Below are 447,110 nucleotides of genomic sequence, written 5' to 3' on the forward strand. Positions count from 1 at the left end.
TGGTCAGTGGCTGACGGCCGATGCAGCTCAGCATGACCAGGCTGTTGCTTTGATTTCCCACCTTCCGGTCCTGGTCAGCGCTGCTCTGCTGCGGGCGGTCGGAGAGGAAAGAGATCCCGCGATCCGACAGCTGGCCATGCGGCTGGCATCCAGTGGTTTTGCCGATACGAGCCGGGTTGGTGCTGGTAATCCCGCGCTTGGAGTGGCGATGGCCTCCAGCAACACTGATGCGTTGATGCGCGGTCTGGCCGCTTACCGCTGGAGTCTTGAGCAATTGGAGGAGGCCGTTCTGAACCGGAACTGGCAGCAACTGGAAGAGGAGCTGAAACGAACGCAGGCACTCCGCCCTCCTTTTCTTGCTTCACCGGTAAGCGGCCTCTCCTGCGAGGAGAGCGGCACGGAAGACCCGGCCGGATCTTGAATTCCGCTCAGCTTTCCACCCGCAGCTCCTGGCCCCGTTCCGCCAGCAGCTGACGCGTGGCGTTCAGTGCCGACAGGCTGACGCCAGCCGTTCCCTCCCCGGGGTGCAGGCTGTCGCCGCATAACCAAAGACCTTCCAGTGGAGTGCGGCTAGCGAGGCCGAAGGGTCCGAAGCGGCTTGGGTGCTGCCCCAATCCGCCAACGATGCCGCGGGGCCGTCCTGTCCACCCGGCAAATCCCCGGGGCGTCGCGAGCTCCGTGTGGATCCAGGCTGAAGGTGGAAGATCCAGCCAGGTGTTCAGCTCCTGCTGGATAGCGAGCAGTTCTGCGCGTTTGCGCTGTTGATACTCCGTCTCGGGCAGGCGGCACCAGTCACCGGTTGGCGTGAACACACTGGCGATCAGTGTGGCTTGCCCCAGTGGTGCTCTGCCGTCTCCATCGCTGCTGATCGAGAGGAATAGCGAACTGTTGTGTCGCCAGCTGCGTTGCAGATGACCAGGGCAGCCCTCCGGAAGAACATCCCTGGGCAGGACGCCGTAAAGAACCAGTGCACCACTTGGCTCGGGGAGATCCCGCAACCGATTGAGATATCCATCTGGCAGATCTCGCGGCATCAGGTCGAGCAAACATTGAGGGGGGAGGCTGCAGATCACGTCTTCAGCTTCAAAACTGCTGGTCGATCCTTTGACGCCCTGCGCCTCAACGATCCAGCCGGTTGCATGTCGTTCAATGCGGGTCACGCGTTTCTGAAGCATCAAGACCCCACCATCCCGTTCCATTGCCGCGACCAGTTGATCGCTCAGGATCTGCATTGAGCCATGCAGATGCCAAAGCCCGAGAGGTGCCTGTGCCATCTGAAGGACTGTGGCTCCATAAAGCGCGGCGGTGCGATCTGAGGGTTCCTGGGAATACAGTTTGAGCTGTAAATCCAGGAACCTTCGAAGCCGTTGATCGGTCCCGCAGCCGCAAAGCCGCTGAAGATCAGCGATCGTCATTCCACTTAGCAGTCCGGAGAAAACGGTGGATGGTCTTAGGGCACGAATCAGCTCCCGTAAATCCCAGGCAGATCGTGGGGTGACAACTGGATCGCGACCAGCAAAGGCCCAGTTGCTTTGATGAATCGCCGCGCAAAGCGTCCAGAACGATTCGCTGCCGGGAAACTGCTGTTGGCGTTCTTTCTGCCAGAGCTCTGGGTCATGCCAGAGCTTCACCGCTGGTGAGCCGTCAGCCAGATCGACCACACAACCTGGATCGAGGATCTCCGCCTCAGGCAGAGGCAGCGCTAGGTGTTTGAACAGCCGCGCGTGGCTGCCCCCGGGTTCCAGTCCAGCCACCTGGGTGGCGCCCACATCAAAGGTCCATGGGCCGCGCCGGAATGTTCCCGCACATCCGCCTGGCTGGCGGTGGGCCTCCAGCAGGGTGACCGGTACGCCTTCATGGGCCAGCAGCGCCGCGGCGGTAAGACCGGCGATTCCGCCGCCGATCACGATCACGCTGGACGTGTTCAAGGAAGGTGTTGCGATCAGGCCATGCTGGCAACAGCTCCTGATTCCCTGCGGATGGATGCACGCTTGCGGCAGGTTTTAACCGGCACCGATGGACCGCTAGAAGGGGCGACGATTGTCTCCAGCGATCCCGTCGGTGGCGGCTGCATCCATCAGGCTTGGCGGCTCAGGCTCTCCGACGGACAGCAGCTGTTTGCCAAATCTGGGGTTCGGGAGGCGCTCGATTTGTTCGAGGTGGAAGCGGAGGCACTTGAAGCGCTGCATCTCTACGCGGATGCCGACCTGCTTGTGGTTCCTCGTCCGCTGGCATTGCTGGCGACGCAGGATGCCGCCGTCCTTTTGCTTCCGTGGTTGGATCTGGGTGGAGTAGACCAAACCAGCCTTGGACGGGGGCTCGCGCTTCTGCATCAACGCTCAGCGGAGGCTTCAACGGGAGGGTTCGGTTGGGGCCGGGATGGATACATCGGCGCTGGCCCTCAGCCCGGTGGGTGGAGGGCCAGTTGGGGGACGTGTTTTGTGGAGCTCCGTCTCAAGCCTCAGCTGGAACTTGCCGTGGAACGGGGGTTGATCTCAGCTCGCACGGATCAGCTGATGCAGCGCTTGGAGGATTTGTTGAACGGGCTTGAGGTCAAACCCAGCCTTGTTCACGGTGACCTTTGGGGAGGAAACGCCGGGGTTCTCCAGGACGGAAGAGCAACGATCTATGACCCTGCATCGTGGTGGGCCGATCCCGAAGTTGATCTGGCGATGACGTGCATGTTTGGAGGTTTCTCTGATGCATTCCGTCGTGGCTATCGATCGGTTTGCACTAGGAAAACTGGTGCTGAAGACAGAGTCGAAATTTATAACCTGTATCACCTGCTCAATCATGCAAACTTATTTGGAGGAAGTTATTGCAAGCAAAGCGAGGCCAGCCTCAAGAGACTGGCCCGAGAACTGACCTGAGTCCAGAAATGGAGTCTCGGTTCAGGTCAGCCCAGATATTCCTGACGCAAAGACTGCACTTTCTGAACCAGAGCGGAGCGCTTCTCACTGGTGGTCAGGTTCTTCCAGCTCCATTGACCAACGACGACGACTCCCAGCAGTTCAAGCAGGCCGGGGACGACCGGCAGAAGATTGATAGTGTCCAGAATGCCTTTGATCAGGATCTGGGCAACGATCACGGCAGCAAAGATGCCGACAATCTTGCCGATGCGACCCATCTGGGTCCAGTCGACCTTGTCAAGGGTCTCATTCACTTTCCCCAGCACTTCGCTGTAGCGCTCCGAAAAGGACGCAGTCTCTTCACCTTTTGGGGAAGAAGATCCGACATCAGCCGTCCAGGCCTGGCCGGTTGGTGCATCCTTTACTTCAGTGGTGGCGTCACTCATTGGGACGGAAGAGTTCCTTAACAACGTGCGCAGAGCGTATCGGTGGGAAGGCGTTCTCGCCATCTCTGCTGTGGATGAATCATCAATGTCTCACCGTTCTCGAGCACACGATTCGATGCACAGCTCCCCAAGAAGGTTGCGCTTTGCTGCTCGGCCATCGGTTGAAACGGGATGTCTGGCATCTCAGCAACGTGTGGCCTTGCTGCAACATTTGGCATCCCCAAGCGTCGCGTCGTAGTCGCTTTGCGCTGGATCCGCGCGAACAGCTCGCAGCACAGCGGTGGGCCCGAGCTAGAGGCGAGCGGGTGATTGGGGTTGCCCATGGCCATCCCCACTCGGAGGCTTACCCCTCATTCCATGACCGCCGACTTGGTTTGGTGGACCACCTGATGGTGATCGGTGGTGTCCATGGCGACCTCAGGGCCTGGTGGCTCCGTGTCGATCGAAGCACCGAACTTGTCCCCATCACTGTGCAGGACACACTGAAAGATGAGATCAGGTCGGACCTTCCGTCATGACTTCTGCATTGGATTCTTCCGATTTGAACCCAGCGGAGCGTGAACGTTATGCGCGCCACCTGATTCTTCCCGAGGTTGGACTGGCTGGTCAGAAACGGTTGAAGGGGGCATCCGTTCTTTGTATCGGCACCGGTGGGCTTGGGTCTCCATTGCTGCTCTATCTAGCGGCGGCAGGTATCGGACGTCTCGGCATCGTGGATGGCGATCACGTGGATGTCTCCAATCTCCAGCGGCAGGTGATTCATTCATCCGATTGGATTGGACAGTCCAAGGCGCAGTCAGCGGCGGCTCGGATCCAGGGCCTCAACCCCCATTGCCATCTCGAGGTCCATGACCACATGCTCACCATCGACAACGCCTTGGATTTGGTCGGTTCCTATGACGTGATTTGCGATGGAACTGACAATTTCCCAAGCCGCTATCTGATCAACGACGCTTGTGTTTTGCGCGGCAAGCCACTGATCTATGGGTCGGTCCAACGATTTGACGGTCAGGTCAGTGTCTTCAACCGCACTCCGGACAGTCCCAACTATCGGGATCTGTTGCCGGAGCCTCCTCCACACGGGGCTGTGCCTTCCTGTTCGGACGCAGGGGTAATAGGTGTGCTGCCTGGTCTGGTCGGCCTGCTTCAGGCCACCGAGGTGATCAAGCTGATCACGGACATTGGTGATTGCCTGGATGGTCGATTGCTGGTGGTAGACGCTCTATCGATGCGTTTCCGAGAGCTGAAACTGCAGAAGGATCCCGATCGCCCCGCCATCAAAAACCTGATTGACTACGGCTTGTTCTGCCGCCCGGAGCCCCCTCTGATGGACAGCATCACCGTTGCTGAACTGAAGTCTTTGTTGGATTCCGATGCCAGTGATGTTGTGCTTGTTGATGTACGCAATCCAGCCGAAGCGGAGGTGGCTGTGATTGCCGGGAGCCATCTGATTCCCCTGGCCACAATTCAGAGCGGTGAAGCTGTCGAGCAGGTACGCGAGCTGACTCGGGGTAAACGCTTGTTTGTCCATTGCAAAATGGGCGGTCGGTCTGCTCGCGCTGCAGAAGCCTTGGCTGAACACGGTCTTTCGGCCATCAATGTCGCAGGTGGAATTGATGCCTGGGCGGAGCAGGTGGATCCTTCCATGGCGCGCTACTAAGGCTCTAGTAGTCGACCCCGCGCTTCAGGTCTACACCCTGCTCTGCGTAGTGTTTGTGGCACACCATCTCCGAATGGATGCTCGCCAGATCGAAGTAGGCGGGCGGATTTTTGCAACGTCCAGTGATGATCACCTCTGTCTCCGCCGGTTTGCGCAGAAGGGTTTGCACGATCGGTTCCACCGGCAGCAATTCGAGATCAACTGTGGGGTTCAGCTCGTCGAGAATCACGGTTTTGTAGAGACCGCTTGAAATGGCTGCGCGGGCAATTTCCCAGGCGCGTTCCGCTTCCACGTAATCGATCGGTTCCTGCTGGCCTCGCCAGACGATGGCATCGCGGCCGGAACGCAGATGATCAACCAGATGGGGATAGCTCTCCCGCAGCGCTGCGATGGCCGCGTCCTCCGTGTAACCCGAGCCCCCTTTCAGCCATTGAAGAATCAGAACGCGGTGACTTTTGTCCTGGCTGATGCCACGGCCGATGGCTTGCAGGGCTTTGCCGAGTGCGCTGGTGGATTTGCCTTTGCCCTCCCCGGTGTAGATCTCGATCCCACTGTTCAGCGTTAAGGAAACAACCCGTTCATCCTCCAAGCCCGGTCGACGGTGCGCTCGCATTTCTGAATGGAGGTCGGCGCCTTGAATCAAGCCCGCCGGAGCAGCCCGACCGGTCACAATGATTTCCATCCCGGCTGGACGGTTCGCCAACGTGCGGACGACGTCATTGACATCCAGCAGTCCGAGCTCGAGAACGGGGTTGAGTTCATCAAGCACCACAACGGAATAAAGGGCACTGGCGATCGCCCCCTTGGCGATCACCCATCCCCGTTCCGCTTCTTCCCGGTCGAAGCGGGTGGCCTCATCCGCTGTGAAGTGATCGGCACGACCTGTGCGGAGGTGGTCGATTAGGTGGGGGAAGCCCTGCTGTAGAGCTTCAATCGCCGCGTCCTCGTCGTAAGCCCGACCAGGCCCTTTCAGAAAACGAAGCAGAAGGACCCGCGTGCGGCGTTGTTCGCAGATCCCCAAACCGATTGTTCGGAGCACAACTCCAAGGGCAGCCTGGCTTTTGCCTTTTCCCTCACCGTCGTAGATGTGCAGCTGTCCATGACTGCGCTCGCGGCTGTCAGCCGCCGTGACGATGCCGATGCTTCGTGGCATGAAGGCAGCTCTTACCTTTGGAGCCTAACTAGATCATTCCGTTTCACCCAACGATGTTTCGGCTGCAGGAGGCGCTCACGCCAAAGGATGAGGATCTGCTTCTCAGCCTGCGGCAGTTCATGGCTGCAAACCACCCCACATGCGTTGCTTATTCCGGTGGGGTAGACAGCACACTTGTGGCAGCGATTGCTTTTGAACAGCAGGGTGATTGTGCTTTTGCAGTAACGGGTGTTTCACCAGCTCTTGCCCCTCATCTGCTGGAAGAAGCGCGAACACAGGCGCGTTGGATCGGAATCCCCCATCGGGAATGCGCGACCCGGGAACTTACCGACCCCGATTACACAAGCAACCCGAAGGACCGTTGTTACGCCTGTAAGCGAGAACTGCACACCCAGCTTTCAGAAATTGTTCTCGAAGCCGGGGGTGCGCAGGTGATGGATGGCGTCAATCTCGATGATCTCGGTGATCACCGTCCAGGTATTAAGGCGGCTCAAGAGCGGGGAGTTCGATCACCGCTGGCGGAACTGAGGATCGGCAAAAACAGCATCCGTGCCCTTTCGCGGGCGTTGGGATTTCCTTGGTGGGACAAGCCTGCTCAGCCTTGTCTGGCATCTCGCTTCCCCTACGGTGAAGGAATCACTGCAGAGCGGCTTAGGCGTGTGGGGGCTGCGGAGGCCTGGTTGATCGCACGGGGTTTTGAGCGGGTGCGAGTTCGCTGCCAGGGGTTGGCGGCCCGGTTGGAGGTCCCGCAAGACCGGATCGGCGATCTGTTTGCCCTGGCAGAGAGGGAGCCGTTGGTGGACGAGATCCGTGCATTCGGCTTCACCTCGGTGAGCATGGACCTGGAGGGGTTGGTGAGTGGCAAGTTGAACCGCCCCTGAGACGACCCCTCCGGTCGTTCAGATCGAAAGAGACAGTGGTGTTGGCGTTCGTGGTTCGCTGCCTACCGAGGCCGGTGTCTCCCGCAGGAAACTACGGAGTGCATGCCGGCCGGCCTGCAGCTCATCACGCATCACCTTGCAGGCCTGCTCAGGCATGGTGTGATCGCCACAGGTGAAAACATCCACTGCGGCATAGCCGTTTTCAGGCCAGGTGTGAATCGAGATGTGGGACTCCGCGAGGAGTGCAAGACCGGTGACGCCTTGGGGTTCGAACCGATGGGTGATCAGGTTCAGAAGGGTTGCACCAGCACGTTTTGCAGCGTTTGTGATGGTGGTCCTGAGAAAAGCTTCGTCGTTCAGCTTGTTTGGATCGCAGTCGTAGAGCTCGAGGATGCAGTGCTTTCCCACCATGTCGGTGGCCGCGGTGGTCAAGTCTGAGTCGGGATGGCCGGATTCAGTGCCTCGCCATCCCGGGTTGGGATGCAAGTCAGTGAGGCTCTGCTTCATCAACTGCGAAAAAAAGCCCATGCACCTTATCCGACATTCAATTCTGGACTCAGTTCTCTTGCACCCAGAATTTGGGCGTGCTGACGCCAACCGCCTTCAAATGCGTTGAGGTGGGTGGCGCTGATCAGGCACTGGTGAGAGTGCCCGACTGCCTCGAGAAGCAGCTGCTGGCGATCTGGGTCGAGCTCAGCCAGCACATCATCTAGCAGGAGCAACGGAGGATCGCTGCAGCGTTGGCTAACCAGCTCCAGTTCAGCCAGCTTCAGCGCTAGCACCAGTGTTCTCTGCTGACCTGCCGAACCAAACCTCCGGGCTGCACTTCCCCCGAGCAGGAAAGCAACCTCATCCCGATGCGGACCAACCCGGCAGCTACCGAGACGTTCTTCCTCGGGGCGTTGCTTTTTAAGTTGTTCTTCGATCAAGAGTCGCCAGGGTTCTTCGGCTTCGTTGGCGTCCAGTTTGCTGCCGGGTCTGTAGCTCAGCTCAAGCTTTTCGTGGCCGCGGCTCAGATGACTCTGCCACCGCTGGGCGATCGGTTCGAGATGGTTGAGAGCACGCAGGCGCCGGCGATGAATTCGAGTGCTCACCAGCGCCATCTGCATGTCGAAGGCATCGAGCAGGGAACCCCGCTCCTCGATCCCATAGTTGCCGAAACGGCGCCATATCTGACTTCGCTGTCGCAGCAGGCGGCCATAACGACTGATCAGATCGGAATAGACCGGTTCGAGCTGCAACACGACGCGATCAAGCCATTGCCTCCGGAGAGCCGGTTCGCCTCGCACCAGATCAAGGTCCAGTGCGCTGAATCCGACACACCGCAGTGGGCCGATGAGGTCATGCTGGCGTTCCAGCGCCTTCCCATTTCGACGGGCGAGTCGTCCTCCGGAACGGCGCAGTTCCAGTTCCAGCTGATCACCGTCGCCGACTGAGGCACGGAGCATGGCCCGGTCGGACTGCCACTGAATCAGATCACGATCATGGCTGCAACGATGGGACCGCAAGGTGCCCAGCACTTCCACCGCTTCAAGCACATTCGACTTGCCGATGCCATTGGGGCCGATGACCAGAAGTCTCGGCTGGGTGATCGTCAGCGAAAGAAGGGACTGATTCCGGAACCCCTGCACAGTCAGCTGCTGAAGCTGGATGGGTCCTTGGGCGGCTTTTGGTTAAGGTACCTCTTGTGGGACGGCTGAGAAGCCGAACTTCCACTGCGGCTTTGAGCCGATCAGTGGGCATGTAGCTCAGTTGGATAGAGCATCAGATTCCGGTTCTGAGGGTCGGGGGTTCGAGTCCCTCCATGCTCGTGACTCACTCCGAGGTTTTGGGTGACTTGAGTTGAAGCCCCATCGCTCTGATTCCGCCTGGGTCGATCACGAAACCATTGGTTTCTAGAGCTGCAATGGCAATGCTTGGTGCTGAAACCGACAAGCTGCACCCCGGTAGGTCTCTCCTCAGAATGTGCAGGGCGCGATGGACGAGAACCGTAAACAGTTGTTGTTGATCCGGTCCGGGACGGGCCGACAGATTCCAGAGGTTCGCATTCAGTGCGAGATCACTCGTGGCGCGGACGAATCCCACCAGTTCTCCGCTGGATTCCTCAATGATGCTGAGCTGCCAGAGGCTGGACTCGAGGGCACGTTCCCAATGCTGCTCTGGATGGGTGCTCTCCTCGCAGGATGCGAGCAGATGATTGAGGGCAGCAGCGGTTGGCACTGCTGTTGTTTCAAGCACGTAACCACTCGGTAGACGCGGCACCACGGGTTGTTGGAAAAAGGGAAGCAAAGCGGTTTCAACCCGTGTTCCGCATGCCTGCCGCGATGCCGTTCAGGGTGAGCAAAGCTCCCCGCAGCAGTTCGCTGCGGCTGTAGGTGCGACGGTCCTCTTCCATCCCAGGTGTTTCGCTCATCGGGGGCTGTCGGTTCTGATCACGGAGCCGCAGCAGAAGAGCAACCTGCAGGAATCCAAGCGGAACAATCGTTCTGTTGCGTAGATCAACCGAAAGTTGAAGTGCCCGGTCGGCACCGAGGAGCCGTGATTGCCCGGTAATCGCCAGCACTAGAGAACGGGTCAATTCATATTCGTCTGCAATCGCGCCAAAAATGCGCTCGAACGCGTCTCGGTTCTGGGGTGAACCAAGGCTGATCGTGTAATGGTGGGCGAGCTCCAGATCAACCTTGGAGAGAGTCATCTCCACTTTGGAGATCAACATTCGGAAGAACGGCCAGCGCTGATGCAATCGCTTGAGCAGGTCAAGCTGTTCTGGATCAGCATTCACCTCCGAAGCCAGCGCGGTCCCCACTCCGAACCAGCTGGGAAGAAGAAACCGACTTTGAGTCCAACCAAAAACCCAGGGGATGGCCCGAAGGCTGGAGAGATCCTTCGCACCTGTTTTGCGTCTTGCAGGCCTGCTGGAAATCTGCAACTTGCTGATTTCTTCAATCGGTGTGACCTGCTGGAAGAACGCAACCAAGTCCGGGTTGTCGTGCACCAGGGCCCGGTAGTGCTCGCGGGACCGGCTCGCCAGTCGGCTCATCAGCTGGTTCCAGCTCGGTGTCGCATCCAGTTGGTTGGTCACCAAGCTGTTCTGAACGACAGCTGTGGTCATGGTCTCCAGGTTGTAGAGCGCCAGTTCAGGCAAGCTGTATTTCGACGCCAGCACCTCACCCTGTTCCGTGATCTTGATCCGGCCAGACAAGGTACCGCTCGGCTGGGCCAGAATTGCCTGGTAGGCAGGACCGCCACCGCGACTGACGGATCCACCACGTCCGTGAAACAGGCGCAGAGCGATTTTCTGTCGGCTTGCCAGCTCCTGAAGTGCCATTTGAGCTTGATGAATTTCCCAGTTGCTGGATAGAAACCCAGAGTCCTTGTTGCTGTCGGAATAACCGAGCATGAGCTCTTGCAGTGGCTGGCGCTGACTGCCCACAACAGGGAGCAGCTTCCTGTACCTCTGGGACTGGAACAGCTCCTCCATCACCTCTGGAGCACGCTGCAGATCTTCAACGGTTTCGAACAGTGGCACCACGAGGAGAGATGCATGCTCGGCAGTTGGGTCCACCAGGCCGGCGTCCTTCGCCAGCAAGAGAACCTCCAGCAGATCCGACACGGTGTGACTCATCGAGATCACATAGGAGTTGCAGATGCGCTGCCCGAACTCCTGCTGCAGGCGCTGCAGCATCCGGAACACAGCCAAGGTCTGGGCGGTTGCGTCTGACCAGACCACTCCTGCAGGGATCAGAGGACGCTTCGTCTGCAACTCACGATGGAGCCATTGCACCCGTTCGGACTCATCCATGTCTCCATAGGGCCGTGGCAGTTCGAGATAACGACTCAGCTCATCAATGGCATCGCTGTGCCGGGTGCTCTCTTGTCGGATGTCCAGACTCGCCAATGAGAAGCCGAAGATGTGCACCTGGTTCAGAAGGGTGTCCAGCTGCTCGCAGCTCAGCTCGGTGCTCACCAAGCTGTTGCGGATCAGTTCGAGATCGCTGCGGAATTCATCAATGGCGGCGTAGTGCAGTACCTCACCAACCGAAACCCGCTCTTGGTTCTGGGGAACAGCCTCCTGGGGCGTTTGCCAGCCGGCTTCGGAGAGTTGGTTGTTGCGTTGCAGTGTCCGCTCAAGTCGTTCGAGCACATAGCTCAGCTTCAAGCGGTATGGCTCCAGCCGATAGCGGGCCGCCCGTTCCTCATAAATTTCCGGGAAGCGAAGACGATCCATTTCCAGCGACTCCAGCAACGCTGGAGCCACCTGGCTCCACTGCATGGAGATGCTCAGCTGGTTGCGAAGCCCCTGGACCGAACTGATGTATCTCTCCAGCATGAGCTGGCGTTGAAAACATGCGGTTTGCCAGGTGATTTCGGGCGTAACAGAGGGATTGCCATCCCGATCGGAGCCAACCCATGATCCGAACGTGCAGAACGCTGCCTGCGGAAAGCGCACATCGGGATAGTTGCGTTTCAGAGCCGAGGTCAGACGGCGCCGCATCTGGGGCATGGCGTCGAACAGCACCTGCTGGAAGTAATGCAGAGTTGAGTCCACCTCATCGAGCACCGTCGGCTTGAACTGATGGAGTTCATCGGTGCGCCACCACAGGCGGATCTCCTCCTGGAGCTGCAGGCGTAGATCGTCCTGTTCCGGTGCGGTCAGGGTTCGGTCCGACTGCAGCCTCTGGAGGAGATGGGCCACCCGCCTTTGCTTGTGTCGCACGGTGTGCCGCACGATCTCGGTTGGGTGGGCGGTGAAGACCAGACGGATATCGAGTTCCTGCAGAAGAGTTTCCACCTGGCCAGGGGGAACATTCAGTCGCCTCAACCGTTCAAAGAGTTCGCCGAAGGTGGCGGGGTCGGTCTGGCTCGCTAAGGGTGGAGCGAAGGGATCGAATGTGCCGCTCTGTAGTGTCCCTTGCTCGAGATTCGGTACCAGACTCGCTAGATAGCCGTCCTCTTCAATTCTCTGTTCAAGGATGTTGATGAGTTGGAAATAGAGGGAGAAGGCACGGGCCGCTGCGATGGCTTCAGCGAGATCCATCGCACGGATCAGCTCGATAATCGGTTCGCTGACGGTATTTCTGTCGCTGTCTGGGCTTTGCAGTGCAACCGGGTCGGTGAGTTTTTTCAGCCGAAGAAGACGTTCGCTCTGCTCCGGTGGACATTCACTGCGTAGAACGTTTTGCCACAGCTCTTCAACCAGCTCCAGCCGCTGATGGAGGAGCCGTCCTGTGCCTGAGTCAGCACCACCTGCCATGGGCTGTTCGCCTTCGCGAACGTTGACGGTGGACTCGGGCATCGAGGCTCCGCTGGACTGATGTTTGGCCATGATCATCCCAAAGCGGCGCTCTTGTTCAAAGCAGCCACCTCTTCGTTCTCCATCGCGAGGGTCCCCGCAGCGAGCAAGGCACTGATCGTTTGCCCCTTGGCATAACTCTCGAGCCAACGCATGGCCTGGTTTCCGTTTTCAAGAAGCCCTTCAAGGGGCGAAAGCCGTTCCTCTACCTTCTGCGACTCAGCCAGAGCTTCAACCGACTGGATCAGTTCACGAATCCAGTCTCTGCAGGAGATCAATGCGCCGTCGGACCAGTGGTTCAACGTTGCATTGAGGCTGTCCGAAGCTGCTTTCTGGTCGTTCGAATCGGCCAGTCGTTGCAGTTCGCCCGCTGAAAGCTTGCTGGAGCGCAGGGGGTCGAATTGCTCCGGGTGCAACATCAGCAGTTGGACGCGCAGTTCGAGCAATGCGGTGATCGCGATCAGCTCTGCAGGATCGGTCACCAGATCACAGATGCGGAGTTCAAGACGGTTTAGGTTGTAAGGACGATCCGGTCCGTTGGGACGAACTGAGGTCCAGAGGTGACGCTCATTGTGCATCGCACTGCTGGTGAGTTGCTCCTCAACCCAGTTGATGTAGTGCTGATGATCGAGGAAGAGGGGCACCTCTTTGGGTGTCAAGGGAAACTGATGCCACCGCTGTGAATGGCGACCAGTTGTTTTGCCTGCCAGGAAGGGTGAACTGGCGCTCAGCGCCAGCAGTAAGGCGGCTTCACACCGCACAAGCCTCACGGCCGCGAAGAGAAGCTCGAGATCCTCAAGCCCAAGATTGATATGCACGCTTGCGGTCACCACGCTGGTTCCGTAGGTGTCTTCAATCAATTGGTGATAAGGGTTGTTGGGGTTCGAGCGTTCAAAGCATTCGGGGTTCCCCAAACTCAGCGTGCTGCCTGGCAACAACGTCAGGTCGCGGGCTGACAGCCAAGTACGCAGCTCACGTCGAGGCGTGAGAAGTGCATCTTCCAGTTGGTCGTAGGCGGCAAGTGGAGCCGTGATGTACTCGAGATTGCGTCGATCAGGTTCCGTCACAAAACCGGGAAGATCCCGGATGACTTCGCTGGAAACACCAACGTTTTCGCCAGAGGATCGACCGGTGAAAAGTTCAACCTCGAAGCCCTTGAGCAGCGGAGCGGTGCTCATTGCTTTGATGAATTCAGGCAGGCCAGGGCAGTCAGCATGCCTCTTGCTTTGTTGAGTGTTTCTTCAAACTCTGCAGCGGGCTTGGAGTCGGCGACGATACCGGCACCAGCCTGCACCTTCACCGTCGACCCACCCCCGCTGTCGGGTTGAACCACCATGGTTCGGATCGTGATGGCTGTGTTTAGCGCGCCGGCGAGATCCACTGAGCCGTACACACCTGAGTAGGGCCCTCTGGCATCCGGCTCTAGATCATGGATGAGCTGCATCGCCCTGATCTTGGGCGCACCACTCACGGTTCCGGCGGGAAAGGAGGCCTTCAGCAGGTCCCAGACATCGTGATCAGGCGTCAGCCGGCCTTCGACCTCGCTGACGATGTGCATCACGTGGGAGTACCTCTCAATCACCATCAGGTCCTTGACCTGAACACTTCCCGGCTGACAGACCCTGCCGAGGTCATTCCTTCCAAGATCAACAAGCATCACATGCTCGGCCCGTTCCTTTGGATCGGCCAAAAGGTCGGCTTCTAGCTCTCTGTCCTCCAAAGGGGTGCTTCCTCGCGGTCGTGTTCCCGCGATCGGCCTGAGACTAGCTCGGATGCCATCCGGAGCTGGTTCCGCATTCACCATCACCTCAGGGCTCGAACCGATCAGCTGCCAGTCACCGAAATCGAAGAAGGCCATGTAGGGAGATGGATTCACCATTCGCAGACTCCGGTAGAGCTCCAGCGGTTGCTGAGGAACCTGGGTCTGAAGTCGCTGACTGATGACAAGCTGAAACACATCACCGGCGGCGATGTGGTTTCTGGCCGTTTCAACGGAATGTTCGAATTCCGTACGGCTTCGATTGCTGTTGACCGTCGTTAGTTCGCACGGTGTTGGGCTCCAAGGCAGTGGAGCGATGGGGGGGAGCGGTTCGTTCATGCGGTACCGCAATTCCGCGATCCGATCGCAGGCTGTGTCCCAGGAGTTCTGTTCACTGGCTCCACGCTCAAGGTCTGCATAGGCCACAGCTGTGATCACTCGCTTGACCTGATCAAAGATCAAGACGGCATCCATAAGCATCCAGATGCCGTCCGGCGGATCTGCGTGAGCGCGCGGATGGACCGGAACCGTGGGTTCAATCCAGCGGATTAATTCATAACTCCACATTCCGTAGAGCTGACCGAGCGGAGGAAGACCAGCAAGCTGAGAACAGCGATAGGAGCTGAGGTAACCCTTCAAGGCGTCGAATGGATTGCCTTCCGTGCTGTCTCGACGGCCATCCCTCCAGACCCGCTCAACAACCTCAACTCGCGCAGTTGCCGTCCAGAGAGGATCACATGCAATCACACTCCAACGACCGAGAGTCTCACCACCCTCGATGGATTCAAGGAGCACGCCGGGGGGATGGGACGCCCCAACCTTGATCCATGTGGTCAATGGGGTTTCAAGATCCGCTGGCCAGCTTTCGGCCAGCGGTATCAGATTGGAACCGTTTGTAGCTGCCTTGCTGAAGGCGGCTCGATCAAGTTTGAACATGTCGGCATCCTGCCAGTCTCACAAGACGTTCGAGGGGAACGACGGTGATTCCGCAGGATGGACGCGATTCAGGAGTCGAAGGTGTTGCGACCGGTGAACTTGATGTTGGCTGGATTGGTGTTCTGACCAATCCGGCGGGCGTTGTGGCCGACAATCTCCCTGCCTTCATTCACCTTCTCAGGGAAGACGCCGTCTGCAGGATGGAGGTATTCGGTGTCGCCACCGGGGAAGATCCGATAGATCTTGTAGTCCTCAATCCGGGGCTTGAACTTGGTGCGGAGCTGAGTGCCCAGGGCGAGGCACTGCTCCTTGCGGGCGAAATACATGATGTTTTCGCCGGAGTTCATCATCGCGGCGCCGCCTGTTGGCAGCTCAAAAGCCTGAGCTGACTTGCTGCTCCAGGTAATGGCGTATTTCTCTTCGGTTTCAGCGGAATTCAGCAAACCACCGGTGCTGCCGATGAACTGAGGAAGCTGACCGCTCAACGCCGATTCTGTCATTGCTGCAGGACTCCAGACGGGCCGTTATGGCTGGAAAGTAGCACCGTGACGTGGCCTTGTTTCACCTCCTCGTTACATCCGTCACACCCCTTCATTCTGGTTCGGAGGCCAGTGGAAAGAACACGGTGAGATTGCGATCCCGCCGTTGTCGGTAACGGCCGCCAAGGCTTGCCAGCAGTTGACGCGTCGCCTGCTGGCTGAGTTGGAGACTGCCGGTGGTTGGATCCCAGCTGAGAACGGTTCCAACCTGGGCGTTTCGCTGTTGTTCTTCCTGTTGCTCATCGGCCTCATCGATGACCTGCCCAGGAAGTTTGACCAGGATCTGAAGCTTCAGCCTGGCTCCCGCCGCCCGCAGCAGCAGCAGCAGCCGACTGCCAGTGGGTAGGCCGCGGCAGGCACGATCAATTAGTCCGCCCAGCATGGGCTCTAATCGGCGTGCATCACTGAGCACCTGGGGCAATGGTGTTTCCAGATCCAGATCCAGCACGATTCCACGACGCTCCAGTTGTTCAGTCCACCCCGTGGCAAGGGAGCGGAGAATCCGTTCGAGATCGGTACGCGCAAGGCTGGCCTCACCCGGCTCTCGCTGCAGCTCTGCCGCATGAAAGATCAGCCCAAAGCGATCGATCTGCTCGCTGCACTCCACATCGATTTGCTTTAAGCGCTTCATCACCACGGCAGGCAGGTCTTTACGACGAATCAACGATCTGATCAAGGTCCGAATCGTGGCGAGGGGAGTTCGGACTTCATGGGTGAGAGCCTCTAGCAGCCCGAGTTCATCGCGAACGGGAGCATTGCTTTTTGGTGGTCCTGCAGTGGTTTGAAATGTGAGGCTTGGAGCCGTGGTTGTCAGCCTCTCTGCCAGACGAGGCCAGAAGAGCTGCGGAAGGGTTGAATCGGTGTGGAGCGGCCCAAGCCGTTGCAACTCCTCCTGCAGTTGCGCAGCGAGATCTGGATGGTGTTGCTGCAGGCCACGCCCGATCAAGGCCAGAACATCTCCCAGCGTGGTCGGATCACACCGCATCAGCAGTTGTCTTTGCCCCTCTCGGCCCTGGAGGCCGATGACGAGCTGAATGGATGGCGTGATCACGATTAGAAACGGATCCTGGCTGTCCTCCGGGTCGAGAACCAGTCGGCGGTAACGCGCCTCGCTGCAGAGCGTGGCGTCATGGCTGCCGGTTCCGGGCAATGCGACGGCCGCTGGGGCCAGCCGTTCCAGATCTTCTGGTGCCCAAATCCACCCCTGCAAGGTGTCGAGCAGTTGGGGCTCGTACAGAGCTGGTAAGGGCGCCGCGAGCCAAAGCCCCTGTTCGTTTGGGCTGAGTACATCCTGTTGCAGGGTTTCCAGTGCGGCCCACCACATCCGCCTCACCCCAGCTTCATCACAGTGGCCTGAGGGCATCCCTTCCGCCAGACGTTGACGCAGTTGATCGAAACGGAAGCGTTTCTCGCTCACCGACGTCCCGTGATCAGGCTGCGGCTCTGGCGCACCACGGAGAGACAGAGCCCCAATGAGATGAAGTTCACAATCATGGCCGAGCGTCCGTAGCTCAGAAATGGGAGTGGGATCCCCGTCACGGGGCCGAGCCCGATCGTCATGAAGATGTTCACCACCACCTGGAACATCACCATGGTGCCGATTCCGATCACAACCAGTGCTTCGAAGTCACTCCGCGCATTCCTGGCGACCTGGAGCAAACGGCCCATCAGCAGGGCAAAGCAGATCACAACGAAAAGGCAGCCAATGAAGCCTGTTTCCTCCCCCAGGGCGCTGAAGATGAAATCAGTGTGCTGCTCCGGGATGAAACGGAGCTTGGTGAGTTGTCCCTGCAGCAGGCCTGTGCCGAACAAGCCCCCTGAACCGATTCCAACTGTGCTCTGCAGCAGGTGGTAACCACCACCGAGGGGGTCTTGGGAGGGATCCAGAAAAAGGACGAGCCGATCGCGCTGGTAATCCTTGAGGCCATGCAGCCACAGCCATGGTGTGACCAGGGCCATTCCTCCATGCACCAGAAGTGTGACGAAGGCTGCCAGGCGCTTCCACGGCAGAGATCGGTAGGCGATGACAGCCATCATCGGAATCCAGGCGGCCATTGCCCAAGGCAGAAGGCCTGAGAACAGCGCTGTCAGCAGAGGCGACAGCAACAAAACGACCCACTCGATTGGCATTCCAGACCAATAAAGCATCGTCAGCAGCAGAGCTCCGAAGACCAGAGATGTCCCAAGATCCGGCTGGATGAAGACAAGGAGCCAGGGAATCGAGATCACTCCGAGTGGCCGTAGAAGATCGATGGGACGCTCAGCTGGGTGGCGAGACAGAACCGCACCCAGCAGCAGGATGGCCGCTATTTTCGCGAATTCGGACGGCTGCACATGCACCCCGCCGATGCTGATCCACCGCTGTGCGCCAAGGGCCGTTGTGCCAATCAGTCGTACAGCGATGAGACTCACCACCGTTAGCCCATATACAGGGATTAGCAGAGGCCGCAGCCTGGTGAGCGGGATCCGTTGAAGAATCAGAGCGATGGCCAGCCCGACCACTCCCGTGAGCCAATGCATCGCGCCGAAGCCGGTGCGTTGCCAGAAGGTTCGGAGATCTCCGTTCTGCAGGTATGAGATCAGATTGGTATCGGCCTGACGTTCTGTACTTACAACAAGGACGCCCGACAGGGCCACCAGTGCGATCGGAACCCCCCAGAGCACCCACTCACGGGCTTGTCTGCGGCGGCCACGACTGGCAAACATCTTCAGGTTGTCTGGGCGATCGTCTGGCTGAGAGTCTCAGCCAGGTTGCTGAACTCCGTGGCGCTCACCGAATCACGACGACTGATCACAATCGGGCGTCCGGTGTCTCCCCCTTCTTGAACGGGCATCTCCATCGGGATCTGGGCAAGCAGAGGGACCTCGTAATCCTCGGCCAGGCGCGCGCCACCACCGCTACCGAAAAGCGCGTAACGACGATCGGGCAGGTCTGGAGGGATGAAGGAGCTCATGTTTTCCACGACACCGAGAATGGGGATTCCCATCTGGCGGAACATGGCCAAGCCTCGTCTGGCGTCTTGCAGTGAAACCTGCTGAGGTGTCGTCACGATGACAACGCCGGCCATGGGAACGGCCTGGGCTAGAGAAAGTTGGGCATCACCGGTTCCGGGAGGGAGATCCACCACCAGCACATCCCGCTCACCCCACTCAGCTTGGTAGAGGAACTGCCGAATAATGCCGTTCAGCATTGGGCCTCGCCAGATCACCGGCTGATGCTCGTCGATTAGCAGTCCCATCGACACCATGCCGATGCCGCAGGTCTCGATCGGGACGATCTGCTGCTGGTCACCACTGCCGTGCACCTCCGGCGTTTGATCCGCCACACCAAGCATGGTGGGGGCATTCGGCCCGTAGATATCGGCATCGAGCAATCCAACCCGCAGGCCCTGCTGGGCCATGGCACAGGCCAGATTGACAGCCACCGTGCTCTTGCCAACCCCTCCTTTCCCGCTGCTGACGGCGATGACGTGTTTGACCCCCGCAATCGCCTGGCGTTCCGCAGGCTGGCCGTGGCCAGCCTGGCCAATACCCCCCTGACTGGCTGGTTGGCCCAGTTCGATCTGGATGTCATCGATGCTGTCCAGTTGGATCAGTCGATCCCGCGCTTCCGTCGCGATTCGGTCGCGCTGTTTCTGCGCAAACCCCGGCAGGGACAGGCGAAAAACCACACGCGGAGGTACGACGCGTACCTGATCAATCCAGCCCAGCTCAATGACATTGCGTCCACTGCCGCTGTCCTTGACCTGTTCAAGGCAGCTGCGCGCTTGCTCCTCCGTGATCATGTCAAGGGCTGATGCGAGCCGGATTTTAGAGGTGGCCTCCCGTGACAGTCCCTGACGGGATCTTGTCTGTGTCTCACCTGACCTGTTTAGGTTCACAGGTCATCGTCTGCAGCTTCATGGTTCGCACCCTGCTTCAACAGGTTCTTGGTCGCTCCGGGAAGCAGGCGGCCAAAGCTGCTAACGCCCCCCTCGAATTACCCCCAAGCGGATCTCGCGAACGGGCCCGATCGATGGTGATGGGTTTGCAGGATGAGATCTGTTCAGGACTGGAAGCCCTTGATGGACAAGGTCGTTTTGCCGAGGAGAGTTGGGAACGTCCTGAGGGGGGGGGTGGCCGGTCGCGCGTCATGCGCGAGGGGCGCGTCTTTGAGCAAGGCGGTGTGAATTTCTCGGAGGTGCAGGGAGAGGAACTTCCCCCTTCGATTCTCAAACAGCGGCCAGAAGCCAAGGGGCATCCCTGGTTTGCAACCGGTACCTCGATGGTCTTGCATCCTCGGAATCCCTACATCCCAACGGTCCATCTCAATTACCGATATTTCGAAGCAGGGCCGGTTTGGTGGTTCGGAGGTGGTGCTGATCTAACGCCCTATTACCCGTTTCTTCAGGATGCACGGCACTTTCATCGGACCCACCAAGCTGCCTGTGACTCCGTTCATCCAGATCTCCACAAGGTGTTCAAGCCCTGGTGTGACGAATATTTCTATTTGAAGCATCGCGGTGAAACCCGCGGCGTTGGAGGCATTTTCTATGACTATCAGGATTCGAACGGCGTCCTGTACAAAGGGCAGGATCCGAAGGGTTTGGCGGCCCAGACCTCCAGCCAATTAGGGGCCAGGCCCCTCGGTTGGGAACAGTTGTTTGCGCTCGGTCAGGCGAATGGAAGGGCGTTTCTGCCGGCCTATCTGCCCATCGTCGAGAAGCGGCATCCGATCAGCTACGGAGATCGCGAACGCGATTTTCAGCTGTATCGCCGCGGCCGTTATGTCGAATTCAATCTTGTTTGGGACCGTGGAACCATCTTCGGATTGCAGACCAATGGCCGAACGGAATCCATCCTGATGTCGCTGCCTCCTCTCGTGCGCTGGGAATACGGCTACAAATCTGAGCCTGGATCACGGGAAGAACTGTTGACTGATCTGTTCACCAAGCCTCAGGACTGGCTGAGTGATGCATCGCTTGAGGACCGTTGTCGTCCTCACAATGCGGTCAATTGACTGATGTCCTGAATTGATTCGGCATGGGCGGCCTGCGTTGGCCCTTACGCAGGCTTGATCCCTCGTTCCAGGGCATTCACGACGCGTTCGGCAAGGCATGTCACGGTGGCATCGCTTGCTACTGGATCGCGGAGCCGTTTCTCAAGTTCGCCCTGGAGCATGCCGATCTCCAGAATTCCGATTCCGCGGCGTGGTCCGCCAAGACCACCCCGAAAGTTTCGCGGGAAGCGTCCAAAAGCCTGGGCCAGGCTCTCATCTACGCGGTTCAGGCGACGGTTGATCGCCGGGATCAGACCTGATCCGAACCCATAGGGGCTGTAGGCATCGAAGTGGATTTCCAGCACGTACTCTCCACGTTCAGAGCGGCGTTTGGCCTGAGACCAGTTAGTGCGTGGATCGTTGTGGTTACGAATCGTCAGGGCTGACGGGGTGTATGCGGTGATGTTCAGCCCGCGTTCCAGCCCGAGGCGAACCACTTCCTGTTGCACTTTGAAGTTCCAGAAGAGTTCATCCCGCATGCGGGAGTCCATCGGCTTTTCGTTGCGCACGTCAACGGCGTATCCCGGTGTCCCCGAGCCGTCCATGTTCTGTGAATCGGCATGGCCGGCCATCACGACGATTGGCAGGTTTGCGGAGACCGGATCGAGTCCCTTCCAGTTGCCGGGAAGCCTGGTCCTGGGCCCCATCAGTGGGTCAGGATTCCGGATGGCTGGGCAGGACTCCGTCTTCGGCTTCGGTGCTGGTGGTTCAGTAGGGATGAGCCAATTTCTCCCGGCCAGGGTGTAGTTGAGAGGGGATTCGGCGGCATTGGCCAGGACAAGCGCGAGCACCGACAACAGGCCGATCGATGCCGGAACCGTGATCCGACGACGGCACATCCAATCCGGCAGGGGCATGGGTGATCAGATTGGTGAGGTGAGCAGGGAGCCGTTGCTGGATAGCTGAAGTGATTGGCCTAGATCAAGTTCGATAGCGATCAGTTCGTCCCTGTGGGCGCGAAGTCGAAGAGCGCTGCCTTCGGAATGTTCGGTCTCCAAGAGTTGGAGTTCCAGCTCCTCGCTGCGTGCTGCACGCCTGGTGTAAAACCAGCCAGCGACGGGTCCGAGGCTGATCATTAGAAGCGGCCACCAATGCAGTTCTGGGATCAGCTGCCGTAGAACCAGCCCGAAACAGCTGCCCCCGATCGCGGCTAGCAACGAGAGCAGCACCGCCAGGGGGCGGCTGGCCGAAACCTGCCCCCTGAACCGCAACACCTTTCTGTCGGCGTCTCCGCCGTGGCGTGTCCAGCCCCGAGCCTGCAGCCATTGGGTTAGTCCCTCGAGAACCTCCAAGGGCGGACGGGGGGAATGGACATCCACAACCGTTGTGCGGTCTTTGCTGGCGGCCCTGAGGAAAAACATCAGGCCAATGGCCAGCAAGACCGTCAGCAGCAAGGTGGACTGAAAGCCCGCAGGCATGAGCTCAAACATGCGCTGGCAGAACCTATCGAAGTCCTGTGGTGTTGTCGTCGCCTAAGACAGGACCAATCGATGGGAATTCACCCAGCTGTGCCATGGCGTCATCAGGCGCTCCGCTTCCCCTCGGGCGGTCGGGAGCAGGTGAAGCATCCGTCGGGGCCTGCCACGACTGGGGCACCGCTGGGTGTAAGTGGTGATTGACCCCTGCTCCTCCAGAAAATCGAGGGCCTGCTGCAGCACGGTTTCCGAGAGGCGCAGCTGCGGCTCCTCTCGCATCAGTTTCTGAAGAAGGCCGGAGGGGTAATTGTCGTCCTTGAGCAGGCACTCAAGGACCCAGCACACGGCCAGTTCCAAGTCCAGAAACTGTGGTGGCGGCTGGCGAAAGTACTGTTCGATGTCGGCAAGACATGTGCGCGAGGGCTTTCGTCGGGAGAACACAGCGGCGGTGACGCTATCTCCATGAAAAGCGATCTCATTTTGAGATTCAAGAGGGAATGTTGGTTCAGTTGTGCGTCTGAGGATCACACTGGCGTTGCTGGCCTGTTTCCCGTCTTCCCCTGTATGGCTGAATCGCCCTCATCCCCCCGCGAATTCGCTGTTTTTGATGGTGATCTGGATGGCGCATGGGTTGAGCGCTACCTCGGAATGCCCGCCTTGGCCGTTGATACCGAGGCGATGGGTCTCGTGCATGGTCGCGATCGTCTTTGTCTCGTTCAGATCGCTGATGCGGAGGATCGAGTCGCCTGCGTGCGCATCGGCCTCGGTCAGTCTGCGGCGCCAGGGCTGAAGCGTCTGTTCGAAGCGGATCGGGTGGAGAAGGTGTTCCACTACGCCCGCTTTGACGTTGCCGCTCTGGCGAGTGGACTCTCGATCGAGGTTCGCCCCGTGTTCTGCACAAAGGTCGGCAGCCGATTGGCCCGCACCTACACCCCGCGCCATGGACTGAAGGACTTGGTCATGGAACTGGTCGGAGTTGAGCTTGATAAGGGTGCCCAGAGCAGTGATTGGGGGCGTGTTGAAGAGCTGTCCGACACGCAGCTCGCCTACGCTGCTAATGATGTTCGCTATCTGCTTCCGGCTCGGCGACGGCTGGAGCAGATGCTCCGACGCGAAGGACGCTGGGATCTTGCTGAGCGTTGCTTCCGTTGCATCCCTGTGATGGCTGAACTCGATAGTCTGCGCTTTACGCAAACGTTCGAGCACTGATTTCAGGGATGGATGGATGCTTGTTCAGTCCTCGAGAAGGAAGTTCCCGTCGCCTTCTGTGCTGCTCAGCAGTTCATCGAGGCGTTCACTGGTGTCGGAATCCCGACTGGCCTCATCAAGCATCTGCTGGGCGAGTTCTCGGCGTCTGATCGGATCCCTGGTTCCTTCTTTGGCTGCGGTCTGATCCACGCGACGACGTGCACTGGCCAGGCTGATGCCCAGCAGACTGGCCAGTTCGGCGCAGATTTTCACGTAGGCGTGATCCTGGATCGCGGCCATTCGAATTGATTTGCTCAGGGGCTGAAGGATCAGTATCCGCTTCCACGCAGTCGATCCAGCACCAGACGGGCCAATCGATCACTTCCACCCGCCGGGCCCATTCGAGCTTTTCCGAGTCGACCAAGGCGATCCCGCAGCTGGGGGTTCTGCAGGAGGTCCTGCAATTTTTGGCGAAGTTCGGCTGAATCCCTGCAGGGTTGGACAGCTCCACCCAGAAGCCTGCTCTGGCGTCGCGCGAAGCTCCATTTGAACTGGGGGCCTGGGCCGGGCAGGGACAGGGCGGGAATGCCCAGGCCCACGAGTTGTTCAGTGGCTGTTCCTGCGGTGGCCAGTCCGACGTGCACCCAGCCAGCCCAGCGGGAGAAGCAGCGCCTACCAATTAAAACGAGCAGGGGCCCTCGAACCCAGCAGGCTTCCGCACCGAGCTGATCTGAGGGTGAAAGGCTGCGACGAAACCCACGGGTTTCGAGGGTCTGTTCGAGATCAGTCAGCGGAGGTTGTTGGCCTACCGCGACCAGCAGTGCCATGGGCTGTGTACTGTCCATTTGGACTGGCCCTTCCATCAGCCGCCTGAAGTTTCGCGCCGCCTCAGGCATCCGACTCCCACAGAGAACCAGGACCCTGTGACATCGCTCGAGGGCTGCTGGTACAGCCCCACGTGTCAATCCATCCATCATTGGATTGCCTGGCGAAAGGGCAGGAACTCCATGGCGGCGTAGTCCGCGTGCGGTGATGTTGTCGCGCATCGCCACCAGCTGGCAGCGTCGGGACCGCATCAACATCCATTCCCAGGGATCCCATTCACTGCCTTTGAATCGGTGATAAGCATCGCTGAGGTTGCGTCCAGGTCCACTGCGCCAGGTGTAGTCGCTCTTCGGGGTGCCGACGAAACCGAACCGGGCGCCGCTGCTGCTGGCCATGAGCAGTGGCAGCAGATCTCCTACTGCAATGAGAACGCGTCCTTGCCTGGCTAGTCGTTTCAATACTCTCCACTGCCTCCAGCTCAGAAGGGGCAGTCCGGCTAGGAGATCGCGTAGTAAGCCCCGCAGGCTCTGGTTGCTGAACCCCCCGCTCGGAAGCGCTGCTGGTGGGCCCACACGACGCAGCCATCCCTCCTGAACCGCCTGCTGGAAGGCTCCTCCTTGTCCCACCAGAGGGAGCACTTCGCAGGTCTGTAGAGGGTCCTGTCGATGGATTGCCTCAAGAATCTTTAAAGCGATCAGATCTTCTCCATGGCCGTTGGAGAGCACCAGCAGGGTGCTTTCGCGACGACTGATACCATCCTTTCGAGGGCGAGGATCGTCCCCTCTGGCGGCATGGCCAAGTGGTAAGGCAGAGGATTGCAAATCCTTTATCCCCAGTTCGAATCTGGGTGCCGCCTTCGAGAGACTCCCCAAGACATCAGATCGAGGCTGATGTGTACGCGATGCATTGCGGAAGGCCAGTGGCGTGCATGAGGAAGTTGAATCAGATCAATTGAATTGGTGTTGAGGAGTCTCCCAGATTCACGTCTTGTCGAGAGGCAGAAAGGTCTCTCTGGAGAATCGTGGCCATCGATCTGTGCTCGTGAGCGTCCAGGTTTCGAAGCAGTGCGCCAAGTCATGCTTCGCAGCCTCGTTGTATTCCTCGGAGATCATCTAAGCCAGGATTCCGTGATGCTCTTGGGATGGAGAACAATGATGCCAGGGTTGTTAGTGATTCTCATCCAGTGCTGCAGGCTTAGAAAGATAAAGGGAGCAGCATCCTTTCGGATTTGGCAAGGTCCTTTTCAACAATTTACATAGTTTCTTGGACTACACCTCTTGATTTTTCTACTTGAATACAAAGAGCTTGGTGCCAAGCATTTTCAAACCTTTTTGAATGTATTTGAATCGTTCAGCACCTCTCTGACTGCCGTCTGAATAAGCCGAAACAGAAATCCTCAGAGGCTATTGATCAGTTCAGGCGTTTTCCCATCGTGTCATTCGGCGACTCGCCCATTCGTCAGTATGGCGATCAAGGCGATTCATTTGTCGATTCTTTGACTTTGCATGGCTGTCTCTTGTCTCAAGAGCGATGGAGACCCCTTGAAGAACAATCATATTGGACAGTAGAAACCAGACTCCCTCGGCGAACACATTGGTGCGGTGTCTTAGTTCCTTTTGAGGAGCATTCGCTTGCACTGCAACGTTGAGTGCCGCATTGTCCCTAAGTGGCCATCAGCCGAAATAGCATGACATCCCCATGCCGTAGATGGTTGCAAGAATGCCGATCGTTTTTCTCATTACGATTTCAATCACCCCTTCATGATCCTCCCGCCAAGGCAGGAGTCTGAAATTGCCCAAAATCCTGCTGCAGCCTTGAGAAGGTCGCGGTTCCCCCTAAAGATCCCTGGCTGGTCAGGATGGCTCCAGGACCAGAGTTTCGATGCCAGGCCAACAAACAGCATCCTGTTCGTTTCTGAAGGCCGCGGCTGACGGCGGAGAGGATTCCAGTGCTGAGCATCCTTGAACAGCACGGAAATACCTTTGCTGCTTTCGTGCCGGTCATTAAATGACCACCAAACCTCCACATATCCCTTCGTTTGGCCTGTCTGGAATGTGCCAAGTCGTTGCCCGTCTTGTGTCAGTTCACCTCTCAGTGACAAGGCTGTGCGCTCGTTCAGAAGTACCTCAATCCCTGGACTCTCCTCGCTTTGCAACCTGCAAATCATTGGCAGCGGAATCGCTGTCGTCTGCCCATTGGCAGCGAGAAGGACGGAAAGGAACGGATTCATGGGCGTACATCGTTGTTGCTCGGAACCGTCATCGTGTTGATCGAAGTGTGATCACATGCTGTTGATCCCAGATCTGCGCGAACGTGTCTGAGACCGCATGATTCAACCGTGGCTGCGGAATGCTGATGTGTCGAGTCGCATCGCTTTAGACGTAGGAAAGCTCTGTGAACCCGGTGACGACGAATGACGGAATCAACATTGGAGGAATAGATGGTTCTCAAAGTATTTCTATCTGACCCTTTACTGAGCGGATGCCTGGCCCGATAGCGAGAATTGAATCTTAGAAAGGCTCCATTTTTTCATCCCAATCATCCATGCGATGTGAGTGTCAGATCGCTTTCAAAGGTCTGCTTCTGCGTTGAGTGTCTGCCCAGATCTCGTGCGGCTGCTGCAGCGGATTTGTTGATCGGCCAACTGGCAATCTCCCTGCATTGCTCGGGCCTGGGGCAGCTGTACCGGTAGCCCCCTCGCATCGAAGTGAGCAGTGGATGCACTGATCACCTCGGCGATCCATGGGTGGCCGAGCAGCTGGCAATCTCCCTGATCACATTTGAGAGGGCGGATGGTTTGGGGATGTCTGGTGATGAATGTGTATCGAATCGTTGTATCCGGTTCTTGGCCTGCTCCCGTAAAACGAATGCGGAGCCCTGTGTCTCCTCGCTGGGCGAGCTGAAGAACGTTGCATGTTCTGAGCGTGCCGTTCTGTTCGAGCCTGCATCGACGCACCGAGGTTTCGAAGCTGCCGTAATTCAAGTCTTGGTCTGCAGATCGTCGCGCTTCGTTGGCGTTCGTGGCCGATTGGCTGATCCAGAGCAGCGCCGATCCCAAGACAGTAAGCAGAAGCGATGGGTGCATCAGTAGTCGCTGTCTGCAACGCACATGCCCAAACAACGGATGCCGTTTGAGGCAGTGCGGCGACAGTGCTGACACAGAACGCGTTCGTTCTCCCCACCCTGCAGAGGGACCCGGGATGGGGAATCTTCAGTCGCTCTTGGTGGATCGCCTGGCATGGCTTGAGTCGGAGGTGGCACGATCATGGCTTGCAGCGGCGTCATCCGGTTGAGCGGCATCGGTTTTGGTACCTGGGCCTGGGGGAATCAATTGGTTTGGGGCTACGACTCCAGCCGGGACGATCCGGGATTGGCCAGGACATTTCATCGCGCTATTGAAGCGGGGCTGACCCTGATCGATACAGCCGACTCCTACGGGACGGGGCGGCTCAATGGTCGTAGCGAAGCACTACTTGGGGCGTTCATCGAGGATTTGCCGCCACCATTGCGATCCCGTCCCAGTGTTGCGACGAAACTGGCACCTTTCCCATGGCGGATTGGGCGGCGAGGGATGGATCGTGCCTTCAACGCCAGCCAAATGCGGCTGAAGGGTCATATGCAGCGGGTCCAATTGCACTGGAGTACGGCCCGTTACGCGCCCTGGCAGGAGGATGCCTTGCTGGATGGTTTGGCGGATCTGGTGCTTGCTGGCCGTGTTCTGGAGCTCGGTGTCTCCAACGTCGGACCTCAGAACCTGACTCGCATGCACAAGAGGCTGATCCAACGGGGGGTGCGCCTGAGCAGTGTGCAGATTCAGTTTTCTTTGCTGGCTCCAGGCGATTCACGGCTGCGTCAACTCTTGGCTCAAGCACGAGAGCTTGAGGTTCAGGTTTTGGCCTATAGCCCATTGGCTTTTGGGATTCTCTGCGCCGCTCCAGATGCAGGCCTGTCATCAACCACGCGGCTGCGCAGACGACTGAATCGTCGGCTTCTGCCCGCTAGTAGGGAGCTGCGGGAAGGTGTTCAGGCCATTGCGATGGACCGCGGTGTTTCAGCTGTCCAGGTGGCGTTGAATTGGTGTCGATCCCACGGAACGACTCCGATACCTGGGATCAGGACCCCTGAACAGGCGACGGATGTGGCTGGGGCACTGGGTTGGTGTCTCTCTAACCACGAACGTGATTGCCTTGATCGGTTGAGGAGCGAATGCAACGAGCGAATGCCAAACAACCCATTTCAGAGTGCCTGATCCCTTGATTCAAGCTCCAGCCGCGTTCTCCTCAGGGTCGGGACTCACAACGACGGGAAGACTCGCGTTGTCTTGACGAAGTGGAACAACCTTGTCGGGCTTCGGCTCCTCTTTGGGTGGTGCCTGCCGTTGTTCGCAGGCGGTCAAAGCCTCTTGAAGAAGCGAGTCGAATGTGGCTCCTGGCAGCCGATGACGGGCAACTTCGAGAAATGTTCGAGGCAGAGATTCGCCCGCTGCGTCTCGTAGGGCAGGGTTGTTTCTCCGTTGTTCCTGTTCCTCCTGGATCGCGCGGATGAATCGCCGGGTGACATCCCGTTTTGTTGTGGCCTTGATCAGTGTGTCTCGATCTTGAATGGAGGGTCCCGTCTCCTGCTCTAACTCTGTGATTCTGCGCTCAAGACTGACGAAAACTTCCTCCGCTTCCTTGCCGATATGGGCGAGCTGACCGTCAGAAAGATAGGGCATGTCTGCCACGAAAACCTTGCCGTGATCCCTCAGAGTTAAAAAGGTTGGCCGTGGCCCCTGCCGGTGACCGGATGGTCCATGGCCAGGATTGAGGGGCCGTCGAGGCGGAGTGGGACCCGCAGACGAGCGACGTCGAGTGGTGCGTTGATTTTTATCAAAAGGCATCGGAATAAACCGGATGTATCGGCGCTGCTATCGGAGACGTGCCCCGATGTGCTGGTCAAATCTTAAGTGACGCCTTGTTAGGTCGTTCTCCGAACAAGAGTTTTGTTGAAATCCGATGCATTCAGGTTGGGACTCCGAGCAGGGTCGGGCTCGATGCATCCTGCTTCGCGAAGATTTCTCCGATCACCCAGGCTTGGTATCCCGTCTGACTGCAGATATCCAGTGTGATCTGCTTCTGCTCTTCAGGCACAACAATGCAGAAGCCGATGCCGAGGTTGAAGGTGTGCCACATGTCCCTTTCCGGGATCGCCCCATGATGCTGCAGCCAATTGAACAGTTCTGGTCGGCTCCAGCTTTCGCTTCTGATGGAGGCACCCACATCTGAAGGGAAGCAGCGGGGGAGGTTCTCTGGCAATCCTCCACCAGTGATATGGGCCATCCCGTGAATCGCGACCGCTTGCTTCTGCAGGGATTGCACTAGGGACGGGTAGAGCCTTGTCGGCGCAAGAAGATCCTGGAGCAAAGGGCGGCTGTCGGGCCCATAGGTCGTCGTTTCATCCGCGTTCGCTGCGTTCAAGACGCGTCTCACAAGGCTGTAACCGTTGCTGTGCACCCCAGTGCTGGCGATGCCGAGAATCTGGTCGCCGGCCTGGATTTGTCGACCATCGATCAGGTCGGGTTCGTCCACCACTGCGACGCAGAAGCCAGCCAGGTCATAGCGACCCTTCGGATAGAACCCTGGCATTTCCGCGGTTTCTCCGCCCAGCAATGTGCACCCGCTGTCGCGACATCCCGCAGCAATCCCTTCAACCACCTCAGCCATGGCTTCCGGCGTCAGTGATCCGGTGGCCATGTAGTCCAGAAAAAACAGCGGCGCTGCGCCGGATGTGATCACGTCGTTCACGCACATCGCCACGAGATCAATGCCAACGCCGTGGTGCTGCCGTTGATCCTGGGCGAGTTCCAGCTTTGTGCCAACGCCATCCGTGCCGGAGATCAATAGGGGCTGGCGTAAACCCTTTGGGAGCCGCATGATGCCACCAAAGCCGCCGAGGCCTCCCACGACTTCCGGCCGGTGGGTTGACTCCACAGAACTGCGGATGCGTTCGACAAACGCTCTTCCGGCTTCCACGTCAACGCCCGCAGTCTTGTAGTCCATAAACCTTCCCAGTGATTCGATCCTGCATCGGCACCGTGAACGTGCCGGTTGTTCGAGCGTCTCGCCCTTGATTAGCGAGGCTTTTCGCAGATATCAGCCCCGCTGATTTTGATGATCTGCGTCTATTCCCTTCAGATCTCTGTGGTGAATTACGGAATGGAGAGTCGGAGATCGTTCAGTGTGCTGAGTTCAAGCTCGTAGTGGGTGAACTTGGCAGGTTTGCATTCCGTAGTTTCCGGATGTCTTTGAAACGTTGAAGCCAACCCGTCTGTCAGATCGCATTCCACGAACTAACAGCGGCTTGGCTGCCTGTTGTGCCGAGTCTTTTTTCTCTGTTGAGCCTCCCTGGTCTTGCTGCAGCCGGCCTGGTGTTGATTCCTGTTGTTGCTTCAGATTTCGACGCTCGTGACACAACGGATCCATTGGATCCAATGGTTTATGCCACGACCTCAGTGGACCGATTGGAACCGCCATCCACGGAAAACGCATTCCCATCTCCAACGCAGCCTCAGACATCCAAAGCCACACCCCTGCCTTCGACAGATCAGCAGACACTGCATGCTCTTCCTAACCCGCCAAAAGCCAAGCGAAACGAAACACCTCAAGTGATTCGTGTCGTTACAGGCGAAGCCAGTTGGTATGGCCCCGGCTTCTATGGAAATCGCACCGCCAGTGGCGAGGTTTACCGTCCCGGAACCATGACTGCTGCTCACCGCAGCCTTCCCTTTGGAACCCAAGTTCGGGTCACCAACCTCTGGAACGGTCGTTCGGCCGTGATCAGGATCAACGATCGCGGTCCGTTTGTTGACCATCGCATCATTGACCTCGGTCACGGTGCGGCCAATTCCCTTGGATTGACGTCTTCAGGAATTGCCAAGGTCCGCATGGAGATTCTGCGCTGACACTTTCTGTTTTGAAGACGAATTCAGAGCTCCGGGCCTGGTGCAGCAATGCATCAGGCCCTCTGCATTTCGTCCCAACGATGGGCAGCCTCCATGAGGGACATGCCCAGCTGATGCACGCAGCTCGCTCCGCTGATTCCGCTTCAGTTCTCGTCAGTATTTTCGTCAATCCGCTGCAGTTCGGGCCCGGCGAGGACTTCGATCGCTACCCGAGATCTCTGAATGCCGATCTTGCACTGGCTGAATCCTGCGGTGTTGGAGCCGTCTGGGTTCCTGATGTCGATGCGCTGTATCCCAATGGATTTCGCAATGTGTTTCGCCTTCAGGTACCCGACGCCTTGCAACGACATCTCTGCGGTTCGCAACGTCCTGGCCATTTCGATGGCGTGGCCACCGTTGTGTCGCGACTCCTGGCCCTGGTTCAACCCGATTGCCTTTTCCTTGGCGAAAAAGATTGGCAGCAGCTGGTGATTCTCCGCTCCATGGTCCAGAGCATGGGGCTCCCAATCTCCGTCCAGGCTGTCCCAACCGTGCGCGAGTCGGATGGTTTGGCGATGAGTTCCAGAAATCGTTACCTCTCGAGGGCTGAGCGTCAACGGGCCGTTGCACTCCCCCAGCTACTCAGCAGGATGGCCGCCGAATCTGTTGATGCGGTTCGCACGGACCTGGGCTTTGCCGGCTTTGAGGTTGAGTATGTAGAAAGAGTCGACCCTGTCAGCCTGCAGCCCTGCGGTCTGGACAGTGCGATTTCGCTTCTGGCCGCGGCAGTGCGATGTGGCTCGACCCGCTTGATTGACCATGTTTTTCTGATGTCCCGCAAGCCCCTTGTCGCCATTGATGGTCCAGCCGGAGCCGGTAAGAGCACGGTGACCCGGGCATTCGCTGAGCGGATGGGACTGATTTATCTCGATACCGGTGCCATGTACCGCTCGGTGACATGGCTCGTACAGAACAGGGGTGTAGACCCCGCTGAAGCCGCCGCCATCGAGCCTCTTCTCACCGATCTGGATGTGCAGCTTTGCTCTTTGCCGGGAGGGGAGCAGCAAGTCCTTGTCAATGGGGAGGATGTCAGCAAGGCGATTCGTTCACCGGACGTCACCGGCTGTGTGTCAGTGGTCGCCGCCCATCGTTGTGTGCGGCAAGCGCTCACCCGTCAGCAGAAGGCGATGGGACAGCAGGGTGGGTTGGTGGCGGAAGGTCGCGACATCGGAACGGCTGTTTTCCCAGACGCAGATTTGAAGGTTTTTCTCACGGCTTCGGTGGCTGAAAGGGCCAGACGCCGTGCCCTTGATCTGCAGCAGCGGGGATTTCCAGTGCCTGATCATCAAGTCCTGGAGAAGCAGATTGCTGAACGCGATCATCTCGATAGCACCCGCGTGGAGGCACCCTTGGTTCAGGCTGAGGATGCGATGCAGCTTGTTACCGATGGAATGAGTATTGAAGCGGTGATTCAAGCTCTTGTGGAACAGTTCCGCATGCGTGTTGCCGAGGAAGCCTGGCCTACGCCGACGGGCTGAGTTCGTTGAGGAGGTTGCAGCAGGCGTCCTCCAGCAAATCGATTACATGTTCAAAACCGGCGTCTCCTCCGTAGTACGGATCAGGGACCTCGGTTTCACTGAAGCGGGTTGCGTAGCTCAGGATTGATTGAATGTTGGCTTTGGACCGGCTTCCGGCTTCTCGTGCCAGCCCTTTCACCGCCGCGAGATTGTCGGAGTCCATCGTGAGGATCAGGTCGAAATCATGAAGGTCATCGAGGCTGATCTGGCGGGCACGGCTGGGCAGTTGGATCCCGCGGCGGTTTGCTGCCGCCTGCATGCGCCGGTCGGCAGGGTTGCCGACATGCCAGCCTCCCGTCCCTGCTGAATCCACGACGAATTGATCAGCGAGGTTGCGTTCCTCAAGAAGGTGAAGGAAAACTCCCTCGGCAGCAGGAGAGCGGCAAATGTTGCCAAGGCAGACGAACAGCACCTTCATCGCTTAACCGGACGTTTTTTGTTGCTTTGGAGGTGAGGTTAGGTGGTGCTGGTTGTTGTGCTCAATGCTCGACGCATCCTTGTTCTGACGACTAAATCCATTTCGCTTTCTTCTGCAAGCATCAGAATATTTCTAACAGCTGAGGTCTGGAGATCTTCTAGGGCCAAGACTGCGCTGTATCTCAAACCCCAGTCATCAGGGTACTGCAGGGTCCATTTCAATTTCTCAAAGATGCTGTCTTGGATCTCGGATGGATTGTGTTCAGATCGGCCAATGAAACCCAGAGCTCGGGCTGCAACGCGTCTGATATTTCCCTGGCAATGGTTGCCAATTTCAACTCCGATCGCATCGATTAGAGCAGGTAAGAATTTGCTGTGAGCGGACGCTGCCATGGCTTTGATCAACCCCATCTTGATGTCCTGATCGGATTCAGCGAAATAAAGTTCGGCGAGATCTGTGGATTGGACATGTTGACTAAGTCCCTTAATTCCCGCCTCACGAGCTTGCAGTGATGGACTTTTAAGCAATTGAAAAAGGTCGATTAACGTCGTATTTTCTTGTACGTTATTGCTTGGTACATTTCTATTTTCTTGAGTTTTGCTTTGATCTAAGAGGAGATTTCCAGAAAAGTTTTCCTCTACCAGTTGATCAAGCTTGTTGAATAGTTGTTTTTTTTGGTGTGTGCAGTTGTTGCTGTCCTGTTCGCTTGCGCTTTCAAGTGAAGTGTTAAGAATGGATTTAATGGCAAACATTTTGATGTTGTTTGGGATGTTTGCATTGAGCAACTCGTTGGTGCATTCAATTGTGGCAATTCTTGCAAGGTCAAAGGCTGCTGATTGTCGGACGAACCGATTTTCGTGTTGGAGCAGTTGGAAGACCGTGATAAGAAACTTTTGTTTGCCTGTGTAGGCGTAAAAGTATGCAGACGTAGCGCTCACAATTCGTTCTGAGGGGGAATTTAGAAAGGGCCTGAGTTTCTCGCATACTCCCCAGTTTTTGTACGATGTGAACGCTTCGATTAATGCTTCAATTGGCTTGTCTTGAATGTCTCTATCAAGGTAATTGGTTAGTGCCTCAAGGCAAGGAGCTGTTTTCATTTGGATCAGCGATCGAATTGCTGCCTCATGCAATTGGATATCATCTGTTTTAAGAGTTTCTAGTAGATCTGATGTGCAACTCAGGTCTCCGATCATTCCTAGTGAGCGAGCCGCTTGACGTCTCAACGGATAGCCACCTGCTGAAGTCCTATCGCGGTGATCCTGAAGGCATGCAATTAAGTGTGGGACGGCAGAACTGACTCTGTTTTTGCCAAGCCACCATGCGGCATGGTACCGAACTCCAGCATCCTGGTGATCGAGGGCATCGAGAGCTGTTTGCGCAGAATTGATCAGGCTCAAGGTCGTGATCGTCGCATGGAGATCGTCCTCTCTAGATTAAAGGATTGATTCTTCAGGTTGTTTGACCCCTCACGCCAAATCAGGTGGGCAAGCTTTTCTTTCATGGCTATGGGGAGCAATTGTTACTTAGTTGAAAATATTAGAGCTGATCTTTTTGAATCAACAAAGTTTGCTTTGTGGTGTGGGTTGGATTGGATTTGTTCAGCTCCAACTTGCTGGGAGTTCTGAGCCCCAGTCAGCAGTCCGAAGAAAGCGGAATTCTCCGGCGATGGAACCCCAGCAACGTTCATGGGTGACCGGATCGTGTCCACGGTCCAAGGTTAATAGCGTGTCTCCCTGGAGATGAAACGAACTGACGAGATAAGTTTTCTTCCCATCTCGTTCCACAATGCATCTGCAGCCTGGTTCTAGTTTGCCCTGATAACCATTGGCTTGTTCGTTGACTTGGTAGTGGCAGTGATCCATGCAGATCAGATCATTGTCTTGAATCTCGAGTCGTCGTTCTGGATCAAATGTTGCTGTGTAGAACTGATCAGGATTGCGAAAGCTGTGGTTCCAGAGCTTGATCACTCCTGGTTTCAGTTCCTCGGCTCTGATCATGCGAAGCCGATAAGGATGTTTAGGGTCAAGGGCATAGGTTTGTTCTAGTAAAATCGAACCAGATTGTAAATGTTCGATCGGTCGATAACGGAGAAAAATATGGGCATAAAAAGGAGGATTGTCCAAGGCCTGCTTCTGGTTGCTGTATTCGCCACAGAGAAGCTTGAGAAAACGCTGAACAGAGGGTTTCATCGAAGGGCCTTTGATGAACATGAAAAAGCCCCCCATGGGGGGGCTTCTGGGCTGATAGAACGCTCCTGTTTGAATCAGGTGAGGGCGTTGATGGCGTAGTCGATGTAGCTGTTGGCTTCCGAAGCTGCATCACCAGACAAACCATGGCTGGATTTGATGTGCTTCAGAGCTTCCACATACCAAGAAGGGGACAGCTCAAATGTGCGGTTGATTTCTGCCAAACCAGCGATCAAATAATCATCCATGGGGCCTGTACCGCCGGACACCAAGCAGTAGGTGATCATGCGGAGGTAGTAGCTGATATCACGAGCACATTTCTCTTTGCCGCGTGAATCCGCTGCATAGTTAGCACCCTCCATTTGCGTCGTGAAGGGGTACTTCGTGTAAACAGCAGATGCTGCTCCGGAGACGAGACTGTCGGCCTTGCTGGTGAGAGCCTTGGCAGCTTCGAGGCTGGCCTTGGCACGACCAAAGCGACCAGAAGCAGCCTGAACTTCGGTGTTGCTTAGAAAGCGACCCTGGGAATCAGCTGCTGAAATTGCCTCGGTGAGGGGGGTTTTCATGATCAGAAAAGAAATGTTTGTGACGGTTAGAGCTTCTGCCTAGTGATCAGGCAACTGAAGCGGCAGCTCTGTCGAAGTAGGTGCCGATTTCGTTGGCGATGTTGGTGCAGTCGCCAGAACTGCAATACGTGCCTGCTTCGAGCACCATGGCCAGGGCAGCTTCCTTCATCAGGTTGACGCCGGCGGCGACGGAGGCACCGGGTGTGCCCAGGGCGAGGTAGGTCTCACGCAGGCCATTCAGGCAGCGGTCCTCCATCACGGAGGCGTCACCGGTGAACACAGAGTAAGTGACGTAGCGCAGGATGATCTCCATATCACGCAGGCAGGCAGCCATGCGGCGCGAGGTGTAAGCATTTCCGCCAGGTGCAATCAGAGCAGGCTGTTGAGCGAAGAGCTCACGAGCTGCGTTGGCAACGATTGCAGAGGCGTTGCTGGAGATGCGGTTAACAGCGTCCAGACGCTTATTGCTGTCGGATACAACGGCGGCGAGAGCATCAATCTCGCTGGTGCTGATGAACTGTCCCCGGGCATCAGCCTGGGCGACAACCTTGGTGAAGGCGTCGAACATTTGGAACTCCTTTTGGCAGCGTCGAGTTGGGTGTCACAGACACCAGAAGGGACATCGTAAGCAAGGTCCCGTCAGGGTCCGCAAGATTCTCGCGAAGTGCTCAGAGGCCTCCCGAAAGCTGTTCATAATGCTTAACTCCATCTGCTGGCAGGGGATTTGATGGTGTGGCGACCGGTTTTTACCGATCAGAGATCGAACAGCACGGTGTGGATGTAATCCTCAGTCCACTCGCTTCCATAGAAGCGAGTCAACATCCCGCGAGCCGGGTCTTTTTCAGCGCGGTAGTCGGTGTAGCGGCGTTGACCGGCCAGGAGTAAGTCTCGCCGGTTATCGGACACCGGTTGAGCTTCTGAAGCAAGCTCCAAGTAGAGGTTGAGATACTCCTGAAAAGCAGGACGGACGACAGTCGCGATGAGTTCATCGCCTTCTGCTCCAAGAGGAAGGCGTGTCCATAGGAACCCTGGCGAAAAATACGGCTGGGCCTCCGCCGGAATCGGCCCCCCATCCGGCAGTTTGCTGCGCCAACGCTCGAAAATCGGCAGGAGACGATCCCATACATGCTGCGTATGGGCCTCATCGCTTTTGTCGGCGGGCTGCAGGTCCAGCGCAAGCAGATGGCCTGAAGGGAGTGTCACCAAATCCCCTCCGAAAAAAGGCAAATCGAAGCGGGCCAGTGGATTGATCACGAAATTCAGCACCGAGGCAGCGGCTCCACCGCTCACACAGGCCGCGCGAACCTGTCTGAATTTTTCCGTTTTGCAAGCCCAAGTGGCTGTGGTGACCGTGACAGGCTTGGATTTTGAGCCGGTTTGGTCCTCTTTCAGAAGAAATCGCTCTTCAACGGGATAAGGCTGAATTGCCAGGGGTTCCAGTGCCTGAACCGCGTCATCGAGGAAGGGTTGCCAGGCCCAGTTGGGAAGAACAACCGGATCGGTGCTGTGGTGGCGTGGAGGTGTCGTGATCATCGGTTGGCTGAAGCGGGGAAGAGAAATTCATGCAGAAACCGATCTGACCACTCTTTGCCGAAATGGCTGGTGAACAGCCCATGGGCTGGATCGCGTTCGGCGCTGTAGACGTCATATTGTTTTTGCAAGATCTCGACGTCTTTTGGAAGAATGGTTGAGGTTGTTGATTCAGCCTCGTCATGCAATATCCAATAAGCCTTTAGAAACGCACTGAAAGCTTGAGGTAGGGATTGGACGGCTTGCTCAGCTCCCCCACGACAGAACAATAACCAGGGTGAAAAGTATTGGTTTGGATCGAAGGAACGCATTGTTTCTTCTCCATTAAGGTCGGGAAATCGCTGATTAAGAGCGATAAGACCTTTGAAATGGCGATCGAGGTAGTCCTTGTTTTGAACGAGAGGCTGGAAATCAAGAACAGCGACGAGTTTTTGACGTGCTCCAAACCAGAGCAGATCAACTCCCATCAAAGGATGGTCATAGTTGTATTCTGGATAGGCAACAGAATTCAAAACTTGAAGGCTTTCGCCAGCATCAAGCCGAGTGACTCGCCATCGGCGAAAGCCAGGAACTTTCCAAAGCCAGCTACGAATCACACTATTTTTTTTATCGGAATGCTTGAGCTCTAACCCTTCAGGCACATCCATTTGGCTGCCCCCGCGAACTTGAATATCCTGCTGGAGCTCATCGAGGAATGAGTCAAACATGTTGATTAGTCGCCTCCTTTTAAAATGTCACTTTGATTCCTTGCTTGTTCCGCAATGGCATTGATGTCGGAATCTGTTGGGCATCGAAATTCAGTGCAATATGTCGTCATGGCAACGCCGTTCAGGCACTGAACTGAACTAACCCTCATCCTAATTTGATCTGTTACAAACCAGCAACGTTCAATGCCCACATTGGTGTCGTAACGCGTTGTAATTGTTACAATACCGTCGTCTGCAAAATAATATGTGCTCATGACAGGTTGTTTTTCTACGTATCCAACATCTCGAAGTAGAAAACCTTGTCTTGGATTTGTCCGTTTTGGGACATCGATTACTACTGCAGCATAGTCATCATTTCTGACTCCGACTTTGATGTTGCTCTCCCACCAGAATCTTGCGCCGCCTGAGCTTTCATTTGTACTGATATTTAGTGCCTCGCAGACTTTGCTAACTGCAGGGTCCTCTGCGCTGAATGGCTCAATGATCAAGTTGGAATCGGCTGCTTCGTCGTCTTGATGGTCGTGGTGATGAACGGCACGTCTGTTCAGCCAAGTCCCTCGACTGGCTTCAAAAAAATCAGCCATGGTCATTGGGATAGATGATGTGAGTGTCATTGACTAGGGATTGGTGTATTGAGGGATTTCATCACTCGATTCACAACAAAAGGGATTAAAATTAGGCAGATTGTGAATTTCTTTGGGCAACTAATTGGGTCATTATCTCGTCTAGGCGTTGCAATTCTGGGTGCTCTGCAACAGTGGCGTCTATTTTTTTCTGGGAGAGGCGAAGTTTTTTACCCAAACCTATGACGTCTTTATAGAGGCGATCTCTGTAGGCAGCGAGTTCATCGATGGAATCTTGCAGTTCCTGAGCTGTTGGGACGTCAGAAGCTGGAGTTTGGTCTGCCATCTGATTCAAATCAATTTTTTGATCTTAGACCGCGCTCTTGCCTGGGTAGATCATCGGGATTGCTTTGTTCAAAGGCATGGTTTCTTACCTCACGAGGCCCGCCTGGCTTGTGTAGGTGACAAACTCTTGCGTGATCCTCCCTATTTCAGGAGTCCTTCAAGAACCTGGGCTTAGCTTGAATCAGCGCTTCCGGCCTTGGGGTTTCAAGCCAATCGGTTTGGTTTCCCACGCGGTTTCAGAAGCACTGCATCTCCAAAACTGTCTGGCCCCCAATGCTTGACGCATTTTCCCGCACAGTCGTCAGCGCTGACGCCAAAACTGCACCCGTTGGTGGTAGCGAGCTCGCTACCCTCCGCTCCTATGTGCGTGATGGCAACAAGCGTCTTGACGCTGTGAACGCCATTACCTCCAATGCCTATTGCATCGTTTCCGATGCAGTGACTGGCATGATCTGCGAGAACACCGGCCTGATCCAAGCCGGTGGTAACTGCTATCCCACTCGTCGCATGGCTGCCTGCCTGCGTGATGGCGAAATCGTGTTGCGGTACATCAGCTATGCCCTGCTGGCTGGCGATGCGTCCGTGCTCGATGATCGTTGCCTGAATGGCCTCAAAGAGACCTACATCGCTTTGGGTGTCCCAACGCAATCTGCAGCTCGCGCTGTGGCCATCATGAAGTCAGCTGCGACTGCCCTGATTGGTCAGACCAACTCTCCCGCTAGCGGTGGTTCCAAATATCGCAAGATGGAGACCACTGCGGGTGATTGCTCTGCACTGGTGTCTGAAGCAGGTGCCTACTTTGATCGCGTGATTGGCGCCATCAGCTGAGCGGTATCTCCGTCTTCATTTTTTCATTATCAGCACCACTATTTCTAAGGATCTCAAATGAAATCCGTTGTCACCACTGTAGTGACCGCAGCTGATGCCGCTGGTCGCTTCCCTTCCCAGAATGACCTTGAGGCTGTTCAAGGTAATATTCAACGGGCTGCTGCTCGTCTTGAAGCTGCTGAAAAGCTTGCTTCAGGTCTTGATAGAGTCACTCGTGAAGCAGGTGATGCTTGCTTCAACAAGTATGCTTATCTCAAACAGCCCGGAGAAGCTGGCGATAGCCAGGTAAAGATCGACAAGTGCTATCGCGATCTTGGCCACTATCTGCGCTTGATCAACTATTGCTTGATTGTTGGTGGTACCGGACCTCTCGACGAGTGGGGTATCGCTGGTGCACGTGAGGTTTACCGGACCCTCGGCCTTCCGACCAACGCTTACATCGAAGCTCTCACCTATACTCGCGATCGTGCATGTGCACCTCGTGACATGAGTGCTCAGGCTCTGAATGAGTTCAAGAGTTATCTCGATTATGCGATTAACGCTCTCTCCTGATCACGTTGATTCAAGGAATGAATGAATGGAGGGGCTGAGGCCCCTCTTTTTTGTTGGTAACGCGTTGATGTCAAAACTCTGTTGAAGCTATCGACAACAATTCTGGACGTCGCGAAAGGGGGCTCTAGGTCTATTGCTCTCGCAGAACCCGCTCAAACTCGCCTAAGATTCGAAGGAATGCTCTGCACAATGACAACGTTTGTTTTGTCTCACAATCTTCAAGTGCAATCTGAGATTGTTCCCACCTTTAATTTGAATGCCTTGGCAGATGGTCTCAAAAAACATAGTCAACTTATTAACAATGTAGGGGTCCTGCAACATCCACATTGGATCTTGTTGCTTGAGGCAACTTGCACCCCCACGGAAATGGCATTCGATTTAATTCATGCCTGGAAGTCTTTAAGAAGCGAACTAGGCCACGACACAAGTCATGTTGTGTTGGCTTTGGGAGGTCGAAAAGATACCGCAGGTTTACCTGGGTCACCACTGCAGGAAGGTTATTGGGGAGTTGATCTGGTTGAAACGCCAGATTCCACAGAGTTTCTTGCTGCGATTAATTGGGCTGAACTCAAAAAAGGTCGCCCAGTTGATGGAGTTTTTGAATTATCAACCTAAATTCTATTGATTTTTGTTTGATTTCCGTCGTGCTCGTCGCTGATTGCGTTTTGAGTTTTTCTCTTGGTCGTTACCATTCTTGAGTTGTTCATTATTGTTGACTTTCAAGCTGTTTGATTTTTGCCGACGGTTCTGATTGCCTGGACTTGCTACCTCGATGTGTTTTTTGTCTGCCTCCATACTCATTTTTTTGTCAACTGGACCAAGGGATCCAGATTCAATTATTGGTTCTAATGATACATCGTCATGCGTACTATTTATTTTGTATGATTGATGATTTTTTACGCTTTTGATTTTGATTCCGCTGCATACATTTGTATGCATCCATCGATTGAATTGATTAAAGGGAATTTTAGTTGTTCTTGTCGTTGAAGGTTTTGGACTTCTCTCTAAGTCAATGGTAATCGAAAGCATTCGTTCTGAGAACGGTCCCATCGCTTCTTTCTTGTGACTGTATATATATTGCCTTGAAATGATTCTTTTGAACCATGCAAACATTTTTCTTATTGGCAATTGATTCAATTGTTACGCTTTATGGTGCTGTGCTACGCTTTAAGAAATATAGATATGTATGGTGTCTAGATGAAGGGTTTGTTTGACAATATCCATCCTGAGCTTAGCCAGGATAATGCTATCGAAATCCTTTCAAGAAATCCAGAAGATCTTTCTTGTGCAAGTGATTATTATATGGCCGTATCGCGCCTGATTAATTATCCCGGAGAAAGAACTGAGCTTGCTTTGATTGAGTTTTTGAGCAGTTCCTCCATTGAAGACTCAATTCTTTTGGCAAAAAGAAAAGCTGTTGAGATTCTTGGCCGCATGAAAGCTTTTACTGCAGAATTGGAAATTGGTAAATGCTTGAATAGTAATGATATTTATATGGTGGAAAATGCGGCCTGGTCATTGTCTCAATTGAGTTGCAAGGATGAGGGCCTACACCAATTAATGCTGAAACTTTTGAGTGATCCCAGGCAGAATCAGAGGGTCTTAATTCAAAGTCTTTCGCAACTTAAGGTTCAATCTGCTCTGCCAATGATTACTCAATTGCAAAGTAGTGAACGACCGGGTGTTAAGGGTGCCGCAATTGCGGCATTGGTTCACTTGACTGGTCAGAATGAAAAAATTGATGTTTTAGGAGATCATTTATTCCTTTCTAATCAAATGGATCGGCAGTCGTCGATTCAAGACATTATAGATTGCCAGGCATCTCAATTATTGCCGCAAATTATTGTTTCTCCTGTTTCACCGGTTTTTCGAATGCGTGCAATTAGGTTATTGCTTGACCCTCTCAATATGAATGATTTGCATTGCGATTTCATGTCTATGATTGAACAAACCCTTAGTGATGATCCTAGAAAAATAAAAGTTTTGCATCACTGCGATGCATCTTTGCAAACAAATGATTTGGTTCTTGGTTTATATCATCCAGATTTTAGTCGCTGCTATCTTTCAATGCAGTTGCTCTTGATGTGTGACCCGGTTGATTTGTGGAGTTCTCTTGAGCACAACTGGCATACCAAGGCACACAATGATTATGGTGCTCATTATTTTTTTATGCGCCTGTTTGGTTTGATTGACGGTTGGGAGGAATCTGCAATTTTTTCGATCCAAGAAATATTAAAGCATGCGATTGAGGATCAGCGTCCACAATTCAAGAAATCTGGACCAGCTGCTATTGTTTCATTGGCCAGATTATCCCCTGATGCTATAAGACATTATCTTAAAAGTCTGCTTTCCTATGAAATTACTCCGTTCTGGGAAAAGCGTTATGCGGCACTTATTGCCATGGATTGTTACCTATCTGCAGATCAAAGGATGCTATATCAAAAACAAATTGAGGATGTAGCCAAAATGGATCCTGATAAAATTATTCAACTTAAAGCTAAGTCAGTTGCGGCTGCAATGATTCGCTGATCTGCACTTTTCCACTATTGGTTGCCAAAGCAGCCGATCAATGACTATTTTCTTCATTTCGCGGGTTCGGTGCTAAGCTAAAAAAGCTTAGGCATTTATAAACAACTATGGATGAAACGAAGGGCGCATCTCTGGACGATTTGTTTCAGGATTTAATGCATCCTAATCCTAAAATACAGGAAGCTGCGTGTTTCACAATGGCAGAAAAATTTCCTGATGAAGCAATGCCTAAGTTGTTAGAGCTTTTTGAACATAATGATCCCAAGGTGTATCGTGCTGCTGTTAAAGGTATTGGCTTTTTTGGTTATCCAGCATATGGGAAAGTGCTTGAGATTTTTGCAACGACTGAGAATCAGACTGCCAGGAGATGTTGTCCTAAGGCATTTGTTCAGTTGTTCAAAAATTTTCCAAATCAACCTTTCCCGGATGAAGTGATGATGATGCTAGAGGAGTCTATTGATGATCAAGATACTGTTGTTGTACAGGGAGCCTTAATGTGTTTGGGGCAAATTGGCAAACAAGACTTAGGTGGAGAGGATGCCGTCAGGATTTTGGCTCAATCATTGAAGAGTGAAAATATTGCCCTGGTTTACAGTGCGGCTCAAGCTTTGGCTGATGTTGATCATCCTAAGGCGGAAATAGTTTTAAAGGATCTTGCCACTGGTTCGGACGATCCTCTGATCACTGAAGCGGCTGAATCTGCTTTGGCGCGCTATCAAACTCTCACAGCATCAAAAAAACAAAGTCAGTGACGATGAGCAATGATGCTGATTATATTTCAAATGTTGATGCTCTAGATCGATGTCATGAAACAGGACTCAAGCCTGCATAATAACCACCTTCGCGGAAATTATAACGTTCGACCTTATCCTCTTTGCTACACGTAGTCTGTGAATAATGAAGAAGAGTTGTATATCCTTCAGGGACAAGTTTTGGACATAAGCGGCCAATATCATTTGCATAGGGACAGAAGTACACGCCAGCCCAACGGTTGAGGAAACGGCCTTGAATTTCTTCCGAAAAATCAAAACCATGCAGTTTTGCGAGTCGTAGAATTTCTTCGGGCTGTGCTTCTGCGAATAAACTTCTGAAGCTTGTGTCCTCCTCCAGAACGCCAATGAAGCGGATGAATTCGGCTCTTGACATCAATGTAGTTAGATCTATCAATATCCTATCAATCAACTATCGTGATTGATCCACTAATCGTCTTATTTTTTATCAGAGCGTCTTGTCGTTTTGTGTTGATGCCGTGTCAGCGGGGGAAGAGCAAGGTTAAGTATTTTTGACTAATTGTTCCGCTGGCTTTTCCTTGACTTGATGAAGCTTTTGCGAGGTTTGATTCTATGGATTGATTACACTTCATATCTTCTAGGAAAAATATTTTTTGTGTTTTAATAGTTTTTGGCAGTCGGCGAATTTAAGTTAGCCGCACTAAAACTGAACTGCTCTCAGGCTGTTCAGTCTCTCCAGTCAGTGAAGAGTGTATGGCTTAGTACGTGTATTCTTCGCCATGAGAAGCTTAGGTATTGTTGTTCTTCGTCAGGTCTTTCTCGCTTGATTTGAGTTGATGCTTGATGGAGCATTAATGGCTTGGCTCGGTTTTTGAACTGCGAGTTTGTCTTGTGATTGTTAATCTGGTTATTGTGTCCATGTCATATGCAAAAGCATTTGAATTTTACTGATTTTTTGATGCAGTCTCTACTTGCTTAGGGGTTGGTGTTTTTGTACATCTTTTTTGTGGTTGGCTTTAGATTTTGTTTTTGAGTATTTTAATGGCTGCACTGATGACTGCTTTAACGTCTGGATCGCTTTCATCTTTTTCGGCAATCAAAAGTTCTTCTATTGTTTCGGTTGCGTCAAGCTTCATCAATGACATTGCTATATTTTTTCTAACTTGCACGTTGTTGTCGCGAATTTTTGCGATAAGTAAGTCTTGCACGTCTTCTGCATCGCACGATTTCCCAATTAGAGTAGCTGCTTCTGCCCTAACATCGGAACTGTCGTCGTCTAAAGCTTGAAAGACCCTCGCTTGTGCTTTTTGATCTCCGAGGGATTGGATTTGATCACCTAGAGCGGCAACGGCAGCAACTCTTACCTCAGAACATTCAGAATCTGCGGCTTTGAGAAGTGCCTCAGGTGCTTTTGCTCCAATGAAACTAAGAGCGAGATTGATTAAGCCAACTTGAAAGGGTGAGCAATCAGGATTCACCAAGATTCCAAGTAACGACTCCATGGCATCTGGTCCGATGGTCGCCATCGCACCGGCAGATGATCCTAGGACGACTGGATCATCATCCTCAAGAAATGCTTCTAAGAGATCGGGAAGGGCCTCTTTGCTCCCAATCAGATTAAGCGTTTTAGCTGAAGCTCTGCGAACAACGACATTATTGTGATGTCGAAGTGCATCGCAAAGAATAGGGATTGCTGCTTCTCCTACAGCTCCAAGACTTTTTGCAAAAGTTAGACGCAGAGCTCCCCTTTGATCTCCGAGTCCTGCCACCATACGTTTGATTGATTCGGCATCCGTTCCTGGAATCTCTCCTTCGTTTAATTTCAGGGTTAGCTCGTTAGCAAGATGAAGCGCTTCTTCGTCAGTGAGCTTGCTATCTCTGAGTGATGATTCGTCAAGGGATTCTTGGATCACTGTCCGAGCTAGATATGCCGTCTCTTAATCTAATGGATGCCTGGCGTGTGATGGTCCTCACTCAGCAGGTACGTGGAGAATATTGCAACGCGAGGCCGTTGTTATTACATGCTCAATGGCAGCGCGGATGACAACCGCATTTTTGAGAACATAAAAAACTCCCGTTTCACAACGGGAGTAAATAAATCAAGAAAATTTCCTTGCAGGGCGATCTTCTTGAAAATTTTAGTTGATCAGAAATGAATGCCGAAGGGGCGGAAAGGAACATAATCGGTCACTTTAGGAGGATTATGACCGGTGTACTTCTGCTCGGGGAGTTTGGGCATAATCCTCGCTGTGGCAATATACGTGAAGCTGACTGGCTTCATGGCTGTTGCAGCTGCTGTCGCCAGTGGGTAGACAGTTCTACTCTTCTTTCCTTGAGCATTGTCACTAATGGAGACTTTGGTACCGCCTAATTCCCTCATTAAATTGAAGGATAAGGTCACCATGCCAGCATAGGAATCAGTGGTTCTATTGTATGGAACAATATCCGAGCCAAAGACTTCTGTGTACTCTGCACAATCAGTCAGGCTATCGATCAGTGCATCAAATCCTTCCTCAGCTTGCAGCTTGATGCTTTTTTGAACTTCTGCTTGATCAAGAGGTGCACGTCCGAGCAGATGCTTGAAATTCAACTCAATTCCACGCTGAGGCGCTACAGAATGGAAAAAATTGTCCTTGTAGAACGGAGACTTAGCCAGGCCATTGACGAAGTCACGCACAGTAATCTCACCATTCATCAGCCTCGCCTCGAGTGATGTGCAGCGCTCGTTTTCTGTCGGCGGAAGATTGCCGAAGACCTGGCGATAGGCAGCAATGATGGTGCGCTCTAAGGCTTCGCTACTTCCAGGGTGATACTCGTCGGAGGTCACCGCAAAGGGGCATTCGCTGTAGAGACGGGGACCAATTCCGATGCCCATCGAAGCACATGTATTGCGCTTGAAATCAGCAATGGCACCAGGCACGGTGCGGTGAACAGTATTTTTGCCAGCTTTGTTGGAAGTGGAATACGAAGCAGGCTTCGTGCGGTTGGCAGCCGCTAGACCTTCTGGACTCGTTTGCGTACTGAGCATGATGAGGAGTTGGGTAGAGTTTGACAAAATTGTTCCCTCCCAAACATGCTGGCCAGGTCATGAATTGATTCGGCGCCTTTTAGCTTGTTGGAGAGGAGGGTGACAATGGAGATAGTTGATCAATCCGTGATCTATAAAGGATTGATAGACCACTGTTCCCATACGTTATCTTCAACGGTCAGTACAGTCACCAACGCATTGGTAAGACGATGGATATTTTCGAATGATGCAGAACCAATCTTTTACTCAATAATCAATTCGTTCAGTAGGACTGAAAAGAGCAAAGGTGATGTGGGATTGATTAAAAAAAAGGGTGGGCATCGCCCACCCCCCCTGCTATCAATTCGAGTGTATCAATCAATCTTGAGCTGGATCAGCCCAGGGAGTTGATGACGTAATCGAGAAGCTGGTTGTAAGCGGTCAGAGCCTGAGCGCTCATGTCGCGAGGGGCACAACCGCGGGAGCGGATGTGAGCAAAACCAGCAACGTAGGTGCCAGCATCAATGCTGAGAGCCTTCAGAACTTCTTTCTGACCATTGATGGCCAGCTCATCCAGAGGGCCAGTGCCGCCGGTCACCAAGCAGTAGTTGATCAGACGCAGGTAGTGAACGAAGTCACGCTTGCACTTGTCCTTACCTTCAGTAGCGCACTTGCGTGGCTGACGGCCTGTAGCGCCGTTGGGGTACTGAGAGTAGACAGCGTCAACTGCTTCTTGAGCAACGGCGTCATAGTTGCTGGCAAGCTTCTCAGCAGCTTCCAGACGTGCAGAAGCGCGCTGGATGGAACCCTGCACGGACTCCATGTCGGAGGCGGAGGGGAAGCGTGATGCGCTATCGGCAGCGCCGACGACGGTGGTGATGACGGACTTCATGATTTAGAAGAAGGGTGTTCAGGTGTGCTGAAAAATGAATCGATGGTTCAGCTGATTGCGCTGATCACCATGTCGAAGTAGCTAGCAGCTTCACCGGCCAGGTTGGAGCAATCGCCGGAAGTCAGAGCCATTTTCTTGGCCTGGCTATTGGTATTGGTGATCAGACCACCAGCAGCAGACTTCATGATTGCAACAGCGCGGGATGCTGAACCGGTGGGAACACCCAGAGCGGCATAGGTCTCGCGAAGACCATTCAGGCAGCGATCCTGCAGCACGGATGCATCACCAGCCAGCAGGGCATAGCTCACATAACGAAGGACGATCTCACCGTCACGCAGGCAAGCAGCCATCTTGCGGTTGGTGTACACACCACCGTTAGGAGCGGTCAGACCGGTGTTTTCGCAGCAAATGCCAGCGATAGCATCAGAAACGATGCATGCAGCGTTGGAGGACAGAGCATTCACTGCGTCGAGACGCTTGTTGCCATCAGATATGAAGGACTTCAGGGAGGCCAGCTCGCCTCCGCCGATGAATGCACCGCTGGAGTCGGCCGCTACGGCCTTCCTGGAGAATGCGTCGAGCATGGTTGTGGGTATGTTGTTGGGGGATGCAAATCCGCATCACGGATGACAGTAACCCTGCTTTCTCTGGTCAAATCGACAAGCAGCCTGTCAAGACACACAAGTTGACATATGGATAGGAAGTATCCGGTTCAGTTCGTTTCCCCAACCACAAACAAGTCTTTTCATGACAACTGTTTAAGGACTTGTTGGCATGTCCATTTCAATGGTATCCATTGGGCTTTTTCAGAAAGCTCTTTGAGTAAGGGAATCTGATCATTTAGACCCAATCCAACACAGCCCCATGCGGCTGCAATCCTTGACTTGGTGTATTGCGGAATAGTTTCTGCCAATGCAAGACGAATCAGGTCACTTCGTTCGTCTAATGCTTGAAGACTCACGACAACCGTGAGGTAGTAGTGGATGACGTAATCACTCCATAACTTTTGTTTAATTTGATCGATCAGATCCAATTTTTCCGGTATTTGCATCCTCATGAGGGCTACCGCACCCCCGTATTGTCGCGCTTCATCGCGATGTTGAAGGTTGTTTTCGATATGCTCTGGTTCGCTGGGACATATCCATTCAGGCCTCAGTTTCAGATTCTGAGGATGATCTTGAAGCAATTGTTTCACTAACGTTTCGTGCTCTTGCGGAACGCAGCATGTTTTGTCGGGGTCGACCAGTTGGAAGGCGCTTTTCGCTCTTAGGGACATTGAGGCAGGTGCGGTGACAAGTGCCTCCAGTCGTGACACATCCCCTGCGTCGCCAAGATCGATCACAGCTGATTGTCTGCGACCTGCTATGGGGTCTGCCAGCTGAGGAATAAGCAGGTCAAGCCCTTTTTTCTGATTGTGAACTCGAGCTAAGTAGGCTCTTGCTGCTCCAGCCACAAGAGGATTGCTGTCGTTTTGTAAGAGACTGATCTCAGGCTTGGCTGTTTCGATACCTAATCGAGTGTGAGCTTGAATCACTGCACGCTTTTGAATGTCTTCTCCGTCAAGCACTCGTAAAAGTTGTTCTTGATCAGAACCACTGAGTGGACTCCCAATCCTTGTAATGGCATCAATGGCATTGATGACTGCAGGTTGATCCGAACAGTTGAGAGAACGAAAGAGTGCCGGAAGAGCCTTTGAACTCTTTCGGCGTCCTAGGGCGTCAATTGCTTTTCTACGAGTGATGCGATCAAACAAATTCTCAGGGTTTAATTCTGCGGCTTGGATGAGAATATTTAGGCTTTTGTCGGAGTTGCTTACCCCGAGGCGTGTCGCGGCCATATATTTGTCAACGGGACGCTCAAGCGTGTCTGGGTCAGCAAGAATCACTGCCATGGCATGCTCTTCCGATAAACCTTCGACCAGATTGTCAAATCGTTCGGCCATGGTTGATTTGTCGATCAGCGTGTTGAGGCATTCTCGCATTCCAAACTACAAGCTGGCTTCGGATTGCGCTGGGTTGAGTTCTTCAGCAGAGTTTGATGCATGTACAATTTTATTCTTCATTGGCTTTTTTAGGTCGAAACCCTATCCCTGCAAGCGTCTCAGTCGTGTTCCTGTTTATTCAACAGTGCATTGAATGATCGCTGATAAGTAAGAATCGATAGAGCTTCCATTCACAATGGTAAGTTACTAAGATTCTTCGAAACAATATTAAGAGTCGTCATGCCTGATAGACTTTGTTGAGTACTTCCCTGGTGTGATGCCTGTTTCAGCTGAGCTCGAGCAAGCTCTTCCGCGATTTGTTGAATATGTCAAAGGAAGCACAGAAGTTCAAAATCAGTTGCATGCTGTGACTGAAATTGATCAACTAAAGGGAATTGTCAATGGTATTGATCCAGTGTTAACTGGATCTGCTTTAATTCCCTATGAGCAAGCTACAAGTCCGCCAAAGATTACAATTGATTCAGGTATTCTTTCAGAAAACATACTGTGGAGATTGCTGCGTTGCCCCGGTGGACCACTTGTTTTGCAGATGATTTGCAAGCAAGTTAATTTTGCTCTATGGATTGAAAGCTGCTAATGATGCCTGAATCTCCCCTTGATCAATTTGTTCAAGCAGTTGTTTACGATCACACGACGGCAACAGGTTTAAAGAAATGTACGAATCATGTTGAAATAGTTGAGTTCGCATCTTCAATTGATTATTGTTTCACAATGTCGGAATGGCAGGATTACTTTAGAAATGATTTTGCTGATTTGACACCAGCTCAGCAAGAGTCAATACGATCGTTCGATCCACAGCATTGGTCTTGGGCTTTTCGGCAGATTTCGTCTTGGCGAGCCATGCTTATGGAAGGGGCTTAGTTTTTTGTCTGTGTTGCTATTGTTTCGCTATAATCAAGGAACTAGGATTTAGTTTGGCCATGTCCAACTCAGCTGCTGATGTAGAAAAAGATTCTATCCTTGAATCTTTTATTTCATTAGCACGACAGGATGAAACTCTCAAGGATGAAATTAAAGCTGCTTTAAATCAAGATCAAGTCATTGCTATCGCTGCTGCACGTGGTTATGTATTTGACTCTTTAACAATTTTGAGAAGGTGGAGTAAGCATAATGATTTTTCGCAAGATACATGGCTGGGTTGGTTTTCTGAGTGAATTTGATCAGGTGTTTATTTCCGCATATCTTGTCTCCTTTCCTCCTTTTTTAGCCCAATAAGTGACAAGGCTTTCACCGCCAGGTCTTGGAACCGAAGCGACCGCTTGCAATATTTTGAAAGAACGCCTTGGGCCCATGGGCCAATTGCCAATAGCTTTTACAGATCTTATCCTGCCTCCGATTGATTGGATGCAGGAATCAAATTTATCGAGCTGAGTTTGATCAACGGTTTCAAAAATAAAATCACTCCCTTCACAGATTAGGTGGTGTGATCGAATCCATGCTTTCATCTGTTTTTCACTGTCAAGCATTCTTCAGTTGAGTTGTTGAATCCACTCTGAGTTAATAAGATCTGAAAGATGGCTCACTCTTTTAAATCTGAGTTGGCCATGCTCTGAGCCCCAGAGTTGTTCATCGGTTTCTGGATCAAAGCCTCTGTCACGACTGATCCAAATCTCTTCGTTCACTTCTACTTCACTCACCAGATACGTTAATTTTCCATCACGTGGTACTAGACAATTCTTGCCGGGTTCTACTGAGCCAATGTAATGTCCTGCCCGCTTTGTTTTGAAATGCATCGCACAACCACATCTTGGCTGAATCCTATGAACATCGATGGCTTTCAAGAGCTGTGGATTTTTACCTGCTCCAGCTAGCCTTGAACTATTGTTAAATCCGTAGTTTTCCATAATAAAAAGACCGTCTTTTTTCTTTAATTGATGAAGACCTTGACGATAGGGTTCCCATGGAGAGTAATCATAGCATTGTTCAGAATAAAAGCCTGGACCATGGAATATAGTCCATGGTAAAGGTCTGAAAAAAATATTGATGCGCGCAAAATCTTTGGGATTTCCTTGTGATTGATCATAGTTATCATATACACCTGCGAGTGTATTTGCGAAGAGAATAAGATCTTCTTGGCTGTTCATTGTTGTCAATGTATTATGTGCTGACGCGACGCACTTCTGAGGCGAAAGATGTCTGTAGGATTCCAGAGCCGGCTGATGTTTTAAGTACGGAAGATCTGCAGCGTACATTCTCCGAGACAAACCATATTCTTTCTTCTGCAATAGACTGCTCATAAGAGGTGGTTAGCGTAAATGTCCCATCACTGAGAAATTGATAACTTGACTCGGCCGATTCGGATTCTGCGTAACCCACACTTCGAAATAACTTGCCAGAATTATCGGTCTCTTTGATGGGAATTATGATGCAAGAACCACTGGAAACTTCGTTGGGATCATCGGGCTCCCAGTCACTTTCAGCGCACCATTCCATCTTGAAAGGTGCAATAATTTGAGATTTATCAGATGACAAGGAGTTGATGATTTTGTTTAAATCGGGATGATCTTTATCTATCTTTTTTATAGTTATCTCGCTTAAAACATCTTCAAATTGCTGGAAGGCGAGAGAATGGCCAGATCTCATGGAGCGCCATTCGCCCTCACTTTGAGCAACAAATTGCTCAATGTTCATTTCTGATCAGAATAGAACGAAGAGTCTAGTTGCTGATCGTCCAGTTTGGGGCGATTGCTTTGCAGCATATTTACCATGGAATCGATCATCATCGACATGGCCATAGGCGTTGCAGCCACAGATTGCTGAAAGGCGTTATTCGAATCGTTTTGGTTGCTGGAAGTTGGGCGAAGAATCGGCATGATCGCTAATTTTGATCAGACGTGGTGTCTAAGAAAAAATCTATGCATGATTGATTCCTGGTTTCCCACGAATCAATCATGCCTTAGATCGTTGGTTGTAAGCCGTGAACGACAGAATGATTAAGCCTTTGCAATAGAGAGGATTTTTCCTCCTTGAGCCTGGATGCTTTGGATGGTCGCTGACATCGAACGTTGAGTCACAACAGACTTTTGCACCACTCTTCTGTTGGCTCCAATCTGACGCCTTGACGTCCAGTTGATGGTCAGGGCTGAGGCATTGCCGACGCTCTTTCTTTCTAATATGTTAGGAGTCTTTCCAGTGGTCAGGCTGTCGAGGAGTCTTGAGTTCCGTTCGGCACCATCAAAACCTGCATAACCACTCTCAACCGCGTTGGATCGAGTGTAGTTAATTGTGCGACCTCCGGTAATACTCTCAAGGGAACGATTGTAGGGGACCTGGTCTACACCAAATGCGGATAAATATTCTGCACTATATGTATAACTGGCGATTTCAGCTTCGAAACCTTCGTCTTGAAGAAGGCGCACGTGTGATAACAACTCGGTTTGATCATGTGGCGGCCTGCCGAGTAAATGTTTGAAATTTAGCTCTACAAAACGATAAGGGCTATTGCAATCAAAAAAGAGCTTTTTGTAGGTATCAGATTGGGCTAATGCAGTAACGAGACCTTGAACAGTTAGATCTCCGTTCATGAACAATGCTTCAAGCGATGTGTTGACATCCAGCTCCATCAAATGGCGATTACCGAAGACCTGGCGGTAAGTCTGCTTGATCACGACAGCAGCGTGACTAGTATCAACATTTGGTTGTGCTGAAAGAGTCGTGGTCTCAGGCATGGTTCTGGGAGTTTTTTGTTGGATGCAGGGAATGATTTGCCTCCTCAACGACAGTCGATCAGGAGGCTTTGGTTGATAGTCAGAAGACTTCCGTTACATCACTTCAGTGATGGAAACGATTTTGCCTCCACGGGAGTGGATGTACTTCATCTGGCTTGACATGTCTTTGCCTGAGACCAAATAGGTGCTGCCAGCTGTACGTTGGCGCGAACGAGCTGTTTGTGCGGCCACCACGATTCGGAAGCGCTTCTTGGTGGGATCAGGGGCACCTGACTGCGTACCAGTGCGGTTGATGCGGGTGGTAGTTGCGCTCCAGCCACTTGGAACCATTCCCGTGGCAACGGAGGTCACCAGTGAAGAACTACTTAGAACGGTGTCACTAGCTGCGAAACCTTCGGCCAGGCTCAGATGACGGTTAAAAGCGACTTGTGAACGTCCGTTTTCGGTGAGGATCCGAGCAAAGGGAACCGTATCTTCACCAAAGGTTGTTTGATACTCCTCACTATCGACGTAACTGCAAATCTCTGCTTCATAGCCACCTTCAGCAAGGATTTTCGTGTGTTCACTGATTTCAGCCTGGGATTGCGGGGCACGACCGAGGAAGTGCTTGAAATTGAGTTCAATGAAGCGGTAAGGAGCGCTGGTTTCAAAGAACCGGCGCTTGTATTCGGCTGACAAACCAACAGCACGGACGAATTCACGGGTGCTCAGGTAACCATCAATAAACTTGCTTTCAGCTGAAAGAGCACGTTCAAATTCCATCATGTGGGGGTTGCCCATCACCTGCTTATAGGTTGCGCGGATGAGAGCATTGAGTTGGTCAGCGGTATCGCCGGGGCAACGTTGATAGGTCTCTTGTTCCCGCTGACCCAGTCCAAAGGTCACGTAGGCATCGCCCCGCATTGGAGCTGAATCTCGGCCACTCGTGACCCCTGGTTCCCGGCTGCTGAAACGACCCGTGGTGAAACTGGCGCTTGGTCGAACACCAACGACTTGACTTGGAACGCTGATCCGCGGAGCGATTCCAGTGGCCAGGCTGCGCGTTAAAGCTGCGCCGCCCCCGCGGGCACTGTCGCTACCAGCGAAGCTCTTTTGGAGTGCTGCCAACAAGGGGAAGGCAGCGGTTGAGAGGTCTGCTGGTGAACTCCAAGAACGAGCGTATGGAACGTTGTCGCTGCCAAAAACTTCCAGATATTCAGCTGAATCAACAATGCTGTCGATCAACGCATCTTGACCATGCTCAGCCAGCATGGAGACCTTGGCTGAGATCTCTCCCTGGGAGTGAGGAGCACGACCAAGAAGGTGCTTGATGTTCAGCTCAATGCCACGCTGGGGGCCGACTGCGTTGAAGAAGCGACTCTTATAGAAGCTGGATTTTGCCAGTCCTCGAATGAAATCACGGACAGATAGGCGTCCATCTTTGAGCTGTACTTCTAATTCGGTGCAACGCTCGAAATCCATTACATGAGCATTGCCAAAAACTTGGCGATAAGCCGCTGCGATCACCTCATCAAGTGCAGCCGCATCGTCTGGGCTGTAACACTCAGTGGTGACGCGATGGGGGCAATCTTCATGACTGCGGGGTCCCACCCCAATGGCCATTTGATCGCAGGATTGCTTGAGGAACTCACCAATTGTGAGTGCTGCTTTTTGGCTTGATTGACCTTTGCGCTGGAAACCGACGGGATCGCTCCACTTAGACGTTGCGCCGAAACCGAGTGAAGAAGATGTGCTGGCCATTGGTCTGTTCGAGTGGGAGATGTTGGAGGTTTAAGACTTCAAATTCGATTGCTTGTCGTGAATGAATTCAGGTCACCGGCGTGATGCTGGCGATCTTCCCTCCTTCGCGGTGAATCCGCTTGAACTGCTCAGAGAGCTTGTCGAATGGAACGTAATACACACGGTTACTGCGTGTATAACGAGAGATCCGACGAAGATTGTTGGCGCTGTAGGCGGTGACCTCTACGCGGTAGGTCATCCCTTGGTCGCCGGCACCGACACCAAGCCGGGTTGGCGCATTCTGAAGATTAGGAGCCGGACGGAAACTCCAGCCTGTTGCTTCGAGAGAGGAGGGCGGAACAACCGCAATGGGTCTGTTCTGATATGCCGCACCTCCAAGCTTGCTGCTGTTTCCAGCCAAATCGCCTTTGAGGCTGCTGCTGCTATTGCCTCTCAGAAGTTGGAAGCACCAGGTGAACTCCTGCATGGTGCCGCAGCTTTCGGTTTTCCAACCCCGTTGGTAAGGAACCGTCCACTCGCCAAAGGTATTTTGATAATCATTGGAGTCTAAAAAGCTGTCGATATCTGCGTTGTAGCCCTTGCTGTCCAGACGCTCGGCGTGGTCACGCATCTCATTGAAATCGACAGGCGCACGACCCAGAAGGTGCCGGAAAGCGAGTTCGATGAAGCGGTAGCGAGCACAGTTATCGAAGAAGCGAGTGCGGTACAGGTCGCTCTTGGCAATTCTGCGAACCAGCTCGCGCACGCTGATCTCGCCAAGCTTGAACTGGGATTCAGCAATGACTTGGCGCTCGCTGTCCATGACGTACGCATTGCCAAGCACCTGCTTGTACACAGCGCGAATCATCTGTTCCTTTTTGGTGTCGTCGTCACCAGGGATCAGCTCGAGCGGTGCTTCACTCTCTTCTGCGAAGCGTTCGACCCCGAGAAGCGAGGCAGGACCGAAGGGCATGAATGTTCTCGCGTTTTCGCCATGCAATAGTCAGTCAGAAAGGATGTTGAGGAGCGGGTTCTTTATAAACCTCAATCAATATGTCCAAATGTTGCGTGGAATGGCCATTTCTGGAGGTCGGGAACGTGGCTGAACGCCATGGGGACATCGGCCTCTATGAGTTGCTGGCTGGTGTTCTCAGCGATTCCAGGCTGTGTCTGGTGGTGCTGCGGGTGAGTGGGTTCCAGCAATCCAATTCTGTGATTGGTCGAGTGAGCAAAGACGACAGTTGATCCTCCAGGCCAACGCAAAGCGAGAAATCAGCGCCCTTGATCGATTGCACCGAATCGAGGGCGGCGTCGTGGAGATCTGCCCCTCGTAGATCAGCCATGTCGAGTTCGCTTGTTCCGAAGCGCGCCCCGCGGCACATGGCGCCGCGTAAGACGGCTGATCGCATGTCTGAACCAGCCAGAGACACTCCATCCAGTCGTGCGCCACTTAAATCTGTACCGCTGAGATAAGCGCCCATCAGGACTGCGCCACGCAGATCGATTCCGCGTAGGTCGGCGTTGTTTAAAAATGCGCCATTGAGCTTGGCACCTGGTCCGATGGCGCCACTGGTCCTCAAATCAAAGTCATCAGGAGCTTTTGTCTGGGTGTCGTAAATCGCTAGGCGAAGATCAGCCTCTTGGAGCTGGCATTGCCTCAGATCACTGCCGCGTAGATCAACCCGACAGAGTTTGGCTTGACGTAGATCAAGGCTTCCCAGAACCTCACCACTCCAGTTGGCACCACGGGCATCGATGGGTGCTGCTTCAGAGATCTGGCTTGGCAGGAGGGCTTCCGGGGCAGACCAATTGCCCAAATTCAAGGATCCGGAGCTCGCCATTAACGCTTTACGTGCCCAACATCAACACAGCGATCGTAAGGATGACGCGCACGATCTCAAAACCGCCGATCGCAAAGACACCAAGGAATAAATAGAGGCTCCAACGGGGAGGCCGTTCGTTCGACCATGCAGTCGATGCTTGCAGCACGCTTGTTTGCGTCATGTCCCTCACGCAACCTCTTTGAATTAGGGCATTGCGCCAGTCCGCTCCGTAGCGGGGAAAACGTTGATAGATGGGCATTTCGCCGATGTCACGTCCAGGAACGACTCTTCCCCTTTGAACAGGAGGGAGGTCATAGCCGAAGTTGGCCATGTATTCGTCGGAATTGAGCAACGCATCAATAAAGGTGTTGAAGCCTTTTTCTCCGATCACAATCGACCAGGCCAGGCGTTCAGCCTCTCCGTGCACTGGGCGACCCAGAACACGCCCCACGACCTGATCAACCATCCGGTAATTGGAGCTGCACTGGTAGTACCCCTGTTGGAAGCGTTCAGAAAGCAGCAGACCGCGTATAAAGTCACGCATGGTGATGTTGCCACTCCTCAGCTGGGATTCGAGAAATAAATCCCGATCGCACTGCATGGCGTGAAAGAAGATCTGCCGGTATGCCTGTTCGATCATTTCGTCGATATCAGCCCTGTAAGTCGAATCAGCGGAACTAATCGAGCCTGTGAGCTGGATGCGAACGGTATCCACGTCGCCTGCAAGGTTGCTAACCCGGTTGTTCTGACTGGTAAGTGGATACGTCTGTAGAGGGATCGCCATCGCGCGTTTTTAAGTAGAAATACCTTGATGACGATCATCCCTTAAGTGGATGAGCCGGTTGATCTTGCTTATCAGCTCTTAACCGCAGAATTGTTGAGGTTGTCCAGCAGGTGGTCGAAACAGGCACGAACCAAGGCTTGTTCACTGGAGGATGGAGTGGTGGCAATGCAGAGCTCCTGCAACGTCTGCAAGGCAATCCGCATTGCGTTGATCGGAACGTCCATTCGGATGTAAAGCTCCCGCAAGGCCACCATCCCCTCAAAATCTGTGAACTGACTCTGCCCAGCTGCGATCGCGTAGAGCACAACCCTCAGAAAATTCCAGCAATCCCGCCAGCAGGCGTCAGCGCGATCTTGTGGATGCAGCGCCCCGCCTGGTTGGCAGAGATCCGGGAACTGACGGTTCAGTTCTGCGCGTGCTTGCGCAACGAGGGAATCAGCCTTTCTTTGAAGCTGAAGCGGCAGCCCAATCCCGATGCCTGACGCACGGCAAATCATTCTGAGTTCCTCAGCTGTCAGAGGACGTTTTGCTTGGTCTGCCTGTTGGATGAGGTTGCGTGTCTGGTTTGGCAGATCGGCCTGGTCGCCGAGTCCACACACTTTCGAGAGCGCGATCAATTGGTTGAGATCGAGTTGGTTGAGATCGAGTGCATCAACCGAATTCATTGACAGGCCACAGGTGACGCGGTCAACCATCCATGTCTTTCAAGATAAAAAGCCCAGATCACTCCATCCCCGAGGCCAAAACAGTGCTCTCGGGCCGCTGCAGCCAATGCTTGCGGGACCTTCAGTTGTTGGAGGAGATGCTCCACATTCGCCTGGCCTATGACCTCGACAGCGCGAATTGCTGAACCCACGACCCAGGTCAATGACGTGTCATGCAACGGGCCATCACTTCTCTCGCAAGCCAGCAGCAGAGTGCAAGGGGACTCTTGGCGGTCGAGGGTGTCTTGCCAAAGCTCGATATTGTCTGGCTTTAAGTCGATTCTGAATTGCCCTTCGTCCAAGGGCATGCATAGCTCACCGCTGCTCCCGGCACGGGTCATCAGCGACTGAATTCTTGGATCCTTGAGTCGATCCATAGGGTGATGCCGTTGAAACGCAATGTACGTCCGCTTTCCAGCTGAAAAATCTGTAACCAGACAACTGTTCACGGATGCTGTTCTGAAGCCAGATGCGCTCGATCACTGGAGATGCAGTGCTTCTGATCTGATCGAGAAGACTGGAGCAGATCCTGAAATGTTGTGTCTTCATCCCATTGGCTTCAGTCTCACTGGGCTTGGATGCCAAGAATTCAATCGCATTTTGAATGGTGAGATTTTCTCTTTAACAATCCGGTCATTGTCGCCAAGGCAAACATGGCAAGTAGGGCAATACCCAGTATTAAACCCGCTCCCTGGGTTACCCCAGCACCAACAGCAACGATGATCGAGTCGCTGATCAAAACACTGATTAACAGAGCAGGCGCAAAGATCCTCCAATGGGTACGGCTGATGCCAATGGCGTAACTCAGAAAGTCAAAGAGGCCGGTCATTAATAATCCTGTCATCAGGAAAAAATTCCCCTCCAGCTGGTTTTGACTGAAACCATCGATCCGACGCATCGCAGATTGACCGACGAGGCGACTCACGGGCTCACGACCCCACTTCCGAGCAATCAAAAATGCTCCGCTGCAGAACAGAAGATCAGACAGGACAATCGTTGTGTATCCGGTTTTAAAACCAAGCAGTGATCCTGCGAGAAGCGAATAGATCGAACTAGGTAAGGCTGGCAGGATGATGCTGACTCCGCGGAGTAAAAAGAGCCCAAACGGAGCCCAAAATCCCATCTGTTTGACGACTTCCTGAAGCGGCTGTATATATTTATGCAAGAAGAAGCAGATGAGCACAAAGGCAACAACTGCCACAATTATTTTTAACCACTTTCCGTAGCCCGGCATTGACAAATTTTGAATTTTGCTCGAATAGTTTAGATCAGTGTGGCGTCGAGAATGCGATTCTGTGACATGTCACATAGAGCGGTTGTCTCAGCAGGTCTGACCGTGGTGACAGGACTGCAATCCCTTTGCTGTGGAAAATTTTCCCCGGACAGATAGCATTGGTCAAAATGTTCTGAAAAGGTCAGATTTTTGAACATGATGCCCTCGCCGCCCGTTACCCTCGAACGTCCTTATGCTTGTGTTACCAGCTGCTGTGAACTAGCGGGGATCATTTCTGATCGATGTTCTGTTTTAGAGGAACGTTTGGATCAATTGGAGCAGTGCTCCCATCGACACCTGATCATTGGGGCAGCGCCTGATCGATCCAACAGCAACTCGATCCTTGAACAGCACAAGGAACGTTGATTCATCATGGGATCAGCTTGCTTTCTTTCACCATCTGAAGCCGTGGTCTGACAGCTCAATTGAGCTCAAGAAGGCGGATCCTGAAGGTCGCAACCTGTCTGGCCATGTCAGGCGAACTAATCAGGAAAGGATGGTCAGAGAGTTTGGCAAGAACGGCCTCAAGATGCTCATCTCGGTTGGCGGGAGACTCGCCTCCAGCTCGCAGATGTTTCCAGGTTCGATCAAAGACCATTGCAAAGCTGTCCGCGTTGTTGAAAACGCGGTCAGTCTCTGCATCAGGAGAGACGAAAGACACAGAAAAATAGACATCAAAGAGATGCCAGGACCCAGATTTGAACTGGGGACACGGCGATTTTCAGTCGCCTGCTCTACCAACTGAGCTATCCCGGCGTGCCGCTTCAGCGACCCCTGAATCTTAAATCACCGCCTGTGGTTAGGGGTGCGAGCCAGGCAGATCAGCCCGGCAACCCGATGTCCCGCTTCCTTGAGCGCTGCACTGGCGGAGAGGGCTGTTGCTCCCGTAGTGAGGATATCGTCCACCAACCACAGCAGAGGCCTTGGACTGCTTTTCGCTTGGGCAGGCTCCGCACGAAAGGTCCCTTTCAAATTCTTAAGCCGTTGATCACGTCTCAGGTGATGTTGTCCCGCGGATGCACGGCAACGGTGCAGTAATGGTCGGACGGGTTGTTGGAGGTTGGAACAGATCCGCTGCGGCCAAGGGTTGGCATGACGCTGTTTCCAGCTCGGTATTGGGACCAGCTCGATGTTGTCGTCCTCCGGCATGATTTCGCTCAACAACTGGATCAGGCTCTGCACGCTCCTTTGATCGGGGCGACTCCGCAGTTTGAGAAGAAGCGCTCGAAACTCGTTGCAGTAGAGGCCGAGCGCTTTCCAGGGAAGAGGGTGTTCACCGCTCATGCCTTGGATCGGAAGATCAAGCTTTGTTCTGCAAGACAAACAAGGCAGTTCTCTCAAGTCCCCATCATTAGGTTGTCGACAAAGTGGGCAGCTGGGTTCGATCAGAAGGATCCGTCCCGCTTTAATCAAGGACTGCAGCACTCCATTGAGCCGGCTGTTTTGAGCATTCCCCTCAGGAAGCGTTCCGAGGCATCGCTCGGAGCATGGCTACGAGTGTTTTGTGGGCATCTTCGCTGTCCGTCAACGCGTGGTCAAAAGGGATTTGAATGGACTGGCCATCGACCTCCAGTTCCATCGCCTCGGCTGTCACGGCAAGCATGCGTGCTGCGGATGGGGTTGCGACCCCTCCGTAATGGCAGGCGTAAGCCAGAACGGCGTCAGCGTGGTCGTCATTCATGTGGGCGCAGATACGAGCGCTCACATCTGGAGTGAGGGGGTCTGCCGCCATGGTGTCGAAGGTGGTAGGGGGATCTCGGGGGAGCTGGCTTGGTTCAGCCGAAACGTTGCCAAAGCAATGTTCCAAGCCTCACCGCGCTGAACGCCACATAGCAGGAGAGGGCCACGAAAAGAAGAAGTGAAAGCACTTCTTGTGGTTTTGTGGGCATCACTGGACTGCGGTAGTAGGTGGGTGGGCAAAAAAAAAGCATCCGACAAGCAATGTCGCGATGCTTTTCAAAAATGGTAGTCGCTGGCTCCAGAGCGGAGGAGCCAGCTGTTCTGGCTGGAAAAATCAGGCCCAGGTTTTGGCAGTCTTGGGTTGGAACATCCGTTTGAATGCCGCCGAATTGGGATCCTTGACCGCACTGGAGTACTTGAAGCCGGAGACATCGAATCCAGTGGACGCACTGATGTTGCGTGCGTTGCTGAATTCCATGACCAACTGGCTTCTGCCTTCAATGGTTGTGTCGGAAGCCGCGTTGGCGGGTGTGACACGGCCGAGGTTGACGAAGGTCGAGCAGTAAGCCCCTGCGGCTGATGTCCAGGCGCGCAAGTAGGGAACAGTGTCGGTGCCGAACACTTCAAGGTATTCACCTGAGCTTGTGACGCTGTCAACCATTGCATCGAAACCCTGCTCTGCGATCAAGGCGATGTATTGGCTCACCTCAGCTTGGTTGATCGGAGGACGTCCGAGCAGATGCTTCAGGTTGAGTTCGATGCCTCGGATCGGAGACACCTTTGAAAAATAGTTCGCTTTATAGAGATCTGATTTCGCCAACCCAGCCACAAAATCTCGAACGGAGATCTCACCGTTGCTGAGCTTCGATTCCAGCTCTGTGCAGCGTTGGCTGTCGGTCGGACCCAGGTTGCCGAAAACCTGTTTATAGGCTGCTGAGATTGTTGTTTCGAGAGCATCGCTGCCGGTGGCGGCATACTCGTCGGCAGTCACAGCGAATGGACATTCGCTGTGAAGCCGCTGGCCAATACCAATTCCCATGTCAGAGCACAGGTTTTCCTTGTACTGGTGAATGGTCAGCGCCGCACCACGAGGGGAAGGGCCATTGGATGCGGTGTAGGACAGACGATTCAGGCTTGTGAAATCACGCGTCGGCTTGATAACGACCATTTCTGATCCAGGAAAGGATTCTGGACGCTGAGACTAAATGGATGTTTTTATTTCCTCGCTGCTGTTGTCGGCCTTGCAACAAAATTTTTGAGTGCATTGAAATTGATAAGGAAATTGAAAACCTTTTCGAAAGGGTTGTCGTGAGTCTGTCATCAACTTCGCAAGCATTCTTAATGGCTTGATTGGTGCTCCATCAGCCCCTGGCGGGCCAGTTGCGCTACCCCTGCTGCGGGCGGCATGTTGCAGCTCAAGACTGGGCATCCGAGCCTTCGCTCTCGCATCCTTCGCCATTGCGGGTTGCGGGCTCCGCCTCCCAGACTGATGACGCGACTAGGGGTGGGCGCCCCAAGTTCTCTCAGTCGTTCCCAGCCAAGGGCTTCGATCTCCGTCAGGCCTTCCAGCAGGCCGTGCAGATAAAGCGCATCGCTGACTGGCCGAGGCTCCAGCACTGGCTGAAGATTGGGATCATCCACTGGAAAGCGTTCGCCGATGCTGTTGAGGGGCCGCAACACCAAGCCACTGCTTGTGTCTGGATCGATCTGCCGACTGAGCTCCTTCAGCTCCTCATCCGTGAAGAACCGGCGCAGCACCCCTGCTCCCGCATTGGAGGCTCCACCGCAGAGCCAGCGTCCACCCACCCTGTGTCGCGTGATACCGGTTGCGGTGATTGGAACATCGGTGAACCGCTTGATCACTAGGGTTGTCCCCAGCACAGTGATGCCGTCTCCTGGCTCCGTGTTGGCGGCGAGCACGGAGGCATTCGAATCCGTCGTCCCTGCTATCACCTTCATGTTGATGGGAAGGCCAAGCTGATCGGCTCTTTCTGCAGTGATTACTCCGAGCAATGCACCACTGGCACGGATCGTTGGAAGCGCATTGAACCAGTGAAGAGCTTCAACCGCGGGGTGCCATCGATTCAGGTCAAGATCCCATCCCATGCGGAGATTGTTACCTTCTTCCCCCCAGCGCCAGTCAGATAGCAGCCAGCCGCTGATCCAGTCCGCCTGATGTCGTAACAGGCTGTTCGGGCCATGGCGCTGAATCAAATGCATCGCTCTGGCCAGGCTGCCGCTGCTGCTCGAGGCCGAGCCACCCTCTGGAATCAGCTCCTTGAGGTTGGCTTCAAATTCCGGAAAAGCGACGTTGTAGAGCAGTGCGTCTCCTAGGGGACGGCCGACTGAATCGCAGGCAAGCAGGGTTCCTGAGGTGCCATCCACCGCAATAGCTCCGAGCTGGTTGCGAATCTGATCGGGGATGGCTCGGATCAGAGTCCGGACTGCCTGGAGCCAGCTCTCTGGATTGTTCGGCCTGGAGTTGTAACCGATGGACGTGTTGTGCACCAGACGCCCCTCGGAATCCAGCACAGCGACGCGAACGCCGCTTGTGCCCAAGTCGATGCCGAGAACAGGCGATGGCATCGCTTGATCAGGCTTTTCTCAGCTCCTCAGCCTTGGCGTCGACGTCTTCCCAGGGAGCCTTCAGATCAGTACGACCAAAATGGCCATAGGCCGCAGTGTCTTGATAGAAGCGGCCTCCACGCTGCTGAGGCAGGTTGCGTAGACCGAATATTTCGATGATTGCGCCTGGACGCAGATCGAAGTGGTTTTGCACAAGGGAGGTGAGGTCATCATTTGATAGATCACTGGTGCCAAATGACTCCACCAAGATCGACACCGGCTTGGCAACACCGATCGCATAGCTCAACTGCACTTCAGCCCGTTCCGCAAGCCCTGCAGCCACGAGAGATTTGGCGACGTACCTAGCGGCGTAGGCGGCAGAGCGGTCCACCTTCGTGGGGTCTTTGCCAGAGAAGGCTCCACCACCATGACGGGCATACCCCCCGTAGGTATCAACAATGATCTTGCGCCCCGTTAGTCCGGCGTCCCCTTGAGGGCCGCCCACCACGAACTTTCCGGTTGGGTTGACCAGATATTTGGTCGCTTCTCGACTTGGTTTCAAAGCCAGATCGGCTGTCGCCGGTTCCACAACGTGGGTCCAGAGGTCCTTGGTGATACGTTCCCGGATCCCCTGCTCGTCGTCGATACCGGCCACCTCGGCGGTGTGTTGCGTCGAGATCAGGATGGTGTCGATCGCGACAGGTTTGTCGTTCTCGTAGACCACGCTCACCTGGGTCTTGCCATCGGGCAGGAGGTAGTCAAGGGTGCCGTTGTGCCTCACTTCGGACAGGCGCCGTGCGAGTCGGTGGGCCAGGCTGATCGGTAACGGCATCAGCTCGGGTGTCTCGTTGCAGGCGTACCCGAACATGATTCCCTGATCCCCCGCACCCACAAGATCGAGGGGATCGCCGGCATGGTCATCGGCTTCATTCACCCCCTGGGCAATGTCTGGAGACTGCTGATCGAGAGCCACAAGGACCGCACAGCTGTTGGCATCAAATCCACCGGCCCGGGCTCCGCTGTAACCGATCTCCTTGATGACATTGCGCACCAAGTGAATGAAATCCACCTGCGCTTTGGAGGTCACCTCCCCTGTAATCATGCAAAGCCCAGTGTTGACCACTGTCTCGCAGGCCACTCGGCTCGCTGGATCCTGATGAAGGAGAGCATCCAGCACAGCATCACTCACCTGATCACATATTTTGTCCGGATGCCCCTCCGTGACGGATTCTGAGGTGAAAACGTATCGACTCATGTAGTGGGCATTGTGTTTGCGGCGGACTTTAAGTGCCGACTTGGATCGAGAGCTCGTTCCAGTCGTCGATTAGCAGAGCGGCGGACGGTAGATGAGGTTTGCTGGTCCACCCACCGGTGTAACCAATCACGAGTCCAATGCCTGATGCTGCAGCCATTTGTAGGTCCGTTTCCGCATCGCCGATCAGGGCACACACTTTGGGGTCTAGATCAAGCTTGTTGCAGAGCTGAGCCACAGCTTCAGGATTCGGTTTGGCTGGAAAGTGTTCTGCACTCCAGCAGGTTTGAAAGCTCTGGCACAAGCCGTGACCCTCTAGGAACCGTTGGATGCCTTGCTCTGTGTCGTTACTGATCACAGCGAGTTTGATCCCAGTGGTGAACAGCTGCTGAATGAGTGAGGCCGAACCAGGAAGCAGAGGATTCATGATGGCTGGTGCTTGCGTAAGGGCCCGATCAACCCTGTTGAAGCTGTCTGTCGCCATTTGATGCGCCGCCGGCCAGCTGCATTCCATCAGGCAAAAAACTGTGGCCATCGACGTGAGGTTGTCGTGCCTTGAAGCAACAGCCAAGGTGCCTGCTGGATCAAGACCGTTCGGCATCACACCGAAGGCTCGCTTCAGATTTTCGCGGAGCGGCGGACACACTGATTCGGGCCGACCCCCTGCAACCCAAAGCTCAATTGCTGAATTGATGCGGGCCTCAGCCAGGTTTAGCAGGTGAGGTTCACTGTGGGAAAGGGTGCCGTCCTTATCAAACAGCACCCCTTCAATCGCACCGATGGGATCTCCTTTAAAGAGCAGATCGACCATTCCAGCGATGGGTCAAACCATCATCACGCCAAGTTCTTCACCTTCTTCAGCCTGCTCAAGCAGCATTTGCTTGTAACGGGCTGCCATTTCCTCGGCCTTGTCGAACACCTTCTGTGGATCGGTCAACATGTCACCGGGCTCCGGTTCCAGTGCCTTCGTTGACAGGGAAATCCTGCCTCGCTCAGCGTCGAGGTCGATGATCATCACCTTCATTTGGTCATTCACATTCAGGACCGAGTGCGGAGTCTCGATGTGCTCATGGCTGATTTCTGAGATGTGCAGCAGTCCGCTGACACCACCGATATCAATGAAGGCGCCATAAGGCTTGATGCCACGAACCGTTCCGACGACAACCTCGCCCACTTCAAGACGATTCATCTTGCGCTCAACAAGAGCACGGCGATGGCTAAGCACAAGTCTGTTGCGCTCTTCGTCCACTTCGAGAAACTTCAGAGGCAGGAAATCGGCAACCAGTTCTTCCTTGGGCTTACGCGTGCTGATATGCGAGCCAGGGATGAAGCCCCGCAGGCCTTCGACCCGCACGAGCGCACCACCGCGGTTCGTAGCGAAAACCTCGGAATAAATCGTTGCGTCTTCCTTTTGCAGCTGGCGAACGCGTTCCCAGGCCCTCTGATACTCGATCCGACGGACAGATAGAGCTAACTGACCATCCTCGTTTTCTTCACTCATGATGAAGAACTCGCGGATTTCTCCAGGCTGGAGCACATCGCCCAGTCCTTCCACCCTGTTGATCGACACCTCTTGTAGAGGCATGAAAGCGGCGGTTTTTGCCCCAATATCGATCATCGCTCCCTTGGACTCAAGGGCGAACACAGTGCCGTTAACGATGTCGCCGGGCTTGAAGTTGTAATCGTATTTGCTGAGCAGAGCAGCGAATTCATCCAGCGTGAAGCCGGCATCATCAAGATTGCGGGGGTTGGCCCTGCTGCTCGGGTCGTCCGCGCTGGGAACATCCTCAGGGATGCTCAGGTCTTCCTCTGCGAAAGCCTGCTCGCCATCTTCAACGGTCGATGAAGTCGCTTCGGCGGCTGCTTCTTCGGTTGCGCCTGTGCTGACTTCTTGAACCTGCTCTTCCGTGGGGGTTGCGGACATGGGCTGTTGGCGGTCTACCTCATGTGGGTAGTTCGAATGAGTCACGCAACGTGCCCGCCGACACGCTGCGGAGAATCATCAACTCTACAGAGCAGCCTTCAGCTAACGGCTGCGAGGTGTTCCTGCTCCCGATTCATGGTCTCCAGGGTTGAGACGAAGTCGTCAATCCCGCGAAATTGGCGGTACACAGACGCGAAACGGATGTAGGCGACTTCACTGACGTCTTTGAGCTGGGTGAGCACGAGCTCGCCGATCTCAGCGCTGCTCACTTCCCGGGCACTCCGCTGTTGCAGCTGAAGCTCCAGTGCCTCGATCATTTTTTCCAGACGCGAGGTGTCGAGCCCGGTCTTTTCACAGGCACGATTCATCCCATGCAGCAATTTGCTGCGATTGAAGATCTCGCGATTGCCATTCCGCTTGATCACTGTGATTGGGACCGTTTCGACCCTTTCGTATGTGGTGAAGCGGAATTCACAGTTCAGGCATTCCCTTCGACGTCGGACGCTGCGCCCTCCATCAGCTGCTCTCGATTCGAGAACACGACTATCAGTGTTTTGGCAGGAGGGGCACTGCACGCCCAAATTTTCTCGGAAGTGCACCAACTTTAGACAGTGATATGAGTCTTGAGAAGGGTGTGCACGACATCAGTCTCATCTCTGATCCCCTCTGATCCCTTTCGCAGCGGTGAGACTGCCTGATTGTTGGTGCGCTGGTGAGACCCATCTGCGACCTTGGGGAAGAGAGCTTTGGCAACAAAAAACCCCGCCGAAGCGGGGTTTGAACTGCTATAAGGTCATTTGCCGATCTTTGGCGGATCGCGGAAGGCAATTGCGAAAAAGAGAGTTGCAATCGCGAGGGTGAGAATGAGGATGTAAGCAAGGCTATCCATCAGAAGTCTCCAAGAGAGCGATTATTTGAGGGGAGAGCCTGCAGGAGGCACGTAGCCATCCGGCAAGCGACGGGTCGACTTGTCGCCGAGTTTGGCGAACAGGCCGAATTCCACTTGGTCGCCGAGATCGGGATCGATACCAGCGAACACATCTCTGTACAAGGTACGTGCACCGTGCCAGATGTGGCCGAAGAAGAACAGAAGGGCAAAGGTTGCGTGTCCGAAGGTGAACCAACCACGCGGGGAGCTGCGGAACACACCATCAGAGTCGTAGGTCTCACGGTCAAAGTCGAACGCTTCTCCAAGCTGAGACTTACGAGCGAGTCGTTTGACGTCAGCTGGATCAGTGAAGGTCTTACCGTCGAGAGCACCTCCGAAGACTTGGGCCTTCACACCTTGCTGCTCAAAGGAGTATTTGGCTTCGGCACGGCGGAAAGGAATGTCTGCGCGAACAATGCCTTGCTCATCTTCAAGAACCACTGGGAAGTTCTCAAAGAAGTTCGGAAGTCGGCGAACTTGAAGTTCACGGCCTTCACGATCAGAGAAGACGATATGGCCAAGCCAGGAGGTGGGTAGACCATCTCCGTTCACCATCGGTCCAACACGGAACAGGCCACCTTTTGCAGGACTGTTGCCGACGTAGTCATAGAAGGCAAGCTTTTCGGGAATAGCGGCATAAGCCTCATCACGAGTCTTGCCGTCATCCATCGCCGTTTGTACGCGACGATTGATTTCGGTTTTGAAGTAACTCTGATCCCACTGATAACGGGTCGGTCCGAACAGTTCGATCGGGGTTGCAGCTGCTCCGTACCACATCGTTCCAGCAACGATGAAGGCTGCGAAAAACACAGCTGCGATCGCACTTGCCAGAACTGTTTCGATGTTGCCCATTCGGAGTGCTTTATAAAGCCGTTCCGGTGGACGCGTGGTGATGTGGAAGATGCCGGCAATGATTCCGACAATTCCAGCAGCGATGTGGTGGGCGACGATGCCGCCGGGGTTGAACGGGTTAAAACCCTCTGGTCCCCAGGAGGGTTGAACGGGCTCCAGGTGACCTGTGATTCCGTAGGCGTCTGAGATCCACATCCCCGGGCCAAACACCCCCGTGAGGTGGAAAGCTCCGAAACCGAAGCAGCCGAGGCCGGCAAGAAGCAGGTGGATCCCGAAAATTTTGGGGAGATCCAGAGCTGGTTCACCAGTTCTTGGGTCTTGCCAGATTTCGAGGTCCCAGAAGGTCCAATGCCAGATGGCGGCGAGCATCAAAAGGCCGCTGAAGATGATGTGGGCTGCTGCCACACCTTCAAAGCTCCAGAAACCGGGATCAACTCCCGTTTCGCCGGTGATGCTCCATCCACCCCAGCTGCCGGTGACTCCAAGGCGAGCCATGAATGGCATAACGAACATGCCCTGACGCCACATCGGGTTCAGGACCGGATCGGAGGGGTCGAAGATGGCTAGTTCATAGAGGGCCATGGAGCCGGCCCAGCCGGCAACAAGGGCTGTATGCATGAGGTGCACAGCCAAAAGGCGGCCCGGGTCATTAATGACAACGGTGTGCACCCGATACCAGGGCAATCCCATGGGTCAGGTTCGGGGGACAGGGCTGCCAATGCAGCCAGACCCCGCGATCGTAAAGGTTGTCACTGGAATGCCGGCGCCGGAGCATCAGGGTTGCAACGTGCAGTGACACGATTCTTTGGTACGAGCTGTTCACAAAACGCAACCCTGGATCCCATAGTGACGTGTCCCTGAGGCAACCCCCATGCCGGTAATCCGTTTTGTTCGCGAAGGTCGGGACGTGGAGTGTTTCCCAGGAGAGAACCTCAGGGAGGTCGCGATGCGAGAGGGCATTCAGCTGTACGGATTGAAGGGGCAACTTGGGAATTGTGGAGGTTGCGGTCAGTGCGTCACCTGCTTTGTCGCCGTCGTCGCCGACGAAGGATCCCAATCCCTGTCTGTTCGTACGCCCGTCGAGGAAGCCAAGCTTCGGCGGCGTCCTCAGGATTGGCGTTTGGCATGTCAAGCCATGGTGGAGCGTTCGGTGATGGTGCTGACGCGCCCCCAGGTTCGACTCCCTGACGCCCCAGCCCGCTTGAAAGCTGCTTCAGAGGCTCCGCTTCCACTAGGGCCGACCGCATGGCCTGCGCTTCCTGAGACTGAAGAGGATCTCTCCGAAGCTGCTACTGCCGATGAAGAGGGCTGAGGTGTTCCGGTTCTGGAACGCGGCCCGGTGATACTTTCGCCTGGCTTGTTCCAGAGGCCATGGAAACCAACGATCTCGGATTCGTCGCCAGCCTTCTCTTCATTCTGGTTCCGGCGATCTTTTTGATCATCCTTTACATCCAGACCAACAGCAGGGAAGGTTGAAGTCAGTTTCGTTCAGGTTCCCGAACTAGAAGGACCGGGGTGGGTGCATGCACCCTGATGTAGTCACTCACTGATCCACCCAGAAGCTTGTCCAGGTCAACGAGGCCGCGAGCAACAAGAGGACGGCGATCTTGGGAGGCGATGACCAGCAAATCAGCCTTCGCTTCCTGTGCGGCTCTGCAAACAGTCCGTCCAATGTCTGATCCAGTCACGTGGATCGGCTGCAGTTCGATTCCGTAGCCGCGGGCACGCTGAACAGCTGCATCCAATACATCGTCAGCTTTGCTGCGACCACCGCGGGTCGGCGAGATGTCTTGACGCGTGACATGAATGCCAGTCAGGGTTCCTCCAGGAATCTCCCTGACCAGTTCACACGCCACTCGGATTGCGTCATCACCAACCCCTGTCCCGTCGACCGTCACCATGACCCGGTTGACGTGGCGGACATAGAGATCGTCCCGCACCAGGAGCATCGGGCGAGTCGAGAGTTGAAAAACGTACTGACTCGTGCTGTTGGCCAGAATCGATTGGAGGCGACCTAGCCCCCGTGATCCCATCACGATCAGGTCGCTGTTAACTTCCTCCGCCACTTTCAGCACGGTCTGTTTGGCGTCTCCATCGCGCACCATTAGGTTCACGTTTCCGCTGTTGAGGCCCATCCGGTCGATCGCCTCCTTCAGCATCACTTCAGCGCTGCTGCGGTGATCATCCGCTTCTGATTTCGCCTGCTCCGGAACCACGTGCAGCACATTGACTCGCGCACTTTTCAGGCTGGGAATGTCCTGGAGCATCCGAACCATTTCTTCGACATGTCCCGATCCCGAGTCGGCGATCAGTAAATTTCTGAACACTGTTGTGCTGCAGTCTCCCTGGAAGCCTATGGGGAGGATCTCTGATGACCAGAAAGCTGAGGAACAGCGTTACGACAAACCCCTGGAGGATTCGAAAAAGGGTGTTGCCCCAGCACACCGATCTTGCCGGTGTGGTTTGGCACGGCACCCACATCGCATGGTTGGAGGAGGCGCGAGTCGAGGCTCTCGTTGCAGCAGGCTTGTCCTATTCGGCCATGACGGAGCTTGGGATTGAGATGCCCGTGGTGTCTTTGCGGATTGACTATCGCCGCAGCTTGAGGCATGGCGATCTGGTGGATCTGGAGAGCATCTGCGGCGATCAGCGCGGCGTCCGCTGGCCCTGGTGCAGCCGACTCCTGTGCGGCGACGATCTCATCGCGGAAGCCCAAGTGGAGCTGGTGATGATCGGGATGGATGGCAATGAAAGGCGGGTGTTGAGACGCCCGCCGAGCCCTCTGCACGAGGTCATGAATCGCTTGATTGGCGGCCCGCCAAGCCATGATTAGATGAGTACAGGTGTACTTGTCGCGCAATGCGCCATTGGCGATGGCTTTGGAGTTGCTGCCCAGGTATTGGGCCTGTGAGGCTGCGTGCTCTTGAGGCTTCGGCTCAGGCTGAGGGAATGGGGCTGGAAGATTGCTGGCGTTTGCCGCGGGATCAGCTCCGGGAAATGCTCGGTTGGTCGTCATCTCTGCTCGACAGGATTGAGGGATATCGCAGTCGTCATGGCGTCAATCCTGATCTGCGCGTGCCGGCCGATCTAGTGATGGTCGGGGATGACGCTTGGCCATCGTTGCTGGATTGGATTGATAGGCCCCCCCTGGGATTGTTTCTGCGCGGGAAACGCAGTCTTCTGGCCTGTTTGCAAAAGCGTCAGGCGGTGGCTGTGATTGGAACCCGGGCTGCTTCTTCCCATGGGCAGAGGATGGCCTTCAATCTGGGCCAAGAGCTGGCTGTTGCAGGATGGCCAGTGCTCAGCGGTTTGGCGGAAGGGATTGACGCAGCTGCTCACCGAGGATGTCTGAAGGGAGGTGGATCACCTGTTGCGATTCTGGGGACAGCCTTGAACAGGGTTTACCCTCGCCATCACGAATCACTGCAGGAGTCCGTTGGTCACTCCGGCTTGTTGATCAGTGAACATCCGCCAGGTACCTCCGTTCAGCGTGGACATTTCGCGTCGCGAAATCGCTTGCTGGTTGCGCTGGCTTGCGCTGTTGTTGTCATCGAGTGTCCGGAGCAGAGCGGTGCTCTCATCACCGCCCGGATTGCAGCCTCCGATGGTTGTCCTGTCTGGGTTGTTCCAGGCGATGCCATGCGTTGGTCCGTCAAAGGCAGTAATGCACTTCTGTGCGAAGGCGCGGCTCCGTTGATCTCCACTGACGTTTTGATTCGCGATCTGGGTCCAGGGCCCTTGACGTCGGTTGGACAGCAGCCGCTACGGGTAACGGAGTCCAAGGCATCGTTGTCTTGCTCCCAACGCGAGTTGTTGAAGTTGATGGATCAGGGAACCTCTGTTGAGGAGCTTTCGCTTTTGCGGGGTTGCAGTCTTGGTTGTGTTGTTCGTGATTTGCTGCACCTTGAAGTGAATGGCTTGGCTGTGTGTTATGAGAGAAACAGTTGGCGTTCTGTTCAACATTAATCAGTGCCTGATTTGCGATTGAGTGGTAAAGAGCTTTTGGCTTGGAGGTCCCAGGAATTAACGCGCGGTGGTACTGCGCAAGACCTTGATTGGCTGTTGGTGCTAAGTGGTGCACTGGCTTTGGGCGATCTTCAGCTTCTGTTCATTGATCGCGATCGCATTGTTTGTATGAAGCGATCCTTGGCCGAAATGCAAGCTCTTTGGAAGCAATATCTTGAACAAAATGTTCCCCTTCAGCATCTTGCCGGTCTTTGCCCATGGCGGGATCTGATGCTCGAAGTTGGTCCTGTGGCTTTGATCCCGAGGCAGGAAAGTGAAGTGCTGCTTGATTTAGCTCTTGCGATTCCACGCTCTGCGCCCATAGGTCGATGGGCGGATCTGGGGACTGGCAGCGGGGCGCTCGCCATCAGTTTGGCGAAGGCTTGGCCCAAGGCGGCAGGACACGCTGTTGATCAGAGCGCTCAAGCCCTCGCACTCGCTGAACGCAATTTCAGGCTTTGTCGACTCAGCAGGTCATGTCAGTTGCATCAAGGCAGTTGGTGGCAGCCTTTGTCGCCCTGGTTCGGAGCGTTTGATCTTGTGTTGAGCAATCCCCCTTACATCCCTTCCGGGTTGATCAACGATCTGCATCCGACGGTGCGTGATCATGAGCCGCGTTTGGCTCTCGATGGTGGTGCTGATGGATTGGATTGCATCCGAACGATTATTGCGGGGGCCGTTCAGGCGCTTGCTCCAGGTGGTTGGTTGCTTTTGGAACATCACCATGACCACAGCCAGCGCGTGTTGACGCTTCTGCACGAGGCAGGTCTATCGGATGTTGGATCTGGCGCTGATCTAACTGGGACCGTCCGCTTCGCGAAGGCATGCCGCGCCCTTGACGGTGTGGAGACTGATCAAACCCAGGTTTCACAATGACCTCGGTGGTTGATTCTGCTGAGCTGGCGAAAAGGCTGCTTCAGGGCGAACCGGCTGTTATTCCAACGGATACCGTCCCAGGCTTGGCGGCAAAACCCGAGCATGCAAAGCAGTTGTGGCATCTCAAACGTCGTCCCGCGGACAAACCGCTGATCTTGATGGCAGCTTCCGTACAGCCGTTGCTCGATGCGGTTGAAGAGCGCTGTCGTGAGGATGCTCGCCCTTTGATTGATCGCTATTGGCCAGGAGCACTCACACTGGTGCTCCCCGCGAAAGGGCCGCTGGTTGACCAGCTCAACCCAGGTGGGAACACCCTTGGAATACGGATCCCGGCTTGCGCTCTCACCCTTGAACTGCTGCGTCTTAGTGGGCCTCTCGCCACAAGCAGCGCCAATACTGCAGGCCAACCACCTGCCGCAACGGCTGCTGAGGCAGCTGCTTTTTTTCCCGATGTTGCCCAGCTCTCTCAACCCTGGCCTACACGGTCGGGTCTTGCCAGCTCGGTGGTCAAGTGGCACTCAGCGGGGACGTGGCAGGTGCTCCGTCAGGGTGCTGTGATGCTTTCAGACATCCCTTAGATCTTGTTAAGTCTGATCGGTGCCTGCCTTGTTCTGATTGCGCTTTTCCATTGGTTATTGGAGCCAGCAGAAACTCTGCTCAGGTCATTGCTGGAACTAAGGACGCTCGGATGGGTGGGACTCGCCACAGCTGTATGGATTTTTTCCAGTTCTAATCATCAGAAGTCTCGGCATTAAAGGGGGTTGTTGTAAGCCGGCTAACGGATTTGAACCGATGACCTTCGCTTTACAAAAGCGCTGCTCTACCACTGAGCTAAGCCGGCATGGGGCTCATCGTAAGCATCCACAGGGCCAACTCCAGACGGTTGGCGCAACCAGTTTTGGCCATGGCACGGCTGAGGTGGCACTCAACGGTGCGTGGACTCAACACAAGCCTCTTGGCGATGGCTTTGTTGCTCAAACCTTCAAGAAGAAGAACGCTGACTCTGATTTCTGATTCGGTCAGAGGTTGTTGGACCCGCATGAATGAACCCGGACTGGTGCTTCAGAGAGCATTCCCCTCAAGTCGGACGATTGACTGTGGCTCGAATCGGCAGATTGGCAACCAAGGCGGTGACACGGTCTTCCGTTTCCAGGCTGACATCACCACCTTCCACATCGATCTCCACATAACGAGCAACCACTTCCAGAATCTCGCGCCTCATTTGTTCAAGAAGCTCGGGGTTCAGATCGCTTCGATCATGAGCCAGAACGAGCTGCAGGCGCTGCTTCGCAGTGCTGGCGCTGCTGGGCTGACGGCCCAGCAATTTGTCGATGAGATCTTTCAGGGTCATTGATTCAGAAGATCTTGGTTTGCATCAGTTTCCGCATCCTGGCCCGGAGTCCCCTGCGAGCTTGAGACGGGTCCATCAGTGGAATCTCCTCACCTTGAAGCCGGCGGGCAATGTTGTGATATGCCTGAGCAGCTGGCGCTGAAGAATCCCCAAGAGTGAGCGGTTCACCTCGGTTGGTGCTGACAATGACTTGCTCATCTTCAAAGACAAGACCAAGCAACGGCAAGGCCAGGATGTCGGTGATGTCGTCAACTGAGAGCATCTCCTGGTTGGTCATCATTCGAGGGCGTACGCGGTTCAGCACGAGTTGAACGGGAGCAACCCCTTGGATGTTCAGCAGCCCGATCACTCGGTCTGCATCCCGCACGGCCGCTACTTCAGGCGTCGTAATGACCAACGCCTCTCGCGCGGCAGAAACGGCATTTTTGAAGCCATCTTCGATGCCGGCAGGACAATCGATCAACACATAATCAAAACGCTTCTCAAGGAGTGAAACGATCGACTGCATGTCCTTTGGTGTGAGCCATTCGAGCATTCGAGGGTTACCGGCTGGCAGCAGACAGAGATTTGGCTCTTGCTTGTGTTTCACCAGGGCCTGCTCGAGCCGGCAGCTCTCTGCCAGCACCTCCTGGGCGGTGTACACAATTCTGTTTTCAAGACCGAGCAACAGGTCAAGGTTGCGCAGGCCGAAATCGGCATCAAGAACAACGGTTGTTTTGCCCTGTTTGGCCAAGGCGATCCCCAGGTTGGCTGTGCTGGTCGTCTTTCCGACGCCGCCCTTGCCTGAGCAGATCAGAATTGTTCGCGTCGTCGACACCAGACACACAGTTTTGTTTGGCCAGAATAATCAGAGTGTTTCTCCTGACAACCGACATCACCGCCCGATGAAGCCCTGCGCCGGTGCCGGTTCAATCACGATTTCACCATCCTGAAGACGAGCTTGCTCAACAAGTCCTGTCTGGGGTTGATCCTCAGGTCCTCTTGCGACGACATCAGCAATGCGCAACTGCACTGGGCGGAGCTGCAGCGCGATGATTCGAGCTTGCTTCTCGCCATGCTGACCAGCATGGGCAGTGCCACGCAGGCGTCCCCAAACCATCACGTCTCCATCAGCACTGATCAGAGCCCCTGGGTTGACATCCCCGAACAAGAGAATGTCCCCATCACTTTGCAGGTGATCTCCTGAACGCAATGTTCCTTGGTGGAACAGAAGCTCTGAGTCTGTCGTTGGTGCGTCGCGGGGTTTTTGCGAGCCGATCAGATCGCTCGACAGCCTGGCTGAAAGGCCAAGGGCACTAGCGCATACGAGCGTTTCGGGATTTGTTGCGCTCACCTCGAGAAGGTTGCAGCCCATGCCGGCCATCGTTTTGCGGAGTTCGTTCAGCTCTCCACAGGTGAGCAGCCATGCGCCACAATCGAGGCTGATCGCTCCTGGTTGGAGTTGATTCAGCAGCACAGGCAAGGCATCACGCCAGTGCTGTACGTGGTGGTTGGGCAGTTCAAGCCCCTGCATCGGACCGCGCATCTGAGTTCCTCTATTGAACGGTCAAACCGGCTTGCTTCATCGCCTCTCTGAGTTCAACTTCGATTTCACCGGGATGAATCAGCCATGAGGTCGCCGCTGGTGTGGTCAAGCTGGCCACCAGTGTTGAAGCCGTTTCGAGAGCCTGAAGCTGATGACCATTCCAGAGTCGAAGGCCGCCCCGATAGGGGTGATATCCCCTTAACTCCTGATGGCGAAGCCCGCAGCAAAGACTTGGATCCATCCCTTTCTGTTCTGCAAGACGCCCAGCGATCGCCAGTGCTTTGAGTTGCTCTTCCCGACCGAGTTGGTCGACAGCCAGCACCTTGAGAAGGCGTCTGTTCAGGAATCGACCGCAGAGTTCTGCAAGGGGTTGGGGACCTTCCTCGTGCCAGCGCTGAAGGTGATATCCCGTCCGCAGATCGTCGTTGGACAAGAAGTGCTCCAGGCTGAGAGTGCTAGGACCCCAAAGCCAGGAATGCATGACGGAGTCTGCCCAGACATGGGCAGGGCCCATACGACGTGCGGTCCGCACCAGCTGCTCCAGCAGCCAGTTGCACATCACGTTGAGGCGGTGGTTGTAAACACTCCGATACATGAGATTTCGGACCACCAGGTAGTGCTCCACGGCCATCAGACCTTTGGGGTGGATCGCCAAGTCACCATCGGGGGCAAGGGTCATCGCTCCCAAAACGCGTTCAAGATCGAGATGTCCGTAGCGAGCACCTGTGCTGTAACTGTCCCGCAGTAAGTAGTCGAGACGATCACAATCCAGTTGACCACTCACCAGCCGACGAATCACCATGCGTTGGGCCCGTCCTTCTTCCAGCAGAGCAGCAACGGAATTGGCCGTCCCCTCTCTGTAGTTTTCGAGAGGCCCACGCAACTGTGGATGTTCACGGATCAGGCGCGCTGACCAGCTCTCGTGGTGCAGTCCGAACATTTCCTCTCCCGTGTGGCTGAGGGGGCCATGTCCCACGTCGTGGAGCAGAGCTGCAGCCAGCAGTAGTCCTTCGTAGGGCTCCAGAGCGGGATCGCATGTGCGCAGGTGATGAAAAGCTCGTCTGGCGACGTGGCACACCCCAAGGGAATGGGTGAAACGACTGGATTCGGCTCCATGGAACGTCAGGAACGCAGGTCCTAGTTGGCGAATTCTTCTGAGTCGTTGGAATGGGGCGGTATCAACCAGGTCGATAACAAGAGCTTCAGCCGGGTTGTCATCGTTGAATGTGATCGCTCCATGAAGCGGGTCGTGATAGGTCCGCTGGCTCATTCATCAATACTTTCCAGGGGTGTCTCCAGCAGAAAGCGCATGGCGTTCATCGCTTCCGAAATCCACAGGTCGCCCTCACTGCCCGGGTTTAAGGGTTCTGGCCCATCAAGCAGTCGTTCGGGCTCGATTCCCTCGCCTTGGATGTTTCGCCCACTTGGGGTTACGTAACCCGCCACCGTTATCGCCAAGCCGCTGCCATCGCTGAGATTGGTCAGGGTCTGAATCAACCCTTTACCGAAGGTCTGGGTCCCGATGAGTGACGAGCGACCGTTGTCCTGCAACGCGCCGGCCAAGATCTCGCTGGCGCTGGCTGTCCCCCCGTTGACAATTGTCACCATTGGCCCGTCATAGAGGGTTTCGAGATTGGCCTGGATCGTGTCGAGGAGGCCATCCCGATCTCTTGTCTCGACGATGGGATCACCGCTGAGGAAGTCATCCGCAACGGCAAGTCCAGAGCTCACAAGTCCTCCGGAGTTGTTGCGAAGGTCGAGCACCATCCCTTCGATGCTTTTGTCCTTCAGTTCTTCAAGTGCTTCTCGCACCTGAACTGGAACCCCCTCCGTGAATTGCGTAATGCGGATGTACCCCAGAGTGTGGGTATCGACCCGCAACCGTCGGGTGCGCACCGGTCGGAGATCAACCTGACGGCGCTCCAAGGTCACTTCATCGTCGCTGCCGTCTGTTCGTCGGATCCTGAGGATGACCTGTGTTCCAACGTCCCCCCGCAAGGCATTCGCAGTGCCTTCAAGACCGAGAGATTCCACAGATTCCTCGTTCACAGCCAGCAGTTCCATGCCGCTGGTGAGTTCCGCATCCGCGGCGGGAGAGCCGTCGAGAGCCGAGATGATCACGACCTGATTTGGACTTTCCGCTGGGCCAAGCTGCAGTCCCACGCCGCTGAGGTTTCCGCTGGTGCTGGCTTTTAAGGCCTGATAGTCCGAAGGTCTGAGGAGACGGGTGTAAGGGTCGTCGAGGGCACTCAGCATGGTTTCGATCGCTGCATAGGCGTCCTCACTGCTGCTGATCGACTGCTCAAGAGCTTTCTGCCGCTGGCGGCGCCACCGCACGCGATCGAGCTGTTCAGGATCGACATAACCCTGATTCACCAGTCGCCAACTTTCGACCACCAGTTGCTGGGCATCGCTGAGGGCATGTCCGCTGCCAACAGACGGAACCAGGAGCAGAAGCAGGCTCAACCCCACGCTGCAGATCAGGCGATGACCTGCACTCCTCAGTCGCCGGAAGGCTTTTGAATATTCGTTAACAGTCGGATACATAGCGATCCTCCCGGCGCATTGGCAGAAGTGTGCTCAGTAGACTTTCGCAACCCGAGCCCGCTTGTGCATGGCGAACTCATCTCCTGTTTACGACTGGTTCCAGGAACGCCTTGAGATCCAGGACATTGCTGACGACATCAGCTCCAAGTACGTGCCGCCCCACGTCAACATTTTTTATTGCCTAGGCGGCATCACCCTGGTTTGCTTCCTCATCCAGTTCGCGACGGGGTTCGCGATGACCTTCTACTACAAGCCAACGGTGGCCGAGGCTTACACCTCAGTGCAATACCTGATGACCGATGTCAGCTTCGGTTGGTTGATCCGCTCCGTCCATCGCTGGAGCGCTTCAATGATGGTCTTGATGCTCATTCTTCACGTGTTTCGGGTCTACCTCACAGGTGGATTCAAGCGTCCTCGTGAGCTCACCTGGGTGACGGGCGTCACCATGGCCGTCATCACCGTTTCGTTCGGGGTTACCGGCTACTCCCTCCCTTGGGATCAAGTTGGATACTGGGCTGTGAAAATCGTTTCGGGTGTTCCTGCTGCGATCCCTGTGGTTGGGGACTTCATGGTTGAGCTGCTTCGTGGTGGCGAAAGTGTTGGTCAAGCGACACTTACTCGCTTCTACAGTCTGCATACTTTTGTTATGCCATGGCTCCTGGCGGTGTTTATGCTCATGCACTTCCTGATGATTCGGAAGCAAGGTATTTCAGGTCCATTGTGATCCGCGTTTCTACACTCCTTTTATTCCTCGGTTTCATCAATGCACATTCTTAAAAAGCCTGATCTGTCTGACCCCAAGATGCGGGCCAAGCTCGCCAAGGGTATGGGCCACAACTACTACGGAGAGCCTGCTTGGCCGAACGATCTCCTTTACATCTTCCCGGTCGTCATTCTTGGCACCATTGCTTGTGTGGTGGGTTTAGCTGTCCTTGATCCAGCGATGCTTGGCGATAAGGCAGATCCATTCGCAACACCACTTGAGATTCTTCCCGAGTGGTACTTGTATCCCGTTTTCCAGATTTTGAGGGTCGTCCCAAACAAGCTTCTTGGAATTGCTCTCCAGACGTTGGTACCTCTCGGCTTGATGCTTATTCCCTTTATTGAAAGTTTCAACAAGTTCCAAAATCCCTTTAGGCGCCCTGTTGCGATGGCTGTGTTCCTTTTCGGAACTGTTGCAACGATTTACCTTGGAATTGGTGCAGCAATGCCAATCGACAAGTCCTTGACCTTGGGACTATTCTGATCTCAAGTAGAAATCAATTAAAAAACGTCCGCCCACCTATGGGCGGTTTTTTTTATCCGTTTGAATCAGATCCTGGATCCAAATGAAGCATCAGCACATCATCTGGGTTCACCCGTAAGAAATGATGCATGAGCAAAAACCCAACGATGGTCCACGTTTGATAGGTGCGTGATTGTTGGCCAACCCAAGTGCCTGTTGGTCCATCAAAATATTCCGCCCACTGTTGACGTGGAAGTTGATTCAAATGGCTCCAGTAACACTCTTCAACAAGAGTTTTCATCTGGCCCATCAGCAGTACATCCGCGTTGGGGTTCAATCGTTCATGCAACAGAATCGATGCTCCGAAATACCAAAGCAAACTGGGCCAATGTCCACCGTTGTGGTAACTCCATGGCCAATTCTTTGGATCAGAGCCAGTTTTGTTTTGCCATTCGATTCCGTCCATCGGTGGATGGCAGATGCGCATTGGCATCTCGGCCATCAAGTCGTTGCGATTGTGTTCCACCAAGCGAAACAGAGCCCTTTGCTGGGGTGCTGTGAGCAAACCGAATAAAGACGCGAGTGAATTGCCGAGGCTGTAAAACCGAAAATCTGGTCTTCCGGTGCGCATATTTCCGATCAAATAACCACCTCTGTTTTCAAGCCAGTCTTGTAACCAGTCTGGAATGACCTGAGGCTGCACATTGAATTCGTTCTGATATTGGTTGTCTCCGTATTGTTCTGTTGGCCGTCGTCGAAGAACCTGCATTGTTTTGCTTGTGACCCAGTAATGCTTGAGGAGGTATTGCCGCAGGTCATGCATCCATTGACGACTGAGTCGCAGTCGCTGCTCCAAGAGAGCGCTGTGCTCGTGCTGCTGGTGGATTTCCATGAGTTCAATACAGCTTCGAAGTGCTGCGAACAAAAGCACTTCGATTTCGAGAGGTGCGCCCCAAACGTCCATTGGACGATCAATCATGAAGGCGCAATCCGGGACGAAGAGAACAGGTGTGCCTTCAAAGCTGGGATGAAGAACCAGGTCCAAGAGAAGTTGCAATCCCCGCTGTACTTTTTGACTGCGCCCGAATTCGCGGTCACCACTGCGTTTGACATAGATCCAGCAGAGGATGGGCCACCAGAGGCTGGCGTCTACAGAGGTGATTCGGCCGATCGAGCGCTGGCCGTAATCGGCGATGAGCTCCCCTTCCTCTTCAACAAAGCTGGTGGGGAAAACGCCGCGCGTCTGCACCGTTGTGCTTTGCAGATCAAGGCTGACGCTTAAGAACTGCTTCACCACGGAGAAACGCCGCTGAAGCAGCAGGTAGATCATGACCGGAACGTTGTCCCGCAGGAAGATCTCGCCGTAGTTGAGAGCTTCGTCGTGATTGGGATGCTCCAGAGCAGCGACGCTCCCTGCCAACTCGCCGCGGATTGAGATCAACGTTCGTTCAAAGTGTTCACGAGCTTTCTCAACAATTTGGTCTTCCCGTGAACTGGGACGGAACCGCTGGTTTTGCTGGGTAAAACGTGTCGCCATCGGCCCTTCGTCCGTGTGCTGAACGTAGTCATGGCAATGGTTTTCGGCAGCGGAAGCAAGTCTTCAGATCTTGATGGTCAATGGTTGCTTGCAAGTAGGGGCCTTAGTGGTTTATAGTTTTGGACTGCGCAGGAGCTGCGAGGCTTGTGTGCAGTCTGAGGAACGTGGGGACGAAAGTCTTTGTGCGTCTTAGGGAACAGACAAGGCCAGAGGGAGCAATCCCCGGTGTTGTAGGTTCAACAAGCGGTTGGAAACGGCCGCTGAGGAACAGACAAGACCAGATGGAGCAATTCCACGGTGTTGTAGGTTCAACAAGCGGTTGGAAACGGCCGCGTTGATCAGCCAGCGCGACTCCTGAGAGGGGGAAGTGAACAGAGCTGATTGCACCTGGACAATTGAAAAGTTTAGGAACTGACGCTTTTATCGCGTTTGGTCTTGAGTTGATGTTTGATCAAACGAAAGTTTGGTGAGATGTGAATTGAAGGCTGAATGAAGAAGCGATAAAGGTGTGAGGTCCCGTCAAAAAATTTCGTTGCGTCGAAGTTATTCGCTGCAACGACAAAGTTTTCACGAGCTTTGTTGTTGTCGGTGTGCGAATGATGGAGCAACAACCGGATCTGAGATCCTGGAAAGTCACAGAACGAGAGATCTGAATGTGCACTCTTAAGAACCCTTTTTGTGTCAGCGAGAAGGAGGCATCAACTGCAATCAGTGTTGAACTGAGATGTGGGTGAGGCAATTCATGTTGAGTAATTTGAGCGAGAGATTGTTCAAGTTACAAGAGGATATGAACTACAACGGAGAGTTTGATCCTGGCTCAGGATGAACGCTGGCGGCGTGCTTAACACATGCAAGTCGAACGAACCTTCGGGTTAGTGGCGGACGGGTGAGTAACGCGTGAGAATCTGCCCTCAGGAGGGGGATAACGGTTGGAAACGGCCGCTAATACCCCATATGCCGCAAGGTGAAATGAATTTCGCCTGAGGATGAGCTCGCGTCTGATTAGCTAGTTGGTGTAGGTAATGGCTCACCAAGGCATCGATCAGTAGCTGGTCTGAGAGGATGATCAGCCACACTGGGACTGAGACACGGCCCAGACTCCTACGGGAGGCAGCAGTGGGGAATTTTCCGCAATGGGCGAAAGCCTGACGGAGCAACGCCGCGTGAGGGATGAAGGCCTCTGGGCTGTAAACCTCTTTTCTCAAGGAAGAAGATCTGACGGTACTTGAGGAATAAGCCACGGCTAATTCCGTGCCAGCAGCCGCGGTAATACGGGAGTGGCAAGCGTTATCCGGAATTATTGGGCGTAAAGCGTCCGCAGGCGGCCTTTCAAGTCTGCTGTTAAAGCGTGGAGCTTAACTCCATCATGGCAGTGGAAACTGTTGGGCTTGAGTGTGGTAGGGGCAGAGGGAATTCCCGGTGTAGCGGTGAAATGCGTAGATATCGGGAAGAACACCAGTGGCGAAGGCGCTCTGCTGGGCCATCACTGACGCTCATGGACGAAAGCCAGGGGAGCGAAAGGGATTAGATACCCCTGTAGTCCTGGCCGTAAACGATGAACACTAGGTGTCGGGGGAATCGACCCCCTCGGTGTCGTAGCCAACGCGTTAAGTGTTCCGCCTGGGGAGTACGCACGCAAGTGTGAAACTCAAAGGAATTGACGGGGGCCCGCACAAGCGGTGGAGTATGTGGTTTAATTCGATGCAACGCGAAGAACCTTACCAGGGTTTGACATCCTGCGAATCTCTTGGAAACGAGAGAGTGCCTTCGGGAGCGCAGAGACAGGTGGTGCATGGCTGTCGTCAGCTCGTGTCGTGAGATGTTGGGTTAAGTCCCGCAACGAGCGCAACCCACGTCTTTAGTTGCCAGCATTTAGTTGGGCACTCTAGAGAGACCGCCGGTGATAAACCGGAGGAAGGTGTGGATGACGTCAAGTCATCATGCCCCTTACATCCTGGGCTACACACGTACTACAATGCTACGGACAAAGGGCAGCAAGTTCGCGAGGACAAGCAAATCCCATAAACCGTGGCTCAGTTCAGATCGTAGGCTGCAACTCGCCTACGTGAAGGAGGAATCGCTAGTAATCGCAGGTCAGCATACTGCGGTGAATACGTTCCCGGGCCTTGTACACACCGCCCGTCACACCATGGAAGTTGGCCACGCCCGAAGCCGTTACTCCAACCCTTGTGGAGGAGGACGTCGAAGGTGGGGCTGATGACTGGGGTGAAGTCGTAACAAGGTATCCGTACCGGAAGGTGCGGATGGATCACCTCCTAACAGGGAGACAAACAACGATTTTGATGCCTGAGTATTTTTATTCTTAGGCCGAAATCCTGTCACCTTAGGTCGATCGGTACCTCAGATTTGAAATCAAGATGATGCAGAAATGTGTCGTGCTTGATGGAGATTTTCAGTTCCTAAACTTTGTCTAGGTCACACCCCAAAAGGGATGAGACTCCTGGGCCATTAGCTCAGGTGGTTAGAGCGCACCCCTGATAAGGGTGAGGTCCCTGGTTCAAGTCCAGGATGGCCCATTCGGTGTTGGGGGTTTAGCTCAGTTGGTAGAGCGCCTGCTTTGCAAGCAGGATGTCAGGAGTTCGAGTCTCCTAACCTCCACTGACCGAACTTTATCCCTATCTCCAAATTGTTGGAGTTGAGCTCGATTGGAGTGTGATTTAGATATGTCCGCTGGATGTGAACCCAGCTTCCTGTCATTCTGAAGATCAGGATGCTTTCAATGAAAGTATTTTGATGTTGAGTTGATAAGATGCTGGGCTCAAATTTTAGTTTGTTGAGTAATCAGCAAGCTGAATTTGATGTCTAGCAGAACCTTGACAACTGCATAGGTAAGTCTGGAAAAAACAAAGCATCTCATGGATGCATTGTTTTGAGTTCAAGCTCTCGAAAGAGGGATTGAATCCATAACAATGAAAATTCTTTTGAGCAAGAGCCGAGACTCTTAAGCGTTCTTTGATTCGTGTCGAGCGAGTCAGAGTTTGATTTTGTTTTTTATTTCAGTGAAAACTGAATTAAAAAACATGAAAATCTGCTTTCAACGGCGGTAAGCGTTTAAGAGGTTAATTGGTCAAGCTACAAAGGGCTCACGGTGGATACCTTGGCACACAGAGGCGATGAAGGACGTGGTTACCTGCGATAAGTCTCGGGGAGCTGGAAGCACGCTTTGATCCGGGAATTTCCGAATGGGGCAACCCCTAGTACGGCCAGCTGAATCCATAGGCTGGCACGAGCCAACCCAGCGAACTGAAACATCTTAGTAGCTGGAGGAAAGGAAAGTAAAAACGACTCCCTGAGTAGCGGCGAGCGAACGGGGAAGAGCCTAAACCGATGGTTTCGACCATCGGGGTTGTGGGACAGCAACGTGGATCAGGAATGTTAGGAGAAGTGTTTGAATGGCACGCCACAGAGGGTGAAAGCCCCGTAACTGAAAACTGAACTGACCTAGCTGTATCCCGAGTAGCACGGAGCACGTGAAATTCCGTGTGAATCTGCGAGGACCACCTCGTAAGGCTAAGTACTCCTGTGTGACCGATAGCGCAACAGTACCGCGAGGGAAAGGTGAAAAGAACCCCGGGAGGGGAGTGAAATAGAACATGAAACCGTGAGCTTACAAGCAATGGGAGCCCTACTCATAGGGTGACCGTGTGCCTGTTGAAGAATGAGCCGGCGACTTATAGGCACTGGCGGGTTAAACCGGAAATGGTGGAGCCATAGCGAAAGCGAGTCTGAATAGGGCGCTTGTCAGTGTTTATAGACCCGAACCCGGGTGATCTAACCATGGCCAGGATGAAGCTTGGGTGATACCAAGTGGAGGTCCGAACCGACTGATGTTGAAAAATCAGCGGATGAGCTGTGGTTAGGGGTGAAATGCCAATCGAACCCGGAGCTAGCTGGTTCTCCCCGAAATACGTTGAGGCGTAGCGTCTGATGCTCCAGCAGGGGGGTAAAGCCACCATTTCGGTGCGGGCTGCGAGAGCGGTACCAAATCGAGATGAACTCTGAATACCCTGTGTGTAGTCAGGCAGTCAGACTGTGGGGGATAAGCTCCATGGTCAAGAGGGAAACAGCCCAGACCGCCAGCTAAGGTCCCCAAATCAACGCTAAGTGATAAAGGAGGTGGGATTCCACAGACAACCAGGAGGTTTGCCTAGAAGCAGCCATCCTCAAAGGAGTGCGTAATAGCTCACTGGTCGAGGGATCCTGCGCCGAAAATGAACGGGGCTAAGCGTTGTACCGAAGCTGCGGATTTATGGTAGGGGAGCGTTCCATACGGGGCGAAGCGTTAGCGTGAGCGGACGTGGACTGTATGGAAGTGAGAATGTCGGCTTGAGTAGCGAAAACATGGGTGAGAATCCCATGCCCCGAAACCCTAAGGGTTCCTCCGGCAGGCTCGTCCGCGGAGGGTTAGTCTGGACCTAAGGCGAGGCCGAAAGGCGTAGTCGATGGATAACAGGTCAACATTCCTGTACCGGTCATGTTTTGGGAAGAGGGACGGAGAAGGCTAGCCAAGCCAGACGTTGGTTACTGGTTCAAGCGTTCGAGGCGTTGAGGAGCGGCGAAAACGTTCCGAGCTGAGGCGTGAGTACGAGCTGCTACGGCAGCGAAGTTGGTGATGTCAAGCTTCCAAGAAAAGCTCTATACCCGTTAAGGCATGACTGCCAGTACCCGAAACCGACACAGGTGGGGTGGTAGAGAATACCGAGGGGCGCGAGGTAACTCTCTCTAAGGAACTCGGCAAAATGGCCCCGTAACTTCGGGAGAAGGGGTGCCAGCGAGAGCTGGTCGCAGTGAAGAGGCCCAGGCGACTGTTTACCAAAAACACAGGTCTCCGCTAAGTCGCAAGACGATGTATGGGGGCTGACGCCTGCCCAGTGCCGGAAGGTTAAGGAAGCCGGTCAGCGTAAGCGAAGCTGGCGACTGAAGCCCCGGTGAACGGCGGCCGTAACTATAACGGTCCTAAGGTAGCGAAATTCCTTGTCGGGTAAGTTCCGACCCGCACGAAAGGCGTAACGATCTGGGCGCTGTCTCGGAGAGAGGCTCGGCGAAATAGAATTGTCTGTGAAGATGCGGACTACGTACACCCGGACAGAAAGACCCTATGAAGCTTTACTGTAGCTTGGTATTGTGCTCGGGCTCTGAATGCGCAGGATAGGTGGGAGACGTTGATCTCATGCTTGTGGGTATGAGTTAGTCACTGGTGAGATACCACTCTTTCAGAGCTAGGGTTCTAACGTTCACCCGTTATCCGGGGAGCGGACAGTATCAGGTGGGCAGTTTGACTGGGGCGGTCGCCTCCTAAAAGGTAACGGAGGCGCGCAAAGGTTTCCTCAGGCTGGTTGGAAATCAGCTGACGAGTGCAAAAGCAGAAGGAAGCTTGACTGTGAGACCTACAAGTCGAACAGGGACGAAAGTCGGCTTTAGTGATCCGACGGTTCTGAGTGGAAGGGCCGTCGCTCAACGGATAAAAGTTACTCTAGGGATAACAGGCTGATCTCCCCCAAGAGTTCACATCGACGGGGAGGTTTGGCACCTCGATGTCGGCTCATCGCAACCTGGGGCTGAAGTCGGTCCCAAGGGTTGGGCTGTTCGCCCATTAAAGCGGTACGCGAGCTGGGTTCAGAACGTCGTGAGACAGTTCGGTCCATATCCGGTGTACGCGCAGGAACATTGAGAGGATTTCTCCCTAGTACGAGAGGACCGGGAGGAACGCACCTCTGGTGTACCAGTTATCGTGCCAACGGTAAACGCTGGGTAGCCATGTGCGGAGTGGATAACCGCTGAAAGCATCTAAGTGGGAAGCCCACCTCAAGATGAGTGTTCCCATGGGGTAACCCAGTAAGGTCACGGGAAGAACACCCGTTGATAGGCTCTACGTGGAAGTCCAGTAATGGATGCAGCGGAGGAGTACTAATAGACCGAGGGCTTGACCAACATTTTGGTTCTTGCCTGAAGACTCAATTCTTTGTTTGATTCAGACGCGCAGCGTAAGCTTGCAGATCCTATGCAGTTCTCAGGGTTCAACCTCTGAGAATGTTTCTATCCTGGTGTCCATGGCGATGTGGAACCACTCCGATCCATCTCGAACTCGGTTGTGAAACGCATCAGCGGCGACGATATTTGGGGGGTAGCCCCCTGAGAAAATAGCTCGATGCCAGGTAAAACATTTTTTCAACAGTCAGAAACATCATGATGAAAGACGTTGGTAGTTGCTGTCACTCTTTCGGAAAAGATGAACGTAGCCACCTCATGATCGAGGTGGCTTTCTTAATGTCTTGATCCACGCCCTTGAAGACTTGTTTGTCCCAGGGATCACTGGTCTCGTGGGCTCTGCTGTGGAGTGGTGTTTGACCATGTAGCGTTAAAGCAAGAAAGATCTGGCGCGTGCCTCATCGCCGTTTCAACGAATGAAACTCACGGTGGATGGTGGTGGAGAATGCGCCGATGCGATCATTTCTCAGAAAACCTCGTTGAATTAGCTACAGGCGTTGACGTTGAGATGTGGTTTTAAAAATGCCATCACTTCACGGAGTGATTGAATTGTGGTGTGTCCAGCGGGATCTTGATCTGGATTTCCCTGGCGTTTGCTGAATAGGGTTCGTAGACCGGCTTGTAGGGCAGCGTTGCATTCCAGATGGCTGTCGCTGATGAATACAATTTCCTCCGGTAATGCATTCAATTGTTCAGCAATCAATGCGTAGCTCGATCGCTCTCTCTTCGGGCCGGTGTGGGTGTCAAACCATCCGCTGAAAAGTGGGCATAAATCTCCGGCTTTAGTATTTTTGTATAATTGCTTTTGGGCTTCAATACTGCCTGAGGAATAGGTGGACAATTGAAAGCCTTTTTTTGCCCACTGTTTCAGGCAGTCTGTTGTTTCAGGAAAAAGTTCTGATACCAGCAGGCCTTCTTTGTATCCCTCTTTCCAGATTAATCCCTGTATCTCTTTTAATGCTGTTGACTTGCGGTCGACGTTGATAAGGTGTTGTAGATAGATGCAGATCGAGTCATTCTTGTAGGTTTGTTTGTCGCCTAATTTGTTGAGAAGTTGTCGGCTTGTCTCTGTTGAATCGTTTTCCCATTCCTCCCAAGCTTCGTTGATGAGTTTTGCGCAATGGTCTTGGTTGCTGTTGTCTTGGATGAACGTATTGAGGTGTTTGCTTGCGTAAGGAAAGAGGATGTCGCTTACGAAGCTAACCGGGCACGTTGTGCCTTCAATATCGAGAAGAATGTGTTTGATCATGGGTTGACTCCCAGTAGGTGATTACGCCAGCACAGCTCGAGTAGAAATTCGTGGATTTCACAATGGCGTCTCGCTTCTTTGAGGTCCTTTCCCCAGCTGTAAAGGCCATGGCCAGCCACCAAAAATCCAAAGGGGGCTGTTTTGAGATGAGGTTGAATTGTTTTGCTGAGTTCATCCATGTTTTGGTTGTTATTCACAATTGGAAGATGAATTTCTGTCTGATGGGTGGTGATTCCAGCGAGTCCTTTCAACATTTCCCATCCTTCGATGGTTAAGTCATTTTTGGAGGCATGGAGTTTCGATAGATAGGTGCCATTGGCTGAGTGGGTGTGCAGAACAGCGCCTGCTTCTGTATGGCGGATAATCTCCAGATGGAGTCGAGTTTCAGCGCTGGCACCCCCTTCGCCAGTCAGCACTTCACCGTGTTCATTAACTTCGATCAAGGCATCGGGTTCCACAGAACCTTTGTCGACTCCAGTGGGGGCCATCAACAGTCTCAATGGTGTGCGTTGTTCAACAACGCAAAAGTTCCCTCCGGTCCCTTCACACCAACCCCGGCGATGCAAGTTTTGAATCGCGTTTGCTAGAGCGGTTCTGCTGTTCGGCGAGCAGGGCAAATCAATCGTCTCACTTCATTCCTCTATACAGGTTCTGTTGCGTGATGACCTGTGCCTCTGCCATTAAGCCTGGAGTGGTGTGGTGATCACCTGAAGCTTCTGGATCAACGTTGTCTGCCTCAGGACATCAGATACCTTCACTTGCGTGATTGGTCGGACGTTGAGCAAGCCATTGTGACGATGGCAGTACGTGGTGCTCCTGCGATCGGCGTTGCAGCGTCTTGGGGGGTTGTCCTTGCTGCAAACGCGGGAGAGAACCTGGAGAGGGCGATTGCAGCTCTGCGTCAGGCGCGACCAACGGCAGTCAATCTCGGCTGGGCGTTGGATCGCATGCAGACTGCGCTGGATAGAGGGGGAGATCAGGACGCCAACATCCTGGAGTCGATGGCATCCTTGATCGAAGCGGACGACCGTCGTCTCACCCAAAGGCTTGTTGACCATGGAGTGAAGCTTTTGCCGGCGGGCTGCCGAGCACTGCACCATTGCCATACAGGAGCTGTCGCCACCGCAGGTGTTGGCACTGCCCTCGGAGTGATTGCTGAAGCCCACGCCAGGGGAGTGTTGGTGCAGGCTTGGTTGGATGAAACCAGACCTCGTTTTCAGGGATCCGCACTCTCAGCCTGGGAGCTGGGCTGCCTTGGTGTTCCTTGCAAGGTGATTGTTGATGGAGCCAGCGGCTTACTGATGCGACGTGGTGAGGTGGATGTGGTTCTTGTTGGCTGTGACCGTGTTGCAGCGAACGGAGATGTTGCCAACAAAATCGGCACCTACAACCTTGCTCTGGCGGCGAGGGCCCACAGCATTCCCTTCTACGTTTGTGCTCCTGGCAGCAGCATTGATTGCACCACCCCTGACGGGGATTCGATCACGATTGAGGAGCGCTCTTCGGAAGAGATCACTGCGGTGCAGGGTCTGCCAGTGGCTGCGCCCGGAGCCATAGCGTGGAATCCCGCTTTTGATATCACCCCAGAACACTTGGTTACGGGCTTGATCACTGAATTCGGAGTCCTCCGCGCGCCCTATCGGCATGCCCTAAAACAATTGCCTTTTGGTCGTCAGGACTGACAGCTGCTGCACCAATGGGTGCTGCGTCCGGCCAGTTTCCTGCGCTGGACGGTGCTGCCGCAGCGGCGACAGGCTTCACCATGGCGCCGGTAGACCCAGGCCTGTCCCCCGTAATTGCCATTCACTCCTTCGAGATCTCTGAAATCGCTAAAGGTTGTTCCTCCGGCGCCAATGCTGATGTTCAGTACATCCACCAGGCACTGGTGAAGAGTCTCAAGACGGCCCAGGGCAAGTTGCCCCGATGGGGTGAAAGGGTCGATGCCTGCAGCGAAAAGGCTTTCATCGGCGTAGATGTTTCCGACCCCGGCTACCAGATTCTGGTCAAGGAGAGCGGTTTTGATCGGTCGAGCTGACCCATTGAAACGGTGTTGGAGGTAACCCGGGCTGAAGTCAGGGCTGAAGGGCTCTGGGCCCAGTCGTTTCAAGCCAGTGATAACGGCGTCAGTCGCATGATCGGGAGGAACCCACCACATCTCACCGAAACTGCGCAGATCGACGAAGCGAAGTTCCTGTTCTTGGTGATTCCAGATGCGAACACGGGTGTGGCGACAGGGTTCAGCCGGCTCTTCATGCCATTGGAACTGGCCAGTCATGCGTAGATGAACTCCCCAAACCCCACGATCGGGAAGGAGATTGCAGAGAAGATATTTTCCTCGTCGGCTCCAGGAGCCAAGCCCTGCTCCTCTCAAGGCATCGCAGAACTGGTTTGGATCGTCTGGGCTCGCAACGGCCCGTGCTCTGCAGACCTCAACATCCGCAATAACAAATGAAGAAAGACGGTCTGCCAAACCTCGACGGACCGTCTCAACCTCAGGAAGTTCAGGCAAAGGCCTCAGGCCGGATCGAGTTCAGATTCTGCAAAGTTGTTGGTGTTGATGCCACCGTCAACACCCTGCATCCCGTTGTAGTTCACTTTTTCGAAGCGAACGACAACGGGATAACGAATGCCAGATTTGTCGATGGAAGCCACGGTGCCGACTTCGTTAAACCAATAGGACTCAGGACGCTTGATGCGCACCTTGGCGCCGCGGGTGATCGCCATCGCTAGGCATGAAGGGATGCATGCTGAGCGTATCTCCCGAGGAAGTCCCAGGGCAGACAGCGTCACAGAATGTCGTCCCTGCTGCTTCCCTATTTGCGTTGACGAGTTCTGTGGTGCCTGAACAACCTCTGCTGTCCCTGGATCTTCCTGATCCTGAAAGCGACGACATCAGCACGATGGAATTTTTGGCCAGGCTGGAGCAGGCTTGGGCGGTGTGTGATCGGTTCGATCTGCAGACTGAGATCTGGCGAGGTCGAATCCTGACGGCCGTGCGGGATCGGGAAAAGCGTGGCGGAGAGGGGCGCGGTGCAGGGTTTCTGCAGTGGCTGCGCGAACGAGAAATCAGCAAGACCCGTGCCTATGGGCTCATTCAGCTGGCGGAATCCGCTGATGACCTGGTTGGTGGTGGGCTGCTCGGGGAAGAGAGCGTGAATCAGTTCTCGAAGCGAGCCTTCATGGAAACCGCCCAGGCGGCTCCGGAAGTGCAGTTGATGATTTCGGAGGCGGCCAATGAAGGGCAGGAGATCACCCGCAAACAGGTGCGTCGTCTGACCGATGAGTTCACGGCTGCCACCAGCCCGCTTTTACCGGAGGAGATTCGCCAGCGGACTCAGGAGAATCTCCTGCCTCCCAAAGCGGTGGCTCCACTGGTGCGCGAACTGGCCAAGTTGCCGGAGCCTCAACAGGACGATCTGCGGAAAGTGCTCCGGGATGAACCGGAGTTGGAACGGATCAAGGACGTCACCAGCACGGCTCGATGGATCACCAAAGCCACGGAAGCAGGCGTCGCGGTTCGTGCGCTGCAGCAAGGGGAGCTGGATCTCGATAAGGCCATGCAGGAAGCCCTGAGACTGGATGCGCTCGGCCTGCTTGCCGATGCCGTCGGGCAGGCTCAGGCGCTGGAATCTGCCGTTCTCAAGTTGCACACATCCTGGCGAAGGCTCGGAGGCCTCCAGGAGCGACTCTGGGTTGAAAGCGGGAGCAGCACGCCTTATCTGCGCGATGTGCTGAATGTTCTTCAAAGCCTGAGCGGGGCAACGATGCGCGTTTCCCTGGGGGAATTGGCCGGAGGAAAACGGGTCCGCTTGCAGCTGGTGGAGGAGTCTCCGGATCAGCTCGAACCTCCGCCGATTCCCTGACACCATATCTAGTGGCCGGTACCATTAGCCCACCATTGGTGGTGGGTTTGGACCGTCTGGAGCAGTCACTTCAAGACCATTTCGGCTGGTCCACCTTTCGGGCTGGCCAGCGTCCTGTGGTGGAAGCCGTGCTGGCCGGACGGGATGCCTTGGCTGTGCTGCCCACCGGGGGCGGAAAGTCCCTCTGTTTTCAGCTGCCGGCCCTGATCCGAAATGGTCTGGTGGTGGTGATTTCCCCATTGGTGGCACTGATGGAAGATCAGGTCATGCAGCTGCAGCGCCGGGGCATTGCCGCTGCCTGTCTTCATGCAGGGCTGAATCCCGAGCGTCGCCTGCAGGCGTTTCAGCGCCTTCGCGATGAAACGCTGCGCCTCCTCTATCTCGCCCCCGAGCGACTGCAGGGTGAAGCAACCCGGCAGATGCTGGAGAGCCATGCCTCAGAGGGACGCTTGGTGGCTCTGGCCGTTGATGAGGCGCATTGCATCAGCGCCTGGGGCCATGATTTTCGACCTGATTACCGGCGGCTCGGTTTGATCCGTCGTCTCTGCCCCGGCGTCCCGATGCTGGCACTGAGTGCCACCGCTGCTCCCCGGGTGCGGGCTGACATCATCCGGCTTCTGGATCTGCGCAGCCCCTTAGTGCAGGTCAGTTCAGCCCGCCGCGACAATTTGCTCTACACGATGCGTCGTCGGCCCAAGGACCCAATGCCGTTGGTCCTTGAGGCGTTGGATCACTCCCGTGGAGCCTCTTTGATCTACGCCCGGACCCGCCGCTCCGTGGAACGCTGGGCGTCGCGCTTGGTGGAGGTGGGGGTACCTGCAACCCCGTATCACGCAGGATTGGATCCTGGGGATCGGCAGGTGGCGCTGACGGGATTTCTGGAACAGTCTCGGCCGGTTCTCGTGGCTACTGTCGCGTTCGGGATGGGGGTGGATCGGGGTGATGTTGGTCTGGTCCTGCATCTGGATCTGCCGGCCACGCCAGAGGGGTATCTGCAGGAATCCGGCCGTGCTGGCCGTGATGGCCTCCCGGCATCCTGCCTGGTTCTGTTTTCGCCATCCGATCGGACCAGTTTGGGTTGGGCGATCCAGGCCGCCCTGCGGGGACCTGCCTCCGATGACGAGCGGATGCGTCTTGATCTGGCCCAGCAGCAGCTTCGACGAATGGAGGCTGTGGCCGAAGGCGCCATGTGCCGTGAGCAGGCCCTCCTGCTTGCCGTCGGGGAGTTGAGTGGGGCGTGCGGTCGTTGTGACCGCTGCTTGGCTCACCCGAAACGCCGTGACTGGTCGGATCAGGTTCAAACGCTTCTGCACCACCTGGCGGATCAGGAGGGAATGGATATTCGGCGGCTGGGCGAGCGGCTGGAAGCGATGGAACCTGGCCGCAGCGATCGCTGGACCTGGCTGGCCAGACGCTTGGTGCAGGACGAACTGATTCGTGAAAGCAATGATGGCGTTCAGAGGCTTTATCTCAGGGAAAGCGGAAGACGCTACCTCGATGACCCTTGGCCGCTGGACTACGTCTCCTGACGATCAGGCTTTGGCCTGACAACGATCCTTCATCAGATCTTTCTCGAAACCGCTGCGGGGGGAACTCCAGGTTCTCCAGTTGCCGTCGGCTCCTGTGGCGTTCAACTTGCCAGCGGAGCAGTTCACAGCCAGGTAAAGGGCCTGTCCCTGTGCATTGAGGGTGGGTACAACGTGGCTTCCGTCCATCGCTTGCCAATTTGCCCAGTCAACCTGGAGCGGTCCATAGGTTCGCCAATCGGCTTTTTTGGCGATCACCGTCTGCGTTGGCTTCTGCTTCTGAGGTTTTGGTTGGGGTTTGACCGCTGTCGTTGGTTTCGGTTGGGCGGTTGGTTGATTGACAGGGGTGCTTGCGCTGACAGGCGTGCTTTCGCTTGTAGACGTGCTCACCATTGAAATGTCGCGAGGTTCGGCAGGCGGTTTCACATACAGCCTGGTCCCGGTTTTGACGTTGTTCGGATCACTGAGGTCGTTGATGCTGATCAGAGTTGCCAGAGGAATGTTGTAAGCCTTGGCAATCTGAGTGAGTGTTTGACCTTTTCCGACGGTGTGTTCCAGGGCGCCAGAAACAGCTTTGACGGGAACTGGCTTTGGCTTGGCCTGAACGATCACTGCGTTGCTCGGCAGTTTCAGAACCTGTCCGATCTCAACGTGGTTTGCATCCCGCAGCCCGTTGATGGCCATTAGCTCACGGGGGCTGACTTGATATGTCACAGCGATGCTGTTTAGTGTATCTCCCGTTGTCACCCGGTGTCGTCCGCGTCCGGCTTGAACAGCTGCCCCCCCTTGACTCGGCACCTTGAGCCGACTTCCAATTTCCACGTGGTCGGGGTCGTTGATGCCGTTCAGTCGCATTAGGGCACCAACGGAAACGTTGTACCGGGAAGCGATATCGGAGAGTGTTTCTCCGGGCCTGACGGTGACGGTGGCGGCCATCGCCGATAGAGGCAGAACAGCCGAAAGGGCAAGGGCGGCAATGCTGGGCAGACGCATACTTGACCCGTAGCTGGTTTGAATGTAAGGCGGATTCAACGATCCGCCAGTACACGGTGCGACTGCTGCGGAACTTGGATTCAGATCCCTTCCGTTTCAGCCTGCAAGGCGGCGAAGAACCTTAAGTTCAATCTTGTAAGGGGGATAACGCAGCTTGAAATCAAACCGGAAGGGACGCCTCAGTACTGATTTGTGATGGCTGAAGGTGTCAAAACCACTCTGGCCGTGATAGCTGCCCATTCCGCTGGCTCCTACCCCTCCAAAGGGCATGTTCGGGACGCCCGCCTGCATGATCACGTCGTTGATGCAGACCCCTCCGGAGCTGGTGCAAGAGAGCACCTGGTCCTGCTGAACGGAGCTGCCTCCGAAGAGATACAGGGCCAATGGCTTCGGATCACGTCGGATCTCCCTGAGGGTTTCCTCAAGACTGTTCAGGGCCAGCAATGGGAGCAGCGGACCGAACAGCTCATCGGCCATCAGTGGATCCTCGCGATTAGAGACGGCGATCACAGTGGGTGCGATCCTCCGCTCTTCCGGGTTGATTTCGCCGCCAAGCAGGACCCTGCCATCCTCCTGAGCGTTTTCCAAAAGTTTGGCGAGCCTGTTGAACTGGCGTTCATTAATGATCTGAGCCAGCTGGCCTGATTCGAGGGGCTTCTCTCCGTACATCGCCATGCGTGCGTCCCCCATGGCGGCCAGCAGTGGTCCACGCTGCAGCTCATCAACAATGACGTGGTCGGGGGCAATGCAGGCCTGGCCGGCATTGAAGCCTTTTCCCCAGATCAGACGTCTGGCGCTCACGTTGAGATCTGCCCCCGGCAAAACGATCGCGGGGCTTTTGCCACCCAGTTCCAGCGTGACTGGTGTGAGGTGTTCTGCTGCTCCAGCCAAAACCTTGCGTCCGATGCTTCCTCCCCCTGTGAAAAAGATGTGATCGAACGGCATGGACACGAGCTCGGCTGCCACGGCTCCGTCACCTTCCACAACCGTGACGACTGTGTTGTCGAAGTGGGTTGAAACCAGACGGCTGATCAGGGCGGAGACCGAAGGTGCCTGTTCGGAGGGTTTGAGAACAGCCGTGTTGCCGGCTGCCAAAGCGCTGATCAGCGGCTGAAGCGTGAGGGAAAAGGGGAGATTCCATGGTCCGATGATCAGAACGCAACCCAGAGGTTCTGGAATAACCGTGGCCTGTCCTGGTCTCTGAGCGAGAGGGACCGGAACAACGCGGGGCCGCATCCAACGCCGCAGGTTCTTGATGGTGAGTTTGAGTTCTTGACGAAGTGCGATGAGTTCGAAGAAAGCTTCTGTTTGCGGCTTTCCCAGGTCGGCTGATAGCGCCTCCAGCACCTCCTGCTCATGGTTGGTGATGAGCTCCCCAAGGTGGGTGAGCTGCTCCATTCGCCAGCCTTGAGAGCGCGTCATCCCCGAGCCGACTTGGTCACGCATCTGCTCGAGATGGGAAGTGGGCAGGGTCACAGGGCTGACGAAAAGGTCCGACGGGTCTAGCAGTGGTGCAGCAGTCATTGGCTGATGGCCACTGCCCAACCTTGGTGGTCAGGAACCGTTATCTATCAGCTGATCGTTCGGAGTTTTTCCGATGGCAACGGTGATGGAATCGGAGATTTCAAGGGACTGGCTGCCAGGTTGCCCTATTTGCGCTGGTTGGGTGTCAAGACCCTTTGGCTGACTCCGACCTATCCGTCACCGCTGCTGGACGGTGGATACGACATCACGGATTTCACCGGCATCCATCCGGATCTGGGTGACCTCTCGTCATTTCATCGATTTCTCACGGCCGCCCACAGCCAGGGCATGCGTGTGATCCTCGACCTGGTGCTGAATCACACCAGCGATCTCCATCCCTGGTTCCAGCGGGCACGATGGGCTCCTAAGGGAAGTCTGGAACGGGATGTCTACGTCTGGAGTGACGATCCCCAGCGCTATGCCGATGCGCCGGTCTTGTTCCGTCATTTCGAGTCATCCAATTGGGAGTGGGATGAAGTTGCGCAGCAGTACTACCTGCACCGGTTCCTGCGTCATCAACCCGACCTCAATTACGCCAATCCCTGGGTGCAGGACACGATGCTGGAGGTCGTTGACTTCTGGCTCGATCGGGGCATCGATGGTTTCCGCCTCGATGCTGTGCCCTTTCTCTGTGAAGAGGAAGGGACGCGCTGCGAGGGATTGCCCAAGACCCATGCCTTTCTGAAACGGCTGCGGGAGAGGGTTGATGTCTGCGGGCGAGAGGTGTTGTTGCTGGGCGAGGCGATTCAGCCGGTGCAGGAGGCCGCTCCTTACCTTGCAGATGATGAGCTCCACGGTGCGTTCAATTTCGCGCTCACGGCTCATCTGTTTGCAGCAGTGGCCAGCGGCAATGCCCAGTCGCTGGGTGGCTGTCTGCAGGAGGCTCAGGATGCGACGCAGGGTTGCCGGTGGGCCATGCCGCTCCGCAACCATGATGAGCTCTGGCTTGGTGATGGTCATCTGATCCCTGAAGAGGTGATCCAGACCATCCGACTGGGTCTTCCCCAGGGCCAGGGCCACTGGCTGAACTGGGGCATCAATCGACGGCTGGCACCCCTTCTGAATGGTGATCCCCGTTCCAATCGCCTGCTGCATGGGCTGCTTTACAGCCTTCCCGGGATGCCATGCCTGTACTACGGCGATGAACTGGGAATGGGAGATTGGCCTGGATTGCGGGACCGAGATCCGAATCGCACTCCGATGGCATGGTCGCCTGCGCGTAACGGGGGCTTTTCAACAGCACCGGATCCTCTCCTTGTTCTCCCCCCGATCACGGCGCCTGGTTACGACTACAGGGTTGTGAATGTGGAGGTGCAGAAACAGTTGCCGGGGTCTCTGCTCAATTGGCACAGGCGCATGCTCACCTGTCGCCGCCTGTTGCCGGCTCTGCAATTAGGAGGCTTTCGTCTCCTGTCCTGTTCCCATCCCGGCGTGATCGCCTACGTGCGTTTCACGGAATCGATGACCGTGCTGGTGGCTGGGAATTTTACGGCTGCAGGCGCTTCAATCAGTTTGGATCTCTCCGCTTGGACAGGGGAACGCACCCGGGAGGTGATGTGGGGCTGTGAATTCCCTCCAGCGGCAGATGAGTGGTTTATCAACCTGCCGCCTTACGGCTTCAACTGGTGGTTGATCGGAGAAGTGGACGCCACCTGATCCAGCACGCCCTGCACCATGCCTGTAAGGCGTTGCGCCTCAGCGTTGTCCACCATCGCCAGCCTGAAGCGTCGTGCCAGAACGTCTTCACAGCTTCTCGCGTGTTCCCGCTGCACTGCATGGTGGATTTCTGCTTCACAGATCGGGATCACCGAACTGAGGGGCTCGCGCATCGCTGGTTTGGCTGCTTCGATCAGCGGCGCCGCCAGCAGGCCGTGATCGGCTTGTAGGTGAGCGATCTGATCGTCTTGCTGTCGGGTGTCAGGAAGCAGGGTCTGCAGCTGAACCCGCTGCGTCTCCAGAGCGCTGCGGGTGGCATCAATGCTGCCGGCTGCACCCAGGAGAGGAAGCTGTTGGGGCTGTGGGAAGGTCCGGCTGCTTTGTCTCTCCACCGCCTGCAACGTGTCCAGTGCCATGGGGCGGCAGGTGGTCCATTTCCCGCCCATCAGGCTGATGAGACCGCACGGCAGGGTCTCTACGTCGTGTTCCCTCACAACACGACTGCTGTCCAATTCATCTCCTGCAGGTCGGAGAAGCGGTCGTCCGCCGGCCCAGCGACTGGTCACGCTGACGGGACTTGTTGATGGAAACCATCGGCTCACATAGTCGAGCAGATAGGTTTCTTCATCCGCGGAAGGAAGGGTCGCTGCTGCCTGTTCACAGGGCTGGTCGGTGGTTCCTACAAGGGTGTGGCCGAAGAATGGGAGCATGAACAACACCCGTCCGTCATCGGTTGCAGGGACGAGCAGGCCGAGATCAGCGGGGCAAAGCTGCTCCCTCAGAACGAGATGGGTTCCGCGGCTGGTGAGCATCCTGGGTTCCGCGTCAGGATCTGCCATCTGTCGGATCGCATCGGCACCGATTCCAGTGGCATTGACGATGGTGGAGGCGCTCCAACGTTCACGGGTTCCGGTGTTGTCCTCACTCACGGCCGCTTGGATCCTGCCGCCGGCGTCCTTCTCGAGTTCCATCACCCGGCAACCACAGCGCAGAACAGCACCAGCCGATTCAGCGGTGAGGGCAAGCAGCAGATTTAAGCGAGCATCGTTGAACTGCCCATCGCTGTACGCTACGGCGCCCTGGCAGGGCTTGAGCAGGGGCAAAGCTTGTTGAAGTTGTTGCTTGTTGAGTTGTCGGCTTGAGCCAATGCCCTGACGTCCAGATAAGGCGTCGTACATCCCAAGGCCGATTCGGTAGTAAGCCTGTGCAAATCGGTGATTCGTCGGCAGGGCAAGCTCCAATCGATGGGCCAGGAATGGGGCTTGCCGAAGCCAGTGTCCCCGTTCCAGTAAGGCCTCCCGCACCAGATTGAGCTGCGCGAGATCAAGGGTTTTGAAAGCCAGCTCGAGGTATCGAACGCCGCCATGCAGCAGTTTGGTGCTGCGGGAGCTCGTGCCGCTCGCGATATCCGATGCTTCCAGCACCGCTACGGAGAGGCCTCGACGCACGGCTTCGTAGGCGAGAGAGGCGCCGCTCGCTCCTGCACCAATGACCAGAAGATCGAATCTGCGTTCAGCCATGCCAGCCAAGGCTCCGGGTCACGGCGTCATTCCACCGAGTGCGCCATGCTTCACGCCGGGATGTGTCCATCTGCGGTTCAAAAAGGGTGGCCCCATCGCTTCGGTGACGGACGAGCTCGTCAACCTTGTCGATCACACCAGCCTGGACGCCGGCGAACAGCGCTACGCCCCGTGCCGTGCTTTCGAGGTTGGCGGCCCGTCGCACGGTGAGCCCGGTGCAGTCCGCCTGGGCTTGAAGAAGCGGGTCTGAGGCCGCTGCACCACCATCGACGGCAAGCTCACCAAGGGGGGCATCCACGGCGGCTTCGGCCAGATCCACCAGAGTCGCCACGGACAAGGCGATTCCCTCAAGCGCGGCTCGGGCGATGTGGCCACGCCTGCTGTCGCGGGTGAGGCCGATCATCATTCCCCTCGCCAAAGGGTCCCAGTGAGGGGTCCCCCAGCCTGTGAATGCAGGCACAAGCATCACCCCACCGGAATCCTGAACATCCAAGGCCAGTCGATTGATATCGGAGGCCGTTTCGATGATTTGAAGGCCGTCACGCAGCCACTGCACCACGGTGCCGGCATTGAACAAGCTTCCTTCCAGGCAATAGGTGGCGACGCCGTTGGCATCGGTCCATCCAAGGGTGCTGAGCAGTCCGGCATCGGAACGGCGGATCGTGTCCCCTGTGTTGATCACCAGGAAAGCCCCAGTTCCGTACGTGCACTTCGCTTCGCCTGGATGGAGGCAGAGCTGACCGAGGGTGGCGGCCTGTTGATCTCCCAGAAGGGCATGGATCGGTCGTCCTGCGAAGGGCAAGCCCTCTGCAATGTGTCCGAAGTCACCGCGGCAGGGGAGCAGTTCCGGTAAGGCGCTCATCGGAAGACCGGTTTGATCACAGAACAGATCCACCCAGCAGTGCTCCTCCAGGTCCATCAGCAAGGTTCGGCTGGCATTGCTCATGTCGGTGGCATGGCGGCTGCCTCCAGTGAGGTTCCAGAGCAGCCAGGAGTCCACGGTCCCAAAACAGAGGTCGCCAGCAGCAGCAGCGCTCCTGGCGTCCTCTTGATGCATCAGCATCCATTCGATCTTGCTTGCACTGAAGTACGGATCCAGGAGCAGCCCCGTGCGTCGGCACCAGGACGCCTCCAACCCTTCCTCTTTCCAACGTCGACAGGTCGACGCGGTGCGGCTGTCTTGCCAGACCAGTGCAGGTCCGCAGGGACGGCCGGTACTGCGGCGCCAAAGCACGGTCGTCTCCCGTTGGTTGGTGATGCCGCAGCTGAGAACAGCTGCGCGCTGTTCGTCACTCAACGCTCCATGCAGCTCGTGCATGGCCTGCAGCTGGCTGCTCCAGATGGCGTTCGGATCCTGCTCCACCCAGCCGTCAGCTGGGTACTGAATCGGTAGGGGAGTGCTGGCTGTGGCGATCAGATCGCCACAGGTGTTGAACACGGCAGCCCTGGAGCTGCTGGTGCCTTGGTCGAGCGCCAGCAGAAGAGTCTGGTCTGCCATGGCCGTTCCTTTTCTTCTTCTTCCCTGCTAGCGAGAGGTCTGTGCACTGCAAAGCGATGGAAGCGGTCACGCCCTTCACCGAACCCCCTGCCTGGGTCTCGGATGCGGTCATTTATCAGATTTTTCCTGACCGTTTCAAGCGCAGTGGACGGGTTGATGCTCAGAGACATCTCACCCTCAAGCCATGGGGGACCGATCCGCGCGATGAGGGATTTCAGGGTGGAGATCTGTATGGGGTCATCGATGCTCTCGATCAGCTCCAGGCGATGGGATTCACGTGCCTGTACCTCACACCGATCTTCAGTTCAGCGTCCAACCATCGCTATCACGCCTACGACTACATGAAGGTCGACCCCCTGCTGGGGGGGGATACGGCCTTCGATCTCTTGGTTGAGGCAGTGCATCAGCGAGGGATGAAGCTCGTTCTCGACGGCGTCTTCAATCACTGCGGGCGAGGTTTCTGGGCGTTTCATCACCTCGCCGAAAACGGTGAGGCTTCTCCCTATCGGGACTGGTTTCATGTGAATCGCTGGCCCGTGAACCCCTATCCCAGTGATGGAAAGGACTGTGGCTACGACTGCTGGTGGGCCGTGCCCGACCTGCCGAAGTTCAACCACGCCAATGAGGGCGTCCGTTCCCATCTGCTTCAGGTGGGACGTCACTGGTTGGAGCGCGGCATTGATGGCTGGCGGCTCGATGTTCCTGCTGAGGTCCCTGCGGATTTCTGGGTGGACTTCCGCCAGGTTGTTCGGGAGGTCAATCCTGACGCTTGGATTGTTGGCGAGGTCTGGGGAGATGCCAGACCCTGGCTATCTGGAGAGCACTTCGATGGTGTGATGAACTACCGGCTGGGCTGGAGCAGCATCAGTTGGTCGGCTGGGGATCGGTTGCGACAGGGATATCGCAACAAGGAGTACCCCTTGATTCCTCTCAGTGGAGAGGAGCTGCTTGAGATCTGGGCCACCACCGCTAATTGGTATCGCCCGGAGGTCAACCGCGCCCAGATGAATCTGTTGGACAGTCACGATGTCCCTAGGGCCTTGCACAGCTTGCACGGTGATGTTCCGGCGTTGAAGCTCGCTCTTCTTCTGATTTTTCTTCAACCAGGTGCTCCATGCATCTATTACGGGACGGAGGCCGGTCTTGCCGGGGGGCCTCAAACGGAGCATTCGAGTGGTCCCGAGCCGGGCTGCCGCGAGGCGTTCCCATGGGAGGCGGATTGGCCCCATGATCTGAGGAATTTCATCGCTTCGCTCTCAAAACTGCGTCGGAACGTTCCGGCGTTTCGTCATGGAGATCTTCACTGGACGTCACTCGGCGCGGATGGCCTTCATGCCGTGGGTGCAGGCGTACGGGTTTGGATCAATCGTTCTCGTGATAAATCCCTGTCTCTACCAGGCGATTTGTCGGAACTCATATTTCAGCTTGGGAACGCCGACCTTGAACGTGGATCGATGGGAGGGCAGTCCGCCGTCGTTGTGAAAGCCCTTGACGAGACTTGAACTCGTGACCTCTCCCTTACCAAGGGAGTGCTCTACCGCTGAGCTACAAGGGCGTGTGGAGGTGGGCCGGGTTGGATTTGAACCAACGTAGGCAGAGCCAGCGGATTTACAGTCCGCCCCCATTAACCACTCGGGCACCGACCCGAACCACACCCGAAGAACTTACCAGTCGACGCGATCAACGTTGTTAGGAATGCAGCGTTGGCATCGATACGATCCACGCAACTGACCTCGGCGACGGCGCATGCATCTGCTGCTGCTCAACGGCCCCAACCTGAACCTGCTGGGCCAGAGGGAGCCAGGGATTTATGGCCACAGCACTCTGTCCATGATCGAGGCGGACCTCAAAAGAGAAGCGGAGGCCGCTGGGGCCGAGCTCGCATGTTTTCAGAGCAATTTTGAGGGTGCGTTGGTGGACAAAATCCACGCTGCCATTGGCTCAGTGCACGGCATCCTGATCAATGCCGGGGCTTACACCCACAGTTCCATTGCCCTGCGTGATGCCCTCGCGGGCGTGGCGATCCCTTATGTGGAGTTGCATCTCAGCAATACGCATTCCCGCGAAACCTTTCGCCATCATTCGTTTTTGGCCGCAGGGGCTGTGGGTGTGGTGTGTGGCTTCGGCGCAATGAGTTATTCCCTGGCCCTTCAGGGCTTGCTTGAGCACCTGCGGGCTCAGGCTTCATGACGGCATCACCTCCGCTGAAATCCACCGCATCGATTCGATGGTTGAAATCCGCAACCAGTCGGACCTGGTTGGATCAGGCCATCGCTCGACCAATCGAGCTACTGATCGATCACGCCCACTGCGAGAGGAAGGCGGCAGGGGCAGCAGTTCAGATGATGTTTCGCTACCTCTGCGAGCCAGGTCTTGGAGAGGTGCTCAGCCCCCTTGCCAGGGAGGAACTCGAACATTTTGAGCAGGTTTTGGCGGTCCTAACGAGCCGAGGCCATTACCTCGAACCTCTCCCCGCGCCTGCCTACGGCGCAGAACTCGCTCGCCGAATTCGTAAAACTGAGCCTCATCGCATGCTCGATTCATTTCTTGTGGCAGGGCTGATTGAAGCCAGGAGTCACGAGCGCATGGCTTTGTTGGCTGAACACAGTCCTGATGCTGAGTTGCGCAACTTATACAGCGACCTTCTCATTAGTGAGGCGCGTCATTTCGGGATTTACTGGACCCTGGCGGAATCGCGATGGTGCCGAACGATGATTCAGGAACGGTTGGATGAGCTTGCGGATGCCGAGTCCACCGCTTTAAATGGCACTCTGCTGCGGCCTCAAGACATCAGGATGCATTCGGTTGGAATCATCGTTTAAAGATGATTCACCTGGGTCCTGATTGCAAAATCGTTGGATCTCAGTCAATGATTGATCATCCTGGACGCTCTTTATCTGCTTAGACGTCGTGCAGAACAAACAAGATTTTCCGGGCTGATCCAGGTTGCTTGATTCATTCCATCACCGATCCCTGCTGGCGATTGATTGAAAACTATCTAAGTGATTGATCCAACATCCGTCATTAATTAGCCTTAGCCATTGCATGGATAAAGTTGATTTAAATGTCAAGAAGCATATGTTACGGCTATTGACGCTGGTCGAACTCATTTAAGATCCACATTTTAGTGACCGCTGCGGAAAGATTGTGGCCTTTAGAAGAATAATTGCCAGTCAATAAATCTTTCCCGAAGTGGCGGGACATTGCAGCCAAAGATCCTATGAGTTCGCTGCTGTTGAACTACGACATAAGGGCTATCTTTGGTGATCCTAAGATCCTGAAAAAGGATCTCAGGTTTTGCGTTGCAACAAGCCGTTGGTGCATCTTTTTGAGATGGATGACGAGAATCCTGTTTCCCTGTCACAGTAGTTCGCGTGTGTGTTGTGATCTTGGAACATTGGCCGCGACATTTGGTAGTACTACCAAGGCCGTGGGTTTGCATTCACTGAAGAGGCTGGCAGCGTAAGGCCGTCGATATCACAACATGATTGTGTGCATTGACTTGCTGATTACAGCACCACAATCCAAGGTGAAATTGAGGTTTTCTCTTTTATAGGATCAGTTGCTCCTGAAGTCATCAGTGTTTCATTCTTAATCGTCACCTTTAGTCTCTTGGAAACCGGGCGTCTTGCATCCTGGGGAGGGGTCATGAACGGTCAATTGCGGGTATTTGGACTTATCCGGCATGCCGGAGCGGCTCGCAGATGTTATGCGAAGAGCTCGATTTTTTTAATCGTGATGTGATGTTTGGAAATAATTATTTTCAATTAAATGATAAGCATATTGATGACGCACTTCAGTGGCACAATATTGCCCAAAAAGGCTGGGATGTGTGCTCACCATAGGATTGGGATCTTGGATGGGATACAGCGTACCAACGAGGCCAGGGCAATCAATAAAAAAATGGAACACTGTTAAGTCCTGGGAAATTGACTAGATTGAAATGTCTGCTTTCTTTTTCATGGATCTACACGAGAATGCTGTTACTGGTGATGACGATCTCTGTAATGCGTTAAGCGGCGTTAATCCAGCATTTGGAGATTTTTGTGTCCGTGTCGCCGCCGAGGCATGGGGAAAACCACTGATTGATCAGAAGACCAAGGCTTTACTTGCCGTTGCCTTGGATGTCGATAATCAATCCTTTCATGGCCCGGGGGTTCCTTTCGAGGCCCATGTTCTGATGGCACTCAAGCAGGGCACGAGCTTTGCGGAGCTTGAAGAATTACTGTTATGGACGTGTGTTTACTGCGGCTTCAACAAAGCGGCCGGAGCTTTTGGAAGGCTGAATGAGTTGAAAGAGAAGTATCAAGATCAATTCCCCTCTCCCGCTGTTTGAATTCATTCAGCCATAGGGTAAGCAGCCTGGCGTTTGATCAGGCTGCTTCGATCTCTTTCAGGAAGAGATCGATGAGTTCGTCAGTAAAAGCGGGATGCTTGGCACTGATCAAGTCGCCGTCTACCACACTTCCTACGGTTCCATCATCCCCGTACTGAACATCACCTCCGGCATTTTCAACGTCGCAGAGAATATTGTGCGCACAAGTTACTTTTTTGCCCTCTAGGAGTGAGCGATCGGCACACATCAACCATAGTGAGTGACAAATTGTACCTAATTTTACGCCAGGAGTCGCTCCGATTTTACGGAGCAGCTCAACGGCTGGTGCGTCGTTTGGTTTATTCTTTTCAGGCTTGACCGTGTAACGCAGTCGATCCGTTGCGTAGGCACCAATTAATAAGAAACCTTTGTAATCGCTAGGGTTCACCTCTTTTACGTCTTTGGAGACCGTCAAATGTTCTTCCACCCAGCCATTATCAGGATTCGATCCAAATTGAAGAGATGAATTTCCCCATAAATTTGATATGTACTCCAAATCATATCCTGCTGAAGGAAACCGTCTATTGAACAAACGATATTCTGTCATGTCGAAATGTTCTTCAATAAACACCCCGACTTTTCCTTTTGAATTTCCGTGTGCGTTTAGCAACATGAGAGGGATACGTTGTGGATTGGCATGGCGTCAAGGCTTCATCATGAAGGCCTTTACGTATAAATGCTAAGGACGGCATGACGTTGGGGTTCATGAAATCTTATTTTTTTTATTTTTGATTGTTGTTTTTGACAGCTTCTGTCTTGTGATGGGAAAGCCGCATTTGGCTTGTCATCGTCTTTTCTTTATCAGAATTTTTGAACCTGTGCTTACCGCTTTTCTATTTCGTAGCTAGCCTTGGCTTGAATGATTAAACGTGGCAAATGATGACACTAAGATTGGTTTCCGCATCAAGTACGATTTTCCCAAAGGTCAACGGTATGACCTGAGTTCAGGCTGTTGGCTGTTTAACTTGCTACTTTCTCAAAAGCACAATGGCTCGTCAAAATTACTACAAAGATCTATCCGCTGATTATTCTCGGCCTGGACTCGTTCCTGAAGACGTGCAAAAGAAATTAATCGCACGTTCTGATGAAATAGCCAAGCTTCAGGAAGCGGAACTTCCGGTCATTGGTCCTGACTACACACTCGAGCAGATTGAAGCTGAAAACCGTGAGTTTTGGCCGACACATTGCGAGGCGCTCCGTCAGGGCCGCGGCGATCTTCTGACCAGGGAATATCGTCCTGATCTCGTTTATCACTGTCAGGATGGTCCTTATCATGGGATCAAAGAGCAGCAGCAACGAGAAAAGCACTGGTGGGCCATCATTGCTCAGCCCGGAGTCACAATGTGCTGGCCAATCGTTCAGTTTTGGGGTGAATTTACTCACTTCGAATGGATCTGCTTTGATGACAATACCCATGAACAGATTGCCAAAGGTAGTGTCTGTTGGGTACGACGCGGTCATCGTGGTGGTTGTTATTACAAGAGTGAGCAACTCACATTTGTTCGCGATGTATTTGCTTCTGATGCTTTACTTGCGCCTTACAAGTAACAATGCAGGCCTAAATATTTGCAAACTTGCAATATTTGCCCAATAGATATGCTCAAATAGAGAGATCGGGCAGATGATAGTCTATTTGGTCTCTTTATTTGCGACTTAATTGAAATTAAATGCAATGCATACCCTTTCGTTATCCTTGCTTTTTTGTGGCACAGTTTCATGCGGCATATAGCTTGGAAACAGAACAACAAGGCCGGCATTCGGACTGATGCTTAAAGGTGACTGTGTTGAGAAGATTAGATTTCCCTCATCTGTTTCTTTTGATGATGTTTCATTGGGAGTCGCGAGATAGATGACGCCACTGATTTTTGCTTCGGGGTGAATATGTCTTTTTTGGTATCCCCCTTGCTTTAAGATCACTCCCCAACCACTAATCGAGGTTTCGTTAGGATCGAGGCTGATTGGCAGAGAGGATTGTTCAGCCAGGTAGATCTCAAGGGATTCTCTTAGGTTGGATTCTAAAAAACGAATGTTTTTGCCGGCCTGTTGAGAAAATAATTCATGGGTTTGAAATCCTTGTCGTGTGGGTTTACCTGCTCGATTCCAAACAAGGCTTGCTTCAGATCGGATCTCCTTGATTAAATCCACAATAATTTTTGAATCGGCAGGAATAAGTTGTTCTGTGTAGACAACTTCAGAAGGATTGTACGATGAAGCTTTTCCGAATTCCCTCTGAAATTCACTTGGCAACTCCGTAACAATCGCTTGCAATCGAATGGGATCAATGAGGCTTTGATCTTTTTTCAAGGTCTCAAGAACCTGTGACCAGTTCTTTGACTCAATGGCGCGATAGCAGGCCTCCACCCCCGTATATGGTTTCTGATTATTGTTATTTTCTTCTCCAGCACCAAGTGCTTGAAGGGCTTGCTGTGCTTCTGGTGCGTTAGGTACAAGAAACAGACATTTGTTAAAACACTGCTTTGCTTCCGGGTTCTGGCCAAGCAATGCAAGAAACTTTCCAAGATTAAAATGTCCAAGAAATTGTCTTGGATAATTTTCAACAACCTTTCTATAAAGCACCTCTGCTTCTTTGTAATAACCGAATTCAGATTCAACAATGGCTAGGTTGGTTAGAAGAGAAGGGTCTTGTGAATATTGCTCTAAACCATGCAGAAGAACATCTTTTGCTTGTGCTAGTTGCCCTTGCCGTATAAAAGCTTCGCTCAAATTAATTGTGAGATCAACTGGTTGAGACGTGATGTTATTAATTGAATTCAAAAGCTTTATTGTTAGTTTGTCATTCTGTGTAATTGTTGCTGATTTTGCAATCATGTAGCGGAGTTGTATAGGTATACTGTTTTGTTTTTGAGTTGACTTATAATTTTTTTCAAAAAAAGCGATCAAGTCTTGATGGCGATTTTGCATCTGCATCAATCGCCCAATGTTTAAGGCGATGCCTGCATTCTCAGGATTGGCTGCATAGGCTTTGAGAAAATGCTGTTCAGCTGTTGAGAGATCACCACGCATTGCAGCCTCAACACCACTGCGGTTGTGATCGGGAGTCGTGGGCATCAAGAATGAGATAGATAAAAAAAGTCAGCCGATTTTATCGACTGACTTTATGTTAATGAGATCAGCTAATTACTTGAAATTCTTCGTCAAGTTCGGCATCTTTAAGGGCTTGTGAGACCTCAGGATTTAATCCTTTTAATTTGAGGCTGAAATTGGCGCCGCGTTGTTGCTTCGTAAACAGCAAGTAGTTCCAGCCGGTATCATCAATGGTGTCGAGGTTGGTCAGGTCAAGAACAACTCCTTTCAAGTTTGCGACGCTTTCAATAGAACGCTTTAGATAATGAAGTCTGCTTCTTGTTAAACATCCATCAAGCGTAAAGGTGCCAATACCATCTTCAAAGGTTGTCATTCCTGCACTGAAACCGAGGCCCGCGGGTTCAATACGAACACGGACGCGCACAGGCTTATCATGCTCCGGCAAATTAACGATTAATTTTTCTTTATCAAAGTCGGTATGATTTTTGTCATCAATCCAAACCTCTGAGAGTTGGATGCTTCCTGGTGGTAGCAGATCTGGTGCGACACGTAATTTGTTGTCAGGCCATGCCTGAGGTTCTGGACGGAAGAAGAAATCCATCGGGATTTTATTCACCAATAGATTGGAGTAAATTGCGGCAAGGAAGCAAAGCTCAAATGAGTGATATCCAGCCATAGAATGGCTACCCTTGCCTCGCTCAGAGCCAAGTGCATAGGGTTGGCCATTGGCAAGAACATTGAAGTAGACACCACCCTGTTCGTAATCAAGGAACCACCCGTTGTAGAAGGCACTCCCTTCTCGTGCGAAGCGTAGATATTCAGGTTTATCGTTGTATACGCCTGCCATGATGTAGTAGGCAAGGATGCCTTGCTCCTGCTGCCACCAGGCTTTGCGATCATGCCAAACCCGTCGATAATGCTCTTCCCCATCTTTTAAAGTCCTTTCCATCATGTCGTACCACCCGCCGCGCTGGTTATCACAACCTGCAGGGGGGATTGCATCGGCGATTTGATGGGCAAATTTCACATAGCTCTCCTTGGGCATCAGGCTATGCATGCGGGTGAGGTTCCAAGCCACTTTGAGGTTGTGTCCGACAACGCACCGTGCTTGGTGAATTCCCCACTTCAGATCACGGCCCCAATCATCAAAGAACTTTTCGTTCATGAATGGACTGTATCCATAATCAGGGAAATGATCACAGATCGTATCGAAGGTATCCTCAAGGAACGTTGCGTAACCTTCTTCCTCTGTGGCGAGATAAAGATTAATCAGATAAGCAGGAGCATGGTCTCCAACGGAATTCCAATTCTTCTTGGCTTTATTGACACCAAGTGAATCAGCCTTTGGATCGAAGGTGACTGGATCGACATGGGAATAGTAACCACCGTAGGGACCGTGGTCCTTATAGAAACGGTTCAGGAATGAAATTGTGTCGTCAATGTCTGTCCGGATGTTTGGGGTTCCGGTGAGTCTGTAGGTTTGAGTTGGCCCTGCCAGAGCGTAAATCTGTTCATAGCAAGGAATGGCATTGCCACCCTCGTCACCTCCAGCAGTGGATCCCATGTACTTACGGACAGACCCATCTGATTGAATATCAATCTGGCTGTACCAATAACAAATTCCCTCGGATTTGTTCTGATGGCGGAAGTGTCGTTGCATATATTCAGTTCCGTTCAGCGATGCTTCTAGGGCACGCTCATCCCCTGTAATCATATAAGCGGTGGCAAAGCCATAAATCAGTCTAGATATTGTGTCAAGATTTTGGACGCCGTCCTGTTTCCCTCCTTCAGCACTCAGATCAGTACGAAACTTCTTGAAGTCGATAGTTTCACCTTCTTCAACACCAAATTGGGATTCAAGATAGAAATTCAAAAGTTGCTGGATCTGGTGAATCCACCAGTTTTGCTCTTCAATTCGAAGACTATCTTTTGCTCCCCCAAAAAGAAGGATATGTTTGGCTTCAAATTTTAATCCATTCGTTTCAGGATAAAAAAGTCCATAAGCATGGATGAAGCGATCTTCAACCAAGATCTGCTTCATATCAGGTGCTACCTGGAAGGGCTCACCCAGGTTGCGAACAACCTCTGCATAACAAGCGTCTGTTATTTTGACAGTGTAAATACGGCCGTCAGATGTCTCTAGGTCGATTTGACCTTTGCAATCAAATTGGTCTGGATAGGAAACATTTCTGATGTAACCAGCGATTAGATCTGAGAACGGAAAGTTGAGCTGATTGGAGGAGGTCATGGAAGGTAGCGGTGAAAGATGAAAATATGCAGAGGTTGAAGCTGTTAAGAAATTGTGAGTGACATTTGGCTTTAGGTGGCTGCTCGCGAAACGAGAACCACAATGCTTCGGCCAGTTACAATATAGTTACTATCTGAGATTTTGACTTGTTGTTCGCGTTCTACTATGTCGTCAGGTGAAGGCAAAGAAGTATCAATTAGTCGATGCCAATCAAGGCCATTAAACTGAGGGATTTCGAATTCTATAGCGTCCCAGTACATATTCATCATTACATGCATGTTCATCGTTTGATCTGTGTCTTCAGCAGTGTCACCACGCGTATAAGCTAGGCACCGAGCCTCTGGGTCGTCCCAGCCGGGCTCATTGATCCGAGGGCCATGCCAATGAATGTCACTGATGCCGAATCGATTGGTTTTTCCCGCAAAGTAGCGACCACTAAAGTGGTTGCGTAGCAGGAGTCTTTTTTGAATAAGTTTTGACCAGAACCGAATCATCTCCTGACTTTCCGGAGAATTGATTTTGTCCCAGTCAAACCAATTGATCTCATTGTCGTGGCAATAGGTGTTGTTGTTGCCACCTTGGCTCCGTTTGAATTCATCTCCTGCGACGATCATGGGTACGCCCATTGACGTCAACATAAGAGTTGCAAAGTTTTTAACTTGTCTTGCGCGTAGATCATTAATCCATTTGTCGTCCGTTTCTCCTTCAACGCCGCAATTCCAACTGACGTTGTCATTGATTCCATCGTTATTTCCTTCGCCATTTGCCCAATTGTGTTTTTCATTGTAAGCACATAGATCGTATAAAGTAAATCCATCATGTGCGGTAATAAAGTTGATGCTGTTGACAGGCTCCTCTCGCCTTACTTGATATAAATCAGAACTACCAGTCAACCTTGCCGCCACTTCGCTGATGAGGCCAGGATCACCTTTGACGAAGCCGCGTATTGCATCACGATACTTTCCATTCCATTCAGCCCATCTTGCTCCTGGGAAATAACCAATTTGGTATAGTCCTGCTGCATCCCAGGCTTCAGCAATAACCTTGCTTTTTGCAAGAATATCATCAAGTTCAATGGCCCAAATCACAGGAGGATGTTCTAGTGGAGCGCCTGATTCTCCTCTGCTTAACACCGAACCTTCGTCAAACCTGAATCCATCTACATGCATTTCTTCTACCCAGAAACGCAGAGAGTCGAGAATTAATTTCTCACCAACGGGATGGTTGCAATTAAAAGTGTTGCCACAACCTGTGTAGTCGTAATAAAATTCTTTTGAGCCATTGGCGCCTGTTAAAAAATAATATGTTGAGTTATCAATTCCTTTGAAGCAGAAGGTTGGTCCCTGATGATTTCCCTCGTCCGTGTGGTTGTAAACTACATCCAGAATAACCTCGATCCCCGCGCGATGCAGGGCCTTGACCATGTCTCTAAATTCGCGAATATGCTGCCCATCGCTATGTGAAACACAATAGGCTTGATGTGGAGAGAAGTAGCCAACTGTACTGTAGCCCCAATAATTAACGAGTTTTTTGCCATCATGTTCTCTGAGAACATCTGTATGGTCAAAACAAAGTGGCGGTAGTAATTCAACCGCAGATACTCCCAGTTTTTTGAGATAGGGGATTTTTTCGATTAACCCCAGAAAGGTTCCTGGATTTTCAACACCACTGCTAGGGCTTTTTGTGAAACCCCCAACGTGCATTTCATAAATAACTGATTCAGCCATTGGGGTTTGTAATGGCTGATCACCCTCCCAATCGTAGTCATTCGTGTCTATGACGACACTTCGCATGCTGGTTTTTACGTTATCCCCAGGTATACAAGCATCAACTCTTTTCCATCGAGATAGGTTGTTGGCTCTTGCATAGGGATCGATCAGAACTTTCTGTGGATCAAAACGGTGTCCATTCCATGGATCGTGGGGGCCATCCACACGGTATGCATATCCCATGCCATGAGATGCACCCTCAATAAAGACATGCCAAATATTGAAACTACGGTTTCGAGACGGATCTAGTTCAATAACGCGGGTTGGTTCTTCATCACCAGGGTGTGCGAAAAGAAGAAGGCTGACTGCCGTAGCATTCGCGCTGTAGAGGGAAAAGTTAACCCCTTCTTCACTGACAGTTGCACCAAATGGATGAGCAGATCCTACGTATCGACGTAAGGGCGTATCAGCGGCTTCAAGGGGAAATCCTTTTAAAGTCTGTTGTGGATTTTCCTTTAGGAGAGATGTCATTGAAGTTGATTGAGCGACGAGGGTGTTGTTGTGATGTAGGTCGAATGATTCGACACGTCGTCTTGGGTTGGTGATGTAGTCTTAACTCATTAATTTGGTAGCAGTAAATTCGATCAGGTTCCTGCCATTGTTTATATTGTCGCCAAATGCTGACGTAGCAGGAGTTTTGTTCGACTTCGCTTGGGCTGCCTAGGACCTTTTGTTCTCATTGAATCGTGTAGGCGTTGCATTTGATGCCTCTTTTTTTCGGAATCTGAAGTCTTAGACGTAATAAATTGAGAGTTAATTGTTATATATATTTTCAAAGGAAGATTGTTTCGCGCGTATTCGCGAATGATGGCCTTGTAAATCTTCTATTGTTGGCTGAAAGTTGCGTATTTTATGCAAATTAATGAAATCATTTGGGTGGCTTTGATTGATTGATTGATGGGGAAGCGAGTGGACAATGTTATGAGGCCATTTTTTGCTTTTGCCTTTGATGTTAAGGTTAAAATGTGATGGAGGAGGGGTTGCGGGGATTTTTTCTGATCTTGGCGGGATAGTAATTGGCATGAATTCCTGATTTATAGCAAGTATGTGTTAAGGGGAGAGGCGATTTAAGCTTTTATTTTTGTTTTTTGCTTTTCTCTGTTGGGTTGCTTGTGCACGGCCTCTGTTGATCAGCCGTTGATGCGTACCTTTTTTGTTTGGTATTCGAGGATTTTTTTGGTTTATTTCCTTGATGTAAAATCGGTGCTTGCGTGGGGGTAATGAATTGCTGCTGTCATGATTAATGGTCTTTTGATTAGCTCTTGCTTTGAGGCGCGGTGCTAATTTGATTTCTTCATTTTTGAGTTGGAATACTTTTAGCCGATGAATTAATGGAGGAGTTAATTGTTTGTTTGATTCTGTTCCTAATGATTATGAAGGGCGACTTCGTTGATAATTTCCTGGGCTGTTTGCAGGGCTTCCAGTCGTTGGTCAATCAGCTTGCTCACGCCAAATTGAAGTAATCGTTTTTTTACTTTCCCCGCTGCACCCGCGACCAGCGCCACACGACCTTCCGCGCTGGCTTCTTCCACCATGCGTTCAATGGCCAGCGTTGCAGTGACTCCTAAATGGGGAACTTCGCTGATGTCGAGAACGAGTACCTTGTAATTTTGCAGAAGTCCCATTCTGGCACTAATCCCTTTAGCAGCTCCAAAGCTCAAGGGACCACGCAAGCAGAACAACATCACATCACCCTCGCAGGAGTCGAGTATTGATTGTTCTTTTGCGGTAAGTACACCCTCTTGAACACCGTGGGCATCTGCGTCCATTGGGTTGTCTGCTTCGATCTTCTCCAGCTGGACTTGAGTCATTGAGTCCACGGTCAATAAATTTGCAATAAACATCCCGACAAGGACTCCCCAGATCAAATCCCAGAACACAGTCATCAACAACACTCCGTACATCAGGGCCGCTGTTTTGCCTGACAGACGATGTGCTCTTAAAAGAAAGCCCCAATCGATGATATCCAGGCCAACTTTGATCAGGATTCCTGCCAGAAGTGCAGTCGGTATCTCACTTGCCAGTGATCCTGCGCCGACTAAAACCATCAATAGAACGATTGAATGGGTCATTCCAGAGATGGGTGTTGCACCTCCGGATTTGATGTTGATTACCGTACGCATCGTTGCTCCAGCACCAGGTAATCCCGACAGGAAGCCTGCTGCAGTGTTGGCAATTCCCTGTCCGATTAATTCACGATTTGAATCGTGATTGGTCTGGGTGATGTTGTCAGCAACCAGTGATGTAAGTAGCGAATCGATCGCACCTAAAAGGGCAAGAACCAATCCTGCCTTCACAAGTTCTGGCAGATGTTGGCTGAAATTCGGCATCACAAGCCTCAACCCTCCCCCTGGAATCGTGCCGATCCGTGCGATGGGTTCCAGATCCAGTTGGAGTAAACGACTATCCGAGAACAACAGGATCGATAGAGGCGTAACTACCAGCAACGCCAGAAGAGGCGATGGGATCCAGGTTCTGATTCGTGCCGGGGTCAGGAAGACAACCGCCAGTGTCATGAGCCCAACGCCGATTGCCGCTGGGTTGGGCGTTGGATTTTCGATCAATCCCTTCAAGGACTCCACCACTCCCCCTCGCGTGCTGATGCCGAGGAATGGACCGATCTGCAGAACCAAGATGATGAATCCGATGCCTGACATGAAGCCAGAAACCACGGAATACGGCACCAACGTGATGTACCTGCCAAGGCGGAGCAGCCCGAGAAGAGCTTCAAAGATCCCTCCCAAAACAACCGCCGCCATCACCAGAGGAAGCATTTCCCCCGCAGCTAGATCTCTGGAAATGCCAATCGCTGCAAGGCTCGATACAACGCCTGCCACCGTGACGCTCATCGGTCCGGTCGGTCCGCTCACCTGTGCAGGGGTGCCTCCGAGCAGGGCAGCGATGAAGCCGGCCACAATCGCGCCATACAGACCATAAATCGCACCTCCCGTGCCTAAAGCTGCGTTTCCGAATGCCAAGGCGAGTGGGAGTGCGACCACAGCGGCCGTTAGGCCCCCCAAAAGATCACCGCGCAGGTTCCGCGTGTTCAGGCCATGAATCAGTGCCATGTCAATCGAGCCCACTCCAGGAGCTCAGCTCTTGAATCGACTGGATCCCTTCACGCTGTTCACCGCTCGGTAATTCCCAGGTTGGATAGGCCTTGATGCCTGCCTCACGACAGAGTTGCGCCTGCTGGGGACGCTTTTTCAGTTGCGTGCATTCGATATAGGGAACGAGGGCACCGCCTTGTTTCCCAAACAGATTCATCTGTTTGAAACAAGCCGGACAGGACCAGGATCCATAGAACCTTGCCCCGATCAGACGAAGGTGCTCCGCAAGCCGAAATGCCTTGCCACTGGAATCCCGCAAAGGTTCGCCGACCGTTCCTTTCCACTCAGCTGACGCTGCCAAGGAACCGGACAGGATGAACCCCACTGCAAGCACACCACCTGCGATTGGTTTCATCATCCACTACCCCTTGTTCGCAGAAGTTAGGTCGCTCCTTCCGTTCGGGCTTCCCTCCATGGTGAACGCACACCTGAGGCCAATCGGCTGGGACACTTGACGTAATCCAGGCATGGGGATCGACGGGCGCAATGGCCGGCAGCGGTTACAAGGACTATTTCAAGGTGCTCGGTGTTGATCGCGGCGCAGATGCTGACACGATCAAACGCGCATTCCGCAAGCTGGCGCGTAAATACCATCCCGACGTCAATCCCGGTAACCAATCCGCTGAAGCCAAATTCAAAGAGGTGAGTGAGGCTTATGAGGTGCTGTCTGATTCTGAGAAGCGCCGAAAGTACGAACAATTTGGTCAGTACTGGAATCAAGCTGGCGGCATGGGCGAAGGGGTTCCTGGTCCGGGAATGGACGTGGATTTCGGTCGGTACGGAAATTTTGATGAATTCATCAATGACCTGCTCGGTCGATTTGGTGGCCCTGGAGGTGCTTCCGGTTTTCAGTCAGGAGGATTCCCAGGAGGGGGCTTCCCTCGCGGGGCATCCTCAGCCCGTGCGCCAATCAATCTCGATGCTGAAGCCAGCGTCAGCGTCAGTTTCACAGACGCTTTTCGAGGGACGGAACGCACCCTTTCGGTCAACGATGAAAGGGTGCAGGTTCGGATCCCAGCAGGCGTTCGGAACGGCTCGCGCCTTCGCTTGAAGGACAAGGGCAACCTTCAGCCAGGAACGGGTCGCCGTGGAGATCTTTATCTCAACCTCTCTGTCCAAAATCATCCGATCTGGAGGCTTGAAGGGGATCAGCTGAAGGCTGATCTGCCTGTCAGCGTTGACGAACTGGCTTTGGGAGCCGTTGTCAATGTGATGACCCCAGACGGGGAGGCCAGGGTCACCATTCCCGAAGGCACCACTCCAGGTCGGAGTTTGAGGCTTAAGGGTAAAGGGTGGCCAGGTCGATCCGGTCGAGGGGATCTCCTGCTCACGTTGAAGCTCGCTCTTCCCAAAACCTGGTCAGCCGAAGAACGTCAACTGCTCGAGCAGCTTCGCCAGCGGCGTTCCGAGGATCCTCGCCGCAGTTGGTTGCGTTCAGCAGTGCTCTGAGGGGAAGAGATTTACGATCAGCGGCTCGTCCAACGGTCTGATGGAGCTCACCTACCGCCCTCGTCGTCTACGTCGCACGCCTGCTTTACGGGCGATGGTCCGCGAAGTCAGCCTATCCGCTGCGGATTTCATTTATCCCCTCTTTGTTCACGAGGGGGCTGAAGTCGAGCCAATTGGCGCCATGCCTGGAGCGAATCGATGGCCACTGTCTGCTTTGACGGCTGAAGTGCAACGAGCCTGGGATCTTGGTGTTCGCTGTGTGGTGTTGTTCCCGAAAGTGGCTGAAGGGCTCAAATCTGAGGACGGTGCTGAGTGCTTCAACGACAATGGTCTGATTCCGCGGGCAATCCGTCAGCTAAAGCTCGACGTCCCCCAGATGGCGATCATGACGGATGTTGCTCTTGATCCCTATTCATGCGATGGACATGACGGGATTGTGAGCGATGAAGGCATTGTCCTGAACGACGAAACGATCGAGCAGCTTTGTAAACAGGCCGTGGTTCAGGCAGCTGCTGGAGCTGATCTGATTGGACCCAGCGACATGATGGACGGTCGCGTCGGTGCCCTCCGGGAAGCTTTGGATGATGAAGGTTTTGAGCACGTAGGGATCATCAGCTACACAGCGAAGTACTCCTCCGCTTACTACGGACCCTTCCGTGAGGCCCTTGATTCCGCCCCTCGGGCGGCAGGCAGCAAACCCATCCCCAAGAACAAGGACACTTATCAGATGGATCCGGCCAATGCCCGTGAAGCCATCACCGAAGCGCAGCTCGATGAGCAGGAAGGTGCCGACATCATGATGGTGAAACCAGGCTTGGCTTACCTCGACATCATTCATCGTCTCCGCGAAGAGTCGGAGTTGCCGATTGCCGCCTACAACGTCAGCGGCGAATATTCCATGGTGAAGGCTGCTGCTGAGCGGGGTTGGATCGACGAGAAAGCCGTGGTGCTAGAGACTCTGCTCAGCTTCAAACGCGCCGGGGCCGATCTGATCCTCACTTATCACGCCTGTGATGCGGCGGCCTGGATCCGGGAGTCTTGAGCAATCGAAAGGCTTGGGTCTCCAGAATGGCGGCCTGACGTGCAGGCGCTCTGATGGCAACGGTTGATCGTCTCGGCCACGTGGCCGTCCGTGTTCAGGATGTCGACCGTGCTGTCGACTTCTACACCGGCCTCGGCATGCGGCTGGTCTGGAAAGCGGAGGACTGGTGTTATCTCGAAGCCGGTCCTGGGCGGGATGGCTTGGCGCTGCTCGGCCCGAATTACAAGGCGGCCGGGCCACACTTCGCCTTCCATTTTCGCGATCGTGCGGAGGTTGATGTCGTTCACGACCACCTCAAGGCGCAGGGCGTGCATGTGGGCGCTGTGCACGATCACCGCGATGGAACCGCGTCCTTCTACCTCAAGGATCCGGAAGGCAACTGGCTTGAAATGCTCTATGAACCCCCTGGTGGCATTCCCTCAAACTGCTCCTGAGTTGTCGTCCGCCAACGATCGGGCACTGCAGGAAACCCTTGAGCTGCTCGAGTGGCCTTTGGTGTGTGAGCACCTGTCGAGCTTTGCTTGCACCAGGATGGGGCGGGATGCTGCCAGGGATTTGATCCTGCCCGGCAGCATTCACAGCAGCCGCACGGCGTTGGCGGAAACCGTCGAGCTGGTCACGCTGGATGACCTCGCTGAGGCGGGGCTCAGCTTCCGAGGTGTGCGGGATCTGCGGCCCGTTGTGCAGCGTTGCAGCAAAGGGGGAACCACCTCAGGAGAGGAGTTGCTATCCGTGGCCGAAACCCTGGCGACGGCTAGGCAGTTGCGGCGCCAGATCGATGATCCTGAGCTGCGGCCGGCCTGCACGGCCCTGATCGAAATGATCTCGACCTTGCCAGAGCTTGAACAACGCCTCAAATTCGCCCTGGAAGAGGGCGGACGTGTGGCGGATCGTGCCAGTGCTCCCCTGGCAGGTTTGCGCCGGCAACGGGAGGGGCTGCGGCAGGAGCGTCGCGACAAATTGCAGGAGCTGCTGCGTCGGCTGGGGCCAGTGCTGCAGGACACAGTGATCGCCCAGCGTCACGCTCGTCCGGTGTTGGCTGTGAAGGCCGGTGCCGTCAGCCAGGTGCCAGGTCAGGTGCACGACAGTTCGGCTTCCGGCAGCACCTTGTTCGTGGAACCTCGCTCCGTACTCACCCTTGGCAATCGCCTGGTGGATCTGGAAAGTCGCATCCGTGACGAGGAGCAACGGGTGCTGAAGGAGCTGAGTGTGGAGGTTGGGAACCAGCAGGAGCCCTTATCCGTGTTGAACGGAGTGCTGTTACGCCTGGATTTGGCGTTGGCGCGCGGTCGCTACAGCCGATGGCTGGGGGGATCGGTGCCACGGCTGGAACCGCAGCAGGAGGCTCCGTTCCGGTTGCAGAACCTTCGTCATCCGCTGTTGGTGTGGCAGCAGAAGCGGGCTTGTGGTCCGGCCGTGGTTCCGATTTCCGTTGAGGTGTCCACTGAGCTGCGGGTGGTGGCGATCACTGGCCCGAACACCGGTGGCAAGACGGTCACCCTTAAAAGCATTGGTCTGGCAGCTTTGATGGCGCGGGCAGGCATGCTGGTGCCCTGCAGCGGTGAGCCCTCAATGCCCTGGTGTGCTCAGGTGCTTGCGGACATCGGCGATGAACAGTCGCTACAGCAGAGCCTTTCCACGTTCAGCGGCCATGTGAAGCGAATCAGTCGCATCCTCACGGCTCTGCAACAGGGGCCAGCACCGGCGCTGGTGCTGCTTGATGAGGTTGGCGCCGGCACCGATCCCAGTGAAGGGACGGCCTTGGCGACTGCGCTTTTGAAAGCGTTGGCCGATCGGGCCCGGCTCACGATTGCCACCACACATTTCGGGGAACTGAAAGCCCTCAAATACAGCGACGCTCGGTTTGAGAATGCGTCGGTGGCGTTCAACGCTGAGACATTGTCGCCGACCTATGAATTGCTTTGGGGGATTCCAGGCCGAAGCAATGCACTGGCGATCGCGACACGGTTGGGATTGGATCAGCAGGTGCTGGATCAGGCGCAGGAGCTGTTGGCACCCGCAGGGGATGGTGAGGTGAACAGCGTGATCCGCGGTTTGGAGGAGCAGCGGGTGCGACAGCAGTCCGCTGCGGAGGACGCTGCGGCTTTACTGGCACGCACGGAGCTCCTGCATGAGGAGCTTCTTCAGCGTTGGCAGAAGCAGAAGCAGCAATCGGCCGAGCGACAGGAGCAGGGGCGGCAGCGCCTGGAGGTGTCGATCCGTGAAGGGCAGAAAGAGGTGCGATCGCTGATCCGGCGTTTGCGAGATGGAAGAGCGGATGGGGAAACGGCACGCCGGGCCGGGCAGCGGCTGCGCAAACTGGAGAACCGCCACCGTCCGGAACCGGAACGGCGACAGCATCCCGGCTGGAAACCGCAGGTTGGCGATCGGATTCGTTTGCTTGCGCTGGGGAAAGCCGGCGATGTTTTGGAGATCTCGGATGACGGACTGCAGCTCACGGTGCGTTGTGGGGTGATGCGCACCACGGTTGATCTGAGTGCGGTGGAAAGCCTGGACGGCCGCAAGCCGGAACAGCCAGCGAAGCCGGTGGTGAAGCTGAAGGCTCGGAGCCGTTCAAGCGGCGGAGCTCAAGTGCGCACGGCGCGAAACACTGTGGATGTGCGTGGGCTGCGGGTGCACGAAGCCGAGGCTGCTGTTGAGGAGTATCTCCGCAGTGCCAACGGCCCGGTGTGGGTGATTCACGGCATCGGCACCGGCAAATTGAAGCGTGGTTTGCGGACATGGCTCGACAGCCTTCCTTATGTGGAGAGGGTCACCGATGCTGATCAGGGGGATGGCGGACCAGGCTGCAGCGTGGTGTGGATGCGCTGAAGTGCTGCTAATCCGGAATTGTGTTCATGTTCTTCTCATTCAATTCCCCATTTATTTTGCGTTAAAGAAGAGATGGCCTTGTGACAATTTGATTGCGAGGGATCAGTGATTCTCCATTCTTGATTGCCTATGCGAGCAATAGTTCAAGGTTTTTCAGTGCTTGATCTGGTTGAACAACTGGTTTGTTGATCGGAACATTTGGGGTGATCGTGATGGCATTGGTTGTTGCGGAGTAACTGTTCATCTCTTGGCAGATGAGATTGGCTTGATCCCTAAATGGTCTGGCCGTCGGGAAGCCTGATGCCCTTCAGATCCAGTTCTGCTCATGGGCTGAAAGCCATACAACACCCAGATGGGAAAGGCAGGGCAGTTTGATTGTGCTGATCCATCTCCCGACAGGACTATCTCCCTCCGGGGAAAATGATCCCTTCCGCGATGCAATCGTGAGCATCCAATCTGAGCGCAGCCATCTCCTTGGTTGATCTGGCCTCTTTTGATATCCCGTTCATGGAGCTTCGCGATGCCGCCTGGTCGTGATCGCAGAACAGACCTTCTCGGAAGGTTGAGCAGAGGCAATGCTCCAGTCTGTCCGGGCCTCCATCTCGGAATGTCTCTGGTCCGCTTCGGTTGACTGTCGGGTCTGGAGATTCAGGAGATACCAGCGGGAAGGCGCCTGAAGGGCCAACAGTCCCTCAGCCCGAGATCTGGGGAAGTTCCGGTTGTTTAAGAGGCTCCTGGTCTTGCCCCTGAGGCACCGGGATGGCGTCACCAGCACCATCAAAGAATCGCCATCCTTCCGGATCCGGTTCGAGATGCAGGGTCTGACCGCTCACGATGTTGAGCTCGGGCGGGCAACGCACGGTGATCAAGTGATTGCCTTCATGGAGCCTGCAGGTGGTGAGCTGCTCATTCCCGAGAACTTCAGTGCTGCTGACCTCGGCAGACAGATTGCGATTGGTGGCTGGTGCGACCCGCCAGCCTTCTGGCCTCAGGCCGGCTGTGATCGCTTCTCCCTCTCGTGTCAGCAGCGCATCAGCCAATGGACCGTTCACTGGAAGTCGCCGCTCTTCCAGCATTAACGAGGAACCCGGTCCAACCTGTACAGGGAGCAGTGCCATCGGCGGACTGCCGATGAACTGGGCCACGAACAGATTCGCTGGCCACTGGTAGAGATCCATCGGTGTGCCCAGTTGCTGCAGGCGTCCCTGGTCCAGGACGGCAATCCTGTGCCCCATGGTCATGGCTTCCACCTGATCGTGGGTGACGTAGACAGTGGTTGTCCCCAGCGAGCGTTGGAGTTCAACGATCCGGGCCCGGGTGCTGTTGCGAAGCTTGGCGTCGAGGTTGCTGAGGGGCTCATCCATCAGAAACACCGAGGGTTGTCTCGCCATGGCGCGCCCGAGGGCAACCCGTTGCTTTTGACCGCCCGAGAGTTCTTTCGGCAAGCGATCGAGGAGGGGGATCAGCTCGAGTGCCTCGGCAACGTTTTGAACACGCTTGCTGATCCGTTCTTCCCGATCTGACGACAGCCTGAAGCGTGGCGGCAGGCTGTTCGTGGCTCTGTGCAGTTGATCTTGCACCTGCTGAAGTGGATTGCGACGTTCACTGCGCCGCAGTCCAAAACTGAGGTTGTCCCGAACACTGAGATGGGGATACAGCGCATAGCTCTGGAACACCATCGCCACATCTCTTCTCGCCGGCCTGAGGCGGCTCACAGGACGATCCCCAATCAGGATTTCCCCTGAGGTTGGGCTGTCGAGCCCTGCAAGAAGCCGGAGAAGGGTGCTTTTCCCGCATCCGGAAGGCCCGACCAGCACCAGGAACTCGCCATCAGCAATGGAGAGGTTGAGGTGGCTGATCACATCAACTGGCGGCCCGCCGCGGCGGCCTGGGTAGATCTTGCTCAGGGCTTCGAAACGGACGCCGGCCAACCGAAGTTCTGCAGCGCACTGATCTTAAGGTTGAAGACCCAGGCCACCAGGTGCTGCCGTGCAGTTCATCGATCAGGCGCGGATCACCGTGCGTGGCGGACAGGGAGGGGACGGGATTGCAGCCTTCCGGAGAGAAAAGTACGTTCCGGCCGGAGGGCCCTCAGGTGGTGATGGTGGCCATGGAGGTCATGTGGTGCTCGAAGCGGATGCCAATCTTCAAACCCTGCTTGATTTCAAATACAAGCGGCTTTTTGCTGCACCGGATGGGCGACGGGGTGGTCCAAACAAGTGCACCGGCGCATCAGGGCGTGATCTTGTGGTGAAGGTTCCGTGCGGTACTGAGGCCCGCCATCTCACCACGGGAATTCTGCTTGGAGATCTGGTCGAAACAGGGCAGAAGCTGGTTGTTGCTTTCGGAGGGCGCGGGGGGCTGGGGAATGCCCACTATCTGAGCAATCGAAACCGAGCGCCTGAAAAATTCACCGAAGGCCGCGATGGCGAGGAATGGCCCCTCCAGCTTGAGTTAAAGCTGTTGGCTGAGGTTGGAATTATTGGCCTGCCCAACGCCGGCAAAAGCACTTTGATTGCTGTGCTTTCTGCCGCTCGACCCAAGATTGCTGACTATCCATTCACCACGTTGATCCCGAATCTTGGGGTGGTTCGTCGGCCCACAGGAGATGGCACGGTCTTCGCGGATATTCCTGGTCTGATCGCGGGCGCGGCACAGGGTGCAGGCCTCGGACATGATTTCCTGCGTCACATTGAGCGAACCCGTTTACTGATCCATCTGGTGGATGTCGGCGCAGAGGATCCAGTCGGTGATCTTCGCGTCGTGGAGAAGGAACTGGCGGCCTACGGCCATGGCTTGGTTGAACGCCCTCGCCTGCTTGTGTTGAACAAACAAGAACTGATGAGTGATGACAAGGGGCCAGAATTAATCGATGAGCTTCACCAAGTCAGCGGTCGTCGCCCTCTGGTGATCTCTGCGGTCATGGGTACGGGCTTGGATGCCCTGCTTGATCGTGTCTGGTCAGAATTGGGCGTCTGAAGAATTCGTGTCAGGGAACGCATTCGAACTTGTGAACCGTCCCTGATCACGCCATAACTGAGGTACAGAGTCGGCCTTTTCCACTTCAGAATCATGACCTTCTACACCTGTTTTGATGACAAGGGCAGTGTGATCGCACGCTGTCAAACCCAAGAGGATGTCGCAGTGCTCCGGCGTATGGGTCGCCCCATCGCCAATGTTAAAGCGATGAAAAGTGAGGAAGCTGTTGTTTGCAGCCTTACTGGAAGCCCGTCCGATTACAACGACGAATTTTGAATCTTGTTTAAAAGCAAAAGATGGAAGGAATTTACTGAATTCCTTCCATCTTTGTTTCGTCTTAATTACCTGTTACTGAGGGTCAATCGTCGTAAACCCGACACTCGTCTGCCTCTGGGTTGGCATCGCAGTACAGCTCGAGTGATGTGGGGTCGTGACTGTCCTCTGGATGCTCCTTCTTGTACTCCTCAAGCGAGTTCAACTCATCCGTGTAATGGCGGACCTTTGCCTGATCCCCAGCGGCCTTGGCCGCTTGAATTTCGGTTTGATCCTTCTTGATGTGCTCGTCGATGGATTTCATGGAAGCGCGCCGATGCCACGCCCCACTTTAAAGCTGATGGTGGGCGTTTCAAGCTGAGACTTGCATTAAGGCAGTTCCCTGACAACGCATTCGCATCTCACTTGTCTGTCAAGACCTCCGTTTGAGACCTCGCTGCTTCGATCTGGGGGATCTGCAATTGGATCTGCAAGCTGATTGGATCGTCTGTGCCTCGGGCTTTTAAGGGGAGAGTTCACTCAGTTCCAGCCAACGCTCTTCCGCCTGCTCGATCGAGCTGATCAATTCGGCCAGCCGCCTGCTGACTTTGGCCATGTCGGCTCCGTCGCCGGCGAGTTCCAGCTCCATCTGGTCCCGTTGTTGCTCAAGTTTCGGCAATTGCTGATCGAGATGTTCGAGTTCTTTGGATTCCTTGAACGTGCGACGACGTGGTCCGGATGATTTCTGAGCTTTGGTTTGGATTCCTTTTTTGGCTGGTGGGGCGTCGGCAATGGCTCTGTCCTGCAGCCGCTCCCTTTTTCGCTGATCCTCCAGAAATGAGCTGTAGTTGCCTTCAAAGCGGTTCAAGCGTCCATGCTCGAAGCAGAAGAGGCGATCAACCGTTCGATCCAGGAAGTATCGATCGTGAGACACCACAATCACGCAACCGCGAAAGTCCTCCAGGAAGTCCTCCAAGATGCTGAGCGTCTGCACGTCGAGATCGTTGGTTGGCTCGTCAAGTAGAAGCACATTCGGGGACTGAATCAGCAGACGACAGAGCGTCAGACGCCGCCTTTCCCCTCCGGAGAGTTTGGATAGAGGGCTGTGTTGCTGCGCTGGAGGGAACAGGAAACGTTCCAGCAGCTGGGAGGCGGTCACTTGTTCACCGCCAAGATCAATTCGGCTGGCGGCCTCTTCGACGAAGTCGATCACTTTGCGTTCAAGTCCCTTGCCTTCGGTGAACGCTTCTGTGTGCTGGTCGAGGTATCCGATGTGAATGGTTTCTCCCAGGCGGAGCGAGCCCTGGGTTGTTGATCGCCGACCGGCGATCAGATCGAGGAGTGTTGATTTGCCACTGCCGTTTGGGCCGATGATTCCAATGCGGTCCTCCGGGCTGAAGCTATAGCTGAAATCGTCGAGAAGTTGTCTCCCGCCGGGATCCCCATCCGCGGTGACACCAACCGCTTCCGCTTCGATCACCAACTTTCCGATCCGTCGACTGACGCTGGCCATTTCGAGCTTTGCCCGGCCATGGGTGGTCTTCTGATCGCGCATCGCCTCGATGCGCTGGAGGCGAGCTTTTTGCTTGGTGCTTCTTGCTTTTGGCCCCTGGCGAAGCCAGGCCAGTTCTCGCCGAAGCACGCCCCGGAACTTTGCTGACGAGGCGGCTTCTGAGGCGTCTTCTTCCGCTTTGTGGTGAAGGTAGTTGCTGTAGTTGCCCTGGTAGGTCCGAGCCCTGCCAAGGTCAACTTCCACCATTCGACGCGTCACCCGATCAAGGACGTATCGATCATGGGTGACGAGCACAAGTGCTCCTGGGTATCGATCCAACCAGCTCTGCAACCACTCCACGGCTGCTGCATCGAGATGGTTTGTCGGTTCGTCAAGGAGGAGAACATCGGGACATGCCACGAGGGCCGAGGCCAGTCCGACCCGTTTTCGATAGCCACCGGACAGGTCTTCAACCGGCCTTTGGAGGTCATCAATGCCAAGTCTTTGGAGCACTTCCCGGCATTGCTGCTCCAGGCTCCAGGCGTCCTCCTCGTCCATGCGCTGGCTCAGTTCGCCGAGTTGGCTGAGCAACCCCTCCGACTCCGGGGCAGCGGCGACGGCATCACTGAGTGCGTTGAAGCGCAGCAGTAAATCGCGTTTGGTTCCGCACCCCTGTAGGACCTGTTCAAGAACCGTGAGCCCCGGTGTGATGCGGCTCTCCTGGCCCACCAGCTCGATGCTTAGACGAGGCGAGCAGCGCCGCTCTCCGTCTCCTAGAGGTTCAAGACCGGCAAGCACTTTGAGCAGAGTGGATTTCCCAGAACCATTGGGTCCGATCAGGCCCAGCCTCTCTCCTGCGGTGATGTGAAGGTCGAGGTCGGCAAACAGGGTGCGGATGCCGAAATCCTTGCCGGCACCCACCAGGCTGATCAGACTCACGGAGTGCTGGACGTTGCTTGTGCGTCCAGATAAGCAAAGACACTCTTGTCGCCGACATCCGCCGCTGCGTCGATACCGAATTTGCGCAGGGCGAGAACCACCAGCATCAGAGCTGCGGCTGCCAACAATCCAAAACAGACGCTCCCGCTGATCAAGCCAACGAGCCGCCCGAGCAGTGCCATCGGAAGCAGAAGTGTGAGACCAATGGCCTCCGGTCTTTGAAAGCAGAAGAACTCCTTGAATCCGATGCCGGCCAGAGCCGCGAAGAGAGGGCCTACGGCCAAAAGCCAAACGGGGCTGCTGTTGAGCAACACCAGGGCTTGATCGGTTCCGGCCACCCATAACAGCAGCCCCCATCCCCCACAGCCCAGCAGCCAAAAGATCTGGAGCGCCTTGTGCAACGGGCGAAGGTAGATGTGAATCCAGTTGAGAGCGAGCCCCACGCCGCCGGCGAGCGGGATGACCCACAGCCAGGCCCACGTGGCGCCCAGCTGCCACCACTGAGCTAGACCTGCGCTGAAGCTCAATCCGCTGATCAGCAAGGCGATTCGATAAGACTTCACCTCACGGCGGTCGTCGTCGGTGATGGTGTATTCGCCGTAGACACCCTCGAATCGAGGATTTGCCGTGGTCATGGATGGGCAATAGGGCTCTGGATCAGTCTGCAGAGATTTGGTGCAGCGGGAACAATCCCACCTGGATTTAATGGAAACAGGGCGCCGAAGTAGTCCTTGGTCCAGGCCTCTGCATCACAGGTTTCTGCGACTCCAGGCAGAGCAAAGAACCGTTGTCTCCAGTTCCAGAGTTCTGGGAACTCCCAGAGCTGATGGCCGCTGCAACCGAACAGAGGGGCGTATACCGTCTCCCATCGGATCAGAGTTGGGAAAAGCCGGACGTCAGCGAGCGTGAGCTGGCTGCCACACAGCCAGGGCCCCTGCCGCTTCAAGCTTTCATTCACCTCCCTGAGTGCGTTGAACAAGGCGGAGGAGGCTTTGTCATAGGCCCCCTGATTTCGGGCGAATCCGCATCGATAAACTCCATCGTTGACATTCGCTTGGAGCAGCGACTGCCAGCGCTCGATCGCCGATTGCTGATCCTTTGGCGCGAGGTTGGGTGCTTCGGGGTGGCCAGGCCAGCTGTTCAGTAGCTCAACCAACTGGGCGCTCTCGTTGCCGAGAATCTTCAGATTGATGGGATCGATCAGCACAGGAACAGTGGCTCGGTGTGACGGGGGTGCCTGGCAATGGCGGTACAGGGCCAGCAAGGTGTCGCATTCCAGCCAGGGGGGATCCAGTCGCCAGCGTCCGGCGCGGTGGTCGGCCCGGGCCATGGTCACTCCCACGTGCTCCTTCAGTCCGCGCAGTTGAAGCATCAGCCAGGTGCGATGCGCCCAGGGGCAGCTGCGGCCAAGGATCAGATGGGGGCGATCGCTCGGGTTGCGATCGATAAGCTCTGACGGCTGAGGTAGCACCGCTTTCAGGTGATCACTTTTGGGACGTCGGTAGTTCCCCGCCTCGTCAGCGGGTCCGAGCCCTCCCATCAGCCGTTGCCATTCCCAGTTCCAAAAGGCTCTGGCGGCCATCACGACAGCAGGTGGGATGGACATCAATTCACCTTTTCATCGCATCCTGGCCAGTCATGCTTCAGTCGGGCAGATGTGGAAGGGAACGGGGGATGGTTGCTGATGTGCTCGTTGTGGCTGGCACCCATGGCAATGAAGTCAATGCTCCATGGCTTCTCGACCAGTGGCAGCAGCACCCCGATCTGATCGCTCGGCGTGGGCTCGGTGCTCGGACGGTGATCGGCAACCCGAAAGCTTTTGCGCAGAACCGGCGATATCTGGATCGCGACCTGAATCGCAGCTTTCAGGTTCCATTTCTGGAATCTGATGACCCAATGGAATGGGAGATCGTTCGGGCCCGGCAGTTACTGCATCAGTTTGGGCCTGCAGGGCATCAGCCATGTCAGGTGGCGATTGATCTGCACAGCACAACTGCAGCGATGGGGAACTGTCTGGTGGTGTATGGGCGAAGGCCCGCGGACCTTGCACTGGCTGCTCTGATCCAGGCTGAGCTCGGTTTGCCGATTTACTTGCATGAATCGGATGCTGCTCAAACAGGTTTTCTGGTTGAGCGTTGGCCCTGCGGGCTGGTGATCGAGGTTGGCCCTGTGTCCCAGTCGGTGCTTGATTCACGCATCGTGCGCCAGACCCGACTTGCATTAGAAACCTGCTTTAGGGCGTTGGCCGCGGCGACGGTCTGTCGCGGTCGATATCCAAAGACGCTTCTGATTCATCGCCATCTCGGCAGTGTCGATCTCCCACGAGATTCGGAAGACAGGCAGATGGCCTTGCTGCACCCTGAGATTGAGGGCCAGGACTGGCAGCGTGTGCCGGCCCAGCAACGCTTGTTTCAACGGGCATCGGGCTCTGACTGCCTCGATTGCATCCCGGAAGGTGCCGTGCCCGTTTTTATCAATGAAGCTGCTTATGCGGAGAAGCGCATTGCTTTCAGCCTGACGCGGCGAGAGGTGTTGCCCGTTGAGGACTCCTGGCGGGAATCCCTTGAGAGGCTGATGCAGCAGGGCACTTCGACCATGTCTGACCCTGAGGATTTGTGAGTCGGCTCGGCTGAGCGTTTAGCCGCACGCCCAAACTCCTTGCCCTTCCTGCGAGCACAGCAGGTCACTGCGTTGTCCGTCGGCCCAGTACAGCCTCAGCCGATCGTCATCGGTACCGATCCTGAGGGTTAGGGAACGGATCGGTCCTGGAGGAACTTTGTCAGCGGTGTCTGGCGTAGAGGGATTGAGCTCTTTCAGACGTTGTTCCAATTGATCAAGCCGTAGCTCCAGGCGTTCGATTGCCCCTGCTGTGGCATACGACATCGCTGGGCCAGAGCCAGGGGCTTCGGGTTGGGAACCCCGGCATCCCGACAGCAGCAGAAAGGCTGCCATTGGAACAATCCATCGAAAACGGGGGGGTATGGCAACCGTTCTGCAATTCATCAAGGAATTCCATCTCTTCCCAGACTCACAGCTCTAGCCGATGGGTACCAGCCTCTCGCTCCAATAAACAACGGCTCCAAGCGCTTCCAGCTCAATGCGGCGGTGACGAGCTTCCGACAGAGGAACGGTTTCCTCGAGCCTTCGGCCAGCGTGCAGCCAGCGAATCAGAACCACGACACTCCCTGGATCAACCTTGGAATCTTAAATCTTTCTGTGAGACACCCCCCTGGTGTTCCCCGCCTCGGTCCGGGAATACGCAACGCCCGTACACATAGCGCAATGTTCCTTTACACTCACCGCAGGCAGGGCTTCCTGCCCTTCCTTAACCGTCCTTTCCGGGACATATTTTTCCGTTCTCATGACCACCACCCTCCAGCAGCGCTCCGGCGCTTCTAGCTGGCAGGCCTTCTGTGAGTGGGTCACCTCCACCAATAACCGTCTGTATGTCGGTTGGTTCGGTGTGCTGATGATCCCCACACTGCTGGCTGCCACCATCTGCTTCATCGTTGCTTTCGTTGCCGCTCCTCCGGTCGACATCGATGGCATCCGTGAGCCTGTCGCTGGTTCTCTGATCTTCGGTAACAACATCATCTCCGGTGCTGTTGTTCCTTCCTCAAACGCCATCGGCCTGCACTTCTATCCCATCTGGGAAGCTGCCTCTCTCGATGAGTGGCTGTACAACGGCGGTCCTTACCAGCTGGTTGTCTTCCACTTCCTGATCGGCATCTTCTGCTACATGGGTCGCGAGTGGGAACTCTCCTACCGCCTCGGCATGCGCCCCTGGATCTGCGTTGCTTACAGCGCACCTGTGGCTGCTGCTTCCGCAGTGTTCCTGGTCTACCCCTTCGGTCAGGGTTCCTTCTCTGACGGCATGCCCCTGGGCATCTCTGGCACCTTCAACTTCATGTTGGTGTTCCAGGCCGAGCACAACATCCTGATGCACCCCTTCCACATGCTGGGTGTCGCAGGTGTCTTCGGTGGATCACTGTTCTCCGCCATGCACGGCTCCCTGGTGACCTCCTCCCTGGTGCGTGAAACCACCGAGAGCGAGTCCCAGAACTACGGCTACAAGTTTGGCCAAGAGGAAGAGACCTACAACATCGTGGCTGCCCACGGTTACTTCGGTCGCCTGATCTTCCAATACGCATCCTTCAACAACAGCCGCAGCCTGCACTTCTTCCTGGCTGCATGGCCCGTTGTCGGCATCTGGTTCACCGCCCTCGGCGTGTCAACCATGGCCTTCAACCTCAACGGTTTCAACTTCAACCAGTCCATCCTTGATGGTCAGGGCCGCGTCCTGAACACCTGGGCTGATGTGCTGAACCGCGCCAACCTCGGCATGGAAGTGATGCACGAGCGCAATGCTCACAACTTCCCCCTCGACCTGGCTGCTGCTGAGTCCACTCCTGTGGCTCTCCAAGCTCCTGCCATCGGTTGATCTGGAATCAACTCTGTTCCTTCTGGAATAGAACAACGATTCAGATCAACTGAATCGGAAAGCCCCCACCTTTCGGTGGGGGCTTTTTCGTGGAGTGAAAGGTTTGTTAAGCAGCTCTGAAATGCAGCTGAAAACAGAGAAGCTTCTGTGTTTTTGGCCAGGGCAAAGATCTAATCATCTGCAGGAAATGGTCGTATTTGCTACCAGAACGCCATCGGCCCAAGCCTGAGCGATGACCTGCGGAGACATTTTTCGAATCATCATTGCCCTGTTTGTGCCACCGCTAGGGGTCTTCACACAAGTTGGCTTCAAACCTCCCTTCTGGATCAATCTGGTGATCTACTTATTCGCCTTCGGTGGACTCGGATTTCCCCTGCTGTTTGGGATGTGGCCTGCTGCAGTGATCCATGCTCTTTGGGTCATCCTGACTCGCAAATGATCCGCTTAGATCTGTCCGGTCACCCAGTAGCGCACGCGCTCGGGATGAGCATCGATGTAGCGCTTCACGGCCTCATCCGCAGAGCTTTCCTCAACCTCGAGCAACAGTGCGTCCAGGTCTTGCTCCGGTAACTGAAAGCGACTGAGAAAAGCTGTGATCTCCGGCGCTTGTCTGTCGAGTCCGAATCGCGCCAGAGCATGGATGCGCTCCGTTCCTCCGAACACCCCTTTTGGGTCGTCGAGGAAGCGCAGCCCGTATCGAGCAAACATCCAATGGGGTGTCCAGCTTGTGGCAATGAGCCAACGCTGATCGGCGATAGCCTTGGCGACGACCGCAGCCATAGCGGCGCTGCTGGACGCGACAAGCTCCAGATCAGGCAGGCCGTAGGCCTGAAGAGCTTTGAGAGACGCCTGATTGAGGCCAGATCCAGGTTCAATGCCCTGAACCCGATTGCTGAATTGGTTTGCGATCGCGGGATCCTGTAGTTGCTCAACACTGTTCAATGCCGATTCCGGCACGTAGTCAGGAACGATCCAGCCAAGTTTGCCGGTGTACATCGGACCAAGATCCAAGACCCGCTTCCATTGTTTTTCCCAATAGCCGCGGTGGGTCATCGGCAACCAGGCCATCACCATCAATTCCAGGTCACCCCTGGCCAACGACTCGTACTGAATCCCGATATCGGCTTTGATCAGCTCCACCGGGAGCTGGAACTGGGTCTCGATCAGTTGGGCGACCATCTTGCTGACGACCCGTGCATCGTCCCAATCTGTCCAACCCAATCGCAGGGGCCCTTTGAACTCAGACGAAATGACTGTCGATGCCGTTGAGGGTTCGAACGGTTTGGACTCTGTGGTGCGCTTTGCGCCATGTTTGGACAGATTTCGAAGGGTGACACCCGCTAACCCCACGCCTGCGAGGAGAACGCCCCTGCGACGCCACCGTTTCCATGGGCTCATCGAATCCTCCAGAGGTCAACGATTGATCTGATGCGTTCAGGTAGAGCTCGTGGCGGGGGAGCACTCAAGCTCTGGGTGAGACGGTCGAGGATCACAGCAAGAATCACCACAGCGATCCCTCCCTCAAAACCAAGGCCGATGTTCAGCTGCTGGATGCCTTGAAGCACCACATCGCCCAGTCCTCCACCTCCGATCATCGAGGCGATTACCACCATGGACAGAGCCAGCATGATCGTTTGGTTCACACCGGTCATCACCGTTGGCAAAGCATTGGGCAGCTGCACTTTCTGGAGGAGTTGCCACTCCGAGCACCCGAAGGAGCGGCCGGCTTCAATGAGATCTTCCGGCACCTGGCGGATTCCCAGAACAGTGAGTCGAACAACGGGTGGCATGGAGAAAATCAGCGTGGCGATGATCGCTGGAACGGCTCCGGTTCCAAACAGCATCACGGCCGGGATCAAGTAAACAAATGCCGGCATCGTCTGCATGAGATCCAGCATTGGACGAGTGAGCTGCCAGGCCCAGCGCTGACGGGCTCCCAACACGCCAAGGGGAAGACCGATCAACAGGGCCAGAAGCGATGCGGCCAAGACCAGGGCCAGGGTGCTCACCATGGGCTCCCAAAGCCCCATGACGACAACAAGATTGAGCCCGACCAAACAGAGCAATGCGAAGCCGCCGCTGACACGCCAGAAGCCCACACAGGCAACCAAGACCGCCATCAGAAGTGGTGATGGAGCCATTAGCAGCAGTTCGCACACCTCTGCAAAGCCAAGGATCAGTGCATTGATCCCGTCAAAGAGAAGTACTCCGTTCAGCAGCAGCCAGGCCACTACCGCATCAGCGGCCGTGGCCACCATGCTGGATTGCCCAAAGAAGGGGGAGATGAGATCTGTCATCGGCGCTGGAGCGAACGGAGGATCGCCCTTGGATCAACCATGCCGATGACCTGCTTGTTGTCATCCAACACAGGGATGGCTGCTTGTGCGGATGCCACGATCGGGATTGCATCCTTGATCAGGGTCGAGGCTGACAGCCGCGGCGCGATTGAATCGTCTGGATGGATCTGAAGCGGCACCGAGGCGGGTTCAGCGATTGCCCCCACACTGATGACGGCCGTGGGATCAACCGCGTCGAAAAACGTGGAAACCGCCGATGAAGAGGGGCTGCACAGCAGGTCTTCAGCGGTTCCGCATTGAAGAAGGCGTCCGTCTTGCATCAGAGCAATCCGGTCTCCAAGTCGGACCGCTTCATCCAGATCGTGGGAGATGAACACGATCGTGCGGCGATGTTCGCGTTGAAGATCGATCAAAAGATCCTGCATATCGCGACGGATCAGCGGATCCAAAGCTGAGAAGGCTTCATCCATCAGAAGGATGGGTGGATCCAAGGCAAGCGCCCGTGCCAGTCCGACCCGCTGGCGCATCCCGCCAGAAAGCTCGCTCGGCCGACGCTGTAGGTCCTGGCCCAATCCAACGCGTGTTAGTGCCTGCTCAGCCCGTTGCAATCTCTGTCTTCGAGGCACACCGGCAACTTCAAGCCCAAAGGCAGCGTTCTCCAGAGCTGTCCGTTGGGGGAACAGGGCAAAGGATTGAAACACCATGGCCATCGTGCTTCGACGCATGGCCAGCAGATCTTGCCCGCGTAAGGCGTCGAGTCCACGGCCTTCGATCTCAACGGTTCCCGCCGTAGGCGAAATCAGGCCGTTGATCATCCGCAGCAGTGTCGATTTCCCTGAACCGGAGAGTCCCATCACAACAAAGATCTCCCCTGCGCCAACAGAAAGGGAGACTTCCTTGACGGCCACACGATTGCCTGGAAGACGACCTAAGGCATCAAGCTCAATATCTGAAGCTTGACGGCGGTTTTCAGGCTGGTGCGATTCAAAGATTTTCCAGAGATTGCGGATCTGGATTAACGCTTCCATCCCGATCTGCATTCAATCCATTGATCGTACGGGTCGTGTGTGTTGAGGGTCGGGTTTTAATAAAGACATCAGATGCTGTTGATTGTTCTGACCCATTCCCTTGCAACATATGCGCAAGGGACGAGGCAGGACCCTGTGATCAATTATGTCCATTGCTGACGGTTTTGATTTTCGTTGATAAGGTCCAGACAAGACCTGCTTGATGTCAACGATCTTCAGGTTTTATTCGCATCTGTCCCTTGAGTCATGGCTTAGGCCATGTGCAATCAGCTGTGAATCAAGGTAAACATCGGGCCAGATTGCTATGACTTCAATCCAAGACTATTCCTCTTCGACGCAAGGGGATAATCAGAATTTCGGTGCTTCACCTGAGACTGTTCGAGAAACTGATCACTATCAGGCGGAATACATTGAAGAATTTGCAGATCGTTGGGATCGGCTGATTGATTGGGACGCTCGTGCACAGGCTGAAGGAGACTTCTTTATTCGTATTTTGCGGGAGCATGGCGCTCGATCTGTTTTGGATGTCGCGACCGGTACGGGATTTCACTCCGTCCGCTTGTTGAGAGAAGGGTTTGATGTGGTCAGTGCAGATGGAAATCCCAACATGCTCGCCAGAGCATTTCGAAATGCCCGTAATCGAGACCTGCTGTTGAGGACCGCGCAGGCGGATTGGCGTTTTCTGAATCGTGATATTCACGGCTTATTCGATGCAGTTATTTGTCTTGGGAATTCGTTTACGCACTTGTTTAAAGAGCGTGATCGCCGTAAATCACTTGCTGAATATTATGCGGTTCTAAAGCATAATGGCGTTTTGATTATGGATCATCGTAATTATGATCGACTTCTTGAAGGGGGCGGAGCAGTACGAAATGGAAAGGGTAATGTTTATTGTGGTGAGGATGTAGAGGTTGCGCCCGAACATGTGGATGAAGGCCTGGCACGTTTTCGCTATGCCTTCAGCGACAGCAGTACTTACCATTTGAATATGTTTCCCCTGCGCTATGGTTATGTGAGGCGTTTGATGTCTGAGGTTGGTTTTCAGAAGATAACTAGCTTTGGCGATTATCAGCGGGACTTTGAGAATCCAGATTTTTACATTCATGTTGCGGAGAAGGAGTACCGCTTCGATGTCGACACCACCATGCATTGAAAAAGGTGGTGAGAATGAATTCAACTTCCGCAGATACGGTCGCCGCTGATTACTACAACAGCAGAGATGCCGATCAGTTCTATGAGTTGGTTTGGGGTGGACAAGATATTCATATTGGTTTGTATGAATCTGAGAATGAAGATATCGCAACAGCCAGTGAACGTACTGTTGAAACCCTTTTAAGGCTTGCAACGTCCCTTCCCGAAGGTGGTGTTGTTGTGGATCTTGGCTCGGGCTATGGCGGTGCTTCCCGTCGGCTGTCTCGCCTGAGCTCTAGGCCTGTTCACGCAGTCAACATTTCCAGTGTTGAAAATCAGCGTCATCGACGCCTCAATCAAGAGATTGGTTGTTCAAATCGAATCACGGTCCATGATGCTTCATTTGAAGACGTCCCTCTCGACGATCACTCTGCCGATTTGATCTGGAGTCAGGATGCAATCCTCCATGCGGGCGATCGAGCACGTGTGTTGGCCGAAGTGTCGCGATTGCTGAAGCCTGGTGGTTGTTTTGTGTTTACCGATCCAATGGCTGCTGATGGCGTTGCAATGGATCGTCTGCAACCCATTCTCGATCGTATCCACCTCCCCGATTTAGCCTCACCAGGTTCCTATCTCACCTGGGGAAAAGCTGTGGGTTTGACCAGGGAACTCTGGGATGAACGCACTTCGATGCTGATTCGTCATTACAGCCGCGTTCGTGAAGAGACCATGAGCCGCCGTGTTGAGCTTGAGCGGAGTATTAGCTCTGGCTATCTCGATCGGATGGAGATAGGTCTTGGACACTGGATTGAGGGTGGTCAACAAGGACATTTGAGTTGGGGGTTGATGCGGTTTCGCAAAGCCTCTTGAGTGATCTGCACCACTGAATCCCTCAATGCGTGTGGAGGGTTCAGTTGGGATTAGTATCCTCTTCGGATTCGGACGGTTGAAGACTGCGCAGCTGCTCTTCAAGGGCATTCAACTTCTCCTGGAGAGATGCCGTTTCAGCCTGATAGGTATAGAGATTGATCGGTTCTTTGCCAGTCACTTGCGTGACATAGACGCGTTGAACGCTTAATACGAAGTTGTAAGACAATGGATCGCCTATTTTCTCGTTGATTAGTTTCTGCACATCTTCGACTTGCTTGTAGGTGGGTTGTCGTGGATCGGTTGCATAAACAACAATATCAATTGGTTTGTTTCCACCGGGTTGATCGAGATTAAGTTTGACGCTTGCAAGATTTGCGCTGAAGGTAATCGTCTTGCGGGTTAAAAAATCAGCAATCATGGACTCAATATCTTGCTGGAGTTGTTCGCGTTTCAATCGCTCTTCTTTTTGGAGATGCACTTGCAATGGTGTTCTGATGGCTTGTTTGAGTTGCCTGGAGCCATCCAGTAGAGGAATCATCATCCAGAAACCAATGGCACATGCACCGATAACAGCACCTTTGCTGTATCGGCTTCTGAGCAGCCGCTGCCGTAAGTAAGGCTCACTGATGGCAAGAACAGCCATCCCTCCCATCAGAATCCCAATCAAGTTCGCCCCGAAGAGCAGCCCCGCTCCCCTGGCATGGATCCAGTCACGGGACGCAATGAGCAGCCCCATCACGCACACAGGAGGGACAAGGGCGACAGAGATGGCGGTTCCCGCCATCGAACCCACTGCCGAGGGCCGCAACTTGGCGTAAGTGGCCACGATTCCTGCCACAACGGCAATGCCGAGATCAAGGACGGAGGGCTCTGCACGACTGATGATTTCGGTCTGAAAGAACCCCTGGACCAGCAAGCCCTTGTTATGGGCACCCAGCCCAAGGGTGAGTGCGACTGTTAAACACATCCCTGCACCGATGGCCAGGGTTCTCAGAGAGCGGCCCACCAGTCTCCAGTCTTCAACAAGGATCGCGAAGACAGCGGTTCGAAGAGGGAGCATCCATGGGGCTACCACCATGGCCCCGATAACAACGGCAGTGCTGTTGGCAACAAGGCCCATGGTGGCAATCAAGCTGGCGCCGATCGTGAGCACCAGAAACGACTCGTTGAGCCGAGCATCGTCATCAAAGCTGCGATGCAACTGATCGAGTTGCCGGCTCTTTCGGAGCGGCTTGTCCTGTTTGGCAATCACGAGCGGCGGTATTTCAGCTGCGTCGCCCCACGATCACAGGAGGTGTGCCACCAGCGTTCCCGGGAAGGGCCGGCACCACTTCCGTCTGCCCATCCCATTTGTCAAGGAACAACTTGAATAAGACCTGATCATCGAGACTGCGATTCAGGGTTTCATAGCGAAGGGCTTCCTGTTCGGCAATTTTCACTTCCGTTTGTGCGCGCAGCAACTGCTGTTCTGCAATTTGCTTCTGTTCAATGGCCGCTCGGTACTCCTCTGCAATCTGGAGGCCCGTTAGATCCAATCCACGCACTTCCACATAATCAAATTTGTTCAATTCATCTGCGACGGTTCGTTCCACAAGGGCGGAAATGTCGTTCCACTCCGTGGCAATTGTCACTAACTCATACTGGGAAAACACCGATTTCAAGGCTTTCAGAAGGGAAGGTTGGATGATTCGTGGGTAAATTTCTCTGTCACTACTGGCGATCGTCCGATAAATCCTGCCAGCCTCATCGGGACGAACCGCATATTTGATTGTGGCTGTTGCTTCGATGACCTGAAGGTCTTTGGTCAGTGTGGCGAACTCTTCTGGTTTTACCTGGGTACGGACGTCAAACGGTGAGACCGCCTGCACAAACGGAATTTTCAGATTGAGACCTGGAAGTCTTGAGTTTCCGCTGACTTTGCCAAGGGTGGTGACCACAGCCACCTTGCCGGCAGGAACAATGAAAAGGGCTTGGCCAAGCAACAGAAAGGCAGTCAGGAGGATGGCCACCAGAAACACCAGGCCATTGCCTGGGTCATTGATCGGGCGAGGGGTCTGCATCGACGCTTGATGTGTTCGTCTCCGATGATGTCTGGAACAGCACCTGATTGCTGACGAGTTTTTGTGGTGGCGCTCCACCAATGGGGCGACCCACATCCAGGATGGTTCTGAAGATCCATCGAACCTGTCCCTGGTTGCAACTGATTCAGGCGATCAGCATGGCGGTGAGCGCCACAACGCTCGTTAGGGTTGAATTGCGACAACATCACAACGACAGGATTCGGACACTTTGCGTCGCCTATTGGAGAGCCCCTGATGCCAGCTCAGCAGAAAACCACGCTTGGGATGAAACGAAGCGTCTTGTCGGACTAGCGTCACCGGACATGTTGAGCTTCTATCGCTTCTACGGTGATCAGTAGAGGCTTATTCCCAGCCATCCCAGAGAATGCGCTACCAAGTTCCTGTCAAAGTTCCCCGCTCCGGGAATCCGTGGATTGATGGCCTGACCGACGGGTTTCGCTGGGGAGTGGTATCTGATAACTCAGTTGTTGGATATACCTTTATTAGTGATACCCGCGGACGACCAGGTGGTGAATTTGCTGGTTATCCATCCTGGGGGTGGAGTGATTATGAAAGGCGCCTGATGAACGATGCCATGGAGTCAATCTCCAGCGTCTCAGGAATTCAGTTCGTTGATCGTGGAGATGATAATGATGATGAAGTCGAAATTTGGTTTTATAACCTTGATGAAAAATCATCCTCCGGGAGTTTCGGGTTTGCGTATACACCTGGAAGTGATTCTGATGAGGGCTTGGTTGCCTTGAATTGGTCTCTTTATCAGGAAAAAGATGGAACGTTCAAGCATGATATTTCGTCAGGCAGTTTTTATGGCATTACTTTTTTGCATGAGTTGTGTCACGCACTAGGCCTTAAACACCCCCATGATTTGGGTCTCAATGGCCAGCCACGTTTTCCTGGATTGAGTCGGCGCTCGAATGAGTTTCGTGATGCTGGAGACTTTGGTCAGAACGCGCACCCCTGGACCCAGCTCAGTTATGTGGATAAGGGAGCCAAGAATGGATTGGTCCCGAGTAGCGTTCAGTCGTATGGGTTTCTGCAAACCCCGGGTGCGCTTGATACGGCCGCATTGCAATGGCTCTATGGCATCAATGATTCAACGGAGTCCGGTGCCAATGTGTATCGATTGCCGACAAGAAATAAAACGGGAACAGGTTGGAGGAGTATCTGGGACACAGGCGGCGTTGATCGGATCGACGGTTCAAAAGCGCGCCAGCCTGTGAGGATCGATTTGCGCAATGCATCTCTGGATCGTTCGGATGATGCAGGGGGATATCCAAGTCGTATGGATGGAATTTTTGGTGGATTCACCATCGCGCATGACTGGGATGGAAAGACTCTTGATGAGCCAGCCAGTCTCTGCGTGATTGAAAATGCCACTGGTGGAAAATCAGATGACATTTTGATTGGCAACAATGTCAGCAATGTTTTAAGAGGCCGCCGTGGTGACGACATCCTCTACGCGGGGGGTGGAGATCGGAACCGATCCATAGGCGGTCGTGGGAAGGATCAGTTCTGGATTGAAGCTGATGATCAGTCTTTGGTGATCATTAAGGATTTCTCAAAACGAAATGATCAACTTGTTTTTGACGCGGAAGCCAAGGCGATTGATCTGCAGGATCAAGGTAAGAATACTGACATAGTTTTTGATGGCTCGATTATTGCTCGGTTGAAGAATGTCACTGGTCTGATCAAGGATGACCACATGATGTTCAGCGATTTCAACGCTCTTTAGCCGTCGTCCATGGGTATGTCCTCCCTGGCTTCAAGCCGCTTTCCTTCGCATTGTCTGCATTCAAACTTATCTAGCCCGAAAAAATTAAGGGACAAGGTGTGTCCGCAGGAAGTGCACTGCCTCGTTTCTGCCGGAGGGGATACGTAGGCCATAGCAGGCAACGTCTTGATGACTCAAAGGAGGCACTGTCGCACCCCGCTTCCTCCTCGGAACATTGGTGCCTGGCCCAGATCGCTGGCTTTGGCGGACGTGATGGTCTCTGGTTCCACGAACGCCCGATTTTTTGATGGAAGGCTCAGAATGAGGTCTGTGAGGAGTGAGAATGGTGAAATGGCAAAGAATGCAAAACATCAACGGGCAGCAGACCGGTCAAAACGGCTGTCAGCACGGGTGATACCTCTGGATCAGGTATCACCTGCTGTTCTGACGGCAAGCCGCGATGTGGCATACATTTTGGAGCAATTCTGCTTCAGCCCTGAGCCAGAGGATCTTCTTAAAGCTGTGCTTGAACGCGCCGAGCATCTTGAACAACAGGCAATGGGCATCACTGTGCTTGAAGATTAAAAATCTCCTCGGTTAGACCAAAACGTTGCTGAGCAGGAAGGCCTATGGTCTGTGGTCGGTTTCCACACCAGGAGTTCTCTCCTGTAGGGCGCCATAATTAATAAACCACTTTCTCTGGTCCATTCAGAAGAAACGGTCGCGAACTCATACTAGTCCAAGTTGCATGAAAAACAGATCACCACGTCGCCCCTTGCGTCCGCACATTCAGCCAACGGATATACAAGACCAAGCAAGTGAGACCTCTCACGCCTCCAAATCTCCCCATCCATCACGATCCCAGCTCGTCTCTTGGGAAGAGTTGTTCGGTCAACGTTGATTCTCAACCCGAATCTTAATTCGGGATTCTTTGAATCAATGAGTGTTGAGTTTGCTTGTTGAACATCTTTGCTGTTATCAGGATGATGTCAATGCAGAATTTCCGCATCCTGCAACGTGTCGCTACTCTCGCACTCCTTTATGGGGTGGCCTCTTGTGCTCCTACAACAGCAAGCTCTCTAACGAAGGCGCAGGAGCTTGAAATCTGCGTTCGGCACGAAAGGTTGGAGATTAGCCGCGCTGAGGCTGTCAAACTCCTTGGATTACCCCCTCTCACGAAGGAAGAAGCTGAGGGAGGTATTGCGGGTTGGCTTACGTACTGCCGTCTCCTCAAGCGGTGATCGCTGACACCCGAAGCGTTTCCTGATCAGAAGAAGCATGAAGGCTTTCTCCAGAGAAAAAAAAAAGACCTAGATATGATCTAGGTCTCTTCAGAGCCTCATTTTGAATCTGATCTGATCTGTTGGGGGGCCGCCGCCAAGCACGCCCCCCTCCCCAACAATCAGACTTTGGAAGGTTTGCTGGTTAATACAGCCAACATGGCTGAAGCCAGGAGAAGATAACCAGCAACAGCGAGAAAAACGATGGGGCTGTCTTTAAGACCCAACAAGCATTCATCCTGGCCCTGTCCTTTGCCTGTCGCCGTTGAAACAAAATGATCGAAAACGTTGCCTGGAATCTGTCTTGAGATGGTCTCGACCTTCTGTCGAGCGATCCTTGATGTGGCATGCGGGCCATGGTTGCCCCCTAGTAGGTCGTATCGAAGTGATGCCCCAAAGGCGCATGTTGCGACCTTGCCATCCAGCGTGATCAGCAATCGCCAAACCTGGAGGGCACGCTGCGATCAGGCAGTGCCAATGCATCATTTAACGATGGAAGTGTTGACGGAACTGTCGGGTCTGCTGTTGTTTTTGCTTGGAACCAAGCGCCATGCGATGCAGCTCTGCTGCTGAAAGAGGCCGAACTGCTGCCATCAACGCATCGTCAGTCCAGTAGTCAGGGCTATCGAGTGTTCCCAGCTGTAGAGGGCATGACGGACCGGTTGTCATAACGGCCAGCTTTAGATTTCCTTCATTATGAATCACCGTGAGTATCGCCTGTTAAAGAAAGATCTCTTTCTGCTGTCTTTCCATCGCGGCACCGTCAGAACAAGAGTCAGTGAAGGGATTGGTGACATGTCTTCAGCGCGAAATCGTGGCCAATCTCACCTAGGCCCGCAGGTGCCACCTCGCATCCTTTCCAGAGATCTCTTGGGATCACAGGATGTACTGCTTGCCTTCGATGGTTATGAACCCGCGGGTCCACAGCTCCAGGCAACGGTGCTCCAGCGGCCAGCCAAGGTTGGGCGTCCAACCCTGCTGCAGTCCTTCTTAAGGCGGGGCCATCACCTGCTTGCGGCAGTTCAACGTCGATTCATGGGGTGAGCGATTGCCTTGTGAACTGATGTGATCGTGATCTCAGTCGTGCTTTCTGCAATGCTGATGCTTCAGTATTCGCTAAAAAGCCTCATGTTTTGATCGCATCACGAGTGTCTCTATTGTTTTGATCGGTATGGTCACAATCATTCCAATCAAAACAATCGGGCCTCGCAGCAACATGATGTGCTGTTCAGGTGTTCTGGCATTGCCTGCAGAAGATTTCTTCCTTCCTGATGCGCGTTTGCCAGCAAATCAGCGCACTTTTGGCTGTTGTGATGAGTCTGATCGTTAGTGGCTGTGCCAGTAATCAGTCCACCTCAATGTAAACGACGATATCCATTCCCTCCCCAATTCAGTCAAAGAACTCGTTGCAAACACCACAGTCGGAGGAGCAGAAGTTGGTGGACCAATCTCAGGAGGGACAGCCTTTTGGTACGGGCCTGGTTGCTACGGCCAGAAAACCACAAGTGGCGACGTCCTCCAAGAGGCCACCATGATAGTCGCGCACAGCAGTTTACCGATGGGTACCGAAGTCAAGGTGACCCGGCTCGACACTAATGAAAGCGTGATTGTGGAGATCAATGACCACAAGCCTTACAAGGAAGGTACGTTGTTTGATCTGGCCCACGGAGCGGCCGAAGCCCTCGATTTGGATGATGACGGCACTGCTCAGATAAGAATTGAAGTGATCGATTGAGACGACTTGTTTTTGATCGTCAGAAATGTCAGATTCATTTTAAAAATCAAGAGAATGTGTTTCCCCACCCTCTTCTTGGGTGGCTCGTCATCATTTGGGCCAGTTTCATGATTGACTTAGGTGCGGACAGTAAATTGTCTTCGCAGCTGCTGAATGTGGAATCAATTTATTTTCAGCCTTGCTGGAAAGGCTCTGATGTCTTGAATGGTTTTGCCTAAGGGATGCGTTCCGATGTTCCTGAGTAGGAACTGGCCAGATGCCCTGGAACGTTGCGATGGTTCTCAGGTTTGCCTTTGACTGTCACTCTCTAAGTGTCATGTTCAAGAAGGGCGTTGCAAGGACGATCTGTGGATTCCCCCGTTTCAATGGGTCGATCCCAATGTGAGACTTGATTTGAATGGTTTTATTGCGATTCGACGCTCGGGTTATCATCGTCCCAAAGAGAAGCGCATGTGTAATGTCCATCTTTGAGCGCCCAGATAGTGCCATCATTGAAGCGATGGTGACGTTCTAGTGTGTCGATTCGGGAGATGTCGTCTTTTTGAAGTTGAATATTGATGGAGTCTAAATTGCTCTGCAGCCGTTGTGGATGAATTGATTTTGGAATCACAATTGTGTTCTTGGCAAGGCCCCATGCCAGTAACACCTGGGCTGGTGCGCAATTGTACTGACCACTGATGTCTTGAATGAGTGGCTCTTGAAGAAGGTTGAGATTATTACTCCCTCCAGAGCCGAGTGGGGAGTATGCGGTAATGGCGATTTTAGATTGTTCACAGGTTGAAACCAGCGATGTTTGTTGTAAGTACGGATGCCGTTCGACTTGATTCATGCATGGTTGGATTGTTGCTGATTTCATCAAGGCATGTAATTTGTTGCTACTAAAATTAGAGACTCCGATTTCTCGGATTAATCCTTCTTTAACCAAGGCTTCCATGGCTTTCCATGTTTCTGATAACGGGAGTTCTGTTCTTGAGATCTGCTCGTTGGCTTCCTTGGCGATTTTGATGCCATGCCGTTGGCTGACAGGCCAATGAATCAGATAAAGATCAAGTCTCTCCAGCTTTAAGTCCTGCAACGTCTGCAGCAAGGCTGGACGTACAAATTCGGGTTGGTGGCAGTCATTCCACAATTTTGATGTGAGCCAAAGGTCGTCTCTTGAGATCTTGAATGCTTTGCGAGAATATTCAATGGCTTCGCCGATTTCTGTTTCATTGCCATAGATCGAAGCGCAATCAATATGCCGATAGCCGATTTTCAGGGCGTCGCACACAGCCTTCCCCACGAGCTGGCGTTCTGATTTCCATGTCCCGAGTCCGATGGCTGGGATCGTCGTTCCGTTTTTGAGGGTGCATCGAGGTTGGAAGGACATCATTGGTGAACAGCACGCATCGTTCTATTTTGCTTTTTACTCTCATGCTTGTCAGGATTAAGAGGGAAGGCGGAAATTTGCTTATTTTTGGAATGAATTGCTTCACTTTTTGCTGAGTTTGCTCTCTTGGATTGAGACTTTTGAAAGAGCCCTGAAGATACTGGTCAGGATTGATTCCGTTGGCTGTTAATCTGCATGACTTGAACCTGCTTGGGACGATCTGAATAGGCTGACTAACCTTGGGTTGATTGTTTCATTATGAATCTAAAGAGTTTCTTTTGGTAATCGTGAGCGTAGAAGCACTCTAAGTTTCGCCTCAAGGATTCATCGTCTACGACATTGCGAAGCATTGATTAGAAGTTCGTTGTTGTTTCATGCCACGCTTTATGCAGAAATAGCGATTGGTAAGACGATCATCGGTCGATGTTCGGCGATAGGATGCCGCTTAATCGGACTGGATCCCAGTGTTCCCCTTCATCAAATCTTTACGCCCGCTGAAGTGATGAATGGTCAGAGCAAATGCCGGGCTTCAGCACTTTTGAGAACGGTCTGGATGTGGATGCTGTCCTCTCTCTGTCGTGATTTGCAGTTGCAGATCGATGTTGTCTTTTATGCAAAACAGGACCAGGGATCTCATCCCTGGTCCTGTTGATCAAGAAAAAGTGAATGCGATTCACTCACCCCTGCAGACTGGCGGGCTTGGCCTCTCCCTCTCGCAGTTCCGCATCGATAATCAGCAGTGCAGCAGGTTGACCTGCCGCAAATTTCACACGGCCCAGCAGATAGGCGGCCTCATGTTCTGAAAGCCGCTGTTCATCGATCACTCCATCGAGGAACACCGTCGACCTCACATCGTTCAGCCGTTCAGCGGTCGCATAGAGCTGCAGCACTGAGGTGGTCACGTCTGCTTCCATGAGGAACACATTGGCGACCACATCCTCCACGCCAGTCCATGTCTGGCATGGGGGCTCAAGTGTGTCTAGTTCGACTGTCTGCCCGCGACTGATCAGATAGTCGGCGAATTTGGCGGAATGCTCCTGCTCCTGCTTGGCCTCATCGCGGAAATGGTTGGCGAACCCCACGAGTTCCCGCTCTGCGAACCAAACTGCCGCCGCGAAGTAAGCAGCTGACGACTGTCTCTCCATGTTCAGGTGAGCCTGCATCATGTCAAGCATCTCGACTGACATAGGCTCCGCAACGGCACGACCGGCAGGACCTGTTGCAATGGAGAGAGGGGTCTGGGTGGTGGTAGTGGATGGATTCATGGCCAACTTCCTGGAAACGACTCCTCCTTTATATATCACTTTTGCCCGGAATGTACAGGTGAAAGCCGAACATTACGCGACGTATATTTGCTGCTGAGAATCATCGTCAATTGGAAAAATTTGCTCCTGAGAATCATGATCAACTAGAAAAGGTTGCCCATTGGAATCATCGCCAAATGCTCTGGTATTTGGCATTGATTGTCACTCTCATTAAGCGTTTAAGCCGGTTTTTCGGCTGGGGTGGCGGCCGTCGGAATCGGTGGATCTCTCGCTCGGGTTTCGCTGCTCGTCTTCGTTGTGCTCTCTCTCTCTTGAAGTCTCCACCTCGAGGATGCCGATATCCGTTCGGTTCGGAACAGCTGGACGGTTCGAGCTGGGGTTCAGCCACCAAGTGGATCGTCGGTGTTGTTCCCTATGTCGATATCGATGGCGAATTTAATGAACTGTTTTGAGAAATGCTTTGAGCCTTTGGTGGGAAGATGATTTTCAATCTGCGGTTGATTCTGATGGAATGGATTGCTGCATCCTCTTTTTTAGTTTCGATCGGGATTGAGGCTTTAGCCCCTGCAGTTACTGGCTTTTTCGATCATCGTCTTGATGGCGATCGAGCATCAAATGATGGTTCTCGGCTCTCCTAACCGGTTTTGCTTGATGGATCTGTTCGTCTTCAAATCATTGACTGCGGTTGGATATGGCATCGCTTGACAGCGTCAATCTCAATCACGCCAGGCCATGACTTAGCTCCTGGCGCTGGCTTTTGAAGCGCTTCAGTGATGACAGCCGGTTGTGTTGAGCATGATGTCGCTGGTCATCACATTGGCTTCGCCTGTTCGCTTTGAGCATTGCTTCGTCCGGTGGTCGTTCTTACTGGTCGTTCTTACTGGTTGAACAGCGCTGGCCGTCAGCTTTCCCCATGCGTCTCGAGGAGCTGGCGTCATCTCTTCTCCAGTCGTTTGGGTCAAGGCGTCGTGGTTGCATCCATCAAGCCAAGTTGAACCCAACGGCCCAGGCCTCAGTGTTCTCCTGCAACCAGTTGATGTGGCGAGCGCCCCCTGTTGGATTCGAACCAACGACCGACTGCTTAGAAGGCAGTTGCTCTATCCAGCTGAGCTAAGGGAGCCAACAGACCCACTCTGGCAGACGTCAATGTCGATGAGCGCGTGTGGCTGGAGCGGACTTACTGTTGAAGTCTGTGCATTGGACTTCGATGGCTCCTCGGCGCCTCAGTGAAGATGAGAAGGAGGCGCTGGTGGTTCGGTATCGCGGTGGGGAAGCCACTGCGGGGCTCGCTGCTGCCTTTGGCTGCAGTCCAAACACCGTCAGCAGAACGGTGAAAAGCCTTTTGTCTGAGGCGGAGTACACCAGCCTGAAACTGAATCGTCAAAAGGGCGGTCAGGGGCAGGCTTCTGTTGAGCCCTCCCCTGTTGAACCCACGCCCGTTGCATCCTCACCATCGGTGATTGAGCCTGATTCCGAGGCTCAAGCTCAGGATGCTTTAGCGGATCAGCAGGTGCCTATTGTCACCTCTCAGCAAGGTTCAGATGCTTCCGAAGACGAAGAACAGGGCAGTGGGACCCTTGCCCTCGACGATGCTGACGACTTTGCCGACGACTCGGAAGAGGAGTCAGACGATGAGGATGTCGCAACTCCTGAGATGGGGGCCTTCCAGGAGCTTGTGCCCCTGATGGATGTTGGTGATCTCACTGATCGGCGTGAAATCCAGGCTCAGCCCTTGAGTTCCGGGCTTTTGCCGTCAAGCGTTTACATGCTGGTCGACAAGGTTGTCGAACTTGATCCCAAACCTTTGCGTGATTTTCCGGAACTCGGTCCCCTGGATGCCACCGAACTAGAACGAACCGGACTGTGTCTGTTTAGTAGCCCGAGGACTGCAAAACGTCAGTGCGGCCGCAGCCAACGGGTGATAAAGGTTCCGGACACCGGTGTGTTTGAACGTACGAGTTCTTATCTGTTGGCACGGGGGATAACCAGACTGGTGATTGAAGGGACGTTGATCGCCATTGATCGAGATTGAATAGACCGATTGGGGGCCGGTCTAGCTGCGTTGATCGGGAAGGATCAAGGCGACGGCACTTCCTCCGCTAAAGACGCCGACCACGAGCGAAAGTCCGATGAGAACTCCACTCGGCAAAGGCATTGACTGAAAGGACGCAAAGCGGACGCTTTGGCGTTCGTTCAAATTCTGCGATCCGAGAAACAGGATGACTAGGAGGATCACTGCCCCCCCGAAGCTGAGCAGAAGCAGGCGCAGTCGCAGCAGCATGGATCTCGATGATCGTTGGTTCAGTCTGCGCTATCTCTGTGCAGAAGGTCATAGAGCTCACGGCGGGGATGCCCCGTTTCCTCGGCCACCTGCCGGGCCGCTTCACTGGCTTTCGTTCCAGAGGTGATCAGCCGCTGTAAACGCTTGATCAATTCAGCATCTGTGAGTTTTGGGCCTGCTAGATCCGGGGCACCACCCAGCACCAGCGTGCATTCTCCTTGTGGTCGCTGAGCTTGAAAATGCCGCAGGGCTGCCCCAAGTGTCGGACCAACGTGTTGTTCGTGGCGTTTCGTCAGCTCCCTGGCCACCTGAACGGGACGTTCGGATCCGCAGGTTTGAATGAGGTCCTGGAGGAGGTTCAGCAGGCGGTGTGGAGCCTCATACAGAACAGAGGTGCGCGGTTCTTTTGCGATGTGTTCGAGTCGTTGCCTACGTTCACGCCCTTTCGTTGGGAGGAATCCTTCGAAACAGAATCGCCCGCTGGGAAGGCCGCTGCTGACTAGCGCTGTAGTGGCAGCACAGGGTCCAGGAATGCAAATTACTTCGTGTCCGGCTTCGCGTGCGGCAGCTGCGAGCTCTTCTCCAGGGTCACTGATTCCGGGCAAACCCGCATCACAGATCACGGCAAGGCTCTGACGCGCAACGAGCAATTGCAGAAGCTGGGGCAGGCGGTTGCGGGTGTTGTGCTGATGAAAGCTCAGCCGGCGTCCCACAGCTCCGATGCTCTGGAGCAGCTGGCCACTGTGACGGGTGTCTTCGCAGGCAATCACATCTACCGCAGCAAGAAGATTGCGGGCACGAGGCGAGAGGTCACCGAGGTGCCCGATTGGTGTTCCTACGAGATAGAGGGTGCCGCCACAGGGCTCGTCTCGCTGCATTCGCTTCATCACACCCACTGAACCCTAGGTTCGCGAGCCGATCGAGGATTGATCTCGACGCCATCGCATCATCGCCGGAATTGTCTGCGAATCGCTAGATAGGCATAAATCACTACTAAGTTGATTGCAACGATTCGTTACGGTCCTGGAAGTCAGGGCTTTTCCCGTGAACGTGAAACTTCACCAGCAGTTTGAGATGCAGCGGCTGCATGGGGCCATTGATGACACCCGAGACATGCAGGAGCTCAAGGATCTTGCTAAGCAGCTGGTTGAATTGTATTTCAGGCAAAAGGCTGCAACAGCTTGGGTTGTTGAGCAGTCAACAAGCTGAAAATTTGAGTTTTCCTCTGTTCCTGACAGGGCTCTTGAGTTGGTGTGATTGGCGACACTAAGGCTTCGTTAATTCACTATCAATGTTGAAAGCGTTGCTTTCTTGTGCTTACAACATCCACCCGATTGAAGATTCAAGGCATCCTTAAGCGCATCTCGAGAGGTGAGTCTGTCACACTAGCTGAACGCATTTATGTGAATAAATTTGCAGAACATGATCGCACTGTTAGCAGTTGGTTGAGTCGAGCTCGCAGAATGCAACTTCAGGATTCACCATCCCAGGGTCTTGACGGGTTTCTTGCTGATCTTGATTTGGGTTCCCAGGACGAAGGTGATCGATATCGAGGCGACCTTGGAGATTGGTTCGGGAATGCTGCGTCCTGGTTGAGACGGGATTGACAGTCCCATGAAACACCGGGGTTGGGGTTGCAGCACAATGGCCCCGCCCTCCTAGACCAACATGCCGAGTTCTGCTGCCCTTCCCTCCGGTGTGTCGATGGACGCCCTGTTGCAGCAGCTTCGGACACTCAGTTGGGGAGCTGCCGACATCCTGCGTGCCTATGCACGTGCTGAACAACCTCCCCACGGATTCCCAAAAGCGTTGAGCGTCGATGACGGAGGTGAGGGGCCTGTTTCAGCAGCCGACCTGGCAGTCAACCAATGGTTGCTTGATGGCCTCAAGGGGGCCTTCCCGAACGCAGGTTGGACCTTGTTGAGCGAGGAGACCGCCAAGGAGCAGCTCACGGAGGGACAGCCCCTGCCAGCCGAGTGGCTCTGGATCCTTGACCCCCTCGATGGGACCAAGGATTTTTTGCAAGGCACTGGTGAATATGCAGTGCACCTGGCGCTGGTGAAGGGCAAACGCCCTGTTCTTGGTGTGGTGCTTCTGCCTGAGGCGGATGAGCTTTGGATCGGTTTGGTGGGCGAATCGGCCTGGTGCGAAGACAGGCAGGGACAACGCTCTCCCGTTCGATTCAGTGAGAGGCATGATTTGTCCGATTTGATTCTTGTTGCCAGTCGCAGTCATCGCGACAATCGCCTCGAACAGTTGATTGCTGCACTCCAGTTGGGTGGATCCAAGGCGGTCGGCAGCGTTGGCTGCAAAGTGGCAACAATTTTGAGAGGTGAGACCGATCTGTATGTCTCGTTGTCTGGACGCAGTGCACCCAAGGATTGGGATATGGCTGCCCCTGAGGCGGTCCTGCTCGCAGCAGGAGGGCGCTTCACTCATGCTGATCAAGCTGAACTGCTCTACAACACAGGCGATGTGAGGCAGGCGGGATGTTTGATTGCCAGTCATGGAAAAGCCCACGCTGCCCTTACAGATCGGGCAACGCGGGCGATGGCAGAGATTGACCCTGGTTTCGCGGTCTGACTCAGCTCAGTGGGGCCACGGGAGTCGGAATCGGCTCGTGGTCTCCCGCATCACCGTTTTGAGGGACCCCCCTCAGTGTGAGATTGATCCTGCCGCGGTTATCGATTTCGCGAACCCGCACCGTCACCTCATCGCCCACTTTCACAACGTCCTCCACTTTGTCCACCCGTGCTTCGGAGAGCTGGGAAATGTGAATCATCCCCTCCTTCCCGGGAAGAATCTCAACGAAGGCACCGATCGGGATGATGCGCGTGATGGATCCATGGAACAGCTCACCCTCATTCACCTTGCGGGTTAAGCCTTCGATGATGCGCTGTGCTTCCTCTGCTGCAGCTCCGTCGTGGGAAGCAATTGTGACGATGCCGCTGTCTTCGATGTCGATCTTGGTGTTGGTCCGTTCCGTGATCCCCTTGATCGTCCGTCCGCCTGGACCGATCACGGTTCCGATCAGTTCTGGATCAATGCGGAAGCTGAGCAATCTGGGGGCATGGGGTGAAAGCACATCGCGCGGTGCCTGAATTGCCTCAAGCATCTTCTCAAGGATGTGCAAACGCGCCGGTCGGGCTTGATTGACGGCCTCCGCCACAGTGCTCACCGCCAGACCGGTGATCTTCATATCCATCTGAAGGGCCGTGATCCCCTTGTCCGTCCCGGCAACTTTGAAGTCCATATCACCCAGGAAATCCTCGATGCCTTGGATATCCGTGAGGATGCGGACCTCATCTCCTTCCTTGATCAATCCCATCGCGGCACCACTCACCGGTGCCTTAAGAGGAACGCCGGCATCCATCAGTGAAAGAGTGCTGCCGCAGACAGAGCCCATGGACGTTGAGCCATTGGAACTCAACACTTCGCTGACAACGCGGATCACATAAGGGAAGGTGTCCTTGGCTGGTAGGACAGGGACGATCGCTCGTTCAGCCAGGGCGCCGTGGCCGATCTCGCGACGGCCAGGAGAGCGCATCGGACGAGTTTCGCCTACGGAATAGGGAGGAAAGTTGTAGTGGTGGAGATAAGTCTTGTCGGTGTTGGGATGGAGGTCATCCATCTCCTGTGCATCACTGGGTGTTCCCAGGGTTGCTGTTGAAAGAACCTGGGTGAGGCCCCGTTGAAACAGGCCAGAACCGTGGACCCGTCTGGGCAACACTCCTGCCATGGCATTGATTGGTCGCACCTGGTCGAGGCTTCGCCCATCAACCCGTTTGCCGTCCTTGAGAATCAGCTGGCGCATCAAGCTCTTGGTAAGAGCCTTGAAACTGTTGCTTAGTTGCTTCGGGCTGGCGGCAACCGCCTTTCGAACGGCGTCATCCTCCTTAAGGGCTGCGACTGCATCGGACGCAGCGCTCTTCACCTCTTCGAGGGCCTGGTCGCGTTGCTCCTTGCTCTGGTCGAACTTCTTGAGAACGGCGCTAATCGCTTTGGTGCACTGCTTGTTCAGGAAAGCAGGAATGGTTTGATCCTCCTCCGGAGGTTCGGATTTCACTTGTTCAATGCCGAGATCTTTCAACAGCGACTGCTGAGCTTTGATCAGTTCACAGATGGCCTCGTAGCCGAAATCGATGGCTTCAATGACATCGCCCTCCGGCAATTGGTTCGCCCCTGCTTCCACCATCACCACCCCGTCCGGGGTGCCGGCGACCACAAGATCTAGATCGCCGCGTTCAATCTCTCGATAACTGGGGTTCAGCACGAAGTCGTCGCCAAGTAGGCCGACCCTGACGGCTGCCATCGGACCGTTAAAGGGGATTTTTGCCAGGAGGGTCGCAATGGAGGCACCCGTCACTGCCAGCACGTCTGCCGGAACCCGCTCATCGAGGGAGAGACAGGTCGCCACGACCTGCAAGTCATCGCGCATCCAGCTGGGAAATAGCGGCCGCATCGGTCTGTCGATCAGCCTGGCGGTCAGCGTTGCGCGTTCCGGGGGCCGGCTTTCACGTCTTTGGAAACTGCCCGGAATGCGTCCCGCCGCGTAGAGGCGCTCCTCGTAGTCACAAATGAGGGGAAGAAAATCGATGCCCTCCCGTCCGCCGGAGCGGGTTGCGGTGACCAGGACGGCGGTGTCTCCGCATTCAACAAGCACTGATCCGCCCGCCTGGGGGGCAAATCGTCCAGTGGTCAATCGAATCTCGCGCCCATCAAATGAGATTGACTGTGTCTGTCCTTGCACGACGGCTTATGTCCTTTTGTCAATCCATATTTTGGCATTTCATGGTGGAGGCCCATAACAAAGGGGAGGCCGAAGCCTCCCCTTGACTGAAGAAGTAATTAAAAGAACTTCTTTCTTTAACGTGATTGAAGTCCGTTCACACCGAATAAACGGACATTATTCACCAGCTGGACTTGACCACTCCGGGAAGCTCACCTTTGTGAGCACGCTCGCGAAGCTGGTTGCGGCACAGCCCAAAATCGCGATACACGCCACGTGGTTTACCTGTGGCCCAGCAACGGTTGCGGACTCTGCTTGGAGCGCTGTTGCGGGGCAGCGCTTGGATTTTTCTGTGGATATCCAATCTCTCCATCGGATCGTTTGCAACGTTGAAGGCCTCCATGAGGGCTGTCCGCTTGGCTGCGTAGCGTTCCACCATTTTCTTGCGCTTCACATCCCGGGCGATCATCGACTTCTTGGCCATGCAGCTAGAAAACGGTGGAGCAATCAATCTTCAACTATACAGAGTGCTCAATGTCACGGCCGTCCCAGCAGTTGCTGAACGAGAGAAAGCTGGGTGGTGTCTCGCACGATCAGAACAAGGGACAGCCCAACGATCAGCAGGAAACCGGACTGGGCATAAACCAGCTGCAGGCGCTCAGGGACCGGCCGTCCGAGAACCGCCTCCAGAGCAAGCATCATCATCTGGCCACCATCGAGCAGTGGAAACGGGAATGAATTCAACACTGCCAGGTTGATGGAGATCAAAGCGGCGAACAGCACGAGTCCAGAGCCGCCTTGTTCACTGAGCTGAGCACCCATCTCGACGATTTTCACAGGACCGCTCACCTGGCTGGCATTGGCCTGGAAATTCGTGAGGAGCGCTCCGTAACCCGAAGTGGTTTGCACAAGCATCTGCCGGAATTCTGTTGCCGTGTGGCCCAGCAGTTCGAGGGGGCCTGCAGCGGTTCTGGTCTGGCCGGTGATGTTCGCTTGCAGCTGCGCTCCGATTCGGCCGACACCCTCCAGGTCGGCTGGCCGCAGGCGAATGGTTTGCATCTGACTGTCCCGCTCACGCTCGATTGAGAGGCTTTGACCTGGAGCCGCCTTGACTTGAGCAACCATTGACTGAACACCGGCCTGGCCGGCGACAAGGGGCTGGCCCTCAATGGAGAGAATGCGATCTCCGGGTAGCAACCCAGCCTGATCGGCGGCAGCGCCCTTCTGCACATCAATCACCAGCACCCCTGGGTCGGGTTCAGCAGGAAGACCGACCAACGCCGCCTGACCGAAAAGGACCACAAGGGCTAACAACAGATTGGCGATCACACCTGCCGCTATGACAATGGCGCGCTGATGGATCGGGCGGTTGCGCATCAGATCCGGGTCATCGGCTGGAACCGAGCTGTCCTCCTCGTCATCGGGAAACATCACGAAGCCTCCCAGGGGCAGCATCCTGATCGCGTAGGTCACACCCTTGTGCTCGTGCTTGATCAGGGCTGGACCGAAGCCGATGGAAAACCCGCTGACGCGGATTCCCTGCAGAGTCGCGGCAAAGAAGTGGCCTGCTTCATGAACAACGATCAAGAGGGCCAACACTGCCAGGGCCGCGAACACATTCATTCAGGTGTCAACCGAATCGTCCGATCATTTTGGCTCCAACTGTTCGAGGCCGACGTACGGAATCAGTGCCTTCGGCAGACGAATCGAGCCATCGGGTTGTTGACCGGTTTCCAAGATGGCTGCCATGGTCCGACCAACGGCAAGTCCGCTGCCATTGAGAGTGTGAACAAGCTTGGTGGCTTTCCCCTCTTTGGTGCGTATGGAGGACCGGCGGGCCTGGAAATCACCGCAAACGCTGCAACTCGAGATTTCGCGATAGGCCCCGGCGCCTGGCAACCAGACCTCAAGGTCATAGGTCCGTCGCGCTGAGAAGCCAAGATCACCTGTGCAGAGTTCGATCACGCGATAAGGAAGTTCCAATTCCTGCAGTACAGCTTCAGCATCTGCCGTGATCTGCTGATGCGCCTCAGCCGATTGATCTGGATGGGCAAACCAATACAGCTCAACCTTGTTGAACTGATGCAAACGAATCAGGCCACGGGTGTCACGGCCGTAACTACCCGCTTCGCGACGAAAGCAGGGGCTGTAAGCGGCATAGCGCAGGGGCAACTGGTCACTCGGAATGATTTCGTCGCGATGCAGTGATGTGACGGGCACCTCGGCCGTCGGTGTGAGCCAGAGGTCGTCTTCAGCGCAGCGAAAGCTTTCATCGGCAAATTTCGGAAGCTGCCCAGATCCTGTAAGGCTGGCGGTATTGACCAGTACGGGGGGCAGAACCTCGCAATAGCCCTTGCTCGTGTGAAGGTCGAGCATGAAATTGATCAGGCCCCGCTCAAGGCGAGCCCCCTGGCCCATCAATGTGACGAAGCGGCTCTGGGCAATTCGAACGGAGCGCTCTGTATCGAACAACTTCAGCCGCTCGGCAATCTGCCAATGCTCCTCAAGCCCCTTCTCCTCGCGAGGCGTTCCCCAGCGACGCAGTTCGATGTTGTCTGTCTCGTCTTTGCCCTCCGGGCAATCCGGTGAGGGCAGATTTGGAAAGGTGAGGAGTTGCTCCTTCAGCTGGGTGGTCAGAAGTTTCTCTTCCTCCTCGAGAACAGCAACTTTCTGCTTGATGCTGTTTCCCTGCTTCCGCAGTTCAGCCACGTCGTCACCCTGCGGATCAGCGCCGGCCTTGATGCGCTGACCAACCTCCTTACCAATGCGGTTTCCTTCTGCTTGGAGAGAGCTTCGGGTTTCTTCGAGGTTCCGCTGCTGCTGAGCTATCAGCTGGAGGCGTGTGAGATCAACGGCCTTGCCCCGACGGCCAAGCTCCTTGGCGATCGAATCTGGATTGTCACGCACAAGGCGCTGGTCGAGCACGGTTCCGGCGGCAACAGCGCCGGCAGCCTATGGCAGGCCGATCAGAGGATCTGCCCCACCATGACGGCGGCAACGGCAGAGAACACAGTGATTCCCAGAGCTGTTAAAGGATTCTGTCCCTGGGCGACAGCAACGCTCGTGATCACTCCAGCGCCAAGACAGGCCACGCAAAGCTGGGTTGCGAAATCGTTTCGGCGCTCCAAAGATCTCGGCTCAGTTGAAGTGACCGTAGGGAGAGGGATCGGTTGGGTCTTTCGTTGACAGCTGCTTCGTTACGCCGCGTCAGGCTTCGTTACGTGTCGCAATGGATGCAGGCCTGGCGCGTCCTGCTGAGGCCCATTGCTTGAGGGCATCCAGTTGTTCCCGCGCAGTCCGCGATAGGGGAATCAGCTGGGATGCGGCCAGGATCAGGTCGGTTTCACTGAGTTCACGGCTTTCTGCGAACGCCAAGTGCATCGCTTCGATCACTGTCTGCTCAAGTTCGGCACCGGAAAAGCCCTCTGTTCGGCTGACAACCGTATCGAGAGGAAGGGTCAAGCCAGGACGCCGTCCTGCCAGATGCAGCGTCAGAATGCTGTTCCGCTCGTCCTTGCTGGGCAGATCGAGCAGAAAAATCTCATCGAATCGTCCCTTGCGCAGCAGTTCGGGGGGGAGTCGCTCGACACCGTTGGCCGTCGCAACAACAAAAACGGGAGAGGTTTTCTCCGCCATCCAGGTGAGCACGCTTGCAAGAACCCTTTGACTGGTCCCTCCATCGCTGCGTCCATCACCTCCGAAACCCTTATCGATTTCATCAATCCAGAGGACGCAGGGTGCCATTGCTTCAGCACGCTGAATGGTCTCCCTCGTTCGCGCTTCGCTGGCGCCCACCAGGCCGGCGAACAGCCGCCCGACATCAAGACGAAGCAGGGGCATCGACCAGTTGCGGGCGATCGCCTTGGCCGTGAGTGACTTTCCAGTGCCCTGGGGACCAACCAGAAGAACACCACGAGGGAGCGGTAGGCCGAAGCTTCGCGCTTCCGTGGAGAAGGCTCGGTGGCGCTGTTCCAGCCAGGATTTCAATTCATCCAGACCGCCGATCGCCTCTGTTCCGATCTTCGACGCACAGAATTCAAGAACTTCACTGCGGGCGATGGCCTGCCGTTTTTCTTCCAAAACTTCGCTGAGGTCATCCGCGCCAAGGCGGCCGCGACGTGCCAGGGCACGGGCAGCGACCTGACGGACACGCATTTCGCTCAAACCACTGCAGGCCTGTGTGAGTTCATCGAGGACGGGAGTGTCGAGTGGAGAACCGCTGCTGCTGGCAATGCTGCTGATCAGTTGTCGCAAATCCTGGGGAGCAGGCAACGGAAGGTCGAGCAATGTCATCGCCTCGTCCAACTCGTTTGGCGGTGTCCACGGTCCGCTGCAGAGCACGAGATTGTGACTGGTGCTCCGCAGACTGATGCTCAGGTTCCTCAGCATTCTGGCAATGCCGGGGTCTTCGCAGAAGCGATGGAAATCTTTCACGAGAAGGACGGTCGGACTGCTGTTCTGCATTTGCTGCAACCACTGCAGAACAGCCATTGGTTGACGACTTCCGAGACCGTTCTCATTCAGAACACCGCTTAATCCTTCGATGAAATCCCAGCAGGCCAGACGGCGTTGTAACCGTTGTGTTGCTGTTCGCACCAGGGACTCAACACGACCTTCTTCGGTGCTGCGGATCCAGATCAACGGCGCCCGTGATCGGATCAGCAAATCGAGTTGATCGCTCCAGGCCGCACTATTCATTTCATTCCCATTGGAGCTCCCGGAGTGCCTGCCAACGAGGATCCGGATCCGCATGATTCGCCTGACGGCTGGGAATGGAGGGCCCCGGACAATCCTCGCCGCAGCGGTTGACGACGGGCAGCTGGAGGCTCAGTTGCTCGAATGCCCATTGCCGCGGTTCAAATGTTCCGCGCGGATCGAGGCATTCGACCAATCCGTCCGGTTCAGAGATCTGGTCCGATTCCCGCAGCTGAAAATCTGATGGAGGGGTCTTACCGAGCCAGATCAGCTCGGATGGCTTGCAACTGAGCTTTCGATTGAACTGGCCGAGGCAGCGGTCGCAGGTGAGCGTGACGATCGTTTGAAGTTCCCCCTCGACAGCCAGCACATTGCCCTTGTGCTCAGCACTGAGAGAACCACGCACGGGTGTGAGTGAGGGCAGCTGGTCGAGTGATGTGTCGACCTGCCAGGAGCGTGGAGCGCCCAAGGCTTTGAGATCTCTGAGAGCGACTGGCTCGAGATCGTCGATCACTTCCCTTTTGGTTCAAATGGCAGACGGTTGCCGCTCGCGCCTGAACCAGAGCTGGCGGTTGCCGTGACGGTTTGCTGGGAGACCTGCTGGTCGAGGATCTTCTGCAGGTTTTCCGGCAGGGCTTCGCGGGTGAGGATGAATGTTTGGAGTGCCTGGAAAACGTTGGCGATCACCATATAAAGGAGAACGCCTGCCGGGAGAGGGAAAAACAGGAACATTCCAGTGATCATGAACGGGGTGATCTTGTTCGCCGTTGCCTGTTGTGGATTCGCGGGCATACCCATTCCAGACAGCAGCTGGGATAGGAAGAGGGTCACCCCGAAGGAGCCAACCAGAATTGCGATGTCCCAATTGATCGCTCCGTCGGCGTAAAAACCGACTTGTCCAAGCGCTTTGATGAACAAGAAACCGCTCCTGGCGGCAAGTCCTGGAATCTTGGCTTCTACGGTGGCATCCCCAGGGGCCAAGGCGGTGATCGTGCCGTCTTTGCTGACAGCGATCACGTCATCACCCTTGGTCAGACTCCAGGAGGGAGCAAATCGCCCGGGATCATCGACAGATGAAAGAACATCGTCGTAGGAACGACCATCCTTGGTGTGCAGATTGATGGTTGTGGTATCTCCCACCCCGATCTTGTTGCCCCTGGGGAGACTGGCAATCACGGGAAAGTGATCGGTCTCGCCGATGAAAATGGAGTGGCTGGGGCTGTTGAAGGGTTTCGGCTCGACAGCAGCCAACTGCTCGGAGGGAAGAACCTTGACGTTGATGTTGTAGGGCACGTCGGCGAATGGGGATCCCCTCAACGTGGCGAAAAGGGCGAAGAGGATCGGCATCTGCACCAAGAGAGGAAGACAGCCTGCAAGAGGGCTTCCGAACTCCTTCATCACCTTGCCGAGCTCCTCCTGTTGCTTCTGGAGGTTGTCCGAGTAGCGCGACTTGATTTCCGCCTGCCGTTTCTGAATCACGGGTTGGGCAATCCGCATGCGGCGCGCGCTGCGGATGGATCCAGCACTCAGTGGATACAGAGCGACACGGATCACCAGAGTTAGGGCGACGATGGCCAATCCGTAACTGGGTACCAATCCGTAGAAGAAATCCAGGATCGGGATCAGCAGATTGTCGGAGATGTACCCGATCACGTTGAAGGTCCCGTGGGATGAAGTCGTTGTTCAGCCAGTGTGCAACAACAAGCGGTTCAGGCGGCGAAGCCTTCGACCGACTTGTCCTCAGAGGCTGACCGCCGTTCGGAGATCCGTTCGAGGATGTAGGACTCGATTTCGCGGAACCGCGGCATTGATCGGAGTTCGAGACGTGCACCGTCGTTAAGCACGAGCACCATGTCGCCCCATGCTCCAAAACCCCTTGGAACGCAGAGGACTTCTCTGATTTGGCTGTAAACCACCTGCGTTTTGTCCTTTCCCATCCATCCACCACTGACGGAAACGCGACGGCTGGTGACCTTGAAGCGCAGCCAGAGGGCACGAACGATGGCCCCAACGGTGAAGGGCAGGGCAATGAGCGTGAACCCCAGCAGCACATTGAGAATCAGATCACCGCGGGCTGGGCCACCTTCGTAGTGAATCTCTTCAGTCTTGGTGATGCTCATGTCCCCAGTCCGGCTGAACTGAGAAGACTGTCGCATTCTTCGAGCAACTGCGAGGGGGTTGCGTTGAGCGCTTCGGGCTTAAGACCGATCAGGAGCCAACGTCCTGAGAGATCCTCACGGGCCTCCAGTCGGGTTCGGAGGTGGTTGTGAAGAAGACGCCTGAGTCGGTTGCGACGGACTGCGCGTTTGCTGACTTTGCTGCTGATCACCACGGCGCAGCGGCAGCGTTGGATCGTCATCGTCCGCAGTTCAGGCCTGAGCAGGGGTCGATCTTCTTGAATGACGCGAAACACCATCCATTGCCCATGGAGGCGTTTCGCGGAGCGGTGAAGCCTGTTGAAACAGTGCTGCCCCCTCAGTCGCATCGAAGCGGGCAGTGCCATCAACGTAAGCGTTATCGCGGACGGAACCGTGTTCAAACGGCGATGCGAGAACGACCGCGCTTGCGACGGGTTCTGATCACCCGTCGACCGGTATGAGACCGCATCCTGACGCGGAAGCCGGACACCCTCTTGCGCTTTCTGCTGGTTCCTCCCAGGGTTCTTTTCGTCATTGGATGTGGTTAGGCGTCCGGCCGAACAGAACTGTGAAATTTACCAGTCAGACCAGTCAATCCATATCAATCAACCAGCTGCCGACGTAGCCGGACATCGGAACATCTCCGGGTGCCTGGATCAGGGCATTGAGCTGATACATCCGTTGCCCCTGCGGGTTGAAAAGCTTGATCCTCAGGGCGTAGTCACCTTCAACGGCGACGGGTTGATCGGGAAAAACCTCGATCGCCGTCTGCTTCTCGTTGACTTCGATCGTGGCCGGAATTTCCTCCAGGCATCGGGAGCGGCTCAGCATGCTGCCCTTCGACACACGGCAGAGCGCCATCCGACCTGGTTTGAGCTTCGAGTCGAAATAGTCCGGAACTGTGATCGTCAGCTTCATGAACGCGGTTTTCCGATCCTTTTCACGAAGGGTTAGGTACCACTCCGCACGGTCGTTCTCAAGCGTTGACGTGAGGTAGTAGTACAGCTTCCGATAGGACGGGTCAGTGTCCCAGCGAAATTCGAGGAGCCCTGGGGTCCCTTGAGCTATGGCGGGAGTTGATTGGAGTCCGACCAGGGCAGATGATGCAGCGAGGGCCCCAGCTAGGAACAGTTTGCGGAACATCGCACACGATTAGTTGGTTGGATTCTCCTGAGTCCCACGCCTGGAAGTCCGCGCAATGGGCCGGCCCCCGAGCTGTCAGTTGTGACTGAGTCTGTCCGGACGCAGAAAACGGGCTTCCTCCAAATAAGGATGGGTTGGTGCTCTGTCCATCGGCAACCACACATGCGCCAGCAGGCGAATGCAGCGTGGCAAGTCGCCGACGACCGCCATCTGCTGACAATCGAGCAGGGCAACCGAGTGCCAGCCTTCCCGACGGCGTGCCACGGCCGCAGGAAAGCAGGCATTCAGGTCTGCCGTAACGGAAAAGGTCAGGGAGACGATCTGTTCCGGCAGGAGGCTGTTGCGTTCAACAAGGGCATCGATCAGTGCAGCAGTGGCCGTCTCAATGGCCTGAGCGGTGTTGTCATGGCAGGTTGTTGCTCCTCGCAGACCGACGAGGCGCTGATCGGGGTCGTTCATGGACGGTGGAGCCACAGAATCTGACCGCTACCCATCAATTCAAGGCTGACCCTGTCCTGGACCTGCTTGAGGAGACTCGAGCCTGGGAGGAGCCCTGAGAGCTTGCGCCGGCTCTTGCCGAGGGTCAAAGGTTTCACTTCGTCTTCGTCCAGGTCGGCCAGGCGGGCGGCCAGTCGGCGGGCGTCATCCTCATCGCCAAGTTCATCCACCAAGCCGAGAGCCACCGCCTGTTCGCCAGTGAACACGCGTCCGTCGGCGAACGAACGCACAGTGTCCTTGCTGAGATCGCGTCCCTCGGCAACAGCCGACACAAACTGTTCGTAACTGCTGTCGATTAACTCCTGAAGGAGCGACCGCTCCGCATCGGAAAGAGGCCGGTCCGGCGAGAGAATGTCTTTGAACAATCCACTCTTCACGGTGTCGAAACGGATCCCGATCCGCTCAAACAACTTGGAGAGATCATTGCCCCGAAGAATCACGCCAATCGATCCGGTGATCGTTCCCGGGTTCGAGACGATCTTTTCAGCAGCAACACCGATGTACACACCACCGGAGGCTGAGATATTCCCGAAACTGGCCACCACGTGGCAGCCCTTGGTACGTAGGCGCAGCAAGGCGGCATGGATCTCCTGGCTGTCACCGACGGTGCCACCGGGGCTGTCGATGCGGAGGAGCAGTGCTGGAAATTCCCGCTCCTCAACTTCGCGCAGGGCTTTGAGAACCCGTTGGCGGGTGGCGCCATTGATGGGCCCCTCCATAACGACACGCGCGATGCGTTTGCGGGATTTTCTGCGCCAGGGCCAGACCATGTCTCACATTCACTTCACCGTGGATCTTAAAAAAGGCCGATGAAGTCGCCCGCCATGGCCACTCTCCGCCTCTGGTCGCTGTTGCTGCTGCCGTTCATCCTCTGGGGAACGGCCATGACGGCCATGACCCCACTGCTCGAGACCGGAGGGGTGTGGTTTGTGGCGGGCTTGCGCCTGTTACCTGCCGGGGCTGTTCTTCTTGTTTGGGTGTTGATCAGCGGCAGACCTTTTCTGGTTGATCGCCGGGACCTCGGGTGGTTTGCCCTGTTCACCCTTGTGGATGCATGCCTGTTCCAGGGCTTGCTCACCCATGGAATGGCGGGGACAGGAGCAGGACTGGGGTCTGTTCTGATCGATTGTCAGCCGCTTCTTGTTGCCCTATTGGCACGTGCGCTTTTCTCAGAATCGATCAATCCTGTTGGCTGGATTGGACTTGGACTTGGTTTCGCCGGCATTCTCTGCCTGGGGGTCCCATCCGAATTGCTCGCCCATTGGTGGTTGCTGCGTGATCTCCCCGCTGTCGGCCAAGCGTTTCAGCCTGGAGAGGTCACGATGCTTCTTGCTGCCCTGGCGATGGCCGTCGGCACCGTTCTGATCCGATTCGCTTGTCGGCATAGCGATCCCGTAGCCACCACCGCATGGCACATGCTGCTGGGTGGTCTTCCGCTGCTCCTTATCGCCGAACTTGAACAGGGAACTTTGCTGCCGGCGTGGGATGTCGCTGATTGGTCACGCATGATCTACGCCAGTCTTCTTGGTAGTGCTCTGGCCTATGGCCTGTTCTTCTGGTTCGCTAACCGGCGCGATCTGACAAGTTTCAGCAGCCTCGGCTTCCTCACTCCCGTCTTTGCCTTGGCGACAGGGGGTTGGCTGCTTGGGGAGCGGTTGGATCCCCTGCAGTGGGTCGGTGTGCTGATGGTGTTGATCTCGGTGATCTTCGTGAGTCAGCGTCGCCGTCTCTGGGAACCCGAGGTCCGTTTGAACTCATGACTGATCGTTCTCTCAGGCTCGTTCTGGTCAGTACACCGATCGGCTGGGTTGGAAGTGGAGCAGGCGGGGGTGTTGAACTGACGCTGTCCTCCCTGGTGCAGGGGCTTGCGCAACAGGGACACCAGCTCACCCTGATTGCCCCGCGTGGATCCTCGCTGCCTAAGGGGTGCTCCACGCTGTCGATCAAGCTTGTGGAGGTAGCTGGGGCCGATCAACCGAGCTGGCAGCACGCTGATGAGGATGCTCCGGTTCTTATTCCTCCGATGGGTGTGTTGCCAGCGATGCTTGAAGAAGCACTGCGCTTGTCTGCTGAGGCCGATGCAGTGCTGAATTTCGGTTACGACTGGCTGCCGATGTGGATCACACCGTGGGTCCCGGCTCCCATGTTTCATCTGATCAGCATGGGGGCTGTCTCCATGGTGATGAAACGGGCGATTGAGTCGGTGTCGCGCTGGAATCAAGGGCGACTGGCGTTTCATACCCTTCGCCAGGCCTCTGATTTCGATCTCTTGCAGCCGGCGCGGGTGGTTGGAAATGGTTTTGATCTGTCGCAATACATCTTCCGGGAGGAAAGCGGCGGGCCTCTGGGATGGGCTGGCCGGATTGCACCCGAAAAAGGGCTGGAGGATGCAGCTGCGGCCGCGGCAGCGCTCGGCGATCGACTGTTGGTCTGGGGATTGCGTGAAGATGATGCTTATGCCAATGCTGTGGAAGCTGCGGTGCCCGCCGGCACGATCGAATGGCGGGGGTTCTTGTCCACATCTGATCTGCAGAAGGAGCTCGGAGACTGTCGGGCCCTCCTCAATACTCCGAAATGGAACGAGGCCTACGGCAATGTTGTTGTGGAGGCCATGGCCTGTGGTGTCCCCGTGATTGCTTACGACCGGGGCGGGCCCGGAGAATTGGTTCGCTCCGGCGAAAATGGCCTCCTCGTCAGCCCCGATGACGTCTCTGAGTTAACGGCGGCGGTGTCGAGGTGTGAAACGATTCAGCGACGGGCCTGTCGGGACTGGGTTGAACGCCATGCATCATGCGCGGTGTTCAGCCAGCGGGTTGAGACCTGGATTCGGGAGGGACTTGCTGCGGATGGCAACATCACCGCCATGCACTGAGGGGGCTGCAGTGGTGGTGTCTGGCCGACAGCGGCGACGGGTGCTGTGGCTGGTGATGGGTCTCGGGTCCCTGATCTGCTTATGGCGACTGGGGAATACCGGGGTCATGGATGAGACCCCTCCGCTCTTTGCTGCGGCCGGTCGCGCGATGCAGGAAACAGGGGATTGGTTGACCCCCCGGGTCAATGGCCTGCCGAGGTACGACAAGCCACCTTTGGTGTACTGGCTGATGGCCCTTGGTTATTCCCTGCCGGGCGCCGTGGTGTGGGATCCCCTGGGCAGCGTGGCAGCTCGGCTTCCCTCTGCGCTTGCCAGTATCGCGATGATGGTCGGCCTGGCCGACACAGTGCTGAAGTGGCCGCGGCGGGGCGATGCCGCGCCAGTGCTCACGGCGCTGGCCACAGCATTGGCTTTTGCACTGTCGCCGTTGGTTCTCGTCTGGAGCCGCACTGCCGTTAGCGATGCTCTGTTGTGCTCTCTGCTTGGCCTCAGCCTTCTTCAGCAGTGGCGCCGTTTCGTCGACCCAGATCGGGTGCGTTGGTGGCCGGCATGGGTTCTCCTCGGACTGGCGGTTCTGGTCAAGGGCCCTGTCTCCGTTGTGCTCACGGGGATCACCCTTCTGTTGTTTTCGGCCTTCCTTCGGGACCTGCCCCTGTTGTGGCGGGTGTTGAAACCTTTTCCGGGCCTTGCGATTACGGCTCTGATCAGCCTCCCCTGGTATGTGGCTGAGCTGCTTGTGGAAGGTCAGCCCTTCTGGGACAGCTTTTTTGGATATCACAATCTTCAGCGCTTCACCTCGGTGGTGAACGATCACCTCCAGCCCTGGTGGTTCTTCGGTCCTGTAATGCTTATTGCGGCTGTGCCGTTCACGCCTCTGCTGTTGCTTGGATTAGCCAACGTCCCCAGGCAGCGCACAGCTCCGGAGGCGTCGTTGCCTCAATACGCGGTCTGTTGGTTGTTGGCTGTTCTCCTTCTGTTCACCTCCGCTGCCACCAAACTTCCCAGTTATTGGTTGCCTGCCACCCCTGCCGCTGCGATTCTGATCGCGTTTGCCGCCACAGGCACAACACGATTCAAAGCTGTGGGTTGGCTGGCGACGGGCCTGCTGACCCTGCTGCTGGCAGCTGGGTTCTGGGGCTCATCCCTTTGGGTTCCGCTCATCAATGATCCTGAGATGCCAAGTCTTTCGCGGGATCTGCTGGCGAGTGGCTTGGTCTTGCGAGCAGGGGCTTGGTTTTCTCTTGCGGGGATTCTCGGTTTCTGGCTGACCAAGCGTTCCGGCGCTGTTCGCCTGCTGTCCATGCAGCTGCCCCTGCTGCTGTTTCACCTCACGGCTTTGGTACCGATCGCTGAGCTGGGCGATCAGCTGAGACAGGAACCGGTGCGTTTAGCTGCAGAACAGATCCGGAGATCGCGTCGCGGCACAGAGCCCGTGGCCATGGTGGGAGCGATGAAACCTTCTCTGCATTTTCATACCGGCCAGATCGTTCTCTATGAGGGGCGATCCGACGGGGCGCTGGTCAATCTCGCTGATCGATTGTCCACAGAAACCCGTCTCGGCTGGAAGGGGAGTCCTCTGACGGATCCGAAGGCGTCTTCAACGGTTCTAGTCGTCATTGATCGCGGGACAACGCGTCAGAGCCACTGGCTCGATTTGGAGCCCGAACTGCTTGGCAGGTATGGGATTTATGACGTGTGGCGCCTTGATCGTCAGCGTTTGGATCAGCGCGCTGCAGATCTGAGGACTGAAGGGGTTGATGCGGATTGGAGGGATCCAAGACCGGAACGCTTCTGAAATTCAATCTGGTGGGGGGCTCTTGCCATATCCCGTCAACTTGTAATCAAGGCGGTAATAACGTTGGATGCGTTTTCGGTCGGCAGAGCTCAGCTGTTCCGCGGTGAGTCTCTGGGTTGAGCGATTGATGTGTGGTGGTGCAGTGCCTGCAAACCCCTTAATCGAAAGTCCTGCCAGGCGGAGCAGGAACTGAAAGTCGTGGTCGAACGCTTCAACACGGCCGATGAATTGAGGCTGGCCGGCGAGAAGCCAAAGAGATTGCGGCTTGAATGTGATCATCTTGCGCAATCTCCCCCGGTGCAGGTCGTCCACCATGGCGGTCAGGGGCGGTCGCGTTTCAGCCAGATGGAGTCGATAGCGCTTGGTGGGACTGAGCTGGTCATACGGAAGCTTTTGCAGTTCGTGGCGTGTGTTGAGCGCGACTCGCAGGTTGTAGTTGCAGGCGGATAGGAAGCGGCTCAGTGGATGGCGCACAAACGTGAACCGCAGGTATTCAAACCAGTTCTCTGGGAGGTCATTGCGTTTGTGATGACGGTGCTGATGCTTGAACCCCAGTGCTTTTTCGACGGATTGACCAGCGCACTTGGGGATATGAAGAAAGATCAGCTTCCGCTCCGGAATGATCAGGCTCATGAACTCAGGCGTTGGCGATGGCAGAAACCACAAACAGTCCAGAGCTTGATCTCTCCGTTGGGTGCTGGTCGGCCACAGGATGGACATGTGCCCATACCGTGGACATCGGTGCGACTTGGGTGTCGTGCCCAGATGTTCGCTTCACTCTCCAGGCGGGCTTGGTTGACGCTGTGATGCTGCTGGATGCGCAGATCCCTGACCGGGTGACCTTTGCTTTTCAGTGCTGCTAGCAGCTGGAGGCGGTTGTATTGCAATGCCTGGCGCCATTGCGGGTGGCTGGCTCCGATCGTCAGCACCCCGCGCCGAAGACTCAACGGTCGGCAGTGAGGGGCAAGCTGATCCCCCGCGATCGCCGGCCAGTCCTGCCAAAGGCCAGCCAGCCCACCATCCCTGCGCCACTGACGACTGACGCTATCCAAGCAGTCACTTAGGGGTGCGGCAGGGGCAGGGGGAGCTTGCTGAAGGATTTCGAGTCCCAGGAGTCGACGGCGCTGCTGGTCAGGAGCTACTGCCATAGAACAAAGATTAGGGGGAGATCCGAGTGGATCTCGCTAGCCTCAATAAGGTTCCACCCTTCTCCATGGGTTTCTTTGACCGGCTCAGCCGCCTGGTGCGCGCCAACGCCAATGCCGCCGTCAGCAGCATGGAGGATCCATCCAAGATCCTGGATCAGTCCGTCGCTGACATGCAGGCGGACCTCGTGAAACTGCGACAGGCGGTTGCTATGGCCATCGCTGGCCAAAAACGTTTGCGTAATCAGGCCGATCAGGCGGAAACGCAATCCAAAACCTGGTACGAGCGAGCTGAGCTTGCCCTCAAAAAAGGTGAAGAGGATCTCGCGCGCGAGGCCTTGACTCGCCGAAAGACATTCCAGGAGACCGCCACCACCCTCAAGACTCAGGTTCAGGCTCAGGACGGCCAGGTCGAGACCCTGAAAAAGAGTCTTGTCGCCTTGGAAGGCAAGATCGCCCAGGCCAAGACAAAAAAAGACATGCTCAAGGCCCGAGCCCAGGCGGCGAAGGCACAGCAACAGCTGCAGAGCGCCGTCGGCAATCTTGGGACCGACTCGGCCATGGCCGCATTTGAGCGGATGGAGGACAAAGTCGAGGCCCTGGAGGCGACAGGCCAGGCCGCTGCGGAACTGGCCGGTGCTGATCTGGAGTCACAGTTCGCTGCCCTTGAAGGTGGCAGTGAAGTGGACGATGAGCTCGATGCACTGCGTCTTCAGCTCCAAGGGGGGCCGGAGGCCGTGGCCCTTCCCGCTGCAGAGAGCAGTGCTCCAGTGAAGGAGGTGAAAGTGGAAGAGGTCGATGCTGATCTTGAGGATCTGAAGAGATCCATCGACAAGCTCTGAAGCCCCCTTTTGCGCCACGGCTCTCCATAGGATCGATTGGTCCGCCGAATTTCCATTGACCGCAGCCGTCGCCGACTTCACCGATGCAGCTTTCGAGCGAGAGGTTCTTCAGTCATCAGGCAGTGTTCTGGTTGATTTCTGGGCCTCTTGGTGCGGTCCCTGCCGCCTGATCGCTCCGTTAATGACCTGGGCTGCCGAGACGTATGTCGATCGCCTCTCCGTCGGAAAGCTTGAGGTTGATGGGAACCCAGCAACCCGCGATCAGTACCAGGTGCAGGGAATTCCGACCCTGATTCTGTTTCGTGAAGGGAAGGAACTTGCCCGTCATGAAGGGGCGATTGCCATGCCTCAACTGAAGGCTTTCCTGGATGCACACCTCTAGGCGTCTCGCTGCCCTTGGCAGTGGTGTGTTTGCTCGTAGTGATGCTCGCAAACAGGCGTATCGGGATCGATCCCCTACCACTGGTTCATTGGGGCTGATCGACCTCTCACTGGGTTCTTCGGATCTGCAGCCACCATCCGGGGTGCTTTGCGCGATGCGTGATGCGATTCCGGCACCCTCCAGTTCGGCCTATTGCCTGCAAGCGGCAACAGCCCCATTTCGCGAAGCCGTAGCTGACTGGTGTCAGCGTCGCTTCGGAGTGACCGTGGACCCTGAGCATGAAGTTCAACTGCTCGTTGGTTCCCAGGAAGGCACCGCTCACTTGCCCCTAGCTGTCCTGAACCCAGGAGATCCCGCTCTTCTTCTGGATCCCTGTTATCCCTCCCATCGCGGTGGTCTGCTCCTGGCCGATGCCGATGTCATCCCCCTGAGGCTGCAGGCGGCCCATGGTTGGCGTCCCCCCTTAAAGGAGTTGAGCGCGAGCGTGTGGGATCGCCTCAAGCTGTTCGTTTTCGGTTACCCCCACAACCCCACAGCCTGTGTCGGTGATCAGGAGCTGCTGGATCAGATCATGCATCTTGGGGAGCGTCACAAGGTGGTCATCGCCCACGACAATCCCTACGTTGATCTCGCCCTTGAAGGTCAGGCACCGTCTCTTCTGCACAGCCCAGGATGGCGCGAATGGGGCGTTGAGTTTTTTTCTCTCTCGAAGGGTTGGTGTCTCGGTGGTTTCCGGCTCGCATTCGCCGTGGGGGCGTCACCCCTGATTGCGGCTCTCCGCCAGGTCAAGGCCGTTGTGGATTTCAACCAGTCCCTTGCACTGCAGCAGGCGGCCATCACCGCATTGCGGGATTTTGCGGATTGGCCTGCAACGCTGCGTGAGACCTATCGCCAACGCCGCGATCGAGTCCTCGCTGGGTTCGCGATGCGCAGCTGGTCGGTTCCCAAACCAGACATGGCTCTTTATCTCTGGGTGCCATGTCCCGAGGCCGCGGCGGCCCATGGCTGGAAGGATGAGCGATGCGCAGCGGAGCTGCTGCAACGCAGTGGAGTGGCTTTAACGCCTGGGTCGGGATTTGGCCAGGGAGGAGAGGGCTGGTTGCGGATGGCACTGGTGCGGCCGTCTTCAGAGCTGGAAGCTGCCGTTTCCCGTCTGGCGGATGCTGTCGATGCGCTGGCCTGAGCCCTGCCGAGCTGGAGGTGGGCTGATGGCGCGGTACCGCAGCCAGGCAGGTTCTGCGGCAAGGGCTTGGTCGCTGCGCTGCGTTCCGGTTTGTTCCAGCACAGAGTCGTTGCTGAGTCGCTGGCTGGTGGAGTCAACGCACACCAAGCAGCCAAAGGCCGTTCTGGCGGGCCATCAGACCCACGCTTACGGCCAGCGCGGTCGGGCATGGTCTGCGCCGAGCGGTGGGCTCTGGGTCAGTGCTGCGTTGCCATGGAACAGCCGTCCTTCAGCGGCGGCCGGATTGCTGGGTATTGGGACGGCACTGGCGATGGCAGAACGGCTGGAAGATCATGATCTTCCGGTTCGGATCAAGTGGCCAAATGATCTCTTGGTCCATGGGCTCAAGCTTGCGGGGTTGTTGCCGCGGCTTGTTCACCGTGGATCTGAGCTGCGCACCGTTCGTATCGGCTTCGGATTGAACGTCGCCAACGTTGTACCGACCGGTGCTACATCGATTCAGCGGATTCTGGGCCGAAGGTATGGCGGCGTTGACTACTGGGCCGTGCAGCTTCTTCAAGCTCTCGATCAATGCATGGTCCGTGCTGCTGATCGCGACTGGTGCATCAGGGGAGCAAGCAAGCGTCTTTGGAGCGACAGGGTGTGTGACCCCGCTGATGGTCGGGTCTGGATGATCGATGGCCTTGATGGTGAAGGGGCTTTGCTCTTGCGTCATGGCTCGCACACCTGCCGTTGGCTGCGTTGGTCCTCACCTGGTGAAGACGTGCTTGAGTCGAGCGCACCATGAACTTTGCTGTGTTGCGCTGGCTCTTGGCTCTGTCGTTCGGGGTGCCAGCGCTCTCGATTCCTCCCGCTGATGTTCAACAGGACCGTGACCCTCTAAGGCCGTCGATCCCGGCGGCTCCGCAATCGTTCGACCGCTCCTTGCAGCAGCTTGAGCGCGATCGCGTCATTACCCCGCAGGAGCGCAAGAGCCTGGAGCGAGGTCTGGTCACATCGCCCGTTCCTGCCGCTGGCCTTCAGAAAGCCTGTGCAGCGGGAGCGCTCTCCCGGAGCGAATGTGCCGGCGGAGTGGCACGACGTTTTGGCGCCCGCAAACCGATCCCAAGGGTGCAGGTGGGTGGTCAATGGGTGTTGTCTGATCCCCGTGACATGGCAGTTACCCCTGGAAGACCACCCCTGACCGTTCCGGTGTCGGCGTTGCTTGCCGGTGGTGCGGGCAGCTTCAGCCTCGAATCTGTTTTCGCTGTCACCCCTCGCCCCATGCCACAGATCGGGAATGGAAACAGGCGACTTTTGTTTCCAGTGGTGGGTCAGTCCTTCACCAGCAGTGGGTTCGGGTGGCGGCTGCATCCAATTCTCGGAAGTTGGCTGATGCACGCTGGCCGAGATTTCGCCGCTCCCGAAGGTGCTCCCGTCGTTGCTGCTCTTTCTGGGGATGTGGTGAGCAGTGGACTCGCTGGGGGGTATGGCATCACGGTTGTGATTGAGCACCGGCAGCCGCGGCGGCGCACGCTTTATGGCCATCTTTCTGAGATTTACGTGAAGGCTGGCCAGCGGGTCCAGCAGGGCGAGGTGATTGGTCGCGTTGGCAGCACCGGCCTCAGCACGGGGCCTCATCTCCACTTCGAATTGCGGCGTCCGCAAGCGCGGGGCTGGGTGGCGGTTGATCCCAAGGATTTGGACATGGGATCGATCGCCTCTCAGCTGGCGGGTAATGGACACGATGCCGTTTCACTGCTCATGGCTCAGCTGCTGCGATCCCTCGAGCGTCCGCAGTCGGTTAAGCAGATTCCTCCCGCAGGATGAAGCCAACACCGCGAATGGTGTGAATCAGCGTAGGAGCTTCCTTCGTCTCAATTTTCTGCCGGAGATACCGGATGTAGACGTCAAGAAGGTTGTCATCGCCATAAAAGTTCTCTCCCCAGACTCCGCGCATGATCTCGGAGCGCTCCAGGACACGCCCAGCTCCTCGCATTAAAAAATTGAGCAACTCATATTCCTTAACGGACAGATGGACGTGTCGACCGGCCCTCGAGACATCACGGGTCCGCGTGTCAAGAACCAGATCAGCCACCTGGAGCCGTTCGGGGTGCCCATCGCCACCAACCTGGGCGGAGAATGATTCGGCACGACGACGCATGGCACGGAGCCGTGCCATGAGCTCATCAATTGAAAATGGTTTGATCAGATAGTCGTCAACTCCGGCATCAAGAGCTTTCACGCGATCGGTGATCTCGTCATGTCCGGTGAGCATCAGGATGGGCGTGGTCACGCCACCAGCACGGATGCGTTGGCAAATGTCGATGCCCGAGAAATCAGGGAGATTCCAGTCCAGGATGATCAGATCAGGAATTGGTTCGGTTCGGGAACGAATCAATCCGGCAGCACCGTCACTAGCGATATCAACCTCATATCCTTCGACATCCAGTTCAAGCTTGAGAAGCTCCGTGAGCTTGGTCTCGTCATCGACGACCAGAACGCGCAGGCGGGGCAGCGACTCGGATGCCATCGTGCCAATCAACCTTCACCCAGCTTAAGCAAGCTTCTGGTCAAAAGCTCCACTTTTTCTAGGCTTGATGCAGAGATTCAGAGGGGATGCACACACCTCAACCCAGGACGGTTGAGTCGATCAGTCTGATGCGGGAACAAGAGGATCTTCCTTTTGTCCGCGCTGATTGCAATGGACTTGTGATCGAAACCAATCAGCGATTTCGCTCCGTTTACGGATGGGAAGACAAGGATCTGGTGGGACAGTCGCTAGGGCTGATCCTGCCTCCTGATTTCAGAGACTCCCATCACGCCGGCTTCGCACGCTTCAAGTTGACGGAAATTTCAACGGTGCTGAACCATCCCTTGAAGTTGGCCACCTACTGCGCGGACGGTCGGATCATCGAAAGTGAACATTTCATCGTTGCTGAAAGGCAGCTCGATGGCAGCTGGTCGTTTGCAGCAACTCTGCGTCCCTTGTCTTGACCGATCAGCCCTCGGGACAGCAGGAACAGCCCCTCGTCGATCAGCTGCGGCAATCGCTTGGGATGCTCCAGGTCGCCTTCGATGCAGCTGCTGAAGCGATGTTGATCATCGATCATGGTCGCCGGATCCACTGGGCCAATCTCTCGGCCGCTGAGATGCTCGTGGGTGGGGTTCCGATTCAGCTCACGAACAAGAGCCTGGACGGGTTGGTGGTGTTTCTCGAACCGGGTGGGAGACGACTGGCCAAGGATCACCCTCTGCATCCGAACAGGTCCCTGCCCGCTGCCATGGGGGATGAACGCCTGGATCTGTTGCTGCCAGAGGGCAGACATCTCGAAACCAGGCAAGTGCGCTGGACGCCCGTAGCGACTGTTCAGTCCCCCCATCTCCTTGTCACGATCAGGGATCTCACTCCGGAGCAAAGGGCGCTTCAGCAACAGAAGAATTTCATGACGGAGCTCACCCACGAACTTCGGACGCCGTTGACCATCGTGAGTGGAAGTCTTTTGAGGCTTCAGCGTGAGAGCGATTTAACCGTCAGGGACCAGCGTCATGTCACCCGGGCTGCTGAAGAGGCCACTCGCATTCACCGTCTGCTTGAGCATCTGTCGTTGATGGTGCGTCTGGAGGTGGATCCGGCCTGGCTTGGCCTTCGAGATCAAGCCCTCCTGCCCGTCGTGGAGGCATGGGGGCAGAGTTGTCCAGACGACATAAGGAAGCGACTGCAGATCGAAACCCAGGTGACTGGCTCCGACCAGGTGCACATGGACGCCAACGCTCTTGTGGTTGTGCTGGATCAATTGCTCGAGAATGCACTGACCCACGGTTCAGGGACCCGGGACGTGACGCTTCAGGTGTCCTGTCCCGATGGATCTGATCACTGCTCTCTTGTCCTAAGCAGCCTCAATCGCCATCCTGCCGTCGATGAATCGACCATCAACAGCTGGCTGAAACCTTTTGTGCGCGGTGGCGGCCAAAGGGATGGCGTCCAGGTCGAGGGACCTGGACTTGGCTTGGCTCTCGTTCGTCAACTGGTTGAGGCTTGGGGGGGTGTCTTGGCGCTCCATCAAGAGGACGACCCTCAGACCACGGGCTGGACCTTGACGCAGGTGGTCGTGACCGTGCCACTCAGTAATTCATCTGAGCTTGAAGGATCTCGGGAAGTCGGTGAAAAAGATCGGGTTTGAGGACGTAATCGTCAGCGCCGAGACTTAAGGCCTCGCTTCGCTTCTCATTGTCATTGAGAGCAGTCACAATGACCACCCTTGGGCAGGGTTGGATTTTGCCTTCCTGCTGGAGTTGTTTCAAACAACTGATTCCGTCCATTCCAGGCAGCATCAGGTCCATCAGAACAAGATCGATCGCCTGATCCGATTCAAAACTTCCCAGGAAATCCTCTGCCGTTGCATAGGCCAGCACGATGTGGCCTTCGTCCACGATTTCCTCTTGAAGAAGTTCTCTGATGCGTGGATTGTCTTCCACCACGGCGATCGTGAGAGTGCGTCCGCCCTGTTTCATCAACGGCATGAACTCCCATGTCATCTTGATGCTTCTTGCCGAGTCGTGTTGGTGAGCTTCACGATCCTTCCGTCCTGGAAATAAGCCACCTGACGGGCCCGTGCTGCCACGTCGTCTTCGTGGGTGACCATCACGAGGGTGATTCCCTGTCCATGCAGATCATCAAACAGGTTGAGTACCTCGGATGTGGTGCTGGAATCCAGCGCTCCGGTCGGTTCGTCTGCGAGGAGCAGGGCGGGACGATTGATGATGGCTCGCGCGATGGCAACACGCTGTTGCTGCCCGCCGGAGAGCTGGTTGGGCTTGTTGTCGAGCCGCTGGCCGAGCCCAACCCGCTCGAGAGCCTCTCGGGCACGCTGTCGGCGTTGCTCCGGTGGAACACCGGCATAGATCATCGGCAGCATCACGTTCTCCATGGCCGTTGCCTGGGGCAGCAAGTGAAACTGTTGGAAGACAAAGCCGAGGGACTGATTGCGGACATCGGCGAGGTCATCGTCATTCAGTTGTTCCACCGAGATTCCATTGAGCATGTAGCGACCTCCGCTAGGCCGATCCAGGCAGCCAAGGATGTTCATCGCTGTGCTTTTTCCTGATCCGCTGGCACCCATCACGGCCAAGTAGTCGCCCTCGAGCACGGTGAGGTCGAGATTGTTAAGAGCATGCACAGCGAGCTGACCCTCGCCATAAACCTTGTCGATCCCGATCAGCTCAGCGACGGTGGTCCTTGGAGCGTGACTGAGATCAGCCAAGGCCGCGCTGACCAGCCAATGCCATGGCCTCCTGAAGTAGCGGTGTTCCGGAAACAGCTGTGTTGGCCCACTGGAACAGAGGGTTGGAGAGGATCCCCCCCACGGCAGTGACCACCACGCAGCCGATCAAAGCAGCTCTTAATGGCTGCATTCCCATGAGCGACCAGCGAACTTCTGGATAAGCCTTAACGACGTCAGACGCTTCCTGGGGTTCTTTCACCACCATCATCTTGATGACGGAGATGTAGTAATAGATCGAAACGACTGAGGTAATCAGACCAACAACAACCAACAGATATTGGTGATCTGCCCAGCCAGCGAAGAATAGATAAATTTTTCCGAAGAATCCCAGCATCGGTGGGATCCCGCCCAGGGAGAGCAAGCACAAACTGAGCCCAAGTGTGATTAATGGGTCCTTTTGATAAAGCCCCGCATAGTCAGAGATCCGATCACTTCCTGTGCGAATCGAGAAGAGAATGATGCAGGCGAAAGCGCCCAGATTCATGAACAGATAGGCAGCCATGTAAAGGACCATGGCCGCAAAACCATCTTCAGTTCCGCAAACCATGCCGATCATGACGAAGCCGGCTTGGCCGATCGAGCTGTAGGCCAGCATCCGCTTCATCGAGGTCTGAGCGAGGGCAACGACATTGCCCAGGGTCATGCTTAAGACCGCAAGAACCGTGAACAGCAATTTCCACTGGGTGTCGAAGGCACCGAAGCAGCCGATCAGGATGCGAAGGGCAAGGGCAAATCCCGCAGCTTTTGATCCAACCGAAAGGAACGCCACCACCGGGGTCGGAGATCCTTCATAGACATCAGGAGTCCATTGGTGAAATGGAACGGCAGCGATTTTGAAGGCGACCGTCGCGAGGACAAAAACCAGCGCAAGAGCTGCCAATGGAGTGGAACTCGTCTGGAGTGCTGCCCCAATCGCTTCAAGGCTGGTGCTCCCACTCAGTCCATACAGCAGTGATGAGCCATAGAGAAACACTGCTGCTGCTGCGGAGCCCACCAGGAGGTATTTGAGCGCCGCCTCCGAGCTCCTCGCATCCCGCTTCATGTAGCCGGAGAGCAAATAGCTGGCCACTGAAAGGGTCTCCAGGGAGACGAAGACGCTCACCAGGTCTGTGGCACCACAGAGGAGCATCGCTCCAAGGGTTGCCGCAAGAAGGATCGCGGCGTATTCACCCACTGGGGTGCCGCTCTGCTCGGCGTATCGCCAACTAATCAGCAGGGACAACAGGGTCGAGAGGGCGATAACAGCCCGGAACGCGATGGCCAGGTTGTCCGCCAGGAAGGCTCCCAGGAACGAGGGCTCCAGTGGTGCATTCCATTGCAGAGCAAGCAACACCAAAGCTGTGCTGAGGCCGACATAGCAAATGGGTGGAACCCAGCGGGCCGCGACCCGTTCTCCCGCTAGATCCACCAGCAGCGTGGCGATCATCGCGAGCAGGACCGCGGCCTCAGGAAGAACCGCAGTGGCATTCAACGAGAGGTTGAGGAGCTCACCGGGCGCTGCCATGGCCTGGGTGGCGAGAAGGAGGGCACCCATTTCGGGCATGAAAAGCCTCATTTCCAATGGCTTGCGGGGACTTTAGCCGCGCTTCCACGTCGTCATGGTTCTGCTGCCAAGTGTGGGTCGATGCGATAAAGAAGGAACACGGTTCATTGTCTGCTCTTTGGCGCACACCCTCGTCATCGTTGAGAGCCCCACCAAGGCCCGCACCATCCGGTCCTTCTTGCCCAAGAGCTTCCGCGTTGAGGCTTCGATGGGGCATGTGCGTGATCTCCCAAACAACGCCAGCGAGATTCCTGCTTCAGCGAAAGGTCAGAAGTGGGCAAATCTCGGAGTCAACACTGAAGAGAATTTCGATCCTCTCTATGTCGTCCCGAAGGACAAGAAGAAAATTGTTCGCGAGCTGAAGGATGCCCTGAAAGGGGCCGATGAGCTTCTGCTCGCGACGGATGAAGACCGGGAGGGGGAGAGCATCAGCTGGCATCTCCTCCAGTTGCTGGCGCCAAAGGTGCCGGTGAAACGCATGGTGTTCCACGAGATCACCAAGGAGGCCATCGGGAAAGCACTGGATCAGACCAGGGATCTCGATATGGAGCTTGTGCACGCCCAGGAAACCCGTCGGATTCTCGATCGCCTCGTCGGTTACACCCTTTCTCCTCTGCTCTGGAAAAAGGTGGCGTGGGGGCTTTCCGCTGGTCGGGTGCAGTCCGTTGCGGTTCGTTTGCTGGTGCAGAGGGAGCGGGCGAGGCGTGCCTTCCGAAGCGGCAGTTACTGGAACCTCAAAGCCCAGTTGGAGCAGGCGAGTAGTTCCTTCGAGGCCAAACTCACCCATCTCGCCGGCAAACGGATCGCAACCGGCAGCGACTTCGATGAGTCGACCGGAAGGCTCAAAGCCGGCAGTGATGTGCGGCTTCTCAACGAAAAAGATGCCCGTGCGCTCGCTGAAACCGTCCATGAGGCGCCCTGGAATGTGGATTCTGTGGAGGAGAAACCCACGGTGCGCAAACCCGTGCCGCCCTTCACCACAAGCACACTCCAACAGGAGGCCAACCGCAAACTTCGGCTTTCGGCGCGCGAGACCATGCGCTGCGCTCAGGGTTTGTACGAGCGCGGTTTCATCACCTACATGCGGACGGATTCAGTCCATCTTTCTGATCAGGCAATCAGTGCGTCCCGCAGTTGCGTTGAGTCGCTTTACGGCAAGGACTACCTGAGCAAGACACCGCGCCAGTACAGCACCAAGGCCCGAAACGCCCAGGAGGCCCATGAGGCGATCCGACCCGCCGGTGAGCGTTTTCGTACCCCCGGGGACACCGGGTTGGATGGCAGGGATCTCTCCGTCTACGAACTGATCTGGAAGCGGACCGTCGCAAGCCAGATGGCTGAAGCTCGCCTCACGATGCTTTCAGTGGATCTCAGCGTTGCGGAAGCCAGTTTCCGGGCCAGCGGCAAGCGAATCGATTTCCCCGGCTTTTTCCGTGCCTACGTCGAGGGGAGTGATGATCCGGATGCCGCCTTGGAGGGCCAAGAGGTGCTTCTCCCCTCACTCGCGGTTGGTGACAAGCCTTCTCCGAAAAAGGTTGAGCCCCTCGGCCACCAGACCCAGCCTCCGGCGCGCTTTAGTGAGGCGTCTCTGGTCAAGATGCTCGAGAAAGAGGGCATTGGCCGACCCTCCACCTACGCCTCGATCATCGGCACCATCGTCGATCGCGGTTACTCAACGCTGCAGGGCAACGCCCTAACCCCAAGTTTCACGGCCTTCGCAGTGACGGCACTGCTTGAGGAGCATTTCCCGGATCTGGTGGACACGAGTTTCACCGCTCGTATGGAAACGACTCTGGATGAGATTTCCCACGGCAAGGTGCAGTGGCTGCCCTATCTGGAGGGTTTCTACAAAGGCGATGAAGGCCTTGAAACCCAGGTGCAGCAAAGGGAGGGCGACATTGACCCCGGTGCCTCCCGGACGATCGATCTCGAGGGTTTGTCCTGTGTAGTGAGGATCGGCCGCTTCGGGGCTTACCTCGAAGCAAAGCGAGTCAGTGACGAAGGGGATGAGGAGCTGATCAAGGCGACTCTGCCCCGCGAGATCACACCAGCTGATCTGGACGAGGAACAGGCTGATTTGATCCTCAAGCAGAAAGCCGACGGCCCAGAAGCCCTCGGCGATGATCCCGAGACCGGTGACCTGGTGTATCTGCTGTTCGGTCAGTACGGCCCCTATGTACAACGGGGGCAGGTGAGTGATGAGAATCCCAAGCCGAAGCGGGCTTCATTGCCCAAGGGCGTGAAGCCGGAAGATCTCAGCCTTGAGGATGCCCTAGGACTCCTGCGTCTGCCTCGCCTGCTTGGTGAACATCCCGACGGTGGAAAGGTGCAGGCCGGTCTTGGACGTTTTGGGCCCTATGTGGTGTGGGACAAGGGCAAAGGTGAGAAGGACTACCGATCGCTTAAAGGGGATGACGATGTGCTGGCCATCGGTTTCAGCCGTGCTCTGGAATTGCTGGCCATGCCGAAACGGGGGCGGGGCGGCAGGACGGCTCTGAAGGACCTCGGTCAACCCGACGGCAGTGATGAAACCATTCAGGTCTATGACGGCCCCTACGGTTTGTACGTCAAGCAGGGCAAGGTCAACGCCTCCTTGCCTGAGGGCAAAGGCGCAGACGACATCACCCTCGCTGAGGCGGTGGAATTGCTTGAAGCCAAGGCCGCGGCGAAGAAAAGCAGCGGCCGTAAAGCCGGGACAACCAAGCGGCCCACAACCAAGAAACCTGCTGCATCGAAGACCTCCACGGCCAAATCCTCCACTGCCAAAAAAGCCACGTCCAAAACAGCCACGGCCAAAACAGCCACTCGGAAGCTTCCCGGAACAACGAAGAGCGGCCGGCCGAGAGCTGGTGCTGTGCGAGTGATCAAGCCAGCGGACAAGTGATGCGGGCATCACTGGGGCTGTTGATTCCACTTCTTCTGTTCCAGGGTTGTGCAGGCAGCCCCGTGGCCCGACAGCTTGAGGGCAGCTTCAACGCATCGGATCCCGATCAGCAAGCGGAGCAACCCCCTCCAACGGTCGTTCAAGTTCCGGATGCCGTTCAAGATAAAGAAGTCGAGGCTGCTCAGGAGCCCGTGCTGGAACCGCTTGTAAAGCCTGTAGGGACAGACACCACGCTTCAGGATCCGGGACCGGAGTTGTCTCCTGCTCAACCCTCCAAGCCGTATCGAATCACCATCCGGCTGGCAGCGGCTGATCCAGCGGCACCAGCGGAGGTTGTGACGCGTGCACTCCGCAAGGCTCAGGTCAGCTTCTCCGTGGAGCGTATCGAGCGCATTGAGGACGACAGTCCAGCTGCGGCGGTAGGGACAGCACCCTCACCATGAGTCTCGAACCCGCTCCGCTGAGCCGCCAGCAGGCTCTCAGGCTCGTGGAGGGTGCCTATCTCGCGGCAACCACTGGCCTGATCTGGCTTGCGCTGTACTACCTCCCGGTCGGTGGGGCGCTATTCCGCCTGGCGCTCCCTTTGCCGCTCACCCTGCTTCAATTGCGGCGCGGTGGACGTGCCGGAGCGGAGGGATTGCTTCTGGCGGTTTTGCTTCTGACGGCCTTGATGGGGCCGGTTCGCGGTCCACTTCTGTTGTTTCCCTATGGCCTTCTGTCTCTCTGGTTGGGCTGGAGCTGGTGTCGCGGTCTGAGCTGGTGGTTGAGCTGGGCCGTCGGAATTGTTCTGGGGACCGGCGGTTTTCTGGTTCGGCTCCTGGTCCTCTCCCTTCTTGTGGGTGAAAACCTCTGGGTGTTGATCACCCGCGCTGGAGCTGGTCTGCTTGATCGGCTCGTCGCTGTACTCCAGCTCCCTTTCTCACCAGATCTGCTCGAAATTCAGGTGATGGCGCTGCTCCTGGTGGTGTTGCAGGAAGTGATCTACGTGCTTTCTCTTCACGCACTCGCGTACTGGATCTTTCCTCGGCTGGGGTCCTCGATTCCCTCACCACCGCGTTTGCTGCATGGTCTTGTCGCCCTTGACCCCCTCTAATCGCGCTGACTTGCCATCCGGTTGCAGACCGCTTGGTGGTTCCAGTTCCCAGGTCAGTCTTCGGCGCCAGCTAAAAATCTGGCGACAGCCTGCTCTGAAGGCTGACCTGCTCCTTGTGCTGGGTGGAACCCGCACAGCGGAATGGCCAGGGATTTCGGCAGCTGGTTCGACCCCGGTGGCTCGACGGTTCACGGCTCTGGCCGATGCGGAATTGTTGCTCCGCGGTCCGGGGGTGCAGCGCCACTGGCCTCTCCCCGAGTTGCCAGCAGGTGTCTCACCGGCCCTGCTGTCCCGCGTTGTGGTGGAGTCCCTTGGTTTGGCACCTGTGGTGGTTGCCCTTGGCTTGCTGCGAGCGCCCGACTTCGCTCATCTACGTATCGAGTCAGCTGTTGAGGGACCTTCCAGCTGTCTGTCAGGGGGGTGTGCGATGTCGGCGGAGCGTGTTCAACGGCTGTGGCGGCAGGGGCAGCGATTCGGTGCTCGCCTGCGTGCGCCGCTCGTGCTGGCGGAGTGCGTCCCTGGCGGCACCACGACAGCCCAAGCAGTGCTGACCGGTCTTGGGATGTCTGTTGCAGAGCTTGTCAGCGGCAGCGCGCTGCAACCGCCTCAGGCCTTGAAAAGCCGTCTTGTGCGAGAGGGGCTCGAACGGGCCGGCTTGATGGGCGAATCCGCCCTGCCATCGGCGGTGCTCGCTGCCGTGGGGGATCCGTTTCAGGCCCTGGCAGCAGGGTTGCTGGTGGGCGCTGCCGCCAGCCGTCAGCCCGTGTTGATCGGTGGCGGCAGTCAGATGGTGGCGGTGCTCGCTCTTGCCTTGATGGCTTTACGGAAAGAGCAGCGGCAGCAGTTGTCTGAACAGGTGATGATCGGCACGACGGCCTGGCTGGCTGACGAGGCAGGCGCTCCGCAAGCGGCCTCCATGTTCAGCCGCTTGGTTGATGTGGCAAGTGACCACTGCGGGGTTGCTCTCCAGGCGATGGCATGCGGTGTACGCCTGGGGGTGAGCCGTCACCAGCAACTGAGGGATTATGAGCTGGGTTATGTCAAGGAAGGTGTGGGCGCAGGAGCTCTGCTTCTGTTGGCCCAGCTGCAGGGCCTGAGCGTCGCTGAGCTTGTCGATCGGTGTGATCAGGCTATGGATGCCCTTCATGGCAAAACCGTAGGGTCGGCGTCATGAGCGGTACCACTCCCTTCGGTCGACGCCGTTTGCTTCAGCTGGTGGGTGGGGCTGGTGTTGCTGTCCTGGCGGGTTGCCGCGGCAGTGGGTCCATCCCTCGACTGAGCACCAGCGCCGGCATCCTGCCAAAGCCATGGCTCCAATCCCTGCCGAAACCCTGGCAAACGCTTCTGCTGAAGCCTGGTGACCCAGACATTGCGTCGGGTGAAGCCAGCCGCAATCGGGCTGATCTGATTGCGCTTACCGATGGCTGGCTGGCCACTGTTCCGGATGACGAGCTGCAGTCGATCGCATCAGGACCGCTTAGCTCTCGTCTGGACAACGTCGCCAATCTCTTCCTAAGGGGGCTCGGCCCATCCAGGGCCTCCTGCGTCCTTCCCGTGGGAGTTAGCCCCTGGGTGATGCTCTTTCGTCATGGGGAGGATTTGGTTGCAGCCGGTCAACGCAGCTGGGATGTGTTGTTGTCGCCCGAACTGCAGGGCAGGGTCGTGTTGCCTGCCAGTCCTCGATTGGTGATGGATCTGGCGGACCAGATGGAGGCACCCGATGCGCTCCGTCGTCTTCGTCAGCAAGTGCTTAGCTTCGACGACCGGCAGGGGATCAACTGGTTGCTCAAGGACGGGGCCGGAGTTGTTGTGTTGCCGCTGCAGCGTTGTATGAGCTTTCTGAGACGCGACCCTCGTCTGCGTGCTGCTCTTCCAGAACGCGGTGCTCCGCTGCACTGGACCGTCTTGGTTCGTCCTACTGCAACCCGGGAACCTCTGCCTCGCAGCTGGGTTGAGTCGGCTTGGCAGCAGCCTCTTCTGATGCGCCTTCTCGCCATGGGTTGGCGCGCTCCTGTGAAACAGCCTGCACCCAAGGAGCTGCGTGCTCGTCTTCCTTCTCGATGGAGCTCGCTGCTGCTCCCCAGTCCAGAGACCTGGGCGCGTTGTTGGTCTCTGGCGCCCCTTAATCCGAAACTGCAAACCACGCTTGTGGAGCGATGGATGGCGTCATCCCCATAACCGGCGCTTTGGAGCGGCCCGCAGTCGCTGGTGGGTGTCATGCAGCAGATCTGGGATCGGCAGCTGATGAGGACATCGTGGGAGGCAGGCACCACAGGCATTGCAGGCTGAGGCATCCACCGATTCCCACCAGTGCCCGGCCCGGCCGATCAGGTTGTAGCGCTCCTGAGTGAAACCGATCAGGTCATGGCCGATGGTGAGGTTGCGCAAGCGAAGCAGCTCCGGAATCGGAACCTCATTCGGACAGGGCAGGCAGGCCTGACACTGACCGCACAGTGCGTCTCCCAGCCGGAGCCTTCGTTGCTCTTTGAGGCGATCAAGAGCTGCACGTTCGCTCGAATCCAATGGATCGCAGGCATGGGCAAGTTGTTTGGCCAGTTTGAGATCCTCTGGTGCGGCAGCTCCCACCGTCAGCGTTGAGATTCCTGCAGCAAGAAGAAATCGGTAAGCCAGCTGCAGAGGGGGAATCGGACGGCAGTCATCGATCAGGGTGCTGCTCGGATCCTGCAAACGGCCTCCTTTGTCTGCTGGTGAGATCGCCAGAACACCCATCCCTCGTTTCAGTGCCAGCTCCGCAAGGGGAAGTCGTTGGGGGTCCAGCATGTGGAGATGCAGGCAGCAGAACTGAAATCGTCCGGAGCTAATGGCTTCCTTGATCAAGGGTTGGGTCCCATGGCTGCTGAAACCGATCTGCACCACCCGTCCACTTGAGATCGCCCAATCCAAGAGGGCAGAGCCGTCCCCATTTCGAGCCCATTCCAGGTGGTCGGGTCGGTTGAGACCATGAACCGCCAAATTGTCGATTTGAGGTCGGTTCAGCCGCTTCAGGATCGACTCGATTTGGCCTTGCCCCTCGGCCAGGCTCACCCCTGGAAGCAACTTGCTGGTGATCACCCAGTCGTCCGGTTGGGCGCGCTCAGATCGTTCAAGACTTGCGATCGCCTCCCCGAGAAACTGTTCGGCAGGCCCGTAGGCCGGTGCTGTTTCCAGATGGTTGATGCCAGCATCGAGAGCAGCTCCGAGCACAGCTGTCATCTGTGCGCTGGATGCCACGGCACGCATTGTGCCGAGTGTGAACAAACTGATCGGCCGACCTTCACCGAAGGGGCGCTTCACAGTTGATCGCTTGCGGGCGAATCGTCGCTGTCACCCGATTCACCTTCTTGGCCTTGATCCCGACGATCCCGCAGATGGCGGACCAGTGCTGCCGGACTGAGATCATCGACGAAGCGGTTGAAGGCGCTCTGATCCTCAGCATCTGCTTCCGCATCAACAGGAATCGAGGCCTGTGCGACGACCTCTTCCAGCATCCAGATCGAGCTACCGGTTCTGACGGCAAGGGCAATCGCATCGCTCGGGCGGGCGTCGATGTCTAGGCAATCCGATTCCTCGCCGGACGTCTCGGAGGTGTCTTCGCCCGCTGGCGGTTCAAGCTCCTCGGTCCGGGAGACGAGTTTGAGAACGGCATGAAACGTGCTGTCCTCAATCGCGTGCACAATGACGCGATCCAGGGCCAGACCACCAGCAATAAGCAGGGTTGCCATCAGGTCGTGGCTGAGCGGACGGACCGGTTCGGTTCCCTGGAGGCCGGCCATGATGTTGTGGGCCTGACTTTGATCAATCCAGATCGGTACCTGACGTCGACCCGAGGGATCCCTGAGCAGGACAATCGGGGTGCGGCTTGCCGCATCCAGGGCGATACCGGCGACGCTCATTTCAACCATGGCGACAGGCCGGCCTACCTTGATTATGGCTAGAGGGCGCATCGCGCGGGCAAGACGCCATGTTCACAGGACTGGTGAGGGCTGTGGGTCATGTTCAGAAGCGATCCAGCCGAGTTCTGGTCGATGGGTGTGGACCGTTTGGCCCCCTGATGCTGGGCGACAGCGTTGCGGTGGATGGGGTCTGCCTGACTGTTGCGGAGCTCAGCGGCGATGGATTTCTTGCTGATGTGAGCGAGGAGACGCTGTCCCGTACCACGCTCGGTGTGAAGTCTGATCGGGGAGGTGCCGTCAATCTCGAACCTGCTCTTCGGTTGAGCGATCGGCTCGGTGGCCATCTGGTGAGTGGCCATGTCGATGCATGTGGTGAGGTGACAGCGATCGAGGCTCTGCCCCAGTCGTGGAATCTCTCCCTGCGTTGGCAGGACCCAAGGTTCGGTCGCTACGTCTGTGAAAAGGCAAGCATCGCTGTTGATGGGATCAGCCTGACGGTGGCGCGATGTTCGTCCGATGGCGTGGACTTTTCGCTGGCGGTCATTCCACACACCTGGAGTGTGACCACGCTCAGCAGACTTGCAGTGGGAGATCAGCTCAATTTGGAAGCCGATCAGCTGGCCCGCTATGCAGAGAAGCTTCTTGAAACAGGACCCGCTGCAGGAATGTCAACCGCTTCAGATACCCATCAATCCGATCTCAGCCGTGACTGGTTGGCCGCCAATGGTTGGATTTAAGTGGCGTCTGAAACGCCTCAAGTTCAAACAGCCTCTTCACTGGCGACGGCTTGGTCCGCAGTTACGTCACTGATCAGATCCGATTCGATGGGGAGCAGCCAGATGGAACCGGAATCGCGATGCAGCTCAATTTTGAACTCCTGACCTGGTTCGAGGCCGAGTCGACGGGTGTAGGCATGGCCAATGAGCAGATTCCCATTGCCGTGTACACGGGTCTTGTATTCAGCCTGCCTGCCACGGCTTCCACCACTTCCACCCGTGCTTGAGGGGATTTTGTATCCCTTCGCTTCCACCAGAGCGCGATAAAAGCTTTTGCGTAGAACGCGTCCACTAGGGCCCACGTACCCGCAACCGCGTGCAATTTCGTCCTCTGGCCGATTGCTCAGGGATCTGGCCTTATCGAGGAGTTCGTTTCCGACCAGCATTTCATCCACTGATTCAACTGAATTGTGACCCCTCTTGCTAACTACGGCAAGGCATCACAGCAAATAGAGGATTACGAAGAGGATCACCCAGATCCCATCAACGAAATGCCAGTAGAGCTCAGCAGCTTCCAGAGGGAAGGCATTGCTGCTGTTAATTCGTCCTCCATTCGAGCGTGCCTGCCACCAGACGATCAGGATCATCAGGGCTCCAAGCGTGACGTGCAGTCCGTGAAACCCTGTCGCCGCATAGAAGGTGCTTGCGTAGAGGTTGTCCGCCAGGCCGAAGGGAAGGGTGAAGTACTCCACCATCTGGCTGACCAGAAACGCCAAACCCAGTGCAGCGGTGATCAGCAGCCATCGACGGCAGCGTTGCATCGCCCCGCTATGCAGGGCCTGCCCTGCGCGGTGAAAAGTGGCACTGCTGACCAGCAGCAGGATTGTGTTGAGGATCGGTAACGGCAGTTCGAGCTCATAAACGGCCCCGGCCGGAAGAGGGTTCACAGCTTTGAAGGTCAGGTAGGCCGCAAAAAAACCGGCAAAGGTCATTCCATCGGCCACGAGGAATGTGGCCAGACCGAACAAGCGGAAATCACCATGGATCTCATGGTTGTCACTCTCTACGGCATCACCGTGGTCAGGATTGGTCTGTTTGACGGGAATCGTGGTCATTTGCCGCTGCTCCAAAGATCACGGCCGCTTGCTGCGGCCAAGTCGAAGGCCTCCGCAGGGATGCCATAGCCGTAGGGCTCCTCAACCAAAGGGGCTTCACCAACCCAGTTCTCCACTGGAGGCGGTGAACTGGTGAGCCATTCGGGTGTGAGGGCATTCCAGGGGTTGTCCCCCGCCCGCTGACCCGCGAAGGCACTTTGAATCACATTCCACAGAAAAGGCAGTGTGCTGATCGCCATCAGCAGTGCGCCCACTGAACTGATCTGATTGATCAAGGTGAACTGAGGGTCGTACTCCGCTACACGCCGAGGCATGCCATTCAGCCCGAGCCAGTGCTGGGGACCGAAGCAAAGATTGAACCCGATGAAGGTGAGCGCAAAGTGGAGGCGGCCGAGATGTTCGTTCAACATCCGGCCCGTGAACTTCGGGTACCAGTGGTAGATGGAGGCGAAGATCACGAACACCGACCCACCGAAGACGATGTAATGAAAATGAGCGACCACAAAGTAGGTGTCATGGACATGGATGTCGAAAGGCACCTGGGCCAGAGCGACACCGGTGATGCCGCCCAAAACAAAATTGACGATGAATCCGCAAGAGAACAACATCGCACTGTTGAGACTGATGCGACCTCCCCAGAGTGTGGCCAGCCAATTAAAAAATTTGATGCCTGTTGGAACGGCGATAAATGCTGTGGCAATTGTGAAGAACAAGCGCATCCATGGGGGAGTGCCACTGGTAAACATGTGGTGCGCCCAGACAATCAGACCTAGGCCAACAATTGCCATGATCGAATACACCATTGTTGTGTAGCCAAACAACGGTTTCCTGGCGTGGACAGGCAGTATTTCGCTGACCAGTCCGAAGGCTGGGAGCACCATGATGTAGACGGCCGGGTGTGAGTAAAACCAGAAGAGATGCTGGTAAACCACAACATTGCCACCGAGAGTTGGATTGAAAAAACCCGTATGAGCAACGATATCGAAGCTGAGTAACACCAAGGTCCCTGCAAGTACAGGCGTTGAAAGAACCACAAGAATGCTGGTGCCAAGCATGGCCCAGCAGTACATCGGAAGTTGCATCAGTTTCAATCCCGGGCGCCGCAACTTAAGAATTGTTGCGATGAAGTTGATGCCACCAAAGATTGAACTTCCACCAAGAAGAAGGACGCTCAGAATCCAGATGATCTGCCCCGTTGCAGGAGTAGTGATGCTCAGCGGCGGATAGGCAGTCCAACCTGATTGCGCCGCGCCTGTAAGGAAATAACTGCTGATCAGGAGCAGGCCAGCCGGTGGAATCAGCCAGAATGCAACTGCATTTAACCGCGGAAATGCCATGTCACGCGCGCCCACATAGAACGGAATCAGATAATTTCCGAAGGCACCGTTCACAACCGGAACGATCCAAAGAAAAATCATCACCGTGCCATGCAGTGTCAACACCTGGTTGTACACATCCCTGGGCATAAAATCGGCGACGGGACTGGCTAGCTCTGTGCGGATTGCGCCGGCCAAGGCACCGCCGATCAGATAAAAGAGAAACCCGCAGACGAGGTACTGAAGGCCGATCACTTTGTGATCAACACTGAAGCTGAAGTAGCGCAACCAGCCAGTGGGTTGAAGCCTGGGTGGACGTTCGGTGCCAGTCTCAGGCTGAAGTGCAATTGTCATGGTCAAGTGTTGGCTGCGTCGGTTTTGGCGTTACTGCTGAACCAGGCATCCCAGGCATCCTGCTCTTCCACCACAACGGTGGAGCGCATGCCGCCGTGGTAAGGGCCGCAGAGTTCGGCACAGACGATCGGGTAACGCCCAGGGCGGGTGGGGGTGAAGCTGAGTTGGGTTGGTTGGCCTGGAATGACGTCTTGCTTCAGGCGAAACTCGGGGACCCAGAAGGCATGGATCACATCCTTGGCTTCCATCCGTAATGTGATCGGACGACCGGCCGGGACATGCAGTTCCCCAGAGATGATGTCGCCGTCGGGATAGTGAAATAGGAAGGCGAACTGCATTGCCGTGACATCAATCGGCAGGGCATTGCCTATCTCTCCCGCCTGAACGGATCCTGAACTGATGCCCCCCCAGACGCGCTCCTCATGAGCGCCGTCCATGTGATCGTGGGCCAGGGGAACCATTCCGCCCATCCGGTCGTAGATGTCGTAGCTGTAAAGCCCAACAAAAAGGACCACAACAGCCGGAACTGCTGTCCAAAAAATCTCCAGAGGGAGGTTCCCTTCGATGGCAATGCCATCACCGATTTGATCGGAACGTCGCCTGAATCGGATAAGGCTGAAAACTAGTAATCCGACGATGCCCACGAACAGAACGGTTCCGATTGTGAACAAAACCTGAAAGAGTTCGTCGTAGATGGGCGCGTTGACGCTTGCATCAACAGGCAGAAGATTGATGTTCTGGCCAACCCACATCCCACCCAGAACGAGAAGCATCCCGATCAGAAGGGTGATGATGGAAGAAGGGATCTGCACGCTTTGAATCCCTGAGTCCTCTTCAGCCTATGGAGATGGAGGCAGAGCTTCATAGGCTGAATGTTAAGGCGTTGTGAAAATCGTATGAAGCGCAGCCAGGCAGAGCGATTTGCTCTGTGTGTTGTCAGCAAAAGTGAACTCATTGTCTTTTCACAATGTTGCAGTCGTCCACACAACGTGACTGCATCCCCTTGATCGCTACGGTCCAAATATCCATCCGGTGAATGCCCCGGATAAAGGTGGTTCGGTGACACATTCATCCACGTCTCCGATACAGCGACGTTTGTCTCTGTTATCTGCACATCTTGTTGTTGCGCTCATTGCACTTGTTGTGATCGGTGGTGCCACCCGCGTGATGGAGGCCGGATTGGCGTGTCCGGACTGGCCTCTTTGCTACGGCACATTCCTGCCTGGTCGGCAGATGAATCTTCAGGTTTTTCTTGAATGGTTCCACCGGCTGGATGCCTTTGTCGTCGGTATTGCCCTGATGGTGATGGCCGTGACGTCACTGGTTTGGCGCCATCTGCTGCCGCGATGGCTCCCCTTGCTGAGCTGTGCCCTTGTCCTGATGGTTGCCCTACAGGGTCTGCTCGGCGCCCTTACTGTTCTCCATCTGCTCGAGTCCTCCGTGGTGACGGCCCACATGTTGTTGGCCCTCACGCTTGTGGCGGTGCTCAGCGGCCTGACCCAACGGTTGCGTCAGGCTCAATCACGGGTCGCACCGCTGTGGTGGAGAGCCGGCGCTGCCGTTGCATTGATCGGAGTGACTGGTCAATGCCTGGTTGGTGCGCGGATGGCGACCTCCTGGGCGGCTCAGCGCTGTCTTGCCTCCGGTGATGGTTGCGAATGGCTTGTTTGGCATCGGGCTACGGCCACTCCTGTTGCATTGACTGTGCTGCTGTTTGCGTCCATCTCCCTGGCTGTCTCTGGATGGACCCGCCATCAATGGCCATTCCTGCTCGGTCTGATCGTCCTGGTCACGGCCCAGGTGGGGCTTGGTGTACTGACGTTTCGGCTGGGGCTCAACCAACCTGCCGTCACCATCGCCCATCAGCTATTGGCGGCCTTGCTGGTGGCCCTTCTTGCCGCACTCCTGATGCGTAGTCCAAACAACCCTTCCACCTCATCCCAAGTCGTCGCTGACGACGTCTCCCTGGAACCTTGCCATGGCTAGTTCGATGTCTTCTTCAGCGACGTCCAGCGTTTCGCGTGAGGATGTGGTTCCTTCACGACGGCGCGTCAAGCTCCCTCCCTGGCTTGAGGTCGCCAAGCCTCGCTTGATCCCTCTGCTTCTTGCGACCACGCTTGGCGGGATGGCTCTCACCGAGGGGTGGCCACTTTCATCCCCCAGGCTGGTCTGCACCCTGGGGGGTGGAGCGCTGGCATCCGCCGCCGCCGGAGTTCTCAATTGCCTTTGGGAACAGGATCTCGACGGTCGGATGGCCAGAACCAGCGGTCGCGCTCTACCGTCCGGTCGGCTTTCTCCGACCACGGCCTTCATCGGCGCCATCGCCTGCACACTGGCGGCGGCCATGTTGCTTGTCAGCGGAGTCAATTGTCTGGCTGCCGGTCTGTCGCTGCTCGGCCTGTGCAGCTACGTGCTCCTCTACACCGCGTTGCTGAAGCCACGCACTCCCCAGAACATCGTCATCGGAGGCGTGGCAGGAGCGATTCCACCTCTGGTGGGAGCCGCTGCCGCTACAGGTCATATCGGCCTCGGTGGCTGGTGGTTGTTTGCCCTCGTGATGGTTTGGACCCCGGCCCATTTCTGGGCTCTCGCGTTGTTGCTCCGTGAGGACTACCGGGCTGTGGGAATTCCGATGCTTCCTGTGGTGAAGGGGCCTTTGGTGACCGCACGCGCCATTCATCGTTACGGCTGGGCGACGGTTCTTCTGAGCGGTCTCGGTGTGGTGGCTCTTCCCACCGGAGGATTTTTTTACGGACTGATGTTGCTGCCGTTCAATGGACGCTTGCTTCAGATGGTCAGCCGTCTGGCCCATGATCCCGACAACCTCACCAAGGCCAAAGGGCTTTTTCGCTGGTCAATCCTCTACCTATTCGGCATTTGCCTGCTCTTGATCCTTAGCCGTACAGCACTAGCCACAAGCTTCGATCAGCAGGTGTGGATGCTTCTGGCTCAAATCACGCTTCATTGATCTCTTTAAAATTCCTCGAGGATTGCAAAACCCGGATGGCGCTCCTGCGATGGCGTTGATTGAACTGCGAAATCTCCACAAGTCCTATGGCTCGGTCAACGCACTCCGGGATCTGACCCTTGATGTGCCAGAGGGTTGTTTATATGGTCTGCTTGGCCCAAACGGTGCCGGGAAGACCACGGCGATTCGGATCATGGCCACTCTTCTCTCGCCTGATCAGGGAACGGTCACCATTGCTGGCCTCGATGCCTTAGATCAACCCAGGGCGGTGAGACAGGCGCTCGGCTACGTGGCCCAGGAGGTCGCTATCGACAAGATTTTGACCGGCAGGGAGCTACTCCAACTGCAGGGAGATCTTTATCACTTAAAAAAGAATGTCAGAGACGAACGGATTGCTGAACTGATCGACCGTTTGGGGATGGACGATTGGATCGATCGCCGTTGCGGAACCTATTCCGGCGGCATGCGAAGACGCCTTGATCTCGCGGCAGGTTTGCTGCATCGTCCCAAATTGCTTGTGCTTGATGAGCCAACAGTCGGTTTGGATATTGAAAGCCGTTCCGCGATCTGGGATTTGTTGAGGCGCTTGGTCCATCAGGGCACCAGTGTGCTGCTCAGCAGCCACTACCTCGAAGAGGTGGAGGCGTTGGCAGATCGCATGGCGATTATCGATGCCGGAACGGTCATTGCGGAAGGTTCACCCGATGAGCTCAAACGTCGATTGGGAGGCGACCGAGTCACACTCCGCGTGCGTGAGTTCAGCGATCAGGAGGAGGCACAACGGGTTTCGGAGTTGATTCGTCAGGTTTCAGGTGTGAGCCAGGTCGTTATCAACAGGTCGCAGGGTTATTCGCTCAATCTTGTGGTCGAGAACGAGCCTGTAATCGCACGTCTGCGTGATTGTCTTCTTGACGTTGGCTTGCCCGTGTTTGCTTTGGCTCAGAGCCGCCCGAGCCTGGATGACGTTTACCTGCAGGCGACGGGGCGCACTCTGATGGATGCGGAACTCGCCGTTGCCGGACAGAGAGATGTGAAGCAGGAACGCCGAAAGGCCATGCGTTAACGATTGGCTCGATGAAGCCTCGCCCTGTTTTGTCCAATTTTCTGAATCCTCCCCATGACATCCCCCAGCCTTTCCGTTGCGGTTTCCGATTCTGAGAGAAGTGCATGGTCTGAGCTTGCTCAGGAAACCCTGGCGCTGACCCGTCGGCTCTTTCTTCAGCTCGCACGTCGACCGTCCTCGCTCGTAGCCGGTGTTCTTCAGCCCTTGATCTGGTTGATTCTTTTTGGAGCGTTGTTCACCAACGCCCCCGATGGTCTCTTGCCTGGCGGGATCAGTTATGGACGGTTTCTAGGCGCCGGCGTGATTGTGTTCACGGCATTCAGTGGTGCCCTGAATGCAGGTCTTCCTGTGATGTTCGATCGTGAATTTGGCTTCCTGAACCGCCTGCTTGTTGCACCGCTGCGCAGCCGTAGTTCGATCGTTTTGGCTTCGGTGATCTACATCACGGCGATCAGCCTTGTTCAAAGTCTCGCCATCATGCTCACGGCGGCGCTGCTGGGCTATGGATGGCCCGGTGCTGCGGGGTTTGTTCTCGTGGTCGCCACTCTTCTGCTGCTTGTCTTCGCCGTCACCGCCCTAAGTCTTGGCTTGGCATTCGCTCTTCCCGGTCACATTGAATTGATCGCCGTGATCTTCGTCGCCAATCTTCCCCTGCTCTTCGCAAGCACTGCGCTGGCGCCTTTGTCTTTTATGCCGGGGTGGTTGGGCTGGCTTGCAGCGCTAAATCCACTTACCTTCGCCATTGAGCCCATACGGGCCGCCTATAGAGGTCCCCTCGATCTTTCGGCGGTTCTGCTCGAGGCGCCTTATGGCGACGTCACGGGAACAACCTGTCTGGTTGTGTTGGTGGGTCTCACGGTCGGATTGTTTTTGCTGATCCGTCCTCTGCTCAACCGCAAACTCTCTTGAATCCGTGCCGCTCTCTTCGTTTCAGCAGCCGTCGACACGGCGTGACTCCCTCGAGTGTTTGATCGAGGCCGCTGCCAGTGATGGTGATCTTCATCGCCTCAATGTGCTCAGGAGCCAATGGGTTCACCGCTATGGCCTGGCTTCTCTTCCCGCCTTCGCCTTGTCTGAGCTTTCCCCAAAAAGCTCCGAAACCTCACCGGTGGCTCTCGAGTCCGTCGAGCCGGTCACGTCCCTTCAGGATTACAGAGCTCAAGAGGAGAGCAATGAGCTGAATCCGGAAGAGCTGGTTTCAGCGGTTGCACCCCCGCAAGACGCTTCGTCGTGGCCTGCGTCCCATGCTTCAGACGCCTTGTCATGCGATACCGCACCCGATGGAGATGACGCGGTTGAAAACGAATGGAATGAGATTCATCCCCTGAGCATCAATCTGGATGATCAGATCACATCAGCTGTCCCCAAACTGAGCAGTCTTCGCGCTGCAACGCCTCCCCCCCTGAGTACGCCCCGTTCGCTGCGACGTTGGTTGCCCGGTACGGATAGCGCTCTGCCTCAAGCGTCCTGAGATCGTCATGGTGAAGAGCGCGCATGTCCTCAAGCGAGGCCTGATTGTCTCTGTGCAGGCACCTGTCGGATCACCGATGCGTGATTCTGATGTGATCGCGGCGATGGCCGAGGCGTCGTTACTGAATGGAGCTGTCGGCGTTCGACTGGAAAGTCCCGAACACATCGGGGCGGTGCGTCGTCGTTGCCCTGATGCTCTGATTATTGGTCTCTGGAAGTGCACGTATCCAGAGAGCAGCGTCTACATCACGCCAGGTTGGAGAGAAATCCAGGCTGTTTGGTCGGCAGGAGCTGATGTGATCGCGGTGGATGCAACATCGCGCCCGCGGCCTGACGGACAGGATCTCGGCCAATTGGTTCAGCGGTGCCGCGATGAATTGCGGGCCCCATTGATGGCAGACGTCGACTCGATTGAAAATGCTGCTCTGGCGGCTGAGCTGGGATTCGATTGGATCGGAACCACGTTGTACGGATACACCGAGGAAACGGCGGAATGCAAACCGCCAGCCATCCACCTCTTACCGGAACTCCGTCGAGCACTCAATCCTGATGTGCGTCTGATCTGTGAGGGTGGGATTCACTCGCCAGAAGCTGCCCGCTCGGCCCTGGAGGCTGGAGCGGACAACGTCGTTGTGGGGACCGCGATTACGGGTGTTGATCTGCAGGTGAATGCCTACAGCGAATTCATGGCCAACTGATTTACATCATCCCTGGCATACCCATGCCACCCATTCCTGGCATGCCCATGCCACCCATGCCACCCATTCCTGGCATGCCCATGCCACCCATTCCGCCCATGCCGCCCATGGGATCGCCGCCGCCTTCCGGGGCTGGAGCAGGAGGTTCGGGTTTGTCAGCGATGACAACCTCAGTGGTGATCAGCAGTGAGGCAATGGACACGGCATCCTGAACCGCGAGTCGAACCACCTTGGCTGCATCCACGATCCCGGATGCCATCAGATCTTCAAAGCTTCCTGTCATGGCATTGAAACCCTTTCCAGTGGAACGCATTTCAGCGATAACTACATCGCCATTGCGTCCAGCATTGGTGGCGATCTGATGAACAGGTGCCAGCAACGCGCGCTGGACGATTTCAACGCCTGTGCGTTGATCGCCGCTCAGCTCGGACTTGAGATCGTCCAATCCATCTGAAAGCTGCTGCAAGGTGCTGCCGCCTCCGGGAACGATGCCTTCTTCAACGGCAGCACGGGTCGCGTTCAGTGCATCCTCGATGCGAAGTTTCCGGTTTTTCAGTTCTGTTTCTGTGGGCGCACCGACCTTGATGACCGCAACTCCGCCCGCAAGCTTCGCAATGCGCTCGCTCAGTTTCTCCCGGTCGTATTCCGATTCCGTGGCTTCGAGTTCACGTCTGATCGATGCAACGCGTTCTGCAACATCGTCCCTGTTGTCATCAGTCGCAACGATGGTGGTGTTCTCCTTGCTGATCGTGATCCGGCGGGCTTTACCGAGATCGCCCAGGGTCACCTTGTCGAGCGTCATGGCTCGGTCTTCACTGATCAGCGTTCCACCGGTGAGGATCGCAATATCCGCAAGGGCCGCTTTGCGGCGTTCCCCAAACGAGGGAGCCCGCACCGCTGACACCTGAAGCACGCCGCGGTTCTTGTTGACAACGAGGGTGGCCAGCGCTTCACCCTCCACTTCTTCGGCCAGGATCAGCAGGGGTGTGCCACTGCTCTGCACCGCTTCCAGCACAGGAACCAGGTCGGTAACCGTACTGATCTTCCTGTCGGTGAGAAGGATGAGGGGATTTTCGAATTCGCAGATCTGACGCTCTGTATCCGTCACGAAGTACGGCGAGCTGTAGCCACGGTCGAAAGCCATCCCCTCGGTGACTTCAAGCTCGGTCGCAAGAGATTTTGACTCTTCAACGGTGATGACCCCATCAACACTGACGCGGTCCATCGCTTCAGTGACCATCTGTCCAACTTCCTCATCACCACCGGCACTGACCGTGGCGACTTGGCGAATTGCATCCCCTGCAACGCTTTGACTGCGCTGTTCCAAACCATTGACCACCCACACCACGGCTTTTTCCATGCCGCGACGCAGCTCAACAGGGCTTGCGCCAGCAGCGGTATTGCGAAGTCCTTCCCTAACCATGGCTTGAGCGAGAACCGTGGCGGTGGTTGTGCCATCACCGGCCTTGTCCTTCGTTTTGGAAGCCACCTGTTGAATCAGCTTGGCGCCCAGATTCTCGAACGGATCATCAAGTTCGATCTCCTTGGCGATGGTGTCTCCATCGTTAACGATGTCTGGTGCACCGAATTTCTTTTCGAGCACCACGTTGCGGCCGCGCGGGCCAATCGTGACGCGCACAGCATCGGCAAGAGCGTCAACACCCCGCTCAAGTGAACTGCGGGAATCGTCTGAAAACGCTAGAAGTTTGGCCATGATCGCGGGTCACCCGCATTTCACTGTCCCACAGTGGATGGGTCTTCGAGGAGAGGGGAAATGGTGGTGAAAGCCGAATGGAATGACTCCAGCGATGTCGCTTCAGCACAGGCTGATTAACGTCACGTCATGACCGACTCAGGCGCCCTTTTCTTTGTCCTGATGGCCGGCTTGGCGGCGACGATGGCCCTGGTTTATGTGCCGCTGAGGATCTTTTTGACTGCCACCGCTCGTAGTCGAAGACTGCGTCTCCTGCAGCGCATCCGTCGCTTGAGAGAAGAGCTGGCTCAACCGCTTGACACCTGAACAACGCGAACCGCTTGATCGCTGTCTTCAGGCCATCACCATCCCACCATCGACCTGAATCACCTGCCCTGTGATGTAGGAGGCGGCTGAATCCGCTGCCAGAAAGCGCACGACTCCAGCGACCTGCTCTTGGGTTCCGAAGCTTCCGAGTGGAATGTCTCTGAGAATGGTGTCTGCGTCCAGATCCTTGGTCATATCGGTCGCGATGAAACCCGGAGCCACGGCATTGACCGTGATGCCACGACTGGCAAGTTCCTTGGCCGTCGTTCGGGTGAGCCCGATCACTCCGGCCTTGGCTGCGGCGTAATTGGCCTGGCCGGCGTTCCCAATCAGTCCGACGACGGAGGTGATGTTGATAATTCTGCCGCTTTTCTGTTTGAGCATCGGTCTGGCAACCGCCCGGCTGCAGAGGAAAACACCGGTGAGATTGAGATCAATCACCGACTGCCAGTCGTTTGTTTTCATCCGCATCATCAAGCCGTCGCGGGTGATGCCCGCATTGTTCACAAGCACATCCAGCCGGCCACTGCGTTCTAGAACCGTTTTGATCAGTCGGTCGACGTCCTCTTCCAGGGCGACGTTGGCCTGCAGTGCATAAGCCTTCCCGCCTTCTCCCTGGATGGAATGGACCACGTCTTCAGCCGCAGTGGCGGAACTTGAGTAGTTGACGACCACCTCTGCTCCTGCCTCAGCGAGGGCCAGGGCTACCGCCCGTCCGATTCCACGTCCCCCACCAGTGACCAAGGCGGTCTGGCCGGCGAGGGAAGTCGGGGAGGTCATGAACGGTCTGGAGCTCGCAGGATCGTAGGGATCCGTCGATTCCGTCTCAACCCTGCATGACCTCGATGGTGTCGACGGCGTCCCCGAGCAGTTCTTGAAAGACCACCAGTTGCTTCTTGGTGCCCAGAACGATCAGCAGCTGTCCAGGCCCAAGTTGCATCTCTCCACCCGGATTGGCGATCAGGTGGTCTCGATCCCGGATCGCCAAGACCATGGCTCCACTGAGACGGCCCAGCTCAAGCTCTGCGAGGGTTCTTCCTTGCACCATGCGCAGATCTTCAGGGGCCTGACTCAGTTGAAATTCCTCGATCTCAAAATCTGAACCCGAGAGGAGATCCATGAAATTGACCGCCAGCGGCCGCAGCGCGGACGCCGCCATCACCCGCCCTCCGGCCACATAGGGGCTGACCACAACGCTGGCTCCGGCAAGCCGAAGTTTCGAGGCCGCCTCGCTGCTGTTCGAGCGAGCGATCAGACGGCAGTCGGAGCGAAGTCCGCGGGCACTCAGAACCACATAGAGATTGGAGGCGTCTCCAGGCAGGGCGACGACCAGGCTGCGACAGCGTTCCAGGCCAGCATCAATGAGGGTCTCATCCAGGGTGGCGTCCGCCTGCAGGACCTTGAGCCCATTCGCTTCCGCCACAGTCCGACGGGTCGGGTCTGTTTCGATCACCACAAGCGGCACAGCATCCTTCTGGAGTTGGGAGGCGATTTCCTGTCCCATGCGTCCATATCCGCAGAGGATCACGTGATCCCGCATGGTTTGCAGCATTCGTTGAAGACCATGCTCCCGTAAACGGTGGAAGTAGCCCGAATCCGTGAGCCCCAGCACGCGCTGGATCGAAAGCTGAACGACTAGCAAGCCTCCAACCACGATCAGGATCGTGACCAGTCGGCCCTCGGGGGAAAGAGGCTCCACCTCGCCGTAGCCGATGGTGCTGATCGTGATCAGCACCATCCACAGACAGTCGCCCAGATCCCAGCCCTCGGTTAGGCGATAGCCCGCTGCACCTCCAACAATCACCGTTGTTAAGGCTGCGACCGGGCCTCTCCAGGGGGCGAGCAGGATCTGCACCTGGCGACTGGAATAGTTGCGCCGCTTGTTGGTGCCTTGCCTGTGGCTGCGCCCTCGGCTGTGGCTGCGCCCTCGGCTGTGGCTGCGCCCTTTGTTGTTCCTTCTCCGTCCTCGCCCGAGCATTTGTCCAGATCAGAAGCCCAGGGCATTCAGCACGTCGTCTTCACTGAGGTTTCTGAGGGGGGTCTCACCACCCAATGAACGGATCTCCGGCCGCTGCGGTAATGCTGAGGATGCTGTGCCGAGGGCCACAAGGGGTATTCCGTTGTAAACCGCCAGGAGTTGGGTCAGCGGACAGCTGCTCAACACCACATCGGCGCAGGCGACGGCAGCAGCACGTTCCCGCAACGTCGGAACTTCCACCTCCAATTGCACGCAACGCAATCCCTCCAATCGGGACTGAACGGACTGCGGAAGAGAGGCCCACCGCTCCGCTGGCCAGTCATCAGTGTTGCCATTGGGAGCGAGTAGCAGCAGGGGGCCGTTGCCGGAGGGATGACTGGAACGGACCTTCTCTAAATCGCCGGCCGCTAAAGAGAGTCTGAAGGCATTGGCATCCAGATCAAGCCCAAGTGGTTTCAGCCAGCTGCCCAGACGTTGGGCCGACCAGCCTTCGGCGTCCTCAACGCATGCTGTGGCTGCGAAACCGGAACGCGCGACTCGGGTCGGGATCCGACTCATCGCGAGCATCAGATTCACCTGAGCGCCGTCCACGAAATTGAGACAAACCTCGAAATCAGGCTCACGGACACATCCCAGCAGGTTGGCCCAGTCGGCCAGTGCCGGACTGGCGTCGAAATTGATCGGGATGCATTTCTCCGTGGAGGCCAACAGGTCCCAGACCTGCTTGCAGCTAGGGTCGCAAGCCACTTGAAGCTTTGCTCCCAGCTTGTGGCAGATTCCGGCCATGGCCGGTAGCCGTTCAAGCTGGCGTTGAAGCGAACCCGGGCTGAGAGCAAGAACTCGCATCGAACCGCCGCATGACGCGTCTGAACTGATTTTATGGAGGGCGTTTCCGCCTGCTTGCGGCAGGAGTCGCTTGTGCATCTGTTGATCGCCGCTGCGGGTAGCGGGCGTCGGATGGGTGGGGATCGCAACAAGCTCCTGCTCTCGATCGCTGGGCGGCCCGTCCTCGCTTGGACCCTGGAGGCGGCGCTTGCCGCGAACCGGATCCAATGGATCGGTCTTGTTGGTCAGGAGATCGATCGCGAGGACATCCTCTGCCTCGTGCCCACAACAGTGAAACCGGTGGAGTGGATCCAGGGGGGCAGGACCCGTCAGGAGTCAGTTCAGCGTGGTCTGGCGGCCTTGCCTAGGGATGCGGAGCATGTACTGATTCATGACGGCGCTCGCTGTCTTGCGGAACCATCCCTGTTCGACCGCTGTGCGGATGGGGTGGCGAAGGGTGAAGCCCTGATCGCGGCGACGGCAGTCACAGACACGATCAAGCGCGTCGATGCTGCGGGGATCATCACCGCTACTCCGGACCGGTCCGAGCTTTGGGCTGCCCAGACGCCGCAGGGGTTTCAGGTTGCACAGCTTCGGAGAGGTCATGTTGAAGCCCAGGATCAGGGCTGGAGCGTCACCGACGATGCTTCTCTTTACGAACGTCTTGGCTGGCCCGTGAAGGTGTTGGATGCGGGCCCTTCCAATATCAAGGTGACCACTCCCTTTGATCTGGTTGTTGCGGAGGCGGTTCTCGCTCTCAGATCATCAGACTGAGCTCGCCCCGATCACCATCCAAACGGGCCAGTCGTCCCAGGGGAAGAGCCGCATTCCCCGGACGATGACCGACGGGAAGTTCGAACACTCTTGGAATGCCGAGGTCGGTGGTCCGTTCGCGGATCACCGCCTCGGTGTCGAACCCCGATGCGTCTGGAACATCTGCATCGCCGCATCCCTCGAAGTTGCCGAAACCAATGCCTCCCAGCTTTTGCAGCTCCCCGCAGAGGCGCCAGTGGGTGAGCATCCGGTCCAGGCGATAGGGCGCTTCCCCCACATCCTCGAGGATGAGAATGGCGCCATGAAGGTCAGGCAGATGGCGCGATCCCAGCAAGTGGGTGGCCACCGTCAAATTGGCAACGATGAGCGGCCCTGTGGCCACGCCTCCCCCTTGGCCCTCTCCGTACAGATTTTTAAGTGGATCGCCGAAGAGGAGGTTCCGCAACCGCTCCTGACTCCAGGACGGCTCCTTGGAGAGGGTGGTGAGCATCGGCCCGTGCACGCTGCCGTCAAAACCTGCTCTGAGACGAGCCCAGAGCAGGGCGGTGACATCTGAGAATCCGAGCAACCAGCCAGGTTGCCATCGCAGCGGTCCCTCGAGGAGTCGTGCCGCTCCCCACCCTCCCCGGGCGCAGGCCAGCAACGGCGCTGAAGTTTCAAGGTCGTTCCGGCGTTGGTCGTCCGTACCGGCGAGATAACCCCAGTAGCGATCGATGCCATGAGCCGGCAGGCAATCGAGTCCCCAGCTTTTCAGGATCGCCAAACCCTCCTGCAGTCGTTCCGGGTTGGCGAGAGCTGAACTCGCTGCGACTGGGGCCACGGCATCCCCTGCCTGCAGAGGACGCGCGAGAGGAGGTGACGGCATCACAGCCCCCTGGTGAGCATCAACCCGAACAGCATCAGCGCACCGATCTGGACCTGACGGCTGAAATGCAGGCCGAAGGTCGCCATCGATGCTTCGGCGTGGCGGATTGGGTTGCAGCTGGTCTGCATCAGGACCGAAGCCAGTAGCCAGAACGGCCAGAACATCGGGCCGATCGATGCCGTCCATGCTGCAGAAGCCAAGAAAACGGCAACCAGCAAGTAACAAATCCGCACGGTTGGTACCACTGCTGCACCCAGCGTCAGAGCACTGCTGCGCAGCCCGAGGGATGCGTCGTCCCTGCGGTCAGCCATGGCATAGACCGTGTCGAAGCCAAAGGTCCACAACAACGTGGCCAACCAACAGCAGATCAATGGTGTGGTGGCGGTCAGATTCCCTTCAGAAGCAGCCCAGGGAATCAGAACGGCAAACCCCCAGCAGACTGCCAGCACGGCCTGGGGAAACGGAAACCAACGTTTGGCAGAGGGATAAAGAAGGATGGGAGGGAGTGCAGCGCTCGCCAAAAACAAACAGATCGTTAAACGATCTGATGGAAGGCTGATCACCACCAGCAAACTAACGATCAAAAATCCGATCAAGAGCATCACGGCCGTGCTTACCCGGATTGATCCACGGGCCAGTGGTCTGCTTTTGGTGCGTTCCACCTGACGGTCGATCCGGCGGTCCCAAAGATCATTTGCGATGCAGCCAGCACCACTCACGGCGACACCGCCAAGAACGATCTGCAGCAACAACGTCCACGCGGGGGGTGCGGATGGCGCCAGCCAGAGTGCCCATCCCGCCGGGATGAGAAGGATCAGACGTCCTGTCGGCTTGTTCCAGCGCAACAAGGCAATCCAAGGCTGAGCGGAGATGGTCCGGGTGGTAGCTGTCACGACGGCTCAGGTTTGAAGAACCCTAGTCATCGTCTGGACTTTGCGGATGCAGATGGCAGAGTGGTCGTCCTCGGTGTCGAACAGCCGATGCTGAATGTTGAGTCCGCTGCACAAGCATCGAAGCAAGCGAAGGCTATGGCGGATTCGTTCGCCCTGGCAGATGGTGCACAGCTGCGCCGGATTGCCGCGATTGATATCGGAACGAATTCAACCCACCTGCTGGTGGCAACAGTCAATACGAGCCTTAGGACGTTTCGGATTGATCAGGCGGAGAAGTCGACGACCCGCCTTGGCGAGCGCGATCCGGAGACCGGTGAGCTCAGTGAAGCCGCAATGCAAAGGGGCTATGAAACGCTGCGGCGCTTTATGGATCTCGCCGCAAGCCATCAGGTTGAGCAGGTTGTAACAGCGGCGACCAGTGCGGTCCGTGAGGCCCCCAACGGTCGGCAGTATTTGCAAAGGATCAAGGACGACCTTGGAATCGAGGTCGATCTGGTCAGCGGTCCGGAGGAGGCGCGGCTGATTTATCTGGGTGTGCTGTCCGGAATGTCCTTTGGGGATCGTCCCCACCTGCTTCTTGATATCGGTGGGGGTTCAACAGAGCTGATCCTTGCTGATGGTCGTGACGCCAGGGCGCTCACCAGCACGCGCGTCGGAGCGGTGCGGCTGCAGCGCGATTTCGTGAAGGATGATCCGATCCCCCCTCAGAGACGAGCTTTTCTCAAAGCGTTCATTCAGGGGTCATTGGAACCCGCTGTCGACAAAGTGCATCGGCGGATCAAGCCTGGTGAAATCCCCGTTCTGGTAGCCACGAGTGGCACAGCGATGGCGATTGGTGCCTTGGCAGCCAGTGAGGAGGAGCGGCCGCCGATGCGAATGCACGGTTATCGGATCTCACGGCAACGTCTTGATCGTGTCGTTGAGAAGTTGGTCGGGATGACGCCTGAACAACGCCGCCAACTCGGAGCCATCAACGACAGGCGTGCCGAAATTATTGTTCCCGGTGCTCTGATCCTTCAGACCACCATGCAAATGCTCGGGGTCGATGAACTGGTGCTCAGCGAGCGGGCGCTGCGTGAGGGGTTGATCGTCGACTGGATGTTGCGCCATGGCTTCCTGGAGGATCGTTTCAGCTTCCAGAGCAGTATTCGTCAGCGCACCGTGATCCACCAGGTCCAGCGGTTCGCAGTCAATCAGCGACGGGCAGAACGCGTGGCGACGCACGCCTTGACCCTCTACGACAACACCTATGGAGTGATGCACCACGACACCGGTGCAGGACGTGATCTTCTCTGGGCTGCAGCCATGCTCCATGCCTGCGGCCAGCACATCAATTTGAGTGCCTACCACAAGCATTCTTGGTATCTCATCAGGCATGGGGAGCTGCTCGGATATTCCGAAGCGGAGCACCTGATGGTTGCGGCAATTGCGCGTTATCACCGCCGCAGCTTGCCCAAGAAGCGTCATGAGTCATGGCAGGCGATTGGTACCAGGGAGCACCGGCGCCTGGTGGGGGAGATGGCACTTTTGCTGAGGTTGTCGGCAGCAATCGATCGCCGACCCGAGCCAGTCGTGTCACAGCTGGCGGTGATGGCTTCCCCAGGAAAAGTTCAACTTGACCTCATCCCTGAACGCCGTAATCAGAATCTCAGCCTTGAACAGTGGAGTTTGGAAAGCTGCAGAGATGTTGTGCGAGACGCTTCGGGGGTGAAGTTGATCGTCACTGTTCAGGGATGAGCTGACGCCAGCCCACTTCATGGATGGCACCAATGGATCGAGGTTGTTCGTCAGAGATATTCACCATGACCAGATCGGGCCTGCCGGCAAGAATTTCAACGGAGGCCGGCTCGTCAATGGTGATGGGCTGATCGAGGGTCCCTTGAAATTCGATCGTGCCCTCCCTCCGCAGAGCGATCCAACTGGGTTCCACGCTGCTGATCTGGACGGTTGATTCCTGGACTGGTATCGAAGTCGTTTCGGTGGGAGCTGATGCGGTGGGAGTTGATTCGGTGGGAGCTGATGCCGATGGGGTTGGCTCTGATTCGATTGCTGTGGTCGTCGGGGCAGGTTCTTGCACCAGTTGCAGATCATGTCCTGCCTGGATTTGCCAAATCAGCAACCCTGCCCCACCAGACAAAATCAAAACGGGCAGAACCCATCGCTTCGAGGATGGACGGCTCTTGTTTGGTCGCTTGTTCCTAAGAGGCTGGTGGGGTGGAGAGATGGCCTTGAACTGTGCTGCTGGCAGGTGCTGCTGCGTCGTCCCAAGCTGTTCCACCAGCGAATCAGCATCGAGCCGGAGATGGGAGGCGAGACGTCGCACCATGGCGCGAACGAACACCGGTTCAGGCAATTGATCGCGGCGAGCGGCTTCGAGGGCCCTGAGCTGTTCAACACCCATGTGGAGTGAAGAGGCAAGGGCTTCAGCGCTCAATCCATGGCTCTCACGTGCGTCACGAATCTGTTGCCCAACATGGACAAGGCCATCATCTGTTTCGACGGACTGTTGTGACTTCAGTTGTTTGTCCTTGGCAGCCATCGACAAGGAAAGCTGATCAAACCTGTTTAGAAAATACTGGGTTTTTGGTAATTTGACTGAATCGAATGTTTCCCTAGCTTGTTTGTAACCAGCCAGATGAGAAAGTGTTTGATCAGATGGGCGATACTGGATTCGAACCAGTGACCCCTTCCGTGTGAAGGAAGTGCGCTACCACTGTGCTAATCGCCCGCACAGATCGATCTTAAACCACAGCAACTCAGCTTTTTGGGCGAAACAGATGGTCGTGCTCTGGAGAATAAAGCTTTGATCGTTGCTCCCCTTGCACGAGAGCTGGGCTCACGATGTACAACGTTGTGCGGATCAGATTTCTCTCCAGGCTTGTCTGAGCCATCGCATGAAGCGGCACGATTGATATCCATTCATCAGGCCAGCTGACCCGGTGGGCGATCGCTACAGGAGTATCCGGTGGGTAGGAGTTGAGCAACGTCTGTTGTACGTCCTGGACATGCCTAGCACTCAGATAAAGGCAAAGACTTGAACGGAGAGAGGCAAGGCGGTCAAGTTCCTCTGTTTCAGGAATGCCTGTGCGCCCACCAGCGCGACTCAGCACAATTGTTTGGACCAGCCCGGGAATGGTGAGTTCTCTGTTCAGGGTCGCTGCAGCTGCTTGATAGGCACTGATTCCTGGAATTACTTCCACTGGAAGATCTGCATCGTTGAGAGCACAGATCTGTTCATTGATTGCGCTGTAAAGCGCTGTATCACCATCGTGCAGCCGCACGACCCGTTTCCCTTGTTGATGACCGTTGATCAGGTGAGGAACCACCTTTTCGAGGGTGAGCGTGCTAGTTCGAACGCGTTCACAGTTTTCCGGAGCGAGATCAAGAATTCCAGGGCAAACCAAGGAGTCTGTCCAGACAAGAAGATCGGCCTGTTTGAGTCGTTCGGCGGCACGAAGTGTGAGCAGATCAGGCGCGCCAGGACCTGCTCCAACGAAGGAAATTGGAAAACTCAACGGATTTGCGCAGGATCAGGTAACTCTTGTCGTTTGCCGTAAAGCCAAGCCAGACCGGCCACACCGGCGAACGCCAGCATTGCGCTCATGAGCTGGGCGATTCTTAGGCCTCCTTCACAGGCTGGTGGCAGGGAACCAATACAGAGAGGATCAATCCTCAGACCCTCGATCCATACCCTTCCGAGGCTGTAGCCGATCAAATAGAAGCAACTGATCGCACCAGAGGGAAGGGAAATGAAACCTTTCATTCCCCGACGAAACAGGATTAAGAGAACGAGAAAAAGAACAAAATTCCAGATTGATTCGTAGAGAAAAGTGGGATGAAAAAATTGTGAATCGGCGTAGACATTTGGTCTGTCTTGATCGGGAATAAAAAGCTTCCATGGGAGATCGGTGGGCACACCGAAAGCCTCCGAATTGAAGAAGTTTCCCCAGCGGCCGATCGCTTGTCCCAAGGCGACAGATGGGACGAGAACATCGAGTACATCCCAAAAGGGTTGGCGTCTCCAACGGCAGAACAGAATCAGCATCAGTGTTCCCGCGATCAGCGCGCCATGGATGGCAATTCCACCTTCCCAAATCAAAAAGGCCCTGGGAATTGGAACTTTCAACCAGAACAGATTCAGTTGAGACCAAAAATTGGCCCCTGAGTAGTTGTGCCACTCAAAGGCCACGTAATAAAGACGAGCACCACTGATAGCTGCTAAGACGAGCAGAGGCAAAAGATCACTGATCAGTCCGGTTTCAAGGTTCCTAGAGCGACCAAGACGACTGGACAAAACAAGGCCGATCAGAACTGCTGCGGCAATCAGCAGTCCATACCATCGGATCGTGAAAGGGCCCAGAGCCAGAAGCTCTGGGCCCGGCGAAGTGAACATCCGCTCAGAAACCCTCTGCAGCCTGGACTTTCTCGAATTGCTTCTTCTTCAGAACAAGCATGATCTGAGCAATGGCTACAGCTGCGAAGAATGCAAGCAGGCCATAGATCCGAACGGGATTCTGCAGAACAACCTCAGCATCCACCTGACCGAAACCGCCAACGTTCGGATCATCGGTCAACGGAGTTCCTGCTTCGATGCTGTCCCCTGTTTTGACCAACAGTACCGGGCCAACGGGAACTGTTTCGGTGGCGGTTTCACCGTCGTTGGTATCGATTGTGATCACGCTCGCGCCATTCTCACCATCCTCAATGGAGCTGATGGTTCCACTTGCAGGAGCAGTGAAGATGGTGTTGTTCGATTTCTCACCGGTGGGGTACACCTGGCCACGGCCACGATTTCCACCAACATGTATTTGATATTTGCCGAAATGGATATTGCTGTCTTTGTTTGGATCGGGTGAAAGCACTGGGAAAACAATTTCCTGATGCTGATCACCAGGGATTGGACCCACTAGAAGGATATTGGGCTGTTCATCGCTGTATTGGCTGAAGAAAACTCCTTCGGTTTCCTCTTTGATCTCATCGGTCCAGCGATCCTGCGGTGCAAGGGTGAAACCGTCAGGAAGCATCACCACCGCTCCAACCTGAAGGGGCACTTCACTGCCATCAGCCCCGATTTCCTTGAGGTCATTCTGGTAAGGGACCTTGACGCTGGCCTTGAAAACGCTGTCCGGCAAGACGGCCTGGGGCACTTCAGCCTGGGTGAGTTTTTGAGCCAGGTGGCAGTTGGCGCAGACAATTTTGCCGGTCGCTTCACGAGGGCTGTCGTAGTTCTGCTGAGCCCAGAACGGATAGGCCCAGCTCGCGGATGGAGCAATCAGAACGGCAAGGCCGAGAACCAGCGATCCGATGAGGAGAGAAAGATGGCGACGCATGGAACGGAGTGGTGAATGGGGTGAGCGATGAGACAGTCGGTCAGGCCCACCAGGGCTTGTCGCCCGTGCGGAAATCGGTGTCGGTCCACTGGCTGACAAAGACGTTGTCATCCTCAACGTTCACGTTCGCCAGAGCCAGAGAGAGCGGTGCAGGGCCACGGACGACCTTGCCGGTAGCGTCGTACTGGCTGCCATGGCAAGGGCACATGAATTTGTTGGCGCCGCTGTTCCAGGGCACAACGCAGCCGAGGTGGGTGCAGATGGCGTTGATTCCGTAGCTGCCGATGGCGTCTTCGCCCTCCACAATCAGGTAGGTGGGGTCACCTTTGAGTCCCTGCACCAGGCTTCGATCACCCTCGGGATGGCTGGACAACCAGCCACTCGCCGTAACGGGATTCCCCAGTTCATCCTTGGCACTGGTTCCTCCTCCGCTTCCAGCGGCACGAGGGGGGATGAAGTAGTTGACAACTGGATAGAGGGCTCCGAGGGCGACACCTGTCACCGAACCGAAGGTCAGCAGATTCATGAACTGCCGACGACCCATTCCGGGCACATCGCTCGAGGAAAGTTGGGTCATGGCCGACGTTCATCCAGCACGCATTGGCAGCCATTATGGACGCTTAAGTGCCTGTCACGCTTTGCAACGACTGGCCTTTTGCTGCTCCGGCTCCGCTGAATCTGTGCTTGAAATCACACCTGACCCGATCGCTCCCCCCCTTGCGGTGGATGAGGTGATCACCTGCCTAAGAGAACGCTGGCACGCGACTTACGACCTCCAGCTTGTGGTTCGAAGAAGGCGTCTCTACTTACAGGTGATGTGGGCTTATCTCGAGCAACAGTCCTTTCCGATGAACGCCGAGGAGTATCGGGTGCACTTGGCAGAGGTGCTTGATGTTGTAAATCGTCTTGGTCTGGCTGGAGATGTGCGCAAATGGCTTTCTTCCACCCGGGACAAGCCACGCTTGGGGAAGGCCCTCAGTCTTCATCTTGAAGTTCAAGGGCCAGAGGCTGAAGGCCTGCTCAGGGAGTTCCTGGTTTGAGGTTTTCCGCTAAGGCGACTAGTGCAACACCAATCAGGAAGAGTGCTGTGATCGCCCCTCCCAGCAAGAGCATGGTGATCGGATCCGTTGATGGGGTTAGCACAGCACCAGCCAGCGCAGAACTCAGTACGACCCAGCGCCAGGCTCCGAGCATGGTGCGCCATCGCACCAGACCAAGCGCCCCAAGCAGCAGTTGCAGGACGGGCAGTTGAAAGGCAAGGCCCGTTGCAAGCATCAGCAGCAGAACAAAGTCCAAATACCGCTCGATCGACCACAACGGTTCCACCACATCGGCCCCGTAACTCACCAGAAAACGCAGTGCGGCGGGAATCAGAGCCCACCACGCGAACACCAATCCTGCAAGGAACAGCACCGCTGATCCGGCGACTGCAGGGGCGATCAGGCGTCGCTCACGCAGGGTGAGTCCGGGCAGAACGAAGGCAAGAACTTGAAAAAGGACGTATGGGAGGGCGAGGGTCAGACCGGTGTAGCCGGCAACCTTGAAGGAGACGAAGAGGAATTCCCCTGGGGCCAGTTGCAGAAAGTGAATGCCCTGGGCAGGGGCCTCAAGCATCCGCACCAGCGGTTTCACGGCCACGAGACTGACACCGGCACCGATGACCACCGCCAGAAGACTGCGCAGAACGCGTTGTCGTAGTTCCTCCAGGTGGTCAACCAGAGGCATCTCCACTTCATTGGGCAGCTCAGGGTCTCCCGGGGGGCGACCGATGCGGATCGGTGGAGGTGGCTTCAGGGCTGGACCGTCAGGCTGATCGGACACGGGGGTAGAACACGGAAACGAAACGTGGGCGACGGTCGGGCGTGAATGCCCGTAGAGATCAGGCTAGGAGCCTTCCAGATGCAAGCTGTGCTTCGGCGCGGTCTGGTTCGCCCCAGCGGATTTCCCCGCCGCGATGCCGCACGGTTCCAGGGCCTGTACCGGCAATGCGTTGGAGTTGGTCAGTGGGCACCATCACTACAGGAACTCGGATGTTGCCCTTGGCCCTGCTGAAATGTGCAGCGAGGTCGGCCGCGATCTGGAGGTCTGCATCCTCTGCCAATCCACTGGATGCTTTGAGCACGACATGGCTGCCGGGGCACTCCTGAGCATGGAACCAGAGGTCCCCACTGCAAGCCTGGCGCAGACTGATCCAGTCGTTCTGACGATGATTGCGACCCACCTGCAGCCGTAGTCCTCCAGGACTGATCAGCTCCAGTGGTTGGGGGTGTCCAGTTGATGCCTCCCTCCGTTTTCGCTCTCGCCGTCCCCCGCTTGGGCTGAGGAGATCGCCACACTCGCTGCGCAGGTCCTGCAGAGCCTTAATCCGTGCCGAAGCGTTTTCCCATCCAGCTCCATACAGATCATCAATGAAGGTTTCACTTCCTTCGATCAATGAGAGCCGTTGTTTGTGATGTTCAATCCTCTCCTTCAGCACAGCAACGGATCGGCGCATTTTGCGCGCCTTTTGATAGAGCTTCTGGGCACGGTCAATCTGCTCACGATCTGGATTCGGCAGACATAGGAGTGCATCGGCTTCACGCTGGAGTTCGTTGCAGTTGCTGGTTGAGGAGAGGCGCATCTCCTGTTCATTCAGATACTGCGTTTCCTTCTCTCGCCAGCGGCTCAGTCGCTGCCTCACTTCGCCTGTCAGGCGATCAAGGGCGCGCTGATTCAGGCCTTTCTGATACCAGTCACCCAGTTGAAGTGCGAGCTGATTGTTGTCTGATGGGCTGTCTCCCCAAACCTGATATTCGGTTTGGTTCAGGAATTGCAGGCTGAAACACTCCCGATTCAGACAGTCCAGCCAGAGCATCCAGCGCTGGTGAAGGGTCTCCCAGGTTGTGCGGTCGAGTTCCTGGACAGGTCGGTGAAGGTTGGAACCGGCCAGTTGCCGGACCAGCGGTGGGCTTATCCCTTGATAGGTCTGCTGAAGGGCCTTTTTCAGCGAGAGGGGAAGAAGTGTGAGTCGCTCCCGCCAACGTTGATAGCTCTCATGCTGCTCCGGTGGTTGGCCCTGCAGGGACGGTGGTGGCGTGTAGAAGTCCCCGGTCCCGATTGGCCGAACGCGAGATTGGTGATCTCTGACCTGACGGCCAAGGGCGATGATCTGACGCTGAGCATCCAGCAGCAGCATGTTGCTGTGCCGACCCATCAGTTCAAGGACAAGGGTGCGCTGGATGACTTCGCCAGGCCGCGCTGCGAACCGGAACTCCACAACACGTTCAAATCCAGCCTGGTGAAGTTCGACCAGGGCCAGCTGCCTGAGGCTGTGCTGCAACTGCTGGGCCAGGGTGCTTCCTGCTCCCTGGCGTTCGGGTGGCTTGACCTGCACGAGCCTTGGAGCATCGGCCTGCCAGCTCAGTTCGACCCAAACCATGCCTCGGAGGGTGCGCAGGCCCATCTGCAGGGTTTGTGGGTCTGGCTGTTGCGCCTTCTCGAACCGACTCGGCAGCGCGCTCTGTCGCAGGTTCTTCAGCACCGCCCGCAGGGTGGTGAGATCCATCAGCTGAAGGGTTGCCGTGGTCGTCACTCGATGCTCATGGGCCTTCCTACTCTGCTGGGCCAGCGACAAGCAGCGATGACCGGCAGCAAAGGCCGTCTCACCGTCATCACGGGCCCCAGTGGTGTCGGCAAGGGAACCCTCGTGGCAAGGATGCTGGATCGCCATCCTGAAATTTGGCTCTCTGTTTCAGCGACCACCCGTGCCCCTCGGGCCGGTGAGGTGGAGGGGCAAAGCTATTTCTTCAAAAGCAAGGAGGCTTTCGCCGCTCTAGTTGACGGTGGTGGTTTGCTTGAGTGGGCCGAATTTGCGGGACATTGCTATGGCACCCCTCGTGAACCCGTCAGCGATCGGTTAAGTCTTGGCTTGCCGGTGTTGCTTGAGATTGAACTTGAGGGGGCGCGCCAAGTTCGCCGAAGCCTCCCTGATGCATTTCAGATTTTTCTTGCACCACCCAACTTTGAAGTGTTGGAACAACGCATTCGTGGGCGAGGTACGGAATCAGAAGAAGCGATTCAGAAACGTTTGAGAACAGCAGAACAGGAACTGTTGGCTCAGGGTGAGTTCGATGCTGTTGTTGTTAATGACGTCCTCGACAATGCCCTGTGTTCATTGGAGCAGCTAATGGGATTCTTGAACTCTCAATAAGCCATGAAAAAAGCCCCATTTCGCTGGGGCTTGAAGAATGATGTCTTGAACCCTGGGTGATCAGTTCAGCTCAGAGGGTGGAACAGAAGATCAGGGAAGAAACGATTCCACTCGATCATGATTCCTGCGGTGACAGTGAACCATATGGCTGCAACAACAGGTGCTGTGGTGAGGAACTTTTTCATGGTTTGGTAATGCGTGAAAACGGTCTGAGCGTGTAAAGGTCAGCGTGGAGAAACGGTGACTTTGTTATCGCTCTCAACCAGTTGGCCGCTGGTGAATTCACCGAATGCAGCAACTGGCCATGTTGCGGAGGCCATCAGACTTTTCAGAGCAATCGATGTATCAATCTGAATTTCATTCATCGCTGCATTTTTGCCACGGGTGGCTTTGAGGTATTCACGACCAGCCCAGCCAATGCAACCGTTGATGTACAGGAACATGATTCCGGGGAGAACGAAATCGCCTGCATGGCTCCAGCGGCCATCAACGATCAGGTGAGGTAGGCCATCGTCTCCGCAGGACGCTTTGCTGTACATCTCAAAACGGGCCTTGGCCTGGGGAGTGGCTGCAGCAGAGGCACGCTGCTGGAATCGCGCACTTTCAGAACAGGGGGTAAGGCCTGCCACATCCGCCTTTGCGACGGGGGCGAAGCCGAACACCAGGAGGGCCGAAAGCACAACGGCGAAAAGACGACGCATCGGATCAATTCCTGTTGATAGGTGCCCCGGGAGGGCAGGATGTCCACAGTTGGGACAGTAGGGGAGGCCCCTCACCAAGATGGCGTCGGTGCTTGCCCTCGAAACAAGTTGTGACGAGTCTGCAGCTGCCATCGTTCGCGAGAGGGGTGGAGTCTTTGATGTGCTGGCGTCGAGAATCGCCTCCCAGGTCGAGGAGCATGCCCGCTGGGGCGGCGTTGTCCCTGAAATCGCCTCACGGCGTCATGTTGAGGCCCTGCCAACTCTGATTTCTTCCGTCCTTGACGAAACCGGATTAACGATCGGGCAGCTCGATGCAGTGGCTGCAACGGTGACTCCAGGACTGGCCGGAGCGTTGATGGTGGCTTCCGTGACCGGCCGTTCACTGGCGGCCCTGCATCAGCGGCCATTCCTCGCTGTCCATCACCTTGAGGGTCATCTCGCCTCGGTTCGGTTGGTAGACGGCGCTCCTCCGCCTCCTTATTTAGTACTGCTCGTCAGCGGAGGCCACACCGAGCTGATCCACGCTGAAAGCTCTGGAGCGATGACCCGGTTGGGACGCAGTCATGACGATGCGGCCGGGGAAGCCTTTGACAAAGTCGCTCGACTCCTGGGCCTTGGCTATCCAGGCGGACCGGCAATTCAGAAGCTCGCCGCGGGCGGTGATCCATGTCGGTTCAACCTCCCAAAAGGGCGCATCTCAAAACGAGGCGGGGGGTTTCATCCCTACGACTTCTCGTTCAGCGGTCTCAAGACCGCCATGCTCAGGCTTGTCGAGAAGCTCAAAACAGATTCGGAACGCCTGCCTTTGGAGGATCTCGCTGCGAGCTTCGAGCAGGTTGTTGCCGAGGTTCTGGTGGAGCGAACGCTTCGCTGTGCCCTTGATTACTCGGTGTCCCACATTGTGTTGGTGGGAGGCGTCGCGGCGAACGCCCGATTGCGTCAGCTGATGCAGCAACAGGCCCAAAGCAATGGACTCACTGTCTCAATCGCGCCTTTGGAGTACTGCACAGACAATGCCGCGATGATCGGTGTTGCCGCGCTGCAGAAGCTGTCGATTGGCCAGCGGATTAGTTCTCTAGAAATTGGTGTGTCACCCCGTTGGCCGCTGGAACGCTGCAATGCCCTGTACGAAACAGCACCTCCGTTCTGAAATGATCTGTTTAAGGTGGCCAAGCTCTGCAGCAGTTTTTGAGCGATGGAGAATCAAACGCAACCACTGACGAACGTCCAGGCAGAACCGGTGGCAGCCGATGAGCTGAATTCCTGGCGGCGTGGTTTCACTCCACAGGCAGAGATCTGGAACGGACGTCTCGCCATGATCGGATTGTCATTCGGGCTTGCTGTTCTTCTGCTTGTGCGTGTCTTCTCAGGTGGTTGATCCACTGCGTTCGATGATCAACTCCGACCCCTCAGCGCTTGGGCCAGTTCGTTGGGTTTCAGGCTGACCGATACGGCAGCTTCGGCTTCAATCCGGCCTGCTTGAACAAGCTCAAGCAGCGACTGATTTGTCGTCACCATTCCATCGAAGCCACTGCGTTCCATGATTTCCTCCACTTCATCCAAAGCTCCTCGCTGGATGTAGTCCTTGCAGGCATCAGTATTGACCAGGATGTCGTGGAAAGCAGCACGTTTTCCATCCGTGGTTCGGATCAATCCTTGAGCGATTACCCCCAGCAGTGATTCTGATAGGGATCTGCGCACGCTGTCCTGCTCGTCTGGGGGAAACATGCCCAACACACGTTCAACAGTTTTGACAGCTGAATTTGTGTGAAGTGTCCCGAACACAAGATGACCTGTTTGGGCAGCTTCAAGTGCTGTTGCAAGCGTTTCCTGGTCGCGGATCTCGCCCACGAGAATCACATCGGGGTCCTCTCTCAGTGCGGCCCGCAGAGCGTTGTGGAATTTCAGCGTGTGCAAGCCCACTTCCCGATGCCGAATCAGGGACTTCCGGCTCTCATGTACAAACTCCACAGGATCCTCGATTGTGAGGATGTGCCTGGTTTCGTTGCGGTTGATCCAATCGATCATGGCCGCAAGAGTGGTGCTCTTTCCTGAACCGGTTGGTCCTGTGACCAGGATCAGCCCTTTGGGACGGGCCGCAAGCTCCCTGAGAACTGCAGGCAGCTTCAGCTGCTCCATCGTGAGGATGGTCTGAGGAATCAGTCGGAGAACCATTGCCGGTCCCCGCAGGGAATCGAGCAGGTTGATCCTGATCCGTACAAAGGGAAAAGCGTGGGATCCATCGAATTCCTTCTCTCGAAAAAAGGCGTCAATCTGTTGCGGTGACAGTATTTCTGAGAGCCAGCGCTGGAACACGCTGAGGTCGGTGATTGGCCAATCTGTGATCTGCATTTCGCCTCTGGCCCGATAGCGGGGACTCTCCCCAACGCCCAGGTGCACATCGGAGTGACCTTCCTCGTGGGCGATCTGAACAATCCGTTCAAGGCTGGGGCTGCCGTCCGCCGCTGGGACGGGTCGGCCCGGAGAGGGAGCGGGGGTTGGGGCCGTTGCGGCAGGGGGCCGCGGCGGGAAGCCTGGAGGGAAGACCGGTTGAGCCACGACAACAGCAGACCACTGCATTCAGGATGCCGAAAAACGCTCGTAGGATCCCGTTACCACAGCGATTGTCATGGCCGAATCGCCTCGCGTCACGATCGTTCTGGGTACCAGGCCGGAGGCGATCAAGCTGGCTCCGGTGATCCGCGTCTTTCAGGGGTTCTCTGGCTTGAACACCAGGGTTGTCCTGACTGGCCAGCATCGTGAGATGGTGACTCAGGTCATGGATCTTTTCGGTCTCAAGGCCGATCTGGATCTGAATCTGATGGCGCCATGTCAGACACTGACGCACGTCACCTGTGCAGCTCTGCAGGGTCTGCGTGACGATTTTCAGGCCTATCCGCCCCAGCTCGTGCTGGTGCAGGGCGACACCACGACGGCGTTTGCCGCAGGACTTGCCGCGTTTTACGAACAGATTCCCGTTGGCCATGTCGAAGCGGGTCTGCGAACGGACAACCTGCTCGATCCCTTCCCAGAAGAGGCCAACCGGCGACTGTTGTCTCAGATCGCCACGCTTCATTTTGCTCCCACCACTCAAGCGGAGAGCAACCTGAGGGCTTCAGGGGTTGTGGGGGAGATCGCCGTGACTGGAAACACGGTGATCGATGCTCTTCTTTTGATGGCGGAATCCGCTCCCAAACTATCTTTTGAGGGCCTCGACTGGGAGAAACAGCGAGTCATCCTGGCCACCGTGCACCGCCGTGAGAACTGGGGAGATCGCCTCAACGACATTGCGGCAGGAATCCTCAAGGTGTTGGATCGGCACTCCGATGCAGCACTCCTGCTCCCTCTGCATCGCAATCCCACAGTTCGCGAACCGTTGCAGGATTTGCTTGGCTCTCATCCGCGGGTGGTTCTGACTGAACCTCTGGATTACGACCGCCTGGTTGCGGCGATGAAGGGATGCACGTTGCTCTTGACCGATTCCGGAGGCCTTCAGGAAGAGGCACCTGCACTGGGCAAACCCGTTCTGGTTCTGCGCCGCACAACGGAACGCCCGGAAGCCGTTGAGGCTGGGACGGCAAGGCTTGTGGGAACGGATCCCAACGGTATCCAGAAGGAGGCTTCGCGATTGCTGGAGGATGCAGAGGCTTACGGAGCGATGTCCCGTGCTGTCAATCCCTTCGGCGACGGCCAGGCAAGCCAACGGATTCTCCAACTGTGCAGTAAGCGACTCGGTCTCTGATGTCAGTTTCAGTTCAGGGCGTCGGTACCGCTGGTGGCTGCGCCGTTGCCTGGATTCGGGTCGGGGGACGCTCCTGTTCATCGGGCTGAATCCCTCCGTGGCGGATGACCGTCGTGATGATCCGACCCTTCGCCGGCTCTGTGGATTTGCCCGTTCCTGGGGGTACGCCGAGCTGGTCGTTCTGAATTTGTTTGCCCGTGTCGCAACCGAGCCCACACTTCTAAAACGATTGGAGGATCCCGTCGGCGCTGCCAATGATCAGGTGTTGCTCGATTGGGGCAAGCGTTGGTCAGTGGATTCCGCAGTGGATCTTTGGTGCGGTTGGGGCAGTCGAGGGGGTTGTCTTGATCGCGACCGGACTGTTGCTGCGTTGTTGCAGCCTTGCTGGGTGCACCGGCAAAACGTTTTTGCGGCCGCCAGGGGACCACTCACGATTGGGGTGAACCGCAATGGGATGCCAAGGCACCCTCTCTACGCCTGTCGAGATCTGCAACTGAAGGCGTTCGTTTGGGCAGCAAATGGATCGATCCGCCATCCTGAGTGAACGCCTTGGCCTGTCGCTTCCGCCGATGCCTCGCACACCACGCCGCTACGCGGTGCATCTTCATCTCGTCGGCGGCCAGACCGAAAGGGTTCATTTCCCCAAGCTGGAGATGTTCCAGGAGTGGTATCAAGGCATCGTCAATGCCGAGGGCCAGGGGGGCTTTGTGAACGTCCCGATCAGTGATCTGGATGGCGAGTATCTCGTCGTCCGCCCGGAGGCAGTGGTCGCGGTGCGAGTGGAACCTCAGTTCTCCTCTGTCGATGACGCCTGAGCGGCTTGGCCTCCTTTGGGGCGTCACCGTTTTTGCGGGGGCGGCAGCCCGGCTTCTTGCTGCTGTGTCCGGATTGCCCGGGGTTGTCCTTTTGCTCCTTTCCGGCCTGCTAATCGGACGCTCTGGTCTTGGCCTTGTGGAGCCACTGGATCTCGGTCCTGGGCTCGGCACGGTTGTTGGCCTACTCGTCAGCCTGGTGCTGTTCGATGGTGGTCTGAACCTGCGGCTCCCAGGGGACACGATCAAAACAACCGTGCAACGGATCACCGTGCTCCGGTTGTTGATTTCGCTCGGGGCAGGATTGTTGGCTGCCCACTGGTTGGCTGGGCTGAATTGGTCGGTAGCGGCCGTTTACAGCGCGATCGTTCTGGCCACAGGTCCCACGGTTGTGACCCCCCTGGTTCGTCAGATGCGTCTGGCCCCACCGTTGGGTGATGTGCTGGAGGCGGAAGGCCTTGTCCTGGAGCCCATTGGTGCCGTGCTGGCCCTGTTGTTGTTGGAGTTGGTTCTGGGAAATCTCCATGGATGGAGGGAAGTGGCGCTTGGGTTGCTCTCAAGGTTGGGTGGAGGGGTCCTGATCGGGGTCAGCGTGGGTTGGCTTCTTTCCGAGGTGCTGAGCCGCCTGCAGCCTGATCAGGCTTCGGGTCTTCCGCTCCAGCTGAGTCTCGGCATGTTGTTTCTCATGTATGGAGTCAGCGAATGGCTGCTGCCGGAATCAGCTCTGCCCGCATCCGTCGCTGCAGGCCTCGTCGTTGGCAGGCGCCCAGCTGCTTACACCGCCGATCTGGATGTTCTGATTCAGGAGCTCGCGCAACTGGCAATCACGATGTTGTTTCCGTTGCTGGCGGCTGATGTGTCCTGGGCTGAACTGAGTCCGCTGGGTTGGGGCGGTGTGTCCTGTGTGCTGGTCTTGATGCTGCTGGTTCGGCCAGCGGCGGTGGGGGTGGCCACCACCGGCTTGCCGCTGGAATGGCGTCAGCGACTGTTTCTCGCTTGGCTTGCCCCGCGGGGCATCGTCACGGCCTCCGTGGCCTCGTTGTTTTCAATTCGACTCGAGCAGGCCGGCATTCTTGGTGCAGGAAGGCTGCAAGGCTTGGTGTTTCTGACGATCCTGATGACGGTTGGACTGCAGGGCCTCACGGCGCAGCCCCTCGCCAAGTCTCTCGGTTTGATTCAGACCGATGAACCTGAAGATTCAGCCAAGACAACGGCGGAGTCTGGGCAGGTCCTCGCCGATCTGAGCTAACAACGACCATGTGGTCAGTAAATCAGGCCCCTGCAGGCGCCCGAGCAACGCGGCTCGCAACGACTTCATGAGCACGCCTTTTTTCACACCGGCAGCTTTGGCAGCATCACCAAGCAGGGACTGGGCTCGTTCTTTGTCCTTGCCATCCCAGGATTGTGCCTGAAGTGCATCACTGAGGTGGCTTAAGGCTGTTTTGGCACCTTCCATGGCCAGCTGTTGCTCAGCGTCGGCCTCGAGGGGTGGCTGCTCAAAGAAGGGGCGAGCTTGGTCAACCCCATCGTTGAGGAGCGTGAGAGACGGTCCCAGCAGGCTTGTCAGTTCGAGCATCCAGTCACGCTCGGCTTGGATTGGCCAACCCTGTGCTGCCCAGAGAGGACACAGCTGCTCAAGCAGTGCATCGCCACTGAGCGAATGCAGCACCTGGGCATTGAGCCAATTGAGTTTGTCCCAGTCGAAACGGGCTCCGGCTTTATTGACGCGCTCAAAACTGAACACCCCAGCAGCCTGGTTCAGGTTGAAGCGTTCATCCATTCCATCGGGTACCGACCAGCCGAGCAGGGTCATGTAGTTGGCAATCGCTTCTGGGGTGTACCCCATGTTTTTGAAATCGCTGATGGATGTGACTCCGTCACGCTTGGACAGCTTGCGCCCTTCGGCGTTGAGGATCAGCGGAGCATGAGCGAAGGTTGGGACTGGCAATCCGAGGGCCTCGTAAAGCAGCAGTTGCTTGGCTGTATTGGCGATGTGGTCCTCGCCTCGGATCACATGGCTGATGGCCATGGCAGCGTCATCCACAACCACCACAAGGTTGTACAGCGGGTCTCCGATCTGATCAGCTGGGGCGCGCCGCGCAATCACCATGTCGCCGCCGAGGTCTGCACCACGCCAGTGCATCGGCCCACGCACCAAGTCGCGCCAGTGGATGTCGCGGTTGTCGTCAATGCGGAACCGCACCACAGCCTCACGGCCTTCGGCTTGATAGGCCGCCACCTGCTGCGCAGTCAGATTGCGATGACGGTTGTCATACCGAGGTGCTTGGTTTGCAGCTTTCTGCGCCTCGCGCATGGCCTCCAATTCAGCCTCGCTGGCGTAGCAGCGGTAAGCCAAGCCTTGATCGAGGAGCTCTTGGATTGCTGCCTGGTGCTGATCGATGCGTTCGCTCTGCACGACGGGATCTTCGTCCCAGTCAATTCCGAGCCAGGTGAGCCCCTCAAGGATGTTGGTAGTGAATTCCGGCTTAGAGCGTTCTTTGTCGGTGTCTTCAATGCGCAGCAGAAAAGAACCCTGCTCGTGGCGTGCATAAAGCCAGTTAAAAACGGCCGTGCGCGCGGTACCGATGTGAAGCGTACCGGTGGGACTGGGTGCCAAACGAACCCGCACCATGCCTTTCGATCAGATGATGAAGACGGGACCGACGGGGCTCGAACCCGCAACTTCCGCCGTGACAGGGCGGTGCTCTAACCAATTGAACTACGGTCCCAGATCGGATGGAGAACCTTTGGGTCGCGCCCTCAGGGATCTGATCTGCATCGCTTGCGCGACCCAGCAAGTATCAACTGCCGCCCTGCCCTCCGTCAACATTCTGACAACCAGTGTTGTGGGATCGGGCTCAACAAAAAGGTTGAAAGCGTTGGTAGCGCTTGGGTGTTGAGAGCTGAATTGCTTTAGTTACCACTGTTGGCGTTTGAATTTCGAAATCAACAGCAAAAAATCCCGGTGGTCGAACCACCGGGATTGGTGAAGAGATTCAACACGCTCTTGTAGAGCTGAAATCAGCCCGGCTTAGGGACGGAAGCCAGCGGGCTCAATGAGGCGAACTTGATTGCCGCGGGCGGTGAATTCCCGACCCTGATCGCTTTGAACGACCACGCGACCGCCAGATTTGACGCGGATGACTCTTGCCCTGACCCAGCCGAGGGCGGCTGACTCGAGGACCTTGACGACATCACCAGGTTGAAGATCCAACTCCATGCTCAGAACCGGGAAACTGCACGAGGGGTCATCGGACGCGCCGTGGAGGACTTGAACCCCCGACATCAGGTTTTGGAGACCTGCGTTCTACCAACTGAACTAACGGCGCAAGGCGATGAACCCCTCAACCATCACCAGGATGGTGATGGCAACTGGATTGAACGAGGCCGAAACCTCAGCGATCGAAGCGCTGCTTCACGCGGGTGGCCTTGCCCACCCGTTCCCGCAGATAAAAAAGCTTCGCCCTTCGTACTTTACCTCGCCGTTCCACTTTGATCGAGGCCACCTGTGGGCTGTGCAGCATGAAAACCCTTTCCACGCCAATGCCCTGGAAGATCCGACGAACCGTGATCGTTTCGTTCAGGCCGCCATGACGTTTGGAAATCACGACACCTTCATAGGGCTGGACGCGTTCCTTATTGCCCTCGCTGATCCTCACGCCAACACGAACGGTGTCTCCGACATAGATCTCAGGGAGCTCACTCTTCAGTTGGGCCTGCTCGAATCCCTTGATCAGCTCTTCAGCGCTCAGCTTGCGGGATGCGGTGGCTGTCGCGGTCGTGTTGACCGTTGCATTGGCGGCCGCCTCGGTGGCGCCATCCGGGTTTTCTTCCGTCACAGTCGTGTCCTTGGGGTCGGCTGCCATCCCAGCTCCGCGTTGTATCGCCAAACAATCAGTGTACCCGGCGGCGCCAGCGCTGAATCAGCAAAGCACCCCCACTGATCAACATCCAGAGCAGACCCAAAGCATTCAGAAGGACCACCACAGGTTCCAGGTTCGCCCCGAGCCATTCCCCTTCGTGGACCACCATCATCCAGTGCACCTGATCTCGACTGAACCCCAACCAATCCCTGGCTAGTCGGTAGCTCACGCCGCTGAGCACCGTGATCAGAAGCGGGAGCAGAACAAGGGGAGCCACGCGTCGATGCAGCTCGCGAACCTGCACAAACCAGGCCATGGGCTACTTATCCGAGGATGATCTTGATAGCGTGACGGATATTGAGGTGGTTGATGAATTTATTTGCTGACTTGCTGGCTACCACGCAATCTTCACGTGTCACCGCCACGGGGCCTCGGATTCAGAAACGGCGTGGAGTTGAAATCAAATCGGCCCGCGAAGTCAAAATTATGCGCAAGGCCAGCGCGATCGTCGCCACGGTGCTGCGCGAGGTGATGGCCATGGTCGAACCCGGCCAGACGACGGGAGATCTCGACGCTTTTGCGGAAAGCCGAATTCGCGAGATGGGTGCTGTACCCAGTTTCAAGGGTTATCACGGCTTCCCTGCGAGCATCTGCGCCAGCATCAACAACGAAGTGGTGCATGGAATTCCCAGCAAGAAACGGGTGATCCGTAAGGGCGATCTGCTGAAGGTGGATACCGGTGCCTACTTCGAGGGCTATCACGGTGACAGTTGCGTCAGCATCTGCGTCGGGGATGTGAGCGAGGAGGCTCAGACCCTCAGCCGAGTGGCAAGGGAAGCACTGATGGCCGGCCTCGGGCAAGTGAAAGCGGGCAACACGCTTCTGGACATTGCCGGAGCCGTTGAGGATCACGTCAGAGCCAATGGGTTCAGCGTGGTGGAGGATTACACGGGTCATGGTGTCGGTCGCAACCTGCACGAGGAGCCATCAGTCTTCAATTTTCGGACGGATGAACTCCCCAACGTGACCCTCAGACCGGGCATGACCTTGGCGATTGAGCCGATCCTCAATGCCGGGAGCAAGGTGTGCCGCACGCTCAAAGACCGTTGGACGGTGGTGACGCAAGACGGCTCCCTGTCCGCTCAGTGGGAGCACACGGTTCTTGTCACCAGCGATGGCTGTGACATTCTCACCGATCGCGGCGACTGAGCATCGCGCTGTAGAGCCGACGCGCAAGTTCATGCATCGGCATCAACAGATAGGTGAGCGGATTCGGGGTAACAATGATCAGATTCAGGTCAAGGCCGGCTTGAAAAATCACCTGCTGGGCGACAAATCCCGCCGTCATCAGTCCGATCGGATTGAGGTCTGAACGGAATGGGCCCAGCACAAGCTTTCGAATTCTCAGCCTTTCCCGCTCAACTGCGCCGCGCTGGGTTCCGCGCAGGCTGATCAATTGCCCGATCAGTCGTTTGCTTAGTTCATAAACGGGGCTAAGCGCTGGCTGAATCTCAGCTTCCGATGTGTTCACCCAAACCTCGCTCGGCTGTTCAGCACCACGCCTGGTGGCAATGCTTTCGAACAGCCGAAGCAGACGCCAGCTGCTGAGGGCGTTGATTTCCAAGGCTCGATCCACAGTGTCCGGATCCAGGTCCCCCTGGGGATTGATGCCGTGGTTGATCACAAGAATGTCCAGCTCGGTCAGCGTTGCCTCGAGCTGCTCTTCATGGCCGCAGTGCCAGACAATCCACTGGTTCGGGCCGTTGTCCGTCAGGGAAGGAGGAGGGCTGTGGGTCAGGCCGATCACCTCGGCCCCCCTTTGACGTAACACGCGGCAAAGCGCTCCCCCGAGAGCGCCTCGGGCCCCTGTGATGCCAATGCGCTGGCCCGACCATCGGCCGCCTTCAGGTGTGAGGTGTGCCATCCGTTCAGCTTCGGGCATCCTTGGTGTCAGCCGGGTGCCGATGGTGCCACCCTTCAACGATCCTGCTCTTCGGGCCTTGTTTGCGCCCTATTGCGGTGGACTGGCCCGTGAGCGTGAACTTGAGGTCGCCTTGGAGCGGTTGACTGCGCTTGCGTTTCAAGGCCTTCGTCCCGTTGCAGGGGCGAATGGTCACCGCTATCTGCTCCGCTGGGACTCGGTACGAGCCCCCATGGAACGCACAAGCTGCGGTCTGGAGTTTCCCGAGAAGCCTGAGCTGCACTACCGCTTCGAGCTCGTCACGCATCAGCTGGTGACCTGGCTGATGGATTGCACAGAGCCTGATGGTCAGGGTCTTGATTTGCCTGATGCCTTCTGGCAGTGGCTTCTGGTCGACTCAGATTCTGATGAGATGGGTGATGAGACGCCTTCCGGCCCCTAGATTCCCTCACCAGGAACGACTGAGCCGCTCTCCATGGGAACGACCCTTCTGATCGGATCCTGTGAGCCCTTCAGCGGTAAATCCGCTCTCGTGCTGGGGATCGCCCAGAAATTGATCCAGTCGGGTTTGCCCTTTCGCTTCGGGAAGCCACTCGCCACAAGCCTCGACTGGGATCCCAATAAAGGGCCTCTGCCTCAGCCTCTGATCGACGACGACGTGCGTTTCGTCGGTGAAACCCTCGGGATGGACTCCACGCGTCTGATTCCCTCACTGCATCTGTTGTCACCGACGACGGCAACGCTTCGGTTGGGTCAGGGGCAGCTCGATCCAGGTGAGGGTTTCGAGGTTTTGAAGCATCAGGTCGCTGCCGCTGACGGCCTCACCTTGCTCGAGTGTGCGGGAAGCCTTCAGGAAGGTCTGCTTTACGGGCTCAGCCTGCCCCAACTGGCCGCTGGGCTGGATGCCCAGGTGGTGCTGGTGCATCTCTGGCAGGACAGCCGCAGCGTTGATGCGCTCCTCTCCGCCAGGGAGATCCTCGGCGACAGGCTTGTGGGGGTCGTGCTGAACGCCGTAACCCCCGACGAGGTTGAAAGTCTGGAGCGTCAGGTGGTGCCATCACTGGAGAACTTGGGACTGTCCGTTTTCGGTGTGATGCCGCGTTCACCCCTCCTGCGCAGCGTCACCGTGGGTGAACTGGTACGACGGCTCAATGCACGGGTGATCTGTTGTCCCGAGAGGGAAGAGCTGCTGGTGGAGACCCTCAGCATCGGAGCAATGAATGTCAATTCCGCCATGGAGTTCTTCCGCAAACGCCGCAACATGGCCGTTGTGACCGGTGCAGATCGCACGGATATTCAGCTGGCGGCACTGGAAGCGTCCACGCAATGCCTGATTCTCACCGGCGCAGGAGAACCGCTCCCTCAACTGATTAGCCGGGCCGAAGAGCTCGATGTCCCTCTGTTGAAAGTGGACCATGACACCTTGGCCACAGTGGAAGTCATCGAACAGGCCTTTGGCCATGTGCGCCTGCATGAGGCGGTGAAGGCCACCTATGCCTTCCGGCTTGTGGAGGAGCACTGTCGGATCGACCGTCTGTTTGAAGCACTGCACCTGCCGGTCCAGGCCTGATGTTCACTGCTAGCTTCCGATGAGGGCCGGACGGTTGTCCTTGGGTCAGTCTTTGGATCTACCAGCTCTTGATCGAGTCGATACTCTTGCCCAGGAGCTCGCGCTTCTGCAGGACAAGGGTCAGCGACGGATCGCGATTCTCGGTAGCCGTCATGTACCCGTCGTCGCGATTCATCTGATCGAGCTGGTGGCTCGTTCCCTGGTGCAGGAAGGCCATTCCATCGTTACCTCGGGCTCGCAGGGCGTGAATGCCGCGGTGATCCGCGGGGTGCTTGAGGTGGACCCCTCCAAGCTCACGGTGTTGCTTCCTCAGAGCCTCGATCGTCAGCCGAGCGAGATCAGAGACCTGCTTGAGAGGGTGCTTCACCTGATCGATAAACCTGAACAAGATGATCTGCCATTGCCGATGGCGAGCAGCCTTTGCAATCAGGAGATCATCAATCGCTGCGATCAACTGATTTGCCTGGTGTTTCACGACAGTGAAACGTTGCTGGCGAGTGCGCGAACAGCGGAAGATATGGGCAAGGTGGTGAGTTTGCTCTACTTCGACTGAGGCAACACCTGCAAGTGGGTTCCGTCCCGCCCCATCACGAGCACCTCTGCATCCCGATCGAGGCTGATCTCCGGATCGAGTGAGATCGCCGCCCAGCTCTGCCCATGCCAGCGCACGCGGCCTGATCCACCCGCTGGAATCGCCTTGATCACGCGGGCCTGATCTTCCTGAAGGTGCTGGCCGGAGATGGCGGGATGACGGTGTGCTCCCCAGCGGCTGATTCCTGCCGCACCCAGCAGCGTCAGCCCCACGAACAGACTGATCTGGAGCAGCGGCGGCAGGCTGACCAGGGCGGTCAGCACGGAGAGCACCAGTCCGGCGAAGGCGGCGAGCATCAGTCCGTCGAAGCTGATGCTGCTGAATTCCATGGCGAGAAGCAGCATGGCAATCACGAGCCAGATCAGGGATATCCAGGTCATGGTTCGCGCCAATCAAGGAAGGTTGGGTTCAATCTGATGAACGAAAACCTTTCCGGTGATTCTCCAGGTTCAATTTCCTGGATTTCTACCGTTCCCGAAGTTGATCTCCAACGGTATGGAAGCACTGGCATTGCCAGCTCTATTCGTGTTGCTGGCCCTTGGCAGTGGCAGCGTCAAAATCACCAGCGGTGGTCGTTCACGGCTGGTGGAACGCCTTGGCAAGTACGACCGCGAGATGCAACCTGGTTTGTCTTTTGTGGTTCCGGTTGTTGAGAAAGTGGTGAGTTATGAATCCTTGAAGGAACGGGTTCTCGATATCCCTCCCCAGCAGTGCATCACCAGGGACAATGTGTCGATTCAGGTGGATGCAGTTGTGTATTGGCAGCTGCTGGAGCATTCCCGTGCCTACTACGCGGTTGATGATCTTCAGGCCGCCATGGTCAATCTCGTGCTGACTCAGATTCGTGCCGAGATGGGCAAGTTGGTCTTGGATCAGACCTTCACGACCCGCTCAGAGGTCAATGAGTTGTTGCTGCGGGAATTGGATGAAGCCACCGATCCCTGGGGAGTGAAGGTCACGCGGGTTGAAATGCGCGACATCCTTCCTTCCCCTGGTGTGAAGCAGGCCATGGAAGCCCAGATGACGGCGGAACGGGAGAAACGGGCCGCCATTCTTCGTTCAGAAGGCGAGAAGGAATCCCAGCTCAATGAGGCCAGAGGCAAGGCGGAAGCGTTGGTTTTGGATGCCAAGGCTCAGCAGGAGGCTGTGTTGTTGGATGCCGAGGCCCAGGCAAAGCAGCAGGAACTGCTCTCCAAAGCGAAAGCAGAAGCTGCCCTTGAAATTGCCCGTGCTCTTGAGTCCAACCCCAAGGCGGAGGAGGCGATGCGTTTGCTGTTGGCCAAGGATTGGATGGCCATGGGTGAACAGATGGCTGATGCGCCGGCAGGCAGTGTGCTGATGGTGGATCCCCAGTCGCCAGCATCATTGATTGCTGCGCTGAAGCAATTCCAGCAGGGCCAGGGTTGATCGGATCAAACAAGAGGCCGTTTCTGGAAACGTTGGCGATAGGTTTTATTGACGCGTTTAAGAATCTTGCAACGAGAGAAAGGGAACATGTATGTTCCCTTTTCTTGTCAATTTGATTTCGCTAAGCATGCTCTTGGTTTAAGGTTTTATGTCCAATGATTGAAATTGCTGATTAGTTTCAGTGCAGAAATGATGAAATCGTACTGAGGGATGTTTGTCGTCAGCCAGGGGTTTGGTGCCTTGTTGATCAGAATCACTGCGCCATGGTTTCCATCCAGGCTGATGATCGAAAGACTGAGGTAGCCGTTCCCGGACCCTCCGTGGAAGATGTACTGCCCCCGGGCCTGCGTGCCCGCATCGCGGTTGCCGATGTAGAACCCGAGGCTGCGTGAAGCAGTGGAACTCGGAATCGTCAGCTGTTCGGCTAATGCCTGGTCGAGCAGCTTGTGATTGCTGTCCAGCGCTTGGGTGAAGGCCAGGTTGAAGCGGGCCAGGTCACTGGCGGTGCTCCACATCAACCCAGTGGAGAGGATCGGATTCCGCATCGGAGCCCTTTGATGGGGGGTGCCGTCGGCGTCGTAAGGGATGGCGATGGAGCTGGTGTCGTCCAGGAAAAAGCGGTTATCGAATGTGCTCCTGCTCATGCCCGCCGGTTGCAGCACCAGCTCCTGCATCAGGGCCGGGAAGGATTGCTGGGCAATGGATTCCAGCGCTGGTTGCAGCACTGTGTAGCAGCCATTGCAGTAGTCGTAGCGTGTGCCGGGGATTCGTTCCACCGTGAGCGGTGGGTTGTTGGCCGGTGGTTGGCCGCGCAAGAGCTGCGGCAACGTTGGCAGAGTTTCCTTGGGCCCACAGCAGCCATCGGGATAGGGATTGCTCAGGGCTCCGGTGTGGTTCAGCAGCATGCGGAAGCTCACCGGCACCTTTGCGGTGTAGTCATTCTCAGGAACCTTCCATCCCTTCAGGTAACGGTTGACGGGTTCATCCAGAGCAATCTCCTCGGCTGCAAGGAGCTTCACCGTGGCCAGTGATGTGAGCGTCTTGGTGATCGATTGAGCCTGAAACAGGGTGTGTTCCGTTACGGGCCGGCTGCTCTCCAGATCGGCCATCCCGAAGCCCCGGGCCCAGGCGATGCGCCCGTCTTGAATCACTGCAACCGAAGCCCCTGGAATGTTGTGCTCCTGGCGCAACGTCTCGATCTGTTGCTGCAGAGGGCTGAAGGGTTGTGTCGCCGCTTTTGCAGGGGAAGCGAGCTGAGCGATCGTGCCGAGGAGGGTGCCCATCAGGGCAGACGCCATGCAACGCAGTCCCGAATGCAATGGCATGCTTCTGGTTGGGTGATTTTCTTTTGTTTAGCAATAATTTTATTTTCTGAGTGAAAATTGCCGATCAAGGGCAAGTGAAAGTCAAATCAGGTAAACATTATGGTTTAAAGCTTGGCTTGTCTTTGATCTTGTTCGGAGGTTAAATCTCTGGGCCAGATGTTGAGCAGTCTTGCAAATCTCTTGTGTTTTGAAGGGTATGAGCCGATCAATTCGCATGCTCGAGCTTCCAAACAGGTTTCAAAAGCAAGCGCTGGTTTCAGACTCCATGTTGCAGCTCTCAATGATTCCCATTGATTCAATCCAATTGGGTTCCTATCAACAAGGATGACGAGCTGTTGGATGGATCAGTTGGAGGCAGCAATCACAGCCCGGAGACCTTCCACATAACAGATCCCAACAGCCGTGACTCCAGAGGCCCAGCAGAGACCACGTAGGGGAGGAATGTTGCCAACGTAGGCAAACAGATAAACGACGCGCACGGCTGGCCAGATCCAAGCGGCTGCAATAGCAGTGGAACTTTCGACTCCAGCCACGAGACACAACAACATGGCGGGAGCCCCAAGGGTGAGGGCTTCCCAGCTGTTCTCCTGAGCCCAAACAGCTCGCTGTCCAAAGGGCGGAAGTCTGTTGAACATCGCTCGCGGTGCCTTCAGGTCGTCCAAGGTGAAATCCGCTTTGGCTCTGCCGGCGCCGGTCAACACAATGCTGGCGATGACAACAGCCCCCATCAAACAAAGCGCCCAGGCAAAAGCGGCAACCATGAACCAAAACCAAAGAAGGTCGAGACCCTAGCCGGCTCCGTTCAGTGCCAATTCTTCAGGACTGCATTGCTCTGTCGGTTTGCTTTGGTGATTTGATCGGGATGTGGGTCGGGCTGTTGATCGGTTTGAACGCCGCTGAGCGCTGCTTTCTGTTCGGGCTATGTCTTCAGTGCCTTTGAAACGCTGCTCTCCTGGCCAGTGTTTCTTGGTTGTGTGGGAAAGGGCGACGCCGATCTTGATGGTGAGCGATGCAAAAATTGCCGATGGTGTTCATCTCATGGAGAGTTGTTTTGATGGAGCACTTTTTTATCAGTCAGATCAACTGGGTGTTTGGCATGACGGATTGATTGGTTTGGTTGAGTGATTTTCATGGGATTCATCGTTCTGGATGCAGCAACCACGCGTTCGAAGATCGCTGGCAGCGATGAAGGCTCGGGTCTAGCTTGTGAACAGAGCCTTTACCAAAGCGCTGCGTTATGGCGTCGTACTCCTTTGATGTTGTGTCTGATTTTGATCGCCAGGAGCTCGTGAACACACTGGATCAGGTTCGTCGTGATGTGGGAACCCGTTATGACTTAAAAGATTCGAATACAGAGATCGATCTGGAGGAGACTGAGGTGGTGATTACAACCGCGAGTGATATGACCCTGCAGGCAGTGGAAGACATTTTACGAACCAAGGCGACCAAACGAAACCTCTCTCTGAAGATCTTTGAGTTTCAGACTCCGGAAAACGTGGGAGGAAATCGTGTGAAGCAAGTTGTGAAATTAAAAAAGGGTTTGAGTAAGGAATTAGCGAAGAAGCTCAGCAAAATTTTGCGTGATGAGCTCAAGAAAGTGACGGTTGCGATTCAAGGAGAAAGCTTGCGAATCACCGGAAAGAGTAAGGATGATCTTCAGGCTGCGATTCAGTTGGTGAAGAGTAAGGAGGATGAGCTTGATGTTCCGCTCCAGTTTGAGAACTACAGGTAGATATCTGTGAATGCTGCAGGGGTTATGCGTATCGATGCAGATGTTTTCAATGTTGTGATTTGAACAATTAAACGATCTCAGACTCATTATCCTTTGAATAGGAACCGATAAGACCTTCCATGGTGTTGACAAGACGGTCGTTTTTACGTCGCACTGGGCTGACGGCGGCAGGCGTTATTGGGCTTCGCCAGATCGCGGCAGGCGCCTCTGCGAAGACTCTGCTGTCTGAACATTCACAGCTGGCTGATGCGACGAACAGCTTGAAGCCAGAGGACTTGATGGCTGGGATTGAGTCCGCAAATGTTCCCTTGAGAGATTGGTCTGGTTACACCAATTACGGGAGGGTTGCTGAGGCTTTTGCTCCTTCAAGCGATGCGGAGATTGTGGATCTTGTGAAGGCTTGCAGACAGCGAGGACAGACGTGTCGGGTTGTGGGATTGCGAACCTCCTGGAGCCTGTACTGGTTCGATCAGACCAATGATCTGCTGATTTCAACCAAGAATCTGGATCAGATCGCTTTTGATACAGAAGCGATGACTGTGACATGTGGTGCTGGGGTCACCCTGGAAACATTGCATCGTGAAGCGTGGAAGCGGGGGTTAACACTTGCCACGTCCCCAGCCCCTCCCTGGGTCACGGTGGGTGGGGCTGTTTCAACCGGAAGTCATGGAAGTGTGATGGCTGGCAGTATGTCATCGTCCCTGATTCGCTGTCGTTTAGTGAACGGGCACGGGGAGATTGTCGATCTCGATGAGCGTCATCCTGATTTTGATGCCGTTCGGATTTCGCTTGGCATGCTTGGAGTGATGACAGAGATGACACTTCAATTGCAGAAGGGTTTCCGGCTGACACTGACTCAGGAACCTTTTGCAACACAAAACTGGGAACAAAGTCTTTTTGAAAGTGGGCCGATGTCCTTTCTGCATGCGAATTTATTGGAAGAACCATCGGTTGTTTTCAAGGTTGATTACGATAGTTCAAACGATGAGAACCATAACGATCTGATAAAAGGTACAAATGCTGATGGCGTGCCATTTGTAAGTGGTCCGGCTCATCTTGTCGTCATGAATTACGCCCCCCCGTCCCCAACCATTGCTGGGTCAGAATGGGCTGTGCCACTGGAGAAATTTCAGTCAGTTCTGGATCGATTTAAGGCCGACAACCAGTTGTTGCCAGCCAAGATCTGGATGAAGAAGAGCGCGGGTGAATCCGCTTTGCTCGCTGCTGGGCCTGACCCTGACAAAGCTTATGTTCAGTGCGGTTGTTATCACCCTGTGAATGGCAATCAGGACCCAAAGATCATTGAACAAATGGTTAAGAAGGTGGAAAACATTATGCTGAACAATAATGGACGCCCTCATTTTGCCAAATTGATTTATATGAATTCAGATCAGATGCGCTCCTTGTATCCAAAACTAGAAACGTTTCAGGAGGTTCGCCAACGCATGGATCCTGACGGAGTCTTTTATACAAAACGGCTCAAAGCTTTGTTTGGATGATGGGGACGTGTCCCAAACTCAATCGAGATCACGGAGGCCATGATTGGCCTTCTCGGTTATGAATTGATCCCTGAGAACGTTGCATTGACGTCTAATTTTTCCGTTCACTCTTTACTCACCGTTCTGCATGCGCCTTGAGTCGACAATTTTGGCTAACTCGAGTACATATCCTGCTGTGCACCAACGGCCGTAGCTTCGGGAGCGATTGTCTGGGTCGGATCGGATTTCAGCTGTTTCTGCCATCACAAGATCGAGATCTCCCTGCGGAAGGTCATACAGATCCTGCAATTCCACTTCTCGGCCCAACAGGTGGCTGCGAAACCACTTGCGTGTCTGTTCCTGCGGTGGAATCTCCATGGTGTGCGTCCATAGGGGTGGGCTGGTTTTCGTCTTTGTTATTGGGAGATTGATCCTTCCGTGTTCATCATGCACGATGAACGGTTTCTTGGCTGATCAAGGTTGTGGTGTCTCTATGGTTTATGTCTGCCCAGTTGATGGATTTTCATGGGGTCTAAGACCATTTATCTTGCCTCTCCCTATGGTTTTTCCGAGCAGTGGAAGCGGTTGCTCCTTCCTGAATTTGTAGCAGCTCTGGAGGCGTTGGGACTTGAGGTATGGGAACCCTTTGAACGCAATGGACAGGTGAATTTGGCCGATCCGGGCTGGGCCTATCGCGTCGCTCAGAACGATCTCCAAGATGTGCGTGATGCTGATGCCCTGTTTGCGATCGTTAATGGCACGCCACCCGATGAAGGGGTGATGGTGGAGTTGGGAGCGGCGATGGCACTGAACAAACCAATTTTCTTGTTCCGCGATGATTTTCGTCGTTGCACTGATTCTGAAGATTATCCCCTGAACCTGATGTTATTTGCGGGTTTACCGGAAAAGAACTGGAGGAATTATGTTTACAGCTCCATCGAAGAAATTGAGCAACCTGAGAAGGCTTTGGCTCGTTGGGTTCTGACGTGATCTGTTGATGTGGTTTGAATCAGTTGGTTTAAGATAGCTGTAGAGTTCAAAACGCAAAATGCGTAGTAACTTTGCAATGATTGCTTTGAATGAATATGGAAAACAACATAATTATCGCGCCTTTGATTCATAGAAATAGGTGGCATTGTCCGTGTGCAAAATAAATTCATTACGACCAATCGTTGATGGATGTTCTGGAAAATATCATTTTTATCGATATTCTAATTTTTCGCGTTTAGATCTACTAAATCCCTCCAAGAAAGCTGCCTGAAATTGATTTGAGATGGGTTTGAGGTGCATCTAACTTAATATCAGATCCTCTTGTCCCAGGCCTTTTGGATGCAAGTTGCTTGAAAATAGGATCATTCACTTGATTCTTGGACAGCTTGATCATGTCTTCTGTGGAACACGATAGTTCAGGTGATTGTCCAAAACCTGCATAGATTGCATAGGCACGTTGTGCACCGGTCCCGTGGGATTTGCTGCCAATCGTGTAGGCGGTTTGTGCCATATTAATAATATCAGCAGAGGTGATTTGCAGGTCGTCGGCGCCTTGACCCAGAATTGCGCCGGCTAGGCAATCCGCTTGGAGCTCTGAAATCGGCTGTACATATTCAACATCAAAAACATTTTGCAGATAATGAGAGTACTCATGTGCAATCACATAAGCGATGGCGGCAGGACCAAAATCCTCGTAAAATGGTTCAAGTTCTTCTTGCACCACATAAATCGTGTTAACGCGGGGGCAATACGACGTGCCTCCAACATCCGTTGCGATGCGTCCACCATGATTGGAGAAGCAACCCCCTAAAACTTTGGTCGATGATTTAACATTAGTAATGATTTGTGGTGGATTGAAAGTGTTTAGTTGTGGATCTTGCTCCCAGTGGTAGATTACATAATTGCCGAATGCTTCAACCGTTTGATTCAGAGATGCATGGGCAGGCTGGCGCGGGCTCAATACATCGGCGATGACCGCCGAGATACCCAGTAGAACAGAGAAGAACAGTTTATTGGTTTTCATTTTTGGTCAATAAATTGGTGCCTTGCCTTAAGCCTAGCAATCCAATCCCTTTTTTTCTACTTGCGTCGTCCATGTGTTGAATGGTGGGGAATTTCACATTGTTTTTCTCCGAAAAGCATTTAAAGTGATGAACTCAGTTCAAGGCAAGCTTGCGCCAACACGTCCTGGCTCTGCTGCTGATCTGTTGCTGGCCTGTGCCGCCAGCCTTTGCAGATCTGAAAGTGAATGGTGGAGGCCGCGTTGGAACGAAACTAAATGGTTCGCTGAACGGCACCTGTCGTCGTGGGATTTGCAAGATTTCCGGTGGTATGCGTAAGGGAAAAAACAAAAACATCTTGATGCATCGACTTGACAAATTCGACACAAGAGGAGGCTCGATAAAAAAGGTAAAAATTAATAATTCAAAAGGTAAAATACAAACCATAGTTTTGAGTGTTACGGATCCTCGGGGAGCATTTTTAACAGTTCCGACTTTTCTAAAACGACGATCTGATTTTGTACTTCTTTCCCCTGGAGGCATTCAACTCAAAGGCAAAGGGTTTCATAATGTTGGCTCTCTCTCCTTGATTGCAAAGCCAAGCTTCAAAGTTGATCATTTTCTCTTCCATGCTGCTGAAAGCAAATCACCCTCAAGTGAGTTGATGACGCCGGGGAAAATAAAAATCAGCTCTAATTTAAGTGTTGATGGAAATTTATTGATTGATTCTGTTGGAGAGATTCGTATTCAAGACTCCACGATTAAGGTGGCTGATTCTCTTCAAGTTGTTTCTAAAACGCTACGGGGGAACATGTATGCTCCGTACGACCAACAAGCTGAAAACCAAGTTTCCATTTCTAATTCTTTTCTAGGCACAGCTTATGGCAATCTTGATGTCAATGTTTCCAGACGTCTGAGTACAACGAATTCTGCTCCTGCGATTGATATCGACCAATCAGATCTTGATGCTGCTGGCAAGATGAGCATCAAAGGGCGAATTAACAATCCCTCCCGTGGCTTAACTGCCCCAGTATTGGAAATCGATTCAAGCAATCTTAAGGCCAAGCGCTTGCTCCGTGTCAAAGGAACACTTCGAAATTTTCAAAAATCAAAAGACTCGATTGCTGTTGCTTTAAGCGGAAGGTCGTCTTTTGCTTCGGATCGTGAAACGCAAATTCTTGGATTGTTTAATTCTGGTGTGGATCTTGTTAGGAGTGATGCTGTAAGAATTGGCAATGGGAGTGGCGATAGAGCTTCAGTTAGCTTTCGTGGTCCTGTAAAAATCATTGGGAAGATCCATGATTTCCAATCATCCAGGTCAAGTTATGCGATCTGGGTCACTGAGTCTGATCTTTTCGCATTCGATGATATTCACCTTTCAGCAGATGTCATGAACGTTGCATGGTCGCAGTCTACCTCTGGAGTGTTCTTGGAAGATACCTCTCTTTTATCGAATCAGATTGGTTCGCTTGTGCTTTCTAGTAGTATATATCGTGTCGATGATTCAATTAGTGATTTTGGTGTTGTCATAGATCGTTCTAATATTAACTATTTCCGCGATGTGGAAATTGATTCATGGGCGGATACCTCCAGGGTCCGCGTCGCTGGATCACTCGGGATTTTATTGGATCAGGCATATCTTCAATCTGGTTCAATGCGTTTCAGTGGTTACGGCGCAAGTGGGGTTCAGCGGTCGGCTGAGTTTATTCATGGCCAGCAAAGTGAGCCTGCTGATTTAAGGATTCAGCCCGATGATGTACACAATAGCGGCATTTTTATTAATAAAAGTCGCCTAGTTGCGGAGAATGATATAAAGATTGATGGGATTGCTGGTGAATTTCAGTCATTTTTTGGTGAGAATGTTTCAATGCCGTTTGGTGTGTATATTTTTAAATCTAACTTGGATTCTGGGCGTTTGATTAAAATCTATGGTGATGGTGGAAGTTCCTATTCGGGCCGAACATCCCTTGCTACGGGTGTTCATCTGTTCAAATCGAATCTTTCTTCTTTAAAGATCGATCTCATGGGTGATGGTGGTGATATTTTCTATGTTTCCCAAGTCTCTTCTCAGGTTGCCTTGGATGGTAATGAGGGCCTTTTATTAGAGTCTTCGCGATTAGATACATCAGCGCAGTCAACTCCGTCTTTTAACTCTCGCACTAAAAATTCAATCCAACTTAACGGGGTTGGTGGAGATATTAAATCAGAAGATGCATCGAGACTTCGTTTTGATGTTGATGCAATGAATGGGGTGTCGATTGTAGGTTCAGAACTGATTAGTGGAGATACCGCCTATTGGTTTGGTGAATCTGGCAACACGCCTCATGGCTCTGACTCGAATCAAGGGATCTACATTGAAGATTCAGAAATATTTTTCTATGATGAAAATCTTGATCGGCAAGAGACTGCTCTGCTGATTGGTGTCAGTCAGTCTGGAACGAATAATAACCATGGTGTTCTTGTTTTTGATTCTACGTTTATATCACCGAATTCCGACTTGGCTTTTGATGGAGAGGGCGCGATCAATGCATCACAATCAGGAGAATTGAATCGTGGAATTGTATTCGATAATTCTTTTATTTATGTTGGAACCAGTGCTCCATACTTAGATCAAATTCAAAAGCCACTCAATAAGTCAAAATATGATTTAACTATTTTTGGAAGTGGAGGGCAGGGTTACATGGATAATGATGGTGTTGTCGATTTCAACAGTGACATCAATGTTACTGGTGATATTATCATTGATGGCACTGCATTTGCGTCAAGTGGTCTTAATGCATCAACGCTGTTCAAGGATACCAACTTATCGGCGGGGGGTGATCTCTTTGTTTCTGGCAACACTGATTCAATTTTTGATCGGGCGACAATCAGTGTTCAGGGTGAGATGAGCGTGATGGTGGATGGAGCGTTTATTGATCATTCTTCTGTGCTTCGAACATCAGTGTCATCGCCTGATTCAAATCTGAAAATGCAATCTATGACGACGCAGAATCTTTCCAATGTGAATCAGATCAGTGTTGACAATTTTAAAACTGTGCAGCTTGATCGTAGCGATATTCAAAATTCAATCGAAACTTCGGAGGCTGCGTTGTTTTCGAATTTGGGCTCTGTTGTTCAGACCTCATTTTCGACTCCTCTGTCTTTACAGGAAATGCAAGCCATGTTGCTGAATGAAATCAAGGCGATCCAAAATCGACAGTAATCGTAAGTTATTAATCACTTAAAATGCGTAGGTTGCTCGTGTGTAAACACCTTGGCCAATGATTGTCTTCCTCCAGTCAGCACACGAATTGTCAGTGAACAACAGAGGTCGCGTGTAGCCCAACTCAATCGTCAGTTTTGGCTGCGTCAGCGTGTATCTCAATAATGCTCCGTAACTCGCTGCCTCATCTTCGAGTGAGATGGATGATGTCTGGGTCTGTGCATAGCCAACTCCACTGAATGGCACAAGCTCGACTTGGTGTTGGTCGGAACGCATCAGTGTGATTGGCGTTTGAATGGTAGACAGCACTCCACTATTTCCGCTGAACAGATTGGCAGGCAGACCAATCAATCCCTGGTCTGACCCCACCGCAAAATTCATGGCGTAAGGCAGGGGGCGAAATGCCATTTGACCAGAACCCGATAGCAGCAGATTGATTCGATTTGTGATGCGATAGCGAAGTGCAGCTTGTATGCCAATGGCCTGCGCTTCTCCCAGATTGACTCCTGTTTCAGCATGCTCTTTGCGTTGGTTTGATGGTACGAAGCCTGATAAGCCCTGCAATCCATAGAGCTGAGCTTGCCAAACAAGTTTGTTCTGGACTCCATTTGCGGTTACTCCATAGCGTAAATATGCCATTGTTGGTCGCCTCACTAAATTGGATGCGCTTGCATCAGTTGGAACTTTGTTGTTGATATATAAGTTGCTTCTCGATCCGATCAGCGACGAGAAAAATGAGAGATTTATCTCGTCAGCTTGATAAATTAACCAATCTAGATTTACGATTCCTTGGAATTGATTGTAGCGAAGATTAAAGGAATTCTGGTGATGCGGAGCGATCTTGTCGATGCCAAATCCCAATGCTCCACTTACATTGATCTGTTGTGAGAGTGGATAGGTGTAGCTGATTGACTGAGTTGATGATCGTAGATCGAGCTCTCTTGTATTATTGAATTGTAAGAAAGCGAGGAAAAGGTCCCCACTTTGAAAAATGTCTTCCTTTTGTGTAATTGCTTCGGTTTTTAGCTCGCCAAGTGTTTCTGCTCCATCATTGCTGATTGAAATAAATGACTCCCAATTTCTTGTCTTGGGGGACACTTGAATTTTTAATGCTGATAAATTAACTTGGCTTCCGTGCCTTGTGAGCTGCGCGCGCAAACTGTCAATATCTCGCCTACTTTCAAGTAAATCAAGAGCTATCTGAAGTTCTATAAGGTTGAAAAAATCTGATTTAAGATATTCCAGTTTCTGTGCAATGTTTTCATTTAAAGCTTTGTCTTCTCCAAAAACTCTGATTTCGACAAGCCGGCCTGGCAAGACTACAAGCTTGTAGGGTTCCTTTTGGGACTGAATTAAAATTCTGGTATTGATGTAGCCATCAATGATCAGTTGCTTGCTGAGTTGTTCAGCGCAGGCTTTAAGTTTGTTGGTGATATCACGAATCTTCCTGCATGGTGCGAGGATTTCAGCAAGTTTATATTGATCGTATGGCAAGGCATCGATCACAATTTTGTTTTCATTGGTTTGATCCCCTGGCTTTTGTTTTGAAGCGCCACCCGGTTGTCTTGGATCGAGTTCTGGATTGTCCTGTTGTTCAATTTTGATCTCAACGTTTTGGTCCTGTCTTGCTGGTCTTTGATGGGAATTAGGTAACCTTGCAGGGCCAGTTTGAGTTGGTGGTTGCACCAGCTGAGCCATCAGCATTGCGTAGATAGCCACTACCACGGTTTGCCAATCAAGACGGGTGCGGCCCAGAAGTATGGATTGGATAAGCCTTCTTTGATTTGTATCCTATGGCCAATGCTTAGATTTTTAATCATGACCGTCCCCTCTGGCGACAATAGATCTTTCCCTTGGAGTTGGTATTGATTGGTCACGAATTCCCTTTGGGCTTGTTGCAATGCTTCTGCTTTGGGTAATCCCTTCTCAAGCCAGTAATAAAAACGGATGAAAAATATTGAGGAGGCAATGTCGTCGACATACCAAAGGTTTCCAATCGCTGACTGTGCTCCTGCCATCAGGGCCAGGCCAGAGAGGCCTAGCTCATTACGATTATCACCCAACGCGGTTCGGCATGCGCTAAGTGTTAAAAGTTCTAGGGGCGAATCCTTGCTGCTAAGTCCGAGTTCTCTAAGCTCCTGCATGCTGATACTACCATCGGTTAAATATAATTTTGAGTTGATGGGTTCGCCTGGGATAAATTCACCATGTGTTGCAAGATGAATTCTTTGCATGTCTCTGGAGTTACCTTTCGTGATTAAGGACTTTTTTGTGAACTTGTCGTTGATTAGTGTTTCACCATTCGTGATCATCTTTAACTGTTCGATTTCCTGCGTCACGTAAGGCAATGAACTCATTTCTTTGAAATTTGATGATCCGGCCAATAGATAGTTTCGTTTTGATGGATATTGATAGGCGCCTCGCGGCATCAGGCTGACAGACGGTGTAATTGAAAAGGCATATCGCATCCCTAGCCACTGTTTGCCATTGTGCAATGCGGCAAATGGAATTCGTTGTAACTCTGGGTCCAAACTGATCAGTAATGTTGTAATGTTTCCTTCTTGGAGTTCTTTCTCGATGTTGGCAATCAGGATGTCATAGAGCTGTCTCGACGCCGAATCTTGTTGCTCTACGTTGAGTGACTGCGCTTCTGACGTTTGTTGATAAAGCAGCTCGATCAGTGCATTAAATCTTTTCTTGTTGACAATTGTTCTGACTCCTTTGGGGTCTCCTGTTGGTGGGATCAGGATCGTATCGAGTTCAATGTTTTGACTGTTTGGGCTGGTGTTGAGGCTTAGTCTTAAGATCGCAGGCTTGTAGTTGGATCGATCGAAACGATTGTTCCGTTGTAGAGGCTTCTCTTCTGCCTTGATCGGGCTGTTGGATGTATACGTTGTCGCAGTTGATAGCAACAGGACCATGGAAGCCAAGAGACGCCAGCCCTGTCTTCTCTGAAACATGTTGCATCACACATGATCGATATTTTATAAGCTTTTTTAAGTGACGCAACCTTTGATGCCCTTTTTTTGGCGGTAAGATCAAAAGTGATTCGCAGCGGTCTGCTGGTCAGACTGAATTCTCGTTTTCAATTTTTCGAGTTGCTTCGCTTGGCTTTTGATCGATTTGAATTGATCCTCTGTTTTTTATTGTTCATAACTCTCATCGAGCAAGTACTCTCAAAATCAACGCGCTATCAATTGCGATGCTGATGTTGTTCATCCCCTTTTTTGATTCTGATTACAACTGAAAACCTTCGGGAAGAAGTTGGTTCAATGTTCGGGTGCCTACACCATCGATATGGATCTTCGCGTTGTTTGGTAACAGCTCCTGCATGACTTGCCTGCAAGCACCGCAGGGCATTTTTGTGCCCCTCTCACGACTTGTTTGGGCGTCAGCACAGCTGACGGCAAGTGCCAGGGGGCGTTTCCCTTGTGCAATTGCGCTGAACAAGGCGACACGTTCGGCGCAGATGCTCAACCCATAGCTGGCGTTTTCCACATTGCAACCAGAAATCATGCTTCCGTCGTCGCACAGCACTGCAGCACCGACGTGAAAGTTTGAATAAGGGCAATGAGCGGCCTTGGCCGCATGGCGTGCGGACACCAGAAGCTGTTCAACGTTGTTCACGACATGTGCCTCGTGCTGTTTCTTTCAAATCAGTAAGGGGTTTGCTGGCTCCACTGGCACGCACCACTGTGCTGTTGTGGAGGTGGAAGTTTAGGTGTGGCTGGATGTTCAAATCTCTCTCCACTTGAACAGTGAGCTCACGCTCCTCTTGGTTTGGAAGTGCAATTGGCCCGAGCGGTGCTCTGTAATTCCACCTGTAGCTGAATGAAGCGTCGGGTTTGATGGATCCAACGGGTGCAGATGTTTCCTCCGCCAACGACGTCAGCCTGCTTTCGATCACGTAACGGGGGTTAACCGCGGCTCTCGTCCCCAGCGTCACCCGGAATATTTGGTTTTCGAGAAGCCGAATTCCCCTGATTGGTTCTGTGGTCCAGCTGCTCTGCGCAGTTGAAACGGTACAGAGCAGCGCTGGTGGGGGAGGTGTAACAGCCAGAAGAGGCAAGGGCATTGGTTTTGAAAAGTAGAACCTGTCCGCGAGACTTGCGTGGCCGGGCATTGATGCAGGGGCTTCGATGCCCTCCTCTGAATGGCGGGCAACCTGACGAAGCTAGCCTCCACGCTTAATGATCACGATTCCTATCTTTCCTTTGGTTGAGATTCAGCGGAGCCTCTGTTGAAGCGGAGGTCTCTAACCGTGGTTTTGATGCTGCATCCAAAGATTGGACTGTTTGTCGTTGTTGCGGCAAGTTTGCTGTTCGCTGATTGGGGCATTCGATGGGTGTACCCGAATCGGCTGAATCGGCTACGACTACAATCATCTCCATCAGAGGTGTTTGGTTGGAACCACTGCATTCGATCGATGTTCTTCACTTATGTCTATGTCAAGCCTGCCGGCTCGTGATCAAAGGACCTGTCTGATCCAAATGCGCCTCATGTTACCTCAATCAAGTTGATTGCTTCTGCGTAGACATCAATGCGATCATTGATTTGTTTGCCGGGAAATTTAATGATTTATGCTATTATTGAAGAGAATGGCGTGCTCCATGCAAAAAAGTTTTGCAATTGTTCTCCGTGTTTTTGATGGAGAGGCGCCATATTTGCAGTCCTTCATAGATCATCATCGCTCCATTGGTATTGATTGCTTTTATGTCCTCCTCTCCCCAGGAGAATCACCTCTTTGCAGGGAAATTCTAGAAAAAAATAAAATTAGTTTTTTTGACGTTCAAGGCCAAAGGGTTGAACGTATTTGGCGCCAGGTGAAGGAGGATTATGTGTCGGTTCTGGATGCTGATGAGTATTTGCATCCTGAAGTGATTCGCTTTGCGTCTGAGGAGGAGTTCCGTTCATTGCAGATGCCATGGAGGATGACTGCAACCTTGGATGACAATGGCTTTACGGATGCGGAAAAACATTTTTTTGTTTTTCCGCAGGTGAAGTCGATGATGAGGACCAAAAGCCTGACAAGTATGAGTCTCCACCTTTCAGGAACCAAAGGAGATGGTGACAGGCTTGGTTTGGATGTTGGTCTTCGCTTTCCTTTGAATCACTATTATCTGAGAGGATTAGATGATTTACTTCTCAAGGAGGGCGGAGTCGTTGCTTTGACGGGCGCCACAACTGTGGGTCGTACGCCGGTGTCTCTCGAAGGGGATGTTCAAGCTGATTTCCCCCAATTCCCTAGTCGCCATGCAAAAGCTGCCTTCGTCCTCAAAATGCTCGAGGTGTGTCCGGAGGTGAATGATCCTTATCATTTAAAAATTGATCCCGAGATGCTGGCCCGGGTGCTTGGCACAGCTCAATTTGATCTCAGAGAGGCAAAAGATCGTTTGCGACAAAGCATCGAGTCGATTGTCGATGTTTTTTCCGATAAAACGATTAAACGACAACATCGGAATATAGAGCGTATTTTTTCGGACAATCCCAGGCGGGTCAATTTTCAAAAAAAGGTGATAAAAGCTCTTCAAAAGGATTATTCCAAACGTAATAAAGGCATGGGTTCAGAGTCCTAGATTTTGTGGTGATGTGCCATGGGCTCGCTAGCTGTTCATTGTTGTTCGCGATCCACGCGCGAAAGGCTAGAACTGCGTCGACGGATCTGATTCTGTCCATACGTCGGTTCTGTGAACCGGAATGCTCCTGTCTTGTTCCAGCCATTGAAGGCTGGGATTTCCTTCTGGTAGTGCATTGGATGCTTCAGTGCTGATAATGTTTGAAAAGCAATGATGTGTGCATTCAGGGCATGATACGAGGGAGCTTATCTAATAGCGATCTTGTCTAAATCGCTTCGACCACTCACTTGTCAATTTGCGATTGATCAGTTTCAACTTTGGTTGCTAGGAACGCGATAACTTGTATCTGAGCAAATCAAATTGGATAAGCATTGTTTTTAGTGTCTCTGATGATTGGTCCGGTCTTCTCTTTGCAATCAGGCTGCTTGCAATAGCTCTTGCTGCCTGAACTGATCGTGACGCGTGGATCTTCCTTGTTGGGGCTAAGACTGATCCTGCCGACATCAAGCAACCGCCGCGAAGCTCTCGCGGAACGCGTTCAATGTGGTCTCGATATCCGCTTCGGAGTGAGCCAAGGAGGTGAAACCAGCCTCAAAGGCTGACGGGGCCAGATAGACCCCCCGTTCGAGCATGCAGCGGTGCAATTTCCCGAAGCGTTCCGCGTCGGTGCCTTTCGCTTCCTCAAAATTCCGAACAGGTCCCTCACAGAGGAAGAAGCCGAACATCGCACTGACGCTTCCGCCAGTGATCGGCAAGCCTGCTTCGCTGGCCGCAGCTTTGATCCCTGTGATCAGTTTGTCCGTTGTGGCGGCCAGCTTTTCGTAGGTGCCGGGTTGTTTCAACAGTTCCAACGTCTTGATCCCGGCAGTCATCGCCAGGGGATTGCCGCTCAGCGTTCCGGCCTGATACATCGGCCCTGCAGGAGCCACCATCTCCATGATCTCTCTGCGGCCGCCATAGGCACCCACGGGAAGACCACCACCAATCACCTTTCCCATCGTGGTGAGGTCTGGTGTGACACCGAAATGGGCCTGAGCTCCTCCGTAGCTGATCCGGAAACCGGTCATCACCTCGTCGAAGACCAATAGAGCTCCGTTCTCCTTGGTGAGTTCCCGCAGCCCTTCAAGGAAACCGGGTTCAGGCTGAATAAAGCCTGCATTGCCGACGATCGGCTCGAGGATGACTCCGGCAATCGCATCTGGGTTCTCTGCAAACAGTGCCTTGACCGCTTCGAGGTCGTTGTAGGGGGCTGTAAGGGTGTTGGCCGTTGTGCTGCGCGGCACACCCGGAGAATCAGGCAAACCGAGGGTGGCGACGCCGGAGCCTGCCTTCACCAGGAACATGTCCGCATGGCCGTGGTAGCAGCCTTCGAACTTGATCACCTTGTCGCGACCGGTGTACGCACGAATCAGGCGCAGTACGGCCATGCAGGCTTCGGTCCCACTGTTCACAAAGCGAACCATCTCAACGCTTGGAACGGCCTCGATCACCATCTCGGCGAGGGTGTTCTCAAGGGCACAAGGCGCACCAAAACTGGTGCCCTTCTCGATCGCTTCCTGCAGCGCCGCGATTACCTCAGGGTGGGCATGGCCGCAGATGGCTGGCCCCCAGCTGCCGATGTAGTCGATGTATTTGTTTCCATCCACGTCCCAGGCGTAGGGGCCCTTGACCCGGTCGAACACGATCGGCTGACCGCCCACAGACTTAAACGCGCGCACTGGCGAGCTCACTCCTCCAGGCATCAGGGCCTGTGCAGCCCCGAAGATGGCCTGTGAGCTGCTGGTGTTCAACGCTGGAGTTGTCACGATGACCGACGCCAAAGGGCAGTTGCAAACCGTGCAACATCCTGACCCAAGAACGACCCGATGCGTCCGGAGTGTGTCTCTAAGGCACATCTCACTGTTTAGCTTGAACCAACTTGCGCAGCCGGTGTGCCCCACGACTGGTCAGCTCTGGAGCGGGATTTGCGGCGACATCTGCCCCCTCGCGCCGTGCTCGCGAAACGTCAGGAGCTCCTCAGTTACGACTGTGACGGATTGACCCTTGAGCGCCACTGTCCACCGCTTGCAGTCCTTCCAGAGACCACCGAACAGGTTTCCAAGGTCCTTGGTTTGTGCCATCTGCATCGGATTCCGTTCGTGGCCCGCGGGAGTGGCACGGGGCTTTCAGGGGGCGCGTTGGTGGACCAATCCGCCCTGCTGGTGGTGACAAGTCGGATGCGCAAGGTCTTGGCCATCGACCTCGACAACCACGCCGTCACGGTCCAGCCCGGTGTGATCAACAGCTGGGTCACCCGCGCCGTGGCCGGTGAGGGGTTTTATTACGCGCCCGATCCTTCCAGTCAGGTGGTTTGCAGCATCGGCGGCAACGTGGCTGAAAATTCCGGTGGTGTGCACTGCCTGAAGTACGGCGTCACGAGCAATCACGTTCTTTCGCTTGAGGTGGTGCTGCCTGACGGCACCGTCACCCGGTTCGGTGACGAGCTTGCTGAGACCCCCGAGCTCGATCTGCGCGGTGCGTTCATCGGCAGTGAGGGCACCTTGGGCATCGCCACTGCGATCACGTTGAGGCTGTTGCGCGCGCCGGAGTGCGTGAACGTGCTGCTGGCGGACTTCGCGACGATGGAGGGTGCTGGGGAGGCGGTTCGCAGCGTGACGGCGGCGGGCCTTCTCCCCGCAGGGATGGAAATCATGGACAACTACACGATCAATGCGGTTGATGATTTCTTTGGTCGTGATGAATATCCGCGAGATGCGGCCGCGGTGCTGCTGATTGAGCTCGACGGTCAGGAGGCAGAAGTCCAAGCCTCGGCACATCGCGCTGAACAGCTCTGTCGCGAGGCTGGAGCCCGGGGCTTACGTCGGGCGGAGGATCCGGCGGAATGTGCCCTGCTTTGGAAGGGTCGAAAGTCTGCGTTTTCAGCGGTGGGCAAGATCACGCCGACGTACTACGTCCAGGACGGTGTGGTGCCGCGCAGCGCATTGCCGAGGGTCCTCGCTTCCATTGAAAGCCTCAGTCGTGAACACAACTTGCCCGTCGCCAACGTGTTTCATGCGGGCGACGGGAATTTGCATCCTCTGATCCTTTACCGCGCTGAGGATCCGGATGTCGAAGCGCGGGTCAAGGCACTGGGTGCCGCGATCCTGAGGGAATGCCTGGCGGTTGGTGGAAGCATCAGTGGCGAGCACGGCGTGGGCGCTGACAAGCGTTGTTACATGGATTGGATGTTTGGTCCCGACGATCTCGACACGATGGCTCTGTTGCGCAAGGCCTTTGATCCCCTCAATTTGGCCAACCCTGAAAAGGTGCTGCCGACCCCGCGCACCTGTGGCGAATCAGCCCGCCGGCAAGTGCGCTTGCAGGAGGGCGGCCGGGTGCTGCCCTCCGGAGCCTCCGCCTTCTGAGGCGTCATTCAGGCAGTTCGCCTGAGTCGTCAGTCAAAAAAATCGGTCTGATCCTCATCGTCCGTCGGAGGCCAGTCCAGATCGACAGTCACTGGCGCATGGTCACTTGGCTGGGTGTTTCCCCGCACCTCCTTATGGATCCTGCAGCTGCGTGCCAGACCCAGCAGCTCATCGCAGAGATAGATGTGATCGATGCGCCAGCCCCGATCTCGGTCCCAGGCACCGGTCCGGTAGTCCCACCAGCTCCAGTGGCCGGCATCGGGCTCAAACACCCGGAACACGTCTTGGAGCCGGTCTGTTAGGCAGGCCTTGAGGGCATTCCGCTCCGCATTGCTGGCCATGATGCCGCCGGTGAGCCGTTCGGGGTCATGGATGTCGCGAGCCTCAAGAGCGATATTGAAATCACCCACCATGCAGAGGGGCTCACTCCGTTCCGCCTGGCTCGTGAGGTAACGCTGAAGGCATCCAAGCCAATCCAGCTTGTAGGGGTATTTCTCGGACTTCAACCCCGACCCATTTGGCACGTAAAGGTTCAGAACGCGTACACCATCAAGAAGCGCGCTGATCACACGTCTCTGCTGACCCAGCTCCTCCGCCTCCTGATCGTCTGACAGCTCGCCAAGAAACCCATAGCGCACATCCTCCAGGGGCTCTCGGCTCACCAGGGCTACGCCGTTGTAAGCCTTCTGCCCGTGCACGCTCACGCTCCAACCGGCCTTCTCGAAGGCCTGCACTGGGAAGAGAGGGTCATCAACCTTGGTTTCCTGAAGGCACAACAGGTCGGGCTGCTGCTCTTCCAACCAGCCCAGCACCTGATCGAGGCGCGTACGCACGGAGTTGACATTCCAGGAGCCGATCTGCATGGCGCACCCACTCTGTGAATGACGCTTAGCATTAAGAGGTTCTTGTGGAATAAAGATGTTTGTTCGGCTTGCGGCTGTCCTGTCAACCGCTGCGGCAATCACTGCAGGAACCGTTTCATCCGCCTGGTGCCAGGTTGATGCTCCTTTTCAAAATCGCGAGGAGCGGAATCTCTACAACCCCGGCTCCAATGGCAGCGATTCCATCCTTGATTCCACCAATCCGATGGATCTGATCAACAGGATCCGCCAGGTCGGCTCTCTGGACGATGCCACTCCCCCTTCAGATGCCATCGATGCAGCCTTGAAAGCCTTCAGGGAAGAGCCAGCGGAGTCGACTCCGACAGCCCAACCCTGATTTGGGCAGCAGCGACGCCCCAGGATGCTGCTAAAGCCTCGATCTGCGGATCTTCCTCGCCTGGACCAAACCGTCTGCGTTTCGCCTCCGATAAAAGTTGTCGCAACGCCTCGGGTTGTCCCTGCTCAACGCGAATCAAGGCCAAGGCCAGCACAGGACGTTCATCTACCGGAGCTTCAGCAGCAAGGTTTTTGTAGAGAGATTCAGCCTGTTTACCGGCGTTGCTCTGCCGGTAAAAGTCTGCGAGAAGCAATCCCAGTTCCATGAGTTGACCAGGCTTTGCAGCTTCAAAGCGTGCTTTCAAGCGGTTCAAGCTCTTCACACCCAGGCCTCTGTCCTGTTGCACAAGAACCTGCAGCGCCATGATTTGCAAGTTGTTGGGATGCAGTAGCAGCAAGCGGCTCAGTTCTTGGTCAGCGCCCACCGAATCACTGTTCAGACGCATGAGTTCCACCAGGAGCAGGTTCTGATTCAGTGGAAGAGGCCTCTCCCCTTGCCAGCTCTCCAGGAGGATCTGGGCCTCCTTCAGCCTTCCGAGGGACATCAGACGCTCCAGCAGAGACCTTTGCTCGGCTGCGCTGATCGGTCCAAGCTTCAGCTTGTCGATGAGCACATTGACCTGCTGGTCAACAATCCTGCGACTGCCGCGCTGACCGGACGCTGGCGTGCCGTAGGAGGTGAGGAGCAAAGCCAGGCCCACCCCGATGAGGAGAAGGGCGAACAAGACAGACCGGTTTAAGCGCATCCCATGACGCGGAGATGCCGTCAGTCTGAGGAGCCCGCAATGACCTGGCTACAGTTAATGCCTGGGCCGCGTCATCGCCCTCATCTTCAATGCGAGACCATCCGATCCCACCGGTTACCGAACCTCTCCAATACCGGGCGATCGGTGTCGTCAGGGGCGTCTACACCCCGAAAGACGAGGATCAGCTCACCCGAGGTGTTCTCACTGTCGAGGGTGGCGTTGAGCTTGAAACTGTTGTTCTTGGAAGGGTCTTGACCCTGATGAGGAAACACCTGGCGATGGAACATCCCCATCTCTGGGTGGTCTATCCCCGATGTCGCGACAGCGACCATCTGCATCTGCAGATTGCTGGCATTTGGGAACCGAGCACTCTGGCTCCTGATCATCCGGATGCAACGGATGAGCTTCCCGAAGGCGATGATTTTTTCTCGGTCCGAGGAGAGCTGATCTTCACGAAGCCGGAAACCGGAGACCTCGTTGTGAAGGTGCGGCAACAGGCCAGGGCAGATGGAAGTCGTCCGTTGCCGTTCAAGATCCAGGTCAAAGGTGAGATTCCCCTCGAGCACCTGCGGCATTTCGTTGGCCTCGAGATCAGGCGCCAAGGTCAGGAACTGCACCTTGAAAACTTTGAGGTGATCGCTCCGATGCCCACCCGTGGCGGGAAGTCGAAAGGAGGTCGTGGACAGGCTGCAAAGCGCGGCCCCACTGCCAGAAACAGCAGCCGCGCCCGTCCCTGATGGCCGAAAGCCAGGGATCCATTGATATCGCAAGAGCCGGTGTTGCTGTCGCTGCCCTGACTGGCCTCGGCGCCTTCGGACCTGCCATGGGGTTGTCAGCGGCTTGGATCGTGGTGCTCGTTGGCGGTGTTCTCGTTGCACTGAGCGTTGATGCCGCAACCTGGCAGGGAATGGGGGGGCACTTGCTCGCGGAAACACTGCCGGGTGGTGAATCCCGATTGCGCCGTATTGCCGTGCACGAGGCAGGGCATGTGTTGATTGCCCAGACCGAAGCGCTGCCGGTTCAGAATGTTTTTATCGGAACCTTGGCTTGCTTAAGGGCCGGCCTCCGTGCCAGTGGAGCCACTGAATTCACGGTTCCAGACAGTGTGCGGATGCCCCTGGAAGATCTGAGGCGCTGGAGTCGTGTGCTTCAGGCCGGCATGGCTGCAGAAACAGTGATCTATGGATCAGCACGGGGTGGAGCCGACGACCGTGCGCTGTTAGGCCAGCTCTGGGGACTCTCTGGACACGACGTGCCAACCGCTCAGCGGGAGCAGCGACGGGCCCGTCGCGAGATTGAACAGCAGCTCCGAACCCGGCGATCCGATCTGGAGGATGCCGTTGGTGAGTTGCTTGAATCGGCTCCGCGGCTAGGCCGTTGATCCCTTGGCCGCCATGAACCGCCTGCATATCGACTGTCCCACGGGTCTTGCCGGGGACATGCTTTTGGCAGCTTTCCTCGATCTGGGCGTGCCCCAGCAGGTGATCGAAACGCCGCTGGCTACCCTTGGGTTGCACGATCGGTACCGTCTTGATGTGGAGGAGGCCCGCAGCGGTGGCCTTCGCGGCAAACGGCTCAGCGTGACGGCGACAGAATCAGCGCCTCAGCATCGTCATTGGGCAGAGATTCGTCGCAGCATTAGCGATGCTGCTTTGGCGCCTGAATTGCGCGAGCGCGTGCTTGCGGTGTTCACCGCACTTGCGGAGGCGGAAGCGACTGTGCATGGGGTGGCCGCCGATGCCGTGCATTTCCATGAAGTAGGTGCCATTGATGCTCTGGTGGATGTGGTGGGCGTGTGCTCCGCTGTTGACCATCTCGCCCCTGTGGCAATCAGTTGTGCCTCTCCAGCGGCAGGTTCGGGCTCGGTGTCCACAGCCCACGGTCAGTTGCCGGTCCCCGTGCCGGCGGTTCTGGAGTTGTCTCGACGTTTCTCGATCCCTTTGCTGCGTAGCGACGCTTCACCGGAAGGGGAGCTCACGACTCCCACAGGTCTTGCCCTGGTTGCAACCCTGGCCAATCGATCGGAAGCACCGGAATCGCTCTTGCCCCAGTCGATTGGCATCGGGCTCGGCCATCGGGTCCTGGATCGCCCCAATCTGCTTCGTGTGATTCAGATGTCGCAGGCCGAGGATCTGGATCTCGGCCCGCGTTTGCAGACGATTGTTGTGCAGGAGGCGTGGATTGACGATGCGTCCGCTGAAGACCTCGCAGTGCTAACCACCGCCTTGCGAGGGGCCGATGCCGTTGACGTGGCTGTCCAGCCTGTTCAGATGAAGAAGGACCGGCCGGGTTGGTTGGTCTCAGCGCTTGTGGCGCCTGAGCGGGCGTCAGCGTTGCGTGCGGTCTGGTTCGATATCAGTTCCACGATCGGTTTGCGGGAACGACAGCAGGCACGATGGCTCCTTCCCAGACGGCGTGGCGTCCTCACCAGCGGTGTCGGAGCGCTTCGGGCCAAGCAGGTGCAGCGCCCGAATGGCCGCTGCACCCTTAAGCCGGAGGCGGATGATCTGCAGCGTCTCAGCCACGAAACGGGTCGCTCGATCGCGGAACTCCGCGAGCTGGTTCGGGATGCCGTCTTTGAACCCTCTGAGCCCTGGTGGTGGTGACGACGGTGATGCGCTGGCGCTGGCTGCGACAACCGAAGCTCTGGGTCACGCTGGGCAGCCTGGCGTTCATCGCCTTGGCCTTGGTTCAGCAGGCCGGACAGTTGCGCCAGCAGAGCCTGGACCTCCTGGGCTGGTGGTGGCTTGTGCTGGGGCTGGGCGTCACCTGGATCAGCATTCTCGTCAATGCCTGGGCCTGGAGGGTTCTGCTCGCATGGCTGCGTCATCTCCCGGATGGCGTCGCCGTGGTGCCGCTGTTTCTGCGCACCAACCTGCTCAAGTACCTGCCCGGTGGGGTCTGGCATCTGGTGGAGCGGCTCAGAGTGCTCCGCCCTCAGATCGGTGGAGGTCCTGCACTGGCCGCCGTGATTCTCGATCCCCTTCTGATTGCTTCGGCTGCCGTTCTGCTGGTGCTGACAGGTGGCTGGCAGAACGGTTTGCTTCTGATCAGCCCGATTCCCTCTCTGATGATGCTGCCGCGTTGGAGGGAACCGATCCTTCGCCGGCTCGAACGCAGTAAGGCCCATCAGTTTCAAGTGGCTGGAGAGGCTCCCCTTGAGACGGAGTCTCTGGGTAGCGGCCGCAGTGGTTACCCCTGGATCCCTCTGATCTGGCAGCTTGGTTTCGTGCTCAGTCGTTTTGCCGGTTTCTTCTGCTGTGTGCAGGCATTTGGCTTGAATCAGCCCGACGTTCTGATCTGGTTGGCAGCATTCTCCCTGGCCTATGCGGTGGGACTGGTGGTGCCAGGGGCGCCTGGAGGGCTTGGCGTGTTCGAGACCACCCTCCTCTTGAGGCTTGGGGGGGGTGTCTCCGAGGCGCCTCTTCTGGCAGTGGTGCTCAGCTATCGGGTTATCTCCACACTGGCCGACGTGCTGGCAGGGGGATCGCTTGCTGCGGATCGGATGCTGGCGGATCGGATCTTGGCGGAGAGCAGATGAAGGATCCGAACGGGCCGATGCCATGACCTTGCCGCGCCGTTCAGTTCTCTCTCTCCTCGGTTTAGGGGGCGTTGCAATGGTGGCGGCCGGCGCTCGACAGGGCCATACCGCCCACGCTGGTGACGCTCCCATTCATCCAGCGGTTCGGCCTTTTCAGCCGGTGAGGGTGCCGTTGCCGGTGGATGGTGATGGCCTGAGTGGCGAGGAGCAGCAGCGTTGGTACAAAACCGTTGGCATTGAAGATCGATTGACCCTGCCGGAGGGGTTCCGCGCGGACGTGCTGGCTGCATGGGGCGATCGGCTCGGCACCAGTCGGTTTGGCTTCAACAACGACCATCTCGGCTTTGTGCACCACAGCTCGGATCGGGCTTCGATGACGGTGAACTTCGAGTACATCAGTCCGACGCCCTGGGTGGAGGGCTTTGGCGATGTGGTCGGCCGCTCGCTTCCCTACCGCGAACTGGTGCAGGCCCTGGCTGCTCACGATGGTGTGATCGATTGCTCGGCTCTGGATCGAGACACCGCGCTTTGGTTGGTGATTCGTTCGGTGGCGGATGAGGCGATGACCGATCTGGGAATCGGCGTGATGAGCCTCAAGCGCAATGGTGATGGTGCCTGGGTTCGGGAGCATGCATCCCACGACCGGCGCATCACCGGCCTCACCGGTTTGCTGGATGCATCGCAGCGGCTGGTCAGCACCGGCCCTGCGGTGGCCGTGTTTCAGGCCACCGATCGCCTCGGCTATGACGACGGCCTCGGGGCCGAGATCATCGGCAGCTTCGCCAACTGCGGGGGAGGCATCACCCCCTGGGGCACTGTGTTGAGTGCCGAGGAGAACATTCAGTTCCAGGTGCCCGAACCGGTGTTCGCCGATGGCAGCTCCGTTGCTCCCTCCGAGCGGCCATTCGTCTGTCGGAACAAACGGATTGCTGGCCTGGGCAATGTTTACGGTCTGGCGGGGAACAAATACGGCTGGATGGTGGAGGTGGAGCCGGAGGCTCCCGATCAGCCTGTGCGTAAGCACACGGCTCTGGGACGCTTTCGCCATGAAGCGGTGGCGGTGCGGGCTGAGGTCGGTCAGCCGTTGCAGGTGTATTCCGGCTGCGACCGTCGCGGTGGCCATCTCTATCGCTTTGTCAGCAGCGGCGTTGTTCTCGATTTAAAGGACAGGGCCAATTCACACCTCTTTGAAGCGGGTGAATTGCAGGTGGCACGGTTTCACCCAGATGGCAGCGGGGTCTGGCTCCCGCTGAAACCGGAGACCTCGGTGAATCCGTTCCATCCCAGCCGGTTCCGGCAGGCCGGTCTGTCCTCTCCGGTGGAGCTGCCCCATTCGGATCGCCGTCGGGCTGGTGCAGAGCAGTTTTATGACGATGCCGCGGTTGAGGCGTATCGCACGCGCTTTTCAACCCTGGCCGACCTCTACCGGGGAACGGGGCAGGCGTTGCAGGGGGCGATTGTGGTGGATGCCCATCTGGCGGCCAGTGCCATCGGCGCCACGCCGACGGCCCGGCCGGAGGACACCAAGATTGATCCACTCACGGGCGATCTGTTGATCGCCTTTACCTCGGGCTATCCCGGCAGCAATGGCGGCGCAGATCCGGCTGTGTTTCAGGGTCCACAGGGCCAGAGCAGCTGGGGCCATGGCTGGGTGATGCGTCTCGGCGAGACCGATACCAATGCCTTCAGCTGGCGGATGGCGGTGACCGGTGGGGAACCCTGGAGCGGAGGTCTGGGCTTTGCCAATCCAGACAACCTTGCGATGGATCGCCTTGGCAACCTCTGGGTGGTAACCGATCGCTCCACGAGCTCGTCCTCCAGCGACGTGTTCGGGAACAACAGCTGCTGGTTGGTGCCCCGTGATGGGTCTGCGGCGCTGTGTCTGGCGACAGGGCCGATGGAGTGTGAGCTCACGGGTGTCTGCCTGGATCAGCTTGAGACGAACCTGTTTCTGGCGGTTCAGCATCCCGGTGAAGCGCATGGGGTACTTCGCAAAGGGGCTGTCGATGTGAGGACCCATGCGATGGTCGATCGCAATGGCAAGCCGTTTCAGCAAACGCGTTGGGTTCCGCGTGGGTCGAACTGGCCTGCTCAGGCCCCCGGGCGGCCACCTCGGCCGGGGGTTGTGGCGATTCGCCGTTGGGGTGGTGCGCCGATTCTTATGGCTTCATCACCCTGATTTAAAGATCAAATCAGCCCTGAACCAGCGTCACAGAACGCCTCTGGTGTGTGCTCCCGGTGATCTCAGATGGCTTGAGACGATTGCTTTGTGGGTGTGTTGCTGGCCGGGCACACCGTTCAACAGTTGGCAGCAGGGATGATCAGCTCCGCTGGACATTGATCCATCACGTGATGGCACTTGTTTGAGATCAAGGAATGATTGTTTGGAGGCTCTATGTCGCCGAAGCGGAACTCAATCCCGGACGGATCGGTTGGTCATGGTCCTTGCCGTTCCGTTCTGGAGCGGACGCATCAGGACTTCTTTGGGCTGTGATCCAGGCTGGGAACCAGGGCCATCGAGGCCACCAGTCCCAAAATCAGGATCATCAGGGCGGGCAGCAATGCTTCCGCTAAACGTTCGTCACCGGCGTACTGATACACCCTCACCGACAGCGTGTCGAAATCAAATGGCCTGAGAGCAAACGTGAGCGGCAGCTCCTTCACTGTGTCGACAAAGACCAACAGCAAGCCAACGGTCATCGGGCCGCGCAGTAAGGGCAAGTGCACTCTTTTCAGCACTTGGAGCCAATTGAATCCCATCCCAGTCGCGGCCTCATCCAGTGATGGATTGATGCGTTCGAGCGCTGCATCGAGCCCCCCTTTGGAGACGGCCAGGAAGCGATCGCTGTATCCCCAGAGCAGAAGAATGATCGGACTCAGCTGCCAGGGTGTGCCAGCGAAAAGCAAAGCGAGTGCCAGAACGGTGCCAGGGATGGCATAGCCCATCCCCGCCAGGAAGGTGAGTCCCTTCAACCAACTGGCCTGGATCCAGCGTTTGGCGATGGCGAGCATCAGTGAGGCCACAACAGCGAGCAGGGCTGCAGCGATCCCAAGCAGAAAGGTGCGGAGCACCATCTGGAGGAGATCATCCGATCGCGCCTGGTTCAGCTGATCGATGTTCACGATCCCCCACCACAGGGGGATGCCCAGGCTGATGGTGGGTGGAAGCAGTCCAAGAATCTGAGCACCCCAAGCCCGGGGGCCTTGCAGGGACCAGGCGGTCGCATCTCCACCGGCCACACCATCGCTCCAGCGACGACTGCGTTGACGCAGCTGCCGTTCAGCAGCCACAAGACCAAGAACGATGATCAGAGTGATCAGTGCCAGGCCGATCGCTCCTGTCGGATCACCCCCCGCCTGCCACGCTTCCAGGATTCCGGCCGACAGGCTGGGAATTCCGAGCAATTCAACGGCCCCCAGCTCGTTAACGATCTCCATCCCCATCAGGGCGACTCCTGCTCCGATGGCCGGAAATGCGATGGGAAGGGCAACCCGGCGGAAGGCCTGCCATGGGCCTACACCCAGGCTCCGGCATGCTTCAAGCTGCCGTCGTCCGCTGACGGAAAAGCTCTCCGTGCTCAACAGGAAGACGTAGGGATAGGTGCTGAGGGCCATGACCACGATCCCCCAGCCAAGGCCATAAATGCGGATTCCGCTTCGGCTGCCGAGGTCCACCAATGTTGCTGACAGGAGATAAGCGGGCGTGGCCAGGGGGATCAGCTGAGCAATTCGGAGCCATCGGCGACCGGGAAAACGACAGTTGCTGAGCAGCCAACCGTTGGCCGTACCGATCACCGTTCCAACGAATGCGCTGCCGATCAAAAGCTGAAAGGTGCCAAGAATCTGCCCACCGCCATCTGCACTTAATTGGAAAAAATTCCCACCAGATGTTTGCAATGCTTCAGTGATCAGGCTGATCAGTGGCCAGATTGCCAACAGGGCAATTGATGCCGCCAGGATCACAAGTACGGAACGATTTGCCGATCGTGATGACAGGATCATTGGCATTCGCTCAGGAATTCAACCATTCGCACGGGATTGTAGACAGCGATGCTGGGCGAAGATCTTCCCTGTATTTTTTGGTCGTATTTGAAGTTTTTTAATCAAAATTTTTAGATGTTCACAGGGGTAATTGCCTTGAATGAAGTGCTCATGGCGATGGATTTTTTCGAAAATTAATAGGGCAGTATGTCGGTGTTGTCGCTAAGAACTTGAGCTATTTGTTTAATGAGTTGATTTCTGGCGTTTCTCTCGTTGGTGTGGCAATGGGTTCGAGAAGGGTTTAATTCCATTGCGATAACTGGCTTGGCTTGGTTCTTATGTGTGACTGTTCGCTTCGGCGAGTTCAGCGGCTTCGTTGACTGACTAACCTTTTCGATGCTTGTTCGATTGGATTGCTTTTGTTTTCGGGCTCCACTGATACAGGACAGCATTGGCTGGTATCGGGAAGGGATTGGCGTTGATGTTCGGTCGGTCTTCGCTGGTTCATCTGCAGTGGCGCTCGATCGTCAATGCAGATATCGCACAATCTCTTTGATCAATTGATACGGCCATCTGGCGAGTCCTTTCTCATGATTCACCGTATTGATCCAACGAACGCGCGCGTGGTCCAGAATCCTGTTTCGCTTCGATCGATTTGGCACCGATATCTCAGCTCAGGGGAAGACTGGTCGTTGCGTGGCATTGATATCGAGATCGCTGAGGGAGAACTTCTCGGACTGCTTGGACCCTCCGGCTGTGGAAAGACGACTCTGCTTCGATGCATTGCAGGTTTTGAGCAACCTGTGCAGGGCAGCATCCTGATGCGTGGAACTCCGGTGGCTGGAGACGGGCGTTTTGTTCCGCCAGAGCGCCGCGGTGTCGGAATGGTGTTTCAGGACTATGCGCTCTTTCCGCACCTATCGGCCTGGCAGAACGCCTGTTTCGGCCTGAAGCGTGGTGCTGAGACAAGCCGGGTGACGTGGTTGTTCGAGCTGCTCGGGATTCAAGGGCTTGAACAACGCTTCCCGCATCAGCTTTCAGGTGGCCAGCGCCAGCGGTTGGCCTTGGCCAGGGCCTTGGCCCCGTCTCCCAAAGTCGTGCTGTTGGATGAGCCATTTTCCAGCCTTGATGTTGAAGTTCGTCTGCGACTTCGCAGCGAATTGTCGGCCGTTTTACAGGCCTGTGGCGCAAGCGGTGTGATCGTCACCCATGATCCAGGCGAAGCGTTGGCCATCTGTGATCGTGTTGCCGTGATGCGCGATGGTGCTCTGCATCAATGTGCATCTCCTCAGGACATCGTCCGTGATCCGGCCACAGCATTTGTGGGCTCTTTTGTTCTCCAAAGCAATGTGATCCCTGTGCAGGCTCCCACTCAGGGAGAGCTTTCATGTGCGATCGGTAGTTTCCGAAATCGAGAGAAACTGGAGCAGCTCCAGCGTGATTGGCCCGATGGATCCTGTGTTCTCGTGGATCCACAAGCCATCGGTCTTGTTCCGGATTCGGAGTCTCAGGCCAGTGTTTTGGGTCGAGAATTTATGGGTGATTTCTGGGAGTACAGAATCAGTATCGGCGAATTGATGTTGCGCGCGCGATGTCCGCTGGAGCAGAACTATCAGACCCATTCTCGATGCCGAGTTGCTTTAAAAGATGATGCTTCGGTCAAGCTTCTCCCCCATCGCATTGATTTGTCTGGGTCACATCGCTAACTCTTGGCCTGATGCTGGTCTGAATTGTTCAATGTTGATCAGGGCGTCAATCTTGGAATGCTGCATAGCGGAATAAAGCCATAAAAAACCCCTGGTCCTGCCAGGGGTTTCTTCGTTTCTGGGCAAAGGCTGAAGTTGGAGAGTCAGCGTCGCTGATCACGAACGGGGATGGGAATGAGCACAGGTTGCCGTAAGCCACCACTGCTGTTGTCGTCGTCGGAGTCGACAAGGAGCCAAACGAGAAGACTCGCCAGCAGCAGGGCCATCAATGCAACGGATTCAGCCATTCATCCTTTCTCCACCGATACAACATAGGCAGGTTGTTCCGGATTCGCCTGATCAGTCGAAACCTTGTCAAGCATCTTTCGCAACGCAGGCCTCGAGTTGATTCCGCAGGCTGTCGTGGTCAATGTCCCGTCCGATCAGCACCAGCTGATTCTTGCGCTGCCCGGTCCAGTCATCGTCATCGATTGAGAAGCGCTTTCCAGCAAGGTGGAACACATGGCGCCGCTCGCTTTCGTTGAACCAGAGGATGCCTTTTGCCCGAAACACCTCGGCCGGCAGATGATTGTCCAGAAAATTTTGGAATTTGCGCAGTCCGAAAGGGCCATCGCTTTTGAAGGACAGGGAGGTGAACCCATCCACCTCAAGGTGGTCTGAATGGTTATGCCCGTGGCTGTGGTCATGAGCGTGGCTGTGGTCATGAGCGTGGCTGTGGTCATGAGCGTGGCTGTGGTCATGAGCGTGGTCGTGCCCATGGTCATGATCGTGCTCATGCTTGTGGTCGTGGCTATCTGCGTCCTCCGCTGGAGTCACCTTGTCGGACTCGAACAGCCCGACACTCAGCAGCAAAGGCAAGGGCACGTCTCCTTTGATCGCGCGCAGGATGCGTGCATCTGCTTTGACGGCACGGAGCTCGGCTTCCAAGGCTTCAAGTCGCTCGGCTGGGACCAGATCACATTTGTTGAGAAGGAGGATGTCGCCGTAGATGACCTGCGCCCGACCGACCTGGGTCTCCATCACAGCGGCATCAAAATTCTCCGCATCAATCAACGTGATGATCGAGTCGAGGCGGGTCTGCGCTCTGAGTTCGCTGCCCAGAAACGTCATGGCCACGGGTAGGGGATCGGCCAGTCCGGTTGTTTCTACAACGATGTAGTCGAGCGGATCGGGGCGCTCAAGCACGCGTTCTACGGTTTCCATCAACTCGTCGTTGATGCTGCAGCAGATGCATCCATTGCTCAGCTCCACCAGCTCTTCTCCGGTGCTCACAATCAGGTCGTTGTCGATGCCGATTTCTCCGAACTCGTTCACCAGAACGGCAGTCTTGACGCCGCTCTGATTAGTCAGGATGTGATTGAGAAGGGTCGTCTTACCCGCACCGAGAAAACCTGTGAGAATCGTTACGGGGACGCCCGGAGCAATTGGAGCGGCGGCCATGGAAACCGTTCAGTTGTTCTCATGCTGGCAGCAACTGGTCGATGGCGATAGCAAGCTCGATGTCCAGATCGCTCAGTCCGCCAAGGTCGTGGGTAGTGAGCTCGATCGTGACCCGGTTATAGACATTGGACCAATTCGGATGGTGATTGCGGGATTCGGCAAGAAGCGCGACACGGCTCATGAACCCGAAGGCTTCAACAAAATCCTTGAACAGAAAGGTGCGCGTCAGCTGATCTGATTCAAGCGTCCAGCTCGCGAGCGTTTCGCTCAAGCTTGCCCGTTGATCTGCCGAAAGTCGTGTTGCCATGAGAAGGATGAGTCTGAACTTGAAGCATTCTCTTCTTTATAAATCTAAGAACATGGCTCTCTTTGTTGGCTTGCGACGGTGGTGCCGCATTCCGACGTGTTCTCTGGTTCTGCACAACCGTCCTGGTCAGCCTGATGTTCACGATTGCCGTAGCAAATACACTGAAGGCGAGTGAGATAGTCCCTGATATCGAAAGTGTCGTAGAGCCGCCGCCAGTACTGATACCGCATCCGCAACGCTGCAAGTCATCCGCAGCAGTGCATTGAAATTCGGATGCCGATCTCACAATCTTTGACATCGGCCTAGGGGAATCAGTTAATCTTCTTTGTTGACCGATATAGGAAGAGCCTGACTGAGCTTGCTGAAATACGAGTGGATATTGAGCAAAATCTTGGTAGTGAATTGGCAATCATTGGATTTGGCTGTGGTGATTTTTGTTCATGGTCAGACCATCTAGAGATGCGTAAATCTTTGTTTGTTCGCTTAAGGCGGATGCTCACCCAGGTTCTGATGTTTCGCGTTTTGTTGCGGGTGTCTTATCAAACGTCCTCTGAGGTGCGGGCTCGAATCCCTAATGATCACCGAGAACTCGTATTGTGTAACGATCTCATCAAGTTTGGTAGTTGTGAACTACTTAAGATCTCCACTCTACAATTGTGATTGCTTTTTTTGATTTCAGGGCATTCCACTTGGCCTGTGGATTATGGATTGTTCCTGATGGCTGTCGACCGAATTAATCACGATCTTCTGCTCTGCCTTGAGAGTGAAAATATCGTCAGGCCATTCCCTCTGTCTATCTTTATTCAGGAGCCAGTGGATTTACTTGAGTCGCGAGGTGTAAATCATGTCTGATCGCGGTGTCTCTGAATCCGCCTGACAGAGTGGCATCGTGCGGAGTTGTTTTGAGAGATAGATCTACTCGTCTGTGGCACGTTCGTCACCAAAATCATGAACGCTAAAGAGTGATTAATGCTGGTCTATCGGATGTTCGGCAAGGTCATGCAGTCGGTCCACCAGGAGGTCAACATCCGTGTCGACGCCACCGTCTGTCGCCCAGGCCTCTGGATTGTGGCGAGATTGCACCATTGCATTGAGCTTGTTGCCGTTTCGACGCTGCAGATGTTGAGCCCTGTTGTTGCGCTCGATCGGTTCAGCTTCTTTTGCTGTTTGCAGCTCACCGATCAGGTGACAGGCAATTCGCCGGTTGTGCTGGATGGCGCGGTGCTCCCAAAGGTAGATCCCTTGCCAGATCCCGAGCAGCATTCGTCCGCGATCAACACTCAATGACAACGTCTGTGATGTGAGGGCGGTGCGGATATGGGCCGGCATGTCGTCGTTGCCTTCGTCATCGTGCAGATAGGGGAGGCGTTGTCCTTGTCCGTTGGTGGGTCCACGTCCATCCTGGGGAACCACGGCGTCCATCCAGGCCTGCAAATCCTTCAGGACGCGCGGGTCGGCGTTCTCGTTGATGGTGAGGCTGGCACTCGTGTGGAGGCAGGTGAGGTGGAGAACACCCTGTTGGATTCCTGTGCCAGCAATCCAGGCATTCAACAGTTCATTCAGCCTTGAAAAGCCTGCACCAGTAGTGGACACCTCCAGTTGGTGCAGACGTTGTGCCAGGGCCATGCGTCAGGGGGGGCTTGACCTCACCACCGATAGCAAGATCCAAGCCGTCTTTCGTGCAAAGCCGTCAACCAGCCCCTCCGATCTCTGATCGGCGGCAGCCACGATTGCCCCTTACTTCCATCAGGCTGTGGCCTGTTTCTCCGTCTGCGTTGGATGACGTCGCACCCTTCACCGCAGCTCACCCTGCTTTACGACGGGGGCTGTCCGCTCTGCCTGCGTGAGGTGAGATTCCTGCAGTCGAGGAACCGGCGCCAGCAGATTGGCTTCGTTGATATCGATGCTGTTGATTACAACCCTGCCGATCACGCCGGCATCGACTACCGCCAGGCGATGGGGAGGATCCATGCGATCGACGCCCGTGGCGAGGTGCTGCGCGATGTGGCTGTGTTTCGGGAGGCCTATCGCCTTGTGGGCCTGGGATGGCTCTATGCGCCTACCACCTGGCCTGGGTTGGCGATGGTTGTGAACCGGGTGTACGTCTTTTGGGCTGCTCGCCGCCTGAAATGGACGGGGCGACCTGATCTGGATCAACTCTGTGAGGATCGATGCGCCAGGGCCTGATTGGAAGGATGGGTTCGGCAGTTGCAGCGATTGATGCCTCACCGCTTTTGCGGCGAGATTGATCTCCGGAAACGGTCCTTTTAAGGTGTCGATCTCCAGTTGTTTGGGAGAAGGGGATGTCATTCTTTTTATCTGGAACGGCTTTTCTCCTGATGCTTGCTGCGTCGGCCACCACATTGGAGTGTGAGATCATTACCAAAGTCATGAACAAGCTTGGCTATCAGATGAGTGTGTACCGTCATCGGATTGCAACCAGCGAAGATGAGGAAGTTGTGCGTTTATCCAGTAATGCCCTTGCTGAAGATACGAAGCGATATCGTAAAGCCAAGAAAAGTTATCGAAGGGCACGCTGTAAAAGCGTTTGGTATGATTGAGTTGATTTCATTAACATTGATTGTCAGTTAAGTGTGTGGTGAGTCTGCCTGAAGATGTGTTTGTTGTGTCGTCTGGTTGATGCAATTAGTGGTCAACCTCTTTGACTGTTTTCTCGATCTTGCTGAAAACAAGCCAAGCTTGTTTTTTGGCGAACAACCGCCTTGAGCGATGATTTGTCGCCAATATCTGAGAGGTGGCTCGTCGACCCACTGGTCGATCAATCCAGCGATTGCTGCTGTTTGATCGCGGGGCGTGATTGATCGTTAGGCTCACTCCATTGACGGTTCACAGATGGCGGCCGCTGAGACTGCTTGGCAGCGCCTTGGCGCATACCTCCGCAGCACCAAACTTCTTGGCTCGATTCAGAGCACGCTCTACTGGGACCAGAACACACGGATGCCCTCAGATGGGGCTCCATGGAGGGGCGAGCAGCTGGCTTGGACGGCAACGGAACTCCATGCACGCCAGAGCTCCGCGTTGTATGCAGACCTTCTCGCTGAGGCCCGCCAGGAATGGAAGCAGGAAACCTCTGATCCCAGCAGCGGGCAGGCGTTGGAGCGCTGCCGCAATCTTGATCTGCTGGAGCTCGATCTTCGCCGGCAGCAGGCTCAGGATCCTCAGCTAATCGCTGCCCTGGCCACGGCCAAATCTGAAGGTTATTCCCGTTGGCAACAGGCCCGGTCAACATCGGATTTCAGCCTGTTTTCAGGGGCGTTGCAGCACTTGATTGACCTGCGGCAGGAGCAGGTACGCCAGCTCGATGAGTCCCGCAGTTGCTGGGAAACGTTGGCGCAACCCTTCGAGCCGGATTTGACGCTCGACCGGTTGCAAACGCTTTTCGCTCCCTTGAGGAAGCGTCTGCCCGAGCTCGTGGCGCAGGCGACATCCGGTGTGCGAACCCGCGAACTGGGTTGGGATCTCCCTGAGGCGAGGCAAGAGGTTCTCTGCCAGCAGTTGCTGTCGGAGTGGGGGCAGCAGCAAGGCAAAACCTGCGTTGCCCGCTCTCCCCACCCCTTTTCGATCACCCTTGGCCCTGCGGACTTCAGGATCACAACGCGGGTGGTGGCCGGACAACCGCTGTCCTGTTTTCTGGCAACGGCCCATGAATGGGGACACTCGCTCTACGAGCAGGGTCTTCCGGATCAGAGCCATCAATGGTTCGCCTGGCCGCTGGGTCAGGCCACCTCGATGGCCGTGCATGAAAGCCAGTCCTTGTTCTGGGAAAACCGGCTGGCACGGAGCCGTGCCTTCTCAGTGGGCTGGTGGTCGCGATTCGCTGAGGCTGGGGCGCCGGTGCAGGGACCTGATGACCTCTGGCGCGCGATGAATCCCATGGCACCGGGTCTCAATCGGGTTGAAGCCGATGAACTCACCTATGGGCTGCATATCTTGATCCGTACAGATCTGGAGATTGCTCTGCTGGAGCAGGGACTGCCGGTGGAGGATCTACCGCATGAATGGAATCAGCGGTACAGGGAACTGCTCGGGGTCACGCCATCGAATGATGCAGAGGGGTGCCTTCAAGACGTCCATTGGAGTGAGGGATTGTTCGGCTATTTCCCGTCTTATTTATTGGGGCACCTGATCAGTGCTCAGCTCAGTGCCACCATGACAGCTGAGATTGGTTCACCGGAAGATCACCTGTCCCGGGGAGAGGTGGCACCCATGCTGGGCTGGCTTCGCGAGAAGGTGCATCCGATTGGTCGGGCCTTGAATGCCGAGGGTTTGGTGAAGCAGGTGAGTGGACAAGCCCTCAGCGGCGAACCATTTCTTGACTACTTGGAATCGAAGATTGCCGTGTTGTCTGGATGTTCGGCTCGCGACAATGCAATGGTTTGCCCGCCGCTCTGACGTCAACCCATCCAGTCGGGGTGTCGATGAGTTTGGAGCGATGCCCCCGTAGGATCCCGGCGCTGTCCACTGCCGTCTATGGCCAACCTTGATCAGGCTCCTAGCCGCAGCATGCCCAACCTGCTGCATGTGCTTCCGGCCTTTGCCGATGAGGCTGAGCTGCGGCTCAACACGATCGTGGAGCTCAATTCCAACACGATCAACAAGTACGAGCTGATCACGGAAACCGGTCATCTCAAGCTGGACCGGGTCGGTTATTCCTCGCTGGCCTATCCCTTCGCTTACGGCTGTATTCCCCGCACCTGGGACGAAGATGGTGACCCTCTCGATATTGAGATCGTCAGTGTGACGGAGCCCTTGATTCCCGGGTCAATTGTGGAGGCCCGCATCATCGGGATCATGACCTTTGATGACGGCGGCGAAGTGGATGACAAGGTGATTGCCGTTCTTGCCGATGACAAGCGGATGGATCACATCAAGAGCTTTGAGGATCTTGGTGATCACTGGAAAAAGGAAACCACCTACTACTGGGAGCACTACAAAGATCTCAAAAAGCCTGGTACTTGTACCGTGAATGGCTTCTTTGGAACCGACAAGGCTGTTGAAATTATCAAGAGTTGTGAGAAGCGCTATCTAAGCGAAATTGATCCAAAGTTGGTCGACTGATTTTGATTTAGAAATTTGATTGGGAGGGTGGAGTGCGTATTGCGCTTCATCCTTTTTTATACAAAGAGTTGAACCTCAACGCTGGTACATGTTCACGAGGACCGTGCGTTGCGCGTCAGAGTGTTGTGGATGCCCCCGATGGGCACCACGCTGGGATGAAATCACCATATCGCCAGCATTAGCGAAGACCGGTAAGGCTTCATATCCACCGAGCTGGCTGTACTCGTAAGGACCGATATTATGTTGTTGGTTGAAGGCTTTGCTTTGTTTCCAGCTGCGACGATTCCGCTGTGATTTTTTTACATAGCAATAGGGGCCAATATCAAGATGTTGAACATCCGATAAATAAACGAACGTCTTAAATTTCAAAGACCGTCCATCGCAGTGGTAGCTTCGCGTGTCGCGGACGCCACGATTGAGGTATAGGTTTCTGCATTTTACGCGCAAGGGTGTGAGGCACGACAGCATAATCAAACGACTTATCGCTTTTTCTTGTAAGCAGATTCGCGTGAGATTGTCCATTTTTTTGGACAATTGTTCTGGGTGGAAGATGTCGATCATCCCGGCATCACTTCCACTGCGACCATCCGGTCGTTTCACGCGATGGTTGATCACAGCTCGATCAGCATCAACGAAATTGTTATAGCCCTTCAGAACGCGTCGTTCGGGAAGATTGAGATAAGCGATATTGTCAATTCCCGACGTTGTGTAGTGATCAACATCATTCAGTAGCGATGCAATCTCTTGATTGAGTGCATCAATGGATTCAGGTTGGGCAACCTGTTTGATCCGGATGATTCCCTCGCGTCTGAGGGTCCATGCAGCCTTGAGAAACCGTCGTTTACGACCGAGGAGTTCCGCAAAATCGAATGTGATCGATTCTGTTTCGCTGCGTTGAGCCTTGCCGCTGAGCAAAACCGGCAGTTGGGGCTTGGCGGCCTGTTGTGGAACGGCTTCTGCGATCGCCATGCCCTGATCTCCGCCGTATCCGATTGCACAGCAGGAGGCTACTGCCAGCGAGCTTCAAGACGCTCGCTATCTCGTTTGTCTCACTTGTAAGACGGAAATACTCTTAAGGATGTCCTAATTGGCCCTGCTTTTGGGGTCCGTTTTCGAAATCCCATGCATAGCTTGAGACAAGCAAGTCTATTGCGTCTCATGAATAGACAATTGTGTGCGGGGCTGGCGGCGCTGTCTCTGGCGGGGGCATTGGCGCTCCCTTCAGCCAGTCGCGCCACCGAAGTGTCAATGCGAGAGATAGGTTCGGCGTCTCGAATTGTTCTTGATCTGCGAAAGCGTCAGATCAGTGTCTTGCGGGATGGGCGCCAGCTTGGTCCTTGGCCGGTGGCAATTGGTGATCCAAAGACGCCAACACCGGTCGGTGAGTTTGAAATTCTCACAAAAAAAGTGAACCCGGTGTATGTCTCACACAAATCTGGAAAGCGTGTGGAGATGCAGGGGCCATCGAGTCCGATTGGTGATCGCTACATGGCGTTTCATCGCAATGGTCGCGGAGAGTTCGGGATCCACGGCACGGCATGGCCCCATTGGGTTCAGATTCGTGCTGCGGTGAGTCTGGGTTGTGTGCGCATGCTCAATGCGCACGTGCGGCAGTTGTTTGAAGTTGTGGATGTGGGGACCACCATGGAGATCCGCGGTTGATCCGCCCCCATCGCCCGTCTGCTCGTCAGGCTTCCGGGCGCACCTCATCGAAGATCTTCTGGAGAATCTCGCCAGCGCCCTGAGCTTTGAGGGTGTGGGCGAGGGAGGTGCCGATCGATTCTGGATCTGAGGCTGAACCGCTGGCCTGATCACGGATCAGGCGTTTGCCGTCCAGGCTGGCAACCATCCCGGTCAGGATCAATTGATCCTCTTCACAACGGGTGTTGACACCGATCGGAACCTGGCATCCACCTTCCAGTTCTCGCAGAAACGCCCGTTCGGCCAGGCAGCGCTGGGCTGTTGGGTTGTGTTCCAGAACATTGATCACCTCAAGCACGTCGGGGTTGCCCTCCACGCACTCGATGCCTAGGGCACCCTGGCCAACCGCGTGCAGGGAGATGTCTCCAGGAATGATCTGATGGATGCGATCGCTGAACCCAAGTCGTCCCAGCCCTGCTGCGGCAAGTATCAAGCAGTCGTAATCGCCGGAATCCAATTTCTCCAACCGTGTGATCACATTGCCGCGAACGTCCTTGAACACCAGATGGGGGTAGTGATGCCGCAGCTGCGCCAATCGCCGCAGTGAGCTGGTTCCAACGACGGCCCCCTCGGGGAGGGTGTCGAGTTTGTAGTCAGCATTTTTTGCGTTCACCACCAACGCATCGGCTGGATCCTCCCGTTCGCTGATGCAGCCGAGCATCAGTCCTTCAGGGAGGTTGGTCGGCAGATCCTTCAGGGAGTGAACAGCAATGTCAGCGCGCCCCACGAGCATCTGCGCTTCCAGCTCTTTGGTGAACAGGCCTTTGTCGCCAATTTTGGCGAGAGCAACATCCAGGATTTTGTCGCCCTGGGTAGCCATCGCTTCCACGCTGATCGTGAGCCCAGGATGGGCTTTTTCAAGTTCGGCCTTCACCCAGTTGGTCTGCACCATGGCCAGCTGACTGCGTCGGGAGGCGATGCGCAGATGGGTGAGGGACATGGGGCTTGCAACTCAGCAGGCAAGCCTACGCAGTCAGGTGTGATGGGCCCTTCTGTGATTGAGGCTGCTGGGAATCGTCACGGCTTCAAGGGTTGCCTGTCGTTTCAATGGCACTCGATTGAGTGGTGGATGGTGCTGGTTGCGGGTGCGGATCAGTTGGCAATTTCAGTGGCAATAGTTGATTGCCTGGGCGGGTCAAGCGTTCGTCTCGCCCACTTTGAACATTGCTTAACATTACTAGGCCTTGTCTGTTCCTGATGCCTGGGCCTGTTGTTAATGGCGTCCGTCAGTCCGATTCCCGCGGGCATCAGGCGATTCCAACCCAGCAGAACGAAACGTTTCTGCCGCTGGTGGCCGAAGGAAGCATTCGTCTGTTGTTGCTCACGAGTGGCGAGCTTTTGATGGCTCGTCTGCGGCAGACCACCGATCGAGATGGTGATCCCGCTTACCAATTGATTCGGCCCCAACGGGTGTGTAGAGCACAGAACTTGGATCCAGCCATGCCTGACCGTTGGGTGTTGGAACCTTTTCTTGAAGGTCTCACGCAACAGCAGAGTCTGGTGCTGTTTAAAGCAGCGCTTGGATCAATTTTGAGCCCAGATGCCAGCTTGCTCCAGGCCTATACCGAGATCACCGCCCAGGAGTGTCCGATTGAAGAAACACCGGTGGAGCGGTTGAAAAGGGCATTTCAGGAATTCACCGAGAGCTTCGAAGCAGACCAGCACAAGGTCTGATCGATCGGCTGGCGGAAACCTCTCCAAACAGAAAAAAAACCCCGACAACAGATCGGGGTCAATCTCTTCCGTGTGAGGAGGGCGTCTCAGTTCCCTCATCGCTCTTATAGAGGCACATCGGTGGAGTGGGTAGTGGAACATGTACTTATGTAGTAATCAGAACATCTGCTTGGAATGCCCGCGGTTGTTGTTTTTTTCGTCATGACCATTCGATGAGGGTGAGTTTGGGCTGTTGTTGAACGGCAGCAGGGGGGTCAGAAGGCTTAACTATGAAATGCCACTGAATCTGGGTGGGTTCAGGGTCATGAATGGATGCCCTCAATGGCCGTCAAGTTGATCAAGGCTTGGCTTGATCAACTTGCATGGTTAACGCTTTTGGATCAAGGATTCAGCGCCGGTGTGAATCGGGCAGGAACGATCGCTGAAGGTTTGAAGCCCAGGGTTTGATGTTGAGAAGTGATCATTAGCGGCAAGAGCTTTCCTCTGATTGAAGATATTGAGATACGGGTATTGATATGAGATGAATGAATGATTTCAATGTTTTTCTGGCTGGCTGATTGAATATGCTTGTTTTCAAAAACAACGGCCATTGATCTTTTTCTCTGATAAGTGTTGTAATGCCAATCTTTTCATTGTCGCTACTCGGCCGTGGTCAAGGCATCGTGTTCACGAAGAGGATGTGTCCATTTTGATTCGACGATTCGAGGAGGTTCGTTACATTTCGCCAAGAATTTAAATTGAGATGGCCATTGTTAGCGTCCAAAATATAAAGGCTTTTGACGGGCTGAAGCGAATACGAAACGATCTAAGAAGCAGTTTGACGAATCCTGGCAAGTTTGCAGACCGGATCGAGGGATGGAAGTTGATGACAACAGATCAGTTGAACAAAGGTCGATTTTCTCTTGCTGTTGGTGATTTGTCGTTTTCAGGAAAAGAAGCCAAGGGTTCGTTGAAGTTTCTCAAAACATCAGCCAACTCTTTTAAAGAGGGGGCTGATGGTTCGGCAAGTGGCTATGAGAATGTGTTTTCTATCGACAAATTGAAAAAGAAGGGTTTGTCGTCTTTGCTTGACCAAAAGCCTTTCGAATTTTTGAAGCAGACTCTGAAGGGTGATGATCAATTGATTTTAAGTAATGAGAAAAATGCCTCATCTAAAAACTTTGTGACGGCAGCCAAGGGATATGCAGGTGATGATTTATTTGAGTTAGGTGATCAGGTCACCGGTAATGAAGTGACTTTTCCAGCCCCTTATCAAATTAATCCCGGTTCAGGGCGCGACATTATCTCTTGGGGCGGCGATGGCAATAATGAAGGGATGTGCCGTGTTGAGATTGAAGGTTTTAATGCCTCAAAAGATAAGCTTTTTATTGATGCTGATCGGCTTCAGTCTCTGGAGATTCTGACCTTTAATGGAGATACCTACCTGATTGATAAGACATTTGATCCTGAGGCTGAAAGTTTCTTTGGCAATAACCCCTATGTCATGTTCAAAGGCAAGGGACTGTCTCTTGGAGATTTGAAGATTGTGACTGAATTATCTTGAGCGAACAGGTTCTCCTTGGTGAACGATCATGTGTAACCATAAGCAAGAGCTATACTTTTTGGTTTTGTTGCCTTTTTATGGTCATCTCCAACGGGCCTTTTTAAACTGAAGTGAGTTGGCGTGTCATCTGTGATGACCAAGCAATTTAAGCGCAATACAATTGCTGTCTCATGGGAGCCGTTCGCCATGGACGAGTTGGCGTCCATGGGGGTGACTGGCCAGCATGCGTTTCTAATTTATACAGACGCTGCAGGGGTGAATCATGTGCTGGAGCACGGAGACCCCTATTACGCCTACGGCGATTCACAGTCGTTGTATCAGGGAGAACTCAAGGATTTCCTTCGCTATCGCGTGGGCAGATTGAGTGCTGCGCATACCTATCCACACCCTGAAGGGACCCGCGAAGGGATTGATCAAAATAATGTGATTTATAAGGCAACTCCGAAATTCCCAAACTGGCATCCTCTTGACAATTATTTTGATCTGAACATTCCAGTTCAATATCAAAAACAAGCTTGGCAGGAAATGATTGATCATGCCAAAGCACTCAAAGATGCCAAGGTTCTTTATCAATTTGGGTTGAAAGGCCCTGTCAGTAATTCGGTGATTGCTTCTGTATTAGCCGATATTGGTTTGCAACTTGATGAGATTACAGGAGTGAATATTCCGGAGAATGTGTCTCTGAACAACCCTGCCAGCATTGGCATGGCTGTGATGGCAGGCATGCTTGTGATGTCTGATCTTGGCTATGGCGGTGTGAGCAACACGGTGGACCAGGTGCAATCCGCTGATCAACCGGGCTTGGCACGAGCCATTAGCGCTGGCGCCAATGGCTCGACGCCTGATACGGCAACCACTGATCCCGATTCACCGTTAATTTCGACACCAACGCAACCGCCAAGTTCGAAGCCAGATCTTGCAACGCCATCCATTTCAAAACCGGCGATTCCAAATCCAGAGACACTCCTACCAATCAAGAAGCCAGTCTTCAATCCACCCGATTCGGTGCAAACGGTTCTTGACTCTGTGACGCATAATCTCAGCAAACCCAAGCATTTTAAGAAAAAGTTTGTCGATAAAATCACCAACTTCAATCCTGAGTTGGATGATCTCCAGCTCGACGTATCAGATTTTGGCTTGCGGCTACGTGATGTAGAATTCAAGATCGTTGCGAACAAAAAACAGCTCAAAAAATTTCTCCGAAAGGATTTTAGTTTTATTTATGAGAGCCGTAAGGGTGGCCTTTATTTCAATGAAAATAAGGCGGAAAAGGGAGTTGGAGAAGGGGGATTATTTGCTATCCTCAAAGGCGGACCTGATCTGATCAAAGAAAATTTTGAGATAGTTTAGAGCATTGGGGTTTTGAGAGTAACGACAGATGCTTGTTTCTGCTCTCATCGGATGCATTCCTTGTCTCTTGATATCTGAAGTCGTCCTGATAAGCTGTTAATCATAATTGCCGTCGCAATTAACTTTAAAATCTCGGCAATAGCTATAGCGAAGATGAGCTTGTTTGGACTCTGATCATATAAATATAGATGATTGTAATTGTATATGTGTTTACCACTCGCCACTGGATTGATCCTTTTTGGGGTGAAACTGAACCCCTATGGTTGGTGAATAACTTCACCAACCAACTTTGAGATACGGACTTGACTTCACGATGAATCTGAAATTGCTTGGGGCCCTAAAGGCTGCATGGGTATAGAAACCCTGTCTAAGACAGGGTTTCTGGACATTGCAAAGGAGACTTCGGCTATGCGGCTTATTTGATGTACTCCTTCAGCACCCCATTGCGATTGGGATGGCGCAATTTGCGAAGTGCTTTCGCTTCAATCTGACGAATGCGCTCCCGGGTGACATCGAAGATCTGGCCAATTTCTTCGAGGGTCTTCATCCGGCCATCATCCAATCCATAACGCAGTCGCAGCACATCCCTCTCGCGTGGGCTGAGGGTGGCGAGCACACCTTCGAGATCCTCGCGCAACAGATTCTTGGCCACATCCTGCTCGGGGTTCTCAATATCAGCTTCGATGAAATCACCGAGCCGTGAATCTTCCTCCTTGCCGATGGGTGTTTCCAGTGAAATTGGCAGCTGGGCACTCTTGGCGATGAACCGGAGTTTTTCGATGGTCATCTCCATCGATTCGGCGATTTCTTCCTCTGTGGGCTTCCGGCCGAATTCCTGGGAGAGAACCTTGGTGGTTTTCTTGATCCTGGAAATGGTTTCGTAGAGGTGCACCGGCAGGCGGATCGTGCGGCTCTGGTCGGCGATGGCCCTGGTGATCGCCTGGCGAATCCACCACGTGGCATAGGTGGAGAACTTGTAGCCTTTCTCGTGGTCGAACTTCTCAGCGGCGCGGATCAGTCCGAGGCTGCCTTCCTGGATCAGATCCTGGAAACTGAGGCCGCGATTCATGTATTTCTTCGCGATCGACACCACAAGGCGCAGATTGGACTGCACCATCTTTTCCTTGGCGCGACGCCCCAGCATCAGACGCCGCCGGAAACGAATCAGCGGCATTTCCACCAAGGCCGCCCATTCTTTGTTGTCCGGTTCGCGGCCGTTGTCGCTTTCGAACTGGGCTGAAAGCTCCTCGAGATAGAGCAAATCCGCGATCTTGCGGGCCAGTTCAATCTCTTCATCGGGCCGCAACAGGCGGATCCGACCGATTTCTTGCAGATAAACCCTGATCGAGTCTTCTGTGTAAACACCCTTTGGGCCGATCTTGATGCTCGCTAAGGCCTTGGCCTTGGCTTCTTTTTCAGCAGCGGCGCGTTTGGCTTTCTCTTCCGGCGTCAAATTGTCAAGAGCAGCTTTGGCAGCTGCTGCTTTGACTGTGGCCGCCTTGGCTGATGCCACCTTCGCAGTAGCGGAAGCTGCTTTGGTTTTGGTGGATTTGGTCTTCGCTGCCTTGCTGGTGGTGCTGGTTTTGGTCTTGCTGGCAGTTTTTGACTTGCTTTTGGTCGCTGTTTTGGCTTTGGTCGCTTTTGCTTTGCCAGCAGCGTCGTTTTTCGCTGCTTTGTTCGGATCAGCTGCGGCTAGCAACTCATCGGCGGCCGCAGACAGATCCATCGCGCTGGCTTTGCTTCGCGGGGTGCGACGCTTGGGCGCTGCTTTCTTGGTCTGTGTTGCACTGTCGCTTGTCTTGAGCATCTTTGTCTCCCCTTCGGCGTTGGCCAGCAGAACAATGTCGGGTGTTGCTGTTTTGGTAGCTGCTGGGCTCATGGGTGAGGTTTAAAACTGCGGAAAGCGGAACAATTCAAGAAATCGATCAACCTGGAATCTTGGCCACCGTCGCTGACAGCAGCTCAAGAGCTTCAAATGACCAATAAGGCGTCATCCGGCGGAGTGACACCACAAGCAAATGGAGCGCAAATCTTGAAAAACGAGATCAATCCTGACGAGATGTTGTCCGGTTTGTCGGGCCTCTGGGCTGTCCGGGGTGATCTCAGACCGGTCGAAGGGATCAGGAGAAACTCCTGGCTTCGAACTGCGTGTCTTCCTCTGGAGCGAGCGCAGATGTTGGAGTTATCTGACCAACCAGTCCACGTTAATGAAGTTTTTCGATCTTTGCAAGCCCACATAGGTTGTTTCTGTGCTGGTTGAAGTTTGGCTCGAAGCGGGGCGTGAAGGCCGCACCTTTACTTATTCCTCTGAGGCGGCAATGGGCTTGGAGCCTGGTGACCTGGTCAAGGTCCGCCTTCGCGGCCGCCCCATGCATGGGCTTGTTGTCGCGGATCAGGAGGGGGCCTGGGCGGATGCATCCGCGCCTTTCAATGCTGATCTGATTCAGCCAGTGGAGGCACTGGTGTTGAAGGCTGCCGTGCCCTCCGAATGGCGCCTCTGGATTGAGGCGAGTGCCCAGACCTGTCATCTCAGTGCGTATCGGATGCTGAAGGCGGCTCTCCCCGCTGGCTGGTTGGGACAGGCGCGCAAACCGATTGCAGGGAGCGGACGCGCGCTCTGGTGGATCCGTCTTGCCACGGTTTCTGCACCGGCAGAGGGATTGCCAGAGCGTCAACAGGCCTTGTTGTCTTACCTAAAGGAGAAGCACCCCAACGGCGCCTGGCAACGGGATCTCGGGCGAGCAGGGTTCAGTACGGATTTGCTGCGGCGTCTGGACGCCCGCGGGTTCGTTGTCAGAGAACAGCGCAGGGCGTTGGAACCTTCTCCCTCAACCCTTGCCGAACAGCTCGAGCAGCCCCAGGCCCTCACCCCCGAGCAACAAAAGGCTATGGATGCCTTTGCAGCGATTCGCCCCGGCCATGGACTGCTGCTCTGGGGGATCACAGGGTCGGGCAAAACAGAGGTTTATCTCCAGTTGGTGGCGGCTGAGCTCGCCAAGGGGCACCACGCGCTCCTGCTGACGCCGGAAATTGGGCTGATCCCGCAGCTGGTGGACCGATGCAGGCGACGGTTCGGGCAGCGGGTTCTGGAATATCACAGCGGTTGCAGTGAGGCGGAACGGCTGCGGGTCTGGCGACGCTGCCTCGCCGCGGATGATCAGCCGCTTTTGGTTGTGGGAACCCGTTCTGCGGTCTTTGTTCCCTTGAGCGATCTGGGGCTGATCGTGCTCGATGAAGAGCACGACAGCTCCTACAAGCAGGAATCGCCGATGCCCTGCTACCACGCCAGAGATCTCGCCATGGATCGGATCCGGCGCTGTGGCGGCAAGCTTGTGCTCGGCAGTGCGACACCGTCGCTTGACAGTTGGATGCAGCTGGAGAGCGGTGGCCTCCTCACGCTGGCTCGCCTGCGGCAGCGCATTTCCAGGCAGCCCCTGCCACCGGTCCATGTCGTGGACATGCGGCAGGAGCTTGAGGCCGGCCATCGCAAGCTGATCAGTCGGCCCTTGATGGATCGACTCGCCGCACTCCCAGAACACGGAGAGCAGGCGGTTGTCCTCGTGCCCCGCCGTGGTTACAGCCCTTTTCTGAGTTGTCGGAGCTGCGGTGAGGTGGTCATGTGCCCCCACTGCGATGTGGCGATGACTGTTCACCGTGGCCAGGGCGGGCATCAGTGGTTGCGCTGTCATTGGTGTGACCACAGGGCTGAGATGGGGTCAAATTGCAGCCATTGCGGCTCCACAGCCTTTAAACCCTTTGGTGCGGGCACTCAGCGCGTGATGGAGTTGCTTTCCGAGGAACTCAAGGATCTGCGGCTGCTGCGGTTTGATCGGGATTCCACCGGTGGCCGGGACGGCCACCGGCGCCTTCTGGCACGGTTTGCATCCGGTGAAGCGGATGTGCTGATCGGAACGCAGATGCTCGCGAAAGGGATGGATCTGCCTCGGGTCACGCTGGCTGCAGTTCTCGCCGCCGATGGGCTGCTGCATCGTCCGGATCTCAGGGCCGCCGAGCAGGCGTTGCAGCTGCTGCTGCAGCTGGCTGGCCGGGCCGGTCGCGGGGAACGCCCGGGACAGGTCCTCGTTCAGACCTATTCCCCTGATCACCCGGTGATCCGTCATTTGGTGGATGGCCGTTATGAGGCTTTTCTTGCAGAGGAGATGGCCTTACGCCGTGAGGCGGCTTTGGTGCCGTTCAGTCGCGCTTGCCTGTTGCGGTTGTCCGGTGAATCGGCCGCTGCCACAGCAACGGCTGCTTCGGTTCTCACCGAACAGATCCGGCCGCTCTGTCAGGAGCAGGGATGGTTGGTGATTGGCCCCGCTCCCGCTCCCGTGGCCCGCGTCGCCGGCCGCAGTCGCTGGCAGCTGCTGTTGCATGGTCCCTCTGGCACAGGCTTACCACTGCCGCCAGGCCAGAGTTTGTGGGCCAACCTGCCACGCGGGGTTGCTCTCGCCGTTGATCCCGATCCGCTCACCCTTTAATCACGACGGCAATTCCGGGAATCCAAAACCGAGGAGACGCCGCCTGCTCTGAAGACCAAGGCTCAGCAACAGCAGCAGCAACACCGCAAGGCTGCCGAGCCCCAGCGGAATCCAGTGCCAGTCACGCTCTTCGAGAATCGCGTGATCACCGCTGTGCAGTAAAGCGGGGGATGGCTTGTTATTCAGGTTCAGCGTGATCTCCAGCCCAGGGATGTCTGGCAGACCGCTGAGATCCAAAGCAAGACGAAGATCTTGATCCACCCCGATTAGCCAGTTGCGTTCCCGCAGCTGGATTATTGGTGCATTCAGTGCCAGTCCGGTGGTTTTAGCCGCCAGTTCCACCATTCGGTCCAAATCGCTCTGCAGGCCCGTTGCTGAGATCACCCGGCTACTGATCCGCAGTGCGCCGGGGTCGGGGTGGCTGATTAGCAGATCAGGCAGTTGCTTGTGGAGCTCCTGCTCGAAGCGTTCCTGCCAGGGCTGAAGCCGACCGCTGTCACTGCGGATGTCCCACTGCATCTGCAGGTGGCCTGGGCCGGCTAGATCCAGATCTGCATTGATGCGGACGCAGCCGCTCAACAGCAGGGTGATCCCGAGCAGAACGGCGGCGGCGAAGAGTGCAAATCCGATCGCCGGAGGCCGGGTTGGCCCGGTCGGCGGCGGTGGTGGCGGCGGTGGTTTTCGAGATCGTCGCCGTCCGCGCGGGGCGGGGCCACTGGCACTGGTGGCGGTCATTTCAAGTTCGGGCAGCCGCATCGACCAGCGTTCCGGCCGAGCCAAGCTTGGCGATTCGAGCACGGCCAAGAGCTGTTTGGCCTGTTGGCGTAGTTCTGGATCTCGGCTCCGGCAAAGCAAGCGGCAGCTGGCTAACGCTGATTGGTCGTCCCCTTGCCCCATCCAGGCGGTGATCATTATTAGCCGGACACGCCCACCCTCCGATGAGGTGTGGGGGTGTGTTTCCGCAAGGGGCATAAGCAAAGCAAGGCACTGCCCGTAGTCGCCTCGCTCCAATGCGGCTTCAGCACGACTTAAATCCAGCTGCCCCTGCAGTTCCTCCACGCTTAACCGCGACCCACCACCATGGTGCCGATGCCGGCATCGGTGAACACCTCCAACAGCAGTGCATGGGGCACGCGGCCATCCACGATGTGGGCTGCTGCCACTCCCTGCGCGAGGGCGCGGATGCAGCATTCGGTCTTTGGTGTCATCCCACCGGCCACGACCCCATTGTTGATCAGCTGGCGGGCTTCCGAGAGTCGGAGTTTGCGGATCAGCGAGTCTGAATCCTCCTTGTCCATGAGGATTCCAGGAGTATCGGTGAGGAGGATGAGTTTCTCCGCCTCTAAAGCAGCAGCGAGTTCACCGGCCACGGTGTCGGCATTGATGTTGTGGGACCGCCCGTCTGGTGTCGCTGCAACGCTGGAGATCACCGGAAGGTAGCCCCGTTCCAGCAATGGCCCGAGAACATCGGGATTCACTTTGGCGACATCGCCCACCAGTCCATGGCTGCCTGAGCCCCATGGACGCGCTTCAACCAGGCTGCCGTCGCTTCCGCTCAGACCAACCGCCCGAGCCCCCAGCTGATTTAGACCATTCACGATCTGCTTGTTGACGCGGCCAACCAGCACCATTTCGACCACATCCATGGTGTCGGCATCGGTCACCCGTAGCCCATCCCGGAATTCCGCCGGAATCTCAAGCCGTTTCAGCCACTGGTTGATTTCCGGACCGCCACCATGAACGATCACAGGCTGGACGCCAACGCAGGCCAACAGAGCGAGATCGCGGAACACCGCTTCCCGCAGCTCGGCATGGGCCATGGCCGCGCCGCCGTACTTGATCACGATCCGACGGCCAGAAAAGCGCTGGATGTAGGGCAGCGCTTCGCTGAGTACCGAGACACGCAACGCGTCATCGCCGGTCTGTATCGGGTCAGCCATCGGCAGCGGGCAGCAGGATTAGATCCAGTTGGTCATCCTCCAGGCTGGTCAACTGGGCCTGCAACCCTTTGGCGAAAAAGCGGCCCAGTCGTTCTTGTTTTTCTTCCCAGCGATCCAGGGGAACCGCGTTCAGCTGGAAACGGAGCCTCAACCCATAGCTCCCGTTTGGATTGAGTTCCTCCACTTCAAGCAGCTGCGGTGGATTGTCCTCATCCCAAAGCTTGAGGGCTTCCAGCGATGATTCCAGATGAGCTTTTTGGCCGTAGCGCCAACGGGTGACGTCCCCCAGCAGCTTGTCCAATTCCGCCGGTGCCTGCTGCCTCGCCTCGCGGAGAGCGTTCTTCGGGGTAACGCGTTTGGCGGGGGGGAGTTCAGACGATTTCAGAGCCAGACCACCCAAAAGAATTGGGATGCCGTAGAAGATGGTTGGAAGACTGAGATTGGCGCTTCCGGTGGCATAGGCAACGGCCCCAACCACGGTCAGGGCGCCACCGCCAACCGTAACCAGGCTGCCTGGGGAGAAAAGGTCGTTCATGCACGCGGTCGGTTGGACGTCATTGTGACGTCCAACCCATCAGGATGGGTCTGCACATCGCCCTCACCGCCTTGTCCGAGCCTCAGTCGGCGAATTTCCAGCAGCTTCTGCAGCAACTGGATCAGGACCGAACCTGGCTGCTTCAGCAGATCGATTGCGGTCGTTGGCCCGACCTACGCCTAGACCTCGCTGCGCTCGAGCGGGAGCTGGGTCAGTTGCTCACCCGTGCGAGCGAGCTCCAGGAAGATTCAGAGGACGGGTGAAATCAGAAGGGGATCTCATCGGTGTCTGGAACCAGAGGAGCGGAGTTCCAGCTGGCAGGTTCCGGTTCGGCCTTCACAGGGGCCGCCGGCTTGGCTGCTGTGGTCTTGCCCGCCGGTGGCTGGGCTGCAGGAGCGCTGGGGCTGGCCGCTGCGCCGACAGGGTGCAGACGGGAGAGGGTGAACTCCGCCCGTTTCTCTTTCATCCCGTCTTGTCTGGGAACGGTGTTCATCCTCAGACGACCTTCAACCACAAGCCGCTGACCCACTTGAACCCTGTTCTGCAGGTCCTGGGCGAGGTTTCCCCAGCCGACCACCTTCAGCTCTCCCGGGGGGTCTTCGGCGCGCAGGCCGTCAAATCGGACGGTCATTTCAGCGATTGGAGTCTGGTTGTCCTGGGTGTATCGAAGGGTTGGGGCCTCAACCACTTCCACCTCGAGCACGCAGTGGTTCATGTCCCTATCTGGAAGTTGGCGACATCCTGATGCAAGGAAGCGGTGATGACCAGCGTCGGATTTGGCTTCTGGCTGGCACAGGCGAGGGTCCGTCGCTGGCGCAGGCGTTGCTGGATCAGGGCTGGTGGGTTCGCATCAGCGTTGTGACCTCCAAGGCAGCGGAGGCCTACAGCGGCCTGGGTGTTCAGCAGCTGAGCATTGGAGCGTTGGCCGGGCCGGCCGGCATCGCGTCGGTTCTTGAGCAAGAGGGGCCGTTTACTTGGGTGCTCGACGCCACCCATCCGTTTGCGACCCAGATCACCGCTGAGCTCCAGCAGGTCTGCAGCCTGCGGCAGCAGCCGTTATTGCGGCTGGACCGATCGGCTGGGGTGGGGAGCGTTTTCGCGGTCTTGAACAACCTGTCTGACCTGGAGGATCGGCGACTTGAAGGCCGTCGTGTTCTGCTTGCCATCGGCGCGCGCCATCTCGCGCTGGCCGTCGGTGCAGCTCAAAAAGCCGGTGCCATCGCCTTTGCCAGGGTGCTGCCCAGTGTTGAGGGGCTGAGAGCGGCCCTTGCAGTGGGACTGCCGTCCGATCAGCTCGCCGTGCTGCGTCCTTTGCAGGGCGATCCACCAGGCGCGATTGAACGGGCCCTGTGTTGCCGCTGGTCCATCACCGATGTGGTCTGCCGTCAGTCCGGTGGTATGACCGAACGCCTCTGGCGCGATATCTGCCTCGATCGGGGGTTGCGTCTCTGGCTCGTGCGGCGGCCGTCTGATTTACCGGACATGGACACTGTGGTGGGTCAACGAGCACTTCTCGAACGGCTGAGCGATGACGGACTGCCCTACACCACTGATGTTGGCTCTGACGACGGAGGCCGATCAGGCCAAGGCTGAGCTCTTGGCCAGTCGTTTGCTGGAACGTCGTCTTGTGGCATGCGTAAGCCTGGCTCCGATCCGTTCGTTGTACGTGTGGCGTGATGCGGTGCAGAACGAGCATGAGGTTCAGCTTCTGCTGAAGACAACGCCAGACCAACTTGAACGCCTGCAGCGAGCCGTGATGGAGTTGCACAGTTACGAAATGCCGGAGTGGCTCGTGTGGCGAGCTGACGCTTCGCCGGCCTACGGCAGCTGGGCGCAGGAGCTGTTCAGGACAGATGGGCCGAAGCCAGATCCTGAAGCGGCACCAGCGAGCGAGCCCCCAGCTGGGTGACGATCTGGCCGGCACAGAGGGCACCTAACTCGCCGCACCGTTTCAGGGGTTCACCCTGGGTGTACCCGTGCAGAAACCCCCCGGCGTAGAGATCACCGGCTCCGGTGGTGTCCACCAGATCGCCGAGCCCGAAGATGCCCACATCCCAGCGTTGCTCACCGCTCAACACAACCGATCCCTCTGCGCCGCGGGTGATGGCGATCACGGAGCAGCAGCCACGAACCTGGTTTAGCGCCACATCGAATTGGTCGGTCTGATAAAGCGACTGGATCTCCACATCATTGGCGAACAGAACATCCACGTGGCCGTTCACCAGCTCAAGGAAGCTGTCGCGATGGCGGTCGACACAGAAACCATCGGATAGGGAGAGAGCCACCTTGCCGCCAGAGTCCCGGCAGGCTTCTGCTGCAGCGAGGAAGGCACGTTTGGCTGCGGGACTGTCCCAGAGATAGCCCTCCAGATAAAGAACCTTGGCGTCCCGCACCATGGAGAGATCGAGATCATCAGGCTCGAGCTGGGTGGATGCACCGAGAAAGGTGCACATGGTGCGCTCCGCATCAGGCGTGACGTAGATTAGGCAGCGCGCTGTGGTGGCCCCGCTTGTGGCGGCTGGGGTCTCGAATCGGGCTCCCACGGTTTTGATCTCTTGGCTGAAGATCGCGCCAAGTTGATCGTTGCGGACGCGGCCAATGAAGCCGGCCCGGCCGCCCAGCTGAGCGATCCCCACCATGGTGTTGGCCACTGATCCACCAGAGGTTTCCAGACCCGGGCCGCCGGCGGCATAGAGGGCTTCAGCCTGCTGTTCATCGATCAGCGCCATGCCCCCTTTCTGCAAACCATGCTGCGCCAGAAAACCGTCATCGGTTTGAACGAGCACGTCAACAATGGCGTTGCCGATGCCCACTACGTCAAGCGTGCGATCGCTAGGGAAGCGGGCGTCCGAGGCCATGGAGCAGTTGGAGAGGCACCGCAGTATGGACGCCGGAGCTCGCGCCCTGAATCAGGCGCTCAGTAGAGCGCGTTTGGGACCGTGAATCGGATCCTCCACAACGATTGTTTGATCTCGGTTCGCCCCCAGAGAGACGATGGCGATCGGCACTTCCATCAGATCGGCAAGGAAGCGCAGGTAGGCCATGGCTGCCTTGGGAAGATCCTCGAGCTTGCGGCATTCCTCGGTTGAGCACTGCCAGCCAGGAAGCGTTTCGAAGATGGGCTTGCAACGTGCGAAATCATCGGAGCTGCTGGGGAAGTGCTCGATCCGTTCACCATTCAGCTCATAGGCCACACACACCTGGATCTCATCGAGTTCATCCAGCACGTCCAATTTTGTGACCGCGAGACAGTCGAGACCATTGACCTGAACGGCGTACCGACCGATCACCCCGTCAAACCATCCGCAGCGCCGCCGCCGGCCCGTGGTGGTGCCGAATTCTCCGCCCCGTTCCGTGAGTTGGTCATTGAGACTGCCACTCAGTTCGGTGGGGAAGGGCCCCTCCCCAACCCGTGTGGTGTAGGCCTTGGCCACTCCGATCACCCTGTCGATCAGCGTCGGGCCGACGCCAGCACCAATGCATGCTCCTCCTGATACCGGATTAGAGGAGGTCACGTAGGGGTATGTGCCGTGATCAAGGTCCAGCAGGGTTCCCTGGGCACCCTCGAATAAGATGTTTTTTCGTGCTCCTGCAGCGCTGTGAATGGCGCGGGTGCAATCCACTACGTGGGAGGCGAGCCGCTGGCCGTAAGCGAGATATTCCTGGATCACCGCTTCCGCATCCAGGGGCTCGACGCCGTAGATGGTCTGCAGGAGCTCGTTCTTTTCCTTGAGAGGCCCTTCCAGGCGATCCTTCAGCCGCTGTTCATCGAGCAGGTCGATCACACGAATACCGCTGCGTTGGGATTTATCGGCATAGGTCGGGCCGATTCCGCGCCCGGTTGTACCAATGCGACGCTCGCCACGTTGTTGCTCCATCGCCTGGTCCAGCAGGCGGTGGTACGGCATCGTCACATGAGCCGTGGATGCCAACTGCAGGCCTGAAATATCGATGTCGTTGGCGATGAGCATGTCCAGCTCACCGAGCATCACTTTGGGATCCACGACGGTGCCGGCACCAATCAGACAGACCGTCTCCGGATAGAGAATTCCAGAGGGAATCAGGTGCAGCTTGAGCACACGGTCGTCAACGACGATCGTGTGCCCAGCATTCACACCTCCCTGATAACGAACGACGACGTCGGCCGACCGGCTCAGTAGATCGGTGATCTTTCCTTTTCCCTCGTCACCCCACTGTGCTCCGATGACGACAACGTTGGCCAAGGACATTGCGGCCCGAAGCCGCGAATCTGCACAATCCGCGAGTATCTCAGATGTGGTGTCCCGTCGTCAAAAATGATTTTTGACCGGCTCAGCTGCCACGAACGGCGGTGCGCTCCGCTTTGGTGAGTTCCTTGACCAGTCGATCGTGGAGGGATTCAGGAAGGGGCCGGTTGGCATAGCTGGCGTAGTGACCGGCAAGGGAATTCAGGGCTGTCTGCATGGTGGTGAAGGAGCTCAGACCATTGATCCTCGGCTTGGGCCTGTAGCGGGAGACGTAGTCGTTGATCAGCGTCCGTGCATCCTGTTCGGCCTGTTTGTGGCCTTCGGCATCCTGGGGTTGATCGATTAACTCGCGCAGATTGCGGGAGACGGCAACGGTGTCTTCGACGTAATCACCGGTGAGGAGTCCCGCCTGCGCTTCTCCGCTACAGGCGGTGAGCATCAGGCAGAGCGTGAGTCCGAGGGCGAGGGCCGCCCTGGTCAGAGGCTGGATCAGGCGCGCCAGGGCGGTAAGCATGGACATTGAGGTACTGGATTGGACTTTAAGGGCGCAGTGCACAGGAGAGTGCTGCCAGCGCTTCGGCGTGGGGGAGCTTCCTCATGCTGCGATCAGATCTCTGTACCAGTTCCACCATGCCTTCAGCGGCGTCGCGCCCCACCACGATTCGCCAGGGAATTCCGATCAGATCGGCGTCCTTGAATTTCACACCAGCCCGCTCCTTTCGATCATCCAGGAGAACATCAATGCCCTGTTTGAGCAGGGATTCGTACAACGTTTCCCCGAGGCTGGCTTGCGTTGCATCTTGGATGTTGGCAACAACGACGATTGCCTCGAATGGAGCAATGCTCGCTGGCCAGCTGATGCCGGCTTCATCATGATGCTGCTCGACGGCCGCCTGGGCCAGCCGTGAAATCCCGATGCCGTAACAGCCCATCCAGAAGGGTTCCTGTTGTCCAGCTTCGTTGGTGAAGCTGCTGTCGAGAGCTTGGGAGTACTTGCGTCCGAGCTGGAAGATGTGCCCCACCTCGATGCCGCGTTTTTCGGTGAGTTTCACCTCAGGGTTGTGGAGGCAGGGCTCTCCGGCCCTCGCGTTGCGCAGATCGGCCGTCAGAGGGGGCTCTGGCAGGTCGAGATCATTCCAGCTGCAACCTTTGCGATGAACATCAGGACGATTGGCTCCACAAATGAAGCGTTTCAACGCGCTGGCCGTGGGGTCGACCAGGCGGAGAAAACTCTTGGTCCAGCTGATGGCCTGCTTCAGTCCATCGTCTGCAAGGTCGGGGCCGATGGCTCCGAAGGGAATGCTCTTCAGCCCCTGCCGCATCACATCATCAGCGCTGATCGGCCGGCAGTCGAGAACGCTGGTTTCCAGCCGACGACTGACCGCATTGACCAGCTTGACCTCGTTTAACTCCTGATCGCCCCGAAGGCTCACTAGAACAGGTTGCTCCGCGCCGCTGTCGAGCCTCGCGAGCAGAAGCAGCACTTTTACCACCTGCGATGGATGCCACCCCTGAGCTGTGCAAAGAGATTCGATGCTCGTTTGACCAGGAGTGGCGACAACGGCGACCGCTGCGTCCTCCAAGGGAACGGGGGGGTGCGGTTGCGAGACGGCTTTTTCCTGATTTGCCGCATAGGTGCCGTCTTCACTGATCAGGATCAGATCTTCGCCAGCCTCTGCCGTGACCATGAATTCCTGCGATGCGGCCCCACCGATGGCTCCGCTGTCTGCCTCGACGGGGACAGCTTCTAAACCGCAGCGCTCGAAGATTCGCCTGTAGGCCTGATCCATGTCCACATAAGTGTTCTGCAAATCCGTCTCGCTGCTGTGGAAGGAGTAGGCATCCTTCATGATGAATTCCCGCCCACGCATCAGGCCAAAGCGTGGGCGGATTTCATCCCGAAATTTGGTCTGGATTTGGTAAAGGTTGACCGGTAGCTGCTTGTAGGAACGCAGCAGTTCTCCCGCCAGGCTGGTGATCACCTCTTCATGGGTCGGCCCCAGGCCGAGTTCCCGTCCCTGGCGATCTTCAAGATGAAACATGATCCCCTCGCCGGCGGTGTATCCCTGCCAGCGACCACTGCGTTGCCACAGTTCAGATGGATGCAGCTGTGGCAGAAGTGTTTCCAATCCGCCGGAGCGATCCATCTCGTCTCGAACGATGGTTGTAATCCGTCTCAGCACCTTCCACATCAAGGGCAGATAGGCATAGATCCCTGATCCAACTCGTCGGATGTAACCACCACGAAGAAGCAGTTGATGGGATGCGATTTCAGCATCCGCTGGAACATCTCGGAGCGTCACCAGCATCAGGCGGGAGACGCGCATGGTTCGTTTAAAAAATGAGCCGAAAAGCTATCACCGGTCCGTCAGGGGGTCGATCATTGAAGTGTCTGATTCGCTCGAAAAGCACTGGGCGCCGTGAGTCTCGACTGCTACCGTCCATTGAGTCCAGATTGTCCTAGGTCCGTCTCATGTTTCCTCGGTCGGTTGAATCTGGTGTTGAGCAGGTCAATCAAACGTTTGAGATTGCGATAGATCCGGTTGAAGCATCGTCACAATCTGAGGCTTTGGTTGGTATTGATGAAGTTCAGAAATCTTTGAATCGTTCCCGTGCTTCTGTGTATCGCTACACAAACACAGATCCTCGTAATTTAAATCCTCCTTTTAATCCTCGAAAGCTTAATCCTGAATATCGAAGCGATCAAAAAGATCCTCTTCTTTTTCATCCAAACGAGGTTGCCCGTTTCGCCAAAGATGTTCTTCGGATTAAGGAAGTCACCGTTGAGGTCCTTAATTCTCCTTCCACGGCAACGCAGCAAATGCTTGGTGCGATTCTCGATGAGCTCAAGGTGATTCGCTCCCACCTCGAGGCGATGGAAGATGCCCCCTCGGACCTCGTGGCTGCCCGCCGGGAACGGGAGGAACGTCCAGCAGCCTGAGGGATGCGCGCGGGACCGATTGGTGCCAAGATTCGACTATTCACACTGCATTGAAATGAGGGGAGGGGTTGTCCCATTCCCCCCGCATGGCCACTGACCCCGTAATTCCCAGCCAAGACGACGATTCCCCGGCACAGGATGCAGAGGACCCACTGAGTTTTGGAGGCCCTTTCACAGCAATGACTGGTCTGCTGATCGCTTTGATCAGTGTTTCGGTCCCTCTGATCGCCGTGATCACTGACCGGACAGCTGGACAGAATTCCTTTATGCCGACAGCTCTCGAGAGCCATGGATCTGCGCCACCTGCTTCCCTCTCCAGCACAGGGGCAGGTCAATCTTCTCGTCGAGATCCCAGCTGGTAGCCGTAACAAGTACGAATACTGCCCCGAAGCTGGTGTGATGCGGCTGGATCGGGTTCTCCACTCATCGGTTAGATACCCCTTCGACTACGGCTTTATTCCCAATACCAAAGCGGAGGACGGATCACCGCTTGATGCCATGGTGATCATGGCTGAGCAAACGTTTGCTGGTTGTTTAATCCGCGCTCGTCCGATCGGATTGCTTGATCTTGAGGACGAGGGTGTCTACGACGGCAAGCTTCTCTGTATCCCCGTTGCAGATCCTCTGCAGGCGTCCATTACGAGCATCCGCCAAATTGCATCAACGCAGCTCGAAGAAGTGGCGGAATTTTTTCGAACTTACCGAAGTCTTGAAGGTCGCGCCGTGACCATTAGCGGTTGGCGTGATGCTGACGCCGTTCCCTCTCTTGTGGCGTCTTGTATCGATGCTGCGTGCTGAGCCCAGCCACGATCTTTGGCGGACCCGCGGTTGAGGGCCGGAATGCTTGTAAGTTGGTGCGCACCAAAGATCCAGGACGACTCGTGCCCACCATCCGATTTGAACAGGAAGGCCAGCAGGTGGGTTGCATCGAGGGAGCAAATCTGCGACGCGCAGCCCTCGATTCAGGCCTCAACCCCTACAAGGGCCTCAACAACCTCAACAACTGTGGTGGTGTTGGCCAATGCGGTACTTGTGTAGTTGAAGTTGTCGAAGGCTTAAACAATCTTTCACCACGCAGTGATGTTGAGGAGGTTTACCTGGCTGACCGTCCCGCCAACTATCGGTTGAGTTGCCGCACCACCGTCAACGGTGATGTGACTGTCCGAACCCGTCCCGATGACGGTGCCGGCAAAGGGTCCAACAGCCTCGTTGGAGCTGTTAAGTCCTTGTTCGGCCGCTGAGTCTGAGTCCGTTGGCTGATCAACTTCTCGTTTACAGCTACAGCCGCTGCAGTACCTGTCGTAAGGCAATCAATTGGCTAAAACAGAAGAATGTTGAACATCTGGTGATCGACATTGTCGATCACCCTCCATCGCGTGAGCAGCTTGCCAATGCTGCTCAACAACTTGGAGAGAGAAAACTTCTGTTCAATACCAGTGGCCTCTCCTATCGAGCCATTGGAGCGGCTGCAGTGAAGGCAATGAAAGACGATGAGGCTCTTGATGCTCTGGCCGCTGATGGAAAACTGATCAAACGCCCTTTTGTTGTTACACCTGCCGGAAAAGTTTTGGTTGGATTTAAGCCGGAGGTCTGGGCTGATCAGCTGGAGGATTGAAGTTCAAGCCATCCAATTCGCTGATTAAATCGTTCACAGCGTGTTCACGGTTAAGTTGTTGGAAACTGGATCGTTTGAGATCTTCGAGGAGTGATGCCAGCAATTCCTGGCTTCGTTCAAGCACAGGGCCCTGCTCCATCGCCCTTGCGAGTTCCTCCCAGAATCGATCAAGAGTATCCGTGCCTAAACCATCAAGGACCGGATCTTTCACCCCTAAGCGGCTGCCCGCACCGCGGGACAGGTCCAGGGCTGAATCCACAAGGTTTTCAGCGAGCTGTCGGCTGAATTGCAACTCGGCTTTCTGGTAACTGACGTTGCTTCGCAAAGGGGCCGGAATCATTTTGCTGTCCATTCCCTGCTGGAGGATGTGGGTACTGAGTGCCACCAGCTGCGGTCTCATGTTGGGCCCGATTTGACTGAGAAGGAGGGGTAACCACAGACGCAGGAGTTCGATTAATTCCCTCGATTCGTTCTGATCTGTGCCTTGGTAAGTGCAAAACCCTCTGATTTTTTGCGGCAGCTGGGGTGATCGGATCACATCCTGGAGTGCATCCACAACACGGATGGTGATGACTTCAAACAGCTCAACGGCCAGAAGTGCAACCACGCCGCGGCTGATTACGGCGCGAAGCGATTCCAGCTGAATCAAACCAGCGGTGGATAGTCGTTCCGTGACTGGCACCACGCGCAGCAGTCGAGCGAATGGCAGCAGCAACGGCAGGTCAATCCAGCGTCGTAGCAGTGCATCACGCCAGCGAATCGCTGGATAGCGGCGTTTGAGTCGGGCGGTGCGAAGCAGAATGTCGAGGACAAACAGGAGTTGAAAGGGTGTATCCAGGCGCCAGCTCAGATCCGTGGGAAGACCGTTCTGTGCAGTGCTGCGCCAGTAATTCACTTCAACCAGTGGGAGGATCTTTTCAAGCCAGAACTGCCGCTCCGTGGACCATCCATGCCGCTTGAGTAGGGTTGGGCTGAGCAGCTGCGCGGCAGCGTCAAGGGAGGAGTCGAGTCCAGCGCGCCCGCGCAAGCGGTTTTTCAGTTTTTCCAGGACGCCGCCATTCCCCGAACTGAGGAAGGGATTGGTCGCGATCATCTGTTGCGTCAGCTTCACCTGCTGCGCGAGTTGTTGCTGAACCGCATCGCCGTTGATCCCGTCGCGTTGGATCGTTTGGTCCAGTTTCTGAAAATGTGTGAGGTATGTCGTTGTGTCGTGATGGGGTTCAATTCCCTTCACCTGGTCGTAAACCGTGGTGATGTCAGGCAGCCAATGCAACGGAATAACCAGCTGCAGGGATGGCAGGGGGTACAGGTTGCGCTGGAGCCAGAAGCTGCGGAGAGGGACGTAGCTGACATCGAAGAGAACCCAAACCAGATTTAGGCCTGCTACGAGGGCAACAAACTGATCCCAGCGCCGCCAGCTCAGGTTTCGGTTGCGGTGCTTCAACCCTTGCCAGCGGGGGCGGATCATCGGCTTCCAGGCTGAGAGCGCCCATGGATCTGCATCTATGGTGAAGCATCTTTTTCCGTCATTGGCCCGTTGGCTGCCGACCAACAGAAACGCTCAAGACTTGACCCCTTCTGGGATTTCTGGGGACCTGTTCTCTTTACCATCGCGCTGTATTTCGGCATTCGTCATTTCGTCGTCGAAGCGAGATACATCCCCTCAGGTTCGATGCTGCCGGGGCTGCAGATCCAGGACAAACTGCTTGTTGAAAAGCTCAGTTATCTGCCGAGGGGGCCGAAACGAGGAGAGATTGTTGTTTTTAATTCTCCCTATGCGTTTGACCCTGCCCTCAGCCCAGCCGATCGGCCTTCGGCCTTCCAATGCATGTTCGCCAATCTGCCCATCATTGGTGTGATCCCAGGGGTCGCCAATCCAGCGTGTGATGCTTACATCAAGCGCGTGGTTGCAGTGGGTGGTGATCGCGTTTCCGTCAATCCCCGTGGAGAAGTCACCCTGAACGGCACCCTGCTGGATGAGCCCTACGTCACCAATTACTGCCAACTTGATCCGCAGGGGATGAGTCCATGCCTCACTTTGAGTGGCACGGTGCCGAAGGATTCGGTTCTCGCCCTCGGGGACAATCGGAGCAACAGTTGGGATGGCCGTTTCTGGCCCAGCAGCCCCTATCTGCCGACCGATGAGATTCTCGGTCGTGCCGTTTGGCGCTTCTGGCCATGGAGCAGGATCGGCGGACTTAACGATTGAGGCCGCAAGCGATCACGCGCCCTTGAAGTTCCTCTCCAAGCAGGGGAACGTTTGCAGCAGAGGGGGCCGAGATGTCTTGGCGCGTGACGGTCCAGCGATGGTCTGGATCGAACAACAACCATCGGCGGCTGCCTTCCCGCAGAACTTCCACCGGCTGGTTGAGCATCGCCGAAGGTCCAAAGCTCAGCGCCTGCCAGAGTTCACGGATCTGGAACCCCCCCTCGCGGATCAAGGCATCCCAGAGCGCTGGCAGGACCAGGTGATGCCCGCTCAAACCAGGCGGCCGCTGATCTGTGGGCAAGAGCATGTCCTCTTCATCGAGGGGCACCGCATGAACGCTGATGGACTGAATCGTGCCGTCGCGCAGCGCCTGCCTGAGGGCTTGACGATCGTCCCGATCTCCCAGTGATGGCCGCACGCGCCAACCGGGGTCACAGGGACCCATGCCGTTGTTGTCCATCAATAAATGCCACCAGCAGACGCTGCCCATCGGAGCGGGATCGGCGCGGCGAAGCTGTTCGACGGCATCCGCCGTGGAGATGTTCATCACCTGCAGCCGGCGTCCAGGATGGCGGCGCTGCAGTGCGATCAGTTGCGCCATGGGCAACGATTCGCTGCTCAGGGGGTCTGGAACCCAACCGGCACGCAGTGTTTCAGTCCCTTCCCGCACCATTCCCTCCCCCTGAAGATCCCCATCCCGGGGCGCGATCAGAACCGGTGCGGTGCCCATTTCCCCCAACACGAGGCCTCGCTCGAGAACAGGCTGCGGGATCATGGCGTCGTCATCAGCAAGACCGACCGCGCCGTTCTCGAGGAGATCACCATGGGGCGCCAGGTCGACGCCCCTTCCACCACTGCTGAATGCTCCCCAAAGGTGGACCTGCAGTTGGTCTGGGTCTCGGCGGACAAGGGGGGCGACCCCCTCAGGGCGATCACGCCAGGGCGTGGCCCGCGGAAGAAGGGCCAGTTGGCCAAAACCAGCGGCGCTGGCGCAGTTCACCAGGCTGTTGAGGGTCTCGGCGTGTCCGCTGAAAGGGAGCTCCAGAATGGAGTAGGGATCCACAAGACAGGGAGCAATGAGTTGGCTCGAGGCATCTGTCGGCTCAACATTCCGTTGAGCAGCCATGGCGTGTGCCGTGTGATCAAACCCGGCCAGAACGCCGCTATCGATGAAGACAGCCCCTTGGCGCTCATCCTGTCCAGGACCCTCCAGGATCCGGACGGGCGAGAGCAGTACGGGGTCATCCATGGGGTCAGAGGGCTCCAGCCGCTGTCCGGTCAATGACACTGCCGAAGTGGGACGTGAGATTCAGGCAGGTCACCACCGCAGGCTGGCCTGGATCGCCGGCGATGTCGACAACGGTGACACCGCCGTTTCCCTGTTTCACAGCCCAGATGTCGGCGGGCGTCAGCCCAAGCAGGTCGCACAGGATTGTCTTGTTGACGGCGTCATGGGCAACGACCAACGCCGTTTCGTCTGGTTTCAGCGTGCTGGCAATCTCCTGCCAGGTGCGAACCGACCGAGCCCAGACATCCTGAATGGTTTCACCTTCAGGCATCTGAACGGTTTCTGGAGCGCGCTTCCAGCGCGCTAGCAAATCCGACCAACCGGCATTGATTTCGGATTCGAGTTTTCCTTCCCAGAGGCCGTGCCCGATTTCCACCAGTCCATCGGTTTTTATGAGGGTCACCGATGGATGCCGTTCCAGGATGATCGATGCCGTTTCCGATGGCCTGGACATGGTGCTGCTCCAAGCCCGATCGATTTGGATGTCTTGGAGAAAGTCCCGAGCTGCTGAGGCCTGGCTGCGGCCGTGATCATTCAGGGGAATGTCGATCTGCCCCTGGAATCGCCCCTCCTTATTCCAATCTGTTTCTCCGTGGCGCACCAGGATGAGCCGTGCAGCCGCTCCTTTGGGGGGGAGAGGCGCGAGGTGGGTGGTGTTGTTGAGGCATTCGATCTGCACCTGAGGCCGATCCTCACCAGGTCGCAGGTTGAAGATCGATAGGGACGTGTTGTCCACCCTCAACCGTCGAAAGCCGTTGTCTGGTTCGTTGAGCAGCACCAGCATCAGGCAACGGAGGATGGCGTTGTGCGCGACCACCAGCACGGTGTCATCACCGTCAACGGGATGGCGTTTGAGCAGTGCATCGATGGTGCCCCGTGCCTGATCCATCAGTTCGGCCAGGGGTTTGTAGGTGCTGCCGTCGCTGTGATTTAACTGCAGTTCCAGAGGTTGGCGTTTCCAAACCCCGTAGGCCTCAGGGTGTCGCTCCGTGAGTTCTGAAAGGCGCAGTCCGCTCCACGGTTCCAGATCCACCTCAAGCAATCCGTCATCGAAAATCGGTTCCGGGGCTGGGGCGCCGCGACCCTCCAGTAAGGAGGCAGTCGTGGAGGCTGCCCGTTGGAGTGGCGAGGTGTAGACCGCGCTGAGGGGGACCTCAGCGAGGGAAGCGCCCAGTCGTCGCGCCTGTTCATGGCCTTCATCAGTCAGGCCTGAAAGGTCATCTCGACCCTGGATCCGACGTTCCTGATTGAAACTGCTTAGGCCGTGACGGACCAGGAGAAGGCGGAGGGGCACCGATGCGGCGGCGGGGCGCGGTCATCGTATGGGTCAAGCCGAATCGAGGGACAATCGGGGTGAATCGAGTCGACGTGGTGCCGCCCAGTTCAGTCCAATCACCGCCGCCGTTTTGGAAAATCCTGCTGGCCGTGGTGTCCTTCGCCCTGGCGGTTCTGATCTGGGTGTCCGGGCTGATCTCAAGCCTCACGAGGCCATCGGTTGCACCGACCTTGTCCTTGCAGCAGCAGGAACTGACCTTTCTTGCAGAACCGTCTGTGCCGACTCAGCTGCGGCAAATCCTCGTGAGCGACGACCCGCGTGGTGTCTTGCTGGAAGCCTTGCAGGACAGTCCTTCTGCCCAGAGGACTTCCCGTCAGGAGCTGCTGCTCGTGCTGCTTGAACCTGAGCCCAATGCTGAGGTGCCCGTGCTGGACAATGCGAATCGGAACGACCCTTTGCTGAACCGTCTGCGCTGCGAAGCACTGGGCGGATCGCAACTCGCTTGCCTTGATCCTGCTGTCGCGGACGCGGCGGCGGCGCGCCTAACGATCAGCGTGTTCCTGCCGCTGATCAGCGTTCTTGCGGGGTCTGGTCTGTTGTTACTCCGACTCTGGATTCTGTTTCGCGGGGAACAGAAACCATGGCCTGCGCTCCAGGGCCCTGCTCTCAGCGTGCTCGACATGGTGTTGTTGGTGGCCGGCGGTTTCGTTGTGATCAGTGCCGCTGGCGTGCCTTTGGTGGCGGCACCGATCGTGCAGGCCCTCACCCAGGGGCTCGGTTCGCCGCGGCGGGAAGCTTTGGATGTGGTGATCAACTACAGCGTGATGGCGCTGCCGAGCCTGCTGATTCTGTGGCGGCAACTCAGTGCGCTTCGCGTCGAGAGCTGTCCACGAGGTGGGTGGCTGCAGTGGCGTCTGCAGCCACCGTTCAGCGCCTTGATGCGTGCGCTGGGTGGATGGCTGATGGTCACCCCTGTTGTGATGCTGACCGGTTGGCTTCTGGTGCAACTGGTGGGGGATCCCGGAGGGAGCAATCCGCTGCTGGAACTGGTGCTGAACAGTCGGGATGGGATTGCACTCGCACTGCTCGCCTTCACTGCAGTGGTGCTTGCCCCATTATTTGAAGAGGTGATTTTTCGCGGGGCACTGCTGCCTGTGCTGGCGAAGCGTTTCGGTGTGACTTGGGGGATTGTTCTCAGTGGCCTGCTGTTTGGTCTGGCTCACATCAGCATTGGAGAGCTGGCTCCTCTCACCGTGCTTGGCGTGGGTCTGGCGATGCTGCGGATCAGCAGCGGCAGGCTTCTGCCCTGTGTGCTGATGCATGCGCTTTGGAACGGCATCACTTTTATCAATCTGCTGCTGCTCTAAAGCTGCTGGCGAGAGCCTTGCCGAGCAGGGGTGCGAATGGTTCACTGGCAAATTCGCCCCAATTAACGGTGGTCGCCGCACCGGAACCCCGCCCTTCATCGACGGCTTTCGAGCTGATTCAGGGGTCGTTGTCGGCAGGCCGAGTCGCCCGGCGTTCCCCTCTGCTGGGTGGTTTGCATCGTGTGATGGATGGAACGATGCTCGGTGTGGTGGCGGCGGTGGCAGTCCTGGCGGGGCTCACGTTGCATTGGCAGCACCGCTGGACCGTCTCCTTCAACCGATTGGAGAGCACCCGATCTTTGGCCCATCGGCTCACGGAATCAACCTCCGTGATGGAGCAACATCTGCTGCGTCGCACAACCCAGCCATCCGATCTGGTCCCCACCAAAGTGGCCAATCTTGTGTATCTCAAGCGGCCTGCGCAGACCCACATCCCACCGGCTGAGATCTCGCTGCTGCCGTCGATTGATGAATTGATGACCCAGCGCATCCGATCGGGTTACTGATGAGCCGGCAGACCCTTTCCCGGTTGAACCCGCCCCAGCGGCGAACCCGTTCCAGGGTGATTCCCCTGGAAAAAGTGCCCTCCAAGCGACTTTGGTGGGTGTTTTTCATCCTCTGCACGGGACTGGTGGGTCTGATCGGCCGAATGGCCTGGTTGCAACTGGTTCAGACCGGCGATCTGGAGAGCCGAGCACGCCAGCTTCAGACGCAGAAGAGCCAACCGCTGGGTCAGCGACGGCCAATCGTTGATCGCAACGGACGGCTCGTGGCGATGGATGAGAAACGCTTTCGTCTGTGGGCCCATCCCCGCTATTTCAATTTCCCGGGGGATGAGCTCAGCCACGTCAGGCCTGCCGATGATGTGGCAAAGACGCTGGCTCCGGTTCTGGCGGTGCCTGCAGATCGTCTCAAGGCTCAGTTGGCAGGGCGTCAGTCTGGAATCAAGCTCAAGGAGGGGATCGATCCGGAGACAGCCGCCTCGATTCGAGCGCTTGGGATCAGTGGATTGGATCTTGAGGCCTACCCGCAGCGGATTTACCCCCAGGGCTCTCTGTTCGCCAACGTGGTGGGCTTTCTCAACGATGAGCGCGTCCCGCAGGCCGGCTTGGAACAGAGTCGGGATGGTGAACTTCTGCGCTATGAACAGCCCCGCAGTTTGCGGATGGGCGCGGATGGCACTCCGTTGCCGGATGACCTCGCTCCAGGGGTGTTTTTCGGGGATGATCTGCGGCTTCAGCTGACGCTTGATTCCGGTCTTCAGGAGCTCACCGTCAAAGCCCTGGACGCTCAGGTCAAAAAGTGGAAAGCGAAGAAGGGCGCTGCCATCGTCATGGATGTGACGAATGGCGAACTGCTTGTCCTCGCCTCCACACCCACCTATGACCCGAACCGGTTCTGGAGCTTCAGTCCCGGACGATTTCGGGAATGGTCGGTGCAGGATCTCTATGAACCGGGTTCGACGTTCAAGCCGATCAACCTGGCCCTGGCGCTCCAGGAAGGTGTGATCCAGCCAGCGGATCGTGTGCATGACGTTGGACGTCTTCAGATCGGTGGCTGGCCAATCAACAATCACGATAAGAGGGCCAACGGCTTGATCGATTTCGCCACGGTGCTTCAGGTGTCCAGCAACGTTGGGATGGTGCAGGCGATGCGTCATCTGAACGATCACCTCTACTGGAGCTGGATGAAGCGGTTGGGCATCGACCGGAAGCCGGACACCGACCTGCCAGGCGCTGTTGCCGGTCAGCTGAAAACGAAAGAACAGTTCACCACCCAACCGATTGAGCCGGCGACCACCGCCTTTGGACAGGGCTTTTCACTGACGCCGTTGAAACTTGCCCAGCTGCATGCCGTACTGGCCAATGGTGGCCGTTTGGTGAGTCCTCACATCACCCGTGGTTTCCGCTCCGGCCATGCACTGGCGCCGGCGGCGTCACCCAGTGGCCAGCAGTTGCTCAAGCCTGAGGTGACGCGCACAGTGATGAGTTGGATGGAGTCAGTTGTTGACGAGGGCAGCGGCAAGGGGGTGAAGACCCCTGGGTATCGCATCGGTGGCAAGACAGGAACGGCTCAAAAAGCTTTGAACGGTATTTATTTACCTGGGGCCAAGATTTGCAGCTTTGTGGCAGTGCTGCCGGTGGAGAAACCAAGATATGTCGTTCTCATTGTTGTGGATGAACCACAAGGTGCAAATGCCTATGGATCAACCGTTGCTGTTCCTGTAGCCAAACAGGTGATTGATGGCCTGCTGGTGGTGGAGAAAATTCCACCTTCCAATCCTGCTGAATTGAACAAAGCAGCGAAAAGCTGACGGCTTGAGAAACGTCGCTACGTTAAGGACGAAGGTGCGAATTAACTGCTATGGCCAGCTTGCTCGAGCAGCTTTCAAAAATGACCGTGGTCGTTGCTGACACTGGTGATCTTGAAGCAATTCGGAAGTTCACGCCCCGTGATGCCACGACCAATCCATCCCTGATTCTGGCGGCTGCACAGATTCCCGCTTATCAGAATTTGATCGACGAAGCATTGCGATCTTCGCGAAGGTTGATCGGGAATCAAGCACCAGTTGAGGATGTTGTGCATGAAGCGCTTGATGAAATCAGTGTGATCTTTGGTAAGGAAATTCTAAAGATTGTTCCAGGTCGTGTGTCGACAGAAGTCGATGCACGGTTGAGTTACGACACAGAGGCCACGATTGCCAAGGGGCGCAAATTGATTCGCCTCTACAACGATGCCGGGATCAGCAATGAACGCGTCTTGATCAAGATTGCCTCCACATGGGAGGGGATTAAGGCGGCAGAGGTTTTGGAGAAAGAGGGTATTCATTGCAATCTCACCCTCTTGTTCGGATTTGGGCAGGCTGTCGCCTGTGCCGAAGCCGGCGTCACACTGATTTCTCCCTTTGTCGGGCGAATCCTGGATTGGTACAAGGCCGAAACAGGTCGTGATGCCTATCCCGGGCCTGAAGATCCAGGGGTGATCTCGGTGACGCGGATCTTTAATTATTTCAAGACTTTCGGCTATGCCACCGAAGTGATGGGTGCCAGCTTCCGCAATCTCGATGAAATCACCGAGCTGGCCGGATGTGATCTGCTCACAATCTCACCCAAGCTTCTCGATCAGCTTCGCGACAGTGATGCTGACCTGCAGCGCAAGCTCGACAGCAACAATCCCACCGGCGGCGAAGCCCAGATCCATGTTGATCACGACAGCTTCGCAGTCATGATGGGAGAGGACCGCATGGCGACCGACAAGCTTGGTGAAGGAATCAAGGGGTTCAGTAAAGCGATTGAAACGCTTGAACATCAACTCGCCCACCGCCTTGCGGAGCTTGAGGGGGGATCGGCCTTTGGCCATGCCGTCCAGGAAATCTTCATGCTCAACGACATGAATGGTGATGACCGGATCACGCGTGACGAATGGCTTGGCAGTGACGTGGTGTTTGATGCGCTGGATCAAGATCACGATGGCTGTATTACCCAGGAGGATGTCCGTCAGGGGTTTGGTGCTGCATTGGCTCTCGCCAAAGCCTGAGCGCGCCTGAGCCAACGCGATGGGCAGGCGATTCGGTATGCATCGTCTGCCCTCTTGGGGTTGGTGCCCTGAGAGCAACCCCAGCTGCAATCCATGAATATTCTCGACACGATGCGAGCCCTGGCCAGCAAAGGAGAAGTGCTTGAGCTGCACGAGGGTGAGGTGTTGTTCCGTTCCGGTGAAACCGGCGAGTCGATGTACGGAATCCTGGAGGGCACCGTTCGGCTTTCCTGGACCGCAACCAACGGCAAGATCAGCCACGAGGACATCGTTGCCGGTCATGTTTTCGGGGCAGGTGCTCTGGTGATGGAAGACCACAAACGTCTTGGCACGGCCACGGCATCGGAGGAGTGCCGCTTGATTGAGATGAATCGCGAGAAATTTCTGTTTGCGATGCAGGAAGCACCGATGTTTGCGATTCAGCTGCTGGCGTCTGTTGATGAGCGGCTGCGTGACATCAAAACGGCAGCAAACTGACTGACTGACTGACTGACTGACTGACTGACTGACTGACTGACTGACTGACTGACAACGGTTCCTGCACTTAACGGGATAATTTCTCTGTTTTGCGGAGATCAGGCTCGCGGCTGATGCAACAGATCCGTTTGGGTGTGCGTCTCGGGTTGTTTCAACTCAGCCTGGGTGTGCTGGGGGTGCTCACCCTGGGCCTGCTCAACCGTGTTCTCATCCAAGACATTCAGATCCCTGCAGCCCTTGCTGCCCTGATGATCGGTGCGCAGGAGCTGATGGGCTTCACACGCGCTTGGTTTGGCCATCGATCTGATCAGATCCCAGCGAATCAGCTGCGACGCACGCCGTACATCCTGGCAAGTTCCTGCACCCTGGCTCTCCTGTTCGGTGTGGCGGGCTGGCTTGTGCTTCAGCTTGCGGGCGCGATGCAGGTGGCCGACTCCTCCTCATCTGCAGTGTGGATTGCTCTGTTGGTCCTGGTTTTTGTCGGGATCGGAACCGCCGTCTCGGCTGGCGGAACAGCTTTTTCTGCTCTGGTTGCCGATCTGACGACAGAGCGTGAACGCCCAAGGGTGTTGGCTGTGGTGTGGGCGATGCGTTTGATCGGTGTTCTGGCCGGCACGGTGCTGGTCAGTCAGCTGTTTGGTTCGGCTTGTCTGGATGGTGCTGGTCGCGCGGAAGTGATCGATGGAATGGCACGGCTGATGGTTTCAGCACCGTGGCTTCTGGCTTTGCTCGGAGTGGCATCCGTGATTGGTTTGGAGCGCCCCAGGCCGGTCGAGCGCGAGACCACTCCAGCCGCGGAACTGACCGCAAAGATCTCGTTGCGTCAGATGCTTGGCCTGTTGCGATCGATTCCGCAGGCGAGCGGATTCATGGCAGTGATGTGCTTATTCACGTACAGCATGTTCCTCAACGATGCCGTGCTGGAGCCCTACGGAGCCGCTGTCTTTGGCATGAACGTTTGTATGACGACATCCCTTAATGCTGTGTTGGCGTTTGGTTTTCTGTTCGGTTTGTTGCTCAGTGGATTTCAGCTCGTCCCCCGTTTTGGGATGCTGCGCACATCGCAAGTCGGAGCAGCAGCGTCGGCGATTTGCCTCATCCTGATGATGATTTCTGGGTCCACGCTGAATCAGATGTTGTTTCAGGGATCCATCGGGGCCTTTGGGGTGTCTCTGGGGGTTTGTATTCATGCGTGTCTGAATCTGATGTTCAGCTTTGTTCAGCCAGGTCTGACTGCTGCTTTGCTTGGAATCTGGGGGGTGGGTTATGCCTATTCCAAAGGAATTGCCACCGTCAGTGGTGGCGGTTTGTTGACGTTGCTTCAGTCCATTAATGGAGGCGATGTCTTGGCGTCCTATCAGGGTGTTTTCAGCTTTCAGGTGTTTTGTTTCCTAATAGCAGGACTCTTCATGAATCGCTTGAATCTGGAACGCTTCAAAGATCGGATCAAAAACAGCATGGATCGGTTTGCCGCGATGGCAATCGATTGAAAGCGGATTGATCAGGGCATACCTATCAAGTTTGTCGGAAATGGAATGGTTGACGTTGCTTTCTCCATCAAAGATTCGTTGAATGTAGCTCATGGATTTTTTCAAAATATTTTTTGTATAATGCAGCAAAATTGTCACGGCTCTTAAAACCATAAAGTTCACGAATCTCTTCAATTCTGCAAAGGTTCAATGTCTTTTGAATGGTGCGATGTCTGAGGGTCTGATGAATATGCTCAAGACGAATCGCGCGTAAACTTCCAGGGTCCAATTCCAAGTGCCTCCTTGCACCCCTGTGAGATTGCCGTGCGAATGGTATGCAATTGTTTGAGCACCATCTCTAGTGATTGGGGGTGGTCGACGTGCCTATAGACCTAAGCCAGCAGGTCTTTGCAGAGTTCGTGGCGTTGCGTCAGCCTCAAAGGAACCGTTTCCAGCTTCGGCGCACTTGTGAAGTAGTCAAAGAGGCTTTGATGAATCGCATCGCGCTGAGGGTTGGTGAGGCTTTCGGGCTCACGAGGCTGTTTGGGATCCCAAGGAAGCACAGCTCTCATGGCTGTATGGAATCGATCAAGCGCATGGCTTGAGGGTTGAATCGTATTGGCCTTCTTGATGATCTCAGCAAACATCGTCTCGCTGATGGTTCTCTCTCCCCTGAATGTCTCGAGTGGACAGAGATAAATCACCATTCGGCTGTTGGCCGCTAGATGAAAGAAGTGGAAGCGGGTTCGCGTGGAAAATCCAACAAGAACCTGTGTCGCTATTGCGGAAAGATTGTTACTGACATTCTGGAAGCTCCCTGGTCGATCTGCGCGCAAGAGTTCAAGGGTGCAGAACGTGGTGGTATGGGTATTTTCTCACCACAGACAAAAATGGGCCGATTGGTTGTGACGGATCAGCAGAGATCGTCTTCTCCTGGGATGATCCGCAATTCATCCTTCAAGCGCCCAGGAGTTGTCCTTACCGCACACAACTGACACTCAAATAAAAGTAGCTTCTCCAATTCCATCGCTGTGGACAAGGGCCAACAAACCGGATGTGTCGGTCGCGCGATCCCCTGAAGCACGAAAGACTCTTACGTCGTTGGAAATTAGAGCTAAAGGGAGAGATAGGGAGGAGAGAACGGCATCGCTTCAGGTTCTTGGATTTTTTGGATCATTGCTCTCAACTGTCCTGGAGGATTCAGGTCAACACAGCAATCTGAGCAATCCACTAGAACCGGATCTCGTTGTTGCCGGTGGATGACGGCTCTCCAGCTCGTCTGGTTCAAGCGGGATTTGCGGGTCATCGACCATCAGCCCTTGCAGCTGGCTGCTGAACGGGGGGTCGTTTTGCCTCTCTATGTGGTGGAGCACCGGCTTTGGGAGGAGCCCGATGCGTCCGAGCGTCAGTGGTTGTTCTGTCGAGAATCGCTGCTTGAACTGAGGCGAGCGCTTGCCGCTCACGGCCAGCCCCTCGTGGTGCGTTGCGGTGATGTGCTGGAGGTGTTTGAGCGGGCCAGGCGTCAATTCGGAATCGATGCGTTGTGGAGCCATGAGGAGACCGGCAACGGCTGGACCTATCAGCGCGACAAGCGAGTGGCGGTCTGGGCGCGTCGGCACGGCATCCCCTGGAGGGAAATTCCGCAGTTCGGTGTGACGCGGCGTTTGCGCTCTCGCAATGGATGGGCCAAACGCTGGGAAGCGCAGATGGCGGAACCGATCACCTCTTCCCCTGCTGGGCTAGTCGCATTAGAGGGGGTCGATCCGGGTGCGCTCCCTAAGAGGCCCTGCGCTGAGCTCCCGCCAGATGTCTGTCCCGAGCGGCAGCGCGGTGGCCGCTCGTTGGCCTTGCTGGAGCTGGGGGATTTCTTCGAGAGGCGTGCATCGCGTTATCAACGGGCGATGTCGAGCCCCAACACCGCGTTTACGGGGTGTTCACGTTTGTCGGCCTATCTCGCTTGGGGATGTGTCTCAATGCGAGAGGTGCTGCAGGCCAGTCGCAGCTGCAGGGGCCGCGGCATCACAAGTTTTGAGTCGCGGTTGCACTGGCACTGCCATTTCATCCAGAAATTGGAGGACCAGCCGGCGATTGAGTTCAGCGATTTTCATCCGTTCATGCGTGATCTTCGCGAATCTGACGCCGCACGCCTTGAGGCCTGGTCCCAGGGCATGACTGGTGTTCCTTTTGTTGACGCCTGCATGCGGGCGTTGCGTTCCCATGGTTGGATCAACTTCCGGATGCGAGCGATGTTGATGTCGTTCGCGAGTTACAACCTCTGGCTTCCCTGGCGGGACAGTGGCCTCCACTTGGCCCGTCAGTTTGTTGATTACGAACCCGGCATCCACTGGAGCCAATGCCAGATGCAGTCGGGCAGCACCTCAATCAACACGATCCGCATCTACAACCCGATCAAGCAAGGGATGGATCACGATCCCGAAGGGATCTTCATCCGCCAGTGGTGCCCCGAGTTGCGACATGTGCCGGCGATTCATCTCCATGAGCCTTGGGCCTTAGGTGGCGGTATGCCGCCACCGATTGTTGATGTGAGTGCGTCGATGCAACAGGCAAAAGACCGCATCTGGGCGATTCGCCGCTCGGCTGGTTTTGATCGCCATGCCGATGCGATTCAGCGCAAGCATGGTTCCCGCAAGGCGGGCTTGAAGCCAACAACCGTTGGTCGCCGCGCGCCTCGTTCGGGCGCCCGATCCAAACCCCATTCAGAACAACTTTCACTGGAACTCTGAAATCACAACATTTCAAACAGAATTGATTTGACTGCTGGAGCAGGCCTCGCCAGCGTGAGGGGACTTTCTGGTCAGCCTGTGTTGCAAGCTACCCGCGAGATCGCAATTGATTTGCTTCGGTCTCGGTGGTCCATCCTGCTCGGATTTACAGCGGTGGCCCTCGCTGCCTTTTCCAACGGTGCACCGGAAGAACCTCTTTGGGCAGGGATTGCCTTTTTGATTTGCGGCTTTGGCCTGATTCCCCTGGCCAAAATTCTGGCCGATCTTGTTGATCTGCTCTCAGAAAAGCTCGGTGACAGGTTGGGAGGTCTCGTGAATGTGGCCTTCGGAAATTTGGTTGAGATTGTCGTCAGCATCACTGCTTTGACGAGTGGACTTTTTCACCTTGTTGTGATCTCACTGGCGGGTTCGGTGATCACGAACAGCTTGTTGATGCTGGGTTTGAGTGTGATTGTGGCCGGTCGCAAAACCCGTGAAGTTGAGATTTCTTCAATCGGCTCATCACTGCAGGCACGTCAGTTGATGCTGGGAGTAATCTTTGTTTCGGTGCCATCAATCTTTGCAATTTCACAAAAGATTGAGCTTGTTGAAGGAGGGAAAATTCTTGATAAGTTTGGTACTTATTCCATCGTAGTTTCTTTTCTTGTTCTCGCTTTTTATCTGCTTTCTTTTGTTTTTTCGCTTGGTACCCATCGAGAGCTTTTTGAAGAGCCATTAGACCAAGAGGAGGTTGCTGCTGAGGAGGATCTGGAAAAGGTTGAACGCCCCATGGCTCCGATCCTGATCCTTCTCGTGGTTGTGAGTGTTTTGTTGGCTGGAATTTCTGAGCCGTTGGTTGATTCCCTTCAGAACCTGGTGAGCAAATCCGGTCTCAGCGATTTGTTCGTAGGCTTGTTTTTACTGCCTTTGTTTGGCTCCATTTCAGAAGGAATGGTTGCAGTGCGAGCGGCATCTGAAAAGCGCATGGGACTGGCGATGACCAGCACGCTCGACTCAGCGGCCCAGTTGCTGATGTTCGTGTTGCCACTGCTGGTTTTAATCGGCTGGGTTCTTGGTTCTTATCTGCATCTGAGTTTGCCCATCGCCCCTCTGGGTTGCCTGATTGCAACCGCCGTCGTGATTTCGAAAATCGTTGAGGACCGTCAACTGGATTGGTACGAAGGCGTTGCGTTGGTGTCGCTTTATCTGGTGCTGATGATGGGTTCGCTGTTGATCACCTGAATCAACTTCATTTCAGCAGCAATCGCTTGATCACCCGTTGCGCGATGTCCCCATAACCCATCTCACCGGAGAGGATCTGGGCGATGCGTTGTGGGGCCGTTGGCCGTTTGATTCCGAGCTGATACCCCACTCCTGGGAAGCGATAGAACACCTGGGCGATTCGCCGCCCCCAGGCCATCGATTCACCCCAGTTGTCGCGCATCGCACGGCTGTAGCCCCGTAAATCCTTTTGCTCACCACTGAGCCAACGATCGAGATGGGCGGCCGCAGTGCAGCCACTCATCAGCGCCGGGCGCAGCCCTTCGGCGAGAAACGGGTCGCACAGCGAGGCGGCATCTCCCACTAGCAGTAGGCCATCACCGTCGAGGCGATGATGGCCATTCCAAACGCGCAGCTGTCCGCGCTGGCGTATCCCCGCATCCGGCGGAAAGCCCAGATCCGGCAGCAACTGGGCCAGCACCTCCTCAGGATCCGCGTCCTGCTTGCCAATGAAGCTGCCGACGCCCACGTTCACCCCTCCTGCGAGGGGAAACGCCCAGGCGAAACCCTGTTTCACCAATCCGAATTCGAAGCGAGCGCAGCCATCGGCGAGATGGCCCCGTCCTTCGAGTCGAACGGACATCGTGCTGGCGGTCTGGGGCTGCTTGGCACCGAGGCCAAGCCGTTGCGGCCAGGGGGATCCGGACCCATCCGCGATCACAACCGAGCGACTTTTCCATTGCCGTCCACCCTCCGCTGTGATTGTCCAGATCCGGCCAGATCTGCGGATGTCGGTCACGTCAACCCCCCTGATCAGCTCCGCTCCTGCGGACAGCGCCTCAGTGAGCAGCAGCTGATCGAGGGTTTCGCGTCGCACGATCCAGAATGGGGCATCGCCTGGCAGCTCTGCCACCACCGGATCACTGAGGCACCAGCTGAAATCAACCCGCCGGATCACCTGCTCGACTGCAGGATCCAGGGGGAAGGGGAACCATTGCTGCACCGATGCGGCCATCCCACCGCCGCAGGGCTTGATCCGTGGACTGAAATCCCGTTCCAGAATCAAGGGATGGTGGCCGGTTGCTGCCAGATGGGCTGCAGCTGCGGCACCAGCTGCACCGGCACCCAGGATCAGTGCAGCGTGAATCCGTTCCTCCTCCGAAATGCTCAAACCTTGAGGATGTCGGCTTCCTTGTCAGCGAGGTGCTTCTCGAGCTTCTTGATCAACTGGTCGAGGGTCTTCTGAATCAGGTCCTGCTCATCTCGGCTCTGATCTTCAGAAAGATCTCCTTCTTTCTCCTGTTTCTTCACCTTGTCAATCGCGTCCCTCCTGAGGTTTCGCAGGGCCACCTTTCCTTCTTCGGCGTACTTGGATGCAAGTTTGCAGAATTCCTTGCGCCGTTCCTCGGTGAGGGGGGGCACATTGATCCGGATGATTTTTCCGTCGTTGTTGGGAGTGAAACCGAGTTCACTCATCGCGATCGCTTTCTCGATCGAGCCCAGGGCGCTGATGTCGAACGGTTGGATCTGAATCGTCTGCGAGTCAGGGGTCGAGAGGGTGGCGAGCGACTTCAGAGGGGTGTCTGCGCCGTAATACTCAACACTGATCCGGTCCAGCAGAGATGCATTGGCCCGCCCGGTGCGGATGGTGTTGAAGTTGCGCTGGGTGGCCTCCACCGACTTGCGCATGCTTGCTTCGAGGTCCTTGGTCGACATGGGGTGCTTGCTGGAGGAGGCGTTCAGGTTCAGAGGGGATCGCCGATGCGGGATCCAATCGGTTCACCGGCAACCGCTTTGCCGATGTTGCCAGGTTCAAACAGGTTGAACACCACAATCGGGATGTTGTTGTCTTTGCAAAGCGCAATGGCGGTGCTGTCCATCACAGCCAGTTCTTCGCTAAGCACCTGCTGGAAGGTCAGGTGCTCATGCTTCACGGCATCAGCGTGTTGACTGGGGTCCTTGTCGTAGACGCCATCCACCTTGGTGGCCTTGAACACCACGTCAGCGTTGATTTCAGCGGCTCGGAGCGCTGCGGTGGTGTCTGTGGTGAAAAAGGGATTGCCACATCCGGCTCCAAAAACAACGACACGCCCTTTCTCAAGATGGCGCATTGCTTTGCGACGGATGTACGGCTCAGCCACCTCCTGCATGGCGATCGCTGTCTGCACCCGAGTGGGAACACCGGCCCGCTCCAGTCCGTCCTGAAGCGTGATCGCATTCATCACCGTGGCGAGCATGCCCACGTAGTCGGCGGTGGCCCGTTCCATCCCCGCCGCTGAACCTTTTAAGCCGCGGAAGATGTTGCCTCCGCCCACAACGATGGCGAGTTGGGTGCCTCCAGCCACCACCCTGGCCACGTCCTCCGCAATCGATTGGACGATGGCGGGATCGATGCCATAACCCTGAGACCCCATCAGAGCTTCTCCGCTGAGCTTCAGCAGAACGCGTGAGTACGCCATCAAGAGCCCTTGATCTCGCCGAGAGTAGCAAGCAGTGGCTTGTCCTACTCAGAGTCGCTTGCATGGTGCAGATCCCATCGCCGAATGGATGATTCCTCTGTCAGTCACAGCGCCGTGATGGCTCGGTTGACTCTCTCTGCTCTGAAACGTGCCAGCCAAGATCCATCCTGTTGGCGGGAGCCCACGGTGCACCGTGCCCTGCTGGTGAGCGGTCTGTCGGTGCTTACTGAAGCCACGCGGCAGCTCAAAGCGGATCTGGATCAGAACATCGCCTGACATCCTCAAGGGTTTGTTGATGCCAGCCGATCTCAGTACTCGATTCCCGCTTGAGCTTTCACCCCTTGTTCACGGAAGGGATGGTGCACAAGCGTCATCTCTGTCACCAGGTCTGCACGTTCCAACAGGGCTGGGGGTGCCCCCCGGCCGGTCAGGGCCACGTGTGTGAGCTCAGGGCGTTCCTTCAGTCCTGCAAGGACGGCATCGACCGCGATGTATCCAAGCTTCAGCGCAACATTGAGCTCATCAAGCACCACCAGCTTGAAGCTTGGATTGCGGAGGTATCCCAGGGCCGTTTGCCAGGCTTCACCCACCAGCTGCTGATCCCGTCCTCGATCCTGGGTTTCCCAGGTGAATCCTTCTCCAAGGGCATGCCACGAGATCTGATCGCCGAAGCTCTTCAAGGCACGGGCCTCGCCGGGTTCCCAGCCCCCTTTGATGAACTGCACGACGGCCACCTGTTCGCCATGGCCGAGGGTCCGAAGCACGAGTCCGAGTGCCGCCGTGGTTTTGCCTTTGCCGTGGCCCGTGAAAACCAACACAAGCCCCTTTTCCTTGTTCCGCTCTTCCACCCGCTGGCGTTGCACCTGCTGGCGCCGCTCCATGCGTTTGCGATAGCCAGCTTCATCGGTTTCCGGAGCGAGTTGTCCACCCATGCCGAGCTCCGCGGCTCTCTGGTCGAGGTTGGGGTCACTCATGGTTGGGGTTAATGGGTTGCGGGCAATGATCCGTTGCAGCGCCTGCCCAGCCAAGAGCTCCTGGCCCAACTCCGTGAAGCCGAGATGCTGGAGCTGGGCGGGGAGATCGTCGCTCAGCATGGCGGTTGCGGTGTCGGTTTCGAACAGCGTGCAGAAGAGCCATTGCGGAAGTTTCAGCATGGGCCCTGCAGGGTGAAGATCCACTAACACCAGCCATCCCCCCGGCCGCAGCAGGCGCAGGCACGACTTCAGCACGTGCTCTCTCTCTGCTCGCGGAAATTCATGCAGCGCCACGCTCATTTGGATTGCCGCAAAGCTGTCGTCTAAAAAAGGAGGGGCTTCAGCAAGTCCTTCAACCCGTCGCAATCCGGGATGACGGAGCGCGGCAAGGTCCAGAGCCCTCGGAGCAATGTCGAGCCCTGTCACTGTGAATCCAGCGGCAAGCCACGGCGCGGCAGCCTCTCCGCTCCCGCAGCACAAGTCCAGCACCGAATCTCCAGGGTTGAGCCGTGCTTCCAAAGCTTCCAATCCAAGCCGCCTGAGACGGTGGACACCGCCCACGCTTAACGACGAGATGGCCGTGACGGTGTCGTAGATCCAGCGGTGGCGATAGGCAAGGGGGCGCAGAAAGCTGCTCATCTGGTGCGCTTCAGGCCTGGCAACATGGAGCGAAAATAAAGCGTAATCATTTGTTTTGAAGCCGGCATGCCGATCGGCCGGATCGGTCATTCATCACGGGGTGTGCAGATTGATCTCCTGGTTCGGATTTTGACCAGCTCAAAACACTGACAAGTTTCCGCTTCTGTCGTCGCGATGGGTCGAAGGATCATTGGAACAACTGGACGAGAAGATCCATGGTCGATTCTGCCCTGCCGGCTTGAGTGAAGAATTGGCCGTGATCGCGGTAACGAATAGAGTGATCAAAGAATTTTTTAGAGCCAATGAGTCAATTTTTGCGCCAAAATGACTTCAAGCTTCTTTTCAAAGGTCCTTACAGACGCATCAAAAAAAAGCGCGACTACTCTATTGGTAAGTGGAAAGCAAAATCAACGGATGGTTCAGATGCAATCATCGGCTTTGCAAGATTCTCGAAACCTGAGGGTGATTATTCTTATCACTTTGGCACCGTCTATATCGATGCATTGCGCAATGGTGAATATGATGAATATCGCGGAATGGGAGAAGACTCTGATCAACGTTTCCCCACGAGCTATCGGGGTTTAGATTATTCCAAGGAGATGATTGGTGTTAAAAAGGGAAGGGTGCAGATCTGGTTTGGGCAAAAGGCAAAAATTCCTTTTTTGCAGGAATATGCTGACGGTTATTATAAAATCAGGATCAAGGATGTTAAATCAGATGAATATTATGATTATGACTCATATAAGCTTGGTTTTGAAACAAGTGTTGCAGAGGTGTTCGGTATCGATCTGTCCTGATCTTTGCCCAGGGAAAAGATGGTGGTGGACGAAAGGAGCTATGGAATAGTGATCGCTTTCATCAAAGTTGGTCGCTGGTTTTGAAGGATTGAATTTGGCCTGGTTTGATCGCACCCTGTGAAAAGGAAAGAAAAGTCAAAACAGCTCCGGCTGAACGTTTTGGTTGGAAAACATGGTTAGTCTTGCGATACTAGAAATAAAGATCTTCCTAGGATCTAAAAGCTTCTGAGTGCGCCATTGTTGATTCTCAATGAAAAACCTTGTTTTCCACTCCAAGAGTTATGACAGGAGAGGTCGCGTATGTGAACAAATAGAGCATCACAATAGCCATTTATCGCCGGCAAGTCGGGGTCAGAAATTTAGGAAGATGAAGGCAAGCCCCTTCTCTTTTTTTCGTGGTACAAATCATATTTTTTGGTCTGACTTTGCTGGAAATTGGCAGATCAATTGTTTTGGTGGCAGTGTTTTTTCGAGGACCTGGCTTCAGGGCGATGCCCATGTGTACAACATGGGTGCCTTCCTGAATGATCTAGAGGATATTTCCTATGGATTTGATGATTTTGACGATTCTCTTGTGGCGGATTATCAGTATGACGTCTGGCGATTTGCAGTGAGTATGGTTCTTGATGGTGTGCAATCAAGACATCTATCCTCTGATGATATTTCAAAGGGTATTCGTGAATTTAGCCGCAATTATCTTGAGACCATTGCTTATTATCAACAGATCGACTGCTTTTCGAGCTCATTTGGCAAAAAAAATACGTGCAAATTGCTCAACAAGTTCCTTGTTAAGACCGAGAAAAAGCTTGGTCGGAGTAAGATGCTTGACAAATGGACAGTCGTTGACCAGGAAAGGCGCTTCAAAAAGATCGATGGAAAGCTTGAGCCCTTGGCTAAGGATTCCATGCTTTACCAGCAAATCACGGATTCATTTCGTGATTATATCGGCACAGTATCTGAGGAATTTATTGACTACTATCAGGGTCATTACAACATTCTTGACATTGCGATTAGGCAAAGTGCTGGTACGGGCTCGCTAGGGTTAAAGCGATATTATGCTTTGTTGAGAGGTAATACTGATCATTCCTTTGACGATGTCATTCTTGATATAAAACAACAGCAGCAGCCCACTGCGTTTTCATACTTGAGCGAAGAGGAGGTGCGCGAATACAACTTCAATTTTAAAAATCATGCCCACCGACACCTTGAAGCGTATGGGGCCCTGTCGGAATACCCTGATTGTCACCTTGGTTGGCTGGGTATTGGTGACCATTGGTTTTCCGTTCGAGAGAGATCTCCACTGAAAAATGACTTTCCGACCTATAAATTGAAATCCCTTAAAGATTACAAATCAATGGCTTTGCAGTGGTCTGAAATCATGGCCACAAACCATCTGCAAGCTGCTAGAGGGCTGAATAGCACGCTTGATCAATACGTGTTTGAGGCGACGATTAATCGAATTGCCAAAGATCGCACAAAAGAATTTTCAAAATTTGTTGATGGAATTGCGCACGCTTATGCAAAAGAAGTGCGTATGGATTATCTGTATTTTTGCGAAATGTATTAGAGGCTCCTCGTTTACTGACGCTGGTACTCAACACATTTCAATCATCGTTTGGTTTGAAATTTAATTTTGAGGATTCAAAACTTTTCGGCATCGCAGTTTTGGCATCTTCTCCCTTTTTCGCTGCTGAGCGTTGATTGATGCGATCAGCTCCTCGCTCAGGCGCGTTGCTTGGCCAGTGCAGCGTCGACGGCCTGTTGTTGGTCCCGCCGCGTAATCCAGTGGTGATAGGTACGGGTGTGAACAGCCACAGAGTGCCCCATCATCCGAGCTGCAACCGTGTCAGGCAAACCGATGTGGATGGTTCGGACGGCCCAGGCATGGCGCAGGTCGTAGGGCGTCAGAGGCAGGTTGTAGCGACGGAACTGTTCGCTTACACGGCGCCCCACCTGCTGGAGTGTGGTGTATCGCAGGTCGGTCTGAATGGCCGGTAAGGCGTCAGCCCTTTTACCGAGTTCGATCAGACCGAAGCGGTCCACCCAATCCGGCTGAAAGGGCCATACCTGGTGTTCGCCGGTTTTGGTGGTGGGCAAAACCCGCACGACCCTGTCTCCTTGCCCTTCACGGAGCGGTTCAAGGTCGCAGAAGAACACCTCGTGATTGCGTAATCCATAAGTGGCCATCAGTCCATAAACCAGCCTCCAGCCGGGATTCGGGATCTTCAGTACCGTGGCCACGATTTCGCCGTCAGTCGGCAGCCGTCGGAAACGGGCACGATGCAGGCCATACCCTCCTGCTTCGCTGCGCCAGTCGTAGGGGAGTTGGATGGCGAGAAATCGCGCCAAAGCGGCCAGTGCGGTGGCGCATTGCTGTCGGCTGCGGCTGCCGTCGTCGTAGCTGGCGAGCGTTCTTTGTAAAAGGTCAGCATCGATCGCTCTGTCCCTGGAACTATGGGTGGACAGAACTTGTAGGCGCCGAAGGTAGGGCTGATACGCCCCACTCCAAGTCGTGCGGCTGCCGGCAGGGGAGCGGCGGCGGTGTGGATCAGCGAAAAAGGCCCGTTCGAAGCGCTCGAGCGCCCCAGTGACTTCTGCGTCTTCCGAGCCTGTCGCGGGAGCTGTCAACCAGCCGGTCCAGCAGAAGTCGTCCCGTTGCAGTTGCAGTTCCACCAGGCGCAAGCTCTGCTCAGCCTCCTTAAGCCCCTGCAGATCAGCTTTGAGGCCAAGGCTGAGGCGCTGCATCTCTACGCCGGGCTGGCCATCGCGCCGCGGAAGGGAGCCCCTCAGGTTCAGGCGTTGTCCCCGTTGTTCGAGTCTTAAGCGGTATCCCTCGCTCTGCAGACGTGTATTCAAAGTCACGAGCTCGTTGCGGAGGTTCATCAGCCCGTGATCGCAGCCCACCATGACGTGCACGGGGGCTACGCTCAACCCCCTGAATCCGCAGTTGTTTGCATGGCCCGCGTCGGCGTCCTCTTGTTGAATCTGGGAGGACCGGAGCGAATCCAGGATGTTGGGCCGTTCCTCTACAACCTCTTCGCGGATCCGGAGATCATTCGTCTGCCGATCCCTGCTCTTCAAAAGCCTCTGGCGTGGTTGATCAGCACCTTGAGGAGCAACAAATCCCAGGAGGCCTATCGATCGATCGGTGGGGGATCACCACTGCGCCGGATCACTGAGCAACAGGCTCGGGATCTCCAAAGTCTTCTCAGACAGCGGGGTGTCGATGCGACAAGTTACGTCGCGATGCGCTACTGGCATCCTTTTACTGAATCGGCTGTCGGAGACATCAAGGCTGATGGCATTGACGAGGTGGTGGTGCTGCCTCTCTATCCCCACTTTTCAATCAGCACGAGTGGCTCAAGCTTCCGCGAGCTGCAGCGGCTGCGTCAGGGTGATGACGCGTTCCGAAAGCTTCCGATCCGCTGCATTCGCAGCTGGTTTGATCACCCTGGCTATGTCAAGGCGATGGCGGAGCTGATCGCGGAGGAGGTTCGCAACAGCGATGAACCTGAGCAGGCCCATATCTTCTTCAGTGCCCACGGAGTTCCAAAGAGTTACGTAGAGGAGGCTGGCGACCCCTATCAACAGGAAATCGAATCCTGCACAGCACTGATCATGAAACAACTGGCCGAGACTGTCGGCCATGACAATCCTCACACCCTTGCCTACCAGAGCCGTGTCGGTCCCGTCGAATGGCTGAAGCCTTACACCGAGGAAGCCATGGAAGCACTTGGAGAGGCCAAAACCCGCGACTTGGTTGTTGTCCCGATCAGCTTTGTGAGCGAGCACATCGAAACACTCGAGGAGATCGATATTGAATACCGCGAGCTCGCAACGGAATCGGGAGTGGTCAATTTCCGTCGTGTGCGGGCTCTTGATACGTATCCCCCATTCATTGAGGGTCTGGCGGATCTGGTGACCACGAGCCTTGATGGTCCTGAGGTAACGCTCGATGCGGCAGCGGAGCTCCCCACGAAGGTGAAGCTCTACCCCCAGGAAAAGTGGGAGTGGGGCTGGAACAACAGCTCGGAAGTTTGGAATGGCCGATTGGCAATGCTCGGGTTTTCCGCTTTCCTTCTGGAGTTAATCAGCGGTCATGGCCCGCTCCATGCTCTCGGACTGCTCTGAGCGATGTCGATGGCCCCTGGCTGGGCTGCTGCTTAGTTGTTTGATCGTTTCAGCCGCATCGGCCGCTGATTTTCGCTGGCGCTCTGGCGTCTTTCCGGTTGCGGCCTTTGCGGGGTACACCAGCCATTTCGGTCAACGTCTCGGGCCAGCAGGACAGATGGAAGCCCATCGCGGCCTCGATATCGCAGCTCCCCTTGGTTCACCGGTCTTGAGCTGGTGGTCCGGTCGCGTGGTGTCCGTTATTGACGACTCCAGTTGCGGCATTGGCGTTGTGATCGCTTCTGGAGTCTATGAACACATCTATTGCCATCTGCAGGACGCCCTGCTCCGTCAGGGGCAAGCCGTGTTGGGGGGGCAGCTGATCGGCCGGGTTGGAATGACCGGCCGCACCACAGGGCCTCATCTCCACTGGGGGATTCGCTACCAGGGGCGCTGGATGAATCCTGCGCTGATCCTCAAAGCGATGATCAGCGGCAAGCGGGCGCACGGAGCAACCGGCCCTTAACCTGAAGGGTCAGTTCAGCCGTTGATCCGTGACCCTTATCTCCGCACCTTCGGTCGCCGGCGGACAGGACTTGGATCACTCCGTGCGGATCAGCGGTGCCCATGCCCTGATGGATGCTCTGCGTCGACATGGCGTGGACACGATTTTTGGTTATCCGGGCGGCGCCATCCTCCCGATCTACGACGCTCTTCACATTGCCGAGAGCGAGGGGTGGGTGAAACACATCCTGGTCAGGCATGAACAGGCTGGAACCCATGCAGCCGATGCCTACGCAAGGGCAACCGGAAAGGTGGGAGTGTGTTTCGGGACCTCGGGGCCCGGTGCCACCAACCTGGTCACAGGCATCGCCACGGCCCAGATGGATTCTGTGCCCATGGTGGTGATCACAGGTCAGGTTCCGAGGCCGGCAATCGGCACGGATGCCTTTCAGGAAACTGACATTTTTGGCATCACCTTGCCGATCGTGAAGCACTCCTGGGTGGTGCGTGATCCTGCCGATCTCGGTTCGATCGTTGCTCAGGCGTTTCTGATTGCAGCCTCTGGCCGGCCCGGTCCCGTGCTCATTGATGTGCCAAAAGATGTGGGCCAGGAGATGTTCGATTACACCCCTGTCGTGCCCGGCTCGGTCATCCCGCAGGGGTTTTCCCATCCTGAGCAACCGGAGGATGCTGCGATCAGTGCTGCGCTCTCGCTGATCGAATCGGCCCACTGCCCTTTGTTGTATGTCGGAGGTGGTGCGATTTCGGCCGGGGCTCACGACAGCATCAAGCTGCTGGCTGAACGGTTTCAGCTGCCTGTCACCACCACCTTGATGGGCAAGGGTGCTTTTGATGAAAACCATGCACTCTCGGTGGGCATGCTGGGAATGCATGGCACCGCTTACGCCAATTTTGCTGTCACTGAATGCGATCTCTTGATTGCGGTTGGGGCCCGTTTCGATGACCGGGTAACCGGCAAGCTCGACACATTCGCCCCTCGGGCCCGCGTCGTCCATTTCGAGATCGACCCGGCTGAAATCGGCAAGAACCGTCGGGCCGACGTCGCCGTGCTGGGCGATCTCGGCCTGAGCCTGGCGCGGTTGGTGGAGTTCAGCCTTCAGCGTTCGGAACAGCCAAAGACCAGTGCCTGGCTGCAGCGGATCGACAGCTGGAAGGAACGCTATCCCCTCACGATTCCACCCCAGGAAGGTGAGATTTATCCCCAGGAAGTGCTTCTTGCTGTCCGCGATCTTGCTCCGAAGGCCATTGTCACCACTGATGTTGGTCAGCATCAGATGTGGGCGGCTCAGTATCTTCGCAATGGTCCTCGCGCCTGGATCAGCAGCGCAGGATTGGGGACCATGGGTTTTGGAATGCCGGCGGCCATGGGTGCCCAAGTGGCCTGTCCTGATCAGCAGGTCGTGTGCATCGCCGGAGATGCCAGCATCCTGATGAACATCCAGGAGCTCGGAACGTTGGCCGCCTATGGGTTGCCTGTAAAGGTGGTGATCGTCAACAACCACTGGCAAGGAATGGTGCGCCAGTGGCAGGAAAGTTTTTATGAGGAGCGCTATTCCGCCTCAGACATGCTGAATGGCATGCCTGATTTCATTGCATTGGCAAAGGCCTTCGGAGTGAATGGCGTGAAGATCACGGAGCGTGATCGATTGCAGACCGATCTAGCGGCAGCTCTGCAATCCCATGAGCCAATGTTGATCGATGTCCACGTGCGTCGTGGTGAGAACTGCTATCCGATGGTTCCTCCCGGCAAGAGCAATGCTCAGATGGTTGGCTTGCCGACCCATCCGGAATTGGCGATGGACACTCCAATCCCTTGTTCGGCGTCGCAGTACGGAGCTCCGCTCTGATGAGAGCGCTCCTGCTGGCTCTCATCTTTTGGTTGTTGATTGCGGTCAAACCCCTCGCTGCTGCTGAAGTGCTCCAGGTGCGCACCGCATCGCTGCTGCAGGTCGGTGATCACAACCGCACCTACACCGTTGAGTTGCCATGCATTGCTGTTCCGGAAGCTGGTGAGGCTGCCGCCGTGGCTTGGCTGCGAGAGCAATTGCCCCGACGGCGTCGCGTGAACCTCCGCCCTGTCGGTTCCCATGAAGGTCAGCTTTTGGCCAGGGTCACCCCGATCGGAGAAAGCATCGATCTCAGTGTGGGTTTGATTTCGGCAGGATTGGCCACTGATTCCTGTGAAGCCGCACCCGGTTGAGATGGCAGATAATCGAATTGCCCGAGGCATCGTGCTGGTTCCCTGCCTGCTTCTCGGAGGTGCATTCCTCGCCACTGCCGTCTGGGGGGAGGGTGTCGCTGAGGACAATCAGCGACTTGCTGTATTGATCGGACTCGGCCTGTTGTTGGCAGGGGGCTTGTCTCAACTAGGGCTGTCCGACAAGTCATCTTCAGATCCGGCTGGTGATGATCATTCATCCGAGCCCTGAACACTTGGCATGGCGGGCTCTTCCCTGATGTGGTTTCGACCTCTGGCGGAGTTATCAAGGGTTAGTTATTTCGCCCGAGGTGTGAGGCTTCAGAGATTATTTTCTGATTTACTTCATCGATTAGGGATGATTGTTCCCTTTGCGTGAAGGGATGATCAGCCGTAATGCTCAGAGTCGCAAAGTGGCTTGATTGGAGCATTCACAACGGGGAAGAGGCACTTTTCCGTTTGGTTCCCTGTGACAAATCCGGACGGATCAGATCATTTTTCCTATCTTGCCCCGATCGGATTTCGTTGAATCCACGTTCCGATGACGTCGCAGCAGGCCAACGCCGCCTCTCACAAAAAGAATCATTCCTCTGTGACTGAACACTCCGAGGTGGTGGACGATGCGTCGCCTGCGCGGTCGCATTCAGTCCTATAGCCCCAAGCTGATTCAAACGGTTTCTGCGGAGAATGCCGAGGCGTTCAACCTCTTGTCGCAGGGCATGCTCTGGTCCCTTGTACCCGCAATGGTGAAATCTTCTGAGCCAGGAGGTGCCCTGGCTCAGAAGATTTCAGAACGCCAGTCGCTCGGTGAATTCGGCATCGGAGTCTCCGCTGTGCCGAACTGGATCTGGCTCAGCAGTGCTCGTGAGTTGGCTGGATTGAAGACAACATCCTGGAAACAAATGGGTCTTGGCCACGCCGCCCACGCTGAGGGCTGGTCAACATTCGCAGAGGCCTATGAAGGCGCGCTGGGGGGAACAACCAGATCTCTTGGAGGCTTCTGGTTATGACACTGCGCGGGTGCTGGCTCTTGCGGGAACTGCGCCACCTTCCACATCGCAGGAGGGGACAATGGATGCAATGGGTTGGATTGATCCTGACGGGGAGTTTGTGGATATCTGCCAAGGCCTCAAACAAAGGCGCAAGAGAGAAAAAATTCGTGTGAAATCAGCGGCCAGTGATTTCCGACTTCAATCGGGACGTGTTCCCTCAGGTCAGGCGAAAGCCATCGTTATTCCATGATTATCAGGCAAAAACCAACCCTTTGATGCAATCTTGGGGCTGGTTCTGATTCATGTTGTACGAAATTCAGTTTCAGTGGTGATCACAGAAACTTTTTAATCGTCTCCGAAACCTGCAAAAGGAGTTGATGAGTGGTGAAGAACAATTCTTAGGTTTCCATCATCATCCTTGATGTAACCCCAAGTTTTGTCGACCATACTTTTGGATCCATCCTCTGCCTCGAAATACACCCATCCCATCGAAGTTGCTGTGTTGCCGAAAAGCTGGACAACGTAATTTTCTGCTTCACATTTCACCCATGGACTGCGTGGATTCTCTCCCCCCGGGGTTCCGATCGCAAAACCTGGATCATTGTAAATGGGGTCTCCACCAACGAAATAAGATAGGGCGCCATCAGATGTGTAGCGGAACGTGGTGTCACCACGTGTCCATGTTGGTTTGAATGCAACGGGCCCGAGGTTGTAACCGTAGGCAGCATCAATAACACTCTCAGCGAGTGGTTTTGATTTGGCCAATCCGCCCTTGGCATGGGTATCGCTGATGTTGACAAGGGCACTGCACCAGGTTGACTGAGCCGCTTTCACCTCTTCGAGAGAGATGGTTTCAGCCAAGATTTCTGGTTTGGCGAGTGCCGGAGAGGCGAAGCAGCCCAGAGAACTCAGGGCAATGATGAAAGATAGGGCTCGACGAATCATTAATCGACGAAATCAACATTATTAATGTAGTCATCTTGGGAGCCCTAACTGTTTGTGAGGAGCACCTTTAAGCATTTATTTTGATCTGCGGGTGTTGAGGCTTGCATTGCGTTCAGGTCGTCAGACTCTGTTGAGCTGGTCTTGGTGTTGCTCTCGTGAGAAAAAGGAAAAGGGATTGGTCCCGAACCTGATCTCTGCTTAAATCATGATTTACATGGTTGAGGACGATGGTTCTACAAGCCTCCAACGCGCTATTTGAGGGTCGTTTTTCTTTTTCTATTCTCCATGATGTTCAGCCATCGGTATATGCTCAGTTGTTGGTCGCCAAATGAAAATGTGCCTCGGAGGGACTCCCTTGAGAACTTGATGATCTTATCCATTGATGTGCTGATTGGCTTCGCTTTGTCGCTCTTTTGCTAAGCCAACTGACTCTTCAATTGCTATGCAGAATGGTGAGTCAAATTCATAAGAGTTTTTTGTGGGAATTCTGCTTGCTTGAGCATTGAGTCCTGATCTTGCTTAATGGCCTCCGTGCCAGTCTCCCTTTCGATCGACAAGAAAAAAGTGGTTGAGCTATGCCAAACCGCTCTTAAAAGCCGATCCTCAATCAGGAAGTCTTGCCTGGTTTTGACGGATGATTAAACGATTTGTTCGTTGATCAGGTTTGCGACTTGTGGATCATTTGTGGATGCCATGAAACAATCGCCTGCGGTTTCACGGAGATTCAATGGAGCCATTAAGTCATTGAAATCAATAACTTGTTCTGAGAATGAGTTGAGGTTTGGATTGGCAGTATGGGGATTGGCTTTTCTTGATTTAGAATAGTTTGTGATGGGATCAATTGATCTGAACGCTACGTCTGCTCCTTCGTACTCATATTCATATTCATATTCGTAGTCGTTTTCAAGCTCATAGTCATCCTCGTCGTCGAAGTCATAATCTTCTTCGTCATTGTAATAATCAATAAAATCATCATCGTACTCATCATCGTATTCATCATCGTATTCATACTCATTCTCATAGTCATAGTCACCATCGTAATAATCCTCATCGTCGTACTCATCATCGTATTCATAGTCGTCTTCGAAATCAACTGCGGCATAAGCAAGAGTGTAAAGGCTCTCTTTTAATGATTCGAATTTAATTGGTCGTCTTGGGTTGACGTCGAGCAGCTCAGTCACGTCTCGCATGCTGAGGTCTTCGTCCACAATGTACTCGGTTAAATCGATAATATCATTTTGATCAATCGCTTTCCACTTAAAGGGGGAATTCAGGTCTGAGTAATCATCAAGGAAATTGTCGATTTCAGCAAATAAATCATCTGCTTCTCCATCGAGATCAATATCTTCCTCAAAATCGTCATCTTCACTGAACTCGTCTGCGAGATCATAAAGGCTCTCTTTTAATACTTCGAATTTAATTGGTCGTCTTGGGTTGACGTCAAGCAGCTCAGTCACGTCTCGCATGCTGAGGTCTTCATCGACGATGTACTCCGTTAAATCGACAATATCTTTTTGATCAATCGCTTTCCACTTGAAGGGAGACTTCAGGTCTGAGTAATCATCAAGGAAGTTATCGATTTCAGTGAACAAATCACCTGTTTCGTCGTCCAGATCAATATCGTCTTCAAAATCGAGCTCATCTTCCTCGCTGAATTCATCTGCAAGGCTATAGAGGCTGTCTTCGAGAGCTTCGAATTTGACTGGGCGTTTTGGGTTAATGTCTAGAATCTCAGTCACATCTCGCATGCTGAGATCTTCATCGACGATGTACTCCGTTAAATCGACAATATCTTTTTGATCAATCGCTTTCCACTTGAAGGGAGACTTCAGGTCTGAGTAATCATCAAGGAAGTTATCGATCTCAGTGAACAAATCACCTGTTTCGTCGTCGAGATCAATATCGTCTTCAAAATCGAGCTCATCTTCCTCGCTGAATTCATCTGCAAGGCTATAGAGGCTGTCTTCGAGAGCTTCGAATTTGACCGGGCGTTTTGGGTTTATGTCTAGAAGCTCAGTCACATCTCGCATGCTGAGATCTTCATCGACGATGTACTCCGTTAAATCGACAATATCTTTTTGATCAATGACTTTCCACTTGAAGGGAGACTTCAGATCTGAGTAATCATCAAGGAAGTTATCGATTTCAGTGAACAGATCATCTGTTTCGTCGTCGAGATCAATGTCATCCTCAAAATCGGCCTCATCTTCCTCGCTGAATTCTTCTGCGAGGCCGTAAAGGCTGTCTTCAAGAGCTTCGAATTTGACTGGGCGTTTTGGGTTAATGTCGAGTAAGTCTGTTACGTCGCCCATATTTAGGTTTTCGTCAACGATGTATTCTGTTAGGCCGATGATATCTTGCCGCTTGATTTCTTTCCATTTGAAGGGGGACTGTAAGTCTGAGTAATCATCAAGAAAATCATCAATGTATGCAAATAATCCATCGCCATCAGCACCTGGATCTTCGTATTCTTCCTCCAAAATATCGAGTGCATTGTTTACAAGCTTTTTCTTTTTGAAATTCCTTAGGCCAAGGATTTCCAAGGCTTCTTCGTCGCTGAGGTTCGATAGCCCAGTAATTTCTTCTATTTGCTCGATAATAGACGGCATGTTTTTGGCTTGTAAAGACTTTTATTTTAGCTTGTTTTTCGGTAAATGTGGTGATTTTGCATGGTTGACGCTTTTGCCCGAAGTTCGGTCCGGATGAATGCCATAAAAGTTCCCTCCTGCATCTTGGGTGATTTGTTTTGCAAATGATTAACTTTTATTCTTGAATACAGCTTCGCGTTTCCAATTATTTGGACGATGTTCGAATAGCCAGGTGGGAGAATGTGTGATTTTTTTTGGTGGGGGGTGCTGTGCTTTGGAGAGGCTTGTCTGTTTGGAGGATATGGCCTTTTGCTCTTATTGATCTGCATCTGCAGTCCATCCCATCGTTCTTGATCTTGTAAATGGCTTAAGTGGATGTTTTTGTGGTCTAGGCAAAGAAAGCCTCTTGTTCTGATGCTTTCTTGCGCCATGTTCTGCGAGCGATGCAGCTCATCAGATTCAAGTTCAGTCCTGTCTTGTTGATGCGCAGCGCAGGTTCGCACGTGTTGTTTGGTGGTGGAGCTGCACTGGTTTCAAGTGAATGGGTTGTGAATGCTTTTCATGTTGATTGAAACCTGTGAGCAAGATCACAAGTTTTATTGAAGGAGGTCAATGATTATGCCGATTGAATTTGTGATGGTTTACTTGTCGGAGATCAGCCTCCTAACAATCACAGATTTTTAACCTTTTAAACTTTCACGCATCATTGCCACCATGACCTTCATCCCCCGCCACAATCTCGCTAACCGCGCTGCAGCAATCCAGCCTGTGGCTGGATTTACGATGCAAAATCAAACTGTTGCCTCGTCTCAGCCTGCGGCTGTTGCTGAGGCGATGAGCGCATTGCCTATTGATTCAGCAGTAGTGCTGAGTTCACCAACACGGTTGAACACTGATGTGGTGCGGCCAATGAATCTTGGTGCTACAAATCAACTTGGAGCGATGACCCGCTCTTTTAATATTGGAATTGATCGCACATGGAATGTCGGTAGCTTCCTGGGTGTGGCGAATGAGAAGAGCTACAGCAAGTTTCTAGGACTGGATAAGAATTTGTCCAACGTGAATTTCAACCCTAGTGCTGGTGTTGCTGGTTTGAAATTTAAAACAGGTCACAATAAATTGAAGGCAGGTTTGGATCTGCAAGCTGGGTATGGACTTGGCTCATTCTCGATTCAAGGAAGCTTGAATGCCGAGGCAAGTCTTGATGCCGATGGTTTGTCGTTCAGTGCCACAACTTTCGCTCCATCGATCGATCTTGAATTGCCTTATGCCTATCTGAATCTGGATGCGGTGGGACAGGTCAAATTGGATCCCAGCATGAAACTCTGGTATGACGTTTGGCTGGCATCCGGTCAAACAGGGAATTTACTGTCGTCCTTGAAGACCGATGTGAATGTCCAACGGTCGTTGGTTGACCTGGATACCCGTGATTTGACAGGTAGTAATTATTCCAAAAGCTTCAATATCGGTGCTCTTTCCGCAACAGCACGTCTGCCAAGGATCAGCGATGCCTCCGCTTTAGCCTCGGTTCCTTCCTCGATCCAAGCTGATCTGGATTGGCGGCAGGGGTTTGGCGATGGTGTCGCCTATGGCGTCAGTGGATCGTCCAATCTGGTGGATCTAGAGATGTCGCTTGGCCAGGTTGCCAGTTACTTCGGAATCCCAATGACGTTTAACAAGTCGGTGTGGGGTGGGGCCTTGCGGGCATCAGGAACATTGCTTGATGCCAGTGTAGGAATCGAGGCTGGTATTGATTACGATGCCAACGTGGCTCTTAAGCCCAATGTTTACGCCATTGTGGAAGGGAGCACCCGAAAGCACGATATTTTTGCCGACGACTTGTTGTCCATCAACCAGTTCCGTGATGCGAACAATGATGGCAAGATCTCAGTCACGATTGAGGCCGATCCGATTATTGCAGCGAGTGCATCCGCTTCAATCAACACCGATGTGAATGCTGAAGCTGAATTGCTTTCGGCCAGCGTTCGTGTGAATAAATGGGGCATCAAGAAGAACTGGAACGTTGGTCCTCTCTGGGAAGGCGGTCCATGGTCCATTGCTTCCAACGAAATTGAATTGGTGGACATCAGCAAGACCGTTGCCTTGTCTGATATCGCTCCTGCCTTGCAAAGTCAGCTCTCTACCAGTTTCGATTTGCCGGTGATTTGATCTGAAATGGATCCATCACCGGATCGGTTCCGCCCTAGCCAACCCCCTGAACATGTCACCGTTTCGGTGGTGCCTGCGGCGGTTTTTTGTTGTTGAGGTCGAGCACACATCCATCTGTTTTGATGACGTAGAGCCTCCAACATCGCGATGCTTCGCCTCAGCTTCGGTTGCTACTTGATCACCCGCAGCAGGATCTCGAGTCGGCTTTGTTGCGGCATCTGCGTATTCCGCCTGAACGGTTGATTGAGTACAGATTGATGAAATGAAGTGTTGTCTCGGCCGTATTGTTTTGAGCAGCCGTGCTGTGCTCCTGTCGTTCTGACCGGAGCGATGCGAGGCAGTCGGTTCATCAAGCAAGGAAGTCTTGATGGCTCCAAAGCAATGCCAGATCAGGGTTTTGCGCCAAAGCATGGGTGCGTCGAATCGCTGCTTCGGCGTTCACCAGGCCATGCCCGAAGGTGTGGTCATAGCCGCCGGAGCCCAGGTCGGTGGCACTGCTGGTCAGGATCTCGCGCAGCTCGCCACCACTGAGATCGCTGAATTCACTCCAAACCAGCGCCGCAACGCCCGCGAGATTCGGGTTGGCGGCTGAGGTGCCGCCGAACGTACGCACTGTTCCATCCGCATCAGCCAGAGCACGGCTATTGGTGGGTGCCACCAAGGTGAGCCCGTCTCCACGATTGGAATAGGTGGCAAGATCGGTTCCTGTCGGATTGATCACACCGTCTTTCCAGCTGGTTCCTGTGTAAGTCAGGGCACCGACGGAGGCGATGTTGTTGAAATCCTTGGACCCGTGGGCGAGACCAGACACCCGTTGGCTGTACAGGGGATCAGTGAGATTCCCGGTCGGTCCGCCATTGCCTGCGGCAATGGCGAAGAAGCCATGCTCCTCGCTGGATTCAAGCAGTGCTTCCATGTCCCGACGCTGTCGCGATGGGCTGTGGTTCCACCAGGAGTTGCCTTGAATTCCTCCTTGAAACACCACTTTCTGGTGCGGTTGGCGTTGTTGCAAGGCATCTTGGATTGCTGTATGCAACCGCATGCCGTTCTCATAAACGTTGTATGCCAGCAAGGGGGCATCGGGGGCGATGCCAGCCACATCATCGCCACGATGGGCACTACTCATGACGCTCATGGCGTTGTGGCCGTGGGTGTTGTGGGAGGTGGATGCCCACCGATTGCGATAGTTAACGCCTGCTAAATCAGAATGAAACCGTGGCGTGTAGTCGGCATTCCCAGCAAAACCTGTATCTAGGGACGCCAGGATCACGTTGTCATTGCCGGTGTTAAAACGCCAAGCACCATTGACATCCATGGCCTGGATGTTCCACTGCTCTCGACTTTGATCATCGAGACGAGGCGAGAGGTTGATGCTGACATCATCGAAATGAAGGTTTTCAATTCCTTGCATGTAGATCTCATCTCCATTGTTTAAAACGAGCGAATCGAACACAGTGCCGCCGTAGAAGGCTTGTTGTCCAAGTTCACTGGCGGTAGTGTTGTCGAGCTTGTTTTTGCCATTGAAAAATGCAACATCGTTTTGGCTGAAACCCTTCAATGTGATGCTGTCTGTGCCGCCAAGGCCTTGATAAATTTGAATGGCAGCAGTGCTTCCCCCACGTTCGTGTTTGAATTCGTTGACTGTTTCGTCACCTTTGATGATTCCCGTTGATGCATTGGCGATTGTGAGTGTTTGGTTGAACTGGTCGTGGACGACGGTGTTCCCATTCTCGTGGCTTTGAACCACAACCTGGATGCTGAAGTCATGGCCGACCTCGCCAAGTTGTGCTTGATCAAGTCGTCCTCGAAGGTCAATAAGGAGAGGCTCTTGGATGTTGTGCAAATTTTGCATTCCTAAGTCATATGTGTTTCCGTTTTCGAGGTCTACTGCTTTGATCTGCGCACTTTTACCTCCTGTCGGGCCGATGTTTTTGAGATCGATTCTGATTGCGCCATCATGGGCAACCTGCATGGGTGTGCTGTCGCCGGAGGCGTCAGTGATTTGGTTGTTAAAGAATGAAGATGACTGGCTCATGATGGCGATTAAAATGATGTTATTGCTGCCGGTTTTGTTCTCCGGTGTTTCAACAATCGCCCCTGTTCTGGTTATTTATTGCTTGGTTTCTCCTGCAGGATTCGGTTGCGTTTTGGTGATGTTCTGGTGAATGGCGCTCTCTTGGTCACGGCGGTGAAGGTATGGACCGCCGTTTGATCGTCTGGTCGAATAAGGAGCAGAGGCCTGGCGGGTGATGCTGCGATTGAGCGAGCTCAAGCTGCCCCTCGATCACAGCGATGAGGAGCTGCAACAGGCGGTTCTGCGTCGTCTACGGATTGCTCCTGACCGGCTTCTGAGCTGGCAGCTTGTGAAGCGCAGCATCGATGCGCGCCGGCGTGATCGCATCCAGCTCACCTACAGCGTTGACGTTGCTGTCAAAGGTGAAGCCGCCTTGCTGCGCCGCCATGGCAGCAGTGGTCGCGTTCGCTCGGCACCCAACACCCGCTACAGGCCTGTGGGGCGCGCCCTGCCCTCATTCCCTGCCAGATCTGAAGATCGCCCGGTGGTTGTGGGAGCAGGTCCCTGCGGCTATTTCGCTGCGTTGCTGCTGGCTCAGATGGGATTTCAGCCGCTGCTGCTGGAGCGGGGCCAGGCGGTGAAGCAACGCACCCTGCAGACCTTCGGGTTTTGGAAGCGCCGGTTGCGGTTTGATCCTGAATCAAACGCCCAGTTCGGCGAGGGCGGGGCCGGCACGTTCTCTGATGGCAAGCTCTACAGCCAGGTGAGCGATCCGGAGCACTACGGCCGCAAGGTGCTCGAGGAGCTGGTGGCCAGTGGTGCCAGCGATGACATCCTCACGCTGCACCGGCCCCATATCGGTACGTTCAAGCTGGCGACGGTGGTTCGCGGTCTACGCGCCCGGATCGAAGCGCTGGGGGGTGAGGTCCGTTTTGGCTCCAGGATGGATCGTCTGTTGCTTCAACCTTCCGACGGCGAGAAACCGTTTCAGGTTGTCGGTGTGGAATTGGCGGACGGGCACCGCATCGACTGTCGCCACCTTGTGCTGGCTCCCGGTCATTCCGCCCGTGACTGCTTCGCCATGCTCGAAGACGTGGGCGTGCAACTGGAACCCAAGTCGTTTTCCGTGGGGGTTCGTATCGAGCATCCACAGCCTTTGATTGATCAGGCGCGCTGGGGGGACATGGCCGGGCATCCGCGCCTTGGTGCGGCTGAGTACAAGCTGGTGCACCACGCCAGCAATGGGCGGTGTGTTTACAGCTTTTGCATGTGTCCAGGCGGTTTTGTCGTGGGAGCGACGTCTGAGGAGGGACGGGTGGTCACCAACGGGATGAGTCAACATTCCCGTAACGAACGCAATGCCAACAGTGGGTTGGTGGTGACTTTGGAGCCAGAGGACCTTGCTCCCTATGAACGTTGTCCGGGAGATCCTCTAGCCGGCGTTGCCCTGCAGAGGGATTTAGAACAGCGCGCTTTTCTGTTGGGCGGGGAAACGTACGCAGCGCCTGCCCAGCGCTTGGAGGATTTTCTGGCGCAGCGGCCTTCCACCCATCTCGGCGAGATTGAGGCGTCGTATCAGCCCGGTGTTGCCCCTGCTGATCTAGCGCAGGCCTTACCGGACCCCTTGATTGCTGCTTTGCGAGAAGCGTTGCCGGCGTTTGCCAAACGTTTGCCGGGTTACGACCATCCCGATGCTGTCCTGACAGGAGTTGAAACGCGCACGTCCTCACCGGTTCGCATTCCACGGGATCTGCAAATGGAATCCCTCAATACCCGGGGTTTGATCCCCGCTGGTGAGGGAGCCGGTTACGCAGGCGGGATTCTTTCGGCTGGAATTGATGGCATCCGCGCTGCTGAAGCGGTGGCTCGGCAACTTCTGTTGGTCAAACCCGGGAGCTTCTAATTGGAACGGCGTGCCGTTCAGGAGTCTCAGCCGTTGCCTCCATCCAAGCTGGCTGCAGCGCGCTCAACGGCCTGAATGCCCGCTTCAATGGCCCCTTCGAAATAACCAGGCCAGCGTGTGGATTCTTCCGTGCCAGCCCAGAAAATCCTGCCGTGGGGTTGTTGCCAGGTGGTGCCGAATCCAGTCCATGCTCCCGTCGTGCGGAAAGCGGTGTAGCCACCGGTGGTCCACTGTTCATCGATCCAGCGCTGAACAACAAGATCGAGGGGTTCGGCAGCCTTTGGCCCCCAGTACCGAACAAGATCTTCAACGATCAATCGTCGCTGTTCTGCCTCTGGGAGACGATTCAGCAGAGAAGCTCGATGTCCAGAAACAAATGAAGCCAATATTCCCGGATTTGTTTCTGGAGGGCCGCTATCTGCAGTTTGTTCAAGAAATTTTAAGTTCCCTTGGCCTGCCCCACAGAATCCCTGTTCTCTCCAAAAAGCATCTTTGTAAACTGCTAAAATTTTAAATTTTGTACCCATCGGCGAACGTTGAATAAATTGCCGGTATTCGCTTTCAAGACCAGGATTGAAGGTTATTTTTTGGCGTAATACTGGAGGAATTGCTACGATAACTGCATTTGAGGAAATCGATTTGTTTGTGCCATATCCATAAAAAACTTCAAGATTTTCACCAGTTTGAGTAATTTCCTGAACTGGAGCAGACAATACTATATCCTCTTCCATTTCTTCGCCAAGTAATTTTGCAACCTCTCCCGCTCCCTTCGTGATTAGCCATTCCTCTCCGCCACCACTTTGCGGCGCAACGTTCTGGCCTAAAGCAAGATGTAAAACAGAGGATTCAAAGGGTTCATACCCTCCTGTTCCAGTTCCGCCGGTGCAATTGTAGGCAAAGAGCCATTGAGCGAGGCGAGACCCGTTGTTTTGCTCGAGCCAGTGCGAAACAGTTGTTGTATCTAAAATTTCTGCATTAGGGGCTAGCCAAGGTTGATTTGGACTAATGGTCTCACTGATAGCTATTAGTTTGTTCCACAAATTAATCGCAGAGATTTTCTCTTCGGCGTTTATGTTCAAACCGCTTGCGATAAAAAAGCCAATAGATTCGACTTCTCCTGGCATAATGCTGATATCAGCTATTGACTTTTCACCATCCCAAACAAATATACCCTTACCGTCATAAAAGCTTGGATGTCGTTGTAGACCTAGCTCGTCAGTCAATTGTTCTAAGCGGTGATGAGTATGTCCACCCCACTGTCCTCCGAGGTCAATAATTCCACCGCTGGGGGTGATTTGATTGAACATCCGGCCGCCAACACGGCCCCGGGCCTCGAGCACTTTGACGCTATAGCCCTTTCTCTTGGCTTCCCTGGCAGCGATCATGCCAGAGAGTCCCGCCCCAACTATGGTGATATCGACTTTGGTCATGATTCAATGAAGCGAGATTTTTTTTATTGTTTTGGTGAGATTGCTCACCCTCTCATGAAATACTTTGTGAGCGTTTCTGTTATTTCCCAGATCACGTCTTCACCCTTGGGAAGGTAGAAGCTGTCGCCTGCTGTGTAAGTTTCAGTTGTGCCATTGTTTTTGTAAGTGACATTAACGGCACCAGAAATGACTGTCATCAGCTCTTCGACAGGCCAGGGTTCTTCTTCGAGGCATGGTGCGCACTTCCAGACGCCGCAGATTGTTTTTTCGTCTTCTGATTGGTAGTAGACATATTCACTTTCAGTGTGATCGCTGGTCGTAAATGCTTCGAGTGGAACCATGCTGGATGGGGTTAGTTCAACCTGAGGGTTAAGACGCATCTGTACGGTTTATAATAATGAATGCTGCTGATCCCACAGATGGGGTGGTGTATCAGCTTATACAGTATTTGCTTCGGATCATAGTTTTCTTTGCGAATCAAATTGTATTCTGAGCGCTATTATTACTCAGTAAATCATGTGAAGTCTATTATTTTTTGAGCTAGTACTCCAATCTTGACGGGTATCAAAGATGGCCAATGTGTTTCTGATTAATTCTCATGTGCCTGGGTTTGACTCTTATTCTCCAGGACGCCTAAAACGTTCATTGTTTGAGAAAATTAATGATTATTTTGTTAGTCATGGCTTCAATGTCCGAACAACAACTCATTGAGCAGAACCATGGAATTCTGATGAAGAAATTAAAAAGCATCCTTGATGCGATTGCCTGCTAATCTAGTTTCCAGTTAACTGGATGGGTTTCCCTTGGAGTTTTAAACGCTATATCGACCTTATCTATACCCTTGACGGTTATGAAAAGCTCTAGGTGGGTTCTGGTCGTTAACGCACCAACCCAGAGAAAAATTACGGAACTAAAGGTGGTCTGCATGGGCGCAAATACATGTTCTCATTGACTTTCGATGCGCCCAGTGGTGCATTTGGAGATCCAAGCGAATACCTGATGGAGGGTCGTAGTGTCGATGATTTGTTTTTCCCTATGCATGTCAATTACAGATATCTGGCAATGCAGGCCGTCCCTACGTTTTCGCTTCAGGATGTGGTTGTGAGACCCAATGTTGATTGCGATCTAGAGCGTTTTGGGTGGCGTCTCGCGGCTCATTTCTGTTGATGTCAAGGATTCGGGTGGTCGCTGTTGATGGAGGTCAGCCTGGCCTTTGCGTGCTCTGTGTAGCGGCTTGGCCCACAATTCCGCTCCACTGCACTGCTTTCACCTGATCACGACGCCAGGAATGAAACAGGTGTTCCTCCTCGATCGTGCAGAGCGGACAGTGGGCAATCCCAGCAGGCTCCAATCCCTCACCCACAAGCTGCTCAACGGCTGCAGAGCGAATGTCCAGGCGGTATTTCCCTGGCTCGTCATCGTGCCGGAGGGCGCCGCATGTTTTCAATCGCTCAAGGGTGAGGTCTTGATCGCTGCCCTGGGTTTGGAGGCTTTTTCCAATAGCCTTCACCACCTCCTGCCCCACCTGGTAATTGCTTCCACTTACCGCTGGGCCGAGCGCAGCCAGTAAACCGTTGCGGCTCGCGCCGCGGGCTTCCAGTTTCTGAATCGCTTCCGGCAGGATTCGAGCCGCAACCCCCCGCCATCCGGCATGGCACGCAGCTGCGTGACCTGTGGCTGGATCAGCGATCAGCACCGGTGTGCAGTCAGCACCACACACCCAGAGGCTCTGACCGCCCCGGTCGCTCACCAGCCCATCACCATCCGGCCAGGGCTCGGAGCTGGCCTCGCTGGCCTCCAGGACAATGCTGCTATGGATCTGCTGTGGACGGTGCACGCTGATACCGGCACTGATGTATCCCGCGAGTTCATCAGGTCCCCGTCCCTGCCAGAGACGGGTGAAGAACCCGTGCTCGAAGCCCTGGTCGCTCAACAAGTTGGCCTGCAGGTAATAGCCGCCATAACACCCCACCCATGTCCAGCCCTCCAGAGCATTGAAGTCCTTGTCGGGCCGCTTGAAGGGGTCGATGAGGCTCACGGGCCAGCTACGGCATTGGGATGTCGCGCATCATCCAGAAACCGGCGAAGGACTGCTCCTCAGGACCTGTTTGGACAGCGATGAACTGAAGACCCTTTGCACCGTCGCGTGTTCCGGCGAGCGCTTGATCAATCTCTTCAGCAACGGCGGTTTCAAGATCACTGACCAGCCACCGATCGTCCTGTCCTGCTTCCAGCACGAGTTGACGCCCTTCAATCATCAGGCGCACGGGTTCGAGCCCCCCCAGCCATCCCGACAAGGCCAGAGCTCGCGTTTTGCTGAACAAGCGCAACCCAGGCACGAGGGCGTCATCGTTGATTGATTCCGGGAGGGGGATCAGGGCGCTGAAATCCATGGGCCATCCATTTGCCTCACGCAACAGTCCAAGCGGTAAGGCAGCCCAGGTCCAGGCGTCGCCCTGCACCGCCTCGGGTAGTGGGATGGGAGGGGTGGGGATGGCAGCAGGAGGTGGAGCCAGGGGACCAGCCATGAATCCTTCCTCTTTGGGGTAAACCTCTTGTTCCCGCTGCATGAGCCAGTCCAGCAGGGCATAAGTCCGGCGGCTGGAAATCATTTCCAGCTCCAGTTCCGATGCGGCCCTTTGCACCATCGTCCGCATCGAGCTTCGCCAGCAGCGCAGGCGCCGCGGTCGTCCCCACCCGCCGTCTTCCGCTGTGTCCATCGCCTCACGCAGTGCAGCTGCCAACCAGATGGAGTTGACGTCGCTGGAGGGGCAGCATCTGGCGAAACGAAAGGGATCTGCTCGTCCGTCTGTCGACGGAGTTGTGGTGATCAACAGTTCCCAGCGTTTGCGCCCGTCGGATTCGAGTATCGGTCTGGAATAGAAGTCCAGCTCCCAGTCCGCACCGGTCATCCGGCGGACTGTTCCTGTTGCTTCAGCACGCTCTGTGCACGGCTGGCCCTGTCCTCAGCTTCTGCCATCACCTTGTCCTTTTCGACAAGCAATTCTCCCGGCGGCCCTTCCAAGAGAGCTGTGTTGAGGCCGATACGACCCCGACCGGGATCGAGTTCGGTGATCAGCGCTTTGACGCGATCACCATTGTCAAACACCTCACGAATGGAACGCAGGCTGCCATTGGTGATCATCGATTGGTGCAGCAGACCACTGACGCCACCGAGATCGACGAACAGTCCGTAAGGCTTCACGGACACCACCTGCCCCTCCACCAGCTGGCCAACTTCCAGTTCCTGGAAGCGGGCGGCGAGGGCGGCGCGCTTCTGAGACAGCACCAGTTTCCGGGTTTCTGGATTGACCTCCAGAAAAGCGACACCGAGGGTTTTGCTCACCAGCTCCTGGTGGTTATCACCCTCCTGAAGCTGTGAGCGTGGAATGAATCCACGCAGGCCCTCCAGGTCGCAGGTGACGCCGCCACGGTTGAAGCCATTGACGATCACCTGCACAACAAGCCCTTTCTTTTCCATCTCCTTGACCTTGTCCCAGCTCTTGCGCAGCGCCAGAGCCCGACAGCTCACGGTGACCATTCCATCGGCGTTCTGTTCACGGGTGACCAGAACCTCCACCTCGAGATCTTTCGGGAAGCGCTCTCGAAAATTTGTAATAACTCCAAGCCCAGCCTCGCTTTTCGGCATAAAACCGGGCGCCTTCCCCCCGATGTCGATGTAGACCCCATCGCTTTCCAAGCCAATCACCTTGCCTTGAATGACTTCGCCAGTGGTGCCGACCGGGGCGTTCTCGTCGAGAGCCGCGAGGAAAGCCTCTTCGTCAAAATCAAAATCGTCGACGCTGCGGGAGGCCGTTTTGGTCTGATCCCGGCGGGCTGGTTTTCGGTCTTCGGCTCCCAGCAGATCGGCCATGGTCATCCCTTCCATGTCACCGATGCCGAACCGTTCGTCATCGCTGGAAGTTTTAGGAGGCCCTGACTCTGCTGGTCGCGCCGGTGGCGTCAGTCCAGCGGCTTCTTCGAGTTGTCGTGCTTTTTCAGCCGCTGCTTCAGCAGCTGCCCTCGCTTCCTCTGCTTGTCGTCTCAGCTGATCCTGTTCTTCGCGGCGGTTGATCTGCATGACCTGCAGAGGCTTGCGGCTGGCATTGCCGGCAGGAGGTTGTGCTTTCGGCCTGTTGGGCTGCTGGCTGCCGGCTGAGGCCATGGACGATCGGGCTCATCGATTGATCAAGTCTGACAGGGAAGGCGAGACTTTCCACGCTGCGACGGAGTGTCGATGGATTGTCCTCAACGCCGGCTGGAGTGTCTGCAGCATCCACAGGTCAAGGCCGCTGCTCAGTGCGACGGTGCAACGTTGATCTGGCCGTTCGGGGCTTGCGAGCAGCACGGCCCCCATCTGCCATTGATTACCGATGCATTGTTTGCAGATCGCATTCTCGATGCAGTGCTCACTCGTTTGAGCAAGGACGATCCGATCTGGCGGCTCCCGGTTCAAAACCTGGGCTATTCGCCTGAGCACAGCGATTTCCCTGGCACGCTCAGCCTTCCGCCGGAATTGCTGATTCAAATTGTGGAATCCATTGGTGCTCAAGTGGCAGGGATGGGATTCCGTCGCCTGCTGCTGTTCAACGCCCATGGTGGACAGATCGCCCTGCTTCAGGTGGCGGCCCGGCAGTTGCGCCGTCGATGTCCGTCACTGGCGGTTCTGCCCTGTTTCCTGTGGAGTGGCGTCCCGGGCCTCTCCACGCTTCTTCCCGCCGTTGAGATCGAGCAGGGGCTGCATGCAGGTCAGGCGGAGACAAGCCTCATGCTTCACCTTGCACCGGAATTGGTTGGTGACGAGCGACCGGTGGAGGGCATGGCTTCGTCAGGAGGGTGGGCGGCGCCACCGCCGGGATGGAGTCTGGAGGGAGCCGCTCCATGCGCCTGGTTGACGGCGGATCTCAGTGTCAGTGGTGTCATCGGTGACAGTCGCGATGCTTCATCTGCACTGGGTGAATCCCTCAAGGAGAAACTTGTTGAGCACTGGCATGGCTTGCTGGAGGCTCTCCTGGACAGCGATTGGCCACCGCGTTCGAGTCCCTCTGCGTCCTGAACTGAGAACCCCAATCTTCTAGAAACAGGCTGTGCTGGTTATTCTCTGAACCACTGAATATGGTTAGCGGCCTTCTATGACGACCCTCAACGCGCCTCAAGCAGCCGTCATGGAGGGCAAGGACGCACTGCCTGATTTCACCACCGAGGCTTACAAGGACGCTTACAGCAGGATCAACGCCATCGTGATTGAAGGCGAAAAGGAAGCCCACGACAATTACATTTCCCTCGGCACATTGATACCCGAGCAGGCGGATGAGCTCACCAGGCTTGCTCGGATGGAGATGAAGCACATGAAGGGGTTCACCTCCTGTGGCCGCAATCTGGGGGTTCAGGCCGACATGGATTTCGCCAGGAAGTTTTTCAGTCCGCTCCACGGCAACTTTCAGACCGCTCTGAAGGAAGGCAAGGTGGTCACCTGCCTTCTTATTCAAGCTCTGCTGATCGAAGCATTCGCGATTTCGGCCTATCACATCTATATCCCTGTCGCAGACCCCTTTGCCCGCAAGATCACTGAAGGCGTCGTCAAAGACGAATACACCCACCTCAACTACGGCCAGGAATGGCTGAAAGCCAATTTCGAAGCCAGCAAGGAAGAGCTGTTTGCCGCCAACAAGGCGAATCTTCCACTGATTCGCTCCATGCTTGAAGAAGTCGCCTCCGACGCGGCTGTTCTCCACATGGAAAAGGAAGATTTGATCGAGGATTTCCTGATTGCTTACCAGGAAGCGCTCGATGAAATTGGTTTCTCGCCTCGCGAGAAGGCCAGGATGGCTGCTGCTGCTTTGGCGTTCTGATCCTGATCAGCCCTTGCCGTTGGCCGGTTCCGCAATGGGCACGTGTTCTTCGTGCCCGACCTCGTGGGAGTATGGGCGATCGGGATTGATCCCAAGGAACGTTCACGGCGCTACATGTTTGGTCTGATCGGACATTCCACGAGTTTTGAGGCTGCACGTCGAAAGGCGCTCGAGCTTGGTTTCGATCACATCGCGGACGGAGACCTCGATGTGTGGTGCAGTGCTCCCCCTCAGCTCGTTGAGCATGTGGAAGTCACCAGCCCAGTGGGAACCACCATTTCTGGGGCCTACATCGATTCCTGCTTCGTGCCGGAGATGCTGAGTCGTTTCAAGACGGCGCGGCGCAAGGTGCTGAATGCGATGGAGTTGGCTCAGAAAAAGGGCATCAACATCACCGCACTGGGTGGTTTCACATCCATCATTTTCGAAAATTTCAATCTGCTCCAGCACCAGACAGTGCGCAGTACGACCCTGGCCTGGGAGCGGTTCACCACAGGAAATACCCATACGGCATGGGTGATTTGCCGTCAGGTTGAAAACAACGCTCCAACCCTCGGCATCGACCTCGCGAAAGCCAAGGTTGCTGTCGTTGGCGCCACCGGAGACATCGGCAGCGCGGTGTGCCGTTGGTTGGCCTCACGCACTGGCGTCGGCGAGCTCCTCCTGGTGGCCCGTCAGCAGCAGCCACTTCTTGATCTACAGGCTGAACTCGGCGGTGGCAGGATCCTTACGCTTGAGGAGGCCCTGCCCGAGGCAGATGTCGTGGTTTGGGTGGCAAGCATGCCTCGTACCCTCCAGATCGATCAGGAGAGCCTTCGCAATCCTTGTCTGATGATTGATGGGGGATATCCAAAGAATCTCGACTCCAAGGTTGCTGGAGGAGGAATTCATGTGCTGAAGGGCGGCATCGTTGAGTTCTGCCGGGATATCGGCTGGTCGATGATGGAAATTGCTGAGATGGATAAACCTCAGCGGCAGATGTTTGCCTGTTTTGCTGAAGCGATGTTGCTCGAGTTCGAGAAGTGCCACACCAATTTCAGTTGGGGGCGCAACAACATCACGCTCGAAAAGATGGATTTCATCGGTGAAGCCTCAGTTCGGCATGGTTTCTCCACCCTCAACCTTCAACCCCGGCTGCACGTCGCTGCGGCCTGAGTTCGCTGCCTCTGTCCCTCACCTTTCCTCTCATGCCGCGTCGTCCCCTGCTCGAGTTTGAGAAGCCCCTGGTTGAACTGGAGCAGCAGATTGATCAGATCCGGCAGTTGGCAAGGGATTCCGAAGTTGATGTGAGCCAGCAGCTTCAGCAACTGGAAACCTTGGCTGAACGCCGCCGGCAGGAGATTTTTCAGGCGCTGTCTCCAGCACAGAAGATTCAAGTCGCCCGTCATCCGCATCGCCCCAGCACCCTGGATTACATCCAGATGTTCTGTGACGACTGGATTGAACTGCATGGAGATCGCCGCGGTAACGACGACCAAGCGCTTGTGGGTGGCGTCGGACGACTGGGAGATCGACCGGTGATGCTGATCGGTCACCAGAAGGGTCGCGACACCAAGGAGAACGTGGCCCGCAATTTCGGAATGGCCACGCCTGGGGGCTACCGGAAGGCCATGCGGTTGATGGACCACGCCGATCGTTTCCGCTTGCCGATCATCAGCTTCATCGACACCCCTGGGGCCTATGCCGGTCTTCAGGCCGAAGAACAGGGGCAAGGTGAGGCCATTGCGGTCAACTTGCGGGAGATGTTCCGGTTGCGGGTTCCTGTGATTGCCACAGTCATCGGAGAAGGCGGTTCCGGGGGAGCACTGGGGATTGGGGTGGCTGATCGCCTGCTGATGTTTGAACACAGTGTTTACACCGTTGCCAGCCCTGAGGCCTGTGCCTCGATCCTCTGGCGTGATGCAGCAAAGGCTCCTGAAGCGGCTGCGGCCCTGCGGATCACTGGCCGGGATCTGCTCGAGCTGAAAGTGGTGGATGAAGTGCTGCCGGAGCCTTCCGGCGGAAATAACTGGGCACCTCTTGAGGCAGGGCAGACGCTCCGAGCGGCCCTGGAACGCCATCTCGACGCATTGCTGGCGCTGTCTGAGCAAGAGCTAAGGGATTCCCGTTACCGCAAATTCAGGGCGATGGGGCGTTTTCTTGAAAAGGAGTCACACAATGCTGAATGCGCTGCTTAAGGTGTGAGGGTTTGCTAACGGCGTTTGCCAACTGCCCTAATCACTGGAGCAAGCCGTGGGATCGGACGACGGGCCGCTGAGGTCTTCTCGTCACGGGGCTGGGATCTGTTGCTAACAGCACGCAACCGAGACCAGCTTCAATCTCTCGCGGCAGAACTCCGTCAACAGGACGGCCATTCCGTTGAGGTTGAATCCATCGATTTCACGGAATCTCAGACCATCGCTCCTGGGCTTGAATCCCTTACTAGCCGCGGCCAGATTCCATCGGTTCTGGTGAATAACGCAGGCGCCGCTTACACCGGTGAGCTGCTCGAGATGCCGCTCGACACCTGGCTGTGGATTCTCCAGCTCAATCTCACCAGTGTGATGCAGGTCTGCTCAGCAGTCGTGCCGACCATGCGTGCTGCAGGTGGTCTTGTGATCAATGTCAGCAGTCATGCAGCCCGCAACGCCTTTCCGCAGTGGGGCGCCTACTGCGTCACCAAGGCAGCGCTTGAGCGTTTCACCCGCTGCCTCGCCGAGGAAGAGCGCCCGAATGGGATCCGGGCCTGCACCCTCACGCTTGGTTCGGTTGATTCGTCGCTCTGGGACGAAAAAACCGTACAAAGTGATTTCGACCGTCATGCCATGCTCTCCACCGATCAGGTGGCGAATGCCCTGGTTCATTTGGCAGAGCAACCCACCAACCAGGTGATCGAAGATTTCACCCTGATGCCGGCTACCGGCGCCTTCTGAAGACTCCCCATGACCTCTACCGTCCCTTTCGTCTCCAATGGCGCTGCCACCAACGGCAACGGCAATGGCTATTCCAAGACCAATGGATCAATTCTTGACTCCACCGTTTCAGCTCGGATTCGTGAGCGGTTGAGACAGGAAGGAGTTTCTTTTCTGGCCAACGACAACATCTCTGACTACCTCGAGCCTGGTGAGTTAGCGGATCTGGAAGTGGAAGTCGCCGACAAGGTACGTGACCTTTTGAGAAGTCTGGTGATCGATATCGACAACGACCACAACACCCACGAAACAGCTGAGCGTGTTTCGCGGATGTATCTCCATGAGGTGTTCAAAGGCCGTTATCACCGGCAGCCCAAAGTTGCCAGCTTCCCCAATGTGAAGCGCCTCGATGAGATTTACACCGTTGGACCGATCACAGTCCGTTCCGCCTGTTCGCACCACCTCGTTCCGATCATGGGCAACTGTTGGATCGGGATTAAGCCAGGTTCACGTGTCATTGGCCTCTCAAAATTCACGCGTGTAGCGGATTGGGTCTTCTCCCGCCCCCACATTCAGGAAGAAGCGGTAATGATTCTCGCTGATGAAATCGAGAAACTCTGTGAGCCTCAGGGTTTAGGGATCATCGTTAAAGCTCAGCACTACTGCATGAAGTGGCGTGGAGTCAGGGAGCCACAAACCAGCATGGTGAATTCGGTGGTTAGGGGCGATTTCCGTCACGATCCAAGCTTGAAGCAGGAGTTCTTTGAGCTTGTGCGTCAACAGGAAGCCTTACTGAGTTCCTGATTGGGTGGTCGTTCGTCAGGATTGAAACGCACCGACGTTTCAATCCTGGACACTTCGTCTTGGGTCAGGGAAATACCTTTCGTCAGTGAGGGTTTCAACGTGACGGTGGATTGTTCTGAACAGCTTTAACCAAAGCTTGCACTTTGCTGAGATCCTTCACGCCTGGAGCGCTTTCCAGTCGGCTTGATGCATCAAGACCATCAGGACTAACCCGGTTGAGCAGTTCGGGGATCCATTCGGCGCTGATCCCCCCGGCCAGCCACCATGAACAGGTGGGTTTCGTTTCCGCGAGCCACTCAAGTGGCAGTCGATGACCGGTCCCCCCCAGTTGATCCGGACTCCAGGCATCCAGAAGCAACCCATCAGTGCAGTGCCCATAGCGATTTAGTAATGCCAGATCCTCTTCGTTGCGAATCCGCAGTGCTTTCCACCACTTCACTTCTGGATGGCGTTGCCTGAGTTCAGAACAACGCTTTGGCGATTCGGATCCATGCAGTTGGATCACGGTCGGTGCACCAGCCGCTGAAAGGGCTTGATCCAGAACCCCGTTGTCCGCATCGGCAACAACAAAGACCCTGGCCACGTCGGGATAACGTTGGCTGAGGCTTTCGAAGAGCTCACACCGACGACGTCTCTCGAGAAAACGCGGAGTGGCGGCCACTCCAATCACGCCAATGGCCTGCACACCCATCGCTGCGATCGCTATGGCTTGGTCAGCGTCTGTAAGGCCGCAGATTTTTAGGGCAGGGATGGATCGGTTTTCGCCCAAGAATTCGGAGCGGATCTCTCTAGGATCAGCGATGAACAGTCGCAGTGGCGACACCATTTTTTTGACGTGGTGGGCGAAGGCTGGCAGCTGCTGAAAATTCGGGGGATTCCCCTTCGCATTCACCCCAGTTGGTTTGTGATCCTTGCGCTCACGACGGTGATGTTTCAGGGACGCGTTGAAACCGGTGCAGGTGCTGGCCAGGCTGCTGTTGTGACCTGGTCGATCGGGCTGCTCACCGCAGTGTTGTTGTTCGTTTCGGTGTTGCTTCACGAACTGGGGCACTCGTTGGTGGCGATCCGTGAGGGCGTCAAAGTTCGCAGTATCACCCTGTTCTTGATGGGTGGTGTCGCGAGTGTTGAAAAGGAATGCGATACCGCCATGGGGGCGCTGCGGGTAGCGGCAGCTGGACCTTTGGTGAGTCTTCTGATTGCTGGCGTGCTCCTGATCGCAGCACCGCAGACGACGTCGCAAAGTCCGCTCTTGGCGGATTTACTCACCCAGCTTGGTGGAATCAATCTTGTTCTGGCGTTGTTCAATCTGCTGCCAGGGTTGCCGCTCGATGGAGGCCTGATTCTTAAAGCGCTGGTCTGGCAGGCAACCGGTAGTCGCAGCCGCGGCATTCAGGTGGCGACAGCCTCAGGCAGAGCCCTCGCGATCACGGCGATTGTTCTGGGTCTCTATTCGTTTTTGATCGTCAAGAGTGGTGGTGGACTTTGGTTGATGTTGCTGGGGTGGTTCGGATTGGGGGCCAACCGCGGACAGACCCAGATGCTCGTTTTGCAGAAAGTGCTTCGCGACTTGCATGTCTCCGATGCTGCGAGCCGGCGTTTCAGAGTTCTCGAAGCGAATCAACCCCTGCGCCGTCTCAGCCAGCTGCGGCTGCAGGATGGTGAGGGTCAGAGTGGAACCGATTGGGTTCTGGTCTGTCGCTCCGGTCGTTGGGTGGGCTGGATTGATGATCAACCACTCCGCGATCTTCCAGTGCAGCAATGGGATCGTCAAACCCTTGACGATCACCTTCGTCCACTGGATGAGTTGCCGTCCATTCCGGATCGTTTGCCGCTCTGGCAGGCGGTTCAGGCTTTGGAGCAGTCACCTCAGGGCCGATTGCTGGTCTTCAGTCCTGCTGGCCTTCCATCCGGCACCATCGACCGTGTGGATCTAGGGGAAGCTGTTATGAGGAAATTGGGTGTGAACCTGCCTGCTCAGATCCTTGATGACGCCCGAAAGCAGAACACTTACCCCCTCGGCTTGATCATGCTTCCTCAGGTTGTCGAAAGCATGCAGAGCGGCGAGTCGGAGATCGATCGCTCCAAAGCTTGAGATTCCTTGGAACTGAGGGGTGTTTCACGCCACTGAAGCCCGTCCCACTGTTGGCGAAGCGCTCCGAACAGAATCTCTCCCAACCCTTCTCGCGGGATTTGTCTGGGGGCTGGTGGAGGTGCTTTGTCTCCAAATACATCCCACCAAAGATCATCCGGTGGATCCAGGATGATTTCCCCATGCTGCAGCAGGTGTCCCTGTTGCCAACGCTGAGCGCTGCCGATGCGTTTGATCCCGTTCTGATCAACGAGGTCTGCTGCGGTTGAGTGAGCGAAGCAATGACTGATGTTCCGTTCCACGGCCTCATCCCCAAGTTTCAGCTCATCACCCAGTGAACGAAATGCTTCGATCAGCCACTGACAGGCCTCCCGATAGGCCTGACGTCGCCGGCGGGGGGCCCCTGGCCAGATCAGCGCATAGGTGAGACCACCGTCATGCAAAACGGCACCGCCGCCGCTGGGCCGACGCACAAGTGAGAGCCGACCCGCCTGCTCAAGTTCGAACCAGTGGTTTGGAATGTTCTGCTGGTGGCGACCAAGCGAGAGCCAGGGCCCTGTCCAGCGGTAAAAGCGCAGGGTTGGCTGCTCACCACTGTGCTGAAGCAAAAATGCATCCAGTGCCATCTGGTGATGCCCATCCGCGACCAAGAATGGAAGCAGCCGTGCTGATGGAGCGTCTCTCGTCATGCTGGTGCTGAGAATCGATGGGATGACGTGTTGCCTTGGTGGGAGATCCTTGTTTTGGTCGCACTTGGCCTCTTCGCGGGGGGGCTGGCGGGGTTGCTCGGGATCGGCGGCGGTTTAATTTTTGCGCCTTTGCTGCTCTGGCTGGATCTCCCTCCGCATCAGGCCCTTGCCACTAGCAGTTTTGCCATTGTTCCCACCGCCTTGGCTGGATCGATCACCCATTTGCGCAGTGGCAAGCTCCCGGTGCGCTCCGGCCTCGCGATTGCTCTGGCAGCGTTTGCTTCAGCCTTGTTGTTCGGTGGATTGGCGGGCCTTGTTTCGGGTTGGGTTTTGCTCGCGATGCAGACGGCCATGTACGTCGTTCTGGCCTGTTCTGTTCGTGTGAAACCTGATGATGAAAATGCTGAGACCGATGTCGACGACAAAGCCCCACTGCTGGCGGGCGTGGGCTGCATCGCGGGATGGAGTGCAGGGATGCTGGGCCTTGGCGGTGGTTTGGTGATGGTTCCCCTAATGAACGGACCGATGGCGGTCCCCATTCATCCGGCTGTGCGGTTGAGCACTGTGGCGGTCTTTTGCTCGGCAACGGCGGCTTCCTTGCAGTTTGTCCATGAAGGGCGGGGTGAGCCTTTGATGGGTCTTCTGCTCGGCGGAGTGGCGGCTTTAGCGGCCCGTTGGACGGCCAGTCGTCTTGATGATTTCGATGCGGTTGTCCTGGTGCGTCTGCTGCGAGGCCTGGCGATCGTTCTGGCGATCGACAGCAGCCGGCGGGCTGTTCAGCTTCTGTTCTGAACATTGCTGTCGAGCAGACCCCAGAAGTTCATATCCAGCTCGTAACCGAGGGCAGCAGCCATTTGAGAGAGCTTGCCGCGCATTGGTATGTCTTCCGCTCTGTAGAAGTCATCGAGAGACATCAACCGATGCGTGATCCAAAGTTCTAGGGCCTGAGGCTCGAAGCGGAGACCCTCGCCACGGTTGAAGCTGTGGGGAACCACCATGGCCACATGGCGGATCAGACTGCCCTGATCACGCTCCAGAACAAGCGGTAACCAGGGAAACCGAGCATCAGCCCGCAAAGACCAGAGTCGTGGTTCGGGGCATTCCGCGAGTTCGCGTGGGTCTTCGGCCTCTCGAGGCCAGTCGAATTGCAGCTGCAGGACGGGGCCGCGCTCCATCAGTTCACCCATGGGCAGCTGGCTGACGCCATCCAGTGGAGTGAGATCGAGATGGCGGATGGCCGCGGCGGTGATCAGAACCGGGTCCATGGACGGGCTGGTGTTGGTGTGACAGGCCTTTGCGAATGATGGCGTGTTAGCAGCCCCTTGAAGAAGAATGGGACCGATTCACAGGAACAGCCTCCATGGACACCGCTCTTTCCGCCCCTGAGATTTTCATTGCACTTGTGGTGGCCGCCCATGCTGCGGTTCTCGCCCTTCGCCTGTCCATCAGCCTCTACGAAGCCTGATCAGCCGGAGCCCTTGGCAGAGAAGGTTCACTGAGCTACAAGCGGTCAGCCTTGTCGTTCAGTCGGCCTCGTCCATGGCTTTTTCAACGCAACGACCGGTCGTCGATGCCGCCACGTTGGCGGCATCGATCCAGGAGCAGACCGACCGTCGAGAGTTGCAATGCAGCGTTATGGCTTTGGCCGTCAAGCTGGGCCTGGTGATGCTTGGTTGCGTCAGCATCGTGCGCCTTTCCATTGCTTATCAGGAGCGACTTGAGCGCCATGGAGAGATTGATGCGGTGGTGACGGTGGAAACAGCCAAGCTCAATACCCTTCAGCAGCGGTTTGATCATTTGTTCAGCATCGGTGGTGATCAGCGATTGATGAGTGAGCAGGATCAATGGATCGCACCCAATCGGCTGAGGATCATTTGGCGTTAGAAAATTGAGATGGCCTTGCCATCAAGATCTCCCTTGTGATGATGATTGAGGGGGGAAAGATTCAACAGGTGTAACAGAAGTAGTGATCAATTCTGGAAAATTGCTGCTTTTGCATTGTCTTGAGAATGGAGTCTAATTTATAGTTTTAGTGTTTTATTTTGATAGGTATAAGCTTTTTTGAGCTGATTGGTTTTAATTCTCATTGGATTGATTGTTTTGTTAGAGATTGAAGCTGAAGCTTTATTCGAATGCTCAGTCCTCAATGCTTACTTTTGGGTGCTGGCGACTCATCGAACCTCAGCGAGTAGTTGTGCATAGGGGCTGTCTTTGTCCGCCATCATCGTGTCGTGTTTTCCCCGTTGGATAACACGACCCTTCTCCAGCACAAGGATGAGATCGGCATCGCGAATCGTACTGAGTCGATGGGCCACGATGACCTGGGTGCATCCACGCAAATTGAGATTTGAAATCACCTGCTGTTCTGTTTGCGCGTCCAGGGCTGAGGTGGCTTCATCCAGGATGAGGATGCTTGGATTCTGGATCAAGGCCCGTGCAATTTCCAAGCGTTGGCGCTGACCGCCAGAGAGATTACGACCACCTTCAGAGAGCATCGTGTCAAATCCTTCTGGAAGGGCTTTGATCACATCAAGAATCTCCGCATCACGGCAGGCCTCGAGAAGATCGGCGTCGGGAATGGTTGTGTTCCACAGCCTGAGATTGTCTCGAACACTGCAGCCGTAGAGATCAATGTCTTGCTGAACCATTGCGAGTGAATTGACCATCACATCACGGGGAACATCAAGCAACTTGATGTTGTCGAAACGGATGTCTCCCTCCAACGGTTGAATTAGCCCTGCAATCAGTCGGGCAAGAGTGCTCTTGCCACTGCCGCTGCCACCAACGAGTGCGATTCGCATGCCAGGTTGCACGCTGAGTGAAAAACTATCGAATAACGGCGGCTGAAACGGACTGAACCCAAACTGCAGATCATTGACCTCAATGCTGCCGCTTAAGCGCGTCAGTCCTAATTGACTTCCTTTGGAAACGCCACTGGCTAGAAGTGGATCACGTGGTTGTTCCAACACGTCCTCAAGCCGGAGAACCCCGGCCTCGAAGGAGGGAAGTTCTTGGAAAAAACTGATGACTTCCTCGATCTTCGATTTCAAACTGAAAGCGATTGTCTGGGCAGCCAGTAACATCCCAAGCGTTAACTGTCCTTTGATCACAAGCAGGAAGCCCAGCAACAGAATGGCCACCTCATTCAGTGTGGTCATCGCGGTGGGAATCAACCGAAGGCGTGCATCCCGTAGTTGAAGATCTTGAAGGGTATTGAGAAGACGGCTTTGAAACCCTGCATAGCGACGGAAGACGTCGTTTTCGATGGCCGATGCTTTGATTGTTTCAATTTCCTGAATCGCGCCAATTAATACAGCGCTGCTTTTGGCTGAATCTTTTTCAATGGCCAGGTTGCCATCTCTCTGCACACGTAGATTCAGCTGGACAACAATTGCATTGACCGCTGTTGTGCTTAGGATTAATAATCCTAGCCATGGGCTGTAGAGAAAAGTGAGGATAAGATAAAAGACGAGTAAAACTAATCCCGTCGTGGTTGGTATTAGCTGGCCACCAATGAATTCCGCTACCATTGAATTGATGTCCATACGCCCCGCGATATCAGCCACGTGACGTTGGCTGTAAAAGCGATCTGGTAAGGATAAAACCTGTTGTTCGAAGCCGATTGCAAATCGGCGTGTTAGGCGTTTCTCCAAGCTGCGGGTTCCCACCAGTTGAAGGTGCTGAAGAAGCACTTGGGCCCCGATGGTCATCGCCATCGCCCAGAGCATCGGTTTGAGCCAATGATCCATCGTGTTCCCGATCACTTCATCCAGGTAGATCTGGGCGAACACGGGCATGACCAGTTGCGGCAGAATTAGCAGTAGGCCAGCCAAAAGAATGAACAGTGCTCCACCCGGTTCGGTCATGAGTCGACGGAACACAATTGGCCAAACCGACGGTGCCTTTCCCCCCCGTTCGAAGTCGGGACCGGGTTCAAAAGTGAGAACAATGCCTGTGTAGCTGTAATCAAATTCTTCAAGGCTGACCGTGCGCGGCCCTAACGCAGGATCATTCAGGGCAACACGATCACCGACAAATCCTTCAAAAACCAGAAAATGATTGAAATCCCAGAAGAGGATGGCAGGCGGTTTGAGTTTGGCCAGCGCTGTCAATCCTTTTTTAAATCCTTTCGCTGTCATCCCGAGGCTTCGCGCCGCCAGGATCAACGTGGCGGCATCACTCCCATCACGTGAGACACCGCATAGCTCCCGAAGCTGCACCAGTGGCACATAGCGGCCGTAATACTGAAGAATGATTCCGAGGGATGCAGCACCACATTCGGTGTTCTCCATCTGCAACAGGGTCGGTGTCGAAACCCTTCGACTGAACAGGCCCTTCAGCCCGTATCCGTGATGCCCCCACATCAGTAGATCCCTGTTAGATCGCGAAGGATTGGAATCACGTAGCTGATTGGCCTTCGTTCCTCCACCAAAACCCTGACCGCGGTTGGGGTCCCTGCTGTGAGCTTCAGATCAGGTCCTGGGCCACCCCCCCAGTTGAAACCACTCACCGTGGATGGATCACGTTCAAGTGTGGTGACCACTTCGATCAAGGCACCTTGGGTATTCGCTCGAACAGAATCAAGGAGCGACTTTTGGCCAAGACGTTTCACAAGAGCTTGTTCGGTGACGGGAAGATTCCGGATCGCAAGCACTGTTCCCTCAATGCCGCCATGCCGTTGTTGTTTAGCGCTGTCGGGCGTGATGCGCACGTGTTGGCCAGGGCTCAGGCGTTTCCCATCTCCAGCACGAAAAAACGCCAAGCTGTCGAGTTTTGTGGAATTTGGCTGAGTATCCAACAAAAACATTGTGCTCCCTGATTGCACCACTTCGCCCTGATTCACGCTGCGGTCAATGACACAACCATTGAGCGGAGCCCGAATCGTGGCTGTCCGGGCGATTTCCTGTCCCAGCGAGCGAATGCGAGTCTTCAACATCGTGATTTCACGTTCCCGTTGGCTGTTACGAGAGGTGAGATTGTCCTTCAAGCTGCTCAATTCTTTATTGCGCCGGTTGATGTCATCAAGGGAGAGGGCCCCGATGGTCGCCAACCCTTTGATGCGTGTGATTTCATCCTCTAATTGATCGAGTCGGATCTCCCCAAGCTCGTCTTCTTGCTTGTCCTGGCTGATTAATTGCTGAAGCCGGATCTTGGCTTGATCTTGTTCTGTTTCTTGTCGAACAGGATCAACGCGGGCCATTTGTTGACCTTGCTCTACGCAATCGCCAACCTGAACGGATAACGATTGCACTTGACCATTGATTTCGCTTTGAACCTGTGTGAGGCTATTTTTCCGCACCAGAACACCGCGTCCGTCGATTCGTACAGGAAGGCGTCCACAGATGGACCAGATCAGGATGGCCGTACAGAAACCTCCGAGTGACAACAACAGCAACCATTGACTGGGTCTGAGTAACTGCAACGGCTGGTCAAGCTTCTCCGGGCTGCTGAGCGCGTCGAGTGCAGATTGACGAAAAATGCTCATGTGATCTGACGCTCCATCATCTGGAAAAACAGCCCTCGATTGCCCATTAAGGTGTCGCATGTTCCTTGCTCTTCCACTTGTCCATTCGCAAGGACGACGATTTGATCAGCGTTCTTAATCGTGCTGAGCCTGTGGGCGATCACGATGCGTGTGATCGCCAAGTTGTCGAGACTTTGGGTGACGATGGCTTGGCTGCGGTTGTCCAATGCACTGGTAGCTTCATCAAAGATCAGGATCCTGGGGTTTCGCACGAGCGCTCTTGCAATGGCCACCCTTTGACGCTGTCCGCCGGACAGCGTTCCGCCTCCTTCCGTCACGACGGTTTGAAGCCCCATGGGCATTGAGCGGATTTCATCGGCCAGTCCAGCCAGTTCTGCTGCATGCCATGCCATGTCTTCATCGATCACACTGCCACCGGCAATCGCTTCAATCAATGTGCCGCTGAAGAGCGTGTTGTTCTGCAGAACCGTTCCGATCTGGCGACGAACACTGTCGAGGCGGAGACCATTTAACGGTTGACCGTCAAATCGAATTTCGCCGTTTTGTGGAGCTGCAAATCCAAGCAACATGCGCACAATCGTTGACTTCCCAGACCCTGATGGTCCGACGATTGCCAAAAACTGCTGGGCTTTGGCCTCAAGACTCACATGATCGAGAACAAGGGGTAGGTCGGGGGCGTAGCGATAGCTGATGCGGTCCAATCGGATATTGCCTTCAAGTTGACTGGCTTCCTCGAGAACATCTGTTGCTTCAGGAGTTGCATCCAGGATCGGTCGAGCGCGTTCATAAATGACAGGCATGTCGAAGGCGCCGATCAGCAAACCCGCAAAGCCAGCAGTTGCTCCGATGAAGGTACCGAAGGCTGAGAAAAAACCAAGCAGTTGGCCGACATTGGGGGCATTGAGATTGGGCGAGTTGGCCGCCTCCGCGATCAATCGTGTGATCACGATGTAAATGAGAAGGTTGCCCAGGTTGGGCATCACATTCTGGAGTAGCGATGCATTCGCTTCCTTGATATCGAGGGCATTTTCGAGTGAAACGATGCGTTGGAACTTTTCGCCCCACCAACGCGCGGCCGCTACTTCTGCCCCTGCTAAACGCAACTTGGAAACGGAAGCAAGTAATTCCAAATTGCGACTTTGTGCATCCGCTTCCACTTCTTCTTGCCGGCGTTGCAGCGGCCGTGATTGCAGCCCAATCACAGCTGTGGGAATCAAAATCAAACCAGCCACAACAAGGGCGAGCGCTGTGAGTTTGACGCTGATCCGCAGCATGAAAAGGATATAAAGGCTTGTGAGAACGAGGCGTAGAAGTCCACCCTCCAGAAGGGTCTGAATCTCTTCTCGTAGCTCTTCGATGGCTGAAAAACGCAGCTGCAGATCACCGATGCTTCGCAATCGAAAAAATTCGGTTGGAAGGCGCAACAAACGATGGATGGCTGCCAGTTGCGAGCGCACGGCCCCACGTTGCTGGCTCAATTGCACGGCCCGACTTTGAACCCACTCCATGCACACCCGTGTGATGCCGGCGGCGATCAACACGATGCTGATTTGGATCAACAGGTTGAAATCCCGATCTGGCAATGCCTGATTGGTGATAACGGTGTTGAACGTGGGTGTGAGCAGCGACAGCACGGTCGACAGCAGCATTACGCCAACGCCAAGGCGCAATCCACCACTCAGCAATCCAAGGCTTGTTCCTGCAAGTACGCCGGTAATTCCGAGTCCGAAAATCCAACGTGCTGCTCCCACGTCACGACCAATTGCAAGGAGGAAGCCGATCACCACTCCCAGAAGCAGGCCGCCGACGACAAAAGCCGCAGTGTTTTTCGGCGTGCCATAGGCGAAGCGAAGCAGGCCAATGGTGCTCAGGTCCTTTGTTTGGAACGCTGGACTGAGAGCGACCATGCGTGGATTCAGCTCCTCGAGAACCTCTTGGCAATCCTCCAAAGGCAAGGCCTGGCCCATTCGCGACGGAGCCCAGACCAGGTAGCCCTGGCTAGTGGACTTGAGCACAAGCGGTGAATCCTGCGCATCCTGGAGAAAGCCAATTAGATCACCGCAGTCCTGTTTCAAGGACTGCGCGTCGATCAAAACATCTCGGCCGAAGAGATCGGTGCGTTCGAGCAATTGCTGCAATCGCCGCCTTGGGTTGGCATCCGGATTGCGTGGAGGCAAGGGGGGCGTCTGCGTAGGGCGCAGCAGACCTAGACAACGAATCAAGGGGTCTTCACTGCCGACATCACGAATGACAACCCCAGCATTGGCTGACCCCGGATCAACGGCTTGATCGACGGATTCCATCGCACGGAACAAACGCGCTTCACTGCCGTCATCAAGATGTTGATGCACCTTCAGTTGGTGATCGACTCGTCTCTGAGCGTCGAGATGCAACTGGAGCAGGCGCTTCTGCAAGTCGGCGCTGGTTGGGAGCGCACCATCGGATGGCTGCTGCTGTTTGCGGAGACGTTCCTCCAGCCAGCGACGGCCCTCTTCGTCGATGAACCTACTTTGATCGAGAGTTAGCGTTTTACGTTCGTTGACGAGTTCAATCAGACAATCGTCGATTGCGCTCAGATAGAGCTGGATCTCGTTGTCTTCAAGCTTGGGAAACCCTGGAAAGACAATGCTTCGCTCCAAGCGAAAGAAAGCAAAGTCATTGGCGCCCTTGGTAACAAGTAACAACTCCCCTTGAGAGATTCGAAAAGCCTGTTTAGGCCACGTTTCACAGCTGCCAGCAGGAATTTTCATGACGTAAATTCCTGACGATCTCGTGCCTGGTGGCACAACCAGTCGAAGTAACGGGCTGCACGACTTGCTCCTTCCAGTTGCTCTAGATCGAGTTGATCAAGTTCGGTTTCTGCTTGACGACTCAGGTCTGCCAGTTGATGGCTTTGCAATTGATCTCGACTTCTTTGCGACAACATGCAGGCAAGGCCTCGGTAGAAGCGGGAAGACAGACCAGGGTCTGAGTCGAGCATCTGGGTTAATTGGAGTCTGTCAATCGCGAGAAGATCCAATCCTGATCTGGCTTGAATACTGGCTGAGGCCTTGTGTTGTTCTGGGAGAAGAAATGTCATTTCTCCCAGGACTTCGCCTCGTCTTGAACTACCCACGGGTTGATCTTTGCCCGCAATGGAGACAGAGATGTCTGCTTCGCCAGCCATCACGATGTACAGCGATGGAACTGGATCGTTATCTCTGAGAAGAATGTCACCTGGAGACAGGCGATGACGTTGCCCAAGATTTGCGAGGCGATGGACGTCGCGTTCATCAAGGCCTGCAAACAGAATAAGAATTTTCCTGAGAGGTTCGATGGCGCCAATATCCTGGTTGAACCGATGAATCCAAGTATTTTGTTCCTTGATTTGTAGGGCTAATTTTTCTGCAATTAAGCGATAAAACTGGCTTGCAAAGCCCGGTTCATTCTTTACTTTCTCGTCAAGTTTTGCTCGGGGAATCGATAGAAGCGTTGATCGGGAATGCACCTCAACAGTGGCGACGGGCGGACGTTTCTCCAGCCAGCTCATTTCCCCAGCAAGGGCACCTTGCGTGAGCGTGGACAGTTCCTCGCTGCTCTTGCGTGCTGATTGCGTTACGACGCCAAGTTCTCCATCAATGACAATGAACAGCTGATCGCTGGCGATGCCCTCGCGGAGTAAACAAGTTCCCCTGTCTTCAATTGATTCGTTGCCAAGTTCACGAAGTTGGGAGACCAGCTCCGCTGTGCACCGTTCAAAAAGGTTGAAGGTGCTCATGGACGCGGTGCGGCGGTGAACATTCAGTGCGCCATCTCTTTCATCAGGTTAGTCATGCCGGCTTGGATGTAAACGCAGCTGATGGCGAGCAGTGGCTTCACGGCTTATTGAGAATCAGGTCTGTTATTTGCTGCATTAATGCATCGATTTGGTCGTTTGTTTGGATGAGTGGTTTGTTATTTTGTTGAGGTAGTTGCCTTGAATGGTCGTCGCTTGGAGGCGGATTCTTGTTTGTGGGAGCAGATGTTGTGGCTTGCTGCTGACGAATGGAAAATTTTTTAAGCAAGTTTTGTTTTGTTTGACCATGCTCTGTTGTTTCTGGTTTCAAATCAAGGGTCGAAGCGGTTTTGATTTAGAGCGGGTCTTTGTGATCTTGATTTTGATTCTTTGGCTTCATCGCTCTGGGCCTGTCATTACTTCGTCTGCTGCTGTTGATTGGCTGGATGCAGCTGTCTTGATGCAGCCGCCCTGGAGTTTGCATGCGGTGGCTGGCGTGCAGCATTTGATGTCTTCCGTCGTAGTGGTTTGCGCTTCGCCGGGCAGACTGAGGTTCATCTTGCCCTGTTCCGCCTGATGGCAACCCCTGGAACCGTTCTGATCACCGGTACCACTTCCGGCGTCGGTTTGAACGCCACCAGGGCATTGGTTGCCCAGGGCTGGACGGTGATTACGGCGAATCGGAGCCCTCAGCGTGCCGCCGCCGCAGCGGATGCTCTGGACATCCCAAAGCAGCGTTTACGCAACGTGTTGATGGATCTTGGCGATCTCAACAGTGTGCGAAGGGCTGTGGAGAGCCTTTCGGATCCAATTGACGCACTGGTGTGCAATGCCGCGGTTTATAAGCCAAAGCTCAAACAACCAGAGCGTTCACCCCAGGGATATGAAAATTCGATGGCCACTAACCACTTTGGTCATTTTCTGTTGGTTCATCTGCTCTTGGATCGGATCAAGGCCTCCAGCCATCCTTCCAGGCGAGTGGTGATTCTCGGCACGGTGACGGCGAATTCGAAGGAACTGGGAGGCAAGATTCCGATTCCAGCTCCTGCAGATCTCGGCGATCTGTCCGGATTTAAGGCGGGCTTCAAGGCTCCGGTCTCCATGGCCAGCGGTCGGCGCTTCAAGCCCGGTAAGGCTTACAAAGACAGCAAGCTGTGCAACATGATCACCACACAGGAGTTGCATCGTCGGCTTCACAGCGAAACAGGAATTGTGTTCACATCTCTCTATCCCGGATGTGTTGCTGACACGCCCCTGTTCCGGAATACACCAAGGGCATTTCAGAAGATTTTTCCTTGGTTCCAGAAAAACATCACGGGCGGATACGTCACCCAGGCCCTTGCGGGAGAACGGGTGGCGCAAGTCGTGGCCGATCCGGATTTTTCAGAATCAGGCGTGCACTGGAGTTGGGGGAACCGTCAGAACAAAGAAGGCGAGCAGTTCAGCCAGGAACTGTCGGATAAGGCCACTGATCCAGACACGGCGCACCGCGTCTGGGACTTGTCGATGACCCTCGTCGGTCTGTGATGCAACGCGCTTAGTCGAAGCCCAGCAGATCAAAGATCTCCCGATCCTTCAGTGATACGGCCTCCAGGGGCTCCACCTTGTCCAGCATGTTCTGAGCTAAGCGCAGATACTCCTTGCGAACCGCCTGTACAGCCTCGTCCTCATCGTCCATTTCGAAAATGGTGCATTTCTTCAGACGTGAGCGGCGGATCGCATCCACATCCTTGAAATGGGCCATGGTGCGCAGCCCTGTACGGGCATTGAACTTGTCGATCTGATCAGTGTCCGCTGAGCGATTGGCAACGACACCCCCCAAACGCACTTTGTAGTTCTTGGCCTTCGCCTGGATCGCTTGCACGATGCGGTTCATCGCAAAGATCGAATCGAAATCGTTCGCCGTCACAATCAGGCAGTAGTTGGCATGTTGCAGAGGTGCCGCAAAACCGCCGCACACCACATCACCCAGCACATCGAAGATCACCACATCGGTGTCTTCCAGCAGATGGTGCTCTTTGAGAAGCTTCACGGTCTGACCAGTCACGTAGCCGCCACAACCGGTGCCAGCTGGAGGGCCGCCGCTTTCCACACATTGCACACCGTTGAATCCGCTGAATACGAAATCCTCGGGTCGAAGCTCCTCGCTGTGAAAATCCACTTCCTCGAGGATGTCGATCACCGTCGGCACCATCTTGTGAGTGAGTGTGAAGGTGCTGTCGTGCTTCGGGTCGCAGCCAATCTGCAGAACCCGCTTGCCCAGCTTTGAAAAGGCAGCGGAGAGATTGGATGACGTTGTGGATTTTCCGATGCCGCCTTTGCCGTAAACGGCGATCACAAGAGTTTCCTCTTCGATGTTGAGCGAGGGGTCCTGATGGACCTGAACACTTCCATCGCCGTCGGCCGGCCGCGTCAGGGTCGTGGTCATGCAGCGACCTTCTTGTGGGGTATCAATATCATTCAACATCAGCCGATGTGCATCGGCTCAAATTGACCAGGAATTGAAAGATCTTCGCGTCGAGCTGACACGGGATCGCAGAATTTCTTCACCTCGACTGAAAAGAATTGAGTCAAATTGCTCATGCCTTGTAGTGCGCTTTTGCGTCATACAGCGTCTCGCTGCTGATCTTGTGGCACCCCACTTGCCGTGCATAGGCTTCGGCGTTTCGTCGGACTTTGCCGCGCACGAAGAACGGGATCTTTTTCAGTTCTGCTTCTCCATCATCGGTCCAGACGACTGCATCGGGATCCACACTTGCTTGGGTTGAAGCAGGGGTGTTGGGACTGGATTTGGAGCTGGCTCCAGAGCCTCCCGCGTGGCCGAGATGGCTTTGATGCCCATCCACGAATTCAAAGTCATGGCGGAACATTCCGATCAGGTGTTCCTCCAATCCCATCATCAGCGGGTGGACCCAGCTGTCAAAAATCACGTTGGCTCCCTCCCAGCCCATCTGAGGGCTGGTTCGGGCAGGAACGTCCTGAACATGCATCGGCGTGCTGATCACTGCGCAAGGGATGCCAAGACGTTTGGCGCTGTGCCGCTCCATCTGCGTTCCCAACACCAGTTCCGGTGCGGCCTCCGCCATCGCTGCTTCAACGGCCAGATAGTCATCGCTGATCAACGCCTCAAGGCCCAAGGCTTTGGCTGCTGCTCGCACCGGCCTGGCCATCTCCCGGCTGTAGGTACCAAGCCCTACCACTGAAAAGCCGAGCTCCTCCTCGCAGATTCTCGCTGCGGCAAGGGCATGGGTCCCGTCCCCGAAAATGAACACTCGCTTGCCCGTCAGGTAGGTGGAATCGACGGATTCCGAATACCAGGGCAGCCGGGAGCGTTGGTGTCCCTCGCGACGGTCCGGTGCCTCCAGCCCCAGCAGACCGTGAACTTCAACGAGGAAATCGTGGGTGGCACCGATTCCGATCGGAACTGTTCGGCTGAATGGGATGCCGAAATGGCGTTCCAGCCAGCTGCAGGTTGATTCCGCGACCTCGGGGTAAAGGCACACGTTGATGTCGGCGCTGGGGAGCCTCTGGATATCCGCAACACCGGCGCCCAATGGGGCGACCACGCTCACATCGATCCCATGCATCGTCAGGAGACGTTGCACTTCCAGCACGTCGTCACGGCAGCGAAATCCCAGGAGCGACGGCCCCAGCAGGTTCACCCTCGGGCGACGTCCTTCGGCTTTCCAGGCCAGCGGGTCATGGTTGACCTGTTCCGGAAGCTGCTGTTTGAGCAGTCCGCGCACCAGTTGATAGAAGGTCTCTGCAGCCCCCCAGTTCTCCTTTTTGCTGTAAGCCGGCAGCTCCAGGCTCACCACCGGCAGGTTCAGGCCCATGCCGTTGGCCAGGGCACCCGGTTGGTCTTGGATCAGCTCGGCTGTGCAGCTCTCGCCTACGAGCAGGGCATCCGGTTGAAACCGGTCAACAGCCTCCTGCACGTGGCGCTTCACCAGCTCGGCGGTGTCACCGCCAAGATCACGGGCCTGGAAAGTGGTATAGGTCACCGGCGGTCGCTGTCCGCGACGCTCGATCATCGTGAACAGCAGATCGGCGTAGGTGTCTCCTTGAGGCGCATGGAGCACGTAATGCACCCCGTTCATGGAGGCGGCGATGCGCATGGCGCCCACATGGGGGGGGCCTTCGTAGGTCCAGAGTGTGAGTTGCATGGGCTCAGGCGTGAACGGGATCTGCTGGGCTGGAATCGATTCCGAAGGACGGATTGAGGCCCGGTTCAATCCGTTGTCGACGGCGCAGTGGTCTGGAGAACAGCTCGGCTAGCTCACCCACCTGGTCGATGCCGTGGATCGGACTGAACACCAGTTCGATCGACCACTTTGTCGCGAAGCCCTCGGCTTCAAGGGGATTGGCCAGTCCCATCCCACAGACCACCAGATCCGGATCACTGGCCCGGACTCGGTCGAGCTGCCTCTCGACGTGCTGACCTTCCATCACCGGTGTGCCATCCGGCAGCATCGCCAGTTCCGCTGCCATTTGCTCACGGTTCAAGTAGGGCGTGCCCACCTCGAGCAGCTTCATGCCGCATTCCCGTTGCAAAAACCGGGCCAGCGGAAGTTCCAGCTGGGATTCCGGCAGCAGGAAAATGCTCTTGCCCTGCAGCACTTCGCGATGGGGAGCCAAAGCAGCCTGGGCGCGTTTTACCAAGGGCTCCAGCACCGCATTCACCGTGGTGCCTGGAACAGCAAAGGCCTCGGCCGCAGCTTCCATCCAGCGTCGACTGCCCTCGATCCCCAGTGGGAAGGGCGCCGTGAGGATCGTGGCCCCCCTGTGTTTCAACAGTCGAGCCGTTTCCGTCAGGAAGGGTTGGGTGAGCAGCACCGTTGTGCCAGGACCCACTGGCGGCAAATCAGTGGACTGTCGCGGAGGAAGACTTTGAACATTTTCAATGCCCAGTCGCCCGAACAGGTTGACCAGCCTGTCTTCAACAGCATCAGCCAACGTTCCAACCATCAGCAGCTGGCGTTGATCGCTTTTAGGTAACAGCGGCACCAGTGCTGCGAGTGCACCGTCCTCCCCCTGCGTGAAGGTGGTCTCGATGCCGCTGCCCGAGTAGTTCACAACACGAACCCGGCCCTGGAGGTCGTCGTTCAGCCGTTCGGCCGCCCGGGCCAAATCGAGTTTGATGACTTCGCTTGGGCAGGATCCCACCAGGAAAAGGGTGCGGATTTCGGGTCGACGATTCAACAGATCCCGACAGACACGATCCAGCTCGTCGTGCGCATCGGCCAGACCCGCCAGATCACGTTCGCTGAGAATGGCTGTGCCGAATCGTGGCTCAGCGAAAATCATCACGCCAGCGGCGCTCTGAATCAAATGGGCGCATGTGCGTGATCCAACCACCAGAAAAAAGGCGTCCGGCATGCGCCGATGCAGCCACACAATTGAGGTGAGCCCGCAGAACACCTCCCGCGGTCCTGATTCCTTCAGCAGCGTTGGGCCGGGCATCGGCCCCTCCTTGGCGAGGGTCTCTCTTCAAGTTGCAGTAAAAATGCCCTTGGTGGCCAGAGGTTCCCCAAACTCTTTGGGATCGGGATGTGGGATGGTCCACAGCCACGACAATCCTGCGATGTGTGCACGGTGCTGTTGTCGGTGCTGTTCTTCAGCGGGCTCTTGGCAGATGAGGCTGATGCATGGGCCTTTGGCCTGCGTATCAGTTAACGCTTGGGGGGAACTAAATCCAACCTGCTGCCAACAATCTGAATTCGGGGGTTGATTGACTCGGCGATCTTTCTGAAGCTTTGATACCGATTGTCATGTTGGGCCCATGGACAACGATGTGGCCAGATCACGTTGACAGTGCCGACGTTGTGAACGCTACGGCGTCAACCGATCAAGGAATGATGTTTTTCATGTGTCTTCCATGAATCAACAGACAAGGTTTTCAATTCCTGAGCTTATGTTGTCCCAATGATAAGAGTTATAGGGATGTCTCAGATCCCCTTCACAGATGGGTTTCGAGGACATTTTGAGCGAATACCAGGGAAACAAGTGCTTCGCTGGAAGCAATAAGGTAATCCGGTTTGCGTTGTGAATCGTTCTTGACCTGGAAGTCGAAGGGTATGCGGTAATTGTTTTTATGAAATCATAATTGTGGTGGAGGTTTGATGAATTTAATCTTTGCGTTGATCGCTTTGTGCTGACGGATGATAAAGTCTGGAGATATCATATAAGACATCGATCGAATTGCCCTCGTTAGCAGTTCGATCGATCAAAGATCGATCATGTGAGACATCTTGAATCGCTTTTTTACTTCAGAGGCGCCGACGGAAACCGTCTTGCTTGAACCCGGATGCTTCGTTGCCCGTCTCCTCCACTCGGCTGAGTCTCCAGACATTGCGACTGACACGCTTGGCGAGCAGACCACCGCGTTCGACCCGCTCTTTGCCAGGTCGGGCGCCAAGCAGGGTGGTCACTTCAGCTGTGCTTAAGGGTGCGCCCGTGTCGATCGCAAGTGCCGTGAGTTCCAGGCGCTGCTTCAAGGCACGCAGGCCATCGGCGTTACCCCCAGCTGTGGTTTCAAGCCAAGGAAGATCCATCTTCCCTTCTTCGGCGAGGCGCTGCATCAGACCAAAACTCACCATCCCCAAGGCCTGATCGGCATTCATTGGAACGGGAGGCGGGGACTGATCAGAGAGCGCCATGGTCGCCGGGGTGGATGGCCGGACGGTATCGGCTCTCCTCGGGAGCGCAAGACTTCGCCGGTTGTGGGGGCATTCGTTCAAAAGTTCATAAATCCTCCGGTACACTCCCCGCCATGACCCGATTCGCCAGCTTCGAGGCCCGGGAGAGGCGGCGCGGTGGAAGCGCTCTCGTGACCGGCACTGAGGTGCACCCGATGCCGGGTGGTGCGAGTTGTGTTGTCACAACGGATTCAGAATCCCCTCGGCTCAAGCGTCAGAACAGTCACGTTCAGTCGATTGAGCTCCGAACCCATGTGTTCATCGATTCCCTCCAGCCGCAACTAGCGGCCTACATGGGTTCGGTCAGTCAGGGGTTCCTGCCGATCCCAGGAGACGCTTGTCTCTGGATGGAGGTCTCCCCTGGCATGGCAGTGCATCGTGTCACCGATATCGCTTTGAAGGCCAGCAATGTGCGCCTCGGTCAGATGGTCGTTGAGCGCGCTTTTGGATCAATGGCGCTCTATCACAGGGATCAGAGCACTGTCCTGCATTCCGGCGATGTCGTCCTAGAGGCGATTGGAAGTTCGATCGATCAGCGCAGTCCTGCGGAGGTGAGCTGGACAGAGGTGATTCGAGCGATCACCCCTGATCATGCCGTTCTGATTAATCGGCAGAACCGGCGTGGCTCGATGATCGAAGCCGGTATGAGCATGTTCATTCTTGAAACGGAGCCAGCCGGCTACGTGCTGATCGCAGCCAACGAAGCTGAAAAAGCATCGAACATCACTCTTGTGGATGTGAAGGCCGTTGGTGCCTTCGGACGGCTCACCCTGGCCGGCCGGGAAGGTGATGTTGAAGAAGCTGCGGCAGCTGCCATGCGAGCAATCGACATCATCAACCGCCAATCGTTCCCCAGCTGAACACCCTTGCGTTGAACGGAGCGTGTTGCTGAACTCAGTTCAGCTTTAGAAGTCTGCGCAGGTCAGCGGCCAGTGCTCTCGCTGCTTTGCCTCGGCTCCCCAGTCGTGTCAACTGGGCGTGGTTCATTTCTCCATAGGTGCACTGCGCTTCGCGAACCCACAGCAGTGACTCGTAGCAGCCGTTGGGATAGGCAGGGCTGCTCAGGAGTTCACCCCAGCAGACGCCTTCGGCGCTTGCGACGCACTGACCGCTTGGATCACTGATCACCATGGTGCTTCTGAAGCAGGCGCTTCGGTAAGGAGTATCTCCAAGCTCTGAAAGCAAGCGCTGGATTTTGGCGGCATCGCTGTCTGCAAAGCGCGCTGAGAAGAGGCCAGGAGCGCCTCCAAGGGCGTCGACTTCTAGCCCTGAGTCATCAGCAAGGGCCCAGCCATTCGTTCGCTGTGCAGCTGCTACGGCTTTTAAAGCTGCATTCTCGGCGTAGGTCGCGCCTGTTTCCTCCACATCCAGGTCGGCAGGCTGCCGACAAACGTGGATCGGCAGGGGGCCGAGCATCGCTTCTATTTCGGCAACCTTGACTTGATTGCCGGTTGCGATGGTCAACAGTGGACGCAAGGACTTACCTGAACTAGCCGGCCATTGTGATGGGTTGGGGTCGTTAAGGACTAATCAATATGACGGCGAGTGGTGTGAAACGGGATGGGTTGAACATTCCACACCTCGGCAAAGCCTCGGGCCCGTTTCACGAACGGAAGTTATGCAGTACGAGCCAGTACGACAACCTTCTGTTTGCAGCTCATCACAGGAATTCCCACAGCAGTTCAGAACAGTTGACGACTGGGTGATAAGCCCTGCTTATCATGTTCACTATGGACAGTGATTGAGGGATCTTGCCAAATCGCTTGACGGGAGAGGGTGTCGCAGACCAATCTCTGCGGCGAACATTCCACCCCTTTCCCCGGTAGGCAATGGCTAACGAAACCATGGGCATCGCCCTCGGCATGATCGAGACCCGCGGTCTGGTCCCCGCCATCGAGGCAGCTGATGCCATGACCAAGGCTGCTGAAGTGCGCTTAATTGGTCGTGAGTTCGTCGGCGGCGGCTACGTCACCGTTCTGGTCCGTGGAGAGACTGGCGCTGTCAACGCTGCTGTCCGTGCCGGAGCTGACGCCTGTGAGCGTGTGGGCGACGGCCTTGTGGCTGCCCACATCATTGCTCGCCCTCACCGTGAGGTTGAGCCTGCTCTGGGCAATGGCAACTTCCTCGGTCAGAAGGACTGAGATCTTCCGCTGAGCCTCTAAAGAGGAGGCACGCGAACGTCTCACCCCCCTCACCGACCTTACGGAATTAACCCATGAGCAAGAAGTACGACGCTGGGGTCAAGGAGTACAGGGACACGTACTGGACTCCTGATTATGTTCCCCTAGATACAGATCTCCTGGCCTGCTTTAAGTGCACCGGCCAGGAAGGTGTTCCCAAGGAAGAAGTGGCCGCCGCTGTGGCTGCTGAATCGTCCACTGGCACCTGGTCCACTGTGTGGTCCGAGCTCCTCACCGACCTCGATTTCTACAAGGGCCGTTGCTACCGCATCGAGGATGTCCCTGGAGACAAGGAATCCTTCTATGCCTTCATTGCCTACCCCCTCGACCTGTTCGAAGAGGGATCGATCACCAACGTTCTGACCTCACTGGTCGGCAACGTTTTTGGTTTTAAGGCTCTGAGGCACCTGCGCCTGGAAGACCTGCGCTTCCCGCTGGCCTTCATCAAGACCTGCTACGGCCCGCCGAACGGTATCCAGGTCGAGCGCGACCGGATGAACAAGTACGGCCGTCCTCTGCTGGGTTGCACCATCAAGCCGAAGCTCGGCCTGAGCGGTAAGAACTATGGCCGTGTCGTTTATGAGTGCCTTCGCGGCGGTCTGGACTTCACAAAGGACGACGAAAACATCAACTCCCAGCCGTTCCAGCGCTGGCAGAACCGCTTCGAATTCGTTGCGGAAGCCATCAAGCTGTCCGAACAGGAGACCGGTGAGAAGAAGGGTCACTACCTGAATGTGACCGCCAACACACCGGAAGAGATGTACGAGCGCGCTGAGTTCGCCAAGGAACTCGGCATGCCGATCGTGATGCACGACTTCATCACCGGCGGTTTCACGGCCAACACCGGTCTGTCGAAGTGGTGCCGCAAGAACGGCATGCTCCTGCACATCCACCGTGCCATGCACGCGGTGATCGACCGTCATCCCAAGCACGGCATCCACTTCCGAGTCCTCGCTAAGTGTCTGCGCCTGTCCGGTGGTGACCAACTCCACACCGGCACCGTGGTCGGAAAGCTGGAAGGTGATCGTCAGACCACCCTCGGCTACATCGACCAGCTACGCGAATCCTTCGTTCCTGAAGATCGCAGCCGTGGCAATTTCTTCGATCAGGACTGGGGTTCCATGCCTGGTGTGTTCGCTGTTGCCTCCGGCGGTATCCACGTCTGGCACATGCCAGCCCTGGTTGCGATCTTCGGCGACGACTCCGTTCTCCAGTTCGGTGGTGGTACCCACGGTCACCCCTGGGGTTCTGCCGCAGGTGCTGCTGCCAACCGTGTGGCCCTCGAGGCCTGCGTCAAGGCCCGCAATGCTGGTCGCGAGATCGAGAAAGAAAGCCGCGACATCCTCATGGAAGCCGCGAAGCACAGCCCTGAGCTGGCGATCGCCCTCGAGACCTGGAAGGAGATCAAGTTCGAGTTCGACACCGTCGACAAGCTCGACGTTCAGAACTGATCAGCTGATCGTCTCAACGGCCGATTGATGCAATCGGCCACCCCTTTTTCCTTACACCCAGGATCCCCATGCCTTTCCAGAGCACCGTGGGTGACTATCAAACAGTCGCCACCCTGGAGACCTTCGGCTTTCTCCCGCCGATGACCCAGGACGAGATCTATGACCAGATCTCCTACATCATTGCCCAGGGTTGGAGCCCGCTCATCGAGCACGTTCACCCCAGCAATTCCATGGCCTCTTACTGGTCGTATTGGAAGCTTCCCTTCTTTGGTGAGAAGGATCTCAACCTGATCGTCAGTGAGCTTGAGGCTTGCCATCGCGCTTACCCCGATCACCACGTTCGCATCGTCGGCTACGACGCCTACACCCAGAGCCAGGGTTCCTGCTTCGTGGTCTTCGAGGGGCGCTGATCCCTCGACCTAATTGGTTCTGAGCCCTGACTTCAGTTCAGGGCTCCAGCTTTTTTCGAAGGGCAGGAGTCCCTTCACTTCACGACGACACCCCTGGGCGGACATGGCAAGACTTTCCAGTCGCGAACTCGCACTTGAGCGCCGCAAGGCACTGACCACTTCCGGTAAGAAGTCGCCTGCTGCCGCAGCTGTCAGCGCCAACCGTGTGCGCACAGCGGCTGACGCTCGTCCGACGCGCACCAATGCGAACCCTGCTGACGAACCGGTTACGCGGGCGTCGACCGCATCCGTTGCTGTAGCTCCGCAACGACCGGTCGCTCCCCATCGCACCGTCAGTTTCACCACAACTGCTGTGTCTCGCTCCTCCACGGTGAAGCCCCAGAAACATCCCAGCCGAGAGCTTGTTCTGGCTCGTCGTGACGCCTTGTCCCGCCGTGGAAAGACGGCCGATACCAGTCGAGATCGAAATCGTGCCGATGTGGCGCGACACGCCAAAGCAGCACCACAATCCTCAGCGACCTCAGACGACAAAAAGGGTTGCGGTTGTGGTGGTTCACGCGCGGCTGAAAAATCCGCTCTCAGTTCCAGAGCACCGCAACTGAGCCTGCGCATTGATCGTGCACCAGCCGGTGAGCGCCGATCGGCATCCCCCAAGCGCCGGGCGATCGAAAATCCAAGTCGAGCCCTTGTTCTGGCTCGTCGCGTGGCGATGTCCAAGCACGGCAAAACAGCTGGTAAGCAACCCACCAGCGCAGCCGCCGTTGCACGGCAAGCCAATCCAGACCTCACCAGTCGCGAATTGGCTCAACAGGTGCGCGAGCTGCGCGCCAAGGCGGGTGCTCGCAACAAGCAGAGCGCCGGTATTACACGTCCAAGCGGACCCAATCGCCATGGTGCCAAGCAGGCTGCTGCGGCAGATGCTCACTGGAAAGTTGGTGAGAGCACCACGTCATCCGGGCAGACGGTGACCGGTACCCAGGCCAACAGGTCTGTGAAGACCACCGGCAACGAAGCCAGCACTTGCCGTTCAATCACCGGTACTGAATATCTCGGGTCGGAAGTCTTCCAGACGTTCTGCCAGTCTCCGCCCGAACTCACCACACCAGCGAAGGTGCGCGTCAGTTCCACCAGTCATGGAAACCGTGTCACCGGAAATGAAGTTGGACGTTCAAGCAAGGTCACAGGTGATGAGCCAGGCACCTGTAAGACGGTGACCGGCACGGAATACATCTCCGCGAATCAGGCAGCGAACTACTGCGGAGGTGGCAATCTCTCCCCCCGCAAAGTCGGCCACAGCCTCACTGAGCAGGGACGCCCCGTCAGTGGTGTGATGGTTGGTCGCTCTTCCAGCGTGACCGGCGATGAAGCCGGTGCAAACCGCGCTTTAACAGGTGATCAATATCTAGGTTCCGATCCCTTGCCCGATGGTCGACCAGCGGCCAAGGTCGGTTTGTCAGCCACCCTGTCCGGCTCCGGCGTCACCGGCACCATGGTGGGCCGTTCCTCCAGCGTCACCGGTGATGAGTTCGGCTCATGCCACCGTGTCACCGGCGACCAGTACATCAGCGCCGAGCAGGTCAATGCCTTCTGCGGCGGCAAGACTGAGCCTGAGGCCGCCAAGGTTGGTTTCAGCATTACCAATCGCAACCAGGTGGTGAGCGGTACACGCACCGGGCGTTCCGATCGTGTCACCGGTGATGAGCCAGGAACCTGCAAGGCGGTCACAGGCACTCCCTATGCAGGACTCGAGGATGCTGGTCAGCATTGCGGCACCCCTGCAGTGCAGGCGATCCGAGAGCGCACTCCAGTGCGTCCTGGTACACCTGCAGCGCCAATGACCGGTCTTCAGCCTGGTATTGGTGGTGTGATGACCGGTGCCGAACGCGGTGCCTGCGAAGCGGTAACCGGTACGCCTTATGTGGGTGCTGATCAACTCGCATCCACTTGCGGTGCTGATGCACCTGCCGGTACTGAGACTCACGCTGAAGTCCCTGAAGGGGCTGCCTGGACGCGTTTCAGCGTGATGTCACCAGCCCGTGCAGCCCAGCAGCAGCGCGACACACGAAATGGTGTCACCGGAACCACCTATGAGCAGGGGAATCGCATCACCGGCCCTTTTGACATGGCGGGCGGCAAGGTGACCGGCACCGAGCAGTTCCGCTTCGACAATCGCGAGTTCCAGAACCGGCAATCCCGTCAGTTTCAGCCAACACCACCCGTCGCTGTTGCAGAACCTTCTGACGCCACTCCTGCATCCCGGGTTACGGGTGAGGGCTCGTCCACCAAGGTCACAGGTGATGACTGGGACCGCGGTGAACACGTCACCGGCACAGAAGGAGCATCCGCCCGTCGTCGTAATCCCTCCCGTCCAGGCCCGATGAGCGCGATGGCCCCCTATGAGCGCAAGCGCAATGAAGAGATCGAGTGGCCCGTCAGCCGTGTCACCGGTTCCAGTGGAAACACGGAGAAGGGATCGCTGATCACGGTTTCTGGCGGCGCACGGGGTTGATCGGCTGATGGTTCGCTCCATGCCCTTTTCCGGCGGGCGAGCACAGGCCCCCACCGCTCCGTCCCGTCGACAGCGCTTCCAATCTGAATCGCGCGCTGATCAAGCTGATCAAGATTCCACAGCGGCCACTTCGTCAACGATGAGCCCGCGCGAACTCGCCCTTGAGCGCCGTCGTGCCCTCACCAGTGCTGGAAAGGCTGCGGTGCTTGCTTCAGGCACCGTTGCTGGTGGCCGAATTCGCACCAGTCAGGACAATCGACGTCCGGTTCCTCAGCAACCCGGCTGGGTGCGACGTGACAGCAAACGATCGGTGTCGCGTCCAGTTCCGTTCAACCTGAGCCGATCATCTCTGCCGATCACGCATCGGCAGCATCCGCTCACGGACGCGACAGCGAATGGTGTTCTTCGGGCTTACGAAGATGAGGTGAAGGGCCGCTTTGATCGGATTGTGCCCTTGTTGCAGAAGGTGTCTGCTCTCCAGCACGACACTGATTTCATCGAGCAGGCCCAGCGCATGACCCGGGCCGAACTGGGTTTCGACCTGCCACAGCATGTGCTCGACAAATCATGGGTTCGGCCACTGGACATGCGTGCCCTGTTCGCATGGTGCGTGTTTGAGTCCCACCGCTTGTTCAGTGATCGATTTTTTCAGGACGATCCCCTCTGTGGTGCCTCAGGCAGTGAAGCTGCTCATCGGTTCGAGCAGTTTCTGCTCGAGTGCGGAATTCATCTTCTCGATGTGAGTCCCTGTGCTGATGGTCGTCTGGCGCACAGCGTCGCTTACGCCCTGAGGATTCCTTTCAGTGCAGTTCGTCGCCGCTCCCATGCCGGAGCGATGTTCGATGTGGAGAACACCGTCAACCGTTGGGTGAAAACCGAGCACCGCCGCTATCGCGAGGGGGTACCCAACCCCGCAACGGAACCCACTCGATATTTGAAGGTGGTGACCTACCACTTCAGTTCCCTCGATCCCCTTCACCAGGGATGTGCTGCCCATGGAAGCAATGATGAACTCGCCGCTTCCGCAGGCCTTCAGAGACTTCTTGATTTTCGTGAGACGGTTGAGAACAGTTTCTGTTGTGGTGCCTCGGTTGACCTGCTCCTGATCGGTCTCGACACCGACACGGACGCCATCCGGGTGCACTCCCCGAATCGTGACAGCGAGATGGTTCTTGATCAGTGGGTGTGTGCCCGCGATCTGCATTCCGCAACGGCATCGATGACAGCGGATCAAGCCCAGCAGGTGGTCAGTGATGCGGTTGCATCCGCGGCTCCAGGACCGATGGAACAAGGCATGCAACGGTTCATCACGCAGCTCCTGACCAACAATTTTTCCCAGATCGACTACGTGCAGGATCTGCATCAGGGCCCTTACCCCGATGCAGGCCACGCCGAGCGTTTCATTGGGGTTGGCATTGGTTTCAAGGAGGTTCATCTGCGCAACCTCACCTATTTCGCCCATCTCGACACGGTTGAAGAGGGCGCACCCGATCTGGATGTTGGCGTCAAGATTTTCAAGGGGCTCAACGTCTCCCGCGATCTACCCATCCCCATCGTGGTTCGCTTCGATTACTCGGGTCGTGTGCCCGGAGCCCGGGAGCGGGCGATCGCCGACTGCCAACGGGTCAATGAAGCGATTGCAGCTCGCTATTCCGAGCTCGTTAAAGATGGTCTGCTTCATACCTGTCTCACGATCCGGGACCGCCATCAGACCGCACCAGCCGAAGTCGTTGGTTCCACTCTCGACCCTCAGATCCAGGAGGCTCACTGATCATGCTGATTGTCAAGGTCATCAAGCCACTTGTCTCCACCAACCGGATTCCGGATTTTGAACACAAACACCTGCAGGTGGTTCAGGACGGCAGTGCCAAGAAGGTCGCGGTGGATGCCGTCGGTGCCAAACCCGGCGATTGGGTGATCTGCGTCAGCAGTTCAGCTGCCCGGGAAGCTGCCGGCAGCAAGTCTTATCCCAGTGATCTCACCATTGTTGGGATCATCGATCACTGGGAACCTGATCCGCCCAAGACCGCAGCTCCTGCCGCGACGCCCACCGCGGCACCCGTTGCGCCTCCGAAGGCTGCACAATCTCCGCCTTCCCAGGCCGCGCCTGCGAGTCAACCACCAGGAGGCAGTACCAGCTGATGGAAATCATGCAGGTGATGGGAACTCTCGTGTGCACCTATCGGGTTGCAGGACTCGATCACATGCACCTGCGCATTCTCCGCAACAACAAAGGCAAGAAGCTCGTTGCAGTGGATCCTGTTGGTGCCCGTGAAGGCAACTGGGTGTTCACAGCGAGTGGTTCTGCTGCACGCCATGCCTGTCCCGACAACACCGTCCTGACCGATCTGACGATCGGCGGAATCATCGACTTCTGGACGCCGGACGGATAAGGATCTCCACTCCTGTTCCTCCGCTTCCGTTCCGCATCCACCTCTTCTTTTTATGGCTACTCCATCACCCACACCAAGGCGCCGCACAACCCGCAGCTCCGCTGCCGCCAAGACGGTCAATGTGACCCCGGTCAGCAGCGGTTCCAGTGATGGAGCTTCTTCCCAAACGAAGTCTTCTGCGCCCAGCTCATCACGTCCGACCGCGTCCCGAGGCAGGCCGTCTCAAGCAGGCAAGGGTGGTGCCATCGCCAAACCATCAGGGAGCTCCGCGGCGATCGCTCCATCTCCGGTCAGCGGCATTGCCCTCGGCATGATCGAAACCCGCGGAATGGTTCCGGCGATTGAAGCGGCGGATGCGATGACGAAAGCGGCAGAGGTGACCCTGATCTGCCGTGAGTATGTCGGTGGTGGGTACGTCACCGTCATGGTCCGTGGAGAAACGGGAGCCGTCAACGCCGCTGTCCGTGCTGGTGCCGATGCCTGTGAGCGCGTAGGAGATGGCTTGGTTGCTGCTCATATCATTGCTCGGCCTCATCAGGAGGTGGAGCCTGCCCTGGAACCCAGCGGAGCCCTGCGTCGCAGCTGAGTTGTTCAGACCAAATCAAGCGCTTTGACATAAAGCGCTGCAAAACGCAAACACCCGCTTAGATTCGCCGGCCAGTACAGGACAGGCCCGATCCCAACCCTGCTTGATGTTGTGACTCCGGAGCTCTCTCTCCCGACCCAAACAGCCTGGTTGATCCCTCTCTATGGGTTCGCAGGCATGGTCGTTTCCCTGCCATGGGCTTCAGGTTGGTTCCGTCGTCAGGCCCACCGTCCTGCGGCTTACCTGAACATCCTCCTGACCCTGCTTGCTTTCGTGCACGGCAGTCTCCTGCTGCAGGAAGTGTTTCTTCAAGGTCCTGTGGATCTCAGCTACCCCTGGCTCACGGTGGCTGATCTCGAATTGGACATCAGCTTCAGCCTGACGCTGAACAACCTTGTTGCCCTTGAGCTGATCACGGGCCTGAGTCTGTTCTCTCAGGTGTATTCACTTGGATACATGGATAAGGAATGGGCTTTGGCCCGTTTCTTTGCGCTTCTTGGTTTTTTCGAGGGAGCGATGAGTGGTGTGGTGCTGAGCGATTCACTGTTTCAGAGCTACTTCCTGCTGGAGATGCTCACACTCTCCACCTACTTATTGGTCGGTTTTTGGTATGCCCAGCCGCTGGTCGTCACCGCCGCGCGGGATGCCTTCCTCACCAAACGCGTGGGTGATGTTCTTCTGCTGATGGGCGTTGTCGCTCTTTGCAGCTTTTCGGGTGTGATGGGATTCGGCGATCTCTATGCCTGGGCTGCTCAGAACAACCTCACATCCTTCGCCGCGACGTTGCTTGGTCTTGGCTTGATTGCCGGACCTACTGGGAAATGTGCCCAATTTCCAATGCACCTCTGGCTGGATGAAGCGATGGAAGGTCCGAATCCGGCCTCGATCCTTCGCAATTCTGTCGTTGTCACCTGTGGAGCCATCGTGCTTCTGAAAGTGATGCCGATCCTTCAGCTTTCGCCAGTGGCCCTAGCGGTACTGCTGGTGATCGGCAGCATCAGCGCCATCGGTGGTTCCCTCGTCGCCATCGCTCAAGTGGATATCAAGCGGACCCTGTCTTACTCAACAACGGCCCACCTTGGTTTGGTGTTTATCGCGATCGCGTTGCAGATTCCTGTTCTTGCTTTGCTTCTCCTATACACCCACGCCGTCTCCAAGGCTTTGTTGTCGATGAGCGTTGGAGGGGTGATCGCTTCCACAAACTGTCAAGACATCACAGAGCTTGGTGGACTTGGTAGTCGAATGCCAGCCACGACGACCTCCTATTTGGTCGGTGGTGCCGGGCTGGTTGCCTTCCTTCCTCTGGGTGGGTTTCTGGCCATGGCGCAAGGCATCGAGTTGCTGAGTGTCCGCTCCGTTCCCTTCATGGCGGTGTTCCTGCTCACCAATGCACTGACTGCCCTCAATCTTGTGCGGGTGTTCCGCCACGTCTTCCTTGGCGATGTCCTGATCAAATCCCGCCGTGCTGCTGAAGTGAACTGGCAGATGGCCCTTCCGATGGTGGCGCTGTCTGTGGTGGTGGTGCTGACCCCGGTCCTGCTGGTTCGTCTCGAGTCGCTTGATGGTTTGCTGGCGTTCCCTCTCTGGGCTGCAGCTCTGGTCGTTGGCAGTGGGCTGATCGGTCTTGTCGCCGGGGCTGTTCTGCCGTTGAGCAAAGCCTGGTCCCGTTCCCTGAACCCGCTTTTGCGCTGGTTCCAGGATCTTCTCGCTTACGACTTCTACACCGAGCGCTTCTACAGAATCACGATCGTCAACGTGGTGGCTGGATTCTCGCGGCTTGCGTTCTGGTTTGATCGCAATGTTGTCGATGGGGTGCTCCATGGGGTGGCCCGCCTGTCGATGCAGAGCGCCGAAGGCCTGAAGCTGAGTGTGAGTGGCCAAAGCCAGTCGTATGTGCTCACGGTGCTTGTGGCGATTGTTCTTTTCCTCACCTCGGTGAGCTGGTTCCTCACCTGATCACCTGAGATGTATTTGTCGCTCCTGCTTCTCATTCCCTTCCTCGGAGCTCTTGCTCTGATTATTTGGCCGGGCTCAGCCTCCAGCGCAAGGTTGCGTGAGCTGACCATCGTGTTGCTTGCCGTGCAATGCGTGGCCAGCTTTGCGCTGCTTTTGCCCTTTGATCCTGATCAGGCAGGGCTTCAGCTGGTGGAGCAAGCCCGCTGGGTCCATGTGATCGGCCTGGACTATGCCCTTGCGGTGGATGGTCTGTCCCTGCCCCTGGTGCTGATGAACGGGGTGCTCTGTTTGGTGGCGGCCGTTGCCTCCAGGGAAATCACGAACAGACCCCGCATCTATTTCGCCTTGCTTTTGGTGATCAGCGGCGCTGTGAATGGAGCCTTTCTTGCCCAGAACCTCCTGCTCTTCTTCCTGTTCTACGAGCTGGAACTGATTCCTCTCTGGTTGCTCATCGCTGTCTGGGGAGGTGCGAATCGTGCCTATGCCGCCACCAAGTTCCTGATTGTGACGGCGGTGTCAGGGGTGTTGATCCTGTTGGCTTTTCTTGGGCTGGCCTTGGTGACCGGCACGATGGATTTCAGCCTGCGGCCGATCCTCTCCGGAGAGATGGGCATGACCAGTCAGTTGGTGTTGATGGGTGCTCTCCTGATCGGCTTCGGGATCAAAATTCCGCTGTTCCCCTTCCACACTTGGTTGCCTGATGCCCACACCGAAGCCTCAACCCCTGTTTCGGTGTTGTTAGCTGGGGTCTTGCTCAAGCTTGGAACCTATGGCTTGCTGCGCTTCTGTCTTGGCTTGTTTCCAGAGGCCTGGCAGGTTGCATCCCCATGGCTGGCTGGTTGGGCGGCGATTTCAGTGCTGTATGGATCTCTTGCTGCTATCGCTCAAACCGACATGAAGCGGATGGTGGCCTACAGCTCTGTGGGCCACATGGGTTATGTGCTCCTGGCTGCGGCCGCGGCCACTCCGCTCGGCTTGATGGGTGCCCTCTTTCAGATGGTCAGTCATGGCTTGATCTCAGGTGTTCTCTTCCTGGCGGTGGGCGTTGTCTACGCGCGCACCGGAACCCGTGATCTCAATGTGCTGCGTGGGCTGCTGAATCCCGAACGGGGTTTGCCACTGACGGGGTCGTTGATGATCATCGGCGTTATGGCCAGTGCAGGTATTCCTGGTATGGCTGGATTCATTTCGGAATTTCTGATCTTTCGTGGCAGTCTCCAACCGTTCCCACTGGCCACACTGCTCTCGATGGTTGGCTCTGGGTTGACGGCGGTTTATTTCCTGCTGCTCGTAAATCGTGCTTTCTTCGGGCGTCTGGCCATTGCTGCCGGTGCTGTTGTCAATCCCCGTATCCTCCAGAGCGTCCCGTTGCGTGAACAGGTGCCAGCCATCGCACTCACCCTTGGCGTTCTTGTTCTCGGCCTGGCACCTGAACTGCTCTCTGGCCTCAGTGAAGCGGCCACCACAAGCCTCAGTCAGCTCAGCGGAGGGCTCTCATGACCACCACAACCACCCGACCCCTCCAGGTGGAAGCTCCAACTCTTCCCGATCAGGAAGAGCTGATCCGGCGTCTGCTCAGTGACACGCCGCTCTTGAAAGACACATCAGATCACCTTCTCCAGGTGGTCAATGTGCTTGAGAGTTATGGGCTTGTTTTGGATGCGTACAGCCGAAACCTTGTGGATCAAGGTGAGAAGCAACTTCTCAACCCTTTCCCGGTGATGCGCTTCTTCCATGAGGGCATCACGGTCCAGAGAATCTGGGACCATCTCCTCGGTGACCGCATCAATTTCGAATACGCCGAGTACTGCCAGAAGGCGATGTTCTGGCATGGCACTGGTGGCCTGGATGCCTATCTGGACAGCGAGGCATTTCAGCAGGCCTGCCGAACGATCATCCAACGCAAATCCCGGCATGATCCTTTGCTGGCGATGACCAATCGCCTCTATCCAGGTTTCGCACCGGAGTCGATACGTTCCCTCACCACGATTTATTGCCTGGGGCTGTTCTGGCGGGTGATGAGCGATCTGTTCATCGACTTGGCCCGCCGTTACAGAATCAAGGAAGTGGTCAGTGTGAAAGATGTGGTGCATCACATCCGAGACGGCCTGGTGGCGGCAGCCGCTCATCCGATCACTTACAAAGTGTCGATCGCCGGAGAGGAGATCTGGGTGTTGCCACCGGAGGCAGGACTCACCTTCTTGGTGGATGTGGCCGTGCCGTATGTGGAAGCGGTCTTTTTCAGAGGAATGCCGTTTCTTGGCACGGTGTCGTACAACGCACAGGCACGTCAGATTTCACCGGACATCAGCGATTTCAAGTACGGCGCGCTCTATGCCGATCCGATCCCCAGCATGGGTGCTGGTATCCCTCCAAGTTTGTGCATGAAAGATATGTACAGAAATCTGCCGGCGGAGTTGAATCGTTGGTACGACGATCATGAGCGCGGTCAGGTTGATGTTCACGTGCAGATCTGCGTGAGTTTTCAGAAGTCGATGTTTTGTGTCACCAATGGTGCGATCGCTGGCACTATGCCCCATGTGCTGGATACGACGGATCCGGAGGAGCAACAGGCGAATCGTGCCTATGCCGAACATTGGACGAGTCGATTGATGGGTTGCAGAAGGGAAGCGTTGTTATAAAAGCCTTGATTATGTCGGCAACGATTATTGAGGTAAGAAGAAACGAATCCAATTTTCTACAATATCTACCAATAACTTCTCTATCTGAATGAACCCTGGATCAAAATTTCAAATTAATTTCACTTAAAATAGTTAAGCGTCGATAACCTTGATTTGGTCAGGCGCTGAGAAGATATTGCTGTCAAGCTGGAGCAATTCCTGCGTATTTGCTGTGAAGTTTCCAGCCGGAGCATACACCAACTTACTGGTATCTGTTGCAAAGGCCAACAGCCCTTGATTACCAGTCGGGAAGACTTGGCTTTTGATCTCAGCATCAAGACCTACGATCAAAATGTTGGCCATTGAAGGTGAAGCCCCTGCCTCAATGATAGTTTTTTGCTGAACAGTCGCACCTGCGGTGTAATTTGGGAATGCCCCATCGTTGATCTGAATCAGGTCAAAGGAGCCAGCCTGTTTTGTGGCTGCATTTGCGCCCACATACCCAGTAATCGTATCCCTGCTAGTCGTCGTTGTTTGACCCGTTAAATCAATCGTGTTTTGCACATTCTGATTGGGAGAAGTGATGATGTCCTGGCCAGTTCCTCCTGCAATCGTGGATTGTCCAGCGGTGGAACCCCTGAGATTGTCAATGCCAGGGCCACCGAGGAGATGGGAATCACCAGACAATCCTTCCACGGTGTCAGGGCCAAGAGTGCCCTCAATTTTTATACGGTCTCGATTTGTTGGCAGGCCTGAGTCAGCATTGTTTAAATTGACGCCGTGTTGAGATCTAATTTCGGAAAAATCATAATTTGCGATCCCAGGTGTACCCCAATTCTGATACGTTGTTGCGGCAGTGAAAGTGCTTGGTGAAAAAGTGAATGATTTTCCATTTGCGATTCCACTCAGATCCAACTCAGTGCTTCCATCATTTGATGCCTCAATTTTAAAATCTTCAATATTGATAAACTTGGCGCCAAAAGCGGTAAATATGCTATCCAGCTTGTTGAACTGGTTGCTTTTGATCACGATGGTGTCTTTGTCTGAGGGAGAAGGATCTTGAATGGTGTCATCGTTAATCGTTCCAATCTCACATGTAATCGAATCGCTAAAGGTTGTGGTTTCGGGGGGGAGAATGTCTTTTCTGACAATTTTTGTAAGGGTGGCTCCTGCTTTCGTGATACTCAGGGTTAATGGAAGTGATGTTTGTTGTTTTTTATCCCCACTTTCAGTAGCAACAACGGTGAAACTATAGCTATCTTTGCTAGCGATGTTGAAATCATCCTGGGTGCTCACAGCGCCAGATGTGGCATCAATCTTGAATGAAGCTGCATCTGTTCCACTTAGTGAGAAGGTGACTTCCCCACTGTTATCTGTTGCAGATGCGTTATAAATTATGGATCCTATGGGACTATCCTCTTTAATAGGGGTCACCGTTATTGGTGAAGTGAAGCTAGGAGGCAGGTCTTTATTGATTGAAAGAGTTAGCGGACTGCTTGTTGTTGAATGTCCTTCGCTGTCTGTGGCGATAACATTAAAGAGATAACTTGATTTTGCGTCATGATCAGTATTCTCCATAATCGCCACCTCACCATTATTGGGATTGATGGCTAAAAAATTGGCATCTTGTCCAGTTAATGAATAGATAAGGGGAGTATTGTTACCTGTGGCAGCGGCCAGATAGATGGCTGTGCCAGAGGTTGAGCCTTCAGTGATGGAATCAACTGATGTTGGCGAAGTAAAAACAGGACTAGTAGTCTCCTGGGTAATCAGAGTTCCTTGGGTAAAGAAAGAACGGGAGGAATTCTTCTTTTTTTTGGCAAGTCGAAATCTCTTAAATTGTTTGAGAGGAGAAAATGTAAATTCTTCTCCGCCTGTGAACAAATTAGCCTCATTGTTATCGTTGAGACTTTCAAGGGTGATTTTCAGGCTAGCTTTTTTCCTCTTTCTCTTGCCTGGTAGCTCACCTTTCTCAAATCTAAAAACAAATCTCCCGTTGAAATCACCAGTATGTGTAATTGTATCTAATATTTGATTTCCTTTTTTGTTGGAAAGCGTTGCTTTAAGGTCCGAATAATCTTTAAAGCCTTTCAGTTTTGCGACAAGTTTCATCATTTTTCAAGTTTCTAGAACCTTGCTCCTTTTTAGCTGTGAAACGAGCTTGTGTCCTCTGCGCTTAAGAATCAATAGCGATCAATTCTGAACTTGTTCCACTCGTTACAGAGTAGTCGTTCCTTCAGGGGTGGAGAGTGACCACAAAGGATCAAATCAGCGACTTGTTCGCCAGCCAGGAGGTATGAGGGGTATGGACGAAATCTCAGGACGCGGACTCGGATTGTTTCAAGGGGTCGGATCTCTGTTGAAAGTCACGTTCCACGGCAGATTTGAGAAGCTTCTTTGCACTTTTCTATCTGAAGCGATGGCTCTGCTGCGTTACGCCATCGTTATGAGCATCCGGCTGAACTGATCACTCCCAGTTGATTTTGGTAGCAAATTTCGAATCAACCTTCGACGCAAATATGATGAATAAAATAAGAAGCCAACGAGGTTGCACGAGTTTGTATCATATGACGAAGGCAGCGATTATTTTTTTGTCAAAATAATAATCTATTGAAATGAGGCCTTGGGTAATAATTTACTTCGCTTGATTTTAGCTTTTTTTCAGTCCTCTTCTTCGTTGCCGATTGCCTTTGCCTATCTCTGTATTGTTTTTACTCCAATCCCTTCATTCGCAGAAGAAGAATTGAGAATTATCACCGTTGGCGAACAGCTTGATGACCCTAGTTACGAGCAACCTGCCAGTTTTACGGTGATTGATCGTGAAGAAATGGACCGGCGAGGGGTGATTAATTTTAAGGATTTGTTTCGCTACCAACCTGGGATTGAGGTGCGCCGAAGTAGGCGGTATGGAATCGAAGATATCAATATTCGCGGTTTGGATGGCAATCGCATTCTGTATGAGCTGAATGGTGTTCGCTTGCCGGAACGGTTTGAGTTTGGCCCTTTCCGTCAGACGCGAGGCCAGTGGATTGACTTATTGAATATTGGTGACGTTGATATTATCCAAGGCCCTGCATCAGTCCTGTATGGAGATGGGGCCCTTGGAGGTGTTGTCTCTTTTTCATCCCTTCATCCAGAAGTATTTTTAGGAGAGGATGATCGTGCTGCTCAAGCGGTTGTCATGCTCAGCTCAGAGAACAACAGCGTGTCTGAACTTGTTCGATTTGCAGCTGAGGATTCAAACGGAATTATGGGTTTGTTGAGTGTCAGTCGTTCTGACTCAGAAGAGCCCCATCCGATCGCTGATTCTGATTTGGTTAATCGCCAAAACAATGACGGTACTGGTTTTAATGCACAAATCATGATTCCATTTTCCGAAGATTTGAAATTTCGATTAAATACAGTTGGTTCCAGGCAAATTACAAGAACAACAATTGGCCAAGGTAATTTGCCATCAGGAGAATGGGGCTACGTCGTGAATCAAGATAAGGAAACAATCACAAATCAACTTTGGCAACTCGTCGCTGCGTTGGAATTTGATTCCTTGATGGAGAATCCACTTTTTTCAGGGATGAAGTTTAATATCTATTTTCAAGATGCCTCTCAAGTGGATCAGAGGTTTGAGCATCGCACGACCACGTCTGCAGAGTTGGAGCGGAATGCAAAGACCACGGCAGTGAGTCAAGTTTCTGGTTTTAATCTTTCACGGAAACAGGAAGTGTTATTTGGCGACCTGATTCACGAGCTAAATTATGGAGTTGATTATTCAAGAACCTTCAATTCGCGCCGCAGAGATCGCATTCAGACAAATGTAGAAGATGGTTCGAAGACCAGAGAGTTGCCGCTTGGCAACTTTCCGGTCAAAGATTATCCTGACTCACTGACGAATCGTCTTGGAGCATTTTTACAAGACACGTTGATAATTGATTCCCTAAAATTGATTGCAGGGCTCCGTTATGAATCATATTTGATGAATCCACTGTCAGATTCAACTTTTGAAAAAAATGGAGCATTGGCTGGTAGCTCCGATGCAATCACTCCAACTTGGCGCTTGGCTGCACTATGGAGTTTGGATGAATCACATGTTATTTGGATGAATTATAATCGATCATTCAGAATGCCTCTTTATAGTGAAATTAACAGTGGATTTACGAATTTGAATTCAGGGTATCAGACAATCAGTAATCCAGATCTTAAATCTGAAACTGGCGATGGACTTGAATTAGGTTTGAGAGCGCATTATGAGCATTTTAAATATAGTTTTACTGGGTATTACAACAGATACAGTAATTTCATCGAAGCAGGGCGATTTGTTGGCACGAATTGTGAATTTGAGCAAGGCCGATGTGTTGCACAATATCAAACTGTCAACGCAGAGCAAGCTGTCACCTATGGTGTTGAGGGTAGTGCTGAGTACTCAACTGTTCCGGATGGCTATGGCTTGAAGATTCGATCAGGGTTCAATTATACGGTTGGCAATGATCTGGAGATCAACCAGCCACTTACAAGCATTGATCCTCCCAAGGCAATCGTTGCTGTTGGATATCATGAGCCTGATGATGGCTGGTCGGCTGAGTTGATTGGCACAGCATTCGCACGTGCCCGGGTTCCAGCTGATAGTGAACTTTTCATCCCTTCTTCTTATATTCGCTGGGATTTACTGGTTTCCTGCGCCGTTGGCGCAAACTTTAAAATAAACTTTGGAGTTCTCAATCTATTTGATCACAGGCAGTATTCATATGCTGATACAAAGTATATCTTAGATACTGGATATCGAGATATGAGCGGGTTTTCATTACCAGGTCGTGCCTATCAAGTTGGTTTCACTCTGCGCTTGTAGTTGTTGGCTGTTTCTGCGCGCCTGTCTGAGCCGGCAAGGTGTAACGCTGCTTTTCTTGTTTCTCAATTGCTTTTTGGTGCTTGTCACTCCCTTTGATCACGATGCTGTAACTGACTGGTACCCGCGCACCACCGTCGATGGCTTTGAATCGTGATCGACGTCCAGCATCCAACGCTGCATTGTCGATTTCAGGATTACCGCTCGATCGTTCCAGTTGTACGTTTTGCACCCGTCCATTGCTGTTGATTGTGATCAGAACTCTGGGTTCTCCTTCAATGCCTCGTCGCAGTGCACGTTTGGGGTATCGAGGTTTTGGGCAAGACAGACATTCCACAACGCGGCGAGGTTTGACCTTGCTTGTTTCCCCCACCTGGATTGACGACGTCTGCGGCGAGTGTTGCTGTCCAGTGGTCATCCCCTGCTTGACATTGTTGGATTGTTCTTGATCCTGTTTCCTCTTAGAGCTGGATGGCTTCTCACGAGTCGACGCGATGGCCGACGATGGTTGTTCCTGCAGTGGTTTGGTATCTGAACCATGGCGCTTGCTGGAATGTTTGGGCGACTGTCTCAGGATTGGAGCTGGGGTCCGGCTAAGTTGCGGGGCTGCAGTGGACGTGGGCGCAGGAGTTGGTTGTTCAGCGTTGGGTGGTTGTATCCGATCAGATAACGCAACAGCCTTTTGTTGGATCGGTTCGTCTTGCTCATTCTCTTGCCGATTGGCTTGCTCGGTGATGGCCTGATCTTCTGGTCGTTGTTTCGCTTCCTTCGTACTCGGTAAAGCAGCCAACTCAATGATCACGACGTTGGATTGGTTTTTCGGGAGTAAGGCATACTCTCTTTTTTCTCTGATCAAGAAGAGCAGAAGCGCATGAATGGAAATTGAAATGATTAAATAAAAGATTACATTGGATTTTAAATGTTTCATTATTTGGCGGTCATTTTCTGGCTTTTGTCTGAGGGCTTGTGACTAGGCCAATGGATTCAAATTCTGCTAATTTAGCCTTTTCAATGATACTGAAAATGACACCATATTCAATGGTCTGCTCGGCATCAATGAGTAGTTTCTTTGATGCATTTTGCTGCGTGATGATGCTGAGATCGTTGAGGAGTGTGGTTTGATTGCTTGGTTCGCTATTGATAAAGAGCTCTCCATCCTTTTTGATGCTGACAATGACGTCATCCGAGCCGATCGTTGTGGTAGTCGTCGCCTTTGGTCGATTGATCTCCACTACTCTGTTGCTACTGAGTATCAGGCTGGAAAGAACAAAAAAAAGAAGTATGGCGAAAAGTACGTCAATCATGGGAAGAATATTGATGGTCAGATCGTTCTCCTGGTCAAATTCGTTGCCAAAATCCATGGTGAGTTAATGTTGAATTAAAAACTGTTCTTCAAGGCTGGTTGCAAACAATTGAAGTTCGTGTTTTTGCGTTCGACTGAAACTTCGAAATAAGTTAGTAAAAGCAAGCGTAATCATTGCAATCACCAATCCAATAGCAGTTGAAACAAGAGCCTCACTGATCCCGGATATTACTACCTCTGCATTCTCCAAAGGTTGTTCAAGCCCCAGCCCTTCGAAGGAACGTATCAGACCCAGAACGGTACCCAGCAGACCCAGTAATGGCGAAATCGCGACGATGGTTGACAACGTTGCGTCGTATCGACGCAACGGAGGACTTACACGTTGAAAACCAATTTTGATACGCCGCTGAAACGATTCAAAATCTCTTGCCTTGGTTTGAATGACAGAGCGATAGAAGATCACCAACGGATGATTCCGTGGCTCAAAATTCAATACCGTTTCCTCTGGATAAGAAGTATGGAAATGGGCCAAGAGATTTTCTCTGACGGCTGTTTGCCTGGTAAGAGTCGTCATCCAGAAGACGAGTCGTTCAAGAATCAATGCCAGTGCAATGATGGAAACGAATCCCAGGGGGATCGAAACTACGCCGCCGATGTTGCTGAGATCCATTGCGGATGCAAAATAAAGAGCCTCAGACCAATACATGTCCTGAGGCGCCTGGATGCAGAGACTATCTGCCTATTTTAGATGTCGGCTCCAAATGCCCAATCACTGGGAGATAATTTAGCCACGATGTCGTAGCTGTCACCATGAGGCTTAATGATATAAGCCGTTCCTTGAGGATCAGGGTAGATATTTGTGGTGCCTTCAAAGGGATCGTCATGACCGACAAGAACAGTATTTTTCTTTTTTGGTGTTTTTGATAACATCGGTGCAATTCTGTCGTGATATATATCTAATTGCTCGTCAGTATAGTCTTCGTAAGGCAAGAAGTTTAAATCATCAATGGCTTTCCCTTTGCCGAATGCTATTTGCGCTGTGTCGATGGCTCGTTGATATTGACTATTGCGGACGTTTCCGATCACAATGTCGTTGGCTTTGATGCCTTTTTTAATGTCGTTTGCTTCTTGAATCCCCTGGGCGCTCAGATTCCTTTGGGTTGATGGATCATTCAAATCCAGATTTGGATCAGCTTGATCGGCATAATCCGTTTCTGTTGTGGTATGTCGTAGATAGATTACATGGCCCCCTTTTTTCAATTTCTTAAGCAATTTCTTATCGCTCAACTTGTTCTCGAAGGCATCGTTGTTGAACTCCGCTTCTGAGAAATTATTGGGTTTGCTCTTGGGACTGCCAAAAATATCGTCTCCATTCAGATCGATGGAATGTTTCTTTTCCATCTTATGAATCCATTTGTTTGATGCTGCTTCCTCTTGTGCAGAAGCCATTCCTTCTTCCTCGCTCATTGCGAAGGCTTGCTTTCTGAATTTGTTTTTTTCATCCTTAAAAACAACGTAAGTTGTCCTTTTGTTTTTGATAATACCGGTCACTTCACCTTCCCTTGATCCACCCGGACGCGGAGCGTCGAACAGGCTGGTATAGATATTTTTCTCGTCATTCATCCACAGTGGCTTGAACATTTTGGGTTCTGCCATGCGTGCAAGACCGTATTCGGCTAGGCCGATGCGATGGGTTCCACCCAGGTAGTACAGGCCCATTCCTGAGTTACCGCGTCGCCCGTCGTGATAAGTGACGTAGACAGGATCTCCATCACCAGCGCCTGGAGCCCCCCCAGCACCTGGAGGCCCCCCAGCACTTGGAGGCCCTCCAGCACTTGGAGATTCTCCACCCGAATTTCCAGCCGCTGGAGGTCCTGCAGAGGGAGGAGTGGATTCATCGTCTTTTTCGTCGTCTTCAGTTGCATTACAGAACTCGAAGCCATCCACAGGAGGATGTCCATCAGGAAGGCAACCACCTCCATCAGGTGAAACGGGTGGATGGCCTTCAGGTAATGTGATGCCTGTAGACATTGAATTGAAAACACTTAGTCATATTTATGCTTAAGGACCCCCAAGAAGAATGCCACACTTTATTTCACAGCCGCATGTATAAAAATTTACGGATTGAATATTGATTTCGCCTCGTATTGGCTTTTTGTAGCATGACTCTGGTCAACTGCATTTGCTCTAAGTCAATCAGGTTGCTCCCTTTATATAAAGAGCCTCGAGCCATCGATGAAATCGTTACTTCAAACTCTTTTCATTGGGTGGGTCTGGTCCAGATTCCTGGCATTGAGGATTGAAATTGCAAAGGATACTCGTAATCACATTGCCGGTTTGTCCATGAAATTCATTTCATTTCTTGGATTGCTGTGGATATTAGCCATTGTTTTTGTTTTATCATTATGTGTCGGTGATTCGCCGATTGGGTTTGAGGACCTGTGGGATTATGTCTCAGGAACTTCCTCCTCAGAGACAACTGTCTTGGTGATTCGTGATATTCGCTTGCCTCGCACCTTGGCAGCCTTGTTGACGGGATCTGCTCTGGGCGTTTCAGGGGCAATGCTTCAAGGAATGCTTCGTAATCCGTTGGCCAGTCCATTCTTGCTCGGCATTTCTTCGGGCTCAGGAGTCTGTGTCGTTATTCTTTTTTCCTTGAATAGTTTGGCTTATTGGATCCCACTGGGTGCATGGTTGGGTGCTGTGGTGTCGGCGTTAATCGTTTTTTGTATTGCTTATGATCAAAAGAGGATTTCCCTGGAACGATTGATTCTCTCAGGAGTCGCTGTCAGTAGTGTTTTGGGATCTGTGCAAGCTATTTTTCTCTTGCGCTCGGATGATACACGCATTCAGAATTCTTTAACCTGGTTGTCCGGAACATTGGCTGGCCGTGAGTGGGGCGATTTAACTTTTACATGGATTCCAATCGTCGTATGTTTATTGTGCTCCTTTGTTTTCGCTAAACAACTTAATTTGGCATTGCTTGATGATGATACCAGCCGATCCTTAGGCCTGTCTTTAACACGACTCAGGATTTTGATTGGTGTTTGCGCAACTCTGCTGACATCCTGTTCTGTATGTATTGCGGGACTGGTCGGTTTTGTCGGTTTGGTGATTCCTCACATAGCACGTTTACTCTGCGGTGGTAATTTTGTTTATGTTTTGCCATTCTCTGGGGTCTTGGGCGCACTCACTGTTGTAGTAGGTGATCTGATCGCAAGAATGTATCTCTGGGAGCTTCCAGTCGGTATTGTGACAGCACTATTTGGTTCGCCATTTTTTATCTATCTATTGAGAAAACGCCGAATGGAAGGGAGTGTCTAATGGAGGATCTATCTTTATCTGACGTCTCTTATTCTATAAATTCTAATTCAATCCTTGAGAAGATTTCGTTTTCTGTTGGTCCTGGGGATTGGCTTTGTATCGCTGGATGCAATGGTTCAGGAAAATCCACGTTGTTGAGATTGATGGCAGGTTTAATTGGTCCTAGTCATGGTTGCATTCAATTTGGGGGCACAGCTTTTAAGGACTTGCCTGATAAAGATAAAAAAATTTCGATTCTCTCCCAGCGTTCCAATGTCAATGCATGCTTGACGGTTCAAGATCTTGTGTGTTTAGGACGTTATCCCTATTTGCCGAGCTGGGGTGTCCGTTTTTCCGAGGCTGATTGGGAGCAGGTTAGTTATGCCATCGATTTTGTTGGTTTGAATGATCTGCGTGATCGTTCGCTTGATTCATTGTCTGGTGGAGAAAGACAGCGAGCTTTTTTAGCCCTTTCTTTGGCACAGAATGGATCCATTCTGCTTTTGGACGAACCTACCAATCATCTGGATATTGTTGCACAAAATCAGATTTTGAATCTTTTGGAGAAAATGGCCAATTCCGGAAAGATTATTGTTTCCGTATTCCATGATCTGAATCATATTTCGAGGTATTCCTCTCATCTTGCCTTGATGCGCCAAGGTCAGTTGCTTGAGTTCGGTCCCACGGATCATGTGTTTCGTTCACAGTCGTTGAGTGAAACATTTGGTCTGGCTATTCGTGTTGTTGAGCATGAGGGGCAACGGTGCGCTCTGTATTGAGACATTACTTGTTGGATAGCTCAATCGTGGCTGGTCACGGATGAATATATGGTGTTGTTTTTATCACATTGTCATGCTTATTTTGTTCGATCGGGGGTCAGTTATTGGTATAAAATTAATTCCATTGGTTTATGAAATTGTGGCTTATTTGTATCCATTCCTTTCGGTTTTGCTCGTTTTCTTTTGGCTTCCACCTTTGCGGGCGCAAGGGGAGATCGACATCAGTCGTTCTGGCCGACAGGTGAGCCGTGTGGTTGCCTTGACTTCACTGTCTGCTGACATGGTTGTGTCACTGGATCCTGGAGTCCTGGTTGGTGTTCCAGGCACTTCTCTGACCAACAACGACTCGCGTTTCAAAGGTATGAAGCGCATTTCTTCTGGCAGAAGTCAGCCAAGCCTGGAGGCCATTGTGGCCCTTAAGCCTGATCTTGTGGTGGGCGCAGATGGTTTCCACTCCAAGATCTTGAATGGTTTGAATGGCTTAGGCATTGCAACTCTTTCTTTAAGGATTGATCGCTGGAATCGTCTGGAGGAAGCGGCTCAGTTGCTGCGTCAGCGTATTTCCAATTCCGATGTTCTCGAACAAAAACTGGCTGACATCTGCCCTGCTGTCTCTGGTGTTGCGAAGCCGTCGCGATCGCGTGTGTTGATTCTTGTTGGGGTGTCGCCCAAGCTTTCGCCTTCTTCAGATAGTTGGTCTGGGTCTCTGCTTGCCAGGCACGGTCTAATCAACGTCACTCAGGGGCTTTCGGGGGGGAGTGAGTTTTCGGGCTATATCACCATGTCAAACGAGCGTTTGTTGACCGTTGATGCTGACACGGTTCTTGCTGTAAACCCTTCAGGTGGTGCAAAACAATTGCGACAATTAATTCGGCAATTTTTACCTAAAGTCAAGTCAAAAAATGTTGTCAAAATGGATTATTATGGATTGATCAATCCTGGAAGTTTAGGAAGCATTGCCTCTGCTTGTAAGCGTCTTCGGGCTTTGTAAACATATGGCTGGAGGCGGAGTGGATGTTGTTCAAGCTTGCTCGTCTCACTCTTGTAGGTTAAAGACCAGCGGTATGGCCTCATATGGGTTGGAAGGAGCGCAGGAGGCCGGTGTGTCTTGAAAGGCGCTATGAGTTTGAGAGCTACAACGCGACACGGGATTTCCTGGATCGGCTTGGGCTTCATAGTGAGGCCACGCAGCGCTTTCCGGATATCAGCTTTGGTCGAACATATGTGAACATCACACTCCGTCCTGAGGATGACGGAGATTCCGCCCAGATAGCTGATGCGGATCATTCGTTCGCGGCTGAGATCGATGCCCTGCTCGATTGATCTTGCCGCTGCTTATGCCGATTCCGGTGTGGCTGAGGTGCTGGAGCAGCTTGATCTTGAGCTCATCGGCTTGACTCCGGTCAAGACTCGGATCCGCGAAATCGCAGCCTTATTGCTTGTGGATCAGGCCAGGCAGCAGCTGGATTTGCCCAGCACGGCGCCCAGCCTGCACATGTCATTCACCGGTCGTCCCGGTACGGGTAAGACGACCGTGGCCCAGAGGATGTCGCAGATTCTGCACCGGCTTGGTTACCTGCGTAAAGGCCACGTGGTCACGGCGACCCGAGATGATCTGGTGGGGCAGTACGTGGGCCATACAGCTCCAAAGACGAAGGAGATGCTCAAGCGTGCTCAGGGTGGTGTGCTGTTCATCGATGAGGCCTACTACCTCTACAAACCAGACAATGAGCGTGACTACGGCGCTGAGGCGATCGAAATCCTCCTGCAGGAAATGGAGAATCAGCGCAGTGATGTGGTGGTGATCTTTGCGGGGTACAAGGATCGAATGGAGACTTTCTACAGCTCCAATCCGGGCCTTTCCTCACGGGTGACACATCATCTCGATTTCCTTGACTACAGCAATGACGAGCTGATGGCCATTGCCGGATTGCTTCTTGAAGCGCAGCACTACCGCTTCAGCCATGAAGCCTGTAACGCGTTCTCCGACTACATCTCGCTCAGGCGAGCATTGCCGTTCTTCGCCAATGCTCGTTCCATCCGCAATGCCATTGATCGGGCCAGGTTGCGTCAGGCCAACCGCCTTTTCGCTCGGATGGGGGAGGAGCTCACCAAGGAGGACCTGATCACGATTGAAGCAGCAGATATCAAGGGGAGTCGGGTGTTTCAGGGGCAGGTTGAGGGGCACCACCCAGTGGCACAAAGTGACTGATCATTTCGCCCACCACCACGCCAACCAAGGCTCCCGTGGCGCCATGACCTTGCAGGAGCAACACAGTCAGAACGAGCACAGAGACCCGGGCCCGCAGCATCACCTTGTAGAAGGCCGCAGTGAGTCCCCCACACCAACTCCCAAGGGTTCCCACCTCTGGGAACAGTTGATGCAGGGCGCTGCCGAAGGCACAGGCAATCAAAAACACAGGGAAGAAGATGCCGCCGCGCCAGCCTGTTTCCAGGCAGAGGCCAAGCATCAGCAACTTGATCAGTCCAGACAGCATCAGGACGACCACCTGGCTGCGATTCACCCCTTCCAGCAATGGACGGAGTTGTTCTTCACCTGCAAATGGCACAAGGGGAAGCCAATGCATCATCGCGCCAAGCAGGAGCCCCGTAATCACCGGCCACCATCGCCAGTGGGCAAGAAGGTGACGCCGCTGAAGAGTGCCCCGCCAGGACCGCAGTAGAAGGCCCAAAGCACTGCCGATGAGGCCGGCAATGATTGCCGAGCCCAGCGTTCCAATGTCTTCACCCGGGTCGGTGGGCCACATGTATGGCATGGCCCGGAGCGATCCACCCGTTACCTCATCAATGCCATGGAACAGCACAAAACCGCCCATACCTCCGATCGTGCCTGGAATCCAGCGTCGGATCAGATCCCCATGCTGCTCACTGACAACGGCCCCACCCAGCAAAGGGGCCCCGAAGAGGCCAAGGGAGCCGGCAACACTGGCGTTCTGAAGATCCTGATCCCGGCCCTGCCAGATGCGTTGACTGCTGAGAGCTGCGATTCGCGTCATCAACGCTTCCGGACCGGACACTCCGCCTCCCACCAGCGCCACGATCGCTCCTGCAATCGCCTTCAAGTTGTCTCGCGGTGGAGCGTCTTCGGGGTGATTCAGATCGTGGAGTGTTTCAGGCAGTTCCGGAAGCAGGGTTTTTTCACCCCCGCGATGGATCAGGGCGAGCAAAGCTCCGAAGCCACCGCACACCCCCAAAGACCAAGCGAGAGGGATGGTGTAGTCCAGGCCCTGTTCGGTGGGATCCCCCCAAAGCGTTTTGGTGACTATTCCGACGCCTCCCATGATCAGAGCGGTGATTGCGCCACTGATCGCACCTGTCAAGAGAGCGATCAGTGCCTGCCGGACGACGGGGGGAAGGATCAGAGAACGGCTGCTCACCCGAGATCGAGCCACAAAGGATTGGTGCGTAGTTCACCATGGGCTGCCTTTTTTTTGAAGGGGTTGGTGCCGAATTCCTTCCCTGGGCACCGTGTTGCGGAGTCGCCTTGAACGTGATCTTTCAACCAAGGCGCTTGGGATGTCACCAGTAGGGATCGCTGGCGAACTCCACCGACAACCTGCTGGATTTGGACGAAGGAACGCTGCTGATGCAAGCCCGCACCATGGTGCCGTTCACCTCGATTTCGCATGCTCCGCAGCTGCCTCCCATGCAGCCAGTTGGAATGATCACGCCTGCTGCTGCAGCGGCTCTGAGCCAGTCGGTTCCGACTGTTTCAATGGTTTTGCGGCCATTGGGCCAATGCACGGAGATGGTGGCCATCAGTGCAGTAACGGTCTGATGTTCACATGCTGCTCGAATGCATCAGCGAGGCGGTTGATGAGTTGATCACGATGCTCTCCGTGATGGGGACGATCGGTGGAGAGGGGCGGCAGTTGTTTCGAGCTGCGCAAAAGATTGATCCAGTGGCGGCGCCAGGGACCGTTCTCCAGCAATCCGTGCAGGTAGGTGCCGGCGATGTGACCGCCGCTGCCGGTGTTCTTCCACCAACCCAGTTTGGTGTCTGTGCTGATTGGCTGCAGGTTTGAACCGGCCACGGTGGTTCCGTGGTGCAGCTCGAAACCTGTAATCGTGCTCGCTGTTGGCCAGCAGGCCTCCAACCGCCTCTGCTGGAGGGTTTTGTCGCCTCCGAAACGGGTTGCAATCTCAAGCAGGCCCAGACCATTCCAGGGGCCTTCCGCATGGCCACCTTCCAACTTGTCGGGATCCGTCAGGCTTTGTCCGAGCAATTGCATTCCGCCGCAGATGGCCAGGATCGATCCGCCACGGTGGATGTAGGTCTTGAGTTGCTGCTCCAGATCGCTGTTGCGGATGGCCTGAAGGTCTCCAAGGGTCTGTTTGCTCCCTGGGAGAATCACCGCATCAGGTCTCCCCAGGTTCTGCCCCGGTTCCACCCAGCGCAGTTGCACGGTGGACTCCGCTTCGAGGGGATCGAGATCGGAGAAGTTGCTCAACGAAGGAAGCCGGAGCACGGCGATTTCAAGATCACAACGGCCGCGGTTGGGTTTGCGTTCCAGTAGGTCGAGAGAATCCTCCGGAGGGAAAAGCTCATTGAGCCAGGGCATCACCCCCAGCACAGGGATGCCTGTTTGTTGCTCCAGCCAGCTGCGCCCTTCATCGAACAGTTCCCTTCGGCCGCGGAAGCGATTGATCAGAATGCCTTTGATCAGAGGCCTTTCAACCGGTCGCAGCAGCGCGAGCGTTCCAATGATTTGGGCGAAGACTCCGCCGCGTTCAATATCGGCCACGAGGATGCAGCGGGCGCGGAGGTACTGAGCGAGTCGCAGGTTGGTGAGGTCCCGACGTTGCAGGTTCACCTCGACTGGACTGCCGGCGCCTTCGAGCACCAGACGTCCCTCTGGCCACTGTTTCTGGAGAGTTTGAAGGCTGTTGCGGATGGCTTGCCAGCCCGGGCGAAACCAGTCGCGGTAGTAATGCTCAGCCCGGGCGATGCCCACACTTCGGCCCGCGTGGATCACCTCGCTGGTGCTGTCGCCACGCGGTTTGAGCAGCACTGGGTTCATGGCGCAACAGGGCTCAAGTCCGGCTGCCCAGGCCTGCATCGCCTGGGAATACGCCATCTCTCCACCGTTGCGATCAACCCAGGCGTTGTTGCTCATGTTCTGCCCTTTGAACGGCAGCGGCTGCTCTCCGTGGCGTCGCAACACCCGGCACAGGGCAGCGTTCATCAATGATTTTCCAGCACCACTTGAGGTGCCCAGCACCATCAAGGGTTGACGGCTGGCCAGGGTGATTGTGGTGTTCAGCGGCTGATCTCCCCGCCAGCATGGGCGTCAGAAAGGTGATTCAGGCTGTTCGTCTTCACGGTTGAATTTCAGAGTTCCGTTGGGGCATTGGCTGATGGTTAACACAGGCGACTGATCTCAGAGGTTGCTGAACAATCTCTGCTCAGTGCCTGATTAGTGACTGATTAAGCGTCGAATGTGAAAGCGGATCTGATCGCCAAGTGTCGCGGAATGGTCCAGCAACGCTCGATCGTGATCCAACAGGTTCCGTCCAAGCGGCGTTAAACGGAAGCGTGAGGTGAGTCCCTGTCCGTCCACTTCGCGTCGCAGAACCCCCACCGCGATCAGCCAGAGCAGATCACGTTCGAGGTTTTCAGGGTGGCGGTACCACCGATCGGCGCGTCCGTAGCGCAAACGATCGCCCCACAGGGCTGTTGCATCGAGTCCCTGCTGCTGCAGATCACGGAAGAGATGCACGCTGAAGGGAAGACATTGCATGGATCGGATCGCTCGCTCGCGGCTGCGACGATCCAGCAGATCATCTGTGGTGGATAGATCGGGAATGGTCGGCTTGTCCGGCAGTGGCAGCCTACGGAGCATTGGCTGGCCATGGATCGGAATGTTGATGCTTGCTTCGGCTTCACTGGCACGTCGCCGCCTGTTGGAGCAGGCGGCTGTGGATCACCGCGTTCGGGTCAGTGGGGTCGACGAAGCCACCATTCAGAACCCTGATCCGTGTCAGCTCGTTCAACGGCTGGCTGAGGCGAAAGCCTCTGCGGTGCTGGCGGGCCTTGATCCTGTTCACGATCAGGACATCAGTTGGGTGCTTGGGTGTGACTCGGTGTTTGAGTTTGAAGGTGAGGTGTTCGGCAAGCCTGCTGATGCGGAGCAGGCTCTCCGACGTTGGCGGCGTATGGCGGGCCGCAGCGGTTCTCTTCACACGGGCCATGTGCTGCTGAACGTGCCCGCTGAATTGGGTGGGCTGTCGCTGTCGCACCAGGCCTGCATCACAACCGGTGTGCACTTCGCAGCGGTAGGGGAGGCTGTTCTTCAGCGTTACGTCGGCAGTGGTGAACCGATGCAGTGCGCCGGTGGTTTTGCACTGGAGGGGCGGGGAGGCTTGTTGGTTGCGTCCTTGTCAGGGTGTTATTCGAATGTGATTGGACTCAGCCTTCCCTGGTTGAGAGCCAAGTTGTTGGACGAGCCCGCTTGATCGAAACAGCCTTGATCAAAACAGCCTTGATCAAAACAGCCTTGATCAAAACAGCCTTGATCGAAACAGCCTTGATCAAAACAGCCTTGATCGAACCCGCGTGATTGCGAATCACAATCTTTCGCGGTTTCGATCACATTCACCCAACAATCTTTTCAGAGCTTGAGACCTGAGCTGGGAAGAGAACTGATGTTGGCGCAGGTTGTTTTAATGAATTGGCGCGTGTTACTGGAGCCGGCTTTTTTCCAGTCTCCACGCAATTGACCATTCCAATAATAACCAAGAGTGCGATCTTCGCAGTCATAAACTACGTTTAAGTTCTGTACGCGTGGACCTCCGGCGCTCCCAGGTTTTCCAGGGACCCAGACGCGTATTGGAGGCGTGGTTTTGCATATTGTTCTCGGGTTTTGATTGTAGCCACCGCTCACAAGTTTTCCGCCGCTGTAGATAGCGGGTTTCCAGTCACCCGATTGCGTACATTCGGTTTTCCCGTAGTCCACAGTTTTATAATAACCTGGAACTGCCGCTATGGGTTGTGCGTAACTGTGCACAATTGAAAGGGACGTAAAATAACGATTTGAGCGATTTTTATGCGGAACTTTTCTGATTTGTGGATCCAAATATCGAATTGTGTTGTCTGAAGCTAGGTATTTAGATTTCCACCCTTTCTTGCGCGGCAAGCCAAAACGATCGCTACCACCTGTCGAGATACACCAGCCGTCGTTGTCGCAGCTCTGTTGGCTTGAACTTTTTTCCTTATTATTTAGCGTGACACATCCTTGATAATCTGCTGCATTCAGGCATTGTTGATGAATGGCAGGATCAATCGCTGCTATAGCAATATTAGGAGTGAAGAGAAGAGGAACGAAGATTATCCTTAGGGATTTGGCTTTGAGGCGTGAACAAGCTCCTTCTGCTGCCATGGGGTTTCATAGGTTACTTTATCTCTATCCTAATCGAATCCATTGATTTAGCACAGTATCGCTCGAAAATTGTCGGGAACGCTGATCTCCTATCTTTGTGACTGGGGTTGCAAAACTATGACAAAATCTATCTGACCTGTCTGAATCTGAAGGAGTCCCGGTGATGCTTTGTTCATGAGAGCCTCTCGTTTGACAATCAGCCCCTACCTTCCTTTTTCGGATCTAGTCTGACAACAGCTTGTTTCGCTCGGACCCGATGGTCCATCCCCAGGTCTTTCGCGAAAGTCTGGCGGGCTGGTGATGACCCGAGTGAACGAATACCGAGGCTTCATGGATGGCTTCCCTGGATTCCAGTTCTTTTGAACAACTGTTCTCAACGTTGAAGAAGGTGCCGATCAGCGCCGACGTGCTTGTGAAGCAGGTGCAAGAACTCGGTGGAACATTGACGCTCACGGAGCTTGAATCGGTTTTAACGTCAAATCGTCTCCAGCCTGATGCGCTGACCGATCAGCAGTGGCGTCAGTTGATGGCGCTGCAGATCGGCACCATTCAAGTGAAGGCCCAAGAAGCCTTCAACCTCTTGGATTCCAACAAGGATGGGGTGGTTGAGCTCTCGGTTCTGAGGCGATTGTTGCAACTGTTCGACGTGTCTCAGCACACAGCTGAGGCTCTGACCAATGAACTCTGCGGGGACGGCTCCGACCGGGTGAACTTTGAAACATTCCTGGCCTATCTCCCAAATCACTTCAGCACGCATCCCAGGGCTTACGTCGGCGCGCATCGGCCTGTAAGTGTCCAAGGCCCATCTCAATCTTGTAATCATCGGCAGAGTTCAGGCTCAGGCGGGGAAGGTCTTTCATCTAACGCGGGTACGTCACCGCTGCAGATGCAGATTGGCTTTTTTCGTTTAATCCAAGGAGCGGCTTATCGAAGCTTCCGTGAAAGTTATTCAGCGCATTCAGAAACACATCTGCGTGCCTATGACTTGCCCTATACCATTCCAGATTTCGTCAGTTTTGTGAATGCAGCAATTGATCTCTATCTCTCTCTGGGGATCGTGGAATCCGGGGCAGAAGAACCCTTTGAAACACTGCGATCGTCCGTGATCCGTGCGGAGCAAGAATTACGTCACCGGATGCAGTACTGGGAAGAGATTCCGCATACTCCGGCCATGCGGGAAGCGGAAGAGCGGCTCGAGCAGGAATTGATCGAGCTCAATCATCATCATCAAATTCTGGGCGTTGTTCTTGAAGTTCTCTTGACGTCCTCACTGCAGGGGCATCAGCCTGAGCAGGTCACCCAGGACGACTTACAAATTCACGAGTTAAATCGCTTGCGTCAGTTGGACGATCATCATGAAATCCATGCTGATCTCGACTTGGAGCAGTCTGCGATATCGGGCTCCTTTCACGACAGTTGGCAGCGTGTGATTGTTGATTCTGTGGACCGGCGTTTTGCTGGATCGATCATGCCGACAGCGTATTGGTATGACGAATTCATGCCGTTGTTGTTGCGTGCCAGTTCTGTTCTCTCTAAGGACGATATTGATGCATGGGATGGTGCTGATCAGGCCACTCTTCATACCTGGTTTCAGGAACGCGAGATGGCGGGTGTGTTCAGCCATTACGGCAATGCTCTTCAGACACGCTTTGCGAACCTGCCGCTTCAAACAAAGAAGATGTTTCGGCGAGCCTGGGAGCTCACGAGTCACTACCTCAATGGTGTTCAGAAACGACGGGAGCGTGAGGAATTCGGGCGTGAATCAGGTTTCCTATGCCAGTACGTCGCTTTTCTCGATCTTCACGTCGGTCGTCACGATGTGCAAGCAAGCCAGATGCGCGTCAGCTTTCCGTATTACATCGGTCCTCCCACGTGGCGATTGATGCATACCTGTGCAGAGCTGATCGCAGACCAACCACTGGAACAGCAGAAGGATTCGGTGCAATTATTCAGGAGCTTCTTTGAAGCGTTGGCTACGATGTATCCCTGTCCTTACTGTCGCTTTCATCTCAACCGCTATGTGGTAAAAAATCGCGAGGTGAATATGTATCCAATTGAATATCTGTTTCTGGGCTCAGATCAGGGCAGTGTCAACCTGGAAGTGTCCTTAAGCGACAAATTTGATGCGGTGATCGATGGAGCATCTCTGCGGCTCTTCCTTTGGAAACTTCACAACACGGTTTCATCATCTATCGCACGGAGCGAAGCCTGGTATCAGAAGGATTCTGGTGCCTATTACACGTCACGCTACTGGCCAAGCCTTGACTCAGAACTGGAACGAGCCGAAACGCTGGGTGTGGAGTTGATCCCTCGTGATCGTGTCAGACGGATTTATGGGGTCGTGAAGCAGGCTGCTCATTTATCGGTGTTGCGAGATGAACTGCAGCAATCGTTGCATGCTGAGGATCTTCCTCAACAGCAGACCATCCGCAATCGCGCAGTCGTCGTGATTGAAGGTGTTGAAGATGCCGTCACACAATCGCGCTTTCTGCATGAGAGTTATCGGTATAACCCCACACTTTGTGATGATCCACCGCATTTCACAGATGCGGAAGAGGTCTTGGCACGCAGTGGTCTATTTACGGAGAACTAGCACTGGTTTGCGATTGTAAAGATGCTGTGTTTCCAGTGAATGGCTGGTGTTAAAGAAATGCCATCTGTGCTTTGGCTTGTCAATGAGAATCTTCTCTGACAGACAATAATGATTTTAATTACAAAATCAATACAATTCTACTTTCTGAAGCGCCTAAGAGCTAATTTAATTATTAAACACGTCAACAAGCGTTCTGCTTTGCTAAGGAAGCTTAAATGTCTAAAGCGATAGAGAGAACATCACTTGAGAGGATTCAGGCTCAGCTTGATAAATCAATTTATTATGGCGAGATCTCTGCCAATACCGATTCAGTTGTTAGGCTAAAAGATAGCATCAAGCAATTTCAGGAAGTTATTCTTAAAGTTAATCTATCTGATGGGCCCAATGATGTCTATGGGCATCTTTCTGGGTTAAGCCACGATCTTGATTTGTATTTTTTCAGCGATCATCCCTCAAATTCTTTTATAAGCTCAACAGGCTCAGGTCGCAGAGCAGAGTTATGTTTTACCCAAATTGACTCCAAGAATGATGATCTTTTTGTTAGAATAAGCTCCAATCAGCCTTTAAAGACGACAAAAGATTTAACATTTAAGTTCGACCTGAATGTCTATACAACTGGTCTAAATCCATATCTGGCCACTCCTAATGATCCTTTCTATGGTAAACAGTGGTATTTATTTAATGGTGCAGGGAAAAATGTAGACTCTGAACTTGCTTTTCTTAATTTTGACATTGCTGCGCCTGAAGCATGGACGAAGCATCGTGGCTCCCGTTCAACACCAATTGCTGTAATTGATTCAGGAATTGATTTAGAGCACCCAGATTTAAACGACAATATATGGGTAAATGAGGGTGAAATACCAGGAAATAATTTAGATGATGACAGCAATGGTTTTGTGGATGACGTTCATGGCTGGGATTTCATAACCAACCAACCAGATGGTCGTTATCGGAAGAGTATGCAGGAGAATATTCGCTCTCATGGTACACATGTTGCAGGCATTATTGGCGCTGAAGGTAATAATAAAATAGGCATTACGGGGATTAATTGGGAGTCCCAGTTAATGTCTTTAAATGTGTTTGATGATGCGGGACTGGCTGCAGATAGGCACATTATAAATGCAATCGATTATGCGATAAATAATGGGGCGAAAGTTATTAATTTGTCACTAGGAGAGGAATCTAAAATTGGCATTGGCCAGGTTAATTCAAAAAAATTAGAAAGCCGTTATTTCAAAGTTAAAAGTATGTATCGTAATATTTTCAGGAAAGCGAGAAACAATGATGTGCTGATTGTGATGGCTGCTGGCAATGCAGGTTCACCAGGCTCAGAAACTCGACGATGGAATAGAGTTGGTGACTTGAATTCGAATGCAATTTTTCCCTATAGCTTTGCCGAAAAAAAAGATAATCTTATTCTTGTTACTTCAGTTGATTCAGATGCCAAAATTGCCCCATATGCAAACTATGGCAATAAAGTTGTTGATATCGCTGCCCCAGGCGGAAATATTCAAAAAGCATCATTTAAGACAGATCCCACAACCGGTCAGATCGTAGATGTTTTTGTCAAAAATTATGGTATTTATAGTACGGTTCCGGATCAAACAATTGGGTCTGATCAAAAAAAACGTGGTGCCTATATGATGAAAAATGGTACATCGATGGCAGCTCCAGTAATCACTGGAGCTGCCGCATTAATATGGGATTATCATCCAAAATTAGAGGCATCAGATGTTAAAAAAATTCTTATCAATAATTCTATTGAATTGAATTCCCTAGAGCCTTTTGTCGTTAATAGTCGAGCGCTACGTTTGGAAGATGCTATGGAGAAAGTTGATAAAATAAAAAGCAAAGATGATGCCTTGATCTCCTCAATTGAGCCAAAAGACATGCGTGAAGCTGTAGTGAATTGCACAAAAAATAGCTGCGAGTATGTTTCAAGCTTGCAATCAACAATACTAAAAGGTTCACCTGGTAAAGACCTTTTTATTTTTAACAATATGGCAACTTTTTCGCTGCAAAATATGGATAAAATTATCAATTTTAATCCATCTCAATCAGATCAACTGATTTTGCCATCCAAGCGATTCAAAGGATTGTCAAATGATCGTTTGACATTGCAAACAGTGGCTTCAACGGAAGCGATCATTGAAGCAGCTAAACAACCTGTTGACATCATCTATTTCAAGAAATCTGGTCAGCTATTTTACAATGCTAATGGAGACGAACCTCGCTTTGGTGGCGAGCAAATTGGTGGCCTTTTTGCAGAAATTAAAAACACTCCTGATCTGACACCGAATGATTTCGCTGTCGTTGACGATCCAAGTGCAACTTTATAATGCGAAGTTACGTCTTTCTATGAACTAGACAGAACTCCTGTTTTTTTTCTTGACTTCGGCTATGACGGAAGAGTCTATGTCTTGAGCCTGATTGAATGATATTGCCATCCTTATCAAGTATAAAGACTCAATCCAGAAAGCATGTTCTTGCTCCGAGTGATCTTGTTGAATATTTGTCATTAGATTTCTATTTATCCTCCGATACTTGGAACATTCATGCGGTTGAGCCAGAAACTAATATTGAACAGTTATTAGAAGTTATCAAAGACTATTCAGATCAAGAAATTCATTTGATCTGCCATGGCGATGGCGTGACTCTCCAGATTGGTGAGGGCCTTCCCTTATCGAGATTGTACGAGTTGAGACGAGATTGCTTATCCGTCTCGACCCCTGACCTTGTCCTTTGGTCCTGTTATGGAGGTCTGCACTACGGTTGTTCTGATCGTTTAAGGGCTCGGATTATCACGACTGACTCCCTTCTCGGTAACAACAAAACTATTGAGGGGTATGCGCCGTTGAGTTCATTAGTGCAGAAAAGTAGTGTAGAATTGAATGATAAATCTGCTGGATGGACTTCAAAAAACAAGGAACTTTTTGCGTTACATCCACCTAAACAAAATAAAAAAACTGGTATTTGGCATCTTGATCAAGACAATAGCGTCAACTTCCTTTCGAAGATTTCCCAAAATAAGCTCATCGTTTTACCTAAACTTAAAGGAATTCGTTCAGAGATCACCTCTGAATACAAAGATTTTCGTGAATGGACGATTCGTTTTGACGCCGCTGATCCGAAATTAACATTTCGCCTCCCGAAAATATTGCGGTCGAAAGATTCTGGTAAGAGCGACTTATTGACGACCGAAGTCACCGTTGAAGATGCATCAATTAAATCTTGGCATGTAGAGGCTTCAGCTGATTTACTTGATATCGATAGCCTAAATATTAGTGGAAAAGTTAATCTTAGCCATGAAATCGGATCGTCACAGTATATACTTGGTGGGGTTGTTGACCTTTTTAGTGATTCGCCTATTGCAGAATATTTTGATTTCGGCTCTCAAAAATTCGATGGCCAGGTGGTTTTTAATCACTCTGCGCGTAAAAATAAGACTCGAGATAGATTTCATGTTGTTAGTTTTGAGGGTAAGACACCATTTGATATCGACTTGTTTGGTTTGGGTGGACTAAAAAGTTCAAAGAAATCTTCAATTTCTTATAGTAAATCGCAGAAATCTTCCGATACTGATAATAATGTAGACGGTAGATATACTATTTCTCATATTAAAACTACTGGGGGGCGTGGAAGTATCTTTGGTAGGGGCGTTAAATTTCCTGATTTAAATTTTAACCTTTTGAACGGTGCTTTTAAGATTGGCAAATGGAAGACATCCGGTAAATTATCATTCAATATCCCTGGTCTTAATACGAATAAAAAAATTGATATTAGCTCCCAGCCTTCGAGTTCAAAACAACAAGAAATTAAGATTAGGAACCTTAAGTTGCCTAATAATCAGCCGTTATTTGAAGATGGAGCAGCTATTAATTCTCTTACTGTTACACAGGATGAAAATGGTATTTGGTATCCAAAAGCATGGTCAGCTCGTGGAGATTTTAAACTCCCATTCAATGCGCTTAAGTTTGCGCCAGATCTTCGCTTGAATTACAAAAAATCAGCTAATGGTGATTTGATCTCTCTTAAAAATGCAAGTATACTTAATGATAATAATCAATTGATAACGTCCGGCTCGATTTCAAATGCAGATTTATCGAAGGGTCCTAGTAATAAATGGCTGATTTCATCATTAAAAGCCAAAGGTGAACTGACAAATTTGTTAAAGCCACTTGGAATTGATTTGAATCCAAGTGTTGCTTTCAGCTACTCCTTTGATCCGAAAAAATCCGAAGAGTTGTATGAACTTTCAGGCAGTTTAGTTTCAAATTCAAAAGCGTCCTCGTTGCTAGTCAATGGTTCATTGGATCATCTTCACCTTGTAAAACCAAACAAAAATAATGACAGATGGACGATTTCGAATTGGCAAGCTACTGGCTCTTTAAATGTCAAACCAATAGGGCTTTCTATCGATAAAGCCACTTTGAGATATAACAATGATGATGGAATACCAACATACTCGATTCGTGATCTTGAATTATCGAAAACAGGTGATCAATCTAATTTATTGGAGGCGGCTACACTGCGCCACCTTGAATTTCAACCCATTCAAAACGGCCGAGGATGGAAGATATCCGAGTGGGAAGCAAAGGGAAACTTCAACCAGAATATTGCTGGTCTTGCACTTGATGCAGGACTCACTCTTGCATTCGACCACAACGAGAAAGATTCTTTTTATACAATTTCAAATGCTGTTCTGAAAAGCAATGCTCTGGCCACGAATAATAATCTCTTACTTTCTTCTGGTCAATTAGATGAACTTGTATTCAGTTACTTACCTACTAACAAGGGAAGAATACTTGATGTCAAGCATTGGAATGCAACCGGACGTCTCAATGTAGATGTGCTGGGTTTGTCCATCGATGGTCTTGTTGATATGGCTTTTTCGAAAAAGAATAATAAACACCGTTACATTATTGAAAAAGCTCAGTTATCTTCAAAAACAGATTCGTCAGTCACCAATCAATTAATTGGTGATGGAGAAATTCGAAATTTAATTTTTATCCAGGACAAGAGCATTAAGAAACCAGGTTGGACCATCCAGCAATATGAGGCAGAGGGTTCATTTGCGCTCAATTTACCTGGATTAAATGTTCAAAGTAAGGCTTTGCTCTCTTATCAGAATACTCGTGGAGCTCAGACTTATCGTGTCGATCGTGCCATGGTCGGCGGTGGCTCAAAAGAGGATGATTTATTTTCAGAAGGCACGGTCAATGATCTTGTATTTGAATTTGATAATACGAACAACCAATGGGATGTGAAATCATTTGAGGTTGATGGGCGTATTAATTTACCGGTGAGGGGTGTTGACCTCAATTCAAAATTGTCAATGAAATATGATCACAATAAGGGCCGAGCTAAGTATGTTATTGCAGAGGCAGAAATTGACGCTTCAAAGGATAAGCAGGGAGCTGATCATATTTTTGCTAAGGCAATGATTAATGATTTGATTTTCATTGATCAATCGAATGATGACGAAGAACGCAAGTGGCAGATTCTTTCCTACGCAGCGATTGGCCAACTTGATTTTTTAATAGCTGGCTTACCTCTAGGCTCAAATGTTAATTTAGAATATAAGTCGAATAGAACTTCACAACCCCAATATGTTATCAATGCTGATTTTAATGCTGGTCAAGTAAATGCCAGTTCATTGTTTGCCGAGGGTCGTGTTCAAGATTTAATATTGCGTCCGCACTCTGATCAAGTCGAATCTGATTCCACAGACAAACGTTTAGCCTCATGGATTGTTGATAGTTATACTGCAAGTGGTCGATTTAACTTTGATATCGCCGGCTTGAAATTTAATTCAAATCTGGATCTTGATTATAAACGGGGAGATGATCCCAATTCAATCGACCTCTACCGCGTTTCTGAGGCATCGTTGCAGGCCAGTAAGGAGGATCAATCAGCATTATTTGCCGAGGCTAAGCTCCACGATCTTGTTATCCATCACTTACCGAATAAAACTGGCCGCGATGCCTGGAAAGTTCAAAAGTATCAAGTTAATGGTTTGCTTAATATTGATATAGCGGGCCTCAATCTCTCTTCAGATGTCGAATTGAAGTATCGCTATGACGCTTTAAATTCTCGAGATCTTTATTCTGCTAACGCCACGGTTTCAGCTGATACGACCGACTCGGAATCATTATTCACAACAGCAGATATAACCAACCTTCAGTTCAGCTATGAACAGCAAAATCAGATGAATCCCTGGCAGGTTGATCAATATGATGCATCAGGGATGTTGGCGATGGAGGTGTTGGGTTTAAACCTCTCATCTGGTGTCGATTTAACATACCGACGTGAATCTTCAGGCCTGGAGCGCTACAAAGCGTCTGCCAGTATTACCGCTGCTGGGGGCGATCCCAATAGTTTGTTTGCCTCGGCTGAAGTTGAGGATATGGAGTTTTCACATCATGCCAATCCTGAGGATGCTGGTGACTCATGGACCGTTGATAAATTTCGTGCTTCTGGACAATTGTCATTTGAGGTTCCTGGTCTAAATCTTAGTTCTGGTGTTGATGTTAATTATGGTCTTGATGAGTCTGGAGATGCTCTTTTTATTGTAAATGCCAGTATTAAAACCAAAGGAATCCAGCCAGATAGTTTATTTGGCAGGGCAGAAGTTAGTGACTTGTTTGTTCGATATCGCGAACCTTTAGAAGGATCATCTGCTTCCTGGTTCGTTGAGCAATTTGATGCCGAAGGTGAGTTGGAAGTTCCGATATTGGGATTAAATTTTAATGGAAATGTTGCTCTTGAATACCGTCATAATATTACTTCGGGCATTGATAACTATCGTATTAATGGAAAGGTAAGCGCAGCAAGCCAGGACGCTGAATCTATTTTTGCTAAAGCTACAGTCTCTGATCTTCTGTTAAGTCGAAATCAGAATTCTCCACCTGGGGCATCTGCTTGGCGAGTTGATCAGTTTGATGCTTCGGGAGAACTTAATTTTCCTGTTGCGGGTCTCAACTTCACGAGTGATGTGCAACTTTCATATCGTAATCCTCTGGAAGGTTCGGAACAATATATTTTAAATGCCGAAGTTGGTGGTTCAGCCGATTCAGATTCGTTATTTGCTTCAGCCAAAGTTACTGATATGATCATTGAACCTACTGTCGATCCTTCTGCTCGCAATAGTAGAAAGTGGGCTGTGCGGCAATACAAGGCTTCCGGTGCATTGTCATTTAATATATCCGGACTATCATTTGCTTCAGCTGTAAATCTTGAGTATCAAAACGTTGGTAATTTAGAGACATTCACAATACCAGCGGCGTCTTTAAAATCGTCCGGTTCCAGCTTATTGGCTTCGGGGCGTGTTGAAAATCTTACGTTTACTCGTTCTAGATCCACTCCTTCTCGTTCGGATGATGTCTCACTGCCGTCGACGACCACTTGGAGTACTGAACAGTGGGATGCCAGTGGTGCACTAAACATTGCAGCTCCAGGTTTGAATCTCTCTGCTGGTGCTTCCGTTAGTTATCGCTCAGATTCCCAGCAGTATTTGGTGAGCGCTCAACTTGAATCGGCGTCGGATTTATTGCAAGCTGGAGCTTCACTCGATCAGATGGTTGTTAAAAAATCAACTGTTGAGGGGGCGACCAAACCCTGGTTGATTGAACAATGGACTGCATCGGGGAGTCTCAATCTTGATACAACTGGTTTTCAGATGGATTCGAGAATGAGGATCCAGTTCCTCTCTGATCTTCTTTCCCCGACGGGTCGTGATATTTATAAAGTGAGTGGCGGCCTGTCTTTTGAGGCGGGTCTTTTTAATGGCGATGTGTCGTTGAATGAGATGTTAATAGAACCCACCTCTCAAAATGATTGGGCTATTTCGAGCTGGAATGCATCTGGCCTGTTGGATATCAAATTTGGCGGTCTCTCTGCCTCTGGCTCTATTGCTGTTGATTATCTTGCAGGTGTTGATGGTCAACCTGATTCTTATGTCATTGATGACCTCACATTAGCGTCATCTGGTGAATTCTTTTCGGGTCAGGTCTCTGCCCAAGATGTAAATCTTACTTATGATCCACAATATGGTTGGATCCCGCTTTCGGCGAAGCTGCGCGGTAGTTTAGCCGCTGATTTCGACCTTATTGGTTTGCAGGGGGATGTTGCTTTAGATTATTCCTATGATCCTGTTCGTAAAACGACTGTTTGGAAAACCAGTGACGCGACGTCGGCGGATTTAAAATTAGCGATAAAAGATTTTGCAGATTTTAAGACTTCAGTCCAGTTTGAAAGAGTGATTCCAGATTCTTCACTTGAAACACCATACTTCAAATCTTTGTCAGCAGGCCTCGATCAAGGCCAAATCAGTATCGGAGATCTTGATTTTGATATCCCCAAGCAAGGTGTTGAATTTGCCTATGCCCAGAATCCAATCGTTGTGAATGGTAAAACTGAACTTGAAACGATTTACGGCGTTAATGGGTCTTTTGGTTTTGATCTTGTTGATAATTTTCTAGCGGTTGATCTTGAGGCGGGCTCTGGAAGTATTGCATCATCAATGCGTCAAATTATTGATGACGATTACTTTTCATCACTTCGAAATAGTGCTGTAAAAAATAATATTTGGAATGTTGGAACGATCAGTGGTTCGGCCAGTTTCAATGGTCAATCTGGCTTTGATTTGGGTTTGGCCAAGATTGGATCGCTGGGGGTTTCCAATCAATCCAAATTGCCTGACGGCAAATCAGTACCATTGGGTTTGTACAAGTACAACGGACCGACACGCGCTGATCAAACAGGTTTGGCATCTGACCTAACAGTTGAAGCTAAAGATATCACTCTTAGGGTTGGAGCTTTCGCGAATGGGATTCAACCGCTTGCTAAATCTATTTCAAATTTTGTTTCGCCTTTGAAAGAGCCAATTGATTATTTGAAGAAGGATATTCTTGGTGGTTTTTACGATGGTATTGATGAGCGTACTTCTTGGATTATTGACAAAGCCAATTCAGTTTTGAAGTATTTCCCTTTCGATGCGTCGATCTCTCATCCGTATTTGGGTCGCAAAATTAACTCAAAAATTGGCAATAGTGCGAGTGATATTATTGATTCAGTCTATGAGATTCGTTACAATAAAAAGTTGCATCTGTCGGACAAGCTGGATGCTGCTAGGACTTTTCTGGATCAGATGGATGCGTTCTCACGTAATTCCTATGTAGACCGCAAAGTGGATGGTTTGAGTTTTGCATATACAATACCTTCGCATGCTTCATCGACACAGAATCCAACTCCTTCGTCTTCTGTTGGTGTTCATCAGGCCAGTCAGTCGCTTCGGCAGACGGTCGGAGCTATTCAGCCAGCTGCGCATCCTGCGCTGAAATCGACCGATTTAGGTTTGTCGCTACCGGTCATGGAGAAACGTTTTGGTACATATCTTGAATATCCTGCTTTTGCGTCGTCTGATTCTGTCAAATCGATGCTTAAAACATTTTTTACGCAACCTGATCAGCCGATTGATATTTTTAAGTTTGGCATGGGTTTAAATATCGATAATCTTAGTTTTGATACACCTAATTTGCTGCCAAATCCACTGTCTCTCAAGCTAGGTGCTGGAATTGGCTTTGATTTAAAGACTCAGGCTGGAATGCAGATTTCTGGTTCTGATATTTTCGAATTAATGACAGCGGATCAAGTGCCCAGTGTTGCCGCTGATCTTTTCTCCCAGAATGTCTACTTAGACCTTGACAATACATCTGCTTCGATTCGTCCTGAATTCAATTTATCAGCCGGTCTTGAACTTGTCCCCGAAGGTCCGGTTCGATCTGCTTGCGATAATTGGGTTCAAAAAAATGTCATCAAATATTGTGGGGGAACTCCTGGATACGCTTTGGGCGCAAGTTTAGATACAAAGCTTTCGGCCGACCTTACTGTGCAATTGGATAATGCTGGTGGCAACCGGGTTTATCTTGATCAGCTTGACTCGATGAAGCTTTCGCCTCGTTTGTCCTTTGATGGTTTGACGTTAAGTCCGAATTTGCGGTTGAATTACATTGTTGGTACTCAGAATTACCCTTTGGGTCATGTAGAGGTGTTGCCTGCTGTATCGATTGGTTCCAATTCACCACAAACCTTCGGTGTTAAACAGGCCTACAGTGATTTCGATCAATATTTCGGTGATCGCCTTACCCTTGCGTCTCGAAGGGTTTTAGGTTCATCAGGGAATGATCGCTATGTTGGAAAAGATGGAGTCATCGACCATGTGATTGTTTCTGCTGGGAAGGACAAGCTCAGGCGCTTCAATCCCTCTGAAGGTGATCGTTTGATTGTCTCTAGCGATATCGACTTTTCGGTTGAAAGAGTAAGAAATGGTCTTGTGATTGATCTTGAGGATCTCGGAACCATGAAAATCAATGGCTTGAACTCAAAGAAAATTAGCATTGACGATTTTATACTTAATCAGTCTGATATTGTCTAAGAAGCTTCGTTCGTGGCATCGTTTTTGTTTTTTAATATTTTGGCCAGATATGTCTTTTGAGCTTTTGGTAATCTGATTCTTGGTTTTGCAATTTCGAATTCTATTTTTTGGCCATTTCCTGATCGATTGCGGCACAACGTCTTTCTTTTTGATGTTGTGCCAGGCATTTTTATCCGTTGAATTGTTTGATCAGATCGTCGTGTCGGCCCTTCGGTCTTCCGGTATCCATTCATCGTTGGCTTTGAGATCGTCTGTTCCTTTTCTGGTCTTTTGCCCGGATTGGGTGTTCTGTTCTCCCTTGGATCCTCGATTTCGTCTCTGGCTTAAGTGCCGAACATGTCGTCCAGCATCAGGTTTCGTGTTCCTGAAATCGCTTGCATCGCCAAGAGCAGGGCTACCACCAGATTGGTTCCAATGTGCAATCGACGGATGGCATGTTCCTTGCCAATCAGTGGCTGCAGCGCTGTTGAACTCAGCAACAGTCCACTGAGCAGCAGCCCCATCCAAAAGTGCGATTGCCAGAACAATGGGGTCCAGGGCTGATCACTGAGACGCTCCACTCCCGGTTGCAGTCCCAAGAGCAACAGTCCACTCCACGAGGCAGCGGCCCACAGCAACCGTTGCCAGATCGATCTGCTTTGGAGCAACCAGCGGTAGCTCCCCAGTACGGCAACCGACACCATCACCAGCAGCCCCGGTGCGGTGCTGACCAAGCTGTGGCTTAGCGCGATCAGCACAGCCACAAGAACACCTCCTGTGACCCAGGCACCGTGCTGAGCATGTTCCACCGGCACGGAGGCGGCAATTGGATTGATCTTCAGCCGCCGCTCCCGCGCCAAGATCCCCAGCCGGATTGTGGCACCCACCACGGGATACACGAACAGAATCATCAGAACGGGATGCACCAGCCCAATCCATGCCTGGGGGGTGAGGCTCTGCAGTGCTTGGGACTCAGTCAAAAAAAAAGCAACCCTGAACCCAGGGTTGCGCATTGTGGAACAGTGATGGACTGAAGTGGATCAGACCTTTCTGGAGTAATACTCAACCACCAGCAGTTCGTTAATTTCGAGGGCCACCCACTCACGCTCGCAGCGTCCGGTGACCTTCGCGGTGAGCTTGGTTTTATCCAGCTCAAGATGGGGGGGGATGTTGGCCAGGCCAGGGAATTCGAGATTGCCTTCGGCGAGTTTCTTGCTGCCCTTGCGTTCGCGGATCGCGATCACATCGCCCACCTTGCACTGGTAACTGGAGATATCGGTCACACGGCCGTTCACGGTCACGTGGCCGTGGTTCACCAGCTGGCGGGCACCGGGGACGGTGGGGCCGAAGCCCATTCGGAAACAGACGTTGTCCAATCTGTTTTCTAGAAGCTTGAGCAGGTTGGTTCCTGTGGAACCGTCCTGGGCACGGGCTTTCTTCACGTAGCGCACCAACTGGCGCTCCGAGACCCCGTAGTTGAAGCGGAGTTTCTGTTTTTCTTCCAAACGGATTGCGTATTCAGAGCGCTTGCGACGGGCTTGGCCGTGCTGACCGGGTGGATAGGACCGCTTTGCGGACTTCCGGGTGAGACCGGGAAGGTCTCCCAAGCGCCGCGTGATCCTCAGGCGAGGGCCGCGGTATCGAGACATGAATTCAGGTGTGGTGGGACCATTCGTGCACAGATGGAGTCAAGCTGGGATCCGTGATGGGCCCTTCCCCCCACTGATGCACGAATCAACCACTCTATCTGGCGGCTTTCTTCATCCCCTGTTCAGCGCTGCTAGCCGGAGCGTTGCCTGGTTGATGCTGATGGTGATTAATTTCTACCGCCGCTTCATCTCACCGATGATCGGTCCGCGATGCCGGTTCACTCCAACCTGCAGCGCCTATGGCCTTGAGGCCATTCAGCGTCACGGCCCCTGGCGGGGAGGCTGGCTCACCATCAAGCGACTGCTGCGATGCCATCCCTTTACTCCCTGTGGTTGTGACCCGGTGCCGGACTGATGGCTGAGCTCCGTCTTTACAGCCGTCAGGGCTGCTGCCTTTGCGAGGGGCTTGAGCAACGCCTGCGGATGCTTGACCTCACCAAGATGGATCTCCATCTGAAAATTGTCGATATCGATGCTCCCACCACCGCCGAGGCGGTCCGCGCCCGCTACGACTTGGAGGTTCCTGTGTTGGCCGTCGCTGACCGTGTCCTTCCGCGGGTATCCCCACGCCTCAGTGGTGATCAGTTGCAGCGATGGTTGCTGAACTGTCTTGTGGTTAGCGGGGGCTGAACAGCTTTTGGCTTGGTCCGAGCTGAGGCCTGTTGGTTCAACAGCCATGTTTGAGATGTCCGTCCACCTTTGGCTGTTCTTCTTTCGTTGATCGCCTTAGAAAGAACCCATTCACTGAGCTCTTCCAAGGGGGACGGATGGGTCAGACGCTCCATGCACTGCTCCGTGATGCCGGTCTTGAGATCCCAGCGGGCCTGATCAATCCGGACGTGACGATGATCACCAGTGATTCCCGCTCCGTTGGACCGGGCTGCCTGTTTCTCGGGTTGCCGGGTGAGCGGGTTGATGGTGGTTCGTTTTGGCGGCAGGCCCTGGAGTCGGGTGCAGCAGCGGCAGTGATAGGTCCGTCAGCCGCCATGGCTCAGACCCCAGCCGGTGGGGATCCTGTGGTGGTGGTGCCGGAACCGGTTGCAGGCCACGTCGGAGCATTGTCGTCGGCTTTTTGGGACCACCCAAGTCGCCGTATGGCCCTGATCGGGGTGACCGGCACCAACGGAAAGACCACCACCACCCATCTCATCGAACATCTCTCCGCTGGAGCTGGCGTGCCGACAGCGTTGTTCGGCACCCTGGTGAACCGTTGGCCTGGGTGCAGCATTACGGCGACCCACACCACCGCCTTCGCCGATCGTTTGCAGGCTCAACTGGCGCAAGCCGTCGCCGCCGGCAGTCAACTGGCGGCGATGGAGGTTAGTTCCCATGCTCTGGCTCAGCAGCGGGTGGCTGGCTGCTGTTTCTCCGGGGCCGTGTTCACCAACCTCACGCAGGACCATCTCGACTATCACCTGTCGATGGAGGCCTATTTCGAGGCCAAGGCGGCCTTGTTCGCTGAACCGTTGCTTCCTACTGATCGGGCCTCGGCAGTGATCAACGGGGATGACCCCTGGGGTGGGCAACTGGCCCAGCGGCTTGGCGATCGCTGTTGGCGCAGTTCGCTCACGGATCCAACGGCTGATCTTGTGATGACCGATCTTGAGATGACCGGCAGCGGTGTGCAAGGCAGGCTTCGCACGCCACTGGGTGAGGGAGCGTTTCAGTCCCCGCTGCTGGGACGGTTCAACCTGATGAACCTGCTGCAGGCGGTGGGTGTCCTGCAACAGCAGGGGTTACCCCTTCCCAGGCTGTTGAACTCCATCACGAGCTTCCGGGGAGTGCCCGGGCGAATGGAGCGGGTGGCACTGGAGGGTGCTGATTTAAATGGTCTCCCCACGGTGCTGGTGGATTACGCCCACACCCCCGATGGCCTGGAGAGTGCTTTGGCGGCGGCCCGTCCCTTCACTGGGGCGCGGCTGATCTGTGTGTTCGGTTGCGGAGGTGATCGCGATCGGGGCAAGCGCCCTCAGATGGCGGAGATTGCAGCTCGCCTGGCGGATCGTGTGGTGGTGACCTCGGATAACCCGCGCACAGAGGACCCCGAGCAGATCCTGAACGATGTGGTGATCGGGATCCCCCAGGGCATCGACCTGTTGGTGGAAGGCGATCGCGCTTCAGCGATCGCAACCGCAATCGCCGCAGCCTCTCCGGCAGATCTGGTGCTGGTGGCCGGTAAGGGCCATGAGGATTACCAGATTCTTGGCACGGAGAAGATTCACTTCGACGACCGGGAGGAGGCGGAGAAGGCGCTGCGCTTGCGGCTGTCTGCGTGAGAATCGTTGCTACCGGCAAAGGTTTCTGAATGGACGGGCTGAATCGGGCAGCTCTGGTCAGCGATGCCCACTTTTTTCAAACTCCCCAGGGATTGCTCGCCGGCACTCTCCTGCTGATGTTGTTCTGGTTCGTCCTGAAGCTGGCGGACCGAATTCCCAATCCTTCGGTGGTGCTTTTGATCCGTGCCCTGCGGCGTCCGCTTGTGTTCGGATTTGGGGTTGCTCTTTATGCCGGTTGGCTGTTCGGGTTACTGGCCAACAAGATGGTGATCCTGACGGATGTTGAAGTTACAAAAGCAATGGCATCGTTGGTGCTGTTTGTGATTGGCAGGGCCGTCAGTATTGCTGGATTGAAGATTCTCCATTCGAGCAGTTTTGATCATTGGTTGCAGAAAGAAATTGATGATGATCGTGATCGATCGATGATGATCGCTCTGCTTGATCGCTTGTATGTGATTGTTGTTTTTCTGATCACGTTTGCCGCAATTATGATTGCGATTGGGGTCTCTGCAACGGCTGTTGGTGCAGTGCTTGGGGGTGCGGGAATTGGGATCGGCTTCGGTACGCAACAGATCTCTCAGAACTTTTTGTCTGGTTTGATGTTGTTTTTCAACCGCCCCTTCGGTGTCGGTGATTGGATCCAGGTGTCCACGTTTGAAGGAACAGTGGAGCGGATTGGTTGGTATCACACCCGGATTCGCACCTTTGATCGCCGGCCGCTGTTTATCCCGAATTCACTGTTTGCTACCACGCCGATTGAGAATCCTGGCCGGATGTATAACCGGCGGATCAAAGTAGAGCTCGGTCTGCGATATGAGGATCTTGATCGGATTGCAGAGGTGACATCAAAGGTCAAGGCAATGTTGAAAAGCCATGCGGCGATTGATCAGAGGCAAACCATGCTGGTCAACTTCAATCAATGGGACAGTTCATCGATCAATCTGTTGGTTTACACCTTCACAAAAACGACGGTTTGGTCGGAGTGGTTGGACGTTCAGCAGGATGTTTTTCTGCAGATTGCTGCAATCGTTAAGGAGGCCGGTGCTGATTTCGCCTTCCCCTCCACAACGCTCTACCCAGGCACAAATTTCAATGCGAATCAGCCCTTTCTCGCACCGCCACCAGCGGGGGATGAATCGAGCCCGAGCCCCGGCGCCCCGAATTGAACACGTCCCAGCAGGCGCTTCATCCTTTCAAGATCAATCGCGTATCGGCATGGCCCGGATTGAATTACGGGCTGATTCCCTCGAGTGCTTGCACTAGGGCATCCAATTCAGCGTCCTGGCTCAGCACATGGGTGCAGGCCCGTAGGCAGGGCGGGTCGGCAAGATCGCGAATCCAAAGGCCCTGGGTTCCTAGTTGTTTCACCAGGTCTGATGGCTCCGGTCCAGACGGCAGCTGAAAGCTCATTAGGCCAGCCGGGGGCGGCACGGTCAGCAGGGGCAAGCTGCTGCCCATGTTGTTGAGCTGCTGCCAGAGCCGCCCACTCAGGTGGCGGATCGATTCAAGGCGGTCAGCGGCCGATCCAATCTCCGCCAGCAGCTCCATGGAGCGTCGTAAGCCCGCCATTAACGGCACGCAGCTGGTTGCAACTTCAAAACGGCGGCTGTCGTGGTGAAACGGGTCCTCGGGCGTGAGATCTGCAAAGCGTTCATCCTGGAGGCTGCGCCAACCAATCATGGTTGGAGATGCCTCAGCGAGCACACGCTCTGAGAGCGCCACACCTCCCAACCCCTCCGGTCCACAAGCCCACTTATGACCGGTAAATCCGTAAATGTCAGAGGCGGCTGCAGCCTCATCGACAGGAATCTGCCCGAAACTTTGGGCAGCATCCACCAGCAGAAAGGGTTGTTGTGTGTGCTGTTTGAGGCGTTGGGCAACAGCTGCAACCGGCATGATTTGGCCGGTGTTCCAGAGCAGATGGGACAGCACCACCAGTCGGGTCCGTGGCCTGAGGCACTGCTCGAGAGCATCGAGAACGCCCTGGTCCGTCTGTTGCTGATCGGCGCGAAGTTGCTTTACCGGCAGGCTGTCAAGGCCGAGGTCATGACGTCGGGCCAGCTCGACGCAGGCGGCCACCACACCGGGATGCTCACAATCGCTGATCAGCAGACGATCTCCGCTGCGAAACGGCAGTCCCCACAAGGGGAGAACGCACCCACTTGTGACGTTCTCTGTCAGGGCTAGTCGATGGGGAGGGATGCCGCATTCCATCGCCAGGCGCCGCCGGGTGCTGTTCACTTCAGCGGCAATGAAGGGCCAGATCTCTGCGGTGAACGGCCCCAGCTCCTGGATGCACCGCCAGCTGTTGGTGATCGCTTCAAGGGAGGGCGTCGGCAGTGGCCCTTGGCCGCCGTAATTGAAGTAGGTCTTGTTCTGCAGGGCAGGGCACAGTGACCGCAACTCGTTTGTGTTCATCTGGTTTATGGCTGATTAAGGTGTGACTAAAGGTGCCTTATCGGAAGCATCCGACATATGTTCGTAAAGCGCGGAATGGATACCAGCTCCAGCGTGGCGGCCCTAAGGATGTTCAGCCAGTCATAGGCAAAACGATTTGGGTTGAGGCTCCTGGATCGACCTATCGCGTGGCACAAAGGCTCTCAGTCGTATTTGCAGCCAAGACAGATCGACTTATCGCTGAGGCTCGCAATGAGGTTTCACTGACCAGTGAGGAGTTGATTGATGCGGTTCCTCAACGGTTTGATCTAGTGTGCCGCCAAAGTTGTAGACCTATTTCTTACTGGCTGTGATTTTGAGGTTGAGACGGGTTGATAACTCCTCAACAAGAGCTGAGATACAGAGCGATCCTGAAGGGTGAAGAGCAGCCACGAGGCCACCTGTCGAAGGAAGAGCTGATCCAGCAGGCAAAGGCACTGAAGTCGCCTGCAGCGTGGACTGAGATGAGTTGGAAAGCTGCATTAGACGATTTCTTGGCACACGCTGCGGTCACTTTTCCAACATCTGCAACACGCCAATATGCCATTGCTTATCGCTCCTCGTTGCTGGTACGTCTTAGTCCTTCAACTGTTAAAACTCGTCTCGCATTTCTTTGTGGTCTCTGGTCAGTGCTTTGCGAGCTACGACCTGACTCCATGCATGTATTCAAGGGCTTAAACACGCGTATCAAGGTCGTTAAGGCGAGAAAACCTGACTTCACAATTATCGATCCATCCGACTGGAATGGGTCGGGTGAACAGATAGAGATTTTCAAATTCCTCCATTTCACAGGTGCTCGTCTCGCTGAGATTGCTGGCTTGCGATCTGAAGATCTGCATGATGACCGGATACTGATCCGACCCAATGAGTCAAGACCCTTGAAGACCGATTCCTCTGAGAGGTCAATTCCAATTCATCCAAGATTGAAGTCTTGGTCTATTAAGTTGCGAGAGAGGAAAGGGCTTTTGTAGCCGGGTCAGTACCAAGAGTCGAATAAGCGTTGGGGAGTTAATATCTCAAAGCTCTGTAGGAAAATAGTTGGAATAACTCCCAAAGGTTTTAGAGATAGAGCCGCAACCATTTTGAGAGAAAATAATATGAATGAGGCTGTTGTCGTTGCTTTGTTTGGTCATACACCCAACTCTATTTCCATGGCATATGGCGCTAAGCCTTGGAGGGAATTACAACGAGCTGTGAATCTTCTCTAATGTTTTGAAGTGGGCAAATGACCTGGATTTGCTCAGAATCGCCTACAACCTGCCTCAAATGGTGCGAACGATAAATCCCCTATTCACAATCACTAAGGCATCACGCATGCCCACACAGCAGCTTTTCAGCCGCAACTAACACTTTCATACCTTTTTTTGTGACCACACCTAAATACAACAAGTTCAATACTGGAAAGACTAAAAACTATTTTCCTATCAACAAGTGGCGCTATGATAGCTCCAATCATCCAATTATCAAGTCGTTGGAGAAATGTGCCAGCTCAACTCCGAAAGCAGTGTTTAGTCAACAAGAGTTGCAAATGCTAATTGGCTTGAAAAATACACTGCAATGCAGTGAGCGTGATGCAGTGCAGATTACGCTCTATGAGGAGGCTAAAACAGCCTCTGTTGCCTATGAATTGACATTTAGATGCGCATGATCAGAATCAGAGGAAAAGGGGCATCAGGGACGATCTTCGACGAAGCAGTGGAAACTGCCAAAGACTGAACAGATGACTGCAATCAATACAGCGAACGATCTAGGTATTACAAATGCAGAGTTTGTTCGTTTGTCGATCATGTGGCTACAACAAGGCATTAGAAAAGATGAGATCAAGAGCATTCAGAACTGCAAGATCATTAGTGAAGACAAGGATGCTCACCAATGGAGCAGAGAAAATAATGGCAAGCCACCAAGCAAGCAAGTCCCAAATCTGAAGCAAGCCCTGCAGGAAGCTCAGATGCTCTTTGACTATATGAATGAGATAAAATGAGAGGAACGGCGTGAAAGGAATAAAGAAAGCCAGTCAATGCCAAGAAGTATGCGAGCAGATATTGACAAGGAAGTAGCTGATTTCAATGAAGTCCAGGATCAGTTATTTGAAGATTTAGTCAACGGCGATTCGATTGAGGATACCAAAGACAAGATGGCATTTACTTTCATGCGTAATTGGAAAGTAGATTGGGACACAGCGATGCTTATTGTAGAGGATGACTTCCTAGACAAGAAAGATATAAAGAAGATGAAGCCAATTGACATGATGAGACTGATTGAAAGAGGTAGAGCTAAAGCCTCTGAGGCTGAAGAGATAGAAGAAGAAAGACTGTGGGAATTAAAGAAGAGTCATGTAGAGGAGATGAGGGAGTGGGAAGAGTATCTGGAAAGTCCACCAAAAACTTGGACTGCTTTTGTTAACGGAGTACGTCTTGGGAGACGCATGACGTGCAAGGGCGCAGGAGATCCTTTTCCGGATTTACCTGATCCTTTACCACGCAACTTTCCAATGCCTGACAGTTGGCCTGAGGAAAATGTGTGGCCAGATAACGGAAGAGATGACACAAGAACCTGTTACTTCTGGATGCAAAACTGCAAGAACCATTGCAATAACTGACTTTCTTGGATCACCTACCTACTTCGTAGTAGGAAAGACAAATCAAACAGTTTTAAACCACAAAAACTAGTGCTCCTACACCGAGCGAGCGAGGTGTCCCAAAAGACACAATCACTTCTATTTACTTATGTCTAGGTGAACGACGAACGAACGAGCGGAGCGAGTGAGTGAAGGAATGAACAGACATCTTGAATTACTTTCTTTTAACCAGACTGTATAAGATCAACACAACAATCTTCAAGTGAACAAAGAACAGGGGCATTACCTGTTGGTTGTCTTTGCTAGTAGATCGTGATTGCTACTAGCAACCAGATTGGGTGGAACATGGTTCATCTACAAATCACACGTCATAAAAAAGCCGTCCATTTGGATAGCGGTATGAAAGCAACGAACGTCTGGTGACTTCGCATTGGTTCGATCCCAATGATTCGTCTTGGTATTAGTCGCCTACTTCCATTGTGAGGTAGGTGAACTAAATACCAAATCAATAAACTATAAAAACAGAAAAACAAATTTATGTAGACAACAGAGTACGAACGGTTATCGAATGTACTCATTGTGGGTCTACCACCCATGTCAAAGCTGGTATTAATACCAAGACATCAAAGGCTGCTGTTGAACGTCCCTGTAAGGCATGTAACCCAGTACAGAACCCGCTTAACAACACAGGTTGGTGGCATAACTTTGGTCTGGATAAGAACCCTGGTATTTACGGACCCATGCCACGCATGAGAACAAGCCTCCGTTACAGGCTTGGGGAGGCGCGGAGAATGGGCTTGATGGCTTGGAGGTGGGATGACGAATACAAATAAGAACGCAAAGGGATTACAGCATCGTGAAGAAACAAAAGAAACAACCCATGTCAGACTCAAATCGACAAGCAGTAGAAGAGTTTCGACTCTGGTCAGAGAACATCAGTGCTCGTGAAGAGGATTTCAAGAAAGGTCGTACACTGAGAGGCATATTTGACACGTACAATAGTTGAGTCCGTTCAGTGATTCTGAAGGATCAGTGCATATTCAACCGATTAGGTGAGATAATAAAAAAAACCGCCATTTCGAGCGGGGCTAAGTGTGAATCAAGCTATGTCTTGCATTCTTTGGCAGAAGAAGTCATTGATAAGATGCAACTTAACCGCCATGAAAAGGTATTGACTACCTACCTTATCGAGTCCACGAAATAGAAGATGCAACGAGAAGCGGGGTAGTGACGAATCTCCTACCAGACTAGTTGAAGACATCACTTGCTAAAGACGGTGTGTTCATGGAACTACAGTAATCCGAAAACTAGGCGAGAAACTTTCGAAGGTCTAACACACATCTGAATAGAATATTCACAGATACAGGTCTGATGATCGCAGGAAATCTACAGATGGGATTTCAATAGACATTGAAGGAAGCACGGTACTATCAACATACAAGTTCAGCATCTTTGTGGAGCTATTGAAAATAGCTGTACCAGCTTTTGGAATGAGTTCAGATGATAAGGAAAGCTCGAAGGCTTGATCACCTGCAATATTGACATTGGCATCAATGTCAGTCAGATCGATTACATCAAATTGGGAACGGTCAAAATCAGTGATTACATCATTTTCTCTAGAGGGTGATTCGGAGATAGACGAGTACATGAATGTATCAGAATCATCACCACCCGTAATTCGATCTGCACCCAATCCACCTTTAATAATATCCATACCACCAAATCCTATAAGAGTGTTATCTACATTATTACCAGTGATCCTGTTATCCAAGGAGTTTCCGTAAGCATACGCAGCCTGATTGCCCAGAAGACTTAGATTTTCAATATCACGAACTTGGCCATAACGATTAGCTACCAAACTAAACGAAACGTAGGATTTAATATGGTCTACATCTGTATTCATTTCAGAGTCTTGGATGACATCATTTATCCCTCTAATAGTGTATTGATCTTGACCTGATCCACCAAATAGGGTGTCAGCACCGCTACCACCATCGAGACTGTCATTACCAAATCCACCAGTCAATGAATCATTGCCATCCCCACCAAGCAAAACATTGTGCTCAAGATTCCCAGAAAGGATATTATCATTTGCATTTCCAATGATATTTCTTGGAATGTCGCTCACAAACTGTGCGTTTTCAATATTAGGCGTGTAGAGCATATTTAAATCAACAGAAGCCAAAATAGTATCTGTTCCGCTATCACTTTCCTCCTCAATTTGATCCTCGGTTGAGCTGTAGTAGTAAGTGTCGTCCCCTTGCCCTCCCTGCATTACATCAGCACCTGATCCACCATCCAAAGTGTCATTCAGAGGGCTTCCAATCAATTCATCATCACCAGCCTTACCGACAAGAGAAGATCCAACAACATGCCCCGGAAGATCCTTTTCAATAATCAATGTATCGTCATAGGTGATTGAATTGGCCTCATTATTTCCAGAAAGAGTCAAGCCCTCAGATTCGATCTGGGCATAACTGATTTTTTCGAAATTGTGTCGGAGCCTATAACTCTGATCAATGACTATTACTGTATCAGTACCTTCATTGGGTTTCTCAACTAAAGTATCTCCTGGAGAGAAAAGATACTTGTCATCACCGGAGCCACCGTATAATCTATCTGAGCCTAATCCACCATCAAGCAAATCATCACCATGATGGCCTGAGAGAAAATCTATTCCTGCCCTACCCCTGAGCTGATCGTCCCCACTTGCTCCAAATATCGTGTTGCTAGTGCTGCTACCAGTAAACAGAATATTGCCAAGATAATTTGGATCAAGAAATGATAGTTCTTCTACATTATCGCTAAGAGTATAGTTTGGTGTAAGGCTTATTACTCGGTCAAGTCCCTGTCTAGGCTTTTCAACAATTGTATCGTCCCTATGAGTTACTTTATAAACATCATTGTCCTTTCCTCCGAGAAGTGAATCAACTCCATCACCAGCATGAATGAAATCAGGGCCGCCAAGCCCCATAATCGTGTCGTTACCCCCTGAACCTCGCAAAGTATTTGAAGCATAATTTCCTATGATTTCATCATTCCCTTCCCCAGAATTTGCAACCTCAATCGTAACTTTTTCCCCAATAATCAAATTGTTCTTCCCCCCAAGAACACTCGAATAATATGGATGTCGATGCTTAAGCTTTGCAGATCGCAAGTCAATTATTTGGTCATTTGCAATTGGGTTTCCAGAACTATCGACTCTTGATGGGAAGTTAAGTTCATCTCTCATCCCGGCAGCATCAAAAATTGTATATTGGTGTCGACCATCAGGCAACCAATCATACATTTTATTGTAAACCAAGGACTTTCTAGCAGAGATATTGGTGTCTTTCCCATACTTCGTATTTCCTGTGAATGCCTTGTGGGTGCCAGGATATCTATTCCAGTAAAGACTATTGAACGCCATTAAATCTACAATGTTTGGCGTCATAAGTATTTTATATCCCGAATCAAATTCAAGATTAGGGATATCTACATTCGGATCCGCACGCATTTCGTTCTGATGCCAGTAAGACATCAATGACAATGCTTTATTATCATTCAAATAAATAGCTCTATTCCAAAATCCACCGTCTGAACTGTTATAAGGGCCAGGATGCCCTAACCCAAGTGCATGACCTATTTCATGAAGTATGGTTTGAAAATTGACAGATCTGTAGGCAGTTCCATGTTCTGCAATTCTATCCCTTCCAATAAAAACATGGACATCTCTTATGTATTTATAACTCCCTCCTAGATTTGAAAGCCAATCCTCATCGACGTAAGACAAAGCAGTATCGTCGCTTACAAAAACACCCCAAAGAAGCCCTTCTCGACTCAGTTTGTTGCCCTCGTCGACGAATGTAATTTGCTCATCATCACGAACCTTTTTAAACTTAATCCCTGTTATTACATGCCAAGTCTTGAGAGCCTCATCGATTAGATCGTGAGCATCTGGATTGTCAAATCTTCTAATCCTATACCTGATGGTTTTCGGTGTTAATTTCCACCTCACTGGGCCAGAGATTCCTTCAAGAAGATCGGTATCCCAGTCCTCGCAGTCAGCATAGTCGCCCATATGGTCATACCATGTTTTAGTCAACCACTCACGTAAATCCCTCATCTTGATAACCTTATGGTCTCTTAATGGCAGCTGACCTTCAGGGCCGCAAATTTCAACGCTAAGGGCAACCATGATAACTATGTTATTATGTTCAATTTATAGCCCTATATCTGACTTAAAGATGCAGGATTGTAAAATAATTATAAAACCGTTGAGAGGTGGTTGTTTGGAAGGTGCAAGCAGGACTTTCTACGATCAGATAAATAGTGAAGGAATGCTTCTTAAGATATCTATGGCGTCATTTAATTCAGATCTTGAGTGGAAGCAAAGTTTTAAGCATATTTTAGAATATTGATCATAAGACTTCCAAGAGGTGTCATCCCAGCAGCCTGTCTTGTTCTTCCAACGTCAAAAACGGGTCAAGCCAATCAAGCAGCAGCTCCTCCACCACTGACTCCCCTAAGTCTTGAACCCCTCCTGACAGCCACCGCTTGAACAGGTCAGGGTCATTGGCGCGTAGTGCAGAGACAAGTTCTCCAAGCAGGTTCTGCTCAATGGTGGTCGTGCAAGGTTTTCAGCAAAAATCTCTGAACCCTATTTACGTACACACCAGGACGCTGTTCTCCCCCATGCACCCCTTGCTTCGAAAAGTCGAGGGACTTGGTAGTGGCTTAGTCCGCTATGCGTACTTACTTTACTGCCAACCCAGCGCCTGGGGCCAGGAACCACGTTCAAGGTCACAGCCAGCGGATGCAGCGAGGACCTCTTGCTTCGTGGGTGCCATGGTCCAGAGTCAGAGCTCACTCGGTCGATTATGGCGACCAAATTCTGTGACTAAAGGCGTGACTAAAGCTCTCAGAGGGCTTTCTTAAGGTCCATTGTGCTGCAACTGCTTTGAGCAATATTGCTTTGTAGTGCGTCCTAATTGAAGTAGATCTTGTTGGCCAGCGCAGGACTTTCCAACCTGATCTGAGTGGCTTGATCGCGGCTCATGCGTTGGTTCAACGTCATTGGCTTTGCCTTTTTAGGCAGGGCAGACCGCCGGTGAAGGGTGAGGCCCCAGCCTGGCGCAGCTGTGCCGTGATTTCCTTGATTTGATGGGACAGATTGATGTTATTCGTGCCCTTTCATGCCCTATTGAAGTTTTCCCTGCGGCTACCACATTTTGGTTGACCGTTTCAGATGTAACAGAATCAATCCTGCTTGATTTGCAGCACGCCATTTTGATGAATCTGCCAAGGGCTGTTGAGGAGTCTTTGGTTCGCTATTGGCCATCATCAGTGAGCAGAACGTTGGGTGTTGTTGAGCATCTTTTTTAAGACTCCCTAGAGATTGGAAGGGTGGAGAGGTTGAACGAATCTATTAAGGATTCAAAAATAGCTTGTTTTTACAAGAGCCGTACGTTGATGGTATCCGCATTTTTTAAAGATAATGATGCTTGTCATTCTTATGTCAGAGCGATATGAATGGTTGGTGCAATTTTCGTCAGTATTGTTATTGCCGTTGAGATTTATTAGTGAAAATTCTTATTTTTATCGCGTCTCTGCTGCTGGTAGTCTCGCCAAGTTTCGCTGTTGACTATGATTCTCAGGCTGAGGTTGTTTGCGATCAGAATCAGGAGATCTGCACTTGCATGGCGATCAGATTTGGACTTAATGCTTTCTGAAGTCCGCATTGTGATGGTTTGATGAGCAATACGGTATTCAGCCAATCTTTGAAAGGAATTTGGCAAGATGTGATGTCTGAGGATGGCCTTGGCGCGCAACAAGCTATTTCAATTTTCCGAACAAAATACAGCTCTGCGGATGTTAAAGACTGGGAAGCGTCGTTGCCTCGGAAACGATTTCTTTTTGTAATCGATTCTTTGTTGATGTGTCATCCGCTTCTTGTTTTCGAGGGTCTTTTCCCTTATCCCCCATTTGGGGGATGTGTTGTTGGTTGGAATGATGCACAATGACGATGTCAGATGGTTTTTGCATTGTCCATCTGATTATCCAGCGTGATGTCTGGGTACACATTGGGTGAATGGAGGAATCAGCCAGTCACTGATTCCTCTTTCTCAATCGAAGCATTGCATTGAGCGATTTTAAAAATTGTTCCACCGATGTCATCGATTTTGTAGCGAATCAGCTTTTGAATTTGATTTTGTGAATTTTAGACCGGTTGATCTCTAAGCTTCTTTTGTCAAAAAAAGTAGCGACAAATGGCGCTAAACCTCTTGATTTCTTTTTTAGCCAATGTTTGGTCTAGTGAATATTCGCGTCCCGTTGCTTTCTCTTCTGGGTTGGTGGAATGTTGCTGGTTTTGAGGTTTAGGATATTTTGTTTTTCATCGCTTAATTTTGGAGGACCGGTTAAAATAATTACGCTAGAAGCGCAATTGCTTGAACTTGAGTTGAGCTGGACTTTTCCTCTGCTACTTCCTTTTAATTATCGTTTTGTGTCGATCAATGAATGATCCCAGTCGTCCGTGAATTTCAATGGTCGGGTCATGATCACCGGCTGTTGTAGGTCATTTCAAGAAGGTCTGAGCCATTGACAGGAGCAATGAATCGCGAATTGGCACGGACCACGCAGGTGGTGAACCCAGCCCCTCGCTCTGTTGTGGATGCAATCCGCCAGTTCGGGAGCCGGATGCGCAGCCATGGTCTGCCGTCATGGCGTTCCACTGCTTGATTCAGACCTCCCTGAGCTGGCGTGTCAGTTTCCAGAAGATCGCCGTAATACAGCTTGGAGATGGATCCCATCCCATTGCGGGGATTTCGGCAGTTGGTTCCGTTCCTGTCTGGATCCACCACTAGCCAGTGGCGAACTTCGTACAGCCCACGGTTACCCCTTGTTTGACTGCTGTTGAAGTTGCCTGAGGGATCAGGAAGAGGCGGTTCGGCGCGTTGCGCCAGTGCATGCCCTGGTTGGACGAGAAGGGTGAAGACGAGGAATCTTGTGAGATTCCGCTGGAGTCGATCAGTCATCGCAGGGCGCGCCAGGCTGAGCCTGGTCGTCAACGCAGAGTCCATGACCAGTCTGGATTGGTTCTGGATCTTGCATCCGGCTCTGGCTGTCGTGCTGATCTATCCCCTGCTCGGCATGGTGGTCCGCCTGGCCTGGCAGACCCGTCAGCGTCGGGTTTTCAAGGTGAAGCACCCGCCTGTGGTGGGCCGCGACCACAGCGAACTCGCTCGCTGGTTGGCGGGTGGTGTTGTGTTGATCGTGCTGCTAGCGCTCAGCGTGGTCATTGCCACCAAGGCCTCCATCGGTCAGTTCGAGGGTGGTGTTGCTCGGGCGGCTCTGCTCTCCCTGGTGTTGCTCGGAACTGTTGTGAGCCTCGTCGCGCTTTGGCGTTGCAGGGATCAGCGCCTGCGTTTGGCTTTTGCTGGGATCACCGGAGGAGGGGTGCTCGGCCTCGGTGCTCAGCAGGAGGTCTGGCGGCAGGACCATTACTGGGGAGGGGTGGCAGTCACGCTGTTGATGCTCCTGTCACTCGCGGCGCGGCAGGAGATTCTTCGGGATCTGCGCTGGCGTCGCTTGCACATCACCGCCTCCGTGCTGGCAGCGTTTCTTTTTCTTGCGCAGGGAATCACCGGTAGCAGGGATCTGCTCGAAATTCCGCTGAGCTGGCAGAAACCGGCGATCGCAGCCTGCGACTTCAACCTGCAGCAGTGTCCCGAGCTGGCTCTGAAGCAGCCGTGAATCCTTGGCACCGATGTCCCTTTTGCACGCAGCCGTCAGGGTGTTCACAATCTCGAATCCGATTGGCAACCTGCCGATCGTTCTTTCGTTCACCAACGGCAATCGCCGCCAGGATCTTGCGATCGCCCGCAGCGCTGCCCTCATCTTTTGTGTGGCTCTGCTGCTCTCCACCTGGATCGGCAATGGCTTGCTCGAATTCTTCGGCATCAGCCGCGGTGCGTTTCGGATCGCAGGAGGGGTGATCGTGGTGTCGATTGGTCTTTCCATGCTGCGTTCCCAGAGCCCGCCGGAGCACCATGCCCCCGAGTCCGTCAGCCGCGATCAGGATTCTGCTGTCAAGGGTGTGGTTCCACTTGGCATCCCTTTGCTGGCGGGGCCGGGCACCCCCACGGTGGTGATCGCGGATCCAGAAATGTCCACCCTGATGGGTCGCCTTGGAATTAGCGCGGTGGTGCTGGGGCTTTCGTTGGCGGTGTATCTGATCTTTGCGGCGGGCGACCGATTGGCTAGACGTATCAGCACATCAGCGCTGCAGGTGTTGACCAAGGTGATGGGTTTGCTCCTCACCGCAATCGCCATAGAAATCATTTAAAAGCCAGTCATACCAATGCATCCTGTAAGGGCAGTGCTAATGTGTGACTACCAACGTGAGTACAACCACGCCTTACCTAGTCAGAGTCCCTGGTCGTTCAGGCTGGTACTTCCAGAGAAGAGTTCCACGTGACCTAGCCAAATCCATTGGCAAGCAGATGTGGAGATGGAAGGCAGGCGACACGCTTGCAGAAGCAAGGCGTACAACTGTTGTGTCACTAGCTAGAACAGATGAAATCATCGCTGAACATCGAGGAGAGATAACACCTGAACTAATTCAGTCACTTGATAACAACGTCATCAGAGGACTGCAAGAGGACCTACAAGAGCAGCAACTGATGCCTAAGGACATATGGCCTAGGCATTCAGCAGAGGACGCTCACAGGCTGATACAAGTGCAGTCTGGTGAAGGTAGTAAGACATTCAATGAGTTGATTAAACTTGCTGTTCGTCTTAAACAACCAGCGCCATCTACAATCAACAACTGGAATACTACAGTTTCTACCTTCACCAAGGTAATCAAGGTGAATGACGTAACTGAATTAACAGAAGAACATACAAGAAAATATCGTGATCATTTACTTGATACTGTTTCTGGCTCAACAACTAAAACAAGGATTAATACAATGCGTGCGATGATTGAGGTAGCACGTGAAGAAGGATGGATTGAATCTAACCCGTTTGACTGTATTGAACTCAAGTACATAAAGAGTCAACCAAAACAAAAGAAAGCAACTTCCTTAGATGCTGTTGATATTGAGGTACTGAAACTGTCACCTGATGAACAGGTCTTGTATTGGATTATGCGATACACAGGTACTCATGTATCTGAAGCTGCAGGGTTAATGCGTGAAGACATTGACCTGAAGAATGGTGTTATCTACATCAGACCTAATACACTACGGCCAATCAAGAACAATTACAGGCAACGAGAATTGCCCATTGTTAAAACCTTGGTAGAGAAACTTGCTGACCTACCTGAAAAGAAAGGTCATCTATTCATAGAGATGTTTGATAGCAGCAAACAAAGATGGGGTCATAAGTTGTCTTGGCAGTGGAAGTTAGGCATTAGTCCTAAAGCCTGTAGAGATAATGTAGCTACTGTCTTACGTGATGCTGAGGTAAATGAGCGCGTAATTGGTAGCATCCTGGGGCATACACCTCAAAACTCGACTGGTGTCTATGGAAGTGTAAGTCTTGAAGCTAAGTTGAAAGCACTGAATCATTTGGTGCGTTTTTGAGTATGAATAAATAACTCTCTTGAAGTACATTTATTGTGAACACTATGCGTCTTAAAAAAATGAACTAGCGCTGTGCATTTCAATGCATGATTCAGGTATTAGCTATTCCATCATTGCAAGTTACTTCAAAGTAACGACCGACACTTTAAGAAAACAAATCAAAAACTATGAGCAGTGCAAAATAATTGACATACCCAAAGGAATGATCAAGCCCAAAAAGATCTAAACAACTACCCGCCTACAGCTGGGTTCAGCATTAATGCCCTAAAGTGATCAACAATGAAATGAAGCACAATGCGAAAAATTCTCATCATCCTGACCCTCCTGCAGATCGGAACTTGCGCTCAGGCAGAAACCCGCATTGTCGCTTTGAAATGTGCGACTGAGGGCTCTACTACGTCTTACTCAACGATTACAGGTGAAGAGAAAGGAGGAACAAATCAAATCGAAGAGGAGTTCAATTTACTACTGAACTTTGAAACTCAGCAGGTAATGCGTTGGCTGAATGACGATATCGAAAGCTTTCACACACTGCCTTATAGCTTTTTTGAACCTGACTTCATTGAATGGCCTTTCAAGTTTGATGAACCAGGCGAGGATCTACCTGTGAAGAACAAGGATCTACCTGAGAAGAACTTCGTTGTGCTCAATCGTGAGACACTCGAGATAACACACGAGTACTTATGGTCTGTTACTCAATATAAGGATGGGACGAAGACACCAGACTGGTGGTATATGGAATCAAGTTTTGCAAAGGGTAAATGCAAAGTAATTGACATACCCATTGAAGGATTGATCAAGCCCAAAAAGATCTAATCAACTACCCGCTTATCAGCGGGTTTAAACGCAGGTGTACTTCATTCATATCAACGAATGACTTCTGCACCACAAACCAAAGTCCTCAACCCAAACCTGTCAGATCACGGGCGTTTGCTCTTAACTTCTGGCATTCAGCATTGGCTGGAGACTGGATGTGAACCTTACGAACACGAGCCCTAGCCTGGCTGCCTTGATGAGAAATGGAGGCGTCACTACCTCAGCGTCGCAGACTAACAACGAAATACATCACGCTAATGAAACAGGCTAGGGAAACAACCAGTAGAAAAGAAGCAAAGAAGCTTATCAATCAAGCAACAGAGGTAAGAGAAAAGTTTGGGAATGAGTTTCGTTATGACTATTCGGGCTTAAACTGACGTTGCGTATGTAGTTTCTTATTGAGAACAGGTGTCTTGATTGATTCTCAACAAGCAGTCTTATCTACGTATCATTCTTGTCTCAATCTCTACATATGGTGTCATTGGCTATCAAGCGCTACATCTATGTTGATGGTTACTCCCACTCCGAAATGGATAGAATGATGAATCTCATCTGTAATATCGACAAGTGATCTGATTTGACTTTCACAACCCAACTCCTCAACCCCAGCAATGACTGGGGTTTTTAATGTCCTTTCATCAATCATCAAATACCTTACATTCTACTGAACCAGGATGAGTGTCGCAATAATCATCCAGAAGTTTGTCACGATGACGCGCCTCCCATGCCTTGACATCTTCAGGATCATTGGAGACTGGACCTTCTTTGCAGTGCATTCCAAAGTCATACTGGGATCGCTTGTCGTTAGGATCTTTGGTTTCAGGCATAGGTTTGAATACTCTTCTGTAATGGTAGTTCCGCTTCCAATCACAGGCAACAATAATATGGTATCTCTTTTTACTATTAAGGATTAGAACACTCTCTCCCGTACACTCTTTGGGATGATGACTCTCTTGGAAGCATCAGCGATATTAGATGTATCCAAAGGTTTCACCCATGACTAACAACACCTGAGTATCTCTTACGTGTTTCAAAGGATAGAAACATAGCCAAGGATGGCACTTTTTCGACCCTAGAAGCTGCGTAAGGGACTGCTATGGCTGATTGGGTGATAAGCAATAAATAACCTTTTTTACCACCTATAAATCCTCTTATATTGGAACCTACAACTAAGGTTTAAGTGAACATTCTGGGAAGTTCTCTAGCGTTTTTTCTGCTCCTGCATTCCACATTGGGCTCCCACTATCCCCATTCATTACCTTATTCCATTTATCCCAAGTCAAAACTAAATTCTCTTTTGTAAGCATACCCTCCACTTCTAAGAAACAAAGCAAACTCGCCGCCATTACCGCAGCACCATAACTACTAACTCCTTCGCACAAATTAGTCAGTTCTTCTGTAGCTTGGCAAGTTTTATCCAACTCCTCAAATGTTTCAATAGCCTGAACTGGTGCTGCTGAGATGAGGAGTGAGCCGATGAGTGGAATGAGTTTGATAGGACTAGCCTGAAAGAACTGTGATGACAACTAACGTATAGGTTTAATTGAACAGTCTGGGAAGCTTTTTAATGCCATCTCTACTGCATCTTCCGACAGTGGCGACCAATAATCATTCTTCTCAATAAATTTATCCCAATTCAAAAACAAATCCTCTTTTGTAAGGCTGCCTTCTGCTTCTAATTCACAAAGCAAAGTCACCCATGATGCAGTAGAAGCAAATCTAGAGGCTTTTGCGCAAATATTATTTATTTCTTCTGAAGCTTCACAAGCTTTATTTAGCTCCTCAAATGTTTCAAAACCCTGAACTGGAGCAGCTGAGATGAGGAGTGAGCCGATGAGTGGAATGAGTTTCATAGGACTAGCCTGAAAGAACTGTGATGACAACTAGGGTATAGGTTTAATTGAACATTCTGGGTATTTTTTTAATGTCCACTCAACTGCTTCATTCGACATTGGGCTCGGATTTGAATGCTCATACCAATCATCCCAAGTCAAATCTAAATTCTCTGTTGTAATCCTGCCCTTTTCTTCTAAGTGACAAAGCACAGTCACCATACTCATTCCTACACCGAGTTCAGCAACACCTGTGCACAAATTACCGTTTTCTTCTGAAGCATCACAAGCTTCCTTTAACTCCTCAATTGTTTCAAAAGCCTGAACTGGAACTGCTGAGATGAGCAGTGAACCAATGAGTGAAATGAGTTTCATAGGACTAGCCTGAAAGAACTGTGATGACAACTAGGGTATAGGTTTAAGTGAACATCTTGGGAACTCCTCTAGTGTTCTTATTGTTCCTGCATTCCTCATTGGGCTCCCATTTACCTTATTCCATTTATCCCAAGTCAAAACTAAATTCTCTTTTGTAAGTATACCCTTCACTTCTAAGTCACAAAGCAAAGTCGCCGCCATGACCGCAGCGCCATAAATACTAACTTGTTGGCACAAATTAGTGAGTTCTTCTGTAGCTTGGCAAGTTTTATCCAACTCCTCAAATGTTTCAAAAGCCTGAACTGGTGCTGCTGAAAGGAGCAGTGCGCCAATGATTGGAAGGAGTTTCATAGGACTAGCCTGAAAGAATTGATGATGCATGAAGACATCATTTAGGGCTGAGGTGTGTTTGACAATTATTTATCCGCAATATACCGGTCTTTCATGTCCGTAGACTTGACGTGCTTTCCAGGTTGGCAGGTATAACTTTGTTACTCCATTTTTAGTATTTACAGTAAACACATCGTTTATCAACGAAAAACTGCCCTTTACGCAGTTGTCGTCTGTCTTGCTCATGACAACAACTGAACTCTTGGAATAAGAAAAAAAATAGACAGTCCAATGCCCATCCCTGAGCCATTCTACGTAAAAGCTTCCATCCGTATCAAAGCCAACCTTGCATCTTTCCATCACGCCATTGAATGAGCATTTAACGAATGCCGGTGTATCAAAGCGAGCTAAGGCAGGACTGCTAATAACTGAGATTGCGGCGATCGCTCCAAGTAATGACCTCATAAAAAATGACATAATTTTGTTAATCCTATTATCGTATGCACTGTGACGCGATAGACCCCTATACGCCCCTTCTTTTTTATGGACGGGGTGGGTAGAGGAAGGTGTCAGAAGGGGTTGGTATAAGCCAAAGAAGGTTAATCCTGATTACCTTGGCTAAAGTCGGTCATACTGCTATTAGCCATGAAGCCTCTCCTCTTTGCTTCACTCCTGGTTCTGTCTTCTGCTTCTGTTGCTTTGGCGCAATGTAGAAATGGTTGGTGCAAAGCAGGATGTAATCAAAAAGGTGAATGTTATTTTTTTAAACCCATCTCAAAGAATTATCCCTATGTCACATATTGGCAAACTGGTCCTTATGGAAAGTTTAAGGTGGAAGGGGATTGTCAGCAATCTAAAATGAGATATATCAATGATGATGGGAGCAAGGATCGTTGGTTGCCAGCGTCCCCTGGGACTATTTTGGAAGGCACCATAGAAAAACTATGTGGTATGTGAGAAAAACTAAAAAATTATGTTCACAGTAGCGGTAGGATTTTGGGATAAATTCGCCAGCCCTATTATCGTAGATGCAGGGACGCTGTTCCCCCCTGGTGGGGGGGGTCTAATTGTCACACAAAAGCCGCGATTGCTGGTGTAATTATTATTTAATGCTGCCTATCCTGTGCAAATAAATAACAGCCAGAAGGGGTGCCTGCGTGCGCCTGTAGCAAGCGAAGGGTTGATGTCTGAGTATCACATCCAGTTGGTTACCGTGCCATACAGAGGCACACAGTGGTGCACCAGGGCGACCTGTCGGCCACAGTGGCAAATGGTGGCTAGCCTGACGCTGAAGGAGCGGAGCAGCTATCGCTGCGGAGCTACCAAGCTGACCGGTAATCACAGATAATGTAGTGACAGCATTGCGTGTGTAATGGTTTGGTAGTGCCTACAGTTGTAGAAGAACTGTTGACGCTAATAATTTTCCATAGTCGCAAATTATGCTTCCTATGCAAACCATTGGTATGACTATGTTTGCTTGAAAGTTTTCCCACAGTTTGTATATACAGGTCTCAATTTTACATACTTATCAGTTGGCGCCAAAGCTAATTGATGAAGAAAGAACAGTTGATTAGCTCGACAGCTAACGCTGTCTCGCTCCGTCTCCGCCATGTAAAAGTGTGTCCACTGCTGTTACTACCACGTGAGTACCGGCCATCTGAGAACCCTTGCTGTGACTGGAGTGTGAATAACTATTTCATTAGCCATAGAGATGTTGATCAGCGGTTTTGAATCTGTGTTCCCGAGCCAGGTTCAGGCGGCTTCGTAAACCCAAACCTGCCGACCGTCGTCCAAACTTCGCAGATTTTTTTTGTATGTGTTGGGCGCATTCTCCCAGGCATCGAGATCAGGCCAGTGGGTGTTGGCTATCCAATACACCTCGCCTGCCACAGTGCTGTTGCCATTGCAAAGCATGGGGTATCCCTTATGGATTTTCAGTTGCACGTGGCTGAGATCACCGTCTTCTTCTCGAGGGCATCCTGCAAGAAGATGATGCGCTTCTCCTCCGCATTTTAGGCTGCCGTAGACAAATAAACGCTCTAAAATCACGTCTCAGCCAGCATCTTGCTTTGGCCAGTTTATTCTGTGCATGAGGATATGAACGATTCTGTGCCTCCCGTCCAATCAAGTTGTTATTCAGTCCTGAGATCTACTTTCAGCAGAGCAGTGGTGTTGGGCTAGTTCAATCCATCGATCATCACCTGGGGTGATCGACAAGATGAAACATGCTGAAAGATGCACGGAAGGTGTGTGTTGTTGTTTGTGCGAAAACTGGAATGAGCATTGCGTTGCATTGAGGGGGCTTGTGCCTTGCACAACGGCAGTTTGTTCAAAGGCCCTCAGAGAATAAGATTGAAGGCTTAGAGTTTACTTGGAGACCCAAAGGTTCTTATGCACCAATGACATCTTTGCGAGACACTCCCTTGAAGACGCTCACAATCTTGTATTCACTCAACCAATTCAAACTTTGAAGGTTGCAGGAGAGACTCGATCTTGTTGAAAGATCGAAACAGTTCTTTTCGAGCGCGTCCATCTTGGTTTGTTTGTCTGTCTGTCTGTCTGTCTGTCTGTCTGTCTGTCTGTCTGTCTGTCTGTCTGTCTAGGTGATCTAGTGAAAATGACTGGTTGTTCTGATGTTACTTCACCATTTGCATTTGCTGAGTTTGCTCTGACCTTTGTTCTTCTTCTTTAGTCGCTTTAGATATTTTCTATAGTTTTTGCTGAACATTGATTTTGTTGAGCTATCTAGATCAATGACTTCTCCGCTTAATACATCCCTAAAGATGATCTGCCCACCTGAGATCTCCTGAAGCGCTTCCAGATTCAATTCGTTGCTCATGGAATCTTGGTTCAGTTCAGACTTCAATATCGCCGTCTTGTTTCAATTTCGAGTTGATCTGGATCAAATTTGGCTGTGATCCTACTCACAGCCGAAGCGGTGTGAGGGATCAATGTTGGATCGAGAGCATGTTTGGGTCGGTCATTGGGGAAGAACAGTGGCCGAGGCCTAAGGGCGACATTCGTATTTTGGACTGTTTTCTGTAGGGTCTCTGTCTATTCCCTCTGTTGATTTCATCCTTTGATTGACTGGACAAAATGCGTCGCAGACAGTTCGAGCGATCTGCATAATGGTCATGATTTTGTGTTGAATCAAATCAGAAATCAGTGAGGGGATAGGCCGTTGGAAGCAATGATCCAGGCATCCCCATGGCAGCTTCGGGGTGCTGAGCTAGTGACTACTAGGCCAGTGGCTAGTGGACATTTTCTTGTATTGATTGATGATACATCCCTTTATTCGCTTCACTCATGATCTTTTTTTCAAGGATCAGTGCGTCTTACTTGTCCATTCAGTCAACAGTGAATCAGAAGCAATGCTTCAGTTGTCTTTAAGGACTGAAGTGGCCTGCGCCTGGCAATAAGCTGCTTCCCCTAGGATTTTTAATGCCTCCAAGTGCCCGAGCTTCGTCTGTGCTTGAGCAAGCATCGGCCTTCCATAGGGTGCACATTCAGCGATTAAAGCAGCCGCCTCAGAAGCCTCAGCTTTGACCAGCTCAATACAGCGGTTGACCCGATCATCTGGGTCGTGTACAAGCTCTTTTGTTTTGGCTGCTTCCAGAGGAAGTAGGGCAACTAAGAGATGGTTGAAGCTGGCGCGTGCATCATCTCTGCAGGGTTGCATCGCTCAATTCGTTAGTTCTGCTGCCCATCCTGATGGGGAATAGACCCTTTTGGGGATTGATCAGGAGAAAAAATCCCCCGAATAGGTGATGGAATCCAAGAGAGAACAAGCGATGGTAAGCGTATCGGGCGGAAGACCTCCACACACCCAATTTAAAACATGAAACTTTTAGGCATCATCGTAATTTCATTGAGTCCATTTGTACTTGTAGAATCTGCATTGGCTCAGGGCTGTGCTAATTCCATTTCTTCAGGTGGTCAAACCGTGTGCGTGCGCACTATGAGACCTGATGAGGTCAAGCAAAGCTATCAATATCATCGTGGAAAAAAACTTGATCGCATGCAACGATCCGCAGAACGGGATGTTAGGCGGGGGTATGACCCATCTGTTTCGTTGTCTGAATTTAGGCGGCGCTTGGATAGGCGTTCAGACATTTGGGATGCTCAGAGAGAGCATCGCTATTCAAAATGATCCCTGAAACTTCAGGAAGCAAGCTTTTTGAGAACTCGTCGGTAAGCCTGATTCTGGAGCGTCTCCTCACACTCGAGCTGAAAGCAATACAAGACGCTTGACAGGGAAAAGCAGGGGGGCGTTGATGTGTCGCCATCGATCATCTCCCGACAAAACGTCAAGAAAAGCCGTTAAGTGAAGGTGACTTTATTGTCTGCTCGTTGAATTTTTTTGCGCCAGTGGCAGGGTGATCAGCGAATTAGTCCACCTGGATGGGTGATGGAACCATTGCATTATTGTTAGCCCAATGATAGAAGCTTTATAAAATATATTTTCATATTCAAAACAGTCCTGAAGTGAAAAGGCCATCGTTGCATTCAGGATCGATCTCTAATTTGTATTCTTAGCCGCAAATCCATGGTGTAAATCGAGCTCTTGATTTGGTTGTGATGCATCCAACAAGAAGGAGCAACGGTTTCATGCTCTCAACTCCGGCATAAAATGTGCCTCGAAGGGGCGACCCAATTGTTTTTCGATCTATTTGATCTTGGCAGTTGTGTTCTCTTGTTGTCTGATGGAGGGAGGGTGGAAATCCAGAAAAGGATCGTTACTGTTGGTTCATTCGTTTCGCTTCTGTCTTGGCATCTGTAAATCAATGAACTTTTTCCCTACGTCCTTGTCCTGTGTTGTTTCAGCAGCTGTAACAGCTTCCGCTTTTGCTGCATTGTCCCTTGCTGACCTTCGTACTGCATCTGCACACCCCATTGAGGAGGGCTGGAATGCAGTCGCTTGTGACGATGACGGTGGCTGTAGATATATTAAATACAAATGGTTTGATGGCGAACGAGCCCTCTTGGTTGAAGACACTGATTTTGGTATTTTTCAAATAATGCTTTCATGCAATCCGATGCGATACAAACATGTGGACGATGAAGATAATGCCTGGAAAGTCATCGATCCTGGCAGCAAGGGAAGCTCTCTTGCTAAAGCAGTATGCAATCAGTGAGCTATTCACTTCTTTTCTGCAAAATCAGCTTAGTTTTGATCAAAAATATTTAGCAAATGACGAGTGGATGTGATTTGTTTACTTTGCTTCTCAACAATTAGCCTAGTTGTCTTATTTCATAATGCTATGCTGCAGATTGATGTCCAACCATTCTCAGTGTTGGTAATAGTTGCAATGATAGGTCAAGCTTGTGTGTCTATTTTGCTGAATTACCTTGAAAGCAATAACTAGCAATTGCCGTGCATCAACTCTTGCCGCTCTTTAGGTTGTGAATTAATCATTATCTATTCCCAAAATATATCATATCACTTGCTTCTTGTGAATTATAGTTTTTGTTTCGACTAATGCTTAATGATATCTTCCCTGTGCTTGAGTGAGTGTATTGATTTTTAAGCAATTATGTGATTCCATACCGATTGGTTTTTGCCAAGTTAAAATTAAATATAGTTCTTTCTTTTCAGTACAAAAGTAAGGCTCAATGGGAGCCTACCTAATGTGTCTTTAATGGCCAATGCGTAACGGTCTATTTTGCAATTTATATTTTCAGGATTCCGGATTGATTGTACTGCATGAGTTTTTATAAAATAGATTATTCTTCCGGTTGAGTCCAAAAAGCTTCGCGTTTATCGATGTTGGAAGGTCTAAATCATCCATTGTAGTCTCAATGTCTCTCCAATTTTCGGCAGTAGCAGCCATTAATAGCAGGTTGGCGTCGTCACCGATTATCACATGTTCTGGATCAAGTTCAAAATCGCAATTACCCCAGCCGCGAAGCTCGGGGTCGTCTCTTATTACACCGGCATATCCAATTGATTTTCCATTTTCATTGTCAATTGATAAAAAAGTCTTGTCCTTTGATGCAACATTGACGGGCTTTATTTGCGAATATGCATCAACTCCTGGAAGGACTAAGTAATCATATGTAGTGTCAAAATTTCGAATAACGTCTGCACTTCGCGCTCTTTTGGACAGGTTTTCATTGTCTGCTGGCAGTACAAAGTAATTCAACTTAATTCCCCCATTGAGAATGTCTTTTCCTGGGTCGCCGATTAAAAAATCACTTTTATAGGAGATTTCTTCTCCTAAGCCTTTTATATGACGATTAGGATTGGAATTCAAAATATCTTTCCCTGGGCCGCCTCTCATAAGACTAATGCCATTTTTGCTTGAGAATAAAGTATCATCTCCTAGATCTCCAAATAACGCATCATTTCCGTCTTCTCCACCATACAAATAATCATCATCTTTGCCTCCACGAAAGTAGTCTTGTGAATGATTGTCATTGCCAATATTGTCTTTCCCTTTCATTCCATTAACGATCCAATCGTAATCAAATTCTTTGTCGCGCCCATCGCCATCCCAGGCAGGTACATCAAATTTATCATCACCATCCCAGAGGATAATCGGAGTATTTTTTAAAGTTTTTTCTTTTTTCCATACCTTCTTCCAATCTATATTTGCGTCGGGTGGTGCCAGGTGATCAAACATCCAAATGGCAAAATTATCATCCTGATTCGAACCATTATAAAAATCTTGATTAAGATTGAACGAATCTTTTTTGCGTGAAATAATCAAATCTTTCTTGCCAGGCCAATGAATTAATGCTTTCGCCATGATAAATAATAAGTTTCTATTACTGTAGCCTCGTGCCAGTTTGGCTAAAGTATGTACCAATAGAATTTATATTTCTATAATTGCTTTGAATATTGTTGGGTTTAGTGAATTCAGCGGGTGTCGTGATCTATTTAATGAGCTCTTGGAATTCTTGAAGTGTTCCTTCTTGACTCTCTTTTATCGTTCTCCATGAGCCTCACTTGTTTGCGCATAGTCCTTGTCAAGGAATGCTGGCAACCCATGCTTACTGTTTCTCCAGCATGGAATCTCTTTCATGTCGACCTATGGGTCTCACGTGCACTTCCGCAATTTGTTTCTGTAGCTGATCTGTAAATTTTTGGTTTGGATGAGATTTCTTCTTTGGCAGCGAAGTCTCCAGAAGTGATTGCCCTTGCCATTGCATGTAAATCCCACTCGCATTCTGTATTTGGTGCTTTTTGTTCGACTTATAAATAGACTTGCTGTAAAAATGTTGCTTTTCGCGATGTTATCGTTGTCTCAATACTTTAATACTTGCTGGGGGGGTAAAAGCCCATTCATACGCGTTAGGTCTTGATGCTTAAGGAAAGATTCGGCTAATTTGAAAACAACTGTCAATGTCAATTCAATAGAATTAAAAATATATCTTTTGTGAATGTTGCGGATTTGTTCGTATGCGTCAATATAATTTTTGTTTTCTTTCAAGCAATTGCTCCGGTCAGCAAGCAACGGTTCGATGCGGTGATTGTTTCTCAGATCATGGGCTTCAGAGCACCTGAACCACTTCGCTCACTTCCGGGATCGATTCCCGCATCTTGCGTTCAATCCCCATTTTCAGCGTCATTGTGCTGCTGGGGCAGCTGCCACAGGCCCCCTGCAATCTCACTTTCACAATCGGTCCATCCAATTCAACAACTTCCACGTTGCCGCCGTCGGCCATCAGGAAGGGTCGGAGTTCATCAAGCACTTTCTCGACGTTCTCCATCGTCAGTGCCATGGTTTCGGTGCTCATTAATCCATCCCAAAAGACCTGTATCCCCAGGTTACGGAGTGGCCCCATAGGGTGACGAGAGCGGTTTCCACTCCACGCTCCGGTGCAGCACGACAGCTCCTCACCCTCTGACAGCCGCTACGACGTTGTTCTTGTGGGTGCTGGAATCATGAGCGCCACCCTTGCGGTGCTGCTCCATGAGCTGGATCCGGATCTGCGCCTGCTGCTGATCGAGCGTCTTGACGCTCCGGCCTTGGAGAGTTCAGCAGCGATGAACAATGCCGGGACAGGCCATGCGGCCAATTGCGAGCTGAACTACACGCCGCTGCAGGCCGACGGCAGCGTTGCAACGGCCAAGGCCCTGAGCATCAACGCATCCTTCGAGCGCAGCCTTGAATTCTGGAGTTCTCTGCATGAGCAGGGACGACTCGATCCTTCCGCATTTCTCCATCAGGCCCCGCATATCAGCGCGGTTTGGACGCCGCAGAACATCGCGTTTTTGCGGCAACGCTTCAGCCAGTTGAAGGATCTGCCTGCCTTTTCGTCCATGCGCTGGAGTGATGAGCCGGCGGAGCTCCGCGAATGGATGCCGATGGTGATGGAGGGGCGTGATCCCCAGCAGGGTGTGGCTGCCACCCGGATTGAACGGGGCACCGATGTGGATTTCGGTGCGTTGACGCGTTCTTATTTGAAGTTGCTTACTGCCAGTGGGGCGTTCACGTTCCTGCCGGGCACGGAGGTGAAGGACCTCAAACGCTTGCGGCAAACCGACATGACTGAAGCGGATTGGCAATTAACGCTTCGCTCGCGTTCAAAACGCCACAGGGTGCGGGCTCCATTCGTTTTTCTTGGTGCGGGCGGTGGTGCTTTGCCGCTGTTGCAACGTTCAGGCATCAGTGAAGCGGATGATTTCGCCGGTTTTCCTGTCAGTGGCCTTTGGTTGGTCTGCAACGAGCCACAGTTGGCCGAACGCCATCACGCCAAGGTCTATGGCAAGGCGGCCGTGGGCGCACCGCCGATGTCGGTTCCCCATCTCGACACCCGCTGGATCGATGGTCAGCGCTCCCTGCTCTTCGGTCCCTTCGCTGGATTCAGCAGCAAATTCTTGAAGCAGGGCTCACTCCTGGATTTACCGGCCTCGGTGCGTCTCACCAATCTGTTGCCGATGTTGCAGGTGGGCGCCAACAATGTGGAGCTGGTGCGCTACCTGATCAACCAGTTGCGTCAGACCCCGGAGGAGCGGCATCAGGCTCTGCAGGATTTCCTGCCGACGGCACAACCCCAGGACTGGAGGTTGTCTGTGGCTGGCCAGCGGGTGCAGATCATCAAGCGCAGCAAGGCCGGTGGACGGCTGCAGCTCGGCACGGAGGTGGTGGCCGCTGCGGATGGTTCCCTGGCGGCGCTGCTGGGTGCGTCCCCTGGAGCTAGCACCGCCGTCACGATCATGCTCGAGGTGCTGCAGCGCTGTTTCCCCGATCATTTCGCCAGCAATCATTGGCAGGAACGGCTGCAGCGATTGTTGCCCAGCTTCAAACAGGATTCCTTTGCGGACCCAGCGGTGCTGCTGAAGATGCGGGAACGCAGTAATGCGGTGCTTGGGCTCAGCGGCTGAGTTGATTCACCCGCATTTCCGCTTCTGGTTCAGCGCCCTTCGGCAGCGGTTGCTTGTTCTGTTGGATGCAATTTTCTTCGGACTGGTTTGTCTGCGCTCCTGTTTTTTGCTGGCTCTTGCTGGTTTGCGCTGCTTCTGTTTGGAGCTTGTGCGTGGTTGTGTGGGCCTGGTTTCCTCACTGTCGGTGCTCGCTTCTTCCACCAATCCGCAGTGGATTTGAAAACGTGGATGCACCTCAAGGATGCGTTGTTCTTTTTGAACATTGTGTTCAGGACCTCGAAACTGGTACACCACTTTGGTTAGTCCAGTGGTCTGATCTGGAGTGATCGTTCTCTTGATGCGTTCGCTTTGGCTACCACCTGGAATAATCGGTGCTGGTACGAAGTTCTCACCACTGGACTGACTCAGTATCGAAGCCAGAAAAGCAGCGGGGTTTTTGCAGGCACTTGGCAGTGATGTTTTGTTTGTTTCGAATGTTTTTGCTAATCGAATATCGGCCTGGTAGATCAGCTGGATGTTGTCATTAATCGCTCCTTCAATGCGTTGGCGTTGTGCCGTGGCTGCACTGCTGGACAGGGAACTTACCGTGAATTGCGCCATGCTCGCCATCACCATGCTCAGCATGCTTCCGGAGATAAGAACCTCTGTCAGTGTGAACCCATTGCGCAGATCAGGCGATGACTTGGTGGTTGTTAATCGTTGAAGAAAAGAAGCCATGGGAAGTAACCCGATGACTCATAAATAACTGGCTGTTTTGAACCAAGTATTGATTGCTATCAAGAAAGCTTGTGATTTTGATCACAGGCCTATTCCTTTGCTGTTTCTGTTGATGTTGATGGTGATGTTGAGCAGGATCGATTGTCTGGGGTGTGGTTGATCCGCCTTGTTAAACAAGGCCCATCGCCTGCGAGCTGATGTTTATTTGCCGAGATTCACGATCACCACCCCGGCGCTGATCAGGCCGATGCCGAGCAGTTGCGCCGGTGCGAGCAGCTGGCCGTAGGCGAAGCGGCCCACCAGCACGATGGCCACGGTGCCGATGCCGCTCCAGAGCGCGTAGGTGAGGCCGAGGGGTATCGAGAGCACGACCTTCGAGAGCAGGAACATCGCGATGGCGTAAGCGATCAGCACCAGCACGGTGGGTAATGGTTTGCTCATGCCCTCGGATAGACGCAGACAGGAGGTGCCGATCACCTCGGCACTGATCGCCAGTAGCAGCAGGGGCCAGGGGTTGCTCAATGGCTCAGAGGCTTTGAAGGTCGTTGCCTGTTAAGCCAGGATTTCCCTTGAGGATGGCCAGCAAACCCCCTTTATCGGGATCACCCAGTCCTTTGGCGGGTCCATTGCCATTGATGTAAAGCGCTCCTTTTTTCTGGAAGTAGATCAGATCAATATCTTCTTTTGCCAAGGACTTCAACTTGCGTTTTGAACGCGCCTTTTTGAAACTTAAATCCTCTGAAAGGACCACGTATTCGTCTAAGTCGAAAAGGATGCGATCACCTTCGTCGGGGTTGAAGCGGATGATCAAATCAGCATTCTTTTTGGTGAACTTCTCTGCTTTTTTAAAGATAAAATTGGTGATTCCTGTTGTGCCGCGCAGCTTTTTGCGCCCTTTCCCAGCAAATCGATTCGTTTCCTTGGTGATGGGTTCTCGGATCGGACTCTCATCAGGAATGACGTTGGGTTTGAGATCGATTGGAACAGCAGTCTCGATGGGTGGTGTGGGTGTTATTACCGAAGCAGGGGAAGGCAGGTTTGAAAGCGGAGTTTGAGTGTGATGATCGAGGATTGGCTTTCGATCATTCAATGGCAATGGGGTCTGAGGTTGTTCTGGAATGGGCTGAGTTGGCGTTGCAATGCTGGGGTCAGGAGTGAGAGGTGCCTCGGGTTTCGGCGGTTCCGGGACCGCTTGGCCGTTCGAGGGCAGATAACCCGATAGCCCTTGGTCCCCGTCTTTGAAGATCAGGCCCAACTCCTGCAGCGAAGGCTTGCTGATGATTTTGGAGATGTTATTGGTGAAAAGCCGATGCCCAATTGGGTTGTCGCGTGCGATGGCCGCCTGAGACAGATGTGAATCAGACCATTCAGGTGCAAGCGTTCCACCTTCAACCAGCGCTTGGGTGAAGCCCCATTCGGCAAAAATCAGACAGAAAACGTATTCTCTCAGCAGCAATTGTGCGTAACTATCACTACCATCGTTAGCGCCTGAGTAATCAGATGGGTCGTAAACACCATTGCGAACCGCTTCTTGATAGGCATCAGACAAATCTCCCGAAATTCCATCCGCCCTTCCATTGCTAGAGAAAACATTCAGTTCGTTTGGAAATGCTGAAGGCAATGCGAATTGCGACAGCGTATGCAAAGCATGTTCAAGTAATTCGGTCGTTTGGTTCTTGCCGGATGGGCTGAAGCTTCCGTTGCGATCTTGAAGGTGCCAGATGAAATCTGTTGCGTTGTTGTTGTCATTAACCTGATGCCAGCCGGGATACGATCCGCTGTCGAGCGATGGTGAGTAGGCGTCGTAGGAACCAACCCCAACTCTCTGGATCACGTTGTAGGAGTTCAACCCCTCCAAGGCGCGTGTTCTCGACGCTGCGTCTATCCCCGCCGCATTGGGGTTGAGTAAAAGTTTAAATGTTTGCGCTGTTTTTTTGAGAAATTCGTCCTGCACTTCCGGTTGACTACCGATGCCGCTGAGGCCGAGGATTTTTAGTCCGTAGACATCAATGTATTTTGAAAAGGGTCCGTAACTCGTTGTGGATTGCAGTGCGCTTGTGGTGGATATCGTCATGTTGTGTTTCTCTATTTCGATCTTACATTATCGAATCGGCGATTTTTGGTTTCGAAAACTTTGTTTGTTCATAGCTTTTTGTCATAAGGAAGCTCAAACCGGTCGAGGATTGATGCTTTGCGTCCTTGAACACCACGAATCTCGTCGCTGCCTAGGATCGCCTGAAGGACATCAGGACCCGAGTCGGGATTCCGCCGCTGCATGACCGACGCTCCCGTCTCAAGGATCCGTAATTTCTGCATCATTGCCCATATCGACCACGGCAAGTCGACCCTGGCGGATCGTCTGTTGCAGGACACCGGTACGGTGGCCAACCGGGACATGCAGGAGCAATTCCTAGACAACATGGATCTGGAGCGGGAACGGGGGATCACGATCAAGCTCCAGGCCGCTCGGATGAACTACACGGCGGCGGATCGGGAGGAGTATGTCCTCAATTTGATCGATACCCCCGGCCACGTTGATTTCTCCTACGAGGTGAGCCGCAGCTTGCAGGCCTGTGAAGGGGCACTGCTGGTGGTGGATGCCAGCCAGGGGGTGGAGGCCCAGACCCTCGCCAATGTGTACCTGGCTCTGGAAAACGATCTTGAGATCATTCCGGTGCTGAACAAGATCGATCTTCCTGGTGCAGATCCCGATCGGATCAAGGAGGAGATCGAAGCGATCATCGGCCTCGACTGCGACAACGCCATCCCTTGCTCAGCCAAAACCGGCATGGGGGTTCCAGAAATCCTGCAGGCCGTTGTGGATCGGGTGCCGGCACCGAAGGATGCCGTTGCGGAACCCACCAAAGCGCTGATTTTTGATTCCTATTACGACCCCTACCGGGGCGTGATTGTTTATTTCCGGGTGATGAGCGGCCGGATCAACTGCAAAGACAAGGTCTTGCTGATGGCGAGCAAGAAGAGCTACGAACTCGATGAGATCGGGATCATGGCGCCTGATCAGAAGAAGGTGGATGAGCTCCATGCCGGCGAGGTGGGCTACCTGGCGGCTTCGATCAAGGCCGTGGCCGATGCCCGGGTGGGTGACACGATCACCCTGCTGAATGCGCAGGCCGATGTGCCCTTACCGGGCTACACCGAAGCTAAGCCGATGGTGTTCTGCGGCTTGTTCCCAACGGAGGCTGATCAGTATCCCGATCTTCGTGATGCGCTCGACAAGCTTCAGCTCTCCGATGCAGCCCTGAAATACGAACCGGAAACCAGCAGTGCGATGGGCTTTGGGTTCCGTTGCGGCTTCCTGGGGCTGCTGCATATGGAAATTGTTCAGGAGCGGCTCGAGCGGGAGTACGACCTTGATCTGATCGTCACCGCCCCATCGGTGATTTACAAGGTGAACCTGATCGATGGCAATGAGGAGATGGTGGACAACCCGGCAACCCTGCCGGACCCCCAGAAACGCGAATCGATAGAAGAGCCTTACGTGCGGATGGAGATCTATGCACCGAACGACTACAACGGCGCATTGATGGGCCTGTGCCAGGAACGGCGTGGTGAATACATCGATATGAAGTTCATTACCACCGATCGGGTCACCTTGATTTACGAATTACCTCTGGCAGAGGTGGTGACCGATTTCTTCGATCAGATGAAGACCCGCACCCAGGGCTATGCGTCGATGGAATATCACCTGATTGGTTATCGCAAGAATCAACTGGTGCGCCTGGATGTGTTGATCAATGGCGAACGGGCGGATGCGCTCACCACAATCGTTCATCAAGACAAGGCCTACAACGTGGGCAAGGCGCTTGTGGAGAAATTGAAGGAACTGATTCCACGCCAGCAGTTCAAGATTCCGATCCAGGCGTCGATCGGTAGCCGGATCATTGCGTCGACCAGCATCAGTGCGATCCGCAAAGATGTGCTGGCGAAGTGCTATGGCGGCGACATTTCACGCAAGAAGAAACTCCTGAAGAAACAGGCAAAAGGCAAGAAGCGGATGAAGGCGATGGGCAAGGTGGATGTGCCCCAGGAGGCGTTCATGGCTGTGTTGAAATTGAACGAGGCGAGTTAAGAATACCCATTTCATAATCCACACCATTTTAAAAACTCCGGTGTAATAGTGCTGCTGATGTTGATGATTTTTCCACCAACCTCACTGGTGTAATTCACATCAATATGCCGGTTGGTGGGAGCGTGTGTCATCTCGCGTTTGATCAATAGCCCATTGGTACCCACCTCAAGTGATGCATCCTCAATGGGGTAAGTCTCGAGGGGATTGTCCTTCTGACATTCGCTCAAATCAAACCGCATGGGGTTGTCTTGATCAGCCGCCAGACCTGTGCAAGATGTTCCCGTGAGGCATGCCCAGCGGTCAGACTGATTTTTTAACGCGTTAAGGTCTTTGGCGATCCTTGCCTGGACAGCATTGCGTTGTCTGGTCTTGTCGATGGTCTGGAATGAATTCAGTTGCGATTCCACGACCACAGCCAGAATGATCATCAAAATCAAGGCGGCGATCATCACCTCCGGCAGGCTGAATCCTTGCCTACGGACTGAACTGTGCACCCGATTGACATGAATTTGGTGTTTCAACAATCCGGAACTTTGCATGTTTCGTCTTTAAAGACGAGTTGTTCCATCTCGAATAATCTGGCAGAGGCCCCTCCTCCAGAATTGTTGACAACGCACTTGGTGGTGGTGCAATTGTTTTTAATGACGTAATCTGACTTGTTCTTTTGCATGTAAACGCGATCAAATCCACCGCCACCATAGGCTTTGATGACATTCGAATCTTCGGAATTGGTTGAGAAGGGGATGAAGCTGTCGTCTCCTTCAAAGCCTCGGAGCGTGTCGTTTCCTCCGCGTCCGATCAAAGCATCATGACTCGGCCCCCCCTGAATGGTGTCGTTAAGAGGAGTACCAAGCAAGACATTGCGGCCTTCCCCGCCGAGAAGTTCAATGCCATAGGAACCGTTTTGTCGGTTCGGGGTGGGATTGCCATCTAAAACATAATTCCCTTCAATGTAAATATTGTTATTGTTGACTCCACGAACTTTGTCAAATTGTTCAACTTCTCTGTTGGTGCAATAGGTCGCCGTGCCAAATGATATCTCATCCACAATATAATCTCTTGGTGGACCAATGATTGTCGTGACGGCTCCTGAGCAAGGTTCACCAAGCTGTTGGCAGACTTTCTCGCACACAGATTGCTCTCCTGGGATTGGCGGAACATCATTGATGCGGGAGAGGCCACTGCTTCCTAATCGAAATGAAGAATTAGATTCAGAACTAATATTTTGGAAATCCCCTTTTAGTGCCAATTCAAAGTTAATGAGTTTATGATTGACATCACCTTGAGGTGTTTTTTCTTTTGATATTTTTAGGCCGTTGTTGTTTGTTATATCCAGGTCGTCAACCATCACAGATTGTTGATAAGGGCCCCCTTGATTGTATGAGGTGCTTCCGTCTGGATTGACCAATAATTCAGGTCCGCATCGGATCAACACTCCGGCGTCAGGGCCTCCGATCCATTGGTTTCGCTGGCTTGGATCGTCAGCTTCGAGGCTCGCAATCGATCGGATTCCATAAATCACATCTGGAAGTGTGCCTGGCAGATGCATCTGCAGTTTTAGGTTCGCATCATCGCTGTCGAGCCAGTCGCATCCATCCGTGCTCAGACGTATGGGCTCATCATCGCCTTCACTAAGTACTGTTTGGCTCATGGCGATTTCATCCTGCAGAAGGTTTGTGGCACGGTTCCAGTCTTCGAGAAGGCGCCTTCTGCTCTCGGCTCTCGCGTTGCTCTCGGCATTTTGAATCAAAACCGTTGCTGTCACCAAGGCAATCAGCCCTGCAACAACAAGAGCTGCCATCAATTCAACCAGCGTGAATCCCTGGTTCGTTGTGAAAAGGGAACGCTTCATCAAATCATCGTCAATACGTCGACTGATAGCGGCATGACGAATTGCTGTCAGGTGCGGAGCCATCACGGATCATGCCGATCGGCGAGATGATGCGAATACAGCGCTCTGTGGAGAGACCATCAAGTTTGAGTCTCAACTCCAATGTACCGTCCGATGTGAGTTGATGGTTCTGACTCAATCCGCGGAAGGAGAAGTGAACACCACCGGGTTCGCTTTTTGGATCGTTGTTAGGGATTGATTTAAGTGTCAATTTTTCATGGTTATTTCCAAATGATTCACGAAGATCAAAAATGTTTCCTGAACTGCTGGTAAGTTTTTTGTTCTGGGGATCAAATTGTATTGTGCAAGTCAAACTGTTATTGATTGCATCGCGCCTTTGAGCATTCAGCCAATTCTCTAAATCTCGCGTGGTTGAGAGCAATCGTTGATCCATCCAGGTTCTGGAAAAATTCACCAATGCAACACCGCTAAGGATTCCGATGATGGAGACAGTGACAAGTAATTCAATGAGTGTGAATCCATTCTGGTTGGTTTTGTTTGAAATGTTTCTCATATGATTATGGTTGCAATTGAACGTAATCCCAACGTTTTGTTCCAATTGCTGCGAATTCCATATCGTTATTTGTTTTGCTTGATGTTGTCGAACAAACACTGTAGGTATCGCATATCGTTGTACTCGCGTTTGTTGGAACCTGGATTTGGGCGCAATCGCCTGTGGAGTTCCAGCCGTTTGTTATTGCTGCACCACGCACAATTAATGGCCTCCAGCACTCCCCGCCTGAAAAATTGATATTGAAATAAGGCATATGTAGAAACGCATTGATTTCACCACTCCCGGAAAAGTTGAGACTTTTGTCTCCTTTGCCCCAGCTTTTAAACTTTTCGTGTGCGGATTCCCAAGTGGAGGCTCCCCCAAAAATTGCGAATTGACCAAATTTTGCGTCGTCAGGAATGATGAAATGATCACCTGAAAGATTAATCGTTGATCCTTCTACATAGAAGCGAATGTCTCCATCTCCTGGATCAATGTCAAGTTTACTTTGCGATGATGCAGTAATCGTTTTTATTCTGCAATGTGTTGTTTTTTTACTGTTTGTTATCTCTGTGTAGCATCCGTCAATGTTTGGGTGTGGTCCTTCCTGATTTGCGTGGGTAATTTTTGGAGCATAATATCCACGATCTGGTCTAAAAGGATCATATCCAATCGTAAATGGCTCTGGGTCGCCCCATCGTTCTGTGTTCCACGTTGGTGCTTCTGGAATATCAATGGAACCACTTGTGCGTTCACCATCGATTACTCCGACCATATCCTCCGTGATATCAACACCGTTTCTACAAGCCTCCCTTTTGGCGAGGGGAATCATTTGCCCTGCATCTGACCAACCGATGCATTTGTCTGTTGGGGGTTCGTTGCAGCTACTGCAATGAACATTGGCTCCACTGATGCTGACATCTGGATCTTCGTCAATGATATCGCCGGTTTGCAAGGCAATGGTTTCCGTTGCAAGACCATAACTCCAACCTTGGGAACTGTTACATGTTTCAAAAAGAGCTAAATCACAACATTTTGGAACAATTGTTATTTCTTTCTCGAGCACTGCAGATGAAGTTATTGTTTGATCATCGTCTTCCCCATGTCTGAGCTGTCCTTGGACCTGGATTATTGCGGTGCCCCCCTGGATCCTGTCCCCAAGAAACTCATAGCCTCTAAGCCTATAGTACCCCTTCCCCTCCGGTTGGTAAAATAACTTCTTGAACTCAATCATTTCGATTGCGTTTTTTGGTAAGTCTTGCCGCTGTGTGCACTTACCAATTGGATTTGTTTCATCTAACTCGTAGGATTCCCATCCTTCCTCACATTCTGGTGGTTCCATCTGCTCAGAGGCTGAATTGTTTGTGACTTCACAATCGACAACGAGTAAATAGGGATAATTTTGATTCAATTCCTGGATAATCATATTCGCCCCGGTTTCGGCAATTTCCTCTGCTTGTGTACCTTGACTCTGTCGTATCGCACCTCTGAGACCACTGAAGCTTCTCATTGAGAGGATGAGTGCGCCAATCATTAAAATAAGGCCACCAGCGATCACCATTGGTAAAACAAAACCACCTGATGATGGTGTATTGATATACGAACCATGGATTAGATATAGAGATTGATGCTTAGTCGATAGCCCACGATTAAAGCTGAATGGCCTGCTTTTGTTGAGCATCGACACAGGGCAGCTCTAAGTGCATATTATAGAGAATATAGAACTTAGTGCAATGTTGATTGGTTTATCCTTGGGATGCTTCGCTTCGGCTTTACGTTATTCCCTTGAGGGGGTTTTGCTCTGAAATTGATGACGATTGGGTTGGATTCTCGTCATTGGCTTTGAATATAGTTTCCAGATGTATTCTTTGCTAGATTCTCCATCCATTCAGATCCAAGCATGACCGATGTTGTGTTCACCTGAAGTGGCTTTGTTTGTCTTGAGTTGTTTAAATTCGCGTAATAAGTTGCGGCGGGTCTGTATTGGTTGGAGTAACTTGCATCCTCGCCAGGGATGCTCAGTGCTGTGGTTGGTAGTCCATCTGAAAGGAAATACAACGTATCTGCCTCTGTATCACTGAATGATCGGTTCAAGCCCTGCCAAGGATTGGTTCCTCCCCAAGTATTCCCCGCAGCTTCATCCAACGAACTGACAAATTCAAGGGCTGAATCGCGATTGTCTCCATCACCAAGAGTGACAAGGCCATCCTTGGATTTCTGCCATTGGCGGTTGTTGTAATAACCCGGTGTGCTGAACACTTCAAGGCTGATGCGGGTGTCGTTGGGAAGTTGCTGAATGAGTTCAGAGAGTTCCCGTTGCAGGCGTTCCATCCTGGTTTCGTTGCAGATGGCCCTTGATGATTCATAGGAATTGCCTCGGTACAAGGGATCTCCTTGCGGTGTGTGGAAAACACGGCTGGTGTCACCGAGTTCGAGGGATCCCTTCTCATTAAAACTCCAGGCCATGCAGGCACTCATCGATCCAGAGCCATCCACCAGGAAGCGAACATTTTTGCTGTTCACATCACGGAACCACTCTGATCCGAGTGGGCTTGTCCCACCATCGGGTGTCATCAGCCGCTTGTCAGCTCGGGCGTAGGCCGTCAGGAGTAGATCCTGTCTTGTGCTGGCACCAGACGACCCGGCTACGGAGATCTGCGTGTTTTCGACACAAACTTCGGTACTGTCGTCGCAGTTCATCGGGGAAATCACCCGGATCAGTTTTCGGCTGTTATCGGTCTCGAAACGGAATGCAGGTTCAAGGTATTGCCGGGTAGGTGTGGTGTTGTCGTTGACGGCATACCGGTATTCACTGTTAGGTCCTTCTGTTAGGTATTGAAGAACCTGAAAAGCACTGATTTCACTGATGTCTTTGTCTGGGAAAGGTCTGTTTTCGTCAATACATCTATTATCTTCATCATAGGTTAGACATGGCATCATGCTGATCCCATCGACAACCGTTGCTACAAACGGTTTTTCGTCGTTGTCATAACGTCCATCTAAGCCAAGTGGAGTACCACACCTCTTGATTGCGAAGGTTGAGTTTGTGGATCCAACCCCCAATCCGTACAGGATTGGATTCCCGGATACATCCGCCATCTTTAGGCCGAAGAGAGGTGCAAAATTTGCTTTTTGTTCTGGATTTAACTCCCCTGGAGTGCCCGATAGACCATTGGCAATGGCTTGGCATTCTTGGATCGCGCTGTTGTATTGCGAGAGATCGGTGTAGGCAAGTTCAGGATCTGGCGGTGGACCATTCACTAGGGCGTGAAGGCTGCGCTCAATTTCCGATCGCATCAGCCGAACGCCATTCACCGTGTTTTGGCGTTGATTCGTTTTCTCACCGCTGCTTTTGATCAACGTTTGGGTTGAGCGCAAGGCGAGGGCACCGGCGCCAATCACCAACGTTCCAGCAGCCAGAGCAATGAGCACTTCATTCAGGCTGAAGCCAGAGATATTTCGCTTCGGGTGCTTGTTGATAAGCAGCTTCCTGGGCGTCTTTCGCATCTTCATGGCATTGACGCAGTTAAGGTCTTATCAGTTCATCATGGCTTCTGAAACGCGTGCTGTTCTTTGTTGTTACTTAAGTCTTTCTGAGAGAGACATGAGCCTTAATTTGATTGGCACCTGCTTCCTGTCCAGGTCCCTGAAAACACCTGGCCATTCCCGCTGGCTTCGATGCAGCGAGTCACAAGTCTGCTTGTCCCATCTGATTTCTGGGCCCAGGGTTGATTGGCTTCTTTCGCTTGGATCAGGAGGGTCATCGAATTGGCATTGATGCTGGTTCCTGGAGGTGTAAAGGTATAAGTTTGTGCCGTGGAGGCAACGTTGACCTTTTGGCTTTCCTTGCTGTTCAGTTGACCGACCAGTCGTACCGATGCTGCTACGTCTTGAACCCGTTGCAAGGCTTCGTTTTGGCTGTTGACCTCTGAAGAATCAGTGATCAAATCGTTGAGGTCATCACTGGTGTAGTTGCATCGGTACAAAGGGTCACTTGCTGACCTTGTTAACTGTTTTAATGAAAGGGCTGCCTGTTGTTCCAGCATCACTGAGGCGTCGTTGTATTGGTTGGTTTGAAATGATGCAATATTGCCAAAGTTAATCGTGCAACTTTCTTTGAATGCTCCCATTTTTGCTCTGAAGCTGAACAGGCCACTTTCCACATTTCTGGTGTAACGATCCACTTGAGATTGTGCGATCCCGCGTCGGAATTCTGGGATAGACCAGACGGTCGTCATGGCGATGATGGCACTCGCCACAATCAGTTCCAACAGGGTGAATCCTTTGCTGTTGCCTCGGCAAAAACCGAATGTTCTGACTTTATGAACCAGTGGCTTCATAGGGTGTGCATGCGCTCTGGAAGTTGGGACTGAGTTCAAGGAACCTACTCTCTCTGCCGATGCTTTCTTCCGGAGCTTCAAACGAGTAGGTGATCTTTACGATGGCTTTGTCTTCGTCGTAGCCGTAGTCGGTGTCGATGTTGATCGTATCATTGACGATTTTCTCGTCCAAGTCCCTACCAGGGTTTGGGAAAGGTGGGAACAACTGCACGATCCCACTTGTACTCTCAGACCTCCAATCACTGTTGTTGATCATGCCCTTTTGATCCAGCACTTTTGCTAGGTATTCAGCAGGTTTACGGCAGGCACGCGTGATGCCCGCCTCACCACTGCGGTGGGCAACAGGCACATTGTCGTAGGTGAGTAGGGAATCGGCCTGTTGCACTAGCTGGATGTGATTTTCAATCGCTTCCTCAATGCGACGACGATCAGCGATATTGCTGCTTCCAGCGAGGGCGGAGACACTGATGCGTCCAATGGCGCTCATCACCAGGGTTAACAACAATCCTGCAATCAGTGTTTCGATCAGGGTGAAGCCCTTCGAAGCAGAGACCTGCTTATTGATTCGTGGTAGGTGCTTCGGTGATCTCAATTCTGCGTCACCTCCTGAGGTGATAAATCAAAGATCTGTTATCTCTCTTTTAAGTGTCGTTGATTTAGACGCAGGTCAAATGAGCTATAACCCTTCCTCTGATGATGAATGGATTGGATTTGGCTGAGAAAAGGATGAATGCTTTGCTTTTTGTGGTTTACCAGCGTTTGAAGATGTCAAATCCGCTACCACGAATACCGCGCACGATCCGTCTCCCGATGCCTCCTGATGCAGGAAACCCCCAGTAGGTTTTTGCTTGGTCAACGTATGCGATGCCGTCGTTGTTTTGTGTGATGACTGTTGTGTCACCATTTGGGCAGACGGCGCTGGCCCAGATCACACCCCGGAGTTGTGCTTCGCCTGGTCTGATGCGTCCTGTGTCCATCGATAGCCAGGCCGCAGGAAGGCTTTCACCCTCAAACACAAAATCGTCTCGGTCTGGATTGGTTGGGCAGGATCCCTTTTCGCTGTCCCCAGTTTGTGTTAAGACGAATTGTGCAGGCTGCAGATTACATTCGGGACGTCTGTTAGTGCCGATGTCTGCCAAGGAGTTCACACCACAAATGCGTGCATTGGTTCCGAGATTGTAGGTGTAGTTGACCAGATCACTGCGGCGTGCAACACCTTGTGCCAGATTCAAATGCAAGACAATCGCCCGCGTATCGTTTTTAATGTAGAGATCAGTATTCGTAAGATTTAAATGCTCAATAAATAGGTGACAGACATTGGACGATGACTCATCTTTGCAAATGTTGTTTGAATCAATTTTGATTATGTTGCGATCTGTGCTTTTTTCTGTTGACTCTTCAACGACGTCTTTCCATCGCCAGTGCCAGCTTTTACTGAAATTGCAGTCATAAGCATTTTGTCTTTTACAGGTGCCAATTTGTTTGCCACTGTTCGTCTTGCGCCAACGCGTGATGCTGCTGCCAGGTATTCGGTAATAGTAATACTTTCGGTTAGACCAGCTCCAATTCCCTTTGTAGATGTCTTCTGAGCGGCAGTTTACTTCTGGGTTGATCTTGTCAGTACACGTTCCGATCTGAAAGTAGTTATCCCTTGTATTTCGATAGAAGGTTTTGTATTCCATATCTTCTGACTGATCACCTCCTTGTCCAAAAGCGTTTGCCTGAATGGATGCCAAGTCTGGAACGGTTTCGCGTCCTGTTCCTCCAGGACGTGTGCAAACAATTGATTGCTGCCCCCCACAGCTGAGACCACTGCCTGTGTCGTCAAAGCTCCAGACGCGGTTGTACTTGGTTTCACCCAGTTGGATTTGATCGACCGTTCCATCCCGGTTGTAGGTGGATGCTTCCGGGATGTATTGGGTGTTGTTGTCCCGCAATAGCGGCCAAACCACCTGTGTTGAATCTCCCGAGACATTCCTGTAGGTCTGGCTGCAAAATGTTGTGTTTGGTGTTGATGTGTACCAGACAAAGCGCCCAGGGCCATCAATCGTAATGGTGTTGTCGTCATTGTTGTTGAGCACATTCGAGGCCTGGCTTGCCACTACTCCCCAGTCATCAGCTCTGGCGATTGCCGATTCCAATTGCAGAGAGCGTGTCAACCGAGCCCTCGCCAGAATGACGTCTGTCCCGTCTTCTGGGTCTTGTCGACGGACAAACCCTTCCACTTCAAACGTTCCCGTTCCCTGCCCCTCTGAGAACGTGCTTGTGTAACTTCTCAAGCGATAACTACTTTGAATAGTGCCTTTGCCATCTCCCCGGAGGTTTTGTTCATTGAGTGCGTATCCCACTGCACTTGCTGGCCAGGGTGAGGTATTTTCTCCTGCAGCATCGGCATATTCCGGAAGCCCGGCAGCCCCAGAGCAGTACTGGCCTTTGGAATAGACCGTATCCCAGTTCCAGGTGGTGGGCTCATTGTTTTCAGTGAATAGAAAACCGCGATATTCAGCGGTGCTGGCATTGTTCAACACCGCCAGGATCCGATTAAAACCATTGCTGGCGGCTGTTTCGGCCAATTGTTGATAGCTTTCTGACGCTGACAACTTCTTCGCGGTGAGCTGGCGGATGAGCAAACCCGTTGCTCCGGTGATCAGGATCACGCCCATCAGCAGGGAAATCACCATAACGATGCCCTGCTCGTCTGGTGGTGTTCCCGGCTTGCTGATCAGCGGGCGTTGTCTGATCGGGTGTTTCATTTCCAGCAAGTCAGGTTGCCGTTTTCAGCGACGCCTTCGACATCTTTGTTGCCTCTCTTCAGATCACTAGCGCCATTGCTGAGATCGAAGCAGGACACGACGTTGAAAGCTGCCTTCTCTCCAGTATTAGGTGTTGGCACAGCATTGAAAATGAATTTTTCACCAGTTTTTTCTGAGGATCTGCTGATGGCGTAGTCGCAGCTCGGAATGGTGATTTCTGTGGTCAGAGGACCGTCATCTGCGTCAGCGGGGCCAGTGGTTGTCATTACAGCATTCATATTGCTCAAGTCTTCCCAGTTCAGGGGGGCTGTTCCATAAATATCTTTGTAAGCACTTGCCGAACTTGCCAAAAGGCTCAATTTGCTCACCACCTCAGCCTGACACGTCGTTTGAAATTGCCGAAAGTAGCTTGGTAAGGCAATTGAAGCTAAGATTCCAACGATTAAAGTAGTAATTAAAACTTCAGTAAGTGTAAAACCCTGGCATGATTTAGGAGTTTTTAACATGGGCCTAATTGTTTATCACCTTGTATATTCCCAGTTTAATGTAAAAATTTGATTTGTGCCAGATTAAAAAACAATAAGAACTTGTTAAGAATTTGCAGTGAAAGGTCTATTTGGGTCTGGCGCGCATGCCTGCCTCGAGTCTATTTCGTTGATACTTGATTTACCTTAAGGCTAAATAATTTGTCTTAGATTCCTTTTGGTGCGCCTCTCTTGATGACTCCCGTAGATAAATTGATGGTCCATTCCTCTATACTTATGTTTTGGGATAGTGTTCTATTTGCTTGAATATTATTGGCGGATATTGATAGAATTCCTTTGGAATGGTTGCATTCTAAATCCCACTTTTTGATGTATTTCGTCTCCAGCCCAAGGCTTTCACAGTTCAATGTGTTCTCCAAGGGTGACTCCTTGTGCATTGCGGCTCCATTGCTCAGCCCTGTGCGAATCAATAAGACGGCTTCGGTGATCTTTGCTCGCTCGGTGTATTTATTGTAAATTGCGACAGCCACGCTAGAAAGCATGGCGGATATTGCGAGTACGACAACCAACTCTGTTATTGTAAATCCATTATTCGACGCTGGAATTGTTATTTGTTTCATTGGTTGTATGTGATTAGTTAATGAATTTTTTTTAATCCATGTTGTTGTGCGGCATGGGGCGCGTGATTGATAAAGCTTCTCTATGATATCGAAATTCTTTGCCCAGGCCACTTTGCGTTGCGATGTTGAAGTATGTTTTAAAAAGTCCTCGGGACAGTCTGTTGCTTTTACAGTGCTTTTTGATTGTGCTTGCTTGGGATGAACAGTTTTACAGTTTGTCTTATCGTCTCTGTCTTTTGATTTGACAGTAAAATGGCCTGCATGTTTAGTGCAGGCCATTTTCCTTGTGATCTTTGGCTCGTATTTAATGAGAGGGTTGCTATGAAGAAGTGTCGGTATCTTTTACGCATGCGGCAATCGCACCAGTCGGTCCATTGATCATGCAATCAAGGTCTGCCGTTCCTCTTGTGAGTCCTAGGCCTGCCGAAGGCTGGCCTGCTATTCCTGCGGCTGTCATGGCAAGGCCTGTAGATCCTGTTGTTGCCGCACTGCCATCGCTTGCGTCAACGCTTGCAAACGTATAAGTCCAATCGCCATCAGTGCACGTTCCAGCAGCATCAGTACCATCAGCTTTCGTAGCTAATCCGATGCTTTCACATGTAATGTTGTCGAAATTTCCATCCTCAACCCATACCGCTTGTGCTTGTTTGAATGCAGCCGACAACTTACCTTGAGGCTCTGTAAGTTTTGCCTTGCCCGTTTGACTCAAGAAGTTAGGCAATGCAACTGCTGAGAGAATTCCAACAATCACAATCACGATCATCAGCTCCACCAAGGTGAAGCCTTTCTCGAGCAGATTTCGGCCTTTCTTGCGGTTGAGAAGCGCCAGCTGAAGTTTGGAATTGAGGGACGTCATTGGTTTGCTTCGAGTTGTGTTGGTTGTTGTATGGCACCTTCTGGTGCGAACAACTCCATGATTTCCTCAATTGATGGTGTTGTCAGGGAAGAGCCGCTAAAGCTTCCCTAAGAGGGTTCTTAGCTTTGCTCTCAGAATCGTTTGCACCTCGCCGGCTCCCGTCGCTGCGGATCTGGCTGCAATCCACATCGTTGTTGGCTGTTGTGGCTGGTTACAGCCTTCTCTTGTTGGTGGGCAGTGCCTTCCGCCGAGCAGAGCGCCAGCGTGATCATCAGCAATTGGCCGAAGCGATCCGTGGGGAGCTCCGGGTCAGTGCACAGCCCAACGCAATTGAGCAGGCCTTGGGTGTTCAGGTGTTTGTGTTGCCGAGTGGAAAGCCTCAGCTTCCCCAGCTGATGCGCCAACGCGACGGCGAGCAATGGATGGTGAGCCGCCGCTGGTTGGCTAGCGAGGCTGAATCGCCTTTGCTGGAAGTACGGCAAAACGTGACGGCCCAGTTGCGGCAAGACCGCATCGTTCAGCTGCTGCTTGTTGCTGCAGCGGGGGCCTCGATGCTGTTCACCTCCGTGTTGCTGCGCCTGGTGCTGCGCCGCGGGCTGGTGTTGCCGATCGGAGAACTCAGGGATCAGCTCAATGCCTTGGAGGCGGATCAGCTCGGCCAGCAGTTATTGGAACCCAGCAGTCAGCCGGAGGAATTGTGCGCAATTGCGCTGGCGTTCAACGGCCTGCAATCGAGGCTTGCGGAGGCCTGGGGGCGAGAACGCACTTTTGTGGATGGGGTTGCCCATGAACTGCGCACGCCGATCTCGGTGATTTCGGCGCAGGCGCAACGGCTTGAGCTGGCTGCACTTCCCCATCCATCAGCTGCATCGGCGGGCTTAATCGCCTCAGAAGCAGAGCGCATGGGGGAACTGGTGCGGGTGTTGCTTGATTTCGCCCGCAGTGATTCCGGCCGCCTGCAGCTCGAGATGGAAGCGATTGATCCGGAACAACTGCTGTTGGAAGCCTTCGAGCGGCTCTCGTCCCTGGCGCCGGATCGGCTTCAGCTTGCGGCAGCCAGTAGCGATCAGCTGCCAAAGATCAAGGTCGATCCGGCCCGCCTGCATCAATGCCTGGCGGCGCTTGTCGCCAACGCCCTCGCCTATTCCTCCGGTTTCGTTGTTCTGGCCGCAGACCATTGCACTCATAGTGCTGAGGTGGTGTTGCATGTGCTCGACCGTGGGCCAGGGATTCCCGCTGCAGAACGCAGCGTTGTGGTGCAACGCTTTCAGCGCGGCAGCAGTGCGATCGGTACCCGTGGCAGTGGCATTGGCCTGGCCACCGTCAGCCTGTTGATGGACGCGATGGGGGCGGAATTGCGGATTGCTGATCGCCATGGCGGCGGCGCTGATCTGCAGCTGCGTTTCAAGATTTTGGATCACCCACCCGCGCCATGAACCCCGCCCCGCGGATCGTGTGCAGCAGTTGCGGGTGGCCGCTTTTTTCCACCTTCTTGCGCAGATATCCCAGGTACACATCGAGGGTGTTGGGATCGCCAACAAAGGGTGAGCCCCAAACGGCTTCGAGGATCGATTGGCGCGACTGCACGGCATCGGCGTTGCGCACCAGATAGCAAAGCAGATCGAATTCCCGCTGAGATAGCGAAATCTCCTGCCCGCCGCGCAGCACGCGTCGCTCCAGCAGCTGAATCTGTAGATCCCCCAGGCTGAGCAGTTCAGCAGTTGGGTCGTCGGAACGCTGATAACTGCCGCTGCGCAGCCGTGCCCGCACGCGGGCATGCAACTCCTTGAGATTGAACGGTTTGGTGAGGTAGTCGTCCACACCTGCATCGAGCGCCTTGACTCGCTCATCGATCTCATCCCTGGCGGTGAGCATCAGCACCGGTGTGGTGTTGCCGCTGCTGCGCAGCCGCCGGCACACCTCTAAACCAGAGAAATCCGGCAGGGTCCAATCGAGAATCACCAGCTGGAACTCTTTTTGGCGCAGATACAGAAACGCATCCTGGCCGTTATCGCAACCGGTGCAGTGGTGCCCGGCACTGCTCAGTTCCTCCACCAGGAATTTGAGCAGTTCTGGATCGTCATCAACGATCAACAACCGAGCAGACGCCTCTGCCACCAGAACGAAATGTTTTGCTCAGGCTAAGTCGCTTGTTGGCACTGGCAGCGGAACCAAACCGTCCATCACGTCGTCCCATTGCGGCCCCACAGGTTCCTGCATGCTTTCGAAGCGAAAGCGGCCCTTCGGGCGGAGCTGAATGGTGGCGTCGTCGTTGGTTGTGATGTTGATCAGCGATCGCACCGAAAAATTGCAGACAGCGCCAATCGCAGGAAGCGTGCACATCCCCATCGATCCCTTTTCGCGTACCCACTGAAGCGAACCACTGCCATTGATCAGATCATCAATCACCGCTGATCTCTGCCGACCCGTGCCGCCTTTGAAGATCAATTCGTCAGCAGCAAATTCCCCATCACCGTTTTGATCGATCGACAACTTGATGGTTGCTTTGCGGCCCCGCTGATTCGGAAACACCTCCATCAAACCATCCATGCCTTTCCAATCTTTGCCTCTTTTGAACTGAAACAAGCCAGCGTCGTAGTCACCTTGATGGCGGCTGAGCTTGCTCCATTTCTGATCGGTGGCGCTCATCATTTGGCTGGTGAACGGTGTTCTTAAGAGCTTTGTTGTTCTGGCTTCATTCTGCAGTGATTGGTGTGGGCTGCAGCTGTGATCGTGCTCACGTTGTTGGAGATTGATCCCCTGCTCAGCAGCCTGCGGGGAATGCTTCTGCATCGGTTCCATGGATGCTGAATGGGTGTTTTTCGTTGTCCACCACCACCTCGCTGCGGCCCGGGGCGCCACCGCCCTTCCGGTTTTGTGCTCCCAATCGCCATCGCCAGCTCCAGCATCCTGCTGTTGAGCAGCCT

General features: G+C 54.1%; 463 protein-coding genes, 12 tRNA genes, 3 rRNA genes and 3 pseudogenes (2 of these 481 cut by a window edge). 212 read left to right on the forward strand and 269 right to left on the reverse strand.

What is annotated here, in order from left to right; genetic code table 11:
* A protein-coding gene (locus SIB64_RS04845) for a prephenate/arogenate dehydrogenase (protein WP_413442166.1) crosses the window boundary here: on the forward strand, positions 1 to 421 show its 3' portion. The gene continues 491 nt to the left of window position 1, outside the view; 421 of the gene's 912 nt are visible here — the last part of the coding sequence; its start codon lies beyond the left edge, outside the window; its stop codon occupies positions 419 to 421.
* Positions 422 to 428: 7 nt separating this feature from the next.
* On the opposite strand, the gene crtD is transcribed toward SIB64_RS04845, so the two are convergent.
* On the reverse strand, positions 429 to 1,928 hold the full coding sequence (gene crtD, locus SIB64_RS04850) for a C-3',4' desaturase CrtD (protein WP_413442167.1): 1,500 nt from the start codon (positions 1,926 to 1,928) through the stop codon (positions 429 to 431).
* On the opposite strand from crtD, the gene SIB64_RS04855 reads away from it, so the two are divergent.
* Positions 1,857 to 2,870, forward strand: coding sequence for a fructosamine kinase family protein (locus SIB64_RS04855; protein ID WP_413442168.1), 1,014 nt, complete (start codon positions 1,857 to 1,859; stop codon positions 2,868 to 2,870). The two genes, crtD and SIB64_RS04855, sit on opposite strands and share 72 nt — an antisense overlap.
* Positions 2,871 to 2,896: 26 nt before the next feature.
* Here SIB64_RS04855 and SIB64_RS04860 read toward each other — a convergent pair whose 3' ends face one another.
* Positions 2,897 to 3,295 (reverse strand): CAAD domain-containing protein, encoded by a 399-nt coding sequence (locus SIB64_RS04860; protein ID WP_413442169.1) that lies wholly within the window; start codon positions 3,293 to 3,295, stop codon positions 2,897 to 2,899.
* 74 nt (positions 3,296 to 3,369) lie between these two features.
* Between SIB64_RS04860 and SIB64_RS04865 the strand changes: the two genes are divergently transcribed.
* Together SIB64_RS04865 and moeB are read left to right on the forward strand one after the other, a co-directional pair.
* The gene (locus tag SIB64_RS04865) at positions 3,370 to 3,813 is read left to right on the forward strand and encodes a M67 family metallopeptidase (RefSeq protein WP_413442170.1); all 444 of its coding nucleotides are present in this window, start codon (positions 3,370 to 3,372) and stop codon (positions 3,811 to 3,813) included.
* A complete protein-coding gene (gene moeB / locus SIB64_RS04870) occupies positions 3,810 to 4,955 on the forward strand; it encodes a molybdopterin-synthase adenylyltransferase MoeB (RefSeq protein ID WP_413442171.1) in 1,146 nt (381 codons plus the stop codon). The genes SIB64_RS04865 and moeB overlap by 4 nt, the downstream gene beginning before the upstream one ends.
* Positions 4,956 to 4,959: 4 nt before the next feature.
* Here the strand turns inward: moeB and SIB64_RS04875 are convergent, their stop codons facing one another.
* On the reverse strand, positions 4,960 to 6,108 hold the full coding sequence (locus tag SIB64_RS04875; protein ID WP_413442172.1) for a cob(I)yrinic acid a,c-diamide adenosyltransferase: 1,149 nt from the start codon (positions 6,106 to 6,108) through the stop codon (positions 4,960 to 4,962).
* 53 nt (positions 6,109 to 6,161) lie between these two features.
* Between SIB64_RS04875 and larE the strand changes: the two genes are divergently transcribed.
* Complete coding sequence (gene larE / locus SIB64_RS04880; RefSeq protein WP_413442173.1) at positions 6,162 to 6,989, forward strand: ATP-dependent sacrificial sulfur transferase LarE; 828 nt, start codon at positions 6,162 to 6,164, stop codon at positions 6,987 to 6,989.
* A gap of 18 nt (positions 6,990 to 7,007) precedes the next feature.
* Here the strand turns inward: larE and speD are convergent, their stop codons facing one another.
* Together speD and recF are read right to left on the reverse strand one after the other, a co-directional pair.
* Positions 7,008 to 7,496, reverse strand: coding sequence for an adenosylmethionine decarboxylase (speD, locus tag SIB64_RS04885; protein ID WP_413442876.1), 489 nt, complete (start codon positions 7,494 to 7,496; stop codon positions 7,008 to 7,010).
* 26 nt (positions 7,497 to 7,522) lie between these two features.
* Positions 7,523 to 8,620, reverse strand: a complete 1,098-nt coding sequence (gene recF / locus SIB64_RS04890; protein ID WP_413442174.1) for a DNA replication/repair protein RecF — start codon at positions 8,618 to 8,620, stop codon at positions 7,523 to 7,525.
* Between the two features lie 106 nt (positions 8,621 to 8,726).
* Here recF and SIB64_RS04895 point away from each other — a divergent pair.
* Positions 8,727 to 8,800: transfer RNA gene (locus SIB64_RS04895), tRNA-Arg, on the forward strand.
* Between the two features lie 4 nt (positions 8,801 to 8,804).
* On the opposite strand, the gene SIB64_RS04900 is transcribed toward SIB64_RS04895, so the two are convergent.
* The 8 genes from SIB64_RS04900 to SIB64_RS04935 form a co-directional block, all read right to left on the reverse strand.
* On the reverse strand, positions 8,805 to 9,278 hold the full coding sequence (locus SIB64_RS04900; protein ID WP_413442175.1) for an N-acetyltransferase: 474 nt from the start codon (positions 9,276 to 9,278) through the stop codon (positions 8,805 to 8,807).
* Between the two features lie 7 nt (positions 9,279 to 9,285).
* Positions 9,286 to 12,285, reverse strand: a complete 3,000-nt coding sequence (ppc, locus tag SIB64_RS04905; protein ID WP_413442877.1) for a phosphoenolpyruvate carboxylase — start codon at positions 12,283 to 12,285, stop codon at positions 9,286 to 9,288.
* 32 nt (positions 12,286 to 12,317) lie between these two features.
* Positions 12,318 to 13,460, reverse strand: a complete 1,143-nt coding sequence (gene gshA, locus SIB64_RS04910; protein WP_413442176.1) for a glutamate--cysteine ligase — start codon at positions 13,458 to 13,460, stop codon at positions 12,318 to 12,320.
* Positions 13,457 to 14,977: an anthranilate synthase component I family protein gene (locus tag SIB64_RS04915; RefSeq protein WP_413442177.1), complete on the reverse strand. Its 1,521-nt coding sequence runs from the start codon at positions 14,975 to 14,977 to the stop codon at positions 13,457 to 13,459. The genes gshA and SIB64_RS04915 overlap by 4 nt, the downstream gene beginning before the upstream one ends.
* 68 nt (positions 14,978 to 15,045) lie before the next feature.
* The gene (locus SIB64_RS04920; RefSeq protein WP_413442178.1) at positions 15,046 to 15,477 is read right to left on the reverse strand and encodes a photosystem I reaction center subunit II PsaD; all 432 of its coding nucleotides are present in this window, start codon (positions 15,475 to 15,477) and stop codon (positions 15,046 to 15,048) included.
* Between the two features lie 91 nt (positions 15,478 to 15,568).
* A complete protein-coding gene (locus SIB64_RS04925) occupies positions 15,569 to 16,879 on the reverse strand; it encodes a sensor histidine kinase (RefSeq protein WP_413442878.1) in 1,311 nt (436 codons plus the stop codon).
* Between the two features lie 50 nt (positions 16,880 to 16,929).
* Entirely contained in the window at positions 16,930 to 18,222 is a 1,293-nt protein-coding gene (gene rodA, locus SIB64_RS04930; protein WP_413442179.1) for a rod shape-determining protein RodA, read from the reverse strand.
* 2 nt (positions 18,223 to 18,224) lie between these two features.
* Positions 18,225 to 19,301, reverse strand: coding sequence for an Mrp/NBP35 family ATP-binding protein (locus SIB64_RS04935; protein ID WP_413442180.1), 1,077 nt, complete (start codon positions 19,299 to 19,301; stop codon positions 18,225 to 18,227).
* A 116-nt stretch (positions 19,302 to 19,417) separates the two neighbouring features.
* Here SIB64_RS04935 and hemF point away from each other — a divergent pair, with 116 nt between their 5' ends.
* The gene (gene hemF, locus SIB64_RS04940) at positions 19,418 to 20,515 is read left to right on the forward strand and encodes an oxygen-dependent coproporphyrinogen oxidase (protein WP_413442181.1); all 1,098 of its coding nucleotides are present in this window, start codon (positions 19,418 to 19,420) and stop codon (positions 20,513 to 20,515) included.
* A 44-nt stretch (positions 20,516 to 20,559) separates the two neighbouring features.
* Here the strand turns inward: hemF and SIB64_RS04945 are convergent, their stop codons facing one another.
* The 3 genes from SIB64_RS04945 to SIB64_RS04955 are packed head-to-tail and all read right to left on the reverse strand — an operon-like array spanning position 20,560 to position 22,410.
* Positions 20,560 to 21,411 (reverse strand): N-acetylmuramoyl-L-alanine amidase, encoded by an 852-nt coding sequence (locus SIB64_RS04945; RefSeq protein WP_413442182.1) that lies wholly within the window; start codon positions 21,409 to 21,411, stop codon positions 20,560 to 20,562.
* 6 nt (positions 21,412 to 21,417) lie between these two features.
* Positions 21,418 to 21,972, reverse strand: a complete 555-nt coding sequence (locus tag SIB64_RS04950) for a cofactor assembly of complex C subunit B (protein WP_413442183.1) — start codon at positions 21,970 to 21,972, stop codon at positions 21,418 to 21,420.
* A gap of 54 nt (positions 21,973 to 22,026) precedes the next feature.
* Positions 22,027 to 22,410 (reverse strand): Pex protein, encoded by a 384-nt coding sequence (locus tag SIB64_RS04955; protein ID WP_413442184.1) that lies wholly within the window; start codon positions 22,408 to 22,410, stop codon positions 22,027 to 22,029.
* Positions 22,411 to 22,533: 123 nt separating this feature from the next.
* Between SIB64_RS04955 and SIB64_RS04960 the strand changes: the two genes are divergently transcribed.
* On the forward strand, positions 22,534 to 23,178 hold the full coding sequence (locus tag SIB64_RS04960) for a ribonuclease D (protein ID WP_413442185.1): 645 nt from the start codon (positions 22,534 to 22,536) through the stop codon (positions 23,176 to 23,178).
* A 24-nt stretch (positions 23,179 to 23,202) separates the two neighbouring features.
* On the opposite strand, the gene SIB64_RS04965 is transcribed toward SIB64_RS04960, so the two are convergent.
* Together SIB64_RS04965 and SIB64_RS04970 are read right to left on the reverse strand one after the other, a co-directional pair.
* Positions 23,203 to 23,457: a hypothetical protein gene (locus SIB64_RS04965; protein ID WP_413442186.1), complete on the reverse strand. Its 255-nt coding sequence runs from the start codon at positions 23,455 to 23,457 to the stop codon at positions 23,203 to 23,205.
* Positions 23,458 to 23,486: 29 nt separating this feature from the next.
* The gene (locus SIB64_RS04970; RefSeq protein WP_413442879.1) at positions 23,487 to 24,713 is read right to left on the reverse strand and encodes a lipid-A-disaccharide synthase-related protein; all 1,227 of its coding nucleotides are present in this window, start codon (positions 24,711 to 24,713) and stop codon (positions 23,487 to 23,489) included.
* Positions 24,714 to 24,767: 54 nt separating this feature from the next.
* Between SIB64_RS04970 and SIB64_RS04975 the strand changes: the two genes are divergently transcribed.
* Positions 24,768 to 24,838, forward strand: a tRNA-Cys gene (locus SIB64_RS04975).
* Positions 24,839 to 24,962: 124 nt separating this feature from the next.
* Here the strand turns inward: SIB64_RS04975 and SIB64_RS04980 are convergent.
* The 4 genes from SIB64_RS04980 to SIB64_RS04995 form a co-directional block, all read right to left on the reverse strand.
* Entirely contained in the window at positions 24,963 to 25,094 is a 132-nt protein-coding gene (locus tag SIB64_RS04980; protein ID WP_413442187.1) for a hypothetical protein, read from the reverse strand.
* A gap of 638 nt (positions 25,095 to 25,732) precedes the next feature.
* Complete coding sequence (locus SIB64_RS04985) at positions 25,733 to 26,212, reverse strand: hypothetical protein (protein WP_413442188.1); 480 nt, start codon at positions 26,210 to 26,212, stop codon at positions 25,733 to 25,735.
* A gap of 339 nt (positions 26,213 to 26,551) precedes the next feature.
* Complete coding sequence (locus SIB64_RS04990; RefSeq protein WP_413442189.1) at positions 26,552 to 27,067, reverse strand: hypothetical protein; 516 nt, start codon at positions 27,065 to 27,067, stop codon at positions 26,552 to 26,554.
* On the reverse strand, positions 27,067 to 27,249 hold the full coding sequence (locus SIB64_RS04995; protein ID WP_413442190.1) for a hypothetical protein: 183 nt from the start codon (positions 27,247 to 27,249) through the stop codon (positions 27,067 to 27,069). The genes SIB64_RS04990 and SIB64_RS04995 overlap by 1 nt, the downstream gene beginning before the upstream one ends.
* Here SIB64_RS04995 and SIB64_RS05000 point away from each other — a divergent pair.
* The gene (locus SIB64_RS05000) at positions 27,248 to 28,231 is read left to right on the forward strand and encodes an aldo/keto reductase (RefSeq protein WP_413442191.1); all 984 of its coding nucleotides are present in this window, start codon (positions 27,248 to 27,250) and stop codon (positions 28,229 to 28,231) included. The genes SIB64_RS04995 and SIB64_RS05000 overlap by 2 nt on opposite strands.
* A gap of 9 nt (positions 28,232 to 28,240) precedes the next feature.
* On the opposite strand, the gene SIB64_RS05005 is transcribed toward SIB64_RS05000, so the two are convergent.
* Positions 28,241 to 28,861 (reverse strand): histidine phosphotransferase, encoded by a 621-nt coding sequence (locus SIB64_RS05005; protein WP_413442192.1) that lies wholly within the window; start codon positions 28,859 to 28,861, stop codon positions 28,241 to 28,243.
* A gap of 121 nt (positions 28,862 to 28,982) precedes the next feature.
* Entirely contained in the window at positions 28,983 to 30,020 is a 1,038-nt protein-coding gene (gene purM / locus SIB64_RS05010) for a phosphoribosylformylglycinamidine cyclo-ligase (protein ID WP_413442193.1), read from the reverse strand.
* Positions 30,021 to 30,352: 332 nt separating this feature from the next.
* Here purM and SIB64_RS05015 point away from each other — a divergent pair, with 332 nt between their 5' ends.
* Together SIB64_RS05015 and SIB64_RS05020 are read left to right on the forward strand one after the other, a co-directional pair.
* Positions 30,353 to 30,922 (forward strand): septal ring lytic transglycosylase RlpA family protein, encoded by a 570-nt coding sequence (locus SIB64_RS05015; protein ID WP_413442880.1) that lies wholly within the window; start codon positions 30,353 to 30,355, stop codon positions 30,920 to 30,922.
* Between the two features lie 11 nt (positions 30,923 to 30,933).
* On the forward strand, positions 30,934 to 32,439 hold the full coding sequence (locus SIB64_RS05020) for a bifunctional pantoate--beta-alanine ligase/(d)CMP kinase (protein ID WP_413442194.1): 1,506 nt from the start codon (positions 30,934 to 30,936) through the stop codon (positions 32,437 to 32,439).
* Here SIB64_RS05020 and SIB64_RS05025 read toward each other — a convergent pair.
* The 9 genes from SIB64_RS05025 to SIB64_RS05065 form a co-directional block, all read right to left on the reverse strand.
* On the reverse strand, positions 32,423 to 32,896 hold the full coding sequence (locus SIB64_RS05025; RefSeq protein ID WP_413442195.1) for a low molecular weight protein-tyrosine-phosphatase: 474 nt from the start codon (positions 32,894 to 32,896) through the stop codon (positions 32,423 to 32,425). The genes SIB64_RS05020 and SIB64_RS05025 overlap by 17 nt on opposite strands.
* A gap of 38 nt (positions 32,897 to 32,934) precedes the next feature.
* Positions 32,935 to 34,293, reverse strand: a complete 1,359-nt coding sequence (locus SIB64_RS05030; protein ID WP_413442196.1) for a HEAT repeat domain-containing protein — start codon at positions 34,291 to 34,293, stop codon at positions 32,935 to 32,937.
* Positions 34,294 to 34,494: 201 nt separating this feature from the next.
* Entirely contained in the window at positions 34,495 to 35,085 is a 591-nt protein-coding gene (locus SIB64_RS05035; protein WP_413442197.1) for a chromophore lyase CpcT/CpeT, read from the reverse strand.
* 74 nt (positions 35,086 to 35,159) lie between these two features.
* The gene (gene cpcA, locus SIB64_RS05040) at positions 35,160 to 35,648 is read right to left on the reverse strand and encodes a phycocyanin subunit alpha (RefSeq protein WP_413442198.1); all 489 of its coding nucleotides are present in this window, start codon (positions 35,646 to 35,648) and stop codon (positions 35,160 to 35,162) included.
* Positions 35,649 to 35,694: 46 nt separating this feature from the next.
* Complete coding sequence (locus SIB64_RS05045) at positions 35,695 to 36,216, reverse strand: phycocyanin subunit beta (protein WP_413442199.1); 522 nt, start codon at positions 36,214 to 36,216, stop codon at positions 35,695 to 35,697.
* A gap of 185 nt (positions 36,217 to 36,401) precedes the next feature.
* The gene (locus tag SIB64_RS05050; protein ID WP_413442200.1) at positions 36,402 to 37,181 is read right to left on the reverse strand and encodes a phycoerythrobilin:ferredoxin oxidoreductase; all 780 of its coding nucleotides are present in this window, start codon (positions 37,179 to 37,181) and stop codon (positions 36,402 to 36,404) included.
* Entirely contained in the window at positions 37,178 to 37,885 is a 708-nt protein-coding gene (locus SIB64_RS05055) for a 15,16-dihydrobiliverdin:ferredoxin oxidoreductase (RefSeq protein WP_413442201.1), read from the reverse strand. Before SIB64_RS05055 ends, SIB64_RS05050 begins: the two co-directional genes overlap by 4 nt.
* 5 nt (positions 37,886 to 37,890) lie before the next feature.
* Positions 37,891 to 38,499, reverse strand: a complete 609-nt coding sequence (locus tag SIB64_RS05060) for a phycobiliprotein lyase (protein ID WP_413442202.1) — start codon at positions 38,497 to 38,499, stop codon at positions 37,891 to 37,893.
* 61 nt (positions 38,500 to 38,560) lie between these two features.
* A complete protein-coding gene (locus SIB64_RS05065) occupies positions 38,561 to 38,794 on the reverse strand; it encodes a hypothetical protein (RefSeq protein ID WP_413442203.1) in 234 nt (77 codons plus the stop codon).
* Between the two features lie 272 nt (positions 38,795 to 39,066).
* Between SIB64_RS05065 and cpeB the strand changes: the two genes are divergently transcribed.
* The 3 genes from cpeB to SIB64_RS05080 all read left to right on the forward strand — a co-directional run bounded on the left by cpeB (position 39,067) and on the right by SIB64_RS05080 (position 40,788).
* On the forward strand, positions 39,067 to 39,621 hold the full coding sequence (gene cpeB, locus SIB64_RS05070) for a class 1 C-phycoerythrin subunit beta (RefSeq protein WP_413442204.1): 555 nt from the start codon (positions 39,067 to 39,069) through the stop codon (positions 39,619 to 39,621).
* Positions 39,622 to 39,678: 57 nt separating this feature from the next.
* Positions 39,679 to 40,173, forward strand: a complete 495-nt coding sequence (cpeA, locus tag SIB64_RS05075; protein ID WP_413442205.1) for a class 1 C-phycoerythrin subunit alpha — start codon at positions 39,679 to 39,681, stop codon at positions 40,171 to 40,173.
* 189 nt (positions 40,174 to 40,362) lie between these two features.
* Positions 40,363 to 40,788, forward strand: coding sequence for a DUF2656 family protein (locus SIB64_RS05080; RefSeq protein WP_413442206.1), 426 nt, complete (start codon positions 40,363 to 40,365; stop codon positions 40,786 to 40,788).
* Positions 40,789 to 40,791: 3 nt separating this feature from the next.
* On the opposite strand, the gene SIB64_RS05085 is transcribed toward SIB64_RS05080, so the two are convergent.
* Positions 40,792 to 41,202, reverse strand: a complete 411-nt coding sequence (locus SIB64_RS05085) for a hypothetical protein (RefSeq protein ID WP_413442207.1) — start codon at positions 41,200 to 41,202, stop codon at positions 40,792 to 40,794.
* A gap of 168 nt (positions 41,203 to 41,370) precedes the next feature.
* Between SIB64_RS05085 and SIB64_RS05090 the strand changes: the two genes are divergently transcribed.
* Together SIB64_RS05090 and SIB64_RS05095 are read left to right on the forward strand one after the other, a co-directional pair.
* The gene (locus SIB64_RS05090) at positions 41,371 to 42,702 is read left to right on the forward strand and encodes a HEAT repeat domain-containing protein (protein WP_413442208.1); all 1,332 of its coding nucleotides are present in this window, start codon (positions 41,371 to 41,373) and stop codon (positions 42,700 to 42,702) included.
* Positions 42,703 to 42,809: 107 nt separating this feature from the next.
* Positions 42,810 to 43,454, forward strand: a complete 645-nt coding sequence (locus SIB64_RS05095; protein ID WP_413442209.1) for a HEAT repeat domain-containing protein — start codon at positions 42,810 to 42,812, stop codon at positions 43,452 to 43,454.
* Positions 43,455 to 43,506: 52 nt separating this feature from the next.
* Here the strand turns inward: SIB64_RS05095 and SIB64_RS05100 are convergent, their stop codons facing one another.
* The 6 genes from SIB64_RS05100 to SIB64_RS05125 form a co-directional block, all read right to left on the reverse strand.
* On the reverse strand, positions 43,507 to 43,848 hold the full coding sequence (locus tag SIB64_RS05100; RefSeq protein WP_413442210.1) for a Nif11-like leader peptide family natural product precursor: 342 nt from the start codon (positions 43,846 to 43,848) through the stop codon (positions 43,507 to 43,509).
* A gap of 601 nt (positions 43,849 to 44,449) precedes the next feature.
* Positions 44,450 to 45,346 (reverse strand): HEAT repeat domain-containing protein, encoded by an 897-nt coding sequence (locus SIB64_RS05105; protein ID WP_413442211.1) that lies wholly within the window; start codon positions 45,344 to 45,346, stop codon positions 44,450 to 44,452.
* A gap of 233 nt (positions 45,347 to 45,579) precedes the next feature.
* Positions 45,580 to 46,461: a phycobilisome rod-core linker polypeptide gene (locus tag SIB64_RS05110; protein ID WP_413442212.1), complete on the reverse strand. Its 882-nt coding sequence runs from the start codon at positions 46,459 to 46,461 to the stop codon at positions 45,580 to 45,582.
* Positions 46,462 to 46,834: 373 nt separating this feature from the next.
* Positions 46,835 to 47,332 carry a class 2 C-phycoerythrin subunit alpha gene (gene mpeA / locus SIB64_RS05115; protein WP_413442213.1) on the reverse strand — a complete coding sequence of 166 codons (498 nt, stop codon included), beginning with the start codon at positions 47,330 to 47,332 and terminating at the stop codon, positions 46,835 to 46,837.
* Between the two features lie 47 nt (positions 47,333 to 47,379).
* Positions 47,380 to 47,916: a bleomycin hydrolase gene (locus SIB64_RS05120; RefSeq protein WP_413442214.1), complete on the reverse strand. Its 537-nt coding sequence runs from the start codon at positions 47,914 to 47,916 to the stop codon at positions 47,380 to 47,382.
* Between the two features lie 161 nt (positions 47,917 to 48,077).
* A complete protein-coding gene (locus tag SIB64_RS05125) occupies positions 48,078 to 49,274 on the reverse strand; it encodes a HEAT repeat domain-containing protein (RefSeq protein WP_413442881.1) in 1,197 nt (398 codons plus the stop codon).
* Positions 49,275 to 49,590: 316 nt separating this feature from the next.
* Here SIB64_RS05125 and SIB64_RS05130 point away from each other — a divergent pair, with 316 nt between their 5' ends.
* From SIB64_RS05130 to SIB64_RS05140, 3 genes are read left to right on the forward strand one after another with little or no spacing between them, the layout of a single operon-like run.
* Positions 49,591 to 49,911, forward strand: a complete 321-nt coding sequence (locus tag SIB64_RS05130; protein WP_413442215.1) for a hypothetical protein — start codon at positions 49,591 to 49,593, stop codon at positions 49,909 to 49,911.
* Positions 49,912 to 49,913: 2 nt separating this feature from the next.
* Positions 49,914 to 50,195 (forward strand): Nif11-like leader peptide family natural product precursor, encoded by a 282-nt coding sequence (locus SIB64_RS05135; protein WP_413442882.1) that lies wholly within the window; start codon positions 49,914 to 49,916, stop codon positions 50,193 to 50,195.
* 59 nt (positions 50,196 to 50,254) lie between these two features.
* The gene (locus SIB64_RS05140; RefSeq protein ID WP_413442216.1) at positions 50,255 to 50,488 is read left to right on the forward strand and encodes a Nif11-like leader peptide family natural product precursor; all 234 of its coding nucleotides are present in this window, start codon (positions 50,255 to 50,257) and stop codon (positions 50,486 to 50,488) included.
* A 6-nt stretch (positions 50,489 to 50,494) separates the two neighbouring features.
* On the opposite strand, the gene SIB64_RS05145 is transcribed toward SIB64_RS05140, so the two are convergent.
* The 25 genes from SIB64_RS05145 to SIB64_RS05265 form a co-directional block, all read right to left on the reverse strand.
* Positions 50,495 to 50,800 (reverse strand): CpeR family transcriptional regulator, encoded by a 306-nt coding sequence (locus SIB64_RS05145; protein WP_413442217.1) that lies wholly within the window; start codon positions 50,798 to 50,800, stop codon positions 50,495 to 50,497.
* A gap of 3 nt (positions 50,801 to 50,803) precedes the next feature.
* Entirely contained in the window at positions 50,804 to 51,418 is a 615-nt protein-coding gene (locus tag SIB64_RS05150) for a chromophore lyase CpcT/CpeT (RefSeq protein ID WP_413442218.1), read from the reverse strand.
* Positions 51,419 to 51,431: 13 nt separating this feature from the next.
* The gene (locus tag SIB64_RS05155) at positions 51,432 to 51,965 is read right to left on the reverse strand and encodes a phycobiliprotein lyase (protein WP_413442219.1); all 534 of its coding nucleotides are present in this window, start codon (positions 51,963 to 51,965) and stop codon (positions 51,432 to 51,434) included.
* Positions 51,962 to 52,147 carry a hypothetical protein gene (locus SIB64_RS05160; RefSeq protein ID WP_413442220.1) on the reverse strand — a complete coding sequence of 62 codons (186 nt, stop codon included), beginning with the start codon at positions 52,145 to 52,147 and terminating at the stop codon, positions 51,962 to 51,964. The genes SIB64_RS05155 and SIB64_RS05160 overlap by 4 nt, the downstream gene beginning before the upstream one ends.
* A gap of 120 nt (positions 52,148 to 52,267) precedes the next feature.
* Positions 52,268 to 53,002 carry a phycobilisome rod-core linker polypeptide gene (locus SIB64_RS05165; protein WP_413442221.1) on the reverse strand — a complete coding sequence of 245 codons (735 nt, stop codon included), beginning with the start codon at positions 53,000 to 53,002 and terminating at the stop codon, positions 52,268 to 52,270.
* A 93-nt stretch (positions 53,003 to 53,095) separates the two neighbouring features.
* Positions 53,096 to 54,742, reverse strand: coding sequence for a phycobilisome rod-core linker polypeptide (locus SIB64_RS05170; protein WP_413442222.1), 1,647 nt, complete (start codon positions 54,740 to 54,742; stop codon positions 53,096 to 53,098).
* 67 nt (positions 54,743 to 54,809) lie between these two features.
* On the reverse strand, positions 54,810 to 55,694 hold the full coding sequence (locus SIB64_RS05175) for a phycobilisome linker polypeptide (RefSeq protein WP_413442223.1): 885 nt from the start codon (positions 55,692 to 55,694) through the stop codon (positions 54,810 to 54,812).
* A gap of 154 nt (positions 55,695 to 55,848) precedes the next feature.
* The gene (locus SIB64_RS05180; protein WP_413442224.1) at positions 55,849 to 56,562 is read right to left on the reverse strand and encodes a pentapeptide repeat-containing protein; all 714 of its coding nucleotides are present in this window, start codon (positions 56,560 to 56,562) and stop codon (positions 55,849 to 55,851) included.
* Between the two features lie 7 nt (positions 56,563 to 56,569).
* Positions 56,570 to 57,328, reverse strand: a complete 759-nt coding sequence (locus tag SIB64_RS05185) for a phycobilisome rod-core linker polypeptide (RefSeq protein WP_413442225.1) — start codon at positions 57,326 to 57,328, stop codon at positions 56,570 to 56,572.
* 71 nt (positions 57,329 to 57,399) lie between these two features.
* Positions 57,400 to 57,993 carry a phycobilisome polypeptide gene (locus SIB64_RS05190; RefSeq protein ID WP_413442226.1) on the reverse strand — a complete coding sequence of 198 codons (594 nt, stop codon included), beginning with the start codon at positions 57,991 to 57,993 and terminating at the stop codon, positions 57,400 to 57,402.
* The gene (locus tag SIB64_RS05195; protein ID WP_413442227.1) at positions 57,990 to 58,409 is read right to left on the reverse strand and encodes a hypothetical protein; all 420 of its coding nucleotides are present in this window, start codon (positions 58,407 to 58,409) and stop codon (positions 57,990 to 57,992) included. Before SIB64_RS05195 ends, SIB64_RS05190 begins: the two co-directional genes overlap by 4 nt.
* A gap of 212 nt (positions 58,410 to 58,621) precedes the next feature.
* Positions 58,622 to 59,266 carry a TVP38/TMEM64 family protein gene (locus SIB64_RS05200; protein WP_413442228.1) on the reverse strand — a complete coding sequence of 215 codons (645 nt, stop codon included), beginning with the start codon at positions 59,264 to 59,266 and terminating at the stop codon, positions 58,622 to 58,624.
* Positions 59,267 to 59,726: 460 nt separating this feature from the next.
* Positions 59,727 to 59,966, reverse strand: a complete 240-nt coding sequence (locus tag SIB64_RS05205; RefSeq protein ID WP_413442229.1) for a hypothetical protein — start codon at positions 59,964 to 59,966, stop codon at positions 59,727 to 59,729.
* 22 nt (positions 59,967 to 59,988) lie between these two features.
* Positions 59,989 to 60,061, reverse strand: a tRNA-Phe gene (locus tag SIB64_RS05210).
* 30 nt (positions 60,062 to 60,091) lie between these two features.
* Positions 60,092 to 60,589: a ComF family protein gene (locus SIB64_RS05215; RefSeq protein WP_413442230.1), complete on the reverse strand. Its 498-nt coding sequence runs from the start codon at positions 60,587 to 60,589 to the stop codon at positions 60,092 to 60,094.
* A gap of 172 nt (positions 60,590 to 60,761) precedes the next feature.
* The gene (locus tag SIB64_RS05220) at positions 60,762 to 61,037 is read right to left on the reverse strand and encodes a DUF2470 domain-containing protein (protein ID WP_413442883.1); all 276 of its coding nucleotides are present in this window, start codon (positions 61,035 to 61,037) and stop codon (positions 60,762 to 60,764) included.
* A 282-nt stretch (positions 61,038 to 61,319) separates the two neighbouring features.
* Positions 61,320 to 62,153, reverse strand: coding sequence for a phycobilisome rod-core linker polypeptide (locus tag SIB64_RS05225; RefSeq protein WP_413442231.1), 834 nt, complete (start codon positions 62,151 to 62,153; stop codon positions 61,320 to 61,322).
* Between the two features lie 170 nt (positions 62,154 to 62,323).
* On the reverse strand, positions 62,324 to 63,571 hold the full coding sequence (locus tag SIB64_RS05230) for an FGGY-family carbohydrate kinase (RefSeq protein WP_413442232.1): 1,248 nt from the start codon (positions 63,569 to 63,571) through the stop codon (positions 62,324 to 62,326).
* Between the two features lie 7 nt (positions 63,572 to 63,578).
* Positions 63,579 to 64,805: a methionine adenosyltransferase gene (metK, locus tag SIB64_RS05235; RefSeq protein WP_413442233.1), complete on the reverse strand. Its 1,227-nt coding sequence runs from the start codon at positions 64,803 to 64,805 to the stop codon at positions 63,579 to 63,581.
* A gap of 28 nt (positions 64,806 to 64,833) precedes the next feature.
* Positions 64,834 to 65,613, reverse strand: coding sequence for an HAD family hydrolase (locus SIB64_RS05240; RefSeq protein WP_413442234.1), 780 nt, complete (start codon positions 65,611 to 65,613; stop codon positions 64,834 to 64,836).
* 12 nt (positions 65,614 to 65,625) lie between these two features.
* Positions 65,626 to 66,726: a 30S ribosomal protein S1 gene (locus SIB64_RS05245; protein WP_413442235.1), complete on the reverse strand. Its 1,101-nt coding sequence runs from the start codon at positions 66,724 to 66,726 to the stop codon at positions 65,626 to 65,628.
* A gap of 98 nt (positions 66,727 to 66,824) precedes the next feature.
* Complete coding sequence (nrdR, locus tag SIB64_RS05250) at positions 66,825 to 67,301, reverse strand: transcriptional regulator NrdR (protein ID WP_413442884.1); 477 nt, start codon at positions 67,299 to 67,301, stop codon at positions 66,825 to 66,827.
* 218 nt (positions 67,302 to 67,519) lie between these two features.
* A complete protein-coding gene (locus SIB64_RS05255) occupies positions 67,520 to 67,615 on the reverse strand; it encodes a photosystem II reaction center protein T (protein WP_028953714.1) in 96 nt (31 codons plus the stop codon).
* A 21-nt stretch (positions 67,616 to 67,636) separates the two neighbouring features.
* Positions 67,637 to 69,196, reverse strand: coding sequence for a photosystem II chlorophyll-binding protein CP47 (gene psbB / locus SIB64_RS05260; protein WP_413442236.1), 1,560 nt, complete (start codon positions 69,194 to 69,196; stop codon positions 67,637 to 67,639).
* Entirely contained in the window at positions 69,156 to 69,305 is a 150-nt protein-coding gene (locus SIB64_RS05265; protein WP_413442237.1) for a hypothetical protein, read from the reverse strand. The genes psbB and SIB64_RS05265 overlap by 41 nt, the downstream gene beginning before the upstream one ends.
* A gap of 72 nt (positions 69,306 to 69,377) precedes the next feature.
* On the opposite strand from SIB64_RS05265, the gene SIB64_RS05270 reads away from it, so the two are divergent.
* A complete protein-coding gene (locus SIB64_RS05270; RefSeq protein ID WP_413442238.1) occupies positions 69,378 to 69,818 on the forward strand; it encodes a 2Fe-2S iron-sulfur cluster-binding protein in 441 nt (146 codons plus the stop codon).
* Between the two features lie 59 nt (positions 69,819 to 69,877).
* Entirely contained in the window at positions 69,878 to 69,982 is a 105-nt protein-coding gene (psbM, locus tag SIB64_RS05275; protein ID WP_413442239.1) for a photosystem II reaction center protein PsbM, read from the forward strand.
* 2 nt (positions 69,983 to 69,984) lie between these two features.
* Here psbM and SIB64_RS05280 read toward each other — a convergent pair whose 3' ends face one another.
* On the reverse strand, positions 69,985 to 70,833 hold the full coding sequence (locus SIB64_RS05280) for a universal stress protein (protein ID WP_413442240.1): 849 nt from the start codon (positions 70,831 to 70,833) through the stop codon (positions 69,985 to 69,987).
* Between the two features lie 44 nt (positions 70,834 to 70,877).
* Here SIB64_RS05280 and SIB64_RS05285 point away from each other — a divergent pair, with 44 nt between their 5' ends.
* The 4 genes from SIB64_RS05285 (at position 70,878) to SIB64_RS05300 (ending at position 73,965) form a co-directional block, all read left to right on the forward strand.
* On the forward strand, positions 70,878 to 71,339 hold the full coding sequence (locus tag SIB64_RS05285) for an acyl-CoA thioesterase (protein WP_413442241.1): 462 nt from the start codon (positions 70,878 to 70,880) through the stop codon (positions 71,337 to 71,339).
* A gap of 74 nt (positions 71,340 to 71,413) precedes the next feature.
* Positions 71,414 to 72,472 carry a DNA-processing protein DprA gene (locus tag SIB64_RS05290; protein WP_413442242.1) on the forward strand — a complete coding sequence of 353 codons (1,059 nt, stop codon included), beginning with the start codon at positions 71,414 to 71,416 and terminating at the stop codon, positions 72,470 to 72,472.
* A gap of 36 nt (positions 72,473 to 72,508) precedes the next feature.
* Positions 72,509 to 73,387, forward strand: a complete 879-nt coding sequence (prmC, locus tag SIB64_RS05295; protein WP_413442243.1) for a peptide chain release factor N(5)-glutamine methyltransferase — start codon at positions 72,509 to 72,511, stop codon at positions 73,385 to 73,387.
* Positions 73,384 to 73,965 (forward strand): L-threonylcarbamoyladenylate synthase, encoded by a 582-nt coding sequence (locus tag SIB64_RS05300; RefSeq protein WP_413442244.1) that lies wholly within the window; start codon positions 73,384 to 73,386, stop codon positions 73,963 to 73,965. The genes prmC and SIB64_RS05300 overlap by 4 nt, the downstream gene beginning before the upstream one ends.
* A gap of 191 nt (positions 73,966 to 74,156) precedes the next feature.
* On the opposite strand, the gene SIB64_RS05305 is transcribed toward SIB64_RS05300, so the two are convergent.
* The 7 genes from SIB64_RS05305 to ctpZ form a co-directional block, all read right to left on the reverse strand.
* Positions 74,157 to 74,228: transfer RNA gene (locus SIB64_RS05305), tRNA-Thr, on the reverse strand.
* Positions 74,219 to 74,428, reverse strand: coding sequence for a helix-turn-helix domain-containing protein (locus SIB64_RS05310; RefSeq protein WP_413442245.1), 210 nt, complete (start codon positions 74,426 to 74,428; stop codon positions 74,219 to 74,221). The genes SIB64_RS05305 and SIB64_RS05310 overlap by 10 nt, the downstream gene beginning before the upstream one ends.
* Positions 74,429 to 74,465: 37 nt before the next feature.
* Positions 74,466 to 74,738: a cell division topological specificity factor MinE gene (gene minE / locus SIB64_RS05315; RefSeq protein ID WP_413442246.1), complete on the reverse strand. Its 273-nt coding sequence runs from the start codon at positions 74,736 to 74,738 to the stop codon at positions 74,466 to 74,468.
* 4 nt (positions 74,739 to 74,742) lie between these two features.
* A complete protein-coding gene (minD, locus tag SIB64_RS05320) occupies positions 74,743 to 75,555 on the reverse strand; it encodes a septum site-determining protein MinD (protein ID WP_413442247.1) in 813 nt (270 codons plus the stop codon).
* Between the two features lie 57 nt (positions 75,556 to 75,612).
* Positions 75,613 to 76,263: a septum site-determining protein MinC gene (minC, locus tag SIB64_RS05325; RefSeq protein WP_413442248.1), complete on the reverse strand. Its 651-nt coding sequence runs from the start codon at positions 76,261 to 76,263 to the stop codon at positions 75,613 to 75,615.
* A 10-nt stretch (positions 76,264 to 76,273) separates the two neighbouring features.
* The gene (locus SIB64_RS05330; RefSeq protein ID WP_413442249.1) at positions 76,274 to 77,533 is read right to left on the reverse strand and encodes an HD domain-containing protein; all 1,260 of its coding nucleotides are present in this window, start codon (positions 77,531 to 77,533) and stop codon (positions 76,274 to 76,276) included.
* Positions 77,530 to 78,810, reverse strand: a complete 1,281-nt coding sequence (gene ctpZ, locus SIB64_RS05335; protein ID WP_413442250.1) for a carboxyl-terminal processing protease CtpZ — start codon at positions 78,808 to 78,810, stop codon at positions 77,530 to 77,532. The genes SIB64_RS05330 and ctpZ overlap by 4 nt, the downstream gene beginning before the upstream one ends.
* Positions 78,811 to 78,877: 67 nt before the next feature.
* Between ctpZ and petB the strand changes: the two genes are divergently transcribed.
* Positions 78,878 to 79,534, forward strand: a complete 657-nt coding sequence (gene petB / locus SIB64_RS05340; RefSeq protein ID WP_413442251.1) for a cytochrome b6 — start codon at positions 78,878 to 78,880, stop codon at positions 79,532 to 79,534.
* 39 nt (positions 79,535 to 79,573) lie between these two features.
* Positions 79,574 to 80,056: a cytochrome b6-f complex subunit IV gene (gene petD / locus SIB64_RS05345; protein ID WP_413442252.1), complete on the forward strand. Its 483-nt coding sequence runs from the start codon at positions 79,574 to 79,576 to the stop codon at positions 80,054 to 80,056.
* Positions 80,057 to 80,108: 52 nt separating this feature from the next.
* Here petD and SIB64_RS05350 read toward each other — a convergent pair whose 3' ends face one another.
* Together SIB64_RS05350 and SIB64_RS05355 are read right to left on the reverse strand one after the other, a co-directional pair.
* Positions 80,109 to 81,572: a glycoside hydrolase 100 family protein gene (locus SIB64_RS05350; RefSeq protein ID WP_413442253.1), complete on the reverse strand. Its 1,464-nt coding sequence runs from the start codon at positions 81,570 to 81,572 to the stop codon at positions 80,109 to 80,111.
* Between the two features lie 189 nt (positions 81,573 to 81,761).
* Positions 81,762 to 81,959 carry a hypothetical protein gene (locus SIB64_RS05355; RefSeq protein ID WP_413441320.1) on the reverse strand — a complete coding sequence of 66 codons (198 nt, stop codon included), beginning with the start codon at positions 81,957 to 81,959 and terminating at the stop codon, positions 81,762 to 81,764.
* A 407-nt stretch (positions 81,960 to 82,366) separates the two neighbouring features.
* Between SIB64_RS05355 and SIB64_RS05360 the strand changes: the two genes are divergently transcribed.
* From SIB64_RS05360 to rrf, 5 genes are all read left to right on the forward strand, one after another.
* A 16S ribosomal RNA gene (locus SIB64_RS05360) occupies positions 82,367 to 83,852 on the forward strand.
* Between the two features lie 183 nt (positions 83,853 to 84,035).
* Positions 84,036 to 84,109, forward strand: a tRNA-Ile gene (locus tag SIB64_RS05365).
* 9 nt (positions 84,110 to 84,118) lie between these two features.
* Positions 84,119 to 84,191, forward strand: a tRNA-Ala gene (locus SIB64_RS05370).
* A 467-nt stretch (positions 84,192 to 84,658) separates the two neighbouring features.
* A 23S ribosomal RNA gene (locus tag SIB64_RS05375) occupies positions 84,659 to 87,524 on the forward strand.
* A gap of 109 nt (positions 87,525 to 87,633) precedes the next feature.
* A 5S ribosomal RNA gene (rrf, locus tag SIB64_RS05380) occupies positions 87,634 to 87,750 on the forward strand.
* Together the 16S, 23S and 5S rRNA genes with 2 tRNA genes alongside form the textbook arrangement of a ribosomal RNA operon.
* A 315-nt stretch (positions 87,751 to 88,065) precedes the next feature.
* Here the strand turns inward: rrf and mtnC are convergent.
* Positions 88,066 to 88,830 carry an acireductone synthase gene (mtnC, locus tag SIB64_RS05385; protein ID WP_413442254.1) on the reverse strand — a complete coding sequence of 255 codons (765 nt, stop codon included), beginning with the start codon at positions 88,828 to 88,830 and terminating at the stop codon, positions 88,066 to 88,068.
* Positions 88,827 to 89,447: a methylthioribulose 1-phosphate dehydratase gene (mtnB, locus tag SIB64_RS05390; RefSeq protein WP_413442255.1), complete on the reverse strand. Its 621-nt coding sequence runs from the start codon at positions 89,445 to 89,447 to the stop codon at positions 88,827 to 88,829. The genes mtnC and mtnB overlap by 4 nt, the downstream gene beginning before the upstream one ends.
* 51 nt (positions 89,448 to 89,498) lie before the next feature.
* Between mtnB and mtnA the strand changes: the two genes are divergently transcribed.
* Complete coding sequence (mtnA, locus tag SIB64_RS05395) at positions 89,499 to 90,512, forward strand: S-methyl-5-thioribose-1-phosphate isomerase (protein ID WP_413442256.1); 1,014 nt, start codon at positions 89,499 to 89,501, stop codon at positions 90,510 to 90,512.
* On the opposite strand, the gene SIB64_RS05400 is transcribed toward mtnA, so the two are convergent.
* A complete protein-coding gene (locus SIB64_RS05400; RefSeq protein ID WP_413442257.1) occupies positions 90,503 to 91,339 on the reverse strand; it encodes a DNA-formamidopyrimidine glycosylase in 837 nt (278 codons plus the stop codon). The genes mtnA and SIB64_RS05400 overlap by 10 nt on opposite strands.
* 5 nt (positions 91,340 to 91,344) lie before the next feature.
* Entirely contained in the window at positions 91,345 to 91,554 is a 210-nt protein-coding gene (locus SIB64_RS05405; protein ID WP_413442258.1) for a photosystem I reaction center subunit IV, read from the reverse strand.
* 98 nt (positions 91,555 to 91,652) lie between these two features.
* Between SIB64_RS05405 and SIB64_RS05410 the strand changes: the two genes are divergently transcribed.
* Positions 91,653 to 92,693, forward strand: coding sequence for a hypothetical protein (locus tag SIB64_RS05410; RefSeq protein WP_413442885.1), 1,041 nt, complete (start codon positions 91,653 to 91,655; stop codon positions 92,691 to 92,693).
* A 47-nt stretch (positions 92,694 to 92,740) separates the two neighbouring features.
* The gene (locus SIB64_RS05415) at positions 92,741 to 94,222 is read left to right on the forward strand and encodes a RecQ family ATP-dependent DNA helicase (RefSeq protein WP_413442886.1); all 1,482 of its coding nucleotides are present in this window, start codon (positions 92,741 to 92,743) and stop codon (positions 94,220 to 94,222) included.
* A 3-nt stretch (positions 94,223 to 94,225) separates the two neighbouring features.
* Here SIB64_RS05415 and SIB64_RS05420 read toward each other — a convergent pair whose 3' ends face one another.
* Positions 94,226 to 95,212 (reverse strand): LysM peptidoglycan-binding domain-containing protein, encoded by a 987-nt coding sequence (locus tag SIB64_RS05420; RefSeq protein ID WP_413442259.1) that lies wholly within the window; start codon positions 95,210 to 95,212, stop codon positions 94,226 to 94,228.
* Between the two features lie 96 nt (positions 95,213 to 95,308).
* Positions 95,309 to 96,658 carry an aldehyde dehydrogenase family protein gene (locus SIB64_RS05425; RefSeq protein ID WP_413442887.1) on the reverse strand — a complete coding sequence of 450 codons (1,350 nt, stop codon included), beginning with the start codon at positions 96,656 to 96,658 and terminating at the stop codon, positions 95,309 to 95,311.
* An 84-nt stretch (positions 96,659 to 96,742) separates the two neighbouring features.
* Between SIB64_RS05425 and SIB64_RS05430 the strand changes: the two genes are divergently transcribed.
* On the forward strand, positions 96,743 to 98,392 hold the full coding sequence (locus SIB64_RS05430) for an alpha-amylase family protein (RefSeq protein ID WP_413442260.1): 1,650 nt from the start codon (positions 96,743 to 96,745) through the stop codon (positions 98,390 to 98,392).
* On the opposite strand, the gene SIB64_RS05435 is transcribed toward SIB64_RS05430, so the two are convergent.
* Together SIB64_RS05435 and SIB64_RS05440 are read right to left on the reverse strand one after the other, a co-directional pair.
* Positions 98,347 to 99,912 (reverse strand): FAD-dependent oxidoreductase, encoded by a 1,566-nt coding sequence (locus SIB64_RS05435; RefSeq protein WP_413442261.1) that lies wholly within the window; start codon positions 99,910 to 99,912, stop codon positions 98,347 to 98,349. The genes SIB64_RS05430 and SIB64_RS05435 overlap by 46 nt on opposite strands.
* On the reverse strand, positions 99,905 to 101,410 hold the full coding sequence (locus tag SIB64_RS05440; protein WP_413442262.1) for a glycerol kinase: 1,506 nt from the start codon (positions 101,408 to 101,410) through the stop codon (positions 99,905 to 99,907). The genes SIB64_RS05435 and SIB64_RS05440 overlap by 8 nt, the downstream gene beginning before the upstream one ends.
* Positions 101,411 to 101,466: 56 nt before the next feature.
* Between SIB64_RS05440 and SIB64_RS05445 the strand changes: the two genes are divergently transcribed.
* The gene (locus tag SIB64_RS05445; protein WP_413442263.1) at positions 101,467 to 102,912 is read left to right on the forward strand and encodes a glycoside hydrolase family 13 protein; all 1,446 of its coding nucleotides are present in this window, start codon (positions 101,467 to 101,469) and stop codon (positions 102,910 to 102,912) included.
* Here the strand turns inward: SIB64_RS05445 and SIB64_RS05450 are convergent.
* Positions 102,894 to 102,965: transfer RNA gene (locus SIB64_RS05450), tRNA-Thr, on the reverse strand. The two genes, SIB64_RS05445 and SIB64_RS05450, sit on opposite strands and share 19 nt — an antisense overlap.
* A 9-nt stretch (positions 102,966 to 102,974) precedes the next feature.
* Positions 102,975 to 103,056, reverse strand: a tRNA-Tyr gene (locus SIB64_RS05455).
* 100 nt (positions 103,057 to 103,156) lie between these two features.
* On the opposite strand from SIB64_RS05455, the gene aroQ reads away from it, so the two are divergent.
* The 3 genes from aroQ (at position 103,157) to SIB64_RS05470 (ending at position 105,746) form a co-directional block, all read left to right on the forward strand.
* A complete protein-coding gene (aroQ, locus tag SIB64_RS05460; protein WP_413442264.1) occupies positions 103,157 to 103,600 on the forward strand; it encodes a type II 3-dehydroquinate dehydratase in 444 nt (147 codons plus the stop codon).
* Positions 103,597 to 104,232, forward strand: a complete 636-nt coding sequence (locus SIB64_RS05465; protein WP_413442265.1) for a tRNA-(ms[2]io[6]A)-hydroxylase — start codon at positions 103,597 to 103,599, stop codon at positions 104,230 to 104,232. Before aroQ ends, SIB64_RS05465 begins: the two co-directional genes overlap by 4 nt.
* A 1,121-nt stretch (positions 104,233 to 105,353) precedes the next feature.
* Entirely contained in the window at positions 105,354 to 105,746 is a 393-nt protein-coding gene (locus tag SIB64_RS05470) for a carboxymuconolactone decarboxylase family protein (RefSeq protein WP_413442266.1), read from the forward strand.
* Between the two features lie 37 nt (positions 105,747 to 105,783).
* Here the strand turns inward: SIB64_RS05470 and SIB64_RS05475 are convergent, their stop codons facing one another.
* Positions 105,784 to 106,398, reverse strand: coding sequence for a DJ-1/PfpI family protein (locus SIB64_RS05475; RefSeq protein WP_413442267.1), 615 nt, complete (start codon positions 106,396 to 106,398; stop codon positions 105,784 to 105,786).
* 374 nt (positions 106,399 to 106,772) lie between these two features.
* On the opposite strand from SIB64_RS05475, the gene SIB64_RS05480 reads away from it, so the two are divergent.
* Positions 106,773 to 107,333, forward strand: a complete 561-nt coding sequence (locus tag SIB64_RS05480; protein WP_413442268.1) for a hypothetical protein — start codon at positions 106,773 to 106,775, stop codon at positions 107,331 to 107,333.
* Between the two features lie 105 nt (positions 107,334 to 107,438).
* On the opposite strand, the gene SIB64_RS05485 is transcribed toward SIB64_RS05480, so the two are convergent.
* From SIB64_RS05485 to SIB64_RS05505, 5 genes are all read right to left on the reverse strand, one after another.
* Complete coding sequence (locus SIB64_RS05485; RefSeq protein ID WP_413442269.1) at positions 107,439 to 108,854, reverse strand: 2OG-Fe(II) oxygenase family protein; 1,416 nt, start codon at positions 108,852 to 108,854, stop codon at positions 107,439 to 107,441.
* Between the two features lie 61 nt (positions 108,855 to 108,915).
* On the reverse strand, positions 108,916 to 111,078 hold the full coding sequence (locus tag SIB64_RS05490) for an STAS domain-containing protein (RefSeq protein ID WP_413442270.1): 2,163 nt from the start codon (positions 111,076 to 111,078) through the stop codon (positions 108,916 to 108,918).
* 71 nt (positions 111,079 to 111,149) lie between these two features.
* On the reverse strand, positions 111,150 to 113,318 hold the full coding sequence (gene glgX, locus SIB64_RS05495) for a glycogen debranching protein GlgX (RefSeq protein WP_413442271.1): 2,169 nt from the start codon (positions 113,316 to 113,318) through the stop codon (positions 111,150 to 111,152).
* A gap of 893 nt (positions 113,319 to 114,211) precedes the next feature.
* Entirely contained in the window at positions 114,212 to 115,915 is a 1,704-nt protein-coding gene (locus tag SIB64_RS05500; RefSeq protein ID WP_413442888.1) for a SulP family inorganic anion transporter, read from the reverse strand.
* A 1-nt stretch (position 115,916) separates the two neighbouring features.
* A complete protein-coding gene (locus tag SIB64_RS05505; protein WP_413442272.1) occupies positions 115,917 to 116,315 on the reverse strand; it encodes a vitamin K epoxide reductase in 399 nt (132 codons plus the stop codon).
* Positions 116,316 to 116,443: 128 nt separating this feature from the next.
* Between SIB64_RS05505 and SIB64_RS05510 the strand changes: the two genes are divergently transcribed.
* Genes SIB64_RS05510 through SIB64_RS05525 form a run of 4 tightly spaced genes read left to right on the forward strand, consistent with a single transcriptional unit; the run spans position 116,444 to position 121,280 of the window.
* Positions 116,444 to 117,406, forward strand: coding sequence for a DnaJ C-terminal domain-containing protein (locus SIB64_RS05510; protein ID WP_413442273.1), 963 nt, complete (start codon positions 116,444 to 116,446; stop codon positions 117,404 to 117,406).
* A gap of 40 nt (positions 117,407 to 117,446) precedes the next feature.
* A complete protein-coding gene (hemB, locus tag SIB64_RS05515) occupies positions 117,447 to 118,448 on the forward strand; it encodes a porphobilinogen synthase (protein ID WP_413442274.1) in 1,002 nt (333 codons plus the stop codon).
* Positions 118,449 to 118,501: 53 nt separating this feature from the next.
* The gene (locus SIB64_RS05520) at positions 118,502 to 118,882 is read left to right on the forward strand and encodes a VOC family protein (protein WP_413442275.1); all 381 of its coding nucleotides are present in this window, start codon (positions 118,502 to 118,504) and stop codon (positions 118,880 to 118,882) included.
* Positions 118,845 to 121,280, forward strand: coding sequence for an endonuclease MutS2 (locus SIB64_RS05525; protein WP_413442276.1), 2,436 nt, complete (start codon positions 118,845 to 118,847; stop codon positions 121,278 to 121,280). The genes SIB64_RS05520 and SIB64_RS05525 overlap by 38 nt, the downstream gene beginning before the upstream one ends.
* A gap of 505 nt (positions 121,281 to 121,785) precedes the next feature.
* On the opposite strand, the gene SIB64_RS05530 is transcribed toward SIB64_RS05525, so the two are convergent.
* The gene (locus SIB64_RS05530) at positions 121,786 to 121,965 is read right to left on the reverse strand and encodes a hypothetical protein (protein ID WP_413442277.1); all 180 of its coding nucleotides are present in this window, start codon (positions 121,963 to 121,965) and stop codon (positions 121,786 to 121,788) included.
* A 7-nt stretch (positions 121,966 to 121,972) separates the two neighbouring features.
* A complete protein-coding gene (locus SIB64_RS05535) occupies positions 121,973 to 123,211 on the reverse strand; it encodes an ABC transporter ATP-binding protein (protein WP_413442278.1) in 1,239 nt (412 codons plus the stop codon).
* A 58-nt stretch (positions 123,212 to 123,269) separates the two neighbouring features.
* Between SIB64_RS05535 and cgtA the strand changes: the two genes are divergently transcribed.
* Together cgtA and SIB64_RS05545 are read left to right on the forward strand one after the other, a co-directional pair.
* On the forward strand, positions 123,270 to 124,259 hold the full coding sequence (cgtA, locus tag SIB64_RS05540; protein ID WP_413442279.1) for an Obg family GTPase CgtA: 990 nt from the start codon (positions 123,270 to 123,272) through the stop codon (positions 124,257 to 124,259).
* A gap of 93 nt (positions 124,260 to 124,352) precedes the next feature.
* Positions 124,353 to 124,535: a hypothetical protein gene (locus SIB64_RS05545; RefSeq protein ID WP_413442280.1), complete on the forward strand. Its 183-nt coding sequence runs from the start codon at positions 124,353 to 124,355 to the stop codon at positions 124,533 to 124,535.
* Positions 124,536 to 124,617: 82 nt separating this feature from the next.
* On the opposite strand, the gene SIB64_RS05550 is transcribed toward SIB64_RS05545, so the two are convergent.
* The 4 genes from SIB64_RS05550 to SIB64_RS05565 all read right to left on the reverse strand — a co-directional run bounded on the left by SIB64_RS05550 (position 124,618) and on the right by SIB64_RS05565 (position 128,548).
* Complete coding sequence (locus SIB64_RS05550; RefSeq protein ID WP_413442281.1) at positions 124,618 to 124,836, reverse strand: CP12 domain-containing protein; 219 nt, start codon at positions 124,834 to 124,836, stop codon at positions 124,618 to 124,620.
* Positions 124,837 to 125,034: 198 nt separating this feature from the next.
* A complete protein-coding gene (locus SIB64_RS05555; RefSeq protein WP_413442282.1) occupies positions 125,035 to 126,942 on the reverse strand; it encodes an ABC-F family ATP-binding cassette domain-containing protein in 1,908 nt (635 codons plus the stop codon).
* A complete protein-coding gene (locus SIB64_RS05560) occupies positions 126,939 to 127,577 on the reverse strand; it encodes a DUF2301 domain-containing membrane protein (RefSeq protein WP_413442283.1) in 639 nt (212 codons plus the stop codon). The genes SIB64_RS05555 and SIB64_RS05560 overlap by 4 nt, the downstream gene beginning before the upstream one ends.
* Complete coding sequence (locus tag SIB64_RS05565; RefSeq protein ID WP_413442284.1) at positions 127,574 to 128,548, reverse strand: glutathione S-transferase C-terminal domain-containing protein; 975 nt, start codon at positions 128,546 to 128,548, stop codon at positions 127,574 to 127,576. Before SIB64_RS05565 ends, SIB64_RS05560 begins: the two co-directional genes overlap by 4 nt.
* A 32-nt stretch (positions 128,549 to 128,580) precedes the next feature.
* Between SIB64_RS05565 and SIB64_RS05570 the strand changes: the two genes are divergently transcribed.
* Positions 128,581 to 129,561: an aspartoacylase gene (locus SIB64_RS05570; RefSeq protein WP_413442285.1), complete on the forward strand. Its 981-nt coding sequence runs from the start codon at positions 128,581 to 128,583 to the stop codon at positions 129,559 to 129,561.
* 18 nt (positions 129,562 to 129,579) lie between these two features.
* Here the strand turns inward: SIB64_RS05570 and SIB64_RS05575 are convergent, their stop codons facing one another.
* Together SIB64_RS05575 and SIB64_RS05580 are read right to left on the reverse strand one after the other, a co-directional pair.
* Positions 129,580 to 129,894 (reverse strand): hypothetical protein, encoded by a 315-nt coding sequence (locus SIB64_RS05575; protein WP_413442286.1) that lies wholly within the window; start codon positions 129,892 to 129,894, stop codon positions 129,580 to 129,582.
* 84 nt (positions 129,895 to 129,978) lie between these two features.
* The gene (locus tag SIB64_RS05580; protein WP_413442287.1) at positions 129,979 to 130,119 is read right to left on the reverse strand and encodes a hypothetical protein; all 141 of its coding nucleotides are present in this window, start codon (positions 130,117 to 130,119) and stop codon (positions 129,979 to 129,981) included.
* Positions 130,120 to 130,303: 184 nt separating this feature from the next.
* Here SIB64_RS05580 and psbA point away from each other — a divergent pair, with 184 nt between their 5' ends.
* Together psbA and SIB64_RS05590 are read left to right on the forward strand one after the other, a co-directional pair.
* Positions 130,304 to 131,383 (forward strand): photosystem II q(b) protein, encoded by a 1,080-nt coding sequence (psbA, locus tag SIB64_RS05585; protein ID WP_413442070.1) that lies wholly within the window; start codon positions 130,304 to 130,306, stop codon positions 131,381 to 131,383.
* A 232-nt stretch (positions 131,384 to 131,615) separates the two neighbouring features.
* A complete protein-coding gene (locus SIB64_RS05590; RefSeq protein WP_413442288.1) occupies positions 131,616 to 131,822 on the forward strand; it encodes a YqaE/Pmp3 family membrane protein in 207 nt (68 codons plus the stop codon).
* A gap of 5 nt (positions 131,823 to 131,827) precedes the next feature.
* On the opposite strand, the gene SIB64_RS05595 is transcribed toward SIB64_RS05590, so the two are convergent.
* From SIB64_RS05595 to SIB64_RS05605, 3 genes are read right to left on the reverse strand one after another with little or no spacing between them, the layout of a single operon-like run.
* Positions 131,828 to 132,781 carry a glycine betaine ABC transporter substrate-binding protein gene (locus tag SIB64_RS05595; RefSeq protein ID WP_413442289.1) on the reverse strand — a complete coding sequence of 318 codons (954 nt, stop codon included), beginning with the start codon at positions 132,779 to 132,781 and terminating at the stop codon, positions 131,828 to 131,830.
* The gene (locus tag SIB64_RS05600) at positions 132,778 to 133,680 is read right to left on the reverse strand and encodes an ABC transporter permease (protein WP_413442290.1); all 903 of its coding nucleotides are present in this window, start codon (positions 133,678 to 133,680) and stop codon (positions 132,778 to 132,780) included. The genes SIB64_RS05595 and SIB64_RS05600 overlap by 4 nt, the downstream gene beginning before the upstream one ends.
* Complete coding sequence (locus tag SIB64_RS05605; RefSeq protein ID WP_413442291.1) at positions 133,677 to 134,720, reverse strand: ATP-binding cassette domain-containing protein; 1,044 nt, start codon at positions 134,718 to 134,720, stop codon at positions 133,677 to 133,679. Before SIB64_RS05605 ends, SIB64_RS05600 begins: the two co-directional genes overlap by 4 nt.
* 292 nt (positions 134,721 to 135,012) lie before the next feature.
* Here SIB64_RS05605 and SIB64_RS05610 point away from each other — a divergent pair, with 292 nt between their 5' ends.
* A complete protein-coding gene (locus SIB64_RS05610; protein WP_413442292.1) occupies positions 135,013 to 135,861 on the forward strand; it encodes a class I SAM-dependent methyltransferase in 849 nt (282 codons plus the stop codon).
* Positions 135,862 to 135,875: 14 nt separating this feature from the next.
* Entirely contained in the window at positions 135,876 to 136,709 is an 834-nt protein-coding gene (locus SIB64_RS05615) for an SAM-dependent methyltransferase (RefSeq protein ID WP_413442293.1), read from the forward strand.
* Positions 136,710 to 136,749: 40 nt separating this feature from the next.
* Here the strand turns inward: SIB64_RS05615 and SIB64_RS05620 are convergent, their stop codons facing one another.
* Positions 136,750 to 137,961 carry a DUF389 domain-containing protein gene (locus SIB64_RS05620; RefSeq protein ID WP_413442294.1) on the reverse strand — a complete coding sequence of 404 codons (1,212 nt, stop codon included), beginning with the start codon at positions 137,959 to 137,961 and terminating at the stop codon, positions 136,750 to 136,752.
* 13 nt (positions 137,962 to 137,974) lie between these two features.
* On the reverse strand, positions 137,975 to 138,769 hold the full coding sequence (locus SIB64_RS05625; RefSeq protein ID WP_413442295.1) for a prohibitin family protein: 795 nt from the start codon (positions 138,767 to 138,769) through the stop codon (positions 137,975 to 137,977).
* Positions 138,770 to 138,849: 80 nt separating this feature from the next.
* On the opposite strand from SIB64_RS05625, the gene SIB64_RS05630 reads away from it, so the two are divergent.
* The 4 genes from SIB64_RS05630 (at position 138,850) to SIB64_RS05645 (ending at position 141,742) form a co-directional block, all read left to right on the forward strand.
* On the forward strand, positions 138,850 to 139,128 hold the full coding sequence (locus tag SIB64_RS05630) for a hypothetical protein (RefSeq protein ID WP_413442296.1): 279 nt from the start codon (positions 138,850 to 138,852) through the stop codon (positions 139,126 to 139,128).
* A 560-nt stretch (positions 139,129 to 139,688) separates the two neighbouring features.
* Positions 139,689 to 140,522, forward strand: coding sequence for a M10 family metallopeptidase C-terminal domain-containing protein (locus SIB64_RS05635; protein WP_413442297.1), 834 nt, complete (start codon positions 139,689 to 139,691; stop codon positions 140,520 to 140,522).
* A gap of 330 nt (positions 140,523 to 140,852) precedes the next feature.
* Positions 140,853 to 141,086, forward strand: coding sequence for a hypothetical protein (locus SIB64_RS05640; protein ID WP_413442298.1), 234 nt, complete (start codon positions 140,853 to 140,855; stop codon positions 141,084 to 141,086).
* Positions 141,087 to 141,493: 407 nt separating this feature from the next.
* A complete protein-coding gene (locus SIB64_RS05645; RefSeq protein ID WP_413442299.1) occupies positions 141,494 to 141,742 on the forward strand; it encodes a hypothetical protein in 249 nt (82 codons plus the stop codon).
* Positions 141,743 to 141,903: 161 nt separating this feature from the next.
* Here SIB64_RS05645 and SIB64_RS05650 read toward each other — a convergent pair whose 3' ends face one another.
* A complete protein-coding gene (locus SIB64_RS05650) occupies positions 141,904 to 142,218 on the reverse strand; it encodes a hypothetical protein (protein WP_413442300.1) in 315 nt (104 codons plus the stop codon).
* 49 nt (positions 142,219 to 142,267) lie between these two features.
* Positions 142,268 to 142,450, reverse strand: a complete 183-nt coding sequence (locus SIB64_RS05655) for a hypothetical protein (protein ID WP_413442301.1) — start codon at positions 142,448 to 142,450, stop codon at positions 142,268 to 142,270.
* Positions 142,451 to 142,477: 27 nt separating this feature from the next.
* Here SIB64_RS05655 and SIB64_RS05660 point away from each other — a divergent pair, with 27 nt between their 5' ends.
* Both SIB64_RS05660 and SIB64_RS05665 read left to right on the forward strand, forming a co-directional pair.
* Positions 142,478 to 142,825, forward strand: a complete 348-nt coding sequence (locus SIB64_RS05660) for a hypothetical protein (protein WP_413442302.1) — start codon at positions 142,478 to 142,480, stop codon at positions 142,823 to 142,825.
* A gap of 403 nt (positions 142,826 to 143,228) precedes the next feature.
* Complete coding sequence (locus tag SIB64_RS05665; RefSeq protein ID WP_413442889.1) at positions 143,229 to 143,516, forward strand: septal ring lytic transglycosylase RlpA family protein; 288 nt, start codon at positions 143,229 to 143,231, stop codon at positions 143,514 to 143,516.
* A gap of 403 nt (positions 143,517 to 143,919) precedes the next feature.
* Here the strand turns inward: SIB64_RS05665 and SIB64_RS05670 are convergent, their stop codons facing one another.
* Together SIB64_RS05670 and SIB64_RS05675 are read right to left on the reverse strand one after the other, a co-directional pair.
* Complete coding sequence (locus SIB64_RS05670; RefSeq protein ID WP_413442303.1) at positions 143,920 to 144,888, reverse strand: aldo/keto reductase; 969 nt, start codon at positions 144,886 to 144,888, stop codon at positions 143,920 to 143,922.
* A 674-nt stretch (positions 144,889 to 145,562) separates the two neighbouring features.
* Positions 145,563 to 146,150, reverse strand: coding sequence for a ferritin (locus SIB64_RS05675; RefSeq protein ID WP_413442304.1), 588 nt, complete (start codon positions 146,148 to 146,150; stop codon positions 145,563 to 145,565).
* A gap of 311 nt (positions 146,151 to 146,461) precedes the next feature.
* Between SIB64_RS05675 and SIB64_RS05680 the strand changes: the two genes are divergently transcribed.
* On the forward strand, positions 146,462 to 146,602 hold the full coding sequence (locus tag SIB64_RS05680; protein ID WP_413442305.1) for a hypothetical protein: 141 nt from the start codon (positions 146,462 to 146,464) through the stop codon (positions 146,600 to 146,602).
* A 27-nt stretch (positions 146,603 to 146,629) separates the two neighbouring features.
* The gene (locus SIB64_RS05685) at positions 146,630 to 146,788 is read left to right on the forward strand and encodes a hypothetical protein (RefSeq protein WP_413442306.1); all 159 of its coding nucleotides are present in this window, start codon (positions 146,630 to 146,632) and stop codon (positions 146,786 to 146,788) included.
* 129 nt (positions 146,789 to 146,917) lie between these two features.
* Here the strand turns inward: SIB64_RS05685 and SIB64_RS05690 are convergent, their stop codons facing one another.
* Positions 146,918 to 147,151 carry a hypothetical protein gene (locus tag SIB64_RS05690; protein ID WP_413442307.1) on the reverse strand — a complete coding sequence of 78 codons (234 nt, stop codon included), beginning with the start codon at positions 147,149 to 147,151 and terminating at the stop codon, positions 146,918 to 146,920.
* A 45-nt stretch (positions 147,152 to 147,196) separates the two neighbouring features.
* Positions 147,197 to 147,270, reverse strand: a tRNA-Arg gene (locus SIB64_RS05695).
* A gap of 87 nt (positions 147,271 to 147,357) precedes the next feature.
* On the opposite strand from SIB64_RS05695, the gene SIB64_RS05700 reads away from it, so the two are divergent.
* Entirely contained in the window at positions 147,358 to 148,182 is an 825-nt protein-coding gene (locus tag SIB64_RS05700; RefSeq protein ID WP_413442890.1) for a helix-turn-helix domain-containing protein, read from the forward strand.
* Between the two features lie 21 nt (positions 148,183 to 148,203).
* Here SIB64_RS05700 and SIB64_RS05705 read toward each other — a convergent pair whose 3' ends face one another.
* Positions 148,204 to 148,431, reverse strand: a complete 228-nt coding sequence (locus SIB64_RS05705) for a hypothetical protein (RefSeq protein ID WP_413442308.1) — start codon at positions 148,429 to 148,431, stop codon at positions 148,204 to 148,206.
* Between the two features lie 20 nt (positions 148,432 to 148,451).
* Positions 148,452 to 149,309: a 16S rRNA (cytidine(1402)-2'-O)-methyltransferase gene (rsmI, locus tag SIB64_RS05710; protein WP_413442891.1), complete on the reverse strand. Its 858-nt coding sequence runs from the start codon at positions 149,307 to 149,309 to the stop codon at positions 148,452 to 148,454.
* Positions 149,310 to 149,894: 585 nt separating this feature from the next.
* Here rsmI and SIB64_RS05715 point away from each other — a divergent pair.
* Together SIB64_RS05715 and SIB64_RS05720 are read left to right on the forward strand one after the other, a co-directional pair.
* Complete coding sequence (locus tag SIB64_RS05715) at positions 149,895 to 150,038, forward strand: hypothetical protein (protein WP_413442309.1); 144 nt, start codon at positions 149,895 to 149,897, stop codon at positions 150,036 to 150,038.
* Between the two features lie 61 nt (positions 150,039 to 150,099).
* Positions 150,100 to 151,014 (forward strand): 3'(2'),5'-bisphosphate nucleotidase CysQ family protein, encoded by a 915-nt coding sequence (locus SIB64_RS05720; RefSeq protein WP_413442310.1) that lies wholly within the window; start codon positions 150,100 to 150,102, stop codon positions 151,012 to 151,014.
* 1 nt (position 151,015) lies between these two features.
* On the opposite strand, the gene SIB64_RS05725 is transcribed toward SIB64_RS05720, so the two are convergent.
* From SIB64_RS05725 to sppA, 14 genes are all read right to left on the reverse strand, one after another.
* On the reverse strand, positions 151,016 to 153,181 hold the full coding sequence (locus tag SIB64_RS05725) for a polyribonucleotide nucleotidyltransferase (protein WP_413442311.1): 2,166 nt from the start codon (positions 153,179 to 153,181) through the stop codon (positions 151,016 to 151,018).
* Between the two features lie 160 nt (positions 153,182 to 153,341).
* Positions 153,342 to 153,644, reverse strand: coding sequence for a 30S ribosomal protein S14 (gene rpsN, locus SIB64_RS05730; RefSeq protein WP_413442312.1), 303 nt, complete (start codon positions 153,642 to 153,644; stop codon positions 153,342 to 153,344).
* A gap of 53 nt (positions 153,645 to 153,697) precedes the next feature.
* The gene (gene rseP, locus SIB64_RS05735) at positions 153,698 to 154,783 is read right to left on the reverse strand and encodes an RIP metalloprotease RseP (protein WP_413442313.1); all 1,086 of its coding nucleotides are present in this window, start codon (positions 154,781 to 154,783) and stop codon (positions 153,698 to 153,700) included.
* Positions 154,784 to 154,807: 24 nt separating this feature from the next.
* Positions 154,808 to 156,085 (reverse strand): serine--tRNA ligase, encoded by a 1,278-nt coding sequence (serS, locus tag SIB64_RS05740; RefSeq protein WP_413442314.1) that lies wholly within the window; start codon positions 156,083 to 156,085, stop codon positions 154,808 to 154,810.
* Positions 156,086 to 156,126: 41 nt separating this feature from the next.
* Entirely contained in the window at positions 156,127 to 156,288 is a 162-nt protein-coding gene (locus SIB64_RS05745; protein ID WP_413442315.1) for a hypothetical protein, read from the reverse strand.
* 79 nt (positions 156,289 to 156,367) lie between these two features.
* The gene (locus tag SIB64_RS05750) at positions 156,368 to 157,858 is read right to left on the reverse strand and encodes an AAA family ATPase (RefSeq protein WP_413442892.1); all 1,491 of its coding nucleotides are present in this window, start codon (positions 157,856 to 157,858) and stop codon (positions 156,368 to 156,370) included.
* Between the two features lies 1 nt (position 157,859).
* Positions 157,860 to 158,369, reverse strand: coding sequence for a YceD family protein (locus SIB64_RS05755; protein ID WP_413442316.1), 510 nt, complete (start codon positions 158,367 to 158,369; stop codon positions 157,860 to 157,862).
* On the reverse strand, positions 158,366 to 159,508 hold the full coding sequence (yidC, locus tag SIB64_RS05760) for a membrane protein insertase YidC (protein ID WP_413442317.1): 1,143 nt from the start codon (positions 159,506 to 159,508) through the stop codon (positions 158,366 to 158,368). The genes SIB64_RS05755 and yidC overlap by 4 nt, the downstream gene beginning before the upstream one ends.
* A 56-nt stretch (positions 159,509 to 159,564) precedes the next feature.
* On the reverse strand, positions 159,565 to 159,975 hold the full coding sequence (locus SIB64_RS05765; protein ID WP_413442318.1) for a PH domain-containing protein: 411 nt from the start codon (positions 159,973 to 159,975) through the stop codon (positions 159,565 to 159,567).
* Positions 159,972 to 160,358 (reverse strand): ribonuclease P protein component, encoded by a 387-nt coding sequence (locus tag SIB64_RS05770; protein WP_413442319.1) that lies wholly within the window; start codon positions 160,356 to 160,358, stop codon positions 159,972 to 159,974. Before SIB64_RS05770 ends, SIB64_RS05765 begins: the two co-directional genes overlap by 4 nt.
* Positions 160,359 to 160,390: 32 nt before the next feature.
* On the reverse strand, positions 160,391 to 160,528 hold the full coding sequence (rpmH, locus tag SIB64_RS05775) for a 50S ribosomal protein L34 (RefSeq protein ID WP_413442320.1): 138 nt from the start codon (positions 160,526 to 160,528) through the stop codon (positions 160,391 to 160,393).
* Between the two features lie 56 nt (positions 160,529 to 160,584).
* Entirely contained in the window at positions 160,585 to 161,136 is a 552-nt protein-coding gene (locus tag SIB64_RS05780) for a DUF2808 domain-containing protein (protein WP_413442321.1), read from the reverse strand.
* A gap of 75 nt (positions 161,137 to 161,211) precedes the next feature.
* Positions 161,212 to 161,595 carry a chorismate mutase gene (gene aroH / locus SIB64_RS05785; protein WP_413442322.1) on the reverse strand — a complete coding sequence of 128 codons (384 nt, stop codon included), beginning with the start codon at positions 161,593 to 161,595 and terminating at the stop codon, positions 161,212 to 161,214.
* On the reverse strand, positions 161,592 to 162,404 hold the full coding sequence (gene sppA, locus SIB64_RS05790) for a signal peptide peptidase SppA (RefSeq protein ID WP_413442323.1): 813 nt from the start codon (positions 162,402 to 162,404) through the stop codon (positions 161,592 to 161,594). The genes aroH and sppA overlap by 4 nt, the downstream gene beginning before the upstream one ends.
* A 54-nt stretch (positions 162,405 to 162,458) precedes the next feature.
* On the opposite strand from sppA, the gene SIB64_RS05795 reads away from it, so the two are divergent.
* From SIB64_RS05795 to SIB64_RS05805, 3 genes are read left to right on the forward strand one after another with little or no spacing between them, the layout of a single operon-like run.
* Entirely contained in the window at positions 162,459 to 163,394 is a 936-nt protein-coding gene (locus tag SIB64_RS05795; RefSeq protein WP_413442893.1) for a DMT family transporter, read from the forward strand.
* Positions 163,391 to 164,506 carry a glycosyltransferase family 4 protein gene (locus tag SIB64_RS05800; protein WP_413442324.1) on the forward strand — a complete coding sequence of 372 codons (1,116 nt, stop codon included), beginning with the start codon at positions 163,391 to 163,393 and terminating at the stop codon, positions 164,504 to 164,506. The genes SIB64_RS05795 and SIB64_RS05800 overlap by 4 nt, the downstream gene beginning before the upstream one ends.
* The gene (locus tag SIB64_RS05805; protein ID WP_413442325.1) at positions 164,481 to 166,301 is read left to right on the forward strand and encodes an ArnT family glycosyltransferase; all 1,821 of its coding nucleotides are present in this window, start codon (positions 164,481 to 164,483) and stop codon (positions 166,299 to 166,301) included. Before SIB64_RS05800 ends, SIB64_RS05805 begins: the two co-directional genes overlap by 26 nt.
* 3 nt (positions 166,302 to 166,304) lie before the next feature.
* Here SIB64_RS05805 and SIB64_RS05810 read toward each other — a convergent pair whose 3' ends face one another.
* Both SIB64_RS05810 and SIB64_RS05815 read right to left on the reverse strand, forming a co-directional pair.
* Positions 166,305 to 166,934: a sulfotransferase family protein gene (locus SIB64_RS05810; protein WP_413442326.1), complete on the reverse strand. Its 630-nt coding sequence runs from the start codon at positions 166,932 to 166,934 to the stop codon at positions 166,305 to 166,307.
* Positions 166,931 to 167,449 (reverse strand): DUF721 domain-containing protein, encoded by a 519-nt coding sequence (locus SIB64_RS05815; RefSeq protein WP_413442327.1) that lies wholly within the window; start codon positions 167,447 to 167,449, stop codon positions 166,931 to 166,933. The genes SIB64_RS05810 and SIB64_RS05815 overlap by 4 nt, the downstream gene beginning before the upstream one ends.
* Before the next feature lie 65 nt (positions 167,450 to 167,514).
* Here SIB64_RS05815 and SIB64_RS05820 point away from each other — a divergent pair, with 65 nt between their 5' ends.
* Genes SIB64_RS05820 through SIB64_RS05840 form a run of 5 tightly spaced genes read left to right on the forward strand, consistent with a single transcriptional unit; the run spans position 167,515 to position 171,662 of the window.
* Complete coding sequence (locus SIB64_RS05820) at positions 167,515 to 168,288, forward strand: PspA/IM30 family protein (protein WP_413442328.1); 774 nt, start codon at positions 167,515 to 167,517, stop codon at positions 168,286 to 168,288.
* Positions 168,289 to 168,343: 55 nt separating this feature from the next.
* Entirely contained in the window at positions 168,344 to 168,670 is a 327-nt protein-coding gene (gene trxA, locus SIB64_RS05825; protein WP_413442329.1) for a thioredoxin, read from the forward strand.
* Entirely contained in the window at positions 168,657 to 169,853 is a 1,197-nt protein-coding gene (locus tag SIB64_RS05830) for an aminotransferase class I/II-fold pyridoxal phosphate-dependent enzyme (protein WP_413442330.1), read from the forward strand. Before trxA ends, SIB64_RS05830 begins: the two co-directional genes overlap by 14 nt.
* Positions 169,831 to 170,640, forward strand: coding sequence for a biotin--[acetyl-CoA-carboxylase] ligase (locus SIB64_RS05835; RefSeq protein WP_413442331.1), 810 nt, complete (start codon positions 169,831 to 169,833; stop codon positions 170,638 to 170,640). The genes SIB64_RS05830 and SIB64_RS05835 overlap by 23 nt, the downstream gene beginning before the upstream one ends.
* Positions 170,637 to 171,662: a M23 family metallopeptidase gene (locus tag SIB64_RS05840; protein WP_413442332.1), complete on the forward strand. Its 1,026-nt coding sequence runs from the start codon at positions 170,637 to 170,639 to the stop codon at positions 171,660 to 171,662. Before SIB64_RS05835 ends, SIB64_RS05840 begins: the two co-directional genes overlap by 4 nt.
* Here SIB64_RS05840 and SIB64_RS05845 read toward each other — a convergent pair.
* A complete protein-coding gene (locus tag SIB64_RS05845; RefSeq protein WP_413442333.1) occupies positions 171,637 to 172,365 on the reverse strand; it encodes a response regulator transcription factor in 729 nt (242 codons plus the stop codon). The two genes, SIB64_RS05840 and SIB64_RS05845, sit on opposite strands and share 26 nt — an antisense overlap.
* Before the next feature lie 86 nt (positions 172,366 to 172,451).
* Here SIB64_RS05845 and SIB64_RS05850 point away from each other — a divergent pair, with 86 nt between their 5' ends.
* Positions 172,452 to 172,829, forward strand: a complete 378-nt coding sequence (locus SIB64_RS05850; RefSeq protein ID WP_413442334.1) for a PAS domain S-box protein — start codon at positions 172,452 to 172,454, stop codon at positions 172,827 to 172,829.
* Positions 172,826 to 174,016 (forward strand): ATP-binding protein, encoded by a 1,191-nt coding sequence (locus SIB64_RS05855; RefSeq protein ID WP_413442335.1) that lies wholly within the window; start codon positions 172,826 to 172,828, stop codon positions 174,014 to 174,016. The genes SIB64_RS05850 and SIB64_RS05855 overlap by 4 nt, the downstream gene beginning before the upstream one ends.
* On the opposite strand, the gene SIB64_RS05860 is transcribed toward SIB64_RS05855, so the two are convergent.
* The 3 genes from SIB64_RS05860 to SIB64_RS05870 are packed head-to-tail and all read right to left on the reverse strand — an operon-like array spanning position 173,958 to position 176,660.
* Positions 173,958 to 174,371, reverse strand: a complete 414-nt coding sequence (locus SIB64_RS05860) for a response regulator transcription factor (protein WP_413442336.1) — start codon at positions 174,369 to 174,371, stop codon at positions 173,958 to 173,960. The genes SIB64_RS05855 and SIB64_RS05860 overlap by 59 nt on opposite strands.
* Positions 174,368 to 175,096 carry an ABC transporter ATP-binding protein gene (locus SIB64_RS05865; protein WP_413442337.1) on the reverse strand — a complete coding sequence of 243 codons (729 nt, stop codon included), beginning with the start codon at positions 175,094 to 175,096 and terminating at the stop codon, positions 174,368 to 174,370. The genes SIB64_RS05860 and SIB64_RS05865 overlap by 4 nt, the downstream gene beginning before the upstream one ends.
* On the reverse strand, positions 175,089 to 176,660 hold the full coding sequence (locus SIB64_RS05870; RefSeq protein ID WP_413442338.1) for an NAD(P)H-quinone oxidoreductase subunit N: 1,572 nt from the start codon (positions 176,658 to 176,660) through the stop codon (positions 175,089 to 175,091). The genes SIB64_RS05865 and SIB64_RS05870 overlap by 8 nt, the downstream gene beginning before the upstream one ends.
* Before the next feature lie 118 nt (positions 176,661 to 176,778).
* Between SIB64_RS05870 and topA the strand changes: the two genes are divergently transcribed.
* The 5 genes from topA to SIB64_RS05895 are packed head-to-tail and all read left to right on the forward strand — an operon-like array spanning position 176,779 to position 182,815.
* Positions 176,779 to 179,544, forward strand: a complete 2,766-nt coding sequence (gene topA, locus SIB64_RS05875) for a type I DNA topoisomerase (RefSeq protein ID WP_413442894.1) — start codon at positions 176,779 to 176,781, stop codon at positions 179,542 to 179,544.
* Complete coding sequence (locus SIB64_RS05880) at positions 179,544 to 179,987, forward strand: hypothetical protein (protein ID WP_413442339.1); 444 nt, start codon at positions 179,544 to 179,546, stop codon at positions 179,985 to 179,987. Before topA ends, SIB64_RS05880 begins: the two co-directional genes overlap by 1 nt.
* A complete protein-coding gene (locus tag SIB64_RS05885) occupies positions 179,984 to 180,637 on the forward strand; it encodes a DUF2232 domain-containing protein (protein ID WP_413442340.1) in 654 nt (217 codons plus the stop codon). Before SIB64_RS05880 ends, SIB64_RS05885 begins: the two co-directional genes overlap by 4 nt.
* Positions 180,609 to 181,811, forward strand: coding sequence for a nicotinate-nucleotide--dimethylbenzimidazole phosphoribosyltransferase (locus SIB64_RS05890; protein ID WP_413442341.1), 1,203 nt, complete (start codon positions 180,609 to 180,611; stop codon positions 181,809 to 181,811). The genes SIB64_RS05885 and SIB64_RS05890 overlap by 29 nt, the downstream gene beginning before the upstream one ends.
* On the forward strand, positions 181,808 to 182,815 hold the full coding sequence (locus SIB64_RS05895) for an ABC transporter substrate-binding protein (protein WP_413442342.1): 1,008 nt from the start codon (positions 181,808 to 181,810) through the stop codon (positions 182,813 to 182,815). The genes SIB64_RS05890 and SIB64_RS05895 overlap by 4 nt, the downstream gene beginning before the upstream one ends.
* Here the strand turns inward: SIB64_RS05895 and SIB64_RS05900 are convergent.
* Positions 182,804 to 183,877 (reverse strand): aldo/keto reductase, encoded by a 1,074-nt coding sequence (locus SIB64_RS05900; protein WP_413442895.1) that lies wholly within the window; start codon positions 183,875 to 183,877, stop codon positions 182,804 to 182,806. The two genes, SIB64_RS05895 and SIB64_RS05900, sit on opposite strands and share 12 nt — an antisense overlap.
* Positions 183,878 to 183,927: 50 nt before the next feature.
* The gene (locus SIB64_RS05905) at positions 183,928 to 184,539 is read right to left on the reverse strand and encodes a bifunctional nuclease family protein (RefSeq protein ID WP_413442343.1); all 612 of its coding nucleotides are present in this window, start codon (positions 184,537 to 184,539) and stop codon (positions 183,928 to 183,930) included.
* Positions 184,540 to 184,598: 59 nt separating this feature from the next.
* On the opposite strand from SIB64_RS05905, the gene SIB64_RS05910 reads away from it, so the two are divergent.
* Complete coding sequence (locus SIB64_RS05910) at positions 184,599 to 185,267, forward strand: riboflavin synthase (RefSeq protein WP_413442344.1); 669 nt, start codon at positions 184,599 to 184,601, stop codon at positions 185,265 to 185,267.
* 23 nt (positions 185,268 to 185,290) lie between these two features.
* On the opposite strand, the gene SIB64_RS05915 is transcribed toward SIB64_RS05910, so the two are convergent.
* Genes SIB64_RS05915 through SIB64_RS05930 form a run of 4 tightly spaced genes read right to left on the reverse strand, consistent with a single transcriptional unit; the run spans position 185,291 to position 188,843 of the window.
* Positions 185,291 to 185,692 carry an AbrB family transcriptional regulator gene (locus SIB64_RS05915; protein ID WP_413442896.1) on the reverse strand — a complete coding sequence of 134 codons (402 nt, stop codon included), beginning with the start codon at positions 185,690 to 185,692 and terminating at the stop codon, positions 185,291 to 185,293.
* Between the two features lie 54 nt (positions 185,693 to 185,746).
* Entirely contained in the window at positions 185,747 to 186,361 is a 615-nt protein-coding gene (locus SIB64_RS05920; protein ID WP_413442345.1) for a heme-copper oxidase subunit III, read from the reverse strand.
* Positions 186,358 to 188,031 carry a cytochrome c oxidase subunit I gene (ctaD, locus tag SIB64_RS05925; RefSeq protein WP_413442346.1) on the reverse strand — a complete coding sequence of 558 codons (1,674 nt, stop codon included), beginning with the start codon at positions 188,029 to 188,031 and terminating at the stop codon, positions 186,358 to 186,360. Before ctaD ends, SIB64_RS05920 begins: the two co-directional genes overlap by 4 nt.
* Positions 188,032 to 188,033: 2 nt before the next feature.
* The gene (locus SIB64_RS05930) at positions 188,034 to 188,843 is read right to left on the reverse strand and encodes a cytochrome c oxidase subunit II (protein WP_413442347.1); all 810 of its coding nucleotides are present in this window, start codon (positions 188,841 to 188,843) and stop codon (positions 188,034 to 188,036) included.
* A 247-nt stretch (positions 188,844 to 189,090) separates the two neighbouring features.
* Between SIB64_RS05930 and SIB64_RS05935 the strand changes: the two genes are divergently transcribed.
* The 6 genes from SIB64_RS05935 to SIB64_RS05960 are packed head-to-tail and all read left to right on the forward strand — an operon-like array spanning position 189,091 to position 194,230.
* The gene (locus SIB64_RS05935; protein WP_413442898.1) at positions 189,091 to 190,017 is read left to right on the forward strand and encodes a COX15/CtaA family protein; all 927 of its coding nucleotides are present in this window, start codon (positions 189,091 to 189,093) and stop codon (positions 190,015 to 190,017) included.
* A gap of 4 nt (positions 190,018 to 190,021) precedes the next feature.
* Entirely contained in the window at positions 190,022 to 190,999 is a 978-nt protein-coding gene (locus SIB64_RS05940; protein WP_413442348.1) for a heme o synthase, read from the forward strand.
* A gap of 49 nt (positions 191,000 to 191,048) precedes the next feature.
* Positions 191,049 to 192,062: an ATP-binding cassette domain-containing protein gene (locus tag SIB64_RS05945; RefSeq protein ID WP_413442349.1), complete on the forward strand. Its 1,014-nt coding sequence runs from the start codon at positions 191,049 to 191,051 to the stop codon at positions 192,060 to 192,062.
* Positions 192,063 to 192,116: 54 nt separating this feature from the next.
* On the forward strand, positions 192,117 to 192,971 hold the full coding sequence (locus SIB64_RS05950) for an ABC transporter permease (RefSeq protein WP_413442350.1): 855 nt from the start codon (positions 192,117 to 192,119) through the stop codon (positions 192,969 to 192,971).
* Positions 192,972 to 192,975: 4 nt separating this feature from the next.
* On the forward strand, positions 192,976 to 193,533 hold the full coding sequence (locus SIB64_RS05955; protein WP_413442351.1) for a hypothetical protein: 558 nt from the start codon (positions 192,976 to 192,978) through the stop codon (positions 193,531 to 193,533).
* 7 nt (positions 193,534 to 193,540) lie between these two features.
* Positions 193,541 to 194,230 (forward strand): N-acetylmannosamine-6-phosphate 2-epimerase, encoded by a 690-nt coding sequence (locus SIB64_RS05960; protein ID WP_413442352.1) that lies wholly within the window; start codon positions 193,541 to 193,543, stop codon positions 194,228 to 194,230.
* Position 194,231: 1 nt separating this feature from the next.
* Here the strand turns inward: SIB64_RS05960 and groL are convergent, their stop codons facing one another.
* The gene (groL, locus tag SIB64_RS05965; protein WP_413442353.1) at positions 194,232 to 195,944 is read right to left on the reverse strand and encodes a chaperonin GroEL; all 1,713 of its coding nucleotides are present in this window, start codon (positions 195,942 to 195,944) and stop codon (positions 194,232 to 194,234) included.
* 129 nt (positions 195,945 to 196,073) lie between these two features.
* Here groL and SIB64_RS05970 point away from each other — a divergent pair, with 129 nt between their 5' ends.
* Positions 196,074 to 196,250, forward strand: a complete 177-nt coding sequence (locus SIB64_RS05970) for a hypothetical protein (RefSeq protein WP_413442354.1) — start codon at positions 196,074 to 196,076, stop codon at positions 196,248 to 196,250.
* Positions 196,251 to 196,277: 27 nt separating this feature from the next.
* Here SIB64_RS05970 and fabG read toward each other — a convergent pair whose 3' ends face one another.
* The 3 genes from fabG to SIB64_RS05985 are packed head-to-tail and all read right to left on the reverse strand — an operon-like array spanning position 196,278 to position 199,074.
* On the reverse strand, positions 196,278 to 197,030 hold the full coding sequence (fabG, locus tag SIB64_RS05975; protein WP_413442355.1) for a 3-oxoacyl-[acyl-carrier-protein] reductase: 753 nt from the start codon (positions 197,028 to 197,030) through the stop codon (positions 196,278 to 196,280).
* 46 nt (positions 197,031 to 197,076) lie between these two features.
* The gene (locus SIB64_RS05980; protein ID WP_413442356.1) at positions 197,077 to 198,228 is read right to left on the reverse strand and encodes a potassium channel family protein; all 1,152 of its coding nucleotides are present in this window, start codon (positions 198,226 to 198,228) and stop codon (positions 197,077 to 197,079) included.
* A 9-nt stretch (positions 198,229 to 198,237) separates the two neighbouring features.
* Positions 198,238 to 199,074 (reverse strand): glycosyltransferase family 9 protein, encoded by an 837-nt coding sequence (locus tag SIB64_RS05985; RefSeq protein WP_413442357.1) that lies wholly within the window; start codon positions 199,072 to 199,074, stop codon positions 198,238 to 198,240.
* Positions 199,075 to 199,146: 72 nt separating this feature from the next.
* Between SIB64_RS05985 and ispD the strand changes: the two genes are divergently transcribed.
* On the forward strand, positions 199,147 to 199,827 hold the full coding sequence (ispD, locus tag SIB64_RS05990; RefSeq protein WP_413442899.1) for a 2-C-methyl-D-erythritol 4-phosphate cytidylyltransferase: 681 nt from the start codon (positions 199,147 to 199,149) through the stop codon (positions 199,825 to 199,827).
* On the opposite strand, the gene SIB64_RS05995 is transcribed toward ispD, so the two are convergent.
* Positions 199,811 to 200,692: a S66 peptidase family protein gene (locus SIB64_RS05995; protein WP_413442900.1), complete on the reverse strand. Its 882-nt coding sequence runs from the start codon at positions 200,690 to 200,692 to the stop codon at positions 199,811 to 199,813. The two genes, ispD and SIB64_RS05995, sit on opposite strands and share 17 nt — an antisense overlap.
* Entirely contained in the window at positions 200,692 to 201,585 is an 894-nt protein-coding gene (locus tag SIB64_RS06000) for a 4-hydroxybenzoate polyprenyltransferase (protein WP_413442358.1), read from the reverse strand. The genes SIB64_RS05995 and SIB64_RS06000 overlap by 1 nt, the downstream gene beginning before the upstream one ends.
* Positions 201,586 to 201,720: 135 nt before the next feature.
* On the opposite strand from SIB64_RS06000, the gene SIB64_RS06005 reads away from it, so the two are divergent.
* Positions 201,721 to 203,322, forward strand: coding sequence for a Ppx/GppA phosphatase family protein (locus tag SIB64_RS06005; RefSeq protein ID WP_413442901.1), 1,602 nt, complete (start codon positions 201,721 to 201,723; stop codon positions 203,320 to 203,322).
* Here the strand turns inward: SIB64_RS06005 and SIB64_RS06010 are convergent.
* The 6 genes from SIB64_RS06010 to petC form a co-directional block, all read right to left on the reverse strand.
* Positions 203,306 to 204,124 carry a helix-turn-helix domain-containing protein gene (locus SIB64_RS06010; protein ID WP_413442359.1) on the reverse strand — a complete coding sequence of 273 codons (819 nt, stop codon included), beginning with the start codon at positions 204,122 to 204,124 and terminating at the stop codon, positions 203,306 to 203,308. The genes SIB64_RS06005 and SIB64_RS06010 overlap by 17 nt on opposite strands.
* 117 nt (positions 204,125 to 204,241) lie before the next feature.
* A tRNA-Val gene (locus SIB64_RS06015) sits at positions 204,242 to 204,313 on the reverse strand.
* 28 nt (positions 204,314 to 204,341) lie between these two features.
* The gene (gene cobM, locus SIB64_RS06020) at positions 204,342 to 205,100 is read right to left on the reverse strand and encodes a precorrin-4 C(11)-methyltransferase (RefSeq protein WP_413442360.1); all 759 of its coding nucleotides are present in this window, start codon (positions 205,098 to 205,100) and stop codon (positions 204,342 to 204,344) included.
* Complete coding sequence (gene lgt / locus SIB64_RS06025; RefSeq protein WP_413442361.1) at positions 205,097 to 205,978, reverse strand: prolipoprotein diacylglyceryl transferase; 882 nt, start codon at positions 205,976 to 205,978, stop codon at positions 205,097 to 205,099. The genes cobM and lgt overlap by 4 nt, the downstream gene beginning before the upstream one ends.
* Before the next feature lie 4 nt (positions 205,979 to 205,982).
* Positions 205,983 to 206,915: a cytochrome f gene (petA, locus tag SIB64_RS06030; protein ID WP_413442902.1), complete on the reverse strand. Its 933-nt coding sequence runs from the start codon at positions 206,913 to 206,915 to the stop codon at positions 205,983 to 205,985.
* Between the two features lie 40 nt (positions 206,916 to 206,955).
* Positions 206,956 to 207,492: a cytochrome b6-f complex iron-sulfur subunit gene (petC, locus tag SIB64_RS06035; RefSeq protein ID WP_413442362.1), complete on the reverse strand. Its 537-nt coding sequence runs from the start codon at positions 207,490 to 207,492 to the stop codon at positions 206,956 to 206,958.
* A gap of 103 nt (positions 207,493 to 207,595) precedes the next feature.
* On the opposite strand from petC, the gene SIB64_RS06040 reads away from it, so the two are divergent.
* The gene (locus SIB64_RS06040; protein WP_413442903.1) at positions 207,596 to 207,955 is read left to right on the forward strand and encodes a DUF3067 family protein; all 360 of its coding nucleotides are present in this window, start codon (positions 207,596 to 207,598) and stop codon (positions 207,953 to 207,955) included.
* Here the strand turns inward: SIB64_RS06040 and tatC are convergent.
* Together tatC and SIB64_RS06050 are read right to left on the reverse strand one after the other, a co-directional pair.
* Entirely contained in the window at positions 207,936 to 208,646 is a 711-nt protein-coding gene (gene tatC, locus SIB64_RS06045; protein WP_413442904.1) for a twin-arginine translocase subunit TatC, read from the reverse strand. The two genes, SIB64_RS06040 and tatC, sit on opposite strands and share 20 nt — an antisense overlap.
* Positions 208,647 to 208,794: 148 nt before the next feature.
* Positions 208,795 to 210,459 carry an NFACT family protein gene (locus tag SIB64_RS06050; protein WP_413442905.1) on the reverse strand — a complete coding sequence of 555 codons (1,665 nt, stop codon included), beginning with the start codon at positions 210,457 to 210,459 and terminating at the stop codon, positions 208,795 to 208,797.
* A 36-nt stretch (positions 210,460 to 210,495) separates the two neighbouring features.
* Here SIB64_RS06050 and gmk point away from each other — a divergent pair, with 36 nt between their 5' ends.
* Positions 210,496 to 211,104 carry a guanylate kinase gene (gene gmk, locus SIB64_RS06055; RefSeq protein ID WP_413442363.1) on the forward strand — a complete coding sequence of 203 codons (609 nt, stop codon included), beginning with the start codon at positions 210,496 to 210,498 and terminating at the stop codon, positions 211,102 to 211,104.
* Positions 211,105 to 211,169: 65 nt separating this feature from the next.
* Here gmk and psaJ read toward each other — a convergent pair whose 3' ends face one another.
* Both psaJ and SIB64_RS06065 read right to left on the reverse strand, forming a co-directional pair.
* Positions 211,170 to 211,289, reverse strand: a complete 120-nt coding sequence (gene psaJ / locus SIB64_RS06060; RefSeq protein ID WP_413442364.1) for a photosystem I reaction center subunit IX — start codon at positions 211,287 to 211,289, stop codon at positions 211,170 to 211,172.
* Positions 211,290 to 211,328: 39 nt separating this feature from the next.
* Positions 211,329 to 211,805, reverse strand: a complete 477-nt coding sequence (locus SIB64_RS06065; RefSeq protein ID WP_413442365.1) for a Photosystem I reaction center subunit III — start codon at positions 211,803 to 211,805, stop codon at positions 211,329 to 211,331.
* A gap of 79 nt (positions 211,806 to 211,884) precedes the next feature.
* Between SIB64_RS06065 and tsaD the strand changes: the two genes are divergently transcribed.
* Positions 211,885 to 212,955 carry a tRNA (adenosine(37)-N6)-threonylcarbamoyltransferase complex transferase subunit TsaD gene (gene tsaD / locus SIB64_RS06070; protein ID WP_413442366.1) on the forward strand — a complete coding sequence of 357 codons (1,071 nt, stop codon included), beginning with the start codon at positions 211,885 to 211,887 and terminating at the stop codon, positions 212,953 to 212,955.
* A gap of 45 nt (positions 212,956 to 213,000) precedes the next feature.
* Positions 213,001 to 213,183, forward strand: a complete 183-nt coding sequence (locus SIB64_RS06075) for a high light inducible protein (protein ID WP_413442367.1) — start codon at positions 213,001 to 213,003, stop codon at positions 213,181 to 213,183.
* Positions 213,184 to 213,200: 17 nt separating this feature from the next.
* On the opposite strand, the gene SIB64_RS06080 is transcribed toward SIB64_RS06075, so the two are convergent.
* Positions 213,201 to 214,385, reverse strand: a complete 1,185-nt coding sequence (locus tag SIB64_RS06080) for a type IV pilus twitching motility protein PilT (protein WP_413442368.1) — start codon at positions 214,383 to 214,385, stop codon at positions 213,201 to 213,203.
* Between the two features lie 49 nt (positions 214,386 to 214,434).
* Between SIB64_RS06080 and wecB the strand changes: the two genes are divergently transcribed.
* From wecB to SIB64_RS06100, 4 genes are read left to right on the forward strand one after another with little or no spacing between them, the layout of a single operon-like run.
* Positions 214,435 to 215,547: a non-hydrolyzing UDP-N-acetylglucosamine 2-epimerase gene (gene wecB / locus SIB64_RS06085; protein WP_413442369.1), complete on the forward strand. Its 1,113-nt coding sequence runs from the start codon at positions 214,435 to 214,437 to the stop codon at positions 215,545 to 215,547.
* Positions 215,471 to 216,091, forward strand: a complete 621-nt coding sequence (locus SIB64_RS06090) for a DUF1643 domain-containing protein (protein ID WP_413442370.1) — start codon at positions 215,471 to 215,473, stop codon at positions 216,089 to 216,091. The genes wecB and SIB64_RS06090 overlap by 77 nt, the downstream gene beginning before the upstream one ends.
* Before the next feature lie 25 nt (positions 216,092 to 216,116).
* Positions 216,117 to 216,362, forward strand: a complete 246-nt coding sequence (locus tag SIB64_RS06095; protein ID WP_413442906.1) for a hypothetical protein — start codon at positions 216,117 to 216,119, stop codon at positions 216,360 to 216,362.
* Positions 216,352 to 217,608 carry a cation:proton antiporter gene (locus SIB64_RS06100; RefSeq protein ID WP_413442371.1) on the forward strand — a complete coding sequence of 419 codons (1,257 nt, stop codon included), beginning with the start codon at positions 216,352 to 216,354 and terminating at the stop codon, positions 217,606 to 217,608. The genes SIB64_RS06095 and SIB64_RS06100 overlap by 11 nt, the downstream gene beginning before the upstream one ends.
* On the opposite strand, the gene gltX is transcribed toward SIB64_RS06100, so the two are convergent.
* The 6 genes from gltX to SIB64_RS06130 all read right to left on the reverse strand — a co-directional run bounded on the left by gltX (position 217,558) and on the right by SIB64_RS06130 (position 220,538).
* On the reverse strand, positions 217,558 to 218,991 hold the full coding sequence (gene gltX / locus SIB64_RS06105) for a glutamate--tRNA ligase (RefSeq protein WP_413442372.1): 1,434 nt from the start codon (positions 218,989 to 218,991) through the stop codon (positions 217,558 to 217,560). The genes SIB64_RS06100 and gltX overlap by 51 nt on opposite strands.
* Positions 218,992 to 219,014: 23 nt before the next feature.
* A tRNA-Asp gene (locus tag SIB64_RS06110) sits at positions 219,015 to 219,088 on the reverse strand.
* 302 nt (positions 219,089 to 219,390) lie between these two features.
* Positions 219,391 to 219,579: a hyperconserved protein Hcp gene (locus SIB64_RS06115; protein WP_006043540.1), complete on the reverse strand. Its 189-nt coding sequence runs from the start codon at positions 219,577 to 219,579 to the stop codon at positions 219,391 to 219,393.
* A 36-nt stretch (positions 219,580 to 219,615) separates the two neighbouring features.
* Positions 219,616 to 219,688, reverse strand: a tRNA-Trp gene (locus tag SIB64_RS06120).
* 66 nt (positions 219,689 to 219,754) lie between these two features.
* The gene (gene rplS / locus SIB64_RS06125; protein ID WP_413442373.1) at positions 219,755 to 220,225 is read right to left on the reverse strand and encodes a 50S ribosomal protein L19; all 471 of its coding nucleotides are present in this window, start codon (positions 220,223 to 220,225) and stop codon (positions 219,755 to 219,757) included.
* A 28-nt stretch (positions 220,226 to 220,253) separates the two neighbouring features.
* A complete protein-coding gene (locus tag SIB64_RS06130) occupies positions 220,254 to 220,538 on the reverse strand; it encodes a PepSY domain-containing protein (protein ID WP_413442374.1) in 285 nt (94 codons plus the stop codon).
* Between the two features lie 53 nt (positions 220,539 to 220,591).
* On the opposite strand from SIB64_RS06130, the gene map reads away from it, so the two are divergent.
* Positions 220,592 to 221,431 (forward strand): type I methionyl aminopeptidase, encoded by an 840-nt coding sequence (map, locus tag SIB64_RS06135; protein ID WP_413442375.1) that lies wholly within the window; start codon positions 220,592 to 220,594, stop codon positions 221,429 to 221,431.
* Here the strand turns inward: map and SIB64_RS06140 are convergent.
* Positions 221,412 to 222,164 (reverse strand): SDR family oxidoreductase, encoded by a 753-nt coding sequence (locus SIB64_RS06140; RefSeq protein ID WP_413442907.1) that lies wholly within the window; start codon positions 222,162 to 222,164, stop codon positions 221,412 to 221,414. The genes map and SIB64_RS06140 overlap by 20 nt on opposite strands.
* Before the next feature lie 22 nt (positions 222,165 to 222,186).
* Here SIB64_RS06140 and ebsA point away from each other — a divergent pair, with 22 nt between their 5' ends.
* Genes ebsA through SIB64_RS06155 form a run of 3 tightly spaced genes read left to right on the forward strand, consistent with a single transcriptional unit; the run spans position 222,187 to position 224,266 of the window.
* Positions 222,187 to 222,585 carry a type IV pilus biogenesis protein EbsA gene (gene ebsA, locus SIB64_RS06145; protein WP_413442376.1) on the forward strand — a complete coding sequence of 133 codons (399 nt, stop codon included), beginning with the start codon at positions 222,187 to 222,189 and terminating at the stop codon, positions 222,583 to 222,585.
* Between the two features lie 33 nt (positions 222,586 to 222,618).
* Positions 222,619 to 223,713 carry a phosphotransacetylase family protein gene (locus SIB64_RS06150; RefSeq protein WP_413442377.1) on the forward strand — a complete coding sequence of 365 codons (1,095 nt, stop codon included), beginning with the start codon at positions 222,619 to 222,621 and terminating at the stop codon, positions 223,711 to 223,713.
* A gap of 19 nt (positions 223,714 to 223,732) precedes the next feature.
* Complete coding sequence (locus SIB64_RS06155) at positions 223,733 to 224,266, forward strand: DNA recombination-mediator protein A (RefSeq protein WP_413442378.1); 534 nt, start codon at positions 223,733 to 223,735, stop codon at positions 224,264 to 224,266.
* On the opposite strand, the gene SIB64_RS06160 is transcribed toward SIB64_RS06155, so the two are convergent.
* Positions 224,254 to 224,685 (reverse strand): NfeD family protein, encoded by a 432-nt coding sequence (locus SIB64_RS06160; protein WP_413442379.1) that lies wholly within the window; start codon positions 224,683 to 224,685, stop codon positions 224,254 to 224,256. The genes SIB64_RS06155 and SIB64_RS06160 overlap by 13 nt on opposite strands.
* A gap of 115 nt (positions 224,686 to 224,800) precedes the next feature.
* On the opposite strand from SIB64_RS06160, the gene SIB64_RS06165 reads away from it, so the two are divergent.
* Positions 224,801 to 225,712 carry an SPFH domain-containing protein gene (locus tag SIB64_RS06165; protein WP_413442908.1) on the forward strand — a complete coding sequence of 304 codons (912 nt, stop codon included), beginning with the start codon at positions 224,801 to 224,803 and terminating at the stop codon, positions 225,710 to 225,712.
* A 146-nt stretch (positions 225,713 to 225,858) separates the two neighbouring features.
* Here the strand turns inward: SIB64_RS06165 and SIB64_RS06170 are convergent, their stop codons facing one another.
* Positions 225,859 to 227,037: a serine hydrolase domain-containing protein gene (locus tag SIB64_RS06170; RefSeq protein ID WP_413442380.1), complete on the reverse strand. Its 1,179-nt coding sequence runs from the start codon at positions 227,035 to 227,037 to the stop codon at positions 225,859 to 225,861.
* A gap of 344 nt (positions 227,038 to 227,381) precedes the next feature.
* A complete protein-coding gene (locus tag SIB64_RS06175) occupies positions 227,382 to 227,798 on the reverse strand; it encodes an MAPEG family protein (protein ID WP_413442381.1) in 417 nt (138 codons plus the stop codon).
* Positions 227,799 to 228,274: 476 nt separating this feature from the next.
* On the opposite strand from SIB64_RS06175, the gene SIB64_RS06180 reads away from it, so the two are divergent.
* Together SIB64_RS06180 and SIB64_RS06185 are read left to right on the forward strand one after the other, a co-directional pair.
* Positions 228,275 to 228,769 carry a YajQ family cyclic di-GMP-binding protein gene (locus SIB64_RS06180; RefSeq protein WP_413442382.1) on the forward strand — a complete coding sequence of 165 codons (495 nt, stop codon included), beginning with the start codon at positions 228,275 to 228,277 and terminating at the stop codon, positions 228,767 to 228,769.
* A 278-nt stretch (positions 228,770 to 229,047) separates the two neighbouring features.
* The gene (locus SIB64_RS06185; RefSeq protein WP_413442909.1) at positions 229,048 to 230,268 is read left to right on the forward strand and encodes an FAD-binding protein; all 1,221 of its coding nucleotides are present in this window, start codon (positions 229,048 to 229,050) and stop codon (positions 230,266 to 230,268) included.
* 111 nt (positions 230,269 to 230,379) lie between these two features.
* On the opposite strand, the gene SIB64_RS06190 is transcribed toward SIB64_RS06185, so the two are convergent.
* Positions 230,380 to 230,625 (reverse strand): hypothetical protein, encoded by a 246-nt coding sequence (locus SIB64_RS06190; protein ID WP_413442383.1) that lies wholly within the window; start codon positions 230,623 to 230,625, stop codon positions 230,380 to 230,382.
* A gap of 147 nt (positions 230,626 to 230,772) precedes the next feature.
* Between SIB64_RS06190 and SIB64_RS06195 the strand changes: the two genes are divergently transcribed.
* A complete protein-coding gene (locus SIB64_RS06195) occupies positions 230,773 to 231,237 on the forward strand; it encodes a nucleoside 2-deoxyribosyltransferase (protein WP_413442384.1) in 465 nt (154 codons plus the stop codon).
* A 244-nt stretch (positions 231,238 to 231,481) separates the two neighbouring features.
* Here the strand turns inward: SIB64_RS06195 and SIB64_RS06200 are convergent, their stop codons facing one another.
* Complete coding sequence (locus SIB64_RS06200; RefSeq protein ID WP_413442385.1) at positions 231,482 to 232,261, reverse strand: hypothetical protein; 780 nt, start codon at positions 232,259 to 232,261, stop codon at positions 231,482 to 231,484.
* Positions 232,262 to 232,410: 149 nt separating this feature from the next.
* Between SIB64_RS06200 and SIB64_RS06205 the strand changes: the two genes are divergently transcribed.
* Positions 232,411 to 235,440, forward strand: coding sequence for a hypothetical protein (locus SIB64_RS06205; protein WP_413442386.1), 3,030 nt, complete (start codon positions 232,411 to 232,413; stop codon positions 235,438 to 235,440).
* A gap of 18 nt (positions 235,441 to 235,458) precedes the next feature.
* Here SIB64_RS06205 and SIB64_RS06210 read toward each other — a convergent pair whose 3' ends face one another.
* The 4 genes from SIB64_RS06210 to SIB64_RS06225 all read right to left on the reverse strand — a co-directional run bounded on the left by SIB64_RS06210 (position 235,459) and on the right by SIB64_RS06225 (position 239,515).
* Entirely contained in the window at positions 235,459 to 237,138 is a 1,680-nt protein-coding gene (locus tag SIB64_RS06210) for a ShlB/FhaC/HecB family hemolysin secretion/activation protein (protein WP_413442387.1), read from the reverse strand.
* 20 nt (positions 237,139 to 237,158) lie between these two features.
* Positions 237,159 to 238,361, reverse strand: coding sequence for a CHAT domain-containing protein (locus SIB64_RS06215; RefSeq protein ID WP_413442910.1), 1,203 nt, complete (start codon positions 238,359 to 238,361; stop codon positions 237,159 to 237,161).
* A 316-nt stretch (positions 238,362 to 238,677) separates the two neighbouring features.
* Positions 238,678 to 239,067: a cytidine deaminase gene (locus tag SIB64_RS06220; RefSeq protein ID WP_413442388.1), complete on the reverse strand. Its 390-nt coding sequence runs from the start codon at positions 239,065 to 239,067 to the stop codon at positions 238,678 to 238,680.
* Positions 239,054 to 239,515 (reverse strand): hypothetical protein, encoded by a 462-nt coding sequence (locus SIB64_RS06225; protein ID WP_413442389.1) that lies wholly within the window; start codon positions 239,513 to 239,515, stop codon positions 239,054 to 239,056. The genes SIB64_RS06220 and SIB64_RS06225 overlap by 14 nt, the downstream gene beginning before the upstream one ends.
* A gap of 186 nt (positions 239,516 to 239,701) precedes the next feature.
* Between SIB64_RS06225 and SIB64_RS06230 the strand changes: the two genes are divergently transcribed.
* Together SIB64_RS06230 and SIB64_RS06235 are read left to right on the forward strand one after the other, a co-directional pair.
* The gene (locus SIB64_RS06230) at positions 239,702 to 239,908 is read left to right on the forward strand and encodes a hypothetical protein (RefSeq protein WP_413442390.1); all 207 of its coding nucleotides are present in this window, start codon (positions 239,702 to 239,704) and stop codon (positions 239,906 to 239,908) included.
* Between the two features lie 130 nt (positions 239,909 to 240,038).
* A complete protein-coding gene (locus tag SIB64_RS06235; protein ID WP_413442391.1) occupies positions 240,039 to 241,016 on the forward strand; it encodes a glycosyltransferase family 2 protein in 978 nt (325 codons plus the stop codon).
* A gap of 503 nt (positions 241,017 to 241,519) precedes the next feature.
* Here SIB64_RS06235 and hemL read toward each other — a convergent pair.
* Complete coding sequence (gene hemL / locus SIB64_RS06240; protein ID WP_413442911.1) at positions 241,520 to 242,821, reverse strand: glutamate-1-semialdehyde 2,1-aminomutase; 1,302 nt, start codon at positions 242,819 to 242,821, stop codon at positions 241,520 to 241,522.
* Positions 242,822 to 242,947: 126 nt separating this feature from the next.
* Between hemL and SIB64_RS06245 the strand changes: the two genes are divergently transcribed.
* Positions 242,948 to 244,420: an FAD-linked oxidase C-terminal domain-containing protein gene (locus SIB64_RS06245; RefSeq protein WP_413442392.1), complete on the forward strand. Its 1,473-nt coding sequence runs from the start codon at positions 242,948 to 242,950 to the stop codon at positions 244,418 to 244,420.
* 29 nt (positions 244,421 to 244,449) lie between these two features.
* Here the strand turns inward: SIB64_RS06245 and xth are convergent, their stop codons facing one another.
* Entirely contained in the window at positions 244,450 to 245,283 is an 834-nt protein-coding gene (gene xth, locus SIB64_RS06250; protein WP_413442393.1) for an exodeoxyribonuclease III, read from the reverse strand.
* Between the two features lie 55 nt (positions 245,284 to 245,338).
* Here xth and SIB64_RS06255 point away from each other — a divergent pair, with 55 nt between their 5' ends.
* Positions 245,339 to 245,638 carry a hypothetical protein gene (locus SIB64_RS06255; protein WP_413442394.1) on the forward strand — a complete coding sequence of 100 codons (300 nt, stop codon included), beginning with the start codon at positions 245,339 to 245,341 and terminating at the stop codon, positions 245,636 to 245,638.
* Here the strand turns inward: SIB64_RS06255 and SIB64_RS06260 are convergent.
* Complete coding sequence (locus SIB64_RS06260; RefSeq protein ID WP_413442395.1) at positions 245,595 to 246,362, reverse strand: tetratricopeptide repeat protein; 768 nt, start codon at positions 246,360 to 246,362, stop codon at positions 245,595 to 245,597. The genes SIB64_RS06255 and SIB64_RS06260 overlap by 44 nt on opposite strands.
* 110 nt (positions 246,363 to 246,472) lie before the next feature.
* Between SIB64_RS06260 and SIB64_RS06265 the strand changes: the two genes are divergently transcribed.
* Genes SIB64_RS06265 through SIB64_RS06285 form a run of 5 tightly spaced genes read left to right on the forward strand, consistent with a single transcriptional unit; the run spans position 246,473 to position 252,103 of the window.
* Complete coding sequence (locus SIB64_RS06265; RefSeq protein WP_413442396.1) at positions 246,473 to 247,120, forward strand: hypothetical protein; 648 nt, start codon at positions 246,473 to 246,475, stop codon at positions 247,118 to 247,120.
* A complete protein-coding gene (locus tag SIB64_RS06270) occupies positions 247,120 to 247,764 on the forward strand; it encodes a hypothetical protein (protein WP_413442397.1) in 645 nt (214 codons plus the stop codon). The genes SIB64_RS06265 and SIB64_RS06270 overlap by 1 nt, the downstream gene beginning before the upstream one ends.
* 13 nt (positions 247,765 to 247,777) lie before the next feature.
* Positions 247,778 to 248,989, forward strand: a complete 1,212-nt coding sequence (gene larC / locus SIB64_RS06275; protein WP_413442912.1) for a nickel pincer cofactor biosynthesis protein LarC — start codon at positions 247,778 to 247,780, stop codon at positions 248,987 to 248,989.
* 8 nt (positions 248,990 to 248,997) lie between these two features.
* Positions 248,998 to 249,924: a lysylphosphatidylglycerol synthase domain-containing protein gene (locus SIB64_RS06280; protein WP_413442913.1), complete on the forward strand. Its 927-nt coding sequence runs from the start codon at positions 248,998 to 249,000 to the stop codon at positions 249,922 to 249,924.
* Between the two features lie 22 nt (positions 249,925 to 249,946).
* Positions 249,947 to 252,103: a PhoX family protein gene (locus SIB64_RS06285; protein ID WP_413442914.1), complete on the forward strand. Its 2,157-nt coding sequence runs from the start codon at positions 249,947 to 249,949 to the stop codon at positions 252,101 to 252,103.
* 293 nt (positions 252,104 to 252,396) lie between these two features.
* Here the strand turns inward: SIB64_RS06285 and SIB64_RS06290 are convergent, their stop codons facing one another.
* Complete coding sequence (locus tag SIB64_RS06290; RefSeq protein ID WP_413442398.1) at positions 252,397 to 253,926, reverse strand: ABC transporter permease; 1,530 nt, start codon at positions 253,924 to 253,926, stop codon at positions 252,397 to 252,399.
* A gap of 602 nt (positions 253,927 to 254,528) precedes the next feature.
* Between SIB64_RS06290 and SIB64_RS06295 the strand changes: the two genes are divergently transcribed.
* Positions 254,529 to 255,611: an ABC transporter ATP-binding protein gene (locus SIB64_RS06295; protein WP_413442399.1), complete on the forward strand. Its 1,083-nt coding sequence runs from the start codon at positions 254,529 to 254,531 to the stop codon at positions 255,609 to 255,611.
* 143 nt (positions 255,612 to 255,754) lie between these two features.
* On the opposite strand, the gene SIB64_RS06300 is transcribed toward SIB64_RS06295, so the two are convergent.
* From SIB64_RS06300 to SIB64_RS06315, 4 genes are all read right to left on the reverse strand, one after another.
* Positions 255,755 to 255,898: a hypothetical protein gene (locus SIB64_RS06300; RefSeq protein WP_413442400.1), complete on the reverse strand. Its 144-nt coding sequence runs from the start codon at positions 255,896 to 255,898 to the stop codon at positions 255,755 to 255,757.
* A gap of 67 nt (positions 255,899 to 255,965) precedes the next feature.
* The gene (locus tag SIB64_RS06305) at positions 255,966 to 257,051 is read right to left on the reverse strand and encodes a CobW family GTP-binding protein (protein ID WP_413442401.1); all 1,086 of its coding nucleotides are present in this window, start codon (positions 257,049 to 257,051) and stop codon (positions 255,966 to 255,968) included.
* Between the two features lie 19 nt (positions 257,052 to 257,070).
* A complete protein-coding gene (locus SIB64_RS06310; RefSeq protein WP_413442402.1) occupies positions 257,071 to 257,358 on the reverse strand; it encodes a 4a-hydroxytetrahydrobiopterin dehydratase in 288 nt (95 codons plus the stop codon).
* 966 nt (positions 257,359 to 258,324) lie between these two features.
* Complete coding sequence (locus SIB64_RS06315) at positions 258,325 to 258,984, reverse strand: secondary thiamine-phosphate synthase enzyme YjbQ (protein ID WP_413442403.1); 660 nt, start codon at positions 258,982 to 258,984, stop codon at positions 258,325 to 258,327.
* Positions 258,985 to 259,137: 153 nt separating this feature from the next.
* On the opposite strand from SIB64_RS06315, the gene SIB64_RS06320 reads away from it, so the two are divergent.
* From SIB64_RS06320 to SIB64_RS06335, 4 genes are all read left to right on the forward strand, one after another.
* Entirely contained in the window at positions 259,138 to 259,545 is a 408-nt protein-coding gene (locus SIB64_RS06320; RefSeq protein WP_413442404.1) for a thiol-disulfide oxidoreductase DCC family protein, read from the forward strand.
* A 116-nt stretch (positions 259,546 to 259,661) separates the two neighbouring features.
* Positions 259,662 to 259,919, forward strand: a complete 258-nt coding sequence (locus SIB64_RS06325; protein ID WP_413442405.1) for a hypothetical protein — start codon at positions 259,662 to 259,664, stop codon at positions 259,917 to 259,919.
* A 292-nt stretch (positions 259,920 to 260,211) separates the two neighbouring features.
* Positions 260,212 to 261,771 carry a carboxypeptidase M32 gene (locus SIB64_RS06330; RefSeq protein ID WP_413442406.1) on the forward strand — a complete coding sequence of 520 codons (1,560 nt, stop codon included), beginning with the start codon at positions 260,212 to 260,214 and terminating at the stop codon, positions 261,769 to 261,771.
* Between the two features lie 78 nt (positions 261,772 to 261,849).
* Positions 261,850 to 262,437: an inorganic diphosphatase gene (locus SIB64_RS06335; RefSeq protein WP_413442407.1), complete on the forward strand. Its 588-nt coding sequence runs from the start codon at positions 261,850 to 261,852 to the stop codon at positions 262,435 to 262,437.
* Between the two features lie 75 nt (positions 262,438 to 262,512).
* On the opposite strand, the gene SIB64_RS06340 is transcribed toward SIB64_RS06335, so the two are convergent.
* A complete protein-coding gene (locus tag SIB64_RS06340; RefSeq protein ID WP_413442408.1) occupies positions 262,513 to 263,406 on the reverse strand; it encodes a phytanoyl-CoA dioxygenase family protein in 894 nt (297 codons plus the stop codon).
* A 189-nt stretch (positions 263,407 to 263,595) separates the two neighbouring features.
* Between SIB64_RS06340 and SIB64_RS06345 the strand changes: the two genes are divergently transcribed.
* Positions 263,596 to 264,099, forward strand: coding sequence for a L,D-transpeptidase (locus SIB64_RS06345; RefSeq protein ID WP_413442409.1), 504 nt, complete (start codon positions 263,596 to 263,598; stop codon positions 264,097 to 264,099).
* A gap of 25 nt (positions 264,100 to 264,124) precedes the next feature.
* Here SIB64_RS06345 and hemC read toward each other — a convergent pair whose 3' ends face one another.
* A complete protein-coding gene (gene hemC, locus SIB64_RS06350) occupies positions 264,125 to 265,078 on the reverse strand; it encodes a hydroxymethylbilane synthase (RefSeq protein WP_413442410.1) in 954 nt (317 codons plus the stop codon).
* 257 nt (positions 265,079 to 265,335) lie between these two features.
* On the opposite strand from hemC, the gene SIB64_RS06355 reads away from it, so the two are divergent.
* Positions 265,336 to 265,812, forward strand: coding sequence for a DUF6561 domain-containing protein (locus SIB64_RS06355; protein WP_413442411.1), 477 nt, complete (start codon positions 265,336 to 265,338; stop codon positions 265,810 to 265,812).
* Positions 265,813 to 266,192: 380 nt separating this feature from the next.
* On the opposite strand, the gene SIB64_RS06360 is transcribed toward SIB64_RS06355, so the two are convergent.
* The gene (locus tag SIB64_RS06360; protein WP_413442412.1) at positions 266,193 to 266,402 is read right to left on the reverse strand and encodes a hypothetical protein; all 210 of its coding nucleotides are present in this window, start codon (positions 266,400 to 266,402) and stop codon (positions 266,193 to 266,195) included.
* Between the two features lie 152 nt (positions 266,403 to 266,554).
* Between SIB64_RS06360 and SIB64_RS06365 the strand changes: the two genes are divergently transcribed.
* Together SIB64_RS06365 and SIB64_RS06370 are read left to right on the forward strand one after the other, a co-directional pair.
* Entirely contained in the window at positions 266,555 to 267,355 is an 801-nt protein-coding gene (locus SIB64_RS06365) for a hypothetical protein (protein WP_413442413.1), read from the forward strand.
* 132 nt (positions 267,356 to 267,487) lie between these two features.
* Complete coding sequence (locus SIB64_RS06370) at positions 267,488 to 268,705, forward strand: hypothetical protein (RefSeq protein WP_413442414.1); 1,218 nt, start codon at positions 267,488 to 267,490, stop codon at positions 268,703 to 268,705.
* Positions 268,706 to 269,120: 415 nt separating this feature from the next.
* On the opposite strand, the gene rpoD is transcribed toward SIB64_RS06370, so the two are convergent.
* Positions 269,121 to 270,584, reverse strand: a complete 1,464-nt coding sequence (gene rpoD, locus SIB64_RS06375) for an RNA polymerase sigma factor RpoD (protein WP_413442415.1) — start codon at positions 270,582 to 270,584, stop codon at positions 269,121 to 269,123.
* A gap of 373 nt (positions 270,585 to 270,957) precedes the next feature.
* Between rpoD and priA the strand changes: the two genes are divergently transcribed.
* Positions 270,958 to 273,186 (forward strand): primosomal protein N', encoded by a 2,229-nt coding sequence (priA, locus tag SIB64_RS06380; protein WP_413442915.1) that lies wholly within the window; start codon positions 270,958 to 270,960, stop codon positions 273,184 to 273,186.
* On the opposite strand, the gene SIB64_RS06385 is transcribed toward priA, so the two are convergent.
* Genes SIB64_RS06385 through SIB64_RS06395 form a run of 3 tightly spaced genes read right to left on the reverse strand, consistent with a single transcriptional unit; the run spans position 273,187 to position 275,661 of the window.
* A complete protein-coding gene (locus SIB64_RS06385) occupies positions 273,187 to 274,245 on the reverse strand; it encodes a DUF3153 domain-containing protein (RefSeq protein WP_413442416.1) in 1,059 nt (352 codons plus the stop codon). It lies immediately after the preceding gene.
* 2 nt (positions 274,246 to 274,247) lie between these two features.
* Positions 274,248 to 275,126: an acetylglutamate kinase gene (gene argB / locus SIB64_RS06390; RefSeq protein WP_413442417.1), complete on the reverse strand. Its 879-nt coding sequence runs from the start codon at positions 275,124 to 275,126 to the stop codon at positions 274,248 to 274,250.
* Positions 275,119 to 275,661: a DUF2854 domain-containing protein gene (locus SIB64_RS06395; RefSeq protein ID WP_413442418.1), complete on the reverse strand. Its 543-nt coding sequence runs from the start codon at positions 275,659 to 275,661 to the stop codon at positions 275,119 to 275,121. Before SIB64_RS06395 ends, argB begins: the two co-directional genes overlap by 8 nt.
* Before the next feature lie 44 nt (positions 275,662 to 275,705).
* Here SIB64_RS06395 and SIB64_RS06400 point away from each other — a divergent pair, with 44 nt between their 5' ends.
* The gene (locus SIB64_RS06400) at positions 275,706 to 275,924 is read left to right on the forward strand and encodes a hypothetical protein (RefSeq protein WP_413442419.1); all 219 of its coding nucleotides are present in this window, start codon (positions 275,706 to 275,708) and stop codon (positions 275,922 to 275,924) included.
* Positions 275,925 to 275,926: 2 nt separating this feature from the next.
* Here SIB64_RS06400 and SIB64_RS06405 read toward each other — a convergent pair whose 3' ends face one another.
* Entirely contained in the window at positions 275,927 to 276,376 is a 450-nt protein-coding gene (locus SIB64_RS06405) for a single-stranded DNA-binding protein (RefSeq protein ID WP_413442420.1), read from the reverse strand.
* Positions 276,377 to 276,405: 29 nt separating this feature from the next.
* Between SIB64_RS06405 and SIB64_RS06410 the strand changes: the two genes are divergently transcribed.
* On the forward strand, positions 276,406 to 277,254 hold the full coding sequence (locus SIB64_RS06410; RefSeq protein WP_413442421.1) for a precorrin-6A/cobalt-precorrin-6A reductase: 849 nt from the start codon (positions 276,406 to 276,408) through the stop codon (positions 277,252 to 277,254).
* Positions 277,190 to 277,570 (forward strand): divalent-cation tolerance protein CutA, encoded by a 381-nt coding sequence (gene cutA / locus SIB64_RS06415; protein WP_413442422.1) that lies wholly within the window; start codon positions 277,190 to 277,192, stop codon positions 277,568 to 277,570. The genes SIB64_RS06410 and cutA overlap by 65 nt, the downstream gene beginning before the upstream one ends.
* Here the strand turns inward: cutA and SIB64_RS06420 are convergent.
* The 4 genes from SIB64_RS06420 to SIB64_RS06435 all read right to left on the reverse strand — a co-directional run bounded on the left by SIB64_RS06420 (position 277,506) and on the right by SIB64_RS06435 (position 282,214).
* On the reverse strand, positions 277,506 to 278,519 hold the full coding sequence (locus SIB64_RS06420; protein ID WP_413442423.1) for an adenosine kinase: 1,014 nt from the start codon (positions 278,517 to 278,519) through the stop codon (positions 277,506 to 277,508). The two genes, cutA and SIB64_RS06420, sit on opposite strands and share 65 nt — an antisense overlap.
* Before the next feature lie 51 nt (positions 278,520 to 278,570).
* Complete coding sequence (locus tag SIB64_RS06425; RefSeq protein ID WP_413442424.1) at positions 278,571 to 279,890, reverse strand: adenylosuccinate synthase; 1,320 nt, start codon at positions 279,888 to 279,890, stop codon at positions 278,571 to 278,573.
* Positions 279,891 to 279,972: 82 nt separating this feature from the next.
* On the reverse strand, positions 279,973 to 280,401 hold the full coding sequence (gene psb27 / locus SIB64_RS06430) for a photosystem II protein Psb27 (RefSeq protein ID WP_413442425.1): 429 nt from the start codon (positions 280,399 to 280,401) through the stop codon (positions 279,973 to 279,975).
* 25 nt (positions 280,402 to 280,426) lie between these two features.
* Positions 280,427 to 282,214: a proline--tRNA ligase gene (locus tag SIB64_RS06435; protein WP_413442426.1), complete on the reverse strand. Its 1,788-nt coding sequence runs from the start codon at positions 282,212 to 282,214 to the stop codon at positions 280,427 to 280,429.
* 146 nt (positions 282,215 to 282,360) lie between these two features.
* Here SIB64_RS06435 and SIB64_RS06440 point away from each other — a divergent pair, with 146 nt between their 5' ends.
* The 5 genes from SIB64_RS06440 (at position 282,361) to SIB64_RS06460 (ending at position 284,443) form a co-directional block, all read left to right on the forward strand.
* Complete coding sequence (locus SIB64_RS06440; protein WP_413442427.1) at positions 282,361 to 282,828, forward strand: resolvase; 468 nt, start codon at positions 282,361 to 282,363, stop codon at positions 282,826 to 282,828.
* 68 nt (positions 282,829 to 282,896) lie between these two features.
* Complete coding sequence (locus tag SIB64_RS06445) at positions 282,897 to 283,190, forward strand: hypothetical protein (protein WP_413442428.1); 294 nt, start codon at positions 282,897 to 282,899, stop codon at positions 283,188 to 283,190.
* Entirely contained in the window at positions 283,117 to 283,626 is a 510-nt protein-coding gene (locus SIB64_RS06450) for an inorganic diphosphatase (RefSeq protein ID WP_413442429.1), read from the forward strand. The genes SIB64_RS06445 and SIB64_RS06450 overlap by 74 nt, the downstream gene beginning before the upstream one ends.
* A gap of 83 nt (positions 283,627 to 283,709) precedes the next feature.
* Positions 283,710 to 284,069, forward strand: a complete 360-nt coding sequence (locus SIB64_RS06455; RefSeq protein WP_413442916.1) for a 2Fe-2S iron-sulfur cluster-binding protein — start codon at positions 283,710 to 283,712, stop codon at positions 284,067 to 284,069.
* A gap of 11 nt (positions 284,070 to 284,080) precedes the next feature.
* Positions 284,081 to 284,443, forward strand: a complete 363-nt coding sequence (locus tag SIB64_RS06460) for an arsenate reductase family protein (protein WP_413442430.1) — start codon at positions 284,081 to 284,083, stop codon at positions 284,441 to 284,443.
* Here SIB64_RS06460 and SIB64_RS06465 read toward each other — a convergent pair.
* Positions 284,406 to 285,911, reverse strand: coding sequence for a hypothetical protein (locus SIB64_RS06465; protein ID WP_413442917.1), 1,506 nt, complete (start codon positions 285,909 to 285,911; stop codon positions 284,406 to 284,408). The genes SIB64_RS06460 and SIB64_RS06465 overlap by 38 nt on opposite strands.
* Before the next feature lie 69 nt (positions 285,912 to 285,980).
* Here SIB64_RS06465 and lepB point away from each other — a divergent pair, with 69 nt between their 5' ends.
* A complete protein-coding gene (gene lepB / locus SIB64_RS06470; RefSeq protein WP_413442431.1) occupies positions 285,981 to 286,652 on the forward strand; it encodes a signal peptidase I in 672 nt (223 codons plus the stop codon).
* Here lepB and SIB64_RS06475 read toward each other — a convergent pair.
* Positions 286,642 to 287,901 carry a dihydroorotase gene (locus SIB64_RS06475; RefSeq protein ID WP_413442918.1) on the reverse strand — a complete coding sequence of 420 codons (1,260 nt, stop codon included), beginning with the start codon at positions 287,899 to 287,901 and terminating at the stop codon, positions 286,642 to 286,644. The two genes, lepB and SIB64_RS06475, sit on opposite strands and share 11 nt — an antisense overlap.
* A gap of 4 nt (positions 287,902 to 287,905) precedes the next feature.
* Positions 287,906 to 289,234, reverse strand: a complete 1,329-nt coding sequence (locus SIB64_RS06480; RefSeq protein ID WP_413442432.1) for a histidine phosphatase family protein — start codon at positions 289,232 to 289,234, stop codon at positions 287,906 to 287,908.
* A gap of 2 nt (positions 289,235 to 289,236) precedes the next feature.
* Between SIB64_RS06480 and SIB64_RS06485 the strand changes: the two genes are divergently transcribed.
* From SIB64_RS06485 to SIB64_RS06510, 6 genes are all read left to right on the forward strand, one after another.
* The gene (locus SIB64_RS06485; protein WP_413442433.1) at positions 289,237 to 290,583 is read left to right on the forward strand and encodes a CPBP family intramembrane glutamic endopeptidase; all 1,347 of its coding nucleotides are present in this window, start codon (positions 289,237 to 289,239) and stop codon (positions 290,581 to 290,583) included.
* Between the two features lie 68 nt (positions 290,584 to 290,651).
* Positions 290,652 to 291,089: a hypothetical protein gene (locus SIB64_RS06490; RefSeq protein ID WP_413442434.1), complete on the forward strand. Its 438-nt coding sequence runs from the start codon at positions 290,652 to 290,654 to the stop codon at positions 291,087 to 291,089.
* On the forward strand, positions 291,089 to 292,897 hold the full coding sequence (locus SIB64_RS06495; protein ID WP_413442435.1) for a peptidoglycan D,D-transpeptidase FtsI family protein: 1,809 nt from the start codon (positions 291,089 to 291,091) through the stop codon (positions 292,895 to 292,897). The genes SIB64_RS06490 and SIB64_RS06495 overlap by 1 nt, the downstream gene beginning before the upstream one ends.
* 50 nt (positions 292,898 to 292,947) lie before the next feature.
* Positions 292,948 to 294,120, forward strand: coding sequence for a transaldolase (locus SIB64_RS06500; protein ID WP_413442436.1), 1,173 nt, complete (start codon positions 292,948 to 292,950; stop codon positions 294,118 to 294,120).
* Between the two features lie 93 nt (positions 294,121 to 294,213).
* Positions 294,214 to 294,597, forward strand: coding sequence for a Crp/Fnr family transcriptional regulator (locus SIB64_RS06505; RefSeq protein ID WP_413442437.1), 384 nt, complete (start codon positions 294,214 to 294,216; stop codon positions 294,595 to 294,597).
* A 113-nt stretch (positions 294,598 to 294,710) separates the two neighbouring features.
* Positions 294,711 to 296,087, forward strand: coding sequence for a BCD family MFS transporter (locus tag SIB64_RS06510; protein ID WP_413442438.1), 1,377 nt, complete (start codon positions 294,711 to 294,713; stop codon positions 296,085 to 296,087).
* A gap of 67 nt (positions 296,088 to 296,154) precedes the next feature.
* On the opposite strand, the gene SIB64_RS06515 is transcribed toward SIB64_RS06510, so the two are convergent.
* Positions 296,155 to 296,361 (reverse strand): hypothetical protein, encoded by a 207-nt coding sequence (locus tag SIB64_RS06515; RefSeq protein ID WP_413442439.1) that lies wholly within the window; start codon positions 296,359 to 296,361, stop codon positions 296,155 to 296,157.
* Positions 296,362 to 296,458: 97 nt separating this feature from the next.
* Positions 296,459 to 296,713, reverse strand: a complete 255-nt coding sequence (locus tag SIB64_RS06520) for a hypothetical protein (protein ID WP_413442440.1) — start codon at positions 296,711 to 296,713, stop codon at positions 296,459 to 296,461.
* Positions 296,714 to 296,791: 78 nt separating this feature from the next.
* Between SIB64_RS06520 and SIB64_RS06525 the strand changes: the two genes are divergently transcribed.
* From SIB64_RS06525 to SIB64_RS06540, 4 genes are all read left to right on the forward strand, one after another.
* Positions 296,792 to 297,061: a hypothetical protein gene (locus SIB64_RS06525; RefSeq protein ID WP_413442441.1), complete on the forward strand. Its 270-nt coding sequence runs from the start codon at positions 296,792 to 296,794 to the stop codon at positions 297,059 to 297,061.
* 61 nt (positions 297,062 to 297,122) lie between these two features.
* Positions 297,123 to 297,329 (forward strand): hypothetical protein, encoded by a 207-nt coding sequence (locus tag SIB64_RS06530; protein WP_413442442.1) that lies wholly within the window; start codon positions 297,123 to 297,125, stop codon positions 297,327 to 297,329.
* Positions 297,326 to 298,810, forward strand: coding sequence for an FAD-binding domain-containing protein (locus SIB64_RS06535; RefSeq protein WP_413442443.1), 1,485 nt, complete (start codon positions 297,326 to 297,328; stop codon positions 298,808 to 298,810). The genes SIB64_RS06530 and SIB64_RS06535 overlap by 4 nt, the downstream gene beginning before the upstream one ends.
* Positions 298,811 to 298,864: 54 nt before the next feature.
* Positions 298,865 to 300,031, forward strand: coding sequence for a calcium:proton antiporter (locus SIB64_RS06540; protein ID WP_413442444.1), 1,167 nt, complete (start codon positions 298,865 to 298,867; stop codon positions 300,029 to 300,031).
* A gap of 7 nt (positions 300,032 to 300,038) precedes the next feature.
* On the opposite strand, the gene SIB64_RS06545 is transcribed toward SIB64_RS06540, so the two are convergent.
* From SIB64_RS06545 to pyrH, 3 genes are read right to left on the reverse strand one after another with little or no spacing between them, the layout of a single operon-like run.
* Entirely contained in the window at positions 300,039 to 301,181 is a 1,143-nt protein-coding gene (locus tag SIB64_RS06545) for an NAD(P)/FAD-dependent oxidoreductase (RefSeq protein ID WP_413442445.1), read from the reverse strand.
* Complete coding sequence (gene frr / locus SIB64_RS06550) at positions 301,178 to 301,726, reverse strand: ribosome recycling factor (protein ID WP_413442446.1); 549 nt, start codon at positions 301,724 to 301,726, stop codon at positions 301,178 to 301,180. Before frr ends, SIB64_RS06545 begins: the two co-directional genes overlap by 4 nt.
* A gap of 29 nt (positions 301,727 to 301,755) precedes the next feature.
* Positions 301,756 to 302,469 (reverse strand): UMP kinase, encoded by a 714-nt coding sequence (gene pyrH / locus SIB64_RS06555; RefSeq protein WP_413442447.1) that lies wholly within the window; start codon positions 302,467 to 302,469, stop codon positions 301,756 to 301,758.
* 84 nt (positions 302,470 to 302,553) lie between these two features.
* On the opposite strand from pyrH, the gene SIB64_RS06560 reads away from it, so the two are divergent.
* Entirely contained in the window at positions 302,554 to 302,745 is a 192-nt protein-coding gene (locus SIB64_RS06560) for a hypothetical protein (RefSeq protein ID WP_413442448.1), read from the forward strand.
* A 32-nt stretch (positions 302,746 to 302,777) separates the two neighbouring features.
* Here the strand turns inward: SIB64_RS06560 and cobO are convergent, their stop codons facing one another.
* Both cobO and SIB64_RS06570 read right to left on the reverse strand, forming a co-directional pair.
* Positions 302,778 to 303,443 carry a cob(I)yrinic acid a,c-diamide adenosyltransferase gene (cobO, locus tag SIB64_RS06565; protein ID WP_413442919.1) on the reverse strand — a complete coding sequence of 222 codons (666 nt, stop codon included), beginning with the start codon at positions 303,441 to 303,443 and terminating at the stop codon, positions 302,778 to 302,780.
* Positions 303,444 to 303,455: 12 nt separating this feature from the next.
* Positions 303,456 to 304,082: pseudogene (locus tag SIB64_RS06570) on the reverse strand (class I SAM-dependent methyltransferase); the annotation flags it as partial.
* 314 nt (positions 304,083 to 304,396) lie between these two features.
* Between SIB64_RS06570 and SIB64_RS06575 the strand changes: the two are divergent.
* Both SIB64_RS06575 and SIB64_RS06580 read left to right on the forward strand, forming a co-directional pair.
* Positions 304,397 to 304,879 (forward strand): hypothetical protein, encoded by a 483-nt coding sequence (locus tag SIB64_RS06575; RefSeq protein WP_413442449.1) that lies wholly within the window; start codon positions 304,397 to 304,399, stop codon positions 304,877 to 304,879.
* 367 nt (positions 304,880 to 305,246) lie between these two features.
* Complete coding sequence (locus tag SIB64_RS06580; protein ID WP_413442450.1) at positions 305,247 to 306,446, forward strand: DUF2252 family protein; 1,200 nt, start codon at positions 305,247 to 305,249, stop codon at positions 306,444 to 306,446.
* Between the two features lie 155 nt (positions 306,447 to 306,601).
* Here the strand turns inward: SIB64_RS06580 and SIB64_RS06585 are convergent, their stop codons facing one another.
* Entirely contained in the window at positions 306,602 to 307,762 is a 1,161-nt protein-coding gene (locus tag SIB64_RS06585) for a site-specific integrase (protein WP_413442920.1), read from the reverse strand.
* A 72-nt stretch (positions 307,763 to 307,834) separates the two neighbouring features.
* On the opposite strand from SIB64_RS06585, the gene hemH reads away from it, so the two are divergent.
* The 7 genes from hemH to SIB64_RS06620 all read left to right on the forward strand — a co-directional run bounded on the left by hemH (position 307,835) and on the right by SIB64_RS06620 (position 312,953).
* Complete coding sequence (gene hemH / locus SIB64_RS06590; protein ID WP_413442451.1) at positions 307,835 to 309,010, forward strand: ferrochelatase; 1,176 nt, start codon at positions 307,835 to 307,837, stop codon at positions 309,008 to 309,010.
* The gene (locus SIB64_RS06595) at positions 308,979 to 309,515 is read left to right on the forward strand and encodes a M23 family metallopeptidase (protein ID WP_413442452.1); all 537 of its coding nucleotides are present in this window, start codon (positions 308,979 to 308,981) and stop codon (positions 309,513 to 309,515) included. The genes hemH and SIB64_RS06595 overlap by 32 nt, the downstream gene beginning before the upstream one ends.
* 28 nt (positions 309,516 to 309,543) lie before the next feature.
* Positions 309,544 to 311,361, forward strand: coding sequence for a biosynthetic-type acetolactate synthase large subunit (ilvB, locus tag SIB64_RS06600; RefSeq protein ID WP_413442453.1), 1,818 nt, complete (start codon positions 309,544 to 309,546; stop codon positions 311,359 to 311,361).
* Positions 311,361 to 311,714 carry a nuclease gene (locus tag SIB64_RS06605; protein ID WP_413442454.1) on the forward strand — a complete coding sequence of 118 codons (354 nt, stop codon included), beginning with the start codon at positions 311,361 to 311,363 and terminating at the stop codon, positions 311,712 to 311,714. The genes ilvB and SIB64_RS06605 overlap by 1 nt, the downstream gene beginning before the upstream one ends.
* A gap of 1 nt (position 311,715) precedes the next feature.
* Positions 311,716 to 311,943: a GIVxVP protein gene (locus tag SIB64_RS06610; protein WP_413442455.1), complete on the forward strand. Its 228-nt coding sequence runs from the start codon at positions 311,716 to 311,718 to the stop codon at positions 311,941 to 311,943.
* Between the two features lie 388 nt (positions 311,944 to 312,331).
* Positions 312,332 to 312,721, forward strand: coding sequence for a hypothetical protein (locus SIB64_RS06615; protein WP_413442456.1), 390 nt, complete (start codon positions 312,332 to 312,334; stop codon positions 312,719 to 312,721).
* 61 nt (positions 312,722 to 312,782) lie between these two features.
* Positions 312,783 to 312,953 (forward strand): hypothetical protein, encoded by a 171-nt coding sequence (locus SIB64_RS06620; protein ID WP_413442457.1) that lies wholly within the window; start codon positions 312,783 to 312,785, stop codon positions 312,951 to 312,953.
* Between the two features lie 95 nt (positions 312,954 to 313,048).
* Here SIB64_RS06620 and SIB64_RS06625 read toward each other — a convergent pair whose 3' ends face one another.
* Together SIB64_RS06625 and SIB64_RS06630 are read right to left on the reverse strand one after the other, a co-directional pair.
* Positions 313,049 to 313,648, reverse strand: coding sequence for a hypothetical protein (locus SIB64_RS06625; RefSeq protein ID WP_413442458.1), 600 nt, complete (start codon positions 313,646 to 313,648; stop codon positions 313,049 to 313,051).
* A gap of 638 nt (positions 313,649 to 314,286) precedes the next feature.
* Positions 314,287 to 316,257 (reverse strand): hypothetical protein, encoded by a 1,971-nt coding sequence (locus tag SIB64_RS06630; RefSeq protein WP_413442459.1) that lies wholly within the window; start codon positions 316,255 to 316,257, stop codon positions 314,287 to 314,289.
* 693 nt (positions 316,258 to 316,950) lie between these two features.
* Between SIB64_RS06630 and SIB64_RS06635 the strand changes: the two genes are divergently transcribed.
* On the forward strand, positions 316,951 to 318,405 hold the full coding sequence (locus SIB64_RS06635) for a hypothetical protein (protein ID WP_413442460.1): 1,455 nt from the start codon (positions 316,951 to 316,953) through the stop codon (positions 318,403 to 318,405).
* A 170-nt stretch (positions 318,406 to 318,575) separates the two neighbouring features.
* Here the strand turns inward: SIB64_RS06635 and SIB64_RS06640 are convergent, their stop codons facing one another.
* A complete protein-coding gene (locus tag SIB64_RS06640) occupies positions 318,576 to 318,755 on the reverse strand; it encodes a hypothetical protein (RefSeq protein WP_413442461.1) in 180 nt (59 codons plus the stop codon).
* Positions 318,755 to 320,377 (reverse strand): S8 family serine peptidase, encoded by a 1,623-nt coding sequence (locus tag SIB64_RS06645; RefSeq protein ID WP_413442462.1) that lies wholly within the window; start codon positions 320,375 to 320,377, stop codon positions 318,755 to 318,757. Before SIB64_RS06645 ends, SIB64_RS06640 begins: the two co-directional genes overlap by 1 nt.
* Here SIB64_RS06645 and SIB64_RS06650 point away from each other — a divergent pair.
* Complete coding sequence (locus SIB64_RS06650; RefSeq protein WP_413442463.1) at positions 320,376 to 320,570, forward strand: hypothetical protein; 195 nt, start codon at positions 320,376 to 320,378, stop codon at positions 320,568 to 320,570. The genes SIB64_RS06645 and SIB64_RS06650 overlap by 2 nt on opposite strands.
* Positions 320,571 to 320,654: 84 nt before the next feature.
* Positions 320,655 to 322,322, forward strand: a complete 1,668-nt coding sequence (locus tag SIB64_RS06655) for an NAD(P)/FAD-dependent oxidoreductase (protein WP_413442921.1) — start codon at positions 320,655 to 320,657, stop codon at positions 322,320 to 322,322.
* A gap of 26 nt (positions 322,323 to 322,348) precedes the next feature.
* Here the strand turns inward: SIB64_RS06655 and SIB64_RS06660 are convergent, their stop codons facing one another.
* Both SIB64_RS06660 and SIB64_RS06665 read right to left on the reverse strand, forming a co-directional pair.
* A complete protein-coding gene (locus SIB64_RS06660; RefSeq protein ID WP_413442464.1) occupies positions 322,349 to 323,752 on the reverse strand; it encodes a flavin monoamine oxidase family protein in 1,404 nt (467 codons plus the stop codon).
* Positions 323,753 to 323,796: 44 nt separating this feature from the next.
* Positions 323,797 to 324,093, reverse strand: a complete 297-nt coding sequence (locus tag SIB64_RS06665) for a cupin domain-containing protein (RefSeq protein WP_413442465.1) — start codon at positions 324,091 to 324,093, stop codon at positions 323,797 to 323,799.
* A gap of 568 nt (positions 324,094 to 324,661) precedes the next feature.
* Between SIB64_RS06665 and SIB64_RS06670 the strand changes: the two are divergent.
* A pseudogene (locus SIB64_RS06670) lies at positions 324,662 to 324,919 on the forward strand (hypothetical protein); the annotation flags it as partial.
* A 34-nt stretch (positions 324,920 to 324,953) separates the two neighbouring features.
* Here SIB64_RS06670 and pgeF read toward each other — a convergent pair.
* Genes pgeF through SIB64_RS06685 form a run of 3 tightly spaced genes read right to left on the reverse strand, consistent with a single transcriptional unit; the run spans position 324,954 to position 327,917 of the window.
* Positions 324,954 to 325,790, reverse strand: coding sequence for a peptidoglycan editing factor PgeF (gene pgeF, locus SIB64_RS06675; RefSeq protein ID WP_413442466.1), 837 nt, complete (start codon positions 325,788 to 325,790; stop codon positions 324,954 to 324,956).
* Between the two features lie 7 nt (positions 325,791 to 325,797).
* Positions 325,798 to 326,664, reverse strand: a complete 867-nt coding sequence (locus SIB64_RS06680) for a Tab2 family RNA-binding protein (protein WP_413442467.1) — start codon at positions 326,662 to 326,664, stop codon at positions 325,798 to 325,800.
* Complete coding sequence (locus tag SIB64_RS06685) at positions 326,661 to 327,917, reverse strand: S1 RNA-binding domain-containing protein (protein ID WP_413442468.1); 1,257 nt, start codon at positions 327,915 to 327,917, stop codon at positions 326,661 to 326,663. Before SIB64_RS06685 ends, SIB64_RS06680 begins: the two co-directional genes overlap by 4 nt.
* A 72-nt stretch (positions 327,918 to 327,989) precedes the next feature.
* Here SIB64_RS06685 and SIB64_RS06690 point away from each other — a divergent pair, with 72 nt between their 5' ends.
* From SIB64_RS06690 to folE, 6 genes are all read left to right on the forward strand, one after another.
* The gene (locus tag SIB64_RS06690) at positions 327,990 to 328,808 is read left to right on the forward strand and encodes a creatininase family protein (protein WP_413442469.1); all 819 of its coding nucleotides are present in this window, start codon (positions 327,990 to 327,992) and stop codon (positions 328,806 to 328,808) included.
* A 76-nt stretch (positions 328,809 to 328,884) separates the two neighbouring features.
* A complete protein-coding gene (locus tag SIB64_RS06695) occupies positions 328,885 to 329,604 on the forward strand; it encodes an aldehyde oxygenase (deformylating) (protein WP_413442470.1) in 720 nt (239 codons plus the stop codon).
* A 114-nt stretch (positions 329,605 to 329,718) separates the two neighbouring features.
* Entirely contained in the window at positions 329,719 to 330,759 is a 1,041-nt protein-coding gene (locus SIB64_RS06700) for a long-chain acyl-[acyl-carrier-protein] reductase (RefSeq protein ID WP_413442922.1), read from the forward strand.
* A gap of 32 nt (positions 330,760 to 330,791) precedes the next feature.
* The gene (locus tag SIB64_RS06705) at positions 330,792 to 331,781 is read left to right on the forward strand and encodes an acetyl-CoA carboxylase carboxyltransferase subunit alpha (protein ID WP_413442471.1); all 990 of its coding nucleotides are present in this window, start codon (positions 330,792 to 330,794) and stop codon (positions 331,779 to 331,781) included.
* A gap of 24 nt (positions 331,782 to 331,805) precedes the next feature.
* Positions 331,806 to 332,516 carry an SDR family oxidoreductase gene (locus SIB64_RS06710; RefSeq protein ID WP_413442472.1) on the forward strand — a complete coding sequence of 237 codons (711 nt, stop codon included), beginning with the start codon at positions 331,806 to 331,808 and terminating at the stop codon, positions 332,514 to 332,516.
* A 9-nt stretch (positions 332,517 to 332,525) separates the two neighbouring features.
* Positions 332,526 to 333,299: a GTP cyclohydrolase I gene (folE, locus tag SIB64_RS06715; protein ID WP_413442473.1), complete on the forward strand. Its 774-nt coding sequence runs from the start codon at positions 332,526 to 332,528 to the stop codon at positions 333,297 to 333,299.
* Positions 333,300 to 333,393: 94 nt separating this feature from the next.
* On the opposite strand, the gene SIB64_RS06720 is transcribed toward folE, so the two are convergent.
* A complete protein-coding gene (locus SIB64_RS06720) occupies positions 333,394 to 334,125 on the reverse strand; it encodes a phosphoribosylanthranilate isomerase (RefSeq protein WP_413442474.1) in 732 nt (243 codons plus the stop codon).
* Between the two features lie 12 nt (positions 334,126 to 334,137).
* Here SIB64_RS06720 and SIB64_RS06725 point away from each other — a divergent pair, with 12 nt between their 5' ends.
* Positions 334,138 to 335,391, forward strand: coding sequence for a site-2 protease family protein (locus SIB64_RS06725; RefSeq protein ID WP_413442475.1), 1,254 nt, complete (start codon positions 334,138 to 334,140; stop codon positions 335,389 to 335,391).
* On the opposite strand, the gene SIB64_RS06730 is transcribed toward SIB64_RS06725, so the two are convergent.
* On the reverse strand, positions 335,334 to 336,077 hold the full coding sequence (locus SIB64_RS06730; protein ID WP_413442476.1) for a lipoate--protein ligase family protein: 744 nt from the start codon (positions 336,075 to 336,077) through the stop codon (positions 335,334 to 335,336). The genes SIB64_RS06725 and SIB64_RS06730 overlap by 58 nt on opposite strands.
* A 27-nt stretch (positions 336,078 to 336,104) precedes the next feature.
* Between SIB64_RS06730 and SIB64_RS06735 the strand changes: the two genes are divergently transcribed.
* On the forward strand, positions 336,105 to 336,869 hold the full coding sequence (locus SIB64_RS06735; RefSeq protein ID WP_413442477.1) for a sulfite exporter TauE/SafE family protein: 765 nt from the start codon (positions 336,105 to 336,107) through the stop codon (positions 336,867 to 336,869).
* Here SIB64_RS06735 and SIB64_RS06740 read toward each other — a convergent pair.
* Complete coding sequence (locus SIB64_RS06740; protein ID WP_413442478.1) at positions 336,854 to 337,342, reverse strand: CRR6 family NdhI maturation factor; 489 nt, start codon at positions 337,340 to 337,342, stop codon at positions 336,854 to 336,856. The genes SIB64_RS06735 and SIB64_RS06740 overlap by 16 nt on opposite strands.
* A gap of 95 nt (positions 337,343 to 337,437) precedes the next feature.
* Here SIB64_RS06740 and psaM point away from each other — a divergent pair, with 95 nt between their 5' ends.
* Together psaM and SIB64_RS06750 are read left to right on the forward strand one after the other, a co-directional pair.
* The gene (psaM, locus tag SIB64_RS06745; RefSeq protein WP_413442479.1) at positions 337,438 to 337,542 is read left to right on the forward strand and encodes a photosystem I reaction center subunit XII; all 105 of its coding nucleotides are present in this window, start codon (positions 337,438 to 337,440) and stop codon (positions 337,540 to 337,542) included.
* A gap of 74 nt (positions 337,543 to 337,616) precedes the next feature.
* Positions 337,617 to 337,961: a hypothetical protein gene (locus SIB64_RS06750; protein WP_413442480.1), complete on the forward strand. Its 345-nt coding sequence runs from the start codon at positions 337,617 to 337,619 to the stop codon at positions 337,959 to 337,961.
* Between the two features lie 287 nt (positions 337,962 to 338,248).
* On the opposite strand, the gene SIB64_RS06755 is transcribed toward SIB64_RS06750, so the two are convergent.
* The 5 genes from SIB64_RS06755 to SIB64_RS06775 form a co-directional block, all read right to left on the reverse strand.
* Positions 338,249 to 340,441, reverse strand: coding sequence for an NHLP family bacteriocin export ABC transporter peptidase/permease/ATPase subunit (locus tag SIB64_RS06755; protein ID WP_413442481.1), 2,193 nt, complete (start codon positions 340,439 to 340,441; stop codon positions 338,249 to 338,251).
* Complete coding sequence (locus SIB64_RS06760; RefSeq protein WP_413442482.1) at positions 340,441 to 341,562, reverse strand: HlyD family efflux transporter periplasmic adaptor subunit; 1,122 nt, start codon at positions 341,560 to 341,562, stop codon at positions 340,441 to 340,443. Before SIB64_RS06760 ends, SIB64_RS06755 begins: the two co-directional genes overlap by 1 nt.
* A complete protein-coding gene (locus SIB64_RS06765) occupies positions 341,559 to 344,312 on the reverse strand; it encodes an ATP-binding cassette domain-containing protein (RefSeq protein ID WP_413442483.1) in 2,754 nt (917 codons plus the stop codon). The genes SIB64_RS06760 and SIB64_RS06765 overlap by 4 nt, the downstream gene beginning before the upstream one ends.
* Positions 344,309 to 345,319: a cyclic nucleotide-binding domain-containing protein gene (locus tag SIB64_RS06770; protein WP_413442484.1), complete on the reverse strand. Its 1,011-nt coding sequence runs from the start codon at positions 345,317 to 345,319 to the stop codon at positions 344,309 to 344,311. The genes SIB64_RS06765 and SIB64_RS06770 overlap by 4 nt, the downstream gene beginning before the upstream one ends.
* 97 nt (positions 345,320 to 345,416) lie before the next feature.
* Positions 345,417 to 345,647 carry a hypothetical protein gene (locus tag SIB64_RS06775; RefSeq protein WP_413442485.1) on the reverse strand — a complete coding sequence of 77 codons (231 nt, stop codon included), beginning with the start codon at positions 345,645 to 345,647 and terminating at the stop codon, positions 345,417 to 345,419.
* A gap of 245 nt (positions 345,648 to 345,892) precedes the next feature.
* On the opposite strand from SIB64_RS06775, the gene SIB64_RS06780 reads away from it, so the two are divergent.
* The gene (locus SIB64_RS06780) at positions 345,893 to 346,843 is read left to right on the forward strand and encodes a protochlorophyllide reductase (RefSeq protein WP_413442923.1); all 951 of its coding nucleotides are present in this window, start codon (positions 345,893 to 345,895) and stop codon (positions 346,841 to 346,843) included.
* A gap of 10 nt (positions 346,844 to 346,853) precedes the next feature.
* On the opposite strand, the gene bchL is transcribed toward SIB64_RS06780, so the two are convergent.
* From bchL to SIB64_RS06800, 4 genes are all read right to left on the reverse strand, one after another.
* Complete coding sequence (gene bchL, locus SIB64_RS06785; protein WP_413442486.1) at positions 346,854 to 347,744, reverse strand: ferredoxin:protochlorophyllide reductase (ATP-dependent) iron-sulfur ATP-binding protein; 891 nt, start codon at positions 347,742 to 347,744, stop codon at positions 346,854 to 346,856.
* A gap of 151 nt (positions 347,745 to 347,895) precedes the next feature.
* On the reverse strand, positions 347,896 to 349,482 hold the full coding sequence (locus tag SIB64_RS06790) for a ferredoxin:protochlorophyllide reductase (ATP-dependent) subunit B (protein ID WP_413442487.1): 1,587 nt from the start codon (positions 349,480 to 349,482) through the stop codon (positions 347,896 to 347,898).
* A gap of 4 nt (positions 349,483 to 349,486) precedes the next feature.
* Entirely contained in the window at positions 349,487 to 350,779 is a 1,293-nt protein-coding gene (locus SIB64_RS06795) for a ferredoxin:protochlorophyllide reductase (ATP-dependent) subunit N (RefSeq protein ID WP_413442488.1), read from the reverse strand.
* 806 nt (positions 350,780 to 351,585) lie between these two features.
* A complete protein-coding gene (locus SIB64_RS06800; RefSeq protein WP_413442489.1) occupies positions 351,586 to 351,975 on the reverse strand; it encodes a hypothetical protein in 390 nt (129 codons plus the stop codon).
* 113 nt (positions 351,976 to 352,088) lie between these two features.
* Here SIB64_RS06800 and SIB64_RS06805 point away from each other — a divergent pair, with 113 nt between their 5' ends.
* Positions 352,089 to 352,874: a BMC domain-containing protein gene (locus SIB64_RS06805; RefSeq protein WP_413442924.1), complete on the forward strand. Its 786-nt coding sequence runs from the start codon at positions 352,089 to 352,091 to the stop codon at positions 352,872 to 352,874.
* 34 nt (positions 352,875 to 352,908) lie between these two features.
* Here SIB64_RS06805 and SIB64_RS06810 read toward each other — a convergent pair whose 3' ends face one another.
* A complete protein-coding gene (locus tag SIB64_RS06810) occupies positions 352,909 to 353,490 on the reverse strand; it encodes a non-canonical purine NTP pyrophosphatase (protein WP_413442490.1) in 582 nt (193 codons plus the stop codon).
* Positions 353,491 to 353,549: 59 nt separating this feature from the next.
* Here SIB64_RS06810 and SIB64_RS06815 point away from each other — a divergent pair, with 59 nt between their 5' ends.
* The 12 genes from SIB64_RS06815 (at position 353,550) to SIB64_RS06870 (ending at position 366,141) form a co-directional block, all read left to right on the forward strand.
* A complete protein-coding gene (locus tag SIB64_RS06815; protein ID WP_413442491.1) occupies positions 353,550 to 353,720 on the forward strand; it encodes a hypothetical protein in 171 nt (56 codons plus the stop codon).
* Between the two features lie 123 nt (positions 353,721 to 353,843).
* The gene (locus tag SIB64_RS06820; protein ID WP_006169870.1) at positions 353,844 to 354,155 is read left to right on the forward strand and encodes a BMC domain-containing protein; all 312 of its coding nucleotides are present in this window, start codon (positions 353,844 to 353,846) and stop codon (positions 354,153 to 354,155) included.
* 74 nt (positions 354,156 to 354,229) lie between these two features.
* The gene (locus SIB64_RS06825) at positions 354,230 to 355,645 is read left to right on the forward strand and encodes a form I ribulose bisphosphate carboxylase large subunit (protein ID WP_413442492.1); all 1,416 of its coding nucleotides are present in this window, start codon (positions 354,230 to 354,232) and stop codon (positions 355,643 to 355,645) included.
* Positions 355,646 to 355,713: 68 nt separating this feature from the next.
* Positions 355,714 to 356,055, forward strand: coding sequence for a ribulose bisphosphate carboxylase small subunit (locus SIB64_RS06830; protein ID WP_413442493.1), 342 nt, complete (start codon positions 355,714 to 355,716; stop codon positions 356,053 to 356,055).
* 103 nt (positions 356,056 to 356,158) lie between these two features.
* Complete coding sequence (locus SIB64_RS06835; protein ID WP_413442495.1) at positions 356,159 to 358,564, forward strand: CsoS2 family carboxysome shell protein; 2,406 nt, start codon at positions 356,159 to 356,161, stop codon at positions 358,562 to 358,564.
* Between the two features lie 7 nt (positions 358,565 to 358,571).
* Positions 358,572 to 360,335 carry a carboxysome shell carbonic anhydrase gene (locus SIB64_RS06840; protein WP_413442496.1) on the forward strand — a complete coding sequence of 588 codons (1,764 nt, stop codon included), beginning with the start codon at positions 358,572 to 358,574 and terminating at the stop codon, positions 360,333 to 360,335.
* Between the two features lie 2 nt (positions 360,336 to 360,337).
* Positions 360,338 to 360,706 carry a carboxysome peptide A gene (locus SIB64_RS06845; protein ID WP_413442497.1) on the forward strand — a complete coding sequence of 123 codons (369 nt, stop codon included), beginning with the start codon at positions 360,338 to 360,340 and terminating at the stop codon, positions 360,704 to 360,706.
* Positions 360,706 to 360,957 (forward strand): carboxysome peptide B, encoded by a 252-nt coding sequence (locus SIB64_RS06850; RefSeq protein ID WP_413442498.1) that lies wholly within the window; start codon positions 360,706 to 360,708, stop codon positions 360,955 to 360,957. Before SIB64_RS06845 ends, SIB64_RS06850 begins: the two co-directional genes overlap by 1 nt.
* A gap of 52 nt (positions 360,958 to 361,009) precedes the next feature.
* Positions 361,010 to 361,543 carry a BMC domain-containing protein gene (locus tag SIB64_RS06855; RefSeq protein WP_413442499.1) on the forward strand — a complete coding sequence of 178 codons (534 nt, stop codon included), beginning with the start codon at positions 361,010 to 361,012 and terminating at the stop codon, positions 361,541 to 361,543.
* A gap of 111 nt (positions 361,544 to 361,654) precedes the next feature.
* On the forward strand, positions 361,655 to 363,499 hold the full coding sequence (locus tag SIB64_RS06860) for an NAD(P)H-quinone oxidoreductase subunit F (protein ID WP_413442500.1): 1,845 nt from the start codon (positions 361,655 to 361,657) through the stop codon (positions 363,497 to 363,499).
* 9 nt (positions 363,500 to 363,508) lie between these two features.
* The gene (locus SIB64_RS06865; RefSeq protein WP_413442501.1) at positions 363,509 to 364,999 is read left to right on the forward strand and encodes an NADH-quinone oxidoreductase subunit M; all 1,491 of its coding nucleotides are present in this window, start codon (positions 363,509 to 363,511) and stop codon (positions 364,997 to 364,999) included.
* A complete protein-coding gene (locus tag SIB64_RS06870; protein WP_413442502.1) occupies positions 364,996 to 366,141 on the forward strand; it encodes a CO2 hydration protein in 1,146 nt (381 codons plus the stop codon). The genes SIB64_RS06865 and SIB64_RS06870 overlap by 4 nt, the downstream gene beginning before the upstream one ends.
* Before the next feature lie 132 nt (positions 366,142 to 366,273).
* Here the strand turns inward: SIB64_RS06870 and SIB64_RS06875 are convergent, their stop codons facing one another.
* Positions 366,274 to 368,235 carry a cadherin repeat domain-containing protein gene (locus SIB64_RS06875; RefSeq protein ID WP_413442503.1) on the reverse strand — a complete coding sequence of 654 codons (1,962 nt, stop codon included), beginning with the start codon at positions 368,233 to 368,235 and terminating at the stop codon, positions 366,274 to 366,276.
* A 181-nt stretch (positions 368,236 to 368,416) separates the two neighbouring features.
* Here SIB64_RS06875 and SIB64_RS06880 point away from each other — a divergent pair, with 181 nt between their 5' ends.
* Together SIB64_RS06880 and SIB64_RS06885 are read left to right on the forward strand one after the other, a co-directional pair.
* Positions 368,417 to 368,587 carry a hypothetical protein gene (locus SIB64_RS06880; protein ID WP_413442504.1) on the forward strand — a complete coding sequence of 57 codons (171 nt, stop codon included), beginning with the start codon at positions 368,417 to 368,419 and terminating at the stop codon, positions 368,585 to 368,587.
* Between the two features lie 156 nt (positions 368,588 to 368,743).
* Entirely contained in the window at positions 368,744 to 370,960 is a 2,217-nt protein-coding gene (locus tag SIB64_RS06885; RefSeq protein ID WP_413442505.1) for a TonB-dependent receptor domain-containing protein, read from the forward strand.
* Here the strand turns inward: SIB64_RS06885 and SIB64_RS06890 are convergent.
* The 4 genes from SIB64_RS06890 to SIB64_RS06905 all read right to left on the reverse strand — a co-directional run bounded on the left by SIB64_RS06890 (position 370,944) and on the right by SIB64_RS06905 (position 374,291).
* Positions 370,944 to 371,759 (reverse strand): TonB family protein, encoded by an 816-nt coding sequence (locus tag SIB64_RS06890; RefSeq protein WP_413442506.1) that lies wholly within the window; start codon positions 371,757 to 371,759, stop codon positions 370,944 to 370,946. The genes SIB64_RS06885 and SIB64_RS06890 overlap by 17 nt on opposite strands.
* Before the next feature lie 136 nt (positions 371,760 to 371,895).
* Positions 371,896 to 372,318, reverse strand: a complete 423-nt coding sequence (locus SIB64_RS06895) for an ExbD/TolR family protein (protein WP_413442507.1) — start codon at positions 372,316 to 372,318, stop codon at positions 371,896 to 371,898.
* Between the two features lie 6 nt (positions 372,319 to 372,324).
* Positions 372,325 to 372,966: a MotA/TolQ/ExbB proton channel family protein gene (locus tag SIB64_RS06900; RefSeq protein ID WP_413442508.1), complete on the reverse strand. Its 642-nt coding sequence runs from the start codon at positions 372,964 to 372,966 to the stop codon at positions 372,325 to 372,327.
* A 38-nt stretch (positions 372,967 to 373,004) separates the two neighbouring features.
* The gene (locus SIB64_RS06905) at positions 373,005 to 374,291 is read right to left on the reverse strand and encodes a hypothetical protein (protein ID WP_413442509.1); all 1,287 of its coding nucleotides are present in this window, start codon (positions 374,289 to 374,291) and stop codon (positions 373,005 to 373,007) included.
* Between the two features lie 204 nt (positions 374,292 to 374,495).
* Here SIB64_RS06905 and SIB64_RS06910 point away from each other — a divergent pair, with 204 nt between their 5' ends.
* From SIB64_RS06910 to cbbX, 5 genes are all read left to right on the forward strand, one after another.
* A complete protein-coding gene (locus SIB64_RS06910) occupies positions 374,496 to 375,584 on the forward strand; it encodes a FecCD family ABC transporter permease (RefSeq protein ID WP_413442510.1) in 1,089 nt (362 codons plus the stop codon).
* Entirely contained in the window at positions 375,584 to 376,342 is a 759-nt protein-coding gene (locus tag SIB64_RS06915) for an ABC transporter ATP-binding protein (RefSeq protein ID WP_413442511.1), read from the forward strand. The genes SIB64_RS06910 and SIB64_RS06915 overlap by 1 nt, the downstream gene beginning before the upstream one ends.
* Before the next feature lie 73 nt (positions 376,343 to 376,415).
* Positions 376,416 to 377,333, forward strand: coding sequence for an ABC transporter substrate-binding protein (locus tag SIB64_RS06920; RefSeq protein WP_413442512.1), 918 nt, complete (start codon positions 376,416 to 376,418; stop codon positions 377,331 to 377,333).
* 83 nt (positions 377,334 to 377,416) lie between these two features.
* Positions 377,417 to 377,665 carry a 4a-hydroxytetrahydrobiopterin dehydratase gene (locus SIB64_RS06925; protein ID WP_413442513.1) on the forward strand — a complete coding sequence of 83 codons (249 nt, stop codon included), beginning with the start codon at positions 377,417 to 377,419 and terminating at the stop codon, positions 377,663 to 377,665.
* Entirely contained in the window at positions 377,649 to 378,554 is a 906-nt protein-coding gene (gene cbbX / locus SIB64_RS06930; protein WP_413442514.1) for a CbbX protein, read from the forward strand. Before SIB64_RS06925 ends, cbbX begins: the two co-directional genes overlap by 17 nt.
* On the opposite strand, the gene SIB64_RS06935 is transcribed toward cbbX, so the two are convergent.
* The 5 genes from SIB64_RS06935 to SIB64_RS06955 all read right to left on the reverse strand — a co-directional run bounded on the left by SIB64_RS06935 (position 378,490) and on the right by SIB64_RS06955 (position 382,206).
* A complete protein-coding gene (locus SIB64_RS06935; RefSeq protein ID WP_413442515.1) occupies positions 378,490 to 379,740 on the reverse strand; it encodes a chloride channel protein in 1,251 nt (416 codons plus the stop codon). The genes cbbX and SIB64_RS06935 overlap by 65 nt on opposite strands.
* On the reverse strand, positions 379,737 to 379,886 hold the full coding sequence (locus SIB64_RS06940; protein WP_413442516.1) for a hypothetical protein: 150 nt from the start codon (positions 379,884 to 379,886) through the stop codon (positions 379,737 to 379,739). The genes SIB64_RS06935 and SIB64_RS06940 overlap by 4 nt, the downstream gene beginning before the upstream one ends.
* Positions 379,883 to 380,122, reverse strand: coding sequence for a 2Fe-2S iron-sulfur cluster binding domain-containing protein (locus tag SIB64_RS06945; protein ID WP_413442517.1), 240 nt, complete (start codon positions 380,120 to 380,122; stop codon positions 379,883 to 379,885). The genes SIB64_RS06940 and SIB64_RS06945 overlap by 4 nt, the downstream gene beginning before the upstream one ends.
* Positions 380,122 to 381,588 carry a cobyric acid synthase gene (locus tag SIB64_RS06950; RefSeq protein ID WP_413442518.1) on the reverse strand — a complete coding sequence of 489 codons (1,467 nt, stop codon included), beginning with the start codon at positions 381,586 to 381,588 and terminating at the stop codon, positions 380,122 to 380,124. Before SIB64_RS06950 ends, SIB64_RS06945 begins: the two co-directional genes overlap by 1 nt.
* 192 nt (positions 381,589 to 381,780) lie before the next feature.
* Complete coding sequence (locus SIB64_RS06955) at positions 381,781 to 382,206, reverse strand: Npun_F0494 family protein (protein WP_413442519.1); 426 nt, start codon at positions 382,204 to 382,206, stop codon at positions 381,781 to 381,783.
* A 19-nt stretch (positions 382,207 to 382,225) separates the two neighbouring features.
* Between SIB64_RS06955 and SIB64_RS06960 the strand changes: the two genes are divergently transcribed.
* Positions 382,226 to 382,819, forward strand: a complete 594-nt coding sequence (locus tag SIB64_RS06960) for a nucleoside triphosphate pyrophosphatase (RefSeq protein ID WP_413442925.1) — start codon at positions 382,226 to 382,228, stop codon at positions 382,817 to 382,819.
* 155 nt (positions 382,820 to 382,974) lie between these two features.
* Here SIB64_RS06960 and SIB64_RS06965 read toward each other — a convergent pair whose 3' ends face one another.
* Positions 382,975 to 383,742, reverse strand: a complete 768-nt coding sequence (locus tag SIB64_RS06965; protein ID WP_413442520.1) for a hypothetical protein — start codon at positions 383,740 to 383,742, stop codon at positions 382,975 to 382,977.
* A 334-nt stretch (positions 383,743 to 384,076) separates the two neighbouring features.
* Here SIB64_RS06965 and SIB64_RS06970 point away from each other — a divergent pair, with 334 nt between their 5' ends.
* The 3 genes from SIB64_RS06970 (at position 384,077) to SIB64_RS06980 (ending at position 396,770) form a co-directional block, all read left to right on the forward strand.
* Positions 384,077 to 386,335 (forward strand): ERV1/ALR-related protein, encoded by a 2,259-nt coding sequence (locus SIB64_RS06970; protein ID WP_413442521.1) that lies wholly within the window; start codon positions 384,077 to 384,079, stop codon positions 386,333 to 386,335.
* 215 nt (positions 386,336 to 386,550) lie between these two features.
* Positions 386,551 to 388,674 carry a S8 family peptidase gene (locus tag SIB64_RS06975; RefSeq protein ID WP_413442522.1) on the forward strand — a complete coding sequence of 708 codons (2,124 nt, stop codon included), beginning with the start codon at positions 386,551 to 386,553 and terminating at the stop codon, positions 388,672 to 388,674.
* 95 nt (positions 388,675 to 388,769) lie between these two features.
* Positions 388,770 to 396,770 carry a hypothetical protein gene (locus tag SIB64_RS06980; protein ID WP_413442523.1) on the forward strand — a complete coding sequence of 2,667 codons (8,001 nt, stop codon included), beginning with the start codon at positions 388,770 to 388,772 and terminating at the stop codon, positions 396,768 to 396,770.
* Between the two features lie 323 nt (positions 396,771 to 397,093).
* Here the strand turns inward: SIB64_RS06980 and SIB64_RS06985 are convergent, their stop codons facing one another.
* Both SIB64_RS06985 and rpsD read right to left on the reverse strand, forming a co-directional pair.
* Positions 397,094 to 397,729 (reverse strand): DUF4079 domain-containing protein, encoded by a 636-nt coding sequence (locus SIB64_RS06985; RefSeq protein ID WP_413442524.1) that lies wholly within the window; start codon positions 397,727 to 397,729, stop codon positions 397,094 to 397,096.
* A gap of 60 nt (positions 397,730 to 397,789) precedes the next feature.
* Entirely contained in the window at positions 397,790 to 398,398 is a 609-nt protein-coding gene (rpsD, locus tag SIB64_RS06990) for a 30S ribosomal protein S4 (RefSeq protein WP_413442525.1), read from the reverse strand.
* Between the two features lie 76 nt (positions 398,399 to 398,474).
* On the opposite strand from rpsD, the gene yidD reads away from it, so the two are divergent.
* The 4 genes from yidD to SIB64_RS07010 all read left to right on the forward strand — a co-directional run bounded on the left by yidD (position 398,475) and on the right by SIB64_RS07010 (position 401,840).
* Positions 398,475 to 398,753, forward strand: a complete 279-nt coding sequence (gene yidD / locus SIB64_RS06995; protein WP_413442926.1) for a membrane protein insertion efficiency factor YidD — start codon at positions 398,475 to 398,477, stop codon at positions 398,751 to 398,753.
* Positions 398,753 to 399,028: a glutaredoxin family protein gene (locus tag SIB64_RS07000; RefSeq protein WP_413442526.1), complete on the forward strand. Its 276-nt coding sequence runs from the start codon at positions 398,753 to 398,755 to the stop codon at positions 399,026 to 399,028. Before yidD ends, SIB64_RS07000 begins: the two co-directional genes overlap by 1 nt.
* A 137-nt stretch (positions 399,029 to 399,165) precedes the next feature.
* Positions 399,166 to 400,674 (forward strand): UDP-N-acetylmuramoyl-L-alanyl-D-glutamate--2,6-diaminopimelate ligase, encoded by a 1,509-nt coding sequence (locus SIB64_RS07005; protein ID WP_413442527.1) that lies wholly within the window; start codon positions 399,166 to 399,168, stop codon positions 400,672 to 400,674.
* Positions 400,675 to 400,703: 29 nt separating this feature from the next.
* A complete protein-coding gene (locus SIB64_RS07010) occupies positions 400,704 to 401,840 on the forward strand; it encodes a mechanosensitive ion channel family protein (protein ID WP_413442528.1) in 1,137 nt (378 codons plus the stop codon).
* A 64-nt stretch (positions 401,841 to 401,904) separates the two neighbouring features.
* Here SIB64_RS07010 and SIB64_RS07015 read toward each other — a convergent pair whose 3' ends face one another.
* Positions 401,905 to 403,092, reverse strand: coding sequence for an aminotransferase class V-fold PLP-dependent enzyme (locus tag SIB64_RS07015; protein ID WP_413442529.1), 1,188 nt, complete (start codon positions 403,090 to 403,092; stop codon positions 401,905 to 401,907).
* Positions 403,093 to 404,476: 1,384 nt separating this feature from the next.
* Here SIB64_RS07015 and SIB64_RS07020 point away from each other — a divergent pair.
* The 3 genes from SIB64_RS07020 (at position 404,477) to SIB64_RS07030 (ending at position 405,709) form a co-directional block, all read left to right on the forward strand.
* Positions 404,477 to 404,758: a hypothetical protein gene (locus SIB64_RS07020; protein ID WP_413442530.1), complete on the forward strand. Its 282-nt coding sequence runs from the start codon at positions 404,477 to 404,479 to the stop codon at positions 404,756 to 404,758.
* Between the two features lie 72 nt (positions 404,759 to 404,830).
* Positions 404,831 to 405,091, forward strand: a complete 261-nt coding sequence (locus SIB64_RS07025; protein WP_413442531.1) for a hypothetical protein — start codon at positions 404,831 to 404,833, stop codon at positions 405,089 to 405,091.
* 48 nt (positions 405,092 to 405,139) lie between these two features.
* On the forward strand, positions 405,140 to 405,709 hold the full coding sequence (locus SIB64_RS07030) for a hypothetical protein (RefSeq protein WP_413442532.1): 570 nt from the start codon (positions 405,140 to 405,142) through the stop codon (positions 405,707 to 405,709).
* A gap of 1,333 nt (positions 405,710 to 407,042) precedes the next feature.
* On the opposite strand, the gene SIB64_RS07035 is transcribed toward SIB64_RS07030, so the two are convergent.
* Positions 407,043 to 409,865, reverse strand: coding sequence for a M10 family metallopeptidase C-terminal domain-containing protein (locus tag SIB64_RS07035; RefSeq protein ID WP_413442533.1), 2,823 nt, complete (start codon positions 409,863 to 409,865; stop codon positions 407,043 to 407,045).
* 965 nt (positions 409,866 to 410,830) lie between these two features.
* On the opposite strand from SIB64_RS07035, the gene SIB64_RS07040 reads away from it, so the two are divergent.
* Together SIB64_RS07040 and SIB64_RS07045 are read left to right on the forward strand one after the other, a co-directional pair.
* Positions 410,831 to 411,052, forward strand: coding sequence for a hypothetical protein (locus tag SIB64_RS07040; protein WP_413442534.1), 222 nt, complete (start codon positions 410,831 to 410,833; stop codon positions 411,050 to 411,052).
* Positions 411,053 to 411,420: 368 nt separating this feature from the next.
* The gene (locus tag SIB64_RS07045; protein ID WP_413442535.1) at positions 411,421 to 411,690 is read left to right on the forward strand and encodes a hypothetical protein; all 270 of its coding nucleotides are present in this window, start codon (positions 411,421 to 411,423) and stop codon (positions 411,688 to 411,690) included.
* A gap of 537 nt (positions 411,691 to 412,227) precedes the next feature.
* Here SIB64_RS07045 and SIB64_RS07050 read toward each other — a convergent pair.
* Complete coding sequence (locus SIB64_RS07050; RefSeq protein WP_413442536.1) at positions 412,228 to 412,749, reverse strand: hypothetical protein; 522 nt, start codon at positions 412,747 to 412,749, stop codon at positions 412,228 to 412,230.
* On the opposite strand from SIB64_RS07050, the gene SIB64_RS07055 reads away from it, so the two are divergent.
* The 4 genes from SIB64_RS07055 (at position 412,748) to SIB64_RS07070 (ending at position 416,070) form a co-directional block, all read left to right on the forward strand.
* Complete coding sequence (locus SIB64_RS07055; RefSeq protein ID WP_413442537.1) at positions 412,748 to 413,422, forward strand: DUF4079 domain-containing protein; 675 nt, start codon at positions 412,748 to 412,750, stop codon at positions 413,420 to 413,422. The genes SIB64_RS07050 and SIB64_RS07055 overlap by 2 nt on opposite strands.
* A 13-nt stretch (positions 413,423 to 413,435) precedes the next feature.
* Positions 413,436 to 414,014 (forward strand): MarC family protein, encoded by a 579-nt coding sequence (locus tag SIB64_RS07060; RefSeq protein ID WP_413442538.1) that lies wholly within the window; start codon positions 413,436 to 413,438, stop codon positions 414,012 to 414,014.
* Positions 414,015 to 414,171: 157 nt separating this feature from the next.
* Entirely contained in the window at positions 414,172 to 415,254 is a 1,083-nt protein-coding gene (locus SIB64_RS07065; RefSeq protein WP_413442539.1) for a tyrosine-type recombinase/integrase, read from the forward strand.
* Between the two features lie 294 nt (positions 415,255 to 415,548).
* The gene (locus SIB64_RS07070) at positions 415,549 to 416,070 is read left to right on the forward strand and encodes a hypothetical protein (protein WP_413442540.1); all 522 of its coding nucleotides are present in this window, start codon (positions 415,549 to 415,551) and stop codon (positions 416,068 to 416,070) included.
* Between the two features lie 478 nt (positions 416,071 to 416,548).
* Here the strand turns inward: SIB64_RS07070 and SIB64_RS07075 are convergent, their stop codons facing one another.
* From SIB64_RS07075 to SIB64_RS07100, 6 genes are all read right to left on the reverse strand, one after another.
* The gene (locus tag SIB64_RS07075; RefSeq protein ID WP_413442541.1) at positions 416,549 to 416,716 is read right to left on the reverse strand and encodes a hypothetical protein; all 168 of its coding nucleotides are present in this window, start codon (positions 416,714 to 416,716) and stop codon (positions 416,549 to 416,551) included.
* The gene (locus SIB64_RS07080) at positions 416,709 to 416,897 is read right to left on the reverse strand and encodes a CP12 domain-containing protein (RefSeq protein WP_413442542.1); all 189 of its coding nucleotides are present in this window, start codon (positions 416,895 to 416,897) and stop codon (positions 416,709 to 416,711) included. Before SIB64_RS07080 ends, SIB64_RS07075 begins: the two co-directional genes overlap by 8 nt.
* A 342-nt stretch (positions 416,898 to 417,239) precedes the next feature.
* Positions 417,240 to 417,596 (reverse strand): hypothetical protein, encoded by a 357-nt coding sequence (locus tag SIB64_RS07085; protein WP_413442543.1) that lies wholly within the window; start codon positions 417,594 to 417,596, stop codon positions 417,240 to 417,242.
* Entirely contained in the window at positions 417,597 to 417,923 is a 327-nt protein-coding gene (locus tag SIB64_RS07090; RefSeq protein ID WP_413442544.1) for a hypothetical protein, read from the reverse strand.
* A 30-nt stretch (positions 417,924 to 417,953) separates the two neighbouring features.
* Positions 417,954 to 418,277 (reverse strand): hypothetical protein, encoded by a 324-nt coding sequence (locus tag SIB64_RS07095; protein ID WP_413442546.1) that lies wholly within the window; start codon positions 418,275 to 418,277, stop codon positions 417,954 to 417,956.
* 30 nt (positions 418,278 to 418,307) lie between these two features.
* On the reverse strand, positions 418,308 to 418,628 hold the full coding sequence (locus SIB64_RS07100; RefSeq protein ID WP_413442547.1) for a hypothetical protein: 321 nt from the start codon (positions 418,626 to 418,628) through the stop codon (positions 418,308 to 418,310).
* 624 nt (positions 418,629 to 419,252) lie between these two features.
* Here SIB64_RS07100 and SIB64_RS07105 point away from each other — a divergent pair.
* Positions 419,253 to 419,564, forward strand: coding sequence for a hypothetical protein (locus tag SIB64_RS07105; RefSeq protein WP_413442548.1), 312 nt, complete (start codon positions 419,253 to 419,255; stop codon positions 419,562 to 419,564).
* 795 nt (positions 419,565 to 420,359) lie between these two features.
* Here the strand turns inward: SIB64_RS07105 and SIB64_RS07110 are convergent.
* The 3 genes from SIB64_RS07110 to SIB64_RS07120 form a co-directional block, all read right to left on the reverse strand.
* Complete coding sequence (locus SIB64_RS07110; RefSeq protein WP_413442549.1) at positions 420,360 to 420,656, reverse strand: gamma-glutamylcyclotransferase; 297 nt, start codon at positions 420,654 to 420,656, stop codon at positions 420,360 to 420,362.
* 592 nt (positions 420,657 to 421,248) lie between these two features.
* Entirely contained in the window at positions 421,249 to 421,446 is a 198-nt protein-coding gene (locus SIB64_RS07115; protein ID WP_413442550.1) for a hypothetical protein, read from the reverse strand.
* 537 nt (positions 421,447 to 421,983) lie between these two features.
* A complete protein-coding gene (locus SIB64_RS07120) occupies positions 421,984 to 422,286 on the reverse strand; it encodes a hypothetical protein (RefSeq protein ID WP_413442551.1) in 303 nt (100 codons plus the stop codon).
* Between the two features lie 1,126 nt (positions 422,287 to 423,412).
* Between SIB64_RS07120 and SIB64_RS07125 the strand changes: the two genes are divergently transcribed.
* On the forward strand, positions 423,413 to 423,742 hold the full coding sequence (locus SIB64_RS07125) for a hypothetical protein (protein ID WP_413442552.1): 330 nt from the start codon (positions 423,413 to 423,415) through the stop codon (positions 423,740 to 423,742).
* Between the two features lie 543 nt (positions 423,743 to 424,285).
* Here SIB64_RS07125 and SIB64_RS07130 read toward each other — a convergent pair.
* Both SIB64_RS07130 and SIB64_RS07135 read right to left on the reverse strand, forming a co-directional pair.
* Complete coding sequence (locus SIB64_RS07130; protein ID WP_413442553.1) at positions 424,286 to 425,356, reverse strand: hypothetical protein; 1,071 nt, start codon at positions 425,354 to 425,356, stop codon at positions 424,286 to 424,288.
* Positions 425,357 to 426,101: 745 nt separating this feature from the next.
* Entirely contained in the window at positions 426,102 to 426,347 is a 246-nt protein-coding gene (locus SIB64_RS07135; RefSeq protein WP_413442927.1) for a NifU family protein, read from the reverse strand.
* Between the two features lie 148 nt (positions 426,348 to 426,495).
* On the opposite strand from SIB64_RS07135, the gene SIB64_RS07140 reads away from it, so the two are divergent.
* Positions 426,496 to 427,938, forward strand: coding sequence for a malate:quinone oxidoreductase (locus tag SIB64_RS07140; protein WP_413442928.1), 1,443 nt, complete (start codon positions 426,496 to 426,498; stop codon positions 427,936 to 427,938).
* 6 nt (positions 427,939 to 427,944) lie between these two features.
* Here SIB64_RS07140 and SIB64_RS07145 read toward each other — a convergent pair whose 3' ends face one another.
* From SIB64_RS07145 to SIB64_RS07160, 4 genes are all read right to left on the reverse strand, one after another.
* Positions 427,945 to 428,655, reverse strand: a complete 711-nt coding sequence (locus SIB64_RS07145; protein WP_413442554.1) for a hypothetical protein — start codon at positions 428,653 to 428,655, stop codon at positions 427,945 to 427,947.
* Between the two features lie 201 nt (positions 428,656 to 428,856).
* The gene (locus tag SIB64_RS07150; RefSeq protein ID WP_413442555.1) at positions 428,857 to 429,177 is read right to left on the reverse strand and encodes a DMT family transporter; all 321 of its coding nucleotides are present in this window, start codon (positions 429,175 to 429,177) and stop codon (positions 428,857 to 428,859) included.
* Between the two features lie 4 nt (positions 429,178 to 429,181).
* On the reverse strand, positions 429,182 to 430,729 hold the full coding sequence (locus SIB64_RS07155) for a hypothetical protein (RefSeq protein WP_413442556.1): 1,548 nt from the start codon (positions 430,727 to 430,729) through the stop codon (positions 429,182 to 429,184).
* Between the two features lie 68 nt (positions 430,730 to 430,797).
* Positions 430,798 to 430,932 carry a hypothetical protein gene (locus tag SIB64_RS07160; protein ID WP_413442557.1) on the reverse strand — a complete coding sequence of 45 codons (135 nt, stop codon included), beginning with the start codon at positions 430,930 to 430,932 and terminating at the stop codon, positions 430,798 to 430,800.
* Between SIB64_RS07160 and lepA the strand changes: the two genes are divergently transcribed.
* Entirely contained in the window at positions 430,931 to 432,745 is a 1,815-nt protein-coding gene (lepA, locus tag SIB64_RS07165) for a translation elongation factor 4 (protein WP_413442558.1), read from the forward strand. The two genes, SIB64_RS07160 and lepA, sit on opposite strands and share 2 nt — an antisense overlap.
* Before the next feature lie 11 nt (positions 432,746 to 432,756).
* Here the strand turns inward: lepA and SIB64_RS07170 are convergent, their stop codons facing one another.
* The 12 genes and pseudogenes from SIB64_RS07170 to SIB64_RS07225 form a co-directional block, all read right to left on the reverse strand.
* The gene (locus SIB64_RS07170) at positions 432,757 to 433,239 is read right to left on the reverse strand and encodes a type IV pilus modification PilV family protein (RefSeq protein WP_413442559.1); all 483 of its coding nucleotides are present in this window, start codon (positions 433,237 to 433,239) and stop codon (positions 432,757 to 432,759) included.
* A 23-nt stretch (positions 433,240 to 433,262) separates the two neighbouring features.
* Positions 433,263 to 434,660 (reverse strand): prepilin-type N-terminal cleavage/methylation domain-containing protein, encoded by a 1,398-nt coding sequence (locus tag SIB64_RS07175; RefSeq protein ID WP_413442560.1) that lies wholly within the window; start codon positions 434,658 to 434,660, stop codon positions 433,263 to 433,265.
* Positions 434,608 to 435,030 (reverse strand): hypothetical protein, encoded by a 423-nt coding sequence (locus SIB64_RS07180; RefSeq protein WP_413443094.1) that lies wholly within the window; start codon positions 435,028 to 435,030, stop codon positions 434,608 to 434,610. Before SIB64_RS07180 ends, SIB64_RS07175 begins: the two co-directional genes overlap by 53 nt.
* Positions 435,031 to 435,060: 30 nt before the next feature.
* Positions 435,061 to 435,150: pseudogene (locus tag SIB64_RS07185) on the reverse strand (type IV pilin protein); the annotation flags it as partial.
* A 4-nt stretch (positions 435,151 to 435,154) separates the two neighbouring features.
* Complete coding sequence (locus SIB64_RS07190) at positions 435,155 to 436,810, reverse strand: hypothetical protein (RefSeq protein WP_413442561.1); 1,656 nt, start codon at positions 436,808 to 436,810, stop codon at positions 435,155 to 435,157.
* Positions 436,811 to 436,962: 152 nt separating this feature from the next.
* A complete protein-coding gene (locus SIB64_RS07195; RefSeq protein ID WP_413442562.1) occupies positions 436,963 to 438,642 on the reverse strand; it encodes a type II secretion system protein J in 1,680 nt (559 codons plus the stop codon).
* Between the two features lie 98 nt (positions 438,643 to 438,740).
* Positions 438,741 to 439,550, reverse strand: a complete 810-nt coding sequence (locus tag SIB64_RS07200) for a Tfp pilus assembly protein FimT/FimU (protein WP_413442563.1) — start codon at positions 439,548 to 439,550, stop codon at positions 438,741 to 438,743.
* Positions 439,450 to 440,061 carry a type IV pilus modification PilV family protein gene (locus SIB64_RS07205; protein WP_413442564.1) on the reverse strand — a complete coding sequence of 204 codons (612 nt, stop codon included), beginning with the start codon at positions 440,059 to 440,061 and terminating at the stop codon, positions 439,450 to 439,452. The genes SIB64_RS07200 and SIB64_RS07205 overlap by 101 nt, the downstream gene beginning before the upstream one ends.
* A gap of 157 nt (positions 440,062 to 440,218) precedes the next feature.
* The gene (locus SIB64_RS07210; protein ID WP_413442565.1) at positions 440,219 to 442,222 is read right to left on the reverse strand and encodes a hypothetical protein; all 2,004 of its coding nucleotides are present in this window, start codon (positions 442,220 to 442,222) and stop codon (positions 440,219 to 440,221) included.
* Positions 442,219 to 442,728, reverse strand: a complete 510-nt coding sequence (locus SIB64_RS07215) for a type IV pilin protein (protein WP_413442566.1) — start codon at positions 442,726 to 442,728, stop codon at positions 442,219 to 442,221. The genes SIB64_RS07210 and SIB64_RS07215 overlap by 4 nt, the downstream gene beginning before the upstream one ends.
* A 185-nt stretch (positions 442,729 to 442,913) precedes the next feature.
* On the reverse strand, positions 442,914 to 443,606 hold the full coding sequence (locus SIB64_RS07220; protein WP_413442567.1) for a pilin: 693 nt from the start codon (positions 443,604 to 443,606) through the stop codon (positions 442,914 to 442,916).
* A 40-nt stretch (positions 443,607 to 443,646) separates the two neighbouring features.
* Complete coding sequence (locus tag SIB64_RS07225; protein ID WP_413442568.1) at positions 443,647 to 444,183, reverse strand: type IV pilin protein; 537 nt, start codon at positions 444,181 to 444,183, stop codon at positions 443,647 to 443,649.
* Between the two features lie 125 nt (positions 444,184 to 444,308).
* On the opposite strand from SIB64_RS07225, the gene SIB64_RS07230 reads away from it, so the two are divergent.
* Positions 444,309 to 445,619, forward strand: a complete 1,311-nt coding sequence (locus tag SIB64_RS07230; protein ID WP_413442569.1) for a sensor histidine kinase — start codon at positions 444,309 to 444,311, stop codon at positions 445,617 to 445,619.
* On the opposite strand, the gene SIB64_RS07235 is transcribed toward SIB64_RS07230, so the two are convergent.
* On the reverse strand, positions 445,588 to 446,301 hold the full coding sequence (locus tag SIB64_RS07235) for a response regulator transcription factor (protein ID WP_413442570.1): 714 nt from the start codon (positions 446,299 to 446,301) through the stop codon (positions 445,588 to 445,590). The two genes, SIB64_RS07230 and SIB64_RS07235, sit on opposite strands and share 32 nt — an antisense overlap.
* An 18-nt stretch (positions 446,302 to 446,319) precedes the next feature.
* A complete protein-coding gene (locus SIB64_RS07240) occupies positions 446,320 to 446,976 on the reverse strand; it encodes a hypothetical protein (RefSeq protein WP_413442571.1) in 657 nt (218 codons plus the stop codon).
* Between the two features lie 18 nt (positions 446,977 to 446,994).
* Between SIB64_RS07240 and SIB64_RS07245 the strand changes: the two genes are divergently transcribed.
* A protein-coding gene (locus SIB64_RS07245) for a hypothetical protein (protein WP_413442572.1) crosses the window boundary here: on the forward strand, positions 446,995 to 447,110 show its beginning. The gene runs 370 nt beyond the window's last position; only the first 116 of its 486 coding nucleotides appear in the window; its start codon is at positions 446,995 to 446,997; its stop codon lies beyond the right edge, outside the window.

Source organism: Synechococcus sp. MIT S1220 (assembly GCF_047303025.1).
In the GTDB taxonomy this organism is placed as follows: Bacteria; Cyanobacteriota; Cyanobacteriia; order PCC-6307; family Cyanobiaceae; genus Parasynechococcus.

Bases quoted from the DNA above. Each gene is read 5' to 3' on its own strand.
- SIB64_RS04855 (WP_413442168.1), top strand. From the start codon at position 1,857: ATGGGCCAGCAGCGCCGCGGCGGTAAGACCGGCGATTCCGCCGCCGAT.
- SIB64_RS04860 (WP_413442169.1), bottom strand. From the start codon at position 3,295: ATGAGTGACGCCACCACTGAAGTAAAGGATGCACCAACCGGCCAGGCC.
- SIB64_RS04865 (WP_413442170.1), top strand. From the start codon at position 3,370: ATGAATCATCAATGTCTCACCGTTCTCGAGCACACGATTCGATGCACA.
- moeB (WP_413442171.1), top strand. From the start codon at position 3,810: ATGACTTCTGCATTGGATTCTTCCGATTTGAACCCAGCGGAGCGTGAA.
- SIB64_RS04875 (WP_413442172.1), bottom strand. From the start codon at position 6,108: ATGCCACGAAGCATCGGCATCGTCACGGCGGCTGACAGCCGCGAGCGC.
- larE (WP_413442173.1), top strand. From the start codon at position 6,162: ATGTTTCGGCTGCAGGAGGCGCTCACGCCAAAGGATGAGGATCTGCTT.
- speD (WP_413442876.1), bottom strand. From the start codon at position 7,496: ATGAAGCAGAGCCTCACTGACTTGCATCCCAACCCGGGATGGCGAGGC.
- ppc (WP_413442877.1), bottom strand. From the start codon at position 12,285: ATGCCCGAGTCCACCGTCAACGTTCGCGAAGGCGAACAGCCCATGGCA.
- gshA (WP_413442176.1), bottom strand. From the start codon at position 13,460: ATGAGCACCGCTCCGCTGCTCAAGGGCTTCGAGGTTGAACTTTTCACC.
- SIB64_RS04915 (WP_413442177.1), bottom strand. From the start codon at position 14,977: ATGTTCAAACTTGATCGAGCCGCCTTCAGCAAGGCAGCTACAAACGGT.
- SIB64_RS04920 (WP_413442178.1), bottom strand. From the start codon at position 15,477: ATGACAGAATCGGCGTTGAGCGGTCAGCTTCCTCAGTTCATCGGCAGC.
- SIB64_RS04925 (WP_413442878.1), bottom strand. From the start codon at position 16,879: ATGCCCTCAGGCCACTGTGATGAAGCTGGGGTGAGGCGGATGTGGTGG.
- rodA (WP_413442179.1), bottom strand. From the start codon at position 18,222: ATGTTTGCCAGTCGTGGCCGCCGCAGACAAGCCCGTGAGTGGGTGCTC.
- SIB64_RS04935 (WP_413442180.1), bottom strand. From the start codon at position 19,301: ATGATCACGGAGGAGCAAGCGCGCAGCTGCCTTGAACAGGTCAAGGAC.
- hemF (WP_413442181.1), top strand. From the start codon at position 19,418: ATGGTTCGCACCCTGCTTCAACAGGTTCTTGGTCGCTCCGGGAAGCAG.
- SIB64_RS04945 (WP_413442182.1), bottom strand. From the start codon at position 21,411: ATGCCCCTGCCGGATTGGATGTGCCGTCGTCGGATCACGGTTCCGGCA.
- SIB64_RS04950 (WP_413442183.1), bottom strand. From the start codon at position 21,972: ATGCCTGCGGGCTTTCAGTCCACCTTGCTGCTGACGGTCTTGCTGGCC.
- SIB64_RS04960 (WP_413442185.1), top strand. From the start codon at position 22,534: ATGGCTGAATCGCCCTCATCCCCCCGCGAATTCGCTGTTTTTGATGGT.
- SIB64_RS04965 (WP_413442186.1), bottom strand. From the start codon at position 23,457: ATGGCCGCGATCCAGGATCACGCCTACGTGAAAATCTGCGCCGAACTG.
- SIB64_RS04980 (WP_413442187.1), bottom strand. From the start codon at position 25,094: ATGATCTCCGAGGAATACAACGAGGCTGCGAAGCATGACTTGGCGCAC.
- SIB64_RS04985 (WP_413442188.1), bottom strand. From the start codon at position 26,212: ATGAATCCGTTCCTTTCCGTCCTTCTCGCTGCCAATGGGCAGACGACA.
- SIB64_RS04990 (WP_413442189.1), bottom strand. From the start codon at position 27,067: ATGCACCCATCGCTTCTGCTTACTGTCTTGGGATCGGCGCTGCTCTGG.
- SIB64_RS05000 (WP_413442191.1), top strand. From the start codon at position 27,248: ATGGCTTGCAGCGGCGTCATCCGGTTGAGCGGCATCGGTTTTGGTACC.
- SIB64_RS04995 (WP_413442190.1), bottom strand. From the start codon at position 27,249: ATGATCGTGCCACCTCCGACTCAAGCCATGCCAGGCGATCCACCAAGA.
- SIB64_RS05005 (WP_413442192.1), bottom strand. From the start codon at position 28,861: ATGCCTTTTGATAAAAATCAACGCACCACTCGACGTCGCTCGTCTGCG.
- purM (WP_413442193.1), bottom strand. From the start codon at position 30,020: ATGGACTACAAGACTGCGGGCGTTGACGTGGAAGCCGGAAGAGCGTTT.
- SIB64_RS05025 (WP_413442195.1), bottom strand. From the start codon at position 32,896: ATGAAGGTGCTGTTCGTCTGCCTTGGCAACATTTGCCGCTCTCCTGCT.
- SIB64_RS05035 (WP_413442197.1), bottom strand. From the start codon at position 35,085: ATGAAACCCTCTGTTCAGCGTTTTCTCAAGCTTCTCTGTGGCGAATAC.
- cpcA (WP_413442198.1), bottom strand. From the start codon at position 35,648: ATGAAAACCCCCCTCACCGAGGCAATTTCAGCAGCTGATTCCCAGGGT.
- SIB64_RS05045 (WP_413442199.1), bottom strand. From the start codon at position 36,216: ATGTTCGACGCCTTCACCAAGGTTGTCGCCCAGGCTGATGCCCGGGGA.
- SIB64_RS05050 (WP_413442200.1), bottom strand. From the start codon at position 37,181: ATGATCACGACACCTCCACGCCACCACAGCACCGATCCGGTTGTTCTT.
- SIB64_RS05055 (WP_413442201.1), bottom strand. From the start codon at position 37,885: ATGTTTGACTCATTCCTCGATGAGCTCCAGCAGGATATTCAAGTTCGC.
- SIB64_RS05060 (WP_413442202.1), bottom strand. From the start codon at position 38,499: ATGACACTCACATCATCTATCCCAATGACCATGGCTGATTTTTTTGAA.
- SIB64_RS05065 (WP_413442203.1), bottom strand. From the start codon at position 38,794: ATGGCAGACCAAACTCCAGCTTCTGACGTCCCAACAGCTCAGGAACTG.
- cpeB (WP_413442204.1), top strand. From the start codon at position 39,067: ATGCTTGACGCATTTTCCCGCACAGTCGTCAGCGCTGACGCCAAAACT.
- cpeA (WP_413442205.1), top strand. From the start codon at position 39,679: ATGAAATCCGTTGTCACCACTGTAGTGACCGCAGCTGATGCCGCTGGT.
- SIB64_RS05080 (WP_413442206.1), top strand. From the start codon at position 40,363: ATGACAACGTTTGTTTTGTCTCACAATCTTCAAGTGCAATCTGAGATT.
- SIB64_RS05085 (WP_413442207.1), bottom strand. From the start codon at position 41,202: ATGCTTTCGATTACCATTGACTTAGAGAGAAGTCCAAAACCTTCAACG.
- SIB64_RS05090 (WP_413442208.1), top strand. From the start codon at position 41,371: ATGAAGGGTTTGTTTGACAATATCCATCCTGAGCTTAGCCAGGATAAT.
- SIB64_RS05095 (WP_413442209.1), top strand. From the start codon at position 42,810: ATGGATGAAACGAAGGGCGCATCTCTGGACGATTTGTTTCAGGATTTA.
- SIB64_RS05100 (WP_413442210.1), bottom strand. From the start codon at position 43,848: ATGTCAAGAGCCGAATTCATCCGCTTCATTGGCGTTCTGGAGGAGGAC.
- SIB64_RS05110 (WP_413442212.1), bottom strand. From the start codon at position 46,461: ATGCTCAGTACGCAAACGAGTCCAGAAGGTCTAGCGGCTGCCAACCGC.
- mpeA (WP_413442213.1), bottom strand. From the start codon at position 47,332: ATGAAGTCCGTCATCACCACCGTCGTCGGCGCTGCCGATAGCGCATCA.
- SIB64_RS05120 (WP_413442214.1), bottom strand. From the start codon at position 47,916: ATGCTCGACGCATTCTCCAGGAAGGCCGTAGCGGCCGACTCCAGCGGT.
- SIB64_RS05125 (WP_413442881.1), bottom strand. From the start codon at position 49,274: ATGGCCGAACGATTTGACAATCTGGTCGAAGGTTTATCGGAAGAGCAT.
- SIB64_RS05130 (WP_413442215.1), top strand. From the start codon at position 49,591: ATGCCTGTTTCAGCTGAGCTCGAGCAAGCTCTTCCGCGATTTGTTGAA.
- SIB64_RS05135 (WP_413442882.1), top strand. From the start codon at position 49,914: ATGCCTGAATCTCCCCTTGATCAATTTGTTCAAGCAGTTGTTTACGAT.
- SIB64_RS05140 (WP_413442216.1), top strand. From the start codon at position 50,255: ATGTCCAACTCAGCTGCTGATGTAGAAAAAGATTCTATCCTTGAATCT.
- SIB64_RS05145 (WP_413442217.1), bottom strand. From the start codon at position 50,800: ATGCTTGACAGTGAAAAACAGATGAAAGCATGGATTCGATCACACCAC.
- SIB64_RS05150 (WP_413442218.1), bottom strand. From the start codon at position 51,418: ATGAACAGCCAAGAAGATCTTATTCTCTTCGCAAATACACTCGCAGGT.
- SIB64_RS05155 (WP_413442219.1), bottom strand. From the start codon at position 51,965: ATGAACATTGAGCAATTTGTTGCTCAAAGTGAGGGCGAATGGCGCTCC.
- SIB64_RS05160 (WP_413442220.1), bottom strand. From the start codon at position 52,147: ATGCCGATTCTTCGCCCAACTTCCAGCAACCAAAACGATTCGAATAAC.
- SIB64_RS05165 (WP_413442221.1), bottom strand. From the start codon at position 53,002: ATGCCTGAGACCACGACTCTTTCAGCACAACCAAATGTTGATACTAGT.
- SIB64_RS05170 (WP_413442222.1), bottom strand. From the start codon at position 54,742: ATGGCCAGCACATCTTCTTCACTCGGTTTCGGCGCAACGTCTAAGTGG.
- SIB64_RS05175 (WP_413442223.1), bottom strand. From the start codon at position 55,694: ATGCCCTTCGGTCCTGCCTCGCTTCTCGGGGTCGAACGCTTCGCAGAA.
- SIB64_RS05180 (WP_413442224.1), bottom strand. From the start codon at position 56,562: ATGGCGAGCTCCGGATCCTTGAATTTGGGCAATTGGTCTGCCCCGGAA.
- SIB64_RS05185 (WP_413442225.1), bottom strand. From the start codon at position 57,328: ATGGCGATCCCTCTACAGACGTATCCACTTACCAGTCAGAACAACCGG.
- SIB64_RS05190 (WP_413442226.1), bottom strand. From the start codon at position 57,993: ATGAATTCGGTTGATGCACTCGATCTCAACCAACTCGATCTCAACCAA.
- SIB64_RS05195 (WP_413442227.1), bottom strand. From the start codon at position 58,409: ATGGATCGACTCAAGGATCCAAGAATTCAGTCGCTGATGACCCGTGCC.
- SIB64_RS05200 (WP_413442228.1), bottom strand. From the start codon at position 59,266: ATGCCGGGCTACGGAAAGTGGTTAAAAATAATTGTGGCAGTTGTTGCC.
- SIB64_RS05215 (WP_413442230.1), bottom strand. From the start codon at position 60,589: ATGAGCGGTGAACACCCTCTTCCCTGGAAAGCGCTCGGCCTCTACTGC.
- SIB64_RS05220 (WP_413442883.1), bottom strand. From the start codon at position 61,037: ATGGCGGCAGACCCCCTCACTCCAGATGTGAGCGCTCGTATCTGCGCC.
- SIB64_RS05225 (WP_413442231.1), bottom strand. From the start codon at position 62,153: ATGGTCGTTATCAAGCCGACGCGTGATTTCACAAGCCTGAATCGTCTG.
- SIB64_RS05230 (WP_413442232.1), bottom strand. From the start codon at position 63,571: ATGCCATCGCCTGTTCTCGGCATCGACTTGGGCACAAGCGGCGTTCGC.
- metK (WP_413442233.1), bottom strand. From the start codon at position 64,805: ATGAGTCGATACGTTTTCACCTCAGAATCCGTCACGGAGGGGCATCCG.
- SIB64_RS05240 (WP_413442234.1), bottom strand. From the start codon at position 65,613: ATGGTCGATCTGCTCTTTAAAGGAGATCCCATCGGTGCGATTGAAGGG.
- SIB64_RS05245 (WP_413442235.1), bottom strand. From the start codon at position 66,726: ATGTCCGCAACCCCCACGGAAGAGCAGGTTCAAGAAGTCAGCACAGGC.
- SIB64_RS05255 (WP_028953714.1), bottom strand. From the start codon at position 67,615: ATGGATAGCCTTGCTTACATCCTCATTCTCACCCTCGCGATTGCAACT.
- psbB (WP_413442236.1), bottom strand. From the start codon at position 69,196: ATGGGATTGCCCTGGTATCGGGTGCACACCGTTGTCATTAATGACCCG.
- SIB64_RS05270 (WP_413442238.1), top strand. From the start codon at position 69,378: ATGCCGGTAATCCGTTTTGTTCGCGAAGGTCGGGACGTGGAGTGTTTC.
- psbM (WP_413442239.1), top strand. From the start codon at position 69,878: ATGGAAACCAACGATCTCGGATTCGTCGCCAGCCTTCTCTTCATTCTG.
- SIB64_RS05285 (WP_413442241.1), top strand. From the start codon at position 70,878: ATGACCAGAAAGCTGAGGAACAGCGTTACGACAAACCCCTGGAGGATT.
- SIB64_RS05300 (WP_413442244.1), top strand. From the start codon at position 73,384: ATGACCTCGGTGGTTGATTCTGCTGAGCTGGCGAAAAGGCTGCTTCAG.
- SIB64_RS05310 (WP_413442245.1), bottom strand. From the start codon at position 74,428: ATGCGGGTCCAACAACCTCTGACCGAATCAGAAATCAGAGTCAGCGTT.
- minE (WP_413442246.1), bottom strand. From the start codon at position 74,738: ATGACCCTGAAAGATCTCATCGACAAATTGCTGGGCCGTCAGCCCAGC.
- minC (WP_413442248.1), bottom strand. From the start codon at position 76,263: ATGCGCGGTCCGATGCAGGGGCTTGAACTGCCCAACCACCACGTACAG.
- SIB64_RS05330 (WP_413442249.1), bottom strand. From the start codon at position 77,533: ATGAGCCAGCGGACCTATCACGACCCGCTTCATGGAGCGATCACATTC.
- ctpZ (WP_413442250.1), bottom strand. From the start codon at position 78,810: ATGTATCCGACTGTTAACGAATATTCAAAAGCCTTCCGGCGACTGAGG.
- petB (WP_413442251.1), top strand. From the start codon at position 78,878: ATGGCGAACTCATCTCCTGTTTACGACTGGTTCCAGGAACGCCTTGAG.
- petD (WP_413442252.1), top strand. From the start codon at position 79,574: ATGCACATTCTTAAAAAGCCTGATCTGTCTGACCCCAAGATGCGGGCC.
- SIB64_RS05350 (WP_413442253.1), bottom strand. From the start codon at position 81,572: ATGGCGACACGTTTTACCCAGCAAAACCAGCGGTTCCGTCCCAGTTCA.
- mtnC (WP_413442254.1), bottom strand. From the start codon at position 88,830: ATGATCAAACACATTCTTCTCGATATTGAAGGCACAACGTGCCCGGTT.
- SIB64_RS05405 (WP_413442258.1), bottom strand. From the start codon at position 91,554: ATGGCGATCACCCGCGGCGCCAAGGTGCGCATCAAGCGTCCTGAGTCC.
- SIB64_RS05420 (WP_413442259.1), bottom strand. From the start codon at position 95,212: ATGCGTCTGCCCAGCATTGCCGCCCTTGCCCTTTCGGCTGTTCTGCCT.
- SIB64_RS05425 (WP_413442887.1), bottom strand. From the start codon at position 96,658: ATGCGTGACCAAGTCGGCTCGGGGATGACGCGCTCTCAAGGCTGGCGA.
- SIB64_RS05430 (WP_413442260.1), top strand. From the start codon at position 96,743: ATGGCCACTGCCCAACCTTGGTGGTCAGGAACCGTTATCTATCAGCTG.
- SIB64_RS05435 (WP_413442261.1), bottom strand. From the start codon at position 99,912: ATGGCTGAACGCAGATTCGATCTTCTGGTCATTGGTGCAGGAGCGAGC.
- SIB64_RS05440 (WP_413442262.1), bottom strand. From the start codon at position 101,410: ATGGCAGACCAGACTCTTCTGCTGGCGCTCGACCAAGGCACCAGCAGC.
- SIB64_RS05445 (WP_413442263.1), top strand. From the start codon at position 101,467: ATGGAAGCGGTCACGCCCTTCACCGAACCCCCTGCCTGGGTCTCGGAT.
- aroQ (WP_413442264.1), top strand. From the start codon at position 103,157: ATGCATCTGCTGCTGCTCAACGGCCCCAACCTGAACCTGCTGGGCCAG.
- SIB64_RS05465 (WP_413442265.1), top strand. From the start codon at position 103,597: ATGACGGCATCACCTCCGCTGAAATCCACCGCATCGATTCGATGGTTG.
- SIB64_RS05470 (WP_413442266.1), top strand. From the start codon at position 105,354: ATGTCTGCTTTCTTTTTCATGGATCTACACGAGAATGCTGTTACTGGT.
- SIB64_RS05475 (WP_413442267.1), bottom strand. From the start codon at position 106,398: ATGTTGCTAAACGCACACGGAAATTCAAAAGGAAAAGTCGGGGTGTTT.
- SIB64_RS05480 (WP_413442268.1), top strand. From the start codon at position 106,773: ATGGCTCGTCAAAATTACTACAAAGATCTATCCGCTGATTATTCTCGG.
- SIB64_RS05485 (WP_413442269.1), bottom strand. From the start codon at position 108,854: ATGCCCACGACTCCCGATCACAACCGCAGTGGTGTTGAGGCTGCAATG.
- SIB64_RS05490 (WP_413442270.1), bottom strand. From the start codon at position 111,078: ATGACCTCCTCCAATCAGCTCAACTTTCCGTTCTCAGATCTAATCGCT.
- glgX (WP_413442271.1), bottom strand. From the start codon at position 113,318: ATGACATCTCTCCTAAAGGAAAATCCACAACAGACTTTAAAAGGATTT.
- SIB64_RS05500 (WP_413442888.1), bottom strand. From the start codon at position 115,915: ATGGCACTGATTCATGGCCTGAACACGCGGAACCTGCGCGGTGATCTT.
- SIB64_RS05505 (WP_413442272.1), bottom strand. From the start codon at position 116,315: ATGATGAAACCAATCGCAGGTGGTGTGCTTGCAGTGGGGTTCATCCTG.
- SIB64_RS05510 (WP_413442273.1), top strand. From the start codon at position 116,444: ATGGCCGGCAGCGGTTACAAGGACTATTTCAAGGTGCTCGGTGTTGAT.
- hemB (WP_413442274.1), top strand. From the start codon at position 117,447: ATGGAGCTCACCTACCGCCCTCGTCGTCTACGTCGCACGCCTGCTTTA.
- SIB64_RS05520 (WP_413442275.1), top strand. From the start codon at position 118,502: ATGGCAACGGTTGATCGTCTCGGCCACGTGGCCGTCCGTGTTCAGGAT.
- SIB64_RS05525 (WP_413442276.1), top strand. From the start codon at position 118,845: ATGAACCCCCTGGTGGCATTCCCTCAAACTGCTCCTGAGTTGTCGTCC.
- SIB64_RS05545 (WP_413442280.1), top strand. From the start codon at position 124,353: ATGACCTTCTACACCTGTTTTGATGACAAGGGCAGTGTGATCGCACGC.
- SIB64_RS05550 (WP_413442281.1), bottom strand. From the start codon at position 124,836: ATGAAATCCATCGACGAGCACATCAAGAAGGATCAAACCGAAATTCAA.
- SIB64_RS05560 (WP_413442283.1), bottom strand. From the start codon at position 127,577: ATGACCACGGCAAATCCTCGATTCGAGGGTGTCTACGGCGAATACACC.
- SIB64_RS05565 (WP_413442284.1), bottom strand. From the start codon at position 128,548: ATGTCCATCCCACCTGCTGTCGTGATGGCCGCCAGAGCCTTTTGGAAC.
- SIB64_RS05570 (WP_413442285.1), top strand. From the start codon at position 128,581: ATGCTTCAGTCGGGCAGATGTGGAAGGGAACGGGGGATGGTTGCTGAT.
- SIB64_RS05575 (WP_413442286.1), bottom strand. From the start codon at position 129,894: ATGGCAGCCTTTCTGCTGCTGTCGGGATGCCGGGGTTCCCAACCCGAA.
- psbA (WP_413442070.1), top strand. From the start codon at position 130,304: ATGACCACCACCCTCCAGCAGCGCTCCGGCGCTTCTAGCTGGCAGGCC.
- SIB64_RS05590 (WP_413442288.1), top strand. From the start codon at position 131,616: ATGACCTGCGGAGACATTTTTCGAATCATCATTGCCCTGTTTGTGCCA.
- SIB64_RS05595 (WP_413442289.1), bottom strand. From the start codon at position 132,781: ATGAGCCCATGGAAACGGTGGCGTCGCAGGGGCGTTCTCCTCGCAGGC.
- SIB64_RS05600 (WP_413442290.1), bottom strand. From the start codon at position 133,680: ATGACAGATCTCATCTCCCCCTTCTTTGGGCAATCCAGCATGGTGGCC.
- SIB64_RS05605 (WP_413442291.1), bottom strand. From the start codon at position 134,720: ATGCAGATCGGGATGGAAGCGTTAATCCAGATCCGCAATCTCTGGAAA.
- SIB64_RS05610 (WP_413442292.1), top strand. From the start codon at position 135,013: ATGACTTCAATCCAAGACTATTCCTCTTCGACGCAAGGGGATAATCAG.
- SIB64_RS05615 (WP_413442293.1), top strand. From the start codon at position 135,876: ATGAATTCAACTTCCGCAGATACGGTCGCCGCTGATTACTACAACAGC.
- SIB64_RS05625 (WP_413442295.1), bottom strand. From the start codon at position 138,769: ATGCAGACCCCTCGCCCGATCAATGACCCAGGCAATGGCCTGGTGTTT.
- SIB64_RS05630 (WP_413442296.1), top strand. From the start codon at position 138,850: ATGGGGCGACCCACATCCAGGATGGTTCTGAAGATCCATCGAACCTGT.
- SIB64_RS05640 (WP_413442298.1), top strand. From the start codon at position 140,853: ATGGCAAAGAATGCAAAACATCAACGGGCAGCAGACCGGTCAAAACGG.
- SIB64_RS05645 (WP_413442299.1), top strand. From the start codon at position 141,494: ATGCAGAATTTCCGCATCCTGCAACGTGTCGCTACTCTCGCACTCCTT.
- SIB64_RS05655 (WP_413442301.1), bottom strand. From the start codon at position 142,450: ATGACAACCGGTCCGTCATGCCCTCTACAGCTGGGAACACTCGATAGC.
- SIB64_RS05660 (WP_413442302.1), top strand. From the start codon at position 142,478: ATGAATCACCGTGAGTATCGCCTGTTAAAGAAAGATCTCTTTCTGCTG.
- SIB64_RS05670 (WP_413442303.1), bottom strand. From the start codon at position 144,888: ATGATGTCCTTCCAACCTCGATGCACCCTCAAAAACGGAACGACGATC.
- SIB64_RS05675 (WP_413442304.1), bottom strand. From the start codon at position 146,150: ATGAATCCATCCACTACCACCACCCAGACCCCTCTCTCCATTGCAACA.
- SIB64_RS05685 (WP_413442306.1), top strand. From the start codon at position 146,630: ATGATTTTCAATCTGCGGTTGATTCTGATGGAATGGATTGCTGCATCC.
- SIB64_RS05700 (WP_413442890.1), top strand. From the start codon at position 147,358: ATGGCTCCTCGGCGCCTCAGTGAAGATGAGAAGGAGGCGCTGGTGGTT.
- SIB64_RS05705 (WP_413442308.1), bottom strand. From the start codon at position 148,431: ATGCTGCTGCGACTGCGCCTGCTTCTGCTCAGCTTCGGGGGGGCAGTG.
- rsmI (WP_413442891.1), bottom strand. From the start codon at position 149,309: ATGCAGCGAGACGAGCCCTGTGGCGGCACCCTCTATCTCGTAGGAACA.
- SIB64_RS05715 (WP_413442309.1), top strand. From the start codon at position 149,895: ATGCAACTTCAGGATTCACCATCCCAGGGTCTTGACGGGTTTCTTGCT.
- SIB64_RS05720 (WP_413442310.1), top strand. From the start codon at position 150,100: ATGCCGAGTTCTGCTGCCCTTCCCTCCGGTGTGTCGATGGACGCCCTG.
- rpsN (WP_413442312.1), bottom strand. From the start codon at position 153,644: ATGGCCAAGAAGTCGATGATCGCCCGGGATGTGAAGCGCAAGAAAATG.
- rseP (WP_413442313.1), bottom strand. From the start codon at position 154,783: ATGAATGTGTTCGCGGCCCTGGCAGTGTTGGCCCTCTTGATCGTTGTT.
- SIB64_RS05750 (WP_413442892.1), bottom strand. From the start codon at position 157,858: ATGAATAGTGCGGCCTGGAGCGATCAACTCGATTTGCTGATCCGATCA.
- SIB64_RS05765 (WP_413442318.1), bottom strand. From the start codon at position 159,975: ATGAGCATCACCAAGACTGAAGAGATTCACTACGAAGGTGGCCCAGCC.
- SIB64_RS05770 (WP_413442319.1), bottom strand. From the start codon at position 160,358: ATGGCACTGCCCGCTTCGATGCGACTGAGGGGGCAGCACTGTTTCAAC.
- rpmH (WP_413442320.1), bottom strand. From the start codon at position 160,528: ATGACGAAAAGAACCCTGGGAGGAACCAGCAGAAAGCGCAAGAGGGTG.
- SIB64_RS05780 (WP_413442321.1), bottom strand. From the start codon at position 161,136: ATGTTCCGCAAACTGTTCCTAGCTGGGGCCCTCGCTGCATCATCTGCC.
- aroH (WP_413442322.1), bottom strand. From the start codon at position 161,595: ATGAACGACCCCGATCAGCGCCTCGTCGGTCTGCGAGGAGCAACAACC.
- sppA (WP_413442323.1), bottom strand. From the start codon at position 162,404: ATGGTCTGGCCCTGGCGCAGAAAATCCCGCAAACGCATCGCGCGTGTC.
- SIB64_RS05795 (WP_413442893.1), top strand. From the start codon at position 162,459: ATGGCCACTCTCCGCCTCTGGTCGCTGTTGCTGCTGCCGTTCATCCTC.
- SIB64_RS05800 (WP_413442324.1), top strand. From the start codon at position 163,391: ATGACTGATCGTTCTCTCAGGCTCGTTCTGGTCAGTACACCGATCGGC.
- SIB64_RS05805 (WP_413442325.1), top strand. From the start codon at position 164,481: ATGGCAACATCACCGCCATGCACTGAGGGGGCTGCAGTGGTGGTGTCT.
- SIB64_RS05810 (WP_413442326.1), bottom strand. From the start codon at position 166,934: ATGAGCCTGATCATTCCGGAGCGGAAGCTGATCTTTCTTCATATCCCC.
- SIB64_RS05815 (WP_413442327.1), bottom strand. From the start codon at position 167,449: ATGGCAGTAGCTCCTGACCAGCAGCGCCGTCGACTCCTGGGACTCGAA.
- SIB64_RS05820 (WP_413442328.1), top strand. From the start codon at position 167,515: ATGGGTTTCTTTGACCGGCTCAGCCGCCTGGTGCGCGCCAACGCCAAT.
- SIB64_RS05830 (WP_413442330.1), top strand. From the start codon at position 168,657: ATGCACACCTCTAGGCGTCTCGCTGCCCTTGGCAGTGGTGTGTTTGCT.
- SIB64_RS05835 (WP_413442331.1), top strand. From the start codon at position 169,831: ATGCTGTCGATGCGCTGGCCTGAGCCCTGCCGAGCTGGAGGTGGGCTG.
- SIB64_RS05840 (WP_413442332.1), top strand. From the start codon at position 170,637: ATGAACTTTGCTGTGTTGCGCTGGCTCTTGGCTCTGTCGTTCGGGGTG.
- SIB64_RS05845 (WP_413442333.1), bottom strand. From the start codon at position 172,365: ATGGCATCCGAGTCGCTGCCCCGCCTGCGCGTTCTGGTCGTCGATGAC.
- SIB64_RS05850 (WP_413442334.1), top strand. From the start codon at position 172,452: ATGCACACACCTCAACCCAGGACGGTTGAGTCGATCAGTCTGATGCGG.
- SIB64_RS05860 (WP_413442336.1), bottom strand. From the start codon at position 174,371: ATGACATGGGAGTTCATGCCGTTGATGAAACAGGGCGGACGCACTCTC.
- SIB64_RS05870 (WP_413442338.1), bottom strand. From the start codon at position 176,660: ATGCCCGAAATGGGTGCCCTCCTTCTCGCCACCCAGGCCATGGCAGCG.
- SIB64_RS05880 (WP_413442339.1), top strand. From the start codon at position 179,544: ATGCGGGCATCACTGGGGCTGTTGATTCCACTTCTTCTGTTCCAGGGT.
- SIB64_RS05885 (WP_413442340.1), top strand. From the start codon at position 179,984: ATGAGTCTCGAACCCGCTCCGCTGAGCCGCCAGCAGGCTCTCAGGCTC.
- SIB64_RS05890 (WP_413442341.1), top strand. From the start codon at position 180,609: ATGGTCTTGTCGCCCTTGACCCCCTCTAATCGCGCTGACTTGCCATCC.
- SIB64_RS05895 (WP_413442342.1), top strand. From the start codon at position 181,808: ATGAGCGGTACCACTCCCTTCGGTCGACGCCGTTTGCTTCAGCTGGTG.
- SIB64_RS05900 (WP_413442895.1), bottom strand. From the start codon at position 183,877: ATGCGTGCCGTGGCATCCAGCGCACAGATGACAGCTGTGCTCGGAGCT.
- SIB64_RS05905 (WP_413442343.1), bottom strand. From the start codon at position 184,539: ATGGTTGAAATGAGCGTCGCCGGTATCGCCCTGGATGCGGCAAGCCGC.
- SIB64_RS05910 (WP_413442344.1), top strand. From the start codon at position 184,599: ATGTTCACAGGACTGGTGAGGGCTGTGGGTCATGTTCAGAAGCGATCC.
- SIB64_RS05915 (WP_413442896.1), bottom strand. From the start codon at position 185,692: ATGCTGGTCGGAAACGAACTCCTCGATAAGGCCAGATCCCTGAGCAAT.
- SIB64_RS05920 (WP_413442345.1), bottom strand. From the start codon at position 186,361: ATGACCACGATTCCCGTCAAACAGACCAATCCTGACCACGGTGATGCC.
- ctaD (WP_413442346.1), bottom strand. From the start codon at position 188,031: ATGACAATTGCACTTCAGCCTGAGACTGGCACCGAACGTCCACCCAGG.
- SIB64_RS05940 (WP_413442348.1), top strand. From the start codon at position 190,022: ATGTCTTCTTCAGCGACGTCCAGCGTTTCGCGTGAGGATGTGGTTCCT.
- SIB64_RS05945 (WP_413442349.1), top strand. From the start codon at position 191,049: ATGGCGTTGATTGAACTGCGAAATCTCCACAAGTCCTATGGCTCGGTC.
- SIB64_RS05950 (WP_413442350.1), top strand. From the start codon at position 192,117: ATGACATCCCCCAGCCTTTCCGTTGCGGTTTCCGATTCTGAGAGAAGT.
- SIB64_RS05960 (WP_413442352.1), top strand. From the start codon at position 193,541: ATGGTGAAGAGCGCGCATGTCCTCAAGCGAGGCCTGATTGTCTCTGTG.
- groL (WP_413442353.1), bottom strand. From the start codon at position 195,944: ATGGCCAAACTTCTAGCGTTTTCAGACGATTCCCGCAGTTCACTTGAG.
- SIB64_RS05970 (WP_413442354.1), top strand. From the start codon at position 196,074: ATGACCGACTCAGGCGCCCTTTTCTTTGTCCTGATGGCCGGCTTGGCG.
- fabG (WP_413442355.1), bottom strand. From the start codon at position 197,030: ATGACCTCCCCGACTTCCCTCGCCGGCCAGACCGCCTTGGTCACTGGT.
- SIB64_RS05980 (WP_413442356.1), bottom strand. From the start codon at position 198,228: ATGCTCGGGCGAGGACGGAGAAGGAACAACAAAGGGCGCAGCCACAGC.
- SIB64_RS05985 (WP_413442357.1), bottom strand. From the start codon at position 199,074: ATGCGAGTTCTTGCTCTCAGCCCGGGTTCGCTTCAACGCCAGCTTGAA.
- SIB64_RS05995 (WP_413442900.1), bottom strand. From the start codon at position 200,692: ATGCCGTCACCTCCTCTCGCGCGTCCTCTGCAGGCAGGGGATGCCGTG.
- SIB64_RS06005 (WP_413442901.1), top strand. From the start codon at position 201,721: ATGGCGGATTCGTTCGCCCTGGCAGATGGTGCACAGCTGCGCCGGATT.
- SIB64_RS06010 (WP_413442359.1), bottom strand. From the start codon at position 204,124: ATGGCTGCCAAGGACAAACAACTGAAGTCACAACAGTCCGTCGAAACA.
- lgt (WP_413442361.1), bottom strand. From the start codon at position 205,978: ATGTTCACTTCGCCGGGCCCAGAGCTTCTGGCTCTGGGCCCTTTCACG.
- petA (WP_413442902.1), bottom strand. From the start codon at position 206,915: ATGCGTCGCCATCTTTCTCTCCTCATCGGATCGCTGGTTCTCGGCCTT.
- petC (WP_413442362.1), bottom strand. From the start codon at position 207,492: ATGACCCAACTTTCCTCGAGCGATGTGCCCGGAATGGGTCGTCGGCAG.
- SIB64_RS06050 (WP_413442905.1), bottom strand. From the start codon at position 210,459: ATGGATCTCACCACCCTGCGGGCGGTGCTGAAGAACCTGCGACAGAGC.
- gmk (WP_413442363.1), top strand. From the start codon at position 210,496: ATGGGCCTTCCTACTCTGCTGGGCCAGCGACAAGCAGCGATGACCGGC.
- psaJ (WP_413442364.1), bottom strand. From the start codon at position 211,289: ATGAAAAAGTTCCTCACCACAGCACCTGTTGTTGCAGCCATATGGTTC.
- SIB64_RS06065 (WP_413442365.1), bottom strand. From the start codon at position 211,805: ATGCGTCGTCTTTTCGCCGTTGTGCTTTCGGCCCTCCTGGTGTTCGGC.
- tsaD (WP_413442366.1), top strand. From the start codon at position 211,885: ATGGCGTCGGTGCTTGCCCTCGAAACAAGTTGTGACGAGTCTGCAGCT.
- SIB64_RS06075 (WP_413442367.1), top strand. From the start codon at position 213,001: ATGGAGAATCAAACGCAACCACTGACGAACGTCCAGGCAGAACCGGTG.
- SIB64_RS06080 (WP_413442368.1), bottom strand. From the start codon at position 214,385: ATGCAGTGGTCTGCTGTTGTCGTGGCTCAACCGGTCTTCCCTCCAGGC.
- wecB (WP_413442369.1), top strand. From the start codon at position 214,435: ATGGCCGAATCGCCTCGCGTCACGATCGTTCTGGGTACCAGGCCGGAG.
- SIB64_RS06095 (WP_413442906.1), top strand. From the start codon at position 216,117: ATGCCTCGCACACCACGCCGCTACGCGGTGCATCTTCATCTCGTCGGC.
- SIB64_RS06100 (WP_413442371.1), top strand. From the start codon at position 216,352: ATGACGCCTGAGCGGCTTGGCCTCCTTTGGGGCGTCACCGTTTTTGCG.
- gltX (WP_413442372.1), bottom strand. From the start codon at position 218,991: ATGGTGCGGGTTCGTTTGGCACCCAGTCCCACCGGTACGCTTCACATC.
- SIB64_RS06115 (WP_006043540.1), bottom strand. From the start codon at position 219,579: ATGGAGTTGGATCTTCAACCTGGTGATGTCGTCAAGGTCCTCGAGTCA.
- rplS (WP_413442373.1), bottom strand. From the start codon at position 220,225: ATGGCAGCCGACCCCAAGGACACGACTGTGACGGAAGAAAACCCGGAT.
- SIB64_RS06130 (WP_413442374.1), bottom strand. From the start codon at position 220,538: ATGGCCTGGTTTGTGCAGGTTCGCGAGCTGCATCGACGCGTGGCTCCC.
- map (WP_413442375.1), top strand. From the start codon at position 220,592: ATGAATTTATTTGCTGACTTGCTGGCTACCACGCAATCTTCACGTGTC.
- SIB64_RS06140 (WP_413442907.1), bottom strand. From the start codon at position 222,164: ATGCCCGAAGCTGAACGGATGGCACACCTCACACCTGAAGGCGGCCGA.
- ebsA (WP_413442376.1), top strand. From the start codon at position 222,187: ATGGTGCCACCCTTCAACGATCCTGCTCTTCGGGCCTTGTTTGCGCCC.
- SIB64_RS06150 (WP_413442377.1), top strand. From the start codon at position 222,619: ATGGGAACGACCCTTCTGATCGGATCCTGTGAGCCCTTCAGCGGTAAA.
- SIB64_RS06155 (WP_413442378.1), top strand. From the start codon at position 223,733: ATGAGGGCCGGACGGTTGTCCTTGGGTCAGTCTTTGGATCTACCAGCT.
- SIB64_RS06160 (WP_413442379.1), bottom strand. From the start codon at position 224,685: ATGACCTGGATATCCCTGATCTGGCTCGTGATTGCCATGCTGCTTCTC.
- SIB64_RS06165 (WP_413442908.1), top strand. From the start codon at position 224,801: ATGGAAGCACTGGCATTGCCAGCTCTATTCGTGTTGCTGGCCCTTGGC.
- SIB64_RS06170 (WP_413442380.1), bottom strand. From the start codon at position 227,037: ATGCCATTGCATTCGGGACTGCGTTGCATGGCGTCTGCCCTGATGGGC.
- SIB64_RS06175 (WP_413442381.1), bottom strand. From the start codon at position 227,798: ATGGTTGCCGCTTTTGCCTGGGCGCTTTGTTTGATGGGGGCTGTTGTC.
- SIB64_RS06180 (WP_413442382.1), top strand. From the start codon at position 228,275: ATGGCGTCGTACTCCTTTGATGTTGTGTCTGATTTTGATCGCCAGGAG.
- SIB64_RS06185 (WP_413442909.1), top strand. From the start codon at position 229,048: ATGGCTGGGATTGAGTCCGCAAATGTTCCCTTGAGAGATTGGTCTGGT.
- SIB64_RS06190 (WP_413442383.1), bottom strand. From the start codon at position 230,625: ATGGAGATTCCACCGCAGGAACAGACACGCAAGTGGTTTCGCAGCCAC.
- SIB64_RS06195 (WP_413442384.1), top strand. From the start codon at position 230,773: ATGGGGTCTAAGACCATTTATCTTGCCTCTCCCTATGGTTTTTCCGAG.
- SIB64_RS06200 (WP_413442385.1), bottom strand. From the start codon at position 232,261: ATGAAAACCAATAAACTGTTCTTCTCTGTTCTACTGGGTATCTCGGCG.
- SIB64_RS06210 (WP_413442387.1), bottom strand. From the start codon at position 237,138: ATGGCTCAGCTGGTGCAACCACCAACTCAAACTGGCCCTGCAAGGTTA.
- SIB64_RS06215 (WP_413442910.1), bottom strand. From the start codon at position 238,361: ATGGTCCTGTTGCTATCAACTGCGACAACGTATACATCCAACAGCCCG.
- SIB64_RS06225 (WP_413442389.1), bottom strand. From the start codon at position 239,515: ATGCCCTTGCCTCTTCTGGCTGTTACACCTCCCCCACCAGCGCTGCTC.
- SIB64_RS06235 (WP_413442391.1), top strand. From the start codon at position 240,039: ATGGCGTGCTCCATGCAAAAAAGTTTTGCAATTGTTCTCCGTGTTTTT.
- xth (WP_413442393.1), bottom strand. From the start codon at position 245,283: ATGCAGATCGGCTCCTGGAATGTCAACTCCGTGCGTACGCGCCTCGAT.
- SIB64_RS06255 (WP_413442394.1), top strand. From the start codon at position 245,339: ATGTTTGTTCGGCTTGCGGCTGTCCTGTCAACCGCTGCGGCAATCACT.
- SIB64_RS06265 (WP_413442396.1), top strand. From the start codon at position 246,473: ATGCGAGACCATCCGATCCCACCGGTTACCGAACCTCTCCAATACCGG.
- SIB64_RS06270 (WP_413442397.1), top strand. From the start codon at position 247,120: ATGGCCGAAAGCCAGGGATCCATTGATATCGCAAGAGCCGGTGTTGCT.
- larC (WP_413442912.1), top strand. From the start codon at position 247,778: ATGAACCGCCTGCATATCGACTGTCCCACGGGTCTTGCCGGGGACATG.
- SIB64_RS06280 (WP_413442913.1), top strand. From the start codon at position 248,998: ATGCGCTGGCGCTGGCTGCGACAACCGAAGCTCTGGGTCACGCTGGGC.
- SIB64_RS06285 (WP_413442914.1), top strand. From the start codon at position 249,947: ATGACCTTGCCGCGCCGTTCAGTTCTCTCTCTCCTCGGTTTAGGGGGC.
- SIB64_RS06290 (WP_413442398.1), bottom strand. From the start codon at position 253,926: ATGATCCTGTCATCACGATCGGCAAATCGTTCCGTACTTGTGATCCTG.
- SIB64_RS06300 (WP_413442400.1), bottom strand. From the start codon at position 255,898: ATGGCTGAATCCGTTGCATTGATGGCCCTGCTGCTGGCGAGTCTTCTC.
- SIB64_RS06305 (WP_413442401.1), bottom strand. From the start codon at position 257,051: ATGGCCGCCGCTCCAATTGCTCCGGGCGTCCCCGTAACGATTCTCACA.
- SIB64_RS06310 (WP_413442402.1), bottom strand. From the start codon at position 257,358: ATGGCAACACGACTTTCGGCAGATCAACGGGCAAGCTTGAGCGAAACG.
- SIB64_RS06315 (WP_413442403.1), bottom strand. From the start codon at position 258,984: ATGGCCCTGGCACAACGTCTGCACCAACTGGAGGTGTCCACTACTGGT.
- SIB64_RS06320 (WP_413442404.1), top strand. From the start codon at position 259,138: ATGACGTCGCACCCTTCACCGCAGCTCACCCTGCTTTACGACGGGGGC.
- SIB64_RS06325 (WP_413442405.1), top strand. From the start codon at position 259,662: ATGTCATTCTTTTTATCTGGAACGGCTTTTCTCCTGATGCTTGCTGCG.
- SIB64_RS06330 (WP_413442406.1), top strand. From the start codon at position 260,212: ATGGCGGCCGCTGAGACTGCTTGGCAGCGCCTTGGCGCATACCTCCGC.
- SIB64_RS06335 (WP_413442407.1), top strand. From the start codon at position 261,850: ATGGCCAACCTTGATCAGGCTCCTAGCCGCAGCATGCCCAACCTGCTG.
- SIB64_RS06340 (WP_413442408.1), bottom strand. From the start codon at position 263,406: ATGGCGATCGCAGAAGCCGTTCCACAACAGGCCGCCAAGCCCCAACTG.
- SIB64_RS06345 (WP_413442409.1), top strand. From the start codon at position 263,596: ATGAATAGACAATTGTGTGCGGGGCTGGCGGCGCTGTCTCTGGCGGGG.
- hemC (WP_413442410.1), bottom strand. From the start codon at position 265,078: ATGTCCCTCACCCATCTGCGCATCGCCTCCCGACGCAGTCAGCTGGCC.
- SIB64_RS06355 (WP_413442411.1), top strand. From the start codon at position 265,336: ATGCCTGGGCCTGTTGTTAATGGCGTCCGTCAGTCCGATTCCCGCGGG.
- SIB64_RS06360 (WP_413442412.1), bottom strand. From the start codon at position 266,402: ATGGCCGTTGTTTTTGAAAACAAGCATATTCAATCAGCCAGCCAGAAA.
- SIB64_RS06365 (WP_413442413.1), top strand. From the start codon at position 266,555: ATGGCCATTGTTAGCGTCCAAAATATAAAGGCTTTTGACGGGCTGAAG.
- SIB64_RS06370 (WP_413442414.1), top strand. From the start codon at position 267,488: ATGACCAAGCAATTTAAGCGCAATACAATTGCTGTCTCATGGGAGCCG.
- rpoD (WP_413442415.1), bottom strand. From the start codon at position 270,584: ATGAGCCCAGCAGCTACCAAAACAGCAACACCCGACATTGTTCTGCTG.
- argB (WP_413442417.1), bottom strand. From the start codon at position 275,126: ATGGCTGACCCGATACAGACCGGCGATGACGCGTTGCGTGTCTCGGTA.
- SIB64_RS06395 (WP_413442418.1), bottom strand. From the start codon at position 275,661: ATGAACGACCTTTTCTCCCCAGGCAGCCTGGTTACGGTTGGCGGTGGC.
- SIB64_RS06400 (WP_413442419.1), top strand. From the start codon at position 275,706: ATGGGTCTGCACATCGCCCTCACCGCCTTGTCCGAGCCTCAGTCGGCG.
- SIB64_RS06405 (WP_413442420.1), bottom strand. From the start codon at position 276,376: ATGAACCACTGCGTGCTCGAGGTGGAAGTGGTTGAGGCCCCAACCCTT.
- SIB64_RS06410 (WP_413442421.1), top strand. From the start codon at position 276,406: ATGCAAGGAAGCGGTGATGACCAGCGTCGGATTTGGCTTCTGGCTGGC.
- cutA (WP_413442422.1), top strand. From the start codon at position 277,190: ATGACGGACTGCCCTACACCACTGATGTTGGCTCTGACGACGGAGGCC.
- SIB64_RS06420 (WP_413442423.1), bottom strand. From the start codon at position 278,519: ATGGCCTCGGACGCCCGCTTCCCTAGCGATCGCACGCTTGACGTAGTG.
- SIB64_RS06425 (WP_413442424.1), bottom strand. From the start codon at position 279,890: ATGTCCTTGGCCAACGTTGTCGTCATCGGAGCACAGTGGGGTGACGAG.
- psb27 (WP_413442425.1), bottom strand. From the start codon at position 280,401: ATGCTTACCGCCCTGGCGCGCCTGATCCAGCCTCTGACCAGGGCGGCC.
- SIB64_RS06435 (WP_413442426.1), bottom strand. From the start codon at position 282,214: ATGCGCGTCTCCCGCCTGATGCTGGTGACGCTCCGAGATGTTCCAGCG.
- SIB64_RS06440 (WP_413442427.1), top strand. From the start codon at position 282,361: ATGTTTCCTCGGTCGGTTGAATCTGGTGTTGAGCAGGTCAATCAAACG.
- SIB64_RS06450 (WP_413442429.1), top strand. From the start codon at position 283,117: ATGGATCTGCGCCACCTGCTTCCCTCTCCAGCACAGGGGCAGGTCAAT.
- SIB64_RS06465 (WP_413442917.1), bottom strand. From the start codon at position 285,911: ATGATCCGCCCCCGCTGGCAAGGGTTGAAGCACCGCAACCGAAACCTG.
- SIB64_RS06475 (WP_413442918.1), bottom strand. From the start codon at position 287,901: ATGGATGACCCCGTACTGCTCTCGCCCGTCCGGATCCTGGAGGGTCCT.
- SIB64_RS06485 (WP_413442433.1), top strand. From the start codon at position 289,237: ATGCGGCGGCGGGGCGCGGTCATCGTATGGGTCAAGCCGAATCGAGGG.
- SIB64_RS06495 (WP_413442435.1), top strand. From the start codon at position 291,089: ATGAGCCGGCAGACCCTTTCCCGGTTGAACCCGCCCCAGCGGCGAACC.
- SIB64_RS06500 (WP_413442436.1), top strand. From the start codon at position 292,948: ATGGCCAGCTTGCTCGAGCAGCTTTCAAAAATGACCGTGGTCGTTGCT.
- SIB64_RS06505 (WP_413442437.1), top strand. From the start codon at position 294,214: ATGAATATTCTCGACACGATGCGAGCCCTGGCCAGCAAAGGAGAAGTG.
- SIB64_RS06510 (WP_413442438.1), top strand. From the start codon at position 294,711: ATGCAACAGATCCGTTTGGGTGTGCGTCTCGGGTTGTTTCAACTCAGC.
- SIB64_RS06520 (WP_413442440.1), bottom strand. From the start codon at position 296,713: ATGTTTGCTGAGATCATCAAGAAGGCCAATACGATTCAACCCTCAAGC.
- SIB64_RS06525 (WP_413442441.1), top strand. From the start codon at position 296,792: ATGAAAGAAGTGGAAGCGGGTTCGCGTGGAAAATCCAACAAGAACCTG.
- SIB64_RS06535 (WP_413442443.1), top strand. From the start codon at position 297,326: ATGACGGCTCTCCAGCTCGTCTGGTTCAAGCGGGATTTGCGGGTCATC.
- frr (WP_413442446.1), bottom strand. From the start codon at position 301,726: ATGTCGACCAAGGACCTCGAAGCAAGCATGCGCAAGTCGGTGGAGGCC.
- pyrH (WP_413442447.1), bottom strand. From the start codon at position 302,469: ATGGCGTACTCACGCGTTCTGCTGAAGCTCAGCGGAGAAGCTCTGATG.
- SIB64_RS06560 (WP_413442448.1), top strand. From the start codon at position 302,554: ATGGATGATTCCTCTGTCAGTCACAGCGCCGTGATGGCTCGGTTGACT.
- cobO (WP_413442919.1), bottom strand. From the start codon at position 303,443: ATGAGTGACCCCAACCTCGACCAGAGAGCCGCGGAGCTCGGCATGGGT.
- SIB64_RS06580 (WP_413442450.1), top strand. From the start codon at position 305,247: ATGAAGGCAAGCCCCTTCTCTTTTTTTCGTGGTACAAATCATATTTTT.
- SIB64_RS06585 (WP_413442920.1), bottom strand. From the start codon at position 307,762: ATGAACCTCCGCAACGAGCTCGTGACTTTGAATACACGTCTGCAGAGC.
- hemH (WP_413442451.1), top strand. From the start codon at position 307,835: ATGGCCCGCGTCGGCGTCCTCTTGTTGAATCTGGGAGGACCGGAGCGA.
- SIB64_RS06595 (WP_413442452.1), top strand. From the start codon at position 308,979: ATGGCCCGCTCCATGCTCTCGGACTGCTCTGAGCGATGTCGATGGCCC.
- SIB64_RS06605 (WP_413442454.1), top strand. From the start codon at position 311,361: ATGAGAGCGCTCCTGCTGGCTCTCATCTTTTGGTTGTTGATTGCGGTC.
- SIB64_RS06610 (WP_413442455.1), top strand. From the start codon at position 311,716: ATGGCAGATAATCGAATTGCCCGAGGCATCGTGCTGGTTCCCTGCCTG.
- SIB64_RS06615 (WP_413442456.1), top strand. From the start codon at position 312,332: ATGCGTCGCCTGCGCGGTCGCATTCAGTCCTATAGCCCCAAGCTGATT.
- SIB64_RS06620 (WP_413442457.1), top strand. From the start codon at position 312,783: ATGGATGCAATGGGTTGGATTGATCCTGACGGGGAGTTTGTGGATATC.
- SIB64_RS06625 (WP_413442458.1), bottom strand. From the start codon at position 313,648: ATGATTCGTCGAGCCCTATCTTTCATCATTGCCCTGAGTTCTCTGGGC.
- SIB64_RS06630 (WP_413442459.1), bottom strand. From the start codon at position 316,257: ATGCCGTCTATTATCGAGCAAATAGAAGAAATTACTGGGCTATCGAAC.
- SIB64_RS06635 (WP_413442460.1), top strand. From the start codon at position 316,951: ATGACCTTCATCCCCCGCCACAATCTCGCTAACCGCGCTGCAGCAATC.
- SIB64_RS06640 (WP_413442461.1), bottom strand. From the start codon at position 318,755: ATGAACCGACTGCCTCGCATCGCTCCGGTCAGAACGACAGGAGCACAG.
- SIB64_RS06650 (WP_413442463.1), top strand. From the start codon at position 320,376: ATGGGTGTGCTGTCGCCGGAGGCGTCAGTGATTTGGTTGTTAAAGAAT.
- SIB64_RS06645 (WP_413442462.1), bottom strand. From the start codon at position 320,377: ATGCAGGTTGCCCATGATGGCGCAATCAGAATCGATCTCAAAAACATC.
- SIB64_RS06655 (WP_413442921.1), top strand. From the start codon at position 320,655: ATGCTGCGATTGAGCGAGCTCAAGCTGCCCCTCGATCACAGCGATGAG.
- SIB64_RS06660 (WP_413442464.1), bottom strand. From the start codon at position 323,752: ATGACCAAAGTCGATATCACCATAGTTGGGGCGGGACTCTCTGGCATG.
- SIB64_RS06665 (WP_413442465.1), bottom strand. From the start codon at position 324,093: ATGGTTCCACTCGAAGCATTTACGACCAGCGATCACACTGAAAGTGAA.
- SIB64_RS06680 (WP_413442467.1), bottom strand. From the start codon at position 326,664: ATGACCGGTGCGGACTGGGAGCTGGACTTCTATTCCAGACCGATACTC.
- SIB64_RS06685 (WP_413442468.1), bottom strand. From the start codon at position 327,917: ATGGCCTCAGCCGGCAGCCAGCAGCCCAACAGGCCGAAAGCACAACCT.
- SIB64_RS06690 (WP_413442469.1), top strand. From the start codon at position 327,990: ATGGATTGTCCTCAACGCCGGCTGGAGTGTCTGCAGCATCCACAGGTC.
- SIB64_RS06695 (WP_413442470.1), top strand. From the start codon at position 328,885: ATGACGACCCTCAACGCGCCTCAAGCAGCCGTCATGGAGGGCAAGGAC.
- SIB64_RS06700 (WP_413442922.1), top strand. From the start codon at position 329,719: ATGTTTGGTCTGATCGGACATTCCACGAGTTTTGAGGCTGCACGTCGA.
- SIB64_RS06705 (WP_413442471.1), top strand. From the start codon at position 330,792: ATGCCGCGTCGTCCCCTGCTCGAGTTTGAGAAGCCCCTGGTTGAACTG.
- folE (WP_413442473.1), top strand. From the start codon at position 332,526: ATGACCTCTACCGTCCCTTTCGTCTCCAATGGCGCTGCCACCAACGGC.
- SIB64_RS06720 (WP_413442474.1), bottom strand. From the start codon at position 334,125: ATGGTGTCGCCACTGCGACTGTTCATCGCTGATCCTAGAGAGATCCGC.
- SIB64_RS06730 (WP_413442476.1), bottom strand. From the start codon at position 336,077: ATGACGAGAGACGCTCCATCAGCACGGCTGCTTCCATTCTTGGTCGCG.
- SIB64_RS06740 (WP_413442478.1), bottom strand. From the start codon at position 337,342: ATGGACCCGGTTCTGATCACCGCCGCGGCCATCCGCCATCTCGATCTC.
- psaM (WP_413442479.1), top strand. From the start codon at position 337,438: ATGGACACCGCTCTTTCCGCCCCTGAGATTTTCATTGCACTTGTGGTG.
- SIB64_RS06750 (WP_413442480.1), top strand. From the start codon at position 337,617: ATGGCTTTTTCAACGCAACGACCGGTCGTCGATGCCGCCACGTTGGCG.
- SIB64_RS06755 (WP_413442481.1), bottom strand. From the start codon at position 340,441: ATGTGGGGGCATCACGGATACGGGCTGAAGGGCCTGTTCAGTCGAAGG.
- SIB64_RS06760 (WP_413442482.1), bottom strand. From the start codon at position 341,562: ATGAGCATTTTTCGTCAATCTGCACTCGACGCGCTCAGCAGCCCGGAG.
- SIB64_RS06765 (WP_413442483.1), bottom strand. From the start codon at position 344,312: ATGAAAATTCCTGCTGGCAGCTGTGAAACGTGGCCTAAACAGGCTTTT.
- SIB64_RS06770 (WP_413442484.1), bottom strand. From the start codon at position 345,319: ATGAGCACCTTCAACCTTTTTGAACGGTGCACAGCGGAGCTGGTCTCC.
- SIB64_RS06780 (WP_413442923.1), top strand. From the start codon at position 345,893: ATGGCAACCCCTGGAACCGTTCTGATCACCGGTACCACTTCCGGCGTC.
- bchL (WP_413442486.1), bottom strand. From the start codon at position 347,744: ATGACCACGACCCTGACGCGGCCGGCCGACGGCGATGGAAGTGTTCAG.
- SIB64_RS06790 (WP_413442487.1), bottom strand. From the start codon at position 349,482: ATGCAACTCACACTCTGGACCTACGAAGGCCCCCCCCATGTGGGCGCC.
- SIB64_RS06795 (WP_413442488.1), bottom strand. From the start codon at position 350,779: ATGCCCGGCCCAACGCTGCTGAAGGAATCAGGACCGCGGGAGGTGTTC.
- SIB64_RS06800 (WP_413442489.1), bottom strand. From the start codon at position 351,975: ATGGCGCTCTCTGATCAGTCCCCGCCTCCCGTTCCAATGAATGCCGAT.
- SIB64_RS06805 (WP_413442924.1), top strand. From the start codon at position 352,089: ATGACCCGATTCGCCAGCTTCGAGGCCCGGGAGAGGCGGCGCGGTGGA.
- SIB64_RS06815 (WP_413442491.1), top strand. From the start codon at position 353,550: ATGACGGCGAGTGGTGTGAAACGGGATGGGTTGAACATTCCACACCTC.
- SIB64_RS06820 (WP_006169870.1), top strand. From the start codon at position 353,844: ATGGCTAACGAAACCATGGGCATCGCCCTCGGCATGATCGAGACCCGC.
- SIB64_RS06825 (WP_413442492.1), top strand. From the start codon at position 354,230: ATGAGCAAGAAGTACGACGCTGGGGTCAAGGAGTACAGGGACACGTAC.
- SIB64_RS06830 (WP_413442493.1), top strand. From the start codon at position 355,714: ATGCCTTTCCAGAGCACCGTGGGTGACTATCAAACAGTCGCCACCCTG.
- SIB64_RS06835 (WP_413442495.1), top strand. From the start codon at position 356,159: ATGGCAAGACTTTCCAGTCGCGAACTCGCACTTGAGCGCCGCAAGGCA.
- SIB64_RS06840 (WP_413442496.1), top strand. From the start codon at position 358,572: ATGGTTCGCTCCATGCCCTTTTCCGGCGGGCGAGCACAGGCCCCCACC.
- SIB64_RS06845 (WP_413442497.1), top strand. From the start codon at position 360,338: ATGCTGATTGTCAAGGTCATCAAGCCACTTGTCTCCACCAACCGGATT.
- SIB64_RS06850 (WP_413442498.1), top strand. From the start codon at position 360,706: ATGGAAATCATGCAGGTGATGGGAACTCTCGTGTGCACCTATCGGGTT.
- SIB64_RS06855 (WP_413442499.1), top strand. From the start codon at position 361,010: ATGGCTACTCCATCACCCACACCAAGGCGCCGCACAACCCGCAGCTCC.
- SIB64_RS06865 (WP_413442501.1), top strand. From the start codon at position 363,509: ATGTATTTGTCGCTCCTGCTTCTCATTCCCTTCCTCGGAGCTCTTGCT.
- SIB64_RS06870 (WP_413442502.1), top strand. From the start codon at position 364,996: ATGACCACCACAACCACCCGACCCCTCCAGGTGGAAGCTCCAACTCTT.
- SIB64_RS06875 (WP_413442503.1), bottom strand. From the start codon at position 368,235: ATGATGAAACTTGTCGCAAAACTGAAAGGCTTTAAAGATTATTCGGAC.
- SIB64_RS06880 (WP_413442504.1), top strand. From the start codon at position 368,417: ATGAGGGGTATGGACGAAATCTCAGGACGCGGACTCGGATTGTTTCAA.
- SIB64_RS06895 (WP_413442507.1), bottom strand. From the start codon at position 372,318: ATGGATTTTGGCAACGAATTTGACCAGGAGAACGATCTGACCATCAAT.
- SIB64_RS06900 (WP_413442508.1), bottom strand. From the start codon at position 372,966: ATGTATTGGTCTGAGGCTCTTTATTTTGCATCCGCAATGGATCTCAGC.
- SIB64_RS06905 (WP_413442509.1), bottom strand. From the start codon at position 374,291: ATGTCTACAGGCATCACATTACCTGAAGGCCATCCACCCGTTTCACCT.
- SIB64_RS06910 (WP_413442510.1), top strand. From the start codon at position 374,496: ATGAAATCGTTACTTCAAACTCTTTTCATTGGGTGGGTCTGGTCCAGA.
- SIB64_RS06915 (WP_413442511.1), top strand. From the start codon at position 375,584: ATGGAGGATCTATCTTTATCTGACGTCTCTTATTCTATAAATTCTAAT.
- SIB64_RS06920 (WP_413442512.1), top strand. From the start codon at position 376,416: ATGCTTATTTTGTTCGATCGGGGGTCAGTTATTGGTATAAAATTAATT.
- SIB64_RS06925 (WP_413442513.1), top strand. From the start codon at position 377,417: ATGGGTTGGAAGGAGCGCAGGAGGCCGGTGTGTCTTGAAAGGCGCTAT.
- cbbX (WP_413442514.1), top strand. From the start codon at position 377,649: ATGCCCTGCTCGATTGATCTTGCCGCTGCTTATGCCGATTCCGGTGTG.
- SIB64_RS06945 (WP_413442517.1), bottom strand. From the start codon at position 380,122: ATGGCCACCATCTCCGTGCATTGGCCCAATGGCCGCAAAACCATTGAA.
- SIB64_RS06950 (WP_413442518.1), bottom strand. From the start codon at position 381,588: ATGGTGCTGGGCACCTCAAGTGGTGCTGGAAAATCATTGATGAACGCT.
- SIB64_RS06955 (WP_413442519.1), bottom strand. From the start codon at position 382,206: ATGCTCCGTAGGCTGCCACTGCCGGACAAGCCGACCATTCCCGATCTA.
- SIB64_RS06960 (WP_413442925.1), top strand. From the start codon at position 382,226: ATGTTGATGCTTGCTTCGGCTTCACTGGCACGTCGCCGCCTGTTGGAG.
- SIB64_RS06965 (WP_413442520.1), bottom strand. From the start codon at position 383,742: ATGGCAGCAGAAGGAGCTTGTTCACGCCTCAAAGCCAAATCCCTAAGG.
- SIB64_RS06970 (WP_413442521.1), top strand. From the start codon at position 384,077: ATGGCTTCCCTGGATTCCAGTTCTTTTGAACAACTGTTCTCAACGTTG.
- SIB64_RS06975 (WP_413442522.1), top strand. From the start codon at position 386,551: ATGTCTAAAGCGATAGAGAGAACATCACTTGAGAGGATTCAGGCTCAG.
- SIB64_RS06980 (WP_413442523.1), top strand. From the start codon at position 388,770: ATGATATTGCCATCCTTATCAAGTATAAAGACTCAATCCAGAAAGCAT.
- rpsD (WP_413442525.1), bottom strand. From the start codon at position 398,398: ATGTCTCGATACCGCGGCCCTCGCCTGAGGATCACGCGGCGCTTGGGA.
- yidD (WP_413442926.1), top strand. From the start codon at position 398,475: ATGCACGAATCAACCACTCTATCTGGCGGCTTTCTTCATCCCCTGTTC.
- SIB64_RS07000 (WP_413442526.1), top strand. From the start codon at position 398,753: ATGGCTGAGCTCCGTCTTTACAGCCGTCAGGGCTGCTGCCTTTGCGAG.
- SIB64_RS07005 (WP_413442527.1), top strand. From the start codon at position 399,166: ATGGGTCAGACGCTCCATGCACTGCTCCGTGATGCCGGTCTTGAGATC.
- SIB64_RS07010 (WP_413442528.1), top strand. From the start codon at position 400,704: ATGGACGGGCTGAATCGGGCAGCTCTGGTCAGCGATGCCCACTTTTTT.
- SIB64_RS07015 (WP_413442529.1), bottom strand. From the start codon at position 403,092: ATGAACACAAACGAGTTGCGGTCACTGTGCCCTGCCCTGCAGAACAAG.
- SIB64_RS07025 (WP_413442531.1), top strand. From the start codon at position 404,831: ATGACTGCAATCAATACAGCGAACGATCTAGGTATTACAAATGCAGAG.
- SIB64_RS07030 (WP_413442532.1), top strand. From the start codon at position 405,140: ATGCGAGCAGATATTGACAAGGAAGTAGCTGATTTCAATGAAGTCCAG.
- SIB64_RS07035 (WP_413442533.1), bottom strand. From the start codon at position 409,865: ATGGTTGCCCTTAGCGTTGAAATTTGCGGCCCTGAAGGTCAGCTGCCA.
- SIB64_RS07040 (WP_413442534.1), top strand. From the start codon at position 410,831: ATGGGACAGATTGATGTTATTCGTGCCCTTTCATGCCCTATTGAAGTT.
- SIB64_RS07045 (WP_413442535.1), top strand. From the start codon at position 411,421: ATGAGCAATACGGTATTCAGCCAATCTTTGAAAGGAATTTGGCAAGAT.
- SIB64_RS07055 (WP_413442537.1), top strand. From the start codon at position 412,748: ATGACCAGTCTGGATTGGTTCTGGATCTTGCATCCGGCTCTGGCTGTC.
- SIB64_RS07050 (WP_413442536.1), bottom strand. From the start codon at position 412,749: ATGGACTCTGCGTTGACGACCAGGCTCAGCCTGGCGCGCCCTGCGATG.
- SIB64_RS07060 (WP_413442538.1), top strand. From the start codon at position 413,436: ATGTCCCTTTTGCACGCAGCCGTCAGGGTGTTCACAATCTCGAATCCG.
- SIB64_RS07065 (WP_413442539.1), top strand. From the start codon at position 414,172: ATGTGGAGATGGAAGGCAGGCGACACGCTTGCAGAAGCAAGGCGTACA.
- SIB64_RS07070 (WP_413442540.1), top strand. From the start codon at position 415,549: ATGCGAAAAATTCTCATCATCCTGACCCTCCTGCAGATCGGAACTTGC.
- SIB64_RS07075 (WP_413442541.1), bottom strand. From the start codon at position 416,716: ATGATTGATGAAAGGACATTAAAAACCCCAGTCATTGCTGGGGTTGAG.
- SIB64_RS07080 (WP_413442542.1), bottom strand. From the start codon at position 416,897: ATGCCTGAAACCAAAGATCCTAACGACAAGCGATCCCAGTATGACTTT.
- SIB64_RS07090 (WP_413442544.1), bottom strand. From the start codon at position 417,923: ATGAAACTCATTCCACTCATCGGCTCACTCCTCATCTCAGCTGCTCCA.
- SIB64_RS07095 (WP_413442546.1), bottom strand. From the start codon at position 418,277: ATGAAACTCATTTCACTCATTGGTTCACTGCTCATCTCAGCAGTTCCA.
- SIB64_RS07100 (WP_413442547.1), bottom strand. From the start codon at position 418,628: ATGAAACTCCTTCCAATCATTGGCGCACTGCTCCTTTCAGCAGCACCA.
- SIB64_RS07105 (WP_413442548.1), top strand. From the start codon at position 419,253: ATGAAGCCTCTCCTCTTTGCTTCACTCCTGGTTCTGTCTTCTGCTTCT.
- SIB64_RS07115 (WP_413442550.1), bottom strand. From the start codon at position 421,446: ATGAGCAACGAATTGAATCTGGAAGCGCTTCAGGAGATCTCAGGTGGG.
- SIB64_RS07120 (WP_413442551.1), bottom strand. From the start codon at position 422,286: ATGCAACCCTGCAGAGATGATGCACGCGCCAGCTTCAACCATCTCTTA.
- SIB64_RS07130 (WP_413442553.1), bottom strand. From the start codon at position 425,356: ATGGCGAAAGCATTAATTCATTGGCCTGGCAAGAAAGATTTGATTATT.
- SIB64_RS07135 (WP_413442927.1), bottom strand. From the start codon at position 426,347: ATGAGCACCGAAACCATGGCACTGACGATGGAGAACGTCGAGAAAGTG.
- SIB64_RS07140 (WP_413442928.1), top strand. From the start codon at position 426,496: ATGAGCGCCACCCTTGCGGTGCTGCTCCATGAGCTGGATCCGGATCTG.
- SIB64_RS07145 (WP_413442554.1), bottom strand. From the start codon at position 428,655: ATGGCTTCTTTTCTTCAACGATTAACAACCACCAAGTCATCGCCTGAT.
- SIB64_RS07155 (WP_413442556.1), bottom strand. From the start codon at position 430,729: ATGACGATATCCACCACAAGCGCACTGCAATCCACAACGAGTTACGGA.
- lepA (WP_413442558.1), top strand. From the start codon at position 430,931: ATGACCGACGCTCCCGTCTCAAGGATCCGTAATTTCTGCATCATTGCC.
- SIB64_RS07160 (WP_413442557.1), bottom strand. From the start codon at position 430,932: ATGCAGCGGCGGAATCCCGACTCGGGTCCTGATGTCCTTCAGGCGATC.
- SIB64_RS07175 (WP_413442560.1), bottom strand. From the start codon at position 434,660: ATGGCTCCGCACCTGACAGCAATTCGTCATGCCGCTATCAGTCGACGT.
- SIB64_RS07180 (WP_413443094.1), bottom strand. From the start codon at position 435,030: ATGGATCAACGATTGCTCTCAACCACGCGAGATTTAGAGAATTGGCTG.
- SIB64_RS07190 (WP_413442561.1), bottom strand. From the start codon at position 436,810: ATGCTCAACAAAAGCAGGCCATTCAGCTTTAATCGTGGGCTATCGACT.
- SIB64_RS07195 (WP_413442562.1), bottom strand. From the start codon at position 438,642: ATGAAGATGCGAAAGACGCCCAGGAAGCTGCTTATCAACAAGCACCCG.
- SIB64_RS07210 (WP_413442565.1), bottom strand. From the start codon at position 442,222: ATGAAACACCCGATCAGACAACGCCCGCTGATCAGCAAGCCGGGAACA.
- SIB64_RS07215 (WP_413442566.1), bottom strand. From the start codon at position 442,728: ATGTTAAAAACTCCTAAATCATGCCAGGGTTTTACACTTACTGAAGTT.
- SIB64_RS07220 (WP_413442567.1), bottom strand. From the start codon at position 443,606: ATGGCCTGCACTAAACATGCAGGCCATTTTACTGTCAAATCAAAAGAC.
- SIB64_RS07225 (WP_413442568.1), bottom strand. From the start codon at position 444,183: ATGACGTCCCTCAATTCCAAACTTCAGCTGGCGCTTCTCAACCGCAAG.
- SIB64_RS07240 (WP_413442571.1), bottom strand. From the start codon at position 446,976: ATGCAGAAGCATTCCCCGCAGGCTGCTGAGCAGGGGATCAATCTCCAA.